We start from the raw sequence: 451,824 nt of genomic DNA, 5'->3' as shown, positions 1-451,824 counted from the left end.
AGCGAGCGAGGCGATCTCTTCGATCGCGGCAGCGAGCTCCTCGGAGGCCTGGCTTTGCTGCTGGGCAGCCGCCCCCGCCTGGCGCGCGGCAGCCGAGGCTTCTTCGGCGGCGGTCGCAATCTGCTCCGTACCGCCCCGGATTTCGCGCACCGAGCGCAAGATCAGATCACTGCCGTCGGCGATCGTCTCGGCACCCGCCTTCCCAACCCCAAGCTCGACCTCCAGCGCGCGAAAGCGCTCGACGAGGCCCTGACTCCGCGCGATCTCGCTTTCCGCCGCGGCAACGATCTGGTCGAGATCGCGCACGATTGCGCCGACCTGGTCCTGGACCGCGCGGATGGCATCGCGCGCGCGCTCGCCGCTGACCGCCGCGTCGCGGGACAATTTGCGAATATCCGCGGCAACCGTGGCAAATCCCTCCCCGGCGTCCCCCGCTCGGGTCGCTTCGACCGAGCCGCTCACCCCAAGCATGCTCGTCTGGACGGCAAGCAGCGCCAGCGCATCGCCATTGCGCTCGATCCGGCGCGCGACCTTCGACACGTCGGTGAGCGATGTCAGCATCGCCCGCGTACGCTCGAGTGCCGCGCCGACCCCCTTGGCCAGCGCCTCGATCCGCTCGGCGCTTTCGGCGACCGAGCTGGCGACCGACGCCACGCGCCCGGCGCTATCGCGGGCGCGGCCCTGGGCCATCTCCGCGGCGCTTTCGATCTGCTCCATCGCGCTGCTCGCCTCGAGCGTGGCGGCCGCCTGGACCTGCGCGCCCTTCCCGATCTGTTCGATCGCCACGAGTATCTCGGCGGCCGCGCCGGATAGCTCCTGAACCGTCGCCGACAGCTGCTCGGCCGCGGCCGCCACCTGCTCGGCCGCGGCGTTGCCTTCCGCCTCGTCCTGGAGCGTCTCGGACAGGGCGCCCAGCGCGTCGGCGGTCTGCTGGCTCTGGTCGAGCGAGACGCTTTGCTGCTCGATCGCCTGCTGCGCTTCAGCCGCAGCCGCCGACTGCTGTTCGGCGGCTGCGGCGACCTGCTCGGCACCGCGTTGCGCTTCGCGAATGGCCGTCTCGGCCTGAACCGCCGCCACGAGGATCTGCTCGGCGCTCTCCGCGATCGCCGCGAGGTCGCTCCCGGTCTCGCCGATCCGGGCAATCACCGCGCGACCGGCCTGGGCCTCGCGCTCGGCCTCGCCGGCGGCACTCCGGATCGCCGTGACGATCTCGCGGACATCGCCGGCTATACCGCCAGCGAGATCGAGGATTTCGGCAGCATTGGCTTCGGCGGTCTCGGCCAGCGCGCGAACCTCATCCGCGACGACTGCGAAGCCCTTGCCGTCGTCACCAGCCCGCGCCGCCTCGATCGTTGCGTTGAGCGCCAACATGCTGGTCTGTTCGGAGACGTCACCAACGCCCTGCGCGATGGCGCCGATATCGGCGGCGGTCGTCTCAAGCGCCGCGATCACCTCGACGGACCCGAGCTGCCGTCGGGCATTGAGCTCGATCGCGGAAACTGACGCCTCGATCTGGCCGGTGATTTCGGAAAACGCGGTTTCGATCGCGTCCGCCTGCCGCCGGGCTTGGCCGGCGCGCTCCCGCGCTTCCAGAAAGGTCGCGCCCAAAGTAGCTATCAGACCAAGCGATTCCTGCGACGCCCCCGCCGCTTCTTCGGCACCGCTGGCGATCTGGGTCATTGCAGCCTGGAGTTCCGCGGCAGCGGCCGATGCTTCACTCAGGCCGCTGGCGAGCTCCAGCGTAGCCTGTCCGATACGTCCGCGAGCATCCTGCGCGAGCGGGACGGCAACGGCGCGCCTGGGCGATGGCAACGGCCGCGCCGCAGTGACAGGTGCTTCGACGCGTGCCGATTTGCGCGCGCCCAACGCCGTTTTTTTCACGAGAGCCATATGGTCGAGTCCGCAAGATAGAGTGACCCGGGGCATAGGACAGGATTGGCGACCGCGCCAGCACCGTAGCAGTGCGTGCCGCCCCGGTAAGTGGGTTGGGAGCTGCTACGGATCGGCTGCATATGAGCAGCCGCCGCCGGCACATCTTCTGGTCATGCGCAGCTTCCCATCCGGGGATCCGGCCTTAAGGCGCTGGGACGGATGCGCCGATATTCCTGAAGATCAGGCTGCGCTGAACCTCGCTCCAGGCGGGTACCGCCCAGCCCTTTTCCGCCAGGATGCGATGCCAACGCCGTTGCGGCTCGGCTGGCTGGGGCCCGCGCCGCCCCGACGCAACTGAGCTGATCCGATCCCGGACCACCATCCCCAAGCTGCGTTGTCATCCTGCTTGCGGCCCCGTTTCGGCCTTCGACCTCGACGCTGGCCGACATGCTTCCACCAAGGAGGACGGGGCTGGAGCCGCCATTATCGAACGACGTCTTGGGGAGATGCCAGTGTCCGCCGGGGATCTGGTCCAACAGATCTAGACTCGCAAGGACCTCATCAAGTCCGATGCTCGCTCCGCTATCATCAATGTGGGAATATGGGTATTGGCACGCACCATCGTGGGCATGATCGATGCGTCCGCGACGAAGAGCCCGTCCATCCCGATCACGCGGCAGAATCGGTCGACCACCGTATCGCGCGCGGCCGGATCGCCCATCGCGCAGGTCCCAGCGACATGGCCCATCGGGAACGCGTTGTCCGCCACGAAATCCTCGAGCGCCGCAGATCCCGCCAGCAGGGCCTCGGGATCGACTCGCGCGTCGGCCAGCATCGCGCGGCGCAGCGGCGGGATCGTGTCGAACAGACCCGCTATGCCCGCCGCCGCCAGCCGGCTCGACAGCCCCGGCCGGGCGAGCCGCTGCGCGGTATAGCCTTTGGGCAGGAAGATGTCCTGGCGGCGACGGCGCACCCCCGGATCGCTCAGGAGCTCGAGCGCCAGCCGGGTGCCTGCGATCATCCGCTGCCGGTCGCGGTCATCCGACAGCAAGTTGAATGCGACGTCGGGCCGCGCCGCATCGAGACCGGCAAGGCGGACCCGCCCACGCGAAAAGCTCTTGTAGACCGCGACGTTGACCGATCCGACCGCGCGGCCCATCGCGTGCCAGCTGGTCTTGTTGAAGGCGAACAGGAACATGTCCTGCGCCGGGCAACCGGCCTGTCCCGACGAGTAGCGCAGGCTGTGCTGGCTCCACGCGCGCTGGCCCGGCGACTGCCGTGCGTCGCGGCGGAGATAGGTCGCCACATAGACGGCTGGATGGTTCATCAAATTCCGCCCGACACCGGGCCTTTCGGCGATCACATCCACCCCGGCGCGGTGAAGATCGGCGGCGGGACCGATACCCGATCGCAGCAGCAGCGCCGGACTGTGGATAGCCCCGGCCGCCAGCACCACGGTGCGGGCGCGGATCTCATGGTCCTCGCGGCCTCGCCGGACGATCGCGCCCGCGACGCGACGCCCGTCGACGACCAGGCGCAACATCTCCGTGTCGCAACTGATCCGGAGGTTAGGCCGGTCACGTACCACGCGGTCGAGATAAGCCATCGACGCCGAAACTCGTCGGTCCGGCAGGTTGCTCATCGGAGTCGGGAACAGTCCGTCTCCGAACTGGCCATTGCCATCGGCCAATAAGGGATAGCCGCGATCGCGCACCGCGTCGGCAACCGCGCGGGCGAAGGGCGGCCAGGCGGCGGGCGGGTGGCGGCGGATCGGGATGGGGCCGTCGCGGCCATGCAGCGTCCCGGCGAAATCGCGGTCGTCCTCCAGCCGCTTGAAGTAGAGCAGCACATCGTCCCAGCCCCAGCCCGTAGCGCCCAGCGCCCGCCACTCGTCATAGTCGGCGGGCACGCCGCGTAGCGCCATCATCCCCATGATGTTCGATCCGCCGCCCATCAGTCGCGCCTGCTGATAGGGGCGGCGCACGCCAGGGCGCAGCTCGGCGGTCAGCCCGGGCCAGAAGAAGCCGGGCACCGCGACCGAGGTGGGGAAGGCGTCGCGGATGCTGGCCGGCTCCTCGCCGGGCGGGATATCGGGCCCGGCCTCGACCAGGAGCACCCGGCGGCGTCCATCCTCGCTCAGCCGGTCGGCAAGCACGCAGCCCGCGGCGCCCGCGCCGACGATCAGGACGTCGGCGGGATCCTCCGTCATCGGGTGGCGTCCTGGCGGCGGTGGCCGATGCGGTCCTCGATCACCGCGCAGAGCGACGCGGGGTCGGTTTCGCCCCAGCGGGTGGTCAGCGCGTCGATATGCGCCTGGATGGCCGGCGGTAGCATCGTCAGCGGCACCCGCAGGCCCCGCGCGAAATCGGCGATGGTCGGCCCGTCCTTGTCGGCGATGAGCGAATACATCGTCTCAGGCGGATAGACCCCCGTCGCCATCATTCGTCCGCGCACCTCGAAAATGCGCGAGGTGCCCGCGCTGGCGGTGATCAGTTCGTAGAGCTGATCGGGGTCAAGACCCGCCTTGAGGCCGAGGCCCATTGCCTCGGCGGCGACGACATTATGGCAGATCACCATCATATTGATCACCAGCTTGATCCGCGCGGCGTTGCCGAAAGCGCCGACATCGAAGCGCTTCACGGCCATGTCGGCGATCATCCGCTCCAGATCGCCCTCGACCGGGCCGCCGCTGACATAGAGGCTGTGTAGATCCTTCTCGACCATCACCGGGGTGCCGCTGACGGTACAATCGAGCATCGTCCAGCCGGTCCCGGCCATGCGATCCCGCGCGGCCAGCTTCTCGGCGGGGTCGAGCGTGTTGATGTCGATCAGCCAGCCGCCGCCGCCGGCCGCCGCGATCCCGGCCAGCACCTGATCATAGGCGGCGCGGCTCGACAGCGCGACGAGCAGCACCGGGCAGTTACGCACCAGATCGGGCAGCGACGCTGCCAGCTCGCCGCCGGCCGCCACAAAAGCCTGGGCCGGGCCGGGCGCGGGATCGTGGCCCGCCACCGCCCAGCCATGCTCGATCAACCGCGTGGCGAGGCATAGCCCCATGGAGCCCAGGCCGATGAAGCCGATCGCCGCCATATCCTCTCCCCTCACGTCTTTCCGTCAGGCGTGGCTAACCCAGCGCATCGCGGGCCGCCCATCAAATGATCGCATGTCGCATTCGCGAAATTCTAATGCCTCGCGGCGGACCGGGGCTGGTAGCGTGGCGGCAAGACCAAGGGAGAGAGACGTGGCCGATCACCAGACCAGCGACAGCGCGACGCTGATCCGCGCCTATGTGCGCAAGGCCGGCGACCATCGCATTGAGCTGCCGCACCAGCCTGGCCAAGCGCACCGCTCGGCGGCGGGCTGGACGATCGACTACAGGCTGCAGGAGATCACCGGCGGCGATGCTCGCTCCATCTCCACCGTCCCCGGCCATTTCATCGACAAGCCCGCCTTCGGCAGCCCCTGGCACCATCATGACTGCGACCTGCAGGTGGCGATGGTGCTCGAAGGATCGATCGAGCTGGGCTATCGGGGCGGCCGCTATGGCCGCGCGGGCAAGGGCGACATCCTCTTCATTCCCGGCCATGTGATGCACGACGTGAGCAATCCGTCCTCCGACTATCAGGTCGCCGAGATCACCTTTCCGGGAAGCTTCGGCACGGTCGAAGGGGTCGAACCCGCTTCGGACATCGACACCCCAGCGCGCACCTGGGGCAGCAGCGCCGCGATCCGCCAAGGCGAGGCGCGCGGGGTGATCGCCTATCTCTACCCGGTGATGGGGCCCTATGACCGCCGGTTCCGTATCCGGCGCCTGCGCCGCTCGCGCACCAGCCCGTTCGAGCCGGGATCGCTGGCGCATGACGACCGCTACCGGTTCCTGATGGTGATGCAAGGCTGGATGGACGTGGACATCGACGGCCAGACCCTCCGCGTCGAAACCGGCGATATCGTCGTCCTGCCGAAAGGCGTCGCCTGCGAGCAGCGTGCCATGTCCGACGAGCTGGAAATGATCGAGACCAGCGTGCTCGAACAAGCCTGAGGAGACACAGCCATGGCTGAACTGCTGGTGATGCACCACGCGACCTGCGCGCGGAAGGCGCTGTCCGCCCTGTTCGAAAAAGGCGCGCCGGTCCAGACCCGCGAGCTGCAGCGCGAGTATCTGCGTACCCCCGGCTATCGCGCGCTCAACCCCGACGGGGTCGTGCCAACCTTCGTCGACGACGCCGGACGCCCGCTGGTCGAATCCTCGCTGATCATGCGCTATCTGGATGAGGCCTATGACGGCCCGGCGCTGCAACCCGCGCATCCCTGGGAGCGGATCAAGGTCGACCACTGGCTGAAGCGGGTCGACGAGAAATATTTCCCGGCCCTGGGCGCGATCACCGCCGCCACCTTCATCCGATCGATGTTCGGAGACCCCGTCGACGAGGCGCGGCTGAAGGCGATGCTCGACGCGATGGTCAACCATGGCGACCGGCTGATGCGCGAGGATTGCGTGCGGAAGGGCACTGCCAGCCCCTTCGTGACCGCAGGGCTGGCCCAGCTGCGCAAGATGCTCGACGACGTCGAGGCGGCGCTTGGCGACCGCGACTGGCTGGTGGGCGATGCGATCAGCCTGGCCGACTGCGCGATGCTGCCGATCATGCTGCGCTTCGTCGAATTCGGGCTGGACCCGGCCTGGGCGAACCGTCCCAAGGTCGCCGCCTGGTGGGCGCGGCTGGCAACCCGCCCCTCTACCGCGCGGCTGCTGGAGATGGCCGACCCTGCGCTGCTCCAGGAGATCAAGGACGCCATGGCCGACGAGCCGCGGCGTTACTATCTATCGATGCTGGGCTGAGCCCCGCGCCGCGGGAACGTCACGCCGAAGATATTTCGGCATCCCGCCGCCTGCACGGCAAAAGCGCACGCACGAATCGCCAGGCGAAACGACAAGCTGCCCGCCCGGTGGATGCCGAAACCTGTTCAGCGGGACGGGATCGGGAGGAGAAGGCACGCCCCCTCCTCTCCCATCCCCTACCGGCTGAAGCTGCCCGCCAGATGGTCGCTGTCGATGCGGCGGTGGCCGAACAGCTTTTCGCGGAAGGTACCCGGCTGGTAGGCGGTCTTGTAGCGGCCGCGCTTCTGCAGCTCGGGCACGACCATGTCTATGAAGTTCTCCAGCGTCTCGTGCGCGACGATGCGGGCGATGTTGAACCCGTCGATATCGGCCTCGTCCATCCAGCGGATCATCTCGTCGGCGACCTGTTCGGCCGATCCAATGAAGGCGACATTGGTACCGCACAGCGCCTTTTCGTCGAGCACCTGGCGGAGGGTCCAAGCGTTGTTGCGGGTGAACATCTCCAGCGCCGACTGGTTGGCGTCGTTCTTCTGATAGACGATCGGTTCGTCGAGCGGATATTTGGACAGGTCGATTCCCATCGCCCCCGACATCATCGAAATCAGTCCTTCGAAGCTGCTATAGCGCTTGTAATCGGCGTAGCGCGCCTTCGCCAATTCCTCGGTTTCGTCGACGAACACCGAGATGCCTGTGAAGAATTTGATCGACTGCGGGTTGCGCCCCTCGGCCTCCGCCGCCGCGCGGACCCTTGCCACCTGTGCCGCGACCAGCTCGGGCTTGGTGCCGTTCAGATAGACGCCCTCGGCATGGGTGGCGGCGAAGCGGCGGCCGCGCTCGGAGCCGCCCGCCTGGAACAGGACGGGCGTGCGCTGGGGCGAGGGCTCGACCGGGGCGATCGCCTGGAAGCTGTGATATTCGCCACGGAAATCGACCGTGTCGATCAGGTCCGGATCGGCATAGACGCGTGCCTCCTTGTCCTTCTTCAGCGCGCCTTCGGCCCAGCTGCCTTCCCACAGGCGATAGACTCCCTCCAGGAATTCGTCTGCCATCTCGTAGCGCAGATCATGCTCGGCGAGGCCCGTGCGGCCCATCGCGAGCGCGCCCGAGCGCAGGTAGGAGGTGACGATGTTCCAGCCGAGCCGGCCGTTCATCAGATGGTCCATCGTCGAGATGCGCCGCGCGAAGCTATAGGGGCTTTCGTAGGAGGCGCTGCCCGTCATCGTGAAGCAGAGATTGGTGGTGACCGTCGACATGGCCGTGACGATGACCGACGGATCGAGACTGGGGGCCTGCGATCCGTTGCGCAGCGCGCCATCGGCCTTGCCCTGGTAGACGTCGGGCATACCGTAGACGTCGGCCATGAAGAAGTTGTCGAACAACCCGCGCTCGGCGAGACGGGCATAGTTCAGCCAGTAATCGAGCTTCAGATAATCGACCGCCTTGTCGCGGGGGTGCGCCCACAGGCCGAAGGCCTGGAAGCTGGGGTTGCCCTGCTCGAGCACGTTGAGCCTGATCTCTTTCGGCATGCCATCCTCATCACTGATGCTGTCGCTAGGCGCGGAAGCTGTTGGAACCGGCATAGCAGCGGCGGTTCGACGATCCGGCATTATGAATTTGCGTCGGGTTCATGTCCCCGGTTGATGAACCGGGCGCGCGGTCAGACCTGCGCGACCGCGAAACGCTCCATCCAGCCATCGGAGGCGCGCCGCGCTTCCTCGGTGAACATCTCGACGAAGGCCTCGGCCTCGGGGACCAGGACATTGGCGGTCCGCTCCAGCAGCATGATCGAGAAATCGACGTCGGGATCGCGCAAGGGGTAGATGGCGAAGCGCTGCCGGTCCGCCTCGGGATCTATCATCAGGCAGGGGGTGACGGTGCGCCAGTCGCTTCGCCCGACCAGGTCGAGCATCGCCAGAGCCGAATCGATCTCCAACTCGGCGTCGACGGTGATGTCGTGCGCGCTCAGGCAGGCCATGATCGCGGCGCGGCGGCCCTCCATCCGGCTCGCCCAGGCGATATTGATCGGACGGTTGGGCGGCGCGGTGGTGAGCGGCCCCGGCTGCTCGGGCGTCGCCTGCGACACCAGACATTCGGGGGTGATCAGAAGCTGCCGGGCGCGGATGCCGGTTTCGCCGCCATGCAGGGTGCTGATTGCGAAATCGAGTTCGCCAGACGCGATCATCTGCGGCAGCAGCGATCCGAAGCTCTCGACGATCCGCACCTTCACATTGGGATGGCTCTGGGCGAAGCGCATCAGGGTGGGGGCGACGATCCGGTGGGTCAGCGCCGGGATGATGCCGACGGTGAAGGTGCCCTGATGGCCGGGAACGAACTGGGCGACCCGGTTGGTCGCGTCGTCGATGCCGCGCAGGGTCTCGATGCATTTGCGGTAGAAGATGTCGGCGACGGGCGTCGCGGTGACGCCCACCTTCTCGCGCACGAACAGCTTGACGTTGAGCAGCATCTCCAGCTGGCGGATATGGTGCGAAACGCCCGACTGGGTGCTGTTCTCGCGCTGCGCCGCCGCAGTGAAGCTCTTCTCCTCATAGGCGGCGACGAAAAGCCTGATATCCTGCAGCGATCCGCGAAACGGCACGTCGGCATCCTCTCCTTCGATCCTCCTAGACTCCCTGTCGGGAGCCCGAACGTCAATCCTCGGGCACGTCCAGCAATGCCGTGAAATGGGCCAGGCCCAGATAGAGCGCCAGGGTCAGCCCCAACTCGATCCTCTGGCGATTGTCGAGATGGGCCTCGATCGCCGTTTCGACGTGCGCCGGGCGCTCGCCCGGATCGGCGGCGAACTGCTCGGCGAAGGTCAGGATCGCGCGCTCGCGATCGGAGAAAAGACTCGGCTGGGCATCGGGCGCTCGGACATGGGCGATCTTCGCCTCGCTCACCCCAGCGGCGCGGGCGATCATGCGATGCTTGTCCAGTTCATAATCGCCCTGATGCCGTTCGAGCACGCATAGGATCGCCAGCTCGCGCTCGCCCGGATCGAGCTCGGTTTCGAAGCGCAGCGCATGCGCCAGGGCGATGAATCGGTCGAATACCGCCGGGCTGTTCGCGAGGGTGCGGTGGATGTTGACGATGCCGATCGGCTTGGCCTTCAATCGCGCGAAGGTGTCGGCGACGTCGGGATGATCGCTCTGCTGCACCAGATCGACCGCGATACGCTTGCCTTGTTCCATAGCCCGGCCTTCTCTCAGATGATCCGCGTTCGCAGCACGCCGATGCCCCCGACCTCCAGCTCGATCCGGTCGCCGCGCAGGACATGGCGCTGCAATTCCATCGAACAGCAATCGACGACGCAACCGGTCGAGAACAGCTCGCCCGGATAGATGGTCTGTGACTGGCTGGCATAGGCGATGCAATCGGCGAAGCGCCAGTAGGGACCCTCCGCGGTGCCGCTCGACCAGGTTTCGCCATTGACCCGCACCGCCACCTTCAGCGCGTAAGGGTCGGGGATCTCATCGGCGGTGACGATGCACGGGCCAAACGGATTGGACTGGTCGAAATCCTTGCCCTTGCCAACGCCGAGGCCCGTCGCCATCGCCTTGAATTGCGCGTCGCGCGCGCTGAGATCATTGAAGATCGAATAGCCGAAGATATGGCCCTGCGCCTGATCGGCGGCGATGTCCTTGCCTTGCCGGCCGATGATCGCGACCAGCTCCAGCTCATAGTCGATCCAGTCCGAATAATCGGGCCAGCGAACCTCGCCGCCGGTCGCGGTGACGGCGGTGCAATCCGAATAATAATAGCCCGGGGTCGCGCGCCAGCCGGGGCCGACCAAAGCTTCAAGATTTGAGGCCTGCCGCGCCGCCTGATAGGCGGCTTCGGGATCGGGCTCGCGCGCCGCGAGCATCCGCGCCGCGCCCTCGACCGCCTGGCGCAGATGCCGCTCATAGACCGAGAAACCACGGATCTTGCGCGGGCGCGGTATCGGCGGGGCGAGCGTGGCGGACGCGAGATCGTGAAGCGCCTCGTCAGGCGCCCCGACCAGCATGTCGCGCGTCATGTCGAGCGCGACCGCACCGCCCTCGATCAGCGCCAGCATGGAAGCGAAGGGGGCGAAGTGCGTCTGGCGCAGCAGATCATGGGCATGCTCGAGATCGAGCAAGCGGCCGTCGCTCGTCTCGACGCCGAGCCGCTCCTGCCCATCGAGGAGAAAGGTGTACAACTTCATCTACGCGGCATCCCACACCTGATCCTGCCGGACGTGTCTCGATCGGCTTTTCGGCGGAATCGCGTTTAGCAGCGGGGCTGTCGCCGCCCGCATGATGCTTTTCGCGGCGCGCCATCGCCAAAATTGATGCCTGCTCCATCAGCCGCGTTGATGGCGGTTCGGCAAAGCAATCATGACGCGATCGGGCGATAGCCTCTATGCTGCGGCAAAGCCCGATCGAGAGGACAGGATGGAAGCTTTGATGCAGTCGGCACCGCTGATGATCAGCGGCATAATCCGCTATGCCGCTGCGGCGCATGGCGACCGCGAGATCGTGTCGCGGCTCGTCGACGAACCGACATGGCGTCATGACTGGGCCTCTGCCGAGGAGCGCGCGGGGCGGCTGGCGCAGGCGCTGATCCGCCTGGGCATCGGCGACGGCGACCGGGTGACGTCGCTCGCCTGGAACACCCACCGGCATCTGGAACTGTTCTACGGTGTGCCAGGTCTCGGCGCAGTGCTTCATACCGCCAACCCGCGGCTGGGCGACGAGCAGATCGCTTTCACGATCAATCATGCCGGCAGCCGGGTGCTGTTCTTCGAACGCAACTTCCTTGAGCTGGTGGAGCGGTTGCGGCCCCGGCTGGAGCATATCGAGCATTATGTGATGCTGACCGATGCCGAACGGCTGCTGGACAACGGCCTTGGCGCGTCCGGCTACGAGGCGCTGCTCGCGGCCGAAGAAGGCGGCTTCGCCTGGCCGCTGTTCGACGAGAACCGCGCCGCCTTCCTCTGCTACACATCAGGCACCACCGGCGATCCCAAGGGCGTGCTCTACAGCCACCGGTCGGTGGTGCTGCACGCCATGGCCGGGGGCCTTGGCGGTGCGCTGGGCTTCACCGCCTTCGACGCGATCATGCCCTGCCAGTCGCTCTACCACGCCACCGCCTGGGGCCTGCCCTTCATCGCCGCGGTCAACGGCTGCAAGATGGTGCTGCCTTGCGACCGAATGGACGCCGCCAGCCTGCACAGCCTGATCCACGAAGAGGGCGTTACCTTTTCCGGCGGCGTGCCGACGATCTGGACCATGTATCTCGATCACCTAGCCCGCACCGGGGAGAAGCCCGGCACCCTGCGCCAGCTCGTCATCGGCGGATCGGCGGTGCCGCGCGCGATGGCCGAGAGCTTCCAGCGCGATCACGGCGTCGCCGTCCGCCAGCTGTGGGGGATGACGGAGACGAGCCCGATGGGCGTGATCGCGACGCCGACCCCCAAGCTCGCGGCCGAGGGCGAGGACGAGATGGACGAGGTGATATGGACCCGCCAGGGCCGGATGCAATTCGGCATCGAGCTGAAGATCGTCGATGAGGAGGGAGCCAAGCTGCCGCATGACAGCGAAAGCTCCGGCGCGCTGCTCGTGCGCGGCCCCTGGGTCATCGGGCGATATTATCGCGCGGAGGCGAGCGCGACCGATGCCGATGGCTGGTTCGACACCGGCGATATTGCGACGATCGATCGCTTCGGCTTCATGCGGATCACCGATCGCAAGAAGGACGTGATCAAGTCGGGCGGCGAATGGATCAGCTCGATCGATCTGGAGAATGTCGCGGCCGCCTGCCCCGGCGTCCGCATCGCTGCGGTCGTGGGCATCTTCCACCCGAAATGGGAGGAGCGCCCGCTGCTGGCGATCGAACCGCATGAGGGCAGCATCGTCACTCCCGAGAAAGTGAAGGCCTATCTGGAGCCGCGCATCGTGCGCTGGTGGATGCCCGATGCGATCGTGATCACCCCGGTGCCGCTGACCGCCACCGGCAAGATCGACAAGAAGGTCCTGCGCGACCGCTATCGCGACCATCTCGCCGACGCCGACGCCGTCTGACCGCCCGGCGGAGCATCTATGCAATTCTCCGATGGACATGCCCAAAACTGATCATGAGCGCTGCGGCGCGACTTGGGGTTAGACCCACAATCCAGCTCTCGCAGACAGAGCGGGGAGGACGCCAGATGAAAGATACCATGCTCACCAACCGTTTCACGCGCACCGCGATTGCCGCCCTCATGCTCGGCTCGGCGGCCGGCGCCTATGCGCAGGATACCCCTGCCGCCGCCGCGAACGACGCCGAAGCCACCGAGGGCACAGGCGACATCATCGTCACCGCGCAGCGCCGCGCCGAGCGCCTTCAGGACGTTCCGATCGCGATCAGCGCGGTGGGCGCGGACCAGATGAGCAACCGCAACGTCCGTACCGTGTTCGACCTGCAGGGCAGCGTGCCGGGCCTGTCGATCTCGGGCTTCGCGGGGGTCAACGCCACCAACTTGGTGTCGCTGCGCGGCATCGCCGGCCAGCCGGTGCCGATCGGCGCGAGCCAGGCGACGGCGGTCTATCTCGATGGCGTCTATCTGTCGAAACCCGACGCCGGCTTCTTCGGTCTGCAGGATGTCGAGCGGGTCGAGGTGCTGCGCGGCCCGCAGGGCACGCTCTACGGCCGCAACGCCACGGCGGGCGCGATCAACATCGTCACCCGCATGCCGACCGACCGGGTCGAGGGAGTGATCGACGGCAGCTACGGCAATTACAACAACATCGCTCTGGGCGGCTATATCAGCGGACCGATCGGCCAAGGCTTCTCGGGCAGTCTGTCCGGCAGCTACAATGATCGCGACGGCTATTTCCGCAACATCGTCACCGGCAACCGGATCGGCGACGCCTCCTCCTATTCGCTGCGCACCAAGCTGCGCTACGAGAGCGAGGGCGGCTTCGACGCGACGCTGTCGGCCGATTATACCAACAAGGAATCCGAGGACCTGTTCACGCCGGCGACGATCGTCGGCGGCCGCAAGGTCTTCTCGACCAAGACGGTCAACACCAACCTCGAGGACCAGATTCGCACCCGGCTGAAGACCGGCGGCGTCGCGCTGACGATGAACGCCGAGGTTTCGGACAATTTCACCGTTACCTCGATCTCCAGCTATCGCCGGTTCAACTTCTTCACCGTCTACGACATCGACGCCAATGCGACGACCTCGATCCAGCCGATCTTCATCAACAAGAATGAAACGCTGAACCAGGAAGTCCGCGGCGTCTATGACGGCGGCGCGCTGCGCCTCACCGTCGGCGGCAATTATTACAACGAGAATGCCGAGGTCTATCTGCGGGTCAATCCGCTGGCTTACACCAAGGATCAGCTGAAGCTCGATCCGCGCCCGCATTCGAAGAGCGACCTGTCGGCCTATGCGCTGTTCGGGCAGTTCGAATATGACATCAGCGACCGCCTGACCGCCGTCGCCGGCCTGCGCTACAATTACGAGAAGCGCAATTTCACCATCGATTATTCGACCGCGGGCGCGCCGGGCGTGTTTCCGCCGATCATCGGCCGGGTGTCGGACACCGCGGTACTGCCGTCCTTCGGCCTGAACTACAAGATCGACCGTGACGTGATGGTCTACGCGAAGGCGAGCCAGGGCTATCAGTCGCCCGGCTATGCCTATCAGCCGGGCGCGGGCGGGCCGCTCAACACCTTCGGCGCCGAGAAGCTCTGGGCCTATGAGGCGGGCATCAAGAGCCGGTTCCTCGATCGCCGCGTCACCCTCAACGCCGCCGGCTTCTATTACGATTATACCGGCATCCAGCTGCGCCGCCTGATCAGCTCGCTGGTCTCGCGGATCGAGAATGCCGGCGCCGCCAGCGTGAAGGGCGGCGAGGCCGAGCTGATCGTGCGCGCCGCCCCCGGTCTGACCCTGAACGGCCAGGTGACCTATTCGAAGGGCGTCTACACCAGCTTCTGCGAAGGCATCACCGTTGGCACCCCGCAGAACAACGACGCGGTCTGCGCGGGCACCCCGGCCCCCACGGCCAACCGCCGCGGCAACCAGCTGAACCAGGCCCCGCGCTGGACGGGCGGCTTCGGCGCGCTCTATGAAACCTCGCTGGGCGGCGACATGGAGCTGAAGCTCAGCGCCAACTATGCCTGGGAATCGAACAGCTACTTCACCGCGGCCAACGAGGCGGCGGTGAGCACCGGCGGCTGGCACCGGCTGGACGCCCGCGCGGCGCTCGGCTTCGGCAACGGGCTGGAGATCTATGCCTATGGCCGCAACCTGACGGACGACCGTTATACCGTGATGGCCTTCCGCTTCGGCGCGAACGTCTCTTCGGTGGTCAACGACCCCCGCACCTACGGCATAGGCGCGCGATATAAGTTCTAGTTTCGATAAAGGTCGCCTTCAGACAATATCGGATAAGCCTCGCCGCGCCTGGAGCGTGCGTCGGCAGCGGGCGACAAGCAGAAAGAAGCGGCGAGCGCCGGCGCTCTCGCAGGATTCGTCTTGGCTTGGCCGTGCGAACCTTGGTGTCGGTAAGCACGGCTCGGTCCAGCTTTCGAAGGCCGTTCCGGGACAGGTCTCCAACGTCATGCGTAATGACAATGGAGACCTATCTCTTTCTGCAAACCCGTCGCCTGCTCAGGCGCGGCAAAAATGAGCCGCCGGACCACCGCCTAAGCCCGGCGTGCCGGCCGTCCGGCAAGCCATCATTGAACGCCAATTGCGATAATCACCGCTCCAATGTCCCCGATGCGGCTATTCACACCATCGGCTGGAACCACATTTCTGCCAAAGTCATTCTAGGTGGAATGAGAATCGCGCAATTTTTTCTTGTCGATTTTGCCTGTCGCTCCCAACGGAATTTCGTCGACGAACCGTACCTCGTCGGGCATCCACCATTTTGCGATCTTGCCGTCTAGATATGCCAATATCTCCTCGGCCGTTGCCACCGCACCGCCCTTGAGCTTCATGAGGAGAAGGGGACGCTCGTCCCACTTGGGATGCGGTACGCCGATTACCGCACAAAGCTCCGCCTTGGGATGACCCAGAGCGATCGTCTCCAAGTCTACCGAGCTGATCCATTCGCCACCGGATTTGATGACATCCTTGGCCCGGTCGGTAATCTGCATGTAGCCGCGATGGTCGATCGTCGCGATGTCGCCCGTGTCGAAGAAGCCTTCGCCGTCGAGGATGGCGATGTCCTCCTGGCCGAAATAGGCGCCGACGATGGTTTCGCCCTTGACGTGTAGCCGCCCCGGCGTCCGCCCATCATGTGGCAGCCGACGACCATGATCGTCGGTCAGTTTCAGGTCGACTCCTGGCAAGGTCCGCCCCTGCTTCAGGCTGTAACGGATACGGTCGTCGAGCGGCATGGCGGCCACCTCGCGATCCGGTGACGACAGGGTCGCAAGCGGCGATGCTTCGGTCATTCCCCACGCATGGAGGACCTCGACATCATGCTCGAGAAACTCCCGAACGATCGTCTCCGGGCAGACCGAGCCCGCGACCACCGCGCGCTTCAGCCTGGTGAGCCTGCTTCCGGTCTCCCGGCAATATTTAAGCAGCCCCTGCCAGACGGTCGGCACGCCGGCCGCGAAGGTAACCCCCTCGCTTTCGATGAGTTCGTAAAGCGTCGCGCCGTCGACGCGCTGCCCGGGCAGCACCAGCCTCGCCCCCGCCATCGGTGCGGAGTAAACCAGTCCCCAGGCATTGGCATGATACATCGGCACGAGCAGCAGCACCGTGTCGGTCGATGCCAGGTTCAATCCGTCCGCCTGGCAGGTGATCAGCGAGTGCAGATAGTTGGACCGGTGCGAATAGAGGACACCCTTGGGATTGCCGGTCGTTCCCGACGTGTAACAGAGGCCGGCGGCCGTCCGTTCATCGAAGCCGCCCCAGTCGCAGTCCGCGCCATGCCGGCCGATCCATGCGGAAAAGCCATCGACCGAGACCGCGCTGCCGTCGATAAGGCAGATCGTCTCGTCGTCGAAGAAGATAACCTGTTCGACCATCGGACAGGCGGGCAGGATTGTTTCCAGGATGGACAGGCATGCGCTGTCTGCGAAGATCACCCGGTTGCCCGCGTGCCTGACGAGGTAGCCGATCTGATCGGGCAAGAGCCGCGGATTGAGCGTGTGGCAAACCGCCCCGATCGCGACCGTGCCATACCAGGCCTCGAAATGCTGCGCGCTGTTCCAACCGAGCGTACCGATCCGGTCACCGAGCCGGATGCCCGCAGCAAGCAGTGCGTTGGAGACTTGCTTCGCCCGCCCTAGGCAGTCGGCATAAACGGTGCGGTGCCGCGCGCCCTGGTTATCGTTCCAGACAACCTCGGTCCCGCCATGCCATCGCGCCGCGTGGGAGAGGAGGGCGTCCAGGGTAAGCTGTCCCTCCTGCATCAAACCGAACATGTCACTCTCCGCGATCGTCGTCCCGGCGGGGCTATTCCCCCGCCGGCAGCCTCATGATGCCGACCCTCGTCAGCCGACGTGCTGCTTCGAAATGTTGATGACGCACGTCTGCGAGAATTCGATCATGCCGTCGGTCGAAAGCTCCGTCCCGATCCCCGACTGCTTGGCGCCGCCGAAGGGAATGTGCGGCCCGAAATCGAGATGCTCGTTAACCCAGACCATGCCGCTGTCGATCTGCCGGGCGACGGCATAGGCGCGCTCGCTGTCAGCCGACCAGACCGAGCCGCCAAGGCCATAGTCGGAACTGTTGGTCCGTCGCACCGCATCGTCCACGTCGTCGAACCTGATCACGGGCAGGATCGGCGCAAACTGCTCCTGGTCGACCAGCATCGCGCCGTCTTCGATGTCGCGCACGATCGTCGGCCTGATGAAATAACCTTCGCCCTCGGCGACATCGCCACCGGCGATGATCCGGCCTTCCCGGCGCGCACCGTCGAGGAAGGTTTTGGCTTTCGCGAATTGTTCGGCGTTCTGCACTGGGCCCATCTGCGTGCCCTGCTGCAGCCCGTCGCCGACGATCGCCGCGTCGGCGAGCTTCGCCAGCTCGTCGCATAGAGCATCGTAGATGCTGCTATGCGCGTAGACTCGCTTGACGGCGATGCAGACCTGTCCTGCGTTCATGAACGCCTTGGAGAAGATCTTGGGCGCCACGATCGATACGTCGACATCGTCAAGGACGATGCTGGCGTCGTTGCCGCCGAGTTCGAGCGAGATGCGCTTCAAGGTCGAGGCGGCGGCCGCCATCACCTTCTTGCCGGTGGCGCTCGATCCCGTGAAGGATATCTTCGCCACATCGGGATGATCGGTCAGCGTTGCACCGAGATCGTTGAGATCGGTCACCACGCTGAACACGCCGGCGGGGAAGATATCCTTCGCAAGCTGGCCGAGCATCAACGAAGTCACTGGCGTGGTCGGCGCGGGCTTCAGGATGAAGCTGTTGCCGAGCAGCAGCGCGGCCGGGAACTTGAACGCGGCTAGGAGGACAGGGAAATTCCACGGCATGATCGCACAGACCACGCCGAGCGGCTTGCGGTGTATTTCGACGCGCCGCACGTCATCGTCCTGGATCACTTCGATCGGCAGGTCGATCGTGGTGAAGTGGCGGACGAACGCTTCCGTCGCGGCGATCTCGAAGGACGCCTCCGGGAGGGGCTTGCCCTGCTCACGAACGAGAGCGCGGGCGAGTCTGTCGGCGTTCGCGGCGATCGCGTCGGCAAACGTCAGGAGGCGCGCACGGCGTTCATCAAGCGGCAATGCGGCCCAGGCCGGCTGCGCCGCTTTTGCGGCGGCGACGGCCTGCTCGATTTGCCGCCCTGAGCCGCGCGGAACCGACATGAAAGGCCGGCCCGTCGCCGGTTCGATCACCTCCATCGTGGAATCGCCGTCGACGAGTTGTCCGCCGATCAGGAGCTTGAGGTCGTCTGACATCGCTGGTCATCCTCTCCGAATGCGCCGTGGGGCGCGCGTATGATGGTGGTCAAACCTGCGTCGCGGCGGCGATCAGCGCCGTGGCGCCCAGCAGCAGCCCGATCTTTGCGAGCGATGCGGACTCGTGATATACGGTGATCCCGATCACGAGCACGACCAGCTGGAGCGTGATCGTGATGATCGGCGTCAGCATGCTGAGCTCGACGCCGTTGTTCACGAGCCGGGCAAACACACCGAAGCTCGCTATGAACGCGACGACGCAGCCGACCGTCGGCCACAGCGCCGTGAACCCACGCGTCGCGGGAATGAGCGACAGGCCGACGGCCTGGCCGATGATGGTGAAGGCGAAGGCGCCGATGATGGGGAGAGAGAGTGTAGACACGTCGCAGTCCTCCTTGATCAGCTGAGGATCGTCTGGTCGGAGAAGTCGAGATAGGTCGTCCCCTCCATGATGAGGGCGTCGAGCGCTGCGCACTGTTCCAGCGCGGCGATTTTCGCGACGATGTGATATTGGGTCGGCATGTCCTGCCATTGCGGTAGGTTGAACCGGATGCTGCCGGTGCCGGTCCAGACTGAAGGCGCCGGCTGCGGATCGCGCATATTGGCCGTGCCGGGCACCGGCGACAGCGTCAGATAGTCGGCATCGGCCACGTCCCACTGCCCGCTGCGGGGAATATATTTATGGGCGATGATCCCCGCTCCGACGCTGGCGCCGATCTCGGACACCAGCACCGGATCGGCGGGCGTCTCGCAGGACAGTTGCAGCTCGGCAAAGGTGAAGCCTTCCCAGCTCGCACGAATATGCGTCTCGCCGTTCAAGCGACGGGGATCGGGCAATTGCGCGTAGAGCTTCGGATGCCCAAGCTGTTCGCGACCGGTGATGATCGGGTCGCCGAGATTCTCCCACATCACCGCGGTGTAGACACCGTCGACCGTCTCGCCGGTCCCGCCCTTATGGGTTACCGGAATCATCAGCGACAGGATGTTGTAGCCGCGGCCCGCCAGCCAGGGGATGTCCCGCAGGCAGAAGAAGTGGAATTGCGCCATGGGCTCGCCGCGCAGGGCGAGCCCTTTCGGCAGCAGAGCGCCCAACTGGTCCGCGCGACCGAGAAACCGGACGACATAGCGTGTGAACTTGATCGGCCCCGGGCGAAAATCCGCATGGTCGGGCGCCTGACGCGGTCCCCCGGCGGCGCCGAAGGAGGTCGGCATGATGCTGATCTTGGGAGCGGCAGGTGGCGTCATGATATCATCCAATCGAGCGATGTGATCGGCGTCGGCGTCATCCGCCGGCGTCGCGGGGCGACAGGGTCATCCGTAGGAATGTGTCGGCGCTCCCAGATGGGTCGGGCCGACCGAGCGCGCATATTTCTCGCCCACCCCGCCGGACCAGAATTTGGACGGTGACAGGGCCGCGCGGCGCCGGGCGATCTCTTCGTCGGCGACCTTGAAATCGATCGTCCCTTTCTCGGCATCGATCCGGATGATGTCGCCGTCCTCGACCAGCGCGAGCGGACCGCCGCCATGCGCCTCGGGCGAGACATGGGCCACGCACAGGCCGCCGGTTCCTGCGGGCCACCGTCCATCCGTGACGAGCGCCACGTCCTTGCCCATGCCGCGCCGGCGGATCGGGATCGGGACATCCAGCATTTCGCGCATGCCGGGACTACCACGCGGCCCTTCGCCGCGGACGATGATGACGTCGCCGGCGCTGAACTTCCCGTCGGCGATTCCCGTGCGTGCCGCGGCATCGCCATCGAACACGCGCGCCGGGCCTTCGAAGACGAGCGACGGAATATCGGCGGTCTTCACGATGCAGCCGCCGGGCGCGAGATTGCCCTGCAGGATGACGATGCCGCTGTCGGGCTGGAACGGATCATCGCAGGAGCGGACGATAGTGCCATCGGGAGAAGGAGCATCGGCCAGCGCCTCCGACAGCGGACGTCCGTCATTGGTCGGCGTGTGCGGATGGAGGAAGCCGCCATCGAGCAGCGACTTGAAGATCACCGGCAGACCGCCGATCCGGTGAAGATCGATCAGCGCGTGGGGGCCATTGGGAATGAGGCTGGTGATGCGCGGCGTCCGCCGCAGGATTTCCGCCATGTCCTTCAGCTCGAACTTCACGCCCGCCTCGTTGGCGATCGCCGGGAGATGCAGCAGCATGTTCGACGATCCGCGCGTCGCGGCGACGACGGTCACCGCATTCTCCAAGCTCTCGCGGGTTACCCAGTCGCGCGGCAATGGGCCGCCCTCGACAAGCAATTTCACCGCCTGCTCGCCGGCCTTTCGGGCGAGCGCGAGACGCTGCGAATAAACCGCTGGTATCGAGGCCGTGCCGAGAGCCGAAAACCCCATCACCTCGGCGCAGGTCGCGCCCGTACTCGCAGTGTTCAGGCCCGGGCAGGTGCCGACCGACACCATCGCGTCCTTGTTCAGCTCTTCGAGCTCCTCTTCGCTCATCTCCCCGTTAAGCGTCCGGTCCATATCGCCGAATACCCGGTAGAAGTTGATCGGCTCGCCATTGCTCCAGCCGCGCAGCGCCGCGCCGCCATGGACGTATACCCCGGGGATATTGACGCGGGTCAGGGCCATCAGCATGCCGGGGACGGTCTTGTCGCAGGCCCCCAGGGTCACGGCGGCGTCATAGCGCTGTCCCTGGAGGACGAGTTCGACCGAGTCGGCGATCAGCTCGCGCGAGATCAGGCTGAACTGCGGCCCGCGTTCATGGACCATCGTCCAGACGTCCGAGATCGAGACCGTCGAGAATTCCCGCGCCGTCGCGCCCGCCACCTCGACGCCCAGCTTGGCGGCCGCGGCCTGTGGCGCGAGCGACATCACGCACGGACTCACCTCGGCATGGGTATGCACGACGCCGACGAACGGCTTGGCGATCGCCTCGTCGTCGAGACCGGTCGCGCGCAGATGCATCCGGTTCGCCACGCGCATCGGACCATCGAGTGTCGCTCTCGAGCGCCAGGGCGGGTTGTTCATCATAATCTCCTAGGGCGCGCGGGACGGCAAGGTAGCTAGGCGGCGGGTTTGTCGGCCGGGCCGAAGGCCTGGACAATGAATTCGAGCAGCTCGTCGAGCTGCCCCGGCGCCGTCAGCGAATGGCCGCCCGGAAAAGTGTGAAGGCACTTGTTCGGCGATCCAAGCGCATCGAACAGGGCCCGCTGGCCCTCGGTCGAAAATATCTCGTCTTCGGATTTTATCTGGAACAGCACCGGAGTCCGCAGCCGGCGCGCGCTGTCGAAGAGACTGGCCTCCTGTCCCCAATCGGTGCCCCACATGCCGAGTGCCGCCGCCTTGATGCGGGTTTCTGCGGCGCAAAACGGGATGCCGTAAGCCGTTCCCATCGACATCCCCAGCCAGGCGACACGATCTGGATCGGCCCAGCCCTGTTGTAGAACAGCGTCCAACGCCATCCGCCAATCGGCGACATAGGCGTCGATACCGGGATGGTCCCGCCAATGGCGCTCGAACAGACCCAGCATTTCAGGCACGGGCAGTTCGTCGTCCCGGCGACGGCCATGGATAGGCCCGTCGATCAGCAGGACGGCGCTACCCGTACGTTCGACCACCTGCCGCGCCAGATCGTCGGTGCGTTCATGGCGCTTGTGAAAAGGCCCGCCGTGCTGAAGCAGGGTGAGCGGGCTATCGGCGCCCGCCGACTTCCGCGCGTTCCAGAAGGTCGCCGGAAGGACGCCGCCGTCTTGATGGAGGGTAAAGTCGAAGCGACTGTCCGACGAGGAACCTTCGAGCTTCAGTTGGATGCTCATGCCGCGATCTCGCTGATATCGAACATGTTTCAGTCCGCGGTCATGCCGCCGTCGATGACGATCTCGGCGCCGGTGATGTGGCGCGCCGCATCCGAAGCGAGGAAGCGTACCGTTTCGGCTATCTCCTCGGCAGAGGCCGCGACGCCGATCGGAACCATGGCGCCGGCGACTTCATGGACATCGAGCATGCCCGATGCGCCTTCCGCTCCGGCGAGCATTCTGGCCTCCTTAGCATCATGCTTGCTCCAGGCGGGGGTATCGACGACGCCGGGATGCACCGAATTGACGCGGACCTTGTTGCGAAGCTCGGCGCATTCCAGCGCGATCGCCTTGGTCATCATCCGTACCGCGCCTTTCGCTCCGCAATAGGCTGCCATGCGGGCCTTGCCCTTGAGGCCCATGATCGAGGAGATGTTGACGACGGCCCCGCCCCCCGACTTCGCGATCCTGGGAATACCGTGCTTCATCCCGAGAAAGGCGCCCTCGACATTGATCGCCATGACGAGCCGCAATTCGTCCAGCGACATCGTGAACGTGTCGGCCAGCATCGATTTGCCGGCGCAGTTGACCACGGTGGTCAGCGCCGCCGCATGTGCATCGGTCAGGTCGAATGCAGCCTGCCAATCGGACTCGAGCCTGACATCCAGCTTGACCGCGGTCGCCGTGCCGCCCGCGTCCGCGATCAGTTCGACGGTGCGATCGGCCCCGGCCTTGTCGAAGTCGGTTACCCAGACATGCGCGCCATGGGCCGCGAAGGCCAGGCTTGTCGCCCTTCCGATTCCGCTTCCAGCGCCGCTGATGAGCACCGCCTTGCCTTCAAACCCCGACATGCACTCTCCTAACGATCGATCATCGTCGAGCGCGGTCGCGCTCGCAGCGGCTTGCGATGAACTTAGCGGATTTGTTTTCTGCTTCGTCTCGGCAAACGATATGGGCGGGCGACGATTCGGACTAGCTCGATAAAAATTATGCAAGCCATAGGCGATGTCCTATGGTTGGGCTGCGATGTTCGGCACAATGGAGAGGGCTGACATGAACCTGCGCAGTCTGCGCTATTTTCTGAAAGTTGCCGAATATGGCAGCATCACGCGGGCGGCGCTGGGCTTGCACATTACCCAGCCATCGCTGACACAGCATCTGCGCCACCTGGAAGAGCATTTCGGCCTCGCCCTGTTTATGCGCCACGGCCGCGGCGTCATGCTCACCGAAGCCGGCAAAACGTTGCGCCTCAAGGCGGAAATTCTGATCGATGAGATCGACGGGCTGCAGAGCCAGCTCGAAAGTGCGCAGGCGCGCCCGCGCGGCACGCTGTCGATCGGCATGCCGATATCCTGGTCGGAACTCGTCACCTATCCGGTGATCGAACGGTTTCGCCGCGAATTTCCCGAGGTCCATGTCAAGCTCGCGGTCAATGCCAGCGAGGCGCTGGCCCAAGCGATGAATGCCAACGAGCTGCAGCTCGCGGTGCTGGTGGAGACGGACGAGCAGGATAATTTCTGGTCGAAGCCGCTCGTCGAGGACGAGCTTTTCCTGCTCGGTCCGGCGGGATCCAAGCTCAGCGCGCTGGGATCGATCAGCCTGCGCGATGTCGCAGACTATCCCATGATCCTCCCGCTGAACCTGACGATGGTGATGCGGCGGATCGATCGAACGCTCGCCGCGGCCGGCAATACATTGAACCCCGTTTTGGAAACGCCGTCGACGAACATCCTTCCGCTCGTCGCCCGGGGCCTCGGCTACACGATCCTGTCCGCCTGCGCGCTGCCAACCGAGGAATCGGGCGCCGCGTTCGAGGCCATTCCGCTGACCGACGCATCGATGACGTGGTCGATCGCAACGCCGAAAAATCGCCCAAAGACCGCCGCGGTATCCGCCTATGAGAAATACCTGACCGAGCAGGTTGTGGAATCGGTCTCCTCGGGCCGCTGGCGCACCGCTAAGATGCGGATGCTGTCCGACGGGGTCGCCGACGACGACACTGCGGAGGCCGTCGCCAAATTGCGCCTGTGAACCTGAGCGGAGCGCGCCCCGGCGCCCGGCTCCAGCGGATCAGCCGCCTGCAACGGGCTTTCGCAGACCTGCACGCTCCAGCAACGGCAGAACGTCGCGGTTGAAGCGCCGGGCTCCGTCGACGAAGTCGATCCAGGTCAAAAGCACACCATCCAGCCCTGCGTCCGACAACATGGACAGCTTCTCGCAGATGCGCTCGGCGGTTCCGACCAGAGGGAAGCCGCCATAACCCGCAGCATATCTGGTCCGCACGGCTTCCCACGCCTCGCGCGGCATGTCCTTCACCTCCGGGACCGACAGGCCGATCAGGCCGTCGATGCTTTCGCGGTCCTGATGCTCGACGGCGTAATATTCGACAAAGTCGTCCGCCCCCTTCTGCGTGTCGCGCTGGACAACATAGGTGTGGGCCCACACCTGAACGTCGCGGCCGAACTCCTCCCGCGCAACGCGCTTGTACGCGTCGACCTCGTTGCGGATACTGCCGGGCGATTCGGATTGAATCCCGATGAAGCACAAGTTGGCATGCTCGCACGCAAAGCGCCTGCCGCGCCCCGAATGCCCCGCATTCATGATCGGCGGATGCGGCCGCTGTACCGGTTTGGGATTTGAAAAGCCGCCGATCACGTCGAAGAATTCGCCATGGTGGTCGAACTCTTCGGTCGAACTCCAGAGCTGCTTCAGGACGTCCAGCCATTCGGCGAGATAGTCGTAGCGCTGGTCATGCTCCCGCAGCGGCGCGCCGAACATTTCCAGCTCGGGCCGGTTCCAGCCGCCCACCACGTTGAGGGCGAGGCGGCCGTTGGAGATGATATCGATCGTGGCGGTCTGCTTGGCGGCCACGATCGGATGGATGGTCGGCGCGTGCGAGGTGACGAAGACACCGACCTGCGTGGTGGCCTGCGCGATCGCGGCGGCAAAGGTGTAGGGATCGAGCACTTCGCCCGACACATGGCCGGGCTTGCCCTGCACATAGCCCTTCCAGCGGGCGAAAGGCACGACCGCCTCATATCCCGCGCGGTCGACCTCTCTAGCCACCTCCAGCGCGCCCTGCCAGTTCAGCTGGTTCGCTTCCGGAGCGAGCGAATGCGTCGTGCCGCGTCCATTGGTACAGAATGTGCCGAGCTTGAGCTTGTTGCCGTTGAAAACCGGATTTCGGCTCATGATGCTCTCCTCTCCTATCAGGTGGGGCTATCCGCCGTATGCTTTTGCCGCGTGGAGCATCGACGGGTCAGGTCTCTTCGACCGTCCAAGCATCGCCATCGGTCCGCACATAGACCCCTGAGGATCCGGCGAAATGCGCCACGAGCAGCATGACGTCGTGATCGGCAGCGTGCGCCAGGACGCTACGGCGCGTGGCGATCGCCACGGCTTCGTCCTGGCAGAAGTTGCTCGACACATGGGGCAAGGCCGCCTGAACCGGGTGGTGGATGACGTCACCGGTTATGATCGCTTCGTGGCCGCCGGACGAAATCACGATCGAGCAGTGTCCGGGCGTATGCCCCGGCGTCGCCTCGAGCCTCACGCCCTCAACGATCACATGGCCGGGATCGACCAGCTCGGCGAGGCCGGCGTCCATGATCGGCTGCACCGAATCCTGATAGATCGCCGCCGCGTCGCCATCGCTGTCGATTTCGGCGCAGGCGATCTCCCGTCTTGCGAACAGATAACGCGCATTGGGGAAAGTCGGCACCCATCGGCCGTCAACCAACATGGTGTTCCACCCGCAATGGTCGACGTGCAGATGCGTGCACAGCACGACGTCGATGCTCTCCCGCGGGAAGCCGGCACGTTCCAGTCTTTCCAGGAACGGGTTGTCGAGCATGTCGAGCAGCGGATGACCGCGCGGCTTGTCGTTGCCGATGCAGGGATCGACCATGATCCTCTTGCCGCCGGCTTCGATGATGAAGGCCTGGAAATGCAGGATGATATCGCCATCGTCGGTGGCGAAGGATGGGCATAGCCAATCGCCATGATCCAATATCTCGCGACGCGTCGCCTGGATGAAGATTGCCGGATCGAATGCGGTGGGCGGCAATTCGAGCACGCGCGTCACGCGTATTTTGCCGATAGTCCAGCGCTTGAAGGTCTCCAGGTCGGCGGGGAGCTGCTGCATGTCTTTTATCCTGCCCTATGGCGGAACGCCGCGCCGCGATGATCGGCGGGACGGCGCGCACCACCTTCGGGAAACATCTTCTCACGCATCGTGCCGGGGGCATATTGGGTCTTGTAGCGCCCCCTGTCCTGCAACCGAGGCACGACGAGATCGATAAAGGACTGGAGCCCGGCGGGTTCGACGGTGCGGACCAGGTTGAAACCATCGAGACCCGTCTCGTCGATCCAGTCGATCATGCTGTCGCAAACCTGCTCGGGCGATCCGACGACGAAAGGTTCGCGCCCCGGCAGGTCCGCGAACGCCGCGATATCGCGGACGCGCACCTTCTTGCCGCCATTATGTTTCGTCATCGCCTCTACCGCGGTCTGCATCGCATTACTTTCGACATATTCGATCGGATCGTCGGGGTCGTATCGAGAAAGATCGATGCCGAGGAAGGAGGACATCATCGCCAGATTGCCGGCCTCGTTGCTGTAATCCGCATATTGGCGCTTGAGATCCAGCGCCTCGGCTTCGGTCGGTGCGACGATCACTGTCACAGCGTTGAAGACCTTGATGCTGTCGGGTGTACGCCCCGCCTGTTCGGCCGCCTTGCGATAGCTGTCGACGATCCGCCTGGCGCTGGGCTTGTCATGCGCGGCCGTGAAAGCCGCCTCGGCGTGCTGGCCCGCAAAAGCAGTCCCCTTGCCGGACCCGCCCGCCGCATAGATGAAAGGTGTCCGCTGGGGCGACGGCTCGCACAGATGATAGCCTTCGCAACGGTAGTGCCCGCCATGGGAAACCTGCCGCACGCGACCAGGATCGGTGAAGGTCCGGCTCGCCTTGTCGCGTACCGCCGCGTCGTTGTCCCAGCTTTCTTCCCAGAGCTTGTAGACGAGTTCCATATAGTCGCTCGCCAGCTCGTAGCGCCTGTCGTGCGGCACCGGCTCGACACCCATCGCCCGCGCCGTCGACGCGAGGATGCCGGTCACCACATTCCAGCTGAGACGACCTCTGGTGAGGTGATCGAGAGTCGAAAGGCGTCGGGCCAGCAGATAGGGCGGCTCATAGGTGGTATTCGCGGTGACGCCGAAACACAGATGCTCCGTAACCGCCGCCATCGCCGGGATGAGCATCATCGGATCGTTCGAGGGAAACATCCCGCCCGCGCGCATGACGGCGTCCGGCCTGCCTTCATAGATGTCGGCCACGCCCAGCGTATCGGCAAGAAAGATGCCGTCTATCAGGCCCTTTTTCGCCGCGCGGGCCAGCTCGATCCAATAAGAAAGGTCATTATACCGCTCGCCCTGGGCATCCGGATGCGCCCACAATCCCGTCCATGCCTGCGCGGGGGACGCCATGTAGAACGCGTTTATGAGGATCTGCTTGTCCATGGATTGCCCTTTACGACTGCGGTTACGAGGGCCGTCGTGGGACGAACGGGCACCGAGACAACTCGACGCCCGCTCCAATCAGAACTTGACCGATAGCGACCCGCCATAGGTTCGCGGTGCGGCGGCACCGGCCTGGAAACCGGCCGTTCCTGCCGGGCCTACCGACTCCTGCGAGATGGAGTAATATTTCACGCCACTCAGATTCTTGCCCCAGGCACCGACCGTCAGCCAGCTCAGCGAAGCCGGCGTGAAGTTGAGCGAGGCGTTCACCAGGGTCACTGCCTTCTCGATCACGAAATTGTCCGGGTTCCAGGCGAAGCGGCCGGTATAGGACAGGCCGACATCGGCGACCCAGGCACCCGCGCTGTTGTCGAGCTTGTAATTTGCGCCGGCGTTGAAGCTCCACTTCGCCACATTCGGCAGCTTATTGCCGCTCCCTCCATCTGCGGGCACCGGGCACGGCCCGCCCTGCTGTGCGGTCGACGGTCCGGCGATGGTCGTGCCGTTGAGGCAGTAGAAGGGCGCATTGATGTACCGGACATATTTTCCATCGAGATAGGTCGCCGCGCCGCGCAGGGTGAGACCGTGCACCGGAACCGCCTCGACGCTGAACTCGGCGCCCTTGATCCGCGCCTTCTGCGCATTGGTCAGAATGATGCCGGGGATCAGGCCCTGAACGTCGACCGCCAGCACCTGCGGGTTTTTGATGTCGTTCCAGAACAGCGCACCGTTCAGGCGTACACGACGATCGAACAGCTCGGTCTTGAGGCCCAGTTCATAGGCGTCGATGACTTCGGGAAGCGCAGGCGGGCTATCGAGCGGGAAGGTCTTGTACGCACCCGATTTATAGCCGCGGCTGATCGATGCGTAGCCCATCACGTCATCGGTGAAATGATGATCAAGCGTGCCTTTCCAGGTCAGCTTCTTGAACTGCCTGGAGTTGCTGTAGGTGGGCGACGAGCCCTTCAGGTCGTCGATATTGTACCGCAACCCGACGGTCAGGTTGGTGTCTGCGAGGACGGGAACCGTGGCTTGTCCGAAGGCGGAATAGCTGTCGATGATCTGCCTGGACCTGATCTCCACCACGGCGCCGCCAAATGCGTCGCCGTAGAGGGAAATCGGGTTATATTTCACCAGACTGTGAAGATAATAGGCGCCCACGATCCAATCGATGTCGCTGCCGCGTTTCGACTTGAGCTGAAACTCCTGGGTGAACTGCCGGTCGGCGCTCTTGAGGTCGCCGTTCAGCAGATTCTGCGAAGTGATGTCCGCATCGAGACGGATGAGTTCCTTCGAGTTGCGGAAACCGGTGATCGACACGAGGTCAGCAAATCCCAGTCCCTGATCGATCCGCAGCGAGCCGCCATAGCCTTCCGCCCGAGCGAACTGCGGGAGATCCTCGCGCGTATCGTAGAAATGATCACCCGGGACATCGGCAAGCGACGGCAACCTGATCGGCGGATTAGGATAACCCGGTGCGACGATGGCGGCCGAAGATGCGTAGGTTCCGCTGTGGCGGTCCTGCACCATACCGATGTCGCCCTTGGTGTAGGCGTAGAAGCCGACGAGCTTCACGCGCGTCGAGTCACCCGGCTCCCAGAGGAGCTTGGAGCGGACCGTCGCGAACTTTTCCTTGAAGATATCGCGGCCGGTGGCGAGGCTTTCGCCCCAGCCGTCACGCTGATCTGTCCCCGCCACGGCGATGTTCCAGGCGAGGGTGTCGGTCAGGGGCGTGGATGCGTATAGCTGTCCGCTCAGCCGCTGGTAATTTGCATAGCCGACCGAGGCGTTCACCTCGGTCTCCCGGCCGGGATCCTTGGTGAACATCTGGATGGCGCCACCGGACGAGTTGCGGCCGAACAGCGTGCCCTGCGGTCCCTTCAGCACCTCGACGCGATCAATGCTGTTGATCGCCAGATATGCGGTGCTCAGCCGCGTGTAATAGAGATCGTCGATGTAGACCGGGACGCTGGACTCGTTGCCGAGATTGCCGCCGGCCGCATTGCCGATGCCGCGCAGGAAGGGGAGATATACGCCCACGACCTGCGGAATGTTCAGCGACGGATCGACGAAGGACAGTTCCTTTATCGTCGAGACGCCGCTGGCCTGGAGGGCCGCTCCACCAAAGGCGCTAACCGACACCGGAACGTCCTGCAGCTTCTGCTCGCGGCGCTGGGCCGTTACTACGATATCCTGGAGCTGCGCATCATCCGTTGCAGAAGGCGCTTCGACATCTGTCGATATGGCGGCGCCCGTAACCTGCGCAAGGGCGGGCAAGGGAGTCAGGATCGAGGAGGCAAGGAGTGCGAAGGACAATCTACAGACCGAGCTTCGGTTCTGGAGATTTGGGTTCTCGCTTAGAAATTTTTTCATCTGTCCCCTCCGGTTCTAGTTTCTATTTGAACGACACAAGCACCCCGGAGCGGATTGTATGCCGCTCCGCTGCGCCGTGCTCGAACAACGCCAGCGTTCATCCGATATTGCGAGCGGAGGATTAATCTCGCCGATAAGGCAGGACTAGCGCGATAAAAATTATACGAGCCATAGGCAATATCCTATGAAATCGCTCAAAGCGCGGGTCTGCACAAACTTGGCAGGTATGAGGATGAGGCGCTTACGTGTGGTCAGAGCAGCGCTGGCGATCAGATTGCCTAATCAAAGCGCTACAAGCTCTCGTCTCCACCTGGACGCGCGCGAACCCGCCATAGGATAAAACCTATGGTGATCATAATTTTAATCCGCCTAGTCGAGATGCAGCACCGTCCGTACGCTTTCCTCACAACTTGGGAAATGCCCGGACGCAGCGCTGCCTGTCTCGATGATAGCGGGAAGCGCCGTCCGACGGTCGATGGTGTGCAGCAACGGCCTCTCAGAACAAACGAAGAGAGCCGTCGGCTTCACGCGCAAAGGAGGACGACAGGGTGCGATATTTGAAGCGCGGCGCGACAGCCGCAGCGAAGGCAGAGACCAGCCGCCAGGTGCGCGATACGGTAGAGGGCATCCTCGCCGATATCGAGACGCGCGGCGACGCAGCGGTGCGCGAGCTTTCGATCAGGTTCGATAAGTGGGATCGTGACAGCTATCGCCTGACCGATGCCGAGATCCAGGCATGCATCGACACGCTGACGCCGCAAGACGTCAAGGATATCGAGTTCGCGCAGACCCAGGTCCGCAACTTCGCCCGGATCCAACGCGACAGTATGAAGGATGTGGAGGTCGAGACGCTGCCGGGCGTAGTGCTCGGCCACAAGAACCTGCCGCTCAATGCAGCTGGCTGCTATGTGCCCGGCGGCAAATATCCGCTGCTCGCCTCGGCACATATGTCGGTGATCACCGCCAAGGTGGCGGGCGTGCCGCGCGTCGTGACCTGCGCGCCGCCGTTCGGTGGCAAGCCGGCTCCGGCGATCGTCGCGGCGCAGGCGATGGCCGGCGCCGACGAGATCTATTGTCTCGGCGGAATCCAGGCTGTCGCGGCGATGGGGCTGGGTACCCAGTCGATCGCCGCCGTCGACATATTGGTCGGCCCGGGCAACGCATTCGTCGCCGAAGCCAAGCGCCAGTTGTTCGGCCGGGTCGGCATCGATCTTTTCGCTGGGCCGACCGAGACGCTCATCATCGCAGATGAGATCGGCTGCGATGGCGAACTGGCCGCGACCGACCTGCTCGGCCAAGCCGAGCATGGCCCCGACAGCCCGGCGGTGCTGCTCACCACCTCCGAGAAGCTCGCGCGCGAGACGATCGCCGAGATCGAGCGGCTGCTCCAGATCCTGCCGACCGCCGACATCGCCCGCAAGGCGTGGGACACGTTCGGCGAGGTGATCGTAGCCGAAGATGAAGCCGAGATGGTCCGCATCGCCGACGAGATCGCCTCCGAGCATGTCCAGGTGATGACGGCCGATCCCGATTATTTCCTGAACAACATGACCAACTATGGCGCGCTGTTTCTCGGTGCGCGGACCAACGTGTCGTTCGGCGACAAGGTAATCGGTACAAATCACACGCTGCCGACCAAGAAGGCCGCGCGCTACACAGGCGGACTGTGGGTAGGCAAGTTTCTCAAGACCTGCACCTATCAACGCGTGCTGACCGACGAGGCATCGGCAATGATCGGTGAATATTGCTCGCGTCTCTGCGCGCTCGAGGGCTTTGCAGGCCATGGCGAACAGGCCAATATCCGCGTGCGCCGCTATGGCCACCGCGATGTGCCCTACGCAGGCCGGGCCGAGGCCCGCGTAGCGGCCGAGTAACATGGACCTCCCAAGAACACCGAGCTTCCGTCTCGACGGTCGCCGTGCGTTGGTGACGGGTGCCGGGCGTGGTATCGGGCTCGCGCTCGCCGCAGCTTTGGCGGACGCCGGCGCCGCGGTGACCCTCGCGGCGCGGACGGCGGCGGAGATCGAAGCCGGCGCAGCCGCCATCCGCGACGCCGGCGGGCGCGCCGAAGCCGCGATCCTCGACGTTTCCGATCTGGCAGCGGTGGAGGATTTCTTCGCCGGCCGGCCCGGCTTCCATGTGCTGGTCAACAATGCCGGCACCAATCGACCGAAGCCGATGTGGGAAGTTACTCCGGCTGACTATGATGCGGTGATGGACCTCAACGTGAAGTCCGCATTCTTCGTGGCGCAAGCCTGCGTCAAGCGGATGATCGCCGACGACATCCGGGGCAGCCTGATCCACATCGGCAGCCAAATGGGGCATGTCGGCGGACCCGACCGCTCGCTATATTGTGCATCGAAATGGGCGATCGAGGGCATGAACAAGAGCTTTGCACTTGACCTCGCCGGCCGTGGTATTCGCTCCAATACGATCGCGCCGACCTTCATCGAAACGCCGATGACCAAGCCCTTCTTCGCCGACGAGAAGTTCAAGGCGAACGTGCTTGTCAAGATCAAGCTCGGGCGGATTGGCACAGTCGAGGATCTGATGGGGGCGGCGCTATTCCTCGCCACTGACGCCAGCGCGCTCGTCACGGGCACCAGCGTCATAATCGACGGTGGCTGGACCGCTGATTGAGGGAGTATATCGAGATGACCGGCGCCAACTCGCCTCAGGCCAGCAGCGCGTCGAGAGCGTGACCTTACAGCGGTAATCCGACGTAATTCTCCGCGATCGCCTTTTGCATCGCTTGCGAACCAGCGACATAATCGAGTTCGGCAGTCTGCATGCGGTGTTCGAAGGCCCCTTCGCCCGGAAAGCGGTGCATCAGCTTGGTGAGATACCAGCTGAACCGCTCGGCCTTCCAGATGCGGGCGAGCGCGCGCGCCTCGTACAGCGTCAGAAGCCTGTCATCGGCAGAGCGGTAATGCGCTATCAGCGCATCGGCGAGATAGGCGACGTCCGAGGCGGCGAGATTGAGCCCCTTCGCGCCCGTTGGAGGCACGATGTGCGCCGCGTCCCCCGCCAGGAACAGGCGGCCGTGGCGCATGGTCTCGAACACGTAGGAGCGTAGCGGCGCGATCGACATCTCGAGCGCCGGGCCGCGTGCCACGCCATGCTGCGAGATCGGATCGAAGCGCCGGGCGAGTTCGTCCCACAACCTGTCCTCGGGCCAGTCCTCGACCTTCTCGGTGAGTGACACCTGGATATAATAGCGGCTCCGCGTCGCCGATCGCATCGAGGCCAGCGCGAAGCCGCACGGGTCGTTCGAATAGATCAGCTCGGGATGGCAAGGCGGTACGTCGGCGAGAATGCCGAGCCAGCCGAACGGATATTCCCGTTCATATTCACGGGCATGGCCTGCGGCGACGATGACCTTGCGCGACGGACCGTGGAAGCCATCACAACCCGCAATGAAATCAGCCTCGATGTCGAGGGATTCGCCATCGATCTCGCAGCTCACCGCGGGGCGGTCGCCGTCGACGCCATGCAATGCGACGTCCTTGGCTTCGAACAGGATCTTAAGACCTCGTTCCGGCGCGGCGGCGATCAGGTCGCGGGTCAGTTCGGTCTGGCCGTAGACCATGACGTGCCGTCCGGTCAGCGCCTTGATGTCGATACGGATCAGCCGCTCGCCGTCGGCGAGGTTGAAGCCATCCTCGATCAGCCCCTCGGCGTCCATCCGCGCGCTGATGCCGAGCCGGTGCATCAGGTCGGTCGTCACCGTTTCCAGCACCCCGGCACGGATGCGGCTTTCGACGTGCGCGCGGCCCTGCCGCTCGACGATCACGCAGTCGATCCCGGCCGCGCGCAGCAGGTGGCCGAGCAGCAGGCCCGATGGGCCGCTGCCGACGATCGCGACCTGCGTCTTCATGCCCCGAGCTGCTGCTCGAGCATATGAAGAACGCGATAGCAGGGCAGCACCTGCTGGACCGAACTGTTGGGTTCGCGGCCCTCGCGGATCGCGCCGATGAACTCGCGGTCCTGCAGCTCGATCCCGTTGTTCGAAACCGTCACGCCGCTCAGGTCGACGGGCTCTTCCCGGCCGGTGACCAGATCGTCATAGCGCGCGATCCATGTGCCGTTATCGCAGATGTAGCGGAAGAAGGTGCCGAGCGGCCCGTCATTGTTGAAGCTGAGCGACAGCGTGCAGATCGCGCCGCTTTCGCTCCGGAGCTGGATCGACATGTCGAGCGCGATGCCGAGCTCGGGATGGATCGGCCCCTGGATCGCATTGGCCTGGACGATCGGTCCCGCCTGATAAGCAAAGAGATCGACCGTGTGCGCGGCGTGATGCCACAGCAGATGATCGGTCCAGCTGCGCGCCTCGCCCTTGGCGTTGATGTTCTTGCGGCGGAAGAAATAGGTCTGCACGTCCATCTGCTGCACCGCGAGATCGCCGCGCCGGATCCTGTCGTGGAGATATTGGTGGGATGGATTGAACCGGCGCGTGTGGCCGACCATGCATGTGAGGCCGGTCTGCGAGCTCTTGGCGAGGACCGCTTCGCTGTCGGCCCAGCTGTCGGCCAGCGGGATTTCGACCTGCACATGCTTGCCCGCGTCCATGCACTGGATCGCCTGCGCCGCGTGCATCTGCGTCGGGGTGCATAGGATCACGGCATCGACACCCGGCTGCTCCAGCGCTTCGGCCAGATCGGTGCAGGCGTGGGCGATGCCATATCGGGCGGCGACCGCCCGGGTCTGATCGAGCCGCCGGCCGACCAGCGACACGACCTCGACGCCGTCGATAGCCTTCAGGCCGTCGAGGTGCTTTTCGCCAAAGGCGCCGGCGCCGGCGAGGGCGATCTTCATGATAATCTCCTGATGGGGATGAACGGGATCACTGGTTCAGGCCGGTTCGAGCACGATATGGCCCACCGCGGTGTTGCTCGCGGGGACATGATAATGGCGGTGGAGGCATCGGGTCCGGCGGCCCAGCGCGCCGCGCATGACCAGCCACATGACCATCTCGATGCCTTCGGAACCGGTCTCGCGCAGATATTCGATATGCGGGATGTGGCGAGGCGCGTCGTCGTCGCCGACGAGCGCGTCGAGGAAGCGATTGTCCCATTCGCGGTTGATCAGGCCCGCGCGCGGGCCCTGAAGCTGGTGGCTCATGCCGCCGGTGCCCCAGATCTGGACGTCCAGATCCTCTGGAAAGCTCTCGACCGCGCGCGCGACCGCTTCGCCCAGCGCCCAGCAGCGGTTGCCGGAGGGGGGCGGATAGGTGACGACGTTGACCGCGATCGGAATCACCCGGCAGGGCCATGCGGCGGGTTTGCCGAACATCATCGACAATGGAACAGTGAGCCCGTGATCGACGTCCATCTCGTTTATGATGGTCAGATCGAATTCGTCGAGGATACAGCTCTGCGCGATATGCCAGGCGAGATCGGGATGCCCCTTCACCACCGGCACCGGACGCGGCCCCCAGCCTTCGTCGGCCGGCTGGAACTCCTCCGCGCAGCCGATCGCGAAGGTCGGGATGATCCGCATATCGAAGGCGCTGGCATGGTCGTTATAGACGAGGATCACGACATCGGGGCGCTGCTCGGCTTCCCATGCCTTCGTCCAGTCATATCCCGCGAAGGCTGGTGCCCAGTAAGCTTCGGCGGTCTTGCCGAGATCGGATGCGACGCCGAGCGCCGGGATATGGCTGGAGCCGACGCCTGCGGTGATTCGGGCCATCAGTTTCCATCCCTGATCGAGCGCCGGCCCTCGGGCGAACGGCCCCCGGCGATCATCATCGCCGAATATTCTTCCAGGCTCATGCCGCTCATCGTGCTGACCGCCTGGAGGAAGCTCTGGCCGTCGGTCGAGAAGATCTTCGCCATGAAGTAGATGTTGCCGCCGAGATCGAGCAGGCGGTTATAGTCGCGCGCGAGCACCGCCGCCTTTTGCTCGGCGCTGAGCGGCCATGCGTCGAGATAGGCGCCTTCGTCGGCCTTCCACCGTTCGCGGTTCTCCGCCTTCATCAGGCTCATCGCGAACTGGTTGAGATGATAGCCCTGCCGTGCCCGCCGCGCGGTGAACACGCGGGTACCGGGTATGTCGTCGAACGCGGCCAGGTAGGCGTGGATGTCGCGGGGGGCGCTCACAGCCCTCGCGCCCTCAGCTGCGCATCGAGCCGCGGGAAGACGCGCCGGGCATTGCCTTCGAAGATCGCGTGGCGCTCGGCCTCGCCGATATCGAGCGCATCGACATAGCGCTTCGTATCGTCGAAATAATGGCCGGTGGTCGGATCGATCCCGCGCACCGCGCCGACCATTTCCGACCCGAACAATATATTCTTGCTGTCGACCACATCGGCGAGCAGGTCGACGCCCGGCTGGTGATAGACGCAGGTGTCGAAAAAGATGTTATTCATCAGATGCGTGTCGAGGCCGGGCTTCTTCAGCATATCGGCGAGCCCACGATAGCGGCCCCAATGATAGGGCACTGCGCCGCCGCCATGCGGGATGATGAAGCGCAGGGTCGGAAAGTCCGCGAACAGATCCCCTTCGAGCAGCTGCATGAACGCGATGGTGTCCGCCGCGATATAATAGCCGCCGGTGGCGTGCATCGCGGGATTGCAGCTGCCCGACACATGGATCATCGCCGGGACATCGAGTTCGACCATCTTCTCGTAGAAGGGGTACCAGTAGCGGTCGGTGAGCGGCGGATGCTGGAAATGGCCGCCGCCGGGATCGGGATTGAGGTTGCACCCGATGAAACCGAGCCCGGTCACGCAACGTTCGAGCTCCTCGATCGACGCGCCCATGCCGGCCTTGGGGCTTTGCGGCAACATGCAGACGCCGGCGAAGCTTTCGGGGAACAGCGCCACCACCCGCGCGATGAGATCGTTGCAGCGACCGGCCCATTCGCTGGCGACGCCCTCGTCGCCGACATGCGGCGCCATCGCAGATGCGCGCGGGCTGAAGATGGTGAGGTCGGCGCCACGTTCCCTGATCAGCCGCAGCTGATTGGCCTCGATCGTCTCGCGAATCTCGTCGTCGCCGATGGCGGGATAGGGCGGCGCGAGCTCGCCGGCCTCGAAGGCGGCCTTCTGCGCTTCGCGCCAGTCATCGTGCGCCTTGGGCAAGACCGTATAATGGCCGTGGCAATCGATGATCATCGTCATGCCGCGAGCCCCTTGCCGTTGCGGAGGAGCCCCAGTTTGCCGTCGAGCCCTTCAGGCGGGCGGACGACGCCAAGCGATCCGATCGCGCGCTGGCGTTCGGCGGTCGCGCGGCTCATCGCCGCCCCGGTGCCGAGCGCTTCGATCGTCCTGACCACCTCCTCCATCTCGGCGGCCCGGCGCCGTCCGTGGACCAGCATCCGATCGAGATTATAATCGGCCCGCGCTTCCCAGCCCGCTTCGGGGGCGCCGACGTCCAGCGAAGCGAGGACATCCGCCGTCACGCCGGCCGCATCGGCGGCGATCAGGCACTCGGCGGTGAGCGCCTCGATCCCCTTGACCATCACCGAGCGGATCATCTTGATCGCCGACGCCGCGCCGGTGTCGCCGCCGACGATGCGAACATTGACGAACCCCATGGCCCGCAAGGCGTCGGCGCCCGCCCGCGCATATTTCCCGGCAACCAGCAACGGCGTGCCCAGCCTCCGGGGATGGACGGGCGCCATCACCGCGACATCGACATGACGACCGCCCGCCGCCTCGATCGCATCGGCCGCCTGACGCTTGGTATCGGGGGCGACGCTGTTCATGTCGAACCAGATTGCGCCGGGCTTCAGCAACGGCGCAGCGGTCCGCGCGGCGGCCAGCGACTGGTCGGCGGTCACGAGCGAGAGCACCGCATCGACGCCTGCCAGCGCCTCGGTCGCGTCGGCGCAGCCGACGACCCTGCAGGCTACATAATCGGCCCGCTTGGCGTCACGCATCGCGCCGTCGTCGGTGCTGCGGTCATAGGCGCGTGCGCCGGGGCGGGCGAACGCCATGCCCGCCTCGCCGAACCCGATATGTGCAATGCTGCCATCCATGCGCCGCTGCTAGAGCGGGTGCGGACAGGGCGGCCAATCCAATTGCTTGGGCTGCTATCGGTTTTCCTGAAGTCTTGTGTCGCGGACTGCATCGCGAATGTGCCGCATGAGTTCGCGCTGAATCCAGGTCGGGCGCCAGCCGCCGCGGGTCGTGAGGCCGATGGTGCGCACCGCCCCCGGGAGCGGCTTGCCGATCTGCACGAGCATGCCGCTTGCAACCTCCAGCGCGACCTGATCCGGGGACAGCAACGTGAGCAGGTCACTTTGCGCGAGCATGCCCCGGATCACCATCACCGAACCGCATTCGACCGGCACGGCCGGCAGGGGGCCATCGGCGAACATCGCTTCCCAATGCCTGCGCAGCGGCGTGCCGGCGGGGCCGACGATCCATGGTTGGCCACATAATGTCGCAATGTCGATCGGGCCTTCCAGGATCGGATGTCCCGGCCGTCCGAAAATGGCAAGCTGATCGGTAAATAGCGGCTCCTGGACAAGCCCGGCGGGGGGCTCATCGCGTAGCGCACCGATGGTCAGATCGATGATCCCGTCGGCAAGCGGCTCGATCAGTTCGCGCCACGATCCTTCGACGACATCGATCACGGCATGGGGCATGGCGCGCAGCAGTTCGGCGAGCGCACGAGGCAGGACCAGCGCCCGGCTGAGCGGCATCGCGCCGATCGCGACACGGCCCCCTTCATGATCCTCACCCCGAACCTCGATGATGCCCGCCGCGATCTCCTGCTGCGCCAACCGCGCGCCGCGCGCCAAGGCGCGCCCGGCTGCGGTCAGCATCACGCCACGCCCCCGCCGCTCGGCCAGCGGGACGGCGCATATCTGCTCCAGGTCGCGCACCGCGCGGTGGATCGCCGGCTGGGACAACCGGCTTGCCTGCGCCGCGCCCATGAAGCTCTGGGCCGCGGCGAAATGAAGGAAGGCGTCGAGCTGGCTTGCGGTCATCAACTGTTCGGGCCGGACGAAGCTGCGGCTGGTGCGCCCGAACCGGCGGGTACCGGCCGCGAGATAATCGAAGGCGCGCGCGACGCGGTCGGCGAGCAGCAAGCCCGCCGCGGTTGGCGAGACGCCGTCCGAATGACGTTCGAACAGCGGCACCCCGATCTGGCGCTCGAGCTTGCCGAGCCCCTGGGTCAGCGCGGGTTGCGATAGTCCGGCTGCCTCGGCGCCGCGACTGAGGCTGCCCTGCGCGATCACCGCCGATAGTGCGCGCAGGTGGCGCAGGTTGAGATCGAACGGACTCGTCATGCACTATCTATAGCAAAAACTTATCGATGCTCGGCAATATGGATTGGCGTTGCGCAACATCAGGGGGAACGAGGCAGCAAAGGAGATATGAGATGAGCATCGTGGTCCGCGACGTCGCGCGCGCCGAGGCAGGGGTCGTCGAGGGACTGGCCACTGCCGGAGTGGCGACGGTTCATGAGGCGCAAGGGCGCACCGGGCTGCTCGCCGCATATATGCGGCCAATCTACCCAGGCGCGCGGATCGCGGGGTCCGCAGTGACGATTTCGGCCCCGCCCGGCGACAACTGGATGCTCCACGTCGCGATCGAACATCTTCGCCCGGGCGACATCCTGGTGCTCGCGCCGTCCAGCCCGTGCGTCGACGGCTATTTCGGCGACCTGCTGGCGACGTCGGCGATGGCGCGCGGCTGTCGCGGCCTGGTGATCGACGCGGGCGTGCGCGACATTCGCGACCTGACCGCGATGGGGTTCCCGGTCTGGTCGAAGGCGGTGTTCGCGCAAGGAACGGTCAAGGCGACGCTGGGATCGGTCAACGTGCCGGTCGTCTGCGCCGGCGCCGCGATCGAGCCGGGCGACGTCATCGTCGCGGATGATGACGGCGCGTGCGTCGTCAAGCGCGCCGATGCCGCGGCCGTGCTCGTCAAGGCGCGGGCACGCGAGGCGGCTGAGGAACTGAAGCGGAAGCGGCTCGCGGCGGGCGAACTCGGCCTCGATATCTACGACATGCGCGGCAAGCTGGAGGCTATGGGTCTGCGCTATGTCTGACCATGCCGCACGCTGCATGTGGATGCGTGGCGGCACCTCCAAGGGCGCTTTCTTCCTGGCGGAGGATCTGCCGGCGGATATTGCCGCGCGCGATGCCTTCCTGCTGCGGATCATGGGCTCGCCCGATTCGCGGCAGATCGACGGCATGGGCGGGGGCGATCCGCTCACCTCCAAGGTCGCGGTGATCAGCACATCGGCGCGGCCGGGCGTCGATGTCGACTATCTGTTCCTGCAGGTGTTCGTCGATCAGCCGATCGTCACTGACGGCCAGAATTGCGGCAACATGCTCGCCGCCGTCGGCCCGTTCGCAATCGAGCGCGGGCTGGTCACGGCCTGCGACGGCGAAACGCGCGTCGCTGTCTTCATGGAAAATACCGGCCAGGTGGCGGTCGCGGCGGTGCTGACGCCGGACGGCCGGGTGAGCTACGCCGGCGATGCGGCGATCAGCGGGGTGCCCGGCACCGCCGCGCCGATTCCGCTCGCTTTCCGAGACACGGCCGGATCGAGTTGCGGCGCGCTGCTTCCCACCGGCAGGGGCGTCGACGAGATCGAGGGGGTGCGCTGCACGCTGATCGACAATGGCATGCCCTGCGTCGTGCTGCTCGCCGCCGACGTCGGCGTCACCGGCTATGAGGATCGCGACGCGCTCGACGCCGACGCGGCGATGAAGGCGCGGGTGGAGGCAATCCGCCTCATCGCCGGCCCGATGATGAACCTCGGTGACGTGGCGGAAAAGTCGGTGCCGAAGATGATGCTCGTCGCAGCGCCTCGCGCGGGCGGCGCGATCGCGGTCCGCTCGCTGATCCCGCACCGTGTCCATGCCTCGATCGGCGTCCTGGGCGCGGTGAGCGTCGCAACGGCCTGCCTGATCGACGGTTCGCCGGCTGCGGCGGTCGCCGCTATATCGTCCGGCGCGACCAGGACGCTGGGCGTCGAGCATCCGACCGGCGTCACCGAATGCGTCGTCAGCGTCGACGGCGAGGGACAGCCGATCGAAGCCGGCATGCTGCGCACCGCGCGCAAGCTGATGGATGGGGTGGTTTTCGCATGAGTACCGACAGGCAGGGGCGCATCCGCAGCTGGACCCTCGATCCTTCGCGGCCGCGCTACAGACCGCCCGCCGGAGCGGTCGATGCGCATTGCCATGTCTTCGGTCCCGCTGCCCGATTTCCCTTCAGTCCGAAAGCGAAATACCATCCGGAGGACGCCGGGCCGGAAATGCTGTTCGCGCTGCGGGACCGGCTGGGCTTCAGCCGGAACGTCATCGTCCAGGCGAGCTGTCATGGCACCGACAACGCGGCGACGCTGGATGCCATCGCGAAGTCGGGCGGTCTGGCGCGCGGGGTTGCGGTGGTCGATCCCGGCATTGGCGACGAGGAACTCGACGGGCTGCACGCGGGCGGCATCCGGGGGATACGTTTCAACTTCCTCAAGCGGCTCGTCGACGACGCGCCGAAGGACCGCTTCCTCGACGTCGCCCGCCGGATCGCGCGGCTGGGCTGGCATGTCGTCGTCTATTTCGAGGCCGACATATTGGCGGAACTGCGCCCCTTCCTCGAAGCCCTGCCGGTTCCGGTGGTCATCGATCATATGGGCCGTCCCGATGTCACGCAGGGGCCTGATGGTGCCGACATGCGCGCGCTGCGCGCGCTGCTCGACAGTCGTCAGGATATCTGGGTGAAGACAAGCTGTCCCGATCGGTTGTCGCCGCACGGAGAACCCTATGACGACTTCGTGGCTGCGGTCCGCCCGCTCGTCGAAGCCTATTCCGATCGGGTACTGTGGGGGACCGACTGGCCGCACCCCACTATGGAGCATCGCATTCCCGACGATGGCAGGCTGGTCGATGTCATTCCACGCATCGCGGTGAACGGGGCGCTGCAGCGCAAGCTGCTGATCGACAATCCGATGCGGCTATACTGGCCGGGCCTGATCTAGGCCCCAGGCAAAATCGGGAATGCCCAGACACAACGCCGAATCTCCCGATATTATGCTGTAGATCGTACAATGATCGCAGGTCGAATCACGGCTATCCGAAGGCGGTCCATGTGCCTATGGCGCCGTTAAACAGCGTTATCTTGGTATATTATACGGGTTCCGCGCCGGAATTTCTGGCGCCGAATACGCTCCATAAGATTATTGTATGTCGTACAAGGAAATGATAGTGCTTCGAACAGTGGGCGCGTCCAGGGAGGACCACGTCACACTGCTCATCAAGAGGGAGGCACGCATGGCATCGGCCAGGATTGCGAAACTTATCACCACATCTGCTGCAGCGCTGGTCGCTGCATCGATCAGCGGCCACGCCGTTGCCCAGGGAACTCCTGAAGATGGGGTTTCGACCAATGAAATCGTCGTGACCGCCCAGCGCCGCGAAGAGACGCTGAGCAAGGTGCCCCTCAGCATTGTCGCCTTCTCGCAGGAGCAACTCGACGCGCAGAGCGTCCGCAGCATCGAGGACGTCGTGCGACTGGCGCCCGGCTTGCGCATCACGCCGTCGAACGGCCAGAATGGCGGTCGCCGATCGAACATCTCGATCCGCGGCATCGCGTCGAGCGTTGGATCGCCCACCACCGGCGTCTATCTGAACGAAACGCCGATCCAGGTGCGCCCGACCGGCAACGTCGCCTCGAACTTCTATCCCTATATCTTCGATCTAGAGCGCGTCGAAGTCCTGCGCGGACCGCAGGGCACGCTGTTTGGCGCGGGCGCCGAGGGTGGCGCGGTACGCTTCATCACGCGCAAGCCGAGCCTGACCAAGTCCGACATCTATGGCCGTGCGGATGTGGCGATGACCGAGAGCGGTGATCCGAGCTACGAGGCCGGTGTCGCGATCGGCGGCCCGCTGGTCGACGACGTGCTGGGCTTCCGTGTCAGCGGTTCCTATCGCAATGCCGGCGGCTGGGTCGACCGGGTCAATCCGACCACGCTTCAATCCGTCGACAAGAACACCAACAATGACGAAAATTACACGCTGCGCGGTGCGCTGAAGTGGCAGGTCACGCCCGATCTGACGATCGAGCCGTCGCTCTTCTACCAGCATCAGTCGTCCGACGACCGCGACCTTTATTTCGTCAACCTGTCGAATCCGGACAAGGGCGTGTTCCGCAGCGGCAAGAATCTCGCGCAGCCCTATAAGGACCGGTTCCTGCTACCCGCGCTCGATATCACCTTCGATGCGGGCGGCGTGTCGCTCGTCTCGAGCACCTCCTATATCGACCGCAAGACCAAGCAGGGTGGCGACTTCTCCAACATCGAGTCGGCGCTATTCTTCGGCACGTCGATCCCGCCCTATACGCCGTTCAACAACAAGGCGGAGTATGTCGACAAGCAGAAGGCCTGGACCCAGGAATTCCGGATCGAATCCAACAATCCGGATTCGCCGCTGAAATGGACGGTCGGCGCCTTCTACAGCAAGAACGACCAGGATTCGTTCCAGGGCAACACCGCGCCTACGCTCGACGCCGCCTTCCAGCAGATCCTGGGCATCACCGCCGAGGATTTCTTCGGCGTGCCGCTGTTCCGGGGTGTCTACACCTTCTTCTCGAACCGCTCGAGTTCGGATGAACAGAAGGCATTGTTCGCTCAGGCCGACTACAAGATCGTCGACGGTCTGACGCTGACCTTGGGCGCGCGCCAGGCAAGGACGAAGTTCAAGTTCCTACGGGCCGGCCAGGGCCCGGCGGCCGGTGGAAACCCGCCTCCGGTCGGCGGCAAGCAGAGCGAATCACCCTTCACCTACAAGGCCGGTCTGTCGTGGCAGGTAGATGACAGCAACCTGCTCTACAGTTCGATCTCCAAGGGCTACCGGGTGGGCGGCGCGAACCCGCCTTCCTCGGCCTTCTGCAACGCCGCATTGGCCCAGCTTGGGATCACCGACGCCCCAGGCGCCTATGACTCGGATTCGACCACGTCATATGAGGTCGGCTCCAAGAACAAGACGCTGGGAGGCGCGCTGCAGGTCGCGGCGAGCGGCTTCTACATCAAGTGGAAGGACATCCAGCAGAGCGTTCCGCTGCAGGGTTGCGGCTCCGAGTTCATCACGAATTTCGGCGACGCCACCGCCAAGGGTTTCGACCTGGAGCTGACTGCGCGGCCCAGCTCGTCGCTCACCCTGGGTGCCTCGATCGGCTATACCGATGCAACGCTCGACAAGACGCTGCGCGGTACCGGAACGGTCATCCTCGGCCTCAAGGGCGATCCGGTGACCAGCGGCGCCAAATGGACCGCGGCGCTGTCGAGCAATTATGCGTTCGAAGTTGCCGGACGCAAGGCGTTCTTCCGGACCGACTATCAATATCAGGGCAAGGGTCAGCTGCGCAGCCCGACGGTGTTCGGCATCGACGCTCAGGCGCTGGAATCGGAACCGATCCACGCGCTGGCGTTCCGAGCGGGGGTCGACCTGGGCAGCGTCACGGTCTCGGCCTATGTCAACAATGCGCTCGACCAGGCGCCGCGCCTGTCGCGGGTACGCGACCTTCCAACGACGACGCTGTTCTACGAAACGTCGGTTCGTCCGAGGACCTTCGGTCTGACCCTCACATACCAGCAGTAGCCGGCGGCGCGCAGGCGCCACCGACAGGACTCCACTCCTCTCCGGCGTAGCCCAGGCTACGCCGGAGTTTCTTTGTCCGGATGATGAGGGAGGGGCGCACCATGAGGCACCACCCGACGACTCTCAGGGCTCTCACGTGCGTCGGCGATGTAATGTGGGGGCTCTCCGCCTGGCGGCGGCGGCCTCAGGCGGGATCGGCGGCAACCATGATATCGCGCACCTCGTCGGGGACCGCGATGCCCCGCAGGCGGCCCTCGCCGTCGATCGCCCCCCATACCCGCTTTTCGAAGCCCTCGACCGACAGGCCCGAACCATTGTGCAGCCGGTGACTGACGTCGAAGCTGCTGCGCCCCCACCGCGTGATCCGGCTTGTCACGAACAGATCGTCGCCGAACCGGTTGGGGGAAAGGAAGTTGGCGCGTGTGTCGATCATCGGATAGCCGAGGATCCCGAAACGCGCGAACGCGGTCGAAGGCGGGAAGCCAGCCGCCGTGAACAGCGCGTCGGTCGCCCTGTTGAAGATGCGGAAATAATTCGGATAGAAGACGATTCCCGCCGGGTCGCAGTCGCCCCATTCGATGCGAAGATCGATCCGGTTCTCGAATATCTGTCCAGTCATTCCTGTTCGGCCTTCTGTCTGAGCGGGATGATGTCGAACCCGTTCACCAGATCCCGCAGCTTCGTGAACTGGCCGACGAACTCGTCATAGACTGCAGCGGAATAGGGGTTCTCGGCCATGATCGCCTCGAACAGCGCGTCGCTGTCCTGACCGACCAAGCCGACCATCGACAGCATATGGTCATAGGTTCGCGTGGTGAGCGGCGTCGTGGGCAGGCGCATCTGCCCGACTACCCGTGCCAGCATGTGCGTCAGTCCCTGGACATAGGCCATGTCGCGGTCATGACGCTCGGCTGTCGTGACGATCACGTCGAGATGGAGCGCCTTTTCGAGGAAGGCGGCGACCCGGCGCCATTGCCGGCCCCTGACAGGCACCAGCGCGATGCCGCTGCCGGCCAGCCCGCGCAGGGCGCTTTGCGGACCGAACAGCGGATGGGTGCCCAATATCTCGCAATGGGAGGGGAGGAGGCGCGCCATCGCCGCCAGCGGCTTGCGCTTGACCGAGCAGACGTCGACGACGAGCGCCGATGCGCGGAGGTGCGGGGCGATCGCGCGCAACACCTCTTCGATCGCCTGCACGGGGACCGCCAGGACCACGATGTCGGCCGCCGCTGCCGAGGCGCAGTCCATCGCCATCGGATAATCGATTTCGCGCAGCGTCGAGCGGTCCGCATCATAGCAGGTCACATCGACATGCGGCGCGATGCTGCGCAGCACCAGCTGTCCGAAACTGCCGCAGCCGATGACGCTGACCTTCGTCACGCGCGCCTCAGCCATGCGCCGCCGCCCCTGCCCTTCGCCGCAGCAGCAGCGCGACGGCGGCAAGCGCCCCATACCAGCCGGCGGCGATGACGGTGACGATCAGGTTGGCCGCATCGGACGCCATCAGCAGAGCGGTCAGCAGAATCGCGGCCAGGGCTATCCCGTTGGAGACCGGGAAGAACGGCATCGGGAAGGGCGAGCGAGCATCCGCCGACCGGCCGCGTCGCATCCGGTAATGCGCGATCAGGATGACGGTCCACACGCCGAGGAGGAGATAGGCGGTAGCCGCCATCAATATTCCGAAGGCGCGATCGGGCACGAGCCAGTTCAGGAGTACGGCGAGCAACAGGCACAGCGCCGAGGCGGTGATCGCCCGCCCGGGCAGCCCGCGTGCATTTATCACGCCGAGCATGGCCGGGGCTTCGCCCCGATTGGCGATGCCGGCAAGCATGCGCCCGGTGGCGAACAGCCCGGTATTGCACGAGGAAAGGACTGCGGTCAGCACGACGAAGTTGACGATCGAAGCGGCGGCGCCGATTCCGGCCTGACTGAACACCGACACGAACGGGCTTTGTGCGCCGCTATAGCTGGTCCAGGGCGCGATGCTCATCGCGACGAACATCGTACCGATGTAGAAGATCAGGATGCGCAGCACCACGCCGTTGATCGCGCGCGGGATGGAACGCACCGGATCGCGCGCCTCGCGTGCGGTGAGCGCGATCACCTCGACTCCGCCAAAGGCGAACAGCGCGATCGGCAGGATGGAGATCATCCCCGCGACGCCCTTCGGAAAGAAGCCGCCATGATCGAACAGATTGCCGACCGACGCCCCCGCCAGCTTCGGAAAGCCGGGCAGGAACAGGAGAGCCAGCCCAAGGCCGATCAGCGCCACTATCGTCACGATCTTGATCAGCGACAGCCAGAACTCGATCTCGCCGAACAGCCGCACCGCGCGCATGTTCGCCGCATAGATGGCGAGCAGCGCCAGCAGGCTGGGCATCCATTGCGGCAGATCAGGGAACCAGAAGCGCATCAGCACACCGCATGCGGTGATCTCCGCCGCGCCGACCAATATCCAGTTCGCCCAGTAGCTCCAGCCGGTGACGAACCCGGCAACGGGCCCGATATGGCGTTCGGCGTAGCTCGCGAAAGCGTCCTGCGCCGGTTCGATCAATGTCAGCTCGCCGAGCGCACGTGCCATGAAGAAGATGAAGACGCCGCACAGCGCATAGGTGAGCAGGACAGCGGGCCCCGCACCCTCGATGCTGCTGCCCGAGCCGATGAACAGGCCGGCACCGATCGCACCGCCGATCGCGATGAACTGGATGTGACGATTGCTCAGCGCGTGCTGGGGCGCCGCCCGGTCGATCGGCGAAGGCGTCAACGGCGTTCCTCTCTTCATCCCTGTAGCTAGCCCGATATGTCCTAACGCTGGGCGAGGCCAAGGATATCGCGAGCCTCGGGCGCGCTGGCATGTTCGAGGCCGAGCTCGTGGATGATCCGGACGGTGCGGGCTACGAGCTGCTCGTTGGTCGCGAGCACGCCGCGCGCATAGTAGTTATTGTCTTCCAGGCCGACCCGGACATGCCCGCCCAGCAGGATGGCCTGTGTTGTCGCCGGAAGCTGCGCCGGCCCGATCGCCGAGACGCAGAAAATCGACTGCGGTGGCAGCGCGGCGATCATCGCCGCCAATATGTCATGGCTATAGGGCATCGCGCCCTGGAAGCCCTTGTCGGCGCCCAGCACCATGTTGATGTAATAGGGCGGCTTGTCATAGCCTTTCTGGATCAGCCGGGTGACATCCTGCAGGATGTGGGTCGGACTGAACACCTCCCATTCGGGCTTGATGCCGCGATCGATCATCCGCTTGACCAGCGTCTCGCAGCGCGATGGCGTCGTCGCCACGATGATCTCGCGGCCGCCATGGACGTCGACGAAGGTCATGCCGTCGAACGTGGCCATCTCCGCGCCAGCCTCGCAGCCCTTCAGCCGCTCGGTGAAATTGGATTCGAACAGGCCATCGTCGCGCGACACGAGCATGTCGCCGTTCGATCCGCCGCCGGTCGAGTTGTTGATGACGATATCGCATCTCGCACGGATGCCGTCGTTGATCGCGCGGTAGATGTCGGGATTGCAGGTGGCCTCGTCATCGGGCCGGCGCGCGTGCAGGGCGGCGATCGCGGCACCTTCTTTGTAGGACTTGAACACCGACTCGGCGATCTCTTCGGGTTGCGTCGGCAGATTCGGGTTCTGCGCCTTCGACGCCATACCGCCCGTCGGCGCTACCGTTACGATGACCTTGTCCGTGCCTGTCGCCATTGCAAACATCCTTTGAACTGCGCGCGGGTTTCCCGCAGCTGCGTCGTGGTATCGCATGACGACTGGCAGATTATTGTACATTGAACAAGAGAAATTTGCCGGGTATGAAAGAGCCATGTGGGAGCTCCCGGGGAGGCACATCATGAAGAGAATATTTACGGCGATGGCGGTGGTCATGATGGCGCTGAGCACCGGCGCTTCCGGGGCGGAGCCGCGCGCGCGCGATCTGGGCGTGCCGTTCGACGGCACACCGGGCGCCTATAACGCCATAACCGACGTGAAGGGCGTCGAGGTCGGCATGACGACGCTGATCCATGGCAACGGCAAGCTGGTGCGCGGCAAGGGGCCGGTGCGGACCGGGGTCACCGTGATCCTGCCGCTCGGCAAGGCCGGGCGCGATGCGGTGGCGGCAGGATTCTCCGTCATCAACGGCACCGGCGAGTTCACCGGTACCCGCATGATCGATGAGGTCGGGCTGTTCTTCGGCCCCATCGCACTCACCGGAACGGGTAATGTCAGCGTCGTGCATCAGGGGCTGATCGACTGGGCGGCGCGACCCGGCTATCTGTCGGACGACGAGCTGTTCACGCGGTTGCTGCCGGTGGTCGGCGAAACGCTCGATGCCCGGCTCAACGATGTCTACGGCCATCCGATGACCACCGCCGACGTCTTCGCCGCGCTCGACGGCGCCTCGGCAGGGCCGGTCGCGGAGGGCAATGTCGGTGGCGGCACGGGCATGACCGCCTATCATTTCAAAGGCGGCACCGGTGGCGCATCGCGGGTCGTCAAGGTTGGGAGCCGGACCTATACGATCGGCGTCCTGCTCCAGGCGAACCATGGCAAGCGCAGCGATCTCAGGATCGCCGGCATCCCGGTCGGTCAGGAAATTCGGGACCTGGAGCCCGTCATGCGTCCGCCCGCCAAGGCGCCGGAGCCCGACACGCCCGAGAAGAATTCGCTGCTGGTCGTGATCGCCACCGACGCGCCGCTCCAGCCGCACCAGCTGCAACGCCTTTCGCGCCGCGCGGCGCTGGGCGTGGGCCGCAGCGGCAGCACCGCAGGCAATTATTCGGGAGAGTTCGCGCTCGCCTTCTCGACCACCAACACCCTGCCCTATGACGGCAAGCCCGTTGGCCAGGCTTATATCAGCGACAATGAGCAGGATGTGATGGATGCACTGTTCACCGCCGCCACCCAGGCGGTCGAAGAGGCGCTGGTCAACCAGCTCGTGGCGGCGAAGACGATGACCGGCACCGACGGATCGACCGTCTACGCGCTGCCCCACGACCGGCTTCAGGCGCTGCTGAGGAAATATGGGCGCTACACGGCTCCCGCCGGTTCGCCGCCGCGCTAAGCCGACAAGCTCCCCCATGTACGACGGACAGGCCCGACCGCATTCTGCCGCCTATTGCGTCTGGCGCTTTCCGATCGCCCCGGTTAGGGCAGGACCATTGCCTGCAGGGGAGATGGGACGTGGTCACCGGCACGAAGAAGCAGGGACGGAGGAAAGCTTCGGCGGATACGCCTGCGCTCAGCCAGCCCGTCATCGTCGCAGCCGCACTCGACTATATCGACGCCGAGGGCCTGGACTCTTTCAGCCTGCGCAACCTTGCCCAGAAGCTGGGCGTCTATCCAACCGCCATCTATTGGTATGTGTCCAATCGTGATGCCCTGCTGGCGCATGTCGTCACGGCGGTCACCTGCGACGTGGTCCCCGCCAAACGACGCCGTGAGTGGCAAGCGGGCCTGCGGGACATAATGCGCAACTTTCGTGCTGCGGTGCGCGCCCATCCCAATGTTGCGCCGCTCATCGGCGGCCAGCTCGTCTCGAACACGCAGGTCGACCTGGATCTGGTGGAATATATCCTGGCGACGCTCTCGAAGGCGGGTCTTTCCGACAATGCGCTTGTCGGCGGCTACAATATGGTGCTGGCGATGATGGTCGGCTTCACGACCCAGGAATTTGCGCCGATCCCGCGAGAGGATGCCGCCCAGTGGCAGATCGCTGTACAAGAAAGATTGCTCTCGGTCGATGCGGAGGCCTATCCGTTGCTCAGCCGGAACATGCGCAATCTGTCGAACCGCGCCTTCATCCTGCGTTGGCAAAATGGCATTGATGCTCCGCTGGATACGAGCTTCGAACTCTGTCTCGACATTCTTGTCGCGGGGATCGAGGGCCTGGCGAAAGCCGACTGATCTCGACGTAGTCCAGGCATCCCGAAATCAATTCTAAAATTATTGTTTGCTGTACAATTTTTTTGATGTAGCTCCTTCGCATCGAATCGCGGGGCGCGACGCCCGCTGCGGTGTCCGTTGTCGCCGCGTCGCACGCGGCGGGGGAGTTCATGTCCAAAGTTCTTCATCGCACCATCGCCACCGAACCCGAGATCGCCGTCTCGGGCAAAGGGCTGATCCTCAGGCTGGCCAATGGTGCGGAAATCATCGACGCGTCGGGGGGGGCGGCGGTCGCCTGTCTCGGCCACGGCAATGAGCGTGTCGCCGCCGCGATCGGCAGGCAGGCCGCGAAGCTCGGCTATGTGCATACGGGCTTCTTCTCGAGCGAACCCGCGGAAGCGCTGGCCGAACTGCTGCTCGACGGCCACCCGGGCGGCCTGACGCGCGCTTTCTTCGTCTCCGACGGCTCGGTCGCGATGGAATCGGCGCTCAAGATGGCACGGCAATATCATGTCGAGCGCGGCGAGCCGCAGCGCGTCCATTATATCTCGCGCCGGCAAAGCTATCACGGCAATCTGTTCGGCACGCTGGCCGCCAGCGGCAATATGGCGCGCCGGTCGATCTACGAAGACGTGCTGCCGCATAATTTCAGCCGGGTCTCGCCCTGCTTTCCGTTCCGCTACCAGGAGCGGACCGAGAGCGATGCCGATTATGTCGCACGGCTGGCGCGCGAACTGGAAGAGGAATTCCAGCGGGTGGGCCCGGATCGCGTGATCGCGTTCATCGCCGAACCGGTGGTGGGCGCGACCGCGGGCTGTGTCGCCGCAGTGCCCGGCTACTTCCCGGCGATCCGCCAAGTCTGCGACCGCCATGGCGCGCTGCTGATCCTCGACGAAATCATGTCGGGCATGGGCCGGACGGGAACGCTGCATGCGTGGGAGCAGGAAGGCGTCACGCCCGATATCCAGGCGATCGCCAAGGGGCTGGGCGGCGGGTACCAGCCGATCGGCGGAATCCTCGTATCCGGCCGTGTCATCGACGCACTCGCCGTCGGTTCGGGCGCCTTCGTCCATGGCCACACCTATCAGGCGCACCCCGTTGCCTGCACGGCCGCATTGGAGGTGCAGCGGATCATCCGCGAGGACGGGTTGCACGCGCGAGTCCGGAGCATGGGCGCGCTGCTGGAAGCGAGTTTGCGCGACCGCTTTGCCGATCATCCGCATGTCGGCGACATCAGAGGGCGTGGCCTGTTCTGGGCGCTGGAGTTCGTTCGGGAGCGTGCGCACGACAAGCCGTTCGATCCCGCCGTCCACTTCAATGAGCGCCTCAAGGCGGCGGCGATGCGCAATGGCCTGGGGATTTATCCGACCGGCGGTACGATCGACGGCGTGGCGGGCGATCATGCCATCGTCGCCCCGCCCTATATCGTGACCGAAGGCGAGATCGCGCAGATCGTCGACCGCCTTGCCACCTCCCTCGACGCCGCTGTCGGCGAAGCGCTGCACTGCGACATGATCGGCTGACCGAAGAAGATTGCTGCCCCTCGTGATGCGAAGGACACCCCGATGAAGAAGATGGCAAGGCTCTACTGGCCGGCGGCGCTCCTCGCCTCGCTGGCGCCCTGTGCGGCGATCGCGGCACCGGCATCGACCGAGGCGCGCGAGCAATGGTTCCGCTCGGAAATCTCGTCGCAACGGATCGACGACTATGTCCGCGCGCTGACCGCGCGGCCGACGACCCCGGGCGGCCCCTTCTCGATCATCGCAGCGCAGAAGACGCTGGAGCTGTTCAGGTCGTGGGGATGGGATGCGCGGATCGAAACGCACCGGATCTTGTTTCCCCGGCCGATCGAGCGCCGCGTCGAGCTTCTCGGCGCTACCCCCTTTGTCGCGAAGCTCGACGAACCGGCGATCCCGGGCGATCCCTATTCGGCGCAGAAGAGCGAGATCGTCCCGCCCTTCTTCATCTACGGCCCCGATGGCGACGTCACCGCACCGCTGGTCTACGTCAATTTCGGACTGCGGGCGGACTATGAGCAGCTCGCGGTGATGGGCGTCGACGTGAAGGGAAAGATCGTCATCGTGCGCGCTGGCGGCATGTGGCGCGGCGGTAAGGTGCAGCTCGCACATGAACATGGCGCGGCGGCGATCCTGATCTATTCCGATCCCAAGGAGGACGGCTATTACCGGGAACTCCCCTATCCCGAGGGTCCTGGCCGGACGCCTGACGGCGTGCAGCGCGGCAGCATTCTCTACGGCAAATATCCGGGCGACCCGACGACGCCGGGCAAGCCCTCATTGAAAGGCAGCGAACGGGTTAAGCCGGGCTCGCCGGATTCGACCGTCGCGGCCATTCCGGCGATGCCGCTATCCTTCGCCGACGCGCAGCCGCTGCTCGCGTCGCTGCAAGGGCAGGTCGTGCCGGAAAGCTGGCGCGGCGCGCTGCCCGTCACCTATCGTACCGGACCAGGCAATGGCGATGTCCATCTCAAGATCCGCTACGACTGGAACTATATCGACATCCACAACGTCACCGCGCGGCTCAGGGGCGGCATCTATCGCGACGAATTGGTGCTGCGCGGCAACCATCGCGACGGCTGGGTGCATGGCGCGCAGGATCCGCATTCGGGCCATGCGGCGATGCTCGAGGAAGCCCGGCTGCTCGGCAGCGCCTACAAGATGGGTTGGCGGCCCAAGCGCACCATCGTCTACAATAGCTGGGACGCCGAGGAGCAGGGCACGATCGGCTCTACCGAATGGGCCGAGCTTCACGCCGAGGAGATCGCAAAGCATGCGGTCGTCTACATCAACACCGACGTCTCGGGCGCGGGCATATTCGCTGCGGCCGGATCGTCGTCGCTCGCCCAGTTTATCAGCCGGATCACCGACAGCGTCGCCGATCCCGCCAGCGGCGTGCCCGTCAGCAAGCGGGTCCAGCTCAAGAACGACCTCGACATTTATCAGCCGCCGAGCAGCTCGGGCAACGCGATCACCGGCAGCGGCGAAGGTTATGACGACAAGAACCATCAGCTGATCCTCGGCCCACCCGGCTATGGATCGGACCATCACACCTTCGTCAGCCACTTCGCGCTGCCCACGCTGATCCTGGAGTTCAGGGGAGAAGACAGTCTCGGCGCTTATCATACGGGCTACGACAATTATGCCTGGTACACGCGCTTCAACGATCCCCAATTCCGCTATGCGGCGGCCACCGCTCAGATCAACGGTCTCGCGGTCATGCGGCTGGCCGATGCCGACATCCTGCCCATGACCTTCACACCGATGGCCACCGCGATCGCACGAGAGGTGGATGGGATCGAGACGCTCTATGCTACGAGGCGCGGCGCGATCGAGCGCGAGGATGCACAGGTGAAGGCAAAGGCGTTCGAGCTGCTGGCCTTCCGCAGCCAGCCACGCGCGGTACCCGCCCTGCAGCCTGTTCCTACGCTGGACCTGACGCCGCTCCGCACGCCGCTCGGGAAGATAGCGGCGTTGGCCGCCGAATATGACAAGAGGATCGAGACCGGCATAACCTTGTCTCCGGCGGAGACGGCGGATCTCAACCAGGCGCTCCAGGCGGTAGAACGCGCGTTCGGCAGGCGGAGCGGCCTGCCGGGCCGTCCATTCTACCGCAACGAGCTCTATTCGCCGGGACGGCTGTGGGACACCGTGCCCTTCCCCGCGATCGGCGACGCGATCAACGACGGGAAGTGGGAGCTGGCGGCCAGCCAGATCGCACCCGCCGCGCAGACATTGTCGCAGATCGCCGCGGCGCTGGAGACCGCGATCGCGAAGACCCGTCCGGCGAGCAGGAGATAGTCATTTGAGGATGATCCGCTCCGGCGCGACGGCCTGTGCCATGCTTGCCCTCAGTCTTGCTGCTTGTCCGGCGCTGCGCGCCGAGCGGCCCGCCGGAGCGGAAGCATCCCGGCTGTCCGAAGCCGATCTCGTCGGCCGCTGGTATGGCATGGCCCAGGATCGCAGGGGTCGCTTCTCGCGGCGCTTTCCGGTCGAGATCGAAATCGAACGGCGCGACGGAGCGCTTGTCCTGATCAACCGCGACCGCCTCGCCAGCGACGAGGCCGCCAGCCTGTCGATCGACGCGCAGGGCGCCAAAGCGGCCTTTCCTGGTGCGTTCGCCAGCGGCCCTGCGATCACGCTGCGCCGAGGCAAGCGCGGCGAACTCGACTACAGAATCGACAATGCCGGTCCGCTGGGGCTGGAGCATAATGCAGCGATGCTCAGCCGCGACCCCCGCCGCTCGGCGGCGTTCCGTGCGCCGCGCCTCGACGCGAACGGCGACCGGACCGGGGACTATGCCTATCGTACCCCGACAGGCCGCGCCGATGGCTTTCCCGTCGCGTCCGCGCACAGCCAGGGTGTCGACGAGGATCGTCTCGCCGCGCTGGTCCGTGCGGTGCTCGGGCAAAGCGGCGATATCGACAAGCCGCAGATCGAAGGCCTACTCGTCCTGCGCAACGGCAAACTCATTCTCGAGGAATATTTCTGGGGCCAGTCCGCCGACAATCCGCACATGATCTCGTCCTGCACCAAGAGCCTGACGGCGATGATCACCGGCGCGGCGTGGGACCGCGGATTGATCGACCTCGACGAGCCCGCCGCCACCTATTTCCCCGACTATTCCGACAGCCTGTGGGCGAAGGAAAAATATCCGATCTTGGTGCGCCATATCCTCTCGATGGATTCGGGGACCAAATGGGACGACAGCGCATCGTCGGGCGAGCCGTCGAAGATGCTCGAAGCGGCAACCGATATCGCGGATTATATGCTGAACAAGCCGCTCGTCGCCAAACCCGGCACCCGCTACAATTACGACAATGGGCTGCCCGCGTTGCAGGGCCGGCTGATCGAGAATGCGGTGAAGCAGCCTTTTGCCGATTTTGCCGATCGCACGTTATTCAAGCCGCTCGGCATCACCAATTACAGCTGGATGCCGACCCGCGATCATGGACGCCCGCTCGCCGCCGGGGGCGTCTATATGCGCCCGATCGACGCTGCGAAGCTCGGCCAGCTCATGCTCGACAAGGGCCTGTGGCGGGGCAAGCATATCCTCTCCGAAAGGTGGATCGCGCAGTCCACCACGCAGCAGACCGCCGATGGCGATTATCCCTATGGCTTCTATTGGCATCTGACCAATGCGCAGCACCGTCATATCGAGAAGATCGACGGTTATAGCGCGATCGGTCAGGGCGGACAGTTCATCATGGTGCTGCCGTCGGTGCAAACGGTGATCGTCATCACCTCGGCATCCTGGCGGACGGCGACGCGATCACATGAGCCCGGCACGCCTCTGGGGCTGATCAGCGAGCATATCGTCCCAGCCCTGCTCGGGCCGACGAGCAGGCGCTGAAGGCGGCCCCGGCGTCGCAGCGCCCCGATCGCGGAACAAACGTCTGGTAGGGCTGGCGACAGGCTTATCCGGGCACGATATGCGGCCTTGCCGACGCCCTTGCGCGCGAGCAGCGGTTACGTGAAATTCTGCACGGTTCCCCCGCAGCGCCGTCATCACGCTCCAAAGGACGATCGCGATCCCACGAGACGGGTGCGGGAGAAACGGCCGGCCGCCGATCCGAGCGGCAACCCGGCCGCCGCGTAGAACAGCGAGAAGGCGGAACCCTGCACCATTCCGATTTGCAGATCGCTAAGCCCGAGGTCGGTTTGATGGCTCGGCGAGTCAGGCGATGATCTGCTGGTCGACGACAGACAGGAAGTAGCAGGCGGTCAAAAGCAGCGTGATCGACACCGCCGCGCCGCGGCCCCCGCCTTCCTTCCCGAATCGAAGACTGCCCTGTTCATCAGGACGTATCGGCGTGTCCCGCCGTCTTCAGCGGCAAAGCTCGGAGGGCGATCCAATTGTCCGATGTACAATTTTATTGCGAGCTATTCTGATGACAGCTAGACGCTCGAGGGGAAGGAGAGCCCATGCCTGCATCCCGTCCGTTCAAGGTCTTCGCCTGTGGAATCAGCCCTGAGAACCACAGCTTCAGCAGGTTGCCGACCGGGCTCGGCCATTTTCGCGATGCCGACCCGGAACGCTTCGACGCAGACCAGTTCATCGGCATGCGATCGACTGCCGGCGGGATAGCCGAGGCAGGGCGGGATCTCGGCTGGAAGCTGCGCTTCCCCTTCTTCGCCGAAGCCATGCCTAGCGGCCTGCTGACCGTCGATACGTTCGAGATCCTGGCGTGCCGGTTGCTCAGGGAATTGGAAAAGGCCCAGCCGGTCGATGGCATTCTCCTCGCCCTTCACGGCGCGATGTATTCCCGGGATCATCCCGATTGCGAGGGCGAGATATTACGCCGCGTGCGCGCGCTCGCAGGAACGAAAATACCCATCGCGCTGAGTCTCGATCTTCACGCCAATGTCAGCGATGCGATGGTTCGCCATGCCGATATATTGACCGGTTTCCGGACCACGCCGCATACCGATCATTTCGAGACCAGCTATCGCGCATCGACACTTCTCGACCGGGCGATGCGCGGCCATCTCAGGCCGCATCTCTACATTGGACGACGGCCAATGCTTGCCGGAATGGACATGGGCCGCACCCTCGATCCCGACGGGCCCATGAGCCGGCTTCAGGCGCGGGCTCGCGCGCTCGAGGAAAGCGAGCCTGGCATAGCCGATATCGCGCTCAACGCTGGCTCCTATCATGGTGATATCGCCGAAGCCGGACCTTCGGCGGTCGTGAACGGCGACGGCGAGGACGAACGTTATCAGGCAATCGCCGACGCGCTGATCGCGGAAGCCTGGAGCAGCCGCGACGTCGCCCCATCGATCCACGCCAAACCCGATATCGATAGCTGTCTGATCGAGGCAAAGCGCTGCTTTGCCGAGCGCCGGCCCGAAAGCGCCGCGATGCTGGCGCGAGGCGCCCGGTCGATGCCCGGCGGGAACACCCGCTCGGTGCTCTTCTACGATCCGTTCCCGATCGTCATGGCGCGGGGGCAGGACACGCGCCTGTGGGACGTCGACGGCCTGGAATATGTCGACTTCCTGGGCGAATTCACCGCCGGGCTCTACGGCCATTCCAACCCGGTCATCCGCGCCGCCATCGACAGGGCGCTTGACGGTGGCACGAACCTTTCGGCGCATACGCCCTATGAGGTCGAACTGGCGGAACTGGTGGTCGCACGCTTCCCCTCGATCGATCTGGTCCGCTTCACCAACAGCGGCACCGAGGCCAACCTGATGGCGGTCACCCTGGCCCGCGCGGCCACCGGGCGAAGCCGAATATTGGTGTTCACCGGGGCCTATCATGGCGGCGTGCTCAGCTTTTTGGCGGGTGCTTCGCCGGTCAATATTGCCGGCGAATTCGTCTATGCCGTCTATAATGATCTGGCGGGCGCGAAAGCGCTGATCGAAACCCACGCCGCCGATCTGGCCGCGGTGCTTTTAGAGCCGATGCTGGGCGCCGGAGGGTGCCTGCCCGGCGATCCCGAATTCCTGAAGGGCGTCGAGGCCGCTGCGAAGCGGGCCGGGGCAGTCGTCATCCTGGATGAAATCCAGACCTCGCGGCTCGCACCGGGTGGGCGTCAGCAACTTATCGGCCTCGATCCCGATATCACCACTCTGGGCAAGTATATCGGCGGCGGCGGCGCGATCGGGGCCTTCGGCGGCAAGGCGGCGCTCATGGACATGTTCTCGCCGGGCCGGCCCAACGCGCTGCAGCATGCCGGGACGTTCAACAATAATGTGATCTCGATGGCGGCCGGCGCGGCCGGACTGCGCGAAATCTATACAACCGAACGCGTCGAGGCGTTGAATCGCGCTGGTGACGATCTGCGCGGCCGCCTCAATGATCTGTTCAGCGAAGCCAACGCGCCGCTTCAGCTTATCGGGCTCGGTTCGCTCATGAACGTCCATGCAACAAACCGGTCTATCCGAAGCTTCGTCGAGATCGACCGCATCGACAACCGACTTCGCGACCTGCTGTTCTTCTTCTTGGCGGATCGCGGCTACTATATTGCACGTCGCGGGCTCATCGCGCTCAATCTAGAATTGCGACAGACGCAGATCGCAGGCCTGTATGACGAAATAACCAAATTCTTAGATCGATATCGCCGACTTTGGACCTAGCCGACAGCAACCTTGGACTTCCTTTTTCTGCTATTGACGAGAAGGCGCTTCCCGGTCGCCGCCCGCCTCATCGGCGCGTCCTGATCCGTCAGGCCGACCGCGGGTCGCAATATATGTCGATCAAGTACACCGAGCGTCTTGCCGAGCAGGGATCGAGTCGTCGGTCGGCAGCGTCGGAGGCAGCTGCCCCTTCGGGCTTCCTGTCGAGCCCGAGGAATAGCTAATCTTCACCGTACCGGACGAACGCCGAGCGCCGGCGTCGAGAGAGGCGGAACAGGTTGGCCATATCCGGCGCGAGTAAGAAGCCTCTCCTAACGCCGCCCACCCGTCGGCACGCGGCGCCCCCCCCCCCGGCGGTGCGGCGATCAGGAACCGAACACCAGGTCGCCGTCGTCCTGGTCGTCCCTCGTCATTGTCGGTGCGTCGTTCACGCTGGCCGAATAGCGCGGCGCGGGGGCCGGCTGCATCATTCCGCCAACGTCGACGAACGTTCTCCGATCGACGTTGTGGGGATGGTGCGGCGCTTCGCGCATCGACAGGACGGGGCTGAAGCAGGAATCGTCATATCCGAAGATTTCGCACCACTGCTCCCGCGTCTTGCTCCTGAATATCTCGGCGAAGCGTATCTTTAGGGTATCCCACTTCCGAGGGTCGTGGGGATCGTCGAAGGCGGGATCTTCAGCGATGCCGAGACGATGGCGCAAACGACCGTAGAATTGCGGCTCGATCGCGCCCACAGCGACGAACTTGCCGTCGGCCGTCTCGTAGCAATTGTAGAAGTGCGCCCCGCCGTCGACCATGTTGACGCCATATTCGTCGCGCCACACGCCCATGGCGTGTGCCGAGTAAAGAAGACTCATCAACAAGGCCGAACCATCGACCATCGAACAGTCGACAATCTGTCCCTGGCCCGTGGCGCGCGCATGCAGGATCGCGCTGACCATGCCGAAGGCCATCATCATGCCGCCGCCACCGAAATCGCCAACCAGGTTCGCGGGCGGAACGGGCGGCTGTCCTGGACGCCCGATGGCATGCAGGGCGCCGCTCAACGCAATATAATTGATGTCATGCCCTGCCGATTGCGCATAGGGGCCGTCCTGACCCCAGCCGGTCATCCGACCGTAAACCAGCTTGGGATTGTCGGCCAGCAGAACGTCGGGTCCTAAACCCAACTGTTCCATTACGCCCGGCCGAAAGCCCTCAACGATGCCGTCGGCGTTCCGTACCAATTCTCTCGCTCTGGCAATATCGGTAGGCTTTTTCAGGTCCAGCCGAACCACTTTCCTGGATCGAGCGAGCGCGTCTTTTTCCAACGAGATATAGCCATCCATCACCGCCGGCGTGGCGCGCATGACGCGAACCACATCCGCGCCGTTGTCGGCCAGCATCATGCACGCGAAAGGGCCTGGCCCCATCGAGCCGAACTCAATGATCCGGATGTTCTGAAGGGGACCGGACATGCGCTTACACTCCGTGCCAATGGCTGTCGCGGCTCAACGGCGCATAGTTGGCGGCGCGCTTCTCGCGGAAGGCGGCGAGGGCTTCCTTCGAGTCGGGATGCCCGCTCATCCGCTCGGTCGCCGCCTGCTCGAATTCATAGCCTTCGCGTAGGTTCATCCATTCGATCCGGTCGAGGACCCGCTTGCTCACCCGGACCGCGGTGGGGCTGAACGATGCCACGCGGGCGGCGAGGCGCTGGGCCTCCGCTTTGGGCTCGTCCGTCGCCGCAATGGTGAGGGCAGCACCGGCGGCCGCGAATTGTTCGGCCTTCATCGGTTCGCCGGTGAAGTACATCTTGCGGACCAGCGGCATGGGCGCAATGCGCGCCAGATGGCGGGCGCCGCCCATCACACCCACCGTCAGTTCGGGCAATCCGAAGCGCGCATCGGGCGCAGCGACGACGAAATCGCACGATGCGGCGATTGCCATTCCCGTCCCCAGCGCCGCGCCATGGACCGCACCGACCACCGGCACAGCACATTCGGCGATCGCAAAGAAGGCTTCCCGAACGCGCCACATGCGCTCGACGGCATTATCCGGCGTCATCGTCGCGAACTCTTCGAGATCATTGCCGGCGCAGAAGTGCTGTCCTGCGGCGCTGAGAACCACCGCGCGCACGTCGGGCCCGGCGCGGTCGATATCGCCGAACAGCGCTGCGATCTCGATATACATGTCACGATTGACGGCATTGGCGGGTTCACGGTTGAGGACGACATGGGCGATGCCCTGTTCCGTCACGCTGATAGCAAGATATTGGAAATTGGATGACATGGGTCTGATCCTGTTTTGAGAATGGGAAGCAGCGGTCAGGCGGGGTCCGGTACTGGCTCCGGAAAGGGGATATGGGGTGTCTTGCGCCGGCCCAACCACCAGCCGGACTGGGGAGGCCAGTCCTCGAACCGCCGTTCGGGCTGAAGCTGCATCGCAGCGTGGAGGGGCCAGTTGGGGTTGAAGAGCGCTTCCCGGCCGATGGCTACGATGTCGGCGCGCCCCTGATCGATGACGTCTGCAGCCTGTTGCGCGCCGACGATCAGGCCGACCGCGACGGTCGCTATGCCGGCCTCCTCGCGAATCCGCTGGGCAAAAGGAACCTGGAAACCTGGTCCTCTGGGAATGACCGAAAGATCGCCGCCGATCCCACCGGAGGAGCAGTCGATGACATCGACACCGGCCGCCCGCATCGCGATGGCAAGCTGCACCGAGTCGTCGAGATTCCAGCCGTCCGCGGCTGCGTCGATAGCCGAAATCCTGCAGAACAAAGGCAAGCTCTCGGGCCATACCGACCGTACGGCCCGGACGATCTCGATGGCCAGCCGCATACGATTGATCCGATCGCCGCCATAAGCGTCGCTGCGCTTGTTCGACAAAGGCGAGAGAAAGCAATTGATGAGATAGCCGTGCGCTGCATGGATTTCGATTATGCGGAAGCCGGCCTCCAGAGCGCGCCTGGCCGCGGCGCGCCAAGAGTCGAGCAGCGCCGGGATCTCGTCCAGCCTGAGCATCCGGGGCGCCGGCAGATTCTCGGCAGCGGGAGCGCCACTCACTGACACCGTCGGCCATGGCGCTTCGCCGCGCTCGGCCAGATCCGCGGCGTCGACGGCGCCGTCGCCATGCCATGGGCGGCGCATGCCGGCCTTGCGTCCTGCGTGACCCAGCTGGAGTCCGGGCACCGCGCCCTGGGAAGTGATCAGTTCGGCCAAACGGGCGAGTCCGGGGACATGGTCGTCAGACCAGAGGCCGAGATCGCCATGGCTTAGCCGCCCCTCCGGCACGACGGCGGTCGCCTCGGTCATCACCAGGCCGGCGCCGCCGATCGCGAACCGGCCATAATGCGCGAGATGCCAGTCCATAACCTTGCCGTCCCCCCGCGCCGAATATTGGCACATGGGCGAGATCATGATCCGGTTACGCACCGTGACGTCGCGCAAGCGCCAGCGTTCTAGGAGTTTGACCGCCATTGAACCCACCCTTTCTCGTCCGGCCAAAAGCTTTGCACTTCCAAATTAAAAAAACAAGCGTTTGTAAATATCGATCTTCGATGGTAGCTGGATGGCATGCAGTGACTCGGTTGGCTGCTGGCAGCGGCCAGGCCGTGAGGGAGGCGAGCAGGTGGAAGAGGCATTTATCGTCGATGTGATCCGGACGGCCGGCGGCCGGCGTGGCGGACGGCTCAGTGAATGGCATCCGGCCGATCTGGGCGGCTTTGTGGTCGATGCGTTGCTCGACCGGACGGGCGCCGATCCCGAGCTGATCGACGACGTGATCTTCGGCTGCGTGCAACAGGTCGGGCAGCAATCCCAGAATGTGGCGCGGACCGTCGCCTTGTCGTCACGCCTGCCCGAACGGGTGCCCGGGGTGACGATCGATCGTCAGTGCGGATCGTCGCAGCAGGCGATCCATTTCGCGGCACAGGCCGTGCTGTCCGGCACGATGGATATGGTGATCGCGGGCGGCGTGGAAAGCATGACCCGGGTGCCGATGCTGCTGGCGTCCACCCTGCCCGAGGCGAATGGGATGGGGCATTATCGCGGCACCCGCTTCGAGGCGCGCTATGGCACGGCCGAACCGAGCCAGTTCGATGGTGCCGAGCAGATGGCGGAGCGGTTCGAGCTGTCCAAAGATGAACTGGACCGGTTCGCGCTGGAGAGCCATCGTCGCGCCGCAGCGGCCGCTGCAGCCGGGGCGTTCGACGACGAGATCGCGCCGATTCCAGTACAGGCGGCGGATGGCTCCGTTGAATGGCACCAGACCGATGAGGGTATTCGAACCGACGCGACCCTGGACGGCATCCAGAAGGTCAAGCTGTTGCGCGAAGGCGGGCGCATATCCGCCGCCAATGCCAGCCAGATCTGCGACGGCGCGTCTGCTGCGCTGATCGTCAACCGGCGCGGTCTCGCCGCCCTGGGGCGCAAGCCGATCGGCCGCATTCATCAGATGGCGGTGACGGGTTCCGACCCCGTCATCATGCTCGACGCGCCGATCCCCGCGACGCGGCGCGCCCTGGGGAAGGCGGGTTTGAAGGAATCGGACATCGCGTTGTTCGAGGTCAATGAAGCTTTCGCGTCGGTGCCGATGGGCTGGATGAAGGCGTTGGATATCGATCCGGGCAAGGTGAACGTCCATGGCGGCGCGATCGCCCTCGGCCATCCGCTGGGCGCGTCGGGCACCCGGATCCTGGCGACGCTGCTGAACGCGCTGGCCCGTCGCGGGCAGCGCTTCGGTCTCCAGACGATGTGCGAGGGCGGCGGGCTGGCCAACGCCACGATCGTCGAAAACCTTCGGATCTAGACGCCCGGCACTTCCAGCAACGTGGAGCACAAGGTGCGCAGCGATTTCAAATATATCAAAGTCGACCGCCACGGTCATACGATCATCGTCACGATCGACTATCCTCCGGTCAACGCCACTCACCCCGACGTCGTCGACGAGATTCGGGAGGCCGCCGAGGCGGTCGAGGAGGACTTCTCGGTCCGATCCTTCATCCTCACCGCCACCGGCCGATGCTTCGTCGGCGGCGGCGACATCAAATTCTTCCTGACGCTGGGACCGGAAACCGCCGAGAAGATGGCGCTCCAGGTCCAGAAGATGCAGGCCGCTCTCCACTATTCGCGGGTTCCGGTCATCGTCGCAGTAAACGGCCATGCGATAGGCGGCGGGCTCGAACTGGTGATGGCCTGCGACATCGCGATCGCCGAAGAGCATGCCATGTTCGGTCTCGCCGAGGTCCGGCTTGGCCTCATTCCGGGCGCGGGCGGCACGCGCATGCTGTGCCGGATGATCCCCCGCGGCACGGCCAAGCGCATGTTGTTTACCGGGATGCGGATCACCGCCGCGCGGGCGGCGGAACTCGGCTTGGTCGACGAGGTGGTGCCGACCGGCCAGGCGCTCGAAGCCGCCCTGGCGCTCGCCGCAGAGATCAACGCCTGCGGGCCGGTCGCCGTGGCGGCAGCGAAGAAGTCGGCCATTTACGGCCTCGATCACTCACTCGACGAGGCGCATCGCCGCGAAGTCGAACTGTTCGGTCCGCTGTTCCGAACGTCCGATCATCGTGAGGGCATCGATGCTTTCTTCGAACGGCGTCCTCCTGTTTTCGAGGGCCGGTGAGGCGAAAAGAAGGATCTGGAGAAGAAGATGAAGCTCTGTGTCATCCACATCAATTCGGAAAAGGGTTCCGAACTCTATACGCAGATGATCGATGGCGTGTTCGACAAGATCAAGAACCCGGATACCGAGATCGTGCATCGCTATGCGCGGCTGCGCAGAGCCGCGGACACGACCTACGCCTATCCTTATTTCATCAATTCGCTCGACGTAGCCCACAGGTTCGCCGAAGCAAGCGAGGATGGGTTCGATGGCTCGATGGTCGCGTGCTCGGGCGATCCCGGCGTCGTCCAGGCCCGGTCGCTATCCCAAATTCCGGTGGTCGGCCCGATGGCCGCATCCATGCACTGGGCGTGCGAATATGGCCTGAAATTTGGGATCGTTACCACGGCCGATCGTCCCTGGTTCGAAGCGGTGAACACGATCGTCACCGCTAACGGACTGTGGGGCCGGTGCAGCGGCATTCGCAGTATCGAAATCCCGTCTAAGCAGGCGTTTACGCAGGGTTTCGTGGAGCCGGCCCTCGTCGCCGCGGAGATCGAGCGCCAATCGCGCAAACTGGTGGAAGAAGGCGCCAACGCCGTGGTGATCGCGAGCGCCGGCCTGAGCTGCATCGCGGCCGTCGCGGGTCTCACCCAGATATCCGACATGGGCGCGCCCATCTTCGACGTGCTGTCGATCGGTCTGAAGACGCTTGAAATGCGGGTCGAGCTTACCCGGAAGGCGGGCTTTCCCGCCACCAGCCGCGTCGGAATGGGTGAGTATTTCGAACCCGCCGACACAGCCCGCGTGAAATCTCAGTTTAATCCGCTCTTCTAATCATCGCCAAGGATAAACGAATGGATACCTATTCTCTTGCGGTAGAAACCTTCCTCACCGACGAGGAGCGCCAGTTCAGGGACAGTGTTCGGCGCTTCATGAAGCAGGAAGTCGAACCGCTCGTCCCGCAAATGGAGGCGGAGGGTCAGCCCCCCGCCGGGCTTCTCGAAAAAATGGGTGACGCCGGGATGCTCGGGACGTTCCTGCCGGAGGAATATGGCGGCGCGGGCGCGTCACTGATGACGCGCGCCATCGTCGCCGAGGAAACGGCGCGGATGAGCGCGGGGCTCGATGCGACATTGTTTGTCAATATCGGGATCGTTGCCCGTCACCTGTCGATCTATGGAACGCATGAGCAGAAGGAGAAATATCTGCGTCCGCTGGCGCAGGGCAAGATTTCGGCCTCGATCTGCATCACCGAACCTCATGGCGGATCCAATGCCCTTAGCCCGCGCACCACGGCGCGCAAGGACGGGGATCACTGGATCATCAAGGGTCATAAGACATATATCACCAACGCGCCGATCGCGGAATTCTTCCTGGTATTCACGCGCACAAGCGGGGCCGATCGCAACGTGAAGGGCGGCACCTGCTTCATCGTCGAAAGATCCACACCCGGCCTTTCGACGGGCAAGCCGTTCGACAAGCTCTGCCTCCGGGCATCTCCGACCAGCGAAGTGTTCCTGGAAGATGTGCGAGTCCACGAAAGCCAGGTTCTCGGAAAGGTGGATGAAGGTTTCAGAATTCTCCTCGACGGTCTGGATTCCGAGCGCGTTTTCGAGGGCGCGAGCAATACCGGCATCGGCCAGGCATGTCTCGATGTCGCCATTCCCTACGCACTTGAACGCGAAGTATTCGGGCAGCCAATCGCGACCTATCAGATGATCCAGGACAAGATCGCCCAGATGGCTACAGGCGTCGAAACCAGCCGGACGATGTTCTACCACCTGATCAGGGCCTGTGAGCGCGGGATAAATGTCAACCGCGAGGCAGCCATGCTGAAACTCTATTCCTCGGAAATGGCGGTGCAGGCATCTCGCGATGCGGTTCAGATCCTCGGCGGCAACGGGCTTATGGAAGAATATCCGGCCGCCCGGCTTTATCGCGACGCCAAGCATCACGAGATCGGCGCGGGAACGAGCGAAATCCAGAAGCTGATCATCGCGAAGGAAACGCTGCGCCAATATCGCCAGGTTGCGTGATTGAAGGGGCGAGCCCCGGCGTCGTGCGACGCCGGGGCTCGCCCGAAGAGGAATGAACCACCGATGAGTGACCTATCCCGCCCGGATCCCGATGTGCCGCTGAACTTCGCGGAACCCGAGATGCTCGGCCTGCTGCGGGAAAGCCTGCGCAGGTTCGTCGCCCAGGAAATGCCGCGCGAACTCGCCCGGGCTTGGGACCACCAGGACCTGTTTCCGAAGGACGTATATGGGTCGCTGACCCAGTTGGGCGTCACCGGGCTCGCGGTAAGCGAAGAATATGGCGGCGCGGGCCGGAATATCGTCGCCTGCATGGCGACGATCGAGGAACTGTCCCGGCGAAGCCTGGCAGTGGCGATACCCTATATCATGTCGGCCTGTTATGCCGGCATGAACCTCGAGGAATGCGGTACGGCCGAGCAGAAGGCCGAACTCCTGCCGCAGGTAACCGGCGAGGGCATGCGCTTCGCCTATGGTTGGACCGAGCCCGACATCGGCGCTGACTTGGCGAATGTGCGGACGACGGCCGAACGGCGCGGTGATCGCCTGATCATCCGCGGTGCGAAGCGCTTCTGCACAGGCGCGGAACTCGCGGACTATATTTATGCGCTGGTCCGCAGCGATGCGGACAAGCCAAAATATCAGAATCTTTCCTTCATATTGATTCCGACGAATTCGCCGGGCCTGTCGATCACCCGGATGGGAACAATGGGCGCCCGGGGTGCTGCGACCACCGATGTCCAGCTCGAGGATGTGGAAGTGCCCTTCTCGTCCGTGATGGGCGGGGAGGCAGGTTGGAACAACGGCTGGTCGTTCCTGGTCGGGCCCGGCCTGGACATCGAGAAGCTGGAGGTTGCCGCCATGGCGCTGGGCCTCGCCGTCGCCGCGGTCGAGGACGCATGGCAATATAGCACCGAGCGCAAGCAATTCGGTGGACCTATCAGCGGCATTCAATCGGTCCGCCATATGCTGGCCGATGCGCAGACCCGACTGCATGCATGTCGCCTCATGCTGACCCAGGCAGCATGGCTCGCCGAAAACAAGCTCCCCTGCCGCGCGGAAACGTCGATGGCCAAATTGTTCATCTGCGACACCGCGAAGGACATCGTCCTCAAATGCCAGTCGGTGATGGGCGCTTATGGCTATGTCGAGGAAAGCGACATGGAGCGCTATGTTCGCGATGTCCTGCTCATGCCGATCATCGGCGGCTCGTCCGCCATCCAGCTCAATAACATCGCCGCCGCGTTGCGCTTGCCAAAGCAGTAGCGCGGCGATGCGTGGTGAAGTCAGAAGGATTCGCTCTTGAAGATCGCAGTCCTCAAGGAAGGTGTTGCGGGTGAGCGCCGTGTGTCGGCGACGCCTGAGACCGTGAAGAAGTTCATTGCCTTGGGTGCCGAGATGGCGGTTGAGGCGGGGGCGGGCGAGGATGCTTCGATTTCCGATGCTGATTATGAGGCGGCTGGAGCGAAGGTGGGCCCGCGAGCGGCGACGCTGAAGGATGCGGATATCATCTTCGGCGTGCAGGGGCCCGATCCCGAGGCGCTGGCCGGCGCGAGGCCGGGGGCGTGGATCGTCGCGGGGCTGAATCCGTTCGGGGACCGCGCCCGGATCGACGCCTATGCCGCCAAGGGCTTCGAGGCATTGGCGATGGAGTTCATGCCGCGCATCACCCGCGCGCTGCTGGCGGCGGCCGAATATGGCCGTGCCTTCCCGATGATGATGACGGCGGCGGGCACCGTGTCCGCGGCGCGCGCCTTCATCATGGGCGTCGGCGTCGCCGGGCTCCAGGCGATCGCGACCGCGCGGCGCCTCGGTGCYCAGGTCTCGGCGACCGACGTGCGCTCGGCGACSAAGGAGCAGATCCAGTCGCTCGGCGCCAAGCCGATCTTCGTCGAGAAGGTCGCCGGCATCGAGGGCGAGGGATCGGGCGGTTACGCGACCGAGATGTCGGAGGAATATCAGAAGGCCCAGRCCGAACTGGTGTCGAGCCACATCGCCAAGCAGGATATCGTGATCACCACCGCGCTGATCCCGGGGCGTCCCGCSCCGCGGCTGATCAGCGACGCGCAGATCGCGACGATGCGCGCGGGCTCCGTGATCGTCGACCTCGCGGCCGAAAGCGGCGGCAATGTCGAGGGTGCGGTGTCGGGCCAGACCGTGGTCCGCCACGGCGTCAAGATCATCGGCGCGAAGAACATGGCGGGCACGCTCGCGGCCGACGCCTCGGCGCTCTACTCGCGCAATCTCTACAATTTCCTGAGCGCCTTCTGGGACAAGGACGCGAACAAGCCGATCCTCGACGAGGAGATCGGCAGCGCGGTCCGGCTGACCCAGGACGGCAAGGTCGTCAATCCACGCCTGCTCGGCTGATCACGGGAAAAGGATAGAAGCCATGGATTTCATCTCGATCCTGTCGATCTTCGTGATGGCCTGTTTCGTCGGCTATTATGTCGTCTGGTCGGTCACCCCGGCGCTGCACACGCCGCTGATGGCGGTGACCAACGCGATCTCCTCGGTGATCATCGTCGGGGCGTTGATCGCCAGCGCCACCGCCGGCGGCAGCGTCGTCGCAAAATATATGGGGCTGGTCGCGGTCGTCTTCGCCAGCATCAACATCTTCGGCGGCTTCGCGGTCACCGAACGGATGCTCGCGATGTACAAGAAGAAAGAGCGCAAGGGCTGAGGCCGGCAGGGGGTAGAATAGCATGCATGAACTCGCCGCCACGCCCGCCTGGGCATCGCTCGCCTATCTGATCTCGGGCATCCTCTTCATCCTGGCGCTGCGCGGGCTGTCGAGCCCGGCCAGCTCGCGCCGGGGCAACCGCTTCGGCATGGTCGGCATGCTGATCGCGGTCGTGACCACGCTGGTCCTGCACGGCACCGGCCTGGTCGAGATCGCCGTCGCCATCGCGATCGGCGGCGCCATCGGCTTCGTCACCGCGCGCAAGATCGCGATGACCGACATGCCGCAGCTCGTCGCCGCCTTCCACTCGCTGGTCGGCCTCGCCGCGGTGCTGGTGGCCGGCGCCGCCTTCCTCAATCCGGGGGCCTTCGGCATCCTCGATCTCGTCACCGGCCATATCCACCAGGTCAGCCGGATCGAGATGGGCCTGGGCGTCGCGATCGGCGCGATCACCTTCTCGGGATCGGTGATCGCCTTCCTCAAGCTCAACGGCAACATGTCGGGCGCGCCGATCATGCTGCCCGGCCGCCATGTCATCAACCTCGGCATGCTCGCCGCGATCGTCGGGCTGATCGGCTATTTCCTCACCGACGACGCGCATTGGGTGTTCTTCACCATCACCGCGCTCAGCTTCGTCATCGGTTTCCTGCTGATCATCCCGATCGGCGGCGCGGACATGCCGGTGGTCGTCTCGATGCTCAACAGCTATTCGGGCTGGGCGGCGGCGGCGATGGGCTTCACCCTCCACAACACCGCGATGATCATCACCGGCGCGCTGGTGGGTTCGTCGGGCGCGATCCTCAGCTACATCATGTGCAAGGCGATGAACCGCAGCTTCATCTCGGTCATCGCGGGCGGCTTCGGCGGCGGCGACGGCGGTGCGGCAGCGGCGGGCGCGAAGGTCGACCGTCCGTGGAAGCGCGGCTCGGCCGAGGACGCGGCCTTCCTGATGGGCCAGGCCGAACAGGTCATCATCGTCCCCGGCTACGGCATGGCGGTCAGCCAGGCGCAGCACGCCCTGCGCGAGATGGGCGACGTCCTGAAGGAAGCCGGCGTCCGCGTGAAATATGCGATCCACCCGGTCGCGGGCCGCATGCCCGGCCATATGAACGTRCTGCTGGCCGAGGCCAACGTCCCCTATGACGAGGTGTTCGAGCTCGAGGACATCAACAGCGAGTTCTCGCAGACCGACGTCGCCTTCGTCATCGGCGCCAACGACGTCACCAACCCGGCCGCCAAGACCGACAAGACCTCGCCGATCTACGGCATGCCGATCCTCGACGTCGAGAAGGCCAAGACCGTGCTGTTCGTGAAGCGCTCGATGGGCGGTGTCGGCTATGCCGGCGTCGACAACGACGTCTTCTACATGGACAACACCATGATGCTCCTCGGCGACGCCAAGAAGATGGTCGAGGAAATCGTCAAGGCGATGAACCACTAGGCGGGGCNCGCCTTCGTCATCGGCGCCAACGACGTCACCAACCCGGCCGCCAAGACCGACAAGACCTCGCCGATCTACGGCATGCCGATCCTCGACGTCGAGAAGGCGAAGACCGTGCTGTTCGTGAAGCGCTCGATGGGCGGGGTCGGCTATGCCGGCGTCGACAACGACGTCTTCTACATGGACAACACCATGATGCTCCTCGGCGACGCCAAGAAGATGGTCGAGGAAATCGTCAAGGCGATGAACCACTAGGCGGGGCGCTACGCCGCGCGGCCAGGCTCGCCCTCAGCCGCGCCGGTCGAGCCAGCGGTGGATGAGCACCAGCCCGTCCACCGTGTCGCTCGATCGCCGCGCGATCACTGTCGGCAGGCGCTCGGTCGCCAATGTCCACAGGCGCTTCGCGTAGAAGAACGGGATCAACGGCGAACCGGCCCGGACCGGATAGATCAGCGCGATGTGGTTGCGTTCCGGAAACAGCCGGCGCCAGACATGCGCGGCCCGCCGGTGGCCTCCGTCGGTGAGCCGCGCGTTGATGAGCAGGTTGTCGCTCTTGCGATGGCCGCCGCCGCGCAGCGAGGCCCGCGCCGCGGCGACGGCGACGGCCTCCGGTACGGTCTCCTCGCCGCCCTCGGGCCCGGCGATCGCGATATCGGGCCAGTAATGGCGGACGAGCGCGAAGCTGAGCATCGCGCCGCGCCGGCATTGCGCCTCGTCGGCAAGGCGCCAGAACAGTGGCCAGTCGATCGCATGGCGCTCGACCAGGAAGGCGATGTCGCTCAACAGGAGCGGTCCGTTGTCGAACTGATGGCCGTAGACGGCATGCTCGATCAGATGGACCAATATGTCCTCGGGCGCGGGGAAGTGCAGTATGCGGGCCATCATCGGCCGATCGATCGCGCGATGCCAATAGGCCGGATCGCCGCTGGGATCGCGCACCTCGGCCCGACGCTCGTCGCGGTGGAACAGGTGGGTATGGAGCTCGACCGTGACCTCGCTCGATGGGCTGTGCAGCGGCGGAAGCTGGTGCGAGGTCTCGAGATGCGCTTGCGGATCGCCTTCATAATTCTTCGTCCGCTGGTAGCCGCGATCGAGCAGCATCCGGAACAGCTCCATCGCGCGGTCACCCGGAACCAGCAGGTCGAGGTCGCGTAGCGGGCGCAGCCCCGGTTCGGGGTAGGCGTGCCAGGCGAGATAGGCGCCTTTCAGCGCCAGATAGGGGGAGCCCGCCGCCTCGAGCAGGTCGTGCAATATCATCAGCTCCCGCTGGCAGGCCAGCGACCGCAGGGCGACGCGGCGATAGGTGTCGGCCCAGGCCGCCCGCAGGTCGGCGGGAATGCCCCGTACCGGTTCGTGCGTCGCCAGGCGGCGATGCAGCAGCGGGCGGAGCCGATGCTCCCGGGCCATCGCGTCGATCGCCCGCCAATCGTCGTCGTCGAGCGCCGCGATCCGCTCCAGGGGGAGCGGCCGCCGCGATGCGATCAGGTCGAGCAGCAGCAGCGGCAGGTCGGTCGGGGCGATGGTCATGCCGCCTTCTGCGCGGAAACCGATTTGCGATAAAGGGGTTGCTTCACGTCGCGGCCGACGCGGCGGGGGCGTTCATCGCCTCGTCGAGCTCGGCTTCGAGCGCGGCGATGACCTGCTGGATCTTGGGCAGCAGGTAGCGGCGCTGCGGATAGACCGCCCAGACCGGCTCGGGACGGTCGCGAAATTCCTCGAGCAGCGGCACCAGCCGGCCGGCGACGATCGGATCGCGGACGTAGAAGCTGGGAAGCTGGCAGATGCCCATGCCCGCCAGCGCGGCATCGACCACCGCATTGCCGCTGTTGCAGCGCCAGCGCCCGGTCGGCACGAAGCTGCGCCGCTGCCCCGCTTCGAGAAAATGCCAGTTCACGCTCGTCCCGATCAGGCATTGGTGGCGATCGAGATCGGCCAATGTCCGCGGATGGCCGGCGCGGGCGAGATAGTCGGGCGCCGCGCACACCTCGGCCGGGCGCGCGGCGATCTGCCGTGCCGCCAGGCGGTGGTCGGTCGGATGGCCGGTGCGGATGGCGACGTCGAATCCCTCGCTGACAAGGTCGACCAGGCGATTTGTGAGTTCGAGCCGGACCGAGATGCGCGGATGCGTCTCGATGAAGCGGCGCACGATCGGCGCCACGAAGCGCTCGCCCAGCGCGGTCGAGCAGGTCAGCCGCAGCTCGCCCTGCATCTCTCCCTGGCCGCGCACCAGCTGCAGCGCCTCGTTGCGCTCGTCGATGATGCGGCGGCTCTGCTCGACCAGGGTGCGGCCCGCCTCGGTCGGCTGGACCGACCGGGTGGTGCGGATGAACAGCTCGGCGTTGAGGCGATGCTCGAGCCTCTGCACCGCGCGGCTGATCTGCGAGGCCGAGACGCGCAGCCGCCGGGCCGCGCCGACGAAGCTGCCGGTATCGGCGATCGCGACGATCTCCTCCAGCCCTTCCCAACCTGACATGATTATTGCCTCACCGGAATAGTCGCTTGCGTTATTGACTATTTATCCCGGATTTGCAGCAATGATAAGGCGCCCCGCAAAGGAGACATTCGCCATGAAGACTCGCGCCGCCGTTGCGTTCGAAGCCAAGAAGCCGCTGGAGATCGTCGAGGTCGACCTGGAGGGCCCGAAGGCGGGTGAAGTGCTCGTCGAGATCATGGCGACCGGCATCTGCCACACCGACGCCTATACGCTCGACGGCTTCGACAGCGAGGGGATCTTCCCGTCGATCCTGGGCCATGAGGGCGCCGGCATCGTCCGCGAGGTCGGCCCCGGCGTGACCAGCGTCAAGCCCGGCGACCACGTCATCCCGCTCTACACGCCCGAATGCCGCCAGTGCAAAAGCTGCCTCAGCGGCAAGACCAACCTGTGCACCGCGATCCGCGCGACCCAGGGCAAGGGGCTGATGCCCGACGGGACCAGCCGGTTCAGCTACAAGGGCCAGCCGATCTTTCATTATATGGGCTGCTCGACCTTCGCGAACTTCACCGTCCTGCCAGAGATCGCGGTGGCGAAGATCCGCGAGGACGCGCCGTTCCAGTCGAGCTGCTACATCGGTTGCGGCGTGACGACCGGGGTCGGTGCGGTGATCAACACCGCCAAGGTCCAGGTCGGCGACAATGTCGTCGTCTTCGGCCTGGGCGGCATCGGCCTCAACGTGATCCAGGGCGCCCGGCTGGCCGGCGCGAACAAGATCATCGGCGTCGACCTCAACCCCGACCGCGAGGAATGGGGCCGCAGGTTCGGCATGACCGACTTTTTGAACAGCAAGGGCATGAGCCGCGAGGACGTCGTCGCGAAGATCGTGCTGATGACCGACGGCGGCGCCGACTACACCTTCGACGCGACCGGCAATACCGAAGTGATGCGCACTGCGCTGGAGGCCTGCCATCGCGGCTGGGGCACCTCGATCATCATCGGCGTGGCCGAGGCGGGCAAGGAGATCGCGACCCGCCCGTTCCAGCTGGTCACCGGCCGCAACTGGCGCGGCACCGCTTTCGGCGGCGCCAAGGGCCGCACCGACGTGCCGAAGATCGTCGACATGTACATGACGGGCAAGATCGAGATCGACCCGATGATCACCCACGTCATGGGGCTGGAGGAGATCAACACCGCCTTCGACCTGATGCACCAGGGCAAGTCGATCCGTTCCGTCGTCGTCTACTGATCGGACGATCATGGTCATCGAAACCCTTTCGTCGAACCTGAGCTTCGATGGCGTGCAGGGCGTGTACCGGCACGCCAGCACCTCCACCGGCACCGACATGACCTTCTCGGTCTATGTGCCGCCGCACGCCCCGGGGGCGAAGCTGCCGGTCGTCTGGTATCTGTCGGGGCTGACCTGCACCCACGCCAACGTCACCGAGAAGGGCGAATATCGCCGCGCCTGCGCCGAGCTCGGCCTGATCTTCGTCGCGCCCGACACCTCGCCGCGCGGCGAGGGCGTGGCCGACGATGCGGAAGGCGCCTATGACTTCGGGCTGGGCGCGGGCTTCTATGTCGATGCGACGCGGGAGCCGTTCGCCGCCAACTACCGGATGTGGAGCTACGTCACCGACGAGCTGCCGGCGCTGGTCGCCGCGCATTTCCCGGTGGACATGGCGCGTCAGGCGATCACCGGCCATTCGATGGGCGGCCACGGCGCACTGACCGTCGGCCTGACCTTCCCCGACCGCTTCCGCTCGATCTCGGCCTTCGCGCCGATCGTCGCGCCGGGGCAGGTGCCGTGGGGCCACAAGGCGCTCGGTGGCTATCTGGGCGACGACCGCGCGGCGTGGCGCAAACATGATGCCGTCGCCCTGATCGAGGATGGCGCGCGGGTGAAGGAGCTGCTGGTCGACCAGGGCGAGGCCGACGGCTTCCTGGCCGGGCAGCTCAAGCCCAGTCTGCTGGCTGCCGCCTGCGCCGATGCGGGGATCGATCTGACCCTCAACATGCGGCCGGGCTACGACCACAGCTATTATTTCATCGCGACCTTCATGGAGCAGCATCTGCGCTGGCACGCGGAGCGGCTGCGGGGTTAGAGCGGTCTCGAGGCGGATGGAAGCGTCTGCCGACTCGGAAATCGTGGTAAAACAACAAGGTAGAGCGGCCGATCTGATGCAATCAGATCGTGAACCGCTCCAGGTCGCACCGCTTATTCGATGCCGAGCAGGTCGACGTCGAAGATCAGCCAGCTGTTCGGCGGGATGATATCGTCGCCCTGCGCGCCATAGGCGGCGTCGGGCGGGAGGATCAGGGTGCGCTTGCCGCCGACCTTCATCCCCGCCACGCCCTCGTCCCAGCCCGGGATGACCTCGCCGCCGCCGAGCAGGAAGGAAAAGGGGCCGCCGCCGGGGTCGCGCGAGGAGTCGAACTTCTCGCCGCGCTTGCCGTCGACATAGAGCCAACCGGTATAGTGGACGACGACCGTCTGTCCGGCCTGCGCCGCCGGACCGGTGCCGATCTTCACATCCTCGATCCGGGTGCCGCCGGGCAGGGTGAGCGGCGCGGCGCTGGCCGCCGAAGCCAGCGCGACCGCCACGATCGGGGCCGACAGGAAGCTGCGGAACATCATCGGGACCTCGTCTGACACGTCTTCATCGACCGCGACCCTAGAGCGGTTTCGAGGCGGATGGAAACTTCTGCCGACTCGGAAATCGTGGTGAAACACCAATTTAGGACGGCCGATCTGATGCAATCAGATCGTGAACCGCCCTAGGCGATATCGCCCGTCGCTGTCACGCGCCGGCCCTGGCGTCCGCGATCAGCGCGTCGACGCTTTCGGCGCTCGTCGCCCAGCCGCAGACGAAGCGCGCCGATCCGTCCTCGAACCGCGCGAAGCGCCAGCCCTTCGCGTTCAGCGCGGCCTCTTCGGCCCCGCTCATCGTCACGAACACCGCGTTGGCCTCGACCGGATAATTGATCGCGAAGGGCAGGCCGTCGGCCAGGCGGAGCGCCATCGCATTCGCGCGGCGCGCATGGGCGATCCAGGGAAGCTCGTCGCCCGACCGGTCGAGCAGGCCCAGCCACGGCGCCGCGAGCAGCCGCATCTTCGAGGTGAGCTGCCCGCACTGCTTCAGCCGGTCGTCGAAACCCTCGGCCAGATTCTTGTTCAGCAACACGATCGCTTCGGAAAAGGGCGCGCCCGCCTTCGATCCGCCGAGTATGACGATGTCGACGCCGGCCCGCGCCAGCGCCTTCGGGTCGAAGCCCGCCGCCACCGCATTCGCCAGCCTGGCGCCGTCGAGGTGGATGCCCAGGCCCGCCGCCTTCGCCGGGCCGCACAGCCGCGCCAGCATCGCCTCGCGATACACCGTGCCATATTCGGTCGCGTTGGTCAGCGACAGCGCGGCGGGGCGGCGCTCCTCCGCGCCGCGCTGCCGGGCCAGTGCTGCGTCCAGCGCGGCAGGATCGATCCGGCTGTCGCGGCCGGTCAGCGGCTCGATCTCCAGCCCCCGGCCGAAAAAGCCCGGCGCGCCGCCCTCGTGCATGATGATGTGCGCTTCCTCATGGGCGAGCACCGCACCCTGGGGCGGGCACAGGGTCGCCAGCGCGATCGCGTTGGCGGCCGTGCCCGTGGAGACGAAGCGGACCTCGGCATCGGCGTCGAGCAGGGCGCGGATCGCAGCGGCGGCCAGCGCGCTCACCGGATCGGCGCCGTAGCTTGCCACGAAGCCGCGATTGGCCGCCGTGAAGGCGACCAGCGCCTCGGGGCAGATGCCGGCGGTGTTGTCCGAAAAAAAATCGTGGCGTTCGATCATGGCTCAGGCGGGATCGGGTTCGAAGATCTCGGACAATATGGTCCAGCGCCCGCCGTCCAGCCGCCAGCGCGCGGTATAGCCGCCCTTCAGGGTCGGATGGCCGCTGTCGGCCTTCCACAATCCGCGCCAGCGCCCGCTCTCGGCGGCGGTCGCGCCGTCGGGAGCGACCTCGATCCGGTCGGGCAGGCGCTCATAGGTCCGGAAGCCGGGATCGGCGAAGCTGGCCGCCAGGACCGCGCGCACGGCCGCCCGGCCGGCGAGCGGGCCGCCGCCGCTGGGGATCACCAGCACGCCCTCCTGCATCAGCGCGACCGCGCCGTCGGCATCGTGCGCGGCGATGCGCCGGTTCGATTCCTCGCGGACGCGGCGGATCGCGGTTTCGGCGGGGGTGGCGGCCATGATCACCGCCGAGGCCCTAACCAGCAGGACGGGGACGGGCAAGCCTCAGGCAGCGACTTTCGCCGCCGTCGCACGCCGTCCGTCGGCCAGCGCGTCGAGCAGCGCGGCCTTGCGCGCCTCCGCCTCGACCATCGCCGCCGCCTTCACCGGGCCATAGCCCCGGATCATGTCGGGCAGCCGGGCGAGCCCGGTCGCGGCCGGCAGGGTCGCCGGCGACAGGTCCGTCGTCAGCTCGGCGACCAGCGCGGCATAGTCCTCGATCATCCGCCGTTCGGCGCGCCGCTCGTGGCTGTGGCCGAACGGATCGGCCCAGCTCCCGCGCAGGCGCTTCATCCGGGCGAGCAGGCGGAAGGCGGGGAATATCCACGGCCCGAATTTGCGCTTGCGCGGCCGGCCGGTCGCCGGGTCGGTGCGCGACAGGATCGGCGGCGCCAGATAGACCGACAGCCGCCTGCGGCCGGAGAATTGCTCGCTCAGCCCCGCGATGAAGGCCGGATCGGCATAGAGGCGCGCGACCTCATATTCGTCCTTATAGGCCATCAGCCTGTAGGCGTTGCGCGCGACCGCCTCGACGAAGTCCTCGCCATCGCGGCCCAGTCCCGTCGCCGCCCGGCGCGCGCGGTCGACTAGCGCGGTGAAGCGCGCCGCGTAGCGCTCGTCCTGATAGGCGGTGAGCTCGGCGGCGAGGCGGGCGGTGAGCGCGTCGGTCGTCTCGGTCTGCGGGCCGGGTGCGGCGAGTCCCGCCATCTCCTCGACCAGCGCCGGATCGATCGCCGCGAGCCGGCCCCATTCGAAGGCGCGCACGTTGAGCGCGACCGCCGCGCCATTGGCCGCGATCGCCCCGCGAACGGCCTCGGCCGCCAGCGGGATCAGCCCCTGCTGCCACGCATAGCCGAGCAGCAGCGTGTTGGCGGCGACATTGCTCCCGAACAGCCCTTCGGCGATGCTCGTCGCGCGCAGCCGGTGCGCGGCCTTGGCCCGCCTGGTCAGCGTGTCGATCATCGCCGGCGTCGGCAGGGTGAAGTCGCGATCGGCGACGATGTCGGCGGTCGGGGTCTCGTCGTCGTTGAGGACCAGCGTCGAGCGGTCGGCGGCGATCCGGCGCAGCGTGTCCGGGCCGGCGGCGACGACCACGTCGGTGCCCAGCAGCACGTCGATCTCGCCCGCGTCGATGCGGACCGCGTGGATCGGCATGCCCGGCGGCGCGATCCGCACCTGGCTGACGACCGCGCCGTTCTTCTGGGCGAGGCCGGTGAAGTCGAGCACGGTCGCGCCGCACCCGTCGAGATGCGCGGCGGTGCCGAGCAAAGCCCCGACCGTCAGCACGCCGAGCCCGCCGATCCCGGCGACATAGATGTTGGCGATGCCGTCATGGGCCGGCAGCGCGGGGGCGGGCAGGTCGGCGAGGCGGGCGGCCTCGAACGCCTTCAGCCGGTCGCCGTCGGGCTTGCGCAGCACCGCGCCCTCGACCTCGACGAAGCTCGGGCAGAAGCCCTTGATGCAGGAGAAATCCTTGTTGCAGCTCGACTGGTTGATCCGCCGCTTGCGGCCATAGGCGGTCTCGACCGGCTCGACGGCGATGCAGTTCGACTGGACCGAGCAGTCGCCGCACCCTTCGCAGACGCGCGGGTTGATGAAGATGCGCTTGTCCGGATCGGGGAACGCGCCCCGCTTGCGGCGGCGGCGCTTCTCGGCGGCGCAGGTCTGTTCGTAGATGATCGCGGTGACCCCGGGCGTCTCGCGCAGGCGGCGCTGTACCCGGTCGAGGTCGTCGCGATGCTCGATCGTCGTGCCGGGGGCGAGGTCGGTCGCGGCGCGCCACCGCACGGGGTCGTCGCTCACCAGGTGAATGCTGCCGACACCCTCGGCGGCGAGCTGGCGGCTGATCCGCGCCGGGTCGATCGCGCCCTCGGCGGGCTGGCCGCCGGTCATCGCCACCGCATCGTTGTAGAGGATCTTGAAGGTGATGTTGGCCTTGGCGGCGACCGCGGCACGGATCGCGAGCAGGCCCGAATGCTGATAGGTGCCGTCGCCCAGATTCTGGAAGATATGCCCGGTCTCGGAGAAGGGCGCGGCGCCGACCCACTGGATGCCTTCGCCGCCCATCTGGCTGAAGGTGGCGGTCTTCAGCTTCGGCTGCGACAGCGCCATGACATGGCAGCCGATGCCGCCGCCGGCGATCGATCCCTCGGGCGTCTTCGTCGAACTGTTGTGCGGGCAGCCCGAGCAGAAGAAGGGTTTGCGGGCGGGGAAGGGGACGACCTGCGCCGACGGGACGCGCGCCTCCAGCGCGGCCAGCCGCTCGCGCAGGTCGCCGGTCCCGGGCAGGCGGCCGACGATCGCGCGCGCGACCCGCAGCGGGTCGAACTCGAGCGTCTGGGGCAGCAGCGGCCCGCCCCCGGCATCGGTCTTGCCGGTGACGCGAGGCCGCGTGCCGCTGCGGTTGAACAGCGCGAACTTGACCTGCTCCTCGACCACCGGGCGCTTCTCCTCGACGACGAGGATCTCCTCGAAGCCGTCCGCGAATTCGAGCAAGCTGGTGGTGTCGAGCGGCCAGCTCAGCGCCACCTTGTAGACCGACAGCCCGATCGCGTGCGCGCCGGCCGCGCCGATGCCGAGATTGTCGAGCGCCTGCATCACGTCCTGATGCGCCTTGCCGACGGTGACGACGCACAGCCGCCGCGCCCCGCCATGGAGCACCGGCCGGTCGAGCCGGTTGGCGCGCGCCCAGGCGGTGACGGCGGGCAGCCGCTCGTCGATCATCCGCCGTTCGAGCTCGGTGCGCTGCGCCGGCCAGGCGACGGTCGGGTCCCAGTTGAGCCCATGCGCCGGCACGACCTCGCGCGGCGAGACGAAGGCGGGGTAGGCGTCGGGCAGCTCGAACGAGGCCGCGCTCTCGACCACCTCGGCGATCGTCTTCATCGCCACCCACAGCCCCGAGAAGCGCGACAGCGCGAAGCCGGCGAGGCCGAGCGACAATATCTCGCCCACCGTCGCGGGCTGGATGACGGGCATCATCACCGACTGGAAGATGCCGTCGGTCTGGTGCGGGAACATCGAGGACTGGGCGGCATGGTCGTCGCCGGCGATCGCCAGCACCCCGCCCAGGGGCGACGTGCCCAGCACATTGGCGTTGCGGAACACGTCGCCGGTGCGGTCGACGCCGTTGCCCTTGCCGTACCAGATGCCGAACACGCCGTCGGCGCGGGTCTTGCCGAACGCCTTGTGCATCTGCGCGCCCCACAGTGCGGTCGCGGCGAGATCCTCGTTCAGCCCCGGCTGGAAGACGACGTCATGCGCGGCGAGATGGCGGGAGGCCTTCCAGAGCTGCTGGTCATAGGCACCGAGCGGCGAGCCGCGATAGCCGGTGACCAGCCCCGCCGTGTCCAGCCGGTTCCGGCGGTCGAGCCGCCGCTGCATCATCGGCAGGCGCACCAGCGCCTGGATGCCGGTCATGAAGCTCGGCCCTTGCTCGGCACCGTAGATGGTGTCGAGGCTGACGATCCGGTCGTGGTGCATTGGGGTCCTCCGTCACGACGAAGAATATCCCAAGACCGTTAGAAAAGGTCACCAAACGCGGCTTTGATCGGGGCAGATATTAGTTCATATATCTAAAAATAGCGAATATGGTGGTGCATATGAATACGGACGGCTCGCTCGACTCCTATGACGTCCGCATCCTGCGGCGACTGAGCGAGGACGGCCGGATCACCTGGCGCGACCTAGCGGGGGAGATCGGCCTGTCGCTGACGCCGACCCTGCGCCGCGTCCGCCTGCTCGAGGAGGCGGGCTACATCACCGGCTATTTCGCGCGGCTCGACGAGAAGCGGCTGGCGGGGGCGATGATCGTGTTCATCTCGGTCACGCTCGAACGGCAGGTGCGCGACATCCTCGAGAGCTTCGAGGAGAAGGTCGGCCAGCTGCCCGAGATCATGAGCGGCTTCCTGATGACCGGCGGCTCGGACTATCTGCTGCGCGCCGTCGTCCGCGACCTCGACCATTACAGCCACCTGCTCGACGACCTCACCCGCATCCCGGGCGTCGCGCACATCCAGAGCAGCTTCGCGCTCAAATCCTTCATCAACCGCCCGGCACCGATCGTGCGCGCGTCGGTGTAGGCCGCGAAGCCGGTTGCTCCAGGCCTCGGGTCAGGCGGCGACGGTCATCCGGCTCCTGGCCTGCTTCATGTCGCGAACGGGCGGAACACCGAACAGCCGTCCATATTCGCGCGTGAACTGCGGCACGCTCTCATAGCCCACCGCATAGGCGGCGTTGCTGGCGGGAAGGCCCTCCGACACCATCATCCGCCGCGCCTCGATCAGCCGGAGCTGTTTCTGGAACTGCAGCGGAGACAGCGAGGTGATCCCCCGAAAATGTTGGTGAAACGAAGAGGGACTCATGCCGGCCGCCTCGGCCAGCTTCTCGATCCGCAGGGGCTGCGCATAATCCTCGCGAATGAGCGCGACCGCCCGGCCGATCCGCTGGGCATGGCTGTTGGCGATCCCCAGCGCCCGGATCGCCGCACCATGGCGGCCGGCCAGCAACCAGAAATGCAGTTCGCGGACGAACTGGTCTTGCAGCAGCGGAAGCGCCATCGGCCGATCGAGGAGGTTGACGAGGCGGGCGGCCGCCTCCGCCACCTCGGCCTCGGTCGGATCCACCCGTACCGGCCCGCCCACGCCGGCCTGCACGACGTGCATCTCCATCGCGAGCGCCTCGATCGTCGCGGGGTCCAGTTCCAGCACCAGCGAATAATAGGGCGCGCCCAGGCTTGCGCGGGTGATCTGGCTGACGGTCGGCACGTCCGCCGCGATCAGCAGCGATTCGCCGGCCCCGAAATCGAACGTCTCGCTGCCGAGCGATACGCGTTTGCGACCCTGCACGACGAGCGCGACGAGCGGCCGGTTGATCGCAAATTGCAGCTCGCTGGGCCTCGTCGCGCGGATCGCGCTGAGGCCCGGAACCGGCGTCCGCGCGACGCCGTCGCCGTCGACATTGGCGTCGGCGTAGCGGCGGACCGCATCGAGGAGCAGCTGCGACATGTCGGTGAACATAGCATTTGAAGGCCGTGCAAGGAACGGGTCGGGCAAGCCGCATGGCTGTTCCGGGGCTGGACGCCGTCGCCGGCAGTGCTGGCCGACGACGACGCTGGCCGACGACGACATCCTCTCTATTTCCGGTGAGCCGGGCGAGATCAGATGGTCTGGCCGCCCGAGACCTCGATCCGCTGGCCGGTGATCCAGCGATTGTCGGGGCCGAGCAGGCTCGCCACCATCGGCCCGATATCGTCGGGCACGCCCACGCGGCCGAGCGCGGTCATGTCCGCGAACTGCCGGTTGAGATCGGGCATGTCGCGGACCGCGCCGCCGAGGAAGTCGGTCTCGATCGCGCCGGGCGCTACGACGTTTGCGGTAATGCCGCGGGCGCCGAACTCGCGCGCCATGTAGACGGTGAGCGTCTCGATCGCGCCCTTCGCCGCCGAATAGGCGGAGAAGCCAGGCACCGACACGCGCGTAAGGCCAGAGGAGAAATTCACGATCCGGCCGCCATCCGCGATCAGCGGAAGCAGCGCCTGGGTCAGGAAGAACACGCCTTTGACATGCGTATCGAACAGCGCGTCGAACTGGGCTTCGCTGGTCTCGGCGATGCTTGCCATCTCGCCCTGGCCCGCGTTGTTGACGAGGTGATCGAAGCTGTCGCGGTTCCAGGTGGAGGACAGCATCGAGCGAAGCTCGGCGGCGAACGGCGCGAAGGACGCGACATCGGTCACGTCCAGGCGGAGGGCGACGGCCTTGCGGCCCATCGCCTCGATCTCGGCGACGACGGCGTTCGCCTGGGCCTCGCCGCCGCGATAGGTGAGGATCACGTCGCCGCCATGGCGGGCGATGCTGATGGCGGTGTTACGGCCGAGGCCGCGGCTTGCGCCGGTAACGAGGGATAGGGTGGTCATCGATCGTCTCCTTCTGTCGAGCGTTGCGATGATCTCGATATGAAACGGGACGCGGGTCCGTGGTTGCCTGATCGAAGGAGGTTTTTGCCTGATCCTACGAACTGGCTTGGGCGACGCCTTGGTGCTCGGCGGAACCGGCCGCCATTCTGTTCCCGAGATACGACCGACGGGCCATCGGCATCGCCGGAAACGAGTACCGCTCCCACCGGCGTCGGCCCCGGGGGGCCGCCGGATCATTCTAGGTATTCGGTCCGAGAAGGCGTATTCCGGCAAGGATCGGAGGCATCGCGCCGCCGCTGAGCGAGGCGAGCCATGCTCATCACGATCTTTGCCCCCGCCAATGTGCATTTGCTGGAAATCGCCGGCGTGCGCGATGCGCTTTTCGAAGCAAACTGCAAGATGCGGTCCGGGGAGCCCTATCGCGTCCGGCTGGTGACGGAGGCCGGAACGCTCGCAGAGAGCGCGTCCGGCGTCCGGTTCATGCCCGATGCGGGCCTCCGGGAGGCGGCCCAGCCATCGGATACGCTGATAGTCGTCGGGCCATATGGAGTGCCCGGTCGTTCGAGCGAGGACGTCATGCGCTGGCTGCGCGAACAGGCCATGCAGTCGCGACGCTACGGCTCGACCTGTACGGGCGCCTTTTTGTTGGCGCAGGCGGGATTATTGTCGGGGCGACGCGCCACCACCCATTGGCAATATGCGGAACGGCTTGCCGTCGAATATCCCGATATCCGCGTCGAACCCGACCGGATTTTCGTTCGCGACGGACCGGCGTTCAGTTCGGCCGGGGTGACGGCGGCGATCGACCTCGCCTTTTCGTTGATCGAGGAGGACCATGGGCGCGCTCTGGCCCTGTGGGTGGCCCGCCGGCTCGTCGTCTTCCTGAAGCGGCCTGGCGGACAATCGCAGTTCAGCGCAGCTTTGACCGCGCAGACCGCGGCCACCGGTCCGATCGACAGGGTTCGGCTTCAGATCCTCGAAAATCCGCGTGCCGACCTGACGCTCCCCGCCGTCGCCAGGGCGGCCGGGGTCAGTCCGCGCCACCTGTCCCGGCTGTTCCGGGCCGAACAGGGCATGACCCTGGCCGCATATGTCGAATCGACCCGCATCGATATCGCCCGCCGCCTCCTCGAAGACGGCACGTCACCGATCAAGATGATCGCCTACGCTGCGGGCTTCGGATCGGTGGCGACGCTCCGACGCGCGTTCCTGCGGAGAATCGGCGTCACCCCGTTGCAATATCGCCATCGGTTTCAAGCGGCCTCGGAAAATGGGAGAGACGACGAAAGTGGCGTCGATATGTCCTGAACTGTCGCCTCGCCGAACTTGTGACGACGGGGCGCGCCGCCGCATATTGGCACCTGGAGGACATATCGTGCGACGCGCCCTCCTTGCATGAATGACGTCGCCAGCCGTTCCTGACGGCCGGCGACCCGACTTTCAATCGAGCATGATCATGGCTTTCGATGTCCGTCGAAGGCCAGGGCGCCGCACGCCCTGGCCCGGCGCCCCTGCGCCACGACCGTCCTGCCACGATCTTCCGTGGAAATGACCCGGCCGGTCGCTCGAGCATGATGCCGACTGCCCTCAGTGGAGATGATGGACGTGACGGAGAAGACCGGGTTCACATGGATCAAGGCGCCCGATTGCCCTGACGGATTGTCGCTGGATGCCGCCGGCTCCCCGACGGGCCGCCCGCTCGTCGCCGGCAGCGTGCCGGTCGAGATGACGGCCGAGGAGCTGGCGGGCCTGTGGTCCTTGCGGTTCGGCATGTTCGGTTGCGCCGATCGAGAGACGCGCGGCGGCGTGATCCATATCGGGGAGGGGATGCTGGTCGGCGGCGACAGCACCTTCGCCTATCTGGGCCGATGGAGCTTCTCCGGGATCGAATTGCGCGCCACGCTCGATATCGCCCGACACAGTCGAAACGACGCCATGGCGAGCATCTTCGGCAGCCGCGAGGATGTCTACCACGCTTGCTGCATCGCCCATGCCATCACCCCGAACCTGTTCGAGGGCCGCATCCAGCGCCCGGGCTATGCCGATGCACGATTGACGATGCGCCGAATGGCGGGTCGATAAAGCCGGTCGACGATGAGAAGCTTGTTTTGGGCGGTGACCCGCACCGTTCACTGATGGCGCCACCTGTTCTCGAAGCCCTCATTGGTCTTGGTCATCTTCGCCAGTTTCCGAAGATACGCCCGGACATGTCGTTCGAACCGCAGGTCGTCGTGGATGCCCGTGACGGGATAGTCGTCCTGGCCGATCAGCTGCTTGACGCGCGCGGCGAAGGCGGCCTGGTCGTCGGTGGATGGCGCGCCTCGCAGGGCCCGGCAGACCCATTCCTCGGCGGCCGCCTTGTCATAGTCGTCGCGGGCTTCGTAGCCCTGCTTGTCGGCCGCCGCCTGATCGCGCCGCGCCGCCTCGAAACGCCTTTCGAGCCATGTACGGACCAGTGCGCCGTCCCAGGCTTTCATTGGGTCGCTCATCGTCTTCTCCGGTCCTGATCGGCCATGGGGCGCAGGCTGGTCAGCGTTGCTTCCTGGCCATGGTCGCGGTGAAATCGGGGTCCTTGTTGGCGACCCAATCGACGAATTTGCGGATGTTGGGGTTGGCCAGCAGGCCTTCCACGTCCATCCCATGGCGCTGCAGCTCGGAATTGGTGAAATTGGCGATCAGCGTCTTCTGGCAAATGGGATGCATCGGGACGACATCGCGCCCGCCGCGGCTCTTCGGCACGGGATGATGCCAGACGATGGTCTTTCCCGTGGGCCGCCCGCAGAGCCAGCAGGACACGACCTCCGCCGGCGCCTCCTCCTCGCGCTGCAGGTCTCCATAAGGATCATGTTTGGAATGTCTGCGGGCCATGCTGCTACCTGAATCCCTGAACGTGCGTCGCCCGTCGTGATGGTGGCAACACCAGTATAAACTGGGAAGCCACCTGTCCATGTGGGCGCAGGGGCAGCTACCAAAACGTCCATCGTGCGTTCAGTCGAGGTCCGTCATGAGGTTTCGACATGTCACAGCCCGCCATCGCCTTGAACCGCTTCGGGATCGGTGCCCGGGCCAACGAGGCTGCGCCATCCGATCCGAAGCGCTGGCTGCTCGACCAGTTCGACCGCTATGAGCCGCGACCGGCAGCCTGGGCCGCGCTGCCGCCGATGGCTCGACTCGCCGAGGATTATGCGCAGGCGCGCATGGAGGTGCGCCAGGCGCCCAAGGACGATCCCCGGAAAAAGGATGCCCGCAGGGAGATGCGGCGCGATGCGCGGCAGGATTATCTCGACGCGGTCAATGCGCGTGCGGCGTCCGCGCTGACGACATCGGCGCCGTTCGTCGAGCGGCTCGTCTGGTTCTGGGCGAACCATTTCGCGGTATCGGCCGACAAGGCGACCGTCGTCCCCTTCGCCGGCAATTTCGAGGCCGAAGCGATTCGCCCTCATGTGCTGGGCCGGTTCGAGGATCTGCTGCTCGCCGCCGAACGCCATGCCGCGATGATGCTCTATCTCGATCAGGCGCAGTCGATCGGGCCGGACAGCATGGCTGCCCGGCGTGCGGCGGCGAACGATCCGGGGCGCCGGCGCGGTATCAACGAGAATCTGGCGCGCGAGATCATGGAGCTCCACACGCTCGGCGTCCGCACGGGGTACAGCCAGGCCGACGTGACCGAGTTCGCCCGTGCGCTGACCGGCTGGAGCGTCGGCGGGCTGGGGCGGGGCGGCGGGCGGGCTGGCAACGGGGACACGCCCGGCGCCTATCTGTTCCGGCCGGGTCTGCACGAACCCGGCGTTCGGACGATCATGGGCCGCAGCTACGCACAAGCTGGCGAGGCGCAGGCCAGCGCGATCCTCCACGATCTCGCGACCGCGCCGGCCACCGCGCGCCATATAGCGACCAAGCTCGCGCGGCACTTCGTCGCCGACGACCCACCGGCCGCCTTGGTCGACCGGCTGGCGACCGCTTTCCTTAAGGAAGGCGGCGATCTGCCGAAGGTCTATCGCGTGCTGGTCGAGGCACCCGAGCCTTGGGACGATCGGGCGCGCAAGTTCAAGACCCCGTGGGAATGGAGCATCTCCGCGATGCGGGGGATCGGCATGCGCGAGATCGGGGAGATGCAGGTCGCGCCGATGCTCAACCAGCTCGGCCAGCCCGTCTGGCGCCCCGGATCGCCTGCGGGCTTCGACGATGTCGCGGCCGGTTGGGCCGCGCCCGACGCATTGGTCCGCCGGGTCGAGGTCGCGCAGCGCTTCGCCCAGCGCGTCGGCGACCGGCTCGATGCGCGCACGCTCGGCGCGACATTGATGCCCGGGGCGATAGCGCCCGCGACCGTGCAGGCCATCGGTGGCGCGGAAAGCCCTGCGACGGGCATCGCGCTGCTTCTCGTTTCGCCCGATTTCCAGAGGAGATGACGCCATGATCCCGCGTCGCCGGTTCCTGCGTTTTTCCGCTATCGGTGCGGGCGCATTGCTCGTCGCGCCGCAATTCGCGTTCGCCGCGCCCGAGACCGGCCGCCGCTTCCTGTTCGTTATCCAGCGCGGCGCCGCCGATGGCCTCGACACCGTCATCCCCTATGCCGACCCGGCCTATGCGCAGCTGCGCGGTGGCCTCGCAATCGATCCGGTGAGCGCGATCAAGCTCGACGAACTGTTCGCGCTCCATCCGTCGCTGGTCGAAATCGGCAAGATGCACGGTGCCGGGCAGGCCTTGTTCGTCCACGCTGTCGCCTCACCCTATCGCGAGCGATCGCATTTCGATGCGCAGAACGTGCTCGAGACCGGCGGCACCGCGCCCTATCGGGTCAAGGACGGCTGGCTCAACAGGCTGGCGGGCTTGCTGCCGGCGAAGGCGGAGGACGCGATCGCCTTCGCGCCCACGGTGCCGATGGCGCTGCGCGGCCCCGCCGAGGTCACCAGCTACGCACCCTCCGCGCTTCCCCAGGCGACCGACGATCTTCTGGCGCGGGTGGGCGATCTCTATGCCGGGGATGCGCAACTCGATCCGCTCTGGCGCTCGGCGATGGCCACCCGCGGGATTGCGGGCGAGAATGGGCCAAGGCAGGATCCGGCGAGCCTCGGCAAGCTGGCGGCGGGCTTCCTCGCCAAGTCCGACGGCCCCCGCATCGCGATGATGGAAACCGGCGGCTGGGACACGCATAGCGGGCAGACCGGCCGTCTGGCCGCACAGCTCAAGGCGCTCGACACGATGATCTCGAGCTTGCGCGATGGCCTCGGTCCGGTCTGGAACGACACGGTCGTTCTGGTCGCGACCGAGTTCGGGCGCACCGCGGCGGCGAACGGAACCGGCGGCACCGATCACGGCACCGGCGCGGCGGCGATGCTCGTCGGCGGCGCGGTCAAAGGCGGGCGCGTGGTCGCCGACTGGCCGGGGCTGGCGCAGGCGAGCTTGCTCGACGGACGCGACCTGAAGCCGACTGCGCAGCTCGACGCGCTGATCGCGGGCGCGGCCGGTGAGACCTTCGGGATCGACCCGCAACGCGTTGCGCGCGCGCTGTTCGCCGATGCCGCTCCGAAACCGATGACGGGCCTCGTGCGCGCTTGATTGAGCGCACGGAGCGCGCTTGGACAGCGACAGCATCGATCGGCCTTGAAATGTAGGAACCGGCTTGCTCCTGTCGGCGCATCCGCCTGTGCGGCCGCCGCCGGGCTCCTTCTCATGACCGATATCGAAAGCGCTACCCGCCACGGCGGTGCGATCGCGATCCTCGCCAATCCCTGCGGGGCGGCCGCGTGCTCCCCCGCATCGGCGGCTGGAGCAGACCGCGATTTCCGAAAAAACAAAAAAAACGGACACACAACCCCATGCACCCGGGATTTGGTACCGGATGTCGGCCGGAACGGGCCGATCAGCGGTCCAGGAACAGCTCGGCCGCCGCGTCGGCGATGGCGTCGCGGTCGAGGCGGTAGGTGCGGTGGAGGTCGGGCAGGTCGCCGGTCTGGCCGAAACGGTCGACGCCGAGGCCGCTGACCCTCTGGCCGCGTACGCCGCCCAGCCAGGACAGCGCCGACGGGCTGCCGTCGATGACCGTGACGAGGCCCGCGCCGGGCGCGAGTTCGCCGAGCAGCGTCTCGACATGCGAGCGGCTGGTGGTGCCGGTGCCGCCGCCCTGCCAGCGTGCGGCCTGCGCCGCCGTCCAGCCGCGATGGAGCAGGTCGGGCGAGGTGACGGCGAGCAGGCCGAGCCCGGGGAGATCCTCCTGCAGGTCGTGCCAGGCGGCGATCGCTTCGGGCGCGATCGCGCCAGTGAAGGCGATCGCCGCCTGAGCGCCGGGGGCGGGGCGCATCAACCAATAACCGCCCTTCAGCGCGTCCTGTTGCCAGCCATCGTCGGCGCGCTCGATCTGTTCGATTGCGCGGGTGGTCAGCCGGAGATAGACCGAGCCGCCGTCGTCGGCCTGCATATGCTCGAACGACCAGCGCATGATCAGCGCCAGCTCGTCGACGAAGGCGGGCTCGAAATAGGTCAGGCCGGGCTGGCCGATGCCGATCAGCGGCGAATTGATCGACTGGTGCGCGCCGCCCTCGGGCCCCAGCGTCACGCCCGACGGGGTCGCCACCAGCAGGAAGCGGGCGTCCTGGTAGCAGCCATAGTTGAGCGCATCGAGCCCGCGCGCGATGAACGGGTCATAGACCGTCCCGATCGGCATCAGCCGCGTGCCGAAGGTCGGGGCCGACAGGCCGAGCGCGGCGAGCATCAGGAATAGATTATGTTCGGCGATTCCCAGCTCGATATGCTGGCCCGCGCCGTGCGCCGACCATTTCTGCGCCGACGGGATCCTGGCCGCCTGGAAAACGTCCTTCAGCTCCTGCCGCCGGAACAGGCCGCGCTGGTTCACGAAGGCGCCGAGGTTGGTCGAGACGGTCACGTCGGGCGAGGTGGTCACGATCCGGTCGGCCAGGGCCCGGGCCTGCTCGTCCCCCGACTTGGCGAGATCGAGCAGGATGCGCCCGAAGGCGGCCTGGGTCGACTGCTCGGCGCCCTCGGGCACCGGCAGGGTGGCGGGCACCGGCACCGGCTCGGCCGTCCGCGCCGTGCGGCCACCGGCGAGCGGCGAGGTGGCCACGAACCGCTCCAGCACTGCCCGGCTGTTGGCGCCGAGCCCCCCATAGGGCGCCCATTCCTCGCCCTCGGCGATGCCGAGGCTCCGGCGCAGGCCGTCGACCTGGGTCGGGTTCATCAGCCCGGCATGATTGTCCTTGTGCCCGGCCAGGGGCAGGCCATAGCCCTTGACCGTATAGGCGATGAACATCGTCGGCTTGTCGTCGTCGGCCTGCGCGAAGGCGTCGAGCAGCGTCTCGATGCAGTGGCCGCCGAGATTGGTCATCAGCGCGGCCAGCCCCTCGTCGTCGAACGAGGCGATCAGCTTCAGCGCCTTGGCGTCGCCGGCAAGGTCGGCGGTCAGCCGGGCGCGCCAGGCGGCCCCGCCCTGATAGGTCAGCGCGGCGTAATCGGCGTTGGGGCAGGCGTCGATCCAGTCGGCGATCGCCTTGCCGCCCGGCTTGCGGAACGCCTCGCGCTGCCGCTTGCCGTGCTTCAGCGTCAGCACCCGCCAGCCGCAGGTGCGGAAGATGTCGTCGAAGCGGTTGAACATCCGGTCGGCGGTGGTCGCGTCGAGCGACTGGCGATTATAGTCGACGATCCACCAGCAGTTGCGGATGTCGTGCTTGTAGCCCTCGATCAGCGCTTCGTAGATATTGCCCTCGTCGAGCTCGGCGTCGCCCATCAGCGCGATCATCCGGCCGGTGTCGGCTTCGGCGAGGTTGCCGTGCGCGACCAGATAGTCCTGCACCAGGCTGGCAAAGGCGGTGATCGCGACACCGAGGCCGACCGATCCGGTCGAGAAGTCGACCGGGATCTTGTCCTTGGTGCGGCTCGGATAGCTCTGCGCTCCGCCCAGGCCGCGGAAGCGCTGCAGCTGGTCGAGGCTCTGATTGCCGAGCAGATAGTGGATCGCGTGCAGCACCGGCCCGGCATGCGGCTTCACCGCCACCTTGTCGTTGGGCCGCAGCGCATGGAAATACAGCGCCGACATGATCGCGGTGATCGACGCGCAGCTCGCCTGGTGCCCGCCGACCTTCAGCCCGTCGCGGCTCTCGCGCAGATGATTGGCGCTGTGGATCGTCCAGGACGACAGCCAGCGCAGCCGCACCTCGAGCGCTTCGATCGATGCGATCGTGGCGGGGTCGTGGGGCTTCGCGTCGTGGTGCATGGGCGGCGTCTCCGGCAGGCGCCGGCTTGCCCGGCTCCCCATTCTGATAGCCGATCGATGCGCGGCGATCCTTGCGAATTTGCTGGCCGATGGGGGATATTTTGGCATAAGCTGTCGCCAGGTGGGTAGGAAGGAGCAGATTATTTCATTGCTAACTCTGGATGCGATAGATCGCCGCATATTGGCCGAGCTGCAGGCCAATGGCAGGATCACCAACCATGATCTCGCCGCGCGGGTCGGGCTGTCCCCCAGCCCCTGCCTGCGCCGGGTTCGTCAGCTCGAGGAGGCGGGGGTGATCCGCGACTATGCCGGGCTGGTCGATCCGGCGGCGCTCGGCCTTCCGGTCACCGCCTTCGTCCGCGTCCGTCTCGACGGGCAGGACGACCGGCATCTGGCCGCCTTCGAACAGGCGGTCGCCGGATTTCCCGAGGTGATGGAATGCTATCTGATGACGGGCGAGAGCGACTATCAGCTGCGCGTGCTGGTGGCGTCGCTGGCCGCCTTCGAGGATTTCCTGCGGCAGAAGCTGACCCGGATCGCCGGCGTGTCGCAGGTGGTGTCGAGCTTCGCCTTGCGTCCCGTCGTCTATCGCACCGCGATCCCGGTCGATAAGACGGAAGCATGATTGCATCCATCGCCCATATCGGCCTGCTCGAAGACGAGGAGATCGAACTCGACATCGCCGCGCTCGAGCTGAGCGCGCTCGACCATCCGGGGGTCGACCTCCAGCCCTATTTCGACCGGCTGGACGCATGGGAGGCCGAGCTGCGCGACGATGGCGGCGATGCCGAGACCGGCGAGGAGCAGGCCGACGCGCTGGCGGGGCTGCTCGCGGGCCGGCATGGCTTCGCGGGCGACGCCGCGAGCTACGACGCCCCGCTCAACGCCGACATGATCCGCGTGCTCGACCGCCGCCGCGGGCTGCCGGTCAGCCTGTCAATCCTCTATGTCGCGCTCGCCCGCCGGCTGGGCTGGATCGCCGAGGCGCTCAACACGCCGTCGCACGTGCTGGTGCGGGTTGGTCCGCTCGCTTCGCCGATCCTGATCGATCCCTTCCACGACGGGCTGCCGATCGCGGAGGAGGCGCTGGAGAATCTGGTGCGCCAGTCGCTGGGTCCGTCGGTCCCGATCGACCCCAGCCATGTCGCGCCGCTGCCCAATCGGCTGGTGCTGGTCCGCCTGCTGCTCAACCAGGCGACGCGCGCCGAGCAGGGGGGCGACATCGGCCGGGCGATCGTCGTCTACGAACGCATCGTCGAGGTCGCGCCGTCCCACCCGCAGGGCTGGTGGGATCTCGCCAGGTTGCAATTGAGCGAGGGCCGGAGCGACGAGGCGCGCGGCAGCCTGAGCGCGATGCTGGAGATCACCCGCGACGCCGATGCCCGCGCGACGATCCTCGAGGCGCTGGAGGCATTGTCGGGACGCTGATCGCTCAGCGGATCGTGAACAATATCCGGTCGGCGATGCCGCCGTCCGGCCGGCGCAGGTCCAGCCGGTGCGCGCCCGGGCCGGGCAGGACGAGCGGCTGGGCTTCGGCGGGGCCGATGTCGCGCCGATCGAGGATCAGGCGGTGGTCCGCGACCGATCCGGTGACGAGGATCCGGATGCGCTGGCGGTCGCCGGGGATGTCGGGGTCGAGCGCGTAGATGCTGCCCGAGACCGGACTGGCGATCCGCGCGCGGCGCGCCTCGGTCGGGGCGGGGCCGAACAGCGGCTGGCCGGTGCCGCGCAGGAAGACTTCGGTGCGCGGCGGCTCGATGCCGTCGGCGAAGCGGATGGCGCGCTGCTCGACGGCGGTCGGGCGGGCCGGGCGGGGCGGCGTCGCCCGCCGGTGGAGGCCGAGCATCACCTCGCGCCAGACCGGCGCCGCGCCGCTGGTGCCCGACACCGCGCGCATCGAATCCCCCTCCAGATTGCCGATCCAGACCGCGACCGTGTAGCGGCTCGAAAAGCCGACGCACCAATTGTCGCGCATCGCCTTGGACGTGCCGGTCTTGACCGCCGCCCAGAAGGGCAGGCGTAGCGCGCTGTCGAGCCCGAAGGTGCCCGCCCGCGCGCCGGGATCGGACAGGATATCGGCGGTGATCCAGGCGGCGGCGGACGCGATCACCGGGCGGCCCGCTTCGCGGCGATCGTCGGGGCGCAGCCGCGCGGGCGACCAGCGCCCGGCATTGGCGAGCGCGCGATAGGCGTTGGCCTGTTCGGCGAGCGTCACCTCGGCCGAACCCAGCGCCAGCGAGAAGCCGTAATAGGCGCCGTCCTCGGTCAGCCCGCGATAGCCGAGGTCCCAGAGCCGGTCGCGGAAGGCGTCGACGCCGACCAGCAGCAGCGTCCGCACCGCCGGCACGTTGAGCGACGCCGCCAGCGCCGACCGCGCCGATACCGGTCCCCGGAAGCTGCGGTCGTAATTCTGGGGGACGTAGAGACCCGACGCGGTGTCGAGCTGCACCGGACTGTCGTCGAGGATCGACCCGGCGGTCAGATAACCGCGCTCGATCGCGGCGGCGTAGAGGAAGGGCTTGAGCGTCGACCCCGCCTGGCGCGGCGCCCCGGCCCCGTCGACCGCCGCCGCGGTCGAGGCGCCGCCGACGCCGCCGACATAGGCCAGCGTGTCGCCGGTGGCATTGTCGAGGACGATCACTGCGCCGTCGCGGGCGCGCTGGTCGCCCAGGCCGATCAGCTGGCGGGACAGGGCGGCGATCGCGATCCGCTGGACCGTGCTGTCGAGCGTCGTCGCCACCCGCATCCCGGGCTTGTCGATCAGCCGCCGGGCGAGGTGCGGCGCGAGGCCGGGATCGATCCCCGCGCGGCGGCCGTTGCCGAGCGACCGGGCGGCGATCGCGGTCAGTGCCGGGCAGTCGACCGGCTGCATCACGCAGGCGCGGCGGGCGACGCGCTCCGGCGGTGCCTGCGGGTCGGGGAGCAACGCGGTCAGCAGCAGCGCCTCGTCGCTCGAAAGCCGGTCGGGCGCCTTGCCGAACAGTTGCCGGCTGGCCGCCATCACCCCCTGGGCCTCGCCCCGGAAGCCGGCGAGGTTGAGATAGGCCTCGAGGATCTCGTCCTTCGACCAGCGCCCGTCGAGCGCCAGGGCGGCGCGGATCTGCCGGGCCTTCTGGCGCAGCGAGCGGGCGCCGGGCCGGGCGAGGTCGGGGGAGAGGAAGGCGGCGAGCTGCATGCTGATCGTCGAGGCGCCGCGCGGGCGTTTGCCCGACAGGCCGTCGCGGATCGCTCCGGCCAGCGCCAGCCAGTCGACCCCGCCATGCGCGGTGAAGCGGCGGTCCTCCGCCGCGATCACCGCGCGGGGCAGGGCCGGGGCGATCCGCTCGAGCGGCACCCAGGCGAGTCGCCGCCGGGTGAAATCGAGCCGCACGCTTTCGAGCAGCCGGCCGTCACGGTCGTAGAGCCAGCTTTCGGTCGGCCGCCACGCCGCCCTCACCATCGCCGGATCGGGCATCGCCGGGGGCAGGGTGACGACGAACAGCAGGAGCAGCAGCGCAAGGAGCGCGGCCAGCGCCGCCCGCCGCATCGTCGCGCGTCCCGGCGGTTTCACTGGGGGAAGACCGCCACCGTTCGGTTGGGCAGCGCGGCGCGGATCTCGGGCGAGTACATTGCCTGGACGCGGGTCGGCGGCATCTGGAAGCGGCCCGGCGCGTTCAGCCGCACCGCATATTCGACGGTGAAGCGACCGCGCGGCACCCACTGGTAATAGCCGCGCCACGCATCCTGGCCGCGCTCGACATAAGCGGGGCTGACGCCGTCGCCGCCGGAGGCCTGCGCCGCGAGCGTCGCCGACTGGCCTCCGAGATCGCCGACGATGGTGGCGCCCGCCGGGATCGGGTCGCTGACCACCACCCAGTTGCGTTCGGCCCCGGCGTCGACCGTCAGCCGGATGCGCAGCACGTCGCCCTTGCTCAGCTTCTTCGGATCGCGGCGCTGGATGACCTCGACCTGGCGGTCGACCCGGTAGCCGCCGAAGAAGGGCTGCTTCATCGGCACCGCCGCGGAAATCCGGATCTGCGCCCAGGGCCCCGCGTCGCCCGGATGCGACAGCCGGATCGGCGCGGGCTCCTTCGGCAGCGGGAAGCGTAGCAGCGCCGGTTCGGCCGAGGGCCAGCGCGCCATCCGCGACAGGCCGAGCAGGTCGACCTCGGTCGTGCCGCTGATCGCACCCGGCGGATAGAGGCTGGCGAAGCGCCGCGCCGCGACCGCCCCCCAGGCGTTGGCGGTGGTGGTATCCCAATGGCCGCGCTGCTGGCGGAGCGCCGCGCCGACGACAAGGCGCGGCAGCTCGTCCTGCCAGCCCGGGCGGCCGGCAAGGATCGCGATGGCGCGGTTCGCGATCTCGTCGCCCGAACTCATCATCCACCACGGTGCGGTGGCGCTGTCGACGAAATCGAGGCGCGACCCTTCATAGGCGATCCGCGACCGCAGCGCGCTCTCGGCTTCGGTGACGGCGCGCGGATCGGCGCCCGGCGTACGCAGCAGCGCGCCGAACCAGTCGAGCAGCGACGACGTCTGCATGTCGCGCGCCGCCATGCCAATCTGGCCGAACAGGCTGGGGTCCGATCCGCCGTTGCGGGCGAGCGCGGCGAGCGCGGCGAGCTTCTCGGCGCGCGGGTCGTAGGACCAGGGCACGTCGCGGCCCAGCTGCCCCTCGACCACCGACCGCATCGCCGCGACCATGTGACTGCGCTGGGCCTCGGGGATCGGCAGCCCCGCCTCGGCGGTGATCGACAGGACATAGGCGGTCAGTGCGACCGATCCTTCCATCCGCTCCTCGGGGAAGTAGCGGAGTAGCCCGTCGCGATCGAGATAGGCAGGCATGTCGGCGGCGAGCGCGTTCCATGCCGCCATGTCGCCGGCGACGACCGCCTTGGACAGACGCTGCTCGAAACAGTCGAACGGATAGCCGCGCATATAGGAGCGAACCCCATCGAGCGGCGGTGCGATGCTGTCGGTCAGCCGCACCTCGACGCCGCCGCGCCCCGGCAGCGCGCCGATCGGCGGGGTCAGCGGCACGAGCGATTGCGGCCCGACCCGAAGCAGGGTTGCCGCCCACACGTCGACGGGAACGGCGGGAACGATCGTCTGCCCGACGGTCAGCCGGTCGCTGGAGCGGCCGTCGGCCGAGCGTGCCGTCACCGTCCAGCCGAGTTTGTCGAGGCCGGTCGGCGCGGTCAGCCACCAAGTGACGGACTTGGCACCGCCGGCCGGCAGCGAGACGGTCAGCGGCGGCCCCTTCACGATCGAAGGATTAGCGGCGACCCGCGCGGTCACCGTCATCGGACGCTCCGAACCGTTGCGCAGGGTGAAGCTGGCGCCGTAGCGATCGCCCGACCGCACCAGCGGCGGGACGCCCGAATAGATGCTGAGGTCCTGCTGGGTGCGGACCGTCGTGCTGCCGGTGCCGAAGCCGTCCGCCCCGGCGTTGGCGACGGCGACGAGCCGGAAGGAGGAGAGGGCGTCGGACAACGGCACCGCGACCCGCGCCATCCCGGCGGCATCGAGCGGCACGCGGCCTTTCCACAGCAGCACGGGGCGGAAATCCTCGCGGTTGACCTGGGTCAGGTCGCCGCCGCCGCCGCCGCCGGCGGCGACCGCCTTGCGGCCATAATGACGCTTGCCGACGACCTGCATCTGCGCGGTCGAGGTCAGCACGCCCAGCGGCCGTTCGCCCATCATCGCGTCGAGCAGCTTCCAGCTGTCGTTGGGGGCGAGCGTCAGCAGCGCCTCGTCGACCGCGACGAAGGCGATCTCGGCGGACCGCGGCGGCCTGCCGTCGGGACCGGTAACCTTCACGGCGACCTGAGCCCGATCGCGGACATGATATCGGGCGCGGTCGGCCTGCACGTCGACGGCGAGGCGGTGCCGGTCCCAGCCGACGTTGATCTTCGCGACCCCCAGCCGGAAGCTCGGTTTGGCGAGATCTACCAGCGCGGTCGGCCGGGCTGCCAGGTCCTGGAAGAAGGGGAGGTGCCATTTGCGCGCGAAATCGGCGAGCCAGAGCCGCCAGCCCGCCACGCGCCCCCGCACCGCGAGGACCGAGACATAGACGTCGGGAGCGTAGCTGCCCAGCAGCGGCACTTCGACGACCGGGTCCTTGCCCGACAGCTGCGTGACGAAGCTCGACAGCACGCCTTCGCGCTCGACGGTGACGAGCGCGGTCGCCGAGCGGAACGGCATCCGTACCTGGAAGCGGGCGGTGTCGGTCGCGCGATACTCGCGCTTCTCGGGGATGACGTCCATGCGGTCGCCATTGTCGCCGCCGAACCACCAGTCGCCGCCGGCCAGCCACACCGACGTGACCGCGCGGGCCTCGTTGCCCGAACCGTCGTGGACCGTCGCGACCGCATAGACCTCGCCCGACACGCCGGGGTCGAGCTTGCACGCGGCGAGGCCGCGCGCGTCGGTGAAGACGGTGCAGCCCGGTTTGAGCCGGGTCACCATCGCATTGTTCTCATAGGCGTAGAAGCCGCCGACGAGCCGCCGCCGCGACGACATGATCTCGCGGCTGTAGAGCTTGACCGAGACGCTGCGCCCCTGGATGGGCCTGCCGTCGAGATCGAGCGCGACCAGCTTGAAGCGCAGATCGTCCTTCTTCATCAGCCAGCCGTCGGTGCGGATGCCGAGCTGCAGCGCGGCCGGGTTGAGCACCATCCGCTGGGTCGCGGTCAGCGTTTCGCCATTCGCGTCGGGATAATCCATCTCGACCGTCAGGGCGGCGCCGTCGCGCGCCGCCTCGGGGATGGCGATGCTGGTGCGTCCGGCGCCCTGCTTGTCGAGCGACAGGGCGAGCAGCTGGACACCCGGCAGCGGCGCCGCGACGTCGCGATTGTCGTCGCCGAGCGGGGTGACGCCCTCCTCGAGGGAGGTGCCGCCGAAGCTCCAGCCGTCCCAGCCTTTGGGGCTCGGCGTCGCCCGGTCGAAACTGGTGCGGACCGCGACCGGCAGGTTCGCCGCGCCGCCGCCCGACAGATAGCCGACATAGAGGTTCACCGGCACGGTCTTCGGACGCACCAGCGCCTGCTTCGGCCCGGTGACGGTCGCGCGCATCGTCGGCAGGCGATATTCGTCGACCCGCACCGATTGGCCGGAACTGACCTCGTCCTTGCCGATCGTCAGCGACAGGTCATAGTCGCCCTGCGGCGTGCCCTTGGGCGCGCTCCATTCGCTGAGCGCGATGCCGTCGCGCCCCGTCGCGACCGGGATCTCATATCTGGTGTCCGAGCCGCGATGGCGCAGGATCAGCGTCGCTTTCGCCGCCAGTGGGGCGAATCCGGTCGCGATCGGGCGGCGCAGGACATGCTTCATGTGCACCGTCTCGCCCGCGCGCATCAGCGTACGATCGAAGATGGTGTGGAAGATCAGCGGCCGTTCCTCATATTGGAAGGGCATGTCGAAGTCGTAGGGGCTGAGGCCCTTGCTCCAGCTTGTCAGGGCGAAGCTGAAATCGCCGTCCTTGCGGGCCGACACCATCAGCGGATGGGTATCGCCGTCGCACCAGCCATAGGTCTGCGGCCGGGGCAGCGTGTCGCGGATCAGCAGGCGGCCCGAGGCGTCGGTGGTGCCGCGCGCGAGCGGTTTGCCGGTGCAGCCGTCGCTGACCTGGATCGCGGCCCCCGCAACCGGTTCGGCGCTGTCGAGGCGGGTCACCCACGCGAGCGAACTGGCGCTTCCCCATTTGAAATGAACCGCCATGTCGGTGACGAGCGCCCCGGTCGCGACGTAGCGGACGGCGTCGCGGCCGAGCAGTGCGCGCCCGAGCGTCGGACTGGCGACCTCAACGACGTAGAAACCGGGCTTGCCGAGCGGGATGCCGATCACCTCGAACGCCTTGCCCTTGCCGGGCAGCGGGATGCTGGTCGGCTTCAGGCCCGGCTGGCGGGCGAGCAGCGGCGTGTCGCGGGTATGGTTGACCGCGACGGTTTCCTTGCCGCGCTTTTCATTGGTGAAATTGCTGTCCTCGGCATCGTCGAGCTTGCGCAGCCACGTCGCGACCTCGCCGTCGGACGTGCCCAGCCGCAGTGTCTTGCCATCGATCGGCAGCGCCTTTGCCAGCAGTTTCGGCTCGACGTTGCGAACGGTGAGCGGGAGTACGCCGCCCTCGCTCGCCTCCAATATGCCGAAAGTCGCGGCGAACTTCGCCAGGGGTGGCGCCGCGTCGAAGCGGACCGGCAGCGGGAAGCGGCGCGCATTGGCGAGCGGCCGGCCGGCCTCGTCGGCGACGCTCGCCGGCATCAGCACGGTGGCCGCGGTGGCCGGACGATCGGCCGCCAACTCGAACTTCGCGGTCTGGACGGTCTGGGCGGGGGTAGCGCCTTCGCCCTCGTCGAAGCCGGCCGGTGCGATGCTGGTGCCGTCGGGCAGACGAATGCGAATCGCCGCCGCGGTGCCGCGCGGCACCGGTGCGGTGAAGCGGACATAGGCGGGCTCGACCGGGTTGCAGCCCGCGCGCGGATTGGTGCGGGTGCATTCGAAGCGCGCGGTGAATTCGTCGATCACGCGATAGTCGAACCGGCGCGTCTCCAGCGCGGTGCGACCGCCGCCGCTGATCGTGTTCGGCCAGATCAGCGCCATGTCGCGGCCTGGCGGCAACGGCCGGCGGCAGCGTAGCGCGACGAGATTGCGCAGCCCGCCCGGAGCGCGGGCGCGCTCGATCGTCAGGCCGGCCTCCTCGAGGAAATTGGAGAGCCGGTAGTCGTTCGACAGTCCTTCGACCAGCTTGCGCGGCACGTCGGTGGGAAGCACGTCGACCGGCATCTTCTCGCCGATGCCGTCGACCGCGCAATAGGCCTCGCGGGCGATCGAGGCGCGATCGGCCGGAACGTTGGTCGAGATCAGGAAGGTCTGGTCCTGCTGGATCGATCCGCCGTAGCGCGCGGGCAGGACCGCGCGGGCATCGGGCGCGCCGTTGTCGAGGACATAGCTGTTATGCTGGCCGACGAGCGGCGTGCCGTCCAGGGCCTTCAGCCCGGGGCGCAGGGTCAGCGTGCAGCGCGATCCGCCGGGCAGCGGAGCCGCGAACGCATAGCTGTAGCTCTGCTGGTCGGACCAGCGACCGCTGCCGGCAACCGGACAATCGACGTCGAAGGGGCCGCGGGCGCGGGGTTCGCCGAGCGGAACCATCGGTGTCGAGAAACGAATCTGGAAACTGCGGACGCCGCCGGTGTCGTTGCCTGGGCTCGCCGACAGCACGCTCGGTCCGCCGCCCTGCGACGAGGCGACGGAGGCAAGCAACAGGAGGACCGGAGCCAACCGTATCAGGACGCCGCGCATAGACTCTCCTCGATACGCAACTTGTGGCACGCGGACGGCGAAGGCCAGTGATTTTGATCACTTCCCGTGGCGGCGGCCGGTCCGTCTACGCGATGATGGCCAATACCTGTTCGGCCAGGGTCATGGGATCGAACGGCTTGGTGATCACCCCCTTGGCGCCTTGATCGAGATAGCCGCGGACGTCCTGCGGCCGGGCGCGCGCGGTGACGAACACCACCGGTATGCTCGCCAGATCCGGATCGTCCAGCATCGCGGCGAGCACGTCGGGACCGGTCAGCCCCGGCATCATCACGTCGATCATGGCCAGATCGGGTCGCCAATCCCCGGATTGCAGCGCGGCGAGGCCCGTTTCGCCGGAATCGGCGGTGCGGACCTCGATCCCGGGCCGGATGCGCAGGGCGAGCTCCACGATCAGCCGGATGTCCGGCTCGTCGTCGATATAGAGAATCCTGATCTTTTCGGTCATCGTGGTCCACCATGGCGATCGACGATGTCGAGCACCGTCGACGCTAGCTTAGGCAGCGCGCGACGCGATTTGACCAGCACCGCGTCGGCGAGCTGCCGGGTTTCCTCATCCATCTCCTGGGCGGAATAAACGATCACCGGCAAGGGTTTATCCCAGGATTTTACCTCCGACAGCAAGGCCAGCCCGGACCCGTCGGGCAGGCCGAGGTCGAGCACGATCGCGTCGGGGCGGCGTTCGCTGAGGATCGACCGGGCCGACAGCAGGCTGCTCGCGTTGAGCAGCAGGCCGCGGCCGGCCAATGCAGCCGCGAACAGCTCGCGCGTGTCGCTGTCGTCGTCGATGTGGAGAATCACCGCCTTGCTCTGACCCTGGCGCCGGATCGCACGCTGGACGAGCTGGATCAGCCGCCGCGGATCGAACGGTTTCTGCAGCCAACTGGCGAAGGGCTGGTGGTCGGTACCGGCCGGCGGCGCGATGCCCGAGACGACGATGATCGGCGGTTTGCCGGTGCTGGGGTCGCCGACGATCGCCCGGATCACGTCGGTTCCGTCGGCATCGGCCAGCGTCATGTCGAGAAGGATTGCGGCATAGCGCTGGGACCGGGCATGGGCGATCGCCTCCCGCACCGTCGACACGAGGTCGCTGGCATAGCCGTGCGCGGTCAGGATCGACTGGATCGTGCGTCCGGCGTCGGCGTCGTCCTCACAGATCAGCAACCTCGCCGAGCCGATGGTGACCGGTTCGGAAGCCTGGGTGGTGTCGCGCGGCACGCTGAACGCGAAGCGCGCGCCGCCTTCGCTCCTGTTCTCGAACGATATCTCGCCGCCGTGGCTGCGAACGATCTCGCGCGAGATGGCGAGGCCGAGGCCGGTGCCGGCGATGATCTGCCGGGACGGCTGGCGGCCCCGGGCGAAGCGGTGGAAGATGTTCTCGGCGAACTCCGGCGGGATCCCGGGGCCGCTGTCGGTGATCTGGACGACGTGGTCCTCGCGCCCCTCGATCAGCTCGAACGTCACCGTGGAACCTTCGGGCGAGAATTTGACCGCGTTGGAGAGCAGGTTGCCGGCAACCTGGACGAGGCGGTCGGCGTCGGCGCAGGCCATGACGGGCGCGGGGGGCGTCCGCGTGTCGATCGTGATCGACCGGCGGTCCGCCAGGCCCTGCATCGCATGGACCGCCTTGGTCATTACGTCGCGAAGGTCGATCACGGCATATTCGAAGGCCATCCGGCCCTTGCGGATCTGATCGATGTCGAGAATGTCGTTGATCAGGCGGATCAGGCGCTGGCTGTTGGTCTCCGCGATCTCGGCGAGACGTTGCGCCTCGGGGGGCAACGTCCCGGCAGCGCCGCTGCGCAACAGGCTCAGCGAGCCGACCACCGAGGTCAGCGGGGTGCGCAGTTCATGGCTGACGGTCGAGATGAAATCGTCCTTGAGCCGGTCGATCTCCTTGCGGCCGGTGGCATCGCGCAGAGCCGCGACGATATGGATGCCGTCGGGCAGCGGGAGCGTGCCCAGCACGATGTCGACGGGAACCGGCTCGCCATGGGCGTCCCGGCCGTTGAGATCGATCAGTTCGGTCCTCTGCAACTGCCCGTCGCGGACGCCAACGCGCTCGAGGAACACGCCGTCGCCCGGCGCGATGTCGACCAGGGTCGAGATGTCGCGCCTGATCAGCTGCTCTGCGGTATAGCCGAACATGCGTTCGGCGGCCGGGTTGATCGTCTCGATGCTGCCGCTCGGGTTGATCAGCAGGATCGCATCGGTCGCACTGTCGAAGATGGCACGCTGGCGCGCCGCCGCTTCGGTACGCTCGAAGGCCAGCCGGTTGTTGAGTCGGCGGCCCCGGCCGATCAGAAAGCCGAACAGGCAGGCGGCGGCGGCGGTGAAGGCGATCGCACCCCATATGATCGTCTGGTTGCGCGCGATGCGCCGTGCCCGGCTGTGCTGGAACGCGGTCATCTCGCGAACGGCCTGGTGCTCCATCCGGCCAACGATCCGCCGGATCGCATCCATCTGTCGCTTGCCGTCGCCTTGCTTCACGCCCTCTGCCGCGGCATCGGCTCCGGCCCGGTCGCGCATCTCGACGACCATGCGCATCTCGGCGAATTTCGCCGCTATGAGGCGCTTCAGCCGTTCGAATTCGCGGTCGTCGGCATATGCGGGACGCAGCGCTTCGAGCCGCCTGATCTGTCCGGCTATCCGGGCGTTGGCATGGTCATAGGGCTCGAGGAAGGAGCGGTCTCCGCTGACCAGATAGCCGCGCTGCCCGGTTTCGGCATCCTTGACCAGCGAGAAGAGGTGCTCGATCTCGCGCTGGTAGGCGAAGCTTTCCTGCAGGGCATGGCGAGCCCCCTCGCTGCGTCGGCTTTCGGCGCCGAACCAGATCGCCATGACGGCCAGCAACACCGGTCCGACGGCGGCGATCAAGGCTATCTGGAACCAGCTCGGCCGCGGCCTGTGCTGGTGAACCCGGGCTATCGTCATGAAGGCTGTAGCAGCGGACGCATCATCAGTATCGCCTGGGTGCGATTGGTGACGCCAAGCTTGCGAAAGATCGCCGACAGATGTGCCTTGATCGTCGCCTCCGAAACGCCGAGGTCGGCGGCGATCTGCTTGTTGAGATCGCCGCTCGCCAGCGCGAGGAGAACGCGCCGCTGGGCGCCCGACAGGCTGTCGAGCCGCTTGCGCAACATATCGATCATATCGTCCGGCCCAGCGGAGGGCGGAAAGATCCTGCCGCCGCTGAGGATGATCTCGATACCGGCGACGGTGGTCTCGAGCGGCTGGCGCTTCGACAGGAAGCCGGCGGCGCCCACCGCCTGGGCGGTGGCCACCATCTGTCCGCTGTCATGGGCCGAAATGATCGCGATCGGCGTGCGGCCGAGCATGTGCTGGAGGCGGAAGAAGCCTCCGAAACCGTTGGCGTCCGGCAGCTCATAGTCGAGCAGCAGCAGCTTGTAGGTGCCGTTGCGCTGGATCAGTGCCTCGGCTTCGGCAATCGATCCCGCGACGTCGACCACATGGCCCGGATGCCGGGCCCTGATGGAAAGCTGGATGCCCTCCCGGATCAGCGGATGATCATCCGCGATCAATATCCTCCCGATGCTCACACGTCGTCCCCGGCAGTCTGTCGGCCGGGAGCATCCCGGCGCCCTGTATTTCCTCCGGCTTGCCCAGAAGGCCGATGGAACGCAGGATCGTGGTTGATTATCATAAGGTTTTGGGCTTGGCGAGAATGCTGGCAAACTACGGGATTCTCCTGGTCGATGACGAGCCGGCCTATCACGCGATGGTGGCGGCCCTCTTGCAGGGCCTGCCCGTCGTCGTCGACTACGCCGCGGACCGTGCGGAGGCGCTGCGCAAGATTTCCACGGGGCGCTACGACCTGATCCTGATGGACATCCAGCTGGGCGACGACGACGGCCGGCAGGTCGCCGCCGCCATCCGTGCCGCCGACGGCGGCGCCGGTCGCCGCCCGGTCCTCGCCTTCACCAACATCCATCCGGCCGAGGGGGAGCGGTATTTCTTCGATCACGGCTTCGACGGCTGGATCGCCAAGCCGTTCGAGGGGCGGACGCTGATCGCAACGGTGCGCCGCTGGCTCGGCGATGCGGAAGACTCCGGCGAGATGCTGGCCGGAGGAGAACAACTCGCCTCCTTGCTGGGGGAGGAGGGGGCCGCCATGATGATCGCGCGGCTGCACGCCAATCTGGCCGAGGCCGTCGCCGCGATCGACGCGGGGGCGGATGCGCGGCCGATCGGCCATCGCATGGGCGGGTTGAGCGGCACGTTGGGGTTTCCGGCGCTCAGTGCGGCATGGCTGTCGCTGCAGGACGACCGGGCGACCTGGCCGACGGTGCGGGCGCTGACGATGGAGGCGATCGCGCGATCGGGCACGGGTCCGGCGGTGCAGGACCCGGGTCTCCATCCCAATCCATCCTGATCTTCGAGCCTGAGACATCGCAATCGTCGAGGCGGCTTCACCACCGCCTTCGATATCGTCGTCCGACAGGGGGGACTTGACCGGCCGGACCGCGGCGGCCAAGCGCTGCGCGCGGCATGTCGGCCGCATGAGGAGCTGTCGTGGCCGAGACCCATATTCTCACCCTGTCCTGCGTCGACCATCCGGGGATCGTCGCTGCCGTGTCGACCTCGCTGGCCCGACATGGTGCGAACATCCTCGAGGCGCAGCAGTTCGACGACCTGCTGACCGGCCGCTTCTTCATGCGGGTCGAGTTCGCGCTGGTCGGCGGCGCCACGATCGAACAGCTCGAGGCGGGCTTCGCGCCCGTCGCCGCCGACCATGGCCTCGATCATCGTTTTCGCGCCTCGACCGAGCGGAAGAAGGTCCTGCTGCTCGTCAGCAAATTCGATCATTGTCTCGCCGACCTCCTCTATCGCTGGAAGATCGGCGAACTCGCGATGGAACCGGTCGGCATCGTCTCGAACCATCCGCGCGAGACCTATGCCCATCTCGATTTCGGCGACATCCCGTTCCACTTCCTCCCGGTCAGCCGCGACAGCAAGGCCGACCAGGAAGCGCGCATCAAGGCGATCGTCGATCAGAGTGGCGCCGAGCTCGTCGTGCTGGCCCGCTACATGCAGATCCTGTCCGACGATCTGGCGGCCTTCCTGTCAGGACGCTGCATCAACATTCACCACAGCTTTCTGCCCGGCTTCAAGGGTGCCAAGCCCTATCACCAGGCGCATGCGCGCGGGGTGAAGCTGATCGGCGCCAGTGCGCATTTCGTGACGGCCGACCTCGACGAGGGGCCGATCATCGAACAGGACACCGAACGGGTCAGCCACCGCGATACGCCCGACGACCTCGTCCGCAAGGGCCGCGACATCGAGCGGCGCGTGCTCGCCAGCGCGGTGCGCGCCTTCCTCGAGGATCGCGTCCTAATGAACGGCGCGACCACGGTGGTGTTCAGCTAGGGCGCGCACCTTAGTTGAACATCGCCTGGATCTCGGCACCGCGCTTGGCTTCGAGCACGCCGCAGCTGTTGATCTGTTCCACCGTGCGGTCGAGCGACAGCGCGCCGCGCTGGTAGCGGGCGATCTCGGGCCGTAGCGCGGCCTCGACCGCCGCAGCCTTCTCGGCCGAGCAATAGCGGACCGGGACGGCGGGGAGCTGCGACGCGACGAAGATGCCGCTGTTCTTCACCAGATCGGCATAGTTGGCAACCATCCACCGATAGGCCATCTCGCGCGTCTCGGGCTCGAGCGCCATCAGCTGGATCAACGTCGTGCGATCGCCGCTGCGCAGGCGCTTGTCGCCCATATGATCGAGCAGCCAGCGTCCGGCCGAGGCGCGGTTGGTCCCGCCGAGCGCGCCCATCGCGCTGTCGCGGAACAGCGTGTCGTCGCTCGTCACCGCCTTCTCGAACAGTGCCGCGAGAGCCGCGTCGCCGCCGGTGGTGACATAGGCACCGAGGCCGGCCCCGAAGAAAGCCTGGTCGAGCGCGGCCTTGTCGCCGTCGAGCCACGCCTTGGCGGCGACGCTCAGCTTTTCGGACAAGGCCTTGTCCTCGGCCTCGCCCGCGACCAGCGTGACGAGGTCGGCGCGCAGCTTTTGCCGGTCGCCGTCGTCGTCGGCATAGACGCCGGCGCGCGGATCGAAACCGGTCGCGGCCAGCTTCGGCCCGTAGACGCCCGCCATGAAGGCGCGATAGCCCTTGATCGCATCGCCGGAGATCATCCCGCGCTGGCGCAGTCCCGCCAGTCGCAGGCCGCCGTCGATCGCCGCCACCGAATAATCGTTGGCGGCCATTGCCCTGGCCGCGTCGAGCAGCAGCGACGGCGCCACCTCGCCCGCGCGGAACCCCGCCCACAGGCTGTCGGTCAGCGCCAGCGCCTCGCCCGGCGGCAGGCTCGCGGCCTGGGCGATCAGGGCCTTCCATTCGGCGTCGGGCAGCGAGAAGCGATAATAGCCGGTGCCGCCCGCATTGGGCATGATCGCGCCGTTCGCCGTGATCGGCACGGTGGCCGACGCCTTGTCGAGCAGCGAACAGTCGCGCGCCTCGCCGACCCGGACGCAGAGCGGGATGATCCAGCCCTGCCGCGGCAGCTCGGTCCCGAGCAGCGCATAGCGCTTCTGGCTGACGGACAAGCCGCCGGGGGTGCGCTCGATACGGACGACCGGCACGCCCTGCTGGTCGACGAAGCTCTTGAGCGCCTCGAGCACGCGCGGGTCGTGCGACGCGTCGGCCAGCGATCCGAAGAACTGGTCGGTGGTGGCGTTGCCATAGGCATAGCGCTTGAGGTGGAGACGGACGCCCTCGCGGAATTTCTCGTCGCCCAGATAGGCGGCGATCATCGCCACCACCTGGCCGCCCTTGCCGTAGGTGACCTGGTCGAAGGCGCTGTCGATCTCGCCATTGGTCTTGATCGGCTGGTGGATCGGCCGGCCGGCCTTGAGCGCGTCGACGTTCATCGCCGCGAACGCTTCGTCGATCGCGCCCGCGCCGATCTTCAGATCGGGGCGCCACTCGTCGCCAATACGGTAGCCCATCCAGTTGGCGAAGCTCTCGTTGAGCCAGAGGTCGTCCCACCAGGCGGGGGTGACGAGGTCGCCGAACCATTGGTGCGACAGCTCGTGCGCGACGACCATGCCGAAGGTCTTCTTCTGGTCGGTCGACGCGCCCTTGTCGAGCAGCAGGATGGTGTCGCCATAGATGTCGGCGCCGGCATTCTCCATCGCGCCCGGCATCACCGGCGAGCCGATCTGGTCGAGCTTGGGGAAGGGGAAGGCGGTGCCGAAATATTTCTCGAGCAGCGAGACGATCGGGCCGGTGTTCTCCAGCGCGAAGCCGAGCTTGTCCTTGTAGGGCTGGGTGCCGACGATGCCGATCGGCAGCGGCGCCTTGCGCTCGGGCGTCGGCGGCGCCGCGCCGGTCGCGGTGGCGAAGGGGCCGACGACGAAGGCGACCAGATAGGTCGGCAGCGGCCGGGTCGCCTCGAACTCGTGGCGGACGAGGTCGCCGACCTTCGTGGTGCGGAGTTCGCGCGCGTTGCCGATCGCGACCTGGCCGGCCTTGGTGGTCAGCGAGACGGTAAACGGGGTCTTGTAGCCGGGCTGGTCGAAGCCAGGGAAGGCGGCGCGGGCGTCGATCGATTCGAACTGCGTCCAGGCATACCATTGGTCGGCGACCTTGACCCGGTAGAAGCCGGAGGCGCCGTCGCCGAAAGGCGCGTCATAGTCGAACACCAGCGTCACCTTGCCCGCAGGCAGCGGGGCGGCGAAGTCGAGCCGCGCGACGCCCGAGGCATCGACCTCGCTGTAGCTCGCCTTGACGGTCCTGCCGTCGGCCCTTGCGGTCACGCTCGCGACCCTCAGCGAACGGCCGTGGAGGTAGAGCGACCGGGTCTCGCGCTTCAGCGTCGCATCGATCTCGGCATGGCCGGAAAAGCGCTCCTTGTCGGGATCCACCGTCAGGTCGAGCCGGTAGGCGACCGGCGTCGCCGCGTCCGACAATATGCCGAGCGGCACCGGTTCGGCGGTCGGCGCGGCGGCCATGAGCGGAGCGGACAGAGCGGCCAGCGCGACGGCCGCGAGCAGTTTCTTCATCGGTCATCCTTTGCGGATGGATAGGATGCGGAGGTCATATAGCTGAGTAATACACCTGGCAAGCGGTGCGAATCGTCCTAGTCCGCCGCCCCGACCAGCGTCGTCGGCCCCGGCGTCCCGCTCCCGGCGATGACCACCCGGTCGCGTCCTGCCTCCTTCGCGGCGAGCAGAGCCCCGTCCGCCACGCTGAGCAGGCTCGCGCCGTCGGTCTCCATCGGATAGGCGGCGACGCCGATCGACACCGTCACCGGCGGTAGCGAGCGCCCATGATAGGCGAGGGCGACCTTGCGGATCGTCTGGCGGATCTGCTCGGCGCGCTGGGCGGCGGCGGCGCTGTCGCGCGTCGGCAGCAGGATAGCGAATTCCTCCCCGCCATAGCGGCAGGGCAGGTCGCGGTCGTGGGTCTGGCTCTTCAGCACCTGGGCGACATGCTGCATGACGAGGTCGCCGGCATCATGGCCGAACTGGTCGTTGAAACGCTTGAAGTGATCGATGTCGATCATCAGGCAGGCGAGCGGCGTGCCCGCGCTTTCGGCGAGCGCCCGCTCGACGTTCAGCACCTCGTCGAGGTGGCGGCGGTTCGACAGGCCGGTGAGCGGATCGCGGGTGGCCAGCGCGCCCAGCGTCGCGCGCAGCTGGATGTTGGCGAGCGCCAGGCCGATATTCTCGGACATCAGATCGATATAGATGTCGCGTTCGGCATAGCGGCCGTCGCCCCGCTGCGCCTCGAAATAGAGCATGCCGACGGTGCCGCCTTGCGCCATCAACGGGACGCACAGGCAATCCTGCCCGTCGATATCGCCGATATGCTGGCAGCAGATGTCCTCGCCCGCCGCGTTGCTTCGGTGGGAATGGCCGCGTCTGAGGCCCCAGCAGAAGGACGGCGCGAAATCGGTTACGCTCAGCGCCGGTTCCAGCCAGCGGCCGATCGTCGCCAGCCGGCCGCGCGCATGGTCGTAGACGAAGATGTGGCCGGCAAGATCGGGGAAGATCTGCGGCGCATAGCAGGCGACGACGTCGGCCAGCTCGGCCTCGACGTCGCAGCCTTGCATCCGGTGCATCATCCGCGCGACCAGGTCCTTGATCCGGCGATCCTCGTCACGCTCGCGTTCGAGCCGTTCGCGCTCGATGCTGTTGCGGCGGAACAGGCGCAGCGCGCGGGTCACATCGCCGATCTCGTCGCTGTGCCGGTCGTCGGGCAGGTCGGCCTCGAAGTCGCGGTCGGCCATGCGGGTGACGACGTCGCTCATATGCGCGAGCGGGCGGGCGACGCGCTTCGAGAGGATGAAATAGAGGACCGCGAGGAAGAGGATCCCGGTCAGCGCCAGCATCGTCCGAGCCACGTCGTCCCAGCGATCGGCGCGGGCGCGGGCGGCGGCGAGCGTCTGGCCGGCACGCTCGCTCATCTCCGACTTGAATCGGTTGAGCGACTGGTCGAGCGCCGCATCCAGCGCGAGATAGTCGTTACCGTAGAGGAGCGCCTGCGCGCTGGCCCGGTCGCCGCGGTCGACGGCGGCGATCGCGGCGGTCTCGATCGCCGCGATCCGCTCCATGTCCCCCTCGGCCGCGCGCAACGTCTGGCGCTCCGCGCCCAGGATCGGCAGCGCGGCCAGCTTGACCAGCGCCCGCTCGGCGATGCTGGTGCCGTCGCGATCGCTGAGCCATTTGGCCTTGTGCCGGGCCTCTCCGCGCATGGCGTAGAGCCGGGCCTGATCGGTCATGCGTTCGACGATCAGTTCGATGTCCTCTGCGATCCGTATGTAGTCGGACCGCCGTTCGACGGCGAAGCGTTCCTGATCGTCGGCGCGGACCGCCGCCATGAAAGCGGCTCCCGATCCGAAGGTCAGCAGCAGGGTGATCCCGTAAGCCCAGTTGGTGATCGTCGCGATGCGCATGGATATGTCGCCGAAGCCCCTCCGAATGCCCGTTACATCATGGCGTTACGGTCTTGCCCTCTCCGTAAGATTGCGGAACGAACTTACGCGTCTACGGGTCCCGCGAAAGCGGAATCGGTCGATGTCAGGTCGTTCGGCTGCGCGGATCAGCAATATGGCTCGGCGGCCGGCGGCGGCGCGCTGACCACGAGCCGGCGGCTGCCCCAATAGTTGGTGTCGATCGCGATGCGCAGCGGCGACGGCGGGTGCCAAAGCCGCTCGGCATCTGGGGTCAGGCAGGATCGCCAGCCCGAACGTTCGAGCAGAGGCTTGACGTCGAGCACCAGGCCCTGGTCGGCCGGATGCCACAAGGTGACATGGTCGAAGCGCGCAGGCGTGCCGGTAAGGTCGACCGCGGCCGAGATCGGCCCGACCCCGAGCAGCGTCACACCCTCCTTGCGGCAGCGGATGCCCTTGGTGTCCTCCAGGCAGTTGCCGAAGCCCGCGGCGAGCGCGGTCGCCAGATTGCCCGAGAGGGGCAAGCCTTCGAAAACCGCCGACGGCGCGACCGGCGCTTCCTTCGCGGCTTCCGACAGGCGATCGCCGCAGCCCGGCAAAGCCAGAAGGGCCAAGCTTGCGGCGATCGCATATCGGGTCATCCGTGTCTCCGGCCGATGTCCGTCGTCAGGCGGCTTTCTTCTTTTTCGCCGGCTTCGCCTTCTCGACCGGTGCGGTTTCGGCGGCCTTGCTGGCCTCGGCGGCGAATGCGCGCTTGTGACGCTTGTTGGCGGTCCGCAATTGGCCCATTTCATGTCCTGTCAGCTTGGCTTGGCCGCAGCGTCGGTCAATCAGTGTCGGTTATCTCCGCTGTGTCCGGTGCATGGTCATGTTTGCGCCGTCCTGACAAGGCTATTAGCGCGCCGCCACCTTGGTCGCCTCGACCTGCCAGCCGCCGCCGAGCGCGCGGAACAGGTCGACCTGCGCGTTGGCGACGCGGGCGTCGGAGGCGGCGAGATCGGCGTCGGCGCTGGCCGAGGTCCGCTCGGCATCGAGCACGATCAGGAAGTCGACGCGCCCCTCGCGGAGCTGGGCGCGGCTGATGTTCGCGGCGGTCTGGGCCTGGGCCGCGGCCTCGCGCAGCGCTTCGCGCCGCTCGAGCTCATGGCCATAGGCCGACAGCGCCGTCTCGGTCTCCTCCAGCGCGCGTAGCACCGTCCCGTCGAAGCCGGCGAGCGCCGCCCGGGTCGATGCCCTGGCCTGGGCGATCTTCGCCCGGCCCGCTTCCTGGTTGGGGAAGTTCCAGTTCAGCAGCGGGCCGAGCAGCCAGCGCAGAGGGCCGCCACCGAACAGGTCGCCGATCGAGGGACCGGTCGAACCGACCGAACCGCCGAGCGAGATGCGCGGGTAGAGATCGGCGGTGGCGATGCCGATACGCGCGGTTTCGGCGGCGAGCCTGCGCTCCGCCTCGCGCACGTCGGGGCGGCGGGCGAGCAGGCCGCGCCCGTCGCCGACCGGGATCGGCCGGTCTAACCGGAGGGTCAGCTTGCGCTCGCCGACCTCGGCCGGAAGGTCGGCCGGCGCTCGTCCGGTCAGGGTGGCGAGCCGGAACAGCGCGGCGTCGCGCTGGGCGCGAAGGGGCGACAGTGTTGCGCGCTGCTGCTCGCGCAGCGCCGAGGCGCGCGAGACGTCGAGCGCCGAGGTGCGGCCCGCCTCGAAGCGCTTGCCGGTCAGGGTGACGACCTGGTCGAGCAGCCCCAGCGTGCGTTCGGCCACCGAAAGCCGTTCGACCGCCGAGGAGGCGTCGGCATAGGCGCGCGCGGTCTCGGCGGCGATCGCCACCTTCACCGCGTCGCGTGCCGCCTCGGCCGCCTGGGCGTCGCCGCGCGCAGCCTCGATCGAACGGCCGACCCGGCCGAACAGGTCGACCTCGTAGGATACCGACAGGCCGGCGTCGAACGACCAGTCGTCGCGCTGGGCACCCGGCGCACGCTGGCTTTCGGGCAGGCGGCCATAGGTCGCGCCGGCGCCGATGCTGGTCTGCGGCAACCGATCCGACCGGCTCTCGCGCAGCAAGGCGCGGGCACGGTCGAGATTGGCGACCGCGACCCGGATGTCGGTGTTCGCGGCGAAGGCGTCGGCGATCAGCCAGTCGAGCACCGGATCCTGGTAGAGCCGCCACCAGGCCTGTTCGGGCTCGGCCTGGGTGACCGGAGCCGCGGGGGCTTTGACGAAGGCGCCGTCGGCGCTGGCCGGGGTCGCCGGGCGGACATAGTCCGGTCCGGCGGCGGCGACGGTCAGCAGCGCCGATCCGGCGAGCAGGAGCTTCCTGAACATGGTTTCCTCCCTCATTCGGCGGGGACGGCGGCGGTGCCGTCGGCGTCCCGGCCGTTCGCACCCTTGCCGAACCGCCTGGCGAAGCGGTCGGAAAGGCTGCGGGTGGCGACATAGAAGGTCGGGGTGAAGACGAGCCCGAAGAAGGTCACGCCCAGCATCCCCGAGAAGACCGCCGTACCGAGCGCCTGGCGCAGCTCGGCGCCCGGGCCCGTCGCGATCACCAGCGGCACCACGCCGAGGATGAAGGCGAAGCTGGTCATCAGGATCGGCCGCAGCCGGTCCTTGGCGGCCCGCACCGCCGCCTCGGCCGGCGACAGCCCCTCCTCCTCGGCCTGCTTGGCGAACTCGACGATCAGGATCGCGTTCTTCGCCGCCAGGCCGATCAGCACGACGAGCCCGATCTGTGTCAGGATGTTGTTGTCCATCCCGCGCAGGTTGACGCCCAGCATCGCCGCCAGCAGCGTCATCGGCACGATCAGGATGATCGCCAATGGCAGCATCAGGCTTTCGAACTGGGCCGCCAGCACCAGGAAGACGAACAGCACCGCCGCGGCGAAGACGATCATCGCGGCGTTGCCGGCCAGCTTCTGCTGGAAGGCGACCTCGGTCCACTCGGTCGCGACGCCGGCGGGCAGCTTGGCCGCAAGGGCGTCCATCGCCGCCAGCGCCTGGCCGCTGCTGTGCCCCGGGGCCACGTCGCCCTCGATCTCGATCGCCGGAAAGAGGTTGTAGCGGATCACCCGATAGGCGCCGTTGCGATCCTCGACGGTCGAGACCGCGCCCAGCGGCACCATCCCGCCCGAATTGGAACGGGTCTTGAGCTGCTGGATGTCGCCCGCATCGTCGCGGAAGGGCAGGTCGGCCTGCGCGGTCACGCGATAGGTGCGGCCGAGCAGGTTGAAGTCGTTGACATAGGCCGACCCCAGATAGACCTGCAGCGCTTCGAATATCCGGCTGGGCGGCACGCCCATCATGTCGGCCTTGGCGCGGTCGACATCGGCATAGAGGCGCGGGACGCCATATTCGAAATTGGTGTAGACCATCTTGAGATTGGGGTCCTTGTTCGCCTCCGCGATCATGCCCCAGGCGACCTGGTTGAGCTTCTCGAGCCCCTGGCCCGAACGGTCCTGGAGGATCATCTTGAAGCCGCCGCCGGTGCCGATGCCGCGGATCAGCGGCGGCTTGAGCACGAAGATGCGGCCCTGGTCGAAGCCCTGCGCGACGCGGCTGGCCTCGGCGAGGATCTTCGCCTCGGTCATGCCGTTCTTCGCACGCTCCTCGAAGCTGTCGAAGACGAGGAAGGCGACCGCCGCGTTGGAGGCGCTGGTGCCGCTCGGCCCGTGGAAGCCGGCGAGCATCACCGAACCCTTCACGCCGGGAATCTTCAGCATCTTCTTGGCGACGGCCTGCATCGTCGCGTCGGTCGCCGCGAGTGAGGTGCCGGGCGGGGTGAAGATCGCGGTCATCAGATAGCCCTGGTCCTGCGACGGAATGAAGCCGACCGGGGTCGCGCCGAACACCGCCGCGGTCAGCGCCAGCAAGCCGACATAGGAGAAGAGCACCCGCTTCGGCCGGGCGAGCAGCTTGCGCGTGCTCGTGGCGTAGAAGTTGCTCAGCTTGTCGAAGCCCGCGTTGAAGCGCTGCGCGCCCACCGCGATCATCCGGCGCCAGCCCCCGGCGGGCATGTGCTCGGCCTTCGGCTTGAGCAGCCGGGCGGCGAGCGCCGGCGACAAGGTGAGCGACAGCACCAGCGAGATGATCGTCGCCGACGAGATGGTGACCGCGAACTGGCGATAGAATTCGCCGGTCAGCCCGGTCAGGAACATCGTCGGCACGAACACCGCGCACAGCACCAGCACGATCGCGACCAGCGCGGTGGAGACCTCCTCCATCGACCGGAACGACGCCTGCATCGGGCTCAGCCCATGTTCGAGGTTGCGTTCGACATTCTCGACCACGACGATCGCGTCGTCGACGACGATGCCGATGGCGAGGACGAGGCCGAACAGCGACAGGTTGTTGAGCGAGTAGCCGACGCCCGCCAGCACCGCGAAGGTGCCGATCAGCGAGACCGGGATCGCGATCACCGGGATGATCGCCGCCCGCCAGCTCTGCAGGAAGACGAGGATCACGATCACCACCAGCACCACCGCCTCGAGCAGGGTGTGCTGCACCGCGTTCACCGACTCGCGGATGAAGTTGGTGGGGTTGTAGATGACCTTGTAGTCGAGGCCGCGCGGGAATTTCTCCGACATCAGCTTGAGTTCGGCGAGGACCGCGTCGGCGGTCGCCAGCGCGTTCGATCCGGGGCGCTGGAACACCGCGATGCCGAGCGACGGCTGGCCGCTCAGATACATGTTGATGCCATAGTCCTCGGCGCCCAGCTCGACCCGCGCGACATCCTTCAGGCGGGTCAGGTGGCCCTGCTCGTCGGACTTGATGACGATGTCGGCGAATTGCTGGGGCGTGTCGAGGCGGCCCTGCGTCTCGACGTTGAGCTCATAGGCACCGGTCGCCTCGGGCGGCTTGCCGATCGCGCCGGCGGGAACCTGGACGTTCTGGGCGCGTAGCGCGGCGACGATCTCGCCCGCGGTCAGGTTGCGCGCGGCGGCGCGGCCCGGATCGATCCAGATCCGCATCGCATAGTCGCGCGCGCCGAACAGCCGCACCTCGCCGACGCCGTCGATCCGGGCGAGCCGGTCGCGCATCTGGGTCAGCGCATAGTTGGAGACATAGGCGCGATCGAGCGAGTTGTCGGGCGAGATCAGGTTGGCGACGAGGATGAAGTCGGGCGACGTCTTGCGCGTCACCACGCCCTGGCGCCGCACGTCCTCGGGCAGGCGCGGCTCGGCCAGCGCGACCCGGTTCTGGACCAGCACCTGCGCCTCGTCGAGGTCGGTGCCCAGCTTGAAGGTGACGGTGATGGTCAGGCGGCCGTCGCTGGTCGCCTGGCTCGACATGTAGAGCATGTCGTCGACGCCGTTGATCTCCTGCTCCAGCGGCGAGGCGACGGTGTCGGCGATCGTCTCGGCCGAGGCGCCGGGATAGGTGGTGCTGACCGTGACGGTCGGCGGGACGACCTCGGGATATTGCGAGATCGGCAGGCCGAAGAAGGCCAGCGCGCCGACGATCGTGATCACCACGGCGATGACGCCGGCGAAGATCGGCCGCTTGATGAAGATGTGGCTCAGGCGCATGGCCTCATTCCCTGTTCTGCCGGCGCGAACGGGGCCGATCGCCCTTCCGCCGGAAGGACGTCACCCCGCCGCGAAGGCGGTTGTGCGTAGGTTCAGCGCGCTGCCGCCAGCGTCGCTTGTGACGATATCGGGGCCGAGACGGCGGGGGCCGCCACAGTGGCGGTGGCGGCCTCGATCCGACCGGCGATGGTCTGTACCTGGGGCGCGGTGGCGGCGAACTGCAGGCCCGAGATCACCACCCGGTCCTTCGGTTTCAGCCCCGACCGTATCACCCGAAGGCCGTTGATCAGCGGGCCCGCCTCGACCGGACGGGCTTCGACGCTGCCATCCTTGCCGGTGACGACATAGACGACCTTGCGCGCCTGGTCGCTGACCACCGCCGCGTCGGGGACCAGCAGCGCCTGATGCGCGCCGCCGGCCGCGAGCCGCATGTTGCCGAACATGCCCGGCGTCAGGAAATAATCGGCGTTGTCGACGACCGCCCGGCCCCGGATCGTGCCCGACCCATTGTCGAGGGCATTATCGGTGAAGTCGACCTTGCCCTTCCAGCGATAGCCCGATTCGTCCTGCAGGCGGATCTCGACCCGGTCGCTGCCGTCCTTCTGGCGCCGCTGCTTGAGGTAGAGCGCTTCCGATCCGTCGAAGCTGAAGTAGATCGGATCGAGCGCGTTGACGGTGGTCAACACGGTGGCGCTGGCCGCCGCGTCGCCCGAGACGAGGTTGCCGATGTCGACCCGCCGGTCCGAAACCCGGCCCGTGATCGGCGCGCGGACCTGGGTGAACTCGACGTCGAGCCGCCGGGCCTGGACCTGGGCGCGCGCCGCCGCCACCGCGGCCTCGGCCGACTGCACGCGGGCTCGCAGTGAGTCGACTTCCTCGGCGCTGACCGCCTGGTCGGCGATCAGGCGGTTGGCGCGGGCGAGGTCGGCATGGGCCAGCGACAGCGCGGTCGCGGCGCTGGCTGCCCGCGCGCGGGCTTCGGCCAGCGACGCCGCGAAGGGGCGGGGATCGATCGTGAAGAGCAGCTGGCCCTTGCGGACGATCTGCCCGTCCTTGAAGTGGATGCCGGTCAGCGCGCCCGATACGCGCGGGCGGATCTCGACGGCCTGGCTCGCCTCGAAGCGGCCGACATAATCGTCCCATTCGACGATCGAACGCTGGACCGGCTGGCTGACCGTGACGGTCGGCAGTGGCTGCGTGTCGGCCTGCGCCTTGTCGTGTCCGACCAGGCCATAGGCGCCGAACAGGATCAGACCGGCGATCGGAAGCGCGGCATAAGCGGCGCGCTTGCGGGTGAAGCGGGGGGTCTCCGTCGGCTGCTCGGCTTCGGGCAGCCCGACGGGATCTCCCTTGAGTTCGGAGAGGTACATGTTGCGTATCCCTGTGCAGGCAAAATGTAACAGAACGGTACGTTACAGCCTCAGGTACCGACCGGTAACATATATTGCAAGTGCGAAGAGCGTTCGTGCCGGTGCAAAAATAACTATCGGGGTCGGAAGAAATAGGTTCGGAACCGGATTCCGCCCAGCAAAGGAAGGCTTTGCCGCCCCTCCGTCAGACCGATGCTGCGGATCGAAAGCCTGTCCGCTATGCTCTCGGACCGACCGCAGCCTCGCGGCGATCCATGCGTTGGGACGCGGTGCCGGGCCGGACGTCGGCGAAGGAGCAAGGCTTTGACGATCATGGATGAGAATCGGCTCGTCGCCGGGATCGAACTGGGCGGCACCAAGGCGATAGCCCTGGTTGCGCGGGGGCGCGACGTGCTGGCCAGCGCGCGCCTCCCGACCGAATCGCCGGCCACCACGCTCGCCGCGCTCGGCGACCAGATCGATGCCTGGCAGACCGAGCATGGCCGGGTCGCGGCGATCGGCATCGCCAGCTTCGGGCCGGTGGGCCTCGATCGCACCCGGCCCGATTACGGCTGGATCACCTCCACGCCCAAGCCCGGCTGGCAGCAGGTCGACCTCGTCGGCCATTTCGCCGAGCGGTTCGGCGTGCCGATCGGCTTCGACACCGATGTCGCCGGGGCGGCGATCGCCGAGCATCGCTGGGGAGCGGGGCAGGGCGATCGGCTGCTCGTCTATATGACGATCGGGACGGGGGTCGGCGGCGGGGTGCTCGTCGACGGGAAGCCGATCCACGGACTGATCCATCCCGAGCTCGGCCATATTCGCGTCCGCCGCGCCCCCGGCGACCGCTTCGCCGGGGTCTGCCCCTTCCATGGCGATTGCCTCGAAGGACTCGTCTCGGGACCCGCGATCGCCGCGCGCACCGGCATGCCGGGCGACCGGGTCGGCGACGACGATCAGGTCTGGGATGAGGTCGTCGCCGAGATGGCGGAGGCGATCGCGGTGCTGATGCTGACCCTGTCGCCGCAACGCATCCTGATCGGCGGCGGCGTCTTCCAGAAGCGCGAAAGGCTGTTCGATCGGTTGCGGGCCCGCACCGCCGACCTGCTCGGCGGCTATCTCGCCGGGATCGGCGCGGCGGAACTGGCCGACATCGTCGGGCCGCCCGGGCTCGGCGCCATGGCCGGGCCGCTCGGGGCGGTAGCGCTCGCCTATCGCGCCTGATGCGCCAGACGGCGCGGCAACGGCATTTTTCGAGGCATCCGGTAGCATCGACCGGAACTTCGTCGCCCGGCCCGCGTCGATCGGGCGACGCGGCGCTTGTTTCGGCCATGGCTTGAAATCGAGGGTCGGCGTTTCCTTATTACAGGGGAGCGGCCGTGCCCAACGGCACCACCCGGCCGCCGAGAGAGGACGTCACATGAATTCTGGCCGATCGCGGGACTGGATGTGGGCCGAAGCCGTCGACCTGATCGACCGGGTGCAACGCCTGCATCAGCAGGCTTTCGCCCCGGCGAAGGCGAGCGGCGGCGCCCCCAATTGGGAACCGCCGGCCGACATGCTGGAAACCGAGGCCGAACTGCTCGTGCTGGTGGCGCTGCCCGGGGTCGATCTCGACCAGACCGAGGCGTTCATCGACGAAGGCGTGCTGGTCGTGCGCGGTTACCGCATCCTGCCGCCCGAGCTGCGCATCGCCAAGATCCATCGGCTCGAACTGCCGCAAGGCCGGTTCGAGCGGCGCCTGCCGCTACCGCCCGGGCGCTACGACTCGGTCCGCAGGTCGAGCGTGCATGGATGCCTGCTCGTGACGTTGAACAAGGTGAATGGAGGGCTGCGGCGATGACCGATCTGGCCGACAGCAAGACGATGGAAACGAGCGAGGCGCCGGCCGACACCGGTCCCCGCCTGCCCGAACTTCCCGCCGACGCGATGATCATCGTGCCGGTCCGCAACTTCGTGATGTTCCCCGAGGTGGTGATGCCGCTCGCGATCGGCCGCCCGGTCTCGATCAACGCGGCGCAGGCGGCGGTTCGCGAGAGCCGCCCGGTCGGGGTCCTCGCCCAGCGCGACGCCGATGCGAAGGAGCCCGGTCCGCTGGACATGCATCGCATGGGCACCATCGCCAACGTGCTGCGCTACATCACCGGACCCGATGAGACCCATCACCTGATCGTCCAGGGCGAGACGCGGTTCCGCGTCGTCGAATTCCTCGACGGCTGGCCGTTCCTCGTCGCCCGGATCGAGCGCATCGAGGAGCCCGCGCCCGAGGGTACCGAGGTCGAGGCGCGTTTCATCAACCTGCGCAACCAGGCGCTGGAAACGGTGGGCCTGCTGCCGCAGGCGCCGCAGGGCCTGGCCGATGCGATCCGCACGATCGCGGCGCCGGGCGCGCTCGCCGACCTGACCGCGGCCTATCTCGATATCGGCGCCAACGAGAAGCAGGACATATTGGAGACGGTCGCGCTGCAACCGCGCCTCGACAAGGTCATGGCGCTGCTTGCCCAGCGGCTCGAGGTGCTGCGCCTGTCGGCCGAGATCGGCAAGGGCGTGCAGGAGAAGCTCGGCAATCGTCAGCGCGAGCACCTGTTGCGCGAGCAGATGGCCGAGATCCAGCGCCAGCTCGGCGAGGATGAGGGCAATTCGGCGGAGATCGCCGAACTCAGGGACGCGATCGCCGGCGCCGGCATGCCCGAGGAGGTCGAGAAGCAGGCGACGAAGGAGTTGCGCCGGCTCGAGCGCATGCCCGACGGCGCGGCCGAGCACGGCATCATCCGCACCTATCTCGACTGGCTGACCGAGCTGCCCTGGGCGCTGCCCGAGCACAAGGACATCGACATCGCCGAGGCGCGGGCCCAGCTCGACGCCGACCATTATGGGCTGGAGAAGATCAAGAAGCGGATCATCGAATATCTGGCGGTCCGCAAGCTGGCGCCCGAGAGCAAGGCGCCGATCCTGTGCTTCGCGGGCCCGCCGGGGGTCGGCAAGACCTCGCTCGGCCAGTCGATCGCCAAGGCGATGGGGCGCGAGTTCGTCCGCGTCAGCCTGGGCGGCGTCCATGACGAGGCCGAGATACGCGGCCATCGGCGCACCTATATCGGCGCGCTGCCGGGCAACATCATCCAGGCGATCCGAAAGGCGGGCACGCGCGACTGCGTGATGATGCTCGACGAGATCGACAAGCTGGGCCGCGGCGTCCAGGGCGATCCGTCGGCGGCGATGCTGGAGGTGCTCGACCCCGAGCAGAACGGCACCTTCCGCGACAATTATCTCGGGGTGCCGTTCGACCTCAGCCGGATCGTGTTCATCGCGACCGCCAACATGCTCGACACCATCCCCGGGCCGCTGCGCGACCGCATGGAGGTGATCTCGCTCCCCGGCTATACCGAGGAGGAGAAGCTCCATATCGCCCGCCGCTACCTGGTCGGCCGCCAGCTCGAGGCGAACGGGGTGAGCGCGGAGCAGGTCGAGATCGACGATGCCGCGCTGCAGGCGATCATCAGCTTCTACACGCGGGAAGCGGGGGTGCGGAACCTGGAGCGCGAGATCGGCAAGGTGATCCGCCACGCGGCGGTGCGCATCGCCGAGGGCAGCGATACCCACGTCAAGATCGGCGAGGAGGACGTCGTCGAGGTTCTCGGCGGCCATATCTTCGAGGACGAGGTGGCGCAGCGCACGAGCGTGCCCGGCGTCTCGACCGGGCTCGCCTGGACCCCGGTGGGCGGCGGCATATTGTTCATCGAGGCGACGAAGATGCCCGGCAACGGGCGGCTGATCCTGACCGGCCAGCTCGGCGACGTGATGAAGGAAAGCGCCCAGGCGGCGCTCAGCCTGGTCAAGAGCCGCGCGGTTGCGCTCGGCATCGACACGGCGTCGTTCGAAAAGAGCGACATCCACGTTCATGTCCCTGCCGGGGCCACGCCCAAGGACGGGCCGAGTGCGGGCGTCGCCATGTATCTGGCGCTGACCTCGCTGCTGACCGGCCGCACCGTGCGCAGCGACACCGCGATGACGGGCGAGATTTCGCTGCGCGGGCTGGTGCTGCCCGTGGGCGGGATCAAGGAAAAGGTGGTGGCGGCGGCCGGCGCGGGGATTACCCGTGTCATGTTGCCCGCGCGCAACCGCCGCGACTATGACGACATCCCCGCCAATGCGCGCGAGAAGCTGGAGTTCGTCTGGCTGGAGAAGGTCGAGGACGCGATGGAGCAAGGGCTGGACCCGCTGCCGGCTCCGCAGTCCTGATTGTCAGTGCCCGCCGGTCATCGGGCCGGCGGGCCGTTTCGGTTTCGGTGCAAACCAGACGAAGGCGGCGATCACCCACATCAGCAATCCCGCCAGCAGGAACACCTTGTCGGTGGCGACCGTCAGCGCCTCGCGGTCGACGAGTTGCGCCATCAGAACGCGCGACTGTTCGATCGAGAAGCCGCCGACCATGCCGCCCGGTGTGTCGGGATTGAGCTTGCCCGCGAGATCGCTGCCGCTGACCCGTGCCTGGTCGTTCCAGTAGGTCATGACGATCGAGGTCGACACCGCGATCGCCATGATCCGCAGGAAGTTCTGAAGCCCGGCGGCCGACGCCAGTTCCTTCGGCGGCACCGCGCTGAGCGACAGCGAGGTCGCGGTCACGAAGAAGAAGGGCATGCCGAAGCCCATGATGAGCTGCGGCAGGGCCAGCGTCCAGAAATCGGCGCCGCTCGTCCAGTTCGACCGTAGCAGGGTCGCGGCGCCCGCCCAGACCAGCGCGCCCGACAGGACGATGCGGCCATCTATCTTGGTGATCAGCATTGGGGCGAAACGGCCGACCAGAACGCCGGCCATGCCGGTGAAGGCGGTGGCGACGCCGGCCCAGGTGGCGGTGAAGCCCAGCGACAGCTGCATCCATTGCGGAATCACGACGATGCCGGCGAAATAGGTGCCAAAGCCGAGCGACAAGGTGAGCGCGTTGATGGTGAAGCCGCGATGCCGGAACACGCGCAGGTCGACGATCGGATGTTCCTCGGTCAGCTCCCAGATTACAAAGACGACGAAGACGACCGCGGCGAACAGGCCTAGCGAGAGGACCGTCGTATCGGCGAACCAGTCATGCTCGCGGCCGATGTCGAGCATGATCTGCAGCGCGCTGATCCACAGCACCATCAGGCCCAGGCCGATCCGGTCGATCGGCAGCTTCTCGGTCGGCGTCTCGACCCCTCTCAGTAGGGAATAGGTCACCCCCGCGCTGAACAGGATCACCGGCACATTGATGAAGAAGATCCAGTGCCAGCTCCAATTGTCGCTGATCCAGCCGCCGAGGATCGGCCCCAGCGCGGGGCCGACCAGCGTCGTGATCGCCCATAATCCCATCGCGCTGGCGCGTTTTTCGGGCGGGAAGATGCGCATCAGCAGGGTCTGGGTCAGCGGGATCAGCGGCCCGCCTGACAGACCCTGGCCGATCCGGCAGGCGACCAACATGCCAAGCGTCGTCGACAGGCCGCACAACACCGAGAAGAGACCGAAGCCGAGGATGCTGAGGATGAAGACGCGAACCGATCCGAAGCGCTGGGCGAGCCAGCCGGTGAGCGGCACGCAGATGGCCTCGGCCACCGCGTAGGAGGTGATCACCCATGTCCCCTGGCTGGGTGAGATGCCCAGATTGCCTGCGATATGGGGGACCGAGACGTTTGCGATGGTCATGTCGAGCACGACCATCAGGTTGACCGACGCCAGTGCCAGCCCGGCGACGAAGCGCTTCCGGCCGGTGACGAGGTCGTAGGGGTTCGACCCTGTCATGGTGGATCAGTTGGCCGATACGTCGATATCGACTTCCATCGACAGGCCGACGCGCAGCGGGTGGGCCGCCAGTTCCTTCGGATCGAGCGCGATCCGCACCGGCAGGCGCTGCACCACCTTGATCCAGTTGCCGGTGGCATTCTGGGCCGGGATCAGTGCGAAGGCCGATCCGGTGCCTCCCGAGAAGCCCACCACCTTGCCGTGATAGACGACGTCGCCGCCGTAGAGATCGGCGGTGAGCTCGGCCGCCTGGCCCGGCTTCACCTTGCGCAGCTGGCGTTCCTTGAAATTGGCGTCGACATAGACCTGCGTCACCGGGACGATCATCATGATCGGCGTGCCCTGGGTGACGCGTTGGCCGACCTGGACCTGGCGGCGGGTCACGACGCCGTCGATCGGCGCACGGATGATCGAGCGGGCATAGTCGAGCCTTGCGGCCTCGAGCTTCGCCTTGGCGGTCAGCACCATCGGGTCGGTCTCGACCGTGGAGCCGGAGATCAGCGCCTGGTTCGCGGCCAGTTCGCCGGCCGCTGCCCCCTGGTTCGCGCGGGCCTGGGAAAGCTTGGCGCGGGCGGCGTTGAAGGCGTTGCGCGCGCTCGTCAGCTCGTCGCCCGAAACCGCGCCGGAGGGTTGGAGGGCGAGGCGGCGGTCGAGGTCGATGCGGGCCTTGTCGAAATCGGACTGGGCGGCGGCGATGTCGGCCTGGCGGGCGTCGACCTGTGCCGACAGGGCGCTGCTGGTGGCGCTGCCCTGACGGAACATGCGCCGCGCGCGGGCCAGTTCGGCTTCCGCCTGGGCGAGGCCGATGCGCATGTTCGCATCGTCGAGCCGGACGAGAATGTCTCCGCGCTTGACCGCCATGGTGTCGCTGACCCGCACTTCGACCGCCTGCGCCGAGATCAATGGTGTCACCTGGGCCACTTCGGCGTTCACATAGGCATTGTCGGTGCTGACGTGGTTCTGTCCGACGAGGAAATACCAGACGGCATAAAGCAGCGCGATGACCGCCAGTCCGATCGCGAGACGCGTAAGCCAGGTCTTGCGCGCCTTGAGGCGGGCCTCCTTCTGCGCCTCGGCGGCCATGTCCTCCGTGACGTCGGCATTGGTCTTCACGGGATCGGCATCAGCCATTGGGGTTTTCCTTGGCGGGGGCGCTCGGTCGGGTGGAGGGTGCGGCGGTAAAGCCGCCGCCGAGGGCGCGGACGAGCGCGACGTCGAGCGCGAACGTGCGGGCATCGAGATCGGCGACCGCGCGACGCGCCTGGAGCAGCTTCTCTTCCGAGCTCAGCACGTTGAGATAGGTCGAGAGGCCGCCTTCGTAGCGCTTTCGCGCAACGGCATAAGCTTCCTCGGAATCGGAGAGCGCCTGGCGCGATTGGGCGAGCCGGTCGGCCGTACCGCGCTGGCTGGTCACTGCGTCCGCGACCTCGCGATAGGCGGCGAGGACGGTGCCGTTATAGAGCGCGACCGCCTCGTCATAACTGCCGCGCGCGCCGCGATATTGTCCGCTCAGCGCACCACCCCGGAAGATCGGCAGGCTGATCGACGGCGTGACATTGCTATAGGTCGATCCGCTGTTGGTCAGATTGTCGAGACCTAGCGACTGGACGCCGACCAGCGCGCCGAGGCGGATGGCGGGAAAGAAGTCGGCATGGGCGACCTTGATCCGGCTGGCGGCGGCTTCGGCGCGCGCGCGGGCGGCGGCGATGTCGGGCCTGCGGCCGATCAGATCGGTGGTCACCTGCATCGGCAGGCCGGGTGGCTGGAGCATGGCGAGCGCGGGCTTCGCAATGGTCAGGCCGCGATCCGGGCCCGCGCCGACCAGCGCGGCGAGTTGGTTGCGGGTCAGCGCGATCGCCTCGTCGGCGGCGGCGAGGTCGGCGCGGGCGCTGGGTACGGCGGCGTCGGCCTGCTTGAGCTCGGCGCGCGTATCGAGTCCGTTGCGGACCCGGTCGGACACCAGCTTCTGAGTGGTCGACCGCAGATCGAGCGCGGCGGCAAGCACGTCGCGTTCGGCATGGAGGCGCGCGAGATCGGCATAGGTCGAGGCGATCGTGGTCGCGAGCATCAGCCGGGCCTGATCCTGCTCGATGCGCGCGGCCTCCGCTTCCGACGTTGCCGCCGCGAGCGCCGCACGGTTGCGGCCCCACAGGTCGAGATCGAAGGAGAGATCGACCGACGCCTGGCCGACGTCCTGCCAGCCCTTGGGCACGAACTGCCGAGGGATGCCGAGGTTGTAGCTCTGCTTCTGCAACCCGGCGCCCGCCTGAACCCCGATCGAGGGCAGCAGCGGCGCACCCGCGGCCTGGGCCAGGCCCTGGGCGCGGCGGAAACGGGCGGCGGCGGCGGCCGCGTCGGGCGAGTCCTGCAGCCCCTCTTCGATCAACTGGGCGAGTTGCGGATCGCCATAGCTGCGCCACCATGCGTCGACCGGCCAGTTGGCCCGGCTCGATGCCGCGAAGCTCTGCTCGGCGGCGATGCTGGCAGATGTGCGCAGTTCGGCGCGCGCACCGAGATCGGGCACCGAGGCGCAAGCCCCGAGCGACAACAGGAGGCCGAGGGCGGCGGTGGATCGGAAGGGGATTGGGCGACTCGGGCGCATCAAGAAAACCGTACTGTCTGGTATCGTCGGCGATGTGCGCTTGGCCTCGCCTCTTGTCAATCTAAAACTGTACCATATAGTACGGTATGAATATGGACGAGGATAAGCCGCTCCTGAGTCGCCGCGAGGCGAGGAAGCTCGATCGCCGCGATGCGATCATCGGCGTCGCGCGTTCCTATTTCCTGCAGCATGGCTATGCGGCGACGACCATGTCGGGGATCGCAGCCGCGGTCGGTGGCTCCAAGGCGACATTGTGGAGTTACTTCCCGTCCAAGGAAGCGCTGTTCGAAGCCGTGCTGGATCAGGCGACGCTGGACTTCCGTCGGGAGATCATATCGCTGCTGAAGCCGGGATCGGACGTCGAGGCGACACTGCGCAGCTTCTGCCGGCGCTTCATCGAAAAGGTGACGAGTGCGCCATCGGTCTCTCTCCACCGGCTGATCCATGCCGAGGCGGGGCGTTTCCCCGAGATCGGTGAGATATTCTACCAGCGCGCGCCGAACACGATGACCCGGCTGCTGGGCGATTTCATCGATATGGCGATGGAGCAGGGGGGGCTTCGCCGCGGCGATCCCCGGCAGGCGGCGAAGCTGCTGATCGCGATGTGCCTGTATAACAACCACCAGCAACTGCTGCTGGGGCGGATCGATCTGGTCGACGCGGCGCAGATCGAAGCCGATGCGGACATGGCCGCGAACGTCTTCCTGCGCGCTTACGCGCCCTGAGGCGAACGATCGGGGGCGATCGATCGGGCAGGCGCGCGATCGCTTCGGGCGCGACAGGCCTGAACGCAATAGGGCGGCCCGAGGGCCGCCCTTCGCTTGTTCCGATCCGGAGACCGATCAGCGCGAGTAGAACTCGACGACCAGGTTCGGCTCCATCTTAACCGGGTAGGGCACCTCGTCGAGGGTCGGCACGCGCACGAAGGTGACCTTCGCGCCGCCGTCCTGGGCGATATATTCGGGGACGTCGCGCTCGGAAAGGCCCTGGGCCTCGAGGACCAGCGCCATTTCCTGCGCCTTGGAGCCGAGCGTGATCTCGTCGCCCGGCTTCACCTGGCGCGACGCGATGTTGCATTTCACGCCGTTGACGCGGATGTGGCCGTGGCTGACCAGCTGGCGGGCGGCGAAGATCGTCGGCGCGAACTTGGCGCGGTAGACGACCGCGTCGAGGCGGCGCTCGAGCAGGCCGATCAGGTTCTGCGAGGTGTCGCCCTTCATCCGCGAAGCTTCGGTATAGTTCCGCTTGAACTGCTTCTCGGTGACGTCGCCATAATAGCCCTTGAGCTTCTGCTTCGCCTTGAGCTGGATGCCGTAGTCCGACATCTTGCCCTTGCGACGCTGTCCGTGCTGGCCGGGACCATATTCGCGCTTGTTGACCGGGCTCTTCGGGCGACCCCAGATGTTCTCGCCCATGCGGCGGTCGAGCTTGTACTTGGCGCTGGTGCGCTTCGACATGATGTCTTCCTTCAATCGCTACAACGTTGCCCGCCGTCGCCGAAGCGGGGCGGGGTCGATCCCGGTATTTCGCGCTGCGCGGTTCCGCCAAGAAGTTCTGGGGATCCGGCAGGGCCACCACTTCACCGGGGTGTGGGGCCGATTGCGAAGGCGCGCCTATGACGGCGAAGAGGCGGATAGTCAAGCCTGTGCGGCTTCGCTAATGGGGCAGCATGACCGAGAAGATCGAGAAAGCACCGCCCAGAGCCGTTCCTGCCGCCGAGTGCACCGAGATGGGGGAGGTCCGGGCGGCGATCGACAGCCTCGACACGCTGATCGTCAGCCTGCTCGCCGAGCGGATGCGCTATATCGAGGCGGCCGCGCGGATCAAGCCGATCCGCGAGGCCGTCCGCGACGAGGTACGCAAGGCGGAGGTGATCGCCCATGCCGTCAAGGTGGCCGATGACCGCGGCTTTCCGCCCAAGCTCGCCTATCGCCTCTACGACATGCTCGTCGAGGGCTCGATCGCGCACGAACTCGATGTTTTCGACCGAGGGCCGGCGGACGAGGGCTGACGCCGGTTAGGGACTAGCATTGGGGAAGGGGGGGCCTTTGACCGATCTTGGGAAGCCGTCGAGGCGCGCCGTGCCGAACGGCTGGCTGGCGATCGGCCTGCTCGCGTTCGGCCTAGCGTCGGCCGAGCTCGCGCTGCAGATCCGCTCGCAGATCAAGACCGGCACCAGCCTGCTCAACCCGCTGAGGCAAGTCTCCACCTACATTGTCGATCCGGCGACGGGCCTCAGCGTCTATCGACCGAACAGCGTGATCGGTGGGACCGACATCCGGATCAGAACCAACCGCTACGGGCTTCGCAGTCCCGACATTCCGGCTCGCCCCTTGCCGAACGAGCTGCGGATCGCGGTGATCGGCGCGTCGACGGTCGCGGGCGTCTATACCCCGACCAACGAGCAGACCTTCTCGCAGCGACTGGCAGTCCGATTACGCGCGCACTATCCGGACAGGCCGGTCAACGTCATCGACGCCGGTATTCCCGGCTATTGGCTCCACGACATGCACCGCATGCTCGATGTACGGGTGGTTAACCTCCGGCCCCGCCTGATCATCCTCTATGCGGGCTCCAACGATATCGCCGGGCTGTGCCAGGTGCGGTCCCGCGTGCGGCCGAATACGCGGATCGCGCTCCCCTATCCGGCGCTGGAAAAGGCGCTGCTCCTGCGGGATATCACCAAGAAGAACACGATCGCCATACGGACCAGCCACCTCCTGAGCCCGTCCGGGCCGGCCAAGCCCGACACGTTCGACGCGGCGTATCTCGCCTCCTACCGCGAGGAGTTGAGGGCGATGTTCAGGACGGCGCGGCAGCGGGGGATAGACATGATCATGGTCACCAGCGTCAAGGCCTACCGGAAGGAAATGCCGCTGATCCAGCAGGAGCAGGTCGCCCGAACGGCGCTGTCCTATTATGACGACTGCTTCAGCCTCGATGGAATCTACCGCGCCGAGCGAAGCCTGACCGGCGTCCAGAGGGAGGTTGCGGCCGAATATGGGCAGCGCTTCGTCGACATATCGAAACTGGTTCCCGGCGGGAGGCGGCATTTCCTCGATTCGACACATTTGACGCCGCTCGGCGAACAGGCGGTGGCGAAGGCGATCTATCCCCATCTTCTTGCGGCCCTGGGACCGAACTGATGCAAGTCACATCGCCCGCCTTCTTCCTACTGACGATCGCGGGCTGTCTCCTCCTGCTGCTTCTGCGAAAGTCCGAGACGTCGAAGAAATGGCTGCTCATCCTCCTGAGCCTGCTGTTCTACGCCACCTACGACGTCCGGTTCATCCTGATATTGGGCTTTGTCGGCACGGTCAGCCATTTCACCGGGAACCGCATCTTCGCCGCCGCCGACCATGAGGAACGAAGCCGCTGGCTATGGGCTGGCACGATCGTCGGCCTGCTGCCGCTCCTCCTCTACAAATATCTGCCCGTGATTCCCGGCGCTCCGAACCTGCTCGCACCGGACTTGCGGATCCTCGAGGACTGGATCGGCGCCGGCCTCTGGCCGATCGGCATATCCTTCTACACCTTCCAGGCGCTGTCCTATCCGTTCGACATCCATCGCGGCAGGCTGAAGAAGCCTGCGCCGGCGCTGGACTATGCCTGCTTCATCACCTTCTTCCCCAAGCTGCTGGTCGGCCCGATCAGCCGGGCAACGGATTTCCTTCCCCAGCTCGAACGGCCGATCAGGATCGCCGACGGAAGCCAGGCGTCGACGGCGCTCTTCCTGATCGCGCAGGGTCTCATCAAGAAACTCGTCATCGCCGACATATTGGGAAACCAGTTCGTCAATCCGGCCTTTGCCCATCCCGAAGGCCATGCCGGACCCTTCCTTCTGACTGCGATCTTCGCCTACAGCTTCCAGGTCTATTTCGACCTGTCGGGCTATACCGATATCGTCCGCGGTGCCGCCCGGCTGATGGGTTTCGAGCTTCCCATCAATTTCGCCCGACCCTATCTCGCCGCCTCGATATCGAATTTCTGGCAGCGCTGGCACATCAGCATGTCGTCCTTCTTTCGCGACTATCTCTATTTCGCGCTCGGCGGGGCGAAATACGGCAACGTCTATGTCAATCTGCTGATCACCTTCGTCGCGATCGGCATGTGGCACGGGTCGACGCTCAATTTCGCGCTATACGGCCTGATCCACGGGTCTCTCGTCTGCTGGGAGCGATATCGCCGCAAGTCGACGGAACGGCGCGGGCGACGGGACGATCCGCAGGGGGCGGGGCTCGTCGTCGCCATCGCGGCGACCTTCACGATCATATCCTTCGCGCGAATCCTGTTCCGGGCAGACACGGTCGAGAAATGCCTGTCGATTCTGGCGGGCCTCACCAACTTCGGCGATTTCAGAATGCCGGTGAGCGACGTTGCGTTTCTCGTCCTCGGCCTGGCCGCCCTGTCGAGCTTCCTGCCGGACCGCTGGATGCCGGACCTCGAAGGCCGCTTCGCCCGATGGCCGGCTCCCGTGCAGGCGATGGCGGCCGGGTGCGCCGTCTTCGTCTGCTTCGTCCTGCCCACGTCCCCCGTGGCGTTTATCTACGCGCGGTTCTGAGCGGCCCCGCCGTCGTCGCCGGTGGCCGGGGAGAGCGTCTCCGCCTCGCCGTCACTCGGCGCGGCGATCAGCATCTCGGGGCGGTTCTCCGGCGCGATGCCGTAGCTGGGAGGCCATTGCTTCGCGGGAAGATGGTGGGTCCCGAAAAGGCGGTCGTAGATCGGCAGCGTCGACGCATAATTGCGGTTCACATGATCGACCCGCGAATGGTGCCAGTGATGGAAGCGCGGCGACGACAGGATATGCTCGAACCAGCCCAGCCGGACGTTCAGATTGGCGTGGATGAAGAAACCCCATATGGTTCCGATGATCAGCACGACGATGGGCACGATGCTGCCCGATCCCGATCCCGGGGTGCCGAGCCCGGCCATGTTGACGAGGCTGAGCCCGAACATCCGCGTGAAGATGACGTCGATCGGATGGGCGCGGGTATTGACCAGCCAGTCCATCCTGACCGGTTCGTGATGGATGGCGTGGAACCGCCACAGCCAGGGCACCTGGTGCATGATCCGGTGGCCCCAGTAAAAGCCGAACTCGCCGATCAGAACCGCGAGTCCGATCTGGACGGAGATCGGCAGGCCGACGATCCAGATGCGATAGGCCTGGGGCAGCGCCTGGTTGGAAAGGGCCGCCACCGTTCCGAGCGGAACGGCCAGCACGAAGACGGGGATCAGGCCGGACAGAAAGAAATAGCCGAGGTCCATCAGCATCTGCGGCCGCCGGATCGACTGGCGACTGACCCCCGCCAGCCGTTCGAGCGGAACGAACAGCGCGATCAGGATGAAGAGCCACACGATCTGGCTCACCACGACCTTGGCGAGGAGGGGCAGGTCTGCGAACACCGTCAGCATGTCGTTCCCATAGTCCGCGCCGATACGGACCCATAGATGGAAAGCGGTCTGCTTTCAATTTGGACGCCGCGACATGGGATTCCGGGCATGGCGCGCGCCGTGCCGCAGCGGGCCGGCTTGCAATCCCGCCCGAATCGGGCGATCGGAAAGCGCGTCTTTGGTCGGGGGTCGGCGGGGGGATATGGTCAGGTCCGGAACGGCTCGCTCAACGCCGATGCGCGCGCGCATCGGGCGATCGCATGGCTGACCAGGCGCCGCTGCCGCTCGTCGTCGATCTCGACGGCACGCTGACCCCGGCCGACACGCTGGTCGAATCGATCGTCGCGCTCGTCAGGAAATCGCCGCTGAACCTGTTCCGGCTGATCGCGTGGCTCTTCGGCGGACGGGCGGCCTTCAAGCGCGCGGTCGCCGCCCACGTCACGCTCGACGGCGCGACGCTGCCGTACAACCAGCCGCTGCTGGCATGGCTGCGCGGACAGAAGGCGCAGGGCCGCGGGATCGTGCTCGCGACGGCCGCGCACAGCAGCATCGCCGAACAGGTGCAGCGGCATCTCGGCCTGTTCGATCTCGTGATATCGACGTCCGACGGCGACAATCTGAAGGGCGCCGCGAAGCTTGCGGCGATCCGCACCACGATCGGCGAGCACTTCGTCTATGTCGGCAATGGCGGTCCCGACATGCAGGTTTGGGCGGGATCCGAAGCCGCGATCGCGGTCGATGTGCCGGCCGGCCAATTGCGGCGCCTCCGCGCGTCGGCGACGATCGAGCGCGAGTTCCTTTCGAAGGAGCCGCGGCTCGGCCTGTGGCTGCGCGCGCTGCGGGTCCATCAGTGGACGAAGAACGCGCTGCTGTTCGTGCCGCTGCTGACCGCCTTCTCCTTCCTGCAGCTCGGCAAGACGCTGGACGTGTTGCTGGCCTTCGTCGCCTTCTGCCTGGTGGCCTCGGCGAGCTATATCCTCAACGACATCGTCGACCTGGACCATGACCGGTCCCATCCCCGAAAGAGCGGAAGGCCCTTCGCGAGCGGACGGCTGCCCCTGCTGCAAGGAGTCGCGGTGTCGATAGCGGGTCTGGTGGCCGGCATCCTCGTCGCGATGGCGGTGTCATGGGCGTTCGTCGTCATGCTGCTGTCCTATCTCCTGCTCACCAGCGCCTATAGCTGGACGCTCAAGCAATATGTCCTCATCGACGTACTGACGCTGGCGCTGCTCTACAGCTGGCGCATATTGGCCGGCGCGGTCGCCATCGACGTCCGGCTGAGCTCATGGCTGCTGGCCTTTTCGGTCTTCGTGTTCCTCAGCCTCGCCCTGATCAAGCGGTGCACCGAATTGCTGGTGACGCAGCGCAGCGGCCGGATGGGCCTGCGCGGCAGGGACTATCAGTCGACCGATCTGGCCGTCCTGTGGCCGCTGGGGGTCGGGAGCGCGCTCTGCTCGGTGGTGATCTTCGGGCTGTTCATCAGCTCGGCCGAGACCCAGGACCGTTACGCCAGCCCCCAGCTGCTGTGGCTGGCCGCCTTCGGGCTGATCTATTGGCTGGGACGCATGTGGGTGAAGACCTCGCGCGAGGAGATGCATGACGATCCGATCGTCTTCTCGTTCAAGGACAAGGGAAGCCGGATCGTCGTGGCGGGGATCGTCGCGGTCATGATCGTCGCGCGCTTCGCACATATCGGGATATTGAATGGATAACGGGGTCGGGCGCTCGTCCTGGAGCGATCGGGCGTTGTTCTGCGCGCTGCTGGTCGGCGCGACCCTCGCGTCGATGGCGGCGACGGGGTTCCGCTTCGGCGTCAACAACAACGTCTTCCACATCCCCTATGTGCTCGACTATGCCGGCCTTCCGCAGTTCCGGGACGATCCGGTCTACCGGTCGCTCGACAAATTCGTCTCGCTCGCCTGGCCGGCGGTACGGCTGGTCAGCACCGAGGCCAATGTCCGGGCGGTCTTCCTGGTCGGCCTCGTCCTCGGCCGGCTGGCGGCGATCGCGGCCTTTCTCTGCTTCTTCCGGCTCAACGGGCTGTCCGGCCGGTGGGCGTTGGTCGCGGCGATGGCGGTGGTTTCGGCGACCCCGTGGCTGGCCCAGCTCGCCGTCATCGGGGGGCATGGCCTGTTCATCGGCTATTTCACCCATTCCGAGCTTAGCTGGGGTCCACTGCTCGGCGCGTTGCTCGCCGTCCAGCGCGGGCGCCTCGCTCTTGCCGGCCTGCTTTGCGGCATCGTCTTCTGCCTGAACTTCTTCGTCGGGCTATGGCTGCTCGCTGCGATTGCCCCACCTGTCCTCGCTTCGGTGCGCGGCTGGCCGATACCCGCTTTCCTGTCGCGGCTCGCGCCGATGGCTCCGGTCGGCCCGGCGATGATCGGCCGGGCGCTGCTGGTGTTCCTCCTCACCGCATCGCCGGTGATCGTCTGGGTGGCGTCCACCCTGCTCGAGACGAGGAGCGCGCCGCCCTTCGACTATGCCGCCTATCTGCGGCTCTATTTTCCGGATCATTCGCTGATCGACGCCGCGCCGGCCACCGAACGGCTCGAACTGGCGCTGGTCTTTGCCGCCTATGTGCTGGCAGCGCTCCTGTCCCGCGGCGCGCGTTTCTGGACGCTGGTGCTGGCGGGCTGGTCGCTGCTGTTCGTTCTGGGCGCGGCCGGCCCTTATCTGGTGGACAGCAAGCTCCTGTTCAACCTGAACGCGGTCCGCTCCGCCGGCTTCGTGCAGTTTGTCGGTTTCGGCCTGGTCATTCTCGCCGCGATACGGGCGGCAACCGATGGCGGATCGCGCGACTGGGAACGCCTCGCCGGATGTCTCGTCCTTGCCGAACTGGTCCAGCCCGACCGGCAAGTCTTCCAGCTGCTGACCGTCGATCTCCTGCTCGCCGCGCTGCTGGCCTTTCGCCACCGGCCGTCGAGCCTGTCGGTGCCGCTGCTCGTCGTCGGCTATGCGGCACTGGTCGTCCTGATCCTCGTCACGCAATTCTCGGCCGCTGCCGGATGGTCGCCGACCGTCCTCCTGCGCCTGGTCCTGCTGTTCGCGCTGGGCGGAAGCCTGCTGCGCGGATGGCGCCCATTGGCCATGGGGCTGGTCGCGGGGCTTGCGCTGCTGAACGTCGCGACGCTGGTGAAATGGCGTGCCGACGGCATGGCGAAGCGGACCGAGGCGGAACGGCCCTTCCGGCAGATGGTCGACTGGGTCCGGCACGGCACGCTCGCCGGTCCCTTCCTCGTCCCGGTCGACAAGGACCATCGCGACCTGTTCGACGATTTCCAGCTCCTGACCCTGCGCCCCGTCTGGGTGGACTGGAAGCAAGGGGCGGTGGTGATGTGGGAACCGGCCTTCTATCGGCGCTGGTCGAGCCGCTACGCCGCGGTCAAAGGCTTCCGCCGCGCCGAACAATACCTGGCCTATGCGGCGGCAAACGGCATCCCCTTCGTCGTCCTGCCCGAGGACGTCGGTGGTTGCGGCGCAAGCCGCACCCTCTACCGGAGGGACGGCTATTCGATCTGCGCGCCCGTGCCCGCCGCTGTCCCGGTTTCCGCGCGGCGATAAGGCCGCGGCCGTGACGGCCCGGCGACGTGCCCCGGCGCCGGCGCGAGGCCCGGTTCCGGACGTTCCGTTTCAGGCGGGCCGTTTCAGGCGGGCGCGCGGATTTCCGCCGGGATGTCAGGCCAGTCGTCGAGCAGCATGCGTTCGTCGCGTGGCCGGCCGGCGCCCTCGGCGATCGCCTCATATTGCACCGATCGGGCGCGGACTCGGTCGCGCGACAGCCGATGGACGAGCCCGCCGGCGAGCGAGCGATGAACCCTCCGCCAGTCGACGCCGGGCAGCGGGCTTTCATGGACCTTGTTGTGGAAGCGGACGTCGGACCGCACCAGCCGATACTGCGTATCAGGATAGAAGGCGGATGGCCTGGCATCGACGAGATTGAGCCGGGCAAAGCCGACCACCTTGTCGGCATGACGATCGGCATCGGCGACGATCGCCGCGAGATTGGCGGCCAGCCGATCGTCGGGGGTCTCGTCGGTGTCGAGGTGGAGGATCCAGCGGGTGCCGGCGCGTTGCTGCACGCGGTTCCGCTGGGCGCCGAAATCGCCGGCAAGGGGGGCTGCGTCGATCGCGAGGCGGGGGGCGCCGGGCACCGCCGCCAGCGCGGCGCGCACCCTGTCGGCGTCGGCGGCGCCTCCGTCGACCATCACCGCGATCGCGCTGAAGCGGGCGCCGTGGCCGGTCGCCAGGTCGACCAGCGCCGGAAGGTCGGCGGGACGCATGATGCACCCCAGCGCCACGTCGGCCGGCGGATGCCCGGGCGCTTTCGTCGCGGAGCGACGCGCCTCGAAGTCCGCCAGGGTGACGGCGGACCGCAATATCCGGACCGGAACCCGCCCCAGCAGGCGCGCCGTCAGCGGCCCCAGCGTCGCCGTCCGGTCGAAGCGGCTGGCCAGCGAGCGGAGCGTCTCGAAGCCCAGGATCAGTCCCTCGAACCGGACGAGGCCACGCCGGAAACCCAGGCGGCGGCGCGTGGCAATGGCTGCAAGTCGGGGGTCGTCATAAGCCGGCGGCGGACCGTCGATCCACGCGAGGCCACATTGTTCGCAACCGTTACTGTCGGGGGCGACGGGCGCGCTGCACAGCCCGCAGCGGACGGGCCCGACCGGCATCACCGTCAGACGATCTGGGCCTTCATCACCTCACGGCTGACCGGGGAGCGCCGGTTGCTGCGCATGATGCCGCCGACCAGCCCGAACCCGATGAGCATCATCGCCCAGGTCGAGGGTTCCGGAATCGCCTCGAGGTTGAGGCCGTCGATCAGCGCGAAGGGGGGTTGCCCGAGAGGCAGGCCGTAAGCGAGCAGGGACAGCTTCTGCGTGGTGTCGTTGGCGGTGAAGTACATCGTCTGGAACTGCCAGGGCACGAAGCCATGGTTCGCGTTGGTGACGGTCGAGGTGGATTTGATCTGGTCGCCGGGAGAGGTGACGTAGGTCGAGTGCCCGTCGCGGAAATCGAGGAAGATCGGCGCGTCGGGCGGGAGCGTATAGTCGCAGACGCCGAAGCAGACCTGCCAGGCGTCCTGCGTGACGCCGTTATAGGTGCTCTGCTGGGCTGCCGCCCACCAGAAGGTCAGCTTGTAGACCTTGCCGACTTCCAGCCCGGTGACGACCTGCTCGATCGGCGCGTTGCCATAGGCACCGTCGGCGCCGATGAAATTGCCGCCCGTCGGGCTGTTCGTCAGGCCATTGTTGGTCGCGCTGTCTGGTCCCCACAGCGAAAGCCGCAGCGAGGTGTCGCAGGTGCCTAGGATGCAAGCGCCCTTGGAGTAGTCGTCCGCGCCGGTAGCCGACTGGGGGTTGCCGCCGTTATAGGTCGGGTTGTCGACGAAGACGAAATTATAACCTTTGGTCGCCCAGCCGGTAACGGTCGGCAGGTTCTTCGCCGCGGCGTTGAGCACGGTGTTGTCGAGCGAGTTTCCAAACAGGGTCGAATGCAGCGCATTGCCGTTGGTCATCGTGACCATCTCGAAGTCGCCGTTGACCAGGAGGTTGGCAGCCTGAAGCTGTCCCCCGATGAGGCCGCCGAACAAAGCTGTCAGCAGCGCGAGCAGCCTGACGCACATCTCTTCATTACCCCCGGCACAAAACGCAATCAGATATCTGTACGATATTTTTCCAGTAAACACAAGATTCGGCGGATTTTTGCGGTTTACAGCAAGTTTACAATGTGCCAGCGGGGCTATTGCACGGAAAAGTGCCGAGTCCGCGGCCCTTTTATCGGTTTCTGGGCTTTTCCAGCGTGCTCAATACGCCCCGCAGCGTACGAACTTCCTGCGCATTCCATGCTGCTTTAGTCAAAACGCCGCGCAGCGTCCGGCGCGTCGCGGTGGCGCGGTGCGGCGGGAAGAAGTAACCCGATTCGTCGAGCATCCGGTCGAGATGATCGATCAGACCCTCCAGTTCGAACTGCGAGGCCGGTGGATCGAGCTCCACCGATGGAGGGGAGGCGAGCGCCATCCCCTTCGACCATTCATAGGCGACCAGGATGACCGCCTGGGCGAGGTTGAGGCTGCCGAAATCGGGATTGATCGGCACGGTGACGATCGTCCGGGCCAGCGCGACGTCGTCGGTCTCCAGCCCCGATCGCTCCGGCCCGAACAATATGGCCGACCGGCCCCGCTCGGCGTGGATTTCCCGCGCGGCTTCCTCGGGCGTCACGACCGGCTTGGTGACGCCGCGCTTGCGGACGGTGGTGGCATAGACATGCGCGCAATCGGCGGTGGCGTCGGCGACGCTGTCGAACAGCTGCGCCCGTTCCAGGACCAGGTCGGCGCCCGATGCCGCAGGGCCGGCCTGCGGATTGGGCCAGCCGTCGCGGGGGTCGACGAGCCGCAAATCGACCAGCCCGAAATTGAGCATCGCCCGCGCCGCCTTGCCGATATTCTCGCCAAGCTGGGGGCGGACCAGGACGACGACGGGGGGAGGGGCTTCCATGACGGGCACTCGATCTGCGATGGTCGGAAGGGGCGTGCAACGCGCCGCCGCCGGTATCATTCCTTGCCGGCGTCGCTCACCGCACCGGCGAAATCCTCGAAATCCTTGGCTTCGCGGAAATCCTTATAGACGCTCGCGAAGCGGATATAGGCGACGCTGTCGAGCGCCTTGAGCCCGTCCATCACCATGCCGCCGACCGAGGCGGCGGGGATCTCGCTGTCGCCGCTGGTCTCGATCTGGCGCTGGATCGCGGTCGCGAGCCGTTCGATCCGCGCGGGATCGACCGGCCGCTTGCGGCAGGCGACGCTGATCGAGCGTTCGAGCTTGGAGCGGTCGAACACCTCGCGGCGGCCGTCGCTCTTCACCACCGTCATCTCGCGAAGCTGGATCCGCTCGAAGGTGGTGAAGCGCGCGCCGCACCCCTCGCATTGCCGCCGCCGCCGGATCGCCGCCCCGTCGTCCGTGGGGCGGCTGTCCTTCACCTGGCTGTCGTCATGGGCGCAGAAGGGGCAGCGCAATTACAGCTCCGGATAGATCGGAAAGCGGTCGCAGAGCGCTTCGACGCGCGCCTTGACGTGCGCCTCGGTCTGGCCGTTGCCTTCCGGTCCGTTCTTGGCGAGGCCGTCGAGCACGTCGGCGATCATGTCGGCGATGTCGCGGAACTCGGCCGGGCCGAAGCCGCGGGTCGTGCCGGCGGGCGAGCCGACCCGGATGCCCGAGGTCTTGACCGGCGGCAGCGGATCGTTGGGGACGCCGTTCTTGTTGCAGGTGATGCCCGCACGCTCGAGCGCCTCGTCGGCGTCGCGGCCGGTAACGCCGATCGGGCGAAGGTCGACCAGCGCGAGATGCGTGTCGGTGCCGCCCGAGACCAGGTCGGCGCCGCGCTCCTTGAGGCGGGCGGCCAGCACCTTGGCGTTCTCCACCACGGCGGCGGCATAGGCCTTGAACTCGGGCTGCAGCGCTTCGCCGAAGGCGACCGCCTTGGCGGCGATGACGTGCATCAGCGGGCCGCCCTGCAACCCCGGAAAGACCGCCGAGTTGATCTTCTTCGCGATCGCCTCGTCGTCGGTCATGATCATGCCGCCGCGCGGGCCGCGCAGCGTCTTGTGGGTCGTCGTGGTGACGACATGGGCATGGCCGAAGGGCGTGGGATGCACGCCGCCCGCGACCAGGCCGGCGAAGTGCGCCATGTCGACCATGAACAGCGCGCCGACCTCGTCCGCGATCGCGCGGAAGCGGGCGAAGTCGATGTGGCGCGGATAGGCCGACCCGCCGGTGATGATCAGCGTCGGCTTGTGCTCGCGCGCCAGTGCCTCGACCTGGTCGAAGTCGATGCGGTGATCGTCCTCGCGGACGCCGTACTGGACGGCGTTGTACCACTTGCCCGACAACGCCGCCTTGGCGCCGTGGGTCAGATGGCCGCCGGCATCGAGGCTGAGGCCCATGATCGTGTCGCCGGGCTTGGTCAGCGCCAGCATCACCGCGCCGTTAGCCTGCGCGCCCGAATGCGGCTGGACGTTGGCGAAGCCGCAGCCGAACATCTGCTTGGCGCGGTCGATCGCCAACTGCTCGACGACGTCCGACGGATGGCAGCCCTGATAATAGCGCTTGCCCGGATAGCCCTCGGCATATTTGTTGGTGAAGACCGAGCCCTGGGCCTCCAGCACCGCCTTGGAAACGATGTTCTCCGAGGCGATCAGCTCGATCTGCTTCTTCTCGCGCGCGATTTCCTGGGTCAGGCCGGCGAACACGGCGGGGTCCGCATCGGCGAGGCCGCGCGTGAAGAAGCCGTCGGGCTGGACGTCGGACAGGTTGGCGGCGGGGTGGCTGCTCATGCGTGGTCCTTGTGGAAGCGGGGGTGGGTGAGCTTGTCGACGCGCCGCTGATGGCGGTCCCCGGCGAAGGGCGTCGACAGGAAGGCGTCGACGCAGGCCCGCGCCTGTTCGATGCCGATCAGGCGTGCGCCCAGCGCGATGACGTTGGCGTCGTTGTGTTCGCGCGAGAGACGGGCCGACAGGACTTCGGAAACCAGCGCGCAGCGCGCGGCGGGATGGCGGTTGACCGAGATCGAGATGCCGATGCCCGACCCGCACAGCGCGATGCCCCTGGCCGCGTCGCCCGCGGCGATCGCGTCGGCGAGCCTGTAGCCATAATCGGGGTAGTCGACCGATGCCGGGCCGTCGGGGCCGAGATCGAGGACCTCATGGCCTTCGTCTCGCAGCCATGTGACGAGAGCGGACTTGAGGTCGAACGCGGCATGATCGGATGCGATGGCGATAATCTCGGCCATATCCAGTCCAGTGCTGACGAGTCGGGTGTTGCGGGGTCTCTAAGGCCCAGAGCCGCATCGGGCAAGCCGCGTCGGCGTCAGGCCCGCGCCGCCGGAACCTCCCTGCCGATCAGCGCCTTCGACAGGACGTGCAGCACGTCCTTCTCGACGAAGAAGAGCGTTGCGAGCCAGGCGGCCACGGTCATGACCGCCGCCAGCAGCAGCGCCATGACGTGGGGCAGGGCGAGCCGGTCCGCGAGCCTCAGCGCGGCCTCGCCCGCGGCGAAGACCGTCAGGCAACAGACAAGACCGGGGCGCAGCGCGCGTGCCAGGCCGGCCGGGGCGACGATTCCGAGCCGGAATCCGATCCACGACGCCGACACGACATAGGTGAGCGCCCAGAGCATCATGCCGCGCGCGATCCAGTCCAGATCGGTCTGTCCCAGCAGCAGCACGGTCAGGACCCGCGCGCCCTGTTCGGCCGCGTTGAGCAGGAACAGTTCGCGCGTGCGGCCGAGCGCCAGCAGGGCCGAGTTGATGATCACGAACTGGCCAATCAGCGCGGAGGACAGGCACAGCCAGAAGGCCGGGCCGATCGCCCCCGCCCATTGCGCGCCGTAGAGAAACAGGATCAGCGGCTGGGACTGCGTGGCCATCGCCACCAGCGCCGGCCCGAACAGGCAGGCGAACAGGCGCATGCGCGTTATCGTCAGGTCGCGGATGTGGTGGCCTTCGCGCATGTCGTTCGCCATCATCGGCGCGAGCAGGTGCAGTGTGGGTGGGGCGACGTAGTTCCACATCATGCGGGGCAGGCTTTCGGCGCGACTGAACAGCCCCGCCTCACCGACGCCCAGGGTTCTGCCGATGACCAGTTCGCCCGACCGCCCGCCGAGCTGGTCGAGCAGGGACGATCCCATCGACCAGCCCGATATCCGCCAGATGTGCCACCAGCCGCCGAACCGGGGCAGCGTCCGCATCAGATCGGCCGCGCGCCACCACAGCGCCAGCGCGGTGACGATCGTTCCGGCCAGATCGCCCCAGGCCATCGATACCGCGCCATGTCCGAGCGCCGCCAGCAGGATGCTGACGCCGGCATTGACCACGGCGCCGAGGATCGCGGAGGCGGCGATGCGGCGGACCTCGAGATGCCGGGTGCGCACGCCGTTGGCCAGGATCAGCAGCGGGGATACGAAATAGCCGAGGCCGGCGATCAGCAGCACGTCCGCAGTGGCCGGGCTGGCGTAGAAGTCCGCGATCGGGCCGCGCACCGCGATGACGAGGATGCCCAGCAGGAAGCTGAAGGCGCAGGCCAGGCCGAAGGCGCTCGCGACCTTCAACCGGGTCAGCTCGCGCTCCTGGATCAGGAAGCTGTTGAGGCCGGCGAGGCGCAGCACCTGCGCCACGACGATCGCGGCGAGCCCCACCGAATAGGCGCCCATCTCCTCGGGGCCCAGCAGGCGCGCGACGACGATGCTGGCGGCGAAGTTGACGACGAACTGGACGCCCTGGGAATAGGCGGCCCATCGCAGCATCCAGAATCGATCGCCGGCCATCGACGGGGCGATCAGGGCGTGGGGTATCGCGGCGGGGTGCGGACGGGACAGGGTGGCTGCCGCCGGTTCGTCGCGCCGTCTCTGCTCATTCGGCGCTGATATCATGCGGCTTCGGAGCCGTACATGTTCAATCCGCAGGCGCGCGCGAACAAGCGCACCGAAATCCCCAGAGCGTGCGAGTTTCGGCTCCTAAGTGATTGGGATCGATGACCTTGTCCGGGTCGGTAGGGCCAGCCGCGGCGATCTTTTTGGTTGACCTCGGGCGGGTTGATCCCTTTGAGTCCGGGCCATCGCACGGCGACGAGGAGGAGTTCGATGAAGATTCGCACCGGTGCCGGCCTGGCGGCCATGCTGTTCGTGATCGCCTGCGCGCGCGGCGAGGACGCGCATCCGATCGAAAATGCCGCCACGGTCGAGGAGACCGCCGCGGAAGATGCGATCGACGATGTCGATCCCACCGGCAATGTCTCGGCGAGCAGCTTGCCGACCGACGCCTGGGTCGGGAAGTGGATCGGCGTCGAGGGGCTGGTTCTCGACATCCAGCCGGCGGGCGAGCGCGGCCATTACATGCTGAGCGTGACCCTGCTCGACGGCACGAAGAGCTATGAGGGCACCGCCGACGGCGACATGATCCGCTTCACCCGCAACGGGCGCCCGGAAAGCATCCGCGCCGCGACCGGCGATCAGACCGGCCTGAAATGGCTCGCGGGCAAGAAGAACTGCCTGATGATCCAGCAGGGCGAAGGCTTCTGCCGCGAGGATGCGGATGCCGCGCCGGCCGGCGGGCCTGCGCCGCAGCCCGGCGCGGAACCTGCCGCCCGGCCTTGAAATAGCCGGTTTTCGGGGCTAGGGGCGCGGCCATGACCAAGCCCGCGCCGCTGATGACCGCTCAGGAGTTTGCCGACCGCGCCCGTGAGATCGTTGCGACGATGCGCGGCCACGCCGCCCATCGCGCGATCGACCTGCTGACCAACGACGTGCTCCGCGGTCTCGGCTATGGCGAGGGCATCGAGATCTTCGAGGCGCAGGTCGGCCATTGGCACGAGGCGGATGCCGTCTATCCGCATATCGGCCCATGCCCCGATTGCGAGCGCGCCCACCGCGAGGATGAAGGCGAGCGGCGCGCCGCCGCCTGACATTTTTCGATTTGAAAGCAAGGGGCGGGAGGCACCGTCCCGCTGGCATCGCCATCGTCTTCCCACCATATGATCGTGGGAAAGGGTATGAGATGCTGATGGACGCCACCGTCAACGATCCGCGCTGGATGAAGCTCGTCACCCGGGATGCGGGTGCCGATGGCAGCTTCGTCTATTCGGTGGCGACGACCGGCGTCTATTGCCGGCCGAGTTGCCCCGCACGCACCCCGCATCCGCGCAACGTCGCCTTCCATGCCGATCCGGCGGCGGCCGAGGCGGCGGGCTTCCGTCCGTGCAAGCGCTGCCGCCCCACAGAGGCGCCGCTCGCCGAACGGCAGGCGGCGGTCGTCGCGACAGCGTGCCGGCGGATCGAGGCGGCCGAGGAGGCGCTGTCGCTCGGCGAGCTGGCCGACGGCGCGGGACTGAGCCCGCACCATTTCCACCGCATGTTCAAGGCGGTCACGGGCCTCACTCCCAAGGGCTATGGCGACGCGCACCGCGCGCGGCGGGTCCGCGCGGCGCTGGGCAAGGGCGCGCAGGTGACCGAGGCGCTCTACGACGCGGGGTTCGGATCGAGCGGCCGCTTCTATGCGGCGGCCGATGCCGCGCTCGGCATGCTGCCCCGCGCCTATCGCAAGGGCGGCGCGGCGGCCGCGATCCGCTACGGCATCGGCGACAGCTCGCTCGGCCGGGTCCTCGCCGCGGCGAGCGAGCGGGGCGTCTGTGCGATCATGCTCGGCGATGACGATGCCGAACTGGTCGCCGACCTCGGCCGGCGCTTCCCCAATGCGCGGACGATCGCGGCCGATGGCGACTTCCAGGCGACGGTCGACGCGGTCGTGGCGCTGGTCGAGGAGCCCGAACGCGGTCTGTCGCTGCCGCTCGACATTCGCGGCACCGCCTTCCAGCGCCGCGTGTGGCAGGCGCTGCAGGCGATCCCTGCCGGGGAGACCCGCAGCTATGCCGGCCTCGCCCGCGAGATCGGCGAGCCGCGTGCCGCCCGCGCGGTGGCCGCCGCCTGCGCCGCCAACCGGCTGGCGGTGGCGGTGCCGTGCCACCGGGTCATCCACAGCAACGGATCGGACACCGGCTATCGCTGGGGCGTCGAGCGCAAGCGCGCGCTGTTGAAGAAGGAAGCGCGGGGATAGCCGCCGACGCGCGGCCGGGTTGCCGGGCCGGCGCCTACTCCACGTACCGCACCACATTCTCCAGGCGCTCCCGCGTGGTGCGGAAGCCGTTGGCGGGGTGCGCCGGATCGGGATAGCCGAACGAGATTCCGCAGACGATCTTGCGCTGGGCCGGAATGGCGAAATGGTCGCGCACGAAATCGGCGACCCCGGCCAGCGCCGCCTGCGCAATCGTGCCGAGGCCGAGGCTCTGCGCGGCGAGCATGACATGGGCGACATAGGCGCCGCAGTCGATCGCCCCATAGGCGCCGAGATCCTCCTCGCTGGTGACGATCATGACGTGCGGGGCGCCGAACAGGCGGAAATTCTCGAGCACCTGGCGGCCCGATCCCTCGCGGTCGCCCTGCGCGATCCCGACCGCCTTGTAGAGCGCCCAGCCGGTCGCGCGCTGGCGATCCTTGTAGACGCCGACATAGCGGGTCGGAAAGGCGAAGTCGGGTCGCTCGGGGCGGTTGGTCTGGTCGGCCCAGTTCTGGCTGGCCGCGAAGGCATAGAGCCGCTCGCGGAAGCGGTCGGTCGCCGCGCCCTCGGTGACGATCGCTTCCCAAGGCTGCGAATTGCACCAGGAAGCGGCGCCCTGCGCGATCGTCAGCATCGCGTCGATCGTAGCGCGCGGCACCGGGGTCGGGAGAAAGCCCCGGCAGCTATGGCGTTGCTCGACGAGCCGGGCGAGCGTTCGGGCGTCGTCGGACAGATCGGCATCTATCGCCAGGACCGGCATGGGCATCTTCCTCTCCTGTTTCGGGCAGATATATCTAACGACGGATGATTTGCAATGGCCGGTAAAGCCGCCAGCCTTCCCCCTATGGCGCGACCGTCGCCGCGCGGACGAAAGCTCGGAAAACCGAGATTTTTCCAAAATGTATAGACATTAGAAACTCGCGGGTGCACCGCAACGCGGGTAGTTTACATATCCAATCACTGAGTGGTAAGGCACGGCAAAAGACCGAGGGCGAGGCTGCTTTGATCACCGTCACCGACGAACTTCTCGACAGCGCGCGGCAGGACCGCATCACCATGCTGCGGCGGCTGATCGACCGCATGGGCCGGATCGCGCCCGCCGATGGCGGCGGCGACCGCTTCGTGCTGGAACCGGCGATCGGCGCGTTCGACCGCGTCTACGGCGGCCAGAGCCTCGCTGAGGCGCTGATCGCGGCGGCGCGCACCGTCGGGGAGGGGCGGCGCCTCAACTCGGCGCATTGCTATTTCCTGCGGCTCGGCGATCCGCGCAAGCCGGTGGTCTATGTCGTCGACCGGCTGCGCGATACGCGCTCCTTCTCTGTACGGCAGGTCCGCGCCGAACAGGACGGGCAGGCGATCATCACCGCCACCTTCTCCTTCGCGGCGTCCTCCGGGGGGATCGAGCATCAGCGCCCGTCGCCCGATGCGCCCCTGCCTGAGGAGATACCGTCGCGCGACGTGGCGCTGCTCGCGCTGCACGGCGGCGACCTGCCTCGCAATTCGGGCGTGCCCTGGCCGATCGACCTGCGCCATGTCGACCAGCCGCCATGGGAGAAGCGGATCGGCGACGGCCGCCACCGCGTCTGGATGCGCGCCGACGAGGAGCTGCCGGACGATCCGCTGCTGCACGCCTGCCTGCTGCTCTATGCCAGCGACCTGACCATGGCCGATGCCGTGACCAACCAGCATCCGATCGTCTGGGAGGACCTGATCGCCGCGCGCGGCCTGTTCGGCGCGTCGCTCGACCACGCCTTCTGGCTGCACGTCCCGGCGCGGATCGACCAGTGGCTGCTCCATGTCCAGGAATCGACGCGGGCGGCCGACGGCCGGGGTTTCACCACCGGACGATTCTACGACCGGTCCGGCGTTCTGGTCGCGTCGGTGGCACAGGAAATCTTCATAAAGACCATAAGCGGAGAGACGGCATGAAGCCTTGGGTCAAGGACTGGGTGGCCTATCACGGAGCGCTGCGGCCTGACGCGCCAGCGGTCACCTGCGTCGAGCAGGGCGTGACCTTGAACTGGGGAGATCTCGATCGCCGGGTCGGGCGGCTCGCCCACCTGCTGCGCCACCGCTTCGGCCTGCAACCCGGCGACCGCGTCGCTTCGATCACGGAGAACGACACCCGGCTGTTCGAACTGCAATTCGCCTGCATGCGCGCCGGGCTGATCTGGGTGCCGCTGAGCTGGAGACTCGCTGTCGGCGAGCTGGTGACGCTGGTGCGCGACGCCGCGCCGGCGATCATGGTCTACGACGATCCGTGGCGCGAGGTCGGCGAGGCGGTCGCAGATGCCACCGGCATCGAGCAGCGCATCCTGTGGTCCGACGATCTCGACCGGAGCGACTATGACCGGCTGATCGCCGACGCGACCGAGGCGATGTCCGGCGGCGTCCATGACGAGGAACAGCTGACCCATATCCTCTACACGTCGGGAACCACCGGCCTGCCCAAGGGCGCGCTGTGCAGCTGGGGAACGCTCAAGCATCACGCGATCAATGCGGCGCAGACCTCGCGCGCGTCGGAGCGCGGCAACCATCATCTCAACATCGTCCCGCTGTTCCATGCGGGCGGCCTAAACACCTTCTCCAATCCGACGCTCTACTGGGGCGGCCATGTCACGACCACGCGGCGCTTCGATCCGGCGGTGTCGCTTCAACTGCTCACCGATCCCGAGGTGGGCATCACCCATCTGTGCGGTGTCCTGCAGATGTACGAGCTGATCACCGCGCTGCCGGCGTTCGCAGAGGCGCGCTTTCCGAACCTGCGCAACGGCCTGTTCGGCGGCTGGGGCCCGAAGACCGTCTGGGTCCACCAGACCTGGCAGGCCCGCGGCTTCTTCCTCCAGCTTTCCTATGGTTCGACCGAGCAGGGGCCCCTGGTCACGGTGCTCGACGGCGGCCGCGATCTCGCGCTCGCCAATTGCTCGGGCTTCGTCCTGCCGGGCACCGACCTGCGGCTCGTCGATCCGGAGGGCAGGGATGTGCCGCAGGGTGAGGTCGGCGAGATCTGGACGCGCGGCCCGGCGATCACGCCGGGCTACTGGAACCGCCCGCGCGAGGATTATTTCGAGGGCGACTGGTTCCGCACCGGCGACTGCGGGCGCTTCGACGAAGCGGGGCGGCTCTACGTCGTCGACCGGCTGCGTGAGGTCTATCGATCGGGCGGCGAGAATATCTATCCGGCCGAGGTCGAGCTGGCGCTGGCCGACGCGCCCGGGGTCAAGGAGGTGGCGATCATCGCGGTTCCCGACGATCGCTGGGGCGAGGTCGGTCTGGCGATCGTCGAGCCGATGCCCGGGGCGGAGGTGGACCTCGACGTCCTGCTGGCACATGCCGACGGACGGCTGGCGCGCTTCAAGCTGCCCAGGCATTTCGCGACCATCGCCGAGATGCCGCGCAGCGCGACGCTCAAGATCGACCGGGCATCGCTCAAGCAGACCTACGGCGCCGCGCCGGCGGTCTGAAGTGGCTGGGCAATCGCTCGCGGAGATGGCGGCGCTGGCCGGACGGGAGATCGGCCGGTCCGACTGGATCGCGATCGAGCAGGAGCGGATTGCCCGCTTCGCCGACGCGACCGACGACCGCTCCGCGATCCATCTCGATCGCGCGGTGGCGCAGGCTGCCGGGTTCGACGACACCTTCGCGCAGGGCTTCCTGACCCTGTCGCTGCTGATGCGCCTGCAGGAAGGCGTGGTCCCCGAGCCCGAGGATATGAAGAGCGGCTTCAACTACGGCCTCGACCGGGTCCGCTTCCTCTCGCCCGTGATGACCGGCACCCGCATCCGCGCCCGCTTCGGGCTGCTGGCACTGGAGGAGGTCCGGCCCGGCCATTGGCGCCGGACGCTCGACGTCACCATCGAGGCGGAGGGACAGGACAAGCCCGCACTGTCGGCGCGGTGGATCGGCTATTACATCGTTTGAAGCGCCCGCTTCCCTTTACGGGTCGAGCTGGCGCAGACCTTGTTCGTCCCGCACCCGCCGGGTCAGGGCGAGCGAGAGCAGTGCCGCCCCCGCGAATGCCGAGGCGATGACGAAGGCGGCGCCCGGGAAATAGACCGGCGCGTCCGGGCCCGTGAACCAGGCGAGGGCGGGGTTGAGCAGCAGCGGCGCGGCGATCGCGCCGACCGCGTTGAGGCTGCCGATGAAGCCCTGCATCTCGCCCTGCGCGTCGGTCGGCGCGCGCTGCGACATCAGCGCGGTGATCGACGGCTGGACCAGCGCCTGCAGCGCGGTGATCACGATCACGATCATCCCGAACCAGGCATAGGGGACGAGAGCATAGCCGAGATAGCCGAACATCGCGACGGTGACCCCGATCATCGCGGTGCGCCGTTCGCGGAAGCGCTCGACCACCCGGCCCAGCACCGTTGCCTGCACGATCGCCATCGACACGCCCGCCAGCGCCAGCGAAAGGCCGATCATCCCGTTGGACCAGCCATATTGGGCGATGGCGAAGAAGGCCCAGGTTGCCGGATAGACCATCGAGGCGATGTTCCAGAGCAGCAGGATGCCGGCCAGCCCGAGCACGCCGCGCATCTTGCGCGCCATCAGCAGCGCGCCGACCGGATTGGCGCGGGCGAGGCTGAACCGGCGGCGGTTCTCCGGAGCCAGCGTCTCGGGGAAGAAGAAGAAGCCGAAGGTGAAGTTGATCGCCGAGCAGATGGCCGCGGCGTAGAAGGGCATCCGGTGGCCGAACTCGCCGAGGATGCCACCCAGCGCCGGGCCGAGGATGAAGCCGATCCCGAACGCGGCGCCGACCAGGCCGAAACGCTTGGCCCGGTCCTCGGGGGCGGTGATGTCGGCCAGCGCGGCGGTCGCGGGGCTGAACGAGGCGCCGAATACGCCCGCGATCAGCCGGCCGACGAACAGCAGGGTGAGGGTGTGGGCGAAGCCCATCAGCACATAGTCGACCGCGAGGCCCGCGAGCGACAGCAGCAGTACCGGGCGCCGGCCGAAACGATCGCCCAGATTGCCGGCGAGCGGCCCGCACAGGAACTGCATCAGCGCATAGACCACCGAGAGCCAGCCGCCCATCCGCGTCGCCGCCGGCAGGTCGAGCCCGCCGACCTCCATCACGAGCCGCGGCAGTACCGGGATGACGATGCCGAAGCCGATCGCGTCGATCAGGATGGTGGCGACGATGAAGACGGTGGCGTTGCCCCGGCCACGCTCAGAAACCGACATGCTATCCCCGAATCCCCGCCAGGCCCACGCGGGCGCCCGCTTCATCGGCGCTCGGGATCGAAAAGACAAGGATGACGGCGGCCGAAGCTTCGTCCATGAAGAGAGTCGACAAGGGGAGGCCCGCATGACCCGGATCATCATCGCCTATTTCGCGACACTCGTCGTCTTCGCGATCATCGACGCCATCTGGCTGACCCAGGTCGGCCCGTTGCTCTACCGCCCGATCATCGGGTCGATCCTCGCGCCCGAGCCGCGCATGGCTCCGGCGGTGATCTTCTATGCGCTCTACATCGCGGGGCTCATCACCTTCGCGGTCCATCCGGCGCTCCTGACCGGCCAGTGGCAGACGGCGCTGATCAAGGGCGCGCTGTTCGGCTTCTTCGCCTATGCGACCTACGACCTGACCAACCAGGCGACGCTGACGGTCTGGTCGACCAGGATCACCGTGGCGGACATGGCGTGGGGTGCCTTCGTCTCGGGGGTCGGATCGGCGGGCGGCTTCCTCCTCACCCGGCTCGTGACGCGGGGCTGACCGGATGAAGGTCGAGGGCGGCTGCCATTGCGGGCTGGTGCGGTTCGAGGCGGAGGTCGGCGACGAGCCGCTGGCGATCCTCGATTGCAACTGCTCGATCTGCTCGATGACGGGATATCTGCACCTGATCGTGCCCGATACCCGTTTTCGCCTGCTCGAAGGGCAGAAGGACACGACAACCTACCGCTTCGGCAGCGGCAAGGCGCGGCACATCTTCTGCTCGCAATGCGGGATCAAGAGCTTCTACCGGCCGCGCTCGCACCCCGAAGGGATCAGCATCTCGCTGCGCTGCATCGACGACTGGCGGAACCTGAAGGTCGACATCGTCCCGTTCGAGGGCCGCGACTGGGGTCGTGAAGAGAATGTGCCCGGAGTCTAGTCCCGGGACCCGGTGCCCGCATATCGACGCCCGCCGCGAACCGATGGTCGCTTCGTCGGGAACCCCTGGCCCCGCCGGACGCTTGATAGCGGGGGAAACACAGAGGGTTCGCGTGGCACTGACGACCTTATTCGCCTTGGCCGGAATGGCCGTCGCACAGCCGGGCGGTTTCCCGGCCGGGGGCATGACCTTCGACATCCTCTCCGCCGCCGACGAGGCTGCGTCCGAGGAGGATCTCGAGAATCAATGGTCGATCCCCGCCCTCGACGACGCCGACGACGACGGACCGAAAGGTGCGCAGCTCCGCCTTCGCCTGCTCAAGCTTAAACTGAAAGTACCGATCTAAGCAGCTCTATCCAAACGGTTTGTGCCGAGCGACGGCCTCAGGCCGCTGGCTTGAGCCGGTAGTGGCTGACCGCCCAGGGCACGCCGTCCTTGTGGCCGAACAGTCCCGCCGTCGCCAGGAAGAACAGCCGCCAGCGGCGTTCCCACAGCTTGGCGTCCTTGCCGTAGGTCTGGCGGAAGATTTCGGCGATCGCGGGCTGGTTGGCGTCGAAACGGGCCAGCCAGTCGAAGGCGGTGCGGGCATAGTGCTTGCCGTTCCAGCGCCACTCCTGCTCGACCGTGAACAGGTCGGGAAAGTGGCGGAGCAGGCCGTGGCTGGGCATGATCCCGCCGGTGAAGAAATGCTGCGCGATCCAGTCGGCCTTGTCGGCATGGTCGAAGCGGTAGCTCGCCCGGTCGTGGGTGAAGATGTGGATGAACAGGAAGCCGTCGGGCTTCAGCCAGCCCTTCACCCTGGTCAGTAGCGCCTGCCAGTTCGACATATGCTCGAACATCTCGACCGAGACGACCCGGTCGAAGCGGGCATCGGCCTCGAAGTCGTTCATGTCGCAGGTGACGACGGTCAGGTTGGTCGACCCCTGCGCCGCCGCCAGCTTCTCGATATGCGCGCGCTGCGAGCGGGAGTTGGAGACGGCGGTGATCCGCGCGTTCGGATAGCGCGCCGCCATGTACAGGCTGAGCGAACCCCAGCCGCAGCCGAGTTCCAATATCTCCTGCCCGTCCTCGAGGCCGGCATGCTCGGCGGTCTGGGCGAGGGCGGCTTCCTCGGCCTCGGCGATCGTGGTGTCGGGGCCGTCATAATAGCAGCAGCTATATTTGCGGCGCGGGCCGAGGCACAGGTCGAAGAAGGCGGCCGGCACTTCATAATGCTGGGCATTGGCGTCATCGGTATGGATCGCGATGGGATAGTCCGCCATCGTCCGCGCGAAGGCCTCGTTGTTCTCGGGTTCGCGCGCCAGCTTGCGGCCGGTGCGGCCGACGAGGAACTCGACCCCCGCCAGCGTAACGGCGTCGGGAAGCGGCAGCCGTTCGACGGCTGCGGTGGCGGCGGCTATGATGTCCATGGAAGCGATCCGTCAGTTTGTCGTCTTGGGGGGCAGCGGGAAGAAGGCGCTGGTCCGCGCCCGATAGGCCTTGAAGGCGTCGCCCCGGCTGCGCAGCATGTGCGCCTCCAGTGGCGGGATGCCCGAGACATGGACGAGCAGCCAGTACATCAGCGCCGGCCCGATCAGCGCGAGCAGGCCCGGCCACCAGTCGCCCGCGAGCGAAATGGCGATCACCGGATAGGCGACCCAGCCGAGCCACTCGAAGAAATAATTGGGATGGCGCGACCAGCGCCACAGCCCTGCGTCGCAGACCTTGCCATGGTTGGACGGGTCGGCGGCGAAGGCGCGCAACTGATTGTCGGAAATCGCCTCGCCGACGACCGAGGCGATCAGCAGGGCGAGGCCGATACCGTCGGTGATCGCGAAGGCCGGGCCGGGGCGGTGCGCGGCGACATAGACGGTGACGACAAGGCCGATCCCGCACAGCGCCTGGATCTGGAGAAAGAGGAACAGCCGTCCCTGGAAGCGATCGCCCCATTCCCGGCGGAGATCGGCGTAGCGCGCGTCCTCGGAAGTGGCGGTCGCGGTGCGCGACAGGATGTGGAAGCCCAGTCGCATCGACCAGAAGGCGACCATGCCAGCGACCAGCCAGCGCCGTTCGAGCGGGCCGTCGCCCGTCGCCATCAGCGCCGTGACCAGCCCGCCGATGCCGATCGCGAAGGACCAGAAGACATCGGCCCAGCCGGACTGGCCGGTCGCCCGCTGTACGGCCCAGGCGGCCGCCATCATCGCCGAAAGGATGACCGACGCGACGATGATGGAGTCCAGTCCGCTCATTTCGTTCAAAGCCCCCATCGTCCCGTTCCTAGCCTTATACGCACGCGGCCGCCAAGGCGGTTGCAGAAGATTCGACTTTGCGCTTTCGGTAGCGCGGTTTAGCAGACGGGACAGGGGCCGGCGCAACTCGCTGACATTGCATGCCGTATCTGTATGCGAAGGCAATGGAAAGCGACGCCATGACGGGGAATATGAGCATGACGAACCTCCGCAAGGGGCAGCGGATCGCCGTGGTCGGCAGCGGCATCAGCGGACTTTCGGCGGCATGGCTCCTGTCGAAGCAGAACGACGTCGTGCTCTACGAGGCGGAGGATCGCCTCGGCGGCCACACCCGCACGATCGACGTCGACACCGGGGACGGCGGCGTGCTCGGGGTCGACACCGGCTTCATCGTCTTCAACGACCGCACCTATCCGAACCTGATCGCGATGTTCGCGCATCTCGGCGTACCGACCCGCGCGACCGACATGAGCTTCGCGGTGTCGCTCGACGACGGCAAGCTCGAATATGCCGCGGGCGACCGCATCTGGCAGCTGTTCGCCCAGCCGTCGAACCTCTTCTCGCGGCGCTTCTGGTCGATGCTGCGCAACCTCGTCCGCTTCTATCGCGAGGCGTCGGCGGGGATGGGCGGCTTCGGCGACATGACGCTCGGCCAGATGCTCGAACAGGGGCGCTATGGCGATGCCTTCCGCGACGATCATCTGCTGCCGATGGCGGCGGCGATCTGGTCCGCGCCGGCGCAGCTGCTGCTCGACTATCCGGCCGAGGCCTTCGTCCGCTTCTGCAGCAACCATGGCCTGCTCGATCTCGGCCGTCGCCCGAAATGGAACAGCGTGGTCGGCGGCAGCCAGGTCTATATCGACCGCATCCTCGCCGATTTCGCGGGGGAGGTACGGCTCCGCGCGCCGGTTGCCCGCATCGAACGCAAAGCCGGGCAGGTGACGATCGCCGACGCCGGCGGCAACGCCGATGTGTTCGACGAGGTGGTGATCGCCGCGCACGGCGACCAGGCGCTCGCCATGCTCGCCGATCCCAGCCCGCAGGAGGCCGAACTGCTCGGCGCCTTCCGCTACAGCTCCAACCTCGTCGTGCTCCACCAGGATGCGAAGCTGATGCCGAAGCGCAAGCTGCTGTGGGGCGCCTGGAACTATTTCGGCCGCCGCCATGCCAACGACGCGACCGGCGACCTGTGCGTCAGCTACTGGATGAACCAGCTCCAGGGCTATCGGACGAAGGAGCCGCTGGTCGTCACGCTGAATCCCAATCGCGCGATCGACCGCGACAAGGAGATCAGCCGCACCAGCTTCGACCATCCGATCTTCGATCATGCCGCGCTCGATGCGCAGCGCCGCATCTGGGCGATCCAGGGCAAGCGTAATACCTTCTACTGCGGCGCGCACCTCGGCGCGGGCTTCCACGAGGACGGCCTGCAGTCGGGACTCGCGGTCGCCGAGATGCTCGGCGCCCGGCGCCCCTGGACGGTCGACGAACCCAATGGCCGGCTGGCGATCGATCCGGCGATGGAACTGGCACCCAGACGGGAAGCCGCGGCGTGAAATCGGCGATCTATGCGGGGCGGGTCTTCCATCGCCGTTTCCGCCCGCGTGCCCATGTCCTGCGCTACCGCCTGTTCCAGTGCCTGTTCGACCTCGACGAGATCGATGGCGTCGCCGCGCGCTGCCGTCTCTTCTCGCGCAACCGCTTCAACCTCTTCTCCTTCCACGATCGCGACTATGGCGACCGCTCCGGCCGGCCGCTGCGCCCGCAGATCGAGGCGCTGGTCCGGCGAACCGGGCAGGAACCCGATGGCGGGCCGATCCGTTTGCTCACCATGCCCCGCATGCTCGGCCATGTCTTCAACCCGCTGTCGGTCTGGTTCTGCCATCGCCGCGACGGGAGCCTCGCGACGATCGTCTATGAGGTGACGAACACCTTCAAGGAACGGCACAGCTATGTGATCCCCGTGGCGCAGGGCCAGGGCCGCGACGCGCTGATCCGCCAGGCTTGCGACAAAAGCTTCTACGTATCGCCGTTCATGGACCTCGACATGCGCTACGACTTCACCGTCGAGCCGCCGATGGAGAAGACCCGGGTGGTCGTTGCCGGGGGCGACGCGGAGGGACCGCTGATCGTCGCCGCCTTCCACGGCGAGCGCCGCGAGCTGAGCGACGGCGCGCTGCTCGGCGCCTTCCTGCGCCACCCGCTGCTGACCCTCAAGGTCGTCGCCGGCATCCATGTCGAGGCGCTGTGGCTGTTCCTAAAGCGGGTCGGCATCCGCCGCCACGTCGCCACCGGCGGCGACGGCGTTTCGGTCGTGGCGGCGGCATGAGTGTCGCCTTCCGCCGGGAAAGCGACGACGAGCATCTCGAACCCAAGTTCGAGCTGCCGATCCCGCCGGGCCCCAATCTCGTCACCGAGCGCGGCGCCGAGCTCGTCCAGGCCAAGGTCGTCGACCTGGAAGCGAGGATCGCTGCCGGCGGCACCGAGGACGAGCTGAAGTCGCTCAAGCGCGACCTGCGCTACTGGAACACTCGCCACGCGACGATGGAGATCCAGCCCGCCCCGCAGGGTGACGAGGCGGCCTTCGGCACCCGCGTCCGCTACCGCCTCAACGGCAAGGAGAACGAAGTCGCGATCGTCGGCGACGACGAGGCCGATCCCGCGGCGGGCCTCATCTCCTTCTCCTCCCCGATCGCCCGCGCGCTGATGGGGGCGGGGCAGGGGGATTTCGCCGATTTCGGCGGGAAGACCGACGCGATCGAAGTGCTCGGGGTGAAGCCCCTCTAGCTTGCGGCCATATCCTCCCGGTTCCGTGGTCGCGGATATGGCGGGCGATCTTGGGGCGAAGGCCAGCAGAGCGCGAATGGCGCCCGAAGTCCGTTCCCGCGCCCGCAATTCCAGCAGCTGACCGAGCAGCACCGGCTCCGGGGCTACGGAAAGAAGGCCGCGCTCCTTTCGGAACGCGGCCTTCCGCTTTTGCCCCTGTAGCAAAACTTGTGGTCAGGCGGCGACGGCGCCCTCTTCGGGATCACGCAGCACATAGCCGCGGCCCCAGACCGTCTCGATATAATTGTCGCCGCCGCATGCGAGGCTGAGCTTCTTGCGCAACTTGCAGATGAAGACGTCGATGATCTTGAGCTCGGGCTCGTCCATCCCGCCATAGAGATGGTTGAGGAACATTTCCTTGGTCAGCGTGGTGCCCTTGCGCAGCGACAGCAGCTCGAGCATCGCATATTCCTTGCCGGTCAGGTGCACGCGGGCACCGTCGACCTCGACCGTCTTGGCGTCGAGATTGACCGCCAGCTTGCCGGTACGGATGACCGACTGGCTGTGGCCCTTCGAGCGGCGGACGATCGCGTGGATGCGGGCGACCAGCTCCTCGCGGTGGAAGGGCTTGGTGACGTAGTCGTCGGCGCCGAAGCCGAGCGCACGGACCTTCGAGTCCATCTCGCCGATGCCCGAGAGGATCATGACGGGGGTCTGGACCTTGGCGTTGCGCAGCTTCTTCAGCACGTCGTAGCCGTGCATGTCGGGCAGGTTCAGGTCGAGCGCGATGATGTCGTAATCGTACAGCTTGCCGAGATCGAGGCCTTCCTCGCCCAGGTCGGTCGTGTAGACGTTGAAGCCTTCGGCGCCCAGCATCAGCTCGATGCTCTTGGCGGTCGTGGGATCATCCTCGATCAGCAATACGCGCATGGGGACATCTTCCTGCTCATCTGCCGGGGAGGGACCCACCTGGCCCCGCTGCCCGTCAACCTCTGTTAACCATGACGTTAATGAAGGTAAAAGGTTAACGCGCTCTTAAAGGCCATTCCCGATTTTTACGTAGGTAAACAAATCGTTTGATTCCGATGGTTTATCCACCGCCTGTTTCGGGCCTCCCGAAGGACGGCGATATCCATATGGAGTCGGCCGGCTCGGGCGGGATGGTGCCCTCGATCCTCTCGCCGCGATCCTGGCCGTCGAAGCGGCCGTCGCCGCGATGTGTGAATTCCCGATGCCGCCGATCGCCGTCGGCCCCGATCCGCGCGCCGGCTTCGACTCGGCGCAACCCCGCAGAGTCGTTAACCGTCGTGATGCGCGGCCCGTTGCTTGCGCACCGGCTGGTTCTCGACCCGCTCGACCGTGATCCCCTCGGCGGCGAGCATTGCCTGCACCGACAGCGGCCCCGCCAGATGCCCCGCGCCGACCGCGACGAACACCGTCCCCGGCGTCGCCAGCCGCGCCTTCAGCCATTCGGCCCAGTTGGCGTTGCGCTTGCGCAGGAGGATCTCACGAAGATGCGGGGTGAGGTCCTTGTCGTCGGCGAAGGCCTTCGCGATCGCCGCGTCGTCGCCGCTCGCCCAGGCGGACAGCAGCTTCGCATAGTCGCTCTTCGCGTCGCCCTCGCCGTCGGCGAAGCTCGCCAGCATCTCGCGCTGATCGGCCTCGGACAGGTTGGCGAACAGGGCGAGCTGCTCGGACGCGGTCTCCAGCGCCTCTACCTTCCTGGGCTTCGCGTTCTTCGCATCCTTCGCGTCGGGCGAGGGCGCAAAGGCGGGCATCAGGCCGCCCTCCACGCCCGCGTCGCGCTGGATGCCGAGGTCGTTCATCATCGCGCCCATCAGCATGAAGCTGGCCTGCCAGGTCGGCATGCGGCTGAGCGTCGCCGGGTCGAGACCCGACTTCTTGAGCACCGCCTCGAAGGCCGGGCGGCTCTTCTCGGGCACCCGCTCGACGATCGGCGGCAGGCTGGGGTCGGGCGGCGGAAAGAGGCGGGCGATCGCCTGCGGGTCCTTGTCGATCACCGTTTCGATCACCAGCGTGTCCGACGCCGCCATCGCCGTCTCGATCCGCGCATCCTGCCAGGCATAGCCGGGCGGCAGGGCATGGATCGTCCCGAACAGATAGATGGTCGTGTCCGCATCGCCGAACTTCCACAGCGCGGGCGCCGCAGTGGCCGGGGCTGCGATCAGCAGGGCGAGAAGCGCGGTGGCCGCGCGGCGGAGGAAACGCATGCCCCTGATCTAGGTAGATGCACGGCGAATTGCGAGCCCCGCCGCTCCGGCCCCTCGTCATGGCGTAACTATTCGGCATGACCGAGGGGAAGGGCGGCGAAAACGGGCCGCCATCCTTGACCCGCCGCGCCCCCTGCCGCAAAGGGCCGGGCGAGATTTCAACCGCCTCGAAGGACCCCGCCTTGGCGACCAAGCCGCTCTCGTTCCAGCGCCTGATCCTGACGCTCCACGACTATTGGAGCGACCAGGGTTGCCTGATCCTCCAGCCCTATGACATGGAGATGGGCGCGGGTACCTTCCATCCGTCGACGACCCTGCGCGCGCTCGGCCCGCAGCCGTGGAAGGCCGCCTATGTCCAGCCGTCGCGCCGGCCGACCGACGGGCGCTATGGCGAGAACCCGAACCGGCTGGGCCATTATTACCAATATCAGGTGATCCTGAAGCCGAGCCCCGCCAATCTGCAGGAACTCTATCTCGGCAGTCTGGAGCGGATCGGCATCGATCCGCTGTCGCACGACATCCGCTTCGTCGAGGACGATTGGGAAAGCCCGACCCTCGGCGCCTGGGGGCTCGGCTGGGAAGTGTGGTGCGACGGCATGGAGGTGACCCAGTTCACCTATTTCCAGCAGGTGGGGGGCTTCGACTGCAAGCCCGTCGCGGGCGAGCTGACCTATGGGCTCGAACGGCTGGCGATGTACATCCAGGGCGTCGACCGGGTCTACGACCTCGCCTTCAACGACGAGGGCGTCAGCTATGGCGATGTCTTCCTGGAGAATGAGCGCCAGTTCAGCGCCTATAATTTCGAGGCGGCGAACACCGACACGCTGTTCAGGCAGTTCACCCAGGCCGCCGACGAATGCCGCGCCTTGCTCGATCGCGAAGTCGATGGGGTGAAGCGGCCGCTGCCGCTGCCTGCCTATGACCAGGCGATCAAGGCCAGCCATATCTTCAACACCCTGCAGGCGCGCGGCGTGATCTCGGTCGCCGAGCGCCAGGCCTATATCGGCCGCGTCCGCGACCTGACCAAGGGGGCCTGCGCCGCCTGGATGGCGCATAATGGGTGGGAGGCGTGAGATGACCCGTCCTACCCACAACGCCGTCATCCCGGCGAAAGCCGGGATCTCCCTTGTTTCTTCTCTCTGCCGGCACGAAGGCAGTGAGATCCCGGCTTCCGCCGGGATGACAATCGGGAAGGGAGAGAGGCTGTGAGCGATTTCCTCCTCGAGCTCCTCTCCGAGGAAATCCCCGCGCGGATGCAGGAGAAGGCGTCGGCCGACCTCGCCCGCCTGTTCGCCGACGAACTGGCCAAGGCCGGCCTGAAGCCCGAACGGCTGACCAGCCATGTCACGCCGCGCCGCCTCGCGCTGATCGCGCATGGCCTGCCGGTCGAGACGGCGGCGGTGTCGGAAGAACTGAAAGGCCCCAAGGCCTCGGCGCCGCCGCAGGCGCTCGAAGGCTTCCTGCGCAAGACCGGGCTGACCCGCGAACAGCTGGTCGAGCGCGACGGCATCCTGTTCGCCGTGATCGAGAAGCCGGGCCGCGCCACGGCCGCCGTGCTTGCCGAGGCGATCCCGGCGATCGTCCGCGCCTTTCCCTGGCCGAAATCGATGCGCTGGGGCACCGCCTCCGCGTCGACCGCTTCGCTGCGCTGGGTGCGTCCGTTGCAGGGCATCGTCGCGCTGCTCGGCGAGGACATCGTCCCGTTCGAGATCGACGGCGTGGCGAGCGGCGCGGCGACGGTCGGCCACCGCTTCCACCACCCGGGCATCATCACCATCGGCAGCGCCGCCGATTATGTCGAAAAGCTGCGCGCCTGCCACGTCATCGTCGACCATGCCGAGCGTCGCGACATCATCCGCGCCCGCGCCGCCGAGCTGGCCGCCGAGGCAAGCATGCAGGTCATCCCCGACGAGGGGCTGGTCGCCGAGAATGCGGGCCTGACCGAGTGGCCGGTGCCGCTGCTCGGCCGCTTCGACCCGGCCTTCCTGGAGGTCCCGCGCGAGGTGATCCAGCTCACCCTGCGCACGAACCAGAAATATTTCGTGCTCAACGACGCCGAGGGCAGGCTCGCCCCCGCCTTCATCTGTACCGCCAACATCACCGCGAAGGACGGCGGCGCGGCGATCGTCGCGGGCAATGGCAAGGTGCTGGCGGCGCGGCTGTCGGACGCGAAGTTCTTCTGGGAGCAGGACCTCAAGGTTCCGCTCGCCGAGCAGGCGAAGAAGCTCGACCAGATCGTCTTCCACGAGAAGCTGGGCACCGTCGCCGACAAGGTCGACCGCGTGGCGAAGTTGGCCCGGTGGCTGGTCGAATCCGACATCGTCACCCCAGCGAAGGCTGGGGTCTCAGGCGGCGAGGGCGGCACCTCATCTCCCGAGATGCCAGCCTCCGCTGGCATGACGCGTGAGGAGATCGCGGACATGGTCGAACAGGCCGCACGCCTCGCCAAGGCCGATCTCGTCACCGGCATGGTCGGCGAGTTTCCGGAACTTCAGGGCGTCATCGGCGGCTATTATGCGCGGGCCGAGGGGCTGCCAGATGCCGTGGCCGATGCAATCCGCGATCATTACAAGCCGGTGGGGCAGGGGGACGAGGTTCCGGTCGCGCCGGTGACGGTGGCCGTCAGTCTGGCGGACAAGCTGGACAGCCTGTCACAATTCTTTGCCGAAGACATGAAGCCCACGGGGTCGAAAGATCCCTTCGCTCTCAGACGCGCCGGGCTGGGTATCCTCGAGCTGCTCACCGTGAACGAAATACGGGCGCACCTCTTCGGCGCGATCAACCATGCAATCGGCCTTCGCAAGGCAGCCCATCCGGTCCGCGTGGACGAGATCGTTCAATTCCTGATCGACCGTCTCAAGGTCCAACAGCGCGAGGCTGGTGTCCGCCACGACCTGATCGACGCGGTGTTCGCGCTCGGTGGTGAGAGCGATCTCGTCCGACTGCTGGCACGTGTGAAGGCGCTGCAGGCGTTCGTCGAGACCGAGGATGGTGCCAACCTGCTCGCCGGCTACAAGCGCGCCGCCAATATCCTGAAGAAGGAGGGCGGGGTGCCCGAGGGCGCCTCGGCGGTACCCGATTATCAGCCGGAAGTCGCGGAATCCGTCCTGATCGCCGCGCTCGATGCCGCCGAGCCGAAGGCCGCGGCGGCGGTCGCGGCCGAGGATTTTGCGGGCGCGATGTCGGCTCTGGCGACGTTGCGCGGCCCGATCGACGCCTTCTTCGATCAGGTCATCGTCAACGATCCCGAGTCATCGAAAAGAAACACGCGTCTCGCGCTGCTTGAAAAAATACGTGTTGCGGTGCACAACGTGGCGGACTTCTCGAACATCGAGGGCTGATTCGATTGCCATGCTCCTGCGGGGAGCGGGTCGTGATGGGGAGAGTGACGGGCGTATGACGACGCAATATGTCTACCGTTTTGGCGGCGGCGTTTCCGACGGCGGCAAAGGCGACAGGAACCTCCTCGGCGGCAAGGGCGCCAATCTGGCCGAAATGGCCTCGATCGGCCTTCCCGTGCCGCCCGGCTTCACCATCTCGACCGAGATGTGCCAGCGTTATTATGACGAGGGCCAGCAATTCCCCGACAGCCTGAAGGCCGAGGTCGCGGCCGGCATCGCCCATATCGAGGCGATCACCAGCAAGCGGTTCGGCGTCGCGGCCGATCCGCTGCTCGTCTCGGTCCGCTCGGGGGCGCGCGCCTCGATGCCGGGGATGATGGATACCGTCCTCAACCTCGGCCTCAACGACGAGACCGTCGCCGGCCTGGCCGCGGTATCGGGCGACGCCCGCTTCGCCTGGGACAGCTATCGCCGCTTCATCCAGATGTATTCCGACGTCGTCCTCGAACTCGATCACAGCGCCTTCGAGGAAGCTCTTGAAATCGCGAAGGAAGACAAGGGGTATAATCTCGACACAGAGATGACCGCCGACGACTGGCAGGCGCTGGTCAAGCGCTACCAGGAACTGGTCGAGGAGATGTGGGACAAGCCTTTCCCGCAGGATGTCCACGAACAGCTGTGGGGCGCGATCGGTGCCGTGTTCGGGTCCTGGCAGTCGGAGCGCGCGAAGGTCTATCGCCGCCTCAACGACATTCCGGGCGAATGGGGCACCGCGGTCAACGTCCAGGCGATGGTGTTCGGCAATATGGGCGACACCTCGGCCACGGGCGTCGCCTTCACCCGCGATCCGTCGAAGGGCGACCGCGCCTATTATGGCGAGTTCCTGATCAACGCGCAGGGCGAGGACGTCGTCGCCGGCATCCGCACCCCGCAATATCTGACCAAGACCGCCCGCGAGACCGCGGGCGCCAAACCCGCCTCGATGGAAGAGGCGCTTCCGAGCGTCTATGGCGAGCTCGCCAAGGTGTTCGACCTGCTCGAGACCCATTACCGGGACATGCAGGACATCGAGTTCACCGTGCAGCAGGGCAAGCTCTGGATGCTCCAGACGCGCTCGGGCAAGCGCACCGCCAAGGCCGCGCTGAAGATCGCGGTCGACATGGCGAACGAGGGCCTGATCACCCGCGAGGAGGCCGTGGCCCGCGTCGATCCGGCCGCGCTCGACCAGCTTCTCCATCCGACCCTCGACCCGAAGGCGCCACGTGACGTGATCGCCAAGGGGCTTCCCGCCTCGCCGGGCGCGGCTTCGGGCCTCGTCGTGTTCGACGCCGAGACCGCCGAGCATCGCGCCGAACTCGGCGATGCGGTGATCCTCGTGCGTACCGAGACGTCGCCAGAGGACATTCACGGCATGCATGCCGCCAAGGGCATCCTGACCGCGCGCGGCGGCATGACCAGCCACGCCGCCGTGGTCGCGCGCGGCATGGGCCGTCCCTGCGTCTCGGGCGTCGGCACGCTGGCGATCGACGCCAAGGCGAAGATCTTCCGTGTCGCCGGTCGCGAGGTCCGCGAGGGTGACATCATCACGATCGACGGCGCGACCGGCGAGGTGATGCTGGGTGCGGTCCCGACCGTGCAGCCCGAACTGGCCGGCGATTTCGGCACGTTGATGGAGTGGGCCGACAAGGTCCGTCGCCTCAAGGTCCGCGCCAATGCGGAGACTCCGCTCGACTGCAAGACCGCGCGCATCTTCGGCGCCGAGGGCGTCGGTCTCTGCCGTACCGAGCATATGTTCTTCGACGCGGCGCGCATCACCGCGGTCCGCCAGATGATCCTGGCGGAGGACGAGAAGGGTCGTCGCGTCGCGCTCGACAAGCTGCTGCCCGAGCAGCGCGCCGACTTCACCGAGATCTTCGAGATCATGGCCGGCCTGCCGGTGACGATCCGCCTGCTCGACCCGCCGCTCCACGAATTCCTGCCCCACGAGGAGGAGGAGTTCGCCGAGGTCGCACTGGCGACGGGTATCGGGGTCGAGGCGCTCAAGCGCCGCGCGTCCGAGCTGCACGAGTTCAACCCGATGCTCGGTCATCGCGGCTGCCGTCTCGGCGTGACCTATCCCGAGATCTACGAGATGCAGGCGCGGGCGATCTTCGAGGCGGCGTGCGACGTCGCCGAGAAATCGGGTGCGGCGCCGATCCCCGAGGTGATGGTCCCGCTCGTCGCGACCCGCCGCGAGCTCGAACTGATGAAGGCCGTGATCGACAAGGCCGCCGAGGCGGTGTTCGCCGAGAAGGGCCGGACGCTCGACTATCTGGTCGGCACGATGATCGAGCTGCCGCGCGCCGCGCTGAAGGCGGGCGAGATCGCCGAGGTCGGCGAGTTCTTCTCGTTCGGCACCAACGACCTGACGCAGACGACGCTGGGCGTCAGCCGCGACGATGCGGGCCGCTTCCTGACGACCTATGTCGACAAGGGCATCTATCCGAAGGACCCGTTCGTCAGCCTCGACATCGAGGGTGTGGGCGAACTGATCGAGCTGGCCGCCGAACGCGGCCGCAAGACCCGGCCTGACATCAAGCTGGGCATCTGCGGCGAGCATGGCGGCGATCCGGCCTCGATCGCCTTCTGCGAGGCGACCGGGCTCGATTATGTGTCGGCCTCGCCCTACCGCGTGCCGATCGCCCGCCTCGCCGCGGCCCAGGCTGCGCTCAAGGCGCGGGGGTAACGGCATCTCCGTCGTTCCAGCGAACGCTGGAATCTCTCTGCCTTCGTGCCGGTATCGGCCCGATCAAAGGCGGTGAGATCCCGACTTTCGCCGGGATGACGGATGTCCTGCGGTGTCGGGATGACGGCGCCCACCCGCTGCGTTAGACCCGATCGATGTCCTCGCCCCGGCCTGCCGATCCCGCCCAGCGGCTGTTGTCGATCGACGCGCTGCGCGGCGTCGCGCTGTGCGGCATCCTGCTGATCAACATCTTCGACATGGGCGGGCCGATCGCGATGGACCGGCCGCTCGGCGAGCCGTCGATGGCGGATCCCGACTGGCTGGTCTGGGGTGTCGCGCAGCTGTTCGTCACGGGCACGATGCGCGGCCTGTTCTCGCTGCTGTTCGGGGTCGGCCTGCTGCTGTTCGTCGGCGACGAGGAGAGCGCCGACCGGTCGCGCCTCTATCTGCGGAGGCTGGTCCTGCTGCTGCTGTTCGGCATCGTCGACAGCACCGTGCTGCTCTGGCCCGGCGACATATTGGTGATCTATGCGCTGGCCGGAATCGTCGCGCTGATCCTTCATCCGCTGAAGCCGATCCAGCTCGTCGCCGCGGCGGCGGTGATCCTGCTGATGCTGTCGGCATGGGCCGGGCTGGAGGCGCCGTCTTTCCAGCCCGCCGATACCGTATACTCGCCCGAGATGCTGGCCCGCGAAGGCGCCGCGCGGCTGGGCAGCTATTGGCAGAGCTTCGACTATATGAGCTATGTCAGCTGGAACTGGACGGTCAACGCGCTCACCTATCGCTGGATGGGCGATGCGCTGGCCTTCATGCTCGTCGGCATGGCGCTGTACCGGATCGGCCTGTTCGGTCCGGATTTCGACGAACGCCAGCTGTGGCGCATGGTGCGGATCGGCTATCCGGCCGGCCTCGCTCTGCGCCTGCTCCACGCGTTGCTCGTCTTCGACAATGGCGGCGGCCCGACCGTGATCAGCGGCATCGTCGACCAGCCGGGGCGGCTGGCGATGACGATCGGCCATGTCGGCCTGTTCCTGCTGCTGTGGCGCAGAGGCCCATGGCCGCGCCTGATGGCGGGCTTCGCCCGGATGGGACGCATGGCGCTCACCCTCTATCTCGGCCAGAGCCTGATCGCGGCCTGGATCTTTTCGGGCTTCGGGCTGGGACTTTGGAACCGCCTGACCTGGCCCGCGCTGTGGGTGGTCGCCGTCGTCATCCTCGCGGCCCAGGCGCTGTTCGCGGCTCTCTGGTTCAGGGCCTTCCGCTTCGGCCCTGTCGAGTGGCTGTGGCGGCTGGGGACCTACGGCCTACGTCCCTGACGGGCCGGGCGGTGCCGGGGCCCGCGCCCGGCGGCCGATGGCCTGACAGATTACGCGAAGCGCCTCGCATGCTCGTCGAAATCGCCCTTGCGCAGCATGTCCGCCTGCTCGCGCCAGCGCTCGTCGGCGATCGTGCCGGGGGCGAGGCCCATCCGCCCTTCGAGCGCGGCTTCGTCGGCGGCGCTGAGGGTGGCGATATCGGCATAGCGGTGGACACCGAGTTCGTTCAGCTTGATCTCGCCGCCACGACCCACGCCGAAGATGCGGGACAGGTCGTCGCGCTTGCCCGATGCGGCCGCGGCGATCGATCCGGCGGTATCGGCGTTGATCGCGGGACGGTGCTTCTCCAGCTCGGCGATCCGTTCGTTGGCCGCGGCGGAGCGGGCGATATGATGGTCGCGCTCGCGCTCGAGCTCGACCCGGCGGTCGCGTTCACTCTCAAGCTCGGCCAGCTTGGTGGACAGCCGGTCATTCTGCTCCTCGGCGGCGATGCGCAGGGTGCGCTCCTGTTCGAACCCTTGTTTCCAGCGGCGGCCGCCGGACAGCGTGAACAGGCCGAACAGCCAGCCGAGAATGAAGACGAGTGCGATGACGGCCCATTGGTTCGTCGTGAAAGCGGGCATGGAAGCCTCCTGATGATCGGAAGCTAAAACCGTTTCGCGAGCATTACGTTCCTCGCGGTCTCGCGGGAATCCGCACCATTTCCGACGGAAGCCGCGATCCCTCGACCATCGCCGGGAGGGGCCTCAGTGGAGCACGTTGTCGCTGATCGAGCAGGCCGCGGGGCCGAGGATGACGATGAACAGCACCGGCAGGATGAACATGATCAGCGGCACCGTCATGATAGCGGGCAGGCGCGCGGCCTTTTCCTCGGCCCGCATCATCCGTTCGTGGCGGAACTCGGCCGACAGGACGCGCAGCGCGGCGGCGAGGGGCGTGCCGTATTTTTCGGTCTGGATCATCGTCGTGACGACGCCGCGGATCGAATCGAGGTTCACGCGCTGGGCGAGATTCTCGAAAGCCATCCGCCGGTCGGTCAGGAAGCCCAGCTCGATCGCGGTCAGCGCGAACTCGTCGCCCAGTTCGGGATAGGCCTTCGACAGTTCGCGGGCGACCCGGTTGAAGGCGAGATCGACCGACAGGCCGGCCTCAGCGCAGATCACCAGCAGGTCGAGCGCGTCGGGCAGCGCCTTGCGGATGGCGTGCTGCCGCTTGGTGACGAGGTTCTTCACATAGATGTCGGGGGCCTTGTAGCTGGCGATCAGCGACCCTGCGACGATCATATATTGCTTGAAGGCGCTGGCTTGGGGGAACCAGTGCAGCAGGTAGACGCCGACCGCCACCGTGCCCCCGATCATGATCGGCGACACCAGCCGGAAGAAGATCACCGTGATCGCGGCGTCCTTGCTGCGGATGCCGGCGCGGGCGAGGTTCAGCGAGGCGACCTTGAGCTGCGAGTCCTGCAGCATCTTCATGCTGCCCAGGATCGCCTTCATCCGGTCGACCGAGATGCTGGCCTTCTTCTCCATCTTCTGGCGGCGGCGCGTCTTCGAGGCGGCGACGCCGGCCTTCAGCTGCTCGCGCCGGTCGTTGAGCGCGCGGACCCTGCGCGCCATCGGGTCGCGGGCGAAGGATTTGACCAGGCTGTGCCCGACGATCAGCATGATGATCGCGGTGGTCAGCGCGATGCCGATCGAGAGCAGGGTGCTGAAGAACTGAGGGGTGACGGCGTGCTCCATGGCGTCCTCAGATCTCGAAGTTGATCATCTGGCGCATGATATAGGCGCCGACCGACATCCAGATCATCCCGCCCATGCCCGCGATCATCAGCCGCTGGTCGGTGAAGAAGCCCGCCATGTAGGTCGGGCTGATGAAGCTGATCAAGCCGAACACGACGAAGGGCAGCACGCCGATGATATAGGCGGACGCCTTCGACTCGGACGACATGGCGGAGATCTTGAGCTTCATCTGCATGCGCTTGCGCAGCACGTCCGACAGGTTGGACAGCGTCTCGGCCAGGTTGCCGCCGGTCTCGCGCTGGATCGCGAGGGTGATCACGAAGAACTGGAATTCGGTGGTGCCGAGCCGGTCGGCGGTTTCCTGCAGCGCACCTTCGAGGGTGCGGCCGATCTTCATGCGGTCGCTGACCGCCTGGAACTCGCTGCCGACCGGCCCGTCGATCTCGGACGCGACGGCGCCCATCGTCTCGGCGATCGGCAGGCCGGCGCGCAGGCCGCGCACGAGCAACTCGAGCGCATCGGGAAAGCGCGCGACGAAGCGCGCGATCCGCCGCTTGGCCATCGAGTTGAGGAACAGCCGGGGTAGGCCGAGGCCCGCCGCGGCGCCGACGATGAAGGCCATCCAGACCGGCAGGCCGACGATGGTGAGCGCCAGCAGCGGCACCGCGAAGGCGATGCCCGATCCGACGAAATATTGCCGGACGGTCCATTTCTTACCGGCCGCCTCGATCTGCTGATGGATGTCGGCGGGGTCGGGCAGGAAGCGGTTGAGCAGCGTCTTCTCGCGGCGGACGATCGTCGCGCGGCTGGCGAGCAGCTTGCGGACCTGCTCGTTGACCCCGGGTTCGCCGTTGACGTTGTAGCGGCCGCGCACCGTCGACAGGCGGCGTGCGACGGCGCGCTGCGCGGGCGGACGGGCCATCACGAAGACGAACATGATCATGACCACCGCCATGACCATCAGGAAGATCATCGTCAGCATGGGGCGGGGCCGCTCCTGCCGCTCACTTCTTCGCGATCTTGGACTTCGGTACGAAGATCGCCGCCAGCTCGTCCATCAGCGAGCCCTTGCCCTTCTTCACGTCGCGGTCGGGATCGTCGCTGGCCAGCGACAGAAGCTTGTCGGCAATCTGGGCGAGCCCCTGGCCGACCTTGGAGGTTCGGCCCGCCTCGGCGATCGGCTTGCCCAGCTTGGCGGCGTTGACCGCCTGCTTGTGGTCATAGGGCAGCAGAAAGTCGATCTCGCGCTCGATCGAGTTCTCGAAATCCTTGCGGCCGATCTCGGTCAGGCTGGGATGGACGCGGTTGGCGACGACGAGCACGCCCGCCTGCGGCGCGTTGTTCTTGAGCCAGGCGAGGATGCGGATCGTGTCGCGGGTCGCGGCGAGGGTCAGGTCGACCACCAGCACCACCGACTGGACGTCGTGGAACAGGTGGGGATGCTGGACCATCATCGTGCGCGGCACGTCGACGATCGTGCACTCGAACGCGCCCTTCATCTCCTCCTGCAGCTGGAAATAGGCGCCGCCGTCGGTGATGATCGGGTTGTTGATCGGTGCCTCGGCCGACAGCACCGACAGCTTGTCGTTCGCCTTCACCAGAGCGCGCTCGAGGAACAGGCCGTCGATGCGCGCGGGATTGTCGATCGCGTCGGTCAGGCCGCGGCCGGGCTCGAGGTCGAGCGACAGCGCGCCGGTGCCGAAATGGACGTCGAGGTCGAGCAGCGCGGTCGTGTGCCCGCCGGTCTCGCCCATCAGCCAGGCGATCGAGCTGGCGACCGTCGACGCGCCGACGCCGCCGCGCACGCCGATGACCGCGGTCATGATGTGGATGCTGTCCTCGGTCGCGACGCCGTGGCGCGGTCCCATCAGCATCATCTGCGCCTGGGCGAGCGAGTCGCGGATCTGGTCGGCCGTGAAAGGCTTGAGCAGATAATCCTGGATGCCGCTGTTGAGCAGCTCGCGATAGAGGCGGACATCGTTGGCGGTACCCGCGGCGATCACGATCGTGCCCGGCTCGCACACCTCGGCGAGCGCGTTGACGTCGCCCAGCGGGTCGATCGACTCGCTCAGGTCCACGAACAATATCGTCGGGCTCGCCGACACCGACAGCGACTGGATCGCCGCGCGCAGGCCTCCCTTGTTGACCGATTCGGGCGCCCAGCCCAGCTCGAAGACGAGCGGCTTGAGCAGTTCGGAACTGATGTCGTCGGTGACGAAGGCCGCGAACGGGTTGCGCGACTGCTGCTGCTTCGCGTTGAAGGGCGCGTTCATCAATTGCCTCCCTTCGTGGATTCGATCTTCATTCCGTTCTTCGCGGTGGGATCGGCGTTGCGCCAGACGCGGATCGCCTTGGCGGCGGTCTCGGCGTCGGAACCGCGCCTGTCCTGGCCGCGCACCAGATCCTCGGGGTCGGCAACCATCGCGGCGAGGGTCGAATTGATCGCGCAGCCATAGTTGGACGAGGAGGCCGCCGTGAAGTTGGGTTGCGACGATTGGCTGAAATCGGGGCAGCCCGGAACGCTGGCGCTCGATCGGCTGACGACGATGCGGACCTGGCCCGGCGCGATCGCGCCTTCGGTCACCGGAGGGCGCGTGCCGAGGAACAGGCCGTAGCTTTCGACGATCGCGGCGATCGCGGCGTTCGAGCCCCTGCCGCCCGTGCCGTCGTCGATGCCGACGCGATCGCCATAGCGCAGCCCGATCGCGTCGAGCCAATCCTGAACGCGGGCGCTTTCGACCGGATCGAGGCCGTCGCCCGACACGTCGAGCACATAGTTGCTGCGCTGGACGACCGGTTGATGGACCGATTCGACCGTGCGGTTGTAGCGATCGGCTTGCGCCATGCCGAGCGGCAGGACGAGCGCGCCAGCCAGCGGCAGCAGTGCCGCGCGGGCCGAGAGGAATGCAGCCACCATCGTCAACCTCTCATCGGTCGAGCGAGAAGCCGGCATCGGGGACCGACGCGGCGCTCGATTTGGACGGGACGCCCGGCCCGCGCCCGGGGGCGATCGTCCTGGGCGGGGCGGGGAGGGGTACCGGGCTCTTGTCGCCCGACGTGCCCATGAAGGTCTGGCCAGCGATGATCCGCTCGCCATCGGTGGGCGCACGCAGGCCGGCGGTCGGCATGGCGATCTGGCCCGGCGACACCGCCTTCACCAGGTAGGGCGTGACCACGATCATCAGCTCGGTCTCGTTGCGCTTGAACGCGTTCGAGCGGAACAGCGTGCCCAATATCGGCAGGTCGCCGAGGAAGGGCGCCTTGTCGACCGAACTATTCTGCCCGTTCGACATCAGCCCGCCGATCATGAAGGCCTGGCCCGAGCCCAGCTCGACCGTCGTCTCCGCGCGGCGTGTGACGATGCCCGGGATGGTATAGCCGTTGAGACGCACCGAACCGGCATCGGTGAGCTGCGAGACTTCCGGGCGCACCCGGATCGAGATGCGTCCGTCGCTCAGCACGGTGGGCGTGAACGCCAGGCTGACGCCATATTGCTTGAACTCGACCGAGACGGTGCCGAAGCCCTGCGAGATCGGGATCGGAATCTCCCCGCCCGCCAGGAAGCTGGCGGTCTCGCCCGAGATCGCGGTCAGATTGGGTTCGGCGAGCGTCGTGACCAGGCCGTCATTCTCGGCCAGATCGAGCGTCGCCAGCAGGTCCATGCCGAGCGCGTGCCCGGCGAAGCCCAGCGTGGTGGCGGTCGTCGAATTGTTGATCGTATATTGCGGCACGCCGATCAGCGTCTGCCCGGTGTTCGGGTTGACGAAATCCTTGATCGTGCCGGGATTCCCCTGGCCGATACCGAACAGGAAGCCGCCCGTCGTGTCGCGGCTCAGCAGGTTCACGCCGATATTCTTCGCGAATGCGCGGCTGACCTCGGCGATCTTGACGTGAAGACTGACCTGCAGCGGCACGGACGATTTGAGCCGGTTGACGACCTGGGTCTCCTTGCCGACGAACTGCTCGACCAGCTTCTGCGCCTCTTCGATATCGCTCGGCGAGACGACGGTGCCGGTCAGCAGGACGATGCCGTTCATCGTGGTCGCGGTGATCGCGGCCTCGGGCATGGCGAGCTTCAGCATAGTGTCGACGCTGGCGATGTTGCTGCCGACCCTGACGATCGACGACCAGACGACGTTGCCGGCCTTGTCGGTCGCATAGACCGCCGTCTCGCCCGCACCCTTGCCGAACAGGTAGAGCTGGGTGGTCGAGCGGACCTGGACGTCCGCGATCTTGTCGTCGGCGACGAACAGGTCGCTGATCGGCCGGTCCAGGGCGATCATTTGCCCCGATCCGATCGACAGGGTGGTCGTCTCGGACGGCGTGCCGATCGTCGCGGTGCGGACGGCGCCGGCCGCGGTGCGGACGGGCGCCGCGCGGCGCGAGGGCTGGGCGGCCGCGACCGCCGCGACCGGGGCCAGCGCGACCGCGACGATCAGCGCTCCGCCGAGAAACGGTTTCATGTCCGGACGCATCCTATTTCGCTCCCACCGTGCTGACGGTGACCAAGTTGCCGCGCGCGACCCGGACGATCGGACCGGTCGGGACGGCGGGGGCGCTGGCGGCCGGGGCGGCGTCGCCGGAGGTCCTGGCGGGAACGGTCGACCGCTGGTAGCGCGACACGTCCGATCCGACCGTGGTGGTGGTGTTGGTGTCGATCGGCCGCGAGGCGATCTCGAGCAGCATCTGGCGCTCGGCCCTGGGATCGGCCTGGGCGGGTAGCTTGATATCGCCATTGGCGATCCGCTCCTCCAGCTCGGCCTTGTCGTCGGCGATCGAGCGGAGCGCGAGCGACAGCTGCCCGATCGTCTGCGCGACCGCGATCTTCTCGGCGATCTTCGGGGTCGCCTCCAGCGTGACGTTGGAGGTGTTGGCGACCACCGTCTTGCCCTCCTCGTCGACCGTCTTGTCGGTGCGCTGGTCGGCGGCGAGCACCCGGATGTTGCGGATGATGGTCTCGGCGGCCTTGAGCGGCGGGCCGTCGCCGCCGCCCGGGACCTCCTGGGTCAGCATCAGGTCGACCCGGTCTCCGGGAAAGACGAAGCCCGCGACGCCCGACTGGGCGGAGACCGAGATGGTCACGGCGCGCATGCCGGGGCCCAGCGCGGCGGCGAGGAAGCCGCGATCGCCGGGCTTCACCAGCGCGCCCTGGGTGACCGGCGCGCCGGCGGTGACGGCGTAGCGGACGACCGAGCCGTTGAGGCTGGCGAGATCGCTTTCGCCCTTGATGAAATAGGTCTTGCTGACGAGTTCGGCCGGCCAGCGCTGGTAGCGGAAGCTTTCCGGCCCGATGATCGTGCCGACGGGCAGCGGACGGACCGCCACGGCGACCTCGGGGCCGCTCGGCTGCGGCGCTGCGGCGGCGGGGGCTGCCTCGGCCTTGCTGTTGCCGCCGAACATGCTGCGGGCGACGACGGCCGAGATGCCCGCCATGACGAGGGCCATGATCAGCAGCAGCAGCTTTCTTGCATCCATGGTCTCAGACCCACCTTCGCCCGATCGGGGCTTGAAGAAAAAGCGCGGTCCGGAAGTGGACCCGGCATCGCTATGCGACAGACGTGGTTAACAAGCCGTTTGCGATGACCCAGAGCCCGCCGATTGCGATCGCGACGCCATAGGGGACTTCGGGCCGGTCGGCGTTCGGGCGCCAGCGCTGGCGAACCAGCAGGCCGATGGTGATCGCGCCCCCCGCCAAGGCCATCACCGTGAGCATCACGATCAGCGCGCCGAAGGGCAGCCACAGCGCGAGCGCACCGATCATCTTGACGTCGCCCCCGCCCATCATGCGCAGCATGAAGAGCACCGCGAACAGCCCGAAGATGACCAGCGCCACGCCGATACGGAGCACGACGTCGGGCCACAGCGCCTCGCCTGCGATCCACCAGAAGGCGATGGCGAGCAGGGCGATCGCGGCGTTCAGTTCGTTGGAGATCGTTCGCGTCCGGATGTCGGTCCACGCCGCCATCAGCAGCAGCACCGCCAGGAGGATGCCGAACAGGTCGGGAAGTTGAATGGACATGGTTAAGCAGGCTAGACGGCGGCTCTTACCAAAACCTAAACGCGTTCCATGAACGAAGCGAACATCACGGCCGATATCGCCATCGTCGGTGCCGGCATGGCGGGCGCCAGTCTGGCCGCCGAGATCGGCGACGCAGCGCGCGTCGTGCTGATCGAGGGCGAGGCGCAACCCGGCTATCACAGCACGGGCCGGTCGGCCGCCTTCTGGTCGGAAACCTATGGTGGGCCGGCGGTGCAGCCGCTCACCAGCGCGTCCTTCGCCTATCTCGAGGACCATGGCTTTCTGGGGGACCGCGGCGAGATCCATATCGCTCGGGCGGAAGACAGGGCGACGATCGATGCGATGGGTTCGGCCTTCGGCGGCAGTGTCCGGCTCGACCGGCTGTCGGCGGAGGCCCTGAGGGCCCGCGTGCCCGGTCTTCGTGCCGGCTTCGTCGGGGGGCTCGACGAGCCGACCTGTCGCGACATCGACGTGGCGGGCCTCCATGCCCATTACCTCGCCCGCGCGAAGCGGGCGGGGTGCATGCTGCTGACCGACGCCCGCGTCCTCGCCGTCCGGCGCGAAGCGGGCGAGTGGCGCCTGGCGACGCCTGCCGGAGAGGTCCGGGCGCGCCTGCTGGTCAACGCCGCCGGCGCCTGGGCGGACGAGCTGGCCCGGCTGGCCGGGGCTGCCCCGATCGGGATCCAGCCCTATCGCCGGACGGTGGTCCAGTTGCAGGTCGATCCGCCAGCACCGGCCACGCTGCCATTGGTGATGGACGCGGCCGGCGGCTTCTACTTCAAGCCCGAGGCGGGGGGACGCATCTGGCTGTCGCCGCATGACGAGACGCCGTGTCTGCCCTGCGATGCCGCGCCCGACGAACTCGACGTCGCCACCGCGATCGATCGGCTCGAGCGGGTCGTCGACTGGCGGGTCGTGCGGCGGGAGCGGGCCTGGGCGGGGCTGCGCAGTTTCGCCCCCGATCGCGCGCCGGTCTATGGCTTCGACGGCCGGGTGGAAGGTTTCTTCTGGTTTGCGGGGCAGGGAGGCTTCGGCATCCAGACCGCCCCGGCCGCCGCGATGATCGGCGCCGCGCTGCTGTTGGGGAAGCAAGCCCCCGCTTCGGTGCGGGCGATCGATCCGGACGCTTACCGGCCGACCCGGTTCGGCGGCTGACGAAAGGGTCGGACCAACGGATGAGGCGGCGAAGCCTTTCCTTCCGCCGCATCGAGTTTCAGCGCGTCGTCAAGCCTCCAGCGGTGCAACGCTTCCGTAAGAAACTGAACGGCAATCATATTTTTGGCTTAGACTATCGTATTACGCAATATTCCCGTCATGGACTCAGCCTAGCTTAACCATAAGAGGGTCTGGCTATCGGACAGGTCGGTAAGGGTTGTGTCGTCGTGGGGATCTACATCAAGGGACTGGATTTCTATCCGGCGATGGTCAGCCGGAAAGGCGGGCTTTTCCAGGCCGATTTCGTCGACATCCCCGACTGCCGCGCCTATGGCGCCACCGCGATCGAGGTCGAGATCAATGCCCGCCATGCGCTGGGCGTCCATATGGTGACCCTGGGCCGTTACGGCCGCGCCCTGCCGACCCCTTCCGTCGTCAGCGACCAGGGAGCCGCCGAGGGCCATTACCTCGTCTATATCGAGGGACCCGAGCGGATCGGTGCGGACCGCCTCGAGCGCCAGGCCGCCTGAGCGGTTTGCGGTCGGGTCAGGCGGTGACCCGGATCACCGGCGTCTCGGACAACACGGTCAGATGTCCCTGCCGCGCGGCGATGGTCCGATGGACGTCGATCTCCTCATACATCAGAAAGCTCTGCAACCTTTCCAGCAGGAAACCGCCGCTTCTGCGCTGAAGGCCCTCGCGCTTCTCATGGAAATTGTCCGCGAAATGGCTCCATACGGTCTTCATGATCGCCATATGCCGCAGGAAGATCCCGATCTGGTGCAGGCCCAGCGACGAGGATGGATACAGAATGCCGCAATTTATGAAATTCCTGCAGCGGCGATCGTCGAAATGACCGCTGCCCCGCAGGGAGATCACGAAGGCGGCGAAATCCTCGGTCAGGTGGAAGCGCGCATAATTACGGGCGATCGACTGGATTTTCAAAGCCGGGACGGTGAGAAGCCTACCGTCAAGCGCGGCCAGGTCCTCCGGCGAGGGGAATAGGCCGTCCGCCTCCTCCGCCGGGCTGGCACAGGCATAGGGCATGTTGGAAGCCGTCTGGGCACCCCGCTTCAGCGCTACGAATTTCCGATATTGGAACATGTAGAAATAGTCGTCTGGCGGGCTGTCCTTCAGAAGCTCGCCGAGCGCGAAGAGCTGGGTGAATTCCGACAGGACCGAGCCGTGATATTTGTCGCCGAGGGCGTCGTCCGGCACGATCATCTGGTTCAGGCCGTCGAATCTGTTCGGCGATATGTGCAGATAATCGCAGCGTGGCGTGAAGGCCGGCGGCTTGTGGCCGATGCAGTAGAATTGGGGTGACCGACCGCTCATGGAATGTCCCGACATGATGGTTCCTTCGCCTTGCCGTCGGTCTTAGAAGGTCAGCAAGCGGTCGTCATCGAGCGCCGCCAGAAGGCCGATCGGGCCCTGCGCCTCGATCCGGCGATCGAGCCCGCCGAGGGCGAGGCCGGCCAGCGCCAGTCCGCTCTGGCACACGGTGATCGCCACGCCCAGGTCGAGCGCGTCGTCGAGCAGTTGCGCCAGCGTCGGCAAGCCGGCCGCGCTGCGCGCGGGATCGGCGGGGGCCGCGATCGGCGGGCCGAGCAGCGCCACCGCGCCTTCGTGGAGATGGAGGCGAACCGCCATGCCCGTCGCCGCGCCCGCCGCCGCGAAGCTCAGCGCGGCGTGGAAGCGCTCGGCATCGCCAGCCGCGACGAGGATCGTCAGCCCGCGCATCCGCATCCCGGATCCTTGGGCACCGTGATCGTGCGGAACCGGAAGGCGAGGGCGTCGACCAGCAGCAGCCGGCCGGCCGGATCGTCGCCGAACCCGGTGATCGCGCGGATCGCCTCCATCGCCGCCAGACTGCCCATCACCCCGGTCAAAGCGCCGAGCACGCCTTGGTCCGCGCAGCTGACGTCGGCCTGTCCGGGATCGTCGCCGACAAGGCAGCGATAGCAGGGCCTGTCTGCTTCCCAGCCGCGCCATACGCCCAGCTGCCCGTCGAACTGGCCGACCGCTGCCGAGACGAGCGCGATGCGCAGTCGGGTCGAAGCGTCGGAAATGGCGAGGCGGGTGGCGAAGTTGTCGCATCCGTCGAGAACCAGTGCGGCACCGGCCAGCAGCTGCCCGGCGGTGTCCGCGTCGATCCGCACCGTGACCGGCTCGACGGTCACGTCCGGGTTGGTAGCCGCGACCCTCTCGGCCGCGACCTCGGCCTTGGGGCGGCCGATGTCGGCGGTGCCGAACAGGGTCTGGCGCTGGAGGTTCGAGAGGTCGACGACGTCATCGTCGATGACCCGCAACCGGCCGATGCCCGCCGCCGCGAGATACTGGATCGCGGGGGATCCGATCCCGCCGGCGCCGATCACCGCCACCGTCGCGCCCAGCAGCGCCTGCTGCCCGGCGCCGCCGATCTCCCTGAGGATGATGTGGCGGGCGTAGCGATCGAGCTGTTGGTCGGTCAGGGACATTATCCGCATCCACACCCAGTCGTCATGCCAGCGGAGGCTGGCATCTCACAGATGAACGATCAGCGCCTCTCCCGCGACCCCGGCCTTCGCCGGGGCGACGTGAAAAAGCTATCGCCCGGTCGATCCGAAGCCGCCGGTGCCCCGCACGGTCTCGTCGAGGTCGTCGACCTCCGCGAAGGTCGCGCGCTGGACGGCTGCGGGGACGAGCTGGGCGATGCGCTCGCCGCGCTTCACTTCGAACGCCTCGGCGCCGAGATTGGCAAGGATCACCCGCACTTCGCCGCGATAGTCGGCGTCGATCGTGCCCGGCGTGTTGAGGCAGGTGATGCCGTGCTTGAGCGCGAGGCCGGAGCGCGGGCGGACCTGCACCTCATAGCCTTCGGGGATCGCGATCGCGAAGCCGGTGGCGACGGCATGGCGCGCGCCGGGCGCGAGGGTCACGTCTTCCGCCGCGACCACGTCGAGCCCGGCGGCGTGGGCGGTCGCATAGGCCGGCAGCGGCAGGCCGGCGCCATGATCGAGGCGCTTCAGGCTGATCGAAATCTCAGGCGAACTCATCGGCGATCCTTGTGGCGAGGCGGTCGGCGACCTGGGCCTTGGGCAGGGTTTCCCAGCTTTCGACGCCGGTGCGGGTGACGATATGGATGCTGTTGCTGTCGCCGCCCATCACGTCTCCGGAAACATCGTTGGCGACGATCCAGTCGGCGTCCTTGCGTTCGCGCTTGGCGACGGCATGGTCGACCACCTTCTCGGTCTCGGCGGCGAAGCCGATCAGCAGGCGGGGGCGGCGCGGGCTCTTCGCGAGACCGGCGAGGATGTCGGGATTCTCGGCCAGCGCCAGCGTCGGCGCCGCTCCCGATCCATCCTTCTTGATCTTCTGTCCAGCCGAGCTTTCGGCGCGCCAGTCGGCCACCGCCGCGACCATTACCGCGACATCGGCGGGCAGGGCGGCCTCGACCGCGGCTGCCATCTCACGCGCGCTCTCGACGTCGACCCGGTGGACGCCGGCCGGGGTCGGCAGGGATACGGGCCCCGACACCAGGGTCACCCGCGCCCCGCGCGCGGCCAGCGCCTCGGCGATAGCGTAGCCCTGCTTCCCCGAGGAACGGTTGGCGATGTAGCGGACCGGGTCGATCGGTTCGTGGGTGGGACCCGCCGTCACGAGCACATGTCGGCCGGCGAGCGCGCCGCCCTTGATGCCGGGTGCGGCTGCGAGGCGCGGGCGGTCCAGAAGCTTCTCGATCTCGCCCCAGATGAAGGGTGGCTCGGGCAGGCGGCCGGGGCCGAACTCGCCGCAGGCCATCGCCCCCTCGTCGGGATCGAGGATCGTCGCGCCGTCCTCGCGCAGCCGGGCGACGTTGCGCTGGGTTGCGGGGTGCAGCCACATGCGGACGTTCATCGCCGGCGCCGCGAGCACCGGCTTGTCGGTGGCGAGCAGCAGCGTGGTCGCGAGATCGTCGGCGATGCCGGCGGCCATCTTGGCCATCAGGTCGGCGGTGGCGGGGCAGACGACGACCAGGTCGGCTTCACGGCTGAGCTGGATATGCCCCATCTCGGTCTCGTTCTTGAGGTCCCACAGGCTGGTGTGGACCTCCTGCTCGCTGAGCGCTGCGAGGCTCATCGGCGTCACGAAATGCCGGGCCCCCTCGGTCAGCACGCAGCGCACGCTGCCACCGCCCTTGCGGATCAGCCGCACCAGCTCGCACGCCTTGTAGGCCGCGATGCCGCCGCCGATGATGAGGAGAATGCGGGGAGCGATCATGAGGTCAATCGCGCCAGCTCGACGCGGCAGGCGTCGGCGAGAATGTCGCGATCCGTGCCAAGGACGTGCGCCTTCAGGCGAGCAAGGGCCTCGGTCCGGGTCATGAGGCTATGATAGTAGCAGCGTCGCCGCGATGCCAGCCGCCGCGGCCGCCAGCGCAACCGCCGCATAGCGCCAGCCCGTGTTGATGCGGATGACCTGTACCTCGCGCAGGGGCGGCGGGGGCGGGGCGGCGCCGGGCGCGGGGAACTGCGCCTCGATCCGGCGGATCAGGTCGGGCAGGCCGGCCAGCGTGCGGACGTCGTCGACGATGCGGTCGGCCAGCCAGGACTCGGGTCCCAGTTCGGAACGGATCCATTCCTTCACGAACGGCCCCGACGTCTCCCACATGTTGAGGTCCGGATCGAGGCCGGTCGCGACGCCTTCGACCATCACCATCGTCTTCTGGAGCAGCAGCAGGTGCGGTTGGGTCTGCATGTCGAAATCGCGGGTTATCGCGAACAGGCCGTCGAGCATCTGGCCGATCGAGATGTCCTTGGCGGGCAGGCCGCGGATCGGCTCGCCGACGGCGCGCAGCGCGGTGGTGAACTCGCCGATATTATGGTGCGGCGGGACATAGCCCGCCTCGAAATGGATCTCGGCGACGCGCTTGTAGTTGCCGGTGATCAGCCCGTGCAGGATTTCGGCCAGCCATACCCGCGCGCGCCGGTCGATCCGGCCCATGATGCCGAAGTCGATCGCCGCGATACGCCCGTCGGGCAGCGCGAACAGATTGCCCTGGTGGAGGTCGGCATGGAAAAAACCGTCGGCGATCGCCTGCCGCAGGAAGGCCTGGACCAGCAGCGCGGCGAGCGCCTTGCCGTCGTGGCCCGCCTGGAGCAGCGCGGACCGGTCGGCCAGCTTGACCCCGTCGATCCACTCCATCGTCATCACGCGACGCGCGGTGCGGCTCCAGTCGATGGCGGGAACGACGAAGCCCGGCACCGCCGCCATGTTCTCGGCCAGCTCGGATGCCGAAGCGGCCTCGCGGCGCAGGTCCAGCTCGCGCGCGGTCCACTGGCGGAAGGTGGCGATGACGAGCCGGGGCCGGAGCCGCGACAGCTCGCCGCCCATCATCTCGGCATGGGCGGCGGCCCATTCGTAGGTCTCGATCGCGCGGGCGAACTCCTCCTCGATACCGGGACGGAGCACCTTGACCGCGACGATGCGGCCGTCGGTCGTCACGGCGCGGTGGACCTGGGCGATCGAGGCGGCGCCGACCGGAACCTCCTCGAACGAGGTGAAGATCGTTTCGATCGACTTGCCCAGGCTCTGCTCGACCGCAGCGCGGATCGCGGGGAAAGGGGCGGGCGGAATGGCGTCCTGCAGACGGAACAGCTCCTTCGCAGCCTGTTCGCCAACGAGGTCCGGCCGGGTCGCCAGCGCCTGGCCCAGCTTGATCGCGGCGGGGCCGATCGCCTCGAACGCATCGGCATAGGCCGGCTGATCCGGCACGCGCGCACCGATGCTCAGCAGCTTGATCACGCGGCGCAGCGAGGGCGGGGTCAGCGGATCGCGCTCGATGCCGCGCAGCGCGCCGTGGCGGGCGAGCGTGCGGCCCCAGCGGAGCAGCCGCCAGATATGGACGAAGCTGGGGGTCAAATCTTCCAGCCGCTATGGATGGCGACCAGGCCGCCGAGCATCGGCTCGACCTTCGCCTGGACGAAGCCGGTGGCGGCGATTTCGGCCTTGAAGGCGTCCATCGTCGGGAAGCGGCGGATCGATTCGATCAGGTAGCGATAGCTCTCCTCGTCGCCCGCCAGCATCCTGCCGAGCTTGGGGACGAGCCGGTGCGAATAGGCGTCATAGGCTTCCTTGAAGCCCGGCCACAGCGTCGTCGAGAATTCGAGGCAGTAGAAGCGCCCGCCGCGCTTCAGCACGCGATAGGCCTCGGCGAGCGCCTGGGCGCGGTGGGTGACGTTGCGGATGCCGAAGGCGATCGTATAGGCATCGAAGCGGTTGCTCTCGAACGTCAGGGTCTCGGCGTTCTGCTCGGACCAGGAGAGGCCCTCGATCCGCTTCTTGGCGGCCCGTTCCTTGCCGACCTCCAGCATCGCCGCGTTGATGTCGGACACCATGACGCTCGCACCCGACCGGGCGAGACGGAAGGCGATGTCGCCGGTGCCGCCCGCCATGTCGAGGATCGCCTCTCCCGTGCGCGGTTTCACCCGCCGGACGAAACGGTCCTTCCACAGCCGGTGCATGCCGCCCGACATGGCGTCGTTCATCAGGTCGTAGCGGCTCGCGACGCTGCGGAAGACCTCGCCGACTTTGGCGGTCTTCTCGTCGGGGGAGACGTCGGTGTAGCCGAAGGATACGGTTTCGCTCATGGGCGACGCTCTAGCGATAGCTTGAGCAGGTCGCAAATCGAGTTTCCTACCCGGTCTTCGTCATCCCGGCTTCCGCCGGCGTGGCGGCTGGTCTAGGTCGAAGCCATGCCCGAGCTTCCCGAAGTTGAAACCACCGTTCGCGGCCTGAGGCCAGCGCTCGAAGGGCGCCGGCTGACCCGGGTCGAGACCCGCCGCGCCGACCTGCGCCGCGCCTTTCCGGTCGACCTGCGCCAGCGGATGACCGGAGCGACTGTCACCGGCCTCGGCCGCCGTGCGAAATATGGCCTGATCGAGACCGATCGCGGCGACGTGATGATCTTCCATCTCGGCATGTCGGGCCGGTGGCGGATCGACCCCAGCGAGATCGGCACGCACGACCATCTCGTCCTGGAGACCGACGAGGGGCGTACCCTGGCGCTGTGCGATCCGCGCCGCTTCGGGTCGGTCGACCTGGTCCGGCAGGACGCGCTGGCCGATTTTCCCCCGTTCAAGGCGCTGGGACCGGAGCCGCTCGGTCCCGATCTCACCGCCGCCTATCTCGCCAAGGCGCTCGAAGGACGGGTCGCGACGATCAAGGCGATGCTGCTCGACCAGCGGATCGTCGCAGGCCTCGGCAACATCTATGTGTGCGAGGCGCTCCACATGACCGGCATCGCGCCCGACGCCATGGCGGGCCGGATCGCGAGGGGCCGGCTCGAACGGCTGGTCGATTCGATTCGGCGGGTCCTGACCGCCGCCATCGAGGCGGGCGGCTCCACGCTGCGCGATTATGCCCGGCCCGACGGCGAACTCGGCTATTTCGCCAAGCAGTGGCTCGTCTATGGCCGGGCGGGGGAAACCTGCCATTGCGGCACCGTGATCGGGCGCCGGGTCGATGGCGGCCGGTCGACCTTCTACTGCCCCAAGTGCCAGAAATAGGGCGATTTGGAGGTTGACCATAAAGGCTGGCCTGTGTATTGGCGCGGCCTTCCGGCGGGGATCTTGTCCCGGCCGTTCCGTCATTATAGCTAGGATTTGAACGAGCATGGCGAATACGCCGCAGGCAAAGAAGCGCATCCGTCGCAACGACCGTCGCGCCGAGATCAACGGTGCCCGGGTCAGCCGGATCCGCACCTTCGTGAAGAAGGTCGAGGCTGCGCTCGCCGCCGGTGACAAGACCGCCGCCGCTGCCGCGCTGGTCGCTGCCCAGCCGGAACTCTTCCGGGGCGTCTCGAAGGGCGTCGTTCACAAGAACACCGCTGCCCGCAAGTTCTCGCGTCTCACGAAGCGCGTCTCCGCGCTGGGCTGAGCCGCAAAGGCTTGCATGACAAAAGGCCCGCCGGCAGCGATGCCGGCGGGCCTTTTGTCATGTCGACGTCACGGAACCGTAACTCTCGGATTTAACTTGATTCGTTATCAGAAGCGACTGTAACTGACTGTAAAACAGGGATAAAATTTTTTTCGGAGCGGGAGGCCCGGCTTACCGAGTGTCAAGCCTTATTGCGGTCCGATGACGAAATTGATGCTCTTGATCCCTGTCGCGGCTTCTCCCTAGAGTGGCTTTCACGGCCGGAGCGCGATTCTGTCGCACCGGCATCATTATGATTTTGCGGTGGGTGCTCCGGGACGATGGTTCCGGAAACGGGGGAGGGCTTTGCCCCTCAGACGGACCTGAGCGGGAGGACGGAACCATCCGTCCGGGAAGGAAGCGGTGTGTCTGAAAACGTTGGCGGAGCGGGCATGAACAACGGCCCGGCGGTCAATGCCGGGATCGATGCCGCGCTCGCGCAGGCGTGGGAGACCATTCGCGCCGGCCTGCGCCGCAGCATCGGCGTCCGCACCTTCGACGGCTGGCTCAAGCCGCTGACTCTCGGCGATTGCGATCTCGCCTCGGGCACGCTCAAGCTCGTCGCGCCCAGCGAGTTCATGGCCAACTGGGCAACGACCCATTTCGTCGACCATCTGCTTCAGGGCTGGCGCGCGCTGCTGCCCCAGGTCCGCCATGTATCGATCGTGTCGGCGTCGGGCAGCGAGCGCCCGGCGCTGTTCTCGGGCGCCGCCACCGCGGTGCCGGTGGAAGCGGTGACGGAAGCCGCGGCCCCGGCGGCCGACGACGGCGTCCGTTGCGGCACCCCGCTCGAAGCCCGCTACACGTTCGACAGCTTCGTCGTCGGCAAGGCGAACGAGGTCGCGTACAATGCCGCGCGCACCTTGGCCGAGGGCGGCAAGCTCGTCTTCAACCCGCTCTTCCTCCATGGCGGCACCGGCCTGGGCAAGACCCATCTGATGCACGCGATCGGCCACGAACATCTGGCACGGCACCCGGGCGCGAAGGTCGTCTACATGTCGGCCGAGAAGTTCATGTTCGAGTTTGTCGCGGCGATGCGCGCCAAGGACACGTTCAGCTTCAAGCAGCGGCTGCGCGCGGCCGACGTGCTGATGATCGACGACGTCCAGTTCATCGCCGGCAAGGAATCGACCCAGGAAGAATTTTTCCACACGATGAACGAGCTGATCTCGGCGGGTCGTCGCCTGGTAATCAGCGCGGACCGCTCGCCGCAGGATCTCGACGGAATAGAGAGCCGCATCCTGTCGCGCCTGTCCTGGGGCCTCGTCGCCGACGTCAATCCGGCCGATTTCGAGCTTCGCCTCAACATCCTGATGCGCAAGCTCCAGGGCATGCCGCAGGCGCAGGTGCCGCAGGACGTCGTCATGTTCCTCGCACGCCGGATCAGCGCCAATGTCCGCGAGCTGGAAGGCGCGCTCAACCGGGTCGTCGCCTATGCGGCGCTGTCGGGCAAGCCGGTCGACATCGATTTCACCCAGGCGACCCTCGCCGACATCCTGCGCGCCAACCAGCGCCGGGTGACGATCGACGAGATCCAGCGCAAGGTTTCCGATCATTACCGCATCCGCCAGGCAGAGATGTCGAGCGCGCGCCGCGCCCGCGAGGTCGCCCGGCCGCGCCAGGTGGCGATGTACCTCGCCAAGCAGCTCACCCCCCGCTCGCTGCCCGAGATCGGCCGCCGCTTCGGCGGGCGCGATCACACGACCGTCATCCATGCGGTCAAGCAGATCGAGAAGCTGCGCCAGACCGACGCCGAACTCGACGCCGACGTCCGCCTGCTGATCCGCCAGCTCGAGGGCTGAGCGGCTCCTTCATCATGGCGGCGCAGGCCCGCGTCGTCGTGACGGGCAAGGGCGAGCTCTCGCTCGGCCAGAAAAGCGAGAAGCCGCCTTTCCCCGGATGACGCAAGGGCCGGATCGCCCTACATGGGGCGCATGTCGGCCCCGCTCTACAACACGCAGATTCTTCGCCTCGCGACCAATATCCCCCACCAGGCCCGCCTTGCCGGTCCGCAGGCGACCGTTTCGAAACGATCGCCGATCTGCGGTAGCCGGGTGACGGTCGATGTGGCGATGGATGGCGAGGGTCGCGTCGCGGCGCTGGGGCAGGAGGTGCGCGCCTGTGCGCTCGGGCAGGCGTCGGCGGCGCTGATGGGCGGGCATGCGATCGGTCGCAGTCCGGCTGAGCTGGCGGCGGCGCGCGATGCGCTGGCCGCCTTCCTCGCGGGCGAGCGCGACGATCCCGGCGACTGGCCCGGCCTCGAGATTTTCCTCCCGGCCCGGCCGCATGCCGCGCGCCACCCGTCGATCCGGCTCGCTTTCGAAGCGGTCGCCGAGGCGGCGGCGCAGGCGCTGGCGGAGCCGGTGCGTTGAGCGAGGCGGCGGATCCTTTGCTGCTGCGCGACGGCGTGCTGCTGCTCGGCGCGGCGATCGTCTCGGTCCTGATCTTCCGGCGGCTCGGGCTCGGCGCCACGCTCGGCTATCTCGTCGCCGGCGCAGCGATCGGCCCGCAGGGGTTCGGGCTGATCGGCGACGCCGAATCGAAGCTCGGCATCGCCGAACTCGGTATCGTCCTGCTGCTGTTCCTGGTCGGCCTCGAACTCAATCCCAACCGGTTATGGCGCCTGCGCCGCGACATTTTCGGCCTCGGGCTGCTGCAGGTCGTGACATGCGGCATCGCGCTCAGTGCGGTGATCTATTTCGGTACGGCCTTCACCCCCGCGGCCGCGATCGCGCTCGGCCTGCCGCTCGCGCTATCGTCCACAGCACAGGTGCTGCCCATGCTGCGCTCGGCCGGGCGGATGAACACGCCCTCGGGCGAACGCGCCTTCTCGGTACTTCTGTTCCAGGACCTGTCGCTGATCCCGCTGATCACGATCATCGCCGCGCTGTCGCGGACGCCGCCCGCGCCCGATGCGCCGCCAGGCTGGCTGCTCGGTGTCTATACGGTCGTGGCGGTGTCCGGGCTCGTGCTCGCGGGGCGCTTCGTCATCAACCCGCTGTTCCGTCTCGTCGGCCGGCTGGGGGAACGCGAGCTGTTCGTCGCGGCGGGCCTGTTCACGGTGCTGGCCAGCGCCGCGGTGATGGAAGCGCTCCACCTGTCGACCGCGCTGGGCGCCTTCGTCGCCGGCGTGATGCTGGCCGACTCGCCCTACCGGCATGAGTTGGAGGCCGACGTAGAGCCGTTCCGGACGATCCTGCTCGGCCTGTTCTTCATCGCGGTCGGCATGCTGCTCGACCTGCACGTCATCGCCGAACGCCCGCTGTTCGTGATCGCAATGGCGATGGCCGTCGTCGCGACCAAGACGACCGTCATGTTCGGCGTCGCCAAGCTGTTCGGCGTGTCGAACCGCGGCGCGCTCGGCTTCGGCCTGCTGCTCAGCCAGGGTGGCGAGTTCGCCTTCGTCCTGTTCGCGCAGGCGAACGAGGCGCTGTTGATCCGGCCCGAGGCGGCCAGCCTGTTCGGCGCGATCGTTACCCTGTCGATGGCGACCACCCCGTTCCTGATGATGTTCGCCAACCGCTTCCTCACCCCGCCACCGACCCATGAGGAGCGCCCCGGTCCCGACGGCGGCATGAGCCCGGCGGCGATCGTCGTCGGCTATGGTCGCTTCGGCCAGACGGTCGCCCAGATGCTCATGGCCGCCGGTATCCGGGTCAGCCTGATCGACAACGAGACCGAGCAGATCGACGTCGCCGAGAAATTCGGATCGAAGGTCTTCTACGGCGACGGCACCCGGGTCGATCTGCTTCGCCAGGCGGGCGCCGATCAGGCGCGGGCGATCATCTTCTGCCTGGATGGCGACGGGCTGGGCAAGGCGCAGCTCCAGCCCGTGCTCAGCGCCTTCCCCAACGCCGCGGTGCTGGTCCGCGCCTTCGACCGGCGCCACATGATGGTGCTCGCCCGGCTCGACATAGCGGGCGCGGTGCGCGAGCTGTTCGAATCGGCGGTTGTGCTCGGCCGCGAGGCGCTCGAGGCGGTCGGGGTCAGCGACGCCAATGTCGAAAAGGTCGAGGCGGAATATCGCCGGCGCGACGGATCGCGGCTCGAGGCCCAGATCGCGGCGGGCGACCTGACCGTGCGCCGCGACATGATGTTCAACCATGATCGCAAGCTCGATCTCGAAGCCGGGGAGGATGACGACAGTGGCGCGGGGTAGGACGACCGGGGACCCGCTCGCGGCGCTGCTGGCGCTGTCGGGCGCGGTGGCGGTGATCGCGGGCGCCTATGGCGCGCACGGCGCCGGTGGAAAGGCCGCCGAATGGCTGAGCACCGGCGCACATTACCAGATGATCCACGCGGTTGCGGGCCTCGTGATCCTGGCGAAGAGCCGAGGCGCGGCCGGGCTGATGCTGCTCGGCGCGCTGATCTTCTCGGGCACGCTCTACGCAATGGCGCTGGGCGGACCGCGCTGGCTGGGCGCGGTCACCCCGCTGGGTGGCCTGGCGATGATCCTCGGCTGGGCCTGGATCGCTATCGTCTATCTGCGGGGACGCTGAGACCCGACGAAACACCGGCGTCGTGCCGGACGCGTTTCATCATCCGCCGGGACGCTGGGTCATGGCCTTCCGGCTCCCGCTGCTCCGGTTCGAGACAAGCTCCTGACCCGTCTTCGCGGCCTAGTGGACGCTGAAACAAGTTCAGCATGACGGCGAGAGAGGGCGACGCCCCGTTTCAGTCCGGCTTCTTCGGAGCGGCTGGGGCGGGGGGCGGAGCGGGCGTCGCTACCGGCTGTTCGGCGGCAGCGCCCTTCACCAGCGAATCGAGCGACGATCCGTCGAGGCCGAGCTCCTTCAACAGTCCGTCGACCACTGGTGCCTGCGCCCGATAGCGCAGCGCCGCGGCGACCGCCGACTGCGCGAGATTCTGCTCGCCGCCGGCCGAGGCGATCTCTCCGGCCGCGCCGCCGGTACCGGTCAGGCCATCGACCTGGACGATCTTGATCGAATCGATCGCTTCCATCGGCCTGGCGGCTTCGCGGATGATGTCGGGCAGCACCTTGAGCAGTTCGAGCTTGGCCTGCAGCGAGATATTCTCGGACGACAGCAGGTTGGCGGCCTCGTTGACGGCGCGCTTGCCCGCGGCCTCGACCTCGAAGCGCACGCGCGAGGCTTCGGCACGGAGCTTTTCGGCCTCGGCCTCGCCCTTGGCCGCGGCGCGCACGGCCTCGGCGCGGTCGGCGGCGGCCTGCTTCTCCGCTTCGGCCTCGACCTTGACGCCCAGCGCCTGGCGCTCGGCTTCCTTGGCGGCCTGGATCAGCTCGATCCGCTTGGCGCGCTCGGCGATCTCCGTCTCGCGCGCGGTGACCACCTGCTCCTCGGCGGCGACCGCTTCGGCCCGCGCCTTGTCGGCCTCGGCCTTCGCCTGACTTTCCTCGCGGCTCTTGTTCTGGACGGCGATCTGCTGTTCCTGCCGGGCGATCTCCAGCGACTGGGTCTGCGCGATCTTCGCCTCCTGCACCGCGCGATCGGCTTCGATCTGCGCGGCGTCGGTGAGCTGCTTGGCGGAGATGCGTGCCTGTTCGGCCTCGCGCTGCCGCTCGGACTGCTGGCGCGCGATCTCGGACATCTGCTCGGCGCGGCGCATCTCGATCTCGCGCTCCTGTTCGAGCCGGGCGAACTCGTTGTCGCGCGAGATCAGGAAGGACTGGCGCTGGGCCTCCAGATTCTTCGCCTCGATCTGGACGCGGGTGTCCTGCTCGATGTCGTTGCGCGCCTTCTTGCGCAGCTCGATCTGCTCGGTGAGCTTGGTCAGGCCTTCGGCGTCGAAGGCGTTGTTCGCGTTGAAATGCTCGATCGAGGTCTGGTCGAGACCGGTCAGAGAGACCGATTCCAGTTCGAGGCCGTTCATCGCCAGGTCGGCCGACGACACCTGCTGCACCTTCTGGACGAAATCCGAGCGCTGCTCGTGCAGCTGATTCATCGTCATCCCCGCCGCGACCGACCGCAGCGCGTCGACGAACTTGCCCTCGACCAGCTCCTTCAGATTCTCCGAGTGCATCGTCCGCATGCCCAGCGTCTGCGCCGCCATCGCGATGGCGTCGCGGTCGGGCCTTACGCGGACGTAGAACTCCGCCTTCACGTCGATGCGGAGCCGGTCGAGCGTGATCAGCGCGTCGGCATTCTTGCGCTCCACCGCCAGTCGCACCGTGTTCATGTTCACGGGCATCGCTTCGTGGAAGACGGGCAGGAGCAGCGCGCCGCCGTTCATCACCACCTTCTCCCCACCGAAGCCGGTGCGGACGAAGGCGATCTCCTTGGAGGCGCGCCGATACAGGCGGGCGATGATCAGGCCGAGGATGATCAGGGCGATGACCGCGATGCCGGGCACCAGGACGTAGATGCTCGTCGCGCTGTCGAGGAAGCCGGAACTGGTGGTGGCAGGCAGGTTGCTCATCGGTCTATCCATTGCGAGAAGGGCGGACGATCACTGGAAATGGCACGGAACACGTGGTTTTCGCGGCGAACGAGCAGGACCTCCACGCCTTCCGCGAAGCGGGCGTCGGGGCTGTCGGGCTCGACCATGACATAATGGGCCTGACCGTGGAAATCGCGGACCCGCGCCTTGGCCGGCGAGCCCTGGGCTGCGGTGCCGACGAGGATTTCGGCGTGGAGACCGACGAGCTGGTCGATCCCGATCGCGGTCGTCTCGTCCTGGGGCATGATCCGGCCGACCAGCCGGGCCATCCCGCCCGTGGCGGGAAGGGCGGCGACCCCGGCGGCGGGGATGGCGACCCAGCCGGGCAACAGCGTGCCGAGATGCGACAGTGCCAGCTGCTGGCCGACGAGCCCTATCACGCCGAAGCAGGCGAGAAAGACGACAAGCAGCATCAGCAGGGGCAGCCGGCCGAAGCCGAGCCAGCCCAGCCATTCGCCATCGGCGTCGAGGTCGAGATCGTGGCCGAACGCGCCCGATCCCAGGCCGACAGCCTCGACCAGGCCGATCAGGACCATCGTTCCCAGCGCGATCACGAATGCCAGGTTTTCGCCGGCTGCGAGCAACTCGAGCACCGATTCTCCCCTCGTTGGCCAGCCTAGCGAAGGAATGAGACGGGTCAAACCTGCGGAAAAGTCCGAAACGGCTCAGGCCGCGGCGATGCGTTCCCGCTCCAGGAAGGCTTCGACCGCGGCGAGGTCGACCTGCTTATCGAGAAAGGTCCGGCCGATCCCGTGCGCGAGCAGGAAGGGCAGGCGGCCGCCCTCCATCTTCTTGTCGTGCATCATATGCCCGACCAGCCTCGCGCCGCCGGCGTCGATTCCGGCAGCCTGGAGCGTGGCGGGCAGGCCCGCGGCCTGGATGTGCGCGCTCACCCGCCGGGCGTCCTCGACCGGGCAGAGCCCCTGGGCCGCCGAAAAGCGGAAGGCCAGCGCCATGCCCGCGGCGACCGCCTCGCCATGGAGCAGCCGGTCGGAGAAGCCGGTCTCGGCCTCCAGCGCGTGGCCGAAGGTGTGGCCGAGGTTGAGCAGGGCGCGGCGTCCGCTCGTCTCGCGCTCGTCCTCGCCGACGATGCGGGCCTTGGCGTCGACGCTCCTCGTGATCGCGATCGTCCGCGCCTGCGGGTCTCCGGCGAGCAGGGCACCACCGTTCGCCTCGCACCAGGCGAAGAAGTCGGCATCGTCGATCAGGCCATATTTGATCACCTCGGCGTAGCCCGCGCGGGTTTCGCGTGGCGGCAGCGTGTCGAGCGTGGTCGGGTCGATAAGAACATGGGCGGGCTGATAGAAGGCGCCGATCAGGTTCTTGCCGGCCTTGCTGTTGATCGCGGTCTTGCCGCCGACCGAGGAATCGACCTGGGCGAGCAAGGTGGTCGGCACCTGCACGAAGCGGCAGCCGCGCTTGAGGATCGACGCGGCGAAGCCGACGAGATCGCCGATCACGCCGCCGCCCAACGCGATCACCGTGTCGCCGCGTTCGACCCCATAGTTGAGCAGCGCGTCGGTGAGCTTCTCGAGCATCGTCCAGCTCTTGGTGGCCTCGCCTGCCGGCAGCACCTCGACGGCGCTGGCGATTCCTGCGGAGGTCAGTGAGGTTTTCAGCCTATAGAGCTGATTGGGAACGATATTTCTGTCCGTAACGACGATGAAGCGGCCGCGCGCGGCATAGCTTGCGAGCAGCTCGCCGGCCCGGTCGAGCGCGCCATTCTCTATGGTGATGTCGTAGCTGCGGTCGCCCAGCGAAACCCTTATGGTCATTACGTCAGTGCCTTGAGGATCGCATCGACCGTCGCGTCGTGCGGCAACGGCTGGCTGCGGATGTGGACCGGCGCCAGCGCATAGACGGGGTTCCGCACCGCCGCGAGCTGGCCCAGCACCTCGCGCGCGTCGCGATCCTTCAGCAGCGGACGGGTACCTTCGCGGCGTCCGACACGGTCGGCCAGCACGTCGATGTCGGCGTCGAGCCAGACGGCGATGGCGCGGTCGAGGATCAGAGCGCGGGTTTCCTCCTGCATGAAGGCGCCGCCGCCGGTCGCGATCACCTTGGGCTTGCCGTCGATCAGCCGGCCGATCACCCGGCGCTCGCCGTCGCGGAATTCCTTCTCGCCGAATCGCTCGAAAATCTCGGCTATGGTCAGCCCCGCCGCGCGCTCGATCTCCTGGTCGGCGTCGACGAAGGGAAGATGGACCCGCGCCGCGAGCCGCTTGCCGATCGTCGACTTGCCCGCGCCCATCAGCCCGATCAGGACCAGCGGACGGTCAAAATGGGGGAGATTGGGAGGCAGGCTTTGCGGCATGTCGTCGAGGGCTATACACATGGGCGCCCCCTCGGGCAAAAGCGCGTCGATTGCAACCTGCCCATCAGAACCAGGGCCCGTCCGAACCAAGGCCCGTCAGAATCAGAGGAAGTCCATGTCGCGGTTCAGCTTCATACTGTTGAGTGTCGTCATCATCATCGTCGTGGCGCTGGTGGCCCTGAGTTTCGTGAACACCGAAAAGCCGCCCGTGACGGTCGAAAAGGCGATGCTGAATGAAGCCCACGCCCAGTAAGAAGGCCATCTTCGCGCTGACGGCGGGCGCGGCGGCACTGGCCGCGGCGGCCGCCTTCGCGCAGGAATCGCTGCTGCCGCCGGGCTTCGGCAACCAACCCGGGCCTACCAACCGGCCGCAACAGGCCGCCCCGGCGCCCGTTCAGCCCGCACCCGGCTCCGCGTCTGCGGCGCCGGCCGCCGCGCCGGTTCCCGCGCTGACGCTCGACCCGACGATCTTCGCCTCGACCGAGCCCGAGGCGCCGGTCGTGCCGGCCGAGGAACTGCCGGCTTCGGCGCGGCGCTCGATCGACATGGTCGGGCCCTTCGCCGGCTTCGGCACCAATGCCTGGGGCACGACCGACGGTCGCTTCCTGTCGACCCTGATGCGCCGGCTCGATGCGCCGATCACCTCGCGCTGGGCCTCCATCACGCTGCGGCGCGCGCTGCTGACCCGGGTGGGCACCCCCGCGAACGTCTCGGCGCCCGACTGGGTGGCAGAACGCGCCTGGCTGCTGCTGCGCATGGGCGAGGCCGACGGTGCGCGGATGTTGGTCCAGGGCGTCGATGTCGATCGTTTCAACGCCAAGCTCTACGCGGTCGCCGGGCAGAGCGCGCTCGCCAATGGCGATGCGGCGGGGCTCTGCGCGCTGGCCGACGGCGGTTCGATCCGTAGCCGCGAGGCGATCTGGCCGATGGCGCGTGCGATCTGCTCAGCGCTGTCGGGCGACACTGCGATCGCCGACGTGATGATGGATCAGGCGCGGCGCCGGGCCAGCGATCCGCGAGGGATCGATATCCAGCTGGCCGAACGGATGATGGGCGTCAACGGCGCCGGCCGGCGCAGCGTCAGCGTCGAATGGACCGGGGTGAACCAGCTCACCGCGTGGCGCTTCGGCATGGCGAGCGCGCTCGGCCTGACCATCCCGGCCGATCTCTACGGCACGGTCGGTCCGCAGGTGATCGCCTGGAGCGCGCGCGCGCCGATGACGCCGCCCGCCGAACGGCTCGACGCGGCGATGACGGCGGCGCGGCTCGGGGTCTTCTCCAACTCCGCGCTCGTCGATCTCTATTCGCAGGCGGCTGACGATAGCGACGACTTCACCGGCGACACGCCCGGCGGGCGGCTGCGCATGTGCTATGTCGGCACCGACGACGGCGCCCGTCTTTCCGCGATGCGGGGCTTCTGGACGGGCGAGGGGCTGGGCGACGGCAAGCGCGTCGATCATTATGCCGGGCTGATCCTGACCGCGCGGGCGGCCGCGCGGATCGTCCCCGACAGCGAGCATGCCTCCGACGCGGCCGACCTCGTCGGATCGATGATGTCGGCGGGGCTCGATCGCAAGGCCGGTAGCTGGGCGCCGGTCGTGGCGGGCATGTCGGCCGGGAAGGGCGACGACGCCTGGGCGATCCTGGCGGTCGGCACGCCCCGGGCCGTCGTCGACATATCGGCCGACCGGCTGTCTGCGGTCGCCGACCGCTGGAGCGAGGAGAATCCGCAGAAGCTGCGCCTGCTGCTGGCTGCGCTCGCCGGGCTCGACCGGTTGGAGACCGAGCAGCAGATGCGCCTGCTGCAGGAATATCAGGTCGGGTTCGACAACCGCAGCAACTGGGGCCGGCTGCTGCTCCAGGCCGCCGACCGCAAGGAACCGGCGACCGTGGCGCTGCTCGTCGCGGTGGGGATGCAGCGATCGAGCTGGGGCGGGCTGTCCTCGGCGATGTTCGCGACGATGATCCGCGCGCTCCACGATGTCGGCCTCGACGGTGAGGCGCGGATGATCGCGGCGGAGGCGATGACGCGGCTTTGAGGGTTTTTCCCTGCCCGTTCGTTCCGAGCGAAATCGAGGGACGTGGGGCCGGTGCAACCTGTCTCGGCGTCGCTCGACACGAACGGAAGGTGGGCAGGTGAAGGATTCCGAGGCCATCTCCCAGTTCCTGGAGATGCTCGCGGCCGAGGGCGGCGCGGCGAAGAACACGCTGCTCGCCTATGGATCCGACCTGCGCGGCGCGTCCGACGTGCTCGACGGCGCGCTGGTCGATGCCGACAAGGTGGGGCTGCAGAAGCTCGGGGCCGAATGGATGGCGCTCAGCCGCACCAGCGTCGCCCGCAAGTCGTCGGTCCTGCGGCGCTTCTTCGCCTTCCTCGAGGAGGAAGGCCTTCGGCGCGACGATCCCTCCGACGCGCTGCCGCGACCCACGGTGCAGCGGGCCTTGCCGCGTGTCCTGTCGCATGGTGACATCGAGCGCCTGTTCGACACGCTGGAGGATCGCCGACGCGACCGTCATGCCGATCCGCTGACCCTCCGGCTGATCGCGCTGGTCGAGCTTCTCTACGGGTCGGGCCTGCGCGCGACCGAGCTCGTCTCGCTGCCGCGCCATGCGCTGCGCGGCGACCGGCCCTTCCTGATCCTGCGTGGCAAGGGTGGGCGCGAGCGGCTGGTGCCGATCTCCGACCGGGCGCGCATGTCGGTCGCCGACTGGGGCCAGCATGTCCCCGCCGACCAGCCCTGGCTGTTTCCGTCGGGGCGCAGCCATCTCAGCCGCGTGCGCCTGTTCCAGCTGGTCCGCGAGCTCGCCGCCGGGGCGGGCATACCGCCGCAGCGGATCAGCCCGCACGTGCTGCGCCACGCCTTCGCCACGCATCTGCTCGAGGGCGGCGCCGACCTGCGCGCGCTGCAGACGATGCTCGGCCATGCCGATATCGGCACCACGCAGATCTACACCCATGTGAACAGCGCCCATCTGGTCGAGCTGGTCAATGCGCGCCATCCGCTGATGGACGTCGCCCGGCGCCGATCGGAACCGGGGCGCGGGCAAGGCGGTTGATCCCTCCGAAGGAGAGAGGATCATGTTGCGTCTGTCATCCGTAGTGGCGGCTTCGCTGCTGCTCGCCGCCGCCGCGCCTGCCGCCGCCGATCGCGGCCCGACCCAGTCGGAGGCGGCCGCCATCGCCATCAAACTGACCGCCCAGGGCTTCAAGAGCTGGAACCGCATCGAGCTCGACCCCGACGGGCCGAAGTGGAAGGTCGACGATGCGCGCAAGCTCGACGGCAAGACCTATGACGTCCAGCTGACGGTTGGCACCTATGAGATATTGAAGATGGACGGCGACTGATTTCCAGCCCCCTCGGCCCTTGTCCGCCCGCCCGCTCTGCCATAGGTCGAGTGTCGCAATGGCATTCGGAGTGGGGGGACGATGGCGACGGACGGGATGATCGATGCGCGGCGCGACCGGCTGGTCATCTTCGCATCGACCCTGGGTACCGCCTTCGAATGGTATGACTTCTTCATCTACGGCACGCTCGCAAACATCGTCGCCGGCCATTTCTTCCCGTCCGAAAATCCCGCCGTCAGCTTCCTGATCTTCCTCGGTAGCTTCGGGGTCGGTTTCGGCATGCGGCCGCTCGGCGCGATCCTGTTCGGGGTGCTCGGCGACCGGCTGGGACGCAAATATACCTTCCTTGTGACGATCACCCTGATGGGCGTGGCCACTGCGGCGGTCGGGCTGCTGCCGACCTACGAGACGATCGGCATCGCCGCGCCGATCCTGCTCGTCCTGTGCCGGGTGCTGCAGGGACTGGCGCTGGGCGGCGAATATGGTGGTGCCGCTATCTATGTGGCCGAGCATGCACCGCGCGGCCGTCGCGGCTTCTACACCAGCTTCATCCAGTCGGGGGTCAGCGCGGGGTTGATGCTCAGCCTGTCGGTGGTGCTGGTTTCGAACCATCTGGTCGACGAGCAAGCCTTCGCTGCCTGGGGCTGGCGCATCCCCTTCCTGTTTTCGCTGGTGCTGCTCGGCGTCTCGCTGTGGGTCCGGCTCAAGCTGAAGGAAAGCCCGGTCTTCAAGGCGATGAAGGACAGGGGGGACGTCGCGACCAACCCGCTGCGGGAAAGCTTCGACAGCTGGCCCAAGATCCGGCGGATACTGCTCGCGCTGTTCGGCCTGTCGGCCGGGCTGACGGTGATCTGGTATGTCGGCCAGTTCCAGTCGCTCTATTTTCTGCAGAGCAGCCTGCGGGTCGAGGACACCGTCGCGCGCGCGCTCGTCGGGGCGGCGGCCTTCGGCGCGGTGTTCGGCTTCATCTTCTTCGGCTGGCTGTCGGACCGGATCGGGCGCCGCAAGCTGATCCTGAGCGGCTATGTCCTGAGCCTGGTCTTCCTGTTCCCGCTGTTCCACTGGATCGCGGACGCCGCCAATCCGGGCCTTGCCGCCGCGATGGAACGGGCGCCGGTCGTCGTGTCGGGCAACGACTGTCGCTACGATCCCTTCGCCGCGAAGCAGGAAACCGCCTGCGGCACGATTCTCGATGCGCTGTCCAGGAAGGGTGTCGCCTACACCAAGGTCGACGGCGCGCCCGGCGCGGTGCCCGTCGTGACGATCGGCGGCAGGCCCGTCGACGCGAGCGACGCCGACCGCCTCGAGGCCGGGCTCGCCGCAGCCGGCTATGACCTCGCCAAGGTCACCCCGTCCTTCGGCGATTCGGTGAAGATATTCCTCTGCCTGCTGGCGCTCGGCTTCTTTTCGGGCATGACCTATGGCCCCTCGGCGGCGGTGATGGTCGAGCTGTTCCCGGCGCGGGTGCGCTATACCTCGCTGTCGGTGCCCTATCACATCGGCACCGGCTATTTTGGCGGTTTCCTGCCCTTCATCAGCCAGTATATCGTCGTCAGGACCGGCGATCCGTTCGCCGGTTTCTGGTACACTTTCGTCGTCGCCGGTCTGGCTTTCCTGGTCGCCCTGATCTGGTTGCCCGAGACGGCGGGCAAAGAACTGGAATAGCGCGGCCGGGGCGGCTATCGCGCTTGGCGTGACGCCCGACGTTCTTCCCCTCCGCCTCGATCTCGATCCCGAGGCCCTCGTGGCCAACTGGCGCTGGCTCGGCGCGCGCGCGGCGGCGCCGGCCGGGGCTGCGATCAAGGCCGACGCCTATGGCCTCGGCGCGGTCGAGGTGTCGCGGCGGCTGGCCGATGCGGGATGCCGCGACTTCTTCGTCGCCACCTGGGCCGAGTCCGACGCGCTGGGATCGCTGCCCTTCGGCGCCGGCCTGTCGGTGCTGCACGGCATCCGCGAGGAGGACCTCGCGACCGCGCTCGCGTCGCGCGCCCGGCCGGTGCTCAACAGCCCGGCGATGGTGGCGCGCTGGAAGGCGGCGGCGCCCGGCCGCCCCTGCGACGTGATGGTCGACACCGGCATGAACCGGCTCGGCCTGAGCATCGCCGATGCCTGTTCGGGCCTGCTCGACGGGCTGGAGATCGACCTGCTGCTCAGCCATCTCGCCTGCGCCGACGAACCCGACAGCCCGATGAGCGAGCGCCAGCGCGCCCGCTTCGTCGAGCTGCGCGGGCGTGTGGCGGCAAAGCGCTACAGCCTCGCCAATTCGGCGGGGGCCTGTCTTGGGCCCGATTACGGCTTCGACCTGATCCGTCCCGGCCTCGGCCTTTATGGCGGCATCCCCCGTCCCGAGGCGGAGGGGCACATCGCCCGCGTCGTCCGGGTCGAGGCGCAGATCCTCCAGATCCGCGACGTGCCCGTCGGCGACACTATCGGCTATGGGGCAACCTTCATCGCGGATCGTCCGATGCGCGTGGCGATCCTCAATCTAGGCTATGCCGATGGCTATCTTCGTGTTTTCGCCGGTCATGGCGCAGCGCTGGCGGGCGAACGGCGCTGTCCGCTCCTCGGGCGCGTGTCGATGGACCTGATTGCCGTCGACATCGGCACTGCGGAGGTCGGCGAAAGCGACTGGCTGGAGATCGATTATGCGCTCGAAAGCGCCGCCGCTCGGACGGGGCTTTCGCAATATGAGTTGCTGACTGGGCTGGGCAGTCGCTATCAGCGGCGGTGGAAAGAGTAGGATGTCCGCTATCTTGCAGCCCCTTATCGGATTTTTCGCCTCGATCGGCCGGCTTTTCATCGCGGCGCTCGCCGCGATCGGCCGGGTCACCGTCTTCGCCGTGACGACGATCTCGCGCGCCGCCCGCCCGCCTTATTATCCGGCGCGGCTGTTCGAGCAGCTGATGCAGATCGGCTGGTTCTCGCTGCCCGTCGTGGGCATGACCGCGATCTTCTCGGGCGCGGCGCTGGCGCAGCAGACCTTCACCGCGGGATCGCGCTTCAACGCGACCTCGACCGTGCCGGCGATCGTCGTGCTCGGCATCGTCCGCGAACTGGGGCCGGTGCTGGTCGGCTTGATGGTCGCGGGTCGCGTCTCCTCGGCGATGGCCGCCGAACTGGGGACGATGCGCGTGACCGAGCAGCTGGATGCGCTGACCACCCTGCGCACCGATCCCTATCGCTACCTGATCGCGCCTCGCCTGTTCGCGGCACTCATCGCCATCCCGCTGATGGTGCTGGCCGCCAACGCGATCGGCATCTTCGGCGGTTATTTCGTGGCGGTCTACAAGCTCGGCTTCAACCCGATCGGCTATCTCGAGACGACCCGCCAGTTCCTCACCGCGACCGACCTGCAGATGGCGCTGGTCAAGTCCGCTTTCTTCGGCTTCTTCATTGCGCTGATGGGCTGCTATCACGGCTTCCGTGCCCAGGGCGGCGCCGCCGGCGTCGGCCGCGCCACCACCGATGCGGTGGTCTCGGCCTTCATCCTGATCCTGTTGTCGAACATGATCATCACCCTGATGGCGTTCGGCTGATGGCGGACGACTGCAAGATCGTCCTCCGGGACGTCGCCAAGGCGTTCGGCGCCAATCGCGTGCTCGACGGCGTCAACCTCGAGGTCGAACGCGGCGAATCGATGGTGATCATCGGCCAGTCGGGCAGCGGCAAGTCGGTCATGCTCAAGAGCATTCTCGGACTGATCCGGCCCGACCGCGGCGAGATTCTCGTCGACGGGCAGAACCTGACGTCGATGTCCTCGCGCGAGCTCGAAACCGCGCGCGCGAAGTTCGGCATGCTGTTCCAGGGTTCGGCGCTGTTCGATTCGCTGCCGATCTGGCGCAACGTTACCTTCGCGCTGACCCAGGGCCGGCTCCTCGACGCGACCAGGATGCGCAAGATCGCGACCGAGAATCTCGAACGCGTCGGTCTCGACGCCAAGGTTCTCGACCTGCGGCCGAGCGAGCTGTCGGGCGGCATGCAGAAGCGGGTGGCGCTCGCCCGCGCGATCGCCCCCCGCCCGGAAATCATCTTCTTCGACGAGCCGACCACCGGCCTCGACCCGATCCGCGCCGACGTGATCAACGACCTGATCGTCGAGCTGGTCGAGGAACTGGGCGTCACTGCCCTGACGATCACCCACGACATGGCGTCGGCCCGCAAGATCGCGCACCGGGTCGCCATGCTCTACCAGGGCAAGATCGTCTGGCGCGGTCCGCGCGATCGTCTGTACGACAGCGGAAACCCTTATGTGGATCAGTTCGTTCAGGGGCGAGCCGAAGGACCGATCCGCTAGATCGCTATTCGACGTTTTCGATAACTGAGAACGTTCTTTCTGATTGGATCGATCAGTCCTGTTTCGGCAGAAGGCGGCCAACCCATTCAGAGAAAGGACGATCGATGATCGGACGCACCGTTCCCAACGTTACGCTGAAGACCCGAGTGCGCGATGAAAGCGTGGGCGGGCCCAACCCCTTCCGCTGGCAGGACCTGTCGACCGGTGAACTGTTCAAGGGCCGGCGCGTCGTCGTGTTCGCGCTGCCGGGGGCCTTCACCCCGACGTGCTCGACCGAGCAGTGCCCGGCCTATGAACGCAGCTATGACGACCTCCGGGCCAAGGGGGCCGACGAGGTCTATTGCCTGTCGGTCAACGACTCCTTCGTCATGTACCAGTGGGCCAAGCAGCTCGGCATCACCAAGACGAAGATGCTGCCCGACGGTTCGGGCGACTTCACCCGGCGGATGGGCATGCTGATCAACAAGGATCATCTCGGCTTCGGCGACCGGTCCTGGCGCTATGCGATGGTGGTCGACGACGGCAAGGTCGTCGGCTGGTTCGAGGAGCCCGGCATCAACGACGATGGGGCCGACGAGGACCCCTATGGCGAAAGCGCCCCCGACAAGGTGCTCACCTGGCTCGAGGCGCATCCTGCGCGGGAACTGGCCGACGCCTGAACTTTTCCCGTCATTCCGGCGAATGCCGGGATGACGGCGAAATGGGGCAGGGCTAGCGGGTGAGCCCGATCCCCAGGCCCGCTTCGACCCGCGCGACCCAGGCCTTCACCGCCGGATAGTCGCTCAGGTCGAACCCGCCCTCATGCGCGACCCGCGTATAGGCGACCAGCGCGATGTCGGCGAGGGTGGGGGCGTCGCCGACCAGGAAGGCCCGGCCCGTCAGTTGCCCGTCGAGCAGCTTCAACGCGCCCTTGCCGCGTTCGACGATCCTGGGGTCGAGGTCGGCCACCGCCTTGCCGAGATACCGGACCTGAAAGCGGGCGACCGCGACATAAGGTTCGTGGCTATATTGTTCCCAGAACAGCCATTCGAGCATCTTCGCCCGCTGGTAGCCGTCGACGGGGATCAGCGCCGATCCTTCGGCGAGGCTCAGGATGATGGCGTTCGACTGGGCGAGGGTGCGGCCGTCCTCGTAGCGGACCAGCGGCACCTGGCCGGCCGGGTTCATCGCCAGATAGGCGTCCGTCCGGGTCGACCCGTCGAGCACGCTGGTTTCGATCCAGTCATAGCGAATCCCCAGCAGATCGGCCGTCCATTTGACCTTGAGGCAGTTGCCGGAAATCGAATCGCCATAGATTTGCATCGATCACTCTCCCGATGAGCGCTGCCGCGCGCATAACCTTTCGGAAACCGCGCGGAAACAAAGTTGACGGGATCTATCATAAAGCCCGCTTATCGACCTGCGATCGCAGGGCCTTTCGTTCGTTCGGGCGAAATCGGTCAAGTCGTTGTCACAAAGCCGTAAGCTATCGTCGAGGCGGCTGTAACAAAGATGAATCATAGGCTGCGCACGTCATCCCCACAGGAGACGAGCGATGAACGCCATCACCCGTATCGCCGCGGCGCAGGCCAGCGGTCCCGCCTTCCCGGAAGCCCGCCGCGAACGCCGCCGCTATCGCACCATCTGGGTGTCCGACATCCATTTGGGCACGCGCGGCTGCAACGCCGCCATGCTGATCGACTTCCTCGATTCGACCGACAGCGAGACGATGTACCTGGTCGGCGACATCATCGACGGCTGGCGGCTGAAGCGCAGCTGGTACTGGCCGTCGGCGCACAACGACATCGTCTGGCGCGTGATGAAGCGCGCCAAGCGCGGCACCCGCGTCGTCTTCATTCCCGGCAACCATGACGAGATGTTCCGCCAGTTCGCCGGGCTGACCTTCGGCGGCATCGAGATCCGCCGCAACGCGATCCACGAGACGGCCGACGGCCGCCGGCTGATGGTCACCCATGGCGATGAGTTCGACACGGTCGTCATGTGCCACCGCTGGCTCGCCTTCGCCGGCGATGCCGCCTATGAGCTGTTGATGCGGATGAACGTGGTGATCAACACGGTCCGCCAGTGGTTCGACCTGCCCTATTGGTCGCTGTCGAAGCACGCCAAGCACAAGGTCAAGAACGCGGTCGAGTTCATCTCGCGCTTCGAGGAAGCGGTCGCGCACGATGCCGGCGAGCGCGGCGTGGACGGCGTCGTGTGCGGCCACATCCACACCGCCGAGATTCGCCAGTTCGGCGAGATCGTCTATTATAACGACGGCGACTGGGTCGAAGGCTGCACCGCGCTGGTCGAGCATTTCGACGGCAGGATGGAGGTGCTCCACTGGGCCGACGAGATCGCCGCCCGCCGCCAGACCGCCACCGCGATGGCGGCCTGACATGCGGATCGCGATCGCGACCGATGCCTGGACACCCCAGGTCAACGGCGTCGTCCGCACCCTTCAGGCGGTGACCGCCGAACTGGGTGCGATGGGACATGAGGTCTGCGTGATCGCGCCCGACCAGTTCCGAACCGTTCCCTGTCCCAGCTATCCCGAGATCCGACTGGCGCTGACCACCCATGCCGGGGTAGGCCGTCGTCTCGCCGAGTTCGGGGCGGAGGCGATCCATATCGCCACCGAGGGGCCGATCGGCCTGGCCGCGCGCCGCCACTGCATTGGCCGGCGGCTCGCCTTCACCACCGCCTATCACACCCAATTCCCCGATTATGTCGCCGAGCGCACCCGCATGCCCGCCGACTGGTTCTGGCGCTATATCCGCTGGTTCCACGCCCCGTCGGCGGTAGTGCTGGCGTCGACGCCCTCGGTCGAGGCGATCCTCGAGACGCGTGGCGTCGGGCCGGTGCGGCGCTGGGGCAGGGGCGTCGACCTGGCGCTGTTCCATCCCGATCGTTCGCCGCACCCGGCCTTCGCGGGCCTGCCCCGGCCGATCCAGCTCTATGTCGGCCGGGTCGCGGTAGAGAAGAACATCGCCGCCTTCCTGGCCTGCGACACGCCCGGCACGAAGGTGGTGGTTGGCGACGGCCCGGCCCGGGCCGGCCTGTCGCGCAGTTGCCCGGACGTCCGTTTCCTCGGCGCGCTCCACGGCGAGGAGCTTGCCGCGGCCTATGCCGGCGCCGACGTCTTCGTCTTTCCCAGCCGCACCGATACCTTCGGACTGGTGATGATCGAGGCGCTGGCATGCGGCACCCCGGTCGCGGCCTATCCGGTGACGGGGCCGATCGACATCCTCGATCCGACCTGCGGGGCGATGGATGACGATCTGGCGACGGCGATCGAGCGGGCGGCGGCCTGCGACCGGGCGACGTCCGCCGCCTATGGCGCCACCTTCGGCTGGCGCAGGAGCGCCGAGCAGTTCCTCGGCGCGCTCGTACCGCAGGGCGAGGGCAGGGGGCGGCTGGCGGCATGAGGAATCCCCCGTTCGGCATGCCGGAGAGGGGATGCGATCAATTCTTGTGCTGAGGCGTGGGCTTCATTACATCGTGCCACATGCTTCGGCCGCTCCGTGACGGGGCGGCCCTTTTATTTTGGAGGACCGCTATGGCCCAGCCGCTCATGCCCCACGCCACCGCTTCGTGGCTGGTCGACAACACCGCGCTCAGCTTTCAGCAGATCGCCGAGTTCTGCGGGCTCCACATCCTCGAGATCCAGGCGATCGCCGACGACATGGCCGCGACCAAGCTGACCGGGCGCGATCCCGTCCGTGCGGGCGAGCTCACCATGGCCGAGATCGAGAAGGGCCAGAAGGACGCGAACTACCGGCTCGTCATGCAGAAGGGCCCCGACCAGCTCCGCCGCACCAAGGGCCCGCGCTACACGCCGGTGTCGAAGCGCCAGGACAAGCCCGACGGCATTGCCTGGATCATCCGCAACCATCCTGAAGTGTCGGACGGCCAGATCTCCAAGCTGATCGGCACGACCCGCACCACGATCGCTGCGATCCGCGACCGGACCCACTGGAACATCGCCAACATCGTTCCCAAGGACCCGGTGACGCTGGGCCTGTCCTCGCAGCGCGAACTCGACGCCGTCGTCGCCAAGGCCGCGAAGGCCGCCGGCATCGAGGCGCCGACCGATACCCGTCTCGAAGGCGACCGCGAGGCGCTGATCGAACAGCTCCGCGCCGAACGCGAAGCCGCGGTCCGCAGCGCCGATACGGTCCATGTCGAAGAGTCGACCTATGGCGGCGCGACCTTCCACGACCCGTTCAAGAAGGCGTAAGAGCCCTCGTGTTTCCGTCATGCCAGCGCAGGCTGGCATATCGGGCGGCTCTGGCGATGACCTCGTCCTCCATCTCCTGAGATGCCAGCCTGCGCTGGCAGGACGGATGAAGGGGACAGGCCGGCCGCTTGGCCGACAAACAACCTCATCCCGTCCTTGACCCTGCCGCCGCCCGAGCCCAAAAGCCTTGCCATGACCGACAGCGCCGCCCTTGCCGACCTCAGTTTCGAGGAAGCCCTGAAGCAGCTCGAGGCGATCGTCCGCCAACTCGAATCGGGCGACGTGCCCCTCGACGAGTCGATCTCGCTCTATGCGAAGGGCGATGCGCTTAAGCGCCAGTGCGAGGAGCGGTTGAAGGCCGCGCAGGCCCGGATCGAAAAGATCAGCCTGGGCGCCGATGGTACGCCGCGGGGGACCGAGCCCTTTACCGCGGGCTGATCCCATGTCTGCGCTTCTGACCTCCGAACTCGCGCACATCGCGCAGGAGATCGACAGTCGTTTCGATGCGCTGCTGACCCCGCCCGACGACAGCCGCAGGCGCCTTTACGATGCGATGCGCCACGCCGCGATCGGGGGCGGCAAGCGGCTCCGGCCGCTGCTGGTCTGCGCATCGGCCCGGCTGTTCGCGATCGATCCCGAATGCGCGTTGCGCGCGGGTCTCGCGATCGAGGCCATCCATGTCTACAGCCTGATCCACGACGACCTGCCGGCGATGGACGACGACGACCTGCGCCGCGGTCGCCCGACCGTGCACCGCGCCTATGACGAGGCGACCGCGATCCTGGCGGGCGATGCGTTCCAGGCGCTGGCCTTCGAGATCGCGGCGTCCGAGGCGACCCATCCCGATCCCTTCGTCCGCAGCGAGCTGGTCGCCGCACTCGCCGTCGCGGCGGGCCCGGCGGGCATGGTCGGCGGACAGGCGATGGACATGGCGGCCGAAGCCGGCGGCGAATATGGCTTCGACGCGGTCTCCCGGCTCCAGCAGCTCAAGACCGGGGCGCTGATCGCCTTCGCGATCGAGGCGGGGGCGATCCTCGGCCGGGTGGCGCCCGACGGGCGGACCCGGCTGCGCGCCTATGCCCACGACCTGGGGCTGGCCTTCCAGATCGCCGACGACCTGCTCGACGCCGAAGGCGACCCGGCGGCGATGGGCAAGGCGGCGGGCAAGGACGACGCGGCCGGCAAGGCGACCTTCGTGGGCCTGCTCGGAATCGAGCGGGCGCGCGCGCAGGCGCGGCTGCTGTCGCAGCAGGCGATCGATCATCTTGGCAATTTCGGGCGCGAGGCCGATCTGCTACGCGACATCGCGGTCTATGCGGTCGATCGCGATCGCTGAACGCCAGACAGGGGGAGCATCTATGCGGACGGGCGTCTATCCCGGCACTTTCGATCCGGTCACGCTGGGCCATATGGACATCATCCGGCGCGGCGCGAAGCTGGTCGACCGGCTGGTCGTCGGCGTCACCACCAATCCGTCCAAGTCGCCGATGTTCACGCTCGACGAGCGGCTGGCGATGGTGCGGCGCGAAACCGCCGACCTGGGCGACAAGATCGAGATTGTCGCCTTCGACTCGCTGCTGATGGACTTCGCCGAGAGGATGGGCGCCTCGATCATCGTGCGCGGCCTGCGCGCGGTCGCCGACTTCGAATATGAGTATCAGATGGCGGGGATGAACCAGCAGCTGAACAATCGGGTCGAGACCGTCTTCCTGATGGCCGATGTCGCGTTGCAGCCGATCGCCTCGCGGCTCGTGAAGGAAATCGCGCTGTACGGCGGTGCGATCGACCGCTTCGTGCCCGAGAAAGTGGTGCAGGAAGTCGTCGCGCGCGTCGAAAAGATCGGTAAGAAGGGAAGCTGAGGCACGGTGCCGGCGGTTCAGCCGACGGCAAGCCGGACATGCTTAACGAGACCACGCCGACGTTGAGTGCGGCAGGAGAAGTGATCTGATGCGATCGAAGTTCGTTGTTGCGGCATTTGCGGGCCTGTTCATGGCCGGTGCGGCGCTCGCCCAGTCCGCCCCGCCGCCGGCCACGCCCGCCCCGGACGCGCAGAACATCCTCAACCTCGACCTGTCGACCGGCGGTCGGGTGAAGGTGCAGCTGCGCCCCGACAAGGCGCCCAATTCGGTCGAGCGGATCAAGGTCCTGGTGCGCCGCCATTTCTATGACGGCCTGATCTTCCACCGCGTGATCGAGGGCTTCATGGCCCAGGGCGGCGATCCCAAGGGCACGGGTGAGGGCGGTTCCGACCTGCCCGACCTGAAGGCCGAGTTCAACGACATGCCGCATGTCCGCGGCGTCATGGCGATGGCGCGCGCGCAGGATCCCAATTCGGCGAACAGCCAGTTCTTCATCATGCTGCAGCCGAACCTGACGCTCGATAATAATTACACCCCGATCGGGCGGGTCATCTCGGGCATGGAATATGTCGATGCGATCGAGAAGGGCGAGCCGCCTGCCAACCCCTCGAAGATCGTCCACGCCTCGATAGAGTCCGACGACCAGGGCCAGCCGCCGGCTGCGTTCGTGCCGCCGGCCGCACCCGCTGCGGCCGCGCCCGTTGCCGAGACCAAGCAGGAGAGGAAGGCCCGGGAAAAATCCGAAAAGGCCGAAAAGAAAGCTGCCGACAGGGCCGCCAAGGAAGAGAAGAAGCGCCGCAAGGAGGAAGCCAAGCCCGACCTCGCCAATCCGGCCGATGCCGTGAGCGGCGGCGAGGCGGCGGCGACGCCAGGCGCCACGCCCGAAGCCCCCCAGGGAACCGACGCGGCCGTCCAGGCGGTGGCCGGCGATCAGCCGACCGAAAACGCCGTCCGCGAAGTGGCGAGCGAAGAGGCGGTTTCCCAGCCGCAATAACGGCCGCGACCCGATGCGCGTCGACCTTTTCGATTTCGATCTTCCGCCCGAGAACATCGCCCTCCGGCCCGTCAGCCCGCGCGACAGCGCGCGGATGCTGTTGGTCGCGGGCGCCGAAGGGCTGGCCGACCATCATGTTTCCGACCTGCCGGACCTGCTCCGCGCCGGCGACTGCCTGGTGTTCAACGACACGCGGGTGATCCCCGCGCAGCTGGAAGGCCGCCGCGGCGAGGCGCGGATCGGGGCGACGCTCCACAAGCGCGAAGGCCTCCGGCGGTGGCGTGCCTTCGTCCGCAACGCCAAGCGGGTAAGGACCGGCGACCGGATCGATTTCGGCGCAGGCGTCTCGGCGATCGCCGCCGATCGGGGCGAGGACGGCTCGATCCTGCTCGACTTCGAGGGCGACGAGCCTGTCGAGCTGCTGCTCGAACGCGCCGGCACCATGCCGCTCCCGCCCTATATCGCCGGCAAGCGACCGACCGACGAGCGCGACCGCGACGACTACCAGACCATGTTCGCGCGCGAGAAGGGCGCGGTCGCGGCGCCCACTGCCGCGCTCCACTTCACCCCGCGCCTGATGGAGGCGCTCGCCGCCGCCGGCATCGCCGGCGAGACGCTGACCCTCCATGTCGGCGCGGGCACCTTCCTGCCGGTCAAGGCCGACGACACCGACGATCACCGGATGCATGCCGAATGGGGCCGGATCGATGCCACGACCGCGGACCGTCTCAACGCAGTGCGCGCGGCGGGCGGCAGGGTGATCGCGGTCGGGACCACCAGCCTCCGCCTGCTCGAGAGCGCGACCGGCGAAGACCGCGTGATCCGCCCCTTCGACGGCGACACCGCGATCTTCATCACCCCCGGCTACCGCTTCCGTGGCGTGGACGGTCTGATGACCAATTTCCACCTGCCCAAGTCGACGCTGTTCATGCTGGTCGGCGCGCTGATGGGACGCGAGCGGATGCAGGCCGCCTATGCGCATGCGATCGCCGAGGGCTATCGCTTCTACAGCTATGGCGATTCGAGCCTGTTGCTGCCCTGACGGCTTGCGAAGCGCTCCAGGGCCAGCCGGGCGAGGCGAGGCCGGGCTGAACGCCCGGCCTCGCACCCTTATTTCCGCTGTGCGGCCGTCTCGTCGCGCTTAGCCTTGAACTCGGCATCGGCCGCCCAATCGGGCCAGGCGCGGCTGTCGGCGAGGGCGCGGCCGGTGTCGTAGAGCAGGGTCAGGTCGGGCGCGACGTTGGACAGGTTCATGTCCGCGCTCCATTCGTCGGCGGGCTGGTGGTAGCGGTCGCGGGTGTAGATCGCCCCCAGTTCCTGGCCGCGCGCGACGCCGCCGTCGACCAGGTCGATGCCGCCCTTGAACGAGACGGCGGGCACCCCGGCCTTGGCCATCGGGAAGTGGTCGGAGCGGTAGAAGCCGCCGGTCTCGGTCTTGGGGTCGGGCACATAGACCCGGCCAAGCTTCCTGCCCTCGGCGACCAGCAGGTCGAGCAGGCCGAGCTTGGCGACGCCCGAGATGGTGAAGTCCCTGGCGGCACCCTCGCCGATGATGCTGTCCATGTTGATCACGCCGGCCGTCCTCGCCAGCGGATAGACTGGATTCGCGGCATAATATTCGGAGCCGAGCAGGCCCTTCTCCTCGGCGGTCACCGCGAGGAACAGGACCGAGCGATCGGTGCGCGGCGCCTTGGCGAAGGCACGTCCCAGTTCGAGCAGCGCCGCGATCCCCGAAGCGTTGTCGCGCGCGCCGTTGTAGATGCGGTCGCCCTTCGCATCGGGCTGGCCGACGCCGAGATGGTCCCAATGGCCCGAATAGATCACCGTCTCGTTCGGATGCTTCGCACCGGCGAGTCGGCCGAGGACATTGTAGGAGGTGATCGTCTCGGCCTTGACGGCATAGGAGGCGTCGAGCGTCGCGTTGAGCGCGACCGGCTTGAAATCCTTTTTCTGCGCGGCCTTCTTCATCGCCTCGAAGTCCAGTCCGGCGGCCTTGAACAGGTCGACCGCGAGGTCGCGCTGGATCCAGCCCTCGACGGCGACATGCTCAGCCTTCGGATCGGCGCGGACGATGTCGAACATGGTGTTGGTGTTGGAGTTCTTGACCGTCGGCCAGCCATAGGAGGCGGGGGCATATTCGTGGACGACCAGGACGCCGGCCGCGCCCTGCCGCGCGCCTTCCTCATATTTATAGGTCCAGCGGCCATAATAGGTCATGGTCTTGCCGCCGAAATCGCCTTCCCCGCCCTCGAAATCGGGATCGTTGACGAGGACGACGAGGATCTTGCCCTTGAGGTCCGCACCCTTGAAGTCGTCCCAGCCGCGCTCGGGCGCCTTGACGCCATAGCCGACGAAGACCAGCGGGGCCGAGGCCAGGTCGACCTTGTCCTGCCCGGTCAGCGCGGCGCGGACGGCGATCTCCTCGCCCTGTGTCAGCGCGCGCGAGGCGCCGTCGCCCATCTTCAGCGCCAGCTTCGGCGCGCCGACGATGTCGGACTTGAGCAGCGGAACGCTCTGCGTCCAGGTTCCGTCGGGCATGCCGGGCTTGAGGCCCGCAGCCTTCATCTGCCCGACGATATAGGCGATCGTCTTTTTCTCGCCCTCGGTCGCGGGGGCGCGCCCCTCGAAGCTGTCGTCGGACAGCGCCTTCACGTCCTGGCTGAAGCGCTGGACGTCGAAGGCCGGTGCGCTCGACATGGACGAGGCGGCGAGGCAGAGGGCGGGGGCGAGCAGCAGCGGGGCTGCGAGCAGGGCTGCGATCTTGCGCATGGAAGCTCCTGGATGGTTGCGGCCCGAACGGGCAATGCACTGCAACTAAGCGGTTTTCGTCCGGAGCCGCCAGCCCTTTTTGTCTATACATTAAATGCGCGCCCCTCTGCCGTTCGTCCCGCTCGACACGGAAGATGGGACGGGGGGCTCAATCATTCCCCCCGATCAGGTCGCCCAGACTGCCCAGCGCCGAACCCTCGCCACGGTTCTGGCCGCCCCGGCTGCCCGCCGCCGCCAGCATCCGCCCGGCGAGGCGCGAGAAGGGGAGCGACTGGATCCAGACCTTGCCGGGTCCGCGCAGCCGCGCGAAGAACAGGCCCTCGCCGCCGAACAGCACGCTCTTCACCCCGCCCGCGGCCACCAGGTCGAAATCGACGCTGGGGGTAATCGCGGCGAGGCAGCCGGTGTCGACGTGCAGTTCCTCGCCGGCCGCCAGTTCGCGCTCGACGACGGTGCCGCCCATCTGGACGAATACCCAGCCATCGCCTTCCAGCTTCTGCATGACGAAGCCTTCCCCACCGAACAGGCCGGTCAGGATGCGGCGCTGGAAATGGACCCCGATCGACACGCCCTTGGCCGCCGCGAGGAAGCTGTCCTTCTGGCAGATCAGCCGGCCGCCGATCTGGTCGAGCTTGATCGCCAGGATCGCGCCCGGCGTGGGGGAGGCGAAGGCGACCCGCGCCTTGCCCTGGCCGCGATGGGTGAAGACCGTGGTGAACAGGCTCTCGCCGGTCACCAGCCGCTTGCCCGCGCCGAGCAGCTTGCCCATGAACCCTTCGTTGGCGCCGCCGCTGCCGTCGCCGAAGATCGTGGTCATGTCGACACTGCCGTCCTTCCAGACGAGCGCGCCCGCCTCGGCGACCGCGCTCTCGCCGGGGTCGAGCTCGATTTCGAGGAATTGGAGCTCCTGTCCCTTGATCTCGAAGTCGATGTCGTCGGCGATGCCGGCCTTGCGGTGATGCTGCTGTTCCCAGGGGCTTTGGAAGGACATGTCGGGTCTCCGTTCGGTGAATGGCGGTCCTTATCATATGCTTTCGATATGACAGCAGCGACCTCCATCAGGCCGCCCTTTCGATGGGCGGCCGCAGGTTCCTTCGGCCCGGCCCGGCTTGGGCATGGACCTCGACGACAGGGGGCCGGCAAACGCGGCGGGCGCGCGCGAGCGGCGGCTCCGGCTCCTGAAGTTGCCCGGACGTGCCGGCGCGCCTTGCCATAGTGCGGCGCAGCGACTAAAGGCCCGCAATCTTTCCGCAATTCAGACATGGAGCCGCTCGCCGATGGCGACCGAACGCACTTTCTCGATCATCAAGCCCGATGCGACGCGTCGCAACCTGACGGGCGCGATCACCGCCAAGCTCGAGGAGGCCGGCCTGCGCGTCGTCGCTTCGAAGCGCATCCACATGACCAAGGAGCAGGCCGAGGGTTTCTACGGCGTGCACCGCGAACGTCCGTTCTTCGGCGACCTCGTCAGCTTCATGATCTCGGGCCCGGTCGTGGTCCAGGTGCTCGAAGGCGAGAACGCCGTCGCGCGCAACCGTGAGGTCATGGGCGCCACCAACCCGGCGAATGCCGACGAGGGCACGATCCGCAAGACCTTCGCGGAATCGATCGAAGCCAACTCGGTCCATGGCTCGGACAGCCTCGAGAACGCCAAGATCGAGATCGACTATTTCTTCAAGCCCGAAGAAGTCGTCGGCTGATCGACATAGCGGGAGAAGGGCTTGCCCCTTCTCCCGTCATGCCAGCGCAGGCTGGCATCTCAGGAGAGGAGCGCTGCGCCTCGTCTCCCGAGACCCCAGCCTTCGCTGGGGTGACGTTCTGAGCGTCGACTAGAATTCCACGATCGCCGCCAGTTTGGGCGGCGCCGCGAGCCGCCAGCTTTCGCGCAGGCGATGCTCCACCCGCTCCCAGTCGGTTCCCGGCTGGTCGAGCCTGATGCCGACCCAGCCCGACGGGCCCAGATAGGGCGGCTTGAAATAGATGTCGGGATCGAGGTCGATGAGCATCTCCTGCTCCTCGATGCCGCTCGTCCTGACCAGCACGGCCGTGCGGCCATCGCCATGATGGTTGTGCCAGAAATAGGCGAACATCCGCTTGTCGGCGACCCGCCAGCATGGCGATCCGTGGGAGATCTTCTCCTCGACCTGCGGCAGCGCCATCGCCAGCGTGCCGACATGGGCATGGACCGCGCCGGCGTCGTCCGATGCCATTATTTCGCGCCCTTGTGCCGAGCCTTCCACAGCGCGTCGAGTCGCGCGGGTGCCGCCTTGGCGCTGCTCCGTCCGATCAGCGACAGGCCGCGCAGGCGGATCGAGGTACCGCCGAGGAAGCCGCCGTCGGTGACGTAGCCGATGTCGTAAAGCGTCACGTCCTCCGCCATCTCGCCGTCGACGGTGAAGCGAGTCGTGATCGCAACCGGCAGGCGCGCGTCGCCGCGCGGCCGTTCGGGCTCGCCAGCCTCGCGGCGCGCCTTCTTGAGTCCGCTCGCGAACCAGGACGACTCGATCCGGGGGTCGGTACTGTCGACCGGATCGACACCGAGAGCCTTCGGAAAGGCGATGGTCTGGCCCTGGATCACCTGGTCGCCGGTGGCGTGAAGGGCGATGCGGTCGCCGTCCTTCTCGGTTTCGGCGCGCAGGACGAGGGTACGGGCCCTGGCGCTGGCCGCCCGGCTTTCGGCGGTCTGCGCCTCCTCGCTGTGGCGGCGCTCGCTATAGCTGTTCCACAAGGTCAATGCCGAGATGACGAGCGCCGAGACGCCGAGAAGCTCGGCGAGCGTGAGCAATCGCACCCTGCGCCGCCGTGCGGCGGCGGCCTCCGAATTTCCGTCAGCCATGCGCCCGGATATAGGCGGACAGCGCGGCGGGATAAAGACGGTGCTCCTCGACCAGCACGCGATTGGCCAACGCCTCCGGCGTATCGCCCGGGAGGATCGGCACCGTCGCCTGTCCCACGACCTCGCCGTCGTCGAGCGTCGCGGTGACGACATGGACCGAACAGCCGCCTTCGGCATCGCCCGCCGCGATCGCGCGGCCATGGGTGTCGAGCCCCTTGTACTTGGGAAGGAGCGAGGGATGGATATTGAGCATCCGTCCCTCCCAGCCGGCGACGAAGCCCTCGCTCAGGATGCGCATATAGCCGGCCAGCGCCACGTAGCGGACCCCGGCGTCGCGCAGGGCCCGGTCGATGATCGCGTCGAAATCGGCACGGGCCAGCCCCTTGTGGCTGTGCGCGAAGGTGGCGATTCCCGCCGCACGGGCGAGGGCGAGGCCGGGGGCGTCGGGATTGTTCGAGGCGACGAGCACCACCTCATAGGGGCAGTCGGGCGCGCGCGACGCTTCGATCAGCACGCTCATGTTGCTGCCGCGTCCGGAAATCAGGATGGCGAGGGGGGCCTTGGTTCCCATGCAGTTCCGACGGCCTAGCCCAGGTGCGTCGCGGACCAGTCGGCTTTCGCACTCCAGGTCTCGACCGACCCCCTGACCGTGCAGCCTTTCCCGCCCTCGGCGATATGGCCGACGCGCAGCACCGTCTCGCCCGCAGCTTCGAGCGCCTTCGTCACCGCCGCGACGTCGTCCTCGGCGACGATCACCGCCATGCCGACGCCGCAGTTGAAGGTGCGGGCCATCTCCTCGGGTTCGATATTGCCCTGCGCCTGGAGGAACGCCATCAGCCGCGGCTGTTCCCAACCGTCGGCGTCGACATGGGCGTGCAGGCCATCGGGCAGCACGCGCGGGATGTTCTCCAGCAGGCCGCCTCCGGTGATATGCGCCATCGCCCGGACCAGGCCCGAGCGGACCAGCGGCAGCAGCGACTTCACATAGATGCGGGTCGGCGCCATCAGCGCGTCGATCAGCAGCACGTCCTGATCGAACAGCGCGGGGCGGTCGAGCCTCCAGCCCTTGTCGGCGGCGAGCCGGCGGACCAGCGAATAGCCGTTCGAATGGACACCCGAGGAGGCGAGGCCGAGAATCGCCTGTCCGGCGGCGACGCGGTTGCCGGTCAGCGCCTGGTCGCGCTCGACCGCACCGACGCAGAAGCCCGCCAGGTCATAGTCGCCATCGGCATACATGCCCGGCATCTCGGCGGTCTCGCCGCCGATCAGCGCGCAGCCCGCCAGCTTGCAGCCCTCGGCGATGCCGGCGACGACCCGGACGGCGACGTCGTTGTCGAGCTTGCCGGTCGCGAAATAGTCGAGGAAGAACAGCGGCTCGGCGCCCTGGACGATCAGGTCGTTCGCGCACATGGCGACCAGGTCGATGCCGACCCCGTCATGCCTGCCGCTGTCGATCGCGAGCTTGAGCTTGGTGCCGACGCCATCGTTCGCGGCGACGAGCAACGGATCGGAATAGCCGGCCGCCTTCAGGTCGAAGAAGCCGCCGAAACCGCCCAGATCGGCATCGGCGCCCGGTCGCCGGGTCGCCTTGGCGAGCGGGCCGATGGCGCGGACCAGGGCATTGCCGGCCGCGATCGAGACGCCAGCCTTGGCATAGGTGTAGGATTCGGTTTTGCTGCTTTCGTTCGCCATGGCGCAGGCCCTAGACACATCGCGCTTGGATTTCCACGGCCAAGTCGCCAAAAGGCCTCTCGTGAACCTCGCCCAACGTCTTTTCCGTCCGCTTCCGCTGTCGATCCTGTGCGTCGCGCTGTTCGCGGCTGCGCTCGCCTTCGCGCAGCTCGAACGTCCCGACGAACGCGGCGTGCCGCCGATCGACGGGTCGGGCAGCTTCGAGGTCGACGGAATCAAGGTGGATATCGCCGCGCGCAGTGCCGATCAGGCGCGCAACGGCGGCTGGCGCGAGGCGCAGCGCAAGGGCTGGAAGATGCTGTGGGCCAGGGTCAACGGCAAGCCGGTGGAGAATGCGCCCGGCCTGCCCGACTCGACGCTCGACTCGATCAGCGGCGGCATCGTCGTCGAAGAGGAGCATGTCGGTCCCAACCGTTATGTCGCGACGCTCGGCGTGCTGTTCGACCGTGCCCGTGCCGGCGAGCTGCTGGGCGTGAAGGGAGCGATGCAGCGATCGGCCCCGATGCTGGTCATTCCGGTCGAATGGAGCGGCGCGACCCCGATCAGCTTCGAACGGCGCAGCGAATGGCAGAAGGCCTGGGCGCGGTTCCGTACGGCCAACAGCCCGATCGACTATGTTCGCGTGTCGGGCACCGGCGTCGATCCGGTGCTCCTCAACGCGGCCCAGTCGCGCCGTCCCGGCCGTGGGTGGTGGCGCATGCTGCTCGACCAATATGGCGCGGCGGACATCGTCGTTCCCGAGGTGACGCTGTTCCGGCAGTGGCCGGGCGGACCCGTGATCGGCAAGTTCGTCGCGCGCCACGGCCCCGACGCCGCGGTGATCGACAGCTTCACGCTGACCGCCGACAATGGCGATGCGCTCCCCGCGATGCTCGATCGCGGCATCGATCGCATCGATCGCGCCTATACCCGCGCGCTGCGGGAAGGCGGCTTCCGCGCCGACAAGTCGCTCGTCGTCGAGGCGCCGGCGGCCGAGGTCCCGATCGACGACGTGCTCGCGGAGATGGCGTCGGCGGCGACCAGCACCATCACCGTCCAGGCTGAAACGCCCGATCCGGCGATACTGCGCGGCCTGGAAACGGGGTTGCGCGGCATGACGGGCGTGACGGGGGTGCAGACCGCCAGCCTTGCGCTGGGCGGCACTTCGGTGTTCCGGATCGGTTTCTCGGGCCCGCCGGCTGCATTCCGCGAGGCGCTCGCGGCGCGCGGCTGGCAGATCGAGGATATCGCCGGCGGCTTCCGCATCAGGCGCGGCGGGAGCCCGCCCGCTCCATGATCGACCAGATCGCGCTGCCCTTCGTCTGGCCGGCGGATGAGGACGAGCGCGACTTCATCGTCAGCGACGCCAACAGCACGGCCGTGCGCCATCTCGAACATTGGGCGCTCTGGCCGGTGATGGCGACGGTGCTGACCGGCCCGCGCAAGTCGGGCCGCAGCCTGCTTGGCCGGATCTTCGCCGCGAAGACCGGCGGCCGCTTCGTCGACAATGCCGACGACCAGGACGAGGAGAAGCTGTTCCACGCCTGGAACGCGGCGCAGGCGGATCACAAGCCGCTGCTGCTGGCGGCGGACCTGCCGTCGGCAAAATGGCGCATCAAGCTTCCCGACCTGCGCTCGCGGCTGCTCGCCAGCCCGCATGTCGCGATCGAGGAGCCCGATTTTCCGCTGATGATGGGGCTGGTCGAAAAGCTGCTCCAGGCCCGCGGTCTCGCCGCCAGGCCCGAGGTGGTGCGCTATGTCGTGCCGCGGATCGAGCGCAGCTATATCGGCGTCGGCCGGATCGTCGATGCGCTCGACGAGGCGGCGCTGGCGCGTCGGCGGCCGATCACCATGGCAGTGGCCCGCGAGGCCCTTGCGGCGATTGGTGTCACCGAAGATACATATAGGCTGCTATAACGAGCGCCCATGGATTCGATCGAACAGCCTGATCATGACGAGGAATTGGTTGGCGCGCTGACGCCGATCGAGCCGATCGCCCTGCGCGACCGCTATTTCAACCGCGAGCTGAGCTGGCTGGCGTTCAACCAGCGCGTGCTGGAGGAGGCGTCCAATCCGGCGCACCCGCTGCTCGAGCGACTCCGCTTCCTGTCGATCTCGGGCAACAATCTCGACGAGTTCTTCATGGTGCGCTTCGCCGGCCTGCGCGCGCAGCAACTCGAGGGCGTCGACACGCTGTCGCCCGACGGGCTGACCGTCGCGCAGCAGGTGGAAGGGGCGTCGGGCCGATCCGACCAGCTGATGGCCGACCAGCAGCTCGTCTGGGATCGGCTGCGCGACGAACTCGCCGCATCGGGCATCGTCGTGCTCGAGGAGATCGAGGGGCAGGACGCTGCCTGGCTCGAAACCTATTTCCGGGACCAGATCTTCCCGGTGCTGACCCCGCAGGCGCTCGATCCGGCCCACCCGTTTCCGTTCATCCCGAACAAGGGCTTCAGCCTGCTGTTCGACCTGACCCGCCTTTCGGACGGGGAGCAGGTGTTCGAGCTGGTGATGGTTCCCGCGACCCTGCCGCGCTTCATCCGCCTGCCGGGCGATGGCGCGCGCTACGTCGCGATCGAGACGATGGTGCGGCGCTTCACCGGCATCATCTTCCCCGGTTACGAGGTGCGCGGCCATGGCGCGCTGCGTATCATCCGCGACAGCGACATCGAGGTCGAGGAAGAGGCCGAGGACCTGGTCCTCTACTTCCGCACCGCGATCAAGCGCCGCCGGCGCGGCCGGGTGATCCGGATCGAACTCGAAGGCGGCATGTCGTCCTCGCTCGAACCGCTGTGGAAGGACCAGATCGGCGGCGCCGACAGTTTCGTCACCGAGTCGGGCAGCTTCCTGGGCATCGCCGACCTCGCCCATCTCGTCGAGGAGGACCGGCCCGATCTGAAGTTCACGCCGTTCAGCCCGCGCTTCCCCGAGCGGATCCGCGAGCATGGCGGCGACTGTTTCGCCGCGATCCGGGCGAAGGACATCGTCGTCCATCATCCCTATGAGACGTTCGACGTGGTGCTCGCCTTCCTCCGGCAGGCGGCGCAGGACCCGGATGTCGTCGCGATCAAGCAGACGCTCTACCGCGCCGGCAAGCAGTCGGCGGTGATTCGCGCGCTGGTCGACGCGGCGGAGGCGGGCAAGTCGGTGACGGCGGTGGTCGAGCTGAAGGCGCGGTTCGACGAGGAACAGAACCTGATGTGGGCCTCGCAGCTCGAACGCGCGGGTGTGCAGGTGGTCTACGGGTTCATCGACTGGAAGACCCACGCCAAGGTTTCGATGGTAGTCCGCCGCGAAGGCGAGGGGCACCGCAGCTACTGCCATTTCGGCACGGGCAATTATCACCCGATCACGGCGCGCATCTATACCGATCTGAGCTTCTTCACCGCCGATCCCCGGCTGGGCCGCGATGCCGCGCAGCTGTTCAACTACATCACCGGCTATGTCGAGCCGGTCGACCTGAGCCTGTTGACGATCTCGCCGCACGGCATGCGCGACGAGCTGGCCCGGCTCATCGATGCCGAGATCGATCATGCCCGCGAGGGACGCGACGCCGCGATCTGGGCGAAGATGAACTCGCTGGTCGATCCCGCGATCATCGAGAAGCTCTATCGTGCGAGTGCGGCGGGGGTGCAGATCGATCTCGTCATCCGCGGGATATGCTGCCTGCGTCCGGGCGTGCCGGGCCTGTCGGACAATATCCGGGTGAAGTCGGTGATCGGCCGCTTCCTCGAGCACAGCCGCATCGTCTGCTTCGGCAATGGCGGGGCGCTTCCGAATCGCAAGGCGAAGGTGCTGATCAGCTCGGCCGACTGGATGCCGCGCAACTTCGATCGCCGGGTCGAATATCTGCTGCCGATCGAGAATGCGACCGTCCATGCCCAGATCCTCGACCAGGTGATGGTGGCAAATCTTATCGACGACGAGCAGAGCTGGCGACTGCTGCCCGACGGGCAATATGAGCGAATCGAGCCCGGCCGGCGCCCGTTCAACCTGCATCGCTATTTCATGACCAACCCGTCGCTGTCGGGGCGCGGCGCCGCCCTGCGCCAGTCGGGCCAGGTGCCGAAGCTGACGCTCAGGCGCGACTGAGCGAAGGCCGCGGCGGCGGCAGCCAGCGCTCTGCCAGGCCCGCCCAGACCAGCGCCAGCCCGAAGCCGCCGATGACGTCGCCCGGCCAATGGACGCCGAGCGCGAGCCGGGTCCATCCGATCATCGCCGCCATCGCGAAGGCGAGGGGCAGGAGCAGGTGGCGGCGGCGCTCGAACAGCATGGCGATCGCCAGCCAGACGAGCAGCGTCCCCGTCGCATGGGCGCTGGGAAAGCTGTAGGAGCTGACATCGTCGAGCCGGCCGGCCAGCGGCGGACGTCCGCGTGCACAGGCCAGCTTCGCCGCTTCCACCGCGAGCCGGCCCGTCGCCACGGTCAGCAGCAGCCACAAGGCGCGGCGACGATCGCCGTGCAGCGCGAGTCCTCCGGCGACGACCAGCGCGAAGGGCGCGAGCAGCGCCAGGCCGCCGAGCAGGGTCGCGCCGCGAATTGCGGGAAGCAACGCCGACGCCGCGTCGATCCGAAAGGCCGCGAGCAGCGCGAGGTCGAGCGACGGCGCCAGCCCCCACAGGGCGATGGCCGCGATCATCAGGACCAGTCCCGACAGGATGAGCGGCGTTGGGCGGTATCCGGCCGGCATCGTTCCTCATAAGCGGACAAAAGCGCCGGATGGGACAGAATTCGACCGGCGGCGCGTTTGCGCCGCGACCGATTTCGGTTAAATCGGAGACATATGCCATCCATTTCGATGTTCCGCCGCGCCAGAACCCCAGCGCCCGGCCACACCCGTGTCGGGATCATCGACATCGGTTCCAATTCGATCCGCCTCGTCATCTATGACGGTCCGGCCCGGATTCCGGCGGCGCTGTTCAACGAGAAGGTGATGGCCGGACTCGGCAAGGGCGTGTCGCGGGACGGCATGCTCGACGCCGATTCGGTGGAGCGCGCACTGTCGACGCTCGCCCGCTTCCGCCGCCTGTCCGAGCAGATGGGCGTGCCGCAGCCGCGCACCGTCGCCACCGCCGCGGTGCGCGAGGCGAGCAACGGCCAGCAGTTCATCGACCGGGTGCTCGACCTTGGCCTGCCGGTCGAGATATTGTCGGGCGACGACGAGGCCCGGATGGCGGGGATGGGGGTGATCGCCTCGATCCCGCAGGCGAACGGCATCGTCGGCGATCTCGGCGGCGGCAGTCTCGAGCTGGCGCGGGTGGTCGACGGCGAGGTGCGCGAGACGAGCTCCTTCCCGCTCGGCGTGCTGCGGATCGACGCGGTCAAGGCGAAGGGACCGCGCGCCTTTCGCGACCTGGTCGCCAAGATGCTCGGAAAGAGCGGCTGGACGGGGAAGGGCGCGGGGCTGCCTTTCTACATGGTCGGCGGCTCGTGGCGTTCGCTCGCCCGGCTCGACATGCACCTGACCGGCTATCCGCTGCCGATCGTCCACCATTACTGGATGCCGCCGGAAAATGCCCAGCACCTGGTCCGGGTGCTGGCGCATCTCGATCGCAAGCGTCTGCGCGACGTCGTCGGCCTGTCAGGCACGCGTATTCCCACGCTGTCGCACGCCGCGCTGCTGCTCAGCCATGTCGTGCGCCAGCTCGGCTCGAGCGAGCTGATCGTGTCGGCCTATGGCCTGCGCGAAGGTCTGCTTTATGACGAACTCAGCGAATATCAGCGCGCGCAGGACCCGTTGATCGCCTCGACCCGAGAGGAGGGGGCGCGGCAGGGCCGCTTCCCCGAACATGGCGACTTGCTCGACCGCTGGCTGGCGCCGCTGTTCGCCAGCGAGAGCCCGGCCGACGCGCGTATCCGCCACGCCACCTGCCTGCTCGCCGACGTGGGCTGGCGCGCCCATCCCGAATTCCGCGCCGAGCGGGGCGTCGAGACGGCGTTGCACGGCAACTGGGTCGGGATCGATTCGCGCGGGCGCGGCATGATGGCGCATGCGCTGTGGACCAGCTTCGGGGGCCAGGGCGTCGTGCCGATGATCAACGGCATCTGCTCGCCGTCCGAGATCGTCGCGGCCGAACGCTGGGGCTTCGCTTTGCGGCTCGGCCAGCGTTTTTCGGGCGGGGTCGCCGACGCGCTGGCCGGCAGCCGGCTGCTGCTGGCGAAAGACGGGCTGGAACTCCATATCGAGCGCGACAACGCCATCCTCTACGGCGAGGCGGTCGAGCGGCGCCACAAGGCGCTGGCCGCATCCTTCGGTCTCCAGGCGCGCCTCATCCTGGGGTGACGGGGAAGGGCGTTCCCCGCGATTTTCCGGCGGCTGGCCGCCGGCAGCTTGAGTGCACCGCAGCATTGTGACTGCTTGGCGCGGACGGGGGGCCGCTGTCGGGAGTAGATATGGACAAGGCGCACCGGTTCCGGCGCGACATCCAGGGACTGCGCGCGTTCGCCGTGCTGCCCGTCGTCATCTTCCATGCCTTTCCCGACTGGCTTCCCGGCGGGTTCGTCGGGGTCGACATCTTCTTCGTCATCTCCGGCTATTTGATCACCCGCATCCTCCATCAAGAGCTGCGCGAGGGCCGGTTCAGCATTGCCGGCTTCTATGTCCGGCGGGTCAGACGGCTGTTCCCCGCCCTCTACCTGATGCTGTTCGCGACGATGCTGCTCGGCCTGGTCATGCTGCCGCCGCAAGAGTTGCGCGAAGTGGCGAAGACCTGCATCGCCACGGTCGGCTTCGTCGCAAATTTTCTGTTCTACAACCTGTCGGGCTATTTCGACGGGCAGTCCGAGCTCAAGCCGCTACTGCACACCTGGTCGCTTGCGGTCGAGGAGCAGTTCTACCTGATCTTCCCGCTCGCGCTGGCGGCGGCGTGGCGCTTCCGCCCGCGCTGGCTGCCCGCGATGCTGTGGGCGGCGGCGGCGCTGTCGCTCGCCTGGAGCATCCGCGACGTGGGGCACGACCCTTCGCGCGCCTTCTATTATCCCGGGCCGCGCGCTTTCGAGCTGCTGATCGGCGCGATCGTCGCGGTGGGAGCGGTCCCCAAGCCCGGCGGCCAGGCGATCCGCGACGGCCTGTCGCTGCTCGGCGTCGCGCTGATCGGCGCCTCGCTGCTGCTGCTGTCGGACGAGCAACCCTTCCCCGGGCTCGCCGCGCTTCCGCCGTGCATCGGCGCGGCGCTGATCCTCGCGGCGGGGGAGGATGGCGAGTCGCTCGGCGGGCGGATGCTGGGGGCCGCGCCGCTGGTGCTGGTCGGGTCGCTCTCCTATTCGCTCTATCTCTGGCATTGGCCGGCCCTGGTCTTCGGCCGCTACATGGCGCTCCGCCCGCTGACCGCGCCCGAGGCGGTCGCGGCGGTGGCGGTGGCGTTCGCGCTGGCCTGGGCGTCGTGGCGCTACGTCGAAAGTCCGGTGCTCAAATGGCGGCTGCCGCACCGGCCCGTCCTGATCGGCGGCGCCGGGCTGATGGCCGCCACGGCAGCGCTCGCCGCAGCGGTGGTGCTGAACCAGGGCCTGCCGGAGCGTCTCGACCCGGTGGGGCGCAAGCTGGTGGCAGCGGCCGGCGACAGCAGCGGCTTTCGCACCACCTGCCATTCGGGCGAGCACGACGTCATCCCCTATCGGCTGCTCTGCGCGTTCGGCGATCCGCATGTGGTTCCCACCATCGCGCTGTGGGGCGACAGCTTCGGCGCCGAGCTGGTCGTCGCGTTGGGCGAGAAAATGGTGCGGGAAAGGCGCTCCGTGCTGCAGGTCACCGCGTCGGGCTGCCCGCCGGCGCTCGGCTACAACCCGAAGCGGCGCCCGGGCTGTGCGGCCTATAATGCCGGGCGCTTCGCCGAGTTGGCGGCCGATCCGCATATCGGGGAGGTCGTGCTGGTGGTCAATTATCTCGGTTTCATGGCCGATTCGCCCCAACAGCAGGCGGCGCTGCTCGACGGAATCGAGCGCACCGCGCGCGGGCTCCATGCGCGGGGCAAGGCGCTGCGCCTGGTCTATTCGATCCCGCGCATGCCCTTCGTCGCGCCGACCGCGCTCGCGATGGAAAGGCTGCGCGGCGGCGACCCGGCGGGGTTCGGCCAAAGGCGTGACGATTTCAACCGGAGGGACGCGGCGGTCTCCGCCCGGCTCGACCGGATCGTGCGGGAAACGGGCGCGGGTCGCATCGTCCCGGCGCGGCGGCTATGCGGTGCCCGGATCTGCCCCGCCTGGCTGCCGGGCGCCGGCGTGCTCTATTTCGACCATGCCCATCTCAGCATCGCAGGCGCGCGCTACCTGCTGGCGGGCGTCCGCGTCTGACGTTATTCGCCGTCGAGCGCGGACATCACCATCTTGCCGTTGCGCACGCTGAAGGCCAGTCGCCCTTCGACCAGCGCCAGCGCGTCCTTGCCGAACACGTCGTGCCGCCAGCCCTTGAGCATCGGCAGGTCGCGGACCCCGGCGGCCAGCAGCTCGAGATCGTCGGCGCGCGCGATCAGGCGCGGCGCGACGTCGGCATCGCGCGACCGGACCTTCAGCAGCAGCTTGAGCAGGTCGGCGATCAGCGCGCCTTCCTTGCCCAGCCCCGGCTTGCGGTCCTCGCGCGGCGGCATTTCGGACTCGGACATCGGTTCGGCCTCGGCGATCGCGGCCATCAGCCGGGCGCCGATGTCGTTCTGCGCCCAGCTCGGCGACAGTCCACGGATCCGTGCCAGGTCGCTCTGCACCTTGGGCGGGTGCGAAGCCATGTCGGCGAGCGTCTCGTCCTTGGCGATGCGGCCGCGCGGCAGGTTCTTCGACCGCGCCTCGCGTTCGCGCCAGGCGGCGATCGCCTTCAGCCGGCCCAGCACCTCGGGCTTGCGGCTGGGCAGGCGGATGCGCGTCCAGGCCAGCTCGGGCAGGTTGGCGTAGCTCGCCGGGTCGCCGAGCCGCTCCATCTCATTGTCGAGCCAGCCGCCGCGTCCGGTCTTGCGGAGCCTCTCCAGCATGCGCGGGAAGATGGCGGACAGATGGGTTACGTCGCCGATCGCATAGTCGATCTGGCGCTTGTCGAGCGGACGGCGCCCCCAGTCGGTGAAGCGAGCGCCCTTGTCGAGCTTGATGCCCAGCATCGTCTCGACCAGGTTCGAATAGCCGATCTGCTCGCCCAGCCCCATCGCCATCGCCGCGACCTGGGTGTCGAACAGCGGGTAGGGAGTCTTGCCGGTCAGGTTGTGGACGATCTCGAGGTCCTGGCCGCCGGCATGAAAGACCTTCAGCACCTCCTCATTCTCGACCAGCAGGTCGAGCAGCGGCGTGAGGTCGATATCCTTGGCCTTGGGATCGATCGCCGCGGCTTCCTCGCCGTTGGCGATCTGGATCAGGCAGAGATCGGGCCAATAGGTGCTTTCGCGCATGAACTCCGTGTCGACCACGACATAGGGAGACTCGGCGAGGCGGGTGCAGAGATTGGCAAGCGTCGCGCTGTCGGTAATCAGGGGATGAATGTGCATGGTTTCGTGCATAGCTGGGTTACAACGCTTGACAAGCGGCAGCCACGCGCGCGAAGCGCTCCGCTCGCAAATTCACCCTGAAAGTTGAAACGTCACCATGATGCACGCCTATCGCACGCACAATTGCGGCCAGCTTCGGGCCCAGGACGTCGGGTCCCAGGTCCGCCTGTCGGGCTGGGTGCATCGCAAGCGCGACCATGGCAATCTGCTCTTCGTCGACCTGCGCGACCATTATGGTCTGACGCAGATCGTGACCGACATTGAATCGGAGGCCTTCAAGCAGCTCGAGCGGTTGCGCGTCGAATCGGTGGTGACGATCACCGGCGACGTCGTCGCCCGCGCGGGCGAGGCGGTGAATCCCAACCTCGCGACCGGCGACATCGAGATTCGCGCCCGCGAGGTCTCGGTCCAGTCGAACGCACAGGAACTGCCGCTGCCGGTGGCGGGAGAGGCCGATTATCCCGAGGATATCCGGCTTCGCTATCGCTTCCTCGATCTGCGCCGCGAGCGGATCCATGCGAACATCGTCCTGCGTTCGAACGTGATCGCATCGATCCGCCAGCGGATGATCGGCCAGGGCTTCACCGAATATCAGACCCCGATCCTGACCGCGTCGTCGCCCGAGGGCGCGCGCGACTATCTCGTGCCGAGCCGCGTCCATCCGGGCAAATTCTACGCGCTCCCGCAGGCCCCGCAGATGTTCAAGCAGCTGCTGATGGTCGCCGGCTTCGACCGCTATTTCCAGATCGCGCCCTGTTTCCGCGATGAGGACGCCCGTGCCGACCGTAGCCCGGGAGAGTTCTACCAGCTCGACTTCGAGATGAGCTTCGTCACCCAGGAAGACGTTTTCGCGGCGATCGAGCCGGTGCTGCACGGGGTGTTCGAGGAGTTCGCCGATGGCCGCGCGGTCACGCCGGCGCCGTTTCCGCGCATCGCCTATCGCGATTCGATGCTGCGCTACGGCTCGGACAAGCCCGACCTGCGCAATCCGCTCGAGATCACCGACGTCACCGAGCATTTCCAAGGCTCGGGCTTCGGCCTGTTCGCGCGCATCGTCGAGGGCGGCGGCGTCGTCCGCGCCATTCCGGCGCCGGGCGCGGGCACCAAGAGCCGCAAATTCTTCGACGACATGAACGACTGGGCGCGCGCCCAGGGGCATGCCGGACTCGGCTACATCAACATCAAGGGCGGCGAAGCCGGCGGCCCGATCGCCAAGAATCATGGCGAGGAGGCGACCGCCAAGCTGGTCGCGGCGCTGGGCCTCGGTCCGGACGACGGCGTCTTCTTCGCAGCGGGCAAGGAACTGGCAGCGGCCAAGCTGGCGGGCGCCGCGCGTACGCGGGTCGGCGAGGAGCTGGACCTGATCAAGCAGGGCGAGTTCAAATTCTGCTGGGTCGTCGACTTCCCGATGTTCGAATATGACGACGAAGCGAAGAAGATCGACTTCAGCCACAACCCCTTCTCGATGCCGCAGGGCGAGATGGAAGCGCTGGAGACGATGGATCCGCTCGATATCCTGGCCTATCAGTACGACATCGTCTGCAACGGCGTGGAGCTGTCGTCGGGCGCGATCCGGAACCACAAGCTCGACGTGATGTACAAGGCGTTCGAGATCGCCGGCTACACCAACGAGCAGGTCGACGAGAATTTCAGCGGCATGATCAACGCCTTCAAATATGGCGCGCCGCCGCACGGCGGTTCGGCACCGGGCATCGACCGCATCGTCATGCTGCTGGCCGACGAGCCGAACATCCGCGAGGTCGTGCTGTTCCCGATGAACCAGAAGGCCGAGGACCTGATGATGGGGGCGCCGTCGCCCGTCAGCCTGAAGCAGCTCCGCGAGCTGAACATCCGGGTGGTAGAGCAGCAGAAGCCGTAAGCTTCCAGGCCTTCTCGTCACTCCAGCGAAAGCTGGAGTCTCGTGAGGTCGAGCGCTGTGCATCTCTCTTGAGATTCCGGCTTTCGCTGGAATGACGGGGGAGTCGCGGATGCGGCCGCCGGCGCCTGAAACCGACAAACATATCACAGCAAAAGCTGTGAAATGTCCCAGAGCTGGACGGCACCGAAACCATTTACCAACTCCCGCGCTATATAGGACACTCCCCCGACGATATGGGGAGCGGTTCGGGCTGGGGAGTGTTGTCGCTTGGCGATCGATCTCGCAAATTACGAGAAGGGTAAGCCCTTCGACGGCGATTATGAGGCTGCCCTGGCGGATGTGCAGAAACGCCTGTCCCGCCTCCAGGTGGCGCATGTCGTCTGCAATCTGCGCAGCATGATCCTGTTCGAGGGTTGGGATGCCGCCGGCAAGGGCGGGACGATCCAGCGGCTGACGATGGGCTGGGACCCGCGCCATTTTCATGTCTGGCCGATCTCGGCGCCGACCGCCGAGGAGCAGGGGCGCCATTTCCTCTGGCGCTTCTGGCAGAAGCTGCCGGGGCGCGGCCGGATCGCGATCTTCGACCGCACCTGGTACGGCCGCGTCCTCGTCGAGCGGGTCGAGGCCTATGCCGGCGAGCGCGAATGGCGGCGCGCCTATGACGAGATCAACGAGTTCGAGGCGCAGCAGCAGGCCGATGGCGTGACTATCGTCAAGCTGTTCCTCCATGTCACGCAGGAGGAGCAGGACAAGCGGCTCGCCGACCGGCTCGACCATGCGTGGAAGCGCTGGAAGGTGACCCCGGAGGATTTCCGCAATCGCGCCCGCCGCGACGATTACCTGGCCGCGATCGGCGAGATGTTCCGCGAGACCGACACGCGCTGGGCGCCTTGGAAGGTGATCGACGGCAACGACAAACAGGCGGCGCGGATCGCCGCGCTGACCCATATCGCCGAGTCGCTGGAGCGGATCGTGCCGCTCGAACCGCCCGCGCTCGACCCCGATTTCGAACGTTATGCGCGCGTCCAGCTGGGCCTCTCGGCGAAGCCGTAAATAGGACGCGGCGGGCCCTTTGTCGGCCCTTGCGGATATGACGGCTTTGTTGCAGCATCGCGGTGCGGCCAAAATGTCGGTCGTGGCGGCGAAAAAGCGCCGTGTGCCGTGGCTAGATATAAAACTGGTAGGGGATGAAGGCATGAATAAACAGGAGCTTATCGGCACCGTCGCCGAAGCAACCGACATGACCAAGAATGATGCCTCGAAGGCGGTCGAGGCGGTCTTCGATTCGATTACCACCCAGCTCAAGAAGGGCGACGAAGTTCGCCTGGTCGGGTTCGGCACCTTTTCGGTGACGAAGCGCAAGGCCTCCACCGGCCGCAACCCGCGTACCGGCGAACCCATGAAGATCAGCGCGTCCAGCCAGCCCAAGTTCAAGCCTGGCAAGGGCCTGAAGGACGCCGTCAACTAACAAGCTACGCCCGGCGCAGACCCGGGCGCGGGGGGGGCAAGGCCGCCGTGTCCTCTGGACGCGTGCGGCCTTCGCTTTTTCGGGCGGCGCTTTTGGGCTGGACAGGGCGAACGTCCCGCCCTATCCGCACAGCCGTTCGCGGGCACGCCCCGTTCGACGATGCAGAGTGGGCGCATAGCTCAGTGGTAGAGCACTGTGTTCACACCGCAGGGGTCGCAGGTTCAAACCCTGCTGCGCCCACCACTCTGTTTCTTCCCTGGTCGGTTTTGTCCCCGGCTCGTGCCGGTTAGACACCGAAGCCCTGACGCTCCAGCGCGGCGACCAGGGTCGGTCGGTGGACCCGGCTGCCGGGGATCAGCGACGCCACGGCGATCGGCAGTCGCCAGGCATCGATGGCCGCTTCGCTCAGGCCGGTGCTCGCGCGATAGTGGCCGAGGTAGAAGTCCGCGGTCATCTCGCGAACCCGGCGCATCGGCGGCAGCCTGCGCATCGTCGGGCCGTAGCCTGCGTAACGGAACAGCAGCTCGCTGCGCGCGACGTCGCCGGCCGGATCGCCGGCCGACGCGTTCGACCAGTCGATCGCGGCGATACCACCCCGGGTCAGGATGACGTTTCCCGGATGATAATCGCCATGGCAGAAGCGGTCGCCGCGCGGAATGGCGTGCAGCCGTTCCAGCGCCAGCGAACGGAGCGCGGGGTCCACCTCGGCCTGCTCGATGCGGACGTGGACGATGTCGTGCTGGGCGTGCGGCAGGCCGGCCGCGCCGCAGCGATGGATGCGCGCCTGATAGTCGGCGAAACGGCGCAGCAGCGCACGTGTCCGGAACGGGCGGAGGATGGGCAGGCGAAGCAGCGGTTTGCCGACCAGTTCCTCGAAGATAATCCCGCTGCGGCCCTCATGGTCGCGGGTACCGAAGGCGCGGGCGACGTGAAGGCCTTGTCCGAGCGCGTGCTGAACCCCGTCATGCTCGCGTGCGATGACACCTGGATCGAGACCTTCGCGATAAAGCTTCAGCACGCGCCCGCCATCCAGCCGGAACACGTCAGCGCTGCCGCCGCTGCCGATCAGCATCTGGAGCTTCAGGCTTATCATCGCATTACGCCCCTGGATCGTTCGATAGGGCGAATCTTCATAGGCTTGCAACATATCGTGCCCGGTGCTTTGACAGCCCGCAGCCCCCCGCATGGCGGAGGACCCTGATCCTGTACAGATGGATGGACGATGAACGGACCGGCCGCCCTCACGCTTTCGCTGCTCATGCTGGGCGGGCTTGTGCTCGGGATCGGCGGGCTGTGGATGATCGTCCGCAAGGGCGATGCGAAGCGCGGCTGGCTGATGATCGTCGCGGCGGTGGTGATGTTCGCCAATGTGGCGATCTGGACGCTGCCGGTCCGCTGAAGAGCAGCCCGCTGAAGGAAAGGGGGCCGAAGCCCCCTTGGATTACCGGTCGCCGGAAAGGCGCATGTCCAGATAATCGTCCACCGACTTCATCAGCTCTGGCATCTCGTCCGCGAAGAAATGGTTCGCGCCCGGAATGGTGTCGTGGTGGATCGTGATGTGCCGCTGCGTCCGCAGCTTGTCGACCAGCTTCTGCACCGCGCCGGGGGTCACCACCTCGTCGGCGTCGCCCTGGATGATGATGCCCGACGAGGGGCAGGGCGCCAGGAAGGTGAAGTCGTACATGTTGGCGGGCGGGGCGATCGAGATGAAGCCTTTTATCTCCGGCCGGCGCATCAGCAACTGCATGCCGATCCAGGCGCCGAAGCTGAAGCCCGCGATCCAGGTGGTCTGCGCCTCCGGGTGGATCGACTGGACCCAGTCGAGCGCCGAGGCGGCGTCGCTCAGCTCGCCGATGCCGTTGTCGAAGGTGCCCTGGCTCTTGCCGACGCCGCGAAAGTTGAAGCGTAGCGTCGCGAAACCCCGGCGGACGAAGGTCTGGTAGAGCGACTGGACGATGCGATTGTTCATCGTGCCACCACCCTGCGGATGCGGGTGGAGGATCATCGCGACGGGCGCGCGCGGGCGCGGGCCGGGGTTGAAACGCCCTTCGAGGCGGCCTTCGGGGCCGGGGAAAATGACTTCGGGCATCGATATCCTTCTGGACATGCGTTGGGCCGGGCGCGCCGGATGGCGCACCGCCGATCGAAAGCCTATATAGGGCGGGGCCCATCGGGCGCAATCAAATGGAGCATGTCGCCGCTTGACTACCCCGCGACTCTATCTCGACCATGCCGCCACGACCCCGCTGTGCCCCGCCGCGCGCGTGGCGATGGCGCAGGCGCTGGATCGCTGGGCCAACCCGTCCTCGCCCCATGCCGAGGGACGTGCGGCGCGGGCCGCGCTGGAGGATGCGCGCGCGCGGATCGGCCGGGCGCTCGGCCATGACGGCGCGATCATCTTCACCAGCGGCGCGACCGAGGCGATCGAGATCGTGCTGCGCCGGGCGAAGGCCGAGCGGCGCTTCGTCTCGGCGGTCGAGCATGACGCGGTGCGCCGCGCGGCGTCCGGGGCCACGGTCCTGCCGGTCGCTTCCGATGGGCTGGCCGGCGCGCTGCCCGAGGCGGCGCGGGGAGCGCTTGTCGCGGTCCAGGCGGTCAACAACGAGACCGGGGTGATCCAACCGCTCGATTCGCTCGCCGCGGAGGTGCGCGCGGGCGGCGGGCTGCTGCTGGCCGACTGCGCGCAGAGCGCCGGCAAGATGGCGCTTCCCGACGCCGATTTCATTGCGCTGTCGGCGCACAAGCTGGGCGGCCCACCGGGAATCGGCGCGCTGCTGATCCGCGACCTCTCGACCCTGGCGCCGAGCGGCGGGCAGGAGCAAGGCTATCGCGGGGGGACCGAGAATCTCCCCGCCGTTCTGGGCTTCGCGGCGGCTATCGAGGCCGGCGCCGGATGGATCGACCGCGCGGCGGGGTTGCGCGCCCGGCTCGACGCGGCAATCGCGGCGGCGGGCGGCACCGTCGTCGCGGGCACGCGCGAACGGCTGCCGACGATCGCCAGTTATCGGATGCCGGGGGTGGCCGCGACCGCACAGCTCATCCGCTTCGACATGGCCGGCATCGCGGTGTCGGCGGGCAGCGCCTGCTCGTCGGGCAGCCTCAAGCCCAGCCATGTGCTGGCGGCGATGGGCTGGGAAGAGGAGGCGGCCCGCGAGGTGGTCCGCATCAGCTTCGGCCGCGACACGAGCGAGGCCGACATCGACCGGGTGGCCGCCGAGTGGCAGGCGATCGCGCGCTCGGCGAGGGCCCGCGCCGCATGATCTACCTCGACTATCAGGCGACCACCCCGCTGGCGCCCGAGGCGCGCGCGGCGATGCTGCCGTTTCTCGATGAAAGGTTCGGCAATCCCCATTCGCCGCACCGGATGGGCCGCGAGGCGGCGGCGGCGGTCGAGGTGGCGCGTGGGCAGGTGGCCTCGCTGTTGCCCGAAGGCGGGCGCCTGGCCTTCACCAGCGGCGCGACCGAGGCGCTCAACTGGGCGATCAAGGGCAGCCGGGGACCGATCGTCACCGTCGCGACCGAACATGCCGCGGTGCTCGACAGCGCCCGCGCCGCCGGCCAGGCGGGGCGCGAGATCCGGATAGTGCCGGTGGACGGTGATGGCTTGGTAGACTTGGCGCAGGCCCGGCAGGCGATCACGCCCGGCACCGGACTCGTCGCGGTCATGCTCGTCAACAACGAGATCGGCGTGATCCAGCCGGTAGAGCCGCTCGCCGCCATGGCGCATGAGGCGGGCGCGCTGTTCCTGTGCGACGCGGTGCAGGGCTATGGCCGGGTCGCGACCCCGCCCGGCTGCGACCTGATGGCGATCTCCGCGCACAAGATCCATGGACCCAAGGGAGTGGGCGCGCTCTGGATCCGCGACGGCGTGAGCCTCGAGCCGCTGCTCCATGGCGGCGGGCAGGAGACGCCGGGCCGTTCGGGTACGCTGGCGCCGATGCTCTGCGCGGGTTTCGGCGCCGCCGCGGCGCTGATGGCGCAACAGGGCGCGGCGGACGCCGCCCATGTCGAGCGGCTGTGGCTGATCGCGACCCGACGGCTCGGGCCGGAATGGCGGATCAACGGATCGGTCGAGCATCGCTGGCGCGGCAATCTCAACGTCCGGCGGGAGGGCCTCGACAGCGCGCGGCTTATCTCCGACCTGCGCGAGCTGGCCTTTTCGGCCGGCTCGGCCTGCGCCAGCGGCTCCGGACGGCCGAGCCACGTCCTCAAGGCGATCGGGCTTGTCGATGCGCAGGCGCGGTCGAGCATCCGCCTCGGCTTCGGCCGCTATACGACCGAGGAGGACATCGATCGCGCCGCAACGATGATCCTCGACGCCGCCGCCAGGCAGCGTATGTGGGCGGCATGACGAGGGTCATCTTCCTTTCCGCCGACGGCGAGCGGCGCAGCGAGGTCGAGGCTGCGCCCGGCCAGCGCCTGCTCGAGGTCGCCCAGGCCGACGGCCAGCCGCTCGAAGGAACGTGCGAAGGGCAGATGGCCTGCTCGACCTGCCATGTCGTCATCGACCCCGCCGACTTCCCCAAGCTGCCGCGGGCATCGGAGATGGAGGAGGATCTGCTCGACCTCGCCAGCCACGTCACCCGCTTCTCGCGGCTGGCCTGCCAGGTCCACCTGACCGAAGCGCTCGACAGGCTCACGGTGCGGATGCCGGCGGGCGCGCGGAACATGCAGGGGCGGTAGGGCCCTTGCCACCGTCAGCCTGACGAAAGTCAGGATCTCCCTTATTTTCCAGGAGATGCGCCTTGCCCGCATGCCCAAGGTCAATGAGATTCCGGCTCTCGCCGGAATGACGAGGAGTTACGCAACGCTTTCGATTTCGCGGGGACGACGAGGGTTGGCCGGTGGGCTTGCATCCCCGCCGTGCTTCCCCCATATGCGCCGCGGGAGTCGGGCGGACGGTGCCGTCGCCAACCCGGTCAGGTCCGGAAGGAAGCAGCCGCAACGATTTCGTATCGGGTCGTTCCGGCTCCCACCTCGAAAAAATCGCCGACGACAATCGAGGCCTGCCCCGGTAAGCTCCACCCATGTCCGAATCCCCGACACCCTATCGCGTCCTCGCGCGCAAATACCGGCCGCAGAATTTCAACGAACTGATCGGCCAGGACGCGATGGTGACGACCCTCGCCAACGCGATCCGGCGTGGGCGGCTGGCGCACGCCTTCCTGCTGACCGGCGTGCGCGGGGTGGGCAAGACCTCGACCGCGCGGCTGATCGCGAAGGCGCTCAACTGCATCGGCGCGGACGGTCAGGGTGGCCCGACCATCGATCCCTGCGGGGTCTGCGAGCCCTGCGTCGCGATCGCCGAGGGGCGCCACATCGACGTGGTCGAGATGGACGCCGCCAGCCACACCAGCATCGACGACGTCCGCGAGATCATCGAGGCGGTGCGTTACGCCTCGGTCTCGGCGCGCTACAAGATCTACATCATCGACGAAGTCCACATGCTGTCGAAGTCGGCCTTCAACGGCCTGCTCAAGACGCTCGAGGAACCGCCGGCACATGTGAAATTCCTGTTCGCCACGACCGAGGTGAACAAGGTCCCGATCACCGTGCTGTCGCGCTGCCAGCGCTTCGACCTGCGTCGGATCACCGCCGACAAGCTGGCCGCGCATTTCACCAACGTCGTCGCCGCCGAGGGCGTCGAGGCCGACCCGGAGGCGCTGGCGCTGATCGCCCGCGCGGCCGAGGGATCTGCGCGCGACGGCCTGTCGATCCTCGACCAGGCGATCGCGCACGGATCGGGTCGGGTCGAGGCGCAGCAGGTCCGCGACATGCTCGGCCTGTCGGATCGCGGCGCGGTGCGGCGCCTGTTCGGCGAACTGCTGAAGGGCGATGCGAACGCCGTGTTGACCAGCATCCGGGGGCAATATGACCTCGGTGTCGAGCCGGTGGCGATGCTGCACGGGCTGCTCGAGGCCTGCCATGCCGTCACCCGCGCCAAGGTGGCCGGAACCGACGATCCCGCGCTGTCTGCCGAAGAGCGCGAAGCCTATGGCGAATGGGCCGGCAAGCTCGGCTTCGCCACGCTGCACCGGCTATGGCAGTTGCTGCTCAAGGGCCATGGCGAAGTCCAGACCGCGGCCATGCCGATCGAGGCGGCGGAGATGGCGCTGCTCCGCGTCGTCCATGCCAGCCAGCTTCCCGATCCGGGCGAACTGGCCCGCAGGCTGGCCTCCGGCGACCTCGGCCTGCCCGCTGCGCCGGCACCGCAGCCGGCTGCCGAAACGCAGCACGCGCTGATGGCGGCTCCCGCACCCGTCGCCGTCCAAGCCGCACCCGTCGCCGCGCCTGTCGCCGTCGAAACCGTGTCCGTCGCCGTCCAGGCGCCACCGCCCGCCGTCGTCGCCATGCCGGCTCCGGAGGCCGAGCCCGCTGTACCGCCGCTGCCCGCCAGCGGCGCGGAGATCCACGAGCTGCTGCTGTCGGAAAATGCGCTGCTCGCCCAGCTCTTCCATGATTATGCGGCGATCGTTCGCCTGGAGGGTGCGGATCTGCTGATCTCGCGCCACCAACGGCTGCCGCAGGGCTTCGTCGGCGACGTCGCCAATATCCTCAAGCGCCGCACCGGCCGGACCTGGTCGGTCGGCCTGACCGACGAGGCGGGCGAGCCATCGCTGCTCGCGCGCATACGCGCCGAGGAGGATGCGGCGCGCGTCGCCATTCTCGAATCCCCGCTGGTCAAGGCGGCTCTGGAAGCCTTTCCGGAAGCAGAGCTGGTCGAATACAGCGTTCCCGAAAGACGGAGTCTCGCATCATGAAAAGCCTGGAAGAAATGATCGCCGCCGCGCAGAACGCCGCGCAGACGATCCAGACGCAAATGGAACAGGCCCAGACGGTCCTCGACACGATCGAGGTCGAGGGCGCGTCGGGTGGCGGCCTGGTCAGGATCCGTGCGACGGCCAAGGGCCGCATTCTCGGCGTCTCGATCGACGATTCGCTGATGGACCTGTCGGAAAAGGCGATGCTGGAGGATCTGATCGCCGCCGCGATCAACGATTGCCGCACCAAGGCCGACGCGGCCTCCAATGCCGAGATGGCGAAGCTGACCCAGGGCCTGCCGATCCCCCCCGGTTTCAAGATGCCGTTCAGCTGATCCAGCCTCTCGCACGTCTCGCCAGCGAAGGCCGGGGGCTCGTGAGACAGGGCGGTCGGCCATCTCCTGAGAGGCCAGCCGGGGCTGGCATGACGCTGTTGCCTACTTCACGCAGCTCGCGAAGCCATAGCGCTGCACCTGGCCGATCCGCCGGGCAATGCGGTCGCCATAGCGGCGGGTGAAGCCGGTCGGGGAAATCGCATCGCGCTTCTTGGGCAGCGGCAGCACCGCGGCGATCCGGGCGGCCTCGGCGCGGCTGAGGCGCGAAGCGTCGTGATGGAAGTAGCGCATCGCCCCGGCATTGGCGCCATAGGTCCCGATCCCGGTCTCGGCGAGATTGAGATATACCTCCATGATCCGCTTCTTCGACCAGAGCAGTTCGATCAGCACGGTGAACCAGGCTTCGAGGCCTTTGCGGAAATAGCCGCCATTCTGCCACAGGAAGGCGTTCTTCGCGGTCTGCTGACTGATCGTCGAGCCGCCCCGGATCCTCCGGTCGCCTTCGAAATTGCTCTTCATGGCATTTTGGATCGCCTTGAAGTCGAAGCCGTGGTGCGAACAGAAATTGCCGTCCTCGGCGGCGATCGCGGCGAGCGGCATGTTCGGCGACATTTCGTCGATCGACATCCAGTCCTTGGCGATCCCGCGTCCGTCCACGGCATTGGCGATCATCGTAACGGTGACGGGCGGCTGCACGAAGCGATAGACGCCCACCCATAGCACCGAGCCGATGACGAAGACGAAGAGCGCGCGGATGGTCCAGCGAAGGGCGCGGCGGGTGAAGGTCTGTTTGGCCATGACAGACCGTTTATCAACGGTCGGCGCGAACGATAAGACCGGTTTCGGTCCGGATCAGGCTCAGGCGCGCTTTCTCCAGCCCGCGGAGGCCTGAGGCCTTCAACGCCTCAGCAGCTTTTACCGGTGTGTCGTGCGGCACCCGTTCGATCCATAGCAGGACCGGGCAAGGCCCGGCGGCGGCCGTTGCCGGTCGATCGCGCGGGATGACGATCGCGGTGAAGCCGTAGCTCCTTGCCAGCAGCTTGTAGCCGAGTGCGAAGACCGGCTCTTCGCGCTGCGCGGCGCGCGACTTGCTGCCGTCCTTCAGCCGCCAGCCCGACGCGGCGAAGACCTGCGTCTGCGGGCAGGCCGCCACGATCCGCGAAATGCGCTTGGCGGCCAACTGCCAGCCGCTTCCCAGTCCGTTGACCGTCGCCGACACGATCACCGACAGCACCGCCACCGCCGAGATCGCCACCATCCACATCTTCCGGTCGGCAATCTTGGCGCCCGCCGTCGCCATCAATGCGGTCACAAGCACCGCGATGTCGGCGGTGTTGCTCAAGGTGATCAGGCGGCGCTGCGCGTCGATCTGCGCGATCGCGACCATCGCCGCGATCAACGCGGCGCAGATCAGGATCACGAAGCCGCTGTCGCCGCGATTCCAGCGTTCGCGGCCGAGATAGGCGCCGGCGATCGCCACGGGGTTCTGTATCACGGTGCCGAACAGCAGCGCGCCGAGGATCGCCCCGGCCGAGCCATATCCCATCTCGATCCAGTTCTGGTACAGGTCGAAGGTCGCGGTCCAGGACGTGGCCTGCCAGGAGATCATCGCGATCACCGCCGCGATCGCTACCGCCATCGCGATCATCAGCGAACGGGCCCAGCGCTTGAAGCCGCGCGCGATGGCGCTGAGGATCGACGCCATGGCGATGATGCCGCCGAACAGCGCGCCGCCATAATCGAGGGTCATGGCCGCGATCGTCGCGGGCAGGGCGATCATGGCCAGCTTTGCGTCGACCTTGCTGCGGTAGTCGCGTTCGGCGAATATGATGTGCCGGGCGAGCAGGATCTGGATCGAGAAGGCCGCGAGCTGCCAGAAATCGCCTCGATACACGGCGAAAGCCCGCGCGGTGGCAGGCGTCGAGAGCGTGAGCAGCAGGAAGATGGTATAGAAGGCCCTCTGGTCGGGCAGCCGCTTCGAGAAGCAGCGGACCGCGAAGACCAGGATGCCGATGGCCGGCAACGACGAGACCAGCCGACCGAGCGGGATGGACTGGATTCCTACCATGGCGAGCAGCGTGGCCCAGCCGTCGAAGATCGGCGGGCGGATGTCCCGAATCCAGCGCTCGGCGGCGAGTTTGTTCAGGCCGCGCGACATGTCCGAGAGATAGAGGGTCCAGTGATCGTCGAGCGTAGGCCCGCCGAGCAGCGCACACGCCGCCAGCGCCGTGATGATGATCGCCAGTGCAACCGCCGCCGAACCACCCGTCGAGCGTGGCCGCGGGTCCCCCTTCATGTCCCCCGTCATGCGATCATCGTATCAGGGCGATTTCACGCTGTCAGTGGCGCATGTCACAGATTAGGCTTTCGTCATGTTTCACCGCATCCTTGCCGGAATCGCCGCCTGCACGCTGTCGGCCGCCGCTGCCGCCGCGCGCGATTATTGCCCTGACCGTCCCGGGCTCGGCACGCCGAGCTGCACGATCGATCGCGGCCATGTCTCCATCGAGGTCGGGCTGGCCGACTGGTCGCTCGATCGGAGCACGGCCGAGCGCGACGACACGCTGCTGATCGGGGACCTGATCGTCCGCTACGGGATCGCCGACCATGCCGAGCTGCAGCTTGGTTGGACGGGCTATGGCCGCGAGATCGAGCGCGACCGGCTGACCGGCGCACGGTCGAAGGACAGCGGCTCCGGCGACGTGATGGTCGCGGTCCGGCGCAACCTCCTCCACCCCGACGGTTCGGGGTTCTCGCTCGCGCTGATGCCCTTCGCCACCCTGCCCGTGGGCCGCGAACCGATCGGCGCAGGGGATTGGGGCGCGGGCCTGCGGGTGCCGCTATCCTATGAGATCGACGATCGCTTCAGTATCGAGCTGGTGCCCGAAGGCGATGCGGCGGTGGATGCGGACGGGAAGGGGCGCCACCTGGCCTATGGCGGCGTGGCCGGGCTGGAAACCAGGGTTGGCGCAGCGTTGACTGCGACCGCCGAATATCAATTCGTGCGCGATCGCGATCCGTCGGGGCATGAGAGCAGGCAGCTCGCCGGCCTGTCGCTGGCGTGGCAACCGCGCGAGGATCTGCAATTCGACCTCGGTGCCAATGGCGGTCTTCGCCATGCGGCGGACGTAGAGCTATATGTCGGGGTGTCCCGGCGCTTCTGAGGCGGTTTGGAGCGATCCAGACGCGTCGCTCGGGGCAAAGGATTCGCCGTATTGAAGAGAAAGAAGGGGGACGTCGCGAGACGCCCCCCTTTTTGGATCACATCGCGGGCAGGAGCCGCTTCTCGCCGGCGATCCGCATCATCGCCTTCTGCAGCTTGTCGAAGGCGCGGACCTCGATCTGGCGGACCCGCTCGCGGCTGACGCCATAGACTTGGCTCAGTTCCTCGAGCGTCTTGGGCTCGTCGACCAGCCGCCGTTCGACGAGGATATGCTTCTCCCGATCGTTGAGCGCCGCCAGCGCCTCGTTGAGCATGTTGTGGCGGACGCTGCGCTCCTCGACCTCGGCCAGCCGCTCGTCCTGGAGCTGGCCCTGATCGACCAGCATGTCCTGCCACTCGCCCTCGCCGTCCTCGTTCATCGAGACGTTGAGCGACGCGTCGCCGCCCATCGCCATGCGACGGTTCATGCTCGTCACCTCTTCCTCGGTCACGCCGAGGTCGGTGGCGATCTTCTTGAGGTCTTCGGGCTTGAGATCGCCGTCCTCGAACGCCTCAAGCTGCGACTTCATCCGCCGCAGGTTGAAGAACAGCTTCTTCTGCGCCGCGGTGGTGCCCATCTTCACGAGGCTCCACGACCGCAGGATATATTCCTGGATCGAAGCCTTGATCCACCACATCGCGTAGGTGGCGAGACGGAAGCCGCGATCGGGCTCGAACTTCTTCACGCCCTGCATCAGGCCGATATTGCCCTCGGAGATCAGCTCGCTCGCCGGCAGTCCATAGCCGCGATACCCCATCGCGATCTTCGCGACGAGACGCAGATGCGAGGTGACGAGGCGGGTCGCCGCCTCGGGATCGCCATGTTCCTGGAAGCGCTTGGCAAGCATATATTCCTCTTCCGCCGTCAGCAGCGGAAACTTCCGGATCTCGGAGAGATAGCGGTTGAGGCTCTGCTCCCCGCCCAGTGCGGGGATCGTGGCGGGCACGTTCTTTCCGCTGGCCATGATCATCTTACTCCCTAGTCGGCACCCCGCGATGGGGCACCGCAACCCTGTTCCTGTCGATACGGAGAATCACCGAGGGACTCGGTGGCGTACCGTTCTGTAACATCTATACCATCTTTACGCGCAACTCGCTGAACAAATCCTGCATATCCTGAGGAATTACACTATCGAAACATAAAGCTTCGCTTGTCACCGGATGGACGAAGCCCAGCCGGGCCGCGTGCAGTGCCTGGCGATGGAATTTCAAACGGTTGAGCAGTTCGCGATGTTCCGGCCGGCCACGGCCGTAGACTGGGTCGCCGAGCAGCGGGTGGCCCAGCGAGGCCATATGGACGCGCACCTGGTGGGTGCGGCCGGTCTCCAGCCGGCATTCGACGAGCGCGGCGCCGCGAAGCTGCTCGATCACGCTATAATGGGTCACGGCACGCTTGCCGCGACCGTCGCGGACGATCGCGATCTTCTTCCGGTCGGTGCTCGACCGGGCGAGCGGCGCGTCGACCGTGCCTTCGGCGAAACGCGGCAGGCCGGCGACGATCGCCTTGTAGCGGCGGTCGATGCTGTGCCTGGCGAACTGCGCGGCCAGGCCGACATGGGCTGGATCGGTCTTGGCGGCGATCATCAGCCCCGACGTATCCTTGTCGATGCGATGGACGATGCCAGGCCGTTCGACCCCACCGATTCCCGACAGGCTGCCCCTGCAATGGTGAAGCAGGGCGTTGACCAGCGTCCCGTCCAGATTGCCGGCGGCCGGATGGACCACCAGCCCGGCGGGCTTGTCGACGACGATCAGATGCTCGTCCTCGAACGCGACGCGGAGCGGAATGTCCTGCGCCTCGTTATGCGCGGGGGTGGGATCGGGGACGATCACCGAGAAGAGGGAGCCGGGGGCCACCTTCATCGCGGGATCGCGGGCGAGCGCGCCCTCGGCATTGGTGACCTGGCCCGAGGAGATCAGCGCCTTCAGCCGCTCGCGCGACAGGGTGGGCAACGCCACGGCCAGCGCCCGGTCGAGCCGCCAGCCACCGGCATCCTGCGGCACCACGGCATGCAATGTCGATTTCCCCCCGGTCATCCTGTAGCGATGTGGCGATGGAACTGAGGATATCAAGGGCCGCGCTCGACGAAATCCTGTCGGCGGCGTCGGCGGCCCCCGATGCCGAAATCTGCGGCCTGCTGCTGGGCCGTGGCGCGACCGTCACGGCGCTGCGGCCATGCGCCAACGTCGCCGCCGATCCACGCGACAGTTTCGAGGTCGACCCCGCCGCGCTGATCGCGGCGCACCGCGCGGCCCGGGCGGGGGGCCCCGCCTTGGTCGGCCATTATCATTCGCATCCCAGCGGTTCGGCCGATCCTTCGGCGCGCGACGCCGCCGCCGCGGCGCCGGGCAGCTACTGGATCATCGCCGGCGGCGGGGAACTGCGCGCCTGGTATGCCGACGGGCGGGGGCGTTTCCAGGCCGTGACGATCGTTCCGGCTGACAATCGCTGATTGCGCAACCGTCGCGCGCTTGCCAAAAGACCCGACCCCTGTTCGCCCGCTAAGGAAGTTTCCATGGTCAATCGCTCGGCCGAGTTCGCGAGCCTGCTCTGTTCGCGGCTGTGCCACGATCTGCTGTCGCCGGTGGGCGCGCTCAACAACGGCATCGAGCTTCTCGCCGACGAGACCGATCCCGCGATGCGCGAACGCTGCATGGAGTTGCTGGCCGAGAGCGCGCAGACCACGGCGAACCGGCTGAAATTCTACCGGCTCGCCTTCGGCGCGGCGGGCGGCTTCGGCGAACTGGTCGACACGCGCGAGGCCCGTGCCGCGATCGAGGGGCTGCATGGCAGCGGCAAGGTCCGGCTCGGCTGGATGGTGGACGCCCCCGCGCTGCCCAAACCCGCGATCAAGACCCTGCTCAACCTCGCGCTGATCGCCGGCGATGCGCTGGTCCGGGGCGGGCAGCTCGACATCGCCGCCGAGGGCGGGGAGGTCGTGATCCGTGCCGAAGGTCCTCGGGTCGTGCTCGACGCCGAATTGCGCAACGCGCTGCTGGGCCAGGCCGATCCCGATCTCGTCTCGCCGCGCGCCGCGGCCGCGTGGCTGGTCCATATCCTGGTCAGCGAGTCTGGCGGGTCGGTGCAGGTCTCGCAGCCCGAGGACGGCCTGCTGATGATCGGGGCGACGCTGCCGGCCGGATGATCGCGGCGCCGTAAACCCGGCCTTAACCATGTTGGGGCATCACCCGGATCGAATTACCGGTTCGGGAAAGATGCCATGGACGATCTGCTCGGCGATTTCGTCGCGGAGACACGCGAAACCCTCGAAGCCCTGTCGGGCGAGATCGTTGCATGGGAACTCGCGCCCGACGATCGCTCGCGGCTCGATGCGATCTTCCGCTTCGTCCATACCGTGAAGGGAAGCTGCGGCTTCCTCGATCTGCCGCGGCTCGAAAAGCTCAGCCATGCGGCCGAGGATGTGCTCGCCGACGTCCGCGCCGATCGCCGCCGTCCCGATCCCGCGCTGGTTAGCGCCGTGCTGGCGGTGATCGACCGCATCGCCGAACTGACCGACGCCATCGAGGACGGCCGCCTGATTTCCGACGCGGACGATCCTCGCCTGATCGCGGCGCTGCAGCCAGGCGCCGACATGGCGGTCGCAGCGTCGCCCGCCGCCGGTCCCGATGCGGGAGACGTCGCGCTGGCCGAGGCGCTCGAGGCGATCCGGCTCGCCGAGGAGGGCGACGAGGAGGAAGCCGATGCCCAGATCGCGTGCGAAGCGCCCGTTGCGGTGGCCGATCGTCCCGTCGCCACCACTGCGCCGTCCACGCCGCGCACGGTTTCGCGCACCATCCGCCTGCCGGTCGACCTGCTCGACCGGATGATGGCGGGCGTGTCGGACATGGTGCTGGCGCGCAACGAACTGGCCCGCCGCCTGCGCGAGAGCGGCGCCGAATCGAATACCGAGGTCGCCTTCGAGCGGCTGTCGCAATGCATCGCCGAGATGCGCGACGCGATCACCCGGACCCGCATGGCCCGGGTCGAACATCTGTTCACAGCGCTGCCCCGCATGGTCCGCGACATCTCGGCCGAACTCGGCAAGACGGTGCAGCTGGAGATCGACGGCGGCGACGTCGAGCTCGATCGCGAGATGATCGAGATGATCCGCGATCCGCTGACCCATATCGTCCGCAACGCGATCGACCATGGCATCGAGCCGCCCGAGGTGCGGATCCTGGCCGGCAAGCCGATGGCCGGCCGCCTCCACGTCAGCGCCCGGCAGGTCGGTAACCAGATCCTGATCGAGGTGATCGACGACGGACGCGGCATCGATGCCGACCGGCTGGTCCAGAAGGCGGTCGCGGTCGGCATCCTCAGCCAGGAACGCGCCGCGACCCTCAGCTGGGAACGCAAGCTGGAGTTGATCTTCGAGCCGGGCCTCACGACCGCGCAGCAGGTGACCGCCATTTCGGGGCGCGGCGTCGGCATGGATGTCGTCCGCGCCAATGTCGAGCGGATCGGCGGCCTCGTCGATATCGAGAGTCGGTCTGGCCAGGGCCTGCGACTGACCCTGCGCGTGCCGTTGACCCTCACCATCATCCCCGCGCTGACGATCAGCGCCGGGGGCCAGCATTTCGCCATTCCGCGCTCGGCGATCGACGAGATCGTCCGGATCGGGGGCGATGCGGTCCGCATGGGCACGCTGGGCGGTGCCGATATCGTCTTCATCCGCGGTACCCGCGTGCCGGTGGTTTCGCTCAGCGCCGTGCTGGGCCTCGAAAAGGCCGAGCAGGCCAATCTCGTCGTGCTCAAGCTGTCCGGCGGTGCGCGCTATGCGCTGGCGGTCGAGGCGGTGCACGACCATGAGGAACTGGTGGTCAAGCCCGCCGCGCCGGTCGTGATGGCGTGCGGCATCTATGGCGGCACCACCTTGCCAGACAACAGCCGGCCGATGCTGCTGCTGGACGTCGCCGGGGTCGCCGAGAAGGCGGGTGTCCGCCGCGAGGAGAAGAGCGCGGTCGAGCCGGCGGCCGAGGAGGCCGACGAGGAGCAGACCGAAAAGGGCGCCGTGCCCGTCCTCCTGTTTCGCGACCTCGACCGGATCGAGCGCGCCGTGCCGCTGGCGCTGGTCGAGCGCATCGAGGACTGCTTCTCGGCCTCGGTCAGCAACAGCGCGGGTCGCATGCGCCTCAACATCGACGGCCGGCTGGTGCCGCTGGTGTCGTGCGGCGCGCCTATCGTCGAGGCCAAGATCCGCGTCCTGCGCATGCGCGACGGCGGCGAGGAACTGGCCTATGCGATCGACAGCGTGATCGATATCGTCCCCGTCACGATCGAGCTGCAGCGCAGTACCGTTCCGGGGCCCGTCTCGGGCGTGATGCTGGTCGAGGAGCGCCCGGTCGAGTTCATCGACGCCTTCTGGCTGTTCGCGCAGGGGCTCGGCATCGAGCCGGCAGTCGAGCAGCGCCCGGTCTGCCTGCTGTCGGACGAGGACCCATGGACGCGCCAGGTGCTGGCACCGCTGGTCGAGGGCGCGGGCTACCGGATCGTCTATTCGGTCGGCGAGGGTCCGCCCGCCGATCTGGTGATCATGGCCGACGGCACCCTGGCCGAGCCGATGGAGGCCGGGACGGTGCTGCGATTGCGCCAGAACGCCGAGGAGCGCGGCGCGTCGCCGAACAGCCTGTGGCGCTATGACCGGATCGGCCTGACCGCGGAACTGCGCCGTCATTGGAACAAGCGGAGCGCCTGACCATGAATCATCTCTACCTCATCGTCGAAATCGCCGGTCAGCGGTCGCTGCTGCCGGCCGCCTTCGTCGAATCGGTCGTCGAGATCGAGGACATCGCGCCGGTGCCCAGCGCGCCGCCCCATGTCTTCGGCCTGTTCGCCCTGCGGAGCCGGGTGCTGACGGTGATCGACACGATCGCCGCGCTCGGCACCGGGCGGAGCGGCGAGGGGGAGAAGCAGGCGGTGATCGTCCATGTCGACGGTCATCTCTATGGCATCCTGGTCGACGACGTGGACGACGTCGTCGCGATCGAGGGCGTCCCGAGCCAGCCCCGCGCGCTGCTGTCGGCGGGATGGGCTCGCTATTCCAACGGCGTGCTCGAACATGAGGGCGAACCCTTGCTGCTGATCGACATCGCCGCGCTCATCGCCGGGCCGGTCGAGATTGCCGCCTGACAAGGCCGTTAACGGGGCGCTTACCGGTCCGGGGCTAGAGATAGTCGAAATGCCCATCCAAGACGGAAGACCGTGATGAAGACCTGCCTGGTAGTGGATGATTCCAAGGTGATCCGAAAGGTCGCCCGTCACATATTGGAGGCGCTCCACTTCAACGTCGAGGAGGCCGGCGATGGCCGCGAGGCGCTGGATCGCTGCCATGCGGGCGACCTGCCCGACGTTATCCTGCTCGACTGGAACATGCCGGTGATGAGCGGCATGGAGTTCCTGCGGTCGCTGGGCTCGGACTTCGTCCAGCGGCCGAAGGTCGTGTTCTGCACAACCGAGAACGACGTCGCGCATATCCGCGCCGCGATCGAGGCGGGTGCGGACGAATATATGATGAAGCCGTTCGATCGAGAGACGCTGGAGAGCAAGCTGCACCTGGTGGGCGTCGCCTGAACCATGTCTCGGGGGGGACTCAGCGGCAGCGCCAGGGTGGCCGCCACCGACGCCGGACGGGGCCAGCCTCGTCCGATCCGCGTGCTGCTGGTCGACGATTCCCTCGTCGCCAGGACCGTTCTGGCACGCCTGCTGGACGGCCGCTCCGAATTCGAGATAGCGGGCGCCGCCCCCACCGCCGACCAGGCGATCCAGTTCCTCAGCAGCCATGATATCGACATCGTCGTCCTCGACGTCGAGATGCCCGGCAAGGACGGGCTGACCGCGCTGCCGGAGATCCTGGAGGCGAGCCACGGCGCGCGCGTCCTGATCGTCTCGTCGGCCGCGGAGGCGGGCGCTTCGGCCACGGTGCGCGCATTGACCCTTGGCGCGGCAGACACGCTGCTCAAGCCGACCGCCGGCAATTTCGCGGGCGAGTTCTCGCACAAGTTCATCGATGCGCTGCTCCGCATCGGCCATGCCAATCATCGGGTCCAGCGCCCCGATCGCAGGGGGGCCGACACGACGCCGCGCCCGGCGGCGAAGACGCCGATGGTCGCGCTGCGCCCGACCCGAAGCGGCAAGATCGCCTGCCTGGCTATCGGCGCTTCGACGGGCGGGCTCCACGCGCTGTCGGCCTTCCTGCGTCGCCTGACCCCCGATTTCCGTGCGCCGATCCTTATCACCCAGCATCTGCCGCCACCGTTCATGCCCTATTTCGCGGCCCAGCTACGCGATATCGCCGGTCGACCCACCACGGTCGCGGCCGAGGGGACGCCGCTGGTGCCGGGCGAGATGCTGGTGGCCCCGGGCGAGGGGCATGTCCGCCTCGCACGCAGCGGTTCGCGCGTCGTGGTGCGGATCGATCCCGCTCCGGCGCCCAGCCGCTGTATGCCGTCGGTCGACCCGATGTTCGAGGCAATGGCGGAGATGTTCGGCGGCGAGGGTGTCGGCGTCGTGCTCACCGGCATGGGCCGCGACGGCACGATCGGCGCCGAAGCGATGGTCGCCGCGGGGGGCGAGATACTGGCGCAGGATTCCGCAACCTCGGTGGTATGGGGCATGCCCGGATCGGTCGCGCAGGCCGGGCTCGCCTCGCTGGTCATGTCGCCCGAAGACCTCGCCCGCCACGTCTGCGATCGCAACGCCGGTGGCGCATGGAAGTAAGTCCGCGGGCGGCCATGGCCATCGCCCGCCTGTTCGAGCAGGCCACGGGCCAGACATTGTCGCAGGATCGCTTCTGGCGGATCGGCACCACCCTGACCCCCTTCTGCAAGGCGCGGTGCATAGAGAGCTTCGACCATCTCGCCCTGGCACTGGAACGGGGCCTGGACCGCGGACTGTCGCTCGACATGATCGACGCGCTGCTCAACAACGAGACGAGCTTCTTCCGCGACGCCGGGGTGTTTACCCAGCTCAGCGAGGCACTGCTGCCCCGGCTGGCGGCGGCGCGCGAGCGGGAGAAGCGCATCCGCATCTGGTCGGCGGCCTGCTCGACCGGGCAGGAAGCCTATTCGCTGGCGATGCTGTTCGCCGAACAGCGCGAGCGCTGGGCCGGATGGCGGATCGACATCGTCGGCAGCGACATCTCGCGATCGGCCATCGAGCAGGCGCGGGACGGACTCTATACCCAGTTCGAGGTGCAGCGCGGCCTGCCGATCCGGCAGCTGATCGCCTGGTTCGATCCGGTACTGGACCAGGGCTGGCGCGCGAAGCCCCAGCTGGCGTCCTACGTCACCTTCCAGCGCCACAATCTTCTGGGCCCCCCGCCGGCCGGCGGCCGCTTCGACCTGATCCTGTGCCGCAACGCGCTGCTCTATTTCTCGGCCGAGCGGCGGCACCAGATGCTCGAAGGACTTTCGCTGGCGATCGCCCAGGACGGCGGACTGCTGCTGGGGGCAGGGGAGACGGTGCAGGGCTCGACCCGCTTCGTGGCCGACAGCGAACTGCCGATGGTCTATCGGCCAGCGGGCGCGCGGGGCCTGTCGCACGCCCGCTCCGGGTCGGAGCAAGCGCAAAGCGCTTCCTCCTCAAACGATCAGGCTCTAAGCGTCCGACATGGACGAGATCATCGATTGCCCGTCGCCCAATCATGACGAGCGAACCCTGCCGATCAGCATGGTGGTGCTTCACTATACCGGCATGCAGGACGCGGCATCGGCGATCGCGCGGCTGACCGACCCCGAAGCGAAGGTTTCCAGCCATTATCTGGTCGCCGAGGACGGCCAGATAATGCGCCTTGTCCCCGAGTCGCGCCGCGCCTGGCATGCCGGGCAGTCGAGCTGGCGCGGCACCACCGACGTCAACTCGGCCAGCATCGGGATCGAGATCGTCAATCCCGGCCATGAGATCGGCTATCGGCCTTTTCCGAAGCCGCAGATGGATGCGCTGGTCCCGCTGATCTCGAACATCACCAGCCGCTATCCGATCGAGCCGGCCAATGTCGTCGGTCATTCGGACATTGCCCCCCGGCGCAAGCAGGATCCGGGCGAGCTGTTCGACTGGGACCTGCTCGGCAAGCTCGGCCTCGCACTGCGCCGCCCGCGCCACGGTCTCGCCGACCCGCACTGGACGCCCGGCGGCTTCCTGCTCGCGCTGGACCGCTTCGGCTACGATGTCAGCGACGGGCCCGCCGCCGTCACCGCCTTTCAGCGCCGCTTCCGTCCCGAGCGGATCGACGGGATCGCAGACGGCGAATGCCGGGCGATCCTGCTCCGCCTGCTGCTCCACCGCGAGGGCGACGGCCTGCTGGAGCCGAAGAAGGACGTCTAGCGCGGTCTCGAGGCATGGGGATCATCCGTCGACCCGGAAGTCGCCCTCTCTTGAACGCGTCTCCAAAGCCGCTTAGAGGGCTTTCCACCAGAGGGCCGGGCGGTCGCCGCGCAGCGATGCGGGGAGGAAAGTCCGGGCTCCAAGGAGTGACGGTGCCGGGTAACGCCCGGCGGGGGCGACCCCAGGGACAGTGCCACAGAAAGCAGACCGCCCGGCGGGTCCGGTTTCCGGGCTCCGGGCAAGGTGGAAAGGGTGCGGTAAGAGCGCACCGCGGACCCGGCAACGGGAACGGCATGGTAAACCCCACCGGGAGCAAGATCGAATAGGGACGGCGCATGGGCTACTCCGCCCGGTCGTCCGGGTTGATTGCTGGAGGCCGGATGCAAGTCCGGTCCTAGAGGAATGATCGCCCATCCGGCCGTGGAGCAATCCTGGGCCGGTGGACAGAACCCGGCTTACAGGCCCTCTGGTATTTCCCCGCGCCGCAGGGGCGCCTTTCGGGGAGCCGCGCTCAGCCCAGTCCGGAAAGGCCCCAGCCAAGCGAACCGAGCAGCACCGATATCAGCAGGAGCGCGAGCGCCGCATGGCTCAATGTCCTCCGCCCTGTGGGGCCGTCGCTCCGTTCCTTCCGTCCGGTGCGGGAATAGGGCAGGCGGCTCATGGCGTCCGCGAACGACCGCCGGCCTCGCGCGCGCCGCCTCCGAACCCGAGGCGGACGCGATGCGTCATCGCTCTTTCGCTTCGGCGACACGGGGCCGCCGTTCGTCGATCAACTGGCGTTCTCTCGCGGCGGCCTGTCCATGGACGCTGGCCAGCATCAGGTGGGCTCGCCGGGCCTCGCCGCACCCGGCTTGTGCCGCGGCCTGTTTTTCCTGGGCGGCTCTCCGCTCGAAATAGGTGATATCCTTCTCGGTCATCGATCTGGTTCCTTATACATGGCGGACAAAGGGGTAGGGTCGCCATGGCCGAAGCGCCGCGGGAATCGGGTGCGAGGGCAATCCCCCGAAATCCGTCGCGTCGACGGTTCGACGACGACCGATGTGTCGCCGCGCATCTCCGTACCGCTCATCGCCGGAACGCTCCGCCTTATAGGCTCTTTTCGGAATCGCGGCTGCAACCTGGATCAGCATTTGCGACGAAAGGGACGATTGCCGGGACAGCGAGGGCGCCGCTCATCGCGCGGGCGATCAGGCGATGGGGGCCGCCGTCCATAATGCCGAAAGGGCGGCGTGGAGTTCCTGGCTGGAGAAAGGCTTCAGCAGTCTCGGCGAATTGTGGAACTGGGGCGGCTCGCGGCCAATGCTCACGCCGCTCGTAAACAGAAACGGGATACGCCGCCTCGCCAGCAGATCGGCCACCGGATAGCATAGCTGGCCGTTGAGCCAGACATCGAGCACGGCCGCATCGATCTTGGCCGACACGGCGACATCAAGGGCATTTTGCAGGGTCAGGCAGGGACCGACGACGTCGGCTCCCAGTTCGATCAGGGAATCCCGCATCGCGGTCGCTATGATGATCTGGTCCTCGACGACGAGGATCGCGGGCCGTCTGTTCGTCAATTGGGATGATCTCCAGCGAGCTTCCTGGGTACGGGCATTCAAGGCTCGCGGCATCGCCATCTTTTCTTCCTTGGGTCGACGGGCCGCATCTGTCGCAAATGGTCAGGCCCGGCGTTCCGCGCCTGCAAACCTTCGGCAACGTAGCGGCAGCCATAGCGGTCGACTTGACTGTCCTTCGATTGCGGAGGCTGGCTTGTTTTACGAAGATCCCAAACCCGCATCACTGACGTTGGTTGTCGCAATGTTATCGATGAACTTAGCGAATATCACTTTATCCATCATATGGATGATTTAAATTCAAATTGTAAACTACTGTTACTTTGTAAAAAGTACAAAGTAAAATTTCGGATGAAAACCATTCGAATCTGAAAATCGAATTCCTTTGAACGGATGTTTAAGTCCATATGTGGACAATACGTATATCGAGAATTTGGATTTCAGAAATTTCGGAGCTGTAACGAGGGCTTATCGGAGAAAACTCAGAAAGGCACCAGTAAAATATCATCCGCTCGATATGGAGCGTGAAGGATGTCTGCCGGCGTGGACGACATGGCTTCGCACAGGACGGATTCCGAACGCTGCCGATAACGCGCCGGCCACCTCCATTGAGCTTCCCGGTCGAGCTTGGTCCCGGCATCTTCGAAATCCACACGCTCTCGGTCGAAGGCCTTGCAAGCCAGGTCGCGATGACTGCTCCGCCTCATGCAGGTCGCCCGGCGAGGCGATCCGGACGCCGGGCGACGTCGTCCGCGGCGGCATTGTATCCCCGCAACGACTGCCTATCTTCGCTGGCGTCAAAAGGAGAACGATATGGCCCGGGAAATCGCGACATTGGCCGGTGGCTGCTTCTGGTGCGTGGAAGCGGTGTTCGATGACGTGATCGGCGTCGAGTCGGTCGAGAGCGGCTATATCGGCGGGCATGTCCCCCATCCGACCTACAAGCAGGTCTGCAACGGCGACACCGGGCATGCCGAGGCGATCCGCGTCACCTTCGATCCCGATGTGATCGGCTATGGTGACCTGCTCGACATCTTCTTCCATGTCCACGATCCGAGCCAGCTCAACCGGCAGGGCAACGATGTCGGCTCGCAATATCGGTCGGCCATCTTTCCCAATTCGCCGGAGCAGGCGGCCGAGGCGAAGGCGGCGATCGAGCGGGCGCAGCCCGACTGGCCCGAGCGGATCGTCACCACGATCGAACCCGACGCGCCCTGGTATGTCGCCGAGGACTATCATCAGGAATATTTCGCCCGTGAAGGGGCCAGCAACGGCTATTGCGTGATGGTGGTGGCCCCCAAGCTCGCGAAGTTTCGCAAGAGCTATGCCGCCCGCCTGAAGGACGGCGCGAAGGTCTGACCTGCCAATGCCTTCCCGGGGCCTCGGGAAGGCATTATCGCGGTGCTGCCGCGCGCCTCAGCCGGTCGTTGATCGCCAGGCCCAGGCCGTCAGCCGGGATCGGCGCGACGGCGATCGCGGTCGCGGCCGATTGATCCGCCGCATGCAGCAGATCGAACAGCCGCGCCGCCGCCTCGGCCAGGTTCCCGGCCGGTGAAAGGCAGGCATCGCCGGCGATCGCGCCGAAGCCGATGAGATATTCGCCGTCCCGCGGCGCGAGCGCGCCGAGCCGTACCGGTTTCGACGGGGCATAATGGCTGGCCATCTGGCCGGGCGCCTCGATCGCCGTGTCGCCGGCGGCCACGACCGGCACGCCCGAGGCCTGGGACAGCATCTCGATGGTGATGCTGCCCGGGCGCAGCAGCCGCAGCCGATCGTCTTCCACCGCGACGATCGTCGATTCGATGCCGACTGCCGTCGGGCCGTCGTCGAGCACCAGCGGGATGCGTCCGGCCAGCGAGCGCGCGACATGGTCGGCGCGGGTCGCGCTGATCGAACCGCTGGCATTGGCCGACGGCGCGGCGAGGGGGCGCCCGCTCGCCGCGATCAGCGCGCGGATCGCGGGGTGGGACGGCATGCGTACCGCCACGGTCGAAAGCCCCGCAGTCGCCAGGCTGGCCACCGGCGAACCCGGCGCGATCGGCAGCACCATCGTCAGGGGGCCCGGCCAGAAGTGCGCGGCCATGCGGCGCGCCAGCGCGGAGAGGATCGCGACCCGTTCGGCCATGGCGATATCGGTGACGTGGACGATCAGAGGGTTGAAGCTCGGTCGTCCCTTGGCGGCGTAGATCGCCGCGACCGCCTCGCCCGACGTCGCGTCGCCGGCAAGGCCGTAGACCGTCTCGCTGGGCACCGCCACGGGCAGTCCGCGCGCGATCAGTGCGGCGGCTTCGGCGATGCCGGCCCGGTCGGCGGGAAGGATCAGAGGTTTGGTCACGCCGCGCCGCTATAGCGATGGCGCGAGAGGAGCAAGCCCGGCGATATATTGGCCGGGACGGCGGTCGAAGGCGTCAGCCCTCGACCCGTTCGAGCAGGTCGCTCGGTTCGATGCGCAGGCGGCGCATGCTGCGGACCACGCGCGGCCATTCGTCGCGCAGGAAGGTGTCGCGCGCCTCGCGGCGGAGGCGGTCGGTCGCGCCTTCGGCGACGAACATGCCGACGCCGCGCTTCACCGTCACATAGCCCTCGTCCTGGAAGCCCTGATAGGCCTTTGCCGCGGTCAACGGATTGGCGCCATGCTGCGCGGCGAAGACGCGGACCGAGGGAAGGGCATCCCCGTCGCCATAAGTGCCGTCGAGGATCGACTCGGCTATGATGTCGCGAAGACGGAGATAGACGGGGCGATCCTGGCTGCTCATGGCGTTACACTGTGCTAACACAGCATGGCGCGTCAATGGCAATCAACCTTTCCACGTCGAAACGATAGCTTCGTAGGCCGGGCGGGGACGTTCCTCCAGATCGCGCCCCGGCGAACCGAGGAAAAGGAAGCCTGCGATCCGGTCGTTCGGCGATCCGCCAAGCGATTCAAGCACTTGGCCATTATAGGCGGGCCAGCCGGTCAACCAGCTGCCGACGAAGCCGGCGGCATGGGTGGCGAGTAGCAGGTTCATGCAGACGGCACCCGCCGACAATTCCTGTTCCCACAGCGGAATCTTGCTGTTCTGCGCCGGGGTCGAGAGCACCGCGACCATCACCGGCGCCTGCTGCGCGAACTGCTCCATCGCTTCCAGCTCCAGCCGACCGGCCTCCGGCTTCTCGGCGCGATAGGCGTCCTTCAGCAGGTCGGCGAAGGCGGCGCGGCGCCCGGCCTCGACGATCACGAAGCGCCAGGGGGCCAGCTTGCCATGATCGGGCACGCGCATCGCGGCCTCGAGGATTTGCCGGAGTTGCACGCCATCCGGGCCCGGCGCGATCATGTCGCGCGGCTTGCCCGAGCGGCGGGTGGCGAGGAGGGCGGAGGTGGAGGACAGATCGTTGAACATGGCCATCATCTAGGCGCTAGCCCTTGGCGGGACAACGGTCTCGGAAACACGCGCCCATTCGGACATATTTCCGCCAACTTGGGGAGAAGATCGAACCATGGGGTAATTCTGTTTCGTTGAACCCGCTAGAGTGGGCAATGTCCTTTCAATCGAAACAATAACCGCTTCACAGCGCGGGAATCGTTGCTATCGTCGGCGTCCATGAAGGTCGCGCCGTCCTTAGGGGGAGCACCGCGCGCCGACCACGCAGAACAGAAAGAACTTCATGGTCAATCCCGATGCTGACGCGACCACCGAGCCCGCATCGCCGCATATGAGCCGATCCGACGGCGACACCTGGTTCGGCCATCCGAGGCAGCTGGCGAGGCTCTTCTCGACCGAGGCGATGGAACGCTTCGGCTATTACGGCATGAGGGCGCTGCTCACCCTCTACCTCACCCAGCATTTCCTGTTCAGCGACCAGACAACCAACGGTCTCTATGGCGGCTTCACCGCGCTGGTCTACCTGACCCCGTTGATCGGCGGCCTGCTCGCCGATCGCTATCTCGGCTCGAAGAAGTCGGTGAAGTTCGGCGCGATCCTGATGTCGATCGCCTATTTCCTGCTCTGCTTCGGCGGCCAGACCGCCAAGCCCTATGCGATGATCGACGGCAGCCGCTACGAGGTGGTGATCGACGCCGCCAAGCAGCAATATGTCCTCGACGGCGGGCGGCAGCTCGCGATCAAGGGGCAGGAGGACGGCACCGTCGACCTCGTCGCCCCGGACGGCGCGATCGCCCGCTCGGTCGCCAAGGGCGGCTTCGCGGCCGACGCCGACCGCGATCCCTTCCACACCACGCTGATGCTGATCGCGCTGAGCCTGCTCACCGTCGGCAACGGCTTCTTCAAACCCAATATCTCGACGATCGTCGGCGCACTGTACGAGAAGGGGGACCGGCGGCGCGATGCGGGCTTCACCATCTTCTACATGGGCATCAACCTCGGCTCGCTCTTCTCGCAGATCCTCTGCCCGTTCCTCGCGGTAGCGCTCGGCTGGTGGGCGGGGTTCGGCCTCGCCGCGATCGGCATGATGATCAGCTGGGCGCTGATCCAGTTCGCGGGCGACAAGCTCAAGGGCTATGGCGATCCGCCCGAGGGGCAGGAGAAGGATCGCAGCCTGCTGATCTACATCGCCGCGCTCGCGGTCGTCCCGATCGGCTGGTTCCTGTTCGTCAACCTGATGAGCAGCCCGGCGCCCGAGGAGGGCGGCGGGATCGTCGGCTATCTGCTGGGCCTGCCGATCATGGGCAAGGTCCTGTTCGCGACCTTTCTCGCCTCGGTCATCCTGATTCCGCTCTGGGCGCTGAAGGCCGGCAACAAGGTCGAGTTCCAGATGATGATCGCGGCGATCGTGATGATCGTCTTCAACGTCGTCTTCTGGACGCTGTTCGAGCAGGCGGGCTCCTCGCTCACCCTGTTCGCCGACCGCAACACCGATCTGTCGATCTTCGGCATCTTCACGATGTCTGCCGGGCAGACCCAGTTCTTCAACGCCTTCTTCATCGTCGTGCTGGCGCCGCTGACCTCGATCCTGTGGGGCGCGCTCGGCCGCCGGGGGCTGGAACCCTCGATCCCGGTCAAGTTCGCGATCGCGCTCGCTGGCGTCGGCCTCGGCTTCCTCGCGCTGGTGTGGGGCACCGCTTATGCCGGGCCCGACTTCAAGGTCTCGGTCTGGTGGCTGGCGCTGCTCTACCTGATCCACTCGATGGCCGAGCTGTGCATCTCGCCGGTCGGCCTGTCGATGATCACCAAACTGTCGATCGCGCGAGTCGTCGGGCTGATGATGGGGCTGTGGTTCCTGTCGATCAGCTGTGCCCAATATGTCGCCGGCATCGTCGCCCAGGTCGCCAGCGTCGAGACGGTCGGCGGTCAGGTGACCAACCTCAAGGTCAGCCTCGAGACCTATGCCGGCGTCTTCCAGACGATCGGCCTCGCTTCGGTGAGCATTGGCGCCGTCCTCCTGGTCCTTTCGCCGTTCATCAAGAAGTGGATGCATGGTGTACAATAACAAGCTGAAACTCTCGGTCGCGGTGGCGCTCGCGCTCACCGCCTGCACCAGCGGGGCCGCGCCCAAATCCGCATCGTCCGACGCGCCGCCGCCCGGCAAGGGCAAGGGCTTCGATCATGATCCCTTCCCGTCGACCTACCGGCCCTATGCTGGCGCGCCGACGGCGATCGTCCACGCGACCGTCTATGACGGCGAAGGGGGGCGGATCGAGGACGGTACCGTCCTGCTGGCCGACGGCAGGGTGACCGCGGTCGGTGGTCCCGATCTCGCCGTTCCGGCTGGAACCATGGTGATCGACGGCAAGGGCAAGTGGGTGACCCCCGGCGTCATCGACGTCCACAGCCATCTCGGCGACTATCCCTCGCCCGGCGTCAAGGCGCTGGCCGACGGCAACGAGGCGACCGCGCCGGTCACCGCCCAGGTGTGGGCCGAGCACAGCGTCTGGCCGCAGGACCCGGGCTTCAGCCGCGCGCTCGCCAATGGCGGCGTGACGACGCTGCAGATCCTGCCCGGTTCGGCCAATTTGTTCGGCGGCCGCTCGGTGACGCTCAAGAACGTCTATGCGCGGACGGTGCAGGGGATGAAGTTTCCCGGCGCACCCTATGGCCTGAAAATGGCCTGTGGCGAGAATCCCAAGCGCGTCTACGGCGGCAAGAATCGCGAGCCGTCGACCCGCATGGGCAATGTCGCGGTCGACCGGCAAACCTGGATCAAGGCGACCGAGTATAAGCGGAAGTGGGACAAATATGAGGAGAAGGGCGGCGAGGCGCCGACCCGCGACGTCGCCATGGACACGCTGATGGGCGTGCTCAACGGCGAGATCCTCGTCCACAACCATTGCTACCGCGCCGACGAGATGGCCATCGTGCTCGATATGGCGAAGGAGTTCGGCTACAAGGTCACCGCCTTCCACCACGCCGTCGAAGCCTACAAGATCGCCGATCTGCTGAAGGCGAACGGCACCTGCGCCGCCGTCTGGGCCGACTGGTACGGCTTCAAGATGGAAAGCTATGACGGCATCCGCGAGAATCTCGCGATCCTCCACAATGCCGGCACCTGCGTGATGATCCATTCCGACGATCAGAACGGCATCCAGCGGCTCAACCAGGAGGTCGCCAAGGCGCTCGCCGCCGGACGGCGGGCGGGCTTCACGATCAGTGACGAGCAGGCCTGGACCTGGCTCGCGATCGCTCCGGCCCGGGCGCTGGGAATCGCCGACCGCACCGGCAGCCTGAAGCCCGGAAAGATGGGCGACGTCGTCCTGTGGAACGGCAATCCGCTCAGCGTCTACACCCGGCCCGAAAAGGTCTGGATCGACGGCGCCATGCTTTACGACGCCAACGATCCGAAGCTGCGTCCGGTGAGCGACTTCGAGCTGGGCCAGCCCGGCGAGGGAGATGTGAAATGATGAAGTTCCACATGCTCCGTTCGTCACGAGCGAAGTCGAGGGACGCCGGCTCCCGGGACAAGTCTCGACTGCGCTCGACGCGAACGCTTGCCGGTGTCCTGGCGCTTGTGCTCGCCGCACCGCTGTTCGCCGAAACCATCGCCATCACCGGCGGCACCGTCGCGATCGGCGACGGATCGCAGCCGATCCGGGGGGGCACCGTGGTCATCGCGAACGGCAAGGTCGTCGCGGCCGGCGCCGGCATCGCGGTGCCCGCGGGAGCGAAGGTCGTCGATGCGACCGGCAAATGGGTCTCGCCCGGCATCGTCGCCGGCGTCAGCACGCTGGGGCTGATGGAAGGCTATGGCATGTCGGAGACCAACGACCTGGGGGCCGACAAGTCGCCCTTCTCGGCCGCGCTCGACGTGTCGACCGCGATCAATCCGACCGGCCAGCGGATCGGCGTCGAACGCGCGGCCGGGGTCACCCGCGCCTTCGTGATACCGTCGGCGGGCAACACCATGTTCGGCGGGCAGGGGGCGGTGATCGACCTCGGCGCCGATCTCGACCCGGTGACGCGCCCGCGCGCCTTCCAGTTCGTCGAGATGGGCGAGGACGCGATGGGCCCGGCGGGCGGCAGCCGTCCGGCGGCCTATGCGCTGCTCAAGACCGCGCTCGGCGCGGCGGCCAATCCCGCCTCGGCCGATTTCGTCAGCAAGGACGCGCTGATCACGCGCCAGGATGCCGAGGCGCTCGGCCCGGTGCTGCGCGGCACCCAGCCGCTGCTCGTCCATGTCGAGCGGGCCGCCGACATTCGCTCGGTGCTCGCGCTCAAGAAGCAGTATCCGGCGATCCGAATGGTGCTGGTCGGCGCGACCGAAGGCTGGATGGTCGCCGGCCGCATCGCGGCGGCGGGCGTGCCCGTGATCGCCGCGGCGCTGCTCGACCTGCCCGAGAGGTTCGAGTCGATCGCCGCGACCCAGTCGAACGTCGGCCGCCTGTCGCGGGCGGGGGTCACCGTCGCCATCTCCAACGCCGATATTTCGGAGGGGCCCTATGAATCCTATCTCGCCCAATATGCCGGCAACCTCGTCGCTCTGACGAAGATCCCCGGCGCGCAGGGGCTGGATTGGGGCGCGGCCTTCGCGACGATCACCTCCAGGCCAGCCGCCGCCATCGGCATGGACGGCGAGATCGGATCGCTCCGGCCCGGCCGCCGTGCCGATGTGGTGATCTGGGACGGCGATCCGCTCGAACTCTCCTCCGCGCCGACCGCGATCTGGATCGACGGCGTCGCGCAGCCGACGACGAGCCGCCAGACCAGGCTGCGCGACCGCTATCTCGACCCGGTCGAGAAGGGGCTGCCCAAGGCGTATGAGCGGTAACGTCCGCGTCCGTTGGCGGGAGAAGGGGGGAGGCGCGTGAGGAGGGGCTCCAGCTCTACGCCAGTCCCTCTCCCAGCCCTCTCCCCGGCGGGGAGAGGGGTTAAAGGCTTGAGCCGCCCCGCAAATCGGCGCATTGAGCGAGCGAATTTCCGTGGGGACGGGTGGTATGGCGCGTAAATATTTCGGTACCGACGGCATTCGCGGCCGGACCAACGAAAGCCCGATGACCGCCGAGATCGCCATGAAGGTCGGCCAGGCGGCCGGCGCGCATTTCGTGCGTGGCGAACATCGTCACCGGGTCGTCATCGGCAAGGACACCCGCCTGTCGGGCTATATGATGGAATCGGCGCTCGTCGCGGGTTTCACCAGCGTCGGCATGGACGTCGTCCTGCTCGGCCCGATGCCGACCCCGGCGGTGGCGATGCTGACCCGCTCGATGCGGGCCGACATCGGCGTGATGATCTCCGCCAGCCACAACATGTTCGCCGACAATGGCATCAAGCTGTTCGGTCCCGACGGCTACAAGCTGTCCGATGCCGACGAGGCGGCGATCGAGGCGCGCCTCGAAAAACCCGTCCGGCTCGCGGCCTCGGCCGATATCGGCCGCGCCCGCCGGGTCGAGGACGCGCGCGGCCGCTACGTTCACGCGATCAAGTCGAGCTTTCCGGAACATCTCCGCCTCGACGGGCTGCGCATCGTCGTCGATTGCGCCCATGGCGCCGCCTATGAAGTGGCGCCGCTCGCCTTGTGGGAGCTGGGCGCAGACCTGATCTCGATCGGCGTCAGCCCCAACGGGGTAAACATCAACGAGCAATGCGGATCGACCGATACCCGAGCCCTGCAGGACAAGGTGCGGGAGACGCGTGCCGACATCGGCATCGCGCTCGACGGCGACGCCGACCGGCTGATCATCGTCGACAATGAGGGCAAGGTCGTCGACGGCGACCAGCTGATGGCGCTGGTCGCCACCGGCGCCCAGCAGCGCGGCGAACTGCGCGGCGGCGGCATCGTCGCGACGGTCATGTCGAACCTCGGCCTCGAGCGCTATCTCGGCGGGAAGGGGCTCTCGCTCCATCGCACCCAGGTCGGCGATCGCTATGTGGTCGAGGCGATGCGCGCCGAGGGTTTCAACATCGGCGGCGAGCAGTCGGGCCATATCGTCATGTCCGACCATGCGACGACCGGCGACGGCATGGTCGCGGCGCTTCAGGTGCTCGCCCAGCTCGTCGAAAGCGGCAAGCCCGCGAGCGAGCTGCTTCACCAGTTCGATCCGCTGCCGCAGCTCCTCAAGAATGTCCGCTTCGCGGGCGGCGAGCCGCTCAAGAACGACAAGGTCATCGCCGCGATCGCCGATGCCGAGCAGAAGCTCAACGGCAGCGGCCGGCTCGTCATCCGCAAATCGGGCACCGAACCGCTGATCCGGGTCATGGCCGAAGGCGAGGACAAGAAGCTGGTCGAGGCGATGGTCGACCAGATCTGCGACGCCGTCCGCAAGGCCGCGTGATCCGACACCGGTGACCGTCACCCGTATCCTCATCGTCGCCGGCTCGGATTCGGGCGGCGGGGCCGGCATCCAGGCCGACATCAAGACCGTGACCCTGCTCGGCGGCCATGCGATGACCGCGATCACGGCGATCACCGCGCAGAACACGCTCGGCGTGACCGCGGTCCATGCGATCCCGGCCGACATGGTGATCGCCCAGATCGACGCGGTGGCCGGCGACATCGGCGTCGATGCGGTCAAGATCGGCATGATCGGCAGTGCCGAGATCGCCGAGCGAGTCGCCGAACGGCTCGACCAGGCGGACCTCGCCGGCGTGCCGCTGGTGTTCGATCCGGTGATGATCGCGACCAGCGGCAGCCGGTTGGCCGACGCGGCGACGATCGCGGCGTTCGGACGGCTGATGCGGCGCGCGGCGGTGTCGACGCCCAATCTGGACGAGCTCGGGGCCCTGAGCGGTGCGGCGCTGACCGATGTGGCCGATGTCGCGGGCGCGGCCGCCGGGCTGATCGGGAAGGGCAGCGGGCCGATCCTGGCGACGGGCAGCCGCTTCGTCCCCGAAGAACTCACCGACCTGCTGTTCATGGGCGACGGCGACGTCCCGTCCCGGCGCTGGAGCGCGGGCTGGATCGACACGATCCACGACCACGGCACCGGCTGCACGCTGGCGAGCGGGATCGCGACGGGCCTGGGGCAGGGGCTGCCGCTGGGTGACGCGATCGGTCGCGCCCGCGATTTCGTCCGCGCTGCGCTGCTGGCGGCGCCCGGGCTGGGGCGGGGGCACGGCCCGATGGGACACAGGTCGATCGACTGAAGCGCTGCGTCGCCCCAGCGAAGGCTGGCCCATGTCTCTCCCCAGCCAGATGGCCACCGAGGAAAGGGCAGAGATCGATGCCAGCCTCCGCTGGCATGACGTTCAAATGGGTTGAGGCTCGGCGGCGTCCAGCCCCAGCAACCGCGCCAGATCGCCCCGCTGCCGCGTGATATCCGCCAGCGAATAACGGTCGAGCACCGCGAGAAAGGCGCCCATCGCCTCGCCGAATATGGTGGTAAGCCCGCAGGCGGGAGCGATCAGGCAGGCGTCGCAGTCGGCCAGCTTGCGATCGGGCTCGCCGTGACGCACGACGTCGCCAATCGCTATGTCCTCAGGCGCCCTGGCCAGTTCAATCCCGCCGCCGCGACCGCGCACCGTCCTGATGAAGCCCGCGCGGCCGAGCATGTGGACTACCTTCATGAGATGGTTCTCCGAGATCGCATAGGCGCGCGCGATCTCGGCGATCGACGAGAGCCTGCCGTGGCGGGCGGCGAGGTGGATCAGCACGCGCAGCGCGTAGTCGGTATGGCGGGAAAGGCGCATGCCGCATCATATTCGAAATAAAGATGGATTCCAATTGCATCTTATCAAGACTCGTTATAGGTGCATTCAAGATACATCTTTCAGGAGCCCCGCATGACCCGCACGCTTTCTCCCGAGACCATCGCCATCGTGAAATCGACCGCGCCCGCGCTGCAGAAGCATGGGCTGGCGATTACCCAGCGCATGTATGAGCGGCTGTTCGTCGATCCCGCCGTCAAGGCGCTGTTCGACGAGGCCGCGCAGGAGTCGGGCGAGCAGCCGAAGCGGCTTGCGGCGGCGATCCTCGCCTTTGCCAAGAATGTCGACAACCTCCCGGCGCTGAGCCAGGCGGTCGAGCGGATGGCGACGCGCCATGTCGATACCGGCGTGAAGCCCGAACATTATCCGGCGGTGGCGGCGGCGTTGCTGCCGGCGATCAAGGACGTGCTCGGCGATGCGGTCGACGAGACCGTCCTCGACGCCTGGGGACAGGCCTATTGGGTGCTGGCCGATATCCTGATCGGCCGCGAGCAGCAGCTGTACGTCGCCGAAGCGGCGTGATTTGACAGCGCGGCTGCGGGCCGCCATTCGGACGGCCTTTCCAACTGGGCCGGAACGACATGACCTCCGAAGAGCAGCAGCTTCGCGACCTCGCACCGATCAAGGGCAACTGGTTCCACAGCTTCGAGGCGATGCCCGGGCTGTGGACCAACGGCCACAAGAGCCGCGAGGGCATGGCGTTCGAGCTCGAGCATTGGCATTTTCCGGCCGATCTGTCGGGCAAGGCAGTGCTCGACATCGGTTGCGCCGATGGGGGCTTCAGCGTCGCGGCGCTCCAGCGTGGGGCGGCGTCGGTGCTCGCGATCGACGAGCAGGTGACGACCGGCATGCACCACTTCGACGCCGTTCGACCCTATCCCGAGATCGAATTCCGCCAGATCGGCCTCTTCACCGACGCGTTCATGGCGCTCCCCACGTTCGACTTCATCATCTTCGCGGGCGTCCTCTATCATGTCCACGACATGCTTGAGGCGCTCAAGCGCGTGCGCTCCAAGGCAGCCGGCACGGTGATGCTCGAAACCATCTACAACCAGACGCTCGGCGACTGGCCGCCGGCCGCGGTCTTCTACGAGAAGGACGAGTTCCACAACGATCCGACCAACTGGTGGGCGCCGAACTTTGCCTGCATCGAAGCGATGCTGCGGGTCGCCGGCTTCGACTTCGAGCGGACCTGGCCGGTCGGTCCGGCGGCCGACGCGCCCGAGGGACGGGCGGCCTATCTGCTCACGCCGACGACAGGCTCGCTGTTCGGCGCGATCACCGAAGGCGCGACGGGCAGCAATTCGATGCTGGAAGAGGCGCGTCAGCGTATCGAGCAGCTCCACGAGGAGAATGCCCGCCTGCGCGCCCGCTTGGCCGGCGCGTAGCGGCAGATCGACCGCCGACAAGAAAAGGGCCGCCCGGATCGCTCCGGACGGCCCTTTTTTCTCGTCGATGTCGAAGCGATCAGGCTTCGGCTTCGCCCTCGTCGGCGGCAGCCTCTTCGAGGATGTCGGCGCTGATTTCGCCGGGTTCGGCGTTGGGGTCGTAAGCCTCGGTGAAGCCGGCTTCGTCACGCTCGAACATCGAGGCCATGACGTCGACGCCCTGCGACTGCAGCTCGGCCTCTTCGGGCGAGCGGGCGACGTTGACCTTGACGGTCCGGGCGACCTCAGCGTGCAGCGAGATCTTCACCTCGTGCAGGCCGATCGCCTTGATCGGGCGGCTGAGCACGACGCCCGACTTCGAAACCTTGATACCGTCTTCGGCGAGCGCCTCGACGATGTCGCGGGCCGAAACCGAACCATAGAGCTGGCCGGTGTTCGAAGCCTGACGGATCAGGGTGACCGACTTGTCGTCGAGCACCTTGGCCTCGGTCTCCGCGGAGTCGCGACGCTTGGCGTTGTCGGTTTCGATCTGGGCGCGGTTCGCCTCGAAGACCTTCTTGTTGGCCTCGTTAGCGCGCAACGCCTTCTTGCGGGGAAGCAGATAGTTGCGGGCAAAGCCGGCCTTGACGGTGACGACGTCACCGATCTGGCCAAGCTTCTCAACGCGTTCGAGCAGGATCACGTCCATGTTGGCGGTCCTCCCTTCTTACTTGACGATGTAGGGAAGCAGCCCGATGTGACGGGCGCGCTTGATCGCCTGGGCGAGTTCGCGCTGCTTCTTGGCGGATACCGCGGTGATGCGGCTCGGGACGATCTTGCCACGCTCGGACACGAAGCCCTGGAGCAGACGGACGTCCTTGAAATCGATCTTGGGAGCATCCTTCGCGGAGAAGGGGCAGCTCTTGCGGCGGCGGAAAAATGCGCGTGCCATGATTTTCTATCCCTTCCTTACGACGCGAATTCGCGGTCTTCGCGACGGGGGCGATCACCCCGGTCACCCCGATCGCCACGATCCCCGCGGTCGCCACGATCACCGCGGCCGTCACGACGGCCGTCGCGATCGCTACGGCGCATCATCGCGGACGGGCCCTGCTCGAGTTCGTCGACACGGATGGTCATGTAGCGGATGACGTCCTCGTTGATCGCGGTCTGGCGCTCGAGCTCGGCGACGACACCCGCGGGGGCGTCGATGTGGAGCATGACGTAATGCGCCTTGCGGTTCTTCGCGATGCGATAGGCGAGGCTGCGCAGGCCCCAGGTCTCGGTCTTCACGACCTTGCCCTGGTTTTCCTCGACGATCTTGGTAGCGGCTTCCGCCAGCGCGTCGACCTGGGCTTGCGCCAGATCCTGACGCGCGAGAAACACATGCTCGTAAAGAGCCATGTTCGCGTCTTCCTTCCTTTGGCCGATCGCTGACGCCGTGCCCATCACGAACGCCCCTCCGGCTGTCTTCCAAAAAAGCAACAGGGGCGGAGAGACTGGCTCTCGCCCCGGCTGGCGCGGCCTATGGCGGAAATGGCGCGGAAAGGCAAGGCCGAAGCGGGAAACGGCGTCGGCATCACTTTGGCCGATTGCTTCGCCCCGGCCGACGGGAGGGAAATCGCCGGGAACCGCGAAGAACAGGGATGGTTGAGCCAGCCAGGACATTATAGGGTCGATGGATGAAGCTTCCCCGATGATCGTGAACCGCCCAGGCGCCTTCGTCCTGATGGCATCGCTCGTTGCGATGGCGTCGCCGCTGCAGGCCGCCGCACCGCGGCAGCTTCTCGCCGAGGCGGCCTTCGTGGCTCGCGACAAGGCGGTCGCACTCGGCCAGATAGCCGAGGCCGAGAGGGTCGCGGCGGCGGTGCTGGCGCGCGAACCCGGCAACAGGGAAGCTGCCTTCGCCCGCGCGATGGCGCTGGGCTACAAGGCGAAGCTGGCGCGTCATCGCGGCGAGGCGCTGGAGGCCCGGCGGCTGTTCGAGGCGCTGGCCGCTGACGATCCGCGCGATGCCGAAGCCGCGGCGGCGGTCGGCACCTGGCATCTCGATTCGGTGATCGACCTTGGCGGCCTGGTCGCCGGCATGGCGATCGGCGCGAAGAAGGCGATCGGGTTCGCGATGACCGATCGCGCGGTCGCGCTAGGCGGCAACCGCGCGACCTATGCAGGGCTGGCGGCGCTGCTGCGGCTCGCGATCGATCCGGACGATCCGCGCGGCCGGTCGCTGGCGGAACGGGCCGCCGCCGCCGCGACGCCACAGCCGCTCGATCGCGTGTTCCAGCGGAGCGCGGTGGCGATATTGGCATCGCTGAAGGGCGGGAACGACAAGGCGACGCAGAAGCTTGCGCGGCAGCTGCTGCCGTTCGGACGCCTCGATCGCTGAGCGGCACGCGGGCTTTGCGCTTGCCACTGCCGCCAAGCTTTCCTAGTGGCGCACGCCAGACCGAGGGGAACCGTCGATGCGCGCATTCATCTTTCCGGGACAGGGCAGCCAGGCTGTCGGCATGGGCCAGGCCCTGGCCGACGCGAGCCCCGTGGCGCGCGAAGTGTTCCAGGAAGTGGACGACGCGCTCAGCCATAAGCTGTTCAAGCTGATGGCCGAAGGGCCGGCCGACGAGCTGACCCTGACGGAAAACGCCCAGCCCGCGATCATGGCCAATGCCATCGCGACCCTGCGCGTGCTGCAAAAGGAAGGCGGCATCAGCCTGGCCGACAAGGCGGCCTTCGTCGCCGGCCACAGCCTGGGCGAATATACCGCATTGTGCGCGGCCGAGGCGATCGACCTCGCCACCACCGCGAAGCTGCTCAAGCTGCGCGGCCGCTCGATGCAGGCGGCGGTACCGGTCGGCGTCGGCGCGATGGCGGTTTTCCTGGGTCTCGATTTCGAGGGCGCCCGGCAGGTCGCCGAGGAGGCCGCTCAGGGAGAGGTCTGCCAGGCGGCCAACGACAACAGCAACCGTCAGGTCGTCGTGTCGGGTCACAAGGACGCCGTCGAGCGCGCGATCGAGATCGCCAAGGCGAAGGGCGCGCGCCGCGCGATGCTGCTGCCCGTCTCGGCGCCGTTCCACTGCTCGCTGATGCTGCCGGCCGCCGATGCGATGGCCGAGGCGCTCGGCAAGATCGCGGTCCAGGCGCCGCTGGTGCCGCTCTATGCCAACGTGCTGGCGGCGCCCGTCGCCGACCCGGCCGAGATCGTCCGGCTGCTGGTCGAGCAGGTGACCGGCACGGTCCGCTGGCGCGAGAGCGTCGCGGCCATGGCCGATGCGGGCGTCGAGCGCTTCGTCGAGCTGGGCGGCAAGGTCGTCGGCCCGATGGTCAAGGACATCACGGAGAAGGCGACCGCGACCAGCGTGGTGACGATGGCCGATATCGAGGCGCTGGCGGCGACGCTGTAAGGCTTCACATTGATCGTCATGCCAGCGTAGGCTGGCATCTCAGGAGAGTAGGGCGCGAACATCGCCCGAGATCCCAGCCTTCGCTGGGATGACGCTTGCAGGAGAATGAAGGAAATGTTCGATCTTTCAGGCATGACCGCACTGGTGACCGGCGCTTCCGGCGGCATCGGGTCGGCGATCGCCCGGGCGCTCGTCCAGCAGGGCGCGAAGGTCGCGCTGTCGGGTACGCGCGAGGATGCGCTGAAGGCGGTCGCGGCCGAGATCGGCGGCGACACCGTGATTCTGCCGTGCAACCTCGGCGATGCGGAGGCGGTCGATGGGCTCGTCCCGCGTGCGGTCGAGGCATTGGGCGGGAAGATCGACATCCTCGTCAACAATGCCGGCGTCACCCGCGACAATCTGATCATGCGGATGAAGGACGACGAGTGGGACCAGGTGATCTCGGTCAACCTCGAGGCCGCCTTCCGCCTGATCCGCGCCGCGACCAAGCCGATGATGAAGGCGCGTTTCGGCCGGGTGATCACCATCACCTCGGTCGTCGGCACCACCGGCAATCCGGGCCAGGCCAATTATGCGGCGTCGAAGGCGGGCCTCGTCGGCATGTCCAAGGCGCTGGCGCAGGAACTGGCCAGCCGCAGCATCACCGTCAACTGCGTCGCCCCCGGCTTCATCTCGTCGGCGATGACCGACGTGCTGCCCGAAGCGCAGAAGGAGGCGCTGCTCGTCAAAATTCCGGCCGGCAAGCTGGGCGAGGGTGGCGACATCGCCGCGGCCGTCGTCTATCTGGCCAGCCGCGAGGCATCCTATGTCACCGGCCAGACGTTGCACGTCAACGGCGGGATGGCGATGATCTGATGATATTGCGGTTGCGCTTGTCGTTACCCACGTCATCAAAGCATGCTTGCAAGCAATCCCTGCCCCCGTTAGGGCAGGCGACAGAAACCCTAAGGAAGGTTTAGAACATGAGCGAGACCGCCGAGCGCGTTAAGAAGATCGTTGTCGAGCATCTGGGCGTCGAGGCCGAGAAGGTCACCGAGGAAGCCAGCTTCATCGACGATCTGGGCGCAGACAGCCTCGACATCGTCGAGCTGGTGATGGCCTTCGAAGAGGAATTCGGCGTCGAGATTCCCGACGATGCAGCCGAGAAGATCGCGACCGTCAAGGACGCCATCAGCTACATCGAGAGCCACAAGGGCTGATCGTTCCACCCGCCGGCCGTTGATCGACCGGGGCAGGTGACAGAGCCGAGGCTTTTCAGCGGCTCCCCGACCCCGGGCAATCCGATGGGACGGGGGGCCGCTTTGCCGTTCAAGACGAAATGCAGGAGAATGCCATGCGTCGCGTGGTCGTAACCGGATTGGGCCTTGTCACGCCTCTGGGCGCGGACGTCGAGACGGCCTGGGCCAATATCATCGCGGGCAAGTCGGGCGCCGGCCCGATCACCCGCTTCGACACGACCGAGCAGGTCTGCAAGATCGCCTGCGAGGTGAAGCCGGCCGATCACCCCTACGGGTTCGATCCGAACAAGCGCGTCGACCACAAGGTCCAGCGGCAGGTCGACCCCTTCATCATCTACGGGATCGACGCCGCGGGCCAGGCGCTCGAGGATGCCGGCCTGACCGATATGACCGAGGAGGAAAGCTACCGCGCCGGCCTGTCGATCGGCTCGGGCATCGGCGGCCTTCCGGGCATCGCCAGCGAGTCGATCGTCTGCGAGACCAAGGGGCCGCGCCGCGTGTCGCCGCACTTCGTGCATGGGCGCCTGATCAACCTGATCTCGGGCCAGGTGTCGATCAAATACGGGCTGCGTGGGCCGAACCACGCGGTCGTCACCGCTTGTTCGACCGGCGCGCACGCGATCGGTGACGCCGCGCGGATGATCGCGATGGACGATGCCGACGTGATGCTGGCGGGCGGCGCCGAGGGCGCGATCTGCCCGCTCGGCATCGCCGGCTTCGCGCAGGCGCGCGCGCTGTCGACCGATTTCAACGACGAGCCGGAGAAGGCGTCGCGTCCCTATGACAAGCGGCGCGACGGCTTCGTGATGGGCGAGGGTGCGGGCATCGTCGTGCTCGAGGAATATGAGCATGCCAAGGCGCGCGGCGCCAAGATCTATGCCGAGGTGATCGGCTATGGCCTGTCGGGCGACGCCTATCATGTCACCGCGCCGCATCCGGAAGGGTCGGGCGCCTATCGCTCGATGGCGATGGCGCTCAAGAAATCGGGCCTGCAGCCGTCCGACATCGACTATATCAACGCCCATGGCACCTCGACCCCGCTCGGCGACGAACTGGAGGCCGGCGCGGTCCGCCGCCTGTTCGGCGACGCGCTCAAGACCGTGTCGATGAGCTCGACCAAGTCGGCGATCGGCCATCTCCTCGGCGGCGCGGGCGCGGTCGAATCGATCTTCTGCATCCTGGCGATGCGCGACCAGATCGTACCGCCGACGCTCAACCTCGAGGATCCGAGCGACGGGCTCGAGGATTTCGATCTCGTTCCGCTCAAGGCGAAGAAGCGCAAGGTCAAGGCGGTGCTCAACAACAGCTTCGGCTTCGGCGGCACCAATGCCAGCCTGATCATGCGCGCGCTCGAGGACTGAGGCGGATTGGCGCGCCGGAGGAGGCCCTCCATGATCCGCCGGCTGATCGCGCTGGTCCTGATCCTCGCGCTGGTCGGCGGCGGAGCCGTGCTCTGGATCTCGCGCGACTGGTGGGGCGAAGGCCCGCTCCGGAAGCCGGTCAGCATTCAGGTCCGGAAGGGCGACACGCTCGCCTCGGCGGCGCGCGCGCTCGAGAAGGCGGGGGCGGTCCGGTCGACCACCAACTTCCTGCGCTTCGCCCGGCGCTTCGGGTCGCAGGACCCGGTCCGCGCGGGCGAGTTCGAGATTCCGGCCCGCGCGAGCGGCGCCGAGATCCTCGACCTGCTCCAGCACGGCAAGGCGGTCCAGCACCTCGTCACCATCCCCGAGGGGATGCCGTCGATCCTCGTCCATGAGCGGCTGATGGCCGAGCCCCAGCTGACCGGCACGATCGCCGTCCCGGCCGAGGGATCGGTGCTGCCCGATAGCTACAGCTTCGAGGCGGGCGAGCCGCGCGCCGCGGTGCTGGCGCGCATGCAGGCGGCGATGCGCGCCGCGCTCGACGGGGCCTGGGCCGCGCGCAAGCCGACGAGCGTCGTCACCAGCAAGCGCGACGCCCTGATCCTGGCCTCGATCGTCGAGAAGGAGACCGCGGTCGCCTCCGAACGGCCGATGGTCGCGGCGGTCTATTCGAACCGCGTCCGCGAGGGGATGAAGCTGCAGGCCGATCCGACCGTGATCTACCCGATCACCCGGGGCAAGCCGCTTGGCCGCCGGATTCGCCTGTCGGAGCTGCGGGCGGTCAACGGCTACAACACTTATGCCTCGGCGGGGCTTCCCGAGGGCCCCATCGCCAATCCCAGCAAGGCGGCGATCGAGGCGGTGCTCGATCCGGCGAAGAGTCCGGCGCTCTATTTCGTCGCCGACGGCAAGGGCGGCCACGTCTTCGCCAACACCCTCGCCGAGCACAATGCCAACGTCCAGCGCTTCTACGCCATCCGCCGTTCGCGCGGCGAGATGTAGGCTCCGCACATATTCCCTCGAACGTCGCCCCAGCGAAGTCTGGGGTCCCGGGAGGGTTGGCTCGCATCGCGTCCGGAGATGCCAGCCTTCGAGGGACCTTGGCTTAAGCGCCCATCTCCATTCTCTTCATCGTCCCGGCTTTCGTCGGGGGGACGGCGTTTACGCAAAGATCCCGTCTTCGCTGGCACGACGCATTTGGAACAGGCTCAGCGCAGCCAGCCGCGCTTCTTCGCATGGCCGGCGAAGCAGAGCTGGGCGACCGCCATCAGGATGATGAAGGCGGGAAAGACCGCCGCGCTCCAGTCCATCAGCAGGTGGATCTTCGCGATCAGGAAACTGTGCCCGAACTGGACGATCACCGCGGCCAGCGAGATCAGGTAGAGCGGCTGCGCCCAGGCGCGCCGCAGCAGCAACGCGATCGTGCCGAAAACGCCGCTCCACACGGCGACGCCATAAACCCACCAGAGCCAGCCCGGCATGCCCTTGATGCAGTCGGCCGCGAGCTTGCCCATCTCGGCGACCATCCGCTCGTAGGGCGTGGTCAACTGGCTGTAGAAGGCGAACAGCCCGGCCGCCCCCCAAAGCAGCAGCACGACCCCGACGACCCAGTACCAGGCGGGTATGCCCACTCTCCCGTCCACCTCATTCATCGTCCTTCTCCCTGCAATGACCTATGCGATCCTAAGAAGACGAGCAGGCGGGCCGCGATCCTACCGGCGCGGCGAAAATATCAACCGAGCAGGCCTGCGGTCTTCGCCCAGCAGGCGAAGCCGATCTGCGCCACGGCGACGAACGCGATGACGGCGGGAAAGGCGAGCGACGAGGGGCCGAGTTTCGACGCGCCCCGGTAGACGACGAAGAACCAGCCGAACTGCACGATCACCGCGACCAGCGAGGCGACGAAGAGCGGACCGGCGGCGAGGCAGCGGCACAGCAGCGCGATCGCGCCAAGCAGGCCTGCGCCGACCGCGACGACATAGGCCGCCTCGGCCGTTGCCGGCATCGCCGTCCAGGCTGCGCGCTGTTCGACGGGGAGCCGGGCGAGCTTCTCGGCGTTCATCGTCATCTGGCTGAAGCAGGCGAGGCAGCCGACGGCGTTCCAGACCAGCAGGACCGCCGACACCACCCAATACCAGACAGGCACCATCGCGATCCTCCCCATCGCTCCGACCAGGGGAAGATGCGCCGCTTTTCCGGCCTTGTAAATCTACAGGCGGAGACCCTCGGTTTCCGCCAGTCCCAGCGCGATGTTCAGATTCTGGACGGCCGCGCCCGCCGCGCCCTTGCCGAGATTGTCGAGCGCCGCCACCAGCCGGGCCTGGCCCGCCGTCTCGTCGGCATAGACGAACAGGTCGAGCCGGTCGGTGCCCGCCGCCTGCTCGATCGTCAGGAAGGGGGGATTGTCGGCAGCGACGCGCACGACCGCGCTGCCGTCATAGGCGGCGCGCAACACATCGCGGACCGCGTCTCCGGTGGGGCGGCCGGGCAGCAGGTGCAGGTGCAGCGGCACCTCGACCAGCATGCCGCGATAGGTCTTGGCGACCGAGGGGAAGAAGATCGGCGGATGGGCCAGCCCGGCATGTTTCCGCATCTCCGGCACATGCTTGTGGCCGAGCCCGAGTGCGTAGGCGCGGAACGCGGTGTCGGTCGCGTCGGGCGAAGCCGGGTCCTCGAACATCGCGATCATCGCCTTGCCGCCCCCCGAATAGCCCGACACGGCGTTGGTCGACAGCGGCGTGTCGGCAGGCAGCAACCCGGCGCGCACCAGGGGCCGGACGAGCGCGAGGAAGCCGGTCGGATAGCAGCCGGGGTTGGAGATGCGGGTCGCGCTTGCAAGCGTCTCGCGCTGGCCCGGATCGAGCTCGGCGAAGCCATAGGCCCAGCCGGCGGCGGTACGGTGCGCGGTCGATGCGTCGATCACCCGCGCCGCGGGATTCGCGATCAGCGCTACGGCTTCGCGCGCAGCGTCGTCGGGTAGGCAGAGTACCACCGCGTCGGCGGCGTTCAGCGCCTCGGCGCGCGCGGCCGGGTCCTTGCGCCGCGCCTCGGCGATGCTGAGCAGTTCGATATCCGGCCGTCCCGCGAGCCGATCGCGGATTTCGAGGCCGGTGGTGCCCGCGGCACCGTCTATGAAGACCTTGGCGGTCATGGATCGAGTCTCCGCCGGCTCGATATCGGCCGGTCATGATGGGGGGCAAGGCGGGCCACGACGTCGGCGAGGGGTTCGATCACCACACTCATCCAATGCGCATTGGCATGGATCAGACGGTCTTCGTCCACCATCAGGCCGACATGGCCGGGGAAGCTGATGACGTCCCCGCGTCGGAGGCGGGCCTCCTCGGGCAATGGCCTGCCCAGGGTCTCGCGCTGCATGTCGGTGTCGCGCGGGGCGGCGATTCCGCAGGCGGCGAGCGCGACCTGGACCAGCCCCGAACAGTCGATGCCGTCGGCGCCGCGGCCGCCCCACAGATAGGGCGTGTCCAGAAGCGTTTCGGCCACCGTCACCGGGTCGTCCGAGAGCAGGTCGAGCGCGACGACGTGGCGCGCATGGACGAAGCCGTCGCCCGTCGCGAGGAAGTCGTCGCGAAGCTCGCCGGCCAGCCGCGCGCCCAACGGCAACGTGCCCAGCATCGGCGCCTTGATCGACGGCGCCGCAAACCGCAACGCTTCGCGCACATGGACGCGGTGGGTGGCTGGCAGCGCTGGCACCAGCAGCCCGGCGTCGACATAGCCGACATAATGGTCGTGGACGGAAAAGCCCCAGGCCCAGCTGCCGGCCAGGTCGAGGACGGCGAAGGCCTCGCCCGGCAGAAGCTGCGACACCGCCTCGGCCTGATGGCTGGCGGTCTTGCGCATCATCGCGGCGGCGGCGCCTCCCATGCTCGCCATCGGCGCCGCATAATGCGGTGCGAACAGGGTGCCCGCGAGCGCGACATCGGCGATGTCGCGGCGATAGGCGTTGGTCCGCGGATCGAGCCTCCGCGTGGGTCCGTCGAGGTGGAAGGCGGCCGCAGGCAGGCGGCCGCCGGTCTTGCCGTCAGCCGCGAGCCTTTTCGAGATCGATGGATTTTCCGAAGGCATCGAGGAAGGCGGCCCCTTTTTCGGTCTTGGCGACAAAGATGTTGCGGCGATCATTATCGTCGCGTTCGCGGCGCAGATAGCCGAGCGAACCCAATGTGTTCAAGGCGCGCGTGATGACGGGCTTCGAGACGCCCAGTTGCTGGGCAAGGCCACGCACCGTATGCGGGCCGGGAGTGATGTAGCTGATCAGCAGCAGGGCCATCTGCCGGTTCGTCAGATCAGGTTGCCCGGAGCGGACATAGGAGACCAGGGCTCGCATCCACTGGGACAGCTGGTTTTCGGACATGGTACGCGCCCTTTGCATAAAATCCTGTCGGGGTAGTGCAACCCCGGCCGGAAAACGCGGGCCGTTCGATTTCGTTTCACTGGTCGACGGCAATCATTGCGTTTTGTCGCTGAAAACCGGCGACCAGTCTCAGGGCGTAACGAATTTGGCCTTCAGCATGGCGAAAGCGGCGCGCAGCCCGAGCGCATCGCCACCTTTCGGGCGGCCCGGCCGCGCGGACGGACGCCAGGCGAAGGTATCGAAATGGGCCCAGGCCGTGGTGTCGGGAACGAAGCGCTGCAGGAACAGCGCGGCGGTGACCGCGCCGGCCATGCCGCCTTCGCCCGCATTGTTGATGTCGGCCATGGTCGACTTGATCATGTCGCCATAATCGGACCAGAGCGGCATCCGCCAGACGGGATCGGAAACCGCCGCCGCAGCCGCCGCGATGTCGGCGGCGAGCGTATCGTCGTTGGCGAACAGGGCAGGGAGGTCGGGGCCGAGCGCGACCCGCGCCGCGCCCGTCAGGGTCGCGAAGTCGAGGATCAGCACCGGCTTGTCCTCGCCGGCCCGGGCCAGCGCGTCGCCCAGCACCAGGCGCCCCTCGGCGTCGGTGTTGCCGATCTCGACCGAGATGCCCTTGCGGCTGCGCAGGATGTCGCCGGGACGGAAGGCGTCGCCGGCCACTGCATTCTCGACCGCCGGGATCAACAGGTGGAGCCGCACCGGCAGCCGCGCGCCCATCACCAGCCCGGCCAGCGCCAGCGCGTGCGCGGCGCCGCCCATGTCCTTCTTCATCAACAGCATGGCGGAGGAGGGCTTGAGATCGAGACCGCCCGAATCGAAACACACCCCCTTGCCGACGATCGCGACGCGGGGATGGCTGGGATCGCCCCATTCCAGTTCGATCAGCCGCGGCGCCCGATCGCGGACGGCGGCCCGGCCGACCGCGGCGATCATCGGATAACCCTGGTCGAGTGCGTCGCCCTTGGTCACGCGGATCTCGGCGCCATGGGCCTTGGCGACCGCTTCGGCCGCATCGGCAAGCTCGGCCGGCCCCATGTCTGCGGCCGGCGTGTCGACCAGGTCGCGGACCAGCGCCACCGCGTCGGCCAGCGCGACCGTCGGGGCGATCGCGGCGGCGTCCCTGGACAGCAGGATGCGGGCCGGGATCGGATCGGGCTTGGCCAGATAGCGGTCGAAGCGGTGATGGACGAGCAGCCAGCCGAGCCCGCCGGTCAGCGGAGCGTCTCCTTCGATCCGATAGGTACCGGCGGGCAGCTTCTGCGCGACCGCGGCGAGGTCCCACGGACCGGGAGTCTTGGCGGCGCCGAACGCCGCCGACCATTCGCCGTCCTTGCGCCCGGGCAGGACCAGCAACTCGCCCGGCTTGGCCTTGAACCCGGCGGCGGCGGCGAGGGTGCGGACCTGAATGGACTGGTCCTTCAGCCAGGCCTCGAAGCCGTCGGCGGCGAGCGGGAGCAGCGCGTGGGCGGGATCCCCGCGATCGGGCAGGAGCAGGCTGGCGAAATCTGTCATGCCCGCGGTTTAAGCACCGGACTGGCTATCGGTCGAGCAGGATGTGCATCCGCGCGGTCGCGATCGGCCTGGACCGGTCGTCCTGCCAGCAGACCGCGCTCGCATTGGCGACCCGCTTGCCGATCCGGACGATATGGGCGACCGCATGGGTCTCGGTCATCAGCCCGCCGCGCAGATAGTCGACGGCGATGTTGATCGGCTTGACCTTGGGCATGCCGGTCTCGCGCATCTCGTGCGCCAGCGCCTCGTAACAGGCCATTTCCAGCAGGCCGGCGATCACGCCGCCATGGACGAAGCCCGGCCGTCCCTCGATCTCGGGGCGCCAGCCGACGCTCAGGATCGGCTCTCCGGTCGCCCGGTTGGGATGGGCGCCGATCAGGTCGGCATAGGGGGAGCGGAAATGCATCAATCACCCGTGAAGAAAAAGCTGGCGAGCGAATGGGCGACGGGGTCGGCGGGGTCGCCGTCATGCGCCGAGCAGCGCACGAAGGCGACGTTTCGGGTCACCTTGTAGCAGGTCGCCCGCGCGATGATCGACCGCCCCGGGGGCGCGGCGCGCATATAGTCGATTCGCAGGTCGAGCGTCGCCATCGGCCGCGCTTTTTTCAGCTTGGCGACGATGGAGAGGCCCGACGCGCTGTCGATCAGCGAGATGACCGGCCCCGAGGCGAGCACGCCGTTTTCGGCGTTCATGGCGAGGCGCGGATCATAGTCGAAGCCGAGCTCCGCCCAGTCGTCGCCATGGTCTACGTAGCGCAGACCGAGCTGATTGGCATGGCCCTTCATGAGCCGCTTGATATGGGGAAGCTCGAGCCAGTCGGTCATGTCATCAGGGCATAGGCCGTTACGTCGCCGGTGCAAGCCTCCGAATCGCACCCTAGATGGTCGTCTGCGAGCCGAGTTCCACGACCCGGTTGGGCGGAATACGGAAGAAGTCGGTGGGATCGGACGCGTTGCGGTAGAGGAAGATGAACAGCAGGTCCTGCCAGAAGGGCATGCCGCTGTTCTTCGAGGGACGCAGGGTCGACCGGCCGATGAAATAGCTGGTCTGCAGCGGTTCCAGCTTGTTGTCGCCATGGCGCAGCGCGAAGGCCAGGTCGCGGGGAATGTCGGGGCTTTCCATGAAGCCGTAGCTGAGCACCGCGCGAGTAAAATTCTCGTCGATATTGGTCATGTCGAGCCGATTGGCGGCCGGGACGACGGGCGAGTTCACGGTATTGATCGTCAGCGCCAGGTTGCGCTCGTGCAGGATCTTGTTGTGCTTGAGGTTGTGGAGCAGCGCACTCGGCGCCGCCGCCATGCCCGACGACAGGAAGATCGCCATGCCGGGCACCCGTTCGGGCGGGCGGGCGCGGAGCATGCGGGCGAGTTCCTCGAGCTCGATCGCCTGGCTCTGGTCGATCGCCAGCAGCAGCTTGCGCCCCCGCACCCAGGTCACGATCAGCAGGCCGACCCCGCCCGCGACGATCAGCGGAACCCAGCCGCCTTCGTAGATGCGCAGGATATTGGCACCGAAGAAGAACAGGTCGAGCAGCAGCAGAGGCAGGATGACGGCGATGGTCAGCGGCCAGCCCCAGCCCCAGGTGCGGCGGACGACGAGGAAGGCGAGGCAGGTCGTCACGACCATCGTCCCCGATACCGACACCCCATAGGCCGCCGCCATCGCCGAGGAGGAGCCGAAGCCGAGCACCAGCACCATCACGCCGACGAAGAGCAGCATGGTGATCGTCGGCAGGTAGATCTGCCCGGCGGCATGTTCGGACGTCTGGCGGATCTTGAGGCGCGGCAGCAGGCCGAGCTGGATCGCCTGGCGGGTCAGCGAATAGGCGCCGGTGATCACCGCCTGGCTGGCGATGACCGTCGCGCAGGTCGCCAGCAGCACGAGCGGGATGCGGGTGAGGCCCGGCGCCATCAGGAAGAACCAGTCCTGGTTCACGAACTCCACGCCCCGCGCCGAGGCGACCTCCAGCCGGTGGAGCGCGAAGGCACCCTGGCCGAGATAGTTGAGCGCGAGCGCCGGGAACACGATGAACAACCATCCGGTGCGGATCGGTTTCGCCCCGAAATGGCCCATGTCGGCGGTCAGCGCCTCGGCGCCCGTGACGGTCAGGAACACCGCGCCGATCACGAACATGCCGGCGATGCCGTGATTGGCCATGAACAGCACGCCGTTATGGGGAAGGATCGCGGCGAGGATCGCCGGTTCGTCGGCGATGTGGGTCAGGCCGATGCCGCCGATCGTCACGAACCAGAGCAGGCAGACCGGACCGAACAGCCGGCCGACGATCCGCGTGCCGCGCGCCTGCATCAGGAACAGCCCGATCAGGATCGCGGAGGTGATCAGCAGGATCTCGCTGCGCGACACCGCATGCTCGAGGCCGGGTATGGTCTTGAGCCCCTCTACCGCCGACAGCACCGACAGGGCAGGGGTGATCACCCCGTCGCCGTAGAACAACGCGGCGCCGGCGGCGCCGAGTGCCATCACCAGCGTCCGCCGTCGCCGGGTCGATCGCTGCGCCAGCGCCATCAGCGCGAGCACCCCGCCTTCGCCATTATTGTCGGCGCGCATCAGGAAGAGGACATATTTGCAGGTGACGACGAGGATCAGCGCCCAGAGCGCGAGACTGAGCACGCCCAATATCTCGCCGGCGACGATCCCGTCCTCGGCGGCCTGGCCCAGCGCCTCGCGAAACGCATAGATCGGGCTGGTACCGATATCGCCGAACACGACGCCGAGCGCGCCCAGCGTCAGCGCCGCCATGCCGTCCTCGCGGCCGATATCCTTCCGTAACGGGCCTTCCGGGTCGGCCATGTCGTTCCGCATCGATTACGCCTTCAAGCGCGAAGCCGGCGCGGCGATTAGGCCTCTCCAGGGCGGAATGCACGCAGAATCTCGCGGCGGTGCGGCATTGTTTGCGTGGAGCGGGCAATCGCGGTAAAGGCGAACTCCAACTGCCTCGGTGGCGCGTCCGAATCGACGTTGTCTCCGGGGCTTCTCTGTTTTCCCGCCCGCCGGAGGCCCGACAATGACCCGCCGCCGCCAGATTTACGAAGGCAAGGCCAAGATCCTGTATGAGGGACCGGAGCCCGGCACTCTGATCCAATATTTCAAGGACGACGCCACCGCGTTCAATGCCCAGAAGAAGGGCACGATCAACGGCAAGGGCGTGCTCAACAACCGGATTTCCGAGCATATCTTCACGCTGCTCGGGACGATCGGCGTGCCGACCCACTTCATTCGCCGCCTCAACATGCGCGAGCAACTGATCCGCCAGGTCGAGATCGTGCCGATCGAGGTCGTGGTGCGCAACGTCGCCGCCGGATCGCTGACCAAGCGGCTCGGAATCGAGGAGGGTACCCAGCTCCCCCGCACGATCATCGAATATTATTACAAGGACGACGCGCTCGGCGATCCGCTGGTCGCGGATGAGCATATCGCCTGCTTCGGCTGGGCGAGCCAGGAGGAGATGCACGACATCGCCGACATGGCGATTCGCGTGAACGACTTCATGTGCGGCCTGTTCGCCGGCATCGGTATCCGGCTGGTCGACTTCAAGCTCGAATTCGGCCGCTTCTGGGACAACGATTTCAGCCGCGTCATCCTCGCCGACGAAATCAGCCCCGACGGCTGCCGGCTGTGGGACATGACGACCGGCGAGAAGCTCGACAAGGACCGGTTCCGCCAGGATCTCGGCGGCGAGGTCGAGGCCTATCAGGAAATCGCCCGCCGGCTCGGCTTGATGCCCGAAGGCGAGAACATGATCCTCGATCTGGAAAGCCATCGGAAAAATCGCGGCAAGTGATTCCAACGGCTTAGGCCGGGGCGTTTCGGAGGCTGTCCGAACGCGCCCCGGCCTGCCGCATTCTCGCCGCATTTGGTCGCAGGGCCTATTTACAACCGCGCGACTAGACATAATCTGACACGACGATCCCGCGGCCTTCATGCCGCCGAGTCGAGGAGTGTCGGATCATGGCGACAACCCGTTTCGAACATCCTTCCGCGGCGCCCCTGACGCTGCTGCTGCCCGACCTCGACGGCGAGGGTGCGGGCTATTGGCTGCGTTGCTGGGTCGACACCAGGATCGACTGCCGGATGGTCGATCTCGGCCAGTCGCGCTGTCCCGATCGCAACAGCCTCGTCACCCGCCTCGACCACGCGGTCCGCCGCGCCGATGCGCCGATCATCCTCGTCGGCCACGGCATAGGGGCGCTCACCATCGCCGCCTGGGCCGGGCTGATGAGCATGGAAAGCGAGGCCGCCGTCGCCGGCGCGCTGCTGATCGCCCCGAGTGATCCGAACGCCGCCGATGCCGATCCGCGCCTGCTGGCATTCGCGCCGCTGCCTTCGACCGTCTTTTCCTTCCCGGCGCTGGTCGTCGCGAGCGAGGACGATCCGGTCGTGTCGCCCGATCGGGCATTCAGCCTCGCGCGCCAATGGGGTGCCGGCTTCGCCCGCTTCGGCGCCTGCGGCCATTTCGCGCCCGCCGACGGTCTGGGTTGGTGGCCGGAGGGCGAGGAACTGCTCGATCGCTTCGCCGACCTCCTCGAACCGGGCCGCGCGCAGGCGATGCGCGGGATCGACCATCTTGCCGCGGCCTTGCCCCCGCGCGCCGCGCAGCCAGGCCCTTCGCTGTTCCGCCCCCGGGCGGGTTGAGCGCCCCGTCCGCCCTATCTCCGGGGGGCGGGCGGGGTTGCCACGGGCAATAACAATGCGCATCGACCATTGAAGCAAAACTGTCTTGCCGCAAAAATAATCCCATGTGGCGCCGGGGCGGCCTCCGCTCTATGGAGCCCGCACGTGGACCGGTCAGACGGTTTTGAAAGGAAATATTTCATGAGCAGCCGGACGGAAGCGGTGAAGATCGCCCCGAACGACGCCTTCAACATCCAGACGGTGCTCTGGGTGAAGCATTGGAACGAGCATCTGTTCAGCTTCGCGGTCGATCGGCCCGCATCGATGCGTTTCCGCTCGGGCGAGTTCGTGATGATCGGCCTGCCGACCGAGGCGCGCCCGTTGCTGCGCGCCTATTCGATCGCCAGCCCCTCCTATTCCGACGAGATCGAGTTCCTGTCGATCGCGGTGCCCGACGGCCCGCTGACTTCGCGCCTGCGCCACATCATCCCCGGCGACGAGATCTATCTCGCCCGCAAGACCACGGGCACGCTCGTCGCCGACGCGCTGACCCCCGGCAAGCGGCTGTTCCTGCTGTCGACCGGCACCGGCCTTGCGCCCTTCCTGTCGGTGATGCGCGATCCCGACATCTATGAGCGCTACGAGCAGGTGATCATCGTCCACAGCGTCCGCCATCTCAACGACCTCGCCTTCCGCGACGTGCTGGAAAGCAAGCTCGCCGGCGATCCGCTGGTCGAGGAAGAGGCCGCCGCCAAGTTCCGCTACATCCCCATCGTCACCCGCGAACCCTTCCCGCGGCAGCAGCGCATCACGACGCTGATGGAGAATGGCGGCCTGTTCGAGGGCGTCGACGGCGAGCCGAAGCTCGATCCGGCCCATGACCGCGTCATGATGTGCGGCAGCATGGACATGATCCGCGACTGTTCGGCGATTCTCGAGCGACTCGGCTTCGAGGAAGGCTCGAACGCCAAGCCCGCCGATTTCGTGATCGAGAAGGCCTTCGTCGGCTGAACGAAGGGCGCGGCTCCTCTTCCTGTCGCCCCTTCAGGCTGGGCCAGCGAAGGCTGGCGCTTTGCGTAGCTCCTCGTCATTCCGGCGAAAGCCGGAATCTCACTGACTTTGGACATTGGGCGGGCGCATCTCCCGGAAAGGGACGGGAAATTCCTGCTTTCGCCAGGATGACGGTCGGGAAATTCGGACGCGACCGTTTATGCAAGGAACCCGCAGGGGCGGCATCCATGTCTATTTTCTCTCTCGATGCCATCTGGCCGACGAGAGACATGCGCCCCAGCCCGCGACGGGGTGACGCGGGAAGTTTATTCGATCCCTTGGGCGAGCTTCCTACCCCTTCGGCTTGAGCAACTGGTCCAGCCAGGCCGCACCGGTTCCCGTCGGTTCGAGGCGGGGATAGCGGTTGCCGCCATAATAGGGAATCGAAACCGTTCGATACTGGTCGCCGCGCCGGACCAGTAGTTCGATCGGCTTGCGGGACGACACCGCGCCGTCGATGCGCGCCGCCAGCTTTCCGCCGTCGAAACTCTCGCCATCGAGCGCGACGATGCTGTCGCTGTTGGTGAGGCCCGCCGCGAAGGCCGGGCTGTCCCAGATGACCTGCTCGATCTTGCGGTCGCCGCTGTCGATCACGACGCCGAGCGAATAGCTGAGATCGGTCAGTTTGCGCCGACGCTCCTCGATCCGCCAGAAGTTGGTCGGCTTGTTCGAATAGACGAGCCGGTATCCCCCCTTGGCGATCCAGTCGAGCGGGGCATGGGGACGGGCCTGTTCGACCCGGTCGCGCAGATAGGCCGCCCAGTCGTGGGGCGCCACGGCATTCAACGTCGCGACGATATCGTCCAACGTATAGGTCAATGTCCCCCAGTCGCCGTCGCGCATGCCGAAGAAGGCCCGCGCGAAGTCGTCGAGCGAGCGCCGGCCGCCGGTCAGCTCGCGCAATTTCATGTCGACGTCGAGCCAGACGAGCATGCCCTCGTTATAATAATCCTCGGACCGCTGGAGGCTCGTCCAGGGCTGCGGCCGGCGCGCGGCGATGATCGGGTCGTTGGTCGTGTCGATCAGCGGGCGCCACTGGCGGCCGGGACGCGTATCGAGCTGGGCCGCCGCCATGGCGAGGAAGGCGAGCGTGTCCTCCGGAGAAACGAGGCCGGATCGCGCCTGCAGCACATAGCCCCAATATTGGGTCTGCCCTTCATAGACCCACAGCAGCGAGTTGCGCATCGGCACACTGTAGTCGGGCGTGTAGAGATCGGCACCGCGCCGGTACTTGCCGTTCCAGCTATGGACATATTCGTGCGGCAGCAGGTTGTGCCGGGCGGTCTGCTCGTCCCAGCGGGTGAAATAACCGGTCGCGACGCCGTTCTCGCTCGACCGCTGATGTTCGAGGCCGATCCCGCCCAGTCGGTCGCTGATCGACAGGAGGAAGTCGTAATGATCGTAGTGTTCGGCGCCGAACAGCTTGACGGCCTGATCGACCAGCAGGCGATGCGCCCGGATCTGCGGCTCGCTCGCCTGCAATTCTGCCGGATCGTCGCCGGCGATGTTGAGCCTCACCTTGGGGCTGAGCTGGATCTGCCGGAAATGGCGGCCGGCCAGCATCGGGCTGTCGACCAGCGTCTCGAAGCTGACCGGGCGGAAGGCGACCGTCCCGGCCGTCCTGGCACCTGCGGGTTCGAGCGCGGTGCCATAGCCCCAGCCGGCAGGCAGGATCGCGCTGGGAGACACCATGATACGCCGGGTGAAATAGCCGGCCGGATAGAAGGCGGTCAGGTTCCATTGCAGACTCAGCATGTCGCTGGTCATCACCACCCGGCCCTGCGCGCCGCTGGTGGGCGAGACATAGTCGAAGGACAGGTCTATCGACCGCGCGCCCTCGGGCACGTCGACCTGGATCGCGTAGACGTCGACCGGGTCGCGCCGCCAGCGCAGCGGCTGGCCATTGGCGGTGATCGTCAGATCGGCGATGTCGTCGATCGGACCGCGCGGGGCATGGTTGCCCGGTAGCCATTGCGGATAGAGCAGATAGAGCCTGCCCGCGCCCGTGACGGGAAGCCGCTCGCGGACGCGGAAGATGCCGCGCGCCACGTCGGTCGCGTCTACGGCCAGCTCGATCGTGCCGGGATAGGCGATGTCGCGGGCCGCCGGCACCTGTCTTTCGATCGGCAGCGGCTGCGGCAGGCTGGGCTCGATGGCTGCCGCGGGAGCGGCCAGGGCCAGGGCGACGGCGGGAAGCGAAAGCAGGGCAGGGAGACGCATCGGCAGGCGGAGTCCATTCTGATTATGGACCAAGCATGCCGCCTTACCGTGCGTTCGTCACCCCTTCGTCTTTCATCAGAGCATGGCTGGCCTGGAGGCGACCGCAGCGGCCAGGCATGCCGTCCTGGCGTCCGGGTTCAGCGCCGCCGCGAGGCAGGCGGCGCTGAACAGCAGCCCCGCGGCGATCGCGGCCAGCAGGTGGCGCCGGTCGCCCTTGGACATTGCGGCCTCCGTCACGGCCGGCGGCAGGGCCGGTCGCGCCATTCGATGCGGACCTCCTCGGTCGCCGGCCAGGCCTGATGTTCGGCCCACCAGCGGATCGCGCTGCCGATCCGCTCGCGCAGCCGGGGAGCGGCGGGTTCGTTCTTTGTCCTTATCTGAGCCATCACAATGTCCTCCTTCGTGACGACCCTCCAGATATGCCTGTGCCTTGACTGCCGCCAATCGGTTATTCATCCTCCTAGATAAGGAGGCTTTATCATATGGCCCGACAGATCCCACCGCTCAGCGGCGTCCGCGTGTTCGAGGCCGCGGCGCGTCACCTGAACTTCACCCGCGCGGCGGAGGAGCTGGCGATGACCCAGGCTGCGGTCAGCTACCAGATCAGGATGATCGAGGACCGGCTCGGCACGCCGCTGTTCCTGCGGACCGGTCGGCGGGTTTCGCTCAGTCCGGCTGGGCAGAGGCTGGCGCCGCTCGTCACCGCCGCGTTCGACCAGCTCGACCAGGCCTTCGCCAAGGTCCGCTTCGCCGAGAGCGGGGTGCTGACGATCAGTGCGGCCCCCGGCATCGCCGCGAGCTGGCTGGGACCCCGCCTGGCACGCTTCCAGCTCGCCAAGCCCGACATCGCGGTCCGGCTGCTTGCGACCCACGAACTGGTCGACTTCGCCCGTGACGAGGTGGATGTCGGCATCCGTATCGGCCAGGGGCAGTGGCCCGGCCTGCGCGCCATCAGGATGTTTCCCGCCGAGTTCACCCCGATGTGCAGCCCCGCCTATATCGAGCGGAAGGGCCCTTTCGCCGATCCGGCGCAGCTGTTCGGCGCGTTGCGGATGAACTCCGACGACGTCTGGTGGCGGGCCTGGTTCGCGCAGATCGGCGTCCCCGTTCCCGACGATATCGACCGCAATGCGATTCATGTCGATTCGCAGGTGATCGAGGGGATGGCGGCGGTGGCGGGGGAGGGGGTGGCGATGCTCACCCCGCGCTTCTGGCCGTATGAGCTCGAGACCGGTCGTCTCGTCCAGATCTTTCCCCATGTCGGCGACGGCGGCAGCTTCTGGCTCGTCTATCCCGAGCACAAGCACGGCTCGGCCAAGGTCAAGGCGTTCCGCGAATGGCTGATGGCGGAAGTGCGGGCGGGATAGTCCCGACGGTGGCGGCGGGGAACTTGGAAGCGCGGACTTTCCCCGCTAGAGCTTGGTCATGACCGATATCGCCGAGCTGCCCGACGACAGCATCCGCAATACCCCCTTCGATAGCGCGCTGTCCGACCGCTATCTCGTCTACGCCCTGTCGACGATCACCGCGCGCTCGCTGCCCGACGTGCGCGACGGGCTGAAGCCGGTGCACCGCCGCCTGCTCTGGGCGATGCGGCTGCTGCGGCTCGATCCCGCCTCGGGTTACAAGAAATGCGCCCGCGTCGTCGGCGACGTGATCGGCAAGTACCACCCGCATGGCGACCAGTCGGTCTATGACGCGATGGTCCGCCTCGCCCAGACCTTCTCGCTGCGCTACCCGCTGGTCGACGGACAGGGCAATTTCGGCAATGTCGACGGCGATAACGCCGCGGCAATGCGCTATACCGAGGCGCGGCTGACAGCGGCGGCGGGCGATCTGATGGCCGGCCTCGACGAGGGCACGGTCGATTACCGCCCCACCTACAATGGCGAGGAGGAAGAGCCGGAGATCTTCCCGGGCCTGTTCCCCAACCTGCTCGCCAACGGGGCCAGCGGCATTGCCGTCGGCATGGCAACCTCGATCCCGCCGCACAACGTCGCCGAGCTGATCGACGCGTCGGTGCTGCTGATCGACAAGCCCGAGGCCGAGATCTCCGAGCTGCTCCAGTTCGTGCAGGGACCCGATTTCCCGACCGGCGGCATCCTCGTCGACAATCCCGCAGTGATCGCGGAGGCCTATGCCACTGGGCGGGGCGCCTTCCGCGTCCGCGCGCGGATCGCCAAGGTCGAGGAGAAGGGCGGCGGCTGGCACCTCGTGGTCAGCGAAATCCCCTACCAGGTCCAGAAATCCAAGCTGATCGAGCAGATCGCCGAGCTGATCAACGACAAGAAGCTGCCGATCCTCGCCGACGTCCGCGACGAGAGCGACGAGGCGATCCGTATCGTCCTCGAACCGCGCAGCCGCACGGTCGATGCCGACATGCTGATGGACAGCCTGTACCGGCTGACCGACCTCGAGGTCCGCGTGCCGCTCAACATGAATGTGCTCGACGACAGCCGGACTCCGGGGGTGATGAGCCTGAAGGACGTCCTCGCGGCCTGGCTCAAGCATCAGTTCGAGGTTCTGATCCGGCGTTCGCGATACCGGCTGGCCAAGATCGCCGACCGGATCGAGCTGCTCGACGGTTATTTGATCACCTATCTGAACCTCGACCGGGTCATTCAGATCATCCGCGAGGAGGACGAGCCCAAGCCGGTGATGATCGCCGAGTTCGGGCTGACCGACCGCCAGGCCGAGGCGATCCTCAACATGCGGCTGCGGAGCCTGCGCCGGCTCGAGGAATATGAGATCAGGAAGGAGCGCGATGCGCTCGACAGCGAGGGCAAGGGGCTCGAGGCGCTGATCGAGAGCCCGGCGCGCCAGCGTACCCGGATGAAGCGCGACCTGACCGCGCTGCGCGACCGCTACGGTCCCGAGACCGCGCTGGGCGCGCGCCGCACCACGCTGTCCGAAGCCGCGCCGGCGCGCGAGATCCCGCTGGAGGCGATGATCGAGCGCGAGCCCGTCACCGTGATCCTGTCGCAGCGCGGCTGGATCCGCGCGATGAAGGGCCATCTCGACGAGGCCGCGCAGGCTGCGGTCAAGTTCAAGGAGGGCGACGGCCCGGCCTTCGCGATCCGTGGGCAGACCACCGACCGAATCCTGCTGGCGACCGATCAGGGCCGTTTCTACACCTTGCCTGCCGACAAGCTGCCGGGCGGTCGCGGCTTCGGCGAACCGGTGCGCCTGTTCGCCGATATCGACGCCGATGCACGGGTCGCGGCGCTGCTGGTCGCGCGGGCGGGGAGCGAGTTGCTGCTGGCCTCGGGCGACGGCAAGGGCTTCGTCGTCGACATGGGCGACGTCGCGGCCGAGACGCGGAAGGGAAAGCAGGTCGTCAACCTGCGCGAAGGCGGTCGACTGAAGATCATTCACCCGGTGGCGGCGACCGACGATTATGTCGCGGCGATCGGCGACAACCGCAAGATGGTGATCTTCCCCCTCACCGAATTGCCGCGCATGTCACGCGGGCAGGGCGTTACCATACAACGCTACAAGGATGGCGGCCTGTCCGACGCGATCAGCTTCAGGCTCGACGATGGCCTGAGCTGGACGATGGGCGGCGACACCGGACGGACCCGCACCGAGGCCGACCTCACCCCATGGCGCGCGGCACGCGGCGCGGCGGGGCGGATGCCGCCGGTGGGCTTCCCTCGCGACAACCGTTTTCGAGGGCAGAGCTGAGAGTAGCCAAAGGCTTAATGCCGTAGAAACAGAGCATTAACTCTACGCTGCTAATGCCGTTGGACCATGCGGGCGGCGAAAACCCATATTATGTCACTATCCGATCGGCTCGGCAGCGATCCCGCTTTGGCTGTGCACAAGCTGCCCGCCGCTCTGCAGGAGCTGCTCGACACGCCGCGCTCCGCTGCCCAGCAGGAGTTCATAGACACGCTGCCGATCGCGATCGCGCTCATCTGCCTGGTGGACAAGAGGCCCACGATTCTCGCGAGAAACAGCGCTTTTCTCCAGCTCGCCAATCGCCACAGCAGCCGCCGCGAGATCGAGCCCGGCCGTGACCTGTGCGTCGGTATCGGTCTCCCGCTGCTGCCGGAGCTCGAGGATTTCCTGGCCTCGGACGAGAGCGACCGCTCGTTCGACATGCAGGAAGGCGACGGCATCAGCGGCCGTCATTTCGCGGTCCGCCTGTCGCGCCTGTCGGGTGGCGAATCGCCGGTACCGCGCTGCATCCTGTCGCTGATCGACCGGACCCAGCAGGTCGAGGGAGAAAGGTCGCTGCGCACCCAGATGCTGCGCGACAGCCTCACCGGCCTGCCGAACCGCGCCGCCTTCGCCGAGCAGGTCGAGCATGCGATGCTCAACTACGAGGCCGAGGGTCGCCAATTCGCGGTGCTGCTGATCGACCTCACCCGCTTCAGCCGCGTCAACGAAGGCGTCGGCTCGCTGGCCGGGGACGAGCTGATCATCACCGTGGCGCGCCGCCTGATTTCCGCGCTGCGTGCGGGCGACGTGCTGGCCCGTCTGGCCGGCGACGAATTCGCGGTGCTGCTGAGCGTCGCCGACGATCCGTCGGAAGCGATGCGCGCCGCGCGCCGCATGCAGGCCTGTCTCGCCACGCCGATCCGGCTCGGCGACCTCGAGATCAAGATCGACTGTGCGGTCGGCGCCGCGATGATGACGTCGGGCGTCGACGCCGCCGAGGACCTGATTCGCAACGCTCAGTTCGCGATGAAGCGTGCCAAGCAGTCGGGCCATGCCGAGCTGTTCCAGGCCGGCGACAGCGCCACCGCGCGCCAACGCTTCAGCCTCGAGACCGAGCTGCGCCGTGCGATCGAGCGCGACCAGCTTCATCTTGCCTTCCAGCCCCTGATCGAGCTGTCGACCGGCCAGGTCATCGGCTTCGAGGCGCTGGCCCGCTGGGATCATCCCGAAAGAGGCGCGATCTCCCCGGTCGAGTTCATCCCCGTCGCCGAGGAATCGGGGTTGATCGTGCCGCTCGGCCGCTGGGCGCTGCGCGCCGCGACCCGGACACTCGCCGAATGGGATCGCAAGGCGGGCTCGCCGCTCCCCGTCCACATGGCGGTCAACGTCTCGGCGGTCCAGTTCCAGCGCGACGACGTCGTCTCGGCGGTCAACGCCGCGCTGGTCGAAAGCGGCATCGCCGGCAGCCGGCTCAAGATCGAGCTGACCGAAAGCTGCATCATCAGCGATCCGGACGGCATCGCCAAGGTGTTGCGGGACATCCACGATCTCGACGTCACCATCGCGATGGACGATTTCGGCACCGGCTATTCGAGCCTGGCCTATCTCCAGCGCCTGCCGATCAACGTGCTGAAGATCGACCGCAGTTTCATCGCCCCGATGCTCCACGACCGCGATTCGGTCGCGATCGTCCGCGCGATACTCGGCCTGGCGTCGGCGCTGGGCATGCAGGCGACCGCCGAGGGCGTCGAGTCGGAGGCACTGATCGAGACGCTGATCGGTCTCGGCTGCGATGTCGCCCAGGGCTATTATTTCGCCCGGCCGATGCCGTCGGAGGATGCCTTCGCCTATCTGCGGTCGCGAATGGCCTGAGCCATCGCCTCCGCGGCGAGCCGTTCCACGCGCGCATCGCCCGGAAAGCCCTCCGCGATCCAGCGCCGCTCGATCGCCTGGAGAGTCGCCGCCACCGCCGGTCCCGGCCGCAATCCCATCGCGATCAGGTCGCCGCCGCCGATCGGCAGCCGCGGCCTTTCCCAGTCGTGGAGCTGGTCGAGGCCGAGCGTCTCGGCCGGCCGCTCGCCGCGCAGCAGCAGATCGGACGCGACCTCGATGCCGAAGCGATAGGCGAGCGCGCGCGGCGCGTCGTCGACGCCGGACGCGGCCTGTTCGAGCCGTCGTGTCGCCGCCTTGGACAACTTCAGCCGCCTGGCGATAGACGCCGCGGTCGCGCCGTCGGCCGGGAGCAGGGCGCCGAGCCGCCGTAGCGGATCGGGCGCCGCCCCGGCGACGGCTTCGCGCGCGACCAGCCGTTCGAGCCGGGCGACGCCATCGGCGCCGATTTCGGGGAGGATCGGGTGGAAGATGCCGCTGTCGAACATCAGCCGGACGGTGGGCGCCGGATCGGCGCCGCCGAGCAGCTTGAGCAATTCGTCGGCGATGCGTTCGCGCGATAGCGCCATCAGGTCGTTGGCACGGGCGACGCAGGCGTCGATCGCGGCGGGATCCGGCGCACCCTTGCCGAACCGGGCGTGAAAGCGGAACAGGCGCAGGATACGCAGATGATCCTCCGCGATCCGTTGCAGCGGATCGCCGATGAAGCGGACGAGTCCGGCGGCGAGATCGGCCTCGCCGCCGAAATAATCGTACACCGCGCGCGTCGACGGATCGGCCGACAGTGCGTTGATGGTGAAGTCGCGGCGCGCGGCGTCCTCGCGCCATTCGTCGGTGAAGGCCACGACGGCATGGCGGCCGTCGGTCGCGACGTCGCGCCGCAGGGTGGTCACCTCGACGAGCCCGGACGGCAGCACGGCGGTGACGGTGCCATGGGCGATGCCGGTCGGGATCGGCTTGAAGCCGGCCGCGGCGATCCGGCGCATGCTCTCCTCGGGCAGCAGCCGCGTTGCGCAGTCGACGTCCTTGACCGGCAGGTCGAGCAGCGTGTCGCGTACCGCGCCACCGACGAAGCGGACATCGCCCTGGCCGGCTCCCAGCGCGTCGAGCAGCCGGTCGAGCCCGGCCAGATGCTGCCAGGCCGCATCGGGGAGGATCGTCATGCCGCGGTCCCCAGCGCGCCGCGCAGCCTGGGCGCGAGATCGACGATCAGCCCGGCCGTCACGCCCCAGATCCGCTGGTCGGGCCAATCGATCTCGTAGAAGTGCCGCTGGCTGCCTTCGAAGACGAGCGACCGTCGCAGATGATTGGCCTCCGCCAGCAGGACGTCGAGCGGGACCTCGAACAGGGCCGAGACCTCCTCTTCCTGCGGATGGAGCTCGATTCCCTCGGGAATGACGCCGACGACGGGCGTGATCAGATAGCCCGATCGGGTCGCATAGGGGCGGGCGGTCCCGATCACGTCGACCCGTTCGCTGGGCAGGCGGACCTCCTCCCACGCCTCGCGCAACGCGGCGCCGACCGGACCGTCATCGTCGGGATCGAGACGCCCGCCGGGAAAGGCGACCTGTCCGGCATGGGCGCGCAGCGCTTCGTGCCGGATCGTCAGCAGGACGCGGGGACTGGACGCCTCGATGATCGGGACCAGGACCGCGGCGCGGGTGAGCGTCGCGATGTCGCCGACCATCCCGATGTCGTCGATCAGCGGATCGGCATCGCGATCCGCATCGGCGAAGCTCCTTCGCAGCCGTTCGCCAAGCCTGCTCATTCGGCGTCGAGCGCGAAGAAGATTCCCTCGCTCCACAGGCCGGGCGGATCGGCGCCCTCGTCGAGCGCAAGGTTCACCATCTCATAATAGACAGGCCGCGCGATCAGCGCGTCGAGTCCGCCGCGGACGGTGACATAAGGATGGGGTCCGTCGGCACGCTCGACGACCCTCAGCGGGTGGGCGGCGTCCGCGACGACGAGGTCGCCGGTGTTCAGGCGGAAGGCGAGCCGGCGTTCGCGGCCTTCGCCCTCGGCCTTCATCTCGACCGCGACGAAGGGGGCGTCGTCGACCGCGATCGACAGCTTCTCGGCCGGCGTGACCAGGACATAGCCGCCGTCGGGCTCGCGGCGCAGGATCGTCGAGAACAGCCGCACCATCGCCGCGCGGCCGATCGGCGACCCCTCATGGAACCAGGTGCCGTCGCTGGCGATCCGCATGGAGCTGTCGCCGCAATGCGCCGGATGCCACACGTCGACCGGAGGCAGGCAGTTTTCGGCCGCGAATGCGGCGATGTCGTTCAGCGAGAGTCCGGCGAAATCGGGGGGCGGCGTGCTTTCGGGCATGACGGCGATGTGCCGTCAATCGCCGCCGGGGACAAGGGCCGCGATACGCGGGCCCAGCACGCCCTGACGCGGAACGACCTGGCCGGGGCGCAGACGCGCGAGCAGCCGGTCGCGCTCCACCGGGCCGGGGACCGCCCAGCCGCGGGTGTGGCGCGACGAGAAATCGAAGAAGCGCTCATAATAGCTGGCGTCGCCGATCAGCATCATCGGTGCGCTGTCGGCCGCGTCGGCGCGGGCGAGCGCGGCGTCCATCAGCATGCGGCCGATGCCGGCGCGCTGCCGGCCGGGTTCCACCGCCACGGGGCCGACCAGGATCAACGGGGCCGGATCCCCGTCCGTCTCGGTCAGCTGGATCGGCCAGCACTGGATCGATCCGACCAGTTCGCCATTTTCGAGCGCCGCCAGGCTAAGGTCCGGCAATGCGTCCACCCCTTCGCGAAGCCGATAGGCGGTTCGCCCATGCCGGTCGGTGCCGAAGGCGAGATCGAGCAGATGTTCGATGTCCGATGCGGCGACGGCGGCGATGGGGACGAGCGTGATCAATTCTGTATCGGGTCCTGTCCTGCCGGGGCGGGAAGTCCTTGCCGGAATGGAGGGGCGCCTTTAGCGTCTTGAAGATGAATGTGAAGCAAATTCGGATGGCGGTTTGATGAAGCTCTACGACGCCGCCTGGGCGCCCAGCCCCCGGCGGGTCCGCGTCTATCTCGCGGAGAAGGGCATCGAGGTCGAGCGGGCTGTGGTCGACCTCCGCGGCGGCGAGCATCTGTGCACCGATTTCGCCGATATCAACCGGCAGCGGCAATTGCCGGCGCTGTTGCTCGACGACGGCAGCGTGATCGACGATTCGCTGGGAATATGCCGCTATTTCGAAGCCCTGCACCCCGACCCGCCCTTGTTCGGCACAACGCCGAAAGAAATCGGCCTGATCGAGGCTTGGCTCCGGCGGATCGAGCATGACTGTTTCCAGGCGGTGGCGATCTCGCTGCGCAACCGGGCGCCGGCGTTCGTCGATCGCGCGGTCAGCGGCGAATGGCCGGCGATTCCTCAGATACCGGCCCTGGTCGACCGTGGGCACTGCATGTGGAATGCCTTCGCCGATGTGCTCGACAGGCATCTCGACGGTCGCGACCATATGGTCGGGGAGCGGGTCTCCATGGCCGACATAGCGGGCCTCGTCGCGATCGACTTCGGCATCGCCACCCGGCTTCCCGATCCACGCATCGGCCGCGAGTCGCTCGCCCGCTGGCATGCCGGCATCGCGGCGCGTCCTTCCGCCGCGGCCTGAGATTTCCCCAGCCGGTGGGGACTGGCTGTGGATAAGCTGGGGATAATGACGTTGGGGTCCCGTACCGGTCTGGGGATCGCCCGGCTTGCCTCATTTTCGGGCATTGCCTATCGCAGGTGACGATGACACCCGAATTCGTACCCGACAGAACCGCGATCGTCACCGGCGGCGCCAGGCGCATCGGCGCGGAGATCGCGATCGCGCTGGCCGACGACGGCTGGGACGTACTTATCCACTACCGTCAGTCGGAGGAGGAGGCGCGGGCGCTGGCCGCACGGCTGCCGCGGGCGCGCACCGTGCAGGCCGACCTCGCCGAGCCCGATGGCGCGGGCCGGGTGATCGCGGCGCTCGACGGCATGGCGCCGCCTGCGCTGCTGGTGAACAGCGCCTCGTCCTTCGTCTATGATTCGTTCGACGATTTCTCGATCGAGGCTTGGGAGATGCACATGGCCGCGAATGCGCGCGGACCGGCGTTGCTGGCCCGCGCCTTCGCCGCCGCCGTGCCCGCGGGGACGGGGGGGCTGATCGTCAACATGCTGGACGCCAAGCTGTCGCAGCCCAATCCCGACTTCTTCACCTACACCATCTCGAAAATGGCGTTTGCGGGCGTGAACGAGTTGCTCGCCCGCCGCCTCGCCGGAAGCCATATCCGTGTCAACGCGATCGCGCCGTCGGTCACGCTGGTCTCGGGTCCGCAGAGCCGCGAGAATTTCGACAAGGTCCATGGTCTCAATCCGCTCGGGCGCGGCGTCGAGGTTGGCGAGATCGTCGCTGCCTTGCGTTTCCTCGTCGCGGTCCCGACCATCACGGGGCAGACGATCACCCTCGACGGCGGCCAGCGTTTCCTGGGGCTGCCGCGCGACGTCCAGTTCATGGAGCTTTGATGGAATCCGTTCGGCTAGACGGCCTCGTCCCCGCCAATCTCGCTCCGCGCACGCGCAGGATCCTGCTGCGCGACCTTGCGGTGCCGGTGGACATCGGCTTCCACGATTTCGAGGTCGGCAACCCGCAGCGCGTGTCGGTTACGGTCGAGGTGTGGCTGGACGAAGCCAGCTTCGCCGCGGTCGACGAGGTGGCGGCGGCCTGGGACTATGATTTCCTGCGCAGCGAGATCCTCCTTCTGGTGGAGGGGCGCCGCTACAACCTGCAGGAAACCCTGGCGCGCGAAATCTATGCGCTGGTTGCGGCCCGTGCGGGGGTGAAGGGGTTGCGCGTGGCCACGAGCAAGCCCGACGTCTATCCCGACTGTGCCGAGGTCGGCGTCGACCTCAGCTCCTTCTGACGGTCCGCCGACGCTCAGCGTTCGATCGTACGGCCGCAGGGACCGAGCTGCTGGAGCACGTGGCGATAATCGGCGCGCACGGCTTCTGCGTTTCCGGCGGACAGAGCCGCAACGGCCTTTTCGGGCAGGCGTGGCGGCAGGAAGCAGGCGAGTCGGTACCAGAGCAGCGTGCCCTTTGCGGGCGCCCGGGCGCTGTCGTCGACGATCTCGCCGAGGGCGACCGCCCATTGCGGCTGTTCGCCGGGCCGACGGAGAATCGACAGCGATATCGGCCGGTTGTCGGACGTTGTCAGGAAGATCTGGGATTCGCTTTCGCCGGGGATGGCGCCGGGCACATGAAAGGCGTTGCCGATTCCCGTGACGAGGGGTGGGGCGGAAGGCGCCGTCGCCTCGGTGAGAATCGCCCTGAGCGTCGATTCGGTCGTTTGCGTCCAGTCGAGCTGAGAATAAGGTGAAGTGAGGCGGACCTCCTGCGGGCGCCCGGGTACCCGGTTCGCGAGCAGGATGAAGCGCGCTTTCTTAAGCTTTGGCGCCTTGCCCCTCGCGTCGAGCGGAACGTCGGCGATGTAGGAGATTGTTCCGGCCAGTCCGTCGGCACCGCGCAGCAGCATTCCAGTCTGCGCTTCGATGAGAAAACGGGCACGTCCTGCCGCGAGATTGGGCGCCAGCTCGCCCTTCAGTCGCTCCGCCTTGACCACCGTGACCCCCGTGACGACCTGCGCGGTGAGGGTCAGATCGGCGAGATCGGCGTAGGAAAAGCCTTGGATTCCGGGTTGCGACGCCGCGGGCGAGGGGAGGGTCTGAACTACCGCGCCAGGCGCGCCGTCCACGACCGTCAAAAAGATGCAAGCAAGAAATGTGCCGAAATGGAGCATCTGACGGTTTTTGGCCGGTGTGGTCATGGGGGCGATCCTCGTCTGAGCTACTTTGATTGGCTCCTTACCGCCGAACGGATGCCGGTGTCATGCCGGAAAGCCTCCATCAAACTGGCTTTTCGGTTATTGCGTCCATCGAACTGTCGCGATAAGGACACACTTCCGCTAAATATTAGAACATGTCTGGCGGGGTAGGGCCGGGCGCCGATGGCAACAGCCGTGGGTGCATGCCGGACATTTTTGCTGGCTTCTGGATTGGAGGGAGTGTCGTTCCTTAATGGCTTATGGTGATCAAACGCTGAGCACCCGCAAGGTGGTGTCGATTGCGTTGGTGATTGCGCTCCACGCCGTCATCGGTTACGCCTTCGTCACCGGCCTCGCGTACAACGTCGTAAAGAAGGTCGCGCGCGACCTGAAGACGTTCGACGTTGCTGAAGAGGCTCCTCCGCCCCCGGATCAGCCGCCGCCGCCTCCGCCTGAGACGAAGATCGAGCCGCCGCCCGTCGTGGCGCCGCCGCCGATCGTCCAGGTTGCGCCGACGGTGGCTCCTCCGATCGTTTCGGTGCCCGTCGCGCCGCCGGTGGTCATTACGCCCGCCGCGCCGCCCGCGCCCCCGCCGCCCGCGGTTTCGCGTCGTGGCGAGCCGCGCGGTACCCCGGGTGAGTGGGTCACCCCCGAGGATTATCCCTCGGCCGACCTGCGCGCTGAGAACCAGGGTACTACCAGCTTCGAACTGGTCGTCGGTGCCGACGGCAAGGCAAGCGACTGCAGGGTGACGAATTCGAGCGGCTTCCCGTCGCTTGATACCAAGGCCTGCCAGATGCTCATCCGCCGGGCGCGCTTCAAGCCCCAGCTCGATGGCAATGGCCAGCCGATGTCGTTCACCTATCGCAATCGCGTCCGCTGGCAGATCCCGAAGGATTGAGCTTTGGCCGGGTCGGCACCCCTTGCCCGCCCGGCTTTTCGTTGACCGAGAAATAGACAGTTTCAGAGAAGGACAAGAAGTTTATGGCTAGTCCCGCAGCCGCCGGTTCCAACCCTTATGGCCTGATGGCCGCTCTCGAGCAGGGTGGCACGATCGCCTGGACCGTTTTCATCATCCTCGTCGTCATGTCGGCCGCTTCCTGGTACATCATGTTCACCAAGCTGCTCGAGCAGCAGAAGATCCTGAACCAGGGCAAGCGCGCCCGCGCGACCTTCTGGTCGGCTCCGAGCCTGAAGGACGGCCAGGCGAAGCTCGAGAAGAACTCGGCCTATCGCCAGCTCGTCGACGACGGCCTGATCGCCCAGGACCAGCACACCAAGCTGACCGACCCGGTCGACCAGCACGAGTGGCTGACCGGCTCGCTCGCTCGTAGCCAGGCGCTGATCAACTCGAAGCTCGGCAACGGCCTCGCGGTGCTCGCCACCGTCGGTTCGACCTCGCCGTTCATCGGTCTGTTCGGCACCGTCATCGGCATCTACCGCGCGCTCATCAAGATCGGCGCCGCCGGTCAGGCCTCGATCGACGCCGTCGCCGGCCCGGTCGGTGAAGCTCTGATCATGACCGCGCTGGGTCTGGCCGTGGCCGTTCCCGCCGTGCTCGGCTACAACTGGCTGATCCGTCGCAACAAGGTCGTCGCCGAGCAGATCTCGGCCTTCTCGACCGACCTGCACGGCTACATGGTTTCGGCCGGTGCGGTGAAGCCCGCCGTTGCGGTCAAGGCTGCTCCGGCTCCCGCCGTCAAGAAGTAAGCGGCTGACGATATGGGGCGGGCGCCAGCAGCGTCCGCCCCGTTCGTCGGAAACAGGAAAGGCCAGGAACCGGCCCCGCGCCGGGCATCCGTCGAGCCGCCAAGTAGATAGGATTTGTGCCGATGGCCATGAGTGCCGGCCCCGCCGAAGACGACAGCCCGATGTCGGACATCAACACGACGCCGCTCGTGGACGTCATGCTGGTGCTTCTGATCATCTTTCTCATCACCGTTCCGGTCGTGATCCAGACCGTTCCGGTCAAGCTTCCGAACGTGGTGTTCGAACCGACGACGACCAAGCCAGAGAATGTCGCGCTCACCGTGCGCGCTTCGTCGAGTGGCGCTTGCGAAGTCTATTGGGGCCAGACCCCTGTGACGTCGCAGGAACTGATCGACCGTGCCGTGGTCAAGCTGCGCAAGGAAATCGATCGCCAGGGTGGCCCGAATGCCCCCGGCCTCGAGCTTCCCGAGGTGCATATCCGCGGTGACGTGAACACCCCGTATCGTTGCATCGGTGGTGCGGTCTACACCATGCAGCGCGCAGGCTTCACCCGCGTCGGCTTCATTTCCGAGCCGCCCGCTGGTTACGCCAGCGCGCGTCTCTGATCTCGCGTTCGAGGAGTATTAATCATGGCAATGGCCGCAAGTACGACCGAAGGCGAGCCCATGATGGACATCAACACCACGCCGTTGATCGACGTGATGTTGGTTCTGCTGATCATGTTCATCATCACCATTCCGATCCAGACCCACGCGGTTAAGCTCGACCTTCCGGTCGACTCGGGCCAGAACAACCCGCCGCCGGTCGATCCGGTGAAGAACAAGGTGGTGATCACGCCCGACAACCAGGTCCTCTGGAATGGTACGCCGATCGATCTGGTGCGTCTGCGCCAGTATCTCGACATCACCCAGACGATGAACCCGATCCCCGAGCTCCACCTGGAGCCGGATGGCCAGGCCCGCTACGATCTCGTCGACCGCGTCCTCGCGGTGACGAAGCGCGCCCAGGTCGAGAAGATGGGCTTCGTCGGCAACGAGAAATACGCCGGCGCCTTCTAAGGCCGCCGTCGATCTCCAAACAGAAAGGGCGGCTCTCGGGCCGCCCTTTTTGTTTGTGCGTCGTCTAGGGGGCGGCGGCGACCGGCGAACCGGGCGCCGCCACCGTTCGTCAGTCGAGCCCGGCGAATGCGCGCAGCGGTACTTCGGGCCGCGCGCCGAAATGCGAGATCACCTCGGCCGCGGCGAGGCCGGCGATGCGGGCGCATTCGGCCAGCGGCAGTTCGTGGGTCACGCCGTAGAGGAAGCCGGCGGCATAGAGGTCGCCCGCGCCGGTGGTGTCCACGACCCGCTCGACATGCGCGGCGGGGCTCGTCACCCGCTCGTCGCCGCGTACGACGATCGAGCCCTCGGCGCTTAGCGTCACCGCCGCCAGGTCGACCATGGTGGCGATCCGGTCGAGCGCGGCGTCGCGGTCCTCGGTCTCGAACAGCGCGAGCAACTCGGATTCATTGGCGAACAATATGTCGATGCGGTCGCCGATCAGCTCGAGGAAGTCGGCGCGGTGCCGGTGGACGCAGAAGGCATCGGACAGCGACAGCGCCACCTTGCGGCCCGCGCCATGGGCGATGTCGGCGGCGCGGCGGAAGGCGGCCTTGGCGTGCGGCTCGTCGTAGAGATAGCCTTCGAGATAGGTGACCTTCGCCGACGCGACGAGCGCCTCGTCGATGTCCTCGGGCATCAGGTTCACGCAGGCGCCGAGATAGGTGTTCATCGTCCGCTCGGCATCCGAGGTGACGAAGATGATGCAGCGCGCGGTCGACGGGCCGTCGCTCGCCATCGGGGTCGTGAAGCGCACGCCCGAATTGAGCAGATCGTGCCGATAGGCGGCGCCCAGCTCGTCGTCGCGCAGCTTGCCGATATAGCCGCAGGCGGCGCCGAGCGATCCGAGCCCGGCGATGGTGTTGCCGGCCGATCCGCCCGAGGCGCGCGTGGTCGATCCCATCGCGGCGTAGAGCCGCTCGGCGGTCTCCTCGTCGATCAGGGTCATCGCGCCCTTGTTCAGCTTGTGCTCGGTCAGGAACGAGTCTTCGGCATGGGCGAGAAGGTCGATGATCGCGTTGCCGATCCCGACGACATCGAGGGTCGCTTCGGTCATTGATGGTCCTTGCGCTGGGCGACATGCCCGTGGAACGAAGCTCACGCCATGCCCCGCGCGCCCGGTGCGGGCAAGCCCGGACGAGCTTCCTTTCGGCCGATCGCCCTGAAACCTGAACATAGCCTTGGACATCGGGGCTTGCCTGCTTCACGCCGTCGGCGGAAAATGCGGGTTGGCCGCTTGGCCAAGATCTGCTCCCCGGACGGATATATGCTCGACGAACTGGACGATCTTCTGGGCAAGGCGCGCGACTGGGCGGCGCTGGGCCATGGCGTTGCCCTGGCGACCGTGATGCGGACCTGGGGCTCGGCCCCACGCCCGCGCGGATCGCACGCCGTCATCCGCGACGACGGGCTGTTCGAGGGATCGGTCAGCGGCGGCTGCGTCGAAGGCGACGTCCTCGTTGCCGCCCAGGCGCTGCTGCGCGCCGGCGGCGGCGTCGAGCGGCGGGATTATGGCGTGCAGGACGAGAATGCCTGGAGCTTCGGCCTCGCCTGTGGCGGCAGTATCGCGATCCTGATCCAGACGGTCGACGACGCGCATTTCCCGCCAGCGTTGCTGGAACGGATCGTCGCCGAGCGCCGGCAGGGGCGCGCCATCGTCGTCGTCAGCGACCTGGCGACCGGCGCCGCCGTCGAGATCGCGTGCGACGGCGGCGAGGACGAGAGGGCGGAGGAGCGTTTCATCAACCGCTATCCGCCGCCGCTCAGGATGATGATCGTCGGCGCGGTCCATGTCGGCCAGCACCTCGTGCCGCTTGCCCGCCAACTCGGCTACCGGGTCTATCTCGTCGACCCGCGCGACGGTTTCGCCGCGGCGAGCCGCTTTGCCGATATCGACGTCGATCCGCGCTGGCCCGACGAGGCGATGGCCGATTGGCGACCCGACGGCGCCACCGCCGTCGTCACACTCAGTCACGATCCCAAGATCGACGACCCCGCGCTGGTCGCGGCGCTCGGCAGCGACGCCTTCTACATCGCCGCCCTGGGATCGCGCCGCACCCAGGCCAGCCGGATTGAGCGACTGACCGCGGCGGGCTTCGACGAGGCGGCCCTGGCGCGGATCGACGGTCCCGCCGGGATTGCCATCGCCGCCGCTACTCCGGCCGAGATCGCGCTGTCGATCCTTGCCGGAGCGACCGCGGCGCTACGCGGCGCATGACGGTCGGCGCCATCCTGCTCGCGGCGGGCAGCGCGCGGCGGATGGGGACCGACAAGCTGATGGCCGATCTCGACGGCCGGCCGCTGGCCCTCCATGCGCTCGCGGCGATCGAAGCCGCCGGTCTCGGTCTGCCGATCGCCGCCGTCGTCCCCGGCGGGAGGCTCCGCGAACTGTTCGACGGCCGCGCGCGGATCGTCGAGATTGCCGATCATGCGCTGGGCATGGGCCATTCGCTGGCGGCGGCGATCGGCGCGGTGCCCGACGACTGGACGGCGGCGATCATATGCCTTGCCGACATGCCGTTCGTTCGTCCCGCGACGCTGCAGGCGCTCGCTGCCGCCGCCGCGCCCGACGCTGTCCTGCGGCCGGCCTTCGACGGCAGGCCCGGCAATCCGGTGCTGTGGGGCCGCGATCATTTCGCGGCGCTCGGTTCGCTGACCGGCGACCGAGGAGGGCGCGACATTCTCGCCGGGCACCCGGCTGCCTTGATCGCCTGCGACGATCCTGGTGTGCTGGTCGACATCGACACGCCCGAGGCGCTCGCGGAAGCGAGGGCGCGAATCATGTAGTCGGCGCTACAGGGAGCGCAGCGCCTCCGCCGGGCGCGCCGCGAGCACCGGCAAGGAGCCGAGCAGGCCGATGGCGAGGGTGCCGAGCGCGCCCAGGCCGAGGGTCAGGAAGACGATCGTCCAATCGGGCGCCCAGTGCAGCTCGAAGATCCGGGTGACGACATACCAGCCGGCCCCCGTCCCGGCCGCGAGGGCTACCACCGCGATGATCGCTGCGAGCAACGCATATTCGATCGCCTGCGCCCCCAATATCTGTCGGCGGTTGGCGCCGAGCAGTTTGAGCAGCACCGCATCATAGAGCCGCGCGCGCCGCGATGCCGCTACCGCGCCGACGAGCACCGCGACCCCCGCCGCCAGCGCCACCGACGCCGCCGCGCGGATCGCGGTCGCGAGCTGGCCGAAGATGGTCGCGACCTGCCCGACCACATCCTTGACCCGGATCAGCGACACCGACGGGAAACCGCCGATGACCGCGCGATTCACCGCGGTCTCGCGCGCGTCGGGGATGGCGATCGTCGCCATATAGCTGTGCGGGGCGCCCTCGAGCGCGCCCGGCGCGAACACGATGCCGAAGTTGAAGCCCATCGTCTCCCAGTTCACGCGTCGGATCGAGGCGACGGTGGCCTCGATCTCGACGCCGAGCACCGACAGGGTCATCGTGTCGCCCGGCTTGAGATTGAGCGACGCCGCCGCCTGTTCCTCGATCGAGACCAGCGGTGGGCCGGCATAGTCGGCCGGCCACCATTTTCCGGCGACGATCTCATTGCCTTCGGAGAGCCGCGCCGAATAGGTCAGGCCGCGGTCGCCGTTGAGGATCCAGGCGCCCTTGGGGATCGGCTTCATGTCGGTGACGCGGACGCCGCGCACCGCGACCACCGAGCCGCGCAGCGACGGCACGCTGTCGATCCTCGCTTCGGGCGCGCGGGCGAGAATGGTCGAACGAAAGCGGTCGATGTCCTCGGTCGGTACGTCGAGCGCGAAGAAATTGGGCGCGATCGCGGGGACGGTTTTCTCGATCTGGCTGGCCAGGTTGGTCTGCAGTACCGCCAGCAGGACGAACAGGGTCAGACCGAGGCCGAGAGCGACGATCAGCCGGTCGGTCTGCGCCGCCGGACGGTGGAGATTGGCGATGGCGAGCCGTAGCAGCGGACGGCGCGGGCGGGGCAGGGCACCGGCGCCGCGCCGGACCAGCCAGCCGATCCCGCCGAGCAACGCGAAGATGCCGGCGGTCGCGGCGAGAAAGCCGGCGCTCAGCATCGGCTCGCGCGCGGTGGCGATGGCGAGCAGGGCGATACCGAGTCCCGCCGCCGCCATCGGCAGCAGCACCCGCCAGCGCGGCCAGCCGAACGGCTCTATCCGTGCGCGGAAGATCGCCGCCGGACTGACCTGTCCCGCGCGAGCGAGCGGAGACAGGCTGAACAGTAGCGCGGCGAGCAGGCCATAGACGGCGCTGATCAGCAGCGGCAGCGGGAAGATCGCGAATTTGGGCGCGACCGGCAGCGCGTCGCCGGCCAGCGCACCGACGATCGCCGGCACCGCCGCACCGACGATCAGGCCGCCGGCGATTGCACCCGTCGAGACGATCGCGACCTGGATCAGGTAGATGCGGACGATCGTCGCCGAGGAGGCACCCAATATCTTGAGCGTCGCGATTCCCGGTCGCCGCTGGTCGAGCCAGGACGCTACCCCGTTACCGACGCCGATTCCCGCGACGACGAGCGCGGTCAGGCCGACCAGGGTGAGGAATTGGCCGAGTTGGTCGACGAAGCGGCGCAGCCCGCGCGCGGCGTTGGTGCGGTCGCTGACCTCCCAGTTGGCATCGTGGAAACGGGTGTCGAGCCGCTCGGCGACGGCATGGGCGTCGCGGTCCGCGGGCAGGCGGATGCGGTAGCGCGCGGTGAAGAGGCTGCCGGGCTGGACGAGCTTCGTCGCCGCCAGCCCGGCGCGCGAAACGAGGATGCTTGGGCCCAGGGTGAAACCCTCGCCGACCCGGTCGGGCTCGTCGGCGATCAGTCCCGCCACCCGAAAGCTCGTCTCGCCAACCCGGACCCGGTCGCCGACGGCGAGCGACAGCCGCTCGGCGAGCGCGGGCGCGACGATCGCGTCGAGGCCGGCGGGTCGTGCCGCGATCGCCCCGGGTGCTACCGTCAGGCTGCCGTAGAGCGGCCAGCGATCGTCGACGCTCTTGAGCTCGGCCAGCACCGAGGCGGTGGCGTCGGCACGCGAGGCCATGGCGCGTAGCCGCACGGTCTCGGATACCGTGCCCAGCCGGGCGAAGGCGGTGCGTTCATCGGGGGCCGCCTCGCGCTGGGCGACGCGCATCTCGATGTCGCCGCCCAATATCTCCTGCCCGCGACTGTCGAGTTCGGCGGTGATGGCGCGGGCGAGGCTGCCGACTCCGGCCAGCCCCGCGACGCCGAGGAACAGGCAGAGGATCAGGAGACGCAGCCCCTTCAGCCCGCCGCGCATGTCGCGCAGCGCCAGCGCCCAGGCGCCGTTCATGCTGCCTGCCGGTCGGAGATGATCGCCCCGTCGCGCATCTCGACGATCCGAGCGCAGCGGGCCGCCAGTACCGGATCATGGGTGATGACGAGCAGCGTCGCGCCGGTCTCGCGCTGGCGGTCGAACAACAGGTCCATGATCGCACCGCCGGTGGCACCGTCGAGATTGCCGGTAGGCTCGTCGGCGAACAGGATGGCGGGACGCGATGCCGTCGCGCGGGCAATAGCGACGCGCTGCTGCTCGCCGCCCGACAGCTGCGAGGGATAATGGTCGAGCCGGTGGCCGAGGCCGACCGCTTCCAGCTCGGCCTGCGCACGCGGGAAGGCGTCGGCGGCGCCGGCGAGCTCGAGTGGAACCGCGACATTCTCCAGCGCGGTCATCGTCGGCAGCAGGTGGAAGGCCTGGAGGATGATGCCGATCCGTCCGCGCCGCGCGGCGGCAAGCGCATCCTCGTCGAGCTTCCCGAAATCGAGCCCGTCGATGTCGATCCGGCCGCCGTCGGCGCGTTCCAGCCCCGACAGCACCGCCATCAGCGACGACTTGCCCGATCCTGACGGCCCCAGCAGCGCGACCGTCTCGCCCGCGCCGATGGCGAGATCGATGTCCTTGAGGATGTCGACCCGCGCCGATCCCTTGCCCAGCGCGAGACGAACGGCGCTGGCGTCGATGATGGGATATGTCATGCGGGGGGAGTGATCCTCGACAGTTGCTGTACCGCAACATGAGGATTGGTACGGTGCCGATCAATGGGCGCGGGTGAAAAACCTGAGCCCAAGCCGTCATGCCCGCGAAAGCTGGCATCTTATGAGCAGCGCAGTGCGCGAGCCTCCCGAGACCCCAGCCTTCGCTGGGGTGACGGTCTAGGGGTGGCCGTTACGCCGCCGCCGCCTTCGGTCCCTGCGCCGCCATCCGCTGCAACTCGGGCAGCGCCCGGTCGAGCGCGCTCCGGAGATGGTCGTCGCAGCGCGGCATCCGGTTCCAGGCGTCGAGCGCGGCGATCTTGTAGGCCTCGGCGAGGGTCGGGTAATTGAAGGTGTTCTCGACGAAATAGTCGATTGTTCCGCCCAAGTTGAGCACCGCCTGGCCGATATGGATCAGTTCGGTCGCGCTCTCGCCGATGATGTGGACGCCGAGCAGGCGGCGATCCTCGAGCGCGAAGATCAGCTTCATCATTCCCGATTGCATGCCCATGATATGCCCGCGCGACGTCTCGCGGAAACGGGCGATGCCGCATTCATAGGAAATGCCGCGCTCGCGCACCTCCTGTTCGCTGAGGCCGACCGTGGAGATTTCCGGCACCGCGTAGATGCCATAGGGGAAATAGGAGGGAGCGGGGGGCATCGGCGCGCCGAAGGCGTGGCAGGCGGCGATCCGGCCCTGCTCCATCGAGGTCGAGGCGAGGCTGGGAAAGCCGATCACGTCGCCGGCGGCGTAGATGTGCGGCACGTCGGTCTGCAGCGTCGCCGGATCGACTTTGAGCCGCCCGCGGCCGTCGGCCTCGAGCCCGCAATTCTCCAGCCCCAGCGCGGCCGTCGCGCCGATCCGACCGGCTGCATAGAGCAGCATTTCGGAGCGGATGCGGCGCCCGTCCTCGAGGATCGAGATCGCCCAGCCCTGGCCGTCGACCTCGACCCGGTCGAGCTTCGCGCCGAGACGGATCGCCATGCCGCGATCGCGCAGCTGGTGGACGAAATCGTCGATGATCTCGCGGTCGACAAAGTCGAGGAAGCTGTCGCGCGGCTCGATCAGGGTCACCGGCACGTCGAGCGCGGAGAAGATCGTCGCATATTCGATGCCGATCACGCCGGCACCGATCACCGTCAGGCTGCGCGGCACCCTCGGCTCGGCGATCAGCGCGTCGCTGTCGAGGATGGTGGTGTCGTTGAACGGGATCGAGGAGGGGCGGTAGGGCGCCGTGCCGACCGCGATCAGCACGCGCTCGGCTTCGAACAGCTGGACGTCGCCCTGCGGTCCGGTGACCTGGATCTCGTGCGGGCCTCGGAAGCTGGCGGCACCCTCGATGGTGCGCACGCCGTTGCGGGTGAACTGATGTTCCAGCACATCGATCTCGTGGTCGAGGGTCTTCTGCAGGCGGGCGTTGAGGTCCTCGCCGCAAATCTCCTTCTTGACCCGGTAAGCCCGGCCATAGAAGCCGCGCTCGCGCCAGCCGGTCAGGTTGAGCACGGTCTCGCGCAGCGTCTTGGACGGAATCGTCCCGGTATGGACCGAAACCCCGCCGACGCGGTATCGATTCTCGACCACCAGCGTCGACTTGCCCAGCTTGGCGGCCTGGATGGCGGCGCGGCGCCCCGCCGGCCCGCTGCCGATAACGATCAGTTCGTAGCGCATCGCATCGCGTCCCCCGGAAGTCCCGTCACGGGCCCGACGGTCGGTTCTGCATCCGGAGTCCGGAAGATATGGTTAACGCCGAAACGAAAAGTGGCCGGTTGCGGTTCAGTCTGCGGGTCCCGTCTGGCGCATGGTTCACCTCCAGTTCCGATCCAATCATGCTTTTCCACGAGACCGTAAGAGCCTATCGACGCATTGGGGATATGGGGGTTTCATGCGCGTCGATCGATCGTTCAGCGTCTTTCTGGCGCTTTTCATGCTGATGTGCACGTTCGGCGGAACGGCTCCCGGCCTTGCGCAATCCGAACCGACCACCGCCCAGCAGGCGGAAATGCAGGCTGCCTGGAACGCTGCCGCGAAGACTGCCACGCGCGGCCCGGCGGACGTGAAGCTTCTCGATCAGGCGTCGCTGAAGATCAAGGCGGATCAGGTCTTCGTTCCCGCGGCCGAGGCGGACAAGGTCATGAGAGCGCTTGGAAATCCATCGCAGCCCGGCCGCCAGGGATTAATCGTCGCTGTCGATGAGAAACAGCCTTGGCTCGTCGATGTCACCTGGACCGGCGAAGGATATGTCCGCGATGGCGAGGCGAAGGAGTGGAAGTCGGACGCGCTACTCGAAGCGCTCAAGGAGGGTACCGAGAAGGCCAACGAAGATAGAACGGCGCGTGGCTATGCGGCCATCGATGTCGTGGGGTGGGTCGAGGAACCCCATTATGACGCCGTGTCGCATCGCCTGGTTTGGTCATTGTCGTCGCGCGTAAGGGGGGCCCCGGCCAGTCTGCCGCAGACGATCAATTACAACACCTTCGCACTTGGCCGCGAAGGCTATTTCAGTCTCAATCTCATCACCGTTTCGAACCGGATCGCCGCGGACAAGCATGTCGCTACGCAGCTTCTCGCGGCACTCTCCTACATCCCCGGCAAACGCTATGCCGATTTCGATGAATCCACCGACAAGGTGGCTGCTTATGGCATCGGCGCGCTTGTCGGTATCGTCGCGGCCAAGAAGCTGGGCTTGCTGGCCGTGATGGGCCTTCTTCTCGTCAAGGCGTGGAAGCTTGTGATCGTCGCGATCGTCGCCATCGGTGCGATCCTCCGCCGGATCGTCGGGCGGAACCGGCCGACGGAAGGGGTGGTGGCCGAATCCGGTTCGGAAACGCTTCCGGAAGCGGCCGCGGAGTCCGATGTCGTCGACCGTTCCGAGCTTCACCCGCAGATACATCCTCGCGAAACGCCCGAGCCGGGCTCGAAAAGCGATTGCTAATATGCTGGCGTTGTTGTTCGGCCTTTTTAAATTGGGGAAGGTCGGCGGCACGCTCGTCACGATGATCGTCTCGCTGGCGGCCTATTCGCTCATCTTCGGATGGCGCTATGCCGCCGGCTTCGTCGGATTGCTCCTGCTCCATGAAATGGGGCACTTCATAGCGGCACGGCAGCGGTCTCTTCCGGTCAGCATGCCGACCTTCATTCCCTTTGTCGGCGCATGGATCGAGTTGAAGGGTCAGCCGATGGATGCCGAAACTGAGGCCTATGTCGCTGCCGCTGGACCGCTGCTTGGGACGGTCGGCGCCATCCTGGTCTATTTCTGGGGTCGAGAGACGCAGGACGGGTTGTTGCTCGCGATCGCCTACGGCGGCTTCTTCCTCAATTTCTTCAATCTGATTCCGCTTTCACCGCTCGACGGCGGACGGATCACGGCGATCATATCGCCACGCATCTGGTTCCTGGGCGTTCCGCTGATGGTGGGTCTAATGCTCTATCGGCCGAGTCCGCTGCTCTTCATCATCGCGATTGCCGCGATACCGGCATTGAAGCAGGCTTGGACCCACGATCCTGAGACTGAGGAAAACCGCTGCTATTATGCAACGTCGGTAGCAACCAGGGTGGAATATGGGCTGATCTATCTCAGCCTTGTCGCCTTTCTCGCTTATATGACCAGCGCGACCCACGCGATGATCGGAAGGGTCTGACAAAGCGCGGTCGCCAAAAACAAAAAAAGGCCCGCCTCTTGCGAAGCGGGCCTTCTTGATCAGCCTGCTTTGGGTCAGGCCTTGATCTTCGGCTTGGTGCTGCCGCCCTTCTTGGGCCGTTTCGGCGCCGCGGGGACGATCTCGAAGGACAGTGCGTCGTCCTTCAGCTTCACCTTGACCTCGCCGCCATGGACGAGCTTGCCGAACAGCAACTCCTCGGCCAGCGGCTGCTTGATCTTCTCCTGGATCAGGCGGCCCATCGGGCGGGCGCCGTAGAGCTTGTCATAGCCCTTGGCGGTCAGCCAGGTCTTGGCTTCGTCATCGAGGCTGATGTGCACCTCGCGGTCGGCGAGCTGCAGCTCGAGCTGGAGGACGAACTTCTCGACGACCCGCGAGACGACCTCGGTCGGCAGATAGCCGAACGGCACGATCGCATCGAGGCGGTTGCGGAACTCCGGCGTGAACATCTTCTTGACCGCTTCCTCGTCCTCGCCCTCGCGGGTGAGGTTGCCGAAGCCCAGCGTCTCGCGCGCCATGTCGGACGCGCCGGCGTTGGTGGTCATGATCAGGATGGTGTTGCGGAAGTCGACCGTCTTGCCGTGGTGGTCGGTCAGCTTGCCGTTGTCCATCACCTGCAGCAGGATGTTGAACAGGTCCGGATGCGCCTTCTCGATTTCGTCGAGCAGCAGCACGCTGTGCGGATGCTGGTCGACCGCATCGGTCAGCAGGCCGCCCTGGTCGTAGCCGACATAGCCCGGAGGCGCGCCGATCAGCCGGCTGACCGAGTGGCGCTCCATATATTCGGACATGTCGAAGCGCTGGAGCGGGATGCCGAGGATCGAGGCGAGCTGGCGCGCGACCTCGGTCTTGCCGACGCCGGTCGGGCCCGAGAACAGATAGTTGCCGATCGGCTTGTCGGGATCGCGCAGGCCGGCGCGGCTGAGCTTGATCGCCGAGGAGAGCACCTCGATCGCCTTGTCCTGCCCGAACACCACCCGCTTCAGGTCGGTCTCGAGCTGGCCGAGGACCTTCTTGTCGTCGGTCGACACCGATTTGGCGGGGATGCGCGCCATCGTTGCGATCACGGCCTCGATCTCCTTGGGCGTGATCACCTTCTTGCGCTTGTTCGGCGGTACCAACATCTGCGAGGCGCCGACCTCGTCGATCACGTCGATCGCCTTGTCGGGCTGCTTGCGGTCGCTGATGTAGCGCGACGACAGCTCGACGGCGGCCTTGATCGCGTCGGGGGTGTACTTGACGTTGTGGTGCTCCTCGAACGCCGAGCGCAGCCCCGCGATGATCTTGATCGTGTCCTCGATCGTCGGCTCGTTGACGTCGATCTTCTGGAACCGGCGCAGCAGGGCGCGGTCCTTTTCGAAATGGTTGCGGAATTCCTTGTAGGTGGTCGATCCGATGCAGCGGATCGAGCCGCCCGACAGCGCCGGCTTGAGCAGGTTCGATGCGTCCATCGCACCACCCGAGGTGGCGCCAGCGCCGATCACCGTGTGGATCTCGTCGATGAACAGCACCGCGTGCGGCAGCTTCTCCAGCTCGGTCACGACCTGCTTGAGCCGCTCCTCGAAATCGCCGCGATAGCGGGTGCCGGCGAGCAGCGCGCCCATGTCGAGCGAGTAGATAACCGCGGGCAGGAGCACCTCGGGAACGTCGCCTTCGACGATCTTGCGCGCGAGCCCCTCGGCGATCGCGGTCTTGCCGACGCCCGGATCGCCCACATAGAGCGGATTGTTCTTCGAGCGGCGGCACAGGATCTGGACGGTACGGTCGACCTCCGGGCCGCGGCCGATCAGCGGGTCGACCTTGCCGTTCTTCGCCTTCTCGTTGAGGTTGACGCAGAACTGCTTGAGGGCGCTCTCGCCCTTCTTGCCGTCGGCCTTGGCCTGGGCCTTCTCTTCTTCCGCGCCCTTCACTTCGCGTTGCTCCGTGGGCTGGCCGGCCTTGCCGACACCGTGGCTGATGTAGCTGACCGCGTCGAGGCGGCTCATGTCCTGCTGCTGCAGGAAGAAGACGGCATAGCTCTCGCGCTCGCTGAACAGCGCGACGAGCACGTTGGCGCCGGTCACTTCCTCGCGGCCCGACGACTGGACGTGCAGGATCGCCCGCTGGACGACCCGCTGGAAGCCGCTGGTGGGGGAGGGATCGGTCTCGCCCTCGACCTTGAGCGCGTCGAGTTCGGTGTCGAGATAGTTGGTGACGGCGTTGCGCAGCTCGCCGAGCTCGACGCCGCAGGCCGTCATCACCTTCGACGCGTGCTCGTCCGCGATCAGCGCGAGGAGCAGATGCTCCAGCGTCGCATATTCGTGGCGGCGGCTGCTGGCTGCGCTCAGCGCATTGTGCAGCGTCTGTTCGAGTTCGCGGGCGAAGGAAGGCATGGTCGTTTTACTCCATTCGGCATGGGCCGAGCCATGCCGCTGAACCATATGTCGGGTGCCTGGGGCCGTTCATCAAGAACCCACCCCTGCCGGAGCCGATCGGATATCGATTTCCGGCCGGCGCACCCTCATCGCTTGAATAGGTTTTCTGCTGTTGCGCGATGGTTAATGGCGTTCTTGATTTTAGATCGGCACCGTTCGATCTCACCCTCTAGGGCGGTAATCCGGGCTTCCAGCTCGTCGACCGAAAGATGATCGATATCCTGCCAGATGAGCTGATTCACCGGATCGTCGGGGCGCTTCGCGAAAAGATCGTCGGGCTCCATGCGGACAACGTTGACCCTGGCGGGCCGCATGTCAATAAACCCTTACAGAAACGGCCAGAAGCTCAGGCCAAAAGGGGGACGAATGGCCGGGATTCCAGAATCGATGGTTGCGATCGACCCCGACGGCAAGGGCGGACCCGAAATATTGCTGCCCGTCCGCCGCGCCGTCCCGGTGCCGGGGCCGGGCCAGGTGCTGATCCGAGTCGCGGCGGCAGGGGTCAACCGCCCCGACGTCGCACAGCGCAACGGCGCCTATCCGCCGCCCCCGGGCGCGCCGTCGATCCTCGGGCTGGAGGTTGCCGGCGACGTGGTGGCGCTGGGCGAGGGAACGCTGCCCGAGATGCTGGGGCAGGCGGTCTGCGCGCTTGTCGCCGGCGGCGGCTATGCCGAATATGCCGTGGCCGACGCCGGCCTCTGCCTGCCGGTCCCGAACACGTTGTCGATGGTCGAGGCGGCGTCGATCCCCGAGACGCTGTTCACGGTGTGGAGCAACGTGTTCGAACGCGCCTATGCCGCCGAGGGCGACCGGCTGCTCGTCCATGGCGGTACCAGCGGGATCGGCACGATGGCGATCCTGCTCGCCCGCATCTTCCAGGTCGAGACGATCGTGACCGCCGGGTCGGACGAGAAATGCGCGGCGGCGCGCGGGCTGGGCGCGACCCATGCGATCAACTATCGCACCCAGGATTTCGTCGCCGAGGTCGCCCGCATCACCGACGGCCGGGGCGTCGACATCGTCCTCGACATGGTCGGGGGCGACTATCTGCCCCGCAACCTCGACTGCCTGGCCGAGGACGGCCGCCATGTCTCTATCGCGGTGCTGGGCGGGGCGAAGGCCGAAATCCCGATCTGGAAGATCATGCAGAAGCGGCTGACGCTCACTGGATCGACCCTGCGGCCGCGCGGCATCGCCTTCAAGGCGGCGGTCGCCGACGAGATCGCCTCGGTCGTCTGGCCGCATGTCGAGGAGGGGCGGTTGAAGCCCGTCATCGACGCGACCTTCCCGCTCGCCCAGGCCGCCGACGCGCATCGCCGCATGGACGAGGACCATATCGGCAAGATCGTTTTGATCGTGGGAGACGACGGCGGGTAACAGGAGCTCTACACGAGCCCAGGCGAGCGTTCACGCCAAGGCTCGGCTGCGCTCGCATATGACGATGTGCAACGGCGCGAGAACGGAGAAGGCCGGGCCCTTCGGCCCGGCCTTCCCGTCATCAGCAGCAAGGGTTTTGCGGTCCGATCACTTGTCCAGCGACTTGGCGTGATCGAGGTGCTTCTGCACGACCGGCGCGATCTCTCCGGCGGCGGTCTTGAGCGACGCCGTGTCGCCATGCTCCGCATAGTCCCGCATCAGCGCGAGCGCGTCCTGGTGCGCGTCGACCTGGTCGTCGATATAGGCCTCGTCGAACTCGGCGCCCTTCTTCCTGCCCAGCTCCGCCAGATCGTCGTTCTGGTCGCTGGTCAGCGTCGGATCGGGGGTGATGGCCGGGCTCGCCGTGGCGGCGGCCGCCTTGATCTTCGCGGTCGAGGCGGTGTGCGCCGTGATCATCTCCGCCGCGAAATCCTTCACGGCCTGGGACGAGGCGTTGGTCACCGCCAGCTTGGCCGCCGCGATCTCATAGGCGTCGGACTTGGCGGCCTTGTTCACGAATTCGGGTCCACTGGGCGTCGCCGACAAGGCCTGCTTGGCATCGACCATGGCGTTCGACGCCATCGCGCCCGCGGCGTCGGCGGTTTCCATGGCGCCGTTGGCGACCGTGTCCGCGGTCTGCTCGGCCTTCTTGCCGCATGCGGCAAGGCTCAGGGCCAGCGCCGCGGTCGACGCGATCAGGATATGTCTATACATTATTCGTCCCTCCTGGAGCCTCACCGTTGGAGGCGGAAGCGCTGTGCGTTTCGCCGATCACGTGAATCAGGCCCTTTCCATGGTAGAGGCCTTGAACGTTCAAGGACTCGGTGGCCGGCTCTTAACGACTGGAATGACGCGACGTTCCGGATCGACGAGCTTCGCCTGAAGTTTGAGGGCGTCGCCGGTCGCGGCCATCGCCGCGGTGTTGTCGAAGATGCACCATCCCGGGGTTGCCCGCAGCCGCGCCGCATAGCGGTCCAGCACGGCATCCCCATAGGCCGAGCGGTACATGACAGGCGAACCGTGCAGCCGGACATAGACGAGGCCGGGCCAGCCACCGGGTTCGCCCGCGCCATCCGCCGGCGCGGGGTCGGCGGCGGCGCGCGCGATCCCATGATCGGCCAGCAGCCGGTCCGCACCGTCGGTGAACCAACTCGCGTGACGCGGTTCGCAGACGATCGGTGCGTCGCTCGCCGCTCGGCACAGCGCCAGGAAGGCAGAGACGATAGGTCGATCGAACGCCAGCGATGGCGGGAGCTGGAGCAGCAGCACGCCCAGCTTGGCGCCGAGGCCGCCGGTCTCTTCCGCGAAACGTTCGACCGCGTCGGCGCAGGCGACCAGCCGCAGCTCGTGGCTGACCAGCTTCGGGAATTTCACCGCGAACCGGAAATCATCGGGCACGCTCTCGGCCCAGCGCCGATAGGTCGCGACGCGGTGCGGGCGATGGAAGCTGCTGTTGATCTCCACCGCAGAGAAGCGCGTCGCGTACCGCTCGAGATGGGATCCCTCGCCCGGGAAGTCGGGGCGATAGCGCGATCCGATCGACCAGCCGGCCGTGCCGATCCTGACGGTCATCAGCGATCGCGGGTAAAGCGGAAATGGTCGCGGATGCGCGCGTTGAAGAACTGCCCCTTCGAGCGCGCGGCGCGCATCGCGGCGACGATCCGCGCCGGCACGTCGTGATAGCTGTAGCACCGGCCGGTCACGAACTCGACGTCGAGTCGCTGCGCGGGCGCATCATAGTCGAAGCTGCGGATGACCGAGGATGGCATGCGCAGGAAACGCATGAGCGATCTCTCCGCTCCCGCAGGTCCCGCCGGGCCAAGCCGTCGCCTTCAGGGGAAGAGGTCGACCACCTCCGCACCGGGAAACACCGCCTCGACGAGCAGCGAGCGGTGGCAGCAGCCGGGCTCGCGTTCGAAGCAGAGCAGGGCGGTCGGCCGCTCGCCGGCCATGTCGGCCAGCATCGCGGCCTGGGCCATGGCGTCGGGCTGCGCGAGCTGGCCAGCATAGACCCGGCGCAGCGTGTCCATGTCGTGACGGCGCGCGGCGGTACGGCCCTCGGGCGGCGTGCCGAGCGCCTTTAGCCCGACATAGTCGATGCCGGCCTCGCGCAACCCGGCCGCCAATATGTTCTTCGAGAAGCCGGGGCGCCGCGACAGCGGCACCGCCCGGATATCGGCGAGCAGCGTCACGCCCGACTCGCGCAGGCGATCGACCAGTTCGGCCTGGGTGGCGCCCTCATAGCCGATCGTGAAGACCCGCATGGGCGCCCGCTCAGCTCTTGCCGCCGCTGGTGTCGCGGTTGGTGTAGAGCAGCGCGGCGACGATCGCCGCCGATCCGATGCCGATCGCGGCGCCGACCACGGCGGTCTTCTTGGTGATCCTGGGCGCCTGGATGCCCTTCTTCTTCGACGCGGGCTTGCTGTCCGGCGGGGTGCTGTCGTCGCTCAACGTCACTCTCTCCTGCGTGTCGGCCTGTCCTGAGCTCCAACGGCCCGGAAAGGCAAGAGGGTCCCGGCAAAGTCGTTCCGGTGCGGTTGCGAACGGCCCGGTCGGTTTCCCCCTCATATTCGATCGGCGTCGCGGGGGGAATCCCCTCCGCCACGGCTGGGCCGATGATCGGGCTAGGTCAGCGCGTCCCAGAGCAGCTTTACGGTAAGTGCGAGGCAGATCGTCACCAGCACCGGGCGGATCACCTTCGCGCCGAAGCGGATGGCGGTATGCGAGCCGGTCCAGGCGCCCGACGCTGCGCCGACCGCCATGCACAAGCCCAGCAGGATCATCGCATGTCCCGTGGAAAGAAACACGATCAAGCTACCGAAGTTGCTCGCGAAGTTGAACGCCTTGGTGTGGGCCGTCGCGCGGATAAGCCCCATGCCGCGCAGCGAGACGAGGCTGGTCGCGAAGAAACTGCCCGTGCCCGGCCCGAAGAAGCCGTCATAGAATCCAATCGCACCGCCGACCGGCAGATAGCCGCGCGTCCCGACGCGGTGGTGGACGTCCTCGTCCGACATGCGCGGGCTGAGCAGTACATAGGCGGCGACCGCCACGAGCAGCACGGGCACGATCAGCTTGAGCACGTCGGTCGTGATCGACTGGACGATCCAGGCGCCCAGTCCGGCTAGGATGAGGATGACAACGACCTGCGGCCAATAGGTCCGCCAATCGATCATGCCCTTGCGGCTGAAGTTGATCGTCGCGGTGGCCGAGCTGAAGCTCGACTGAAGCTTGTTGGTGGCCAGGGTGGCGATCGGCGGTACGCCGGCGGCGAGCATGGCGGGGACGGTGAGCAGCCCGCCGCCCCCGGCGATGGCGTCGATGAAGCCGGCCACGAACGCAACCAATGTGAGCAGCGCGTAGATTTCGGGCCCGAGATGCATGGCGGATGACCTGCCCGAGCGCGAAACGCGGTGCAAGCCTTGGCAGTGACGGGCAGTCCCTTTAAGGCCGGCCCATGACGGAACCCCGCTTCCACTTCTCGATCGCCGCGACCGACGGCAAGGCCCGCACCGGCACGATCCGCATGCGCCGCGGCGAGATCCGCACGCCCGCCTTCATGCCGGTCGGGACCGCCGCGACGGTCAAGGCGATGAAGCCCGCCGACGTCCGCGCGACAGGCGCCGACATCATCCTCGGCAACACTTATCACCTGATGCTGCGGCCGGGGGCCGAGAGGGTCGCCCGTCTCGGCGGGCTGCACGCGTTCATGCGCTGGGACCGTCCGATCCTGACCGATAGCGGCGGCTATCAGGTGATGAGTCTGTCGGCGCTGACCAAGCGGAGCGAGGAGGGGGTTTCGTTCAAGAGCCATCTCGACGGTTCGGCGCACATGCTGAGCCCCGAGCGGTCGATCGAGATCCAGCGGCTGCTGGGATCCGACATCGTCATGGCGTTCGACGAACTCGTCCCGACCACCACCACCATGCAACAGCAGGCCGAGGCGATGGAGCGATCGATGCGCTGGGCGAAGCGGTCGCGCGCCGCCTTCGACGCGGGCGGCGAGCATGCCGGACGGGCGGCGCTGTTCGGCATCCAGCAGGGCGCCCTCGACGAGAGTCTGCGCAAGGCCTCGGCCGATGCGTTGCTGGCGATCGGCTTCGATGGCTATGCGGTCGGCGGCCTGGCGGTGGGCGAGGGGCAGGCGGCGATGTTCGCCACGCTCGACTTCGCGCCCGGCCAGCTCGATCCCGAAAAGCCGCGCTACCTGATGGGCGTCGGCAAGCCCGACGACATCGTCGGCGCGGTCGAGCGCGGCATCGACATGTTCGACTGCGTGCTGCCCACGCGTTCGGGCCGCAACGGGCAGGCCTTCACCCGTCAGGGCCCGATCAATCTTCGCAACGCCAAGTTCGGGGAGGACCTGCGGCCGCTTGACGAGAGCTGCGCCTGTCCGGTCTGCGGCCAGTTCAGCCGCGCCTATCTCCACCATCTGATCCGTGCGGGCGAGATCCTTGGCGCCATGCTGATGACCGAGCACAACCTCGCCTTCTACCAGGCATTGATGGCCGATCTGCGCCTGGCGATCGTGGCGGGCACGCTCACGACGTTCGCCGATGATTTCCGCGCGGCCTATCATGGCGGGGCCGCTTCGGGCTGAGCAGCACCTGCCGCCAGGAGCGCGCGGAAGGGGCGTGAGCGGGGATGATCGGATCGCCAGGACCAGAATCAAAAACCCCAGCAAGTCGAATGACTTGCTGGGGTTTAGTGGTGGGCGTGGCAAGGATTGAACTTGCGACCCCTGCGATGTCAACACAGTGCTCTACCACTGAGCTACACGCCCAACGGGGGGCTCCCTAGCCGAGGCATCCGGGGTGCGCAACCCCGTGGGAGCGCTTTTTCTTCAAAGGCCCGAAGCGCTGCCCACCAGGAACATGCGATCGACCTCCATGACCAGGTCGCGCAGGTGGAAAGGCTTGGACAGGACCTTGGCATCGGGCGGTGTCGCACCGGACTTCAGCGTGACCGCGGCGAAGCCGGTGATGAACATGACGCGCATGTTGGGAGCGATGACGTTGGCGCGTTGCGCCAGTTCGATGCCGTCCATTTCCGGCATGACGATGTCGGTCAGCAGCAGATCGAAGCTGTCCTTCTCGATCAGCGGCAGCGCGGCGGTACCGCGATCGACGCTGGTGACGGCATAGCCCGACCGCTCGAGGGCGCGGGCCAGATATTCGCGCATCGAATCGTCATCTTCAGCCAGCAATATTCGGATCATGACCCCGATCGCACTCCGCGGCCGGCCACATGCCGGACAAGCGCCTGTCCTTATGCTATAATCCCTTAATAAATTCCAGCCGGCTCGAAAATTCGACCTTTGGCGGTCGGCGGCGGAAAAGCGCCGGTTGCGCGCCGTGCCGCACCTGCCTAGCACGGACGGCGATGGCCTCCGAACCCGCTTTCACCATCCTTGGCCCCGCGATACCGCGTTCGCCGGTACTGCTCGCGGTGCCCCACGCCGGCCGCGGCTATCCCGAGGCGGTGATGGCGCGGGCGCGGGTACCGATGGATCGCCTGCGCGCGCTGGAGGATCGCCATGCCGACCGGCTCGTCGACCAGGCCGTGGCTGCGGGCGCGACCGCGATCGTCGCGCATGTCGCGCGCGCGGCGATCGACCTGAACCGCGATCCGCGCGAGATCGACCCGGCGATGATCGACGGCGGCATCGGCAGCGGCGGAGACACCGGCGGGCTGGTGATGAGCGGCAAGGTCCGCGCCGGCCTCGGCCTGTTCCCGCGCCGGCTGCCCTCCTGCGGCGAACTGTGGCGTGCCCGGATGACGGCGGACGATGCTGCGCGGCTCATCGCCGAGGTCCACGAACCCTATCATCGCGCGATCGCCGAACGGATCGAGGAGACCCGCCGTCAGTTCGGTACGGCGGTGCTGATCGATTGCCATTCGATGCCGCCGCTGCCGGTGCGGCAGGCAGGTGGCCCAGTGCGGATCGTGATCGGCGACCGCTTCGGGGCGGGGGCCTCAGCGGCGGCCGTCGACCTCGTCATGGCGGTGATCGACGGGGTGGGGCTGCGGGCGGCACGCAACCATCCCTATGCGGGCGGCTACACCATCGATCGCCACGGCCGGCCTCGCCGGCAGGTCCACGCCATCCAGATCGAATATGACAGGTCGCTCTATCTCGATGCCGCGCTCGATGCACCGACGGCGCAGATCGAGGGATGCGGGCGGTTGCTGGCGGCGATCGTCGCGGCGCTGGAGGCGTCGTTCAGCCCGGATATGCCGATCGCAGCCGAATAAGGACGCAACCGTCCGGAAAGGTCGATGACGGGCGAATCGCGTCGCTGAATCGCCGCTCCCGAAGTCCGCCCAAAAAAGAACCACCCCGTGCTAACGCACGAGGTGGCCAAGGTTCAGGGAGGAACGCATCCCGGAGGATGCGCCGTACGGGGCCGCGAAAGGGGGGCACGACCACCGCACTTCAAGAAGATAGGCGGCTTGTTCGGATGTTTCAAGGATAGTTCTCCCTCCTCGGGAAAATTCCTTATCTTGTCGTAGCTTTGTGCTGAAGATCCCGGAGCGCGGAGCGTGTCCGGCTCGACGGGACAGGGGCCCGGCGCGCAGCTTTCCGCCGCGGAACGGGGCATCCGGCCCGGGATGGAAGCGCCCGGCGCTTCCATCCCGATGGCGGGTTCAGGCGGGGACCGCCGGGGCGGGCATGGCCGGGGCCTTGCCCTGCTGCATCTGCAGCGAGAACACGTCGCGAATCAGCGACAGCGAGAACAGATGGGCATAGATAAGCGGCAGCAGGCCGCTCTGGACCATCTTGCGCAGCACGTCGCCGCGCAGTTCCTTCAGCTTCTCCTCGGACACGATCTGGAAGCCGCGATAGACGAAGGGCTGGCCGCCGCCATCGGGCTCGATCGTCACTTCGCCGTCGATCAGCAGCTTGTTCTGGACGAGCTCCTGCACGAACATGCCGGTGCGCATGCCCGCCTGCTCGAACTGCTCGCAGAAGGCGAGGGTGTTCTTGACCGCGTCGGTGGGCTCGCTGCCGTCGAACAGCGGCGCGCCCTCGTCGAACTCGCCGAGCAGGCCCGCGGTGCTGTCGAAGCAGAGCGAAAGATCCTCGCTGTCCGGACGCAGCCGCGCGAGCATGAACGGGTAGCGGCGGACATAGGCCGGGACATAGAGATCCCGCGTCGGCTGGCCCTTCTCGTCGGTGAAGACGTTCACGCCCTCGTTCAGGCCGAACAGCGCGAGCGGCACCGGGTCGGGGCCGGTCGAAAAGACGATCGGATAGTTGCGCTGCGCCGGAATGAACTCCTCGACCGTGAGCGGCACGGCATGCGCCGTGCTGAAGAACTCGGCGCTGTCGAGCGTCTTGGCCTTCCAGGTGGCGTGGAGCTGGCTCGAAAGCGGCTGCAGGTCGTTGTAGAAGAGGGGCAGGGCGTTTGCCGGGGCGCTCGCCATCGAAAATCTCCTGAAGAATATCGGTGTCGTCTTCGGACGACGGCCGAAGGATGCCGCCGCCGTCTATTGGCCCTCGGGCCCGGAAGCAAGCGGAACAAGCTTTCCGGGGTTCATGATGCCCAGCGGATCGAGCGCGAGCTTGATCGCGCGGAGTGCGTGGAGACGGACCGGATCGGTGAGCCGCGCGAATTCGTCGAGCTTGGCCTGACCGATGCCATGTTCCGCCGAGAGCGAACCGCCGACTCCCGCCACCAGGTCATGGATCATCGCGCTCGCCGCGGCGCCATGCTCGGCGATCCAGGCCCGACGCGGGGCGTCCTCGGGGGGCAGCAGGTTGAAATGGATGTTGCCGTCGCCGAGATGGCCGAAAGCGATGATCCGCGACCCCGCGAAGCGCGACTCGATCCGGCCGCGCTCGCGCTCGAGGAAGGCGGGCATCTCCGATACGGGGACCGAGATGTCGTGCTTGAGCGATGGCCCATCGATCTTCTCGGCCTCGGAGATCGATTCGCGCAGCATCCACAGGGCCGCGGCCTGCGTCTCGCTGGCCGCGATCGTCGCGTCGACGACCAGGCCGTCCTCGATCGCCGTGGCGAGCGTCTGTTCGACCATGTCCTTCGGGTCCAAGCCGCCGGCACCGCCGACCGCTTCGATCAGCACGTTCCAGGGGCAGGCTTCGGACAGCGGCGCCCGCACGCCGGCGATGTTGCGCAGGACCAGCGCGAGCGCATCGGCCGGCACCAGTTCGAAGCTTTCGACCGCTTCGCCGGTCCGTTCCTCCAGCCGGCGGAGCAGGGTGAGCGCCGCCTGCGGGTCCCGCACCCCCACCCAGGCGACCGCGCGTGTCGCCGCGGCGGGCACGAGGCGCAGCGCGGCCGCGGTGACGACGCCGAGCGTCCCCTCGGCGCCGGTCAGCAACTGTCGCAGATCATAGCCGCGGTTGTCCTTGCGAAGGGTAGCGAGCCCGTCGAACAGCGATCCGTCGGGCATCACCGCCTCGATCCCCAGCACCAGCGCGCGCATTGGCCCGAAGCGCAGCACCTGCGTGCCGCCGGCATTGGTCGAGACCAGGCCGCCGATCGTCGCCGATCCCTTGGCGGCGAGCGACAGCGGAAAGCGCCGGCCGACAACGGCGGCGGCGTCGTGCAGGTCGGACAGGATGACGCCCGCTTCGGCGATCACGGCATTATCGTCGGCCGAGATCGATCGGATCCGGTTCATCCGCCGCAGCGACAGCAGCAGCGCGGACCCGTCCGGCGGAGGCGTCGCCCCGCCGACGGTGCCGGTGTTGCCGCCCTGCGGCACCAGCGCGACCCGTGCCGCAGCCGCGAGGCGGACGATCTCCACCACCTGTTCGGTCGAGGCGGGGGCCAGCAACGCCGCGGTCTCGCCGCGATAGCGCTCGCGCCAGTCGGTGAGCCACGGCGTCACCAGGTCGGGATCGGTAACGAAGCCCTGCGGCCCCAGCAGGGCGGCTAGTCGGGCGAGAAGCGACGGGTCGGGACGATGGAGGCCGGACATGATCCAGGGAACATAATGCAGGCTTCGCGCGATTTGCCAGTCAATCCGTCCGCGCATATCAGCTTGCCTATCAGTTCATCCACGGTTCAAGCGATTGCGTAGAGGATCGAACGAGTTAAGGGTTATCGCGCATAAGCGCGAAACCTCGAAAGGGTGGATTTTCCAACGTGATGCCTGGCCGCTTGCCGCGACTGCTGTGTGCCGGGAGGCTGCCCATGGTCATCGCGGGTCTGGGACTGGCGATACCGGCTGCGGCCGATCCGCGCCCGGTGCGGGTCGCCCAGGTTACCGTCGAACAATCGCTGATCGTCCGCGTCCCGCGCCGCATACCGGCCAAACCGCTGCGCTGGAAGACGAAGAAGGGTCCCAAATGCGTGGCGATGAGCGCGATCGCCGGTGCCGCCGTCGTCGCCGACGATGCGATCGACCTCGTGCTCAAGGGCGGGCAGCGGCTGCGGGCCCAATTTTCGTCGAACTGTCCGGCTCTCGACTATTATTCGGGTTTCTATATCCTGCCGACCGACGATGGGAACATCTGCGCCGACCGCGACGTGATCCGCACACGCTCCGGCGGCCAGTGCGAGATCGAGCGTTTCCGCAAGCTGCGTCTCGACGATTGAGGGCGTTCGACCCCTAATTTCCTTGACAAAGCATGGCTGGAAGGTCAATCGCGCCACGGCGCGGCGCTCTTCGCCGTCCTTTTCCGGATAACTTCATGTCCTTTGCCGATCTCGGCCTTTCTGATGAACTTCTCCGTGCGGTCACGGAGGCCGGCTATAGCGAGCCGACTCCGATCCAGGCACAGGCGATCCCACCCGTCCTGATGATGAAGGACCTGATCGGCATCGCCCAGACCGGGACTGGCAAGACCGCCAGCTTCGTACTGCCGATGATCGATATCCTCGCGCATGGCCGCAGCCGGGCGCGGATGCCGCGGTCGCTGATCCTCGAGCCGACCCGCGAACTCGCGGCACAGGTTGCCGAGAATTTCGAGAAATATGGTAAGTATCATAAGCTTACCATGGCGCTCCTGATCGGCGGTGTGAACATGAGCGATCAGATTGCGGCGCTCGAGAAGGGCGTCGACGTGCTGATCGCGACGCCTGGCCGCCTGATGGACCTGTTCCAGCGCGGCAAGATCCTGCTGACCGGATGCGGTCTGCTGGTGATCGACGAGGCGGACCGGATGCTCGACATGGGGTTCATCCCCGACATCGAGGAAATCTGCACCAAATTGCCGGCGCAGCGGCAGACGTTGCTTTTCTCGGCGACGATGCCGGCGCCGATCAAGAAGCTTGCCGACAAATTCCTGTCGAACCCGAAGCAGATCGAGGTGTCGCGTCCGGCGAGCACCAATCTGTCGATCGACCAGTCGCTGGCCGAGACGACGTCGCGCGGCAAGCGCGACACGCTGCGCGATCTGCTGCAGTCCGCCGACGTAACCACCGCGATCATCTTCTCGAACCGCAAGACGACCGTACGCGACCTGGCCCAGAGCCTGGGCCGATACGGTTTCAAGGTCGGGCAGATCCACGGCGACATGGAGCAGCCCGAGCGGCTGCGCGAACTCGACCGCTTCAAGGGCGGCGAGATCAACATCCTGGTGGCGTCGGACGTCGCCGCGCGCGGCCTCGACATCAAGGGTGTCAGCCACGTCATCAATTTCGACGTTCCCTGGCACCCCGACGACTATGTCCACCGCATCGGCCGCACCGGCCGCGGCGGCGCGAGCGGCGTCGCGATCACTCTCGTGACCCCCGAGGACGCCGAGGCGATCGAGGCGATCGAGAAGCTCCAGGGCCACAAGATCGCGCGTCGCGGCAAGCCCGCGGCTGCCGAGCAGGCCGAGGCCGCCGAACCCAAGCGCGAGCCGCGCCGGGACCGCGGCGAGCGTCGCGAGAAGAAGGCCGAAGCGCCGGCGCCGCGTGCGGCCCGGCCCTCCCGCGCCGAAGCCGCTCCGCGCACGGAAGCGGCTCCGCGTGCGGAGGCCGCTCCCCGCGCCGAGGTACCCGCGCCGCGTGACGCAAAGCGCGAGGACCGCCGGCCGCGCCGCGACGACCGGCGTCGGGACTTTGTCGAAGACGAGCCCGATGACGGCTGGAACGGCCCGGTGCCGAGCTTCCTGAACGTTACTCTCGGCTGATCCGGTCCCCGGGGGGCGTCCCCCGGGGTGCCTGGCCTATCTCGACAGGTCGACGATCAGCGTCTTCATCAGCCGCAGCGCGGGATCGATGCTGGCGACGGGCGCGCGCTCGTTCAGCCCGTGCGAGAAATCGTCGTCGGGCTTGATGAACATGCCCAGCACGCCGTAGCTCGGCACGCCCTTGGCCCGGAAATAGAGACTGTCGGTGGCGCCCGCCGCCATTTGCGGCACGATCGGCAGGCCGGGAAAGCTCTGATCGATGCCCTTGCGGACCGCCTTCATCAGGTCCGGCCGCAGCGGCGACGCGTCGCTCGCCAGCGGATGATCCAGGATGGTCACGGTGGCTTCGGGATTCTCGATCAGCCTGGCCAGCGTCTCGCGCACATTCTCGACACTGACGCCGGGAAAGATCCGGCAGTTGACCGATACCGTCGCCTTTTGCGGCAGCGCGTTGAGCGCATGGCCGCCGTTCAGCATGGTCGGCACGCAGGTCGTCCCGGTGATACCGACATATTCGGGATCGGCGCGCAACGTCGCCGCGGCGTCCGCGTCGCCGGGATCATCGGCGAAGCGCAGCATCGCCGCGCCGGTAGCGCCGCCGATCTGCTTGCCCGTCGCCTTGAAGAAGGCGCGGGTGATCTCGTTGGTCTGAGCGGGGAAGCGATAGGCGGCGATCCGGTCGATCGCCCGGGCGAGATCGGCGATCGCATTGGTGGCGCCGGGACGGCTCGAATGGCCGCCGGGGTTGGTCACGCTGATCTCGATATCGGCATAGGTCTTCTCGCCCCCCTGGACGTAGAAGGCGACCGGCTTGCCTTGCTTGTCGAGCAGGCCGCCGCCGCCATCGGCGTTGAGCAGCAGTTCGGCATTGCCGCCATATTGCTCGGCCAGCCGCGCGGTCGTCGCCATGGCCGTCTCCTCGTCGCCCGACAGCAGCAGGATGATGTCGCGCGACGGCCTGAAGCCCTCCGCCTTGAGCTTGAGCAGCGTCGAGACGAGCACGGCATCGCCGAACTTCATGTCGAGCGCGCCGCGTCCGTAGACGAAGCCGTTCTCCTCGACCGGGACGAAGGGGTCGCGCGTCCAGTCCGAGGGACGCGCTTCGACCACGTCCATATGACCGGACAGCAGAATCGGTTTCCCCTTTCCTGTCCCGCGGTAGCGTGCGGCGAGCGACAGGTCGTCGCCGCTGCCCTCGATCCTGACGTCCTCGGCGGCGAAACCGCCCTCCCTGAGCAGGCCCGCGACATAGTTCGCCATCGCCGCCATCTGACCGCGCCCGTGTACGGTCGGGATCGAGATCATCTTCTTCCAGATATCGAGCATCTGTCGGTGTTGTGCGGGATCGATCGGCGTCGGCGCGGCCAGGGTGGGCTGGGCGGCGAACAGGGCGACGGCGGCGCCCGCGAGAAGGGAGATCGTCAGGGGGCGGGCGCGGCGCATCAATCCGTCCTTGCAGCAGGGAAAGCCGGAAGAGTGGCGAGGCTCGGGACGACCGTCAATCGTTGAGCGTGCGGGTGGCGTCCCACAGCTTGCGGAACTTGCGCCGCCAGCGGCCACGGTTGCGCGCCCGCCGCGCGCGACGCTTCTCGCGAATCGTGTCGAACAGCTGCCGGGTGCTCCGGCGGAGGAAGCCGCGGAACAGGCCGCGGTTGGACAGCGGCTCCAAACGTTCGTCGACCGATTCCGGATCGAGCAACCCGCTGGCGCCGATGGCCAGGGTCGCGTCGCTCCACTGGTGGGGCTCGAACGGGATCAGCGACTTGCCTTGGCCTATCAGGCATTCGACCGTCCCGATCAGCGACCCGGTCCGGTCGAAGGCATCGCGGACGGCCTCGGGCGTGGTGCCGAGGTGTTCGGCCATCAACACCTCGCGCAGATGCCGGATCGCGCGGTCCGCGCCGCCGGCGTCGCCGCCCTCGATCGCGATGTCGCACTCGCTGTCGAGGCCCATCGACCGATTGTTCATGTTCGACGATCCGACGCGCAGGATGCGGTCGTCGACGATCATCAGCTTCGAATGGACATAGATCGGCTGCCGCCCGGCGGTGACGGGCGTATATATCTGGAAATGGTCATGGTCGTCGATCTCGGCCAGCGCGAAGAACAACTCGGCCCGCGCGCTGCCCATTGCCGCCTCCTGCAGCCAGCCATCGGCGCTGATCGGGTTGACGATGACAATCTCGGGGGGATGGGGTTCGGTCAGCCGCCGGGCGATCGCCTCGGCCACCTTGCGCGACGCGAAATATTGGTTGTCCGCATAGATGAAGCGCTTCGCCCGCGCGATCATGTCGACATAGAGCTGCTCGATCTCGCGGACCTCGACGATACCCTCGCTCTTGGGGTGGGTCCGTGCGATCGCGATTTCCCGGTCGCGGAACAGCGGCTCGACATAGTCGGGCCATATGCCGTCATGCGGCGTCGGCGTCGACAGGACGCGGCCCGTCGCATGGTGCCAGCGATCGCGGGCGAGGTCGCCCAGCGCCGCCGCGGCAGGGCCTTCGATCATTGCCGCGGTGTCGTGCCACGGCATATAGGGCCGGCCGCTCGGGCGGCGGCGGCGCGGATCGGCGTCGATATGCTCAGGCGTGTCCCAGCGGTCCTCGGTCATGTCGATCCCGCCGCACAGGGCGACGCTGTCGTCGATCACGAGGATCTTCTGATGATGGGTCGCGCCGATCGGATGGCTGCTGTCGAAGCGGATCGACACGTTGCGGGTCATCCGCCAGCGAGCGAGGGTGACGATCGACAGTCCCCGCGTCAGCATCTTCAGGAAGCCCATGTTCCAGATCAGCAGGTTGATGCACAGGTCGGGGCGGCGATGGGCAAGCCATGGAATGAACTGAGCCAGGCAGTTGGGCGCTTCGTCGTCGCCGTCCTCCGGATCGAGCAGGATGCGCGGATCGACGTCCCAGCCGACCAGCAATATCTGCTCGCGCGCCTGGAGCATCGCGTCGCGCGCCACGCGGAAATAGTCAGCGGCGTCGATGATGACACCGGTCCGCGACGCCCGCTCGATCCTCCAGCAATTCTCACCTGGTGCGAAAATTTCGCTCGACATTGCCCCGCCCACTATCGAAATTCGGTCCTGATTGTGGCCCCGTAACATTTCTGACGGACCCTAACGCGCCGCCGCTCGTTTCGTGCCATGGGATCCATGATCGGGCTCTTATCGTTGTGGGGTACTGTATTGACAGGAAAAGATGACGGTTCGCTGAGGGAAAGGCTCAGGCGAGAGACTGCCGGGGCGCATGAGCGGGTCGACGCGCTGTTCGGCGCCTGCGATTTCGGCACGGAGCAGGGCTATGCCGCGTTCCTGCGCGCTCAGGCGGTTGCCTGGGAGACGCTCCGCCCCCTGCTCGACCAAGGGTCGACGGCCCGGGCCGACGCGCTGCTGCGCGATCTCGACGAACTCGGCCTGGAAGCCCCGCCCCCGCTGGCGGACGTGCGGCTGCCCGGGGAAGCGACGATCGGCCATGGCTATGTGCTCGAGGGCTCGCGGCTCGGCTCGGCCGTCCTGCTGCGGCAGTTGCGGGCGAAGGCGCCGGCGCTCGCCGACCGTGCCAGCGCCTATCTTCACGAATCCGGCGACACCGCCGGCTGGAGGCTTGTGTCCACTCGTCTACAGAAGAGCGACGGTGCCTGTGCTAACGATGAGGACATTATTGGGGATGCCCTGTTCGTCTTCGATCTTTTCGAGCGGTCGTGGCAGGCCGTGGACGGCGTCCCCGCCAACATAAGCTGAGACATTGACGACCTTATCTTCCGATCAGCCGGACCTCACGATATGTGACCGTGAACCGATCCATCTCCTCGGTGCCATCCAGAGCTTCGGGTTTCTTCTCGCCGTATCGACCGACTGGCTGGTTGGCCGCGCGTCGGAGAACCTTGCCGATCATATCGGCGTGGCATGGGACGCGGCGCTTGGCCAGCCGCTCGACAAGGTACTGTCCGAGGATGCGGTCCACGACATCCGCAACCGCCTCGCCTATCTGCAGGGCGAGGATTCGGTCGAGCGGCTGCTGCGGATCCGGTTGAAGCCGGACCTGCCCGAATATGACGTCGCGATCCATTTCAGCCGCTCCACGATCGTCATCGAGGGCGAGCCGAGCGGGCCCGTCGGCCACGAGGATATCGGCATCACCGTCCGGTCGATGCTGATGCGCCAGAGCCAGGCCGGCTCGATGCAGACCTTCCAGCTGAACGCGGTGCGGCAAATCCGGGCGATCACCGGGTTCGACCGGGTGATGCTCTACCGTTTCGACCAGGACGGAGCGGGCCAGGTCGTCGCCGAGTCGGTGGTGTCCAAACGCGAATCCTTCCTGGGCCTGCGCTATCCGTCGACCGACATTCCCCGCCAGGCCCGTGCCCTCTATCTTCGCAACGTGCTGCGCGTGATCGCCGACCTTCAGGATCCCGGCGCGCGCATCCTGCCCGAACGCGACCCGCATGGGCAGCCGATCGACCTTTCGATGTCGGTCCTCCGTTCGGTGTCGCCGGTCCATATCGAATATCTGTCGAACATGGGCGTGTGCGCCTCGCTGTCGATCTCGGTGGTGTGCGAGGGGCGCTTGTGGGGCCTGGTCGCCTGCCACCATTACAGCCCGTTGCGCCCCTCGCTCGAGCAGCGCACCGCCGCCGAGCTGTTCGGACGCATGTTCTCGATGATGCTCGAATCGCGCGAGCGCGAGGAGACCGCCGCCTATGAGCAGCGGTCGCGCGCCATCACCGACCGGCTGATGGCGGTCGTCGCGCAGGATGGGGAACTGCTTCACAACCCCGAATGGATCGGCGAAACGATCAGCGCCGCGATTCCGAACGACGGCATCGGCGTCTATCTCGACGGGCGCATCTCGCTGTCGGGAATGACCCCGGACGAGGTGCAGTTCCGGGACCTCATCCATAAACTGGGGACCGGTGCGGCCTCGCAGATCGTGATCACAGACCATCTGTCGCGGCTGTATCCGGAGGCTGCGGCCTATGCCGAGCGCGCGGCGGGCATGCTGGCGATCCCGATCTCGCGCAGCCCGCGCGACTATGTGGTCCTGTTCCGCGGCGAGAAGGTCCGCTCGGTCCGCTGGGCCGGTGATCCGCAAAAGGCGATGGAGGAGGACGCCAACGGCGTCCGCCTGTCGCCGCGCAAGAGCTTCGAGGCCTGGCGTCAACTCGTCCAGGGTGTCAGCGAGCCCTTCACCTCGGCCGAGCAGCGGGTCGCCGAGGCGGTCCGGACGTCGCTCCTGGAGGTGGTTCTCCTGCTCGCCGAGGGGCGCGAGATCGACCAGGCCAAGGCGCACGAGCGGCAGGACCTGCTGATCGCCGAGCTCAACCACCGGGTCCGCAACGTGCTCAGCCTCGTCCGCAGCCTCATCGCGCGGACACGGGGCAGCGCCGAGACCTACGAGGACTTCGCCAAGACGCTCGAGGGGCGCGTGCAGTCGCTGGCGCGCGCGCATGACCAGCTGACGATGAAACGCTGGGGACCGGCCGAGATCGAGCCGCTCGTCCGGGCCGAGGCCAACGCCTATCTGGCCGACGATGGCGATCGCGTCCGCTTGTCCGGGCCGCAGGTCGCGCTCGACCCGGTAGCGTTCAACACGCTCTCGCTGGTGCTGCACGAACTGATCACCAACTGCGCCAAATATGGTGCGCTCAGCGACAGCGGCCATGTCGACCTGCGCTGGGGCATCGATGTCGACGGATCGCTGCTGATCACCTGGCGCGAGACCGGCGGGCCGCCCGTCCGCGCGCCCGAGCGCAAGGGGTTCGGCACGACGATCATCGAACGCTCGATCCCTTATGACCTGGGTGGCCGGGCGCGGACGACCTACCGGCTGTCGGGCTTCGAGGCGGAGTTCACGATTCCGGGCAAGTTCGTCACGGTCGGCTCGGGCGTGGTCAGCGGGACCGGCCGTTCCGACGCGGAGGCTGCCGAAATCCCCGAGGACTTCCCGCGCTCGGTGCTTCTGGTCGAGGACAGCATGCTGATCGCGCTCGACGTCGAGGACGCGCTGAAGTCGCTCGGCGCCACGCGGGTCGTCACGGCCTCCTCGGTCCGGCAGGCGCGCGACGCGATCGCCGCCGGTCATATCGAGTTCGCGGTCCTCGACATCAACCTGGGCGCGGATTCGAGCCTGTCGGTCGCCGAAGAACTGCGCGCCCGCGCGATCCCGTTCCTGTTCGCCAGCGGCTATGGCGAGCAGGCCCAACTCGCGACCGACTTCGCCGAGGAGGAGGTGATCTCCAAGCCCTACGGCCGGGGGGAGATCATCGCGGCCTTCCACCGCATGCGGGCGAAGGGCGTGGGAAGCGCTTCGACCTGACCGCTCGGTTGCGGCGTGCTTCCGTCGCCCGATTTCAGCCCATCACCTGCTTCGGCTGCGCAATCGACCCGGATCGGAAATTGCGCTGGCGGTTCCCGGATCGCTTTGCTAAGCGCCCTGCAACGCACCCGTAGCTCAGCTGGATAGAGCGCTGCCCTCCGAAGGCAGAGGCCAGGGGTTCGAATCCCTTCGGGTGCGCCAATTCCCCCTCATCGCAGGAAGAAAGTCCCGGGCAGGGGCCCTATTTCGGCGCGCCGGTGATCGGCTGGAACTTGCCGAGCCCGCAACTGGGGCCCTGCGACACCGGTGGCGAACGGAGCACGGTGATGATGTCGACCGAGCAGAGCTCCGACAGGGAGGTCGCATAGCCGAAGCGTTCCTCGAAGCCGAGGCTCGAGCAGGCATAGGGCAGGGTGTTCCGATAGACCTTGCCGCCGTTCATGTAGAAATCGATCGTCCGGTCGTCGCGGACCCTGGTGTTGCGGATCGAGCGGAGCGGGATGCAGTTCTCGGCCGGACCGGCCGGCTTGATCTTCGCTTCCTGCTCGGGCTTGAGCGGCCTGGCATCCGCCGTCATGCCGAGCGTCGCCATCATCAAGGCCGCCGCACCCGCGATCATCCTGCTCATCGCACATCTCCTCTCGCCGTCACCCCGATATACTCCAAAACGGGGGCCGAGGTTGCCGAAAAGCGCGATCAGGTCGCCGTGACGCCGGGCGGAGCGGGCGGCGCGGGCGTCTTGGGCTTGAAGGCACACAGGTCGCGTACCAGGCAGCGCCAGCATTCGGGCTTGCGCGCCTTGCAGACATAGCGGCCGTGCAGGATCAGCCAGTGATGCGCGCCTTGCAGGAAGGGCCTGGGCGTTACCTTCTCCAGCTTGAGCTCGACCTGGAGGACGTTCTTGCCGGGCGCCAGGCCGGTGCGGTTGGAGACGCGGAAGATATGGGTGTCGACCGCGATCGTCTCCGCGCCGAAGGCGGTGTTCATCACCACATTGGCGGTCTTGCGGCCGACCCCGGGCAGTTCCTCCAGCGCCTCGCGGCTGCGCGGCACCTCGCCGTCATATTTGTCGACCAGGATGCGCGCGGCGGCGATGACGTTCTTCGCCTTGGTGTTGAACAGGCCGATCGTCTTGATGTGCCGCTTGAGCCCTTCTTCGCCCAGCTCCAGCATCTGCTGGGGGGTGGTCACCGTCGCGAACAGCGGGCCGGTCGCCTTGTTCACCCCCACGTCGGTCGCCTGCGCCGACAGCGCCACCGCGACCAGCAGCGTATAGGGATTCACATAGTTGAGCTCGGTCTGGGGCGCGGGGTCGTTCTCCGCGAGCCGGCGGTAGAATTCGAAGACGTCCGCCTTCTTCATATGCCCAGGACGTCGGCCATCGTATAGCGCCCGGCAGGCCTGCCCTTCATCCACAGGCAGGCCTTGACGGCGCCGCGCGCGAAGATGGCGCGGTTCTCGGCGCGGTGGCCCAGCTCGATCCGCTCGCTGTCGCCCGCGAACACCACCATGTGATCGCCGGCGACCGATCCGCCGCGCAGGGACGCATAGCCGATCGTGCCTTCCTCGCGGGGCTTGTCGTTGCCATGGCCGATCCGGTCGAAGCGGCTGAGGTCCTGCAGCGTCGATCCGCGTCCCTCGGCGGCCGAGGCGCCGAGCAGCAACGCGGTGCCCGACGGGGCGTCGACCTTGTGGCGGTGGTGCATCTCGACGATCTCGATGTCCCAGTCGGTGCCGAGCCGCGCGGCGGCTTCCTTGACGAGGTGGCGGAGCAGGTTGACCCCGAGCGAAGTGTTGGCCGACTGGAGGACGGGAAGCCCCTTTGCGGCGGCTTCGTCGATCAACGCGTGATGCTCGGGCTGCAAGCCGGTCGTGCCGATGACCAGCGGCACCCGCGCGGCGAGCGCCGCTTCGAGATGGCCGGCGAGCGCGGCGGGGGCGGAGAAGTCGACCAGCACCTCGCTCGCGGCCGCCAGCGCGGCGGCATCGGCATGGGGACCGTGCACCGCGCCCTGCAGGTCGACCCCGCCGGAGACACTGGCGCCCATCTCGGCCGCCGCATGGGCGATCGCCTGGCCCATCCGTCCCCTGGCCCCCAATATGCCGATCACCGTCATCGCCTGCCCTTCATGGTCCGGCGGGCTTCATGACCGGGCGTCCTGCCCTGCGCAAGGGGGCGGGCGGGGCGAGCCGAAGAAAAGCGGCTTAACAGGCGCCCGCGATCGCGCGACAAGGGGGGCGGAGGTTCCGATGACTCAGCCCGACTGGATGTTCTCGCTCGAATCCGCGCTGGCGGCGTTGCCCGAGGGGCCCGACGAGGGGCGCTTGACCTATCCCATCCGCCACGGATCGATGCGGGTCGGCGTCTATGCCCCGCGCGGCATCGACGAGCAGGCGCCGCACGAGCAGGACGAACTCTACATCATCGCCTCGGGCACCGGCACCTTCGTCAAGAATGGCGAGCGGCGGCCGTTCCAGCCGCAGGACACGATCTTCGTCGAGGCGCACGCGCTCCACCGGTTCGTGGATTTCAGCGACGATTTCGCCGCCTGGGTGGTCTTCTGGGGGCCGAAGGGCGGCGAATGATCCTGTCGCTAGGGCTGGCCATCACCGCGGCGACCAGCGCCGACGTTCCCGCATCCTCGCCCTTCGCGGGCATGCCCAACGTGATCTTCCAATATTATGACGTGGAGGGGCGCACGCCGGCCGAGATCTACCAGTCGATGCGCGCGCGGGCGCCGCAGACGGACGACGGCGACGGCGTCGCGCGCACCGCCTGGCACATCCGGGCCGGCTGGCGCCAGTCGCGGCGCGGCGACGACTGCGAGGTCGCCGATCCGATGACGAGCCTGTCGATCACCGTCGTCCTGCCGCGCCTCGCCACGACCGAGGGCGTGACGCCCGAAGCCCTGGACTATTGGGAACGGACGATGCGGGGGCTGGAAATTCATGAGGCGGGGCACGCCCGGATCGCGATCGACCATCGCCGGGATTTCGTGACGGCGGCCGCCGAGGCGAGCTGCGGCTCGATCAAGGACGTCGCCAGGCGTACCCAGGAGCGGATCGAGGAGATCCAGGAAGACTATGACCGCCGGACGCGGCACGGCATCACGCAGATCCCGGGGGCAGGGGAGTAGGGATGAACGGCATTCGCAACATCGTCGTGCTGACCGGCGCCGGCATTTCCGCCGAGAGCGGGCTCGATACCTTTCGTGGTCCCGGCGGGTTGTGGGAAGGTCATCCCGTCGAGGACATCTGCACGCCCGAGGCGCTAGAGCGGAACCGCGCGCTGGTGCTCGACTTCTACGACCAGCGGCGCGCCGCTTTGTCCGGGGTGGAGCCCAATGCCGGGCATCTCGCGCTCGCGCGGCTCGACCGGGAATGGACGGGCGGCCTGCTGATCGTCACCCAGAATGTCGACGACCTGCACGAACGGGCCGGGGCGAAGCGGATGCTGCACATGCATGGCGAACTCATGTCGGCCTTCTGCGAGCATTGCGGCCGCCGCGCGCGCTTTGGCGGGGCGATGCTCGACGGGACGCTGTGCGGCGGCTGCGGCGCGGCCGACACGCTGCGCCCCGACATCGTGTTCTTCGGCGAGATGCCCTACGAAATGGACCGGATCGACGCGGCGCTGCGCGACGCCGACCTGTTCGTGTCGATCGGCACGTCGGGCGCGGTCTATCCGGCGGCCGGCTATGTCCAGCAGGCACGCCATGCCGGGATCGAGACGCTCGAACTCAACCTGGAGCCGTCGGCGGGCAGCTATTTCTTTCACGAGACGCGGCTGGGCCCGGCGAGCGAACTGGTGCCGGCCTGGGTGGACGAGGTGTTGGCCGCATGACGCGTCATGCGAAACGATCGAAACGATCGAAACGGCGCACGCGGTGGGTAAGGCGTCTCCTCTGGGGCATAGCGGTATCGTTCGGTATCTTGGTCGGGTTGATCGCCTACATGATACCCGTCATGGCCGTGCTCAAGGCGCTTGAAGCGTTGGGCTTTCAGTCCGCCTGGCTTACTACCGTCGTGGCGATGCCGTTCGTGCTCGTGCTTTTCTACGTCGCTGGCCAAACAGGCGCGTGGATGTCGTCCATCCTTGAACGGATAGCAGGCGTGGAGGATGACCTGACGGCTTTTCTTCGGCAGGTAACCTATGTCGATACGGGGCCGGACGACGGTTATTGGATCGATCGCAGCGGACGGCGCTATAAGAGCGAAGCCGCGTTGATGCGGGGCGTAGACCGCTTCGCGAAAGAGCGTGAGGGCTAGACCTTCTTTCGGGCCCGTGCCGAGCAGGCCCGGGATGGCCGACGGATCTCAATCCACCCAGTCGAGTCCGATCTCGCGATAGAGGCCGCGATCCTCTTCCCACTTCTCGGCGACCTTGACGTGGAGGAAGAGGTGGACCTTGCGCTCGAGCAGGGTCTCCAACTCGGCGCGCGACCGCGATCCGATCTCTTTGAGGCGGACGCCGCGCTTGCCGAGCACGATCGCCTTCTGCGTGTCGCGCGCGACCAGGATCTGCTGGTGAATCGCGACCGATCCGTCACGGCGCTCCTCATATTTCTCGGTCTCGACCGCCGAGGCATAGGGTAGTTCGGCATGGAGCTGGAGGAAGAGCTGCTCGCGGGTGACCTCGGCCGCGAGCATGCGGTCGGTCGCGTCGGAGACCTGCTCCTCGGGGAAGTGCCACGGACCTTCGGGCACGCGGTCGGCGAGCGTCTGGCGCAGGTCGCCGACGCCGTCGCCGGTGGCGGCCGAGACCATGAAGATCGCCTCTGGGCTCAGCTTCTCCTGAAGGCGCACCGCCAGTTCGAGCAGCTTCTCCTTGGTGCAGATGTCGACCTTGTTGAGGATCACCAGCTTCGGCTCGCGCCGGGCCGCGAGCGTATCGAGGAGATCGGCGATGCGGTGGGTGATGCCGGTCTTGGCGTCGATCACGAAGGCGATCAGGTCGGCGTCCTGCGCGCCGCCCCAGGCGGCTGCGACCATCGCCCGGTCGAGCCGGCGGCGCGGTGCGAAGATGCCGGGGGTGTCGACCAGCAATATCTGGCTCTCGCCCGCGATCGCGACGCCGATCAGCCGGGTGCGCGTGGTCTGCGCCTTCGGGCTGACGATCGCGACCTTCTGGCCGACCAGCGCATTGACGAGGGTGGACTTGCCCGCATTGGGCGCCCCGACGACGGCGACGAAGCCGCACCGTTCGGTCATGACAATTTCTCCAGTAGCGCCTTGGCGGCAGCGGTTTCGGCTTCCTGCTTCGAACTGCCCTCGGCGCTCGCCTCGGCGCGGCCGGGGATCTCGACGGTGACGGTGAAGCGCGGCGCGTGATGCGGGCCGCTGCGGTTGCCCATCGTATAGACCGGCGGCTTGCAGCGATTGGCCGCCGCCCATTCCTGCAAGGAGGATTTGGGATGTTTGGGCGCCTGCGCCAGGCCTGTCGCGCGGTCGCCCCAGGCGCGGCGAATGAAGGCCTGTGCGGCATCGAGGCCGCCTTCGAGGTAGAGCGCGCCGATCAGCGCCTCGACGACGTCGCCGAGCACATTGTCGCTCTGCACCGCGCCATCGTCGCGCGCCTGCTTGCCGAGCCGCATATAGGTGGCGACCCCGATCTCGCGACCGACATCGGCGCAGGTCTCGCGGCTGACGATGGCGTTGAGGCGGCGCGACAGCTTGCCCTCGGGCTCGTCGGGGAAGCTCTCGTAGAGCCAGGCGCCGGCGACCAGGCCGAGCACCCGGTCACCCAGGAATTCGAGCCGCTCATAATGGTTCGGGCCGTAGCTGCCATGGGTCAGCGCGCGTTCGAACAGGGCGAGGTCGCGCGGGGCGTGGCCGAGCGTGTCGGCGATCCAGGCGCGAAGGGCGGTTTCGTTCATCGCGCGGCCCTTAGCGGATTGAAGGGATTGCGTCACCTCCGGCCGGGGGGCAGGGTGATGCGATGGGCGATGTCGTCAATTTCAACAGGGCGCGCAAGGCGAAGGCGCGGGCGGACGCGAAGACGACGGCCGAGGCCAACCGTGCCAAGTTCGGCCGGGCGAAGGAAGAAAAGGCACGCGACCGGATCGAGCGGGAGCGCGCCGCGAAGGTCGTCGATGGCGCGAAGCTGGAGAAGGACTGAGCGGCTCGGACGCTCCGCCGTGACAAGGAAGAATTAACCACGTCGCTTTACCGGTGATCCCGATACAGTCCGCTCTATTTTTCCGGGTTTTCGACCTTGCCGGGCTGTCATGATCACGGTTGCAGGAGCGCGACATGATACCCAAGCTCATCCACTTCATCTGGGTCGGCGACGAAAGCAGGCGCCCGGACAACTGCATCGACAGCTGGCGCGCGCTCCATCCCGGATGGGATTTCAAGGTCTGGGGCAATGCCGAGCTGAACGGCCTCGACTGGGTCAACCGCCGCCACATGGCTGCGATGTACGACCGCGAGCTCAACGGCGTCGCCGACATGATGCGCTGGGAGATCCTTCATGCCCATGGCGGGATCGTGGTCGATGCGGACAGCATCGCCCTGCGGCCACTCGACGACCATCTTCTCGATTGCGAGGCGTTCGCCTGCTGGGAAAACGAGATAGTGCGCCCTGGCCTGATCGCCGCCGGCTATTTCGGTTGCGTTCCCGGCGACGCATTGGTCGGGCAGATCATCGCCGACATCGCGGCGGAGGAATCCGTCACGACCGACCTCGCGTGGAAGACCGTCGGGCCGCAGCGGCTGACCGACAGCTATCGCAAATATTTCTATTCGAAGCTTCGCGTCTATCCGAGCCACTATTTCATCCCGCGCCACTTCTCGGGCGTGACCTATGAGGGCCGCGATCCCGTCTATGCGCATCAGCTCTGGGGATCGACCGAGAACAGCTACGACGAGATTCACAAGCGGGACGTTGCAACGCTGGGCGGTGGCGTGGCCGGGATCGCCGACCCCGTCGCTCCCGTGGAGGCTGTCCCGGCGGCATCGGTCTCCCGGCTGGAGAGGGTGCATGCGCCCTATTTCGTGCAGCGCGTGCCGATCAGCAGCGAAATCGCCACGATCGGTCGGCTGGACGTCTTCCGCAGCCTGTGCGCCGGAAAGCGCGTCCTGCACGTCGGTTGCGCCGACTGGCCCATCACAGATCCCGCGACCTCGCTGCACCTGGCGCTGGAGCCCGCCTGCGCCGCGCTCGACGGCGTCGATCCGCATGAGGAAGCGCTGGCGCAACTCGCGCCATTCGCCCGGGGGCGCCTGTTCACGCGGCTCGAGGACGCGACCGACAGCTATGACGTGGTGCTGGTTCCCGAAGTGCTCGAGCATGTTCCGGACGCGTCGGGCTTCCTCGGCCAGCTCGAGAATGTGGACGCCTCGACCTTCCTCGTCTCGGTGCCCGACGCCTTTCAGTGCCGGGGCCATCATTTCGACTATCTCGCGGACGCCCAGACCTTCGTCGAGGTGGTCCATCCCGACCATAATGTCTGGTACACGCCCTACACCTTCGCCAACACGATCCGGAAATATAGCGGCTTCCACATCGAACGGATGTGGTTCTTCAACGGCATGTCGATCCTCGCCCTGCTGACGAAGAACGCCCTGCGGATGGCCGCATAGAAAACCGAACGGGCCGCTTCCCCTGGGGGAGCGGCCTGTTCGTCGCGTCGGTCGGTGAAGTGTCGCGCGGTGGGGGGCGCGTCGCGGTCAGCGCGCGAGCATCATCATCGTCGCGAGGCCGACGGCGCTGCCGCCCCACAGCAGCAGCGCGGTGCCGAGGAAGCGAAGCAGGGCGCGGCGGCGGGCGACCGGGTCCAGGATATAGCCGTCGGCGGTCCGCTCGACGAGCATCTGCTGGAGCGCGTGCGCGGGCGAGGGGACGTGCTCGGCGACGATGTCGGCCGAGAAGGACACGACCTTGCCCCGGACGCGGCGCTCCTTGAAGGGGGCCGTGTCGTTGGTGGGCTTGAGATTGAACAATGCCATGGTCGCCTCCGGTCGGGCGCATCATGCGGCCCCGGGGGTTAACGGATCCTAAAGATCAGCCGATCGCTTCCCACGCCTCGACGATCCCTTCCAGATAGGAGCGGGCCTTCTCGACCAGCTCGGGCTGGTTGTTGCGCCCGCCGAGCTGTACCAGGCGGCGCGCCTCGCGGTAGATCTTCGCCAGGTTGACGGCGATCTCGCCCCCGTTGCGGAAGTCGAGGCTGGTTTCGAGCGCGAGCAGGATATTCGACGCGCGCGCCTGCTTGTCGATCACCTTGGCGGTCATGCCGGCGCGCTGGGCCGCGGTCATGATCTCGGTCGCCTTCATCAGCTCCTCGAACAGGATGCCGATCAGGCGGTGTGGCGAGGCGCCTTCGACGCGGCTTTCGACGTCGACCGACTGATAGCGAAGCTTCGCGCCGCTCGCCCCGCCGCCATAGCCATTGCTCATGTACATCTGGAATCAGCCCTCTTGTTCGCGGGGGTTGGAAAATCAGCTGCTGCTGTCGTTGGTCCAGAGCTTGATCTGCTGGGACAGGTAGCTCTGTGTCGAAGAGAAGGCGGACAGCGCGCTCTGCATGCGGGTATATTGGGCGGTCAGCTGGGCGCGATAGGCGGTGTCGCGCGCTGCAAGCTTGTCCTTCTCGTCCGTGATCGACTCCTTCTCGTTGTCGAGCCGGGTCTGCGAGGCGGTGAGCTGGCCCGAGGAACCGGTCAGCTCGGTCTTGATCGCATCGAGCGCGCCCTGCAGCCCGAGGTCGATCGTGATGGTCGCGCTGCCGACCGGGCCGAGGACATCGAACGCCAGGCCTGCCGCGGCCGAGGTGAAGGACGCCTGGACGCCGGTCGTGCCCAGCGGCAGCGTGTAGCCGCCGTTGAGGGTCGCCTGCGCCGTCGTGCCGGGTCCGCCGGGCGTGGCGTTGGTGACCGTATAGACGCCACCCTTCACGCTGCCGACCGCGTTGGTGACCTGGATCAGCGGATTGTCGCTGCGCTGACCGGGGTTGAACATCGCCTCGACTGCCGACGGATTGCTCGCCATCACCGACGACAGCTTGGCGCTGTCGAGGGTGAGCGTACCGTCGCGATTGGTCGATACGCCGATCTCGGCCAGCGTCGTCGGGCTGCCGTCGGTGGCGTAGGTCAGATGGGTCGAGGTGATCGCGCCGAGCTTGGTGACGAGCGCGCGGATGCCCGCGTCGCTGCGCAGCGAGCCGTTGGCGCCCGTCATCGCGCCGAGCGTGCCCTTCATCTCGTTATAGGCGGCGACGAAATCGCTTACCGCCTGCTTGATCGCGTCGACCGGCTGGCTCGATCCGATCGTCACCGTCGTGCCGGGCGCGGCCGACTGCAGGTTGATCTTCACCCCGGGAATGACGTCGCTGAAGCTGTTGGTCGCCTTGTTGACGGTGACGCCGTCGACGACGAGCTGGGCGTCCTGCGCCTGCTGCTGGAGGGCCAGGCCGGTGACAGCGTCCGGGTCGTAGCTGGCGGGGTCATAGGCGAAGCGGTCGAGCTCGCCTGGCGTCCCGCTCGTCACCTTGAGCGAGAAGGCGTTGGCCGCGCCGGTCGCGCCCTTGACGACGAGGCGGGCGCCGCTCGAATCGGTGACGATGCTGGCGGAGACGCCCAGGCCAGCGTCCTTGATCGCCTGCGAGAGTCCGGCGAGCGAATTGTTGGCCGAGGTGATCGTGATCGTCTTGGTCTGCCCGCCGACGGTGAGCTCCATCGTGCCGAGGCCGACCTGGCTCGCGGCGCTCGACACTGCGGCGGCGGTCATCGTCTGGGCGCTGGCGATCCGTTCGACCTTGATCGTCGAGGAGAGGCCGCTGAGCCGTGAGCCGGCGAGCGCGCTGACGCTGACGACGGAGCTGTTGGAACTGGTCGGCTGGGTGAACAGCGACCCCCCGGAGATCAGCGAGGACAGCGACGACGAGAAGGTGCTGATCGAGCTGACCGCCGTGCCGAGGTCGGAAACCTTCGCCGTGTTCGCCGTTTCGCGATCGGTCAGGGTCTTCGTCTTGGTCGCGATCGCCGCGGTCGCGAGCTGGTCGACCAGCGAGGCCGTGTCGATGCTCGATGCCCCGAGCGCGGTAAGGATGGACGAACCGACAGACGTGACCATGACTTCCCACCACCTCGCTGCAGCCGGTAACGGCGCATTCGAGCCGGGGTTTAGCAGGCCAATTCCTTTTAATTTGCTAACGGCCGCTAACCATCTTCGCGGGGGGGGGGCACCATGACCGGGACGGTGATTCAGGATGAAGCGGCGGTCAGCCGACCTTCCTTCCCTCCTCGTCGAAACGGGCGCCCATCGGCACGTCGACATCGGGCTGGACGATGCCTTCGGCCATCGCCCGGTCGAGGTTGAAGACGAAGGCGAGGATCGCGGCGACCGCGATGAACAGGTCCTCGCGGATCACCTGGCCCGACCGACTGGTATAATAGATGGCACGGGTCAGCTGCGGATATTGCAGCAGAGGCACATCATTCTCGGTCGCCAGTTCGCGGATCGCCTGCGCGGTCGCGCCCCGGCCGCGCGCCAGCACCACCGGCGCCACGTCGAAGCCCGGCCGATAGCGCAGCGCCACCGCGAAATGGGTCGGGTTGGTGAGCACCAGCGTCGCATCGACCACCGCCTTGCGCGCCGATCCCATGGCGGCCGCCATCTGCTTCTGGCGGATCGCGGCCTTCAGCTCGGGCGAGCCTTCGGTCTGCTTCGACTCCTCCTTGATCTCCTGCTTCGACATGCGCAGCCTTTTGCCGCGCTGGAAGATCTGCATCGGCACGTCCGCCCCCGCGACCACCGCCAGCGCCAGCGTCATCACCATCACCGCGAAGACGAAGGTCGAACCGAGATGGTCGAGCGCGGTCCGCAGGTCCTGCTGGCCCATCGTCACGATCGAGGCGATCTGGTCCATCAGCAGCCAGTAGCCGACCGCGCCCATGGCGAGGATCTTGAGGAGCGACTTGCCCAGCTCGATCAGTCCCTGCATGCCGAAGATGCGCTTCAGCCCTGCCATGGGATTGAGCTTGTTGCCCTTGAAGGCGATCGCCGACCAGCGAAAACCGAGCGAGCCGAGCATCGCCGGCGCCGCGATCGCGGCGGCGAAGGTCAGGGCGAACAGCAGCACCAGCGGCATCGCGACCGTCACCACCGTCGCGAGGAACGCGGCGAGCGGATCGAAATGCTCGATCGCGCCGGCATCGAACGAGAGCGCGTTGGACAGCATCCGCTTGAGCGCGGCCATCAGCCAGGGACCGGCGACCGCGATCCATCCGGCGCCGACGATCATCACCAGTGCGGTGCCCAGCTCCTTGGACTGGAGGACGTCGCCCTTCTCGGAGGCTTCCTGCCGCCGCTTAGGGGTTGGGGCCTCGGTCTTCTCGTCGTCCTCGGGACCCTCGGCCACGCCCTATCTCCCGAGGGCGATGGCGCGGGCCTCGGCCAGGCCGCGCTGGATCGCCGCGGTGATGCCGTCGGCCATGACGGGGGCTGCGATCGCCAGCAGCACGAGACCCGCCATCAGGGTCGCGGGCAGGCCGACCGAGAAGATGTTCATCTGCGGCGCCGAACGCGCCAGCATCGCCATGACGAGCTGGACGAGGATCAGCGCGAAGCCGACCGGCAGGGCGATGGCTAGGCCGGCGGCGAACAGGTCGCCTCCGAACAGCGCAAGACCCTGGACGCTGCGCGCGCCCAGCCAGGCCTCGCCCGGCGGCAGCGCGCGATAGCTGTCGACGATGATCGCGGCGAGCTGGAGATGGCCGCCCGTCGACAGGAACAGGAAGGTCGCGAGCAGCGACAGATACTGGCTGACCGCGGGAGAGGGCGATCCCGTCGCCGGGTCCATCATCCCGGCAAAGCCCAGGCCCATCGCATTGCCGATCACCTCGCCCGCGATCAGCGCGGCGGAAAAGCCGATCTGGACCGCGAAACCCATCGCCAGCCCCGCCAGTATCTCCCCGGCGACGAGCAGGAAGCCCTCGATCGTCACGATCCCGCCGACGGGCAGTACGAAGGGCGTATTGGCGAGCGCGGGGATGCCGATCGCCAGCGCGACCACAGCGCGCAGCTGCACCGGCACCTGTGGCGCGCCGAACACCGGTGCCGCCATGAAGGCCGCGCCCGGCCGGATCATCGCGATCATCCAAAGCCAGAGCTGGGTTTCGATTCCCGCCAGGCCCTGCGGTATCATCGGAGCATGTCCGGGATGCGGGCGAAGATCTCGCGCGTGAAATCGGCGAGCAGCATCAGGATCGCGCCGCCGAACAGCGCCAGGGCGAGGCCGACGACGATCAGCTTCGGGACGAAGCTCAGCGTCTGCTCGTTGATCGAGGTCGCCGCCTGGATCATCCCGAGGATGATGCCCGCGACCAGCGCCGGGATCAGGATCGGCGCCGAGGCGAGCGCCAGGATCCACATCGCCTGCTGGGCGACGCCGATGAAATAGTCGGGCGAGCCGGCGCTATCCATGGATCAGGCTCATGTCGCGAAACTCGCCGCGAGCGAACCCATCGTCAGTGCCCATCCATCGACAAGAACGAACAGCAAAAGCTTGAAAGGCATGGAGATAATCGCCGGCGACAGCATCATCATGCCGAGCGACATCAGCGTCGACGCCACCACCAGATCGATGATCAGGAAGGGCAAAAAGATCAGGAAGCCGATCTGGAAGGCGGTCTTCAACTCGCTGGTGACGAAGGCGGGCAGCAGGATCGAGAAGGGAATATCCGAGGCGCGCGCGAATTTCGGCGCCTTGGCGAGATCGGCGAACAGCTTGAGGTCGGTCTGGCGGGTCTGGAGCACCATGAAGCGGTGGAAGACGGCGCCGCTGCGGGTGATCGCCTCCTCGATCGGAATCTGTCCGGCGCCATAGGGCTTGAAGGCGGTGGCGTTGATCTGGTCGATCGACGGCCGCATCACGAACAGCGAGAGGAACATGGCGAGGCCGACCAGCACCTGGTTCGGCGGGGTCTGCTGAAGCCCGAGCGCCTGGCGGAGCAGAGAGAGCACGATGATGATGCGGGTGAAGCTCGTCATCATCAGCACCAGCGACGGCAGCACCGTCAGCAGGCTCATCAGCACCAGGATCTGCAGCGACAGCGACAGTGGGCGCCCGTCGCCCGAGATGGTCGTCATCGCCCGGTCGAGCGCTCCGGTCTGGGCGGGGCCGGCGGTCGAGGCCAGCGCGGGATAGGCGACCAGGAGGACGGAGAGGAGCAGCGCCGCCAATGCGAGAATCGATCGGATCGACGGGCGGAACGATGCTGTCATGAACGGCGTTTCAGCACTTGGGCAGGCTAACTTCAAGCGCTTCGTCTTGCGCCCGCGCCGTCATTCCGGCGAAAGCCGGAATCTCCCCGGCTTATCCACAGTAAAGAGAAATAGGTTCCCGGCTTTCGTTGGGATGAAGCGCTCGATCACAGGAAACTATAGGGATCCACGTCCACCGCGACCCGAACGCCGCGCGGCCATTGCAGCGGCCCCAGCCATTCCCGAATCACATGCTGGACGTCGAGCGAGCGCCGCGCGTGGACGAGCAGCCGCTGGCGATGCCGCCCGCGCAGCATCGCCAGCGGGGCGGGGGCCGGGCCGTAGACGTGCATCCCGTCGATGGCGGGGGATGTCCGGCCGATCAGCCGCGCGGTCGTCACCGCTTCCTCGAGCTTCTCGGCCGAGATGATGATCGCGGCGTAGCGGCCGAAGGGCGGAGCCTCCGCCATTTTCCGGGCCTCGGTCTCGGCATCGTAGAAGCTCTGTGCGTCACCCGAGAGCAGCGACCGGATCACCGGTGCGGTTGGGGAATGGGTCTGGATGTAGACATGACCGGGCTTGGCGCCGCGCCCCGCACGCCCTGCGACCTGTGCGATCTGCTGGAAGCTGCGCTCGGCCGCGCGCAGGTCCCCGCCCGACAGGCCGAGATCGGCATCGATCACCCCTACCAGCGTCAGTTCGGGAAAATGATAGCCCTTGGTGACGAGCTGGGTGCCGACCACCACGTCGATGTCGCTCGCCTCCATCCGTTCGACGAACTCGGCGGCGCGCGCCGGGGTGGAGAGCGTGTCCGAGGTGGCGATCGCGACCCGCGCGTCGGGGAACAGCGCCGCGACCTCGTCGGCGATCCGCTCGACCCCGGGGCCGCAGGCGACCAGGCTGTCCTCGTCCTTGCATTCGGGACAGACTGCGGGCGGGGGCATGCTATGTCCGCAATGATGGCATTGCAGCCGGCCGAGGAGCCGGTGCTCGACCATCCAGGCGGTGCAGTTGGGGCACTGGAAGCGGTGGCCGCAGGTCCGGCAAAGGGTCAGCGGCGCATAGCCGCGCCGGTTGAGGAAGAGCAGGCTCTGCTCCTTCTTCTCGAGCCGGTCGGCCAGCGCCAGCACCAGCGACGGCGCGATCCAGCGGCCGCGCGGCGGCGGATCGGCAAGCAGGTCGATCGCTTCGATCGTCGGCATTTCGGCCGCGCCATGCCGCGATGTGAGCTTGAGCTCGGTATAGCGGCCGATCGCCGCCTGCTGCCGGGTCTCGATCGCGGGCGTGGCCGATGCGAGGACGATCGGGATCGCCTCGAGCTTGGCGCGCATCACCGCGACGTCGCGGGCGTGGTAGAGGACGCCGTCCTCCTGCTTGAAGCTGGTTTCGTGCGCCTCGTCGACGATGATCAGGCCGAGGTCGCGATAGGGCAGGAACAGCGCCGATCGCGCGCCCACGACGACCTTCGCCTCGCCATGGACGATCCCGCGCCAGGCGCGCCGCCGCTGCGACTGCCGGAGCTCGCTGTGCCAGGCGACCGGCAGATGGCCGAAGCGCGCCTCGAAACGCTTGAGGAACGGCTCGGTCAGCGCGATCTCGGGCAGCAGGACGAGCGTCTGGTGGCCGGCCCGCAGCGCCTCGGCGATCGCCTCGAAATAGACCTCGGTCTTGCCCGATCCGGTGACCCCGTCGAGCAGGAAGGGGTGGAAGCTCTCCGCCTTCACCGCGTCGGCCAGCATGCCGGCCGCCAATCGCTGCTCGTCCGAAAGCACGACCTCGCTGTGATCGGGATCGGGCGGGTCCCAGGGCGTGTCGATCGAGACCGTCACGGCCTCGATCGCGCCCGATTTCACGAGCCCGCGGATCACTCCCTCGGAGACGTCGGCGATCGTCGCCAGTTCGCGGATCAGCCCCTGGCGCTGGCCGATCCGGTCGAGCGCCTGTTCGCGCTGGGGCGTCACCCGACCCGGCCGATCGCCGGTCGCGCGATATTCGACGATCGTCCGGGCGCCGTCGAGCGCGCTGGAGGATGGCAGTGCCATGCGCAGCACCGCGGCGGGCGGCGCCAGATAATAATCCGACGTCCACTCGATCAGCCGGCGGAGCGGGGCGGCGAGCGGCGGCACGTCATAGACGCCGAGGAGCGGCCGCAGCCGGTTGTCGCCGACCTGGTCGGCCGAGGGCAGCGTCTCCTCCTCCCACACCACGCCGACGATCTGCCGGGGCCCAAGCGGTGCGAGCACGATGCTGCCCGGCTCCACGACATGCTCGCGATCGGCGCGGTAATCGAGCGGGCCGAGGGCGGGATTGAGCAGGAGGACATGGGCGCGGGCCATCGACCCGTGCTTAGGGGCGGCTCGCCATCGCCGCAATGCCGGCCCCGCCGAAGCGGTGGATAACCTGCGTCGATGGCCGTTCCGGCCCTAGGCGGCGGACCTCGGCGCGGCTATAGGCACGCCCAACCAGATACGCAGCCAGAGGGGCTATTTCCGATGAAGTTCTTTGTCGACACCGCGGACACTGCAGATATCGCCGAAATGGCGGCCACCGGGCTGCTCGACGGCGTCACCACCAATCCGTCGCTGATCGCCAAATCGGGCAAGCAGTTCGTCGACGTGATCGCCGAGATCTGCAAGATCGTCCCCGGTCCGGTGTCGGCGGAGGTCGTGGCGCTCGACCATGATACGATGATGAAGGAGGCCGAAATCCTCCGCAAGATCGCCGATAATGTCTGCATCAAGGTGCCGCTGACGATCGACGGCCTGAAGACCTGCAAGGCGCTGTCCGACGACGGCACGATGGTCAACGTCACGCTCTGCTTCTCGGCCAACCAGGCGCTGCTGGCGGGCAAGGCGGGGGCGGCCTTCATCTCGCCCTTCGTCGGCCGTCACGACGACATCGGCTTCGACGGCATGGCGCTGATCGCCGATATCCGCCAGATCTACGACAATTACGACTTCGGCACCGAAATCCTGGTCGCCAGCGTCCGCCACCCGATCCACATCCTCGAATCGGCGAAGATCGGCGCGGACGTGATGACCGCGCCGGCCGCGGTGATCCGCGCGCTGTTCAACCACCCGCTGACCGACAAGGGTATCCAGGGCTTCATGGCCGACTGGGCCAAGACGGGGCAGAGCATCCTCTGATCCTGCTGGCGCTGCTGCTGGCGGCCGAGGCGCCGGCGGCGGCCGCGACAGCCGCACCGACCCTGGGCAGGGCGATCGAAGCGGCCACCGGCTGTCCGCGCGGGCGCCCGGGAGACATCGTGGTGTGCCGGCGCGGCAACGCGTCCGAGCGCTACCGCATCCCCGAGGCGCTGCGCCCGAACGGCTTCGATTATTTCCAGGAAGATGTCGACGGCGTGTCGCGCGAGCGCCACCGCCTGATGGAGGGCGGCGAAAGCGGGAACGGCTCCTGCTCGCCTTCCGGTGCGTCCGGCTCGACCGGTTGTCTCACCAAGAAGTTCAGGGCGTGGGAGCAGCAGAAGGCCGGGCATTAGCGCCTTTGTCGGCGCGGTTTTCTTCCCGTCATGCCAGCGCAGGCGGGCGCTTTGCGTAAATTTCCTCGTCATTCCGGCGAAAGCCGGAATCTCGCTGGACCTTGGGCATGCGGGCAGGCGCATCTCCCGGAAGGAAAAGGTAGATCCCGGCTTTCGCCGGGATGACGATCGGGAGATTTAGGGACGCGGCCGTTTATGCAAAGGCCATCTTCGCAGCGACGGAGCGCGCTTCGGTCAGGGCGGCGCATCGCGCGCGGTGCTTGCGGACCACCAAACAACCCATTGTGTGTTAACCATTGCGGGGTAAACTGCCCGTCATGGGAAGCGTGATCGACTTCGAGGGCGGCGCGATGGCCTCGCTCAAGCGGCGCATGGCCGAGGTGGAGGAGGCCAATCAGGACCTCATTGCCTTCGCGCGCGGCCATTCGGGCGCGGTCTCGTCGATCCATGCCGCCGTGCTCGCCGCCACCGAGGCCGACGGGCTCGATCATCTTATCCACATCGTCACCCAGGTCTGGCCCGACATGCTCGGCCTCGACGCAGTCTCGGTCGCCCTGTTCGTCGACGATCGCGGGCTGCGCGCCGATGCTTCGGGCATGCAGTTCGTCGAGCGCCGGATCATCGAGCGGTCCATCCTCGATATCGAGGGGGTGGTGATGCGCAGCGTCGATCGCGGCCATCCGCTGTTCGGGCCGGCGTCCGAACTGATCCGCGCCGAGGCGCTGATCCGCCTCTCGTCCGAAGCGCCGCTGCCGGGCGGGGTGCTGGCGCTGGGCCAGCGCCGTCCGATGGGGTTCGAAACCCGTGCCGGGTCCGAACTGCTGGGCTTCCTCGGCGCGATGCTTTCGCGCATGATAGGGCGGTGGTTGCTGCCCTGACATTGGACGATCATCCCGCTCGCGGCGTTGCCGTGCTGTGGGCGGATCATCTGCGCCGCGACCGGCGGCGGTCGGAGCATACCGTCCGTGCCTATCTCGCCACCGCCCATCGGCTGATCGGCTTCATCGGCCGCCATCGCGGCGGGGTGGTCGATGCCGCCTTGCTGACCCGGCTAGATCGCGGCGACCTGCGCGCCTATCTGGCCGAGCGTCGGGCCGAAGGGCTGGGCAATGTTTCGACCGCGCGCGAGCTGTCGGCGATCCGCAGTTTTCTCGATTTCGTCGCCGACCGCCAGGGCGCGGCCAAGCCGGTCAAGATCAAGGGCCCCCGGATCAAGAGGGGCGTTCCCCGTCCCGTGGCGCCCGACGATATCGCCGCGATCGCCGAGGATGCCGCCGAGTCCGCGACCGAACCCTGGATCGCCGCCCGCGACGAGGCGGTGCTTCTGTTGCTGTATGGCGCCGGCCTACGCATCGGCGAGGCGATGGCGTTGACCGGGGATATATTGCCGCTCGGCGATACGTTGAGCGTCACCGGCAAGCGCGCGAAGACCCGCGTCGTGCCGATGCTGGCGCCGGTCCGCGCGGCGATCGAGCGCTATGTCGCGCTCAGCCCCTATGGGGCGGCGCCGGGCGAGATATTGTTCCGCGGCGCGCGGGGCGGTCCGCTGGCGCCGGAACTGATCCGTCGGGCGGTACAGGCCGCGCGGGTACGCCTGGGGCTGGGCGAGCGGACGACGCCGCATGCGTTGCGCCACAGCTTCGCGACCCATCTGCTCGGGCGGGGCGCCGACCTGCGCTCGCTGCAGGAACTGCTCGGCCATGCCAGCCTGTCGTCGACCCAGGTCTATACCGGCGTCGATGCCGCGCACCTGATGGACGTATACCGCAACGCCCATCCGCGGGCGTGAACTCCCGGAGGGTCGTTGCGGTGGATAACGCCGGGATGACGAGGCGGCTTATTTCCGCGCCGGCACCCAGTCGGCGAAGGTCGGGGTGTCGCTGACCTTCCAGACCTGGCCCTTGGCGTTGAGATAGAGCTTCTCCATCTCGTTGCGCTTGAAGGGACGTGAACCGATGCGGCCGAAGATCGCGATCTGGTTGCCGCTCTCGTCGACGCCGCGGTCGCGATCGAGCCCCTTCGACAGCGCGAGCGCGGGGGAGGGCGTCCTGGCCCAGGCGATCAGCTCGGGCTTCGGCGCGGGCGAGAAGCCGTAGAAGTTGGGTTGGCTCTCGGGCGAGGTCAGCTGGATCACCTTCAGCCCGTTACGCCCGTCGGCGACATAGGCGAACAGCGACGCGTTGGTCGTACCGACGATCACGTCCTCGGCGTCGTTCAGGCGGCCGTCGAAGGTCACCTTCTGATAAATCGCCGGCTTCAACGGCCGCTTGATGTCGACGATCACCAGACCGTCCTGCTTCGCCGCGACATAGGCATAGGTGCGGGCGAGATAGACGCGCTGCGCATCGGCGATCGGCACGGTCGCCGACGGGACCAGCACCGGCCTGTCGAGATGGGTCACGTCGACGAGCTGGAGCCCTTCGGCGGTCGTCACCCAGAGATAGCGGAACTGGAGCGCCGAGGCGCGGGCGTCGCGCAGAGGCACCGTCGCCGCCAGGCGCGGATGCTTCGGATCGGTGAGGTCGACCACGACCAAGCCGATATCGGCGGTGATATAGGCATAGTTGCCGCCCAGCGTGATGTGACGGGCACCGGCGAGGATATTGTTCTCGTTCCAGGTCACCGTGCGCTTGAAGAAGTTGTTGCGCGGTTCGCCGTCGGCCAGCGTCTCGACATTGACGACGATCAGGCCTTCGACCGAGTCCGTGACGAAGGCGTAGCGATAGATTTCGCCCATCTTCTGCTCTTCGTTCTCGGGATAATATTTGATGATGTGATCGTTGCGCTCGGTCGAGATGTTCTGGTCGGTCGGCAGCGCCATGCAGGTGGCGTTCCGCGATGCGATGTGGGTGTCGTGGCCGAGCGGCGAGAAGGGTGCGGTGATGATCCGCTGCGAGGTGCCCTTGTTGGCGATCGAGGCGACGTCATAGGCGCGGAAGCCGCCCTTGCCCTCGGCGACGAAGAAATATTCGCCGCGTAGCTGGACGCAGCGTGCAGCCCCGCCGGTCGGATGGTGGGTATTGGCGAACTCCTCGAGCGAGTCCGGCTCGCCCGACAGATTCTTGTCGAAGCGGGTACCGCGCACCCATTCGATCAGCTCGCGGTCGTGGCCGAGATGCTGCCTGTACCAGTCGGGATAGGCATATTTGTGGAGGTAGGAGCCGATCACGGCCTGCGGTTCGCTCCACTCGGTGACGCGGATCGCCTCGATGCCCTTCTCCAGCCCCGTCCAGGCGTTCATGCCGACGAAGTTCACGAAGTTGGTGCCGAGCAGGTTGAGCTGCGCCATGATCGCGTTGTTGTCGTCGTCCGCCGAGAGGTGGCAGTCGGTGCACTTCTTCGTTTCGGTCTTGCGGACCGTGTGCGGGAAGTGCGGCGCGAACGCCTGGCTCGAGAAGCCGGCGGACGAGATCGGCGGCTGCTGGATATAGATCCGTTCGCGGTTGATGTTGGTCGATGACAGCACCAGCGCCGATGTCGACCGGATCGGGGCGATGATGTTGCCCTTGGTCGTCTGGTGGATGCCGAGCTGGAACATCTCGTCGCGGGCGACCTGCGGATTGTAGGTCGCGAAGTTGCGCGTCTCGATGCCGTCATATTTGTGGCTGCTGGTCTTCCAGTTCGCCTCGATCGGCAGGTGGCATCCGCCGCACGACGTCGTCCAGGACAGGTGGCAGGTGAAGCACGCCATCTTGTCCATGCTGTGCGCGCGGTCCTCCGGCGCGATGCCGGGTCCCCAGTCGAACTTGCCCGTCTCGACTCCCGCCTTGCCCATCAGCTTGGCGCGAGCCGCGAGCGGGTTGAAATGGGCGCTGGTGCGGTCGACCGCTTCCTTGACCAGCGACACCTTCCACTCGATCTTCGGATCGACGATCGAACGCTGGATCAGCACGCGCTCGCCATTGGCGTCGCTGGTCCATTCGAAGCGGCGCTTGCCGTCCTGGTTGCGCAGCAGCGACAGGTCGGTGCCGCCCGGAGGCGCTGCCGGACCTGACGTGCGCAAGGTCGGGAAGGCGTCGGGCGTGCCGTGGCAATCCTTGCAGCCGATCTCGACGGCGTTGGCGACCTCGCCGTAGATCAGGCCGTTGCCGTGGCTGTCCTGCGCGAAGTGGCAGTCGGCGCACTGCAGGCCCTTTTCGGCGTGGATGTCCATCATGTGGACCGCCTTGCCCTTCTGTTCGCCGACGGGGGCGAATTCGGGCATGCCGTCCTTGCGGAATTTCTCGGGATCGTCGGGCGAGACGATGTTGCCGGCGGCGTCGAGCAGGTTGCCCTCGCGGTCGCGCTTGTAGATCGCGCGGAAGTTCCAGCCATGGCCGTGATAGTCGGCGAACTGGGTATCCTTCGCCTTCGGGTTCACATCGTCATAGACGTTGCGCAGGAAATCGAGATCGGACCATTTCCCGATCGCGGCGGCCGCCTCCGGGTTGCGCTCGAGCACGGCGTGACGCTCGGCGATCGTCGGGTTCTTCTGCTTTTCCGGCCACATCAGCGGCGCGTCGGACTCATAGTCCCACATCGTGTAGCCGAGGTAGCTGTTCAGGAAGATGTTGGGCTGGTGCATGTGGCAGTTCATGCACTGCGCAGTCGGGATCGCCTTGGTGAAGGCGTGCTGGATCGGGTGCCCCTTCTCCTTCTGCGCGCCGATCGGATGGGCCGGAACATCCGCCGTGCCGTGCATGGTGACATCCTCGGCGCCATGCCCGTCATGGTTCGGGGCGGGGGCGCCATGGCCGTCCTTGGCGCCGTGGCCGCCGCCATGGCCGTCGCCGCTGGGCTCGAGCTTGTCCTTGATCGTCGGGTCGAGCGTCGCGGTCTGTCCGTCGCGGCCATATTTGGCGTAGATCAGGCTGTGCGTCGGCTCGCGGTCGTTGGCGTAGACGACGTGGCAGCCGGCGCAGCCCGAGTTGCGGTAGTCGCCGGGCTGGTCGTTGGTGCCCATGAACCACATGAACGGGTCGTTGAGGCGCGTCTTGTGGATGTTGAGCACCGGGATCGCGACGCGCAGGCCGGTGGCGGGGCCGCGGTTCGATTGCTTGAGGTCGGGACGACCCGGCTCCTCGAGCCGCTGGATGATGCCGGTAGAGTTGGGCAGGCCGATCTCGGCGAAGCCGGTGTTGATCGTACGGCCGCCACGCTCGAACACGCGGAAGATGTCGCTCGGCGGGATCACGTGCCAGGTCGGCAGCGGATACATGACGGGCAGCGCGCCGCGCGCCTTCTGTTCCGGGGTCACCGTGCCCGGGGTCGCGCCGGGCGACTTGATCTGCGCGGGTTCGCCCTTGTCGGTATAGGCCTCGCCGAAGATGTAGTTCTTGTAGGGGACGATACCGTTATTATAGGCGCCGCCACCCCACAGCATCGCGCCGGTCGACATCAGCGAGCGTTCGGCGGCCTGGATGATTTCCAGGTGGCAGGAGCCGCAGGCCTGGCGCGCTACACGGTAGTCTGCCGGGTTGACGAAGCGCACATATTCGGGCGCTTCCTTATTGAGCAGCGTGTAGCTCCGCTTCGGGTTGGCCGAGGAAGGCCAATGCCAGCTCTGCGGATATTTCGGCAGGACGTGCGCCTTGTCGCGGGCGCGGACATAGGCCGCGTCGCCCGCCTTCACGCTGGGCTGGACGTGGACGGTGGCGTCGCCGCCATGGCAATCGACGCAGCCGAGCACGACCGCCTCGGTCTGGTGCATCGTCTTGCGGTCGGTCGCGGTATGGCAGGAGACGCAGCCGGCGCTCTTGGAATCGGCCTGGGTCCAGTCCTGGGTGCGCGGGGCATCGGCGAATTTGGGATAGGTCCGGGCGACCGGCTTCTCACCCTCGGAAGCGGGGGCCGGCGAAGGCGCCGAGACGAGCAAGGTGATCGCCCCCGCCAGCGCCACAGCGCCGCGAGCCGCCCACCGCATCGTCATCAGGGATCCCAAGCCTCGCATCTATACCCTCAGAAAGACAGGATCGTGTTGAAGAGGACCGAATAATAACGGTCGTCCCCGCGTGAATTCGTGAACAGGTCCGAAAAGCCCTTGCCGGGATCGAGCACCGCGCCCGACAGCCGGAAGATCACGTTCTGGACCATGCTCGGCCGCCAGATGAAGGCACCCGACAGGTCCCAGCCGATCGACTTCGGAATGCTGCCCTCGTTGCGCAGTTCGCGCAGCGTCGCGGTATTCTCGAACCAGAGGTGGTTGAGGTTGGTCGAGAAGCGCAGTTGCGGCAGGATGTCGAAGTCGCCGCCGAGGCCGAGCAGCATCGTGCCCGGATTGTTGAAGTTCGACTGGCCCTGTTCCTTCGAGGTTCGCAGGTCGTTCAGCAGGCCGTTGCGCGGCGAGATGGCAACGTTGACGCCGCCGCCCGCGAAGGGAACCACCTGGCGGATCCAGTAGCTGGTGTCGGCGCCCGCGAAGATCGGATTCTCGAAGATCGCGGAGAAGCCGGTCTCCTTGTTGTCCTTCGGCTTGCTGTCGCCCGTCGCATAGAGGCCCGACAGCTTCACGCGGATCCAGTCGATGTCGTAGCTCAGCTCTGCCGCGGCGAAGAAAGCGCGGATCTTGGCGGGTTTCGAGGTGAAGAAGCTGTTCCGGTCCTCGCCGAACGCGCCGTAGAAGGACGACGTCAGGTTGAGGCGCTTGAGGCGCCCGTCGAGGCTGTAGCCGACATAATAGACGTCATATTCGCGCGGCCGCTGGTCGCCCAGCAGGGCGGGACGGACCGGGAAGCCGTTATGGTCGAACTCGCGTTCCTTCTCGCGGTTGAAGTTCGCGGTCACCGAGACGAGCGAGGTCAGGCCCTGGATCGGGAAATCCTGCGCGAAGAGGTTCGCATGCAGGATATAGTCGTCGCGCGGCTTGCGCGTGATGTCGTTGAGGCCGCTGTTGGTGTCCTTGTCGAGACGCCAGATCGCGTTGAGGTTGAACTGGTAGCGATTATTGTCGCGATTGCCGAACAGGCGGATGCCGAGCTGGTTGTCCTGGAACAGGAAGCCGCGGAAATCGAACTGGAAGGGCTGGATGCCGACGCGCAGCGAGTCGAAATCATAGCGGTCCGAACGATTGCCCAGATGCTTGTCGATGAAGAATTCCTGGAGACCCAGGAAGCTGTCGGTCCGGTGGGTCGGACGCGAGGATTCGACGTGAAGGACGCGGCGTTCCTGCACGTTCACATAGTTCACCTGATAGGCCAGCAGCACCCGATATTCGACGTCCGGCGGCTTGTACGCGGTCGATCCCTTGGTCAGGCCGAAGCCGAACAGACCGGTCTGCGCCAGCACGAGGCTGCGGTCGCGGCCAAAGGTGTCGATCGCGCCCGGATAGCTGCTGGTCTGGTCGGCGACCGGCGTCGGGAAGGAGCGCGGCTCGACGACCGTGTCGGAGATCGCATTGATCCCGAAGAACCAGTCGTCGCCGGTGATCGGCAGGAAGAAGGGCTTCTTGTCGAGTTGGATCGGGACGTCCGCCTTGAGCGGATTCTGGTGATAGGGATCGAAGCGCGAATGGCAGACCGCCTGGAGCCCGACGAAATTCTTGTCCGGGCAGAGTGCGGTGACGAGCCGCCAGCGATCGGGGATCGGAAACTGGTCGGTCGGGAAGGCTTCGGGCGGCGGCGCGGACACCGCGCCGACATTGTTCTGCGTGACCGGCGCCGGCAGTTCGGTGACGTAGCCCGGACGGCGGCGGCCGTCGATCATCGGGTCCGCGACGGTCGCGCCGGGTTCGACACTGCCCGGGACGGCGAGCGCGTCCGGAGCCGGTACGCCGGCATCGGCCGGCGCCGCCTCGGCGATCGGGGGCGCTGGCGCCTCTTCGGGCGCGGCCGACGCGAGGGCCATCGCGTGGAGCAGGAGGGAGGAGAGTGCCGCCGCCATTATTTTCCGCCGCAGACGTCCTGTTCGGACGTATCGAGGAAGGGGGCGAAGGGGCAGTTCACGAACCGCAGCCGGACACCGGCGCCGACCGCCACGACGATCTGGTCGGCGCGGATGGCGGCCGGAGCGTTGCCGATGCTGCCGACCCGCACGCCGGCATTGTGCAAGCCGAGGAACGAGATCATGTCGTCCTGGTCGATGCCGTCGCCCGAAACGCCGAGGCCGCCGACCAGCATGTTGCCGCGGTAGATCGGCACCGAACCCGGAAAGATCTGTATCCCGTTCTGAAGCCTGTTCTGCGCCTTGCCGGCTACGTCGGGGCCAAAGGTGCAACGCTGCCGCGTATCGGTGGGCGTTGCGCCGAGAACGAAGTTGAGATGCTCGCCGAGATTGCTGAAGATCAACGCGCTCTGGAGACCGGTGGAGAAGGGGCTCCATTCGCTAAACGGACGCGAGAGCGGCCCGTTGGGACGACCGACCTCGCCATCGGGGAAAAAGGGTCGGGACAGGTTGCCGCCCGACCGGTCGGCAAAGGCATGGGTGCCGGTCAGCGCCTGCGGATCGTTGAGGAAGGTCCGGACCTTCTGGACGAAGGATTGCACGTCGGTCGAAGGATTGCCGAGTAAATCCCCGGCCGCATGGGTGCCCGAGAAGAAGGTCGCGGTCCGGGCCTTCTGGATCGAGACGTCGCTGCCGAAGATCGGCGCGTCGGGCGATCGGTCCATGCCAAGGATCGAGCCATGCGTGTCGACGACGGTCATCGTCACCTGGGCACGGCTGTCCAGCGGCTTGCGGATCTGCGCCCGGGCCCGGGTCATGACCTTGAACGCTTCTTCGAGCAGCGCCTTCACTTCGGCGGCGGTCAGCGGCGTCGGGTTGTCGCCGCCATCGGTGCCGGCCCGGATCGGGTAGCGCGGGTTGCCGGCGCCGTCGGTGAAGATGAAGGCGTCGGGATTGTCGATCGCGACCCCCGAAGCGCGCTCCGCCGCCGTCGCCGCCCTGATGCCGGAGGCTTCGGTGCCATAGGGTGTGCCGGCCAGGATGGTGGGCGTGCCACCCTGCGCATAATAGCCATTGACCGAGACCAGGGTGCCGACGCTGCCGTTGAGGGCGGAGAAGGCGCGGGCGCTCGCCGGGGTGGAGCGGATGTCCCCGGCATCGGCGTCGCTGTAGCGGAGTTGGACGACCGCCTGGATATTGTTGCCGCGAATAGCCTCGGGGGCCTCGAAGCCCGACACGCCGGCCAGCGCGATGATCTCGTCGTCATCCTTGTCGACATCGTCGATATTGGCATCGAAACCGTAGAGGCCGTCCGCCATCACGCCGATGCCGCCGACGGCCACTCCGTTCTTGTAGATCGGAAAGCCTCCCGGATCGGCGGCAAGGCCGAGCGGCGAACGCTTCGGCCCGATCAGCGCGCCAGAACCGCCAGCGGCGCTGTAGCGCTGGTTGAAATCCGAGCAGGGAAGCTGGCTGAACTGCACGCCGAACAGCGGACCGCCCGCCAGCATGTTGTTTCCGGCGGGGAAATGCTCCTGCACGATGAAGCTGGCCGTGCGGGTGGAGAAGGCATTGCCGCCGGAGGACAGATAATCCCCGGTGATCGCCTTCGCGATGGCGGCGGCGACGAGCGGATTGCTGTCGACGGTGCCGGGGATGACCAGCCCTTCGACGTCGGTCGGCTTCACCGCGCGATTGGAGGTCTTGATCGAAAGCGTCGTCGGCGCCCCGTTCATGCGGAACACCGCAAGGACGTTGCCGGGGCGGTCGACGATCGCGATGACTGCGGGCTTGTTGCGTGCGGTCGCTTCCTCGATCGCCTGCGCCAGGATTTTCTGCACGTCGGCGGTGGTCAGCGATTCCTGCGCCGGAACCGCATAGGCCTGCGTCTGGGACGGTGTCGGTGTCGGGGTGGGCGTGGGGGACGACCCCCCGCTGCCCCCGCCGCCGCACGAGGCGAGCGTGAAGGCGACGGCGGTGAAAGCAGCTACACTACGCGAGGCAAAGGTCATTTGAGGGCCCTTATCGACGCGGCTGCCTGACCCAGGGCCGCGCGGAATTCCGCGGGACGATAGGCGTTGCTGTTGCCCACCGCCTTGTACGCCCGGTCGATCGCGCCGCGCGCGTCCCGAGCCCGATCCTCGCTCACATGGCCTTGGCGGACCAGCGCGTTGAGCAGCGTGTCGACTGCCATTACCGCCTGCGCCGACCCTTCATAGTCGGTGAAGCGCGGCGAGATCGCGCCGCCGGCGATCGCGTCGATGATCGCGAAGGTCTCGGCGCGCCCGAAGGCGGTGCGGCCCAGCGTGTCGGCCAGCCTGCCCGCCGATGCCGAAAGCCGACGCGCGGCGGCGACGGCGGCCGGGCGATCCTTTGCCAGCGCGGCGTGGAAGGCCTTGGAGTCGGCGTCGAACGCGGCGGCCATGCCGGGCGCCGCGATCTTGGCGGCGGCCGACAGCATGATCATGTTCTCGTCGTTGAACGGCGGCATGCCCGATGGGATCGGGCGTCCCGGATTGGCGACCCAGTTGGACTTGCCGGCCGGGCCATCGACGATCTGCCGGTGACAGCTGTGGCAGTCGAAGAAATAGATTTCCGGGAAGATGCCGTCGGTGCCGAGCCCGGGGCTGGCGAACAGGCTGGTCGCGCGGCCGACCGCCGACGCCTGGCCGACCGCCCAGAGCTGGACGTTGTCGGTGCGGTGCTTGCGCCGCACATAGTCGGGATCCTCGTCATGATGCTGCTGGAGCGCCGAGAAGAGGTCGACTTCGAACGAGACGCGCGGATGGCCCGCCGCCATGATCCGGTGGGAGACGAACTGGCCGGGCCGGTCGCTGCCGAGGTGACAATCGAGGCACTTCTCGGCACGGGCGCGCGGCTGATCGAGCGGATAGAGCCCGCGCGAAACGTTGGTCGCGTGGCTCTGGCCGACCGCATAATGAGTCGAAAGCCAGCCATTGCCGCCACCGGCTCCGCCGTGACAGGCTTCGCAGCCGACGCCGTCGGTCACCTGCCAGAGCGGCCCCTTGCCGGCATAGGCCGGGTCGGCGTGGCAGCCGAGGCATTCCCCGGCCGAGGTCGCCCGGCCGATGCCCATCTTCGCGGCGATCGCCTGGCCGCGTGCCGAGGCGAGCGCGGCAAAGGCGCGGCTGTGCGCGCCGGTCCTGCTGGAGGCGTTCTGCCACTGGAGGATCTCGTCCTGGCGGACGATCTTGCCTGTCGGTTCGCTGCGGCCATGGCAGGTCGAGCCGGCACAGGAGGCCACGCCGACATGGACATTGCCGGTCGAAGCCGATGCCGAGGAGGCGACGGCCTGTTCGGCCGTGCCCGTCATGGCGAGGAAAAACAGCGCAATGCCGAGAACCGCGGCCCCAAAAAGCCCGCAGACAAAGGACAGCCTGCCCGAGACCTTACCCCCCAATTCGGCGCTCCCTAACTGCCGATGCCCATTCGTAACGCCACTTTTGCCCCTGGGCGGTCACGATCGAGAGTTTGTATCGCTCTTTAACCGCCCGATGGCAATCATTCAAAGCTTATCAAACGCTTCGCCGCCGGATCACCAGGTTGCGGATCTCGGTCATGTCTTCCATCGCGAAGCGGATGCCTTCGCGGCCCAGGCCCGAATCCTTGACGCCGCCATAGGGCATGTTGTCGACCCGATAGCTCGGCACGTCGTTGACGACGACGCCGCCGACGTCGAGATCGTCCCAGGCGTCGAGGATCTTGAAGATGTCGCGGGTGAAGATGCCGGCCTGGAGGCCGAATTTCGAATCGTTCACGATCCGAAGCGCCTCGTGCCAGTCGCTGAAGCGGATCAGGAAAGCGGCGGGCCCGAAAGCTTCCTCCCGGTTGATCTTGGTATCGAGATCGACATTTTCGAGCAGGGTCGCCTCGAGCATCGCGCCGTCGCGTCCGCCGCCGCACAGCAGGGTGGCGCCCCTGGCGACGGCTTCCTGGATCCAGCCGTCGAGGCGCTGGGCTTCCTTCACGTCGATCATCGGACCGACGAAGGTCTTCTCGTCATGCGGATTGCCCGCGATCAGCGTCCTGGTCCTGGCGACCAGCTTGGCCTTGAACGCGTCATAGACCTGGTCGTGGACGATGATGCGCTGCACGCCGATGCACGACTGGCCCGACTGGTAGAAGGCGCCGAAAACGACCCGGTCGACCGCATCGTCGAGGTCGGCGTCGGCATCGATGATCACCGCGGCGTTGCCGCCCAGTTCGAGCACGACCTTCTTCTTGCCGGCGCGAGCCTTCAGGTCCCAGCCCACATCGGGCGAGCCGGTGAAGGACAGCAGCTTGAGGCGATCGTCGACCGTGAACAGGTCGGCACCGTCGCGTGCGGCGGGAAGGATCGAGAAGGCGCCCTTGGGCAGGTCGGTCTCGGCCAGCACCTCGCCCATGATGATCGCGCCGAGCGGGGTGCGGCTCGCCGGCTTCATCACGAAGGGGCAGCCGACCGCGATCGCCGGTGCGATCTTGTGCGCGGCGAGGTTGAGCGGGAAGTTGAACGGCGAGATGAACGAGCAGGGACCGATCGGCACCCGCTTCCAGATGCCCTGATAGCCTTTCGCGCGGGGCGAAATGTCGAGGGGCTGGACCTCGCCGGTCATGCGCACCGATTCCTCGGCGGCGATGCGGAAGGTGTCGATCAGGCGACCGACCTCGCCGCGCGAATCGTTGATCGGCTTGCCGGCCTCGATGCACAGCGCATAGGCCAGTTCGTCCTTGCGCTCGGTGAAACGGTCCACGCAATGCTGGAGGACCGCCTGCCGCTCGTAGCTGGCCATCTTCGCCATCGGCTCGGCGGCCTTCACCGTCCATGCGATCGCGGTGTCGATGGTCTTCGCATCGGCCAGCGCGACCAGGGTCGCGACCTCGCCGGTGAACTTGTCGGTCACCTTGAGGTCGGTGTTGGGCTGCTGCGCCTCGTTGGCGAGGTAGAGCGGGTAGGTGTCCTTGAGCTTCATCGCGATCCGTCCAACTGTGCAATATTCTTCCGAGGCGGAAAGCCGTCGGCCGCGTCGGGGGCGGGCCCCGTCCGCGCCGACGACGCGCCGGTCACGAGACCTGCTTGCTCAGCGTTTTGATATCCTTGTTCAGGATCTGGTCGTTCTCGGAATAGTCGACCGGGCAGTCGATCAGGTGGACGCCCGGCGTGTCGAGGCATTCCTTGAGCAAGGCGCTCAGATGCTCGGCGCTTTCGACTCGGTGGCCCTTAGCCCCGTAGGCCTCGGCATATTTGACGAAGTCGGGGTTGCCATAGGTCAGGCCCCAATCGGCGAAGCCCATGTTCGCCTGCTTCCAGCGGATCATGCCGTAGGAGTTGTCGTTGAGGATCAGCACGGTGATGTTGAGGCCGAGCCGGACGGCGGTCTCCATCTCCTGGCTGTTCATCATGAAGCCGCCATCGCCGCAGATCGCCATGACCTTCTTGTCGGGATAGACCATGGCCGAGGCCATGGCCGACGGCAGGCCCGCGCCCATCGTCGCGAGCGCGTTGTCGAGCAGGACGGTGTTCTGCTGGCGTGCCGGATAGTTGCGCGCGAACCAGATCTTGTACACGCCGTTGTCGAGGCAGATGATGCCGTCGGCCGGCATCGCCTTGCGGACCTCGCGGACGAGGTGCGGCGGGAAGATCGGGAAGCGCATGTCGTCTTCGAGCGACTCGGTATGTTCGACCTCGGCCTTGCGGGCCTTGAACATATAGTCGAAGTTCCACCGGCCGGAGGGGACGATGTCCTCCTTCATCTGCCAGATCGCGTTGGCGATGTCGCCGATCACCTCGACCTGCGGGAAATAGACCGGGTCGACCTCGGCTGACTTCGAGCTGATGTGGATCACCGGGGTGCCGCCATTCTGCATGAAGAAGGGCGGCTTTTCGATCACGTCATGGCCGATGTTGACGATCAGGTCGGCATGCTCGATCGAACGGTGGACGAAGTCGCCCGCCGACAGCGCGGCGCAGCCCAGGAACTTCGGATGGCATTCGTCGATGACCCCCTTGCCGAGCTGGGTGGTGACGAAGGGGATGCCGGTCTTCTCGATGAACTGGAGCAGCATGCGGCCGGTCAGCTTGCGGTTGCCGCCGGCACCGATGACGAGGACGGGCGACTTGGCCTCCTCGATCATCTTCACCGCGGTGCGCACCGCCTTCGGCTCGGCCGATGGGCGTCGCGCCAGCGACGGCTTGATCGGCGTGGAATCGGTATGCTCGTCGGCGACGTCCTCGGGGAATTCGATATGCGTCGCGCCGGGCTTCTCCTCCTCGGCAAGGCGATAGGCCTCGCGGACGCGGCTCGGGATGTTGTCGGCGGAGGCCAGCTGGTGCGTGAACTTGGTGATCGGCTTCATCATGTCGACCACGTCGAGGATCTGGAAGCGACCCTGCTTCGACTTCTTGATCGGCTTCTGGCCGGTAACCATCAGGATCGGCATGCCGCCGAGCTGCGCATAGGCGGCGGCGGTGACGAAATTGGTCGCGCCCGGCCCGAGCGTCGCCATGCAGACGCCGGTCTTGCCGGTGTGGCGGCCATAGGTCGCCGCCATGAAGCCGGCGCCCTGTTCGTGGCGGGTCAGGATCAGCTTGATCTTCTTGGATCGCGAGAGGCTGTCGAGCATGTCGAGATTTTCTTCGCCGGGAACGCCGAAGATATATTCGCAGCCCTCCTCCTCCAGGCATTGGATGAAAAGATCGGATGCCTTCGTCGCCATGCTTTGCTCCCCCTCTATGTGCCGCGCCCCTGCCGCAGCCACGCAAGATGGGCGATTGCTATGTCATTTCGGCGACGGGGGACAGGATTTTTTACAATCTGTTGCGGATTGATTCCGCGCCTCCTTTCAGAGGTCGAGAATCCAGTCCCAGCGCATCTCGCCGGCCCCGTCCATGACGGTAACGCCTTGCTCCGCAAGGGAATCGCGGAGGCGGTCCGACGCCGCATAATCCTTGGCGGCACGCGCCGCCTGACGTTCGGCGATGCGCGTTTCGATCTCGCTTTCGGCGATCCGTGCCTCGGCCGGGCGCAGCCGTAGATCGATTCGACGAAGCCGGAGAAGGTCGAGGCCGAGGGCGAGATCCATCGATGCCAGCAAGCGCAGCCGCTCGTCGGCCGGAACCGCCTTGTCGGCGAGCGCGGTCTCGAGAAGCGGCAGCGTCTGGGGGACCATCAGGTCGTTCGACAGCGCCTCGTCGAACTGGGCGATCAGGGCCTGCGCCTTCGCGCCGAGGCCCGCCTCGATCACCGAGCGCTGATAGGCGACCGACGCACCTTTGCTGGCCGCGCTCTCAGAAACCAGGCGCAGCCATGCGGGTTCACCCGCCCTGTCGCGCAGAGCCTCTGTCGCCAGCACCAGTCGGGTCAGCCGGGTCAGCGCCGCCGCCAGCGCCTCGGCCGAGAACTCCAGTTCGGACCGGTAATGCGCCGAGAGGCAGAGCAGGCGGTAGGCGAGGGGGTGGACGCCCTTGTCGGTCACGCTCTTCAGCGTCGCGAAGCCGCCCTTCGACTTCGACATCTTGCCGCCGCGATCAACGAGGAAATTATTGTGCATCCAGAAATTGGCGCCCGAGGCCGCCGTGCCGGTGAACGCCTGGTTCTGGGCGATCTCGTTGCAGTGGTGGATCTCGCGATGGTCGATGCCGCCGGTGTGGATGTCGAACTGGCTGCCGAGATATTTCATGCTCATCACCGAGCATTCGAGGTGCCAGCCCGGCGCGCCCGGGCCCCAGGGCGACATCCATTCCATCTGGCGCTGCTCGCCTGGTGCCGACCGGCGCCACAGCGCGAAATCGGCGGCGTTGCGCTTGCCCTCGACCTCGGCGATGCGGCCGACGGTTTCATCGGGCCTGGCCCCGGCGAGGCGGCCATAGTCGGGCACCTTGGACGTATCGAAATAGAGGCCGCCGTCGAGTTCGTAGCTGGCGCCCGCCGCCTCGATCGTGCGGGCGAAGCCGATCATGTCCTGGATATGGTCGGTCGCCACGCTCCAGATCGTCGGTGCGATGATGTTGAGGCCCGTCAGGTCGGCCTTGAACGCATCGGTGTAGAAGGCTGCGATCTCCCAGATCGTCTGCGCGGCCTGCTTCGCCGCCGCCTCCATCTTGTCGTCGCCCTGGTCTGCATCGGAGGTCAGATGGCCGACATCGGTGATGTTGACGACATGATTGACCGGCCAGCCCTTCCAGTTAAGCGTCCGGCGCAGCGTATCGGTGAACACATAGGCGCGCAGATTGCCGAGATGGGCGAAGTTGTAGACCGTCGGCCCGCAGCTGTAGAGGCGCACCATCGCCGGATCGATCGGCGCGAAGGCGCGGGTCGACCGGGTGAGGCTGTCGAACAGCATCAGGGGAGCGCCGAAGGGTGCGGTGTCGGTCATCGTTCATCCATAAGGTGACAGGGGCGCGGCTCTAGAGCATTTTTGAGGAAGGGGCCAAGGGGCGTCTTCCACATCCGTCATCCTCACGACCGTCCGCTGGAATGACGAAGCGAGAGGGCAAAAAGCACGAAGGCCGGCGGGTCGCCCCACCGGCCTTCGCTCTTATCGAAGAAGCGGGTTCAGCCCTGCGACTTGCCGTCGGGCAGCGCGACCGTCTCGATCAACAGGTCGAGCTGCGCCTTGCAGTCGGCCTTGATCAGCGACTGGGCCATGTCCTCGAGGCCCGGCGAGGTCGGCTTGACCACGACGAACTTGAGCGAGGTCGGGGCCTTGGCGCCATCCCAGCTCAGCTTGTACTGGCCGCCGTCGCTGACGGGCAGGCCGGCCGGCCACAGCGCGGCCGACTGGCCGGCCGCCAGGTCGATCGTGCCGCTGGTGCCGTCGGCCTTGGTGATCTTGACGCTCGCCGCCTTGCTGGCGTCGGGGCGCCACACCGTGACCGACGAGGTATCGGCGATGCACATGTTCGCACTGCGGGTCACGTCGACATACCAGACGTTCGGGTTCCTGCCGGCGTTCTTGTCGATGCCGCTCGCGCTGCGCACGGCCCCGATGCGGGCACGCCGCTCGCCGCCGCCCGCGACGAGCGCGTTGAGCGTCGAGCCGGTGGTCGCCGCCGCGACCGTCGATGCGGTCGAGCTGAAGGTGCCCGGCCCGCTCAGGGTACGGGTGCCGCGGCCGTCGAGCAGGACGACGGTGTCGCCGGCCTTCAGGACGATCTTGGCATTGTCCGCCAGGGCCTTGCCGGCCGGGTAGACCTTGGCCGACGGCCCGGCCGAACGGACGACCAGCGGCGCCGCGACGGCGCTTCCCGCCAGCATCACTCCAAGGAACGCCGCAATGGCAGCCTGCGGCCGGCGCTTATTTGTCCAGAGCACTATAACCTCCCGGTCCAACCTCACGAAGACGCTCTATCAGATTGGCGAGCGCCTTATCATCAGGATTATCTACGGCCATCTTTTCGAACTCGGCCAACGCACTTTCGTCTCCTGCATCATATCTACGGAAGATGTCTGTGAACTGTTGCACAGCCGTTTCCGAAAAATCGAGGACAGGTTCGAACACCTCCATCGGGGTCGATCGTCCCGACACCGCGATCCGCCCGACCGGCCGGAAGCAGGTGAGGGCCGAACGCTCGATCACCGTGTCGCTGACCAGCGTCTTGGTCTTGAGATATTTGTTGGCGCCCTCGAGCCGCGACGCGGTGTTCATCGAGTCGCCGAGCGCGGTGTACTGGATGCGGCCCTCGCCGCCGAAATTGCCGACGATCGCCTCGCCGAAATGGACGCCGACGCGGGTGACGCCGATCGGCGGCACGCCTTCGGGCGCCTCGCGGCGGAACTGCTCGCCCGCCTCGTACATCGCCACCGCGCATTTCACCGCGCGCTCGCAATCGTCGGGACGACTGATCGGCGCGCCCCAGAAGGCGACGATCGCGTCGCCGACGAACTTGTCGATCGTGCCGCCATGTTCGAGCACCGTCTCCGAGAGCACGTCGAGATATTTGTTGAGCAGGAAGGCCACCATCTCCGGCTCGATCTGGTGGCTAAGCTTGGTGAAGCCCTCGAGGTCGGAGAACAGCGCGTAGATCTCGCGCTTCTCGCCGTGCAGCTGGAGCCGCTCGGGATTCTTCATGATGTCCTTGGCGATGTCGCCGGGCAGATATTTGCCCAGCGCCGACGCGGCGAAGTTGCGCTGTTCGGAACCGATTCCGCGCGCCGCGGTGCCGACCGCCGAATAGGCGAAGACCCAGCCGATCAGCCAGCCGAACACCGGCAGGCCCTGCGTGTCGATGCCGTGGAACTGCCAGATGAACGGCACCGCGACGATCGCGCCAGCCTGCACGATCAGCAGCAGGCCGAGCTTCCAGATCCTCATGCTCGACACCGCGGTGAGTGCGCCGAGTCCGATGACGCCGAGTGCGATCAGCCACAGGCCCCAGCCGGGAATCTTCTTCGGCATGACGTTGTCGAGCATCTGCGCGAGCAGGGTGGCGTGGATTTCCAGTCCGATCGTCGTCTCGCCCTTCTCGATGCGCGAGGACGGCGTGATGAACTGGTCGATGTCGGGGATATCGCCGCCGATCAGGATATAGCGCCCCTCGATCTGCGGGCGGAACGCCTCGATCAGGTCGGGGTTGGCGATGATCTCGATCGGGAATTTGTCGAATACCGGGCGGTCCGCGAACGCGGGAAGCCGGTAGCGGATCGAGCCCTGGTAGGTGCGGAACTGGTCGAAGCCGCCGGTCAGCGAGTTCGCCATCAGCGGCGGCAATTCCTTGGGCTGGTTCGGCCAGCTGCGCATCACGCCGTCGTCGTCGGCAAGCAGGCGGATGCTGGTCGCGTGGACATTGCCCGGCCTGGTCTGCTTCAGGAAGTCGCGCAGGAAGGTCTCCTGGTCGAGCGTCATGAAGGTCTTGTTGGTCGCGTTGGACGCGAAGCCCAGATAGGTCGGGGTCTTCATCGTCCGGAACGCGTCGATTAGGATCTGGTCCTCGGGCGTCGGCTGATCGACGAGAATATCGATGCCGATCGCCTTCGGCTTCATCTTGTCGAGCGCGAGCAGCCCCTTGGCCAGCATCGCGCGGTCGAGCGGCGAGCGGCGCCCGGTCAGCCGCAGCGTATCCTCGGTGAAGGTCACCATCGCGATGCGCGGGTCGGTCTCGACGCGCGGGCTGGCGAGCAGCAGGCGGACGTCGAACAGCGCGCGTTCGGCGTCCTTGGCGAGCATGACGTTCCAGCTGTAGCGCGCGAAGGCCAGGCCGAGGATCAGGAAGATCGCGGTGACGATGAGCCGCGTCGTGCCGATCTGCCGCAACGTCTTGCGCAGCACCGGCCCGAACGTCCGGATGCGCGTCGCCAGAGAAGCGCCTTCGCCGCTACCCGCCATCAGAATCCCCCCATATACCCCGCCCGGGATATTAGCCGCTGCGGCGCGGATGGGAAGCGGCGAGTTGACTTGCATTCGCGGGCGGCTCGGGGCAGGGTTCCCATTCTGTTCCAAAGCTGGCTTTGCCTCGCTTATACTGTCTCGCCTAATTCGCCTCGCCTAATCTGCCTCGAAGGAATCTCGATGTCGCCGCTCGTCGCCCTTGCGCTTCCCCTCTGCCTGCTGGCCGGCCTCGCCCTTGGCTGGCTGGTGCGTGGCCGGCTGCTCGCCAACGGCGCCGAGGATGCCGCCGAACTGCGCCGCGCGCTCGATGCGACGCGCGATGCGCTTGGCCGGTCGGAGATCGAACGCTCGGCGCTCGCCGCCGAACGCCAGGCGCGGACCGAGGCTTTCGAAGCGCAGATCCGCCAGCTCCAGGAAGCCAAGGAGCAACTGACGGCGCAGTTCGCCGAGGTCGGCGGCAAGCTGCTCGAGCAGGCGCAGCGCCAGTTCCTCGAACGCGCCGACCAGCGCTTCCACCAGGCGGGCGAGAAGAGCGAGGCGCAGCTCAAGGCGCTGCTCAACCCGGTCGAGACCACGCTCAAGCGCTACGAGGAAGGGCTGCAACGCGTCGAGAAGGAGCGGGTCGACAGCTATGCCGGCCTGCGCGAGGCGGTCGACCAGGTGCGCGTCGGGCAGGGGCAGGTCCGCGACGAGGCGGCCAAGCTCGTCAACGCGCTGCGCGCCAGCCCCAAGGCGCGGGGCCGCTGGGGGGAGCAGTCGCTGCGCAACGTACTCGAACAGTCGGGCCTGTCGCCCTATGCCGATTTCGCGACCGAGGTCTCGGTCGACACCGAGGACGGGCGGCTGCGGCCCGACGTCGTCGTCCGCCTGCCGGGTGGCCGCAAGCTGATCGTCGACGCCAAATGCTCGTTCAACGCCTATCTGGATGCGACCGAGGAGGTCGACGAGGCCGCCCGTACGACCTTGCTCAAGGCACATGCCGCGGCGTTGCGGACCCATGCCAGCCAGCTCGGCCAGAAGAGTTACTGGGACCGCTTCGGCGAGGCCGCCGACTATGTCGTCATGTACATCCCCGGCGAGCATTTCCTGTCGGCGGCGATGGAGCAGGACCCCGAGCTGTGGGACTGGGCGCACCAGCGGCGGGTGTTGATCGCGACGCCGATCAACCTCGTCGCGCTCGCCCGCACCATCGCCAGCGTCTGGCGCCAGGAGAAGATGGCCGAGGAAGCCCGCGCGATCGGCCGGCTCGGCAAGGAGATGTACGAAAGGCTGTCGGTCGCGGTCGGCCATCTGCGCCGGGTCGGCGGCGGCCTCAACAGCGCGGTCGAGAATTACAACAAGTTCGTCTCGAGCTTCGAGGGCCGCGTGCTGGTCACCGGCCGTAAGTTCCGCGACCTGAATGTCGAGACCGGCGACAAGGAGATCGACGAGATCCCCGCGATCGAGACGCGGGCGAGCGAGCCGTCGGTCGACCTGCTGGCCTCGCCCGAGGAGACCGGCAAGGTCCTGCCGAACTGACGCGACGGGGGCGGGCGATGGCCCTGACCGAGAACAAGCCCGACCATTGGTTGTCGCTCGGGATCATCTGGGTGGTGCTGATCGTCGCGACCCTCGTTTTCGCCTGGTTTTCCGCCACAGAATATCTGCGCCGCGACGCGATCCTGTCGGGCGGACGTGAACTGTCCGCGCGGGTCGTCGCGCATTATCGCAGCGATCCGTCGCCGCTGGCGAGTTGTTCGCTGCGGATCGAGTTCCGTGATCGCCTGACGGCGTTTCAGGACGGCCTGGCGATCGGCTGTAGCGAACTGGGCGACTATCCGGTCGGACGGCGCCTGAACATCGTCGCGAACATGGCGCGAGGCGACTGGATGCCGGCCGGGCAGGGGCGCTTTCCGTCAGCGATCTTCGGCGTGGTGGCCGGACTGGTGGGGATCGCCTTCGCCGCCGTCCACACCTTGCGAATGCGGGCGCAGCCGGACAGCGAGGTATATTGAGCGCTTCGGCTTCCATCTTGCCGTCATGCCAGCGAAGGCTGGCATCTCAGGAGACGGAGATGGGCGCGAGGCAGGAGCCGCCCGAGATGCCAGCCTTCGCTGGCATGACGATGAGAAGAGGGGCTTGCCGAACCTCGCCGCTCTTCCCAACTCCCGCCCAACCGCATCCCCAAGGAGGATTATATGGCCGACCTGTCCGCTTTCCCGATCACCCGGCGCTGGCCGGCCGAGCATCCCGACCGCATCCAGCTCTATTCGCTCAACACGCCCAATGGCGTGAAGGCGTCGATCATGCTCGAGGAGACCGGGCTGCCCTATGAGCCGCACCTCGTCGACATCACCGACAACCAGAGCCACACGCCCGAATTCCTGTCGCTCAACCCGAACGGCAAGATCCCGGCGATCATCGATCCCGACGGGCCCGGCGGCAAGCCGCTGGCGCTGTTCGAATCCGGTGCGATCCTGATCTACCTCGCCGACAAGAGCGGCAAGTTCATCCCCGAGGACCCCGCCGTCCGATATGAGGCGATCCAGTGGGTCTTTTTCCAGAACGCCGGCATGGGCCCCATGTTCGGTCAGGTCGGCTTCTTCAACAAGTTCGCCGGCAAGGACTATGAGGATAAGCGCCCGCTCCAGCGCTACGTCGCCGAATCGAAGCGGCTGCTCGGCGTTCTCGACGGCCGTCTCGAAGGGCGCGACTGGATCATGGGCGCCGATTACAGCATCGCCGACATCACCAGCCTGGGCTGGATCCGCAACCTGATCACCTTCTACGAGGCACGCGATCTGGTCGATTACGACGGCCTGAAGAATGTGCCCGCCTGGCTGGAGCGCGGCCTGGCCCGTCCGGCCGTGCAGCGCGGGCTGGAAATCCCCAGGCGCCCCTGATTCGCTCCGATCTTGCGTTTCGTGCAATGGATGCAGGCCGTCCATCGCATTGAAACGCCGGTACGAATGCGACAACCCTGCTACCTATACCGGAGACGGCCCCATGCACGGGCCGTCGTCCCAGCAGCAGGGGTGTTCCATGAAGATGTTCCTCTCGGCCGCCATGGTGCTCGCGATCGCACCGGTTCTCGTGCCGGCCACCGCGAGCGCGCAGCAGCAGAGCTTCTCGGCGCCGTCGAAGGACGATGTCGTGTCGCGCATGTTCGTCTGGTGGAATGCCGCCTTCAAGGATCCGGAAGGCTTCACGCCGCAGGCGTTCGGCCGCTACTTCACCGAGGATGCGGTGATGCGGATCAACGGCACCAACCGCGCGAAGGGACTGACCGACCTCGCCGCGCGCTTCCGCATGATCCAGAAGAGCGTCGATGCCGTCGAGATCAAGGTGCCCTTCGTCGAGGCCTTCTCGTCGCCCGACGGCTCGAAGATCTTCACCTATCATCTCGAGGAGGCGGTCGAGAAGGGCAAGCCCAGCCACTCGATGGTGATGGGCTATGCGGAGATCCGCGACGGCAAGATCGCCCTGATCAACTTCCTGAGCATGGAGGGCCAGCCGGGGCCGGTCGCGGGAAAATAGGAAGGGCGTCGGTTCGTCCTACAGGCTGAACCCGATCCGTGCGGCCAGCCGCCGTCCGCTGTCGGCGGCGATCGGGCCGGTGGCGATGCGGCCGCCATGCCATGTGTCGGTCAGGTCGACGCCAAGGGTGAAGGGGCCGCGCACATAGTCGATCCGCAGCGCCGCATCGACGTAGCGTCCATGCGGGCGCAGCCGCGCCGAGCGGATCGGATCGTCTGCATCGCCGCTCGACCGGCCGACCCGCGCGCCGACGGTGAAGGGCGTGCCGACGACCGCGACCGACGCGTTCGCGGCCAGATAGAGATTGTCGCCGCCGATCGCGTCCTGCCGCGGTGCGTAGAGCGCGAACAGGTCGAGCTGGAGCGGCCCGATCATCGTGCCCGCGCCGCCGCCGAGCTCGACATAGTCGGCGCCGCCATGGCCGGGAAAGGCGTGGTGGCTGATCTGCGCGTCCGCCCGGACCGCGCCGAAATCGCGCCGGTAGACGATCGCGCTGTCGATCCCCGCCGATGCGCCGTCATGACGTGCGCTGCCGCGAAGGGTCGTCCCTGCCACCGATAGCGAGAGGCCGTCGGCGGGTTGCAGCGACAGGCGGGCGCCGGCGGCCGGGCGGCCGTCGCTCCAGCTCAGCCCGCGGCGGCGCTCGTCGCTGGTCAGGGTGGCGGACAGCGACGGCGACCAGTCCGCCGCCTGCGCGGCCTGGCCGCTGAGCAGCAGCCCGGAAAGAAGCGCCGCTGCCCGGAGGCGCATGGTCAGCTCGCGTTCGGCCGCGCCGCGGCCTCCAACTCGGCGAGCAGCGTCGCGCGGTCGCGCTCGACCACCGCGAGGACATGGCGGCGCACCTCGTCGTCACGTGCGGCGACTTCGCGGTCGATCGCCTTCTTCGCGCCGGTGCAGGTGCCGGGCCGGCTGCCTTTCAACTGCAGGTCGCCGTCGACCACGCGGCTGAGCGCGCCGGCCGCGCCCAGCTTGCGCTCGACCACCACCCTGGCGACCCAGTTGCAGCGCACGACGCCGCCCGTGCGCGTCGGCGGAGACATGCCGATCTGGCGGGTGCTGAGCGCGGTCGTCGCGCGATAGTCGACAGTCACCGGCGCGCCACGGTGCTCGATCGTCGTGCGATGGAGATGGCCGCCATCGGCGCCGGCCAGGGACGCGCTGAGCGCCCCCAATAGCATCATCATGGACATTTCGTTCTCCTGCTTGCGCCGCCTTTATGCGGGCGGTCGCAACGGCCGAGGTATGGCCGCCATGTTGCTGTTCCTTTGCCGGGCGGCGACATTTGCCGCTGCCGGGCCCTGATCAGTGCGCGCGAGGCTCTACCGGGCCGTAGTCGGCCGGGTCGTTGGCGACGACCGACAGCATCGCCGTCCACGCCGCCACATTCTGGCGCAGCTGCGCCGGATCGACCTTGTCGAGCGTGTCGTCGGGGGTGTGGTGCAGGTCGAAATAGCGGGTGCCGTCCTGGCTCAGCTCGATCACCGGAACGCCGAGCTTCTGGATCTCGGATATGTCCGAGCCCGACGCGTCGCCATTCTTGCCGCCGGGGACGATGCCGAGGGGGGCGAGCGCGGCGGCGAGCGGCTTCAGCGCGGGCAGGGCGGCCGGTGCGAGCGAGGTCTGGTAGCGCCAGACCCGATCCGCGCCGAAGTCGGATTCGGCCAGCATGTGATGCTTCTCGTCCTTATGCTTTTCGCGATAGGCGGCGCCGCCGAACAGGCCGATCTCCTCCGAACCGAACCAGACGATGCGGATGGTGCGCAGCGGCTGCCCCGCGTCCATGATCCGCTTGGCCGCCGCGGTGGTGATGGCGACGCCGGTAGCATCGTCGATCGCGCCGGTCCCCTGGTCCCAGCTGTCGAGATGGCCGCCGACGAGGACGATCCCGGCGGCGGGATCGCGGCCCGGCACCTCGGCGATCACATTGCCCGAGGTCCGCTTGCCGTCGGCCTTGGCCGTCACCTTCAGCGCGATCGTCACGGCGCGGCCGCGCTTCAATATCCTTTCGAGCTGGTCGGCATCGGGATTGGCCAGCGCCAGCGCCGGAATCGGCCGCGCGCCATCGCTCCAGTTCTGCGATCCGGTGTGCGGGGTGCGGTGGTGATCGGTACCGATCGACCGGATCAGGATCGCGGCGGCTCCCAGATTCGACGCGATCGATGGGCCGTTGCGGCGGATCTGGCCGACCGGCGAATAGGGCGATCCGTCCTGGGTCGCGGCCATGCGGTGGGTGACGAAGACGATCTTGCCCTTCACCCGCGCCGGATCGGCCGCCTTGAGCGAATCGAGGCTGTCGAAGCCGATCACCTCGGCCTTCAGGCCCTTGGCCGGGGTGGCGCCGCTGTTGCCGAGCGCGGTGAGCACCAGCGGCTGGGGGTATGGAGCGACGATCTCGGCGCTGGCCTCGCCGCGTTCCCACCACGGCACGTCGAAACTCTCGATCCGGACATTGGCGAAGCCGAGCGCCTTGAGCTTGGCGACCGCCCAGTCGCGGGCGCGCGCCTCGGCCTCGCTGCCGGCCAGGCGCGGGCCGACCTCTGTGGTCAGGCCTTCGGTGATGTCCCAGGCGATCGTGTCGGCCAGCGCGGCGTCGCGCAGCGCTGCGGTGTCGTCGGGCCTGGCCTGGGCCAGGAGGGGGGAGGAGACGGCGGCGGAGGCGACGAGCGCCAGCAACAATGTTTTCTTCATGGGGTTGGACGCTAACCGCCCGCTCCCTATTTGCCAATTGCCCTGTCGTCGGCTAGTGGCGGCGGCGATTTCCAGCCCTGACGTTCGATGAGGTTCGCGCCCGATGGCCGTGCAATATAGTTTCGTGATGAAGGGTCTGACCAAGACCTTCCCCGGCGCCAACAAGCCGCTGTTCAACAACATCCACCTGCAGTTCCTGCCGGGCACGAAGATCGCCATCATCGGCGTCAACGGCGCCGGCAAGTCGACGCTGATGAAGGTGATGGCCGGGATGGACACCGAATATGTCGGCGAAGCCTGGGCCGCCGAAGGGCTGACGGTCGGCTATCTGGCGCAGGAGCCGCAGCTCGATCCGAACAAGTCGGTCAAGCAAAACGTCATGGACGGCGTCCGCGAGGTCGCCGACATGATCGATCGTTTCAACGCGATCTCGGCCGAGATGGGCGATCCGAAGGACGACACCGATTTCGACGCGCTGATGGAGGAAATGGGCACCCTCCAGGAGAAGATCGACGCGGTCGACGGCTGGACGCTCGACAACCAGCTCGAGATCGCGATGGAAGCGCTGCGCTGTCCGCCAGGCGACCTGCCGGTCACCGATCTGTCGGGTGGCGAGCGCCGCCGCGTCGCACTGTGCCGCCTGCTGCTCGAGAAGCCCGACATCCTGCTGCTCGACGAGCCGACCAACCATCTCGACGCCGAAAGCGTTGCCTGGCTCGAACAGCATCTGATCGATTATGCCGGCAACGTCATCCTCGTTACCCATGATCGCTACTTCCTCGACAATGTCGTGGGCTGGGTGCTCGAGCTCGATCGCGGCCGGGGCATTCCTTACGAAGGCAACTATTCTTCCTGGCTCGACGCCAAGTCGAAGCGCATGGACCAGGAAGAGCGCGAGGACGCCGGTCGCCAGAAGGCGATCAAGGAAGAGCTGGAGTGGATCCGGCAGAGCCCCAAGGCCCGCCAGACCAAGTCCAAGGCGCGTATCCGCGCGTTCGACGAACTGGTCGAGAAGCAGAACAACCGTGCGCCCGGCAAGGCGCAGATCGTCATCCAGACTCCCGAGCGGCTTGGCGGCAAGGTGATCCAGGCCGAGGGCCTGACCAAGTCCTATGGCGACAAGAAGCTGTTCGAGGGCCTCGATTTCACGCTGCCGCCCGGCGGCATCGTCGGCGTGATCGGACCCAACGGCGCGGGCAAGACCACTTTGTTCCGGCTGATCACGGGCCAGGAAACCCCCGATGCCGGCTCGATCGATATCGGCCCGACGGTCAAGCTCGGCTTCGTCGACCAGAGCCGCGACGCGCTCGATCCCAAGAAGAACGTCTGGGAGGAAGTGTCCGAAGGCCATGACATCATGACCGTCGGCAAGTTCGAGATGTCGACCCGCGCCTATGTCGGCGCGTTCAACTTCAAGGGCGCCGACCAGCAGAAGAAGGTCGGCCAGCTCTCGGGCGGCGAACGCAATCGCGTCCACATGGCGAAGATGCTCCGCAAGGGCGGCAACGTGCTGCTGCTCGACGAACCGACCAACGACCTCGACGTCGAGACGCTGCGCGCGCTGGAAGACGCGCTCGAGAATTTCGCCGGCTGCGCCGTGGTCATCAGCCACGATCGCTTCTTCCTCGATCGCCTCGCCACCCACATCCTCGCCTTCGAGGGCGACGGGCATGTCGAATGGTTCGAGGGCAATTTCGAGAGCTATGAGGAAGACAAGCGCCGCCGTCTCGGCGACGCCGCCGACCGGGCCAGCTCGGGCGCGTACAAGAAGCTGACGCGCTAGACCTTAGGCGCAGGACAAAGAAAAAGCCCGAAACCTCGATGGTTCCGGGCTTTTTCTCATTTCACGTCGTCCCAGCGCAAGCCGGGATCTCCCTTCTTCGCCGCCTCGACACAAGGCGGGGGGGATCCTGGATCTCGCCAGGATGACGAGATGCATCACATATAGTTCATCGGATCGGGGGTCGGCAGCTTGCAGGCGCTCTGATAGCCGCGCTTGCACATCGCGACCTGGGCGCGCCAGTCGCGCATCGCCATCGCATAGGCTTCCTGCTGGCGGATGAAGGTCGCGTCGGTCTCGAGCACCTCGCGGTTGTGCTGGCGCAGCGCGCGGGCGTAGGCGGCCTTGTCGGCGGCATATTCGGCCTGGTTGATGTCGTTCTGCGCCTGGGCGACCGCATTGTTGGTCTGGGTCTGGGCAATGGCGTTGCCGACCGTGTTGTTCAGCGACTGGGTCTGCGGAACCTCGCGCGCGTCGGCGGCGACATGGGCGGGATCGTTATGGGCGGGGCCGCTCTGGGCCGCGAGCGGGGCGACGGCGATCAGCGCTGTGATCGCAACGATCGAACGGGCTATCATTGGTCAAACTCCTCAACACACTATCGAGGTGCTCAACGACTGTTGGGCGCGCGCGTTCCCGTCTCATGTTCCCCGCGTCGGGCCGAAGACGGGCTCAGGCCGGCGAGAAGGCGCCGGTCGCTTCGTCGAGGATATGGAGGATGCCGTCGGCCACCCCGAAATAGGCCCCATGAATCTTCAGGCGACCCTTTCGCTCGCGGATCGGGACGCAGGGGAAGGTGCGCAGGTTGGCGATCGAGACCTTGACCGCCTCCAACTCGAGCGCCCGCACCGCTTCCTCGCCATGGCCATGTTCGGCGATGACCCGGTCGCGCGCGTCGTCGAGCAGCGACATCCAGTCGTCGATGAAGCCGCCCTGGCCCTTCTCGGCGTTCTGGAAACGGCGGGTGAGGGCGGCCGCGCAGCCTCCGCAGCTCTGGTGGCCCAGCACCACGATTTCCGGCACCTCGAGCTGGGTGACCGCGAACTCCAGCGCGGCGGAGACGCCGTGATGGCCCGCCGTCGTCTCGAACGGCGGCACCATGTTGGCGACGTTGCGGACCATGAAGATCTCGCCGGGCGAGGTGTCGAAGATGATCGTGGGGTCGACCCGGCTGTCCGAGCAGGCGATGACCATAAGCCGGGGATCCTGACCTCCCGCCAGCTTCGTCCAGCGTTCGCGCTGGTCTTCCCAGCCTTTCGCCTTGAATCGGCGATAGCCCTCGATCAGGTCGGAAAAGTCGGTCATGGCCAGTCCCCTAATCCTGACCGCGGGGGCTGGCAAGAGCGCCGCTTATCGCCTATCTGGCATGCATGAACGAACCACTGCCGATCTCCGCTCTCCCGAAGCAGCGCAAGCCCGACTGGATTCGGGTCAAGGCGCCGATGGGGAAGGCCTTTGCCGACACCAAGGCGCTGATGCGGCGTCTCAACCTCGCGACCGTCTGCGAAGAGGCGGCCTGTCCCAATATCGGCGAATGCTGGACCAAGAAGCATGCGACGGTGATGATCCTGGGTGACACCTGCACCCGCGCTTGCGCCTTCTGCAACGTCAAGACGGGCATGCCGCGCGCCGTCGATCCGCTGGAGCCGCAGCACACCGCCGATGCCGCGGCGGAGCTGGGCCTCGAGCATATCGTCATCACCTCGGTCGACCGCGACGATCTTCCCGATGGCGGCGCGAAGCAGTTCGTCAAGGTGATCGAGGCGCTGCGGCGGACGACCCCGAACACGACGATCGAGATCCTGACCCCGGATTTCCGCAACAAGGCCGACGCCGCGATCGAGATGATCGTCGCCGCGCGGCCCGACGTCTACAACCACAATCTCGAGACGGTGCCGAGGCTTTATCCGACAATCCGGCCGGGCGCGCGCTATTATGCCTCGCTGCGTCTGCTGGAGACGGTCAAGCGGCTCGACCCGACCATCTTCACCAAGTCGGGCATCATGGTCGGGCTGGGCGAGGAGCGGCTCGAAGTCCACCAGGTGATGGACGACATGCGATCGGCCGACATCGATTTCCTGACGATGGGCCAGTATCTCCAGCCGACGCCGAAACACGCCAAGGTGATGGACTTCGTCGCACCCAAGACCTTCGAGGCCTATGCCGCGATCGCGCGCGCCAAGGGCTTCCTGCTCGTCGCGGCGACCCCGCTGACCCGGTCGAGCTATCACGCCGGCGACGATTTCGTGAAGATGCGCGACGCCCGCAATGCCGAGCTCGCGCGCAAGGCGGCGTCTCGGACGGCCTGACATGCCGCGCCATCGTGAAACCCGGACGCTGCCCTACAGTCCGGAGCAGATGTATGCGCTGGTCGCGGATGTCGCCCGCTACGGCGAATTCCTGCCATGGGTGTCGGCGGTGCGGGTGCGTTCGGACAGCGATACCGAGATGGTCGCCGACCTGATGGTCGGTTTCAAGGCGCTGCGCGAGAAATTCACCTCGAAAGTCGCTAAGCGGCGGCCGACGAGCATCCATGTCGACTATGTCGACGGACCGCTGAAGTTCCTCCACAACGACTGGACGTTCACGAGCGACGGGAAGGGTGGGTCGATCGTCGACTTCGCGATCGATTTCGAGTTCAAGTCGCGCCTGTTCGAGATGATCGCCGGACAGATGTTCGACCGGGCGCTCCGGATGATGATCAACGCCTTCGAGGAGCGTGCGGCGAAGCTTTACGGTTCTTCCGCCAGCGTCGCGCCTGGCATCAGCAGTTCGAGCGCGCACAGCGCCGCCTGAAGCCGGACGCCGCCGCGTCCCAGATCGCCGAAATGGCGCTTGTCCGCGATGATGTCCTCCGGGTCGGCCCCCTTGTGGGCCCGGCCGAACACCACCGTGCCTACGGGCTTCTTCTCGCTGCCGCCGCCGGGACCAGCGACGCCGGTGATCGCGACCGCCAGGTCAGCGCCGCTTTTCTCCAGCGCGCCGCGGGCCATCGCCCAGGCGACCGCGATCGACACCGCGCCGAAGGTCTCGATCATTTCGACCGACACGCCCAGCAGCGAGATCTTGGCCTCGTTCGAATAGGTGACGAAGCTCGATCCGAGCACGTCGGACGATCCGGGGATCTCGGTCAGCGCCGCCGCGACGAGCCCTCCGGTGCAGCTTTCCGCCACCGCGATCTTGCGGCCTTCGGCGCGGTTCGCCTCGATCACACGGCGCGCGGCCTCGACCAGTTCGGCGGGCAGGAGGGTATCTTGGCGTTCGGTCACGATATATTCCGCTTTCTATATGGAGGGCATGCGGATCGTTGCAATCGCCTGCGCGGCGATCCCCTCGCGGCGTCCGGTGAAGCCGAGTCGCTCGGTGGTGGTGGCCTTGATGCTGACCTGACCGGTTCGAAGTCCCAGCAGGGCGGCGATCCGGTTGCGGATCGCCTCGCGATGGGGCCCGACCTTCGGCGCTTCGCAGATGATGGTCAGGTCGACGAAATCGATGATGCCGCCCGCCGCGATCACCAGATCGCGCGCATGGGCCAGAAATATCTCTGAATCTGCACCTTTCCAGCGCTGGTCGCTCGGCGGGAAATGGCTGCCGATATCGCCGGCGGCGATCGTGCCGAGCAAGGCGTCGGTCAGCGCATGGAGCGCGACATCGGCGTCGCTGTGGCCCGCCAGCGCGCGGTCGTGGGCGATGCGGATGCCGCCGAGCCGGACGCCGTCGCCGTCGGTGAAGCCATGGACGTCGAAACCCGTTGCGCTGCGCGCGATCATCGCCACCCTCTCCTCGGCCATGGTGAAATCCGCGGCATAGGTGAGCTTCTCCAGGCTTCGGTCGCCCTCGACGATCGCTACGGTCAGGCCGTGGGCGCGCGCGACCTGGGCATCGTCCGTCGCTTCGCGCGCAGGATCCCAGGCGCGGTGCGCGGCGAGGATGTCGGCGCGGCGAAACGCCTGCGGGGTCTGGACGCGGTGGAGGCCGTCGCGCGGCACGGTGTCGCCGAGCAGGCCATTGCCCCGGGCCAGCGTGTCGGCGACCGCCAGCGCGGGGACCGCGCCGCCCGCGCCCTCGAGCGCCGCGACCAGCCGGTCGATCACCGCGGCCGGCAGGAAGGGGCGCGCGGCATCGTGGATCAGGACGATGTCCGCTTCGATCGCCGAGAGCCCCGCGATCACCGAATCGCGCCGGGTCGCGCCGCCGGTCACGGGCGGGGGCAGGGCGCGCGCGCCGATCGCCTCGGCATAGGCAGCCTCCTGTCCAGCGCCGATCACCACCTGGACGAGGCCGATCGCCGGATGGCCGGCGAGCGCGTCGATCGCGCGCGCCAGCACCGGCGTGCCGCCGATCCGCCGATATTGCTTGGGCGCGCCGGCGCCGCTGCGCACGCCCTGTCCGGCGGCCACGACCAAGGCGGCGATGCTGGGCTTCCCCGTCATGGCCGCGCTTTAGGCCCGGCCATGGCCTTCGTAAAGCGCCGCGCCCTCCCGCCATCGCTCGCTTGCTCCCCCGCCGCTTTGCCGCTAGAGGGAGTGCCGCTTTTTTAGGCAATGTGGCTTCATGACCCCCAGACTGCGTCCGATCGATATCGGTCCCGTGCGGATCGACAACCCCGTGATTCTCGCGCCCATGACGGGCGTGAGCGATCTGCCGTTCCGGAAGGTCGTGCGCGGCTACGGGTCGGGCCTCAATGTCACCGAGATGATCGCCAGCCAGGCCGCGATCCGGGAGACGCGCCAGTCGGTGCAGAAGGCGCTGTGGGACCCGGCCGAGGAGCCGGTGTCGATGCAACTCGTCGGCTGCACGCCCAGGGAAATGGGCGAAGCCGCGAAGCTCAGCCAGGATCGCGGCGCGGCGATCATCGACATCAATATGGGCTGCCCGGTCCGCAAGGTCGTCAACGGCGACGCGGGCTCGGCGCTGATGCGGACCCCCGCGCTCGCGGTCGAGATCGTCAAGGCGACGGTCGAGGCGGTCGACGTGCCCGTCACGCTCAAGATGCGGATGGGCTGGGACCATGACAGCCTCAACGCCCCGGACCTCGCGCGGATCGCCGAGGATGTCGGCGTGAAGATGATCACCGTCCATGGCCGCACCCGCTGCCAGATGTACAAGGGATCGGCCGACTGGGCGTTCGTTCGTCGCGTCAAGCAGGCGGTGTCGATCCCGGTGATCGTCAACGGCGATATCTGCTCGATCGAGGATGCGGAAACCGCGCTCGATCAGTCGGGCGCCGATGGGCTGATGATCGGGCGCGGCGCCTATGGCCGACCCTGGCTGCTGTCGCAGGTGATGCATTACCTCGCGACCGGCGAGCGCAAACCCGATCCCACGATCGAGGAACAATATCACGTTATCCTAGCGCATTATCATGCGATGCTCGAACTCTATGGGAAAGAGGTGGGCGTCAACATGGCCCGCAAGCATATCGGCTGGTACACCAAGGGACTGACCGGCTCGGCCGAATTCCGCAACAAGATCAACCAGGAACCCGACGCCGCCAAGGCGATCGCCATGCTCGGAGAATATTACGCGCCATGGCTCTCCCGGGCAGCAGCCTGATCCGCTTCGGCCGGCGTCCGGCGCCGTCTGACCGCGTCGCCGAAGCTCCGTCGGCGGCGGAGATCATGGCGGCGATGGCGACGGCGGTGCTGATCATCGATCCCGACGGCCGGGTCATCGAGATCAACGCCGCCTGCGAATCCCTGTTCAACCTCAGCCGCAACCAGATCGTCGGCCGCGGCGTGCTCGACGCGATCGGGCACCCACTGACGACCATGCCGAGCGACGCGCCGTTCGCGGCCTATGACATCGACGTCGTCCTGCCGGGGCAGCGCCGCATGCGGGTCGACCTGATGGTCGCGCCGCTGCCCGACAGGCTGGGCTGGCGGGCGGTCTCGATCCACGGACATGCGCGCAGCGCGATCGGCGCCCGCTCGATCGACCGCGAGGGCGGCACCCGCACCGCCGTCGCCGCCGCGGCGATGCTGGCGCACGAGGTGAAGAACCCGCTGTCTGCGGTGCGCGGCGCGGCGCAACTGCTGGAGACCACCTGCGACGAGGAGTCGCGGGCGCTGACCAGCCTGATCCGCGAGGAAGTCGACCGGGTCGCCGCGCTGATCGACCGGATGCAGGGCTTCACCGATACCCGTCCGATCGAGATGGCCCCGCAGAACATCCACGCCATCCTCGGCCATGCGCGCGAGGTCGCCCTCAAGGGTTTCGCGCAGGGCCGGGTGATCCGCGAAGTCTATGATCCGTCGCTGCCGGCGGTGCTCGGCCACCGCGATTCGCTGATCCAGATCCTGATCAACTTGCTCAAGAACGCGGCCGAGGCGATGGGCGACGCGCCCGGCGTAATCACCCTGACGACCGCCTATCGCCACGGCGTTTCGATGCGCCGCGCCGATGGCGACGCCCGCCAGCCTCTGCCGATCGAACTATGCGTGATCGACGACGGGCCCGGCGCCCCGCCCGAGATCGAGGGCCATCTGTTCGATCCGTTCGTGACCACCAAGCGCGCCGGCAGCGGCCTCGGCCTTGCGCTGGTGGAGAAGCTCGTGTCCGACCAGGGAGGAATCATCGAATATGCGCGCGAGGGCAATCCGCCGAGGACCGTGTTCCGCCTGCTGCTGCCGCGCGCACGGGTGACGGCATGACCGGAGCCGGGGGCAGGGTCCTCGTCGTCGACGACGACGGCGCCATCCGCACGGTGGTGCGCGAGGCGCTGCGCCGCGCAGGCCATATCGTCGAGACGGCGGCCTCGGTCGCCGAGCAGCGCCGCCTGTTCGACAGTTTCGATCCGCAGGTGCTGGTCACCGATGTCGTCCTGCCTGACGGCAACGGCCTCGATATCATCCCGGAGATGCTCCAGAAGAATCCCGGCCTGCCGGTGATCGTGCTGTCGGCGCAGAACACCTTCACCACCGCCCTGCGCGCGACCGAGCAGGGGGCGTTCGACTATCTGCCCAAGCCTTTCGACCTTGGCGAACTGACCCGCGCGGTGGCGGACGCGCTCGCGGCGCGCGCGGCCAGCGGCGCGATGCCCTTCGGCGACGAGGCGGCCGAGGACCTGCCCCTGATCGGCCGTTCGCCGCCGATGCAGGAGGTCTACCGCACCATCGCCCGCGTCGTCGCCAACGACCTGACCGTGCTGGTGCTGGGCGAATCGGGCACCGGCAAGGAACTGGTCGCGCGGGCGATCCATGATTTCGGGCCGCGCTCGGCTGCGCCTTTCGTCGCGATCAACATGGCGGCGATCCCGCGCGAACTGATCGAGTCCGAGCTGTTCGGCCATGAACGTGGCGCCTTCACCGGCGCGCAGGCCCGCAGCGCTGGCCGGTTCGAGCAGGCACAGGGCGGCACCTTGTTCCTCGACGAGATCGGCGACATGCCGATGGAGGCGCAGACCCGGCTGCTGCGCGTCCTCCAGGCGGGCGAGTTCACGACCGTCGGCGGCACCCGCTCGATCCGGGCCGACGTCCGCATCATCGCCGCCACCCACAAGGATCTGCCGCGGCTGATCGCCGACGGCGGCTTCCGCGAAGATCTCTATTATCGCCTCAACGTCGTGCCGATCCGGTTGCCGTCGCTCCGCCAGCGTGGCGAGGATATCGGCGAGCTGGCGCGTTTCTTCCTCGAACGCGCGGCGGCGGACGGGTTGCCGCGCAAGGCGCTCGATCCCGGCGCGGTCGCCCGGCTGACACAATATGGCTGGCCCGGCAATGTCCGCGAGCTCGAGAATCTGATGCGGCGCCTCGCGGTGCTCAGCCGCGAGGATGTCATCACCGCGGCGATGGTCGAGCAGCAGTTCCAGCATCCCGTCATGGCGGAGACCAGCTTCCCGCCCTCGTCCGGCAATGGCGGGCTGGCCGATGCCGTGGAACAGCATCTGGCGCGCTACTTCGCCACGTTCGGGCGCGACCTCCCGCCCGACGGGCTTTACGACCGGGTGCTCGCGGAGGTCGAGCGGCCGCTGCTCGAGCTCAGCATGGCCGCCGCCAAGGGCAACCAGCTCCGCGCCGCCCGCCTGCTGGGGATCAACCGCAACACCCTGCGCAAGAAGCTCACCGACCTGCAGATCGACGCGGTCGCATCGCGGCGGGCGGACTGAATTCAAGGCGTCGTCATCCGGCTTGTACGGCCGGTGTGGAACACTGCGACACAACTCTTCCTTGTCATTCCCGGCGGTTTGGGGGCCGGGCGATCCCCTAACGGAAGGCCTTGCTCTACCCCTACGACGGGGCAATGACGTTGCCCCCCGACCACATCGTCATGCAGCGATATCGCCGGACCGACGGCTTCGTTCGACCAAATACATGTTAACTGTGTTCCCGAAGCCACGCCCTTGTGGTAATCCGGCCACGATGGCTGAATTCGGGCTTGTATTCCGGCGATGGCGAAGGCGAGCGGCCGCGGCATGGCGCCCCCGGCGCCTGATGCCGTTGCTCGAAATCGTCGCCCCGATGGCGGCGCTGCTGGTCGTCGTCGTCAGCTACCGCGTGGTCACCGCGAGCGGGAAGCCCGAAATCCCGATCTCCCCGACCGTCGTGGCGCTGCTGCTCGGCGCCAACCTGCTGTCCTTCATGGGGCTGATGGTGCTCGTCGCCCGCCGCGTGGCCCTGCACCGCGCGGCGCGCTCTGGGCTGGGCGGCAAGGCGCGGCTCCACGTCCGGCTGGTCGCCTTCTTCTCGGTGATCGCGACGGCGCCGACCCTGCTGGTCGTGATCTTCGCATCGCTGCTGTTCCAGCTCGGCACCGAATTCTGGTTCTCCGACAAGGCGACGGTCGTGCTGCGCAGCTCCGAGCGGGTCGCGCAGGCCTATGTCACCGAGAGCAAGGAAAGGCTGCTCGGCGACATCCTCGCCATGTCGGGCGATCTTCGCAGCGCGCTCTCCGCGACGACGATCGACGACCCGCGCTTCGCGCCCTTCTTCGCGCGGCAGGTCGCCTATCGCGGCCTGTCGGAATCGGCGATCATCAGCGTCGACCGCGCGGGCACGCCGCAGCTGATCGCGCTCGCCAACCTCGACAAGCGACCGCTCGACAAGCGGCTGCCGCCCGAGACGCTGCAGTTCCTGGCCGGCGGCCAGCCCCGCATCACCGCGGCGGCCGGCGACCGGATCGAAGGCACGATCCTGCTCGACGCCGCCAGCCGCACCTATCTCTACATCTCGCGCCAGTCGGACCGGAACGTGCTCGCCCAGGCCGCCCGCGCACGGTCCGCGCTGGGCGACTATGTCGCGACCGTCGACCGCGCCCGCGCGCTCCAGCTGCGCTTCAACATCCTCCTGATGATCATCGCGCTGGCGATCCTCGGCATCGCGATCTGGGTGGCGATGACGGTGGCCGACAGGTTGGTCCGGCCGGTCAACGATCTGGTCGCCGCCGCCCGCAGGGTCGCTGCCGGCGATCTCAGCGCGCGGGTCCATATCGATCCCAGCCCCGATGAGATCGGCACGCTCGGCAGCGCCTTCAACCGCATGACCCGCAAGCTGGGCGAGCAGACCGGCGCGCTCGTCGCCGCCAACAGCCAGCTCGAAAGCCGCAGCGCCTTCATCGAGGCGGTGCTGTCGGGCGTGACCGCGGGCGTCATCTCGGTCGACGCCGACCGCCGTATCACCCTGGTCAATCCTTCGGCGCGGGCGATGCTCAACCTCGATGAGCCGGCCGACGGCCTGCCGCTCGAAGACATCTCGCCCGAGCTCGACCGCATCCTCGATGCCGGCGACCGCGAGGCGGTGGTCCAGATCGTCATCGCCGGCGAGCCCCGGACCCTGTCGGTCCGCTCGGTGGCGGCGGAGGGCGCGCAGGTGCTGACCTTCGACGATATCACCCAGCGCCTGGCCGACCAGCGCCGGGCCGCCTGGGCCGACGTCGCCCGCCGGATCGCGCACGAGATCAAGAACCCGCTGACCCCGATCCAGCTTGCCGCCGAACGGCTCCAGCGGCGTTACGGCAAGGAGATCTCGTCCGATCCGGGCGTGTTCGAGCGGCTGACCGCGACGATCGTGCGGCAGGTCGGCGACATGCGCCGGATCGTCGACGAATTCTCGTCCTTCGCGCGCATGCCGAAGCCGGCCTTCCGCGAGGAAGCGATCGTCGATATCGCCCGGCAGGCGATGTTCCTGCACGAAGTCGCCCATCCGGGGATCAGCTTCAGCCTCGACAGCGAGGGACTGGCCCCGACCATGGTCTGCGATCGCCGCCAGCTCGGCCAGGCGCTGACCAATCTCGTCAAGAACGCCGTCGAGGCGATCGAAGAGAATCCCGAGCAGCACGCGCCGGGCGTGATCGCGATGACGATCCGCATCGACGAGCGCCGGCTGCGCATCCTGCTCGCCGACAACGGCCCAGGCCTGCCGGTCGAGCGCGAGCGACTGACCGAACCCTATATGACGACCCGCAAGCGCGGTACCGGCCTTGGCCTCGCGATCGTCCGCAAGATCGTCGACGATCATCTCGGCACGCTGGCCCTGCGCGATCGGCCCGGCGGTGGCACGATGGTCGAGATCGATTTCGACCTGGAGGCGCTCGGCAGCCTCGCGATCGAGGCGCAGGAACGCGCCGGAGACGCACCCGAGGAAGCGAAATTTCCCGAACTCAAGCGAATTGGAACTGGTTGAGGCATGGCGCTCGAGATTCTGATTGTCGACGACGAGGCGGACATCCGCGACCTGGTGGCCGGCGTGCTGGAGGACGAGGGATATGCCGCCCGTACCGCCGCCGACAGCGACTCGGCGCTTGCGGCGATCGACGAGCGGCGCCCGTCGCTCGTCCTGCTCGACGTCTGGCTGCAGGGCTCGCGCCTCGACGGGCTCGACCTGCTCGATGAGATAAAGCGCCGCGATTCCACCTTGCCGGTGCTGATGATCTCGGGCCATGGCAATCTCGACACGGCCGTCACCGCGATCCGCCGCGGCGCAACCGACTTCATCGAGAAGCCGTTCGAGGCAGAGCATCTGCTGCTGCTCGTCGATCGCGCCACCGAGACCGACCGGCTGCGCCGCGAGAATGCGACGCTCAAGGCGCAGATCGGCCAGGAAGAGGAACTGACCGGCAATTCCGGGGCGATCAACGGCATCCGCGCCACCCTCAAGCGGGTCGCGGCGACCGGCAGCCGGGTGCTGATCAGCGGCCCGGCGGGCGTCGGCAAGGAAGTGGCGGCGCGCCTTCTCCACTTGTGGAGCAACCGCGCGCAGGCGCCCTTCATCGTCGTCAGCGCGGCGCGGATGGAGCCCGAGCGTGTCGAGGAAGAACTGTTCGGCGTGGAGGAGAATGGCGAACTCCTGCGCCCCGGCCTGCTCGAACAGGCGCATGGCGGGACCTTGTTCCTCGACGAGATCGCCGACATGCCGATGACCACCCAGGCGAAGATCCTGCGGGTGCTGACCGAACAGGCGTTCAATCGGGTCGGCGGGCAGCGCATCGTCAAGGTCGACGTACGCGTCGTCTCCGCCACCTCGCGCCACCTGGCCGACGAGATCGCCGCCGGGCGCTTCCGCGAGGACCTCTATTACCGGCTCAACGTGGTGCCGGTGAACATTCCGCCGCTTGCCGAGCGGCGCGAGGACATACCCGCGCTGGTCGAGCATTTCCTGGCGCGCTTCGCGTCCGAGCGCAGGGTGCCGACCCCGCTCGTCACCGACGACGCGGTGGGCGCCCTCCAGACCTACGACTGGCCCGGCAATGTCCGCCAGTTGCGCAACATCGTCGAGCGGACGATCATCCTGGCGCCCGGAGAGCGGATCGGCCGGATCGAGCTGGACATGCTGCCGGCCGAGATATTGAGCGACCAGGCCCGGCTCGCCCCGGGGGAGGCTGCGCGATCGATCATGGGCACGCCGCTGCGCGAGGCGCGCGAGACCTTCGAGCGCGAATATCTGCGCGTCCAGATCCGGCGGTTCTCGGGCAACATCTCGAAGACCGCCTCCTTCATCGGCATGGAACGCTCTGCGCTCCACCGGAAATTGAAGACTCTGGGGCTGGTCGACCCGAGGGACGAAGGCGAGGAAGGCTGATCGGTCCTTCTATTCCCGCTCGCCATCGTCCCGGAAGCCGTGATCCTGCTGCTTACCGTTAAGCGGGAGCCGGGGTGCGCTAGATGATGACCGGCAAGTTTATCTCGCGCGAACCCAATAATTTGCTGCATCTGCGAGATGGACGTGCCCTGCAAGCTGCTATATCATGCTCCCAGCCCCGCATAAGGCGCGGGCTGCACGACGCCATGCAACGGCGCACTTAGCGGGCCATGACCCGCCAAGACCGGAGACCGGCAATGGCCGACAAGGTCAATAACCTTCAGGATATCTTCCTCAACTCGGTCCGTAAGACCAAGACCCCCGTGACGATGTTTCTCGTCAAGGGAGTCAAGCTCCAGGGTATCATCACCTGGTTCGACAATTTCTCCGTCCTCCTGCGTCGCGACGGCCAGTCGCAGCTGATCTACAAGCACGCGATCTCGACGGTGATGCCGGCGCACCCGCTCGATATGACCGAGATCGACAAGAGCTTCGAGGAGCGCAAGTCCCACCTGCTGCAGGAAGTCTTCCTGTCGGCGGTCCGCAAGGCGCGCGAGCCGGTGACGATGTTCCTCGTCAACGGCGTCATGCTCCAGGGTGAGATCGCGGCCTATGATCTGTTCTGCATGCTGCTGCGGCGCGACGGTCTGAGCCAGCTCGTCTACAAACATGCCATCTCGACCGTGCAGCCGGCGCATCCGATCAACCTGGCCGAGATCGACAGCTCGGACGACGATTGAGCGTCTTCAACCGTGACGAAGACGACGGGCTGAGCCGCGGCGCGCGAGCGCTGGTGGCTCTGCCCGAGCGTTCGGGCGACAACTCGCGAAGCGCCGAGGCGCGGCTCGACGAGGCGGCGGGGCTGGCCGCGGCGATCGGCGTCGACGTGGTGGAGAAGCTCGCCTTCAAGCTGCGCGACCCCAAGCCCGCGACCCTGTTCGGATCGGGCCAGGTCGAGCAGATCGCCACCGCCGCCCGGATGGGCGAGGCCGAACTGGTCATCGTCGACGCCGCGCTGACGCCGATCCAGCAACGCAACCTCGAAAAGGCGATCGAGGCCAAGGTCATCGACCGCACCGGCCTGATCCTCGAGATCTTCGGCGAGCGCGCGGCGACCGCCGAGGGGCGGTTGCAGGTCGAACTCGCGCATCTCGACTATCAGGCGGGCCGGCTCGTGCGCAGCTGGACCCATCTCGAGCGGCAGCGCGGCGGCTTCGGCTTCCTCGGCGGCCCGGGCGAGACCCAGATCGAGGCCGACCGCCGCCTGATCCGCGACCGGATGGCCAAGCTGCGCCGCGAACTGGAGCAGGTCCGCCGAACCCGCGGGCTGCACCGGGCCCGGCGGCAACGCGCGCCATGGCCGGTGATCGCGCTGGTCGGCTATACCAATGCCGGCAAGTCGACCCTGTTCAACCGGATGACAGGCGCGAAGGTGATGGCGGAGGATCTGCTGTTCGCCACGCTCGATCCGACGATGCGGCAGATCAGTCTGCCCGGCATCGACAAGGCGATCCTGTCCGACACGGTTGGTTTCGTGTCCGACCTGCCGACCCAGTTGGTCGCGGCCTTCCGCGCGACCCTCGAAGAGGTGACCGGCGCCGACATCATCCTCCACGTCCGCGATATCGCGCATCCCGACAGCGACGCGCAGGCGACCGACGTGCTGACGGTGCTCGGGGAGATCGGCGTGGGACCGAAGGCGCCCGATGGCGAAGCCGGGGAAGGTGCCCCGATCTTCGAGGTGTGGAACAAGATCGACATGCTCGATCCGGAGACCCGCGCTGCCACCGAGGCCGAGGCCGCGCGCCGCGACGACGTCGTCACCCTGTCGGCGCTGACCGGCGACGGGGTCGAGGATCTGCGCCGGGCGGTATCCGACCGGCTATCGACCGGCAACCGGGTGCGCACGCTGACGGTATCGCTCTCCGACGGCGCGGCGCTCGCCTGGCTCCACGCCCATGGCGAGGTGATCGGCCAAGAGGTCGAGGGCGAGACGATGATCGTCGAGGTGCGGCTGTCCGACAGCGACCTCGCGCGCTTCGAGGCGCGGTGAACCATCGTCGGCATCCCAGAGAGAGCTGAGACATAGCTTTAATGTGGCTAATTTAATATTCTGAGATTCCAGCTTTTTATGGATAGCGGCTGGGATTATTCTTGCCCTTTCGCCCTCACCCACAGCGCTTCCTTCTCGTCGAGCGACAGCCCCGTGAAGGCCTCGCCCGCCATCTCCTCCATCGACCGGAAACGTCTCTCGAACTTGGCGTTGGCCTGGCGCAGCGCCGCTTCGGGGTCGATACCCAGCTTGCGCGACCAGTTGACCACCGCGAACAGCAGGTCGCCTATTTCCTCGGCTCGATGCTCGGCCGACGTCGCTTCCGACACTTCGGCAATCTCCTCTTCCACCTTGGCGAGCGCGCCGTCGGGATCGGGCCAGTCGAAGCCGGTCCGCGCGGCGCGCTTCTGGAGCTTTTCGGCGCGCAGCAGGGCGGGCAGGGCGGACGCGACGCCGGCCAGGGCGCTGTCGTCCTCCGATGTGCCGGCGCGTTCGGCAGCCTTGATCTCCTCCCAGCCCGGGCTCGTGCCGTCGCCGAACACGTGCGGATGGCGCCGGACCATCTTGGCGCCGATCGAATCGAGCACGTCCTGCAGGGTGAAGGCGCCCCGTTCCTCGGCCATCCGCGCGTGGAACACGACCTGCAGCTGGAGGTCGCCCAGTTCGTCGCGCAGCGCCGCCATGTCGCCCCGCTCGATCGCGTCGGCGACCTCATAGGCCTCCTCGATCGTATAGGGGGCGATGGTGCGGAAATCCTGCTCGATGTCCCAGGGGCAGCCGGTTCCGGGGTCGCGCAGCCGCGCCATGATATCGCGAAGATCTTCAAGCATGATCGTCACCTATCCCAAGGCGGGACGGGCGAGAAGAGTGCATGGAAATGATCGACGAACGCGCGCGGATTCGGCGCGCCGGCGGCGCCGCGCGGCTGTACGGCATAGATGGCGACGTCGGTGGCGCCACTGACCTCCGGCAGGATGCGGACCAGCGATCCATCGCGCAGCGACGGGCCGACGTCCCAGGTCGAGCGCAGCGCGATGCCGAGCCCCGCGATGGTCAGTTCGCGCGCCACCTCGCTCGAATTGGTCCGTACCGCGCTGGCGCCATCGAGGCTGACGGGGCCGTCGGGCCCCTCCAGCCGCCACGGCAGCTGGTGATCCGCGGCGAGGAGCCGATGCTTGGAAAGGTCCGCCAGCGTCTCGGGCGCGCCATGTGCGGCGAGATAGGCGGGGGCGGCGCAGAGGACGCGGCGGTTCTCCGCGAGCCGATGGCCGATCAGCGATCCGCCGGGCTGGGCCGCGATCCTGATGGCGATGTCGATGCGCTCGCCGAGCAGATCGACGAAGCCGTCGTCCAGGTCGAGCGACAGCTCGATCCGGGGGAAGCGATCGAGAAAGGCCTTGAGATAGGGCGCGACATGCATTCGGCCGAACGACGTCGGCGCCGAGACGCGCAGCCGTCCGCCCGCCTGGCCGATCCGCCCGGCCACCCGCGCCTCGGCGGCCCGGATCGCGTCGAGGATATGGCAGGCATCCTCATGGAAGCCCTGGCCGACCTCGGTCAGCAGCAACCGCCGGGTGGTACGATGGACCAGCGTGGCGCCCAGCCGGGCTTCGAGCCGCGCGAGCCGCTTCGACACCATCGCCGGGGAAATGCGCAGCCGCCGGCCGGCGGCGGACAGGCTGCCGGCTTCGACGATCGCCACGAACAGATTGTAATCTTCGTGCATCACCCTTCCTGCTGCCCCAACATCGGTTGCAATGCCACCGCTAATCCCGGATGACGGGGGCGGGGTTGGTAGCGGGCAGGGATCGGCGGTGCTTCAGCGATGGCTGTTTCATCTGGGCTGCGTGCTCGCGCTGGCCTGGCCCGCCTTTTTCAACGGGCAACCCTTCTACTTCCCCGACAGCACCGCCTATGTCCGCGCCGCCGATAGCGCGGCCTATGTGTTTTCGGGTCATGCGGTCCGCACCGAATGGACCGATCATTATCGCCGGTCGCTCCAGCCCGGCGGCAAGGTCCGCCGGCCCGATCATCATGTCAGCGCGCGCGGCAACGATCTGGGCACCGAAAGCGTCATGGCGGGACGGTCGCCCTATTTCGGCGCGCTGCTATGGCTCAGCTACGTGTTCAGCCGCTTCTGGCTGTTCGTCGTCGCCCAGGCGGCCATTGCCTATTGGCTGATCCGGCTCGCGCTGCGCCTGTTCGGGCTTGGCCGTCCAGCGATCGTGGCGGGAACCGTACTGCTGCTGTCGGCGGTCACCGCCTTGCCCTATTTCACCGGGCTGCTGATGCCCGATCTCCTCGCCGGCATCGGCATCCTCGCCCTGCTGCTGCTGGCGATCGATCGCGGGCGGCTGGCGCGGGGCGAGCGGATCGGGCTGTTGGCGCTCCTCCTCCTCGCGGTGGTCGCGCATCTCACCCATATCCTGATCGTCGCGGCGATGGCGGCGGTGCTGTGGCTATGGGCGCTGGCGCGCCGCTGGCCCCGCGCGCGGATTGCCTCGTTGATCGGGCCGACGGCGTTGATCCTGGTCGCGGGCATCGCCTCGGTGACGCTCACCTCGATGGTCGTCGAACGGGTGTTCGGCCGCAAGCCGGTGCTCGTCCCATTGCTGACCGCGCGCTTCATGGCGGATGGGCCCGGGCTCGATTATCTGCGCCGCCATTGCCCCGATGCGGGCTTCGCCGCCTGCGCTTGGGCCGATCGCCCGCATATCGTGGCGGCCGAGTTCCTGTGGTCGCACGATCCCGCGCGGGGCGGCTACATGTTCGCGGACACCGCGACCCGCCGGGCGCTGTCGGCGGAGGACAAGGCCTTCGCCGTCGCGGTGCTGGCCGAATATCCGGTGACGCAGGCCGCGAACATCCTCCGCAACGGCTGGCGGCAGGCGATCGATTTCGAGGCCGACCTGCTCAACTACCACTGTGCGGCGGGCGCGCGGTGCTGGACCTCGCTGCCGCCGCGCGAACGGGCGGGGCTGCTCGCCAGCGTCGGCGGGCGGCGGCTATGGCCCCAGCCGATGATCGCCACATTTCACTATGGCGCGATGATCATCGCGCTCCTGCTGCTTGCCGCATGGCTGGCCCGCCATGCGCGCCGGGGCGGCAGGCGACGGGACGACGTGCTGCTGTGGCTGCTGCTGCTCGTCGTGGCGTTGGCGGTCAACGCGCTGCTCGGCGGCGGCATATCCGAGCCGCAGCCGCGCTATCAGGCGCGGGTCATGTGGCTGCTACCCCTGCTCGCGATCATCGCGGGGCTGCTCTGGCGCGGCGCGGATGAGCCGCATGCGGGGGATGGATGACAAGCCGTGCAGGCAGGGCTATCAGGCGGTCATGAAGCCCGATATCGCCGTGATCCTGCCCTGCTACAACGAGGAAGCGGCGATCGGCGCGACGATCGCGGGTTTCCGCCAGGCGCTCCCCGACGCGCGCATCTACGTCTTCGACAACAATAGCCGCGACCGCACGGTCGAGGTCGCCCGCGCCGCGGGGGCGATCGTCCGGACCGAGCGGATGCAGGGCAAGGGCCATGTCGTGCGACGCATGTTTTCCGACGTGGAGGCCGATATCTACGTCATGGCCGACGGCGACGCGACCTATGACGCGGCCGCCGCGCCCGAGATGATCCGGATGATGCTCGACGAGCGGCTCGACATGGTCGTCGGCGCACGCAAGTCGGAGGTCGAGGCCGCCTATCGGCGAGGGCATCGCTTCGGCAACAAGATGCTGACCGGTATTTTGGCACAGCTTTTCGGTCGAACTTTCTCCGATATATTATCAGGTTACAGGGTTTTTTCGCGACGGTTCGTGAAGAGCTTCCCGGTGCTGTCGGCGGGCTTCGAGATCGAGACGGAGATCAGCATCCACGCGCTGGAGCTGCAGATGCCGGTCGGCGAGATCGTCACCCAATATGGCGCGCGGCCCGAAGGCTCGGCGTCGAAGCTGTCGACCTACCGCGATGGCTGGCGCATCCTCTGGACGATCGGGACGCTGTTCCGCATCGAGAAGCCCGTGCTGTTCTTCGGGGCGATCGGGGCGCTCCTGGCGCTGCTGGCGATCGTCCTCGCGATCCCGCTGGGTGTCACCTATCTCCAGACCGGCCTGGTGCCGCGCCTGCCGACCGCGCTGCTGGCGACCGGGCTGATGATCCTCGCCTTCCTCAACGGCTTTTGCGGGCTGATCCTGGCGACGGTGGTACGCGGGCGGCGCGAGGTGCGGCGGCTCGCCTATCTGAGCTTCGCCGCGCCGGGCGGTCAGGACCGGGCGAGCGGCAGCACCACCGGCTGACCTTCGATCGTGCCGGTCCAGGCGCGAATATTATAGCAGTCGCTCAAATATTCGGGGGTCAGCACCGCGCCGGGCCCGCCGTCCGCGACCAGCCGTCCTTCGTGGAGCAGCAGCAGCCGGTCGCAGAAGCGCGCGGCCAGTCCCAGGTCGTGGAGGATCAGGACGACGAGCGTGCCGGCGGCGGCCTCGCTTTGCATCAGCGTCATCAGTTCGAGCTGGTGTCCGGGATCGAGCGCGGCGAGCGGTTCGTCCACCACCAGCACCGGCGCCTCGACCGCCAGCGCACGGGCGATCAACGCGCGAGCGCGCTCGCCGCCCGACAGTTCGGTGACGATGCGGTCGCGCAGCCCGACGATGTCGGCGCGCGCCATCGCCCGTTCGATCGCCGCGCGATCCGCCGCGGCCATGCTGGAGAAGGGCGCGAGATGGGGGAGGCGGCCGAGCGCGACCAGCCGCTCGACGGTCAGCGGCCAATGCACCGTCTGGCCTTGCGGCAGATAGGCGATGCGCCGGCCGAGAGCGGCAGCGGACAGTGAGCGGACGTCGGTATCGTCGATCGCGACCCGTCCGGCGGACGGCGCCAGCAATCCGGCGATCGCCCGCGCCAGGGTCGATTTGCCGGCGCCGTTGGGGCCGATCACCCCGAGCAGGCTTCCGGCGCCCACCGTCGCGCCGATGCCGTGGAGGATGGTGCGACCGCCGAGGTCGACGTGGAGCGCTTCGATCGCAAGGCTCACCATAGGCGCCGCTCGCGGGCGAGATGATAGAGGAAGACGGGTACGCCGAGCAGCGACGTTAGCACGCCGAGGCGTAGTTCGCTGTCGACGGTGGGGATCAGGCGGACGGCGATGTCGGCCGCGCTGAGCAGCGCCGCGCCGCCGAGCGCCGAGGGCAGCAGCAGCGCCGAGGGCGAGCGATCGGTGAGCGGGCGCAGCAGGTGCGGGACGATCAGTCCGACGAAGCCGATCGCACCCGAGACGGCGACCGCGCCGCCGACCCCGATCGCGATCCCGGCGAGCAGGCGCCAGCGCAGCGCGCGCAGGTCGACGCCCAGGGTCCGGGCGGCATCCTCGCCCAGGGTCAGTGCGTCGAGCGCGCGGGCGTTCCACAGCAGCAGCCCGGCGCCAATCGCGATGCAGGGCAGCGCCAGCCAGACATGCTCGAACGAGCGGTCCTCGAGCGATCCCATCAGCCAGCTCATGATCTCCATCGCCGCGAACGGATTGGGGGCGAGATTGAGCGCGAGACTGATCCCCGCGCCGCCGAGGGTTCCGACCGCGATTCCCGCCAGGATCAGCGACAACGGGCTCTCGGCACGCCCCGCGAGCAGCAGCAGCGGCGCAAGGCCGAGCAGCGCGCCGGCGACCGCGAGAAGCGGGAGCGTCAATGGATGTGCCTGGGCCAGCCCGAAATAGAGCGCGATCACCGCCCCGAGCGCTGCGGCGTTGGAGGTGCCGAGCACCGACGGTTCGGCCAGCGGATTGCGCAGATAGCCTTGCAGCACCGCGCCGCCGAGCCCGAGCATTCCGCCGACCAGCAGGCCGAGCAGCGCGCGGGGCAGGCGCAGCTCGAGGAGGACGGCGCGCAGCACCGGATCGCCGCCACCCGCCAGGATCGCCGCTATCTGCCCCGATCCGAAGCGCGTCGGCCCGGTCAGCAGCGACCCGAGCGCGAGCAGCAGCGCGGTCGCGGCCAGAACGGCGATCAGGGTCGGGCGGTTGGGAAGGGAGGTGCTCATCTGGCCGGCTTGACCCTAGCGGCCCCATCTCCGAATGAGAAGCCGATGCGGCTCCGAAATCTCAGCCGGCTCCTGTCGGGCCTGGTCCTCGCGCTGGCGGCTGGGCTGGCGGGCCCGGCGTCGGCGGCGCCGCCGCGGCGGATCGTGTCGCTCAGCGTCTGTGCCGACCAATATCTGCTGATGCTGGCCGATCCGGGGCAGATCGCCGCGCTCAACCGCTTCTCGCACGATCCGGCCATGTCCTGGGCCGTGGAGAAGGCGCGCCGTTTCCCCGCCGTGCGCGGCAGTGCCGAGGAGATGCTGACCCTCGAGCCCGACCTCGTCTTCACCTCTGGCTTCGGCACGCCGGCGGCGCTGGCGGTGCTCAGGAGCCGCAAGGTCCGGATGGTCGACATAGGCTGGGCCGACAGCTTCGAGAGCATCGAGCGGACCACCCGCACCATCGCCGCCGAGATCGGGCACCCCGCGCGGGGTGAGGCGCTGATCGCGGCGATGCGCGCCCGGCTGAAGGCGCTGGGGCCGGCGCCGGGGCGCGGGCGGGTGGCGGCCTATTATCAGCGGCGCGGCTATCTGACCGGGCAGGGGACGCTGATCGACGAGATGATGCGCCGCGCGGGGCTCGCCAACCTCGCCACCCGGCTCGGCCGGCCGATGCTGTCGCGGCTGTCGCTGGAGGAGATGGCGGTGGCGCGGCCCGATTTCCTGCTGGTCGAGAATGGCGAGGTCATCCGCGACAAGGGTACCGAGATGCTCCAGCATCCGCTGCTCAAGCGCACCGTGCCGGCCCGGCGGAGGATCATCCTTCCCGAGGCGCTGACGACCTGTGGCGGGCCGTCCTATCCCGACGCGATGGCGACCTTGTTCGGGGGGATAAGGGGAGCGGACAAATGACCTCTTCTCCCGCGTCATTCCGGCGGAGGCCGGAATCTCGGGAGGGTCGGACGGCGCTCCTCTCCTGAGACCCCGGCCTCCGCCGGGGTGACGATCATGATGGGTCGGGTCGGTTCGTCGCGCTCAGCGCGTCTCGCCGTCCTCGCCGCGATATTTGAGTTCGAGGTAGCGGCCCTGGGTCGCCAGCTTGTTGAGGTCGCCGCTGACGAGCTGCTCGCTCATCCGCGCCAGTTCCTCGTCGACCACCCGCAATCCCTCGACGAGCTGGGCGTCGGGCGAGCTGCCGTTGCGCTCGGCGCGGCGCATGCCCTCGGGCACCTTCTTATAGCCTTCGACCAGCTCGGGGAGTTCCTCGGCCATCAGCTTGCGGAATTCGTAGGCGGCGGGTTCGCGCGGGTCGAGCTGGGCGAGCTGCGGGCCGATCGCTTCCAGCTTGATGCCGATCTCGTCGGCGAGGCGCTGCGCCGGCGCGGGCAGGGCGGGGCGCTGGGCTTCGAGATAGCGTTCGGTCTGCGAGGGCAGGAGCGGCAGGTCGCTCTTGGCCATCTGCTGCGGGGTCGGCTCTGCGGCCTGCGGCCAGCCCATCACGCCGAAGAACACGATCGCCATCGCCACCAGCATCAGGAAGAAGCCCCAGATACCGAGCGGGGTGACGAAGCTGCCGATCAGGCCGCCAGCGAGCGCCACCGCCAGCACCGCGAAGAAAGCATATTTCAGCCGGCGGAAGAAGCCGACGACGCGACGGCGATGCGCCTTGATCGCGCGCGGCGAGGTGCGCGCCCGAATGCGATCGAGCACCTCTTCGGCGCGGTCCATGGTGGCGCGGCTGTCGACCATCGTTGCGTTCCGCTATCCTATTCCAGAGCCTTGAACGGCTCGGCCTGCGCCTGGTTGGCGCCTTCGGCCCGGGCGATATAGCCGCGCGACTTCTCGACCTCGCTGGTCAGCGTGGTGACGGTCTGCTTCATCGACGACAGCGCCTCGATCTTGAAGCGGTCGATCGTGTCCATCGTATCGTAGATGTTCTGGAAGGCGCGCTGCAGCGTCTCGACCGGGATGGTCGACGAAGCGGCCTGCTTGTGGATCTCTCCGGTCTGGTTCTTGAGCATCAGCCCGGTCGAGTCGATCATGTTCGCAGTCGTGGTGTTGAGCGCGGTGATCTGTTCCAGGACGAGCTTCTGGTTGGTCAGCGCCTGTGCGACGGTCACCGCCGTGCGGAGTGCCGAGACGGTGGTGGTCGACGCGCGGTCGACGCCCTTGACCAGCTCGACATTGTTCTTCTTGACGAGGTCGAGCGCGAGATAGCCCTGCACGGTCACCGCCATCTGGGTCAGCAGGTCCTGGCTGCGCTGGCGCACGTAGAAGAGCGCGGTCTCGCGGATCGTCTTGGCCTTCTGCGGATCGCTGCTGTCGAGCTCGAGCGCCTTGGCCTCCAGCCGCTCGTCGAGCGTTTTCGACAGGTGGATCATCTGTTCGAGCCGGCCCATGGCGGCCCACAGATTCTGCCGCTCGACGTCGATCGCGGCATTGTCCTTGATCAGCTCGTCCTTGCCCGAGGCGAGCGCGCGAAGAATCGACGAAATATGGCTCTGTGCCGATTTATAGCTGTCGAAATAGTCGCGCATCTTGCTGCCGAACGGAATGATTCCGAACAGCTTCTTGCGCGAGAACAAGTCGCCTTTCGAACCGGGATCGAGATCCTCGATCGTGCGGCGCAACTCGGCCAGGTCGGCGCCGACGCCGGTGTCGGCATCCATCGCGCGAACCGGGCGATCGAGAAAGCGGTTCGACTGGCCGGCCGCCTCGGCGATCTCCTTGCGGCCCATATTGCTGATCGAATCGACGCGCTTGCCGAATTCGGGACTGTTGACGTCCTGCGCCACCAGTTCCTCGATGAATCCGTCGACCTTCTCGTCGAGCTTGCTACGCTGCTCGTCGCTGAGCGGCACGAGGCCGGCGGCCTTTTCCGGGGCGAGCACCTTCACCGGAGCCGGCGCCTGCAGCACCAGATCGGGTTCGTCGGTCTTCGTCGTGGTGGCCATGCCCCGTCGTCTCCTGCTCGGTGTCGCACGAAGATGGCCGCATGGGGTGCATTATTCAAGCGATACGGTGGTTTCCGGCGAGAAGCGGTGTTTACGCATTCCAAAAATGCAATGAGTGCAATTTATGCAATCGGCATTGCCGCATCAGCATTTGTCGAATCGACGACCGCCCCGCAAAGGGGACGGGCCTTTCAGGCATCCTCTCCTAATGACTTATAGGGCTGGCTCCTCGGAGCCGGCCCTTTTTTTATGCGCGGCTTGGCGAGCCCGATTGATCGAGGAATGATGCTCGCCCTTGTTGCATTGCGCCAATTCGGCTATGCGCCCGCAAAATTCCTCCAATTCAGGATCCTTGAGACCATGAGCCTCCGCAACGTGGCCATCATCGCGCACGTCGATCACGGCAAGACCACGCTCGTCGACCAGCTCTTCCGCCAATCGGGCACTTTCCGCGACAACCAGCGGGTCGAGGAGCGGGCGATGGACTCGAACGACCTCGAAAAGGAGCGCGGCATCACCATCCTGGCGAAGTGCACCTCGGTCGAGTGGGAAGGCACCCGCATCAACATCGTCGACACGCCTGGCCACGCCGACTTCGGCGGCGAGGTGGAGCGCATCCTGTCGATGGTCGACGGCGTCATCCTGCTGGTCGACAGCTCCGAAGGCGCGATGCCGCAGACCAAGTTCGTGACCGGCAAGGCGCTGGCGCTGGGCCTGCGTCCGATCGTCGTCGTGAACAAGGTCGACCGTCCCGACGAGCGCATCCAGGAAGTGCTCGACGAAGTGTTTGATCTTTTCGTCTCGCTCGACGCGACCGACGAGCAGCTCGATTTCCCGGTTCTCTTCGCCAGCGGCCGCAACGGGTACGCCAATGACGACGCTTCGGCGCGCTCGGGCACGCTGAAGCCGCTGTTCCAGAAGATCGTCGATCATGTCCCGCAGCCGTCGGCGGATCCGGACGGTCCGTTCAAGTTCCTCGTGACCTTGCTCGATCGCGACAATTTCCTCGGTCGCATCCTGACCGGCCTGGTCTTCTCGGGTTCGGTGAAGACCAACATGCCGATCCATGCGCTCGATCCAGAGGGCAAGGTCGTCGAGACCGGCCGCGCGTCGAAGATCATGGCGTTCCGCGGGCTCGAGCGCGTCCCGGTCGAGGAAGCGAATGCCGGTGACATCATCTCGATCGCCGGCCTAACCGTGGCGACCGTGGCGAACACCATCGCCGATCCGAGCGTATCGGAGCCGCTGCACGCGCAGCCGATCGATCCGCCGACGCTGTCGATGACCTTCGCGGTCAACGACAGCCCGATGGCCGGGCGCGAGGGCAGCAAGGTCACGAGCCGCATGATCCGCGACCGCCTGTTCCGCGAAGCCGAATCGAACGTCGCGATCAAGGTCACCGAAAGCTCGGGCAAGGACAGCTTCGACGTGGCCGGCCGCGGCGAGCTCCAGCTCGGCGTCCTGATCGAGACGATGCGTCGCGAAGGCTTCGAGCTCGGTATCAGCCGCCCGCGCGTGCTGTTCCGCGAGAATGAGGCAGGCGGCAAGGAAGAGCCGTACGAGACCGTCGTCATCGATGTCGACGACGAATATTCGGGCACCGTCGTCGACAAGATGGCCCAGCGCAAGGCCGAACTGACCGATATGCGCCCGTCGGGCGGCGGCAAGACCCGCATCACCTTCTCGGCCCCGTCGCGCGGCCTGATCGGCTATCATGGCGAGTTCCTGTCGGACACCCGCGGCACCGGCATCATGAACCGCCTGTTCGAGAAATATGGCCCGCACAAGGGTAACATCGAAGGCCGCAAGAATGGCGTGCTGATCTCGAACGGTGCCGGTGAAGCGAACAGCTATGCGCTCGGCCCGCTCGAGGAGCGCGGCATCCTGTTCGTTGGCCATGGCGAAGCGCTCTATGAGGGCATGGTCATCGGCGAGAACGCGAAGACCGACGATCTCGAAGTCAACCCGATGAAGGCGAAGCAGCTCACCAACTTCCGAGCCTCGGGCGGCAAGGACGACGCGATCCGCCTGACTCCGCCGAAGAAGATGACCCTGGAACAGGCGATCGCCTATATCGACGACGACGAACTGGTCGAAGTTACGCCCAAGTCGATCCGGCTGCGCAAGCGCCACCTCGACCCGCACGAGCGCAAGCGCGCGAGCCGGGCCAAGGCCGCCGCATAAGGCTGGTTATGGAATGAGAAAGAGGGCGTCGGAGCGATCCGGCGCCCTTTTTCATGCGTCCCGCCGGAATGACCGGAAGGGTTCAGTCGAACAGCTCCTCCAGGAAGCTCTTCTTCCGCTTCTGCTTATAGTGATTGTCATGATGACCGTAGCGCTGCTGCTGAGCCGGTTGCGGCGCGGGTGGCGGCAGCTCCGCGGCCGAGCGCTCGATGATCTTGTCGAGCTCGCCACGGTCGAGCCAGACGCCCCGGCATTGCGGGCAATAGTCGATCTCGACATTCTGGCGGGCGCTCATCGTCAGCGGCACCGCGCAGACGGGACAGTTCATGGACATCACCTATTCTCCCTCGATTTCGCGCCCGGTGCGCGAGGAAGAATGGACCCCCGCGCATCGAGCATGCTCGATGCGGTCCGACATCACGATCGCTCGATCGCCAGAGGGGCCCGGTCCCGCCCGTTCAAGATAGGCGGTGGGGAAGGGAGGGCAAGGGGTGGCTTTTGCCTCGCCTGCTTTCTTCGTCACTCCAGCGAAAGCTGGAGTCTCGGGAGAGTGGAGAAGAGGTCGAGGCAGGAGCCGCCCGAGATCCCAGCCTTCGCTGGGATGACCGGTAGGATGAGGCCGCCTGCTCGCTCCCTCAACTCGGCAGGTCGGTCGTGCCCATCAGGTGGAGGTCGACCGCGCGGGCGCATTGGCGTCCCTCGCGGATCGCCCAGACGATCAGGCTCTGTCCCCGGCGCATGTCGCCGCAGGCGAAGATGCCCTCCTGGCTGGTGACATAGGCGCTGGTGTCGGCCTTCACATTGCCGCGGGGATCGAGATCGACGTCCGCCTGTTCGATCAGGCCCGCCGTGTTCGGGCCGATGAAGCCCATCGCCAGCAGGACGAGGTCGGCCTTCAGGGTGAACGCGCTGCCCGGCACTTCCTGCATCTTGCCGTCGATCCACTCGACCCGCACGCATTCGAGCGCGGTGAGCTGGCCGTTGGTGCCGATCGCGCGCTTGGTGACCACGGCCCAGTCGCGCTCGCAGCCCTCTTCATGGCTCGACGAGGTGCGCAGCTTGAGCGGCCAGTTCGGCCAGGACAATGCCTTGGCTTCCTTCTCGGGCGGCTTGGGCATGATCTCGAGTTGGGTGACCGAGGCGGCCCCCTGGCGGTTCGACGTGCCGACGCAGTCGGAGCCGGTATCGCCGCCGCCGATCACGACGACATGCTTGCCGGTCGCGGTCAGCGAGCCGCGCGGCGCGGCGCGGACCTCGTCGTCGCCGGCGACCCGCTTGTTCTGCTGGGTCAGGAACTCCATCGCATAGCGCACGCCCGCGAGCTCGAAGCCCGGGATTTCCAGCGGACGCGGCTTCTCGGCGCCACCCGACAGCACCACCGCGTCGAAATTCGCCCGAAGCGAGTCGAGAGACACCTGGACGCCGACCTCGGTCGAGGCGCGCAAGGTCACCCCTTCCGCCTCGAGCTGGACCAGCCGGCGGTTGATAAGATGCTTTTCCATCTTGAAGTCCGGGATGCCGTAGCGGAGCAGGCCGCCCATCCGGTCGTTCTTCTCGAACAGGGTGACGCTATGGCCGGCACGGGCGAGCTGCTGGGCGCAGGCGAGGCCCGCCGGGCCAGATCCCACCACTGCGACCGACTTGCCGGTCCTGCGCGCCGCAGGCTGCGGCACGATCCACCCTTCCTGCCATCCCCGATCGACGATCGCGCATTCGATCGACTTGATGGTGACGGGGGTGTCCTCGATGTTCAGCGTGCAGGCGGCCTCGCACGGGGCGGGGCAGACGCGGCCGGTGAACTCCGGAAAATTGTTCGTCGAGTGAAGGACTTCGAGTGCGTTCTTCCAATCGGCCTCGAAGACGAGATGGTTCCAGTCCGGGATGATGTTGTTCACCGGACAGCCATTGTGGCAGAAGGGAATGCCGCAGTTCATGCAGCGCGACGCCTGGTCGCGCAGGTCCCTGTCCGCCAAGGGAACGACGAACTCGTTCCAGTTCTTCAGACGCTCGGCCGGCTTCGCATAGCCGCGGTCCTTGCGCTCGATCTCGAGAAATCCGGTAGCCTTGCCCACGTCTTATTCTCCGGTCATTCGGCGGCGACGGTAGCGGCGGCGAGGCGCTCGGCCTCCAACTGCTGCAACGCGCGGCGATAGTCACGCGGCATCACCTTCACGAAACGCGTCAGGGTGGTCTGCCAATCGTCGAGCAGCGCGCCTGCCTGGGCGCTGCCGGTGTGGAGATGATGCCGTTCGAGCAGGATCCGCAGCCGCTCGGCATCATGGCGAAGCATGTCGCCCATGCCATAGTCGTGGACGCTGGCGGCGCGCTGGTGCGGGCGGCCTTCCTCGACATCGTTCGCGACGGCCGGATCGATCGGCTCGACATCGACCATCGCCAGGTTGCAGCGCTCGCGGAACAGCCCATCCTCGTCGAGCACATAGGCGATGCCGCCCGACATGCCCGCCGCGAAGTTGCGGCCGGTCCGGCCGAGCACCGCGACGACGCCGCCGGTCATATATTCGCAACCATGGTCGCCCGTGCCTTCGACCACCGCGATCGCGCCCGAATTGCGAACCGCGAAGCGCTCTCCTGCCACGCCCTGGAAATAGGCCTCGCCCGCGATCGCGCCGTAAAGCACGGTGTTGCCGACGATGATGTTCTCCAGCGGGTCGCGGCTGACATGGCCGGGCTGGCGGACGATCACCCGACCGCCCGACAGGCCCTTGCCGACATAGTCGTTGCCGTCGCCGGTCAGCTCGAGCGTCACCCCGTGCGCCAGGAAGGCGCCGAAGCTCTGTCCCGCGACGCCGGTGAGGCGGACGAGGATGCTGTTCTCGGGCAGGCCGGCATGGCCATAGCGGCGCGCCACCTCGCCCGACAGCATCGCGCCGACGGTGCGGTTGACGTTGAACACCGGCCGCTCGATCACCACCGGCTCTCCACGGTCGAGCGCAGGCACGGCGGCGGCGATCAGATGATTGTCGAGCGCGGCGTCGAGGCCGTGGTCCTGGAAGCTCGAATGGTGGAGCGTGTTGCCCATTGCCGGCGCCGCCTGGTGGAGCAGACGGCCGAGATCGACGCCATGCGCCTTCCAGTGGTCGAGCGCCTGGCGCATGTCGAGCCGGTCGACGCGGCCGACCATCTGCTCGATCGTGCGGAAGCCCATCTCCGCCATGATCTGGCGCAGTTCCTCGGCGACGAAGAAGAAATAGTTGATCACGTGCTCGGGCTGGCCGGTGAAGCGCGCACGCAGCACCGGATCCTGGGTCGCGACCCCGACCGGGCAGGTGTTCAGATGGCATTTTCGCATCATGATGCAGCCGGCGGCGATCAGCGGAGCAGTGGCGAAGCCGAACTCGTCGGCGCCGAGCAGCGCGCCGATCGCGACGTCGCGGCCGGTGCGGATGCCACCGTCGACCTGCACCGCGATGCGGCTCCTGAGACCGTTGAGCAGCAGGGTCTGCTGGGTCTCGGCGAGACCGATTTCCCACGGGCTGCCGGCATGGGTCAGCGAGGTAAGCGGTGAGGCACCGGTCCCGCCCTCGTAGCCCGAGATGGTGACATGGTCGGCCCGCGCCTTGGAGACGCCGGCTGCGACGGTGCCGACGCCGACCTCGGAGACGAGCTTGACCGAGATGCGCGCCTGCGTGTTGACGTTCTTCAGGTCGTGGATCAGCTGCGCCAGATCCTCGATCGAGTAGATGTCATGGTGCGGCGGCGGCGAGATCAAGCCGACGCCCGGGGTCGAATGGCGTACCTTGGCGATGTTCTTGTCGACCTTGTCGCCGGGGAGCTGGCCGCCTTCGCCCGGCTTCGCGCCCTGCGCCATCTTGATCTGGATGTCGTCGGCGTTGACCAGATATTCGGCGGTGACACCGAACCGGCCCGAGGCGACCTGCTTGATCGCCGAGCGCATCGAATCGCCGTTGGGCAGCGGCGTGAAGCGATCGGCTTCCTCGCCGCCCTCGCCGGTGTTCGACCGGCCGCCGATCCGGTTCATCGCCACCGCGAGGGTGGTGTGCGCCTCACGCGAGATCGAGCCGAAGCTCATCGCGCCTGTGGCGAAGCGCCTGACGATTTCGGACGCCGGCTCGACCTCGTCGATCGACAGCGGCCGATCGGCCTGCTTCAGCTGCATCAGCCCGCGGATCGTCAGCAGGCGGGCGTTCTGATCGTTGATCTGGCGCGCGAAGGCGTCGTAGCGGTCCTTGCTGTTGCCGCGCACGGCATGCTGGAGCGCCGAAACGCTCTCGGGCGTCCAGGCATGCTCCTCGCCGCGGATGCGGTAGCCATAGACGCCGCCGACATCGAGCATGTTGCGATAGATCGGGTTGTCGCCATAGGCGGCGGCATGGCGGCGAACGGTCTCCTCGGCGACCTCGGCCAGGCCGATGCCCTCGATCGTCGTCGCGGTGCCGGTGAAATATTTGTCGACGAACGCCGAGGACAGGCCGATCGCGTCGAAGATCTGGGCGCCGCAATAGCTCTGGTAGGTCGAGATGCCCATCTTGGACATGACCTTCAATATGCCCTTGCCGACCGCCTTGATATAGTTCTTCTGGACTTCGTATGGGCCGAGCGGCATCCCTTGGCGGACCCGTATCTCCTCCAGCGTGTCGAAGGCGAGATAGGGGTTGATCGCCTCGGCGCCATAGCCCGCGAGCACGCAGAAATGGTGGACCTCGCGTGCCTCGCCGCTCTCGACGACGAGACCGGTCTGCATGCGCAGGCCCTGCTTGACGAGATGATGGTGGACGGCGGCGGTGGCGAGTGCCGCGGGCATCGCGATGCGGTCGGCGCTCTGCGCGCGATCGGACAGGATCAGGATGTTCTTGTCGGCCAGCACGGCCTCGGTCGCCGCCCAGCACATCTCCTTGAGCGCCATGGCGAGGCCGTCGGCACCGGTCGCCGCCTCCCAGGTGATGTCGATCGTCTCGGTGCGGAAGGCGCCGTCGAGCTGTTCCTCGGCCGAGCGGATGCGGACGAGGTCGCGGTTGGTGAGGATCGGCTGGTCGACCTCGAGCCGCTTGTGGGTACCCGCCTGGCGGCCGAGCAGGTTGGGGCGCGGGCCGATCATCGACACCAGCGACATCACCAGCTCCTCGCGGATCGGGTCGATCGGGGGGTTGGTGACCTGGGCGAAGTTCTGCTTGAAATAATCGTAGAGCAGGCGCGGTCGGCCCGACAGCACCGCGATCGGCGTGTCGGTCCCCATCGATCCGATCGGGTCCTCGCCGGTTCGGGCCATCGGTTCGAGGAAGCGCGCGATATCCTCCTGCGAATAGCCGAAGGCCTGCTGGCGATCGAGCTGGGCCTGCGGATCGTTGGGCAGGGCGGGGACGGTGCTGGCGTCGTCGGCCGCGAGCGCCTCGAGGTCCTTGAGCTTATACTGGTTGGACTCGAGCCACTTCGCATAGGGCGCGGCGGCCGCGAGGCTGGCCTTGATCTCCTCGTCCTCGATGATCCGGCCCTGCTCCATGTCGATGAGCAGCATCTTGCCCGGCTGGAGGCGCCACTTGCGGACGATATTCTCCTCGGGCACCGGCAACACGCCCGACTCCGAGGCCATGATCACATGGTCGTCGTCGGTGACGAGGAAGCGCGCCGGGCGCAGGCCGTTGCGGTCGAGCGTCGCGCCGATCTGGCGGCCGTCGGTGAAGGCGACGGCGGCGGGGCCGTCCCACGGCTCCATCAACGCGGCGTGATATTCGTAGAAGGCCTTCTGCGCCGGGTTCATCAGCGGATTGCCGGCCCAGGCCTCGGGAATCAGCATCATCACCGCGTGCGCCAGCGAATAGCCGCCGGCGACGAGCAGCTCGAGCGCGTTGTCGAGGCAGGCGGTGTCCGACTGGCCGTGCGGGATGATCGGCCAGATCTTGTCGAGATCGGCGCCGAGCAGCTCGGATTCCATCGTCCGGCGACGCGCGTTCATCCAGTTGACGTTGCCGCGCACCGTGTTGATCTCGCCATTATGGGCGATGAAGCGGTAGGGGTGCGCCAGCTTCCAGCTCGGGAAGGTGTTGGTCGAGAAGCGCTGGTGGACGAGCGCGAGTGCCGAGGTGGTCAGCGGATCGCCGAGGTCGGTGTAGAAGCTGCCGACCTGGCCCGCGAGCAGCAGGCCCTTGTAGACCAGCGTACGGCTGGAAAAGGACGGCATGTAGAGCTCGCTCAAGCCGGGCAGGTCATGCTTCGCGGCGAGTGCGGCCAGCGGGTTCTGGGTCTGCTTGCGGATGACGAGCAGCTTGCGCTCGAATGCGTCCTGGTCGGCGCAATCCCCGCCGCGGCCGATGATCGCCTGACGGATGACCGGCATCTCGTCGAGCACCGCCTCGCCGAGGCCGGTGGTGTCGACCGGCACGTCGCGCCAGCCGATCAGCGTCTGGCCCTCCTTGGCGATGAACTTCTCGAAACTGCCGACGGCGAGGTCGCGCGCGGCGGCATCGCGCGGCAGGAAGCACATGGCGACGCCATAGTCGCCGGGGGCAGGGAGCGTCACGCCGATGCCGGTAGCCCAGGCGCGCAGCAGGGCGTCGGGGATCTGGATGAGGATGCCGGCGCCGTCGCCCAGCAGCGGATCGGCGCCCACCGCGCCGCGATGGTCGATCTTGAGCAGTATCTCGAGGCCGCGCTGAACGATCGCGTTGGATTTCTCGCCACGGATGTTGGCGATGAAGCCGACACCGCAGGCATCATGCTCGTTGCGACTGTCGTAAAGTCCCTGATTCTGCGGATAGGCCATCCGGCGCTTTGCTCCCCTGCGGCCCGGCTGTGCGGGGCATTTCGGTCACGGCCTATACAGCGAAGGCCCGGCGAGTGAAGCCTTCAAAAACAGCGGTGGCCGCAACCTAATCTTTCAGAGAGGCTGATCGGCGGGAAAATTTCCCGCTTTTCCGGGCATATGCGCCACAAATGGAGCGAGACCTTTCATGGCCATCCGTATAGCCACGCATCCGTATAGTCCACAATGTCGACGCTGGCCGCCGCCACCTAGCACGGGGCCGGACGGACGATGGAGGTGGCGATGAAGAACATCCTTGTGCTGATTCATGACGACGAGGGTCAGGAGGCGCGGTTCCAGGCGGCGCTGGACGTGACCCGCGCTCTGGAAGGACACCTGACCTGCATCGACGTCGTCCTCCTGCCGGAGACGCCTGCCGAATTGTGGGACGGTGGCGCCGGAAGCGCGATGGTGCTGGCCGAGGAACGGAGCAGGGAGGCCGCGAACCGCGTGGCGCTCGAGCAGCGCCTGGCCAAGGAGGATGTCTCCTGGAACTGGCTAGACATGACGGGCGAACCGGTCCGTTGCCTGCGCGACGCCTCGGCGATCGCCGACCTAATCGTCGTCGACCGCGATCCGCACGGCGCCGCCGCCGGGCTGGTGCTCGAGAGCGGCGCGCCCGTTCTCGCGGTGTCCGACCCGACCCGTGGAGTCGATGTGAACGGTCGCGTGCTGGTGGCGTGGGACGGATCGCCGGAAGCCGAGGCGGCGCTCCGGGCGGCGGTCCCGCTTCTGAAACTGGCCGAGCATGTCATGATCCTGCAGGTCGACGACGGGTCGATCCGCGTTCCGGCGGGCGAGGCGGCGAGCTTCCTGTCGCGGCACGGCATTCATCCGCTCGTCATCCTCGAAACGGCGGCGCAGGGAGAGGCGGCGCAAATCATCCTCGCCGCGATCGGCGAACGCCGCGCCGATTATCTGGTCATGGGCGGCTTCGGCCGGTCTCGACTTATGGAAGCGCTGTTCGGCGGGGTTTCGCGCGGTCTGCTGTCGAAAAGCCCGGTGCCGCTTCTAATGGCGCATTGACGCCCGCCCGGTGCCGGCGACGTCGCGTGATCGGGAAAAGCGATCACCGTAGACGAATCGATCCGTTTTACGGGCCCCTGTCGATTGACCTAACCCTGTCTTACGCCCCCGTTATGAATAATGACTCGCGTGGAAGGAGGGATCGACATGTCCGACAATTCGCAGGATGCCGGCAAATGCCCGGTGACCCATCTGACGACCGCCTTTGGCGCTCCCGTCGTCGACAACCAGAACAGCCTCAGCGCCGGTCCGCGCGGTCCACTGCTGATGCAGGATGTGTGGCTGCTGGAGAAGCTGGCCAATCTCAACCGCGAGGTCATTCCCGAGCGGCGCATGCACGCCAAGGGATCGGGCGCCTTCGGTACCTTCACCGTCACCAACGACATCAGCCGCTACACCCGCGCGAAGATCTTCGCTCAGGTCGGCAAGACGACCGAGATGTTCGCGCGCTTCACCACCGTCGCCGGTGAGCGCGGCGCGGCCGATGCCGAGCGCGACATCCGCGGCTTCGCACTGAAATTCTACACCGAGGAAGGCAATTGGGACATGGTCGGCAATAATACGCCGGTCTTCTTCCTGCGCGATTCCCGCAAATTCCCGGACCTCAACAAGGCGGTGAAGCGCGACCCGCGCACCAACATGCGCTCGGCCACCAACAACTGGGACTTCTGGACGCTGCTGCCCGAGGCGCTTCACCAGGTGACGATCGTAATGTCGGACCGCGGCATCCCGAAGAGCTATCGCCACATGCACGGCTTCGGATCGCACACCTACAGTTTCTACAACGACGCGGGCGAGCGCTTCTGGGTCAAGTTCCACTTCAAGACCAGGCAGGGGATCGAGAACCTGACCGACGCCGAGGCGGCGGCCGTCGTCGCCGGGGATCGCGAGAGCAACCAGCGCGATCTCTACGAGGCGATCGAGCGCGGCGATTTCCCAAAATGGACGATGTACATCCAGGTTATGCCGGAAAAGGACGCCGAAACCTATCATGTCCATCCGTTCGACCTCACCAAGGTCTGGTACAAGTCGGACTATCCGCTGATCGAGGTGGGCGAGTTCGAGCTCAACCGCAATCCGGAGAACTTCTTCCAGGACGTCGAACAAAGCGCGTTCGCGCCGTCGAACCTCGTCCCCGGCATCGGCGTCTCGCCCGACAAGATGCTCCAGTCGCGGCTGTTTGCCTATTCGGACGCGCAGCGCTACCGGCTCGGCGTCAACCACCACCAGATCCCGGTCAATGCCCCGCGTTGCCCGGTGTTCAGCAACCACCGCGACGGCCAGGGCCGGGTCGACGGCAATTATGGCGGCCTGCCGCACTATCAGCCGAACAGCTTCGGGCAGTGGGTCGACCAGCCCGACTTCCGCGAACCGCCGCTGAAGATCGACGGCAATGCCGATTTCTGGAACTTCCGCGAGGATGACGACGATTATTTCACCCAGCCGCGCAAGCTGTTCCAGTTGATGACCCCGGCCCAGCAGCAGGTGCTGTTCGACAACACCGCCCGCGCGATGGGCGACGCGCCCGCCTTCATCAAGCAGCGGCACATCGACAACTGCACCCGGTGCGACCCGGCCTATGGCGCGGGGGTGGCCCAGGCGCTCGGCATGTCGGTGAAGGCGCCGTCAGACCTGCCCGCCGAGCCTGAACTAGCCGACTGAGCCGCGCCGCATTCGGCGTGGAACAAGGGGGAGGGAAGCGGAGGCTTTCCTCCCTCTTTCATATGTCGCTACGGTCGACGGACCGGGGCCGCCGGCTCAGGCGAAGTCGAACTGGTCGATCGACGTCGCTGTCGTATCGAAGGCGGCGACGATGCCGGTGATCGGATCGGCCGATCCCGACGCGTTGTCGAACAGATAGGCGGTGTCATCGCGCAGCGGCGGCTTCAACGGTCCAAGGATACCTGGTCCAGCGGTCGCCTTGTATCTATGCCCGTGCTGGCATCGGATTGCGGCGCCGGCGGGGAAGCGCCGCGGTCGCGGTAGGACGGTAGGTCGACGGCGCCCTTGGGGGTCGGCTTCGCCTCGAGCTTCGCTATGAGCCTCTTCATCTGGACGATCTCACGGATCTGGGCGTCGATGATACCGTCGGCCAAGCGCCGCACCTCGGGATCCCGGATATGCGCCCGCTCGCTCGTCATGATCGCGATCGAGTGATGCGGGATCATCGCCTTCATATAAGAGATATCGTCGACGGTAGCCTGGCTGCGGACGAGCCACAATGCAATCGAGAGGGCTGCGCCGCTCATGATCAGGATCGCGATGTTGAGCCGGAGATTGCGATACATGCCCCACATGAAGCCCAGCATGAGGGCAGCCATAGCGGCGCCCATGACGACCGCCATCCACATTCGCGTCTGGCTATATTCGACGTGGCTCCAGGCATAGGTGTTCAGATACATGAGGCCGAACATCACGATCGTCGAAGCGGCAACCATGAAGGCGAAGCGGGAATAGCTCATGCTCGTCCTCCGACCATCCTGATCGTTGCGGCGCGGATCCATGGTTCATCCTCCTGTCCATTCCGGACGATGGCCGATGACGGCGCGCGGCCGGGAAGCGAAGCGCCGGCTCCGCCTATCTGACAAACCGCTTTGCGAGCCCCCCGTTCCGGGAAAAATGTCGCTTTGCGATGGTATCCGTCTCGCTAAGACGAGCCGGGTGGCGGCTGGATCTCGCGGCGGTGGTGGGAAGCGGGCTGGCTGACACCGATCTGTAGCTGGCGCGTTGAGCGGGCACGGATTATCGTGATCGTTAAACATGAAGCCGCGATGCGGTGGGGAGCGCATATGGCGGACGACGTTCAGGGCAGGGGGTGGGCCATCGCCCGCGACAATCTCGAACATGTAGCGCTCTATCGCTGGTGGCGGAGTTCGGTCGTCGGCAAGATCGACCATCAGGCGATCATCGAGAGGATCGTCGATGAAAGCGGCTGGTCGCCGCGCTACCTGTTCATGACGATGATGTCGGCCGGGATCGCCGTGCTGGGCCTCCTCCTGTCGTCGCCGGCGGTCGTGATCGGGGCGATGCTGATCTCGCCGCTGATGAGCCCGATTCTCGGTCTCGGCTTCAGTCTCGCCCTGTTCGACTTCGCCGAGATGCGTCGCGCGCTGATCGCGCTGGCGGCGGGATCGGCCTGTGCCATCGCTTTCACGGCGCTGATCGTGGCGCTCTCGCCGCTTCAAGCGCCAACCTCGGAAATCATCGCCCGGACGCGGCCCAATCTGTTCGATTTGGCGGTCGCGCTGTTCGCGGCGCTCGCCGGCACCTTCGCGATCATTCGGGGCCGTGGCGACACGGTGGTCGGTGTCGCGATCGCGACGGCCTTGATGCCGCCGCTCGCTGTCGTGGGCTATGGCCTCGCGACCTGGAACCTGCCGGTTCTGGCGGGCGCCTTCGCCCTGTTCGTGACCAACTTCGTGACGATCGCGCTGTCGGCCACCGTCATGGCGCGTCTCTACGGCTTCGGACATTTCCTCTCGAGCCAGCAGAGCTGGGCGCAGACCATCGTGCTGACCCTGGTCTTCATCGTCATGGCGGTGCCCCTTGGCTTATCGCTCAAACAGATCGCGACCGAGGCGGTGACGGTGACGCAGGTTCGCTCGTTCCTCTCCGATCGCTTCGGCGCGCGCGCGCGTGTTACCCAGCTCGACGTCGATTTCGCATCCCAACCGATCCTGGTCCGTTCGGTCGTGATCACGCCGCGTGTCGGCATGCAGCCTACGCTCGCGTTGCAGGCCGCGCTTGAAAAGCGCCTCGGTCAATCCGTTCGCCTGCAGCTCGACCAGGTGCTTCTGGAGGCTGGCGCCGGACCCATCGATGCCCAGCGCGAGGAGTTGCGGCAGGCCGGCGCCGCCGCCGCCGAGCAAACGGCGCGGATCGGCATATTGGCGCGGATGCTGGGCCTCGCCGCGGGCGTAGCGCCCGAGGCGGTCACCATCGATCGGGATCACAGGCGTGCGACCGTGATCGCGGCGCCATTGCCGGGCGCGACCGTCGCCACCTATCGCGCGCTGGAGCTTCGCGCGCAGCAGGATGTCGACGACTGGGCGATCACGATCACGCCGCCGCAGGGCCCACTGCCGCCCATCGCTTTCGCCGACAATGTCGACACGCTCGATATACCGGCTCGCGAGGCCGTGTTGACATCGGCCTGGGCGGCGCGACGCTGGAACATCCGCTCGCTTTCGGTACCGGGCCTTCCCGAAACCGCGCCGGAGAATCCGATCCTGTCGCAGCGGCGCGCCCTGGTCATCGCGCAGCTATTGCGTAGCCAGGGTGTCGAAGCCACGACGGCGCCGGCTTCCGGCCAGTCCTTCCGCCTGACCGCCGCCCCATCGGCGGCCGTGCCATGATCGACGACGCATTGAAGCCGCTTCGGTACCGCGCCGATCCCGCGCATATCGGCCGGTTTCCCGGCCATCGCGTGCCGAACGACTCCATGTCGAAGACCGTATGACGCCCGCCGCGCTGAGCGCGTTGATCCTCGGGATCACCCTCGTCCTGTTCGTCAGCGAGAAGGTGCGGCACGATCTCGTCGCGCTGATCGCCCTGTTCGCCTGTCTAGCCGTGGGACTGGTGACGCCGGCCAAGGCCTTTCTCGGCTTTGCCGATCCTGCGGTGCTGGCGGTGGCGGCGGTTCTCGTGGTCGGCCGCGCCGTGGAACTCTCGGGCGTCGCGTCCGCGATGGCGAAGATGATGATTCCGGAGCACGCCGGCTTCGTCTTTCGGCTGACCGCGCTTCTCGCCGTGGCCATGCTGCTGTCGGCCTTCATGAACAATATCGCCGCGCTCGTCATCACCATGCCCATCGCGACCGAGATCGCCCGCGACAGCCGGCTGCCACCGACCGCGACGCTCATGCCGCTCGCTTTCGCGACCATCCTCGGGGGCATGACGACCCTGATCGGCACGCCGGCGAATCTGATCCTGTCGTCGGTGCGGGAAACCGAGATCGGCGCGCCGTTCGGCTTCTTCACGATGACTCCGGTGGGAGTTGCGGTGTCGCTGCTGGGGCTCGTCTATCTGGCGTGGATCGGATGGCGGCTGCTGCCGATCCGGCGCAGCGCGGAGCAGGTCAAGCGCCCGCCGTGGCGCGTGTTCGAACTGACCGTGCCGCTCGCCGAGGGCGGCTGGGACGACCTGCTGGATCGGCTGCGCGGCGCGCGGGCCCGGCTGCTCGCCCAATTTCGCGAAGGGGCGGCTTCCCTCGGCGCCTTGCGTCCGGGTGACCGGTTGCTGGTCATGTCGCGCGCCAACCAATGGACCGTTGCCGAGCGAACCGGTCTCGAGACCGCCGCACAGCTCGCACCGGCGGCCGATGCGGTCACCGCCCGGGTCGCGGTGGCGCACGGCTCGCTATTGATCAATCTCGGCTACGACCAGGTCCGGACCCAGACCGACGACCAGATCGAGGTCGTGGCGGTCGGGCCCCGCGTCGCGCGTGAAAAGCAGCCCCTCGTGCGCATGCGCATCCGAGCGGGAGACCAGCTCTATCTGCGGGGCAGGCCGGACGACCTCGCCCGTTTCATCGCCCGGGCGCGTCTCCTCGAAATCGATCGGCTCGATCCCGTGCCGGTGGCGCCGGCCCGCTCGGCCGCGATCCTCGCGATCTTCGGGATATCGATCGCGGCGATCGTGATCGGTGGACTGTCGCCCGCGATCGCTTTCCTCGGCGCGGCGGCACTTCTGGCGGGGTTGCGCCTGCTGCCGGCGGAGGAGATCTACCGGTCGATTGACTGGACGGTGATCGTCCTGCTGGCCGCCATGATCCCGGTCGGGCAGAGCTTCGACGACAGCGGGGCGGCCGCGATCGCCGCGCAGTGGCTGGGCTCGGTGCTGGCCGACCTGCCGCTCGTCGCCGTGCTGGCCGTGCTGTGCGCCGTCACGATGCTGCTGTCGATCTTCCTCAACAACGTCGCGACCGCCGTGATCATGGGACCACTGGCCATCGACGTCGCGCGCCTCCTCGGCGTCAGCCCGGATGCCGCGCTGCTGGCCGTGCTTATCGGTGCCTCGTCGGACTTCCTGACGCCGATCGGTCACCAGAACAACCTGCTGGTCATGGGACCGGGCGGCTACCGCTTCACGGACTATGCCCGCATGGGCGCAGCCTTGGTCGTGATCGTCGTCGCGACGGCCGCCGTGACGCTGGGTTTTCTCTATCGCTGATGCGGCGGGCTCCATTGCGGCGCGAGGCGCCGCCGTCGCCATCCTGGCCGGGGGCGATCAGAAGGTTTCTTCCAGGTCGAGAGCGCGTTAAGAGGCCATCGAGATTTATGTATTGGTGCGCCGGACCGGTCGGGCGCCGACCGGAGATTAATCCATGATGATCACCGCCGTGGCGTTCCTCTGCGCGCTTCTCGTCACCGCGTTTCTGGCCTTCGGCAAGTTCGCGCGGTCGGAAAGCTGGCGGGCGACGGTAACCCCGCTGGCCTCGATCATCGGTAGCGGCTTCCTGATCTGCGGACCGATCCTGGCCCGGGAATTCGGGCGGGCGGCGATCATCGCCGAGGCGGCGCTGCTTCTGATCGCCTATGGGGCGGGCGCGGTCATCCGGTTCAACATCATCCACGTCGAGAATTATCTGGCCGGCGCGTCCAGGAACGACCGGGTCGTCTGGCTTGCCCGCGCGACGCAGGGGGTGCTCGCGCTGGCCTATGCGATCTCGGTCGCCTATTATCTGAAGCTTCTCGCGGAGTTTCTTCTCAAGCCTATCGGCATCGCTCCCGCCTGGCACGGCCTTGCCTCCAACGGCATCGTCACCCTCATCGTCCTGGCCATAGTGGCGCTTGCCTTCGGCAACGGCCTGCGCCGAGTCGAGCATCTCGCCCACGGCACGGTTTCGCTCAAGATCGGCATCATTGCCGGGCTCCTCGCGGGGCTCGCCTGCTGGTGGCTCACCGGCGCCACGGCCGATCCGCTACCGCCGGCACAGATAGGCTGGGCAAGCATTCCCTTGCTGCTCGGACTCGTCATCACGGTCCAGGGCTTCGAAACGTCGCGCTATCTTGGTCACGCCTATGACCAGCAACTGCGAATACGGACCATGCGCCACGCCCAGTGGATCGCGTCGGCGATCTATCTCGCCTTTCTGGCGCTTCTGACGCCCTTTCTGGGCCGGGCGGCCGAAGCGGAAGGCGTGGCGGGCATCCTCGATATCATGACCATGGTCGCCCCGGCTCTCGGCGTATTCGTCCTGGTCGGAGCGCTTTCGAGCCAGCTCAGCGCAGCGGTGGCGGATTCGATCGGTTCAGGGGGGTTGATGAGCGAAGTCACCCAGCGCAAATTGAGCGTCGAACTGGCGTTCGCCCTGGCCGGGGCGCTTGCGATCGCCGTCGTATGGCTCACCGATCCGTTCGAGGTGGTCGCCATTTCGTCGCGGGCGTTCGCACTTTTTTATGCCCTGCAATGCGCGCTCGCCTTCATCGTCGCGCGAAGAACCGGCGTCGGTACGCCCAGACATTATATCGGCTTCGCGGTGGTGGGGGTGATTTGCCTCGTAGCGACCCTGATTGGCGCGCCGGCGGAGGGATGAGGATGCGCCGGACCCGTCTCACGCCGCGCCGCGCCCGCGCGCTTCTCCGCCGCCACGGTCCCGAGGCCGTGGTCTGGCGCCGCCGGATCGCCATTCTGGGCGGCGCGATCCTGATCGGTCTGATCGCCCTGCTGTTCGCCCGGCTTTCCGACTGGGCGGGGACGCAGTTCCTGGCGATGGCCCAGCGCTGGTGGTGGGCGCCGCTCGTGGTGACGCCCGCCGGCTTTGCCGGCCTGGTCTGGCTGACCCGGTCGCTTGCGCCGACCGCGAGCGGATCGGGGATCCCTCAGGTCATCGCCGCTGCCCGCGATCCTGATCGCGGGATGAAGGAACTCGTCGCCGGCCGGACCGTGTTCGTGAAATTCTTCCTGACGATCGGCGGGCTGCTGGTCGGCGCATCGGTGGGCCGTGAAGGTCCCACGGTCCAGATCGCGGCCTCGATCATGGGCTATGCGCATCGGCTGCTGGCGATTCCGCTGCGCGCCTCGGTCTATATCGCAGGCGGGGCGGCGGGTGTCGCGGCGGCGTTCAATACGCCGCTCGCGGGGGTTGCGTTCGCCATCGAGGAACTCGCGTCGGCCTATGAACAGCGGATGACCTTGCTCGTCATGGCCGCGGTTCTCATCGCCGGCATGGTCAGCCTGGGCCTGGCCGGTGATTATATCTACTTCGGCGTGATGCGGCAGACCTTGGGCGTCCAGCAGGCGCTCATCGCGGCGCCCGTCGCGGGGCTCCTCGGCGGCATGGCCGGCGGGCTGTTCTCGCGGATGATGCTCGGCCTGGCGACGACCAGCTTCGCTCCGCTCGGCTGGTTGCGGGCACGGCCGGTGATCCTGGCCGGCAGCTGCGGCCTGGTCGTCGCGGTGCTGGGCGTGGCGACCGGTCTCACCTGGGGTACGGGCTATCAGGCCGCCAATGCCGTGATCGCCGGATCGGATGTCCCCTTATGGTTCGGGGCAGCGAAATTCGCCGCGACCCTCTCGACCGCCGTCTCCGGGATGCCGGGAGGCATCTTCGCCCCGTCGCTCTCGGTCGGGGCCGGTATCGGGGATATGCTGCGCAGCATTTTCCCCACCTATCCGCCAGGCGCGATCGTTCTCCTCGGCATGGTCGCCTATTTCACCGGAGTCGTCCGGGCGCCGCTGACCGCGGTGATCATCATTTCCGAGACGACCGCCAGCCGCGGGCTGATGATGCCGCTGCTCGCTTCGGCGCTGGTCGCCGATTTCGCGGGCCAACTGGTGTGCAAGGAACGGCTCTACCACGGCCTGTCCCGGCGGTTCGCGCTCGGCGATCCGCCGGACCTGCCGGCCGGCCGCTAGGGTTCGCTCTCGCCGGCGCGGGTCAGGCGTCGTCGCCCGGCTTCGGAATACAGCGGTGACGGGCGAGCAGGCGGGTGCGGATCTCGAGGGCATCGTCGTAGCTGACGCCGATCTCGGCCAGCGCTGTAGCGAATGCCTCGATCTCCTGCTGGCGCGCTGTATCGGACCCAAGGAACTGCGGGCAGACGAATCCCGAATCCAGATCGCCCACCACGCGGACCAGGGCGTCGCGGAAGCTTTCGTCGGTAGATTGCGGCGTGCCGACGATCATCGTCGATGAAAGCACGGACGCGAGCAATACGAGCATTTTGCATCTCTCCTCATCAATTCGCCGTCCCCGCCGATGACGGCCCGCCTTCGCCGTCGTCCCGGACGGGCCCGGGACGATCCACCGTGCCGGCGAGACGGTGGCGCACGATGGCCTCGGGTTGCTCCTCGGCGATGTAGCGGGCGAGCGCTTCGCGTATCTCGCACCGCAGGTCGAACGCTGTCGACGCATCGGCCGCCGTCATCAGGACGCGCAGTTCGAGGCTGTGCGGCTTGGCATCGGTCACCTGAAGATTCCAGAAGCGCCGATCCCACCGCTGGCTGGCTTCGATATAGGTCTTTGCCGCATCCCGGATGCGTTGCACGTCGGCAGAAGGGTCGACATGCAGGAAGACCGAGCCCAGCAACTGCGCGCTTGCGCGCGTCCAGTTCTGAAAGCTTTCCTCGAGAAACTTGCTCACCGGAACGATGAGGCGGCGATCGTCCCAGATCCTGATGGTGACGAAGGTCAGCCGGATATCCTCGATCCGGCCCCATTCGCCGTCGACGATGACGACATCGTCGATCCGTATCGGCTCGGTGAAGGCGAGCTGGATACCGGCGATGAGGTTCTTCAGCGCGGGCTGCGCGGCAGCGCCGACCGCGAGCCCGGCAAGCCCCGCCGACGCCATGAGCGTCACGCCGACGCTGCGGATGCCGGGAATGCTGAGCAGCATCATGCAGATCGTCAGGAAGACAGCGATGAAGATGGCGATGCGGGTCAGGATCGTGACGCGCGTTCGACGTCGTCGTGCCTGGAGATTGTCGGCGACGCTGATGTCGCTGCGCGCGATCGAGATGTCGCGCATCGCGCTTATGATCGCGATCGCGAGCCAGCCCAGCAGGCCGGGCAGGACGAAGCCCGCCGCCTGCTGCCACAACCCCGCCGCCCATCCGCTCAACGCCACGCCGCGCTGGGCGAAGCTCATGGCGACGGCGATCATGATCCATCGGGTCGGGCCGGCGATCCGCGTGATGACCATGTCGTCGGCGCTGCTCGCGGTCCGGCGCGCGAGGCGGCGGATGGCCCCGAGCGCCGCTGCATGCACGGCAAGCGCGATAACGACGGCGACCAGCAGCGCCAGCGCGGCGGCGAGGATCTGCCCCATCGCCGGCGGAAGTCCGATTCGGGCGACGAAGGTCTCGATCATGATAGTGCCCTTTCGTGCGTGTAGCCTTGGGACGGTTGGGCCGTGGCAGATGGCAATTCGTTCGTTCGAACGGCCGGATCCCTCAGTAAGATCGCAGCACGAGATCGCGCAGAAAGACGAAGGCCAGCCCGAAACAGCCGGGAAGGAGCGCCAAGCCGACGAAAAGGAGCAGCGTCCGCATATCCCTGACGCGGCCGCGCTCCATCAGCAGTCCGAGCAACCAGATGAGAGCAGCGCTCGTCGCCAGCAAGGCGATCGCACACAGATAGATCATGTCCTGGCCTTTCTCGCGCGCCGAACGCGCCGGCGCGGTGTGACAAGGTCGCTCACGAAGATACCCGTAAAGCGTTAGAAGCCGACGCCTTCGCGCATCACCTGCTGACGTACGTCGCGTCGCAGCGCCGGACGGCGTTGGACCTCGGCCGTGATGCGGTTGAAGCTCGCCTCATCGAGACCATGCTTGGCCAGGATGGTCGTCATGGCCGTCTGCGCCTGGCGCTGGATCAATGGTCGTTCGGCAGCAGGCGCCGCCTTCAAGCGGCCGTCCGCGACCCGGCGCACGGCGAGGATCTCGAACAGGGCCGAGGCATATTGGTGTATGTCCCGCTGCGAATAGCTGGGGTTGAGAGGGGCGTCTTGCGCCGGGATCGCAGCGGGCCAGACGACTGCTGAAAAAGCGGCTGCCGGGCCGATGAGACATTTGGTCATGGCCATGGCGATGTCTCGGGACGTTTAGCCGGAGATGGTCGAGAACCAACCGCGGTGGCGAGCATGCCATGTCTCAATCGAACCTCCCGAATTGGCCATGCATATATCGTTATGCGATATATGCTCGCATCAGAAAACTGCAATGGCGACATCAGGTTCCGGCAGCACCGCCATTATTGGTCGGTGCGGGGATGCTTGCGTCGATTGGCGGGCATTCACGGCGGTCTGGGATGGTCTTTTCGTCGCATCCCACGATGCGGGCGCCTAGCCGTCGCCGAGGCGATCCAGCAATTCGGTCAGCGTCGAGCGGATGCGGAGGACCTCGCCGCGGTGCGTGGCCGACATTTGCGCCAGTATCGCTTCCGACTGGGCAGTCAGTCCGAGCATGACCCGCCGCCGGTCCTGCGGGGCGGGATGCCGTTCCAGCCACCCCATCGCCGTCATGCGTTCGGCGAGCTCGCTCGCGGTGTGCGGCTGCACGAAGAGCTGATCGGCGAGGTCGCCGATGGTCAGCCTTCGTCCGGGCGCCGCACGGATCGCGAGCAGGCTCTGATGCTGCTGCGGGGTCATGCCGAGAGCCTTGGCAGCCTGCTCGCTGAAATTGAGGAAACGCCTCAGTTCGAAGCGGAAGGCGGCGAGCGTCTCATAATCCACCTGGCTGACGGGGGGATGCTCGTCCTTCTTTCTGGCCATTCGATGCTCCACAGGGTCGCGAGCATCAACGCGTTCCCCGCTCTGCCGTCAAGCGCTTCGGTTCGGCCACCACGCTGCTGACCATCAGGAGCTCGGTCCGTTCCGACCATGGGCCGCCGATGCGGCAATCGGGCACAGGGTCAGGGACGGTCACGATGTCTGAAGGGCGATCGACCCTGGGCGCAAGGCCACGGTTTGCTCCATCTGTCGGGAATGGGCTCCGCCATGCCGGTCGCATGAGGGCGGCCGCAGCCTGGCAGGGAGAGGGGGACACCGTGCCGCCTCATCGGCGAGCTTGCGACGGCTTCAGATCGGCTCGCCTACTGTCTGCGCCGGATCGGGCCGCTCGATGCCGTGCGAGCGGTGGTCCGGCTCCGCGGCGAGCAGCTGTGCCGCCTGCGCCAGGAGCATCGCAGCGTTGAACGGTTTGAGGATGAGCGGTCGCTCGGCGAATGCGGCGGGAAGATGATCGCGCCCGTAGCCAGTGACGAACAGGAACGGGATGTTCCTCTCCGAAAGCGCATCAGCGATCTTGTCGACGAGTTCGCCTTGCAGATTGCCGTCCAGCAGCGCCGCATCGCAGACGACGCCCTCGATCGCGACGAGAGCCTCGGGCTCCGTCGCTGCCGTGGCGACGATCGTGGCACCGGCATCCTCCAGCAGGTTCGCGATCTCCATCGTCACGAGCGGTTCGTCTTCGATCACGATGAAGCGGCTGCCGCGCAGCGCCTCGATCGATATCGACGTCTCCGCGCTCGCCCCATAGCGCGCCGGATCCTCCGCGCCGCTGCGAATCGTCCGCGACCGATGCGGCAAGGTCAGCGTCCAGCCGATACCTTCCACGGCATAGTCCGGTACCGCGCTTCCCCCCTCGGCTTTCAGGCTCCGCTCGATCAGCGCAGTGCCGAACCCCCTGCGGCTCGGCGCCTGCACCGGCGGCCCGCCACGTTCGGTCCAGCGCAGGACCAGCTGATCGTCACTGGCACTCCATATCAGCGAAACCACGCCTTCGGGCATCGAAAGCGCGCCATATTTGTGGGCATTGGTAACCAGTTCGTGGAGGATCATCGCGAGATGCAAGGCGAGTTCCGGCGCGAGGTTGAGATCGAGCCCTTCGATGACCAGCTGCTCGGGGTTGATCGTGCCGATGTCTATTTGCCCATCGATCAGTTCGCGCAGGCCCGCACCCTGCCAGGTCGAGTTGCTCAGCAGGGAGTGGGCGCGTGCCAAGGCATGGATCCGCCCCGTGAAGGTCGGGGCAAAATCGGATGGACCCGAGGAGTGGCGCAGCGTCTGCATCGCGATCGCCTGGACCGACGCCAAGGTGTTCTTCACCCGATGGTTGAGCTCACCGATCAGCAGTTTCTGGGTATCCTCCGCCCGTTTTCGCTCGGTGACGTCCAAAATCTGGACATTGACCGAGACGAGCCGTCCGCGGCCGTCGAGCAGCGCGGAGCAATAGCATTCGCAATCGAGCGATATTCCTTCCGCGGTCCGCATGCGCAGGACCTCCATGGTACGCGGCCGACCGCCACCTATCATGTTCTCGATCATGTCCGCGAAGACGTCCTCGTCCTGCGGATCGAGCCATCCGATCTCGCGAGCCTTGAAGCCGGCGACCTCGGCCGCGCGCCATCCGAACATGCGTTCCGCGCCGTTCCACCAGCCGATGATATGCTGGCCGGCATCCAGTTCGACGATGGCGAGCGGCGAATTGTCGCGATGGGCGTGGAGGCGGGCGAGGGCGGACGCATTGTCGTCTCGCTGACGCGCGAGCTCCTGTCGATACTGGAACAATTCGGCGAAGATGCGCACCTTGTTGCGAAGGATGTTGGCGTTCACCGGCTTCAGGAGATAGTCGACCGCGCCCGCCTCATAGCCTCGGAAACGACGGCCCTCGTCGGTCGCTACGGCAGTCAGGAAGATGATCGGTACCCGACGGGTCCGCTCGGTGCCGCGCATCAGCTCGGCGAGCTCGAACCCGTCCATGACGGGCATTTGGACGTCGAGCAGGGCGAGGGCGACATCGTGGAGCAGCAGGAGCTCCAGCGCTTGCGGGCCCGAACGTGCCTTGATGAGCTCGACACCTTCTTCCTTCAGCAGTGCCTCCAGTGCCGTCAAATTCTCCTCGACATCGTCGACGGCGAGGACCTTCACCGATTCATGCTGCATGACCAATCGCCCCCGTACCGATCAGATTGCGTCGATAGATTTTCTCGCGCTCCTCGAAATCGTCGAAGAGTTCCGAGTAGCGCGAGAAGCGCAGCGATTCCTTCGAGCCAAGACCAAGGAAGCCACCGCGCACGAGCGTGTCGCCGAACAGGCCAAGCGCACGGTCCTGAAGGTCTCGATCGAAATAGATCAGCACGTTGCGGCTTGATACCAGCTGGACTTCCGCAAAGACGTGATCACTCGCGAGATTATGTTCAGCGAACACCGCGCGACGGCGTAACGACTTGTCGAAAACCGCCCCCCCGTAGGCCGCCGTATAATAGTCGGCGAGCGACGTCTTGCCGCCGGCGAGGAGGTGATTTTCCGAAAACTGACGGACGCGATCGAGTTCGTAGACGCCGGCTTCGGCCTTCTGCAGCGCGGCCGGGCTGATGTCGGTGCAATAGAAGATCGTCCGATCTTCCAGGCCCTCCTCGCGGAAAAGGATCGCGAGCGAATAGAACTCCTCGCCATTGGCGCAGCCGGCAATCCATATCTTGAGGGAAGGATAGGTCTTGAGGTGCGGAATGACCTGTTCCCGCAGGGCCCGGAAATAGCCGGGATCGCGGAACATCTCGCTGACCTGTATCGTCAGGAACGACATCAGTTCGGGGAAAAGCTCGGCCTCGCGCAGCAGGCGATGCTGGAGATGGGAGAGGCTGTCGCAGCCGAAGCGCTGTTGCGCGCGGGCCAGGCGCCGGTGAAGCGAGCTGCGCGAATAGCCGCGAAAGTCGTAATGATGGTGTCGCCAGATCGCTTCGAGGAGCAGCTCGAGTTCGAGATCCTCGTGCGCGGCGTAGACGTCGTTCATCGCGGCATCCAGACGCGCGCGAGGCTGAGCAGCTTGTCGACGTCGAGCGGCTTGGCGAGATAATCGTTGGCGCCGGCCTCGAGACATTCCTGCTGGTCGCGCGCCATCGCCTTGGCCGTCAGCGCGATGATCGGAAGCGATGCCCCCCAGGCACGCGATCGGATCTCACGGGTGGCGGTCAGCCCGTCCATCTCCGGCATCATCACGTCCATCAGCACAAGATCGATCGGTTCGGAAAGACCACGCGCCGCATCGTCGAGCGCCTGGAGGGCTTCGCGGCCGTTGCGGGCAATGTGGACGATCGAGCCATGCGGCTCGAAAATGCTGGTCAGCGCATAAACGTTCCGAATATCGTCCTCGACGACGAGAATATGCCGCCCGTCGAGCGCCGCATCGCGGTTGAGCGATTTGACGATCAGCGCCTGCTGGGACTCCGGCAGGTCGGAAACGACCTGATGGAGGAACAGCGTCACCTCATCGAGCAGGCGCTCGGGCGACCTGGCGCCCTTCACGATGATCGACTTGGAGTAGCGGCGCAGCTGCAGCTCCTCGTCATGGCTGAGATCGCGGCCGGTGTAGACGATGACCGGCGGGAAACCGACGGACTCATCGGCGCTCAGCCGCTCCAGCAGGTCGAAGCCGGACGTGTCGGGCAGGTTGAGATCGAGCACCATGCAGTCGAAGGTGTCGCGCCCCAGCATGGCGAAGCATTCGGCCGCCGAATGCGCTTCGACCGTCTCGACGTCGCGCGACGCGAGGAGCAGCTTCACGCTCTCGGCCTGCTGGGCGTCGTCCTCGACGACCAGCACCCGGCGCATCCGCTGGGCCATCCGCGCCTCTAGCCCCTCGAGCATATCGACCAGCGCTTCGCGTTTCACCGGCTTGAACAGATAGCCGATGGCTCCGCTCGACATCGCCGCCTGACTATCGTCATCGACCGAGACGACATGCACCGGAATATGCCGCGTACGTACGTCGCGCTTGATCCGGTCGAGCACCGAGAGGCCGGTATGGTCCGGCAGGTTCATGTCGAGGATGACGGCGTTGGGCACATATTGCCGGGCCATCAGTGCGCCCTCGTCCGCCGTGCCGGCGATCAGATACTGGAAGCCTAGCTCCCGCGCCAGATCGCCAAGGATCCCGGCGAACACCGGATCGTCCTCGACGATCAGGATCACGCGCGCATCGCCGGCGAGCTGCTCGCGATCGTCCGGCGTGGCGACCGTGGCGCGCCCGGGGCGAGGGCTGGAAACGGGTGGCGTCGACCGCGTGGGCCTGGGCCTCTCGCGGATCTCCGGGGACCTTGCGCTGTGGTCGAAATCGACCGGAAGAACGAGGGAGAAGGCGCTGCCGCTGCCTTCGACGCTCTCGACGTCGACGTCGCCGCCGAGCAGGCGGGCGAGTTCGCGGGAGATCGACAGGCCAAGCCCCGTTCCGCCATATTTCCGGCTGATCGTTCCGTCCGCCTGGCGAAAGGCCTCGAAAATCGCCTGCTGCTGATCCGGCGCGATCCCCAGGCCCGTATCGCGAACGACGAAGGCGAGGCGTGCATCAGGCCTGGCTTGGACCTGAATCGACACGGCGCCGGTCTCGGTGAACTTGATCGCGTTGGACAGGAAGTTCTTCAGCACCTGCTCGAGGCGCTGCGGGTCCGTCTCCAGCTCGGCCGGCGCGTCGTCATCGGCGCCGACGGTGAAGGCGAGGCCCTTCGACGCGGCCGAAGGCGCGAACACGGCCTCGAGCTTCTCCAGCATCGCGGCGATGCGGACGGGCCGTATCTGCAGATCGAGCTTGCCGGCCTCGATCTTGGAAATGTCGAGGATATCGTTGATCAGCGTCAGAAGATCGTTGCCGGAGGTCTCGATCGTCTCCGCGTGGCGAACCTGTTCGTCGGACAGGTTGCCGGCGCGGTTTTCCGCCAGAAGCCGCGCCATGATGAGCAGCGAATTGAGCGGCGTACGCAGTTCGTGGCTCATATTGGCGAGAAATTCGGACTTGTACCGGCTCGCCTGTTCCAACTCGCCGGCCTGCGTCTTCAGCGAAACCTGCGCGCGCGTCAGGTTGTCGCGCTGGGCCTCCAACTGGCGGGCCTGCTCTTCCAGCTGCACGTTCGTCTGTTCGAGCTCGCTCTGCTGGGCTTCGAGCCTGGCCTGCGATTCCTGGAGCTGGCGGCTCTGCGTCTCGAGTTCGTCGTTGTTCGCGCGCAGCTCCTCGCTCTGCGTCTGCAGTTCCTCGGCCTGCTGCTGCGTTTCCTCGAGGAGTTCGCGCAGCCGGGCGCGGTACTTTCCCGAGCGGATGGACACGCCGAGCTGACCCGAGATCCGGTCGAGAAGCGCAAGCGCATCCGCACCCGATTTCGCCGTCAGTCCCAGTTCGAGCACGGCGTTTACCGCGCCGTCGGCCCGCGTCACCGCAACCACGATCGACCCGGGTTTCGCCTCCCCCAGGGCCGACCCGTAATAAAGATAGCCGTCGGGCACGTCGCCGAGCAGGAAATGCCGCCGATCGGTCACCGCCTGGCCCAGGAGGCCGTCGCCGGGACGAAACTGCTCGGGCACTTTGGCATCCGCCGGAACGGCATAGGTCGCGTAGCGCCGGAAGCCGTCACCATTGCTGATGAAGAGTGCCCCTGCCTGCGCCTTGAGATAATCCGCGAGGAACCCCAGGGCCTTGTCGGCAAGCGCATCGAGAGGAAGCTCGCCGCTGACGGCATCGGCAAGGCCGACCTGTCCCCGCTGCAACCATTCTTCCCGCCGGATGGCCAGCCGATTGCGGATGAAGAGATAGCCGATGGCTGCAAGCATCCAGCACACGGCGACGCCGAGGCTGCGGTTTACGATCGCGACCTGCGGATCGACGCCCGCGGGCGCCATGGAAAATCCCAGGGTCGTCAACAGCGTCGCCAGCGCGGCCACGACGGGGGGTAGCTGCGAGCGCTGGCCGACATAGGCCAGGACGACCGGAAGGAGATAGGCGACCCAGACCGCGGTGCCGAGCGGGAAGACGAGGTCCGAAGCGAAGGGCAGGGCGAGCAGAAGCGCGAGCGCAGGATAAAGCCAGATGGAGAATTTGGATTGTCCGGTACCGTGCATAGTCTTCCCTGGTTGAAATCTCCACCTGCTCCCTGGAGCGGTCGACGTTGCGACTACAGCGGGATCGCGCCGTTCCATACAGGATAATGAGCGCTTGCCCCGGGAATTATACACAAAAGTGGACTGGGTACATCTGATATATATCGGGATGCGATATAGTTGCGCGAGGGAAGCGCCTGGGGAACAGCGGGGCTACGTACAGCTACGAATGGTGCCGCGCCGCCCCGCGCCTAGGTTTCGGCTTCCGCTGAAGAGGGCCGAGCGATGCGCGAGGAAATCACGGGCCGGTGGCTCCGGACGTTCGATGAGGTCGGACTGGACGACGTCGGGCTCGTCGGCGGAAAAACCGCGGCGCTGGGGGAGTTGCGCCATGCGCTCTCCGAACATGCGGCCGTACCCGACGGCTTCGCCATCACCGCCACCGCGTTTCGCGAGATCATCACGACGAACGGACTGGCCGGCGACATGGCGAAGATTCTCGCCGAGACCGATTGGTCGAACTCCGCGGACGGAGCCGACGCCTCTCGACGGCTGCGCGTGATGGTCGAGGCTGCGGACTGGCCCGACGGACTTTCCGCCGCGGTTGCCGCAGCCTATCGGCGGTTGGGCGGCGGCCGGGCCGTCCCGGTCGCGGTGCGGAGCAGCGCCACCGCCGAGGACCTGCCGGGTGCCTCGTTCGCCGGGCTGCACGACAGCTTCCTCAACATATGCGGCGAGCAACCCCTGGAGGCCGCCGTTCGCCGATGCCTGTCATCGCTGTTCACCGAGCGCGCCATCTCCTACCGCAACACCAAGGGTTTCGCCCATGACAAGGTCGCGCTCTCGGTCGCCGTCCAGCTCATGGTCGACGCGAGCGCGGGCGCCTCGGGGGTGATCTTCACGCTCGACACCGAGAGTGGCTGTCGAGATGTCGTCATGGTGACGGGCGTGCTCGGCCTCGGCGAAACGATCGTCCAAGGCATCGCCGACCCCGATGAGTTCCTTGTTCACAAGACCACCTTCAACAAGGGTTTTCGCGCCGTGTTGCGGCATAGGATCGGTGCGAAGCAGGTGCGGATGGTCCGCGAACGGGGCGGCGTGCGAACGATCAGTCCGCGCCTCGCGGCGCGGCACGCAGCATGCCTCGACGACGCCGAAATCCTTTCTCTCGCCGGCAAGGCGATCGCCATCGAAGCGCATTACAGCCGTCGCGCGGGCAAGGATACGCCGATGGATATCGAATGGGCCAAGGATGGCCGCAGCGGACGCCTTTATATCATCCAGGCACGGCCTGAGACGGTACATGGCGGCGCCGTCGAGGCAGAGGCGCTGCGGTACCGCCTCCAGGGCGATGGTCCGATCATCGCCACCGGTCAGGCCGTCGGCGAGCGCATCGCAGCGGGGACGGTCCGGATCGTACAGGACGCCCATGGTCTCGAAACGGTGCGGCCCGGCGACGTCCTCGTTGCGCAAACCACCTCGCCGGACTGGGAGCCGGTAATGCGGCGCGCGGCGGCGATCGTCACCGAGCATGGCGGCCGCACCTGCCATGCCGCCATCATCGCCCGCGAGCTTGGCATCCCGGCCATCGTCGGCGTGGCCGGTGCGCGCATGAAACTGGCCGATGGAGACATCGTGACGGTGTGCTGCGGCGAGGGCGAAACCGGGCGGATTCGCCAGGGGCGGCTACCTTTCGTGGCCGAGCCGATCGCGATCCGCGGCGATCGGCCCGATCGGCCCAGGATCCTGGTCAACGTCGCCGATCCCGCCAAGGCGTTCCGCACGGCGGCCTTGCCGGTCGACGGCGTCGGCCTTGCGCGGATCGAGTTCATCATCACCCAGTCGATAGGGGTGCATCCGATGGCCCTGGTCGCCCCCGAACGCATCGCCGATGCAGTGGTTCGGCGAAAAATCGCGGCGCTTACCTCCGGATATCGCGATGGTGCGGACTTCTTCGAGCAGCGGCTCGCCGAAGGCGTGGGGGTCATTGCGGCCGCCTTCTATCCCCGGCCGGTCGTCGTCCGCACCTCGGACTTCAAGACCAACGAGTATCGCGCCTTGCTGGGCGGCGCGGATTTCGAAAGGACGGAGGACAACCCGATGATCGGGTTCCGCGGCGCGTCGCGCTACGTACACCCGGACTACGGCCCGGCGTTCGCGCTGGAATGCCGAGCCCTTGCGCGGGTCAGGAACGAGATGGGGCTCGACAATGTCATTGTCATGATTCCGTTTTGCCGGCGCGTTTCGGAAGGCAGGCGCGTGCTGGCGGCGATGGCGGAAAACGGCCTCGTGAGGAGCAGCGTCAATGGCCTGAAGATATATGCCATGGCCGAGATTCCCAGCAACGCGCTTTCGGTGGATGCCTTTGCCGAATTGTTCGACGGTTTCTCGATCGGCTCCAACGACCTCACTCAGCTCACGCTCGGAGTGGATCGGGATTCTGCGATTCTCGCCGCCGATTTCGATGAGCAGGATCCCGCAGTGCTGCGGCTTATCGAGGAGGTCATCGCGGGCGCCCACCGCCACGGTCTCTCCTGTGGCCTGTGCGGGCAGGGGCCGTCCGACAAGCCGGCCTTCGCCGACTGGCTGGTCGCGAAGGGCATCGACAGCATCAGCCTCAATCCGGACAGCGTCCCGGGTTTCCTGGCGCGCGGTTTCGAAGCGGCGGGCTCGGTCCCAATCGAAGCCGCCGAAGCTTCGCAGGCGCCGGCCGCCCGTCTGATCCCCGTGCATCAGTGACATGCGGGACGCTTGCCTCATCCGAAGCATCCACGCGACCTAGTGTTCTGGCATGAGCAAGGCACGCAAATGGCTCTGGCTGTCGCTTGTCCTGGCGGCCCTGCTCGGCGGCTATTTCATCTGGTGGGTCCAGCCGCGCGAACTCGTCCTCACGCGCGCCAGAATCGGCCCGGCTGTCGAACTCGTCTATGCGACGGGCTTCGTGGAGGCCGACCAACCGGTCTCGGTCGCGGCGCGATTGACGGCGCCGGTGGTCAGCGTGCTCGTTGACGAGGGCGACAGGGTTCGCCGCGGACAGCCGCTTGTCATTCTCGACGACGAGGATCAGCGCGGCCTTCTTGCGCAAGCGCGGGCACAGAGCCGCGGCAGCGAACTCGCCGAGCGACGGATCACCACGTTGTTCGCGCAGGGATGGGTCACGCGCGCTGCCCGCGACGAAGCCGTCACTACAGCGGATGCCGCACGCGCCGCCGAGCGGACGGCCCGGGCCCATGTCGGCCAGAACGTCATCCGTGCCGGCATCGCCGGGATGGTGCTCAAGCGAGATGTCGAACCCGGAGAGCTTGCCACGCCATCGCGCGTCCTCATGCTGCTCGGCGATCCGGCGCGCATCCGGGTTACCGCGACGGTCGATGAACGCGACGTGCCGCGTATCCGGGTCGGCCAGCAGGCGCTCATGTCGAGCGACGCCTGGCCCGGTCGCATCCTGCGCGGTCGCGTTCGTGCGCTGACCCCCGGCGGCGACCCGACCCAGCGCGCCTTTCGCGTGCGGCTGGCGCTGGACCAAGCGGCGGCCTTGCCGATGGGGCTCACGCTCGAGGTGAACATCGTCACCGACAGGGTCGAAAGAGCGGTGCTCGTTCCATCGGCCGCCGTCTCGGCGGGTCATATATGGATCGTCGAGGCCGGACGCGCCCATCGTCGGGCGGTCCGGACCGGCCTTGTCGATCGCACGACCACGGAGGCTCGGTCGGGCGTGCGCCCGGGCGACTGGATCGTCGCCGATCCGCCGTCCGATCTGGCCGAGGGCGATCGCGTCCGCGCCGGCGGGGCGACATGACGGGCGTTCGGTGGGGCTTGTTGCTCGACATCGCGCTCAAGCACATCTCGCGCAGGCGTAGGCAGACGCTGGTGGCGGTCAGCGGCGTGGCTGTGGGGGTGGGTTTCTTTCTGGCAGTATCCGCGCTGATGGTCGGGAGCCAGAACGACTTCATACGCCAGCTCATCGACGCGGCGCCGCATATCATCGTGTCCGACGAGCTGCGCAGCCGTCCACCGCAACCCGGCGTCCGCGCCGTGCCTGGCGGCGTGGCGGCGTTGCGCGGCTACAAGGTCCGCACCGAGGTGCGGGGGCTGAAGGGCTGGCCCGCGATCCTCGCGATGGCAAACGCCATCCCGGGGGGCCTTGGCTCGCCCAGTCTGACCGGTGGTATCACGCTGCGGCTGGGTGGTCGCGAGGAAGCCCTTTCGATCGTCGGCGTCGAACCGGATATCGAGAGCAAGATCAGCACGATCGAAGACAATCTGCGCGTCGGCCATCTGCGCGACCTCGAAAGCGTTCAGGGTGGCATCATCGTCGGCGAGGATCTCGCCGAGCGCCTGGGCATCGGCGTCGGCGATATCATCGCCGCCACCTCGGCGTCGGGGGCGACCCGCTCGTTGCGCATCGTCGGCCTGTTCAAGCGGGGCCAGTCGCAGCTTGGGCCATCCTTTGGGTATATGCTGCTGCGCGAGGCACAGTCCCTGCTGGGGCGGCCTTTCATCATCAATCGCATCGGCATCCGTCTTTCCGACCCCTACGAGGCCCAGCAGGTCGCTGCCGGGATCGAAGCGCGGTTCGGGTACAAGGCGGAAAGCTGGCAGGAACGCTCGGCCGACATCCTGTCGCTGCTCGTGACCCGCAACGTGATCATGTACAGCGTCGTCTCGGCGATCCTCCTGGTGGCGAGTTTCGGCATCTACACCGTGGTCTCGAACAGCGTAGCCGACAAGCGGCGCGACATTGCTATCCTGCGCTCGATCGGTTTCTCCGAGCTCGACCTGCAGCTGATCTTCGTCACCGAAGGTCTGATCCTTGCGGTCGTCGGGGTGCTATCAGGGTGGCTGCTCGGTTACGGCCTGATGGCGATCCTGACGTCGCTCAAATTCCCGATCGCCGGCGAAATCGAGCACCTGCCGCTCGACCGGGGCGTGCGCCAATATGCGATCGCCGCCGGAGCCTCGCTGGTGGCCGGCGCAATCGCGGCCTGGCTGCCGGCGCGCAAGGCGGCGCGGGTCGATCCCGTCGATATTCTGCGCGGCGCCGCATGAGCGTGTTGCTCGAAGCCCGGCAGCTGGGGCGGCGGCTGGCCGGAGATCCGCCGGTGGTGCTCGTCTCCGATGTCAGCCTCGCCGTCGAAGCCGGAACCTTTACCGCCATCGTCGGCCCCTCGGGCTGTGGCAAGTCGTCGCTGCTCTACCTCCTCGGCCTGATCGATCGCCCGACGAGCGGAACGCTGCTGCTCGACGGCGGCGACGTGAGTGCGCTCGACGGCGATGCGCGGGCGCGGCTCAGGCTCGAGCGGTTCGGCTTCGTCTTCCAGTTTCATTTTCTGCTGCCCGAGTTCACGGCCCTCGAGAACGTCATGCTTCCGATCCGCCGCCTGGGCCGCCTCGATCATGCCGCGACCGAAGCCCGGGCGCTGTCGCTGTTGGGCAGCCAGGGACTGGAGGGAAAGGCTACAAAGACGTCCGATCGCCTCTCGGGCGGCGAACGACAGCGCGTCGCGATCGCCCGCGCCCTGGCGAACGATCCCGCGCTGATTCTCGGAGACGAGCCGACCGGCAACCTTGACAGTCAGAACAGCGCGCGCGTCGTCCAATCCTTCCGTGCGCTCGCCCATGATCAGGGGCGGGCGGTCGTCTGCGTGACGCACGATCTCGCCGTTGCGGCGGCGGCCGACGTCCGCGTGTCGATGCTCGACGGCAAGATCGTCGCGATCGATCGGACCCCTGCGAGCCGGGCTTGAAGCCCATCGGTTTCCTGCCGCTCCGGCCTTAGGTACAGTTACCAATGGGGCCGCTGACTCTATCGACCTAAGCTGACCACGGACTCGCAATGGAGGCCGTCATGACCAGCCGATCCACGAAGGCCGCTGTCGCGGACCTGCTAGAGGCGGCATCGTCGCTCCTGAAATTCTGGCATTTGCCAATGACCATCGGGGGCCATTGGTTCTGTCTGATGCTGGATGCTGCGGCGACGATGCCGTCCGTCCGGCATACGGCCTGCCATGCGCCGCATGATCAACTCGCCGTCCCGCCGGAGATCGAGGTCGAGAGCGAACAATGGCTGTTCGCCTGATCGTCGGGGAGAAGCGGGAAGATGGCCACATTTTCGACGCGCAGCTCTGCAGATAGCTGGCACCGGCTGCAGCGGCCATGATCGGCCGCCGGCTATATGAGCTTGCCGAAGACATCAGCCGCCCGCTCGGGGTGCGGAAACGCGATCGCCCGACCGACGGCGGGCGACCGCCGGGACCGATGTCGAACGGTCCGCCCGGAGCAGCCGCGCCGTTCTGGAGTATCGCCGGCGACCAACTGATCCACCAGCTCCATGCTTCGGTCGAGGGCCTGTCCAGCACGGAAGCCATGGCGCGCGTGCAATCCCCGTCGCCGCGATACGGACATGTGCCGATCCCGCTGCGCCTGTTTCTCGGTCAGTTCAGGAGCCCTCTTGTCCTCATCCTCGTGGCGGGAGCCATCCTGGCGTTGCTTCTGCGCGAATGGATCGATGCAGCCATCATCCTGGCCATCGTCGTCGGAAGCGCCGTGCTCGGCTTCGTTCAGGAATATCGGGCGTCGCGCGCCATTGCCGAACTTCGTTCGCGGCTCGTGCACCAGGTCCGGGTCGTTCGCGACGGTGTGGAGCAGAAGCTGCCGGCGGAAAAACTGGTGCCTGGCGATATCGTCGCTTTGAAGGCCGGTGATCTGATCGCCGCCGACGGCATCGTCCTCATGGCCAAGGGGCTGTCGGTGGACGAAGCCGCACTATCCGGTGAAGCGTTTCCCGTCGAAAAAAGTCCCGGCGTCGCCGCGCCCGAAGCGGCGCTTTCCGACCGGCGCAATGCCGTTTTCCAGGGCACCTCCATACGCAGCGGCATGGGCAGGATGCTGGTCGCACGGGTCGGTAGAGACACGCTGTTCGGTGCGATCGAAGAGAGACTGGAAAGCGCGGAGCGGTCCACCGAGTTCGCGCGCGGCCTGTCGGCGTTCGGCACGATGCTGGTGCGGATCATGCTCGTCGTCGTGGCGTTGGTGCTGGTCGCGAGCGTGCTGCTGCACCGGCCGATCGTGGAATCGCTGCTGTTCGCGATGGCACTCGCCGTGGCGATCTCGCCCGAGCTTCTGCCAGCGATCGTCAGCGTCACGCTGGCGGCGGGCGCGCGCGAAATGGCGCAGCATGGCGTGCTGGTGCGCCGGCTCGAGGCGATCCAGAATTTCGGCGGTATCGACGTGCTGTGCACCGACAAGACGGGAACGCTCACCAAGGGCGCGATAGCGCTCAGCGCCGCGGTCGACGCGGCGGGTGTTCCCTCGGTCGCCGTCCTTCGGCTGGCGGCGATCAACTCCATCCTGCAGACCGCCATGGAAAGCCCGCTCGACGCAGCAATCCTCGCCGCCGCGCGGGCCGCAAGCGTGGATGTCGGCCAGGCGATCAAGACAGGTGAGATACCCTATGATTTCGTGCGCCGTCGGTTCAGCGTCACCGCCGCGCTTCCCGGCTGCGGCGAAGTGACGATTTGCAAGGGCGCCGTCAACGCGGTGCTGCCGCACTGTACGGCGCTGGCAAGCCCGCAGGGCGCCATTCCGATCGATGACGCTTGCCGTGAACGTCTCGCGCGCTTCGCGGCCGCCAAGGGAGAGGCCGGGTTCCGTCTTCTCGCCGTATCGACGGGCGCCGAGGGATCGGCTCTCCTCGAGGGCTTCCTATTGTTTTCCGACCCACCGAAGCATGGGGTGAAGGCAACGGTCGCGGCTTTGCGACGGCAGGGGATCGCGATCAAGATCATCAGCGGAGACAGCCGCCATGTGAGCCTGCACGTCGCTTCGGCCATTGGCCTTTCCAAGATCATCCTGACGGGGGACGTTCTTGACGGGCTGGACGACGCGGCGCTTGCGGAGCGCGCCGAAGCCACCACCGTTTTCGCCGAGATCGAGCCGCAGCAGAAGGAGCGGATCGTCCGCGCCCTTCAACATGCCGGGCGCGCGGTGGGCTATCTGGGCGACGGCATCAACGACGCGCCGGCGCTACGCGCGGCCGATGTCGGGATTTCGGTGGACAATGCGGTCGACGTGGCGCGGGAGAGCGCGGATATCGTTCTGCTGCGTCCCGATCTCCACATCATCAGGCTGGGAGTCGAGGACGGGCGGCGGATCTTCGCCAACACGTTGAAGTACATCTCGATCACGATCAGCGCGAATTTCGGCAACATGATCAGCATGGCGCTGGCGACGTTGCTGCTGCCCTTCCTGCCGCTGCTGCCGACTCAGATCCTGCTCAACAATTTCCTGTCCGATCTGCCCTCCGTGGCGATCGCCAAGGATGCGGTGGACAAGGAAAGCCTGGCGGAGGCTCAGCATTGGGATGTGCGGGAGATTCGGCGGTTCATGATCTATTTCGGTCTGATCAGCACCTGCTTCGACTTGCTCGGCTTTGCGGTGCTCCGTCTGGTGATGCACGCCGACACACAGGGCTTCCGTACGAGCTGGTTCCTCATCTCGCTGTTGACGGAGATCGTCGTGTTGTTCGTGCTGCGGACACGACGCGCCTTCTACAAGAGTGCCCCTTCGTCCTTGCTGCTCTGGAGCAGTATCTTCATGGCTGGCTTCGCACTGTCGCTGCCTTATGCAGGAAGCCTGGCACGCCTCTTCGAGTTCCGGTCGCTCGAACCGAAAATGCTCCTCGTCTCGCTCGTCGTCGTGGCGCTCTATGCCGTCGTGACGGAAGTCGCGAAACGTCGCTTCTATAGGGGCGACCGGTGATCGCCAGCGATCAGAGCCCGGCGCGGAGAAGGGGCGGCTCCTGGCGGACCTGGTTCCTGGTACTGCTCCTGCTCGCCGCGCTCGGCGGAATCGTCATGCGCTTCGGCGACATTGACAACTTCCTGCGCCTCGCGGAGCAGGCCCGGCCGGCCTGGCTCGCGGTCGCGATACTCTTCCAGCTGTCAACCTATGCCAATGTCGCTTTGGGCTGGCGCGCAGTGCTTGTCCGCGCCGGGACGCCGCGCCCGCTGAGATCGCTGCTGCGCATCGCGATCGCAAAGCTGTTCGCGGATCAGGCGCTCCCCAGCGCCGGCATGGGTGGCAACGTCCTGCTGATCGACCAGCTTGTCGCCATCGGCATTACCCGCGGCAACGCGATGGCGGCGCTACTCATCTCGATGATCGGCTTTTATGCCGCCTATATGGTCTTCGCGCTGGCGGCGCTGTTCCTGCTGTGGCTGCATGGCAAGGCGACGCCGCCGTTGGTTGGCGCGGTCACGGCGTTCCTGATCGTGGCGACAGCCATTCCCTCCCTTGCGATCTGGCTGCGGCATCGCGGCAGCCGGCCGCTTCCACCCCGAATCGAGAATATCGGATTCATCCGAAAGCTTCTCGAGACGGTGTCGCTCGCTCCGGCGCGCCTGCTGCGGGACCGGCATTTGCTGGCGAGAGTCGGACTGTACAACGCCGGCATCTTCCTGGCCGATATCGCGACCCTGGCCGCCTGCCTCCAGGCCTTCGGCCAGCCGGTGGCTTTCGCGACCGCACTCATTGCCCTCATCCTGGCGTCGGTCGCGGTTACATTGGGTCCAATTCCTTTGGGATTGGGCAGCTTCGAACTGGTCTGTACCGCAACGCTCAAGCTGTTGGGCGTACCTATCGAGGCGGCGCTCGCCGGAACGCTGTTGCTGAGGATGCTGACGCTGTGGCTACCGCTCGTTCCCGGGCTCGTCCTCATGCGGCGGACCTTGCTGCACCGGTCCGCGGCGCAGTCCGCGCCTGAACGGTAGCGTCGGACAGGCTCAGGACGTCACCATAAGGTTTCCAATGGCGTGCAACCCGACATACCCAGGGTGTGCTCAGGGAAAATTCTGATCGGCTGATCTTGCCGGGACGATTTTTGCTTTTTCCCGTTCGAGCAGAGTTCGCAAAACCATGATCTTCTCGATGTCGTTTTCGAGCGTGATGGCTTTTTCGAAGCGAGCGATGTTTTCTCTAATTACGAAATTGTTCACGGCTGCGATTCCTCACAGAGCACGGTCAAATCAAAATCCGATTAGTGTGAATCGGAGGAAGTCGATATTGACCCTCGAAACGAAATTATCGTAATTAGGTGTAACTCCTATTAGCAAGAGACATATACTAAATAGTCTCGCGGCTAGATCGCGCTCCCCTAAGCTATGGCCGGAAATACGCCTAGGATCTAATGATAATATTATAAGTAATAATGCTGATACCCGCTCGGATTGTGCCCTGTTATCTGGGCAAATTCGTAAGGAGCGTTATATGGTCACGATAGCTTTGCCACAGGGAGGCAGCGGCCACGACGAAAAATCGCGCTGCCGTCTTGCCACCAACCCGGTAGATTTTTCTCCTTCAAGCGGCGATCACGCGCGGGGAGTCGTACCAAATGACATGCGATCTATCCTCATCGTCGATTATGGCCATGCCGGGCAGGACGTAGGCTTCTGCCAAAAGCTCAAGAAGGATCATCCTGCGAGGCTGGTGATGCTTGCCGATCGACTGGATAGCGAGTGGGTGAAGGCGGCATTGATGCGCGAGAACTCGCTCCACAGAGCAGAAGGCGCCACCTTGGCCTGTGCGCTTCTGTCCGATCGGGAAGTCGAGGTTCTCCGGGAACTCGGCAAGGGGTGCGCCAACAAGACGATCGCCCGTCGCCTCGGAATCAGCGAAGCCACGGTAAAGGTGCACGTGAAGGCGACCCTCCGAAAGCTACAGGTGGCTAACCGCACCCAAGCGGCCATCTGGGCGATGCAGAACGGGCTGTTCGACGCATAGTGCCGAGACCTGCGAACGGCGCTGCATCTCGGCCGTTAGCGAGACGACCGGCCCAGCGTTATTTCATTATGTGCGCTTGCGCAGAAAGGACGATATCTCGGTAGGGGAGCAGTGCGTCATGTCCTTGTCGATCTCCGCAAGCACCTGAAGCTGCAGCCGGTGGTCGCGGGCGGCGCGCAGCGTTGCAAGCATATGCGGCGGAGCGATCATGACGATTGGCACGCCATCCAATGCCTTTCGGCACAGCAGCTTCATGGCCTCCTGTCCGAACCGATCCTCCCGACGTTGATGGAGGTCGGACGCGGAATAGGAGTGGCGGGCGCTGCCGCTGCTCTCGAATGCGCGTCCCGGCGCCGCCGAACCCAGGACATGGCTGGCCGGATTGTCGAGCGCGCTCTCCTCGAGAACTTCCAGTTCGACGGAGACGTCGTTGCCGCCATTGCGCAGCAACCTCATCCGACTGCCATCTACCACGAGTATCAGGGTTCCGTGCGGAAGCAGCATGACATCATCCTTCCTTCTGGGGGTCTGCGTCGTGGAATGGGTGTGAGGGGAACCGTCGGGCATCCTCGAGCAGGCCTATGACCTCCGCGTCGCTTGTCTGGTCGAAGACGGCGTAGTGCGTGCCGACCGCATGGAAGGGTTCCGGCTGGGCGAGGCACACCAACTCGTCACATTCCCCGCGTAGGGCGGCGACACTGTCGGCGGGTGCAACCGGCACCGCGAGAATGATCCTCCTCGCATGCGCCTTGCGCAACGCTTTGAGGGCCGCCTTCACCGTGCCCCCGGTCGCGATCCCGTCGTCAACCAGAATCACCGTCCGTCCATCGACGCGGATCGGTGCGCCGTTGCCGAGATAGACGCGGCGGCGGCGTTCGATCTCCGCGAGCTGCCGCTGCATTTCGGCCCGAATATAGTTGGGACTGGGAGCGAACTGGCGAACGATGTCCTCGTTGAGGACCAGTTGCGGATCGGCGCCATCGACGACCGCGCCGATACCCAGCTCCTCATAACCGGGAGCACCGAGTTTGCGCACGAAGAGCAGGTCCAGTTCGGCATCGAGCGCGCGTGCGACCTCATAGGCGACCGGGACGCCTCCGCGGGGCAGGGCCAGCACGAGCGGATGGGCGGACGCATGACGATCGAGCGCCCGCGCCAGCCGTTGGCCTGCTTCGCGGCGGTCGTGAAAGGTGAAATCGCGTCTGCTCATCGTCCAACCTCCTCGAAATGGCGGGCGAACCAGCCGGTTGCGTGGCGGATCACTTCGTCCAGCGTGCCCGGTTCCTCGAACAAATGGGTCGCACCCGGAACGATCACCAGCTGCTTCTCGACACGCAGATGACGCATCGCCACCCGGTTGAGATCGATTACGGGAACATCGCGGCTCCCGACGATGAGCAGCGTCGCCGCCCGGACGCGGGCGAGGGCCTTCGCCCCGGCCAGGTCGGGGCGGCCGCCGCGCGAAACGATGGCCGCGATGTCCGATCCCGCCGTGGATGCCGCGAGCAGCGCGGCGCCGGCGCCCGTGCTGGCACCGAAGTAGCCGATGGGAAGCCGCCTGAGTTCCGGGACGAGCCGCACCCATGTTGCCGCGCCCGACAGGCGCGAAGCCAGCAGCGGAATATCGAAGACCTTGGTGCGATCCTGCTCCTCGTCCGGCGTCAGCAGATCGATCAGCAGGGTGGCGAGCCCCGCCTCGCGAAGTCCGCTCGCGACATGGTTGTTGCGCGGGCTCAGGCGCCCGCTGCCGCTGCCATGCGCGAAGATGACGAGTCCCTTGGGCGATGTGGGGATGCCCAGCAATCCGTGCAATCCGTCAGGTCGGATCGTGACGGCAAGAGGCTTGCCGCCCACAAGCAGATCCGTCGTCATAGCCCGAACGGCCAGGTTTCCGGCGCACCGTGCGGCCGTTCGTGGCCGAGCGGCGTAACGGCGGTCGTCTGATCGAACCAGACCCAGGCGTCGAACTGTTCGGCGAGGACCGCCTCGAAATAATGGCTGAGCAGTTCGGACTCGGGGCGGTAGACGACGCCGATCGCCCGCTCTAGCAGCGGCCTGCGAAGCATGTCCGCCAACGCCCGCCGGTCGTTCCCGCGCCAATCGGTCAGCGTGCGGGCGAGGCCGACGCGTCGGAAGGCATGCTCGTAACTGTCGGGCCGTGCGGGACGGACCGTCATGATCCTCATGTCGGCGCCCCAATCGTCCGCCGCGGCTACCGTGCCGGTATCGGTGCCGAAGCCGATCAGCACAGCATCGTCGCCATGGGCCATGCGACAGAGCTCGCCGATGTTGAACTGGCCCTGCCAGCCCATCGAGGTCGCGGCGGCGTTGCCGACGTGGCTGTTGTGGGCCCAGACCACCGCCTTGGCGCCGTCACCGCGATGCGCGAGCAGCGCCTGCAGCGTTTCGAACATGTGGCGGTCGCGCAGATTCCAGCTCTCGGTGGAGCTCTGGTACATCGCTCGATAGTAACGCTCTGCTGCGCGAACGATCCGGGCATTCTGGACCGCGTCGAACCAGCGTTCGCCATCGCCGCCGATATAGTCGAGACGGCCGGCGAGAAGTTCGCGAAGCTGTGCGACCGCGCGATCCTCGCAACTATGACGACCGCCGCGGACGACCGCGTGGCCGTAATGTGCCGGTTCGTCCTGCCAAGGGGTGAGGCAGCCGTAGCGCTTGCGGGCGATGGCAGCCTCCGCCGGATCGACGGTATCGAGATAGGCCAGCACCGCGTGCATCGATTCGCCGAGGCTGTAGACGTCGAGCCCATGGAACGACGCGCGGCGGTCCTCGGGCAGGCCGGCATTGTGACGGTGCAGCCAGTCGCCGAATTCGAGTACCTCGATGTTGCGCCACATCCAGGTCGGGAAGCGCGCGAACGCATCGCCGCGCTGCGGGCGGGGCGCCTGATGCCGGACATAATCGTCGATGCGGGCGGCATCGGGCCAATCGGCTTCCACAGCGACGATGTTGAATCCATGGCGTTCGACCAGCCGGCGGGTGATCGCGGCGCGGGCTCGGTAGAACTCGGACGTGCCATGCGTGGCCTCGCCCAGCAGAACGACTCGCGCATCGCCGAAACGGTCGAAGAAGGCGCCGAAATCTTCAGCCCTGGCGGGCGAGGGGAGGGGAATGGCGTGCTGGCGCAGCATCTCCACCAACTCGTCCGAGACTTCCCGCCTGATAGGGTCGTGGGTCGAAAGATCCGGCATTTCGACGCTCCTCTCCGGCTCCTGTCCTTATGTCGAAGATCGAGGGCACGAACCGCCGGCGAGCAGCGCCAGCGGCGCCCGCAATGGCGGGGTCAATTTGCGACGACGATATCGTCGACGACGCGCGTTACGCCTGGTGCGGCCCAGGCCGCCTGTTCGGCGACCCTGCGATCACCCCAAGCCTTCACCCTTCCACCCAGCGTGACCTTGTTGCCGTCGGTGTGAACCGTAACCGCGGCTGCGTCGAAATCGGCCTGACGCTTGATCGCGGCCATGATGCGAGACTTCACGTCGAACGCGCTGGGCGAGGTCCTCACTTCGATCAGATTGTCGACGCCTACGACGCCGTGGACCTTGCCGGCGAACCTGCTGGCTTCGTCGCTCTGATAGTGCCAATCCACGGTGCCCGAGAGCGTTACGTAGCCGTGCTCCACCTTAACCTTGATCTGGTCGTCGGGGACGGACACGCTCCATGCAAATATATCGAGGATGCGCTTCGCGATCTCGTGATCGGGGATCCTCGGGTCGCCTGCGTATCGCACCTTGATGTCTTCGGCGATGGCGCGCACGCCAAAGACTCGCCGCGTGGCCTTTTCGGCGGCCATTTTCTCCGGATAGGTTTTGACGAAGCCGGAAAGCGTCACGACGCCGTCGTAGACCGCGACACCGATGTCCGCGTGATCCAGACTCGGCTCCGATTCGAGCTCCGCGATGACATCATGCTGCAGCTGTGCATCGGTTTTCGTCATGTCCTGGTCCTTTTCGGGAGTAGGGGCGTGGGCTTCGGACGCGTCTGACGGCGAGATCGATGTCCAGGCAGAAGCTTGAGCCGATCGGCGAAGGCCTAGAATCCGCAATGTCCCTAGGTGGTTGGATGCCCTGGCGCCTCATCGGCTATGGTCACGAAATCGCGCGACGGGCGGTCCGAACGTGGCCGATGGGCATCGGCGATCATGCCTGTCGACGATCGACCGCCGATGCCTTGTCGTCATTTCTCGATGGCGATCTTGCGCGTGCGCGCGGGGGCATCCTTGTCCTTGGCCATCGTGACGGACAGCACGCCATCCTTGAATTTGGCCTTGATCGCATCTGGATCCACGTCGCCCGGCAAGGATATTTCCCGGCGGAACGAGCCATAGCGGCGCTCGCTCATCAGATAGCCGTTCTCCTTGTGCTCCTTCTCCTCCTTCTTCTCGCCGGATATCGTCAAGATGCCATCGGCAACGGCGATGTCGACGTCGTCCTGGCTGAGTCCCGGCAATTCGACCGACAGCCGATATTCCTGCTTGCCTTCGGTCAGCTCCAGCGCGGCGACCGGAGCCGTCGGCTGGCCGAAGAACATGCTCCGGGCAGGCCGGCCGAAATCCTCGAACAGGCGGTCGATCTCGTTACGGATCCAGCTTATCGGACTCGCATCGGTCGAGGGAGTCTTGGCGAGCGCCTTGGTCGTGGGAGTCGTGATGTCGTTCATGATGTCTCTCCTGGGGGGCGGGCCAATAACGGCTTCCCGCCCTGATCTTCGCTCTTACGAACGACTCGTGGATCGACGGATGCCGGACGTGAAGCGGGCCCGGTAGCGGAGGGGTTCGGGGCGCCCGGATCGGCAGGTCATGATCGCCTCCATCGAGTCCATCGCAGCCTATGGTCCGCCGGCCGGCGGCCATATCGGTAACTGTACTAAGTCGTCGAGACGATGTGCGTGATGGTCCGGGAATCGGGCGCGCCCGGCATCGCCACGGGGGCCGACAGGCGCACCTCGACCTCGATCGTCTCGCCATGCTCGGGAAAGGAAATGGGGCCGTTTTGCGCGTCGACGCCGTCGAGCCGGATGCTGACTTCGCCGGTCGACAGGCCGTCGGGATTCTCGACCCGAATGTGGAGCGTTCCTGTCGGCCGGGAGAGCGTCGCCTCGAAGGTCCGCCATCCGCGAGGCGGGCATGGCGCAATCTGCAGCTTGCCCGCGACCAGCCGCAGGCCAAGGATCTCCTCGACCGCCAGCCGCCAGGTCCACCCGGCGGCACCGGTATACCAGCTCCAGCCGCCGCGCCCGATGTGGGGTGCGATGCCGGCAACGTCGGCCGCCAGCACATAGGGCTCGGTTCGGAACCGCCTGATATCCTCGGCCGCGCGTGTCCGGCTGATCGGATTGATCCGGTCGAAGACCTCCATCGCCGCATCGCCATCGCCGACCCGCGCGAATGCCATCCCGAGCCAGGCCGCAGCGTGGGTGTATTGGCCGCCATTTTCCCGAATACCGGGCGGATAGGCCTTGATATAGCCGGGATCGCGAGGGGTCGTGTCGAAGGGTGGCCAGAGCAATCGCACCAGGCGATCGTCGTCGCGCATGAGATGGCGCCGGGCAGCGGAAAGCGCGCGCCTGACCCGGTCGGCAGCGCCCGCCCCGGAGAGCGCCGCCCAGGATTGGGCGATGGAGTCGATCATGCATTCGTCATCGGCGGCGGAGCCCCACGGCCGCCCGTCATCGTCGAATGCCCGGATATACCAGTCGCCGTCCCAGCCCGCCGTTTCCACCGCGGCCGCCAGCGCGCGGGAACGGGCGGTCCATGGATCGACCAGGTCGGGCCGCCCCGCCGCGGGGCATAGGCGAACGAAGCCGTCGATCGTCGCGATCAGGAACCAGGCCAGCCAGATGCTCTCGCCCCGGCCCTGCTCGCCGATCCGGTTCATGCCGTCGTTCCAGTCTCCCGCTCCCATCAGGGGAAGACCATGGAGGCCGAGCCGGTGGCCACGGTCGACGGCGCGTTGGCAATGTTCGAACAGCGACCTGCGATGATCGCCGTGATCGAAGCGCGCATATCGATCGCCCTCGTCATCGGCCAGGGGCGGAGCGCTCAGGAAAGGCACCTCTTCGGACAATATGCCGGTGTCGCCCGTCGCCCCGACATAAGTGCTTACGGCGAACGGCAGCCACAACATGTCGTCCGAGCAGCGGGTCCGGACACCGGCGCCGGTGGGCGGATGCCACCAGTGCAGGACATCGCCTTCCTCGAACTGATGGGCGGCCGCCGACAGGATATGGCTCCGCGCCAGGCCGGGCTCGCCATGCAGCAATGCCAGGACGTCCTGAAGCTGGTCGCGAAACCCGAAGGCGCCGCCCGCCTGATAGAAACCGGCGCGCGCGCGCAGGCGCGCACTTATCGCCTGATAAGGAAGCCACCGGTTGACGAGCATGTCGAAAGCCGGATCCGGGGTTCGGACCGTGACGGCGCCGAGACGCGCCGTCCAATCGGATCGGCAGGCCTGCAGGGCAGCCTCCACGGCGGTCCCGTCCCGCCAGCGCTGCAGCAGCGACGCCGCATGGGCCTGATGGTCGCCCTGACCCAGCACGAAGACGACCTCCGCGGTCTCGCCGGGAGGAATGTCGATATGCACCTGGTAGGCCGCGCAGCAATCGTCCGCGGTCGCAAATTGGCATCCGCCCAGATCCCAGTTCACGAGGCCGTCCGGGCGCCGAACGTCCCGTGCCCGCCCGAGGAAATCGGATAGGGAAACACTGAGGCTGTGTGGTGCCTGGCTGGCCGACAAGAACGCCACCCGCGTCGCGAACGCGTCGTTCCACGGGTTCCGCGCCATCAGCGCGTGGGAGCCGGCATCATAATAAGCGACGCGCAACGGAGCAGGTTCGACCGATGCGCCGCCCAGTAGCCATTCCGCATAGAAGGTCGCCGTTATCCGGCGCGATCGCGGCAGAAGATTCTCCAGCCGCAGCCGCACGATCTTGACCGGATCATCGACCGGGACAAAGGCGAGCATCTCCTGGTGGAGCCCTTCGCTCGCGCGTTCCCAGATCGTATAACCGGTCCCGTGGCGAATCCGGCTCGCCGAGCCGGAGCCCGCGGGTTGAGCGGTGGTCGTCCAGAAATGCCCGTTTTCTTCGTCGCGGAGATACAGGATCTCGGCTTGCGGATCGCGGACGGGATCGTTGCTCCATGGCGTCAGCCGGTTCTCGCCGCTGTTGACCGCCCAGCTGAAACCCAGCCCCGCCTCGGTAACCAACGTCCCGAAATCCTTGTTGGCCAGGATGTTCGACCAGGGGGCAGGCGTCACCGCGCCCTCCGGGAGGTGGATGACATAGGCTCCATCATCGGGCGCGAAGCCGCCGATGCCGTTGAACAGCGCCAGATCCGAGAAGCAGGTCAGCTCGCTTGTGGCGAAGGTCTCACCTTCACCGCCCACCGGCTCGAACCGGGGGCTACGCGAAGGCATGCGATCGACCGCCGCCAATTGTGCGCCGAGCGTACCGGCACCTTCCTCGACGATGACGCGCGCCGCGCGTTCGAGTGTGGCGATCCGTCCATGGTCTACCTGGCGGTTTCCGATGAGATGGACGCCCCCGCGCTGTCCCAGCAATTCCTGCGCGTTGCTCGCGCGCAGGACGTCCAGGATATGATCGCGCACCGGCTCGAGATATCCTTCCGCGCCATCATGGGTGGCGACGATGTCGATCGAGACGCCGCGCCGGCGCCACAGCCGCTGTGCGGCAAGCGAAAAGGACAGGAGATCGGTCCTTTCCCCGTCGCCCAAGCGCACGAGCAATATGGGATCGTCCCCCGACACGCCGAGGGACCACAGGTCCTGCCGGCTACCGGTCGGGGCAGCGGACCGATCGAATGCAGGGCGGGCTTCGGAACCGAGGATGTGGGCGAGCAGCAACTGCGCGTTGGGCACATCGTCGGGAGCAAGTCCGATTTCGTGCATCTCGCGCGCCGCATGCGCCGCCGCGTCGATCAGAGCCCAATCCAGCGCCGCCAGCGTCGTATAGCGTTCGGCGATTTCGAGCGCCGCGGTCCGCGATCCAGCCGCGACCGTCACGAAAGCGATCTGTCGTCGACCATGGGCCGGGATATCCAGGCCCGCCCGGATGGCCATGACCGGATCGAGCGTCCAGCCCGTCGAGCCGCCGGAATCTCCATGGCGTGCCGCAGCGGCGGCGACATCGCCATGCCGGCCGAGAAAAGCTTCGCGGTCGGTTTCCGCCCCGTGCCACGCCAGGCCTTCCTCGTCGGCGATGACGCGATGGATCATGACGGGCGAACGGTCGTGCGGATCGCGCGCGCGGCGCCAGAACAGCAGGCCCTGCAACCCGGAAAGAAGTTCGCTGCCCACGAAGAGCTTGCTGAACGCCGGGTGCCGCGCGGCATCCCTATCCGGCGCTAGCACGACCTCGGCATAGCTTGTCAGGTCGAGCCTTCTGGCGCGGTCGCTCTCGTTGACGATGGTGATCCGGCGAATTTCGAGATCATCGCCATGGGCGAGGCCGATCTCCGTCGTGACTGCAATGCCGTGATCGCGCCGGTGTGTTTCGATCTGATGGGACTGGAGAACGGTGCGACTGTCCGTATCCGCTGCGGAGTCAGGTCCCGGCGTTCCCGGCCAGGACGCCCCGGTCTCCGAATCGCGCAGGTGGAGCCAGGGGCCGGGCTCGCTGGTCAATGCCTGGCCACGCCAGGAGAGCCCGCCGCCTAGCGGGCTCATGCGGCTCGCCATCCGCCCATTGCCGACGATGTGGAGCGCCATCTGGTCGCCGGCATCCACCCGCGTCCAGGAATGAAGCGGCGGAATGGCGATGGCGGGAGTGGACGGCGGCGTCCGAACCGGCAGGCGGGCGATCTCGGCCGGCAATTCCCAGGGAATCCGCTCGTTGAGAAGCAGGTCGACCGTCCGGATATGCGGATCGGCATGAAACCAGCGGACCAGCATATCCCCACAAAGCGCATTCCCGAACGCCGCCATGCTCATGCCGTGATGATGCGCCATATAGGATCGGACGATCGCGAACGGATCGCCTTCCGGCACCCGTTCGGGGGTGAAGTCGACCGCTTCATAATAGCCGTAGCGGCCGATCAGGCCGAGCGCGGCCAGATCCCGCATGTTGCGCAGCGCCTTGCCGGGGCGCGCCGCCAGCGCGATCGCCGTGGCATAGGGCGCCACCACCAGGTCGCGTTCCAGCCCGCGGCGGAGCCCCAGCGCGGGGACGCCGAACGCGTGATATCGATAGGTGCGATCCTGCCCCATCGAGGCATAGCCCGACTCGGATATCCCCCAGGGAATGCCGTGGGCTTGCGCATAGGCCTGTTGCACGTCGACTGCAGTCCGGTCGCTTTGGCCCAGCAACGTCTCGGGATCGCTGCGCAGGAACAGGTTCGGCATCAGATATTCGAACATCGAGCCATTCCACGACACCAGCGAAAGGCCCGACGCTCGCTTCGTGATCGGCCTGCTCAGGTAGAACCAGTGCTCGAACGGAACGTCGCCTTTCGAGATCGCGAAGAAGCTGGCAAGACGTGCCTCGCTGGCGAGCAGGTCGTAATGATGCGGATCGATCCGGTCCGACGAGACATTATAGCCGATGTTGAACAGGCGGCTGCTGGTGTCGAAGAGGAATGCGAAATCCATCGCATGGGCCCGATCGGCAGATCTTACGGCGATTTCCTCCAGTTCCCCGGTCAGTGCCGCCGTGGCGGCCACGCCACGATCCAGCGCCGCCGCCACGTCATGCAGCCAGGTCGTGACGGGCGTCGGCGGGCTGATGGACAGCCCGTCGGCGATCAGGGCCTTGGCGGCGCGACAGGCGACGCCGAGATCCACCTGCGAAAGGCTGTCTCCGAGAAGCGTGCGAAGGCGTTCGGCGCTGGCGCCGGCTTCGACCGGGGCGTTGTCCAACGATATCAGCCAGGGCAATAGCGACTGAATCTCATGATCGAGACCGTGCAGATGATGCGCGACCCGTTCCGACCAGATCTGCACATCCCGCAGCGCCTCGGGCGGGGCTGTCGTCGCCCCGGCTATGGTCTCGCGGATCTGTTGCTCGAGGGCCGGAAGGTCGACCCCACGCAATTGTGCGAGCCGCGCGGGCCATGTCGCCGGATCGGACCGTGCCGGCCCGTCCCCGCCTTGGAGCAAAGCAACCAGCGTGCGGCACTTTCCGTGGGGATCGATGGTCTCTACCGCCAGCGCATCGGCGAGCAACGCCAGTTCGTCGTCAAGTCCCGCCCAGGTCGTCGGTCTGACGGGCGGTAAGCGCAGCGCCTCGCGACACGCTTCGGCGATGACGACGAGGCTTACCGCCAGGTTGCCGCTGTCGACCGTCGACACATAGCGCGGCTCCAGCGGCTCGAGGGTGCGCGTGTCGTACCAGTTGAGGATATGGCCGCGATAGGGTTCGAGGCGGTCCAGCGAATCCAGCGCATTGCGCAGGCGTGCGGCCAGATCGGCCAACCCGATATAGCCGAGCTTCCATGCCGTGAGCGCCGACAACAGCATCAGGCCTATGTTCGTCGGTGAGGTCCGATGGGCGGTCGCCGCGTCGGGCGCCTCCTGAACATTGTCGGGCGGAAGCCAGTTGTCCTCGGGACGCACGAACGTTTCGAAGAACAACCAGGTGCGGCGCGCGATCTTGCGCAGGAACAGCCTGTCGTCGGGCCCGATGTCCTCGGTCGGCGGGAGCAGCGGGCGGGTGATCCGGATTGCGATTTCGGGAGCGAGGAACCACAGGAACAGCAAGGGAGCGGCCACGGCAAGGGTCGGCGCATCAGCCAGGAACAGGCCGACCGCTATCAACGCCGCCAGCGCCGGCGATGGCCACATCTCCCGCCAGGCGGCGCGCCTGGGATCGCGGCTTGCGAAATGATCGGCCATATGGGCGGCCGACGTCCATTCGAGCAGCTGCTTTCCCGAGGCCAGGCGCCATAAGGTGACGACTGCGGCGTGCAGCGCGATCACCGCATCGCTGACGAGAAAACCGATTGCGAGCGCCCAGCGGCCCAAATGGTCGCGCAGACGCCGCAGCGTCCCTTGCAACACACCGCGGCGCCGGCCGCCTGCGAATCCGGTCACAAGATCGGTGAACAGCGAAGCCGCCGGCGTCGCGATCCCGAGCAAGGTCCAGACCCACGGGTTTCCTTCGAGCACGAACCACCCGGCCAGCAACAATGCGACCAGGCTCGGCGGCACCATGCTTCGGCGCAGATTGTCGAAAATCTTGAGCCGGTCGAACCAGGAAAGCCGATTGTCGAGACGCCGGCCGTCGGCCCCCGGCACCCTCGGGAATAGCCAGGGCAGGAGTTGCCAGTCGCCCCGTACCCAGCGATGCCAGCGTCGCGCATAGTCGAGATAGCCGGTCGGGAACCCCTCGAAGACGATGATGTCGCTGGCCAGTGCCGCGCGGCCGTGCAGTCCCTCGAACAGATCGTGGCTCAGCAGATTATTCTCGGGGACGCGACCCTCGAGGCTCCGCGCGAAGCCGGCAACGTCATAGATGCCCTTGCCGATGTAGCTGCCGGTGCCCAACAGGTCCTGATAGACATCGGAAACCGCGCGCGAATAGATGTCGATCGTCGTGTCGCCGCCGAAATAGCGCGTGAAAAGCGAGCTCCCGCTCGCATCGGGGGCGATCTCGACCCGTGGCTGCACGATCGTGTAGCCCGTCGCGACGCGGCCGGTAGCGGGATCGAAACGCGCCTGGTTCAAGGGGTGGGCCAATGTGCCCGCGAGGCGGCCGACCACGCCCGGTGGCAGTCGGGTATCGGCATCGGCCGTTACGACGAAACGGAGATCGCGCAGAGCCGCGATATCGTCCGTGGTCACGGAAAAGGGAGCGATGTCACCCGTCAGCACATAGGCGTTGAACTGTTCCAGCTTGCCGCGCTTGCGTTCCCACCCCATCCAGCAGCCCTGGGCCGGATTATAGAAGCGGGGGCGATGGAGCAGATGGAAACGGCCGTTGCCTGCCAGGTCGGCATACCGGGCATTGAGAGCCGCTATGCCTTCGACCAGGGTCCGCTCGATGGTGGCGTCTTCGGGCAGCGTCGCGGCGTCGGCATCGGCGCCATCGCTGAGCAGCACGAAATGTAGCGACGGATCGAGATTGGCCAGTCTGTGGCTTTCGAGCCGGCGAAGCACATGTGCGATATCTCCGGTATGCGCCACGATCACCGGCATGACCACCGCGGTGGGATATTCGGCTGCGATACCCTTTTCGAAGTCCAGCTTCGGCAACACGCGGGGCGAGACGAGGAGGGTGGTGAGCCAGTTCACCACCGTCACGCTCAGTATCGACGCGGGCAGGAGGCTGAGAGCGATACCCAGCGCCCAGGACGCCGGCGAGGCCTCGACATGGGTCAGATAAAGCGCCGGCAGGGCGATGCTCGTCACGCCGGCCACACCGAGCGCGCAGGCATAGAGCGCGGCCGGATGGCGCAGCAGCTTGCGCGCCAGCACATCGATTGCGAACGGCTTTGACTGGATGGCATCCTCGAACGCCGAGCGGCCCGATCCAATCAGCCAGTAGCCGACATGATCATGCGGATCGGTAGCGCCGCGGCATTGCTCGACAAGGCGTTCGGCGACATCCCATTCGGTACGCCCCGCGCGCATGGCCAGGCGCTCGACCGCGCGCCGATATCGATCGCGGGTTTCGAAATCCATGTCCCCATAGACTCCGGCCGGGTCGCGATTGAGGATGGCTTCTACGCGGCTCGTCTGGTCGAAATAATCCTTCCACTGGATCGTCGCGATCACGCCGAGATTGGCGATGCCGCGCGACACGCATTCGGTAGCGTCCGTCGCGTCGCAGAGCGCCCAGCCCAATCCGACCCCAAAGGGTTGCGGAACGTCGGGGAACAGGCGCGCGAATCCGGCGACGAGCAGTTCGAGACATGCCAGACGCAGCATGGTCGGTAGCGCCCAGAGTTCCGCGGTGCTGAGCGGTATTTCGTCCTGATACCGGCCGACGAACTCGACCGTAGTGCCGAGGCCTACCTGCAGATGCGAAGCCCCGAGCAATGCATGCGCCAGCGCATAGATGCGAGGTCGTCCGGCGCTATCCTCGTCGTCGAGGCCGGGAAGTCGCGCATAGAAACCGGGTGGCAGGTCCTCGCGGATTTGCAGGATCGCTCGCCTGACCTGGAAATCGTTATCGAGCAGCCACTCGGCGGCGGATGCATTTTTGGGATCGGCCATACTCGCCGCATCGAGCGCTCCTTTCAGCCAGGCGGTGAGCGCTCCGAGCGCGGACCAGGCCTCGATCGGTCGCGCACGGGGAACGAGAGCGATCGGACGGTGGCGTGCCGCAATGTCATGCGCGGCCGCTGCGATTGGATCCCACGCAATGTCGGCCACCGCGGTCAGGCCGATGCAAGGTCGGGCAGCCGCAAATCCTGGCTGTGGGCATGTGTCGCCGGAACGGGTGGCGCGTCCGGCGTCCGGACGATCAGTATCGGCGTGGGACAATGTGCGACGAGATAGCCGGTCACGCTGCCATAGGGCATGTCCGCATGGGTGCCGAGCCCATGCCCGCGCGCCGACAGGACGACGAGATCGGCGTGCTCGTTGCAGATCAGCCGGCCGAGCGTCGCCCGCACGTCGTCGCCCTGCACCAACAATAGCCGCACGCGCAGGTCCAGGGCGGCCACGGCGTTTCGGAGGCGATCCAGATAGGCGCGGGCGGCCCGCGCGTTGCGTTCGACGACCTGGCGACGCAATTCGAGATCGGCCGCCTCATAAGGCCTCGCTTCGGTCAACTCCGGACCGGGAACGACATGCGCCAGCAACAGCTCGGCGTCATTCGCCTTGGCGAGGCGTGCCGCCAGCGGGATCACGCTTTCCGCCCAGGCCGAGCCATCCACCGGTACCAGAATATGGCGATAGGCGGCGTCGGGCGTGGCGAGCGACGACGAAGGAACGAGGAGAACGGACCCGGAGGCTCCATGAAGGACATTGAGGATCGTTCCCCCGATCCCCTGACCCTTGGGGTCGTCGGAGCCGCGCGTGCCGAGAACCAGCAAACCGCTTGGCTGCTCCCGGGTAAAGCGGCAGATCTCCTCACCGACCTGTCCTTGCGCCAGTCGAATGTCAGCCAGTCGGGGCTCGTCGCCCGGCACTTCCGCGAGACGTCCCAGCGAGCGTCTCGCCTCATGTCGCCGCAAGTCCCATTCGATCGGATCCGGGCAGGTTGCCGGACCAGCTGGCCCATCGAGCACCTGGAACAGCGTTACCGGCGCTGCGAGCGCCTTGGCCATCGTGAAGGCATGACGGACCACGTGATCGCCTCCATCGGCTCGATCGACGCAAGCCGTGACCCGATAATCGGTATCTTTCGCCGCGATTCCCTGGGCGGGGACGAACACTCCATTGGTCGACATGGCATTGCCTTTCCCTGCTGGTCGTGAACGCTGACGACGTGCCGCGACATGGCGGTGGCGATCACCAGGCGAGCCCCGGAAATGCGGGCGGTCTCGCCTCATCAGGCTGCACGGTGAGCCGATCCTCAACCGGTAGAAATAGGGGAATGTACGAAGGAAATAGAGCGGCGGGCGCGAGGTGATCAAGCGGACGCGGCGATCGCTAGATCCGTTGAATGGCGAGCCCGGCGGCGCCGGAAAATACGGTCGGGGCTGTCAGATCGACGCCGAGCAGGTCGATGCCGAGCAGCACCGCCACGACAATCACGCCGATACCGGCCAGCTTCTGCACCATCGCGCGCTGCGAGACATCGAGACTGCTCGATCGGCCGATAATGTGCGCGGGCATATGGTTCGCGACCTTGGCGACCACATGGAGCACGACGATGATCAGGATAGCGTTGACGACCGTGAGCAGGAAGCGATGCTCCACCCAAGCATGCCAATCCATTACGCGCCTCTACCGAGCGAGCGGTTGAGCATGTCCAACGTTTCGAAGGCTGGCCAAGATGGAGCAGTCGGCGGCAAAAGGCATTGCCAAGAGGGAGGATGAGAACAAATGGCCCGGACGGGCGACGCCGCCCGGACCTGCTCATCGTTGCAGGATCATCTGCAGCGCGTATTGCCGCGATCAATTGCCCTGCCGGCTACAGCCCCGCCGGCGGCGCCGAGGATGGTGCCAAGCGTTTCCGATCCGCCGGGAGCGATGACGTTGCCCAGCACGCCCCCGGCTATCCCACCGACGATCAAGCCTGTCGTTCCGTCCTTGTGACGGCAATAATATCTACCATCATTGCCGCGGTAGACGCGCTCGTTGTGGCTAATGCGACGTTCGCGGTACCGTCGGTCATCGCGATAATAGCGCCCTGCGTCATAGCCACCATAAGCCGGATCAGGCCGATTATAATCATAGTTCCGATAGTTTGAATTGACGCCATAACGAGAGCCGCCGTCGCTCGCGCAACCGCCGACCAAGGTGGTGGCCAAAAGGCCCAATGCAATCAATCGCATCTCGCTCTCCAGAAATCTTTCGGTGCGATCCAAATGCATGAAACCGTCTATCGTTGCGCAACAGCCGGTAAAACATCCCGAATCTAGGCAACAAATAGCCGTGAATTGCGTTGTCCCGATATCCGATAAATTGTTTCGCGTTTTCGATAAGCGCGCAAATACCGATCCTGCCGGCCGGTAGATCGGCTATGTGTCACGGCGAATTTAAATACTGCCGAATATTTATCGGGTTATTATCAATTAAAAGGAGATATATAATGACCGTTACTAGGTCGGAATATCCCGAATCCCTCGAAACAGCCGTCCCGACGGAGGAAACCGATCGGACGATCGCGTCGGACAAGGTCGAGGGAACCTCGGTCTATAACGCGCAGGACGAAAAAATCGGCAATATTCACAATGTCATGATCGATAAATATACGGGGCACGTCGAATATGCCGTGATGTCCTTCGGAGGATTCCTGGGCATGGGCGAGCATTATCATCCGCTGCCTTGGTCGGTTTTGCGTTACGACGAAAAACTCGGAGGTTATGTCGTCGGCATCTCAAAGGATGCGCTGCGTAGCGGTCCCAGCTTTAGCACGACGGAAAGTCCCGTGTTCGACCGGGCATATGGCGCCGGCATTTATGGCCATTATGGCGTCGCCGTGCCTTGGTAGGCTTCCGATAGAGGCTGTTTTTACCGGAGGACGACGCTCGAGCGTCTGTCTCCGGCTTTTTGGACGGGCGAGGCGCCGCCCCTGGCGGCGTTCGCCTTCATCCCCGTGATGGTGCTGGTAACGCGGGCCGTTTCCGTGGCGGCTCCACCTGATGCGGCAAGCGAAGCTGATCGATCCAGGGGCGCTGCATCTCACAGCCGGGGGCGGGAGGGATGTGAACCGACACGAGGCACGCATTCTATCTCAGAGCGCACCGAGCTGTTGCAGCTCCCGAAATCGCTGGTGACCCCTACGGGACTCGAACCCGTGTTTTCGCCGTGAGAGGGCGACGTCCTAGACCGCTAGACGAAGGGGCCGTCCTGTGCGGAGCGGCGTCCTTATGGGGCAGCCGGTGCCAAGTCAAGGGCTGCAGCGCGCCGACCCGTTCGCCATATGCGCCGATCGCCCGTTGCACCGGGAAACTACGCAATGGCCTTGGGGGCGGGGGGCGCTAGATTTGGACCATGCACGCAGAACTGACCTCGCGGGACAAGGCCGACGACCTGATCGCGCTCCATGGTGTCGGTGCCATCGCGGTGCTGGTCGACCGGATCGCAGACGCGGTCAGGCTCTGCGACGATCAGGCGGTGGATAGCCTCGATCGTCTCCTCCAGATCGTCGAACAACGCTTCGAGGAGCCCTGGCGCGCGATGCGCCCGCTGCGCAACTGACCGCCTGCTGCAAAAAAAAACGCCACCGACCCCGAAGGCCGATGGCGTCTGCTCCCGCATTGGCGGCCGCCGCCGACGGATGCGCGATCAGGCCGCGGCCCGGTCGCGCTCCTTCATTTCCTGGTTGAGCATCTCCGCAAGCAGGAAGGCCAGTTCGAGGCTCTGGCCGGCGTTGAGCCGCGGATCGCAATGGGTATGGTAGCGATCGGCCAGGTTCTCGTCGGTCACCGCCATGGCACCGCCGGTGCATTCGGTGACGTTCTGGCCGGTCATCTCGGCATGGATGCCGCCGCCATGGGTGCCTTCGGCGCGGTGGACGGCAAAGAAGCCGCGCACCTCGGCGAGAATGCGGTCGAACGGCCGCGTCTTGTAGCCGTTGGCGGCCTTGACGACGTTGCCGTGCATCGGGTCGCACGACCAGACTACCTTGCGGCCCTCGCGCTTCACGGCGCGGACGAGCGCCGGCAGGTGCTTTTCGATCTTGTCATGCCCGTAGCGGGTGATCAGGGTGATCCGGCCCGGCTCGCGCGCGGGATCGAGCGTGTCGAGCAGGCGCAGCAGCGCGTCGGGCTCAAGGCTCGGACCGCACTTCAGGCCGATCGGGTTGATCACGCCGCGCAGAAACTCGACATGGGCCGAGCCTTCGAAGCGGGTGCGATCGCCGATCCACAGGAAGTGCGCCGACGCATCGATATATTCGCCGGTGTTGAGGCTGTCCTCGCGGGTCAGCGCCTGCTCATAGGGCAGCAGCAGCGCCTCGTGGCTGGTGTAGAACTGCGTCCCCTTGAGCTGTGGCACCGTTTCCGGGTTGATCCCGCAGGCCGCCATGAAGTCCAGTGCGTCGCCGATCCGGCTCGCCACCTCGCCATATTGCGCGGCCCAGGGGCTGCGGCCCATGAAGTCGAGGGTCCAGGCATGGACCTGATGGAGATTGGCGTAGCCGCCCTGCGCGAAGGCGCGCAGCAAGTTGAGCGTCGCCGCCGACTGGCTGTACGCCTTGATCATCCGTTGGGGATCGGGCTGGCGAGCGGCCGGCTCGAAATTGATGTCGTTGATGATGTCGCCGCGATAGCTGGGCAGGGTGACGCCGCCGATCTCCTCGTTGGGCGCGGAGCGGGGCTTCGCGAACTGGCCCGCCATGCGGCCGAGCTTCACCACCGGCATCTTCGACGCGAAGGTCAGTACGACCGCCATCTGCAGCAGTACGCGGAAGGTGTCGCGGATGTTGTTCGGATGAAACTCGGCGAAACTCTCGGCGCAGTCGCCGCCCTGGAGCAGAAAGGCCTTGCCGTCGGCGACCTGGGCGAGCGATGCCGTCAGTTCGCGCGCCTCGCCGGCAAAGACCAGTGGCGGAAAGCTCGACAATTCCTTCTCGGCCGCCGCCAGGGCCGCCGTGTCCGGATAGTCCGGCATCTGCACCGCTTGATGTTGACGCCAGCTTTCGGGCGTCCAGTTCGTCGCCATGTCCAGTCCCATTACCAATTCGGGCGCTTCCCATGCGCGCGAGCACCGTGAAAGGCAAGGGCAGGGTGACTTTGGAGTCGGCAAGCTGCGATTTGCTGAGCCGATCAGTCGGCGCGGGCGGCCTTCCAGCGGCGATAGATGTTCGCGTACACGCCGAGCAGGGCGACGCTGCCGATGCACAGCGCGATATAGGCGTCATGGTTGGGCCAGAGCTCGATCCACAGAAAGCCCGCGGCGTAGCTGAGGGCGACCGAGGCCACGAAGGTCTGCAGCGAGTTGGACCCGATCACCGCGCACTGGCGCATCAGCCACAGCCGCTGCAGGCGCGGCCACATCCACAGCATGCTCATGATCAGCCAGCAGACCGACAGGGCATGGGCGACCCGAACGGGGCCGATCCGGATCTTGCTCTGGTAAAGTACCTCGAACGAGAACCAGCGCTGGGCCAGGAACAACAGGGTGAGCCCGGCAAACAGCAGCATCGGCGGAACCAGCCAGTGCCAATTGCCCTCCGCACGCCTTTCGAGGCGGGCAAGCAGCCCGTAGCGTCCCGCCGCCATCGCGCCCAGGAAGACGAGCTGCCACGACGCCGGATTGAAGTTCCAGCGCCAGTCGCCGACCGGCGATCCGCCGATGATGTTGAACCACGCATGCTCGTGGGCGAACCAGTAGAGCCCGGCCGAGGCGAGCAGCGCGACGATGGGCTGCCAGCGCAGCACCAGCGCGAAGACCGGCGCGGTCCCTAGCAGCACCATGTAGGTGACCAGGATCTCGAGGCAGTAGGGCTGGATGTAGAGGGCCAGGAAATCGACGATCGTCGATGGCCCGCCGCTGATGAAATAGGAGTAGAAGCTGAGCCGCGCGAGATCCGGCGAGTTAAGCGCGAGCGGAACGAGCGCCAGGAACAGCCCGAGATTGTAGAGGTAGAGCTTGCCCGTCCTCCGCCACATCTTCCTCGCGAAGCTGGCGACTGTGGGGTCGCGATCCGCGCGGAAATAGACGGCGCCGACCAGATAGCCGGATAACAGGAAGAATATCTCGGCGGCGCTGGAGAAGCCCCATAGCGTCAGCGTCGGGAACTGCATGCCGGCCATGTGCATGCGATCGGTGAAGCCGGTGATATGGTTTATGGTGATCGTGATCAGGGCCATGCCGCGCAATATGTCGATGCTGGCATCGCGCCGGCTAGGGCGCGACCCGCCGCCATGGCTCGTATCGGAGGATGTCACCCGGCGCCCCTTACCGCAGGAGGGAAAAATTACAACGTGGCCAAGACAAAATTGGGCGGCACAAGGCTCGCGGTTCATTGATCATGAAAGAACGTGAGCCCATATAGGATTCGGATACGCCCCCGCGGCGCTCCGATCGGAGAATAGATGACTGAGACCCTTCCCGTATTGCCGTTGCGCGATATCGTCGTTTTCCCGCACATGATCGTGCCCCTGTTCGTCGGCCGCGAAAAATCGGTCGCCGCGCTGGAGAGCGCGATGGCGGCGGACAAGTCGATCTTCCTGGTCGCCCAGCTCGATCCGGCCGAGGACGATCCCGACCGCGACGCGCTCTACGATCTCGGCGTCGTCGCCACGGTGCTCCAACTGCTCAAGCTGCCCGACGGCACCGTCCGCGTGCTCGTCGAAGGCAAGCAGCGCGCCGAGCTCGAGACGCTGCACGGCGACGACAGCCACCTGACGGCCGATGTCGTCCTGATCGAGGAAGGCGAAGCCGAAGGCACCGAGGTCGCGGCGCTGATGCGCTCGGTCGTCGACCAGTTCGAGAATTACGCGCGGCTCAACAAAAAGCTGCCGGCCGAGACCTCGGTCCAGCTCGGCCAGATCGAGGAGGCGTCGAAGCTCGCCGACGCGGTCGCCGCCAACATCTCGATCAAGGTTTCCGACAAGCAGGCGCTGCTGATCGAGCTCGATCCCGCCAAGCGGCTGGAAATGGCATTCGCGCTGATGGAAGGCGAACTCGGCGTCCTTCAGGTCGAGAAGAAGATCCGCAGCCGCGTCAAGCGCCAGATGGAGAAGACCCAGCGGGAATATTATCTGAACGAGCAGCTCAAGGCGATCCAGCGCGAGTTGGGCAATGCCGAGGGCGATGACGGCGGCGACGAGCTGAGCGAACTCGCGGCGCGCATCACCAAGCTCAAGCTGTCGAAGGAAGCGCGCGGCAAGGCCACTGCGGAGCTCAAGAAGCTGCGCACCATGGCGCCGATGTCGGCCGAGGCGACCGTCGTCCGCAACTATCTCGACGTGCTGCTCGGCCTGCCATGGGGCAAGAAGTCCAAGCTCAAGAAGGATATCGCCGCGGCGCAGGCGGTGCTCGACGCCGATCATCACGGGCTCGAGAAGGTCAAGGACCGGATCGTCGAATATCTGGCGGTCCAGGCGCGCACCAACAAGCTGAAGGGGCCGATTTTGTGCCTCGTCGGCCCGCCCGGCGTCGGCAAGACGTCGCTCGGCCGCTCGATCGCCAAGGCGACGGGACGCGAGTTCGTGCGTCAGTCGCTGGGCGGCGTGCGCGACGAGGCCGAGATCCGCGGCCATAGGCGGACCTATATCGGTTCGCTGCCCGGCAAGATCGTCACCAACCTGAAGAAGGCGGGGACGTCCAACCCGCTGTTCCTCCTCGACGAGATCGACAAGCTGGGCCAGGACTTTCGCGGAGATCCTGCCTCGGCGCTGCTCGAGGTGCTCGACCCCGAGCAGAACAGCAAATTCCAGGACCATTATCTGGAGATCGACATCGACCTGTCGGATGTAATGTTCGTATGCACCGCGAACAGCCTGAACCTCCCGCAGCCGTTGCTCGACCGCATGGAGATCATCCGCCTCGAAGGCTATACCGAGGACGAGAAGGTCGAGATCGCCAAGGATCACCTGCGCGACAAGCAGATCGAGGCGCACGGCCTGAAACCCGGCGAGTTCGAACTGACCGACGAAGGGCTGCGCGACCTGATCCGCTATTATACCCGCGAAGCTGGCGTCCGGACGCTGGAGCGCGAGATCGCCAAGCTGGCGCGCAAGAGCCTGCGCCGCATCCTCGAGGGCAAGGAGGAAAAGGTCGTCATCACCCCCGACAACCTGGCCGATTTCGCGGGCGTGCGGAAATACCGCTTCGGCATCGGCGAGGAGGATGACCAGGTCGGTGCCGTCACGGGTCTCGCCTGGACCGAGGTCGGCGGCGAGCTGCTGACGATCGAGGCAGTCACCGTGGCCGGCAAGGGCGGCATCAGCACGACCGGCAAGCTCGGCGACGTGATGAAGGAGAGCGTCCAGGCGGCTTTCAGCTTCGTCAAGGCGCGTGCCCCGGCCTATGGCATCAAGCCCAGCCTGATCGCGCGGAAGGACATCCACATCCATCTGCCAGAGGGTGCGGTTCCCAAGGACGGCCCTTCGGCGGGCATCGGCATCACCACCGCGATCATCTCCACCCTGACCGGCATTCCGGTTCGCAAGGAGGTGGCGATGACGGGCGAGGTGACCTTGCGCGGCCGCGTGCTGCCGATCGGCGGCCTCAAGGAGAAGCTCCTGGCGGCGTTGCGCGGCGGCATCACCACGGTGCTGATCCCCAAGGAGAACGAGAAGGACCTGGTCGAGATCCCCGCCCGGATTCGGGAGGGGCTGAAGATCATTCCCGTCAGCCATGTCGACGAGGTGCTGGGCCTGGCGCTGGCCGGCCATCTGACCGCGATCGACTGGACCGAGGCGGACGAAGTGGCCCTTACCTTGAAAGGGGCGACCAGCCCCGACGGCGGCGAGGTCGCGGTTCGGCACTGAGCGGGAAGGGCGGGCGATCCGGACGAGGCGCCCGCCATTTCCGATCGCTGTTACAGGCCATGTTCGTACCGTGATTTCCGAGGCGGGGATGTTCGACCCGGCTCGGAAATCGCCCTAAAGCCGGCCTTCCGCGCGAAAGCTGTAGCAGCCCTGGCGGGCGACGATGATATGGTCGAGCAGCGCGATCTCGAACAGCCGCGCGGCATTGAAGAGATCGCGGGTGACGGTAAGGTCGCTCGCGCTCGGCGTCGGATCTCCCGAAGGGTGGTTATGCGCGAGCAGCAGGCCCGTTGCCGACAGGTCGAGCGCGCGGCGGATGACCTCGCGCGGGGAGATGTCGACCCGGTTGACCGAGCCCCAGGCGACGATCTCGTCGCGCAGCAATTCGTTCTTGGTGTTGAGATAGAGCACCCGGACCTGTTCCGCCGGCTGGTGCGCCATGCTGGCGATCAGATAGTCGAGCACGCTCCGGTCGTCGGCCAGGACGGGCCGCCAGCTAATCCGCCGCTCGAGCGAGTGCAGAAACAGTTCGCGCGTGGCGATCAGCAGGTCGATGATCGCCCGGTCGTCGGGCAGGGCGCGGTCGAGCCGCGCGGGACTGGCGAAGAGCAGGGTGGAGGCGTCGATGAACTCGACCATCAACCGGTCTACGGCGGCGGCGGCGCCCACCGGCCTGACCGTCTGGATCAGCTGCCGTACGAAACGCCACCCCTCCTGCTCCGGTGATGGCCGTGGACCGCGAAGGCCAGGGCGATCAGCATGGGGTAGCTCCATATGGCAAGCGCATTGCCGTAGGCCCATGGCAACACATGCGGGACATAGGGCGCGAAGTGCGACAAGAGTGTCAGGCCCTGCATTGCGGTAAGCCATAGCGGCCAGAATTTTTCCGATTTCAGGGAAATCCCGATCAGGACGAGGAAGAAAGCTCCGTCCACCATCATGATCGGGACTTCGATGCCCTGGAAGCGCATCGCCATCGGGCTGGCAACCAGCGCCGTGGAATAGGTCGCCACCAGCAGACTGGCCGCGGC

405 protein-coding genes, 4 tRNA genes, 2 other RNA genes and 4 pseudogenes (2 of these 415 only partly in view) are annotated in these 451,824 nt (G+C 66.9%); 200 read left to right on the top strand and 215 right to left on the bottom strand.

Going from position 1 to position 451,824, the window contains the following annotated elements:
• The 3 genes from ASE22_RS13375 to ASE22_RS13365 all read right to left on the bottom strand — a co-directional run.
• Positions 1-1,680, bottom strand: the 5' portion of a protein-coding gene (locus tag ASE22_RS13375) for a methyl-accepting chemotaxis protein (RefSeq protein WP_321163639.1). The gene continues 27 nt to the left of window position 1, outside the view; 1,680 of the gene's 1,707 nt are visible here — the first part of the coding sequence; the start codon lies at positions 1,678-1,680; its stop codon lies off the left edge, out of view.
• Positions 1,681-2,413: 733 nt separating this feature from the next.
• Complete coding sequence (locus ASE22_RS13370) at positions 2,414-4,081, bottom strand: GMC family oxidoreductase (RefSeq protein ID WP_056360124.1); 1,668 nt, start codon at positions 4,079-4,081, stop codon at positions 2,414-2,416.
• On the bottom strand, positions 4,078-4,962 hold the full coding sequence (locus ASE22_RS13365) for an NAD(P)-dependent oxidoreductase (RefSeq protein ID WP_056360122.1): 885 nt from the start codon (positions 4,960-4,962) through the stop codon (positions 4,078-4,080). Before ASE22_RS13365 ends, ASE22_RS13370 begins: the two co-directional genes overlap by 4 nt.
• 151 nt (positions 4,963-5,113) lie before the next feature.
• On the opposite strand from ASE22_RS13365, the gene ASE22_RS13360 reads away from it, so the two are divergent.
• Together ASE22_RS13360 and ASE22_RS13355 are read left to right on the top strand one after the other, a co-directional pair.
• On the top strand, positions 5,114-5,911 hold the full coding sequence (locus tag ASE22_RS13360) for a cupin domain-containing protein (protein WP_056360119.1): 798 nt from the start codon (positions 5,114-5,116) through the stop codon (positions 5,909-5,911).
• A gap of 12 nt (positions 5,912-5,923) precedes the next feature.
• Entirely contained in the window at positions 5,924-6,709 is a 786-nt protein-coding gene (locus ASE22_RS13355; protein WP_056360116.1) for a glutathione S-transferase family protein, read from the top strand.
• Between the two features lie 176 nt (positions 6,710-6,885).
• On the opposite strand, the gene ASE22_RS13350 is transcribed toward ASE22_RS13355, so the two are convergent.
• From ASE22_RS13350 to ASE22_RS13335, 4 genes are all read right to left on the bottom strand, one after another.
• On the bottom strand, positions 6,886-8,235 hold the full coding sequence (locus ASE22_RS13350) for an NtaA/DmoA family FMN-dependent monooxygenase (protein ID WP_056360113.1): 1,350 nt from the start codon (positions 8,233-8,235) through the stop codon (positions 6,886-6,888).
• Positions 8,236-8,366: 131 nt separating this feature from the next.
• Positions 8,367-9,305 carry a LysR family transcriptional regulator gene (locus ASE22_RS13345; RefSeq protein ID WP_056360109.1) on the bottom strand — a complete coding sequence of 313 codons (939 nt, stop codon included), beginning with the start codon at positions 9,303-9,305 and terminating at the stop codon, positions 8,367-8,369.
• Positions 9,306-9,357: 52 nt separating this feature from the next.
• Positions 9,358-9,897: a carboxymuconolactone decarboxylase family protein gene (locus ASE22_RS13340; RefSeq protein ID WP_056360106.1), complete on the bottom strand. Its 540-nt coding sequence runs from the start codon at positions 9,895-9,897 to the stop codon at positions 9,358-9,360.
• Positions 9,898-9,911: 14 nt separating this feature from the next.
• Entirely contained in the window at positions 9,912-10,892 is a 981-nt protein-coding gene (locus ASE22_RS13335; RefSeq protein ID WP_056360103.1) for a fumarylacetoacetate hydrolase family protein, read from the bottom strand.
• 241 nt (positions 10,893-11,133) lie between these two features.
• On the opposite strand from ASE22_RS13335, the gene ASE22_RS13330 reads away from it, so the two are divergent.
• Positions 11,134-12,750 (top strand): long-chain fatty acid--CoA ligase, encoded by a 1,617-nt coding sequence (locus tag ASE22_RS13330; protein WP_056361226.1) that lies wholly within the window; start codon positions 11,134-11,136, stop codon positions 12,748-12,750.
• A 125-nt stretch (positions 12,751-12,875) separates the two neighbouring features.
• Positions 12,876-15,077: a TonB-dependent receptor gene (locus tag ASE22_RS13325; protein ID WP_056360100.1), complete on the top strand. Its 2,202-nt coding sequence runs from the start codon at positions 12,876-12,878 to the stop codon at positions 15,075-15,077.
• Between the two features lie 416 nt (positions 15,078-15,493).
• Here the strand turns inward: ASE22_RS13325 and ASE22_RS13320 are convergent, their stop codons facing one another.
• The 7 genes from ASE22_RS13320 to ASE22_RS13290 form a co-directional block, all read right to left on the bottom strand.
• Positions 15,494-17,104 carry a long-chain-fatty-acid--CoA ligase gene (locus ASE22_RS13320; RefSeq protein ID WP_056360097.1) on the bottom strand — a complete coding sequence of 537 codons (1,611 nt, stop codon included), beginning with the start codon at positions 17,102-17,104 and terminating at the stop codon, positions 15,494-15,496.
• A 69-nt stretch (positions 17,105-17,173) separates the two neighbouring features.
• Positions 17,174-18,592 carry an aldehyde dehydrogenase family protein gene (locus ASE22_RS13315; RefSeq protein WP_056360093.1) on the bottom strand — a complete coding sequence of 473 codons (1,419 nt, stop codon included), beginning with the start codon at positions 18,590-18,592 and terminating at the stop codon, positions 17,174-17,176.
• 49 nt (positions 18,593-18,641) lie between these two features.
• Positions 18,642-18,974: a hypothetical protein gene (locus ASE22_RS13310; protein ID WP_056360090.1), complete on the bottom strand. Its 333-nt coding sequence runs from the start codon at positions 18,972-18,974 to the stop codon at positions 18,642-18,644.
• A 17-nt stretch (positions 18,975-18,991) separates the two neighbouring features.
• Positions 18,992-19,837, bottom strand: coding sequence for an acetoacetate decarboxylase family protein (locus ASE22_RS13305; protein WP_156397220.1), 846 nt, complete (start codon positions 19,835-19,837; stop codon positions 18,992-18,994).
• 66 nt (positions 19,838-19,903) lie between these two features.
• Positions 19,904-21,583 carry a dihydroxy-acid dehydratase domain-containing protein gene (locus ASE22_RS13300; protein WP_056360085.1) on the bottom strand — a complete coding sequence of 560 codons (1,680 nt, stop codon included), beginning with the start codon at positions 21,581-21,583 and terminating at the stop codon, positions 19,904-19,906.
• A 35-nt stretch (positions 21,584-21,618) separates the two neighbouring features.
• Complete coding sequence (locus tag ASE22_RS13295; RefSeq protein WP_056360083.1) at positions 21,619-22,371, bottom strand: alpha/beta hydrolase family protein; 753 nt, start codon at positions 22,369-22,371, stop codon at positions 21,619-21,621.
• A gap of 29 nt (positions 22,372-22,400) precedes the next feature.
• Positions 22,401-23,201: an SDR family NAD(P)-dependent oxidoreductase gene (locus tag ASE22_RS13290; RefSeq protein WP_056360081.1), complete on the bottom strand. Its 801-nt coding sequence runs from the start codon at positions 23,199-23,201 to the stop codon at positions 22,401-22,403.
• Between the two features lie 202 nt (positions 23,202-23,403).
• Here ASE22_RS13290 and ASE22_RS13285 point away from each other — a divergent pair, with 202 nt between their 5' ends.
• Positions 23,404-24,381, top strand: a complete 978-nt coding sequence (locus tag ASE22_RS13285; protein WP_056360078.1) for a LysR family transcriptional regulator — start codon at positions 23,404-23,406, stop codon at positions 24,379-24,381.
• Between the two features lie 39 nt (positions 24,382-24,420).
• Here ASE22_RS13285 and ASE22_RS13280 read toward each other — a convergent pair whose 3' ends face one another.
• From ASE22_RS13280 to ASE22_RS13265, 4 genes are all read right to left on the bottom strand, one after another.
• Positions 24,421-25,542, bottom strand: coding sequence for an LLM class flavin-dependent oxidoreductase (locus tag ASE22_RS13280; RefSeq protein WP_056360075.1), 1,122 nt, complete (start codon positions 25,540-25,542; stop codon positions 24,421-24,423).
• Between the two features lie 67 nt (positions 25,543-25,609).
• Positions 25,610-26,494 (bottom strand): MBL fold metallo-hydrolase, encoded by an 885-nt coding sequence (locus tag ASE22_RS13275; RefSeq protein WP_056360072.1) that lies wholly within the window; start codon positions 26,492-26,494, stop codon positions 25,610-25,612.
• A 5-nt stretch (positions 26,495-26,499) separates the two neighbouring features.
• On the bottom strand, positions 26,500-27,867 hold the full coding sequence (locus ASE22_RS13270; protein WP_056360070.1) for an LLM class flavin-dependent oxidoreductase: 1,368 nt from the start codon (positions 27,865-27,867) through the stop codon (positions 26,500-26,502).
• Between the two features lie 78 nt (positions 27,868-27,945).
• Entirely contained in the window at positions 27,946-30,240 is a 2,295-nt protein-coding gene (locus ASE22_RS13265) for a TonB-dependent receptor (RefSeq protein WP_082545437.1), read from the bottom strand.
• 548 nt (positions 30,241-30,788) lie between these two features.
• Between ASE22_RS13265 and hisD the strand changes: the two genes are divergently transcribed.
• Together hisD and ASE22_RS13255 are read left to right on the top strand one after the other, a co-directional pair.
• Entirely contained in the window at positions 30,789-32,114 is a 1,326-nt protein-coding gene (gene hisD / locus ASE22_RS13260) for a histidinol dehydrogenase (RefSeq protein ID WP_056360062.1), read from the top strand.
• Position 32,115: 1 nt separating this feature from the next.
• Positions 32,116-32,880: an SDR family NAD(P)-dependent oxidoreductase gene (locus ASE22_RS13255; protein ID WP_056360059.1), complete on the top strand. Its 765-nt coding sequence runs from the start codon at positions 32,116-32,118 to the stop codon at positions 32,878-32,880.
• 64 nt (positions 32,881-32,944) lie between these two features.
• Here the strand turns inward: ASE22_RS13255 and pobA are convergent, their stop codons facing one another.
• The 7 genes from pobA to ASE22_RS13220 are packed head-to-tail and all read right to left on the bottom strand — an operon-like array spanning position 32,945 to position 39,483.
• The gene (pobA, locus tag ASE22_RS13250) at positions 32,945-34,117 is read right to left on the bottom strand and encodes a 4-hydroxybenzoate 3-monooxygenase (RefSeq protein WP_056360057.1); all 1,173 of its coding nucleotides are present in this window, start codon (positions 34,115-34,117) and stop codon (positions 32,945-32,947) included.
• Positions 34,114-35,055 carry a Gfo/Idh/MocA family oxidoreductase gene (locus ASE22_RS13245; protein WP_056360056.1) on the bottom strand — a complete coding sequence of 314 codons (942 nt, stop codon included), beginning with the start codon at positions 35,053-35,055 and terminating at the stop codon, positions 34,114-34,116. Before ASE22_RS13245 ends, pobA begins: the two co-directional genes overlap by 4 nt.
• Before the next feature lie 36 nt (positions 35,056-35,091).
• The gene (locus ASE22_RS13240) at positions 35,092-35,931 is read right to left on the bottom strand and encodes a class III extradiol dioxygenase subunit beta (RefSeq protein WP_056360052.1); all 840 of its coding nucleotides are present in this window, start codon (positions 35,929-35,931) and stop codon (positions 35,092-35,094) included.
• On the bottom strand, positions 35,931-36,341 hold the full coding sequence (ligA, locus tag ASE22_RS13235; protein ID WP_056360048.1) for a protocatechuate 4,5-dioxygenase subunit alpha: 411 nt from the start codon (positions 36,339-36,341) through the stop codon (positions 35,931-35,933). The genes ASE22_RS13240 and ligA overlap by 1 nt, the downstream gene beginning before the upstream one ends.
• Positions 36,338-37,363, bottom strand: a complete 1,026-nt coding sequence (locus ASE22_RS13230) for an amidohydrolase family protein (RefSeq protein ID WP_056360044.1) — start codon at positions 37,361-37,363, stop codon at positions 36,338-36,340. The genes ligA and ASE22_RS13230 overlap by 4 nt, the downstream gene beginning before the upstream one ends.
• Positions 37,360-38,223: an NAD(P)-dependent oxidoreductase gene (locus tag ASE22_RS13225; RefSeq protein ID WP_056360042.1), complete on the bottom strand. Its 864-nt coding sequence runs from the start codon at positions 38,221-38,223 to the stop codon at positions 37,360-37,362. The genes ASE22_RS13230 and ASE22_RS13225 overlap by 4 nt, the downstream gene beginning before the upstream one ends.
• Before the next feature lie 54 nt (positions 38,224-38,277).
• Positions 38,278-39,483, bottom strand: a complete 1,206-nt coding sequence (locus tag ASE22_RS13220) for a LysR family transcriptional regulator (protein WP_056360040.1) — start codon at positions 39,481-39,483, stop codon at positions 38,278-38,280.
• A 92-nt stretch (positions 39,484-39,575) separates the two neighbouring features.
• On the opposite strand from ASE22_RS13220, the gene ASE22_RS13215 reads away from it, so the two are divergent.
• From ASE22_RS13215 to ASE22_RS13200, 4 genes are all read left to right on the top strand, one after another.
• Positions 39,576-40,247 carry a 4-carboxy-4-hydroxy-2-oxoadipate aldolase/oxaloacetate decarboxylase gene (locus ASE22_RS13215; RefSeq protein ID WP_056360037.1) on the top strand — a complete coding sequence of 224 codons (672 nt, stop codon included), beginning with the start codon at positions 39,576-39,578 and terminating at the stop codon, positions 40,245-40,247.
• Entirely contained in the window at positions 40,240-41,298 is a 1,059-nt protein-coding gene (locus tag ASE22_RS13210) for a 4-oxalomesaconate tautomerase (protein WP_056360034.1), read from the top strand. The genes ASE22_RS13215 and ASE22_RS13210 overlap by 8 nt, the downstream gene beginning before the upstream one ends.
• The gene (locus tag ASE22_RS13205) at positions 41,295-42,185 is read left to right on the top strand and encodes an amidohydrolase family protein (RefSeq protein ID WP_056360032.1); all 891 of its coding nucleotides are present in this window, start codon (positions 41,295-41,297) and stop codon (positions 42,183-42,185) included. Before ASE22_RS13210 ends, ASE22_RS13205 begins: the two co-directional genes overlap by 4 nt.
• A gap of 418 nt (positions 42,186-42,603) precedes the next feature.
• Positions 42,604-44,802, top strand: coding sequence for a TonB-dependent receptor (locus ASE22_RS13200; protein ID WP_056360029.1), 2,199 nt, complete (start codon positions 42,604-42,606; stop codon positions 44,800-44,802).
• A gap of 184 nt (positions 44,803-44,986) precedes the next feature.
• Here ASE22_RS13200 and ASE22_RS13195 read toward each other — a convergent pair whose 3' ends face one another.
• From ASE22_RS13195 to ASE22_RS13180, 4 genes are read right to left on the bottom strand one after another with little or no spacing between them, the layout of a single operon-like run.
• Positions 44,987-45,421, bottom strand: coding sequence for an acyl-CoA thioesterase (locus ASE22_RS13195; RefSeq protein WP_056360026.1), 435 nt, complete (start codon positions 45,419-45,421; stop codon positions 44,987-44,989).
• The gene (locus ASE22_RS13190; RefSeq protein WP_056601492.1) at positions 45,418-46,197 is read right to left on the bottom strand and encodes a prephenate dehydrogenase/arogenate dehydrogenase family protein; all 780 of its coding nucleotides are present in this window, start codon (positions 46,195-46,197) and stop codon (positions 45,418-45,420) included. The genes ASE22_RS13195 and ASE22_RS13190 overlap by 4 nt, the downstream gene beginning before the upstream one ends.
• Positions 46,190-47,566 carry an amino acid permease gene (locus tag ASE22_RS13185; protein WP_200933168.1) on the bottom strand — a complete coding sequence of 459 codons (1,377 nt, stop codon included), beginning with the start codon at positions 47,564-47,566 and terminating at the stop codon, positions 46,190-46,192. The genes ASE22_RS13190 and ASE22_RS13185 overlap by 8 nt, the downstream gene beginning before the upstream one ends.
• 41 nt (positions 47,567-47,607) lie before the next feature.
• The gene (locus ASE22_RS13180; RefSeq protein WP_056360021.1) at positions 47,608-48,501 is read right to left on the bottom strand and encodes a 3-keto-5-aminohexanoate cleavage protein; all 894 of its coding nucleotides are present in this window, start codon (positions 48,499-48,501) and stop codon (positions 47,608-47,610) included.
• A gap of 142 nt (positions 48,502-48,643) precedes the next feature.
• Between ASE22_RS13180 and ASE22_RS13175 the strand changes: the two genes are divergently transcribed.
• The 8 genes and pseudogenes from ASE22_RS13175 to ASE22_RS27600 form a co-directional block, all read left to right on the top strand.
• Positions 48,644-49,855, top strand: coding sequence for a DmpA family aminopeptidase (locus ASE22_RS13175; RefSeq protein WP_056360018.1), 1,212 nt, complete (start codon positions 48,644-48,646; stop codon positions 49,853-49,855).
• Between the two features lie 119 nt (positions 49,856-49,974).
• The gene (locus ASE22_RS13170; RefSeq protein ID WP_056360015.1) at positions 49,975-50,697 is read left to right on the top strand and encodes a TetR/AcrR family transcriptional regulator; all 723 of its coding nucleotides are present in this window, start codon (positions 49,975-49,977) and stop codon (positions 50,695-50,697) included.
• Positions 50,698-50,846: 149 nt separating this feature from the next.
• A complete protein-coding gene (locus tag ASE22_RS13165) occupies positions 50,847-52,199 on the top strand; it encodes an aspartate aminotransferase family protein (RefSeq protein WP_056361220.1) in 1,353 nt (450 codons plus the stop codon).
• 42 nt (positions 52,200-52,241) lie between these two features.
• Positions 52,242-54,494, top strand: a complete 2,253-nt coding sequence (locus ASE22_RS13160; RefSeq protein WP_056360012.1) for a transferrin receptor-like dimerization domain-containing protein — start codon at positions 52,242-52,244, stop codon at positions 54,492-54,494.
• 40 nt (positions 54,495-54,534) lie between these two features.
• Positions 54,535-56,046, top strand: coding sequence for a serine hydrolase domain-containing protein (locus tag ASE22_RS13155; RefSeq protein ID WP_162248211.1), 1,512 nt, complete (start codon positions 54,535-54,537; stop codon positions 56,044-56,046).
• 572 nt (positions 56,047-56,618) lie between these two features.
• Positions 56,619-57,455 (top strand): annotated as a pseudogene (locus ASE22_RS27990) (M81 family metallopeptidase); the annotation flags it as partial.
• Between the two features lie 147 nt (positions 57,456-57,602).
• Positions 57,603-58,775 carry an aspartate aminotransferase family protein gene (locus tag ASE22_RS27605; protein ID WP_235537409.1) on the top strand — a complete coding sequence of 391 codons (1,173 nt, stop codon included), beginning with the start codon at positions 57,603-57,605 and terminating at the stop codon, positions 58,773-58,775.
• 38 nt (positions 58,776-58,813) lie between these two features.
• Positions 58,814-58,959 (top strand): annotated as a pseudogene (locus tag ASE22_RS27600) (IS3 family transposase); the annotation flags it as partial.
• A 181-nt stretch (positions 58,960-59,140) separates the two neighbouring features.
• On the opposite strand, the gene ASE22_RS13145 reads toward ASE22_RS27600, so the two are convergent.
• Genes ASE22_RS13145 through ASE22_RS13135 form a run of 3 tightly spaced genes read right to left on the bottom strand, consistent with a single transcriptional unit; the run spans position 59,141 to position 62,233 of the window.
• On the bottom strand, positions 59,141-60,235 hold the full coding sequence (locus tag ASE22_RS13145; protein WP_056360007.1) for a CaiB/BaiF CoA transferase family protein: 1,095 nt from the start codon (positions 60,233-60,235) through the stop codon (positions 59,141-59,143).
• 4 nt (positions 60,236-60,239) lie between these two features.
• Positions 60,240-61,046 (bottom strand): enoyl-CoA hydratase-related protein, encoded by an 807-nt coding sequence (locus ASE22_RS13140; RefSeq protein WP_056360002.1) that lies wholly within the window; start codon positions 61,044-61,046, stop codon positions 60,240-60,242.
• Positions 61,047-61,081: 35 nt separating this feature from the next.
• On the bottom strand, positions 61,082-62,233 hold the full coding sequence (locus ASE22_RS13135) for an NADH:flavin oxidoreductase/NADH oxidase (protein ID WP_056359999.1): 1,152 nt from the start codon (positions 62,231-62,233) through the stop codon (positions 61,082-61,084).
• A 151-nt stretch (positions 62,234-62,384) separates the two neighbouring features.
• Between ASE22_RS13135 and ASE22_RS13130 the strand changes: the two genes are divergently transcribed.
• The 9 genes from ASE22_RS13130 to ASE22_RS26210 all read left to right on the top strand — a co-directional run.
• On the top strand, positions 62,385-63,563 hold the full coding sequence (locus tag ASE22_RS13130) for an acetyl-CoA C-acetyltransferase (protein WP_056359996.1): 1,179 nt from the start codon (positions 62,385-62,387) through the stop codon (positions 63,561-63,563).
• A 33-nt stretch (positions 63,564-63,596) separates the two neighbouring features.
• The gene (locus ASE22_RS13125; protein ID WP_056361214.1) at positions 63,597-64,379 is read left to right on the top strand and encodes an enoyl-CoA hydratase/isomerase family protein; all 783 of its coding nucleotides are present in this window, start codon (positions 63,597-63,599) and stop codon (positions 64,377-64,379) included.
• A gap of 27 nt (positions 64,380-64,406) precedes the next feature.
• Complete coding sequence (locus ASE22_RS13120; protein WP_056359993.1) at positions 64,407-65,195, top strand: aspartate/glutamate racemase family protein; 789 nt, start codon at positions 64,407-64,409, stop codon at positions 65,193-65,195.
• Positions 65,196-65,215: 20 nt separating this feature from the next.
• A complete protein-coding gene (locus tag ASE22_RS13115; RefSeq protein ID WP_056359988.1) occupies positions 65,216-66,397 on the top strand; it encodes an acyl-CoA dehydrogenase family protein in 1,182 nt (393 codons plus the stop codon).
• A gap of 63 nt (positions 66,398-66,460) precedes the next feature.
• Positions 66,461-67,660 (top strand): acyl-CoA dehydrogenase family protein, encoded by a 1,200-nt coding sequence (locus ASE22_RS13110; protein WP_200933167.1) that lies wholly within the window; start codon positions 66,461-66,463, stop codon positions 67,658-67,660.
• Positions 67,661-67,696: 36 nt separating this feature from the next.
• Complete coding sequence (locus tag ASE22_RS13105; RefSeq protein WP_056359982.1) at positions 67,697-68,764, top strand: NAD(P) transhydrogenase subunit alpha; 1,068 nt, start codon at positions 67,697-67,699, stop codon at positions 68,762-68,764.
• 22 nt (positions 68,765-68,786) lie between these two features.
• Complete coding sequence (locus tag ASE22_RS13100; RefSeq protein WP_056359979.1) at positions 68,787-69,077, top strand: proton-translocating transhydrogenase family protein; 291 nt, start codon at positions 68,787-68,789, stop codon at positions 69,075-69,077.
• A 22-nt stretch (positions 69,078-69,099) separates the two neighbouring features.
• On the top strand, positions 69,100-70,518 hold the full coding sequence (locus tag ASE22_RS13095; RefSeq protein WP_056359976.1) for an NAD(P)(+) transhydrogenase (Re/Si-specific) subunit beta: 1,419 nt from the start codon (positions 69,100-69,102) through the stop codon (positions 70,516-70,518).
• A gap of 8 nt (positions 70,519-70,526) precedes the next feature.
• Positions 70,527-70,773 (top strand): NAD(P)(+) transhydrogenase (Re/Si-specific) subunit beta (locus ASE22_RS26210; protein WP_162257095.1); only part of this gene is annotated, 247 nt, incomplete at its 5' end.
• Between the two features lie 33 nt (positions 70,774-70,806).
• Here ASE22_RS26210 and ASE22_RS13090 read toward each other — a convergent pair.
• Positions 70,807-72,045, bottom strand: coding sequence for a nucleotidyltransferase family protein (locus ASE22_RS13090; protein ID WP_056359973.1), 1,239 nt, complete (start codon positions 72,043-72,045; stop codon positions 70,807-70,809).
• Between the two features lie 43 nt (positions 72,046-72,088).
• Positions 72,089-72,991 carry a LysR family transcriptional regulator gene (locus ASE22_RS13085; RefSeq protein ID WP_056359969.1) on the bottom strand — a complete coding sequence of 301 codons (903 nt, stop codon included), beginning with the start codon at positions 72,989-72,991 and terminating at the stop codon, positions 72,089-72,091.
• 94 nt (positions 72,992-73,085) lie between these two features.
• Here ASE22_RS13085 and ASE22_RS13080 point away from each other — a divergent pair, with 94 nt between their 5' ends.
• Both ASE22_RS13080 and fghA read left to right on the top strand, forming a co-directional pair.
• Positions 73,086-74,198: an S-(hydroxymethyl)glutathione dehydrogenase/class III alcohol dehydrogenase gene (locus ASE22_RS13080; RefSeq protein ID WP_056359966.1), complete on the top strand. Its 1,113-nt coding sequence runs from the start codon at positions 73,086-73,088 to the stop codon at positions 74,196-74,198.
• Between the two features lie 16 nt (positions 74,199-74,214).
• Complete coding sequence (gene fghA / locus ASE22_RS13075; RefSeq protein ID WP_056361208.1) at positions 74,215-75,054, top strand: S-formylglutathione hydrolase; 840 nt, start codon at positions 74,215-74,217, stop codon at positions 75,052-75,054.
• Between the two features lie 113 nt (positions 75,055-75,167).
• Here the strand turns inward: fghA and ASE22_RS13070 are convergent, their stop codons facing one another.
• From ASE22_RS13070 to ASE22_RS13055, 4 genes are all read right to left on the bottom strand, one after another.
• A complete protein-coding gene (locus ASE22_RS13070; RefSeq protein ID WP_235536430.1) occupies positions 75,168-75,605 on the bottom strand; it encodes an FKBP-type peptidyl-prolyl cis-trans isomerase in 438 nt (145 codons plus the stop codon).
• Between the two features lie 145 nt (positions 75,606-75,750).
• Positions 75,751-76,773 carry a threonine aldolase family protein gene (locus ASE22_RS13065; RefSeq protein WP_056359964.1) on the bottom strand — a complete coding sequence of 341 codons (1,023 nt, stop codon included), beginning with the start codon at positions 76,771-76,773 and terminating at the stop codon, positions 75,751-75,753.
• A gap of 3 nt (positions 76,774-76,776) precedes the next feature.
• A complete protein-coding gene (locus ASE22_RS13060) occupies positions 76,777-77,172 on the bottom strand; it encodes a YybH family protein (RefSeq protein WP_235536429.1) in 396 nt (131 codons plus the stop codon).
• Between the two features lie 45 nt (positions 77,173-77,217).
• Positions 77,218-80,691 carry an indolepyruvate ferredoxin oxidoreductase family protein gene (locus ASE22_RS13055; protein WP_056359958.1) on the bottom strand — a complete coding sequence of 1,158 codons (3,474 nt, stop codon included), beginning with the start codon at positions 80,689-80,691 and terminating at the stop codon, positions 77,218-77,220.
• A 119-nt stretch (positions 80,692-80,810) separates the two neighbouring features.
• On the opposite strand from ASE22_RS13055, the gene ASE22_RS13050 reads away from it, so the two are divergent.
• Positions 80,811-81,290, top strand: coding sequence for an Lrp/AsnC family transcriptional regulator (locus tag ASE22_RS13050; protein WP_056361202.1), 480 nt, complete (start codon positions 80,811-80,813; stop codon positions 81,288-81,290).
• Positions 81,291-81,320: 30 nt separating this feature from the next.
• Here the strand turns inward: ASE22_RS13050 and ASE22_RS13045 are convergent, their stop codons facing one another.
• Together ASE22_RS13045 and ASE22_RS13040 are read right to left on the bottom strand one after the other, a co-directional pair.
• The gene (locus tag ASE22_RS13045; RefSeq protein ID WP_235538156.1) at positions 81,321-82,226 is read right to left on the bottom strand and encodes an AraC family transcriptional regulator; all 906 of its coding nucleotides are present in this window, start codon (positions 82,224-82,226) and stop codon (positions 81,321-81,323) included.
• A gap of 140 nt (positions 82,227-82,366) precedes the next feature.
• Complete coding sequence (locus ASE22_RS13040) at positions 82,367-83,122, bottom strand: SDR family NAD(P)-dependent oxidoreductase (RefSeq protein WP_056359955.1); 756 nt, start codon at positions 83,120-83,122, stop codon at positions 82,367-82,369.
• Positions 83,123-83,434: 312 nt separating this feature from the next.
• Here ASE22_RS13040 and ASE22_RS13035 point away from each other — a divergent pair, with 312 nt between their 5' ends.
• The gene (locus ASE22_RS13035) at positions 83,435-84,430 is read left to right on the top strand and encodes a GlxA family transcriptional regulator (RefSeq protein ID WP_056359950.1); all 996 of its coding nucleotides are present in this window, start codon (positions 83,435-83,437) and stop codon (positions 84,428-84,430) included.
• Between the two features lie 288 nt (positions 84,431-84,718).
• Positions 84,719-85,204, top strand: a complete 486-nt coding sequence (locus ASE22_RS13030) for a hypothetical protein (protein WP_056359947.1) — start codon at positions 84,719-84,721, stop codon at positions 85,202-85,204.
• Positions 85,205-85,251: 47 nt separating this feature from the next.
• On the opposite strand, the gene ASE22_RS13025 is transcribed toward ASE22_RS13030, so the two are convergent.
• Together ASE22_RS13025 and ASE22_RS13020 are read right to left on the bottom strand one after the other, a co-directional pair.
• Complete coding sequence (locus ASE22_RS13025; protein WP_200933216.1) at positions 85,252-85,611, bottom strand: hypothetical protein; 360 nt, start codon at positions 85,609-85,611, stop codon at positions 85,252-85,254.
• A 40-nt stretch (positions 85,612-85,651) separates the two neighbouring features.
• Positions 85,652-85,990: a hypothetical protein gene (locus ASE22_RS13020; protein WP_056359944.1), complete on the bottom strand. Its 339-nt coding sequence runs from the start codon at positions 85,988-85,990 to the stop codon at positions 85,652-85,654.
• 149 nt (positions 85,991-86,139) lie between these two features.
• On the opposite strand from ASE22_RS13020, the gene ASE22_RS13015 reads away from it, so the two are divergent.
• Entirely contained in the window at positions 86,140-87,531 is a 1,392-nt protein-coding gene (locus ASE22_RS13015) for a DUF1800 domain-containing protein (protein WP_056359941.1), read from the top strand.
• 4 nt (positions 87,532-87,535) lie between these two features.
• The gene (locus ASE22_RS13010) at positions 87,536-88,681 is read left to right on the top strand and encodes a DUF1501 domain-containing protein (RefSeq protein ID WP_056359938.1); all 1,146 of its coding nucleotides are present in this window, start codon (positions 87,536-87,538) and stop codon (positions 88,679-88,681) included.
• 304 nt (positions 88,682-88,985) lie between these two features.
• Here the strand turns inward: ASE22_RS13010 and ASE22_RS13005 are convergent, their stop codons facing one another.
• A complete protein-coding gene (locus tag ASE22_RS13005) occupies positions 88,986-91,349 on the bottom strand; it encodes a transketolase (protein WP_056361193.1) in 2,364 nt (787 codons plus the stop codon).
• 121 nt (positions 91,350-91,470) lie between these two features.
• Here ASE22_RS13005 and ASE22_RS13000 point away from each other — a divergent pair, with 121 nt between their 5' ends.
• Positions 91,471-91,974, top strand: a complete 504-nt coding sequence (locus tag ASE22_RS13000; protein ID WP_321163657.1) for an Lrp/AsnC family transcriptional regulator — start codon at positions 91,471-91,473, stop codon at positions 91,972-91,974.
• The gene (locus ASE22_RS12995; protein ID WP_056359932.1) at positions 91,971-92,777 is read left to right on the top strand and encodes a SirB1 family protein; all 807 of its coding nucleotides are present in this window, start codon (positions 91,971-91,973) and stop codon (positions 92,775-92,777) included. The genes ASE22_RS13000 and ASE22_RS12995 overlap by 4 nt, the downstream gene beginning before the upstream one ends.
• A 4-nt stretch (positions 92,778-92,781) precedes the next feature.
• On the opposite strand, the gene pbpC is transcribed toward ASE22_RS12995, so the two are convergent.
• The 5 genes from pbpC to ASE22_RS12970 form a co-directional block, all read right to left on the bottom strand.
• Positions 92,782-94,875, bottom strand: coding sequence for a penicillin-binding protein 1C (gene pbpC / locus ASE22_RS12990; RefSeq protein ID WP_056359929.1), 2,094 nt, complete (start codon positions 94,873-94,875; stop codon positions 92,782-92,784).
• A gap of 20 nt (positions 94,876-94,895) precedes the next feature.
• Positions 94,896-100,625, bottom strand: coding sequence for an alpha-2-macroglobulin family protein (locus tag ASE22_RS12985; protein ID WP_056359926.1), 5,730 nt, complete (start codon positions 100,623-100,625; stop codon positions 94,896-94,898).
• Positions 100,626-100,710: 85 nt separating this feature from the next.
• The gene (locus ASE22_RS12980) at positions 100,711-101,091 is read right to left on the bottom strand and encodes a response regulator (protein WP_056359922.1); all 381 of its coding nucleotides are present in this window, start codon (positions 101,089-101,091) and stop codon (positions 100,711-100,713) included.
• The gene (locus ASE22_RS12975; protein WP_235538155.1) at positions 101,088-103,484 is read right to left on the bottom strand and encodes a CHASE3 domain-containing protein; all 2,397 of its coding nucleotides are present in this window, start codon (positions 103,482-103,484) and stop codon (positions 101,088-101,090) included. Before ASE22_RS12975 ends, ASE22_RS12980 begins: the two co-directional genes overlap by 4 nt.
• A gap of 89 nt (positions 103,485-103,573) precedes the next feature.
• Positions 103,574-104,185 carry a response regulator transcription factor gene (locus ASE22_RS12970; protein ID WP_235536428.1) on the bottom strand — a complete coding sequence of 204 codons (612 nt, stop codon included), beginning with the start codon at positions 104,183-104,185 and terminating at the stop codon, positions 103,574-103,576.
• A 143-nt stretch (positions 104,186-104,328) separates the two neighbouring features.
• Between ASE22_RS12970 and ASE22_RS12965 the strand changes: the two genes are divergently transcribed.
• Both ASE22_RS12965 and purU read left to right on the top strand, forming a co-directional pair.
• Complete coding sequence (locus tag ASE22_RS12965; RefSeq protein WP_056359912.1) at positions 104,329-105,036, top strand: response regulator; 708 nt, start codon at positions 104,329-104,331, stop codon at positions 105,034-105,036.
• A 140-nt stretch (positions 105,037-105,176) separates the two neighbouring features.
• On the top strand, positions 105,177-106,031 hold the full coding sequence (purU, locus tag ASE22_RS12960; RefSeq protein WP_056359909.1) for a formyltetrahydrofolate deformylase: 855 nt from the start codon (positions 105,177-105,179) through the stop codon (positions 106,029-106,031).
• 10 nt (positions 106,032-106,041) lie between these two features.
• On the opposite strand, the gene ASE22_RS12955 is transcribed toward purU, so the two are convergent.
• The 6 genes from ASE22_RS12955 to ASE22_RS12930 all read right to left on the bottom strand — a co-directional run bounded on the left by ASE22_RS12955 (position 106,042) and on the right by ASE22_RS12930 (position 117,438).
• A complete protein-coding gene (locus tag ASE22_RS12955) occupies positions 106,042-108,663 on the bottom strand; it encodes a M1 family metallopeptidase (protein WP_056359906.1) in 2,622 nt (873 codons plus the stop codon).
• A gap of 77 nt (positions 108,664-108,740) precedes the next feature.
• Entirely contained in the window at positions 108,741-110,558 is a 1,818-nt protein-coding gene (locus ASE22_RS12950; RefSeq protein ID WP_056359904.1) for a sensor domain-containing diguanylate cyclase, read from the bottom strand.
• 146 nt (positions 110,559-110,704) lie between these two features.
• Positions 110,705-111,196 carry a hypothetical protein gene (locus ASE22_RS12945; protein ID WP_056359901.1) on the bottom strand — a complete coding sequence of 164 codons (492 nt, stop codon included), beginning with the start codon at positions 111,194-111,196 and terminating at the stop codon, positions 110,705-110,707.
• A gap of 253 nt (positions 111,197-111,449) precedes the next feature.
• Complete coding sequence (locus ASE22_RS12940; protein ID WP_056359896.1) at positions 111,450-112,871, bottom strand: efflux transporter outer membrane subunit; 1,422 nt, start codon at positions 112,869-112,871, stop codon at positions 111,450-111,452.
• Between the two features lie 11 nt (positions 112,872-112,882).
• Positions 112,883-116,068 (bottom strand): efflux RND transporter permease subunit, encoded by a 3,186-nt coding sequence (locus tag ASE22_RS12935; RefSeq protein ID WP_056359894.1) that lies wholly within the window; start codon positions 116,066-116,068, stop codon positions 112,883-112,885.
• 92 nt (positions 116,069-116,160) lie between these two features.
• Complete coding sequence (locus ASE22_RS12930; protein ID WP_056359891.1) at positions 116,161-117,438, bottom strand: efflux RND transporter periplasmic adaptor subunit; 1,278 nt, start codon at positions 117,436-117,438, stop codon at positions 116,161-116,163.
• Positions 117,439-117,750: 312 nt separating this feature from the next.
• Between ASE22_RS12930 and ASE22_RS12925 the strand changes: the two genes are divergently transcribed.
• The 3 genes from ASE22_RS12925 (at position 117,751) to lon (ASE22_RS12915) (ending at position 121,656) form a co-directional block, all read left to right on the top strand.
• Positions 117,751-118,641, top strand: coding sequence for an ROK family protein (locus ASE22_RS12925; RefSeq protein WP_056359888.1), 891 nt, complete (start codon positions 117,751-117,753; stop codon positions 118,639-118,641).
• Positions 118,642-118,864: 223 nt separating this feature from the next.
• The gene (locus ASE22_RS12920; RefSeq protein WP_200933219.1) at positions 118,865-119,260 is read left to right on the top strand and encodes an Hsp20/alpha crystallin family protein; all 396 of its coding nucleotides are present in this window, start codon (positions 118,865-118,867) and stop codon (positions 119,258-119,260) included.
• Positions 119,257-121,656 carry an endopeptidase La gene (gene lon, locus ASE22_RS12915; protein ID WP_056359882.1) on the top strand — a complete coding sequence of 800 codons (2,400 nt, stop codon included), beginning with the start codon at positions 119,257-119,259 and terminating at the stop codon, positions 121,654-121,656. The genes ASE22_RS12920 and lon (ASE22_RS12915) overlap by 4 nt, the downstream gene beginning before the upstream one ends.
• Before the next feature lie 3 nt (positions 121,657-121,659).
• On the opposite strand, the gene ASE22_RS12910 is transcribed toward lon (ASE22_RS12915), so the two are convergent.
• From ASE22_RS12910 to ASE22_RS12900, 3 genes are read right to left on the bottom strand one after another with little or no spacing between them, the layout of a single operon-like run.
• Positions 121,660-123,183 carry a DHA2 family efflux MFS transporter permease subunit gene (locus tag ASE22_RS12910; RefSeq protein ID WP_056359880.1) on the bottom strand — a complete coding sequence of 508 codons (1,524 nt, stop codon included), beginning with the start codon at positions 123,181-123,183 and terminating at the stop codon, positions 121,660-121,662.
• A 6-nt stretch (positions 123,184-123,189) separates the two neighbouring features.
• Entirely contained in the window at positions 123,190-124,314 is a 1,125-nt protein-coding gene (locus ASE22_RS12905) for an HlyD family secretion protein (protein ID WP_056359876.1), read from the bottom strand.
• Entirely contained in the window at positions 124,307-125,785 is a 1,479-nt protein-coding gene (locus ASE22_RS12900; RefSeq protein ID WP_056359873.1) for an efflux transporter outer membrane subunit, read from the bottom strand. Before ASE22_RS12900 ends, ASE22_RS12905 begins: the two co-directional genes overlap by 8 nt.
• Before the next feature lie 92 nt (positions 125,786-125,877).
• Between ASE22_RS12900 and ASE22_RS12895 the strand changes: the two genes are divergently transcribed.
• Complete coding sequence (locus tag ASE22_RS12895; RefSeq protein WP_156397304.1) at positions 125,878-126,510, top strand: TetR/AcrR family transcriptional regulator; 633 nt, start codon at positions 125,878-125,880, stop codon at positions 126,508-126,510.
• Between the two features lie 117 nt (positions 126,511-126,627).
• Here the strand turns inward: ASE22_RS12895 and rpsD are convergent, their stop codons facing one another.
• On the bottom strand, positions 126,628-127,242 hold the full coding sequence (gene rpsD, locus ASE22_RS12890) for a 30S ribosomal protein S4 (protein ID WP_056361191.1): 615 nt from the start codon (positions 127,240-127,242) through the stop codon (positions 126,628-126,630).
• A gap of 212 nt (positions 127,243-127,454) precedes the next feature.
• On the opposite strand from rpsD, the gene ASE22_RS12885 reads away from it, so the two are divergent.
• The 3 genes from ASE22_RS12885 to ASE22_RS12875 are packed head-to-tail and all read left to right on the top strand — an operon-like array spanning position 127,455 to position 130,346.
• Positions 127,455-127,796: a chorismate mutase gene (locus tag ASE22_RS12885; protein ID WP_056359867.1), complete on the top strand. Its 342-nt coding sequence runs from the start codon at positions 127,455-127,457 to the stop codon at positions 127,794-127,796.
• A gap of 37 nt (positions 127,797-127,833) precedes the next feature.
• The gene (locus ASE22_RS12880; protein WP_162257093.1) at positions 127,834-128,931 is read left to right on the top strand and encodes an SGNH/GDSL hydrolase family protein; all 1,098 of its coding nucleotides are present in this window, start codon (positions 127,834-127,836) and stop codon (positions 128,929-128,931) included.
• The gene (locus tag ASE22_RS12875) at positions 128,931-130,346 is read left to right on the top strand and encodes an MBOAT family O-acyltransferase (RefSeq protein ID WP_056359861.1); all 1,416 of its coding nucleotides are present in this window, start codon (positions 128,931-128,933) and stop codon (positions 130,344-130,346) included. The genes ASE22_RS12880 and ASE22_RS12875 overlap by 1 nt, the downstream gene beginning before the upstream one ends.
• Here the strand turns inward: ASE22_RS12875 and ASE22_RS12870 are convergent.
• Entirely contained in the window at positions 130,331-131,197 is an 867-nt protein-coding gene (locus tag ASE22_RS12870; RefSeq protein ID WP_056359857.1) for a sterol desaturase family protein, read from the bottom strand. The two genes, ASE22_RS12875 and ASE22_RS12870, sit on opposite strands and share 16 nt — an antisense overlap.
• A 239-nt stretch (positions 131,198-131,436) precedes the next feature.
• On the opposite strand from ASE22_RS12870, the gene ASE22_RS12860 reads away from it, so the two are divergent.
• Together ASE22_RS12860 and ASE22_RS12855 are read left to right on the top strand one after the other, a co-directional pair.
• Complete coding sequence (locus tag ASE22_RS12860; RefSeq protein WP_056359850.1) at positions 131,437-132,888, top strand: UbiA family prenyltransferase; 1,452 nt, start codon at positions 131,437-131,439, stop codon at positions 132,886-132,888.
• Positions 132,881-134,737 (top strand): hypothetical protein, encoded by a 1,857-nt coding sequence (locus ASE22_RS12855; RefSeq protein ID WP_056359847.1) that lies wholly within the window; start codon positions 132,881-132,883, stop codon positions 134,735-134,737. Before ASE22_RS12860 ends, ASE22_RS12855 begins: the two co-directional genes overlap by 8 nt.
• A gap of 83 nt (positions 134,738-134,820) precedes the next feature.
• On the opposite strand, the gene ASE22_RS12850 is transcribed toward ASE22_RS12855, so the two are convergent.
• The 7 genes from ASE22_RS12850 to ASE22_RS12820 all read right to left on the bottom strand — a co-directional run bounded on the left by ASE22_RS12850 (position 134,821) and on the right by ASE22_RS12820 (position 141,597).
• Positions 134,821-135,846, bottom strand: a complete 1,026-nt coding sequence (locus ASE22_RS12850) for a hypothetical protein (protein ID WP_056359843.1) — start codon at positions 135,844-135,846, stop codon at positions 134,821-134,823.
• A gap of 5 nt (positions 135,847-135,851) precedes the next feature.
• Positions 135,852-136,799, bottom strand: coding sequence for a PEPxxWA-CTERM sorting domain-containing protein (locus ASE22_RS12845; protein ID WP_056359840.1), 948 nt, complete (start codon positions 136,797-136,799; stop codon positions 135,852-135,854).
• 151 nt (positions 136,800-136,950) lie between these two features.
• A complete protein-coding gene (locus ASE22_RS12840) occupies positions 136,951-137,670 on the bottom strand; it encodes an RNA methyltransferase (protein WP_056359836.1) in 720 nt (239 codons plus the stop codon).
• Positions 137,671-137,726: 56 nt separating this feature from the next.
• Positions 137,727-138,188 carry a transcriptional regulator NrdR gene (gene nrdR, locus ASE22_RS12835; RefSeq protein ID WP_056359833.1) on the bottom strand — a complete coding sequence of 154 codons (462 nt, stop codon included), beginning with the start codon at positions 138,186-138,188 and terminating at the stop codon, positions 137,727-137,729.
• Positions 138,189-139,505: a serine hydroxymethyltransferase gene (gene glyA, locus ASE22_RS12830; RefSeq protein ID WP_056359830.1), complete on the bottom strand. Its 1,317-nt coding sequence runs from the start codon at positions 139,503-139,505 to the stop codon at positions 138,189-138,191.
• Complete coding sequence (gene rpiB, locus ASE22_RS12825) at positions 139,502-139,960, bottom strand: ribose 5-phosphate isomerase B (RefSeq protein WP_056359827.1); 459 nt, start codon at positions 139,958-139,960, stop codon at positions 139,502-139,504. The genes glyA and rpiB overlap by 4 nt, the downstream gene beginning before the upstream one ends.
• Before the next feature lie 77 nt (positions 139,961-140,037).
• Positions 140,038-141,597, bottom strand: coding sequence for an oligosaccharide flippase family protein (locus ASE22_RS12820; RefSeq protein ID WP_082545636.1), 1,560 nt, complete (start codon positions 141,595-141,597; stop codon positions 140,038-140,040).
• A gap of 210 nt (positions 141,598-141,807) precedes the next feature.
• On the opposite strand from ASE22_RS12820, the gene ASE22_RS12815 reads away from it, so the two are divergent.
• The 3 genes from ASE22_RS12815 to ada all read left to right on the top strand — a co-directional run bounded on the left by ASE22_RS12815 (position 141,808) and on the right by ada (position 143,776).
• A complete protein-coding gene (locus ASE22_RS12815) occupies positions 141,808-142,320 on the top strand; it encodes a hypothetical protein (RefSeq protein WP_056359820.1) in 513 nt (170 codons plus the stop codon).
• Between the two features lie 32 nt (positions 142,321-142,352).
• Positions 142,353-142,628 (top strand): hypothetical protein, encoded by a 276-nt coding sequence (locus ASE22_RS12810; protein WP_056359817.1) that lies wholly within the window; start codon positions 142,353-142,355, stop codon positions 142,626-142,628.
• 92 nt (positions 142,629-142,720) lie between these two features.
• Positions 142,721-143,776: a bifunctional DNA-binding transcriptional regulator/O6-methylguanine-DNA methyltransferase Ada gene (ada, locus tag ASE22_RS12805; RefSeq protein WP_056359815.1), complete on the top strand. Its 1,056-nt coding sequence runs from the start codon at positions 142,721-142,723 to the stop codon at positions 143,774-143,776.
• A gap of 34 nt (positions 143,777-143,810) precedes the next feature.
• Here the strand turns inward: ada and ASE22_RS12800 are convergent, their stop codons facing one another.
• Positions 143,811-144,542 (bottom strand): nitroreductase, encoded by a 732-nt coding sequence (locus ASE22_RS12800; protein ID WP_082545635.1) that lies wholly within the window; start codon positions 144,540-144,542, stop codon positions 143,811-143,813.
• 236 nt (positions 144,543-144,778) lie between these two features.
• On the opposite strand from ASE22_RS12800, the gene ASE22_RS12795 reads away from it, so the two are divergent.
• Genes ASE22_RS12795 through ASE22_RS12785 form a run of 3 tightly spaced genes read left to right on the top strand, consistent with a single transcriptional unit; the run spans position 144,779 to position 147,697 of the window.
• Positions 144,779-145,705 carry an acyl-CoA thioesterase gene (locus ASE22_RS12795; RefSeq protein ID WP_235536427.1) on the top strand — a complete coding sequence of 309 codons (927 nt, stop codon included), beginning with the start codon at positions 144,779-144,781 and terminating at the stop codon, positions 145,703-145,705.
• Positions 145,702-147,240 (top strand): class I adenylate-forming enzyme family protein, encoded by a 1,539-nt coding sequence (locus ASE22_RS12790; RefSeq protein ID WP_056359808.1) that lies wholly within the window; start codon positions 145,702-145,704, stop codon positions 147,238-147,240. The genes ASE22_RS12795 and ASE22_RS12790 overlap by 4 nt, the downstream gene beginning before the upstream one ends.
• A 1-nt stretch (position 147,241) precedes the next feature.
• A complete protein-coding gene (locus ASE22_RS12785; protein WP_156397303.1) occupies positions 147,242-147,697 on the top strand; it encodes a MaoC family dehydratase in 456 nt (151 codons plus the stop codon).
• Positions 147,698-147,712: 15 nt separating this feature from the next.
• On the opposite strand, the gene ASE22_RS12780 is transcribed toward ASE22_RS12785, so the two are convergent.
• Positions 147,713-148,960: an MFS transporter gene (locus ASE22_RS12780; RefSeq protein WP_056359802.1), complete on the bottom strand. Its 1,248-nt coding sequence runs from the start codon at positions 148,958-148,960 to the stop codon at positions 147,713-147,715.
• Between the two features lie 124 nt (positions 148,961-149,084).
• Between ASE22_RS12780 and ASE22_RS12775 the strand changes: the two genes are divergently transcribed.
• The 3 genes from ASE22_RS12775 (at position 149,085) to ASE22_RS12765 (ending at position 150,217) form a co-directional block, all read left to right on the top strand.
• Positions 149,085-149,492, top strand: coding sequence for a DUF2177 family protein (locus tag ASE22_RS12775; RefSeq protein WP_056359800.1), 408 nt, complete (start codon positions 149,085-149,087; stop codon positions 149,490-149,492).
• Positions 149,493-149,496: 4 nt separating this feature from the next.
• Positions 149,497-149,871, top strand: a complete 375-nt coding sequence (locus tag ASE22_RS12770) for a GFA family protein (protein WP_056359797.1) — start codon at positions 149,497-149,499, stop codon at positions 149,869-149,871.
• A gap of 112 nt (positions 149,872-149,983) precedes the next feature.
• Positions 149,984-150,217, top strand: a complete 234-nt coding sequence (locus ASE22_RS12765; protein WP_056601596.1) for a hypothetical protein — start codon at positions 149,984-149,986, stop codon at positions 150,215-150,217.
• 37 nt (positions 150,218-150,254) lie between these two features.
• Here ASE22_RS12765 and ASE22_RS12760 read toward each other — a convergent pair whose 3' ends face one another.
• Entirely contained in the window at positions 150,255-151,280 is a 1,026-nt protein-coding gene (locus tag ASE22_RS12760) for an SAM-dependent methyltransferase (protein WP_056359791.1), read from the bottom strand.
• A 12-nt stretch (positions 151,281-151,292) separates the two neighbouring features.
• Entirely contained in the window at positions 151,293-152,099 is an 807-nt protein-coding gene (locus tag ASE22_RS12755; protein ID WP_056359789.1) for a DUF1295 domain-containing protein, read from the bottom strand.
• 191 nt (positions 152,100-152,290) lie between these two features.
• Between ASE22_RS12755 and ASE22_RS12750 the strand changes: the two genes are divergently transcribed.
• The 3 genes from ASE22_RS12750 to ASE22_RS12740 are packed head-to-tail and all read left to right on the top strand — an operon-like array spanning position 152,291 to position 154,886.
• Positions 152,291-153,655 (top strand): NAD(P)/FAD-dependent oxidoreductase, encoded by a 1,365-nt coding sequence (locus ASE22_RS12750; RefSeq protein ID WP_235537465.1) that lies wholly within the window; start codon positions 152,291-152,293, stop codon positions 153,653-153,655.
• Positions 153,652-154,428 carry a DUF1365 domain-containing protein gene (locus ASE22_RS12745; RefSeq protein WP_056359785.1) on the top strand — a complete coding sequence of 259 codons (777 nt, stop codon included), beginning with the start codon at positions 153,652-153,654 and terminating at the stop codon, positions 154,426-154,428. The genes ASE22_RS12750 and ASE22_RS12745 overlap by 4 nt, the downstream gene beginning before the upstream one ends.
• On the top strand, positions 154,425-154,886 hold the full coding sequence (locus ASE22_RS12740; RefSeq protein WP_056359782.1) for a GreA/GreB family elongation factor: 462 nt from the start codon (positions 154,425-154,427) through the stop codon (positions 154,884-154,886). The genes ASE22_RS12745 and ASE22_RS12740 overlap by 4 nt, the downstream gene beginning before the upstream one ends.
• A 213-nt stretch (positions 154,887-155,099) precedes the next feature.
• Here the strand turns inward: ASE22_RS12740 and ctrA are convergent, their stop codons facing one another.
• Entirely contained in the window at positions 155,100-155,795 is a 696-nt protein-coding gene (gene ctrA, locus ASE22_RS12735) for a response regulator transcription factor CtrA (RefSeq protein WP_056359779.1), read from the bottom strand.
• A 368-nt stretch (positions 155,796-156,163) separates the two neighbouring features.
• The gene (locus ASE22_RS12725; RefSeq protein WP_056359772.1) at positions 156,164-157,096 is read right to left on the bottom strand and encodes a TraB/GumN family protein; all 933 of its coding nucleotides are present in this window, start codon (positions 157,094-157,096) and stop codon (positions 156,164-156,166) included.
• Between the two features lie 182 nt (positions 157,097-157,278).
• Here ASE22_RS12725 and ASE22_RS12720 point away from each other — a divergent pair, with 182 nt between their 5' ends.
• The 4 genes from ASE22_RS12720 (at position 157,279) to ASE22_RS12705 (ending at position 164,478) form a co-directional block, all read left to right on the top strand.
• Complete coding sequence (locus ASE22_RS12720) at positions 157,279-158,169, top strand: glycine--tRNA ligase subunit alpha (RefSeq protein ID WP_056361183.1); 891 nt, start codon at positions 157,279-157,281, stop codon at positions 158,167-158,169.
• A 132-nt stretch (positions 158,170-158,301) separates the two neighbouring features.
• Complete coding sequence (gene glyS / locus ASE22_RS12715; protein ID WP_056359770.1) at positions 158,302-160,437, top strand: glycine--tRNA ligase subunit beta; 2,136 nt, start codon at positions 158,302-158,304, stop codon at positions 160,435-160,437.
• Positions 160,438-160,492: 55 nt separating this feature from the next.
• Positions 160,493-163,162, top strand: coding sequence for a pyruvate, phosphate dikinase (ppdK, locus tag ASE22_RS12710; protein WP_056359767.1), 2,670 nt, complete (start codon positions 160,493-160,495; stop codon positions 163,160-163,162).
• Between the two features lie 155 nt (positions 163,163-163,317).
• Positions 163,318-164,478, top strand: a complete 1,161-nt coding sequence (locus ASE22_RS12705; protein ID WP_056359764.1) for a DUF418 domain-containing protein — start codon at positions 163,318-163,320, stop codon at positions 164,476-164,478.
• Between the two features lie 50 nt (positions 164,479-164,528).
• On the opposite strand, the gene ASE22_RS12700 is transcribed toward ASE22_RS12705, so the two are convergent.
• The 8 genes from ASE22_RS12700 to ASE22_RS12665 form a co-directional block, all read right to left on the bottom strand.
• Positions 164,529-165,101: a hypothetical protein gene (locus ASE22_RS12700; protein WP_056359761.1), complete on the bottom strand. Its 573-nt coding sequence runs from the start codon at positions 165,099-165,101 to the stop codon at positions 164,529-164,531.
• Between the two features lie 123 nt (positions 165,102-165,224).
• Complete coding sequence (locus ASE22_RS12695; RefSeq protein WP_056359758.1) at positions 165,225-166,217, bottom strand: type II secretion system F family protein; 993 nt, start codon at positions 166,215-166,217, stop codon at positions 165,225-165,227.
• Positions 166,218-166,224: 7 nt separating this feature from the next.
• A complete protein-coding gene (locus ASE22_RS12690) occupies positions 166,225-167,199 on the bottom strand; it encodes a type II secretion system F family protein (protein ID WP_056359755.1) in 975 nt (324 codons plus the stop codon).
• A 22-nt stretch (positions 167,200-167,221) separates the two neighbouring features.
• On the bottom strand, positions 167,222-168,490 hold the full coding sequence (locus ASE22_RS12685) for a pilus assembly protein CpaE (RefSeq protein ID WP_056359752.1): 1,269 nt from the start codon (positions 168,488-168,490) through the stop codon (positions 167,222-167,224).
• A complete protein-coding gene (locus tag ASE22_RS12680) occupies positions 168,490-169,134 on the bottom strand; it encodes a CpaD family pilus assembly protein (protein WP_082545634.1) in 645 nt (214 codons plus the stop codon). The genes ASE22_RS12685 and ASE22_RS12680 overlap by 1 nt, the downstream gene beginning before the upstream one ends.
• Before the next feature lie 10 nt (positions 169,135-169,144).
• Positions 169,145-170,680 carry a type II and III secretion system protein family protein gene (locus tag ASE22_RS12675; RefSeq protein WP_414886670.1) on the bottom strand — a complete coding sequence of 512 codons (1,536 nt, stop codon included), beginning with the start codon at positions 170,678-170,680 and terminating at the stop codon, positions 169,145-169,147.
• Positions 170,681-170,693: 13 nt separating this feature from the next.
• Complete coding sequence (gene cpaB, locus ASE22_RS12670) at positions 170,694-171,692, bottom strand: Flp pilus assembly protein CpaB (RefSeq protein ID WP_056359745.1); 999 nt, start codon at positions 171,690-171,692, stop codon at positions 170,694-170,696.
• A 70-nt stretch (positions 171,693-171,762) separates the two neighbouring features.
• Complete coding sequence (locus ASE22_RS12665) at positions 171,763-172,236, bottom strand: A24 family peptidase (protein WP_056359743.1); 474 nt, start codon at positions 172,234-172,236, stop codon at positions 171,763-171,765.
• A 48-nt stretch (positions 172,237-172,284) separates the two neighbouring features.
• Here ASE22_RS12665 and ASE22_RS12660 point away from each other — a divergent pair, with 48 nt between their 5' ends.
• Positions 172,285-173,391: an NAD(P)/FAD-dependent oxidoreductase gene (locus ASE22_RS12660; protein ID WP_056359738.1), complete on the top strand. Its 1,107-nt coding sequence runs from the start codon at positions 172,285-172,287 to the stop codon at positions 173,389-173,391.
• Between the two features lie 227 nt (positions 173,392-173,618).
• Positions 173,619-173,921, top strand: a complete 303-nt coding sequence (locus ASE22_RS12655) for a type II toxin-antitoxin system HicB family antitoxin (RefSeq protein ID WP_056359735.1) — start codon at positions 173,619-173,621, stop codon at positions 173,919-173,921.
• Between the two features lie 16 nt (positions 173,922-173,937).
• Here the strand turns inward: ASE22_RS12655 and ASE22_RS12650 are convergent, their stop codons facing one another.
• The 7 genes from ASE22_RS12650 to ASE22_RS12620 all read right to left on the bottom strand — a co-directional run bounded on the left by ASE22_RS12650 (position 173,938) and on the right by ASE22_RS12620 (position 179,999).
• On the bottom strand, positions 173,938-174,741 hold the full coding sequence (locus ASE22_RS12650; protein ID WP_156397302.1) for a hypothetical protein: 804 nt from the start codon (positions 174,739-174,741) through the stop codon (positions 173,938-173,940).
• A gap of 27 nt (positions 174,742-174,768) precedes the next feature.
• Positions 174,769-175,137 carry a hypothetical protein gene (locus tag ASE22_RS12645; RefSeq protein WP_056359730.1) on the bottom strand — a complete coding sequence of 123 codons (369 nt, stop codon included), beginning with the start codon at positions 175,135-175,137 and terminating at the stop codon, positions 174,769-174,771.
• The gene (locus tag ASE22_RS12640) at positions 175,119-175,868 is read right to left on the bottom strand and encodes a HesA/MoeB/ThiF family protein (protein ID WP_056361178.1); all 750 of its coding nucleotides are present in this window, start codon (positions 175,866-175,868) and stop codon (positions 175,119-175,121) included. The genes ASE22_RS12645 and ASE22_RS12640 overlap by 19 nt, the downstream gene beginning before the upstream one ends.
• Before the next feature lie 108 nt (positions 175,869-175,976).
• A complete protein-coding gene (dut, locus tag ASE22_RS12635) occupies positions 175,977-176,426 on the bottom strand; it encodes a dUTP diphosphatase (protein WP_056359727.1) in 450 nt (149 codons plus the stop codon).
• Complete coding sequence (gene coaBC, locus ASE22_RS12630; RefSeq protein WP_056359723.1) at positions 176,413-177,630, bottom strand: bifunctional phosphopantothenoylcysteine decarboxylase/phosphopantothenate--cysteine ligase CoaBC; 1,218 nt, start codon at positions 177,628-177,630, stop codon at positions 176,413-176,415. The genes dut and coaBC overlap by 14 nt, the downstream gene beginning before the upstream one ends.
• Before the next feature lie 108 nt (positions 177,631-177,738).
• Complete coding sequence (gene ubiB, locus ASE22_RS12625) at positions 177,739-179,271, bottom strand: 2-polyprenylphenol 6-hydroxylase (RefSeq protein ID WP_056359720.1); 1,533 nt, start codon at positions 179,269-179,271, stop codon at positions 177,739-177,741.
• Positions 179,268-179,999 (bottom strand): class I SAM-dependent methyltransferase, encoded by a 732-nt coding sequence (locus tag ASE22_RS12620; protein ID WP_056359717.1) that lies wholly within the window; start codon positions 179,997-179,999, stop codon positions 179,268-179,270. The genes ubiB and ASE22_RS12620 overlap by 4 nt, the downstream gene beginning before the upstream one ends.
• A 105-nt stretch (positions 180,000-180,104) precedes the next feature.
• Here ASE22_RS12620 and mutM point away from each other — a divergent pair, with 105 nt between their 5' ends.
• From mutM to ASE22_RS12590, 6 genes are all read left to right on the top strand, one after another.
• Positions 180,105-180,917, top strand: a complete 813-nt coding sequence (mutM, locus tag ASE22_RS12615) for a bifunctional DNA-formamidopyrimidine glycosylase/DNA-(apurinic or apyrimidinic site) lyase (protein WP_056359715.1) — start codon at positions 180,105-180,107, stop codon at positions 180,915-180,917.
• 106 nt (positions 180,918-181,023) lie between these two features.
• On the top strand, positions 181,024-181,287 hold the full coding sequence (gene rpsT, locus ASE22_RS12610) for a 30S ribosomal protein S20 (RefSeq protein ID WP_056359712.1): 264 nt from the start codon (positions 181,024-181,026) through the stop codon (positions 181,285-181,287).
• A 404-nt stretch (positions 181,288-181,691) separates the two neighbouring features.
• Entirely contained in the window at positions 181,692-183,128 is a 1,437-nt protein-coding gene (gene dnaA, locus ASE22_RS12605) for a chromosomal replication initiator protein DnaA (RefSeq protein ID WP_056359708.1), read from the top strand.
• A gap of 132 nt (positions 183,129-183,260) precedes the next feature.
• On the top strand, positions 183,261-183,698 hold the full coding sequence (locus ASE22_RS12600; RefSeq protein WP_056359705.1) for an iron-sulfur cluster assembly scaffold protein: 438 nt from the start codon (positions 183,261-183,263) through the stop codon (positions 183,696-183,698).
• Positions 183,695-185,485 carry a cation:proton antiporter domain-containing protein gene (locus ASE22_RS12595; RefSeq protein ID WP_056359702.1) on the top strand — a complete coding sequence of 597 codons (1,791 nt, stop codon included), beginning with the start codon at positions 183,695-183,697 and terminating at the stop codon, positions 185,483-185,485. Before ASE22_RS12600 ends, ASE22_RS12595 begins: the two co-directional genes overlap by 4 nt.
• A complete protein-coding gene (locus ASE22_RS12590) occupies positions 185,472-185,825 on the top strand; it encodes a DUF423 domain-containing protein (protein ID WP_082545633.1) in 354 nt (117 codons plus the stop codon). Before ASE22_RS12595 ends, ASE22_RS12590 begins: the two co-directional genes overlap by 14 nt.
• Before the next feature lie 175 nt (positions 185,826-186,000).
• On the opposite strand, the gene ASE22_RS12585 is transcribed toward ASE22_RS12590, so the two are convergent.
• The 4 genes from ASE22_RS12585 to ASE22_RS12570 form a co-directional block, all read right to left on the bottom strand.
• Positions 186,001-187,722 carry a flotillin family protein gene (locus ASE22_RS12585; RefSeq protein WP_056359696.1) on the bottom strand — a complete coding sequence of 574 codons (1,722 nt, stop codon included), beginning with the start codon at positions 187,720-187,722 and terminating at the stop codon, positions 186,001-186,003.
• Positions 187,719-188,336: a YqiJ family protein gene (locus ASE22_RS12580; protein ID WP_056359693.1), complete on the bottom strand. Its 618-nt coding sequence runs from the start codon at positions 188,334-188,336 to the stop codon at positions 187,719-187,721. Before ASE22_RS12580 ends, ASE22_RS12585 begins: the two co-directional genes overlap by 4 nt.
• A 72-nt stretch (positions 188,337-188,408) precedes the next feature.
• Entirely contained in the window at positions 188,409-189,518 is a 1,110-nt protein-coding gene (gene aroB / locus ASE22_RS12575) for a 3-dehydroquinate synthase (RefSeq protein ID WP_056359689.1), read from the bottom strand.
• Positions 189,518-190,057 (bottom strand): shikimate kinase, encoded by a 540-nt coding sequence (locus ASE22_RS12570; RefSeq protein ID WP_056361176.1) that lies wholly within the window; start codon positions 190,055-190,057, stop codon positions 189,518-189,520. The genes aroB and ASE22_RS12570 overlap by 1 nt, the downstream gene beginning before the upstream one ends.
• Before the next feature lie 115 nt (positions 190,058-190,172).
• On the opposite strand from ASE22_RS12570, the gene ASE22_RS27310 reads away from it, so the two are divergent.
• From ASE22_RS27310 to ASE22_RS12530, 9 genes are all read left to right on the top strand, one after another.
• Positions 190,173-190,310, top strand: coding sequence for a hypothetical protein (locus ASE22_RS27310; RefSeq protein WP_200933214.1), 138 nt, complete (start codon positions 190,173-190,175; stop codon positions 190,308-190,310).
• On the top strand, positions 190,291-192,096 hold the full coding sequence (locus tag ASE22_RS12565) for a hypothetical protein (protein ID WP_056359686.1): 1,806 nt from the start codon (positions 190,291-190,293) through the stop codon (positions 192,094-192,096). The genes ASE22_RS27310 and ASE22_RS12565 overlap by 20 nt, the downstream gene beginning before the upstream one ends.
• A gap of 97 nt (positions 192,097-192,193) precedes the next feature.
• Entirely contained in the window at positions 192,194-193,114 is a 921-nt protein-coding gene (locus tag ASE22_RS12560; protein WP_082545631.1) for a tyrosine-type recombinase/integrase, read from the top strand.
• A gap of 22 nt (positions 193,115-193,136) precedes the next feature.
• Positions 193,137-193,403 carry a PepSY domain-containing protein gene (locus ASE22_RS12555; RefSeq protein WP_082545630.1) on the top strand — a complete coding sequence of 89 codons (267 nt, stop codon included), beginning with the start codon at positions 193,137-193,139 and terminating at the stop codon, positions 193,401-193,403.
• 81 nt (positions 193,404-193,484) lie between these two features.
• Entirely contained in the window at positions 193,485-195,068 is a 1,584-nt protein-coding gene (locus ASE22_RS12550) for an MFS transporter (RefSeq protein ID WP_056359682.1), read from the top strand.
• Positions 195,069-195,096: 28 nt separating this feature from the next.
• Positions 195,097-196,143 (top strand): alanine racemase, encoded by a 1,047-nt coding sequence (gene alr, locus ASE22_RS12545; RefSeq protein ID WP_056359679.1) that lies wholly within the window; start codon positions 195,097-195,099, stop codon positions 196,141-196,143.
• Position 196,144: 1 nt separating this feature from the next.
• Positions 196,145-196,939 (top strand): MlaE family ABC transporter permease, encoded by a 795-nt coding sequence (locus tag ASE22_RS12540; RefSeq protein ID WP_056359677.1) that lies wholly within the window; start codon positions 196,145-196,147, stop codon positions 196,937-196,939.
• Positions 196,939-197,697, top strand: coding sequence for an ABC transporter ATP-binding protein (locus ASE22_RS12535; protein WP_056359675.1), 759 nt, complete (start codon positions 196,939-196,941; stop codon positions 197,695-197,697). The genes ASE22_RS12540 and ASE22_RS12535 overlap by 1 nt, the downstream gene beginning before the upstream one ends.
• Before the next feature lie 104 nt (positions 197,698-197,801).
• Positions 197,802-198,356 carry a peroxiredoxin gene (locus tag ASE22_RS12530; RefSeq protein ID WP_056359670.1) on the top strand — a complete coding sequence of 185 codons (555 nt, stop codon included), beginning with the start codon at positions 197,802-197,804 and terminating at the stop codon, positions 198,354-198,356.
• Between the two features lie 52 nt (positions 198,357-198,408).
• Here the strand turns inward: ASE22_RS12530 and ASE22_RS12525 are convergent, their stop codons facing one another.
• Positions 198,409-198,999 carry a glutathione S-transferase family protein gene (locus tag ASE22_RS12525; RefSeq protein WP_056359667.1) on the bottom strand — a complete coding sequence of 197 codons (591 nt, stop codon included), beginning with the start codon at positions 198,997-198,999 and terminating at the stop codon, positions 198,409-198,411.
• Positions 199,000-199,231: 232 nt separating this feature from the next.
• Here ASE22_RS12525 and ASE22_RS12520 point away from each other — a divergent pair, with 232 nt between their 5' ends.
• From ASE22_RS12520 to queA, 8 genes and pseudogenes are all read left to right on the top strand, one after another.
• On the top strand, positions 199,232-200,074 hold the full coding sequence (locus ASE22_RS12520) for a UDP-2,3-diacylglucosamine diphosphatase (RefSeq protein ID WP_056359665.1): 843 nt from the start codon (positions 199,232-199,234) through the stop codon (positions 200,072-200,074).
• Between the two features lies 1 nt (position 200,075).
• On the top strand, positions 200,076-201,104 hold the full coding sequence (locus tag ASE22_RS12515) for a glycosyltransferase family 4 protein (protein ID WP_056359662.1): 1,029 nt from the start codon (positions 200,076-200,078) through the stop codon (positions 201,102-201,104).
• A gap of 131 nt (positions 201,105-201,235) precedes the next feature.
• Positions 201,236-201,916, top strand: coding sequence for a DUF1013 domain-containing protein (locus tag ASE22_RS12510; RefSeq protein WP_056359659.1), 681 nt, complete (start codon positions 201,236-201,238; stop codon positions 201,914-201,916).
• A gap of 192 nt (positions 201,917-202,108) precedes the next feature.
• Positions 202,109-202,354 (top strand): exodeoxyribonuclease VII small subunit, encoded by a 246-nt coding sequence (locus tag ASE22_RS12505; RefSeq protein ID WP_056361170.1) that lies wholly within the window; start codon positions 202,109-202,111, stop codon positions 202,352-202,354.
• Between the two features lie 4 nt (positions 202,355-202,358).
• Positions 202,359-203,252 (top strand): polyprenyl synthetase family protein, encoded by an 894-nt coding sequence (locus ASE22_RS12500; RefSeq protein WP_056359656.1) that lies wholly within the window; start codon positions 202,359-202,361, stop codon positions 203,250-203,252.
• A gap of 22 nt (positions 203,253-203,274) precedes the next feature.
• Positions 203,275-203,775 carry a pantetheine-phosphate adenylyltransferase gene (gene coaD, locus ASE22_RS12495; protein ID WP_056359647.1) on the top strand — a complete coding sequence of 167 codons (501 nt, stop codon included), beginning with the start codon at positions 203,275-203,277 and terminating at the stop codon, positions 203,773-203,775.
• Between the two features lie 130 nt (positions 203,776-203,905).
• A pseudogene (locus ASE22_RS27595) lies at positions 203,906-204,415 on the top strand (peptidylprolyl isomerase); the annotation flags it as partial.
• A gap of 367 nt (positions 204,416-204,782) precedes the next feature.
• On the top strand, positions 204,783-205,811 hold the full coding sequence (queA, locus tag ASE22_RS12485) for a tRNA preQ1(34) S-adenosylmethionine ribosyltransferase-isomerase QueA (RefSeq protein ID WP_056359638.1): 1,029 nt from the start codon (positions 204,783-204,785) through the stop codon (positions 205,809-205,811).
• Between the two features lie 68 nt (positions 205,812-205,879).
• On the opposite strand, the gene ASE22_RS12480 is transcribed toward queA, so the two are convergent.
• Positions 205,880-207,538, bottom strand: coding sequence for a M28 family metallopeptidase (locus ASE22_RS12480; protein WP_056359636.1), 1,659 nt, complete (start codon positions 207,536-207,538; stop codon positions 205,880-205,882).
• A 148-nt stretch (positions 207,539-207,686) separates the two neighbouring features.
• Positions 207,687-208,529 carry a TIGR00266 family protein gene (locus ASE22_RS12475; protein ID WP_056359633.1) on the bottom strand — a complete coding sequence of 281 codons (843 nt, stop codon included), beginning with the start codon at positions 208,527-208,529 and terminating at the stop codon, positions 207,687-207,689.
• A gap of 286 nt (positions 208,530-208,815) precedes the next feature.
• Between ASE22_RS12475 and ndk the strand changes: the two genes are divergently transcribed.
• The gene (gene ndk, locus ASE22_RS12470; RefSeq protein WP_056359631.1) at positions 208,816-209,238 is read left to right on the top strand and encodes a nucleoside-diphosphate kinase; all 423 of its coding nucleotides are present in this window, start codon (positions 208,816-208,818) and stop codon (positions 209,236-209,238) included.
• A 129-nt stretch (positions 209,239-209,367) separates the two neighbouring features.
• Here ndk and ASE22_RS12465 read toward each other — a convergent pair whose 3' ends face one another.
• The 4 genes and pseudogenes from ASE22_RS12465 to purM all read right to left on the bottom strand — a co-directional run bounded on the left by ASE22_RS12465 (position 209,368) and on the right by purM (position 212,066).
• Positions 209,368-209,748, bottom strand: coding sequence for an MmcQ/YjbR family DNA-binding protein (locus ASE22_RS12465; RefSeq protein WP_056359628.1), 381 nt, complete (start codon positions 209,746-209,748; stop codon positions 209,368-209,370).
• The gene (locus ASE22_RS12460) at positions 209,748-210,374 is read right to left on the bottom strand and encodes a hypothetical protein (protein ID WP_056359625.1); all 627 of its coding nucleotides are present in this window, start codon (positions 210,372-210,374) and stop codon (positions 209,748-209,750) included. The genes ASE22_RS12465 and ASE22_RS12460 overlap by 1 nt, the downstream gene beginning before the upstream one ends.
• Before the next feature lie 7 nt (positions 210,375-210,381).
• Positions 210,382-210,945, bottom strand: a pseudogene (gene purN / locus ASE22_RS12455) (phosphoribosylglycinamide formyltransferase); the annotation flags it as partial.
• A 14-nt stretch (positions 210,946-210,959) separates the two neighbouring features.
• A complete protein-coding gene (purM, locus tag ASE22_RS12450; RefSeq protein ID WP_056359617.1) occupies positions 210,960-212,066 on the bottom strand; it encodes a phosphoribosylformylglycinamidine cyclo-ligase in 1,107 nt (368 codons plus the stop codon).
• Positions 212,067-212,127: 61 nt separating this feature from the next.
• Between purM and ASE22_RS12445 the strand changes: the two genes are divergently transcribed.
• The 3 genes from ASE22_RS12445 to ASE22_RS12435 are packed head-to-tail and all read left to right on the top strand — an operon-like array spanning position 212,128 to position 216,137.
• Positions 212,128-213,342 (top strand): hypothetical protein, encoded by a 1,215-nt coding sequence (locus ASE22_RS12445; protein WP_056359614.1) that lies wholly within the window; start codon positions 212,128-212,130, stop codon positions 213,340-213,342.
• Complete coding sequence (locus ASE22_RS12440; protein ID WP_056359611.1) at positions 213,339-213,962, top strand: HdaA/DnaA family protein; 624 nt, start codon at positions 213,339-213,341, stop codon at positions 213,960-213,962. The genes ASE22_RS12445 and ASE22_RS12440 overlap by 4 nt, the downstream gene beginning before the upstream one ends.
• A 9-nt stretch (positions 213,963-213,971) precedes the next feature.
• Positions 213,972-216,137, top strand: coding sequence for an RNA degradosome polyphosphate kinase (locus ASE22_RS12435; protein WP_082545629.1), 2,166 nt, complete (start codon positions 213,972-213,974; stop codon positions 216,135-216,137).
• On the opposite strand, the gene ASE22_RS12430 is transcribed toward ASE22_RS12435, so the two are convergent.
• A complete protein-coding gene (locus tag ASE22_RS12430; protein ID WP_056359609.1) occupies positions 216,124-216,735 on the bottom strand; it encodes a phosphatase PAP2 family protein in 612 nt (203 codons plus the stop codon). The genes ASE22_RS12435 and ASE22_RS12430 overlap by 14 nt on opposite strands.
• A gap of 93 nt (positions 216,736-216,828) precedes the next feature.
• Here ASE22_RS12430 and ASE22_RS12425 point away from each other — a divergent pair, with 93 nt between their 5' ends.
• Both ASE22_RS12425 and ASE22_RS12420 read left to right on the top strand, forming a co-directional pair.
• Positions 216,829-218,328, top strand: coding sequence for a Ppx/GppA family phosphatase (locus ASE22_RS12425; protein ID WP_082545628.1), 1,500 nt, complete (start codon positions 216,829-216,831; stop codon positions 218,326-218,328).
• Positions 218,329-218,438: 110 nt separating this feature from the next.
• Complete coding sequence (locus tag ASE22_RS12420) at positions 218,439-220,334, top strand: acyltransferase family protein (RefSeq protein WP_056359602.1); 1,896 nt, start codon at positions 218,439-218,441, stop codon at positions 220,332-220,334.
• Positions 220,335-220,336: 2 nt separating this feature from the next.
• Here the strand turns inward: ASE22_RS12420 and rnd are convergent, their stop codons facing one another.
• Positions 220,337-221,506 (bottom strand): ribonuclease D, encoded by a 1,170-nt coding sequence (gene rnd, locus ASE22_RS12415; protein WP_200933213.1) that lies wholly within the window; start codon positions 221,504-221,506, stop codon positions 220,337-220,339.
• 100 nt (positions 221,507-221,606) lie between these two features.
• Between rnd and aspS the strand changes: the two genes are divergently transcribed.
• The 4 genes from aspS to ASE22_RS12395 all read left to right on the top strand — a co-directional run bounded on the left by aspS (position 221,607) and on the right by ASE22_RS12395 (position 225,096).
• A complete protein-coding gene (gene aspS, locus ASE22_RS12410; protein ID WP_056361164.1) occupies positions 221,607-223,385 on the top strand; it encodes an aspartate--tRNA ligase in 1,779 nt (592 codons plus the stop codon).
• A gap of 267 nt (positions 223,386-223,652) precedes the next feature.
• Positions 223,653-224,438 carry a polyphosphate kinase 2 family protein gene (locus ASE22_RS12405; protein ID WP_056359595.1) on the top strand — a complete coding sequence of 262 codons (786 nt, stop codon included), beginning with the start codon at positions 223,653-223,655 and terminating at the stop codon, positions 224,436-224,438.
• Between the two features lie 37 nt (positions 224,439-224,475).
• Positions 224,476-224,853: an HU family DNA-binding protein gene (locus ASE22_RS12400; protein ID WP_321163656.1), complete on the top strand. Its 378-nt coding sequence runs from the start codon at positions 224,476-224,478 to the stop codon at positions 224,851-224,853.
• Between the two features lie 168 nt (positions 224,854-225,021).
• Positions 225,022-225,096, top strand: a tRNA-Val gene (locus ASE22_RS12395).
• A 43-nt stretch (positions 225,097-225,139) separates the two neighbouring features.
• Here the strand turns inward: ASE22_RS12395 and ASE22_RS12390 are convergent.
• Positions 225,140-225,946, bottom strand: a complete 807-nt coding sequence (locus ASE22_RS12390) for a phosphotransferase family protein (RefSeq protein ID WP_056361161.1) — start codon at positions 225,944-225,946, stop codon at positions 225,140-225,142.
• 129 nt (positions 225,947-226,075) lie between these two features.
• Here ASE22_RS12390 and ASE22_RS27305 point away from each other — a divergent pair, with 129 nt between their 5' ends.
• Positions 226,076-226,252 carry a hypothetical protein gene (locus tag ASE22_RS27305; protein WP_200933212.1) on the top strand — a complete coding sequence of 59 codons (177 nt, stop codon included), beginning with the start codon at positions 226,076-226,078 and terminating at the stop codon, positions 226,250-226,252.
• 42 nt (positions 226,253-226,294) lie between these two features.
• On the opposite strand, the gene ASE22_RS12385 is transcribed toward ASE22_RS27305, so the two are convergent.
• Positions 226,295-226,942: an alpha/beta hydrolase gene (locus ASE22_RS12385; protein ID WP_056361157.1), complete on the bottom strand. Its 648-nt coding sequence runs from the start codon at positions 226,940-226,942 to the stop codon at positions 226,295-226,297.
• 112 nt (positions 226,943-227,054) lie between these two features.
• Here ASE22_RS12385 and ASE22_RS12380 point away from each other — a divergent pair, with 112 nt between their 5' ends.
• From ASE22_RS12380 to ASE22_RS12360, 6 genes are all read left to right on the top strand, one after another.
• The gene (locus ASE22_RS12380; RefSeq protein WP_056359588.1) at positions 227,055-228,113 is read left to right on the top strand and encodes a cysteine desulfurase family protein; all 1,059 of its coding nucleotides are present in this window, start codon (positions 227,055-227,057) and stop codon (positions 228,111-228,113) included.
• A complete protein-coding gene (locus ASE22_RS12375; RefSeq protein ID WP_056361155.1) occupies positions 228,110-229,204 on the top strand; it encodes a cysteine desulfurase family protein in 1,095 nt (364 codons plus the stop codon). The genes ASE22_RS12380 and ASE22_RS12375 overlap by 4 nt, the downstream gene beginning before the upstream one ends.
• On the top strand, positions 229,201-229,536 hold the full coding sequence (locus ASE22_RS12370) for a 2Fe-2S iron-sulfur cluster-binding protein (protein ID WP_056361152.1): 336 nt from the start codon (positions 229,201-229,203) through the stop codon (positions 229,534-229,536). Before ASE22_RS12375 ends, ASE22_RS12370 begins: the two co-directional genes overlap by 4 nt.
• Positions 229,537-229,735: 199 nt before the next feature.
• Positions 229,736-229,833: signal recognition particle sRNA small type (ffs, locus tag ASE22_RS26205), an RNA gene on the top strand.
• Between the two features lie 47 nt (positions 229,834-229,880).
• Positions 229,881-231,614 carry a DNA polymerase III subunit gamma/tau gene (locus ASE22_RS12365; RefSeq protein ID WP_056359585.1) on the top strand — a complete coding sequence of 578 codons (1,734 nt, stop codon included), beginning with the start codon at positions 229,881-229,883 and terminating at the stop codon, positions 231,612-231,614.
• Positions 231,611-231,949 (top strand): YbaB/EbfC family nucleoid-associated protein, encoded by a 339-nt coding sequence (locus ASE22_RS12360; RefSeq protein ID WP_056359583.1) that lies wholly within the window; start codon positions 231,611-231,613, stop codon positions 231,947-231,949. Before ASE22_RS12365 ends, ASE22_RS12360 begins: the two co-directional genes overlap by 4 nt.
• 102 nt (positions 231,950-232,051) lie before the next feature.
• On the opposite strand, the gene mtgA is transcribed toward ASE22_RS12360, so the two are convergent.
• Together mtgA and ASE22_RS12350 are read right to left on the bottom strand one after the other, a co-directional pair.
• Positions 232,052-232,747, bottom strand: coding sequence for a monofunctional biosynthetic peptidoglycan transglycosylase (mtgA, locus tag ASE22_RS12355; protein ID WP_056359580.1), 696 nt, complete (start codon positions 232,745-232,747; stop codon positions 232,052-232,054).
• A 13-nt stretch (positions 232,748-232,760) separates the two neighbouring features.
• Entirely contained in the window at positions 232,761-234,245 is a 1,485-nt protein-coding gene (locus ASE22_RS12350) for a hypothetical protein (protein WP_235537464.1), read from the bottom strand.
• A gap of 76 nt (positions 234,246-234,321) precedes the next feature.
• Between ASE22_RS12350 and ASE22_RS12345 the strand changes: the two genes are divergently transcribed.
• Positions 234,322-235,113: a transporter gene (locus ASE22_RS12345; RefSeq protein WP_056359574.1), complete on the top strand. Its 792-nt coding sequence runs from the start codon at positions 234,322-234,324 to the stop codon at positions 235,111-235,113.
• 97 nt (positions 235,114-235,210) lie between these two features.
• On the opposite strand, the gene rpoH is transcribed toward ASE22_RS12345, so the two are convergent.
• Complete coding sequence (rpoH, locus tag ASE22_RS12340; protein ID WP_056361149.1) at positions 235,211-236,116, bottom strand: RNA polymerase sigma factor RpoH; 906 nt, start codon at positions 236,114-236,116, stop codon at positions 235,211-235,213.
• Between the two features lie 106 nt (positions 236,117-236,222).
• Positions 236,223-237,188, bottom strand: a complete 966-nt coding sequence (locus ASE22_RS12335; RefSeq protein ID WP_056359569.1) for an RluA family pseudouridine synthase — start codon at positions 237,186-237,188, stop codon at positions 236,223-236,225.
• 17 nt (positions 237,189-237,205) lie between these two features.
• Between ASE22_RS12335 and ASE22_RS12330 the strand changes: the two genes are divergently transcribed.
• The 9 genes from ASE22_RS12330 (at position 237,206) to rnpB (ending at position 244,947) form a co-directional block, all read left to right on the top strand.
• A complete protein-coding gene (locus ASE22_RS12330) occupies positions 237,206-237,604 on the top strand; it encodes a Mov34/MPN/PAD-1 family protein (protein ID WP_056359565.1) in 399 nt (132 codons plus the stop codon).
• 63 nt (positions 237,605-237,667) lie between these two features.
• On the top strand, positions 237,668-238,297 hold the full coding sequence (locus ASE22_RS12325; RefSeq protein WP_056359562.1) for a histidine phosphotransferase family protein: 630 nt from the start codon (positions 237,668-237,670) through the stop codon (positions 238,295-238,297).
• Between the two features lie 75 nt (positions 238,298-238,372).
• Positions 238,373-240,847: a chemotaxis protein CheA gene (locus ASE22_RS12320; protein WP_056359559.1), complete on the top strand. Its 2,475-nt coding sequence runs from the start codon at positions 238,373-238,375 to the stop codon at positions 240,845-240,847.
• Positions 240,848-240,849: 2 nt separating this feature from the next.
• A complete protein-coding gene (locus tag ASE22_RS12315; RefSeq protein WP_056359556.1) occupies positions 240,850-241,281 on the top strand; it encodes a chemotaxis protein CheW in 432 nt (143 codons plus the stop codon).
• Between the two features lie 75 nt (positions 241,282-241,356).
• Positions 241,357-241,722, top strand: a complete 366-nt coding sequence (locus tag ASE22_RS12310) for a response regulator (RefSeq protein ID WP_056359552.1) — start codon at positions 241,357-241,359, stop codon at positions 241,720-241,722.
• A gap of 3 nt (positions 241,723-241,725) precedes the next feature.
• Positions 241,726-242,868: a chemotaxis-specific protein-glutamate methyltransferase CheB gene (gene cheB / locus ASE22_RS12305; protein ID WP_235536423.1), complete on the top strand. Its 1,143-nt coding sequence runs from the start codon at positions 241,726-241,728 to the stop codon at positions 242,866-242,868.
• 14 nt (positions 242,869-242,882) lie between these two features.
• Positions 242,883-243,797, top strand: a complete 915-nt coding sequence (locus ASE22_RS12300; protein ID WP_235536422.1) for a CheR family methyltransferase — start codon at positions 242,883-242,885, stop codon at positions 243,795-243,797.
• On the top strand, positions 243,760-244,473 hold the full coding sequence (locus ASE22_RS12295) for an N-acetylmuramoyl-L-alanine amidase (protein WP_056359549.1): 714 nt from the start codon (positions 243,760-243,762) through the stop codon (positions 244,471-244,473). Before ASE22_RS12300 ends, ASE22_RS12295 begins: the two co-directional genes overlap by 38 nt.
• Before the next feature lie 87 nt (positions 244,474-244,560).
• An RNA gene (gene rnpB / locus ASE22_RS15170) (RNase P RNA component class A) lies at positions 244,561-244,947 on the top strand.
• Positions 244,948-244,984: 37 nt separating this feature from the next.
• Here rnpB and ASE22_RS26795 read toward each other — a convergent pair.
• The 3 genes from ASE22_RS26795 to ASE22_RS12285 form a co-directional block, all read right to left on the bottom strand.
• Complete coding sequence (locus ASE22_RS26795) at positions 244,985-245,134, bottom strand: hypothetical protein (protein WP_156397301.1); 150 nt, start codon at positions 245,132-245,134, stop codon at positions 244,985-244,987.
• A gap of 64 nt (positions 245,135-245,198) precedes the next feature.
• The gene (locus tag ASE22_RS12290) at positions 245,199-245,390 is read right to left on the bottom strand and encodes a hypothetical protein (RefSeq protein ID WP_056359546.1); all 192 of its coding nucleotides are present in this window, start codon (positions 245,388-245,390) and stop codon (positions 245,199-245,201) included.
• A 270-nt stretch (positions 245,391-245,660) separates the two neighbouring features.
• Entirely contained in the window at positions 245,661-246,092 is a 432-nt protein-coding gene (locus ASE22_RS12285; RefSeq protein WP_235536421.1) for a response regulator, read from the bottom strand.
• 750 nt (positions 246,093-246,842) lie between these two features.
• Between ASE22_RS12285 and msrA the strand changes: the two genes are divergently transcribed.
• Positions 246,843-247,388, top strand: coding sequence for a peptide-methionine (S)-S-oxide reductase MsrA (gene msrA / locus ASE22_RS12280; RefSeq protein WP_056359541.1), 546 nt, complete (start codon positions 246,843-246,845; stop codon positions 247,386-247,388).
• A 34-nt stretch (positions 247,389-247,422) separates the two neighbouring features.
• Here msrA and ASE22_RS12275 read toward each other — a convergent pair whose 3' ends face one another.
• The 3 genes from ASE22_RS12275 to ASE22_RS12265 all read right to left on the bottom strand — a co-directional run bounded on the left by ASE22_RS12275 (position 247,423) and on the right by ASE22_RS12265 (position 249,409).
• Positions 247,423-248,364, bottom strand: a complete 942-nt coding sequence (locus ASE22_RS12275) for an L-threonylcarbamoyladenylate synthase (RefSeq protein WP_056359538.1) — start codon at positions 248,362-248,364, stop codon at positions 247,423-247,425.
• Between the two features lie 73 nt (positions 248,365-248,437).
• Complete coding sequence (locus ASE22_RS12270; RefSeq protein ID WP_056359535.1) at positions 248,438-248,785, bottom strand: GntR family transcriptional regulator; 348 nt, start codon at positions 248,783-248,785, stop codon at positions 248,438-248,440.
• A 42-nt stretch (positions 248,786-248,827) separates the two neighbouring features.
• Positions 248,828-249,409, bottom strand: coding sequence for a nitroreductase family protein (locus ASE22_RS12265; RefSeq protein WP_056361144.1), 582 nt, complete (start codon positions 249,407-249,409; stop codon positions 248,828-248,830).
• A 265-nt stretch (positions 249,410-249,674) separates the two neighbouring features.
• Between ASE22_RS12265 and ASE22_RS12260 the strand changes: the two genes are divergently transcribed.
• From ASE22_RS12260 to thiD, 5 genes are all read left to right on the top strand, one after another.
• Positions 249,675-251,456: a peptide MFS transporter gene (locus tag ASE22_RS12260; RefSeq protein ID WP_056359532.1), complete on the top strand. Its 1,782-nt coding sequence runs from the start codon at positions 249,675-249,677 to the stop codon at positions 251,454-251,456.
• Positions 251,443-252,864, top strand: coding sequence for an amidohydrolase (locus ASE22_RS12255; RefSeq protein ID WP_056359529.1), 1,422 nt, complete (start codon positions 251,443-251,445; stop codon positions 252,862-252,864). The genes ASE22_RS12260 and ASE22_RS12255 overlap by 14 nt, the downstream gene beginning before the upstream one ends.
• The gene (locus ASE22_RS12250) at positions 252,861-254,228 is read left to right on the top strand and encodes an amidohydrolase family protein (RefSeq protein ID WP_235536420.1); all 1,368 of its coding nucleotides are present in this window, start codon (positions 252,861-252,863) and stop codon (positions 254,226-254,228) included. The genes ASE22_RS12255 and ASE22_RS12250 overlap by 4 nt, the downstream gene beginning before the upstream one ends.
• 166 nt (positions 254,229-254,394) lie before the next feature.
• The gene (gene glmM / locus ASE22_RS12245; protein ID WP_056359526.1) at positions 254,395-255,732 is read left to right on the top strand and encodes a phosphoglucosamine mutase; all 1,338 of its coding nucleotides are present in this window, start codon (positions 254,395-254,397) and stop codon (positions 255,730-255,732) included.
• A gap of 10 nt (positions 255,733-255,742) precedes the next feature.
• Positions 255,743-256,543 (top strand): bifunctional hydroxymethylpyrimidine kinase/phosphomethylpyrimidine kinase, encoded by an 801-nt coding sequence (gene thiD, locus ASE22_RS12240; protein ID WP_056359523.1) that lies wholly within the window; start codon positions 255,743-255,745, stop codon positions 256,541-256,543.
• Positions 256,544-256,645: 102 nt separating this feature from the next.
• On the opposite strand, the gene ASE22_RS12235 is transcribed toward thiD, so the two are convergent.
• Entirely contained in the window at positions 256,646-257,086 is a 441-nt protein-coding gene (locus ASE22_RS12235) for an RrF2 family transcriptional regulator (protein WP_056359520.1), read from the bottom strand.
• A 93-nt stretch (positions 257,087-257,179) separates the two neighbouring features.
• On the opposite strand from ASE22_RS12235, the gene ASE22_RS12230 reads away from it, so the two are divergent.
• Together ASE22_RS12230 and ASE22_RS12225 are read left to right on the top strand one after the other, a co-directional pair.
• Entirely contained in the window at positions 257,180-257,626 is a 447-nt protein-coding gene (locus tag ASE22_RS12230; RefSeq protein WP_056359517.1) for a globin domain-containing protein, read from the top strand.
• Between the two features lie 59 nt (positions 257,627-257,685).
• The gene (locus ASE22_RS12225) at positions 257,686-258,492 is read left to right on the top strand and encodes a DUF1698 domain-containing protein (RefSeq protein WP_056359514.1); all 807 of its coding nucleotides are present in this window, start codon (positions 257,686-257,688) and stop codon (positions 258,490-258,492) included.
• A 79-nt stretch (positions 258,493-258,571) separates the two neighbouring features.
• Here the strand turns inward: ASE22_RS12225 and rplI are convergent, their stop codons facing one another.
• From rplI to rpsF, 3 genes are read right to left on the bottom strand one after another with little or no spacing between them, the layout of a single operon-like run.
• Positions 258,572-259,180, bottom strand: a complete 609-nt coding sequence (rplI, locus tag ASE22_RS12220; RefSeq protein ID WP_056359511.1) for a 50S ribosomal protein L9 — start codon at positions 259,178-259,180, stop codon at positions 258,572-258,574.
• 18 nt (positions 259,181-259,198) lie between these two features.
• Positions 259,199-259,423: a 30S ribosomal protein S18 gene (rpsR, locus tag ASE22_RS12215; protein ID WP_056359508.1), complete on the bottom strand. Its 225-nt coding sequence runs from the start codon at positions 259,421-259,423 to the stop codon at positions 259,199-259,201.
• Positions 259,424-259,440: 17 nt separating this feature from the next.
• Positions 259,441-259,875: a 30S ribosomal protein S6 gene (rpsF, locus tag ASE22_RS12210; protein WP_056361137.1), complete on the bottom strand. Its 435-nt coding sequence runs from the start codon at positions 259,873-259,875 to the stop codon at positions 259,441-259,443.
• A 292-nt stretch (positions 259,876-260,167) separates the two neighbouring features.
• Between rpsF and ASE22_RS12205 the strand changes: the two genes are divergently transcribed.
• The 6 genes from ASE22_RS12205 (at position 260,168) to mltG (ending at position 265,470) form a co-directional block, all read left to right on the top strand.
• Entirely contained in the window at positions 260,168-260,857 is a 690-nt protein-coding gene (locus ASE22_RS12205; protein ID WP_056361134.1) for a hypothetical protein, read from the top strand.
• Positions 260,858-260,933: 76 nt separating this feature from the next.
• The gene (gene fabD, locus ASE22_RS12200) at positions 260,934-261,869 is read left to right on the top strand and encodes an ACP S-malonyltransferase (RefSeq protein WP_056359505.1); all 936 of its coding nucleotides are present in this window, start codon (positions 260,934-260,936) and stop codon (positions 261,867-261,869) included.
• Positions 261,870-261,983: 114 nt separating this feature from the next.
• Entirely contained in the window at positions 261,984-262,724 is a 741-nt protein-coding gene (gene fabG, locus ASE22_RS12195) for a 3-oxoacyl-[acyl-carrier-protein] reductase (RefSeq protein WP_056361131.1), read from the top strand.
• A gap of 107 nt (positions 262,725-262,831) precedes the next feature.
• Positions 262,832-263,068 (top strand): acyl carrier protein, encoded by a 237-nt coding sequence (locus ASE22_RS12190; protein WP_011950940.1) that lies wholly within the window; start codon positions 262,832-262,834, stop codon positions 263,066-263,068.
• 134 nt (positions 263,069-263,202) lie between these two features.
• Positions 263,203-264,468: a beta-ketoacyl-ACP synthase II gene (fabF, locus tag ASE22_RS12185; RefSeq protein WP_056361128.1), complete on the top strand. Its 1,266-nt coding sequence runs from the start codon at positions 263,203-263,205 to the stop codon at positions 264,466-264,468.
• Positions 264,469-264,498: 30 nt separating this feature from the next.
• Entirely contained in the window at positions 264,499-265,470 is a 972-nt protein-coding gene (gene mltG, locus ASE22_RS12180) for an endolytic transglycosylase MltG (RefSeq protein ID WP_056359503.1), read from the top strand.
• Positions 265,471-265,676: 206 nt separating this feature from the next.
• Here mltG and ASE22_RS12175 read toward each other — a convergent pair whose 3' ends face one another.
• The 9 genes from ASE22_RS12175 to ASE22_RS12135 form a co-directional block, all read right to left on the bottom strand.
• On the bottom strand, positions 265,677-266,120 hold the full coding sequence (locus tag ASE22_RS12175; RefSeq protein WP_056359499.1) for a hypothetical protein: 444 nt from the start codon (positions 266,118-266,120) through the stop codon (positions 265,677-265,679).
• Positions 266,121-266,200: 80 nt separating this feature from the next.
• Complete coding sequence (locus ASE22_RS12170; protein WP_056361126.1) at positions 266,201-266,617, bottom strand: hypothetical protein; 417 nt, start codon at positions 266,615-266,617, stop codon at positions 266,201-266,203.
• Positions 266,618-266,677: 60 nt separating this feature from the next.
• Positions 266,678-267,619: an N-acetyl-gamma-glutamyl-phosphate reductase gene (argC, locus tag ASE22_RS12165; RefSeq protein WP_056359496.1), complete on the bottom strand. Its 942-nt coding sequence runs from the start codon at positions 267,617-267,619 to the stop codon at positions 266,678-266,680.
• On the bottom strand, positions 267,616-268,551 hold the full coding sequence (locus tag ASE22_RS12160; protein ID WP_056359493.1) for a C40 family peptidase: 936 nt from the start codon (positions 268,549-268,551) through the stop codon (positions 267,616-267,618). The genes argC and ASE22_RS12160 overlap by 4 nt, the downstream gene beginning before the upstream one ends.
• A complete protein-coding gene (locus ASE22_RS12155) occupies positions 268,508-268,837 on the bottom strand; it encodes a MarR family transcriptional regulator (RefSeq protein WP_079646346.1) in 330 nt (109 codons plus the stop codon). The genes ASE22_RS12160 and ASE22_RS12155 overlap by 44 nt, the downstream gene beginning before the upstream one ends.
• Positions 268,838-268,966: 129 nt before the next feature.
• Complete coding sequence (locus ASE22_RS12150; RefSeq protein ID WP_056359491.1) at positions 268,967-270,355, bottom strand: leucyl aminopeptidase family protein; 1,389 nt, start codon at positions 270,353-270,355, stop codon at positions 268,967-268,969.
• 25 nt (positions 270,356-270,380) lie between these two features.
• Complete coding sequence (locus tag ASE22_RS12145; RefSeq protein WP_056359488.1) at positions 270,381-270,761, bottom strand: PaaI family thioesterase; 381 nt, start codon at positions 270,759-270,761, stop codon at positions 270,381-270,383.
• On the bottom strand, positions 270,761-271,180 hold the full coding sequence (locus ASE22_RS12140) for a PaaI family thioesterase (RefSeq protein WP_056359485.1): 420 nt from the start codon (positions 271,178-271,180) through the stop codon (positions 270,761-270,763). Before ASE22_RS12140 ends, ASE22_RS12145 begins: the two co-directional genes overlap by 1 nt.
• A 52-nt stretch (positions 271,181-271,232) precedes the next feature.
• Positions 271,233-273,179, bottom strand: a complete 1,947-nt coding sequence (locus ASE22_RS12135) for a potassium transporter Kup (protein WP_056359482.1) — start codon at positions 273,177-273,179, stop codon at positions 271,233-271,235.
• Between the two features lie 202 nt (positions 273,180-273,381).
• On the opposite strand from ASE22_RS12135, the gene purC reads away from it, so the two are divergent.
• The 3 genes from purC to ASE22_RS12120 all read left to right on the top strand — a co-directional run bounded on the left by purC (position 273,382) and on the right by ASE22_RS12120 (position 275,999).
• Positions 273,382-274,158: a phosphoribosylaminoimidazolesuccinocarboxamide synthase gene (gene purC, locus ASE22_RS12130; protein WP_056359479.1), complete on the top strand. Its 777-nt coding sequence runs from the start codon at positions 273,382-273,384 to the stop codon at positions 274,156-274,158.
• A gap of 167 nt (positions 274,159-274,325) precedes the next feature.
• Positions 274,326-275,009 (top strand): RBBP9/YdeN family alpha/beta hydrolase, encoded by a 684-nt coding sequence (locus ASE22_RS12125; RefSeq protein WP_056359477.1) that lies wholly within the window; start codon positions 274,326-274,328, stop codon positions 275,007-275,009.
• Between the two features lie 180 nt (positions 275,010-275,189).
• On the top strand, positions 275,190-275,999 hold the full coding sequence (locus ASE22_RS12120; RefSeq protein ID WP_056359474.1) for a ferredoxin--NADP reductase: 810 nt from the start codon (positions 275,190-275,192) through the stop codon (positions 275,997-275,999).
• Positions 276,000-276,329: 330 nt separating this feature from the next.
• On the opposite strand, the gene ASE22_RS12115 is transcribed toward ASE22_RS12120, so the two are convergent.
• The 3 genes from ASE22_RS12115 to ASE22_RS26790 form a co-directional block, all read right to left on the bottom strand.
• Positions 276,330-278,258 (bottom strand): M61 family metallopeptidase, encoded by a 1,929-nt coding sequence (locus ASE22_RS12115; protein WP_056359471.1) that lies wholly within the window; start codon positions 278,256-278,258, stop codon positions 276,330-276,332.
• A gap of 75 nt (positions 278,259-278,333) precedes the next feature.
• On the bottom strand, positions 278,334-278,480 hold the full coding sequence (locus tag ASE22_RS12110; protein WP_156407246.1) for a hypothetical protein: 147 nt from the start codon (positions 278,478-278,480) through the stop codon (positions 278,334-278,336).
• An 11-nt stretch (positions 278,481-278,491) separates the two neighbouring features.
• Entirely contained in the window at positions 278,492-278,644 is a 153-nt protein-coding gene (locus tag ASE22_RS26790) for a hypothetical protein (protein ID WP_156397299.1), read from the bottom strand.
• 96 nt (positions 278,645-278,740) lie between these two features.
• On the opposite strand from ASE22_RS26790, the gene ASE22_RS12105 reads away from it, so the two are divergent.
• The 3 genes from ASE22_RS12105 to ASE22_RS12095 all read left to right on the top strand — a co-directional run bounded on the left by ASE22_RS12105 (position 278,741) and on the right by ASE22_RS12095 (position 283,793).
• Complete coding sequence (locus ASE22_RS12105; RefSeq protein WP_056359465.1) at positions 278,741-279,625, top strand: LysR substrate-binding domain-containing protein; 885 nt, start codon at positions 278,741-278,743, stop codon at positions 279,623-279,625.
• A 58-nt stretch (positions 279,626-279,683) separates the two neighbouring features.
• The gene (gene parC, locus ASE22_RS12100; protein WP_056359462.1) at positions 279,684-281,942 is read left to right on the top strand and encodes a DNA topoisomerase IV subunit A; all 2,259 of its coding nucleotides are present in this window, start codon (positions 279,684-279,686) and stop codon (positions 281,940-281,942) included.
• 90 nt (positions 281,943-282,032) lie between these two features.
• Positions 282,033-283,793 carry a putative bifunctional diguanylate cyclase/phosphodiesterase gene (locus ASE22_RS12095; RefSeq protein WP_235538154.1) on the top strand — a complete coding sequence of 587 codons (1,761 nt, stop codon included), beginning with the start codon at positions 282,033-282,035 and terminating at the stop codon, positions 283,791-283,793.
• Here ASE22_RS12095 and ASE22_RS12090 read toward each other — a convergent pair.
• From ASE22_RS12090 to ASE22_RS12075, 4 genes are read right to left on the bottom strand one after another with little or no spacing between them, the layout of a single operon-like run.
• Positions 283,769-284,974 (bottom strand): CCA tRNA nucleotidyltransferase, encoded by a 1,206-nt coding sequence (locus ASE22_RS12090; protein WP_056359455.1) that lies wholly within the window; start codon positions 284,972-284,974, stop codon positions 283,769-283,771. The genes ASE22_RS12095 and ASE22_RS12090 overlap by 25 nt on opposite strands.
• Positions 284,971-285,579: a CoA pyrophosphatase gene (locus tag ASE22_RS12085; protein WP_056359451.1), complete on the bottom strand. Its 609-nt coding sequence runs from the start codon at positions 285,577-285,579 to the stop codon at positions 284,971-284,973. The genes ASE22_RS12090 and ASE22_RS12085 overlap by 4 nt, the downstream gene beginning before the upstream one ends.
• Entirely contained in the window at positions 285,576-286,142 is a 567-nt protein-coding gene (locus tag ASE22_RS12080) for a DUF1285 domain-containing protein (protein WP_056359448.1), read from the bottom strand. Before ASE22_RS12080 ends, ASE22_RS12085 begins: the two co-directional genes overlap by 4 nt.
• Before the next feature lie 15 nt (positions 286,143-286,157).
• Positions 286,158-286,685: a GNAT family N-acetyltransferase gene (locus ASE22_RS12075; protein WP_056359445.1), complete on the bottom strand. Its 528-nt coding sequence runs from the start codon at positions 286,683-286,685 to the stop codon at positions 286,158-286,160.
• A 106-nt stretch (positions 286,686-286,791) separates the two neighbouring features.
• On the opposite strand from ASE22_RS12075, the gene ASE22_RS12070 reads away from it, so the two are divergent.
• From ASE22_RS12070 to ASE22_RS12060, 3 genes are all read left to right on the top strand, one after another.
• Positions 286,792-287,427 (top strand): glutathione S-transferase family protein, encoded by a 636-nt coding sequence (locus tag ASE22_RS12070; RefSeq protein WP_056359442.1) that lies wholly within the window; start codon positions 286,792-286,794, stop codon positions 287,425-287,427.
• A gap of 122 nt (positions 287,428-287,549) precedes the next feature.
• Positions 287,550-288,311 carry an SDR family oxidoreductase gene (locus ASE22_RS12065; protein WP_056359439.1) on the top strand — a complete coding sequence of 254 codons (762 nt, stop codon included), beginning with the start codon at positions 287,550-287,552 and terminating at the stop codon, positions 288,309-288,311.
• Entirely contained in the window at positions 288,311-288,709 is a 399-nt protein-coding gene (locus tag ASE22_RS12060; RefSeq protein ID WP_056359436.1) for a dihydroneopterin aldolase, read from the top strand. The genes ASE22_RS12065 and ASE22_RS12060 overlap by 1 nt, the downstream gene beginning before the upstream one ends.
• Before the next feature lie 14 nt (positions 288,710-288,723).
• Here ASE22_RS12060 and ASE22_RS12055 read toward each other — a convergent pair whose 3' ends face one another.
• A complete protein-coding gene (locus tag ASE22_RS12055; protein ID WP_082545625.1) occupies positions 288,724-289,611 on the bottom strand; it encodes a hypothetical protein in 888 nt (295 codons plus the stop codon).
• Positions 289,612-289,861: 250 nt separating this feature from the next.
• Between ASE22_RS12055 and ASE22_RS12050 the strand changes: the two genes are divergently transcribed.
• The 4 genes from ASE22_RS12050 (at position 289,862) to ASE22_RS12035 (ending at position 292,376) form a co-directional block, all read left to right on the top strand.
• Positions 289,862-290,509 (top strand): energy transducer TonB, encoded by a 648-nt coding sequence (locus ASE22_RS12050; RefSeq protein WP_056359434.1) that lies wholly within the window; start codon positions 289,862-289,864, stop codon positions 290,507-290,509.
• 83 nt (positions 290,510-290,592) lie between these two features.
• Positions 290,593-291,318, top strand: a complete 726-nt coding sequence (locus tag ASE22_RS12045; protein WP_056359431.1) for a MotA/TolQ/ExbB proton channel family protein — start codon at positions 290,593-290,595, stop codon at positions 291,316-291,318.
• Positions 291,319-291,440: 122 nt separating this feature from the next.
• Complete coding sequence (locus ASE22_RS12040) at positions 291,441-291,923, top strand: ExbD/TolR family protein (protein ID WP_056359428.1); 483 nt, start codon at positions 291,441-291,443, stop codon at positions 291,921-291,923.
• Positions 291,924-291,947: 24 nt separating this feature from the next.
• Positions 291,948-292,376 (top strand): ExbD/TolR family protein, encoded by a 429-nt coding sequence (locus ASE22_RS12035; protein ID WP_056359424.1) that lies wholly within the window; start codon positions 291,948-291,950, stop codon positions 292,374-292,376.
• 109 nt (positions 292,377-292,485) lie between these two features.
• On the opposite strand, the gene ASE22_RS12030 is transcribed toward ASE22_RS12035, so the two are convergent.
• A complete protein-coding gene (locus ASE22_RS12030) occupies positions 292,486-293,472 on the bottom strand; it encodes an adenosine kinase (protein ID WP_056359421.1) in 987 nt (328 codons plus the stop codon).
• Positions 293,473-293,682: 210 nt separating this feature from the next.
• Here ASE22_RS12030 and ASE22_RS12025 point away from each other — a divergent pair, with 210 nt between their 5' ends.
• Complete coding sequence (locus ASE22_RS12025; RefSeq protein WP_056361117.1) at positions 293,683-294,633, top strand: XdhC family protein; 951 nt, start codon at positions 293,683-293,685, stop codon at positions 294,631-294,633.
• Complete coding sequence (locus ASE22_RS12020) at positions 294,630-295,202, top strand: nucleotidyltransferase family protein (protein ID WP_056359418.1); 573 nt, start codon at positions 294,630-294,632, stop codon at positions 295,200-295,202. The genes ASE22_RS12025 and ASE22_RS12020 overlap by 4 nt, the downstream gene beginning before the upstream one ends.
• 6 nt (positions 295,203-295,208) lie before the next feature.
• Here ASE22_RS12020 and ASE22_RS12015 read toward each other — a convergent pair whose 3' ends face one another.
• The 3 genes from ASE22_RS12015 to sthA all read right to left on the bottom strand — a co-directional run bounded on the left by ASE22_RS12015 (position 295,209) and on the right by sthA (position 300,053).
• Positions 295,209-297,704 carry an ABC transporter permease gene (locus tag ASE22_RS12015; protein WP_056359415.1) on the bottom strand — a complete coding sequence of 832 codons (2,496 nt, stop codon included), beginning with the start codon at positions 297,702-297,704 and terminating at the stop codon, positions 295,209-295,211.
• Positions 297,701-298,387, bottom strand: coding sequence for an ABC transporter ATP-binding protein (locus ASE22_RS12010; RefSeq protein WP_056359414.1), 687 nt, complete (start codon positions 298,385-298,387; stop codon positions 297,701-297,703). The genes ASE22_RS12015 and ASE22_RS12010 overlap by 4 nt, the downstream gene beginning before the upstream one ends.
• 190 nt (positions 298,388-298,577) lie before the next feature.
• On the bottom strand, positions 298,578-300,053 hold the full coding sequence (sthA, locus tag ASE22_RS12005; RefSeq protein WP_082545624.1) for a Si-specific NAD(P)(+) transhydrogenase: 1,476 nt from the start codon (positions 300,051-300,053) through the stop codon (positions 298,578-298,580).
• 214 nt (positions 300,054-300,267) lie between these two features.
• On the opposite strand from sthA, the gene ASE22_RS12000 reads away from it, so the two are divergent.
• Entirely contained in the window at positions 300,268-301,317 is a 1,050-nt protein-coding gene (locus ASE22_RS12000; protein ID WP_056359411.1) for a DUF2167 domain-containing protein, read from the top strand.
• Entirely contained in the window at positions 301,238-302,023 is a 786-nt protein-coding gene (locus ASE22_RS11995) for a site-2 protease family protein (protein WP_200933211.1), read from the top strand. Before ASE22_RS12000 ends, ASE22_RS11995 begins: the two co-directional genes overlap by 80 nt.
• 74 nt (positions 302,024-302,097) lie before the next feature.
• Here ASE22_RS11995 and clpA read toward each other — a convergent pair whose 3' ends face one another.
• Both clpA and ASE22_RS11985 read right to left on the bottom strand, forming a co-directional pair.
• Positions 302,098-304,413 (bottom strand): ATP-dependent Clp protease ATP-binding subunit ClpA, encoded by a 2,316-nt coding sequence (gene clpA, locus ASE22_RS11990; RefSeq protein ID WP_056361115.1) that lies wholly within the window; start codon positions 304,411-304,413, stop codon positions 302,098-302,100.
• Positions 304,414-304,541: 128 nt separating this feature from the next.
• Positions 304,542-304,739, bottom strand: coding sequence for a DUF1192 domain-containing protein (locus tag ASE22_RS11985; protein WP_056359405.1), 198 nt, complete (start codon positions 304,737-304,739; stop codon positions 304,542-304,544).
• Positions 304,740-304,821: 82 nt separating this feature from the next.
• On the opposite strand from ASE22_RS11985, the gene ASE22_RS11980 reads away from it, so the two are divergent.
• Positions 304,822-305,832: an NAD(P)H-quinone oxidoreductase gene (locus tag ASE22_RS11980; protein ID WP_056359402.1), complete on the top strand. Its 1,011-nt coding sequence runs from the start codon at positions 304,822-304,824 to the stop codon at positions 305,830-305,832.
• Positions 305,833-305,979: 147 nt separating this feature from the next.
• On the opposite strand, the gene ASE22_RS11975 is transcribed toward ASE22_RS11980, so the two are convergent.
• The 6 genes from ASE22_RS11975 to ASE22_RS11950 form a co-directional block, all read right to left on the bottom strand.
• Positions 305,980-306,585 (bottom strand): DUF4142 domain-containing protein, encoded by a 606-nt coding sequence (locus tag ASE22_RS11975; RefSeq protein ID WP_056359400.1) that lies wholly within the window; start codon positions 306,583-306,585, stop codon positions 305,980-305,982.
• Between the two features lie 99 nt (positions 306,586-306,684).
• A complete protein-coding gene (locus ASE22_RS11970; RefSeq protein ID WP_056359397.1) occupies positions 306,685-307,443 on the bottom strand; it encodes a DUF72 domain-containing protein in 759 nt (252 codons plus the stop codon).
• Positions 307,443-307,655 (bottom strand): KTSC domain-containing protein, encoded by a 213-nt coding sequence (locus ASE22_RS11965; protein WP_235536419.1) that lies wholly within the window; start codon positions 307,653-307,655, stop codon positions 307,443-307,445. Before ASE22_RS11965 ends, ASE22_RS11970 begins: the two co-directional genes overlap by 1 nt.
• A 48-nt stretch (positions 307,656-307,703) precedes the next feature.
• On the bottom strand, positions 307,704-308,135 hold the full coding sequence (locus ASE22_RS11960) for a DUF488 domain-containing protein (protein WP_056359395.1): 432 nt from the start codon (positions 308,133-308,135) through the stop codon (positions 307,704-307,706).
• A gap of 10 nt (positions 308,136-308,145) precedes the next feature.
• Positions 308,146-308,328, bottom strand: a complete 183-nt coding sequence (locus ASE22_RS27300; RefSeq protein WP_056359392.1) for a hypothetical protein — start codon at positions 308,326-308,328, stop codon at positions 308,146-308,148.
• Between the two features lie 167 nt (positions 308,329-308,495).
• Entirely contained in the window at positions 308,496-309,251 is a 756-nt protein-coding gene (locus ASE22_RS11950; protein ID WP_056359390.1) for a TSUP family transporter, read from the bottom strand.
• Positions 309,252-309,325: 74 nt separating this feature from the next.
• On the opposite strand from ASE22_RS11950, the gene tgt reads away from it, so the two are divergent.
• On the top strand, positions 309,326-310,468 hold the full coding sequence (gene tgt / locus ASE22_RS11945) for a tRNA guanosine(34) transglycosylase Tgt (RefSeq protein ID WP_056359387.1): 1,143 nt from the start codon (positions 309,326-309,328) through the stop codon (positions 310,466-310,468).
• Between the two features lie 108 nt (positions 310,469-310,576).
• On the opposite strand, the gene ASE22_RS11940 is transcribed toward tgt, so the two are convergent.
• Both ASE22_RS11940 and cpdR read right to left on the bottom strand, forming a co-directional pair.
• Positions 310,577-310,651, bottom strand: a tRNA-Val gene (locus tag ASE22_RS11940).
• Between the two features lie 60 nt (positions 310,652-310,711).
• Entirely contained in the window at positions 310,712-311,086 is a 375-nt protein-coding gene (gene cpdR, locus ASE22_RS11935; RefSeq protein WP_056359386.1) for a cell cycle two-component system response regulator CpdR, read from the bottom strand.
• A gap of 164 nt (positions 311,087-311,250) precedes the next feature.
• Between cpdR and ASE22_RS11930 the strand changes: the two genes are divergently transcribed.
• Positions 311,251-312,123 carry an N-formylglutamate amidohydrolase gene (locus tag ASE22_RS11930; protein WP_056359383.1) on the top strand — a complete coding sequence of 291 codons (873 nt, stop codon included), beginning with the start codon at positions 311,251-311,253 and terminating at the stop codon, positions 312,121-312,123.
• A 393-nt stretch (positions 312,124-312,516) separates the two neighbouring features.
• Here ASE22_RS11930 and ASE22_RS11925 read toward each other — a convergent pair whose 3' ends face one another.
• Positions 312,517-313,296, bottom strand: coding sequence for a SapC family protein (locus ASE22_RS11925; protein ID WP_056359380.1), 780 nt, complete (start codon positions 313,294-313,296; stop codon positions 312,517-312,519).
• Between the two features lie 63 nt (positions 313,297-313,359).
• A complete protein-coding gene (locus tag ASE22_RS11920; RefSeq protein WP_056361109.1) occupies positions 313,360-314,817 on the bottom strand; it encodes an FAD-binding oxidoreductase in 1,458 nt (485 codons plus the stop codon).
• Positions 314,818-315,032: 215 nt separating this feature from the next.
• Between ASE22_RS11920 and ASE22_RS11915 the strand changes: the two genes are divergently transcribed.
• Positions 315,033-315,437 carry a hypothetical protein gene (locus tag ASE22_RS11915; protein WP_235536418.1) on the top strand — a complete coding sequence of 135 codons (405 nt, stop codon included), beginning with the start codon at positions 315,033-315,035 and terminating at the stop codon, positions 315,435-315,437.
• A gap of 95 nt (positions 315,438-315,532) precedes the next feature.
• Positions 315,533-316,960: a DEAD/DEAH box helicase gene (locus tag ASE22_RS11910; protein ID WP_056359375.1), complete on the top strand. Its 1,428-nt coding sequence runs from the start codon at positions 315,533-315,535 to the stop codon at positions 316,958-316,960.
• A 36-nt stretch (positions 316,961-316,996) separates the two neighbouring features.
• Here ASE22_RS11910 and ASE22_RS11905 read toward each other — a convergent pair whose 3' ends face one another.
• Both ASE22_RS11905 and ASE22_RS11900 read right to left on the bottom strand, forming a co-directional pair.
• Positions 316,997-318,403 (bottom strand): M20/M25/M40 family metallo-hydrolase, encoded by a 1,407-nt coding sequence (locus ASE22_RS11905; RefSeq protein WP_056359372.1) that lies wholly within the window; start codon positions 318,401-318,403, stop codon positions 316,997-316,999.
• A 55-nt stretch (positions 318,404-318,458) separates the two neighbouring features.
• Positions 318,459-320,021 carry a phospholipase D-like domain-containing protein gene (locus ASE22_RS11900; protein WP_056359369.1) on the bottom strand — a complete coding sequence of 521 codons (1,563 nt, stop codon included), beginning with the start codon at positions 320,019-320,021 and terminating at the stop codon, positions 318,459-318,461.
• Between the two features lie 87 nt (positions 320,022-320,108).
• Between ASE22_RS11900 and ASE22_RS11895 the strand changes: the two genes are divergently transcribed.
• The 3 genes from ASE22_RS11895 (at position 320,109) to ASE22_RS11885 (ending at position 323,481) form a co-directional block, all read left to right on the top strand.
• On the top strand, positions 320,109-320,705 hold the full coding sequence (locus ASE22_RS11895; protein WP_156397296.1) for a biliverdin-producing heme oxygenase: 597 nt from the start codon (positions 320,109-320,111) through the stop codon (positions 320,703-320,705).
• Between the two features lie 4 nt (positions 320,706-320,709).
• The gene (locus ASE22_RS11890; RefSeq protein WP_082545621.1) at positions 320,710-323,280 is read left to right on the top strand and encodes an HWE histidine kinase domain-containing protein; all 2,571 of its coding nucleotides are present in this window, start codon (positions 320,710-320,712) and stop codon (positions 323,278-323,280) included.
• A gap of 124 nt (positions 323,281-323,404) precedes the next feature.
• A tRNA-Arg gene (locus tag ASE22_RS11885) sits at positions 323,405-323,481 on the top strand.
• A gap of 40 nt (positions 323,482-323,521) precedes the next feature.
• Here the strand turns inward: ASE22_RS11885 and ASE22_RS11880 are convergent.
• The 3 genes from ASE22_RS11880 to dapB form a co-directional block, all read right to left on the bottom strand.
• Positions 323,522-323,908 (bottom strand): hypothetical protein, encoded by a 387-nt coding sequence (locus tag ASE22_RS11880; protein WP_056359362.1) that lies wholly within the window; start codon positions 323,906-323,908, stop codon positions 323,522-323,524.
• Between the two features lie 68 nt (positions 323,909-323,976).
• Positions 323,977-324,642 (bottom strand): endonuclease III, encoded by a 666-nt coding sequence (gene nth, locus ASE22_RS11875; RefSeq protein ID WP_056359358.1) that lies wholly within the window; start codon positions 324,640-324,642, stop codon positions 323,977-323,979.
• Positions 324,639-325,397, bottom strand: a complete 759-nt coding sequence (gene dapB, locus ASE22_RS11870) for a 4-hydroxy-tetrahydrodipicolinate reductase (RefSeq protein ID WP_056359354.1) — start codon at positions 325,395-325,397, stop codon at positions 324,639-324,641. Before dapB ends, nth begins: the two co-directional genes overlap by 4 nt.
• Positions 325,398-325,530: 133 nt before the next feature.
• On the opposite strand from dapB, the gene ASE22_RS11865 reads away from it, so the two are divergent.
• From ASE22_RS11865 to ASE22_RS11850, 4 genes are all read left to right on the top strand, one after another.
• The gene (locus ASE22_RS11865) at positions 325,531-325,866 is read left to right on the top strand and encodes a cupin domain-containing protein (RefSeq protein WP_056359352.1); all 336 of its coding nucleotides are present in this window, start codon (positions 325,531-325,533) and stop codon (positions 325,864-325,866) included.
• Positions 325,863-326,417: a DUF922 domain-containing protein gene (locus tag ASE22_RS11860; RefSeq protein WP_056359349.1), complete on the top strand. Its 555-nt coding sequence runs from the start codon at positions 325,863-325,865 to the stop codon at positions 326,415-326,417. Before ASE22_RS11865 ends, ASE22_RS11860 begins: the two co-directional genes overlap by 4 nt.
• 2 nt (positions 326,418-326,419) lie before the next feature.
• Positions 326,420-327,124: an NAD-dependent deacylase gene (locus ASE22_RS11855; RefSeq protein WP_056359345.1), complete on the top strand. Its 705-nt coding sequence runs from the start codon at positions 326,420-326,422 to the stop codon at positions 327,122-327,124.
• Positions 327,125-327,246: 122 nt separating this feature from the next.
• The gene (locus ASE22_RS11850; protein ID WP_156397295.1) at positions 327,247-327,549 is read left to right on the top strand and encodes a hypothetical protein; all 303 of its coding nucleotides are present in this window, start codon (positions 327,247-327,249) and stop codon (positions 327,547-327,549) included.
• Between the two features lie 48 nt (positions 327,550-327,597).
• Here the strand turns inward: ASE22_RS11850 and era are convergent, their stop codons facing one another.
• Together era and rnc are read right to left on the bottom strand one after the other, a co-directional pair.
• The gene (era, locus tag ASE22_RS11845) at positions 327,598-328,491 is read right to left on the bottom strand and encodes a GTPase Era (protein ID WP_056359338.1); all 894 of its coding nucleotides are present in this window, start codon (positions 328,489-328,491) and stop codon (positions 327,598-327,600) included.
• Positions 328,488-329,156: a ribonuclease III gene (gene rnc / locus ASE22_RS11840; RefSeq protein WP_056359335.1), complete on the bottom strand. Its 669-nt coding sequence runs from the start codon at positions 329,154-329,156 to the stop codon at positions 328,488-328,490. The genes era and rnc overlap by 4 nt, the downstream gene beginning before the upstream one ends.
• A gap of 62 nt (positions 329,157-329,218) precedes the next feature.
• On the opposite strand from rnc, the gene ASE22_RS11835 reads away from it, so the two are divergent.
• Together ASE22_RS11835 and ASE22_RS11830 are read left to right on the top strand one after the other, a co-directional pair.
• Complete coding sequence (locus ASE22_RS11835) at positions 329,219-329,398, top strand: DUF4169 family protein (RefSeq protein WP_056359331.1); 180 nt, start codon at positions 329,219-329,221, stop codon at positions 329,396-329,398.
• A gap of 134 nt (positions 329,399-329,532) precedes the next feature.
• Complete coding sequence (locus ASE22_RS11830) at positions 329,533-330,864, top strand: glycosyltransferase (RefSeq protein WP_056361107.1); 1,332 nt, start codon at positions 329,533-329,535, stop codon at positions 330,862-330,864.
• An 87-nt stretch (positions 330,865-330,951) separates the two neighbouring features.
• Here ASE22_RS11830 and ASE22_RS11825 read toward each other — a convergent pair whose 3' ends face one another.
• From ASE22_RS11825 to ASE22_RS11790, 8 genes are all read right to left on the bottom strand, one after another.
• Positions 330,952-331,230, bottom strand: coding sequence for a hypothetical protein (locus ASE22_RS11825; protein ID WP_056359328.1), 279 nt, complete (start codon positions 331,228-331,230; stop codon positions 330,952-330,954).
• Positions 331,231-331,285: 55 nt separating this feature from the next.
• Positions 331,286-331,687: a flagellar export chaperone FliS gene (locus tag ASE22_RS11820; RefSeq protein WP_056359325.1), complete on the bottom strand. Its 402-nt coding sequence runs from the start codon at positions 331,685-331,687 to the stop codon at positions 331,286-331,288.
• A gap of 36 nt (positions 331,688-331,723) precedes the next feature.
• Positions 331,724-333,355 carry a flagellar filament capping protein FliD gene (gene fliD / locus ASE22_RS11815; RefSeq protein ID WP_056359323.1) on the bottom strand — a complete coding sequence of 544 codons (1,632 nt, stop codon included), beginning with the start codon at positions 333,353-333,355 and terminating at the stop codon, positions 331,724-331,726.
• Between the two features lie 148 nt (positions 333,356-333,503).
• The gene (gene flhB, locus ASE22_RS11810; RefSeq protein WP_056359320.1) at positions 333,504-334,643 is read right to left on the bottom strand and encodes a flagellar type III secretion system protein FlhB; all 1,140 of its coding nucleotides are present in this window, start codon (positions 334,641-334,643) and stop codon (positions 333,504-333,506) included.
• A 3-nt stretch (positions 334,644-334,646) separates the two neighbouring features.
• Entirely contained in the window at positions 334,647-335,429 is a 783-nt protein-coding gene (fliR, locus tag ASE22_RS11805; protein WP_056359318.1) for a flagellar biosynthetic protein FliR, read from the bottom strand.
• Positions 335,426-335,707: a flagellar biosynthesis protein FliQ gene (fliQ, locus tag ASE22_RS11800; protein ID WP_056359315.1), complete on the bottom strand. Its 282-nt coding sequence runs from the start codon at positions 335,705-335,707 to the stop codon at positions 335,426-335,428. The genes fliR and fliQ overlap by 4 nt, the downstream gene beginning before the upstream one ends.
• A gap of 9 nt (positions 335,708-335,716) precedes the next feature.
• The gene (fliP, locus tag ASE22_RS11795) at positions 335,717-336,508 is read right to left on the bottom strand and encodes a flagellar type III secretion system pore protein FliP (protein WP_056359313.1); all 792 of its coding nucleotides are present in this window, start codon (positions 336,506-336,508) and stop codon (positions 335,717-335,719) included.
• Between the two features lie 146 nt (positions 336,509-336,654).
• Complete coding sequence (locus tag ASE22_RS11790) at positions 336,655-338,823, bottom strand: primosomal protein N' (protein ID WP_056359311.1); 2,169 nt, start codon at positions 338,821-338,823, stop codon at positions 336,655-336,657.
• Positions 338,824-338,979: 156 nt separating this feature from the next.
• Between ASE22_RS11790 and fsa the strand changes: the two genes are divergently transcribed.
• From fsa to ASE22_RS11770, 4 genes are all read left to right on the top strand, one after another.
• Positions 338,980-339,633 (top strand): fructose-6-phosphate aldolase, encoded by a 654-nt coding sequence (gene fsa / locus ASE22_RS11785; protein WP_056359308.1) that lies wholly within the window; start codon positions 338,980-338,982, stop codon positions 339,631-339,633.
• A 119-nt stretch (positions 339,634-339,752) separates the two neighbouring features.
• The gene (locus tag ASE22_RS11780) at positions 339,753-339,986 is read left to right on the top strand and encodes a hypothetical protein (RefSeq protein WP_235536417.1); all 234 of its coding nucleotides are present in this window, start codon (positions 339,753-339,755) and stop codon (positions 339,984-339,986) included.
• 317 nt (positions 339,987-340,303) lie between these two features.
• On the top strand, positions 340,304-340,864 hold the full coding sequence (locus tag ASE22_RS11775) for a DUF484 family protein (protein ID WP_056359303.1): 561 nt from the start codon (positions 340,304-340,306) through the stop codon (positions 340,862-340,864).
• Positions 340,849-341,775, top strand: a complete 927-nt coding sequence (locus ASE22_RS11770; RefSeq protein ID WP_082545619.1) for a tyrosine recombinase XerC — start codon at positions 340,849-340,851, stop codon at positions 341,773-341,775. Before ASE22_RS11775 ends, ASE22_RS11770 begins: the two co-directional genes overlap by 16 nt.
• Before the next feature lie 48 nt (positions 341,776-341,823).
• On the opposite strand, the gene ASE22_RS11765 is transcribed toward ASE22_RS11770, so the two are convergent.
• From ASE22_RS11765 to ASE22_RS11725, 9 genes are all read right to left on the bottom strand, one after another.
• Positions 341,824-345,888 carry a multiheme c-type cytochrome gene (locus tag ASE22_RS11765; RefSeq protein WP_056361101.1) on the bottom strand — a complete coding sequence of 1,355 codons (4,065 nt, stop codon included), beginning with the start codon at positions 345,886-345,888 and terminating at the stop codon, positions 341,824-341,826.
• A 35-nt stretch (positions 345,889-345,923) separates the two neighbouring features.
• Complete coding sequence (locus tag ASE22_RS11760) at positions 345,924-347,807, bottom strand: hypothetical protein (protein WP_414894404.1); 1,884 nt, start codon at positions 347,805-347,807, stop codon at positions 345,924-345,926.
• A gap of 35 nt (positions 347,808-347,842) precedes the next feature.
• Entirely contained in the window at positions 347,843-349,855 is a 2,013-nt protein-coding gene (locus ASE22_RS11755) for a GlcG/HbpS family heme-binding protein (protein WP_056359298.1), read from the bottom strand.
• On the bottom strand, positions 349,852-351,177 hold the full coding sequence (locus tag ASE22_RS11750) for a multiheme c-type cytochrome (RefSeq protein WP_200933209.1): 1,326 nt from the start codon (positions 351,175-351,177) through the stop codon (positions 349,852-349,854). Before ASE22_RS11750 ends, ASE22_RS11755 begins: the two co-directional genes overlap by 4 nt.
• A 202-nt stretch (positions 351,178-351,379) precedes the next feature.
• Positions 351,380-352,816: an aldehyde dehydrogenase family protein gene (locus ASE22_RS11745; protein WP_056359292.1), complete on the bottom strand. Its 1,437-nt coding sequence runs from the start codon at positions 352,814-352,816 to the stop codon at positions 351,380-351,382.
• A 91-nt stretch (positions 352,817-352,907) separates the two neighbouring features.
• Positions 352,908-354,560 (bottom strand): acetolactate synthase large subunit, encoded by a 1,653-nt coding sequence (locus ASE22_RS11740; RefSeq protein ID WP_056359290.1) that lies wholly within the window; start codon positions 354,558-354,560, stop codon positions 352,908-352,910.
• Positions 354,561-354,686: 126 nt separating this feature from the next.
• Positions 354,687-356,219 (bottom strand): cysteine--tRNA ligase, encoded by a 1,533-nt coding sequence (cysS, locus tag ASE22_RS11735; RefSeq protein ID WP_056359287.1) that lies wholly within the window; start codon positions 356,217-356,219, stop codon positions 354,687-354,689.
• Positions 356,220-356,398: 179 nt separating this feature from the next.
• Positions 356,399-357,157, bottom strand: coding sequence for a hypothetical protein (locus tag ASE22_RS11730; RefSeq protein ID WP_056359285.1), 759 nt, complete (start codon positions 357,155-357,157; stop codon positions 356,399-356,401).
• Complete coding sequence (locus ASE22_RS11725) at positions 357,141-359,168, bottom strand: adenylate/guanylate cyclase domain-containing protein (RefSeq protein ID WP_056359282.1); 2,028 nt, start codon at positions 359,166-359,168, stop codon at positions 357,141-357,143. Before ASE22_RS11725 ends, ASE22_RS11730 begins: the two co-directional genes overlap by 17 nt.
• A 183-nt stretch (positions 359,169-359,351) precedes the next feature.
• Between ASE22_RS11725 and rmuC the strand changes: the two genes are divergently transcribed.
• The 4 genes from rmuC (at position 359,352) to ASE22_RS11705 (ending at position 362,687) form a co-directional block, all read left to right on the top strand.
• Entirely contained in the window at positions 359,352-360,689 is a 1,338-nt protein-coding gene (gene rmuC, locus ASE22_RS11720) for a DNA recombination protein RmuC (protein WP_056359279.1), read from the top strand.
• A 17-nt stretch (positions 360,690-360,706) separates the two neighbouring features.
• Entirely contained in the window at positions 360,707-361,165 is a 459-nt protein-coding gene (locus ASE22_RS11715) for a hypothetical protein (protein ID WP_056359275.1), read from the top strand.
• A gap of 183 nt (positions 361,166-361,348) precedes the next feature.
• Positions 361,349-362,053, top strand: coding sequence for a glutathione S-transferase N-terminal domain-containing protein (locus tag ASE22_RS11710; protein ID WP_056359273.1), 705 nt, complete (start codon positions 361,349-361,351; stop codon positions 362,051-362,053).
• 139 nt (positions 362,054-362,192) lie between these two features.
• Positions 362,193-362,687 carry a hypothetical protein gene (locus tag ASE22_RS11705; RefSeq protein WP_056359270.1) on the top strand — a complete coding sequence of 165 codons (495 nt, stop codon included), beginning with the start codon at positions 362,193-362,195 and terminating at the stop codon, positions 362,685-362,687.
• A gap of 18 nt (positions 362,688-362,705) precedes the next feature.
• Here ASE22_RS11705 and ASE22_RS11700 read toward each other — a convergent pair whose 3' ends face one another.
• From ASE22_RS11700 to ASE22_RS11690, 3 genes are all read right to left on the bottom strand, one after another.
• The gene (locus ASE22_RS11700) at positions 362,706-363,437 is read right to left on the bottom strand and encodes a TorF family putative porin (RefSeq protein ID WP_056359266.1); all 732 of its coding nucleotides are present in this window, start codon (positions 363,435-363,437) and stop codon (positions 362,706-362,708) included.
• A gap of 2 nt (positions 363,438-363,439) precedes the next feature.
• Positions 363,440-363,877 carry a hypothetical protein gene (locus tag ASE22_RS11695; RefSeq protein ID WP_056359263.1) on the bottom strand — a complete coding sequence of 146 codons (438 nt, stop codon included), beginning with the start codon at positions 363,875-363,877 and terminating at the stop codon, positions 363,440-363,442.
• Between the two features lie 112 nt (positions 363,878-363,989).
• Positions 363,990-365,375 (bottom strand): M28 family peptidase, encoded by a 1,386-nt coding sequence (locus ASE22_RS11690; protein ID WP_056359260.1) that lies wholly within the window; start codon positions 365,373-365,375, stop codon positions 363,990-363,992.
• A gap of 103 nt (positions 365,376-365,478) precedes the next feature.
• Between ASE22_RS11690 and ettA the strand changes: the two genes are divergently transcribed.
• On the top strand, positions 365,479-367,158 hold the full coding sequence (gene ettA / locus ASE22_RS11685) for an energy-dependent translational throttle protein EttA (RefSeq protein ID WP_056359257.1): 1,680 nt from the start codon (positions 365,479-365,481) through the stop codon (positions 367,156-367,158).
• Positions 367,159-367,313: 155 nt separating this feature from the next.
• Here the strand turns inward: ettA and ASE22_RS11680 are convergent, their stop codons facing one another.
• Both ASE22_RS11680 and ASE22_RS11675 read right to left on the bottom strand, forming a co-directional pair.
• Entirely contained in the window at positions 367,314-367,733 is a 420-nt protein-coding gene (locus tag ASE22_RS11680) for a hypothetical protein (RefSeq protein ID WP_056359254.1), read from the bottom strand.
• A 94-nt stretch (positions 367,734-367,827) separates the two neighbouring features.
• Positions 367,828-368,460 (bottom strand): carbonic anhydrase, encoded by a 633-nt coding sequence (locus tag ASE22_RS11675; RefSeq protein ID WP_056359251.1) that lies wholly within the window; start codon positions 368,458-368,460, stop codon positions 367,828-367,830.
• Between the two features lie 65 nt (positions 368,461-368,525).
• Between ASE22_RS11675 and lipA the strand changes: the two genes are divergently transcribed.
• Both lipA and ASE22_RS11665 read left to right on the top strand, forming a co-directional pair.
• Positions 368,526-369,464, top strand: coding sequence for a lipoyl synthase (gene lipA / locus ASE22_RS11670; RefSeq protein WP_056359246.1), 939 nt, complete (start codon positions 368,526-368,528; stop codon positions 369,462-369,464).
• A gap of 1 nt (position 369,465) precedes the next feature.
• On the top strand, positions 369,466-369,951 hold the full coding sequence (locus ASE22_RS11665; RefSeq protein ID WP_056359244.1) for a type II toxin-antitoxin system RatA family toxin: 486 nt from the start codon (positions 369,466-369,468) through the stop codon (positions 369,949-369,951).
• Here the strand turns inward: ASE22_RS11665 and ASE22_RS11660 are convergent.
• The gene (locus ASE22_RS11660) at positions 369,888-370,424 is read right to left on the bottom strand and encodes a CinA family protein (protein WP_056359241.1); all 537 of its coding nucleotides are present in this window, start codon (positions 370,422-370,424) and stop codon (positions 369,888-369,890) included. The two genes, ASE22_RS11665 and ASE22_RS11660, sit on opposite strands and share 64 nt — an antisense overlap.
• 15 nt (positions 370,425-370,439) lie before the next feature.
• Complete coding sequence (locus tag ASE22_RS11655) at positions 370,440-371,588, bottom strand: bifunctional 2-C-methyl-D-erythritol 4-phosphate cytidylyltransferase/2-C-methyl-D-erythritol 2,4-cyclodiphosphate synthase (protein WP_056359238.1); 1,149 nt, start codon at positions 371,586-371,588, stop codon at positions 370,440-370,442.
• Between the two features lie 121 nt (positions 371,589-371,709).
• On the opposite strand from ASE22_RS11655, the gene dusB reads away from it, so the two are divergent.
• The 7 genes from dusB to hflX all read left to right on the top strand — a co-directional run bounded on the left by dusB (position 371,710) and on the right by hflX (position 381,222).
• Positions 371,710-372,711 (top strand): tRNA dihydrouridine synthase DusB, encoded by a 1,002-nt coding sequence (gene dusB, locus ASE22_RS11650; RefSeq protein ID WP_056359234.1) that lies wholly within the window; start codon positions 371,710-371,712, stop codon positions 372,709-372,711.
• On the top strand, positions 372,687-373,808 hold the full coding sequence (locus tag ASE22_RS11645) for a two-component system sensor histidine kinase NtrB (RefSeq protein WP_056359231.1): 1,122 nt from the start codon (positions 372,687-372,689) through the stop codon (positions 373,806-373,808). The genes dusB and ASE22_RS11645 overlap by 25 nt, the downstream gene beginning before the upstream one ends.
• Positions 373,805-375,262: a nitrogen regulation protein NR(I) gene (gene ntrC, locus ASE22_RS11640; RefSeq protein ID WP_056359228.1), complete on the top strand. Its 1,458-nt coding sequence runs from the start codon at positions 373,805-373,807 to the stop codon at positions 375,260-375,262. Before ASE22_RS11645 ends, ntrC begins: the two co-directional genes overlap by 4 nt.
• Before the next feature lie 325 nt (positions 375,263-375,587).
• On the top strand, positions 375,588-377,774 hold the full coding sequence (locus ASE22_RS11635) for a sensor histidine kinase (protein WP_235536416.1): 2,187 nt from the start codon (positions 375,588-375,590) through the stop codon (positions 377,772-377,774).
• 3 nt (positions 377,775-377,777) lie between these two features.
• Positions 377,778-379,169 carry a nitrogen assimilation response regulator NtrX gene (ntrX, locus tag ASE22_RS11630; protein WP_056359224.1) on the top strand — a complete coding sequence of 464 codons (1,392 nt, stop codon included), beginning with the start codon at positions 377,778-377,780 and terminating at the stop codon, positions 379,167-379,169.
• Between the two features lie 257 nt (positions 379,170-379,426).
• Positions 379,427-379,909, top strand: a complete 483-nt coding sequence (hfq, locus tag ASE22_RS11625; protein ID WP_056359222.1) for an RNA chaperone Hfq — start codon at positions 379,427-379,429, stop codon at positions 379,907-379,909.
• Positions 379,906-381,222 carry a GTPase HflX gene (hflX, locus tag ASE22_RS11620; RefSeq protein WP_056359221.1) on the top strand — a complete coding sequence of 439 codons (1,317 nt, stop codon included), beginning with the start codon at positions 379,906-379,908 and terminating at the stop codon, positions 381,220-381,222. Before hfq ends, hflX begins: the two co-directional genes overlap by 4 nt.
• 95 nt (positions 381,223-381,317) lie before the next feature.
• Here the strand turns inward: hflX and mazG are convergent, their stop codons facing one another.
• Both mazG and ASE22_RS11610 read right to left on the bottom strand, forming a co-directional pair.
• Positions 381,318-382,052 carry a nucleoside triphosphate pyrophosphohydrolase gene (gene mazG / locus ASE22_RS11615; RefSeq protein ID WP_056361098.1) on the bottom strand — a complete coding sequence of 245 codons (735 nt, stop codon included), beginning with the start codon at positions 382,050-382,052 and terminating at the stop codon, positions 381,318-381,320.
• A gap of 5 nt (positions 382,053-382,057) precedes the next feature.
• A complete protein-coding gene (locus ASE22_RS11610; protein WP_056359220.1) occupies positions 382,058-382,948 on the bottom strand; it encodes a LysR family transcriptional regulator in 891 nt (296 codons plus the stop codon).
• Between the two features lie 88 nt (positions 382,949-383,036).
• On the opposite strand from ASE22_RS11610, the gene ASE22_RS11605 reads away from it, so the two are divergent.
• Both ASE22_RS11605 and ASE22_RS11600 read left to right on the top strand, forming a co-directional pair.
• Entirely contained in the window at positions 383,037-384,524 is a 1,488-nt protein-coding gene (locus ASE22_RS11605; protein WP_056359219.1) for a hypothetical protein, read from the top strand.
• Complete coding sequence (locus ASE22_RS11600; protein WP_056361095.1) at positions 384,517-385,509, top strand: glycosyltransferase family 2 protein; 993 nt, start codon at positions 384,517-384,519, stop codon at positions 385,507-385,509. Before ASE22_RS11605 ends, ASE22_RS11600 begins: the two co-directional genes overlap by 8 nt.
• On the opposite strand, the gene ASE22_RS11595 is transcribed toward ASE22_RS11600, so the two are convergent.
• Together ASE22_RS11595 and ASE22_RS11590 are read right to left on the bottom strand one after the other, a co-directional pair.
• A complete protein-coding gene (locus ASE22_RS11595) occupies positions 385,476-386,249 on the bottom strand; it encodes an ABC transporter ATP-binding protein (protein ID WP_056359218.1) in 774 nt (257 codons plus the stop codon). The genes ASE22_RS11600 and ASE22_RS11595 overlap by 34 nt on opposite strands.
• Positions 386,243-387,247, bottom strand: coding sequence for a FecCD family ABC transporter permease (locus tag ASE22_RS11590; protein ID WP_056359215.1), 1,005 nt, complete (start codon positions 387,245-387,247; stop codon positions 386,243-386,245). Before ASE22_RS11590 ends, ASE22_RS11595 begins: the two co-directional genes overlap by 7 nt.
• 45 nt (positions 387,248-387,292) lie before the next feature.
• Between ASE22_RS11590 and ASE22_RS11585 the strand changes: the two genes are divergently transcribed.
• Positions 387,293-388,138 carry an ABC transporter substrate-binding protein gene (locus ASE22_RS11585; RefSeq protein WP_082545617.1) on the top strand — a complete coding sequence of 282 codons (846 nt, stop codon included), beginning with the start codon at positions 387,293-387,295 and terminating at the stop codon, positions 388,136-388,138.
• A gap of 123 nt (positions 388,139-388,261) precedes the next feature.
• On the opposite strand, the gene ASE22_RS11580 is transcribed toward ASE22_RS11585, so the two are convergent.
• The gene (locus ASE22_RS11580) at positions 388,262-388,975 is read right to left on the bottom strand and encodes a hypothetical protein (protein WP_056359213.1); all 714 of its coding nucleotides are present in this window, start codon (positions 388,973-388,975) and stop codon (positions 388,262-388,264) included.
• Between the two features lie 17 nt (positions 388,976-388,992).
• The gene (locus tag ASE22_RS11575) at positions 388,993-390,180 is read right to left on the bottom strand and encodes a toxic anion resistance protein (RefSeq protein WP_056359211.1); all 1,188 of its coding nucleotides are present in this window, start codon (positions 390,178-390,180) and stop codon (positions 388,993-388,995) included.
• A 360-nt stretch (positions 390,181-390,540) separates the two neighbouring features.
• Between ASE22_RS11575 and typA the strand changes: the two genes are divergently transcribed.
• Positions 390,541-392,364, top strand: coding sequence for a translational GTPase TypA (gene typA, locus ASE22_RS11570; protein ID WP_056361090.1), 1,824 nt, complete (start codon positions 390,541-390,543; stop codon positions 392,362-392,364).
• 82 nt (positions 392,365-392,446) lie between these two features.
• Here typA and ASE22_RS11565 read toward each other — a convergent pair whose 3' ends face one another.
• From ASE22_RS11565 to gltB, 3 genes are all read right to left on the bottom strand, one after another.
• Positions 392,447-392,698 (bottom strand): TFIIB-type zinc ribbon-containing protein, encoded by a 252-nt coding sequence (locus ASE22_RS11565; protein ID WP_056359207.1) that lies wholly within the window; start codon positions 392,696-392,698, stop codon positions 392,447-392,449.
• Between the two features lie 301 nt (positions 392,699-392,999).
• Positions 393,000-394,436, bottom strand: a complete 1,437-nt coding sequence (locus ASE22_RS11560) for a glutamate synthase subunit beta (protein ID WP_056359205.1) — start codon at positions 394,434-394,436, stop codon at positions 393,000-393,002.
• A gap of 14 nt (positions 394,437-394,450) precedes the next feature.
• Complete coding sequence (gene gltB, locus ASE22_RS11555) at positions 394,451-399,103, bottom strand: glutamate synthase large subunit (RefSeq protein WP_056359203.1); 4,653 nt, start codon at positions 399,101-399,103, stop codon at positions 394,451-394,453.
• A 282-nt stretch (positions 399,104-399,385) separates the two neighbouring features.
• Between gltB and ASE22_RS11550 the strand changes: the two genes are divergently transcribed.
• On the top strand, positions 399,386-400,168 hold the full coding sequence (locus tag ASE22_RS11550) for a universal stress protein (protein WP_056361088.1): 783 nt from the start codon (positions 399,386-399,388) through the stop codon (positions 400,166-400,168).
• A 147-nt stretch (positions 400,169-400,315) separates the two neighbouring features.
• Positions 400,316-401,830 (top strand): catalase, encoded by a 1,515-nt coding sequence (locus tag ASE22_RS11545; protein ID WP_056359200.1) that lies wholly within the window; start codon positions 400,316-400,318, stop codon positions 401,828-401,830.
• Between the two features lie 96 nt (positions 401,831-401,926).
• Here the strand turns inward: ASE22_RS11545 and ASE22_RS27865 are convergent, their stop codons facing one another.
• Together ASE22_RS27865 and ASE22_RS11540 are read right to left on the bottom strand one after the other, a co-directional pair.
• Positions 401,927-402,058 (bottom strand): hypothetical protein, encoded by a 132-nt coding sequence (locus tag ASE22_RS27865; RefSeq protein ID WP_268796353.1) that lies wholly within the window; start codon positions 402,056-402,058, stop codon positions 401,927-401,929.
• On the bottom strand, positions 402,055-402,630 hold the full coding sequence (locus ASE22_RS11540) for a DUF305 domain-containing protein (protein WP_056361085.1): 576 nt from the start codon (positions 402,628-402,630) through the stop codon (positions 402,055-402,057). Before ASE22_RS11540 ends, ASE22_RS27865 begins: the two co-directional genes overlap by 4 nt.
• Positions 402,631-402,957: 327 nt before the next feature.
• On the opposite strand from ASE22_RS11540, the gene ASE22_RS11535 reads away from it, so the two are divergent.
• The 4 genes from ASE22_RS11535 to ASE22_RS11520 all read left to right on the top strand — a co-directional run bounded on the left by ASE22_RS11535 (position 402,958) and on the right by ASE22_RS11520 (position 409,027).
• Positions 402,958-404,523: a DUF389 domain-containing protein gene (locus ASE22_RS11535; protein WP_056359197.1), complete on the top strand. Its 1,566-nt coding sequence runs from the start codon at positions 402,958-402,960 to the stop codon at positions 404,521-404,523.
• Positions 404,524-404,623: 100 nt separating this feature from the next.
• On the top strand, positions 404,624-406,339 hold the full coding sequence (locus ASE22_RS11530; protein WP_056359194.1) for an SLC13 family permease: 1,716 nt from the start codon (positions 404,624-404,626) through the stop codon (positions 406,337-406,339).
• Positions 406,340-406,493: 154 nt separating this feature from the next.
• Positions 406,494-407,705: a hypothetical protein gene (locus tag ASE22_RS11525; RefSeq protein WP_056359191.1), complete on the top strand. Its 1,212-nt coding sequence runs from the start codon at positions 406,494-406,496 to the stop codon at positions 407,703-407,705.
• A complete protein-coding gene (locus tag ASE22_RS11520; protein ID WP_056359188.1) occupies positions 407,702-409,027 on the top strand; it encodes a chloride channel protein in 1,326 nt (441 codons plus the stop codon). The genes ASE22_RS11525 and ASE22_RS11520 overlap by 4 nt, the downstream gene beginning before the upstream one ends.
• Positions 409,028-409,049: 22 nt before the next feature.
• Here the strand turns inward: ASE22_RS11520 and ASE22_RS11515 are convergent, their stop codons facing one another.
• From ASE22_RS11515 to ASE22_RS11480, 8 genes are all read right to left on the bottom strand, one after another.
• On the bottom strand, positions 409,050-409,298 hold the full coding sequence (locus ASE22_RS11515; protein WP_235538153.1) for a hypothetical protein: 249 nt from the start codon (positions 409,296-409,298) through the stop codon (positions 409,050-409,052).
• A gap of 52 nt (positions 409,299-409,350) precedes the next feature.
• Positions 409,351-410,484: a mechanosensitive ion channel family protein gene (locus ASE22_RS11510; RefSeq protein ID WP_082545615.1), complete on the bottom strand. Its 1,134-nt coding sequence runs from the start codon at positions 410,482-410,484 to the stop codon at positions 409,351-409,353.
• 82 nt (positions 410,485-410,566) lie between these two features.
• Entirely contained in the window at positions 410,567-410,758 is a 192-nt protein-coding gene (locus tag ASE22_RS11505) for a hypothetical protein (RefSeq protein WP_056359183.1), read from the bottom strand.
• A 74-nt stretch (positions 410,759-410,832) separates the two neighbouring features.
• The gene (locus tag ASE22_RS11500; RefSeq protein WP_162248248.1) at positions 410,833-411,192 is read right to left on the bottom strand and encodes a DUF4168 domain-containing protein; all 360 of its coding nucleotides are present in this window, start codon (positions 411,190-411,192) and stop codon (positions 410,833-410,835) included.
• A gap of 264 nt (positions 411,193-411,456) precedes the next feature.
• Positions 411,457-411,885: a MarR family winged helix-turn-helix transcriptional regulator gene (locus ASE22_RS11495; protein WP_056359175.1), complete on the bottom strand. Its 429-nt coding sequence runs from the start codon at positions 411,883-411,885 to the stop codon at positions 411,457-411,459.
• Positions 411,886-412,191: 306 nt separating this feature from the next.
• A complete protein-coding gene (locus ASE22_RS11490) occupies positions 412,192-414,057 on the bottom strand; it encodes a response regulator (protein ID WP_056359173.1) in 1,866 nt (621 codons plus the stop codon).
• Positions 414,047-414,907 carry a CheR family methyltransferase gene (locus tag ASE22_RS11485; protein ID WP_414886669.1) on the bottom strand — a complete coding sequence of 287 codons (861 nt, stop codon included), beginning with the start codon at positions 414,905-414,907 and terminating at the stop codon, positions 414,047-414,049. Before ASE22_RS11485 ends, ASE22_RS11490 begins: the two co-directional genes overlap by 11 nt.
• Positions 414,904-417,999, bottom strand: a complete 3,096-nt coding sequence (locus ASE22_RS11480) for a response regulator (protein ID WP_200933206.1) — start codon at positions 417,997-417,999, stop codon at positions 414,904-414,906. The genes ASE22_RS11485 and ASE22_RS11480 overlap by 4 nt, the downstream gene beginning before the upstream one ends.
• 264 nt (positions 418,000-418,263) lie before the next feature.
• Between ASE22_RS11480 and ppsA the strand changes: the two genes are divergently transcribed.
• The 7 genes from ppsA to ASE22_RS11445 all read left to right on the top strand — a co-directional run bounded on the left by ppsA (position 418,264) and on the right by ASE22_RS11445 (position 427,748).
• A complete protein-coding gene (gene ppsA / locus ASE22_RS11475; protein ID WP_056359169.1) occupies positions 418,264-420,717 on the top strand; it encodes a phosphoenolpyruvate synthase in 2,454 nt (817 codons plus the stop codon).
• Positions 420,718-420,769: 52 nt separating this feature from the next.
• Entirely contained in the window at positions 420,770-421,777 is a 1,008-nt protein-coding gene (locus tag ASE22_RS11470) for an efflux RND transporter periplasmic adaptor subunit (RefSeq protein ID WP_056359166.1), read from the top strand.
• Positions 421,774-423,027, top strand: a complete 1,254-nt coding sequence (locus tag ASE22_RS11465) for an ABC transporter permease (RefSeq protein WP_056359163.1) — start codon at positions 421,774-421,776, stop codon at positions 423,025-423,027. The genes ASE22_RS11470 and ASE22_RS11465 overlap by 4 nt, the downstream gene beginning before the upstream one ends.
• Entirely contained in the window at positions 423,024-423,725 is a 702-nt protein-coding gene (locus ASE22_RS11460; protein WP_056359160.1) for an ABC transporter ATP-binding protein, read from the top strand. The genes ASE22_RS11465 and ASE22_RS11460 overlap by 4 nt, the downstream gene beginning before the upstream one ends.
• A gap of 89 nt (positions 423,726-423,814) precedes the next feature.
• Positions 423,815-424,057 carry a hypothetical protein gene (locus ASE22_RS11455; RefSeq protein WP_056359157.1) on the top strand — a complete coding sequence of 81 codons (243 nt, stop codon included), beginning with the start codon at positions 423,815-423,817 and terminating at the stop codon, positions 424,055-424,057.
• A gap of 179 nt (positions 424,058-424,236) precedes the next feature.
• Positions 424,237-426,738 carry a magnesium-translocating P-type ATPase gene (mgtA, locus tag ASE22_RS11450; RefSeq protein WP_056361074.1) on the top strand — a complete coding sequence of 834 codons (2,502 nt, stop codon included), beginning with the start codon at positions 424,237-424,239 and terminating at the stop codon, positions 426,736-426,738.
• Entirely contained in the window at positions 426,735-427,748 is a 1,014-nt protein-coding gene (locus tag ASE22_RS11445; protein WP_056359154.1) for a lysylphosphatidylglycerol synthase transmembrane domain-containing protein, read from the top strand. Before mgtA ends, ASE22_RS11445 begins: the two co-directional genes overlap by 4 nt.
• Positions 427,749-427,817: 69 nt before the next feature.
• Here ASE22_RS11445 and ASE22_RS26785 read toward each other — a convergent pair whose 3' ends face one another.
• Positions 427,818-427,973, bottom strand: a complete 156-nt coding sequence (locus ASE22_RS26785) for a hypothetical protein (RefSeq protein WP_156397294.1) — start codon at positions 427,971-427,973, stop codon at positions 427,818-427,820.
• A 271-nt stretch (positions 427,974-428,244) separates the two neighbouring features.
• On the opposite strand from ASE22_RS26785, the gene ASE22_RS27985 reads away from it, so the two are divergent.
• A complete protein-coding gene (locus ASE22_RS27985; RefSeq protein WP_082545614.1) occupies positions 428,245-428,757 on the top strand; it encodes a response regulator transcription factor in 513 nt (170 codons plus the stop codon).
• 66 nt (positions 428,758-428,823) lie between these two features.
• Here the strand turns inward: ASE22_RS27985 and ASE22_RS11435 are convergent, their stop codons facing one another.
• The 10 genes from ASE22_RS11435 to ASE22_RS26195 all read right to left on the bottom strand — a co-directional run bounded on the left by ASE22_RS11435 (position 428,824) and on the right by ASE22_RS26195 (position 444,181).
• Positions 428,824-429,261 carry a baeRF12 domain-containing protein gene (locus ASE22_RS11435; RefSeq protein WP_056601589.1) on the bottom strand — a complete coding sequence of 146 codons (438 nt, stop codon included), beginning with the start codon at positions 429,259-429,261 and terminating at the stop codon, positions 428,824-428,826.
• Between the two features lie 4 nt (positions 429,262-429,265).
• Positions 429,266-429,967, bottom strand: a complete 702-nt coding sequence (locus ASE22_RS11430; protein WP_056359145.1) for a phosphoribosyltransferase — start codon at positions 429,965-429,967, stop codon at positions 429,266-429,268.
• The gene (locus ASE22_RS11425; RefSeq protein WP_056359142.1) at positions 429,964-430,629 is read right to left on the bottom strand and encodes a dienelactone hydrolase family protein; all 666 of its coding nucleotides are present in this window, start codon (positions 430,627-430,629) and stop codon (positions 429,964-429,966) included. The genes ASE22_RS11430 and ASE22_RS11425 overlap by 4 nt, the downstream gene beginning before the upstream one ends.
• Entirely contained in the window at positions 430,626-431,969 is a 1,344-nt protein-coding gene (locus ASE22_RS11420) for an erythromycin esterase family protein (protein ID WP_082545612.1), read from the bottom strand. Before ASE22_RS11420 ends, ASE22_RS11425 begins: the two co-directional genes overlap by 4 nt.
• A gap of 92 nt (positions 431,970-432,061) precedes the next feature.
• Entirely contained in the window at positions 432,062-432,718 is a 657-nt protein-coding gene (locus ASE22_RS11415) for a BON domain-containing protein (protein WP_056359140.1), read from the bottom strand.
• A gap of 239 nt (positions 432,719-432,957) precedes the next feature.
• Positions 432,958-433,440 (bottom strand): Hsp20/alpha crystallin family protein, encoded by a 483-nt coding sequence (locus ASE22_RS11410; protein ID WP_056359137.1) that lies wholly within the window; start codon positions 433,438-433,440, stop codon positions 432,958-432,960.
• Between the two features lie 206 nt (positions 433,441-433,646).
• Complete coding sequence (locus ASE22_RS11405) at positions 433,647-441,950, bottom strand: GH36-type glycosyl hydrolase domain-containing protein (protein WP_235536413.1); 8,304 nt, start codon at positions 441,948-441,950, stop codon at positions 433,647-433,649.
• Between the two features lie 164 nt (positions 441,951-442,114).
• Entirely contained in the window at positions 442,115-443,317 is a 1,203-nt protein-coding gene (locus ASE22_RS26200; RefSeq protein WP_082545611.1) for a universal stress protein, read from the bottom strand.
• A gap of 16 nt (positions 443,318-443,333) precedes the next feature.
• On the bottom strand, positions 443,334-443,621 hold the full coding sequence (locus ASE22_RS11395; protein ID WP_056359131.1) for a hypothetical protein: 288 nt from the start codon (positions 443,619-443,621) through the stop codon (positions 443,334-443,336).
• A gap of 155 nt (positions 443,622-443,776) precedes the next feature.
• Positions 443,777-444,181: a glycine zipper 2TM domain-containing protein gene (locus ASE22_RS26195; protein ID WP_082545640.1), complete on the bottom strand. Its 405-nt coding sequence runs from the start codon at positions 444,179-444,181 to the stop codon at positions 443,777-443,779.
• A gap of 257 nt (positions 444,182-444,438) precedes the next feature.
• Here ASE22_RS26195 and ASE22_RS11390 point away from each other — a divergent pair, with 257 nt between their 5' ends.
• The gene (locus ASE22_RS11390; protein WP_082545610.1) at positions 444,439-444,840 is read left to right on the top strand and encodes a PRC-barrel domain-containing protein; all 402 of its coding nucleotides are present in this window, start codon (positions 444,439-444,441) and stop codon (positions 444,838-444,840) included.
• Between the two features lie 280 nt (positions 444,841-445,120).
• On the opposite strand, the gene ASE22_RS11385 is transcribed toward ASE22_RS11390, so the two are convergent.
• Positions 445,121-445,196: transfer RNA gene (locus tag ASE22_RS11385), tRNA-Glu, on the bottom strand.
• A gap of 147 nt (positions 445,197-445,343) precedes the next feature.
• Here ASE22_RS11385 and ASE22_RS11380 point away from each other — a divergent pair.
• Positions 445,344-445,550, top strand: coding sequence for a hypothetical protein (locus ASE22_RS11380; protein WP_056359128.1), 207 nt, complete (start codon positions 445,344-445,346; stop codon positions 445,548-445,550).
• 87 nt (positions 445,551-445,637) lie between these two features.
• On the opposite strand, the gene ASE22_RS11375 is transcribed toward ASE22_RS11380, so the two are convergent.
• Both ASE22_RS11375 and opgC read right to left on the bottom strand, forming a co-directional pair.
• On the bottom strand, positions 445,638-447,014 hold the full coding sequence (locus tag ASE22_RS11375) for a class II 3-deoxy-7-phosphoheptulonate synthase (RefSeq protein ID WP_056361060.1): 1,377 nt from the start codon (positions 447,012-447,014) through the stop codon (positions 445,638-445,640).
• 104 nt (positions 447,015-447,118) lie between these two features.
• A complete protein-coding gene (opgC, locus tag ASE22_RS11370) occupies positions 447,119-448,243 on the bottom strand; it encodes an OpgC domain-containing protein (RefSeq protein WP_082545609.1) in 1,125 nt (374 codons plus the stop codon).
• Between the two features lie 147 nt (positions 448,244-448,390).
• Here opgC and lon (ASE22_RS11365) point away from each other — a divergent pair, with 147 nt between their 5' ends.
• A complete protein-coding gene (gene lon / locus ASE22_RS11365) occupies positions 448,391-450,793 on the top strand; it encodes an endopeptidase La (protein WP_056359122.1) in 2,403 nt (800 codons plus the stop codon).
• Between the two features lie 114 nt (positions 450,794-450,907).
• Here lon (ASE22_RS11365) and ASE22_RS11360 read toward each other — a convergent pair whose 3' ends face one another.
• Both ASE22_RS11360 and ASE22_RS11355 read right to left on the bottom strand, forming a co-directional pair.
• A complete protein-coding gene (locus tag ASE22_RS11360; RefSeq protein ID WP_162248246.1) occupies positions 450,908-451,432 on the bottom strand; it encodes a JAB domain-containing protein in 525 nt (174 codons plus the stop codon).
• A 47-nt stretch (positions 451,433-451,479) separates the two neighbouring features.
• Positions 451,480-451,824: the 3' portion of a hypothetical protein gene (locus ASE22_RS11355; protein ID WP_056359117.1), read on the bottom strand. Its footprint extends 84 nt past the window's final position; only the last 345 of its 429 coding nucleotides appear in the window; its start codon lies off the right edge, out of view; the stop codon is at positions 451,480-451,482.

The sequence above is a fragment of the Sphingomonas sp. Root720 genome (assembly GCF_001428605.1).
GTDB lineage: Bacteria > Pseudomonadota > Alphaproteobacteria > Sphingomonadales > Sphingomonadaceae > Rhizorhabdus.
This window is presented reverse-complemented; position numbering and strand designations above follow the sequence as displayed.

Excerpts from the sequence above, each read along its gene's own strand:
- dapB (WP_056359354.1), bottom strand. The coding sequence starts at position 325,397 with ATGACGGTGATCGGCATATTGGGGGCCAGGGGACGGATGGGCCAGGCG.
- ASE22_RS12690 (WP_056359755.1), bottom strand. The coding sequence starts at position 167,199 with ATGCTGACGATGATCTTCCTGATGGTCATGGCGGTGGTCATGATCATG.
- ntrX (WP_056359224.1), top strand. The coding sequence starts at position 377,778 with ATGGCGCTCGAGATTCTGATTGTCGACGACGAGGCGGACATCCGCGAC.
- ASE22_RS12430 (WP_056359609.1), bottom strand. The coding sequence starts at position 216,735 with ATGCCGGCCGGATACCGCCCAACGCCGCTCATCCTGTCGGGACTGGTC.
- mazG (WP_056361098.1), bottom strand. The coding sequence starts at position 382,052 with ATGCTTGAAGATCTTCGCGATATCATGGCGCGGCTGCGCGACCCCGGA.
- ASE22_RS12370 (WP_056361152.1), top strand. The coding sequence starts at position 229,201 with ATGACGAGGGTCATCTTCCTTTCCGCCGACGGCGAGCGGCGCAGCGAG.
- ASE22_RS13275 (WP_056360072.1), bottom strand. The coding sequence starts at position 26,494 with ATGCAGCAGCTCCCCGCCGACCTGGAGACCTTCAAGCGCTGGACTATC.
- ASE22_RS12705 (WP_056359764.1), top strand. The coding sequence starts at position 163,318 with ATGTCCTCGCCCCGGCCTGCCGATCCCGCCCAGCGGCTGTTGTCGATC.
- ASE22_RS12135 (WP_056359482.1), bottom strand. The coding sequence starts at position 273,179 with ATGCGGAACGACATGGCCGACCCGGAAGGCCCGTTACGGAAGGATATC.
- ASE22_RS11585 (WP_082545617.1), top strand. The coding sequence starts at position 387,293 with ATGCGGCTCCGAAATCTCAGCCGGCTCCTGTCGGGCCTGGTCCTCGCG.
- ASE22_RS12755 (WP_056359789.1), bottom strand. The coding sequence starts at position 152,099 with ATGAGCGGACTGGACTCCATCATCGTCGCGTCGGTCATCCTTTCGGCG.
- ASE22_RS11725 (WP_056359282.1), bottom strand. The coding sequence starts at position 359,168 with ATGGCGGGTAGCGGCGAAGGCGCTTCTCTGGCGACGCGCATCCGGACG.
- ASE22_RS12265 (WP_056361144.1), bottom strand. The coding sequence starts at position 249,409 with ATGTTCAACGATCTGTCCTCCACCTCCGCCCTCCTCGCCACCCGCCGC.
- ASE22_RS12015 (WP_056359415.1), bottom strand. The coding sequence starts at position 297,704 with ATGAACGGCGCCTGGGCGCTGGCGCTGCGCGACATGCGCGGCGGGCTG.
- ASE22_RS11435 (WP_056601589.1), bottom strand. The coding sequence starts at position 429,261 with ATGCTGCTTCCGCACGGAACCCTGATACTCGTGGTAGATGGCAGTCGG.
- ASE22_RS11480 (WP_200933206.1), bottom strand. The coding sequence starts at position 417,999 with ATGCACGGTACCGGACAATCCAAATTCTCCATCTGGCTTTATCCTGCG.
- ASE22_RS11520 (WP_056359188.1), top strand. The coding sequence starts at position 407,702 with ATGAGGATGCGCCGGACCCGTCTCACGCCGCGCCGCGCCCGCGCGCTT.
- ASE22_RS12535 (WP_056359675.1), top strand. The coding sequence starts at position 196,939 with ATGGCGGACGACTGCAAGATCGTCCTCCGGGACGTCGCCAAGGCGTTC.
- ASE22_RS12390 (WP_056361161.1), bottom strand. The coding sequence starts at position 225,946 with ATGATAAGCCTGAAGCTCCAGATGCTGATCGGCAGCGGCGGCAGCGCT.
- ettA (WP_056359257.1), top strand. The coding sequence starts at position 365,479 with ATGGCCGTGCAATATAGTTTCGTGATGAAGGGTCTGACCAAGACCTTC.
- ASE22_RS11695 (WP_056359263.1), bottom strand. The coding sequence starts at position 363,877 with ATGTCCATGATGATGCTATTGGGGGCGCTCAGCGCGTCCCTGGCCGGC.
- rpsF (WP_056361137.1), bottom strand. The coding sequence starts at position 259,875 with ATGGCTCTTTACGAGCATGTGTTTCTCGCGCGTCAGGATCTGGCGCAA.
- lon (WP_056359122.1), top strand. The coding sequence starts at position 448,391 with ATGACTGAGACCCTTCCCGTATTGCCGTTGCGCGATATCGTCGTTTTC.
- ASE22_RS12935 (WP_056359894.1), bottom strand. The coding sequence starts at position 116,068 with ATGCGCCTGAGCCACATCTTCATCAAGCGGCCGATCTTCGCCGGCGTC.
- mgtA (WP_056361074.1), top strand. The coding sequence starts at position 424,237 with ATGTCGAACGGTCCGCCCGGAGCAGCCGCGCCGTTCTGGAGTATCGCC.
- ASE22_RS11410 (WP_056359137.1), bottom strand. The coding sequence starts at position 433,440 with ATGAACGACATCACGACTCCCACGACCAAGGCGCTCGCCAAGACTCCC.
- ASE22_RS12420 (WP_056359602.1), top strand. The coding sequence starts at position 218,439 with ATGGACAAGGCGCACCGGTTCCGGCGCGACATCCAGGGACTGCGCGCG.
- ASE22_RS12925 (WP_056359888.1), top strand. The coding sequence starts at position 117,751 with ATGGATGAGAATCGGCTCGTCGCCGGGATCGAACTGGGCGGCACCAAG.
- ASE22_RS12095 (WP_235538154.1), top strand. The coding sequence starts at position 282,033 with ATGTCACTATCCGATCGGCTCGGCAGCGATCCCGCTTTGGCTGTGCAC.
- lon (WP_056359882.1), top strand. The coding sequence starts at position 119,257 with ATGACCGATCTGGCCGACAGCAAGACGATGGAAACGAGCGAGGCGCCG.
- ASE22_RS11790 (WP_056359311.1), bottom strand. The coding sequence starts at position 338,823 with ATGGCCCGCGCCCATGTCCTCCTGCTCAATCCCGCCCTCGGCCCGCTC.
- cpaB (WP_056359745.1), bottom strand. The coding sequence starts at position 171,692 with ATGGATGCAAGAAAGCTGCTGCTGCTGATCATGGCCCTCGTCATGGCG.
- ASE22_RS12285 (WP_235536421.1), bottom strand. The coding sequence starts at position 246,092 with ATGGCGATGCCGCGAGCCTTGAATGCCCGTACCCAGGAAGCTCGCTGG.
- era (WP_056359338.1), bottom strand. The coding sequence starts at position 328,491 with ATGACCGAACGGTGCGGCTTCGTCGCCGTCGTCGGGGCGCCCAATGCG.
- fliP (WP_056359313.1), bottom strand. The coding sequence starts at position 336,508 with ATGACAGCATCGTTCCGCCCGTCGATCCGATCGATTCTCGCATTGGCG.
- ASE22_RS12510 (WP_056359659.1), top strand. The coding sequence starts at position 201,236 with ATGGCCCAGCCGCTCATGCCCCACGCCACCGCTTCGTGGCTGGTCGAC.
- ASE22_RS11825 (WP_056359328.1), bottom strand. The coding sequence starts at position 331,230 with ATGGCATTGTTCAATCTCAAGCCCACCAACGACACGGCCCCCTTCAAG.
- ASE22_RS11925 (WP_056359380.1), bottom strand. The coding sequence starts at position 313,296 with ATGGCGAGCGCCCCGGCAAACGCCCTGCCCCTCTTCTACAACGACCTG.
- fsa (WP_056359308.1), top strand. The coding sequence starts at position 338,980 with ATGAAGTTCTTTGTCGACACCGCGGACACTGCAGATATCGCCGAAATG.
- ASE22_RS13165 (WP_056361220.1), top strand. The coding sequence starts at position 50,847 with ATGTCCAAAGTTCTTCATCGCACCATCGCCACCGAACCCGAGATCGCC.
- ASE22_RS11665 (WP_056359244.1), top strand. The coding sequence starts at position 369,466 with ATGCCGCGCCATCGTGAAACCCGGACGCTGCCCTACAGTCCGGAGCAG.
- ASE22_RS12330 (WP_056359565.1), top strand. The coding sequence starts at position 237,206 with ATGGAACTGAGGATATCAAGGGCCGCGCTCGACGAAATCCTGTCGGCG.
- ASE22_RS11895 (WP_156397296.1), top strand. The coding sequence starts at position 320,109 with ATGGGATCCATGATCGGGCTCTTATCGTTGTGGGGTACTGTATTGACA.
- ASE22_RS12500 (WP_056359656.1), top strand. The coding sequence starts at position 202,359 with ATGTCTGCGCTTCTGACCTCCGAACTCGCGCACATCGCGCAGGAGATC.
- ASE22_RS11830 (WP_056361107.1), top strand. The coding sequence starts at position 329,533 with ATGATACCCAAGCTCATCCACTTCATCTGGGTCGGCGACGAAAGCAGG.
- ASE22_RS11915 (WP_235536418.1), top strand. The coding sequence starts at position 315,033 with ATGGTCATCGCGGGTCTGGGACTGGCGATACCGGCTGCGGCCGATCCG.
- ASE22_RS12685 (WP_056359752.1), bottom strand. The coding sequence starts at position 168,490 with ATGAACGCGCCCTTCAACGCGAAGCAGCAGCAGTCGCGCAACCCGTTC.
- ASE22_RS11515 (WP_235538153.1), bottom strand. The coding sequence starts at position 409,298 with ATGATCGTCGGCACGCCGCAATCTACCGACGAAAGCTTCCGCGACGCC.
- ASE22_RS13320 (WP_056360097.1), bottom strand. The coding sequence starts at position 17,104 with ATGTTCGGTTTGATGCAGGAGGGACAGCTTACCCTGGACGCCCTCCTC.
- ASE22_RS12665 (WP_056359743.1), bottom strand. The coding sequence starts at position 172,236 with ATGTCCATTCAACTTCCCGACCTGTTCGGCATCCTCCTGGCGGTGCTG.
- ASE22_RS12515 (WP_056359662.1), top strand. The coding sequence starts at position 200,076 with ATGCGGATCGCGATCGCGACCGATGCCTGGACACCCCAGGTCAACGGC.
- ASE22_RS12170 (WP_056361126.1), bottom strand. The coding sequence starts at position 266,617 with ATGGTGCCTGTCTGGTATTGGGTGGTGTCGGCGGTCCTGCTGGTCTGG.
- tgt (WP_056359387.1), top strand. The coding sequence starts at position 309,326 with ATGACGGAACCCCGCTTCCACTTCTCGATCGCCGCGACCGACGGCAAG.
- ASE22_RS12775 (WP_056359800.1), top strand. The coding sequence starts at position 149,085 with ATGACCCGGATCATCATCGCCTATTTCGCGACACTCGTCGTCTTCGCG.
- glmM (WP_056359526.1), top strand. The coding sequence starts at position 254,395 with ATGGCGCGTAAATATTTCGGTACCGACGGCATTCGCGGCCGGACCAAC.
- ASE22_RS11565 (WP_056359207.1), bottom strand. The coding sequence starts at position 392,698 with ATGTCCATGAACTGTCCCGTCTGCGCGGTGCCGCTGACGATGAGCGCC.
- ASE22_RS13280 (WP_056360075.1), bottom strand. The coding sequence starts at position 25,542 with ATGAGCCGAAATCCGGTTTTCAACGGCAACAAGCTCAAGCTCGGCACA.
- ASE22_RS13300 (WP_056360085.1), bottom strand. The coding sequence starts at position 21,583 with ATGAACAACCCGCCCTGGCGCTCGAGAGCGACACTCGATGGTCCGATG.
- lipA (WP_056359246.1), top strand. The coding sequence starts at position 368,526 with ATGAACGAACCACTGCCGATCTCCGCTCTCCCGAAGCAGCGCAAGCCC.
- ASE22_RS13335 (WP_056360103.1), bottom strand. The coding sequence starts at position 10,892 with ATGAAGTTGTACACCTTTCTCCTCGATGGGCAGGAGCGGCTCGGCGTC.
- ASE22_RS12125 (WP_056359477.1), top strand. The coding sequence starts at position 274,326 with ATGGCGACAACCCGTTTCGAACATCCTTCCGCGGCGCCCCTGACGCTG.
- ppdK (WP_056359767.1), top strand. The coding sequence starts at position 160,493 with ATGACGACGCAATATGTCTACCGTTTTGGCGGCGGCGTTTCCGACGGC.
- ASE22_RS13330 (WP_056361226.1), top strand. The coding sequence starts at position 11,134 with ATGCAGTCGGCACCGCTGATGATCAGCGGCATAATCCGCTATGCCGCT.
- fabF (WP_056361128.1), top strand. The coding sequence starts at position 263,203 with ATGCGTCGCGTGGTCGTAACCGGATTGGGCCTTGTCACGCCTCTGGGC.
- ASE22_RS12030 (WP_056359421.1), bottom strand. The coding sequence starts at position 293,472 with ATGACCGAAGCGACCCTCGATGTCGTCGGGATCGGCAACGCGATCATC.
- ASE22_RS13145 (WP_056360007.1), bottom strand. The coding sequence starts at position 60,235 with ATGTCCGGTCCCCTTCAGAACATCCGGATCATTGAGTTCGGCTCGATG.
- ASE22_RS12010 (WP_056359414.1), bottom strand. The coding sequence starts at position 298,387 with ATGACATATCCCATCATCGACGCCAGCGCCGTTCGTCTCGCGCTGGGC.
- ASE22_RS12740 (WP_056359782.1), top strand. The coding sequence starts at position 154,425 with ATGAGTGTCGCCTTCCGCCGGGAAAGCGACGACGAGCATCTCGAACCC.
- ASE22_RS12910 (WP_056359880.1), bottom strand. The coding sequence starts at position 123,183 with ATGACAGGGTCGAACCCCTACGACCTCGTCACCGGCCGGAAGCGCTTC.
- rpsR (WP_056359508.1), bottom strand. The coding sequence starts at position 259,423 with ATGGCACGCGCATTTTTCCGCCGCCGCAAGAGCTGCCCCTTCTCCGCG.
- ASE22_RS11380 (WP_056359128.1), top strand. The coding sequence starts at position 445,344 with ATGCACGCAGAACTGACCTCGCGGGACAAGGCCGACGACCTGATCGCG.
- ASE22_RS12820 (WP_082545636.1), bottom strand. The coding sequence starts at position 141,597 with ATGATATCAGCGCCGAATGAGCAGAGACGGCGCGACGAACCGGCGGCA.
- ASE22_RS13245 (WP_056360056.1), bottom strand. The coding sequence starts at position 35,055 with ATGAAGATCGCCCTCGCCGGCGCCGGCGCCTTTGGCGAAAAGCACCTC.
- fliQ (WP_056359315.1), bottom strand. The coding sequence starts at position 335,707 with ATGGATAGCGCCGGCTCGCCCGACTATTTCATCGGCGTCGCCCAGCAG.
- ASE22_RS26795 (WP_156397301.1), bottom strand. The coding sequence starts at position 245,134 with ATGAGCCGCCTGCCCTATTCCCGCACCGGACGGAAGGAACGGAGCGAC.
- ASE22_RS12850 (WP_056359843.1), bottom strand. The coding sequence starts at position 135,846 with ATGCCGGTCGGGCCCGTCCGCTGCGGGCTGTGCAGCGCGCCCGTCGCC.
- ASE22_RS13225 (WP_056360042.1), bottom strand. The coding sequence starts at position 38,223 with ATGGATGGCAGCATTGCACATATCGGGTTCGGCGAGGCGGGCATGGCG.
- typA (WP_056361090.1), top strand. The coding sequence starts at position 390,541 with ATGAGCCTCCGCAACGTGGCCATCATCGCGCACGTCGATCACGGCAAG.
- ASE22_RS11880 (WP_056359362.1), bottom strand. The coding sequence starts at position 323,908 with ATGAGCAGGATGATCGCGGGTGCGGCGGCCTTGATGATGGCGACGCTC.
- ASE22_RS12080 (WP_056359448.1), bottom strand. The coding sequence starts at position 286,142 with ATGCCCGAAAGCACGCCGCCCCCCGATTTCGCCGGACTCTCGCTGAAC.
- ASE22_RS12940 (WP_056359896.1), bottom strand. The coding sequence starts at position 112,871 with ATGTTCAGGAAGCTCCTGCTCGCCGGATCGGCGCTGCTGACCGTCGCC.
- ASE22_RS12140 (WP_056359485.1), bottom strand. The coding sequence starts at position 271,180 with ATGACCGACTGGCTCGAGCTTCCCCATATCAAGCGGCTCATGAAGGGC.
- ASE22_RS12945 (WP_056359901.1), bottom strand. The coding sequence starts at position 111,196 with ATGACCCGATATGCGATCGCCGCAAGCTTGGCCCTTCTGGCTTTGCCG.
- ndk (WP_056359631.1), top strand. The coding sequence starts at position 208,816 with ATGGCGACCGAACGCACTTTCTCGATCATCAAGCCCGATGCGACGCGT.
- ASE22_RS11655 (WP_056359238.1), bottom strand. The coding sequence starts at position 371,588 with ATGACGGGGAAGCCCAGCATCGCCGCCTTGGTCGTGGCCGCCGGACAG.
- ASE22_RS12780 (WP_056359802.1), bottom strand. The coding sequence starts at position 148,960 with ATGTCGGTTTCTGAGCGTGGCCGGGGCAACGCCACCGTCTTCATCGTC.
- ASE22_RS13215 (WP_056360037.1), top strand. The coding sequence starts at position 39,576 with ATGAGCATCGTGGTCCGCGACGTCGCGCGCGCCGAGGCAGGGGTCGTC.
- ASE22_RS11460 (WP_056359160.1), top strand. The coding sequence starts at position 423,024 with ATGAGCGTGTTGCTCGAAGCCCGGCAGCTGGGGCGGCGGCTGGCCGGA.
- dut (WP_056359727.1), bottom strand. The coding sequence starts at position 176,426 with ATGAGTTCGCCTGAGATTTCGATCAGCCTGAAGCGCCTCGATCATGGC.
- ASE22_RS11455 (WP_056359157.1), top strand. The coding sequence starts at position 423,815 with ATGGAGGCCGTCATGACCAGCCGATCCACGAAGGCCGCTGTCGCGGAC.
- ASE22_RS12870 (WP_056359857.1), bottom strand. The coding sequence starts at position 131,197 with ATGCTGACGGTGTTCGCAGACCTGCCCCTCCTCGCCAAGGTCGTGGTG.
- ASE22_RS12985 (WP_056359926.1), bottom strand. The coding sequence starts at position 100,625 with ATGCGCGGCGTCCTGATACGGTTGGCTCCGGTCCTCCTGTTGCTTGCC.
- ASE22_RS12770 (WP_056359797.1), top strand. The coding sequence starts at position 149,497 with ATGAAGGTCGAGGGCGGCTGCCATTGCGGGCTGGTGCGGTTCGAGGCG.
- ASE22_RS12045 (WP_056359431.1), top strand. The coding sequence starts at position 290,593 with ATGGCTAGTCCCGCAGCCGCCGGTTCCAACCCTTATGGCCTGATGGCC.
- ASE22_RS12995 (WP_056359932.1), top strand. The coding sequence starts at position 91,971 with ATGATTGCATCCATCGCCCATATCGGCCTGCTCGAAGACGAGGAGATC.
- ASE22_RS12950 (WP_056359904.1), bottom strand. The coding sequence starts at position 110,558 with ATGCGCATCGCGACGATCACCAACTGGGCTTACGGGATCACCCTGCTG.
- ASE22_RS13080 (WP_056359966.1), top strand. The coding sequence starts at position 73,086 with ATGAAGACTCGCGCCGCCGTTGCGTTCGAAGCCAAGAAGCCGCTGGAG.
- ASE22_RS11975 (WP_056359400.1), bottom strand. The coding sequence starts at position 306,585 with ATGTATAGACATATCCTGATCGCGTCGACCGCGGCGCTGGCCCTGAGC.
- ASE22_RS12480 (WP_056359636.1), bottom strand. The coding sequence starts at position 207,538 with ATGCGCAAGATCGCAGCCCTGCTCGCAGCCCCGCTGCTGCTCGCCCCC.
- rpoH (WP_056361149.1), bottom strand. The coding sequence starts at position 236,116 with ATGGCCAGCGGAAAGAACGTGCCCGCCACGATCCCCGCACTGGGCGGG.
- mutM (WP_056359715.1), top strand. The coding sequence starts at position 180,105 with ATGCCCGAGCTTCCCGAAGTTGAAACCACCGTTCGCGGCCTGAGGCCA.
- ASE22_RS12900 (WP_056359873.1), bottom strand. The coding sequence starts at position 125,785 with ATGCGCCCGAGTCGCCCAATCCCCTTCCGATCCACCGCCGCCCTCGGC.
- ASE22_RS12105 (WP_056359465.1), top strand. The coding sequence starts at position 278,741 with ATGGCCCGACAGATCCCACCGCTCAGCGGCGTCCGCGTGTTCGAGGCC.
- ASE22_RS12150 (WP_056359491.1), bottom strand. The coding sequence starts at position 270,355 with ATGACAGATTTCGCCAGCCTGCTCCTGCCCGATCGCGGGGATCCCGCC.
- ASE22_RS13045 (WP_235538156.1), bottom strand. The coding sequence starts at position 82,226 with ATGTTCACCGACATGTCGCAGCTGCTCCTCGATGCGGTCCGCCGCTAC.
- ASE22_RS11415 (WP_056359140.1), bottom strand. The coding sequence starts at position 432,718 with ATGACGAAAACCGATGCACAGCTGCAGCATGATGTCATCGCGGAGCTC.
- ASE22_RS13040 (WP_056359955.1), bottom strand. The coding sequence starts at position 83,122 with ATGACCACCCTATCCCTCGTTACCGGCGCAAGCCGCGGCCTCGGCCGT.
- ASE22_RS12235 (WP_056359520.1), bottom strand. The coding sequence starts at position 257,086 with ATGCGCCTTTCCCGCCATACCGACTACGCGCTGCGCGTGCTGATCCAC.
- ASE22_RS11595 (WP_056359218.1), bottom strand. The coding sequence starts at position 386,249 with ATGGTGAGCCTTGCGATCGAAGCGCTCCACGTCGACCTCGGCGGTCGC.
- ASE22_RS11820 (WP_056359325.1), bottom strand. The coding sequence starts at position 331,687 with ATGTACATGAGCAATGGCTATGGCGGCGGGGCGAGCGGCGCGAAGCTT.
- ASE22_RS11865 (WP_056359352.1), top strand. The coding sequence starts at position 325,531 with ATGACTCAGCCCGACTGGATGTTCTCGCTCGAATCCGCGCTGGCGGCG.
- ASE22_RS12585 (WP_056359696.1), bottom strand. The coding sequence starts at position 187,722 with ATGAGCAACCTGCCTGCCACCACCAGTTCCGGCTTCCTCGACAGCGCG.
- ASE22_RS12955 (WP_056359906.1), bottom strand. The coding sequence starts at position 108,663 with ATGAAGAAACTGCTCGCGGCCGTCGCGCTGGCCGCTCTGTCCGCTCCG.
- purC (WP_056359479.1), top strand. The coding sequence starts at position 273,382 with ATGACCCGCCGCCGCCAGATTTACGAAGGCAAGGCCAAGATCCTGTAT.
- parC (WP_056359462.1), top strand. The coding sequence starts at position 279,684 with ATGACCGATATCGCCGAGCTGCCCGACGACAGCATCCGCAATACCCCC.
- ASE22_RS13190 (WP_056601492.1), bottom strand. The coding sequence starts at position 46,197 with ATGGCTGAGGCGCGCGTGACGAAGGTCAGCGTCATCGGCTGCGGCAGT.
- ASE22_RS11575 (WP_056359211.1), bottom strand. The coding sequence starts at position 390,180 with ATGGCCACCACGACGAAGACCGACGAACCCGATCTGGTGCTGCAGGCG.
- ASE22_RS12350 (WP_235537464.1), bottom strand. The coding sequence starts at position 234,245 with ATGAAGGGGGACCCGCGGCCACGCTCGACGGGTGGTTCGGCGGCGGTT.
- ASE22_RS26195 (WP_082545640.1), bottom strand. The coding sequence starts at position 444,181 with ATGCGATTGATTGCATTGGGCCTTTTGGCCACCACCTTGGTCGGCGGT.
- ASE22_RS11900 (WP_056359369.1), bottom strand. The coding sequence starts at position 320,021 with ATGTCGAGCGAAATTTTCGCACCAGGTGAGAATTGCTGGAGGATCGAG.
- ASE22_RS12300 (WP_235536422.1), top strand. The coding sequence starts at position 242,883 with ATGGCCATCGCCCGCCTGTTCGAGCAGGCCACGGGCCAGACATTGTCG.
- ASE22_RS13295 (WP_056360083.1), bottom strand. The coding sequence starts at position 22,371 with ATGAGCATCCAACTGAAGCTCGAAGGTTCCTCGTCGGACAGTCGCTTC.
- ada (WP_056359815.1), top strand. The coding sequence starts at position 142,721 with ATGCTGATGGACGCCACCGTCAACGATCCGCGCTGGATGAAGCTCGTC.
- ASE22_RS12855 (WP_056359847.1), top strand. The coding sequence starts at position 132,881 with ATGGATAACGGGGTCGGGCGCTCGTCCTGGAGCGATCGGGCGTTGTTC.
- ASE22_RS13270 (WP_056360070.1), bottom strand. The coding sequence starts at position 27,867 with ATGGACAAGCAGATCCTCATAAACGCGTTCTACATGGCGTCCCCCGCG.
- ASE22_RS11850 (WP_156397295.1), top strand. The coding sequence starts at position 327,247 with ATGGCCGTGCTCAAGGCGCTTGAAGCGTTGGGCTTTCAGTCCGCCTGG.
- ASE22_RS12345 (WP_056359574.1), top strand. The coding sequence starts at position 234,322 with ATGTTTCACCGCATCCTTGCCGGAATCGCCGCCTGCACGCTGTCGGCC.
- ASE22_RS11545 (WP_056359200.1), top strand. The coding sequence starts at position 400,316 with ATGTCCGACAATTCGCAGGATGCCGGCAAATGCCCGGTGACCCATCTG.
- cysS (WP_056359287.1), bottom strand. The coding sequence starts at position 356,219 with ATGACCGACACCGCACCCTTCGGCGCTCCCCTGATGCTGTTCGACAGC.
- ASE22_RS12675 (WP_414886670.1), bottom strand. The coding sequence starts at position 170,680 with ATGAAACCGTTTCTCGGCGGAGCGCTGATCGTCGCGGTCGCGCTGGCC.
- ASE22_RS12810 (WP_056359817.1), top strand. The coding sequence starts at position 142,353 with ATGACCAAGCCCGCGCCGCTGATGACCGCTCAGGAGTTTGCCGACCGC.
- ASE22_RS12680 (WP_082545634.1), bottom strand. The coding sequence starts at position 169,134 with ATGGTGGCTGCATTCCTCTCGGCCCGCGCGGCACTGCTGCCGCTGGCT.
- ASE22_RS12620 (WP_056359717.1), bottom strand. The coding sequence starts at position 179,999 with ATGAGCGAAACCGTATCCTTCGGCTACACCGACGTCTCCCCCGACGAG.
- ASE22_RS12440 (WP_056359611.1), top strand. The coding sequence starts at position 213,339 with ATGATCGACCAGATCGCGCTGCCCTTCGTCTGGCCGGCGGATGAGGAC.
- ASE22_RS12540 (WP_056359677.1), top strand. The coding sequence starts at position 196,145 with ATGTCCGCTATCTTGCAGCCCCTTATCGGATTTTTCGCCTCGATCGGC.
- ASE22_RS11690 (WP_056359260.1), bottom strand. The coding sequence starts at position 365,375 with ATGAAGAAAACATTGTTGCTGGCGCTCGTCGCCTCCGCCGCCGTCTCC.
- ASE22_RS12570 (WP_056361176.1), bottom strand. The coding sequence starts at position 190,057 with ATGCCGCAAAGCCTGCCTCCCAATCTCCCCCATTTTGACCGTCCGCTG.
- ASE22_RS12725 (WP_056359772.1), bottom strand. The coding sequence starts at position 157,096 with ATGCGTTTCCTCCGCCGCGCGGCCACCGCGCTTCTCGCCCTGCTGATC.
- ASE22_RS13350 (WP_056360113.1), bottom strand. The coding sequence starts at position 8,235 with ATGCCGAAAGAGATCAGGCTCAACGTGCTCGAGCAGGGCAACCCCAGC.
- ASE22_RS11980 (WP_056359402.1), top strand. The coding sequence starts at position 304,822 with ATGGCCGGGATTCCAGAATCGATGGTTGCGATCGACCCCGACGGCAAG.
- ASE22_RS13055 (WP_056359958.1), bottom strand. The coding sequence starts at position 80,691 with ATGCACCACGACCGGATCGTCAGCCTCGACACCATCTACGGTGCCGAG.
- ASE22_RS13060 (WP_235536429.1), bottom strand. The coding sequence starts at position 77,172 with ATGGCCGCCACCCCCGCCGAAACCGCGATCCGCCGCGTCCGCGAGGAA.
- ASE22_RS12885 (WP_056359867.1), top strand. The coding sequence starts at position 127,455 with ATGACCGAGAAGATCGAGAAAGCACCGCCCAGAGCCGTTCCTGCCGCC.
- ASE22_RS12090 (WP_056359455.1), bottom strand. The coding sequence starts at position 284,974 with ATGACGATCCTCCCCGATGCGGCCTGGCAGCATCTGGCCGGGCTCGAC.
- ASE22_RS11675 (WP_056359251.1), bottom strand. The coding sequence starts at position 368,460 with ATGACCGACTTTTCCGACCTGATCGAGGGCTATCGCCGATTCAAGGCG.
- ASE22_RS12460 (WP_056359625.1), bottom strand. The coding sequence starts at position 210,374 with ATGGCTGACGGAAATTCGGAGGCCGCCGCCGCACGGCGGCGCAGGGTG.
- ASE22_RS11905 (WP_056359372.1), bottom strand. The coding sequence starts at position 318,403 with ATGCGCCGCGCCCGCCCCCTGACGATCTCCCTTCTCGCGGGCGCCGCC.
- clpA (WP_056361115.1), bottom strand. The coding sequence starts at position 304,413 with ATGCCTTCCTTCGCCCGCGAACTCGAACAGACGCTGCACAATGCGCTG.
- ASE22_RS13025 (WP_200933216.1), bottom strand. The coding sequence starts at position 85,611 with ATGAGCGACCCAATGAAAGCCTGGGACGGCGCACTGGTCCGTACATGG.
- ASE22_RS12840 (WP_056359836.1), bottom strand. The coding sequence starts at position 137,670 with ATGGAAGCCCCTCCCCCCGTCGTCGTCCTGGTCCGCCCCCAGCTTGGC.
- ASE22_RS13355 (WP_056360116.1), top strand. The coding sequence starts at position 5,924 with ATGGCTGAACTGCTGGTGATGCACCACGCGACCTGCGCGCGGAAGGCG.
- ASE22_RS11375 (WP_056361060.1), bottom strand. The coding sequence starts at position 447,014 with ATGGCGACGAACTGGACGCCCGAAAGCTGGCGTCAACATCAAGCGGTG.
- ASE22_RS12965 (WP_056359912.1), top strand. The coding sequence starts at position 104,329 with ATGCTGGCAAACTACGGGATTCTCCTGGTCGATGACGAGCCGGCCTAT.
- ASE22_RS12055 (WP_082545625.1), bottom strand. The coding sequence starts at position 289,611 with ATGACCACACCGGCCAAAAACCGTCAGATGCTCCATTTCGGCACATTT.
- glyA (WP_056359830.1), bottom strand. The coding sequence starts at position 139,505 with ATGAGCAGCCACCCCGCCGCCAACCTGTCCGACGTCCAGCCCGACGGC.
- aspS (WP_056361164.1), top strand. The coding sequence starts at position 221,607 with ATGCACGCCTATCGCACGCACAATTGCGGCCAGCTTCGGGCCCAGGAC.
- ASE22_RS12115 (WP_056359471.1), bottom strand. The coding sequence starts at position 278,258 with ATGCGTCTCCCTGCCCTGCTTTCGCTTCCCGCCGTCGCCCTGGCCCTG.
- ASE22_RS12315 (WP_056359556.1), top strand. The coding sequence starts at position 240,850 with ATGAATCATCTCTACCTCATCGTCGAAATCGCCGGTCAGCGGTCGCTG.
- ASE22_RS12600 (WP_056359705.1), top strand. The coding sequence starts at position 183,261 with ATGTCGGCCCCGCTCTACAACACGCAGATTCTTCGCCTCGCGACCAAT.
- ASE22_RS12230 (WP_056359517.1), top strand. The coding sequence starts at position 257,180 with ATGACCCGCACGCTTTCTCCCGAGACCATCGCCATCGTGAAATCGACC.
- ASE22_RS11920 (WP_056361109.1), bottom strand. The coding sequence starts at position 314,817 with ATGTCCGGCCTCCATCGTCCCGACCCGTCGCTTCTCGCCCGACTAGCC.
- ASE22_RS12260 (WP_056359532.1), top strand. The coding sequence starts at position 249,675 with ATGGTCAATCCCGATGCTGACGCGACCACCGAGCCCGCATCGCCGCAT.
- ASE22_RS13010 (WP_056359938.1), top strand. The coding sequence starts at position 87,536 with ATGATCCCGCGTCGCCGGTTCCTGCGTTTTTCCGCTATCGGTGCGGGC.
- fliD (WP_056359323.1), bottom strand. The coding sequence starts at position 333,355 with ATGGTCACGTCTGTCGGTTCGTCCATCCTTACCGCGCTCGGGGCATCG.
- ASE22_RS12085 (WP_056359451.1), bottom strand. The coding sequence starts at position 285,579 with ATGAGCAGGCTTGGCGAACGGCTGCGAAGGAGCTTCGCCGATGCGGAT.
- rplI (WP_056359511.1), bottom strand. The coding sequence starts at position 259,180 with ATGGACGTGATCCTGCTCGAACGCGTTGAGAAGCTTGGCCAGATCGGT.
- ASE22_RS11395 (WP_056359131.1), bottom strand. The coding sequence starts at position 443,621 with ATGGATTGGCATGCTTGGGTGGAGCATCGCTTCCTGCTCACGGTCGTC.
- ASE22_RS12425 (WP_082545628.1), top strand. The coding sequence starts at position 216,829 with ATGCCATCCATTTCGATGTTCCGCCGCGCCAGAACCCCAGCGCCCGGC.
- ASE22_RS12975 (WP_235538155.1), bottom strand. The coding sequence starts at position 103,484 with ATGGCGATCTGGTTCGGCGCCGAAAGCCGACGCAGCGAGGGGGCTCGC.
- ASE22_RS12790 (WP_056359808.1), top strand. The coding sequence starts at position 145,702 with ATGAAGCCTTGGGTCAAGGACTGGGTGGCCTATCACGGAGCGCTGCGG.
- ASE22_RS13120 (WP_056359993.1), top strand. The coding sequence starts at position 64,407 with ATGAAGCTCTGTGTCATCCACATCAATTCGGAAAAGGGTTCCGAACTC.
- hfq (WP_056359222.1), top strand. The coding sequence starts at position 379,427 with ATGGCCGACAAGGTCAATAACCTTCAGGATATCTTCCTCAACTCGGTC.
- ASE22_RS12750 (WP_235537465.1), top strand. The coding sequence starts at position 152,291 with ATGAGCATGACGAACCTCCGCAAGGGGCAGCGGATCGCCGTGGTCGGC.
- ASE22_RS13155 (WP_162248211.1), top strand. The coding sequence starts at position 54,535 with ATGCTTGCCCTCAGTCTTGCTGCTTGTCCGGCGCTGCGCGCCGAGCGG.
- ASE22_RS11505 (WP_056359183.1), bottom strand. The coding sequence starts at position 410,758 with ATGATCTATCTGTGTGCGATCGCCTTGCTGGCGACGAGCGCTGCTCTC.
- nth (WP_056359358.1), bottom strand. The coding sequence starts at position 324,642 with ATGAAGAAGGCGGACGTCTTCGAATTCTACCGCCGGCTCGCGGAGAAC.
- ASE22_RS11425 (WP_056359142.1), bottom strand. The coding sequence starts at position 430,629 with ATGACGACGGATCTGCTTGTGGGCGGCAAGCCTCTTGCCGTCACGATC.
- ASE22_RS13140 (WP_056360002.1), bottom strand. The coding sequence starts at position 61,046 with ATGTCATCCAATTTCCAATATCTTGCTATCAGCGTGACGGAACAGGGC.
- ASE22_RS11715 (WP_056359275.1), top strand. The coding sequence starts at position 360,707 with ATGGCCCTGACCGAGAACAAGCCCGACCATTGGTTGTCGCTCGGGATC.
- ASE22_RS11600 (WP_056361095.1), top strand. The coding sequence starts at position 384,517 with ATGGATGACAAGCCGTGCAGGCAGGGCTATCAGGCGGTCATGAAGCCC.
- ASE22_RS11700 (WP_056359266.1), bottom strand. The coding sequence starts at position 363,437 with ATGCGCCTCCGGGCAGCGGCGCTTCTTTCCGGGCTGCTGCTCAGCGGC.
- ASE22_RS11525 (WP_056359191.1), top strand. The coding sequence starts at position 406,494 with ATGATGATCACCGCCGTGGCGTTCCTCTGCGCGCTTCTCGTCACCGCG.
- ntrC (WP_056359228.1), top strand. The coding sequence starts at position 373,805 with ATGACCGGAGCCGGGGGCAGGGTCCTCGTCGTCGACGACGACGGCGCC.
- ASE22_RS12205 (WP_056361134.1), top strand. The coding sequence starts at position 260,168 with ATGATCGTGAACCGCCCAGGCGCCTTCGTCCTGATGGCATCGCTCGTT.
- msrA (WP_056359541.1), top strand. The coding sequence starts at position 246,843 with ATGGCCCGGGAAATCGCGACATTGGCCGGTGGCTGCTTCTGGTGCGTG.
- ASE22_RS12660 (WP_056359738.1), top strand. The coding sequence starts at position 172,285 with ATGAACGAAGCGAACATCACGGCCGATATCGCCATCGTCGGTGCCGGC.
- ASE22_RS12695 (WP_056359758.1), bottom strand. The coding sequence starts at position 166,217 with ATGGAGCACGCCGTCACCCCTCAGTTCTTCAGCACCCTGCTCTCGATC.
- mltG (WP_056359503.1), top strand. The coding sequence starts at position 264,499 with ATGATCCGCCGGCTGATCGCGCTGGTCCTGATCCTCGCGCTGGTCGGC.
- ASE22_RS13085 (WP_056359969.1), bottom strand. The coding sequence starts at position 72,991 with ATGTCAGGTTGGGAAGGGCTGGAGGAGATCGTCGCGATCGCCGATACC.
- rnd (WP_200933213.1), bottom strand. The coding sequence starts at position 221,506 with ATGCACATTCATCCCCTGATTACCGACAGCGCGACGCTTGCCAATCTC.
- ASE22_RS11985 (WP_056359405.1), bottom strand. The coding sequence starts at position 304,739 with ATGGAGCCCGACGATCTTTTCGCGAAGCGCCCCGACGATCCGGTGAAT.
- ASE22_RS27310 (WP_200933214.1), top strand. The coding sequence starts at position 190,173 with ATGTCGCGGTTCAGCTTCATACTGTTGAGTGTCGTCATCATCATCGTC.
- ASE22_RS12190 (WP_011950940.1), top strand. The coding sequence starts at position 262,832 with ATGAGCGAGACCGCCGAGCGCGTTAAGAAGATCGTTGTCGAGCATCTG.
- ASE22_RS12250 (WP_235536420.1), top strand. The coding sequence starts at position 252,861 with ATGATGAAGTTCCACATGCTCCGTTCGTCACGAGCGAAGTCGAGGGAC.
- ASE22_RS11405 (WP_235536413.1), bottom strand. The coding sequence starts at position 441,950 with ATGGCCGATCCCAAAAATGCATCCGCCGCCGAGTGGCTGCTCGATAAC.
- ASE22_RS12650 (WP_156397302.1), bottom strand. The coding sequence starts at position 174,741 with ATGTCGGGACATTCCATGAGCGGTCGGTCACCCCAATTCTACTGCATC.
- ASE22_RS12025 (WP_056361117.1), top strand. The coding sequence starts at position 293,683 with ATGCTCGACGAACTGGACGATCTTCTGGGCAAGGCGCGCGACTGGGCG.
- ASE22_RS11960 (WP_056359395.1), bottom strand. The coding sequence starts at position 308,135 with ATGCGGGTCTTCACGATCGGCTATGAGGGCGCCACCCAGGCCGAACTG.
- ASE22_RS12225 (WP_056359514.1), top strand. The coding sequence starts at position 257,686 with ATGACCTCCGAAGAGCAGCAGCTTCGCGACCTCGCACCGATCAAGGGC.
- ASE22_RS11465 (WP_056359163.1), top strand. The coding sequence starts at position 421,774 with ATGACGGGCGTTCGGTGGGGCTTGTTGCTCGACATCGCGCTCAAGCAC.
- ASE22_RS13205 (WP_056360032.1), top strand. The coding sequence starts at position 41,295 with ATGAGTACCGACAGGCAGGGGCGCATCCGCAGCTGGACCCTCGATCCT.
- ASE22_RS12110 (WP_156407246.1), bottom strand. The coding sequence starts at position 278,480 with ATGTCCAAGGGCGACCGGCGCCACCTGCTGGCCGCGATCGCCGCGGGG.
- ASE22_RS12565 (WP_056359686.1), top strand. The coding sequence starts at position 190,291 with ATGAAGCCCACGCCCAGTAAGAAGGCCATCTTCGCGCTGACGGCGGGC.
- ASE22_RS11390 (WP_082545610.1), top strand. The coding sequence starts at position 444,439 with ATGACCGTTACTAGGTCGGAATATCCCGAATCCCTCGAAACAGCCGTC.
- ASE22_RS11970 (WP_056359397.1), bottom strand. The coding sequence starts at position 307,443 with ATGACCGTCAGGATCGGCACGGCCGGCTGGTCGATCGGATCGCGCTAT.
- ASE22_RS12000 (WP_056359411.1), top strand. The coding sequence starts at position 300,268 with ATGCGCGTCGATCGATCGTTCAGCGTCTTTCTGGCGCTTTTCATGCTG.
- ASE22_RS12905 (WP_056359876.1), bottom strand. The coding sequence starts at position 124,314 with ATGGCTGATGCCGATCCCGTGAAGACCAATGCCGACGTCACGGAGGAC.
- ASE22_RS12270 (WP_056359535.1), bottom strand. The coding sequence starts at position 248,785 with ATGAGCAGCCAGGATCGCCCCGTCTATCTCCGTCTTCGCGACATCATA.
- ASE22_RS13180 (WP_056360021.1), bottom strand. The coding sequence starts at position 48,501 with ATGGCGACAGGCACGGACAAGGTCATCGTAACGGTAGCGCCGACGGGC.
- ASE22_RS12065 (WP_056359439.1), top strand. The coding sequence starts at position 287,550 with ATGACACCCGAATTCGTACCCGACAGAACCGCGATCGTCACCGGCGGC.
- ASE22_RS12930 (WP_056359891.1), bottom strand. The coding sequence starts at position 117,438 with ATGTACCTCTCCGAACTCAAGGGAGATCCCGTCGGGCTGCCCGAAGCC.
- ASE22_RS11420 (WP_082545612.1), bottom strand. The coding sequence starts at position 431,969 with ATGCCGGATCTTTCGACCCACGACCCTATCAGGCGGGAAGTCTCGGAC.
- ASE22_RS13370 (WP_056360124.1), bottom strand. The coding sequence starts at position 4,081 with ATGACGGAGGATCCCGCCGACGTCCTGATCGTCGGCGCGGGCGCCGCG.
- ASE22_RS11535 (WP_056359197.1), top strand. The coding sequence starts at position 402,958 with ATGGCGGACGACGTTCAGGGCAGGGGGTGGGCCATCGCCCGCGACAAT.
- argC (WP_056359496.1), bottom strand. The coding sequence starts at position 267,619 with ATGACCGCCAAGGTCTTCATAGACGGTGCCGCGGGCACCACCGGCCTC.
- ASE22_RS13220 (WP_056360040.1), bottom strand. The coding sequence starts at position 39,483 with ATGACGAGTCCGTTCGATCTCAACCTGCGCCACCTGCGCGCACTATCG.
- ASE22_RS13290 (WP_056360081.1), bottom strand. The coding sequence starts at position 23,201 with ATGTCGGGGTTTGAAGGCAAGGCGGTGCTCATCAGCGGCGCTGGAAGC.
- rmuC (WP_056359279.1), top strand. The coding sequence starts at position 359,352 with ATGTCGCCGCTCGTCGCCCTTGCGCTTCCCCTCTGCCTGCTGGCCGGC.
- ASE22_RS12120 (WP_056359474.1), top strand. The coding sequence starts at position 275,190 with ATGAGCAGCCGGACGGAAGCGGTGAAGATCGCCCCGAACGACGCCTTC.
- ASE22_RS11680 (WP_056359254.1), bottom strand. The coding sequence starts at position 367,733 with ATGATAGCCCGTTCGATCGTTGCGATCACAGCGCTGATCGCCGTCGCC.
- ASE22_RS13005 (WP_056361193.1), bottom strand. The coding sequence starts at position 91,349 with ATGCACCACGACGCGAAGCCCCACGACCCCGCCACGATCGCATCGATC.
- ASE22_RS11745 (WP_056359292.1), bottom strand. The coding sequence starts at position 352,816 with ATGAAGCTCAAGGACACCTACCCGCTCTACCTCGCCAACGAGGCGCAG.
- pbpC (WP_056359929.1), bottom strand. The coding sequence starts at position 94,875 with ATGCGGCGGGCGGCGCTGGCCGCGCTCCTTGCGCTGCTGCTCCTGCTG.
- ASE22_RS11360 (WP_162248246.1), bottom strand. The coding sequence starts at position 451,432 with ATGGTCGAGTTCATCGACGCCTCCACCCTGCTCTTCGCCAGTCCCGCG.
- ASE22_RS11530 (WP_056359194.1), top strand. The coding sequence starts at position 404,624 with ATGACGCCCGCCGCGCTGAGCGCGTTGATCCTCGGGATCACCCTCGTC.
- ASE22_RS12385 (WP_056361157.1), bottom strand. The coding sequence starts at position 226,942 with ATGCCCGAAGTCATTTTCCCCGGCCCCGAAGGCCGCCTCGAAGGGCGT.
- ASE22_RS12145 (WP_056359488.1), bottom strand. The coding sequence starts at position 270,761 with ATGCATTTCCGCTCCCCCTATGCCGACCTGATCGGCGCCCATCCCAAC.
- purM (WP_056359617.1), bottom strand. The coding sequence starts at position 212,066 with ATGGCGAACGAAAGCAGCAAAACCGAATCCTACACCTATGCCAAGGCT.
- ASE22_RS12520 (WP_056359665.1), top strand. The coding sequence starts at position 199,232 with ATGAACGCCATCACCCGTATCGCCGCGGCGCAGGCCAGCGGTCCCGCC.
- ASE22_RS11775 (WP_056359303.1), top strand. The coding sequence starts at position 340,304 with ATGGGAAGCGTGATCGACTTCGAGGGCGGCGCGATGGCCTCGCTCAAG.
- ASE22_RS12320 (WP_056359559.1), top strand. The coding sequence starts at position 238,373 with ATGGACGATCTGCTCGGCGATTTCGTCGCGGAGACACGCGAAACCCTC.
- ASE22_RS11430 (WP_056359145.1), bottom strand. The coding sequence starts at position 429,967 with ATGAGCAGACGCGATTTCACCTTTCACGACCGCCGCGAAGCAGGCCAA.
- pobA (WP_056360057.1), bottom strand. The coding sequence starts at position 34,117 with ATGAAGACGCAGGTCGCGATCGTCGGCAGCGGCCCATCGGGCCTGCTG.
- ASE22_RS13160 (WP_056360012.1), top strand. The coding sequence starts at position 52,242 with ATGAAGAAGATGGCAAGGCTCTACTGGCCGGCGGCGCTCCTCGCCTCG.
- ASE22_RS13100 (WP_056359979.1), top strand. The coding sequence starts at position 68,787 with ATGGATTTCATCTCGATCCTGTCGATCTTCGTGATGGCCTGTTTCGTC.
- ASE22_RS12335 (WP_056359569.1), bottom strand. The coding sequence starts at position 237,188 with ATGACCGGGGGGAAATCGACATTGCATGCCGTGGTGCCGCAGGATGCC.
- ASE22_RS12020 (WP_056359418.1), top strand. The coding sequence starts at position 294,630 with ATGACGGTCGGCGCCATCCTGCTCGCGGCGGGCAGCGCGCGGCGGATG.
- ASE22_RS11755 (WP_056359298.1), bottom strand. The coding sequence starts at position 349,855 with ATGACCTTTGCCTCGCGTAGTGTAGCTGCTTTCACCGCCGTCGCCTTC.
- ASE22_RS13030 (WP_056359947.1), top strand. The coding sequence starts at position 84,719 with ATGATGGACGTGACGGAGAAGACCGGGTTCACATGGATCAAGGCGCCC.
- ASE22_RS12980 (WP_056359922.1), bottom strand. The coding sequence starts at position 101,091 with ATGACCGAAAAGATCAGGATTCTCTATATCGACGACGAGCCGGACATC.
- ASE22_RS11645 (WP_056359231.1), top strand. The coding sequence starts at position 372,687 with ATGGCTCTCCCGGGCAGCAGCCTGATCCGCTTCGGCCGGCGTCCGGCG.
- ASE22_RS12290 (WP_056359546.1), bottom strand. The coding sequence starts at position 245,390 with ATGACCGAGAAGGATATCACCTATTTCGAGCGGAGAGCCGCCCAGGAA.
- ASE22_RS12530 (WP_056359670.1), top strand. The coding sequence starts at position 197,802 with ATGATCGGACGCACCGTTCCCAACGTTACGCTGAAGACCCGAGTGCGC.
- ASE22_RS13315 (WP_056360093.1), bottom strand. The coding sequence starts at position 18,592 with ATGTCAGACGACCTCAAGCTCCTGATCGGCGGACAACTCGTCGACGGC.
- ASE22_RS12060 (WP_056359436.1), top strand. The coding sequence starts at position 288,311 with ATGGAATCCGTTCGGCTAGACGGCCTCGTCCCCGCCAATCTCGCTCCG.
- ASE22_RS27305 (WP_200933212.1), top strand. The coding sequence starts at position 226,076 with ATGAACGGACCGGCCGCCCTCACGCTTTCGCTGCTCATGCTGGGCGGG.
- ASE22_RS12310 (WP_056359552.1), top strand. The coding sequence starts at position 241,357 with ATGAAGACCTGCCTGGTAGTGGATGATTCCAAGGTGATCCGAAAGGTC.
- ASE22_RS13240 (WP_056360052.1), bottom strand. The coding sequence starts at position 35,931 with ATGGCCCGAATCACCGCAGGCGTCGGCTCCAGCCATATCCCGGCGCTC.
- ASE22_RS12035 (WP_056359424.1), top strand. The coding sequence starts at position 291,948 with ATGGCAATGGCCGCAAGTACGACCGAAGGCGAGCCCATGATGGACATC.
- ASE22_RS12815 (WP_056359820.1), top strand. The coding sequence starts at position 141,808 with ATGAAGATTCGCACCGGTGCCGGCCTGGCGGCCATGCTGTTCGTGATC.
- ASE22_RS13265 (WP_082545437.1), bottom strand. The coding sequence starts at position 30,240 with ATGAAAAAATTTCTAAGCGAGAACCCAAATCTCCAGAACCGAAGCTCG.
- ASE22_RS12255 (WP_056359529.1), top strand. The coding sequence starts at position 251,443 with ATGGTGTACAATAACAAGCTGAAACTCTCGGTCGCGGTGGCGCTCGCG.
- ASE22_RS12040 (WP_056359428.1), top strand. The coding sequence starts at position 291,441 with ATGGCCATGAGTGCCGGCCCCGCCGAAGACGACAGCCCGATGTCGGAC.
- ASE22_RS12920 (WP_200933219.1), top strand. The coding sequence starts at position 118,865 with ATGTGGGCCGAAGCCGTCGACCTGATCGACCGGGTGCAACGCCTGCAT.
- ASE22_RS13015 (WP_056359941.1), top strand. The coding sequence starts at position 86,140 with ATGTCACAGCCCGCCATCGCCTTGAACCGCTTCGGGATCGGTGCCCGG.
- ASE22_RS11710 (WP_056359273.1), top strand. The coding sequence starts at position 361,349 with ATGGCCGACCTGTCCGCTTTCCCGATCACCCGGCGCTGGCCGGCCGAG.
- ASE22_RS11510 (WP_082545615.1), bottom strand. The coding sequence starts at position 410,484 with ATGATCGAGACCTTCGTCGCCCGAATCGGACTTCCGCCGGCGATGGGG.
- ASE22_RS13020 (WP_056359944.1), bottom strand. The coding sequence starts at position 85,990 with ATGGCCCGCAGACATTCCAAACATGATCCTTATGGAGACCTGCAGCGC.
- ASE22_RS12505 (WP_056361170.1), top strand. The coding sequence starts at position 202,109 with ATGACCGACAGCGCCGCCCTTGCCGACCTCAGTTTCGAGGAAGCCCTG.
- ASE22_RS13340 (WP_056360106.1), bottom strand. The coding sequence starts at position 9,897 with ATGGAACAAGGCAAGCGTATCGCGGTCGATCTGGTGCAGCAGAGCGAT.
- ASE22_RS13325 (WP_056360100.1), top strand. The coding sequence starts at position 12,876 with ATGAAAGATACCATGCTCACCAACCGTTTCACGCGCACCGCGATTGCC.
- ASE22_RS13135 (WP_056359999.1), bottom strand. The coding sequence starts at position 62,233 with ATGGCGGTCAAACTCCTAGAACGCTGGCGCTTGCGCGACGTCACGGTG.
- ASE22_RS12550 (WP_056359682.1), top strand. The coding sequence starts at position 193,485 with ATGGCGACGGACGGGATGATCGATGCGCGGCGCGACCGGCTGGTCATC.
- ASE22_RS11965 (WP_235536419.1), bottom strand. The coding sequence starts at position 307,655 with ATGCGTTTCCTGCGCATGCCATCCTCGGTCATCCGCAGCTTCGACTAT.
- ASE22_RS13050 (WP_056361202.1), top strand. The coding sequence starts at position 80,811 with ATGAATACGGACGGCTCGCTCGACTCCTATGACGTCCGCATCCTGCGG.
- ctrA (WP_056359779.1), bottom strand. The coding sequence starts at position 155,795 with ATGCGCGTATTGCTGATCGAGGATGATCCCACGACCGCCAAGAGCATC.
- ASE22_RS13035 (WP_056359950.1), top strand. The coding sequence starts at position 83,435 with ATGCTCATCACGATCTTTGCCCCCGCCAATGTGCATTTGCTGGAAATC.
- ASE22_RS12760 (WP_056359791.1), bottom strand. The coding sequence starts at position 151,280 with ATGGACATCATAGCCGCCGCCACCGCAGCCGTCGAACGGCTGCCGCTT.
- ASE22_RS12845 (WP_056359840.1), bottom strand. The coding sequence starts at position 136,799 with ATGTGCGTCAGGCTGCTCGCGCTGCTGACAGCTTTGTTCGGCGGCCTC.
- ASE22_RS12325 (WP_056359562.1), top strand. The coding sequence starts at position 237,668 with ATGGTCAATCGCTCGGCCGAGTTCGCGAGCCTGCTCTGTTCGCGGCTG.
- ASE22_RS12160 (WP_056359493.1), bottom strand. The coding sequence starts at position 268,551 with ATGCCTTCGGAAAATCCATCGATCTCGAAAAGGCTCGCGGCTGACGGC.
- coaBC (WP_056359723.1), bottom strand. The coding sequence starts at position 177,630 with ATGATCGCTCCCCGCATTCTCCTCATCATCGGCGGCGGCATCGCGGCC.
- ASE22_RS11860 (WP_056359349.1), top strand. The coding sequence starts at position 325,863 with ATGATCCTGTCGCTAGGGCTGGCCATCACCGCGGCGACCAGCGCCGAC.
- ASE22_RS12375 (WP_056361155.1), top strand. The coding sequence starts at position 228,110 with ATGATCTACCTCGACTATCAGGCGACCACCCCGCTGGCGCCCGAGGCG.
- rpsD (WP_056361191.1), bottom strand. The coding sequence starts at position 127,242 with ATGTCGAAGCGCACCAGCGCCAAGTACAAGCTCGACCGCCGCATGGGC.
- ASE22_RS11540 (WP_056361085.1), bottom strand. The coding sequence starts at position 402,630 with ATGAGCTATTCCCGCTTCGCCTTCATGGTTGCCGCTTCGACGATCGTG.
- ASE22_RS12175 (WP_056359499.1), bottom strand. The coding sequence starts at position 266,120 with ATGAATGAGGTGGACGGGAGAGTGGGCATACCCGCCTGGTACTGGGTC.
- ASE22_RS11765 (WP_056361101.1), bottom strand. The coding sequence starts at position 345,888 with ATGCGGTGGGCGGCTCGCGGCGCTGTGGCGCTGGCGGGGGCGATCACC.
- rnc (WP_056359335.1), bottom strand. The coding sequence starts at position 329,156 with ATGAACGAAACCGCCCTTCGCGCCTGGATCGCCGACACGCTCGGCCAC.
- ASE22_RS11590 (WP_056359215.1), bottom strand. The coding sequence starts at position 387,247 with ATGAGCACCTCCCTTCCCAACCGCCCGACCCTGATCGCCGTTCTGGCC.
- cpdR (WP_056359386.1), bottom strand. The coding sequence starts at position 311,086 with ATGATCCGAATATTGCTGGCTGAAGATGACGATTCGATGCGCGAATAT.
- ASE22_RS11635 (WP_235536416.1), top strand. The coding sequence starts at position 375,588 with ATGCCGTTGCTCGAAATCGTCGCCCCGATGGCGGCGCTGCTGGTCGTC.
- fabG (WP_056361131.1), top strand. The coding sequence starts at position 261,984 with ATGTTCGATCTTTCAGGCATGACCGCACTGGTGACCGGCGCTTCCGGC.
- ASE22_RS13365 (WP_056360122.1), bottom strand. The coding sequence starts at position 4,962 with ATGGCGGCGATCGGCTTCATCGGCCTGGGCTCCATGGGGCTATGCCTC.
- ASE22_RS13255 (WP_056360059.1), top strand. The coding sequence starts at position 32,116 with ATGGACCTCCCAAGAACACCGAGCTTCCGTCTCGACGGTCGCCGTGCG.
- ASE22_RS13175 (WP_056360018.1), top strand. The coding sequence starts at position 48,644 with ATGAAGAGAATATTTACGGCGATGGCGGTGGTCATGATGGCGCTGAGC.
- ASE22_RS13065 (WP_056359964.1), bottom strand. The coding sequence starts at position 76,773 with ATGATCGAACGCCACGATTTTTTTTCGGACAACACCGCCGGCATCTGC.
- sthA (WP_082545624.1), bottom strand. The coding sequence starts at position 300,053 with ATGCGCTACGAACTGATCGTTATCGGCAGCGGGCCGGCGGGGCGCCGC.
- cheB (WP_235536423.1), top strand. The coding sequence starts at position 241,726 with ATGTCTCGGGGGGGACTCAGCGGCAGCGCCAGGGTGGCCGCCACCGAC.
- ASE22_RS12475 (WP_056359633.1), bottom strand. The coding sequence starts at position 208,529 with ATGTCCTTCCAAAGCCCCTGGGAACAGCAGCATCACCGCAAGGCCGGC.
- fabD (WP_056359505.1), top strand. The coding sequence starts at position 260,934 with ATGCGCGCATTCATCTTTCCGGGACAGGGCAGCCAGGCTGTCGGCATG.
- dusB (WP_056359234.1), top strand. The coding sequence starts at position 371,710 with ATGACCCCCAGACTGCGTCCGATCGATATCGGTCCCGTGCGGATCGAC.
- rpsT (WP_056359712.1), top strand. The coding sequence starts at position 181,024 with ATGGCGAATACGCCGCAGGCAAAGAAGCGCATCCGTCGCAACGACCGT.
- ASE22_RS12895 (WP_156397304.1), top strand. The coding sequence starts at position 125,878 with ATGGACGAGGATAAGCCGCTCCTGAGTCGCCGCGAGGCGAGGAAGCTC.
- ASE22_RS12875 (WP_056359861.1), top strand. The coding sequence starts at position 128,931 with ATGCAAGTCACATCGCCCGCCTTCTTCCTACTGACGATCGCGGGCTGT.
- ASE22_RS11760 (WP_414894404.1), bottom strand. The coding sequence starts at position 347,807 with ATGGCCCTCGCGTCGGCCGCGCCCGAAGAGGCGCCAGCGCCCCCGATC.
- ASE22_RS13230 (WP_056360044.1), bottom strand. The coding sequence starts at position 37,363 with ATGACGATGATCATCGATTGCCACGGCCATTATACGGTCTTGCCCAAG.
- ASE22_RS13115 (WP_056359988.1), top strand. The coding sequence starts at position 65,216 with ATGGATACCTATTCTCTTGCGGTAGAAACCTTCCTCACCGACGAGGAG.
- ASE22_RS12360 (WP_056359583.1), top strand. The coding sequence starts at position 231,611 with ATGAAAAGCCTGGAAGAAATGATCGCCGCCGCGCAGAACGCCGCGCAG.
- ASE22_RS12640 (WP_056361178.1), bottom strand. The coding sequence starts at position 175,868 with ATGTCCCTGACCGACCAACAGCTCGATCGCTACGCCCGCCACATCATC.
- ASE22_RS11610 (WP_056359220.1), bottom strand. The coding sequence starts at position 382,948 with ATGCACGAAGATTACAATCTGTTCGTGGCGATCGTCGAAGCCGGCAGC.
- ASE22_RS11495 (WP_056359175.1), bottom strand. The coding sequence starts at position 411,885 with ATGGCCAGAAAGAAGGACGAGCATCCCCCCGTCAGCCAGGTGGATTAT.
- ASE22_RS27985 (WP_082545614.1), top strand. The coding sequence starts at position 428,245 with ATGGTCACGATAGCTTTGCCACAGGGAGGCAGCGGCCACGACGAAAAA.
- ASE22_RS12860 (WP_056359850.1), top strand. The coding sequence starts at position 131,437 with ATGGCTGACCAGGCGCCGCTGCCGCTCGTCGTCGATCTCGACGGCACG.
- ASE22_RS11995 (WP_200933211.1), top strand. The coding sequence starts at position 301,238 with ATGTCGTCGACCGTTCCGAGCTTCACCCGCAGATACATCCTCGCGAAA.
- ASE22_RS12400 (WP_321163656.1), top strand. The coding sequence starts at position 224,476 with ATGACGGCTTTGTTGCAGCATCGCGGTGCGGCCAAAATGTCGGTCGTG.
- ASE22_RS11550 (WP_056361088.1), top strand. The coding sequence starts at position 399,386 with ATGAAGAACATCCTTGTGCTGATTCATGACGACGAGGGTCAGGAGGCG.
- mtgA (WP_056359580.1), bottom strand. The coding sequence starts at position 232,747 with ATGGCCAAACAGACCTTCACCCGCCGCGCCCTTCGCTGGACCATCCGC.
- ppsA (WP_056359169.1), top strand. The coding sequence starts at position 418,264 with ATGCGCGAGGAAATCACGGGCCGGTGGCTCCGGACGTTCGATGAGGTC.
- ASE22_RS13195 (WP_056360026.1), bottom strand. The coding sequence starts at position 45,421 with ATGACTGGACAGATATTCGAGAACCGGATCGATCTTCGCATCGAATGG.
- gltB (WP_056359203.1), bottom strand. The coding sequence starts at position 399,103 with ATGGCCTATCCGCAGAATCAGGGACTTTACGACAGTCGCAACGAGCAT.
- ASE22_RS13210 (WP_056360034.1), top strand. The coding sequence starts at position 40,240 with ATGTCTGACCATGCCGCACGCTGCATGTGGATGCGTGGCGGCACCTCC.
- ASE22_RS11705 (WP_056359270.1), top strand. The coding sequence starts at position 362,193 with ATGAAGATGTTCCTCTCGGCCGCCATGGTGCTCGCGATCGCACCGGTT.
- ASE22_RS12435 (WP_082545629.1), top strand. The coding sequence starts at position 213,972 with ATGGATTCGATCGAACAGCCTGATCATGACGAGGAATTGGTTGGCGCG.
- ASE22_RS12525 (WP_056359667.1), bottom strand. The coding sequence starts at position 198,999 with ATGCAAATCTATGGCGATTCGATTTCCGGCAACTGCCTCAAGGTCAAA.
- ASE22_RS13305 (WP_156397220.1), bottom strand. The coding sequence starts at position 19,837 with ATGACGCCACCTGCCGCTCCCAAGATCAGCATCATGCCGACCTCCTTC.
- ASE22_RS13285 (WP_056360078.1), top strand. The coding sequence starts at position 23,404 with ATGAACCTGCGCAGTCTGCGCTATTTTCTGAAAGTTGCCGAATATGGC.
- ASE22_RS11500 (WP_162248248.1), bottom strand. The coding sequence starts at position 411,192 with ATGACCAAATGTCTCATCGGCCCGGCAGCCGCTTTTTCAGCAGTCGTC.
- ASE22_RS12295 (WP_056359549.1), top strand. The coding sequence starts at position 243,760 with ATGGACGAGATCATCGATTGCCCGTCGCCCAATCATGACGAGCGAACC.
- rpiB (WP_056359827.1), bottom strand. The coding sequence starts at position 139,960 with ATGGCCGAGATTATCGCCATCGCATCCGATCATGCCGCGTTCGACCTC.
- ASE22_RS11835 (WP_056359331.1), top strand. The coding sequence starts at position 329,219 with ATGGGCGATGTCGTCAATTTCAACAGGGCGCGCAAGGCGAAGGCGCGG.
- ASE22_RS11930 (WP_056359383.1), top strand. The coding sequence starts at position 311,251 with ATGGCCTCCGAACCCGCTTTCACCATCCTTGGCCCCGCGATACCGCGT.
- ASE22_RS11580 (WP_056359213.1), bottom strand. The coding sequence starts at position 388,975 with ATGGTCGACAGCCGCGCCACCATGGACCGCGCCGAAGAGGTGCTCGAT.
- ASE22_RS11910 (WP_056359375.1), top strand. The coding sequence starts at position 315,533 with ATGTCCTTTGCCGATCTCGGCCTTTCTGATGAACTTCTCCGTGCGGTC.
- ASE22_RS12645 (WP_056359730.1), bottom strand. The coding sequence starts at position 175,137 with ATGCGGATGCGCGGGCTGACGATCCTCGTCGCGGCTGGCGATGCCGAG.
- ASE22_RS12365 (WP_056359585.1), top strand. The coding sequence starts at position 229,881 with ATGTCCGAATCCCCGACACCCTATCGCGTCCTCGCGCGCAAATACCGG.
- ASE22_RS13090 (WP_056359973.1), bottom strand. The coding sequence starts at position 72,045 with ATGACCATCGCCCCGACCGACCTGCCGCTGCTGCTGCTCGACCTGATC.
- ASE22_RS11950 (WP_056359390.1), bottom strand. The coding sequence starts at position 309,251 with ATGCATCTCGGGCCCGAAATCTACGCGCTGCTCACATTGGTTGCGTTC.
- ASE22_RS11470 (WP_056359166.1), top strand. The coding sequence starts at position 420,770 with ATGAGCAAGGCACGCAAATGGCTCTGGCTGTCGCTTGTCCTGGCGGCC.
- ASE22_RS26790 (WP_156397299.1), bottom strand. The coding sequence starts at position 278,644 with ATGGCTCAGATAAGGACAAAGAACGAACCCGCCGCTCCCCGGCTGCGC.
- ASE22_RS12050 (WP_056359434.1), top strand. The coding sequence starts at position 289,862 with ATGGCTTATGGTGATCAAACGCTGAGCACCCGCAAGGTGGTGTCGATT.
- ASE22_RS12700 (WP_056359761.1), bottom strand. The coding sequence starts at position 165,101 with ATGCCCGCTTTCACGACGAACCAATGGGCCGTCATCGCACTCGTCTTC.
- ASE22_RS11485 (WP_414886669.1), bottom strand. The coding sequence starts at position 414,907 with ATGAACGACGTCTACGCCGCGCACGAGGATCTCGAACTCGAGCTGCTC.
- aroB (WP_056359689.1), bottom strand. The coding sequence starts at position 189,518 with ATGACCATAAGGGTTTCGCTGGGCGACCGCAGCTACGACATCACCATA.
- ASE22_RS12465 (WP_056359628.1), bottom strand. The coding sequence starts at position 209,748 with ATGGCATCGGACGACGCCGGCGCGGTCCATGCCCATGTCGGCACGCTG.
- ASE22_RS11740 (WP_056359290.1), bottom strand. The coding sequence starts at position 354,560 with ATGGCGACGAAGGCATCCGATCTTTTCATCCAATGCCTGGAGGAGGAG.
- ASE22_RS11750 (WP_200933209.1), bottom strand. The coding sequence starts at position 351,177 with ATGACGGGCACGGCCGAACAGGCCGTCGCCTCCTCGGCATCGGCTTCG.
- ASE22_RS12155 (WP_079646346.1), bottom strand. The coding sequence starts at position 268,837 with ATGTCCGAAAACCAGCTGTCCCAGTGGATGCGAGCCCTGGTCTCCTAT.
- ASE22_RS11490 (WP_056359173.1), bottom strand. The coding sequence starts at position 414,057 with ATGCAGCATGAATCGGTGAAGGTCCTCGCCGTCGACGATGTCGAGGAG.
- ASE22_RS12555 (WP_082545630.1), top strand. The coding sequence starts at position 193,137 with ATGTTGCGTCTGTCATCCGTAGTGGCGGCTTCGCTGCTGCTCGCCGCC.
- fliR (WP_056359318.1), bottom strand. The coding sequence starts at position 335,429 with ATGATACCGCAGGGCCTGGCGGGAATCGAAACCCAGCTCTGGCTTTGG.
- ASE22_RS11855 (WP_056359345.1), top strand. The coding sequence starts at position 326,420 with ATGAACGGCATTCGCAACATCGTCGTGCTGACCGGCGCCGGCATTTCC.
- coaD (WP_056359647.1), top strand. The coding sequence starts at position 203,275 with ATGCGGACGGGCGTCTATCCCGGCACTTTCGATCCGGTCACGCTGGGC.
- ASE22_RS12800 (WP_082545635.1), bottom strand. The coding sequence starts at position 144,542 with ATGCCCATGCCGGTCCTGGCGATAGATGCCGATCTGTCCGACGACGCC.
- queA (WP_056359638.1), top strand. The coding sequence starts at position 204,783 with ATGCGCGTCGACCTTTTCGATTTCGATCTTCCGCCCGAGAACATCGCC.
- ASE22_RS12070 (WP_056359442.1), top strand. The coding sequence starts at position 286,792 with ATGAAGCTCTACGACGCCGCCTGGGCGCCCAGCCCCCGGCGGGTCCGC.
- ASE22_RS13110 (WP_200933167.1), top strand. The coding sequence starts at position 66,461 with ATGAGTGACCTATCCCGCCCGGATCCCGATGTGCCGCTGAACTTCGCG.